Origin of the sequence: Paraburkholderia dioscoreae (assembly GCF_902459535.1) — a bacterium.
Classification (GTDB): domain Bacteria; phylum Pseudomonadota; class Gammaproteobacteria; order Burkholderiales; family Burkholderiaceae; genus Paraburkholderia; species Paraburkholderia dioscoreae.
In genome coordinates this window covers 2,688,687-3,150,059 of the sequence record NZ_LR699554.1, presented here as the reverse complement: position 1 = coordinate 3,150,059, position 461,373 = coordinate 2,688,687, and the positions used below count along the sequence as shown (strand labels likewise).

Genomic DNA, 461,373 nt, shown 5'->3' with positions numbered 1-461,373 from the left:
CGAAAAGGTCTTACGCTGATCGGTGATGCGGCGCATGTCATGTCACCCTTCGGTGGAGAAGGAGTGAATAACGCCATGTTCGACGCGGCCGAACTTGCGCGATTGCTGGCTTCGGACTCGCCTTGGGACGACGCCGTGATGGAATACGAGGCATCGATGTTCGCCCGTGTTGCCGAGTCCGCTGAAGGTTCCGCCGAAGGGGCCGCGACATTTCTATCGCACGACGGGCAGGCGCTCACGCTCGAACTCTATCGTCGTCACCAATCGGAGCACGAGGCGTCCGCTGGCGGCGGTTGACGTGAGCGGACGAGGACAACGCTTTCCCGAAACCGATCACTTGCGCTCAGAACGGCACCCGCTGGCGACACACTGTGAGAACCCGTTGCCGAAGCCAACGATGAACAGGGTCATTCTCCAAACGAGGATGCCACATTTGAGAAATCGTAAAGCGATCAGTCGCCACAGGAAGCTCAAAGGAACAGGCGTCGACGGATGAGTCGTACTGACTTTTCATGAAAGACGCAGGCAGTAGCGCTACCAGATCGGACGCTCTAGCCACCGCCAACGCTGCGGGAAAGCTCGGCACGATCGCCACGGTTGTTCGTTCGAATCCTGACAGGGCAATTGCAGCGTCAAGCGAGTCGATGATATGGCGACCGTGCGGGGCAACTACGTGGCCAAACGCTGCGTACTGCCCGATGGTCACTTCCTGTTCCGCTTCGAGCGGATGCCCCTTTCTGACAACGCCCAGGTAGTGGTCCCGAAACAATGCCTGGACACGGACTTCCGGCCCCATTCCTTCCAGTACACCAATCTCAAGATCGGCGGAGCCGTTTCGCAGATATTCCGCGTTCCTTTCCGATCTGGACGAAAAGTGCAAACGCACATGCGGCGCAAGTGCCGTCACTTCAGCAATCAATGTTGCACCGAAGGCTTCCACGAAAGCTTCATTGGCACGAATCTTAAGCGTTCTACGCAGCGTTGAAAAATCCGGCATCACCGGTGACGGCTGGAGCAGGGAACGCGCCTCATGAACGATATTTTTCGTTTGCTTCCGAATCTCTTCGGCATAGGCAGTCAGCACCATGTTGCGCCCGGCCCGGACCAGCAAAGGATCGCCGGTCGCAGCGCGAAGGCGGGTAAGCGTGCGACTCATTGCGGAAGCGCTCAAATGCAACGACCGGGCGGCGCGCGTCACGTTTTTCTCGGTGAGCAACGCGTCGAGCGCGAAAAGGAGGTTGAGGTCCGGTTCAGGCATCTCTTGATCGTAATTGGCAGAGTTGAGGTATGGCGTTTGATGCATAGATTGGTTGCATTCAGCGCGGCTTCCGCCATCTCCCGTGTACCACTATATTGGTTCGTGCGATTCACTCAAGAGGATCACGCCCGTCACTTTCATGCTCGGGGGCGGCCTCATTTATCGGAGCTACCGATGCAAGACACACCTTCGCAGAAAACCGTTCTCATTGTCGGTGCCTCCCGCGGCCTTGGTTTGGCGATGGTCGAGGAGTATCTGAAGCGCGGTTGCCGGGTCATCGCCACCGGGCGAGCCGCCTCGACAGAGAAGCTTCGGCAGATCGCACAAGCCTCCGCTGGTGCGCTCGAAGTGGAAACTACCGATATCACGATTCCGGAGCAGGTTGCAGCGCTGCGCGCCCGTCTTGCCGATCGGCGCATAGATGTGCTTTTTGTGAATGCAGGTGTCAAGAACGATGATCGCGAAACGATAGCGGACGTCTCGACCGAGGAATTCGTACGCGTGATGGTAACGAATTCGCTGAGTCCGATGAGAGTCATCGAGGCGTTTCAGGATCTTGTGCCGCCGACGGGAACTATCGGTGTCATGTCATCGGGGCAGGGCAGCATCACAAACGCCACTAACGCGAATTATGAAGTCTACAGGGGGAGCAAGGCCGCGCTCAATATGTTTATGCGTACCTTCGCAGCCCGCAGCGCCGGGTATCCGCGGACCCTTCTGATTATGGCGCCCGGCTGGGTCCAGACAGACATGGGTGGTCCTACGGCGCGCCTGACCATTGAAGAAAGCATTCCGAACCTGGTCAATACGATCGAGGCTTATGAAGGGCGCCCCGGCTTGCATTACCTCGACTATCTGGGAAGGACCGTTCCGTGGTGACGGATCGCACAACGCAATTTCAGCTCACCGCGAATTGGCCCACTCTATAGCGTCGGCACCGGCGGCGATGCGAGCGGGGCACGATGGGTCGTTCGCTGCGCGCCACACAGCTTCTGCCACGTCGAGCGAGCGCGTGATCGCAGTCTCCTGCTGCCAGTGGTCGAAGACGCGCTGCGCCAGGGCCGCGTACGCTTTGGGAAACCCGCCCTGCATCCGGGACTGCGCGTTTTCGCCGAAGCGCGTCTCTGGCGCCCGTCCCGGCAGAACCACGCGCACTCGCACATTGAATGGTTCGAGTTCCAGAGCAACGGATTCGGAGAACGCGTTGATCGCCGCCTTGCTGGCGGTGTACACGGAGAGCAGATGGAGCGGCCTCAATGTCACGCTCGACGTGACGTTGACGATAACGCCTTCCTTCCGTTGGCGGAACTGCGGCAGAACCGCCTGGGTCATGGCGATCGTGCCGAGCGTGTTCGTTTCGAAGACTTCGCGCGCAGTCTCCATCGACGTGCCTTCGAGCGCGTTCAGCACGCCAATCCCCGCGTTGTTGACGAGGACGTCGATCGGCCCCGCGGCATCCACCGCCCGGCGGACGCTTTCCGGATCTGTGACATCGAGCGCGAGCACTCGCAGACGCTCGGAGCGCGGCAGAACATCCTCTCGCGGCGTGCGCATCGTGGCGATGACGTGCCAGTCGCGATCGAGGAAATAGCGAGCGATTTCGAGGCCGAATCCGGACGAACATCCGGTGATCAGGACGGTTTTCATGGCGACTCCTGTAGAAGGTGGCAGTACCCACACCATAAGTCGCCACCGCCGGACTTGCTACAATCGAGCGTCCAGGTTTCATTAGAAGGAGTCCGGTTATGGTCGACCCGCTCGCGGAGGTCGTCACGCTGCTCCAGCCGGTCGCCGCCTTTTCGAAGGTCGTCAGCGGGGCGGGTCGCTGGCGCGTTCACCGCTCGGAAGCCGGACAACCGTTCTACTGCGTGATCCTCGACGGATCGTGCCGCCTCGTCACCAACGGGCGCGAGCCGATCATCCTCCAGACCGACGACTTCGTTCTGATTCCCGAGGTGTACGACTTCACGATGTCGAGCCTCGAGCCACCCGAAGCGGAGGGCGCGGATACCGTGCCCGTGGCGCTGCTCGACGGCGGATTCAGACTTGGTGACGGAAACGGGCCGTCTGACGTGCAACTGCTGGTGGGCCATTGCGTCTTCGGTTCACCTGACGCGGCCTTGCTGGTGTCGCTTCTCCCCGATTTCGTGCATGTTCGCGGCGAACGCAGGCTGGCCACGCTCGTGAAGCTTGTGCGGGAGGAGTCTCGGGAGCAGCGTCCCGCGCGGGACGTCGTCCTCGCCCGTCTGCTGGAGGTTCTGCTAATCGAGGCGCTCCGGTCGGCGGGAACCGCAGCGTCGCCCGGCCTTGTGCGCGGGCTCGGCGATGCACGGCTCGCACTTGCGATACGTCAGATGCACGAGAGTCCCCAGAAGCGCTGGACGGTTGCGCAACTGGCGGACACAGCGGCACTTTCACGCTCGGCGTTTTTCGAGCGCTTCAGCCGTGCCGTGGGCGTCGCTCCGATGGAATACCTGTTGTCCTGGCGCATGGCGTTGGCCAAGAAATTGCTGAGACGGAAAGAAGGCGGCGTTGCAAACGTTGCGGAGCGCGTCGGCTACAGTTCGGCGAGCGCATTCAGCGTCGCATTCACCCGCCATGTCGGACTACCGCCCACTCAGTACGCAAAGGAGCAGATGGACACGCCAGCGCCGTAACGCGACCGGGGTGAGTGCCTGTATGTCGAGGCTTCGACTCCGACCCGGATTGCGGCTCGCCGATTGCTGGCAGATGGCGAACGGCCACGACCAGTCTCGACATCCATGCCCGTATCGTCGAGACTGTGGACGAGCGTGAGAATGGTTTGCAAAGGAGGGTGTGTGATGACAACGAGCGAAGCCTTCGAAGAAACCGGCGGATGTGCGTGCGGTTCAGTGCGATTCCGCGTCAGCGCGCAACCGAGGCGAGTGTCGATATGCCACTGCATGAACTGTCGGCGTATACACGGCAATGTGTTCGGCGGCTATGCCATGTTCGAACGCAGTGCCGTGGAATTCACCGGCCCGACCCAGGCGTGGCAGAGTTCGCCTGGCGCGCGCAGACATTTTTGCCCAACGTGTGGCTCGGTCGCGTTCATGGAATTCCTCGACAGCGACGAACTGGATGTGCCGCTCGGCGGCTTCGATCGCGTGGGTCTTTTTGAGCCGGTTTATGAACTCTGGTGTTGCCACAAGGAGCCGTGGCTGCCCGCGGGCGTGCGCACCGAATACGAAGAGGGCAGGCCGAAGTAGCGCGCGAATGTGCACGGCGCAAAGCGCAGTGGATTGACCGGCCGGGTCCGCGCCTTGCTGGCGATGCAGGCGGAGATTGCCGACTATGGCCGACGACAAGCAGACCAGACATTCGCGCAGCAGCGCCCGATCCGATCCGGATGTCGAGCGTGACCAGCAACCGTCGAGCTTGGACGAATGCCGCCGCTGCGCGTTATGGCGTAACGCGACGCAGGCAGTGCCCGGCGAAGGACCGCAGCGCGCGTCGATCATGCTGGTCGGCGAGCAGCCGGGGGACGCCGAAGATCTGCAGGGCAGGCCTTTCGTCGGACCGGCCGGCGCATTGCTGGACAAAGCGCTCGAAGAGGCCGGACTGAAGCGTAAAGACGTCTATGTCACGAATGCGGTCAAGCATTTCAAATGGACGCCGCGCGGCAAGCGCCGCATGCACAAAACGCCGGGGCAGCGAGAGATCGAGGCATGCGGATACTGGCTTGAACAGGAACTGCGCGCGGTAGGGGCACGCGTGATCGTTGCTTTGGGCGCCACGGCGTTAAAAGCGGTACTGGACGATTCGCACGCGCGCTTACAGGACTCGCTCGGCAAAACGATCGGGCACGGCGAGCATCTGGTCGTGGCGACCTATCATCCGTCATTCGCATTGCGCGCGCCGGATCCCGAAACCCGTAGGCACGTCTATGACACGATCGTTGCGGCACTCCAGACGGCGGACAAGCTGGGCCATAAGTGATCGCACGCATAACGTAACCCCTCGCGCTGGACTCTCACAATTAGACCCGGTAGTCTGAGCGTGTTGGACGTAGTTTGGCGGATGCTGTTCCTGACCGACAACGTGGGAGCCGAAACATGGAAGTGAGCACAGAAGCGCTTGTTGACATGCTGAGAGAAGTCGAAGCCGACGACCCGATCGACTACGCCGACCTCCCTTTCGGAGAGCAGGAACTCCGGCGTCTTGTGATGACCTCTCTCGTCGAGCGCCACCACCAGGTTGAATCCGGCAATCTGTCGGTATCCGACATCCACGCGCTGTATCTGCTGAGCACCGCCAAGCTTGTGCTCGAAAACACGGTGCTTCATGCCAGATTGCTTCTGCTTCAGGGGCAGCGGGTCGATGTCCAGTCCCTGCTGGCTCCGTTCACCCTGAAAGGCAAACCGTAGACCGGCAAGGCGGGCTCCCGGCTATACGGTGCCCGCCCCGCCGCCGCGCTTCGCTCAGTTCTGGAAGTAATTCAGGCCGAGCGCGCCCTTCACCTCCGACACGGTCGCGCCTGCCACCTCCCGCGCCCGCAGCGTCCCGCGGCGCAGAACGTTCAGCACCTCTGCACGGTCGGTTTCGAACTCGCGGCGGCGCTCGCGAATGGGGGCGAGCATCGCTTGCAGCCGTTCGTTGAGCACGCGCTTGACCACGCTGTCGCCGAGACCGCCGCGGCGGTAGTGCGCCTTGAGCTCGTCGACCTTCGGTACGTCCGGCTCGAAGGCGTCGAGGAACGCGAACACAACGTTGCCTTCCACCTGGCCCGGGTCGTTGACGCGCAAATGGTTAGGGTCCGTGTACATGTTGTTCACGGCCTTGGTGATTTCGTCCGGGCTCGCGCCCAGCGTAATCGCGTTACCCAGCGACTTGCTCATCTTGGCTTTGCCGTCGATACCCGGCAGCCGCGCGACGTGCGAGAGCACCGCTTCGCATTCGACCAGCACCTGTTTGTCGACCGTGTTATTGAAACGGCGCACCAGTTCATTGGTTTGTTCGATCATCGGCAACTGATCGTCGCCCACAGGCACGCGCGTCGCCTTGAACGCGGTGATGTCGGCGGCCTGGCTGACCGGATACGTCAGAAAGCCGGCGGGGATGTCGCGCTCGAAACCGCGAAGCACGATTTCCGCCTTGATGGTCGGGTTGCGTTCAAGGCGCGCGACCGTCACGAGATTGAGCAGATACTGGGTCAATTCCGCCAGTTCCGGCACCTGCGACTGAATGAAAATAGTCGATTTGGCCGGGTCGATGCCGACCGCGAGATAGTCGAGCGCCACCTCGATCACGTTTTCAGTGACTTTCTGATGGCGGCCGACGTTGTCGGTCATGGCCTGCGCATCGGCAAGCAGCAGGAATTGCTGCGCTTCGTGCTGAAGCTGCACGCGCGAGCGCAACGAGCCGATGTAGTGGCCAAGATGCAGCGGGCCGGTGGTGCGGTCGCCGGTGAGGATAATGGGTGGGTTCGTAGTCTGGTTTGCGTCTGTCATGGTCAGAGTTCTGCGTTTGTCGATACCGCCAGCCGTCAGCGCGCAGAAACGAAAATGCCGCCAGGACTGGCGGCATCACGTTTCGATGGTCGAGTGGAAACGGGCCGCCTGGGTCAGGCGCGCCACCAACAATTCAGCGTGATCGGTTTCGTATTCATTCAGAGAGTATAACGCGGCGGATCGCCGTGCCGTCAACGGCGCGCCGGACAGCATTGTTGGCCGGCGCCTCGCGCTGCTCCTAGGTCGCGGAGAAAACGACTGCTGCGGCGTTTTCGACCTGCGTGAAAGTGCGAACGAAGCGGTAGGCCTGGCCGCCGATCTCCATCTCATTGACGCCGGAGCGGGTCAGTTCCAGCATCTCATTGGCGAGCGGGATGGCAATCGTGCCGAGCCTCTTCATTTCCTCGAGCAGGCCGGCCGGATCGCCCAGGTAGACGGTACAGGCGTCGGCCGTATGACGCGTCATCACCACGCTCGCCGCCTTGTCGAGCGATAGTTCGAGATATTCGACCAAGGTCTGCAGCGACTCCGGCACGGGTTCGTGAGACCCGTTCATCGATGTATTTGCAACGGTCATCTTGTGGTCCCCCATCGCGCCAATGTGCGGGCAGGCCGCTGGAGATCAGCGGTGCATCCACTATACGGCATCGTACATCGATACTCGACTCATGCAGAATGTCTTGCACGATACCGCCGGTGTTTGGAAACTCACGCAACGCAGAGTTTTGCCACGAGCTCGAGGCGATCAGTCCGCCGCCGGGTGTCGGAAAACGCCAAGCACCGACTTGGGTTCGAGAAACGCTTCGAGCCCGAACGTGCCGTATTCACGCCCAATGCCGGATTGCTTGAAGCCGCCGAACGGCGCGGCCGGCTCATGGGCCAGCGTGTTGACAAGTACGCGTCCCGCTTCGATCTTCGACGCAACCTCATGCGCTCGCTCGTTGTCACGCGACAAAACATAAGCCTGCAAGCCATAGCTCGTGTCGTTGGCGATAGCAATGGCCTCTTCGGTGTCGCGATAGCCGATGATCGACAGCACGGGGCCGAAAATCTCTTCACGCGCAATCGTCATGTCGTTCGTGACATCGCTGAAAACGGTCGGGCGCACGAACCAGCCGGCGTCCACACCATCCGGCCGCCCCGGGCCGCCCACGATCAGACGCGCGCCTTCGTCGATGCCGATGCGGATATAGCGCTGCACGCGCTCCCACTGTTTCTGGCTGACCATCGGGCCGACGGTGGTTTTCGGGTCGCGCGGATCGCCGGCCTGGATGTGCGCGACTTCTTCCTGCACGCGCGCTTCGAACTCCGCGAGCCGATGCCGCGACACCAGAATGCGGGTGCCTGCGATACACGCCTGCCCGCTGTTCATCAAGCCGGCCTGAATGGCGAGAGGCACAGCTTGATCGAAGTTCGCATCGTCGAGCACGATCACTGGCGACTTGCCGCCGAGTTCGAGCGTCACGCGCTTCAACGTTTCGGACGCCGCGCGCAAGATCGTCTTGCCGACGGCCGTGGAGCCGGTGAACGACAGCTTGGCGACATCGGGATGCGAACTGATTTCGGCGCCCACGGTGTCGCCGCGCCCCGTCACGATGTTGAACACGCCGGCAGGCAAGCCCGCTTCATGAAGCGCCTCGGTCACGATGCGCGTCTGGATCGCGCTCATCTCGCTCGGCTTGACGACGGCCGTGCAGCCCGCTGCCAGAGCGGCGGCGAGCTTGCCGCAAATGAAGCCCGCGTCGCTATTCCACGGCGTGATCAAACCGGCGACGCCCAGAGGTTGCATCACGACTTCGGCGCTGCCCGCGCGGCGCGTGAATGCATAGTCCTGCAATACCTTCGCCGCTTCGAGCAGGACGCTGCTGGCATGCTGCGCCATCCAGCGGCCGCGCGATACCGGTGCGCCATATTCGTCGGTGATCGCTTCGTAAAGCTCGTCTTCTCTTGCCACGACGGCTTCATGCATCTGCTTCAGCATGTCGATGCGCTCACCCTTGCCGGTGCGGGAAAAGGCGGGAAACGCGCGTTTTGCGGCGGCGATGGCGTCGCGGGCGTCCTGTTCGTCGGCAAGGCGAACCTGGCCGATCACCTGTTCTGTCGCCGGATTGAAGAGATCGAACATTTCGCTGCCGTGCGGCGTGACGAACGCGCCGTCGATATAGATCTTGTCGATGAATTGCATGATTGCTCCATGAAGGCTCTGAACGAATCACGATAGACCTGTGCCATTGAGTTGACTAGCCGTACAATCAAGCACATCGCATTGAGCAATCCAGGACAATGAAAACATCGGGTTTGGGCGAACTGGAGGCTGTGCTGGCCGTCGCGCGTCATCGCAGCTTTCGGGCGGCCGCCACTGAACTGGATGTGTCGACGTCCGCGCTCAGTCACGCGGTGGCGGCGCTCGAAGCGCGTATCGGCGTACGGCTTTTCAATCGCACCACGCGCAGCGTCTCGCTGTCGGAGGCGGGCGCGCAGTTCGTCGACAGCGTCGCGCCCGCGATATCTACGATCCGCGTCGCGATCGAACAGGCCGGCAGCTTTCGCGACACGCTGTCGGGCACGTTGCGCATCAACACGTCGGTGGGTGCGGCAAGGCAGGCAATGCCGGTCTTCATCGCGTTCTTGCAGCGTTATCCCGACATGAAGATCGATCTGGTGACCGAGGGCAGGCTGATCGACATCGTCGTGGAAGGTTTCGATGCGGGTATCCGTCTGGCCGAAACGGTGCCGCAGGACATGATTGCGGTGCCGTTCGGCGACCAGCAACGCTTCGCCGTTGTCGGTAGTCCCGCTTATTTCGCGCAGCACAAAGCGCCGCGCACGCCCGCCGATCTGCTGGCGCACCGTTGTATTCGCACGCGCATGCCGAGCGGCGCGATCTATCAATGGGAGTTTCAGCGCCGCGGCGAGACGATCCGAATCGACGGAAAAGGCGCGCTGACGCTCGACGAGCCGAACCTGATGCTGGAAGCGGCGCGCGCCGGCCTCGGCGTGACCTATCTGACCGAATGGAATGTCGCCGCCGATCTGGAGGCGGGCACGCTGGTGCGCGTGCTGGAGGATTGGACGCCGCCGCTGGACGGTCTGTGTTTGTACTATCCCGGCCGTCGTCACGTGCCTGCCGGGTTGCGAGCGCTCATCGACATGATCCACGAACGGGCCGACGCACACCGTGAACACGCGAGGGCAAAGCGCAAGCCGCGCGGTGCGCGGTGAGCCGCAAAGCCAACCACCCGCGCCGATCCGTAATTTTTTCTTCTTCCCGATGAACCGGGCATTTCCTCAGTCGAATAAACCTGCTACTTTATGTTTTACGTAATACTTGCAACGCTCGCCGTTTTTGATCCATCCACCACTAAAAATGCGTAGGTCATGGCTTTCAGCGAACCAGGGTCTCCATTTTTCAAGTGGGTCGTCTCTTCCTCCCAGAGTCTGAGCGCAGACAATCGGCAGATATTGCTGGCCAACCTGTTCACACGAACCTCGTCGATCGTGTTTGCATCGGTTTGTGAAATCAGCGTCTGCGCAACGGCTTATTATCTTCATCCCATACCCCTTTACGCAGGTTGGGGTAGCGCAGTTATCGCGTTGCTGATCGCCCGGCTCGCGTTGATCTGGGTGTGCTGCTCGCGCAGCGCCAGCAACCAGCCGACACCCACCTCGGCATTTCTGTTCGCGAGCCTGTTCTGGAGCGTGCTGTTCGGGTTCGGCGCGCTGCTTTGCAATATCAGCGGAGATCAAACGCTATTTCTGCTCGGCAACGTGTGTGCAGTGGGCGTTATCGGCGGATTGGCCGGACGTAACGCGGGCACTCCCCGGCTCGTCATGCTGCAGATTACTTTTATTCTTTTACCGCTTGCTCTCGGCGCGGCGCTCTCTCCCGGCTCCGGCAAACTGGTGCTGCTGTTTCAGGCCCCTTTCTGCGCCGCCGGTTTCTTTACGGTTGCGCTGCGCAGCAATCGCGACACGGTCGCGTTGCTCCTCGCGCGGGAAAGCAGCCATCGTCTCGCCCATCATGACAGCCTCACGGGCTTGCCTAATCGCGCGCGTCTCAGTGAACTTCTGCTGGAGCGCACGGAGATGGGCGCGGTTAGTAAAGACCAATCATTCGCTGTTTTACTGATCGATCTGGACGGATTCAAGGCCATCAACGACAGTCTCGGCCACGCGGCCGGCGATCAGATTCTTCAGGAAGCGGCTATTCGATTGCGCGAAGTGTTGCCGAGCGGCGACCTCGTCGGGCGCTTGGCAGGCGACGAGTTCGTGGCGCTTTGCGACGGTGCGGGGCAGGCCCGCGACGTCCGGATTCTGGCGGATCGCATCGTGAAGACTCTGGCACGCCCGTTCGCACTGCGCGAGGCGCTCGTGCATATCGGTGCGAGCGTGGGCGTCTCGCTCTATCCGGACCACGCGAGAACCGGTCCGCAGTTGCTGATTTGCGCCGATCGCGCGCTATATGCCGTGAAACGCAGCGGCAAGAGCGCGTTCACCATTTTCGATGCCGCGAAGCATGCGTCGGATGAAAGCCTGAGCCTGCTGCGCAGCGATCTGGAAGGCGCGCTGCATTCGTTCAGCGGCTTGCGCATGGAGTACCAGCCCATTGTCGATCTCAGCAGCGGCGCGGTGTGCGGCCGTGAGGCGCTGATACGCTGGACCCACCCGACCCGCGGCGAGTTGCCGCCATCCTCATTCATTCCTACTGCCGAACGCACGGGCCTCATTCTGGCTTTGGGACAATGGGCTTTGCTGCAGTCGTGCAAGGAAGCGGTGACCTGGCGCGACAAGGTCACCGTCGCCGTCAACGTATCGCCGGTGCAATTGAGGGAGGAGTCGTTTGCTTCGGCCGTCGCGGGGATTCTGCGCAAGACCAGACTGCCGCCGCAGCGCCTGAACATCGAGGTCACGGAAACCGTGTTGTTGAATGACGATGTCGTGACCCGGCGCAACGTCGCGAGGCTGCGAGCATTGGGTATTGGTCTCGCGCTCGACGATTTCGGCACCGGTTTTTCGACCATGTCGACCCTCGTGCGTTTTTCATTCGACCAGCTCAAGATAGACAGCTCATTCGTCAAGGAGTCCGTGCATCGGCGGGAATCCGCTGCGGTGGTACGTGGGATCGTGGCGTTGGCGCGGGAAATCGGCATGCCGACTACGGCGGAGGGCATCGAGACGCAGGAGCAACTGGATTTCGTGCGCGTATGCGGATGCACGCATGCTCAGGGTTTTCTGCTTGGCAGGCCGGTGCAGGGGCACGAGATTGCGCAGATCGATGAAAAGGCTGCCGCGCATTCCGCGAAGGAATGAGCGCTCATCAATTCCGGCACGGAGGCCGATATGGAACCGACCTTGCAATTCCAACTACGGATTACCGTCTCGCCGGAACTGGCCGACGTTTTACGCGCTGACCCGGCGTGCGCGCCGCGTGGCGCGCTTTGGGAGGTGCTGCGCCGACACGACGCGACATTGAAATGTCAGTTCGATGCCTTCGCCGACTATGTGAGCGAAGCGCAACGGCAGGGCACGCAGAACTATCCGCTTTATCAATGGACCCGCGAGACAATCGAGAACCCCGAGAAGAAAGCCAGGTACTTGCGGTCGTTTACTGTCTACGTAAACGGCAGCGAAGTTTACGGCAAGGACGTTGCGGATACAATGGAGAACGAACTATTTGAACTGGTCAGCGAAGATGGAATACAGCGCGTTTCCAGATTCGATACCAATCCGGCGAATAATCCGCAGCCGCCGGGGCGCTAGCTGTCACGCCTGCCAGACTTGAAGGTCTGTGGCGCCTCTACGCGGCGTCAGCGAAACGTCATTGTCCATTTTACATTTGACGACAAGGTGTCAAGTTCATGAGAGGATGGAAGCTCACTTTTTCTCGAGGAGAGCGAGATGGGACTCTTGGACGAAGCAGGAAAGATTGCGGGGGCGATCGCCGCCGTTGAAGCAGCAGAAAAAGTGGATCCCGAGGCGGGTTTGCTTACAAAAGGCATCGCCGCTGTTGCTGGTTTCGAAGGTGCCGGTAAGCTGGAATCAATGTTGGAAAAGAAGGACGACGATAAGCAGGACGTTGCCGACAACGCCCAGCCCACCGACGACATGAATCCGCAGACCTGAGCGCAGGTTTGTTGCCGGCGCATGATCCGCAATGGATGCATGCGCCGGCTTCTCTTCGGCGCGCTTTGCCGAGTGCCGCCAAATTCCAGGTTGCGCCGTTCGAGTTAGCGTTCGCGCGTGTCTGCAAATCAATTGTCTAGTCGCGTAAGAAGGTTGCGGCGGATGCCATTGGGAAACTATTCCTGCTAGTGCCGTTTATTTAGACCTCACACTAAAAACTCGACTTCTGGGCGGATGTTTTTTTAGAGTCGCGCCGTCCGTCTTTCAGTCGAGGTATATATCGGTCTACCAAGCTGTTAGCCGCCTGATTTTCAATGTTTCAATGCGGAATGGGTGGGTTAGATTGTCCGCTTTCGGTGCTTTCATCCGAGTGTCATAACCTGTCGACTAGGATGACTCGTCGCGAGGCTCACAGGTCCGCGTCCTTCCACCTCCGCACAAAAAACACAGACATGTCGAACAGAAAAATCGCTAAGGCTTCGCCGGCCGAGCAGGGCGCTTCCATCGTCTCGCGACGTGGGTTCCTGAAGCTGGCCGGCGCGTCCAGTCTCGCTACGGCGGCGGGCACGCTTTCATCGGCGGCGCGCGCGGCGAACAGCGCGCCCGACGGCACACCGGAACAGATTCACCTGACATGGGGCAGCGATCCGACCAGCGAGGTCACGGTGTCGTGGGCGTCGCTTGCACCTGCGGTGAACCCACAGGTACGCTTCGGCGGGGCGAGTGCGGCGAAGCATACGGTGCATGGCATCCAGTCCACGTACACGGACGGCCTCAACGGCGAAGTCGTGTTCACCTATCACGCGCGTCTGCGTGATCTGAAGCCCGATACAAGCTACGAATACCAGGTGAGTGCGGAGAACGACAGCAATGCGGCGCAGCCTTTTACGGCGAGCTTCCGCACGGCGCCGCGCGGACGCGCGCCGTTTCGCTGGACGAGCTATGGCGATCTCGCGACGCCTAACACGGGCTGGGTGCTGTCGTCGCCGCAAAGCCGCTTCGCGGTGCAGGCGGTCGAGCGCTTTCAGCCGCTGTTCCACCTGCTCAATGGCGACCTTTGCTACGCCAATCTGAATCCCGCGCAGCAGCCGGACGTATGGCGCGACTTCGGCAACAACTGCCAGACGTCGGCGTCGAACCGGCCGTGGATGCCGTGTCCGGGCAACCACGAGCTCGAGTTCAATAACGGTGAGCAAGGGCTTGCCTCATATCTCGCGCGCTATACGCTGCCGGACAATCACACGCGCTTTCAGGGCCGCTGGTACAGCTTTCGCGTGAGCTCCGTGCTCTTCGTTTCGCTCGATGCAGACGACGTGGTCTATCAGGACGCGGCGGCCTTCGTCGCCGGCCCGGATGCGCTGGTGCCGGTTGCCAGCACGGGCAATCCGCCCATTCAGCCCGGCACGTCGCTCTATGTGCGCGGATATAGCGCCGGCGAGCAGACACGTTGGCTCGAGAAGACATTGCACCGCGCGGCCGAAGACGACGAGGTCGACTGGATCGTGGTTCAGATGCATCAGGACGCGCTCAGTTCATCGAAGACCGGCAACGGTTCCGACAAAGGAATTCGCGAGGCCTGGTTGCCGCTGTTCGACCGCTACGGTGTGGACCTCGTGCTGTGCGGTCACGATCACGACTATGAGCGCAGTTACCCCGTGCGTGGCTGCAATCACAACAAGGGCACCGACATCGCGACGGGTCGTCCGGTGGATACGTTGCAGCCGAAACCGGTGATGTCGGCGATGTCTTCGGGCGCGTCGACGTTCGACACGAGCCGCGGCACGATTCACCTGATTCTCGGCGGCGGCGGCACGAGCGCGCCGCTTGATGTCTATGGCGTGGATGCCGGTACAGGGCTGCCGCAAGCGCGTATTTTCACGCGGCCCAACCGCCCGGTTGCCGGTACGGCGGCAGGGACTTTCGTGCGCGCGGGTGCGGACGCCGTGGAGGATGCGATCTGGTCGGCGCAACGCGATACCGGCACCGGTTATGGCATCGCCGTGTTCGATCATGATCCGGGGCACCCGGGTGGCGAGACCACGATTACGATGAACTACTATCACGCGCCCGGTGCAGATCAAACACCGACCCAGAACTATGAACTGTTCGAAACCATCGAACTGAAGAAGACGCGGCGCAGATAAGGTTCGAAGAGCGGTTGGCGGGCAGACGGCGTAACGGCGTCTGCCCGCCGGCACTATTGACACGAAAAGGCGGATGATTAGCGATCCGTAAGATGGCTAAGAAAAGCCGGCGGTTTTCTTCTCCTGCCCAGCCAGGGGTTCTTAAAGCGCGACTCATGCGGCACACCGGCTTGCCGATATGGCATCGCACGCCACCACCGAAATACGCCCCCTCAAACCCACGGATTATTTGTTACACGTCTTACGGACGTGAAGCGGCGTAGTTACAAAAACCTTTCAAAAGCACGGCTATACTCGGCGCCGTCCCAAACAATGAAAGGACTTTTATGTCGAACAGAATCCTCCGGATGGTTGCCGTTGCAGTGCTTACCGCTTCGGCATCGTTGTCGGCGCTGGCCGGCGATATGAATAACGCGCTTGGCGGCGCGCTCGGCGGCGTCGCCGGCGCTGCTGTGGGTGGCGCATTGGGCGGCAGCACCGGCGCCGTGCTCGGCGGCGCGGTAGGCGGCGGCGCAGGAGGCGCGGTCACGTCGAACCGCAGGGAGCGCACGGGCGCCATTATCGGCGGCGCGCTCGGCGGCGGTGCGGGCACGGCGGCGGGCAATGCGATGGGCGGTCGCGGCGGCGGTCTGGTCGGTGCTGCGTTAGGCGGCGGTGCGGGTTCGGCGCTCGGCGGCAATATCTCGCGCTCCAATTCGTACGCGGACGACTATTCCCGCAGCTATGGGTCGCGCAAGCGTCATCACAAGCATCGGCATGACGACTGAATGGCGGGCAAAGGGGCGAGCGGGGTTCACAAGCCATCTGCTTGCCCTCGCTCCGACTGCACCGGGAAGTAACGTGACTAACGCTCCACATTGACTTTGCTTCGCCCGTCGTTATCGTAAACGCTCGTGCAATGAATGCCGACACTCTCGCTGCGGGAGTAATTCACGATTCCTCCATCCTCAGGGGACACAAAAAGATGCCACGAGTGTATTGCGCAGGGCCGCTCTTCAATGCCGCCGAGCGATCGGAAATGGATTCGATCGCAGCTACGCTGGAGGCCGCGGGCTTGACGACATTTCTTCCGCATCGCGACGGTCTGGAATTCGCGAAACTCAAGCCCGAACTCGAGAAACTCGGCGCCTCGGTCGAAGAAGCCGCGCATATCCTCGATCGTGCAATCTTCAGTCTGGATACGTACCAGTTGCTCAGGCGCTCTGATGCGGTCGTCGCCAATCTCAACGGCCGCGTTGCCGATGAAGGCACGGTTGTCGAGGCGTCCCTCGCGTGGCACGCGGGCAAGCCGCTGGTGCTGTTCAAAGCCGACGCACGATCCATGCTCAGCGGTTCCGACAATCCGATGCTCACCGGTTTAGGTGATTTCGAGGTAGTCGATCAACTGGCTGCTCTGCCGCAGGCGATCCTGGATGCCGTCGCGCGAGACCGCACCCGCAGAGTCGAAAGGACGTTGGAGAGCGGCGAAGAGATCGCTTCGCTCCGTAAGCAGGGTGGCGAGTTGAGCACGCTTGCAAAGACACTGTATAGCGCTTTCAAGAAACCCTAAGACGGACGCGTGCCAGGGCGGATGCTACACAACGCTTTCCAATCAATTTCAAATCTATGAGAAAGGCGGCCCTATCCGCCTTTTCGCCCTCGGCATCCCGTCACGCCGACTCGCGGCGTATACCGGAAAACGTTAAGCTTCGTCCCCTCATTGTTCTTTTCGCGCCACGGGGCTAATTTTTTGACACCCCATTTATTTTCATCGCCCTATGATTGGACTGCTCGTTTTCCGCCGCACTGGCTGTTACGCGTTCATTGAGCCGATTTGAAACCATGCAATAAATCAGCGCGCACGATGGCCAAGCCATTGAAATCACGTGACGCGCAATAATCAATAAACAACACCTTATGCTTCTCGCAGTTTGCGCAACAACGGTTGCAAACGTATTGCATGTGCGGTCATGGCGCTGGTGGAAAGAGCAATTGAGCCCCTCAATTACTGCTTGATCACGATCACGGAGCCAACAAGTATGAAAAAGTCTTTACTCTCGGTCGCGCTCTTCGGCGCATTTACGATGTCGGCGCATGCGCAAAGCAGCGTGACCCTCTACGGCCTCATCGATACTGGATTGGTTTACACGAACAATCAGCTTGGGCACAGTAATTGGCAGGAAGTGACCAGTTCGACGCAGAACACGGTGTTCGGCCTCAAGGGCTCGGAGGATCTGGGGGGCGGCTTGCACGCGGTCTTCAAACTCGAGCAAGGCTTCCTGCTGAACAATGGCGCCCAGGCATTCTCCGGCGATGGTTTCGGCTCTCAGGCATGGGTCGGCCTGCAAAGCGATCCTTTCGGTACCTTGACGTTCGGTCGCCAGTTCGACGTGATGAACGACCTGGTCGGACCGCTCACGGCGGAATTCAACACGTGGGGCGGCAGCATGGCCGCGCATCCGTTCGAAAACGACAACCTTTCTGCGAATTCCGTCGTCATCAACAATTCGGTCAAGTACGCGAGCCCGACTTACCGCGGCGTCACGTTCGAAACGATGTATTCGTTCAGCAACAAGGCGGGCGACTTCGGCAATAACCGGTCATACGGGTTCGGCATTTCGTATGCGCAGGGTCCGCTGAATCTCGCTGCAGGCTATCTGCAACTGAACAACGCGGGCGACGGCAGCGGCGCGGTGACGTCGGGCGATGCAAGCGCGAACTTCCTCGCGCAACGCCAGCGTATCTGGTCGCTGGGCGGCAACTATACATTCGGGCCCGCTACTGTGGGGCTGGTCTGGAGCCATACTCAGATCGACAACGCGTCGGGTGTGTTCTCCTTCGGCACGGGCAGCTACCTCGGTTCGGGCGACACGTCTGCTGGATCGCTGAATGGCTCATTGCGCCTCGACAACTACGAAGTGAACGCCAAGTACGCGCTCACGCCGGCGGTGACCGTATCGGGCGCATACACGTACACACATGGCGCATATAACGGTTCGTCGCCGGGATGGAACACGGCCATGCTGCAGACCGACTATGCGATCAGCAAGCGCACGGACTTCTATCTTGAAGGCGTCTATCAGAACGTGCACGGGGCGCCTGCGGACTCCGTACTCTCGCATGCCATGATCAACACGTTGTCGCCGTCAGCGACCAACACGCAAGTGGCGGTCACCGTGGGTATGCGTCACGCGTTCTAGGCGGCCTGGCGTCGAGTGATGTGTGAATACGTATGCCCTGGCATCTGCCGGGCATACGTCACAGTGCAAGCGCGGGGTTCAAGGCCGTCAGTCAACCGGAACGCTCCGGCCCAGAAGCGCAGTCGTTCCATCTTCCACCGCGCGCGGCGTTGCCGGCGCATGGCAACGTGCGGCCTTACGTGTCCTGCGAAGCTTCGTTCTTCGCTTCGGCCAGAATCTGCTGGATGACTTGCTCGAAAGTTTCCACGGGCTGTCCGCCGCTCACCAGGTAGCGACGGTTGAAGATAATGGCCGGCACCGACTGGATGCCCATCGCCTCGTTATTCCGCTCCTCCGCCCGAACCTCGGCCGCGTATGTTCCGTTTCGCAATACGTCACGAGCCTCCGCGGCGTCGAGTCCCACGGATTGCGCCGCTTCGATCAGCACTTCATGGTCGCTCGTGTCCTTGCCTTCGGAGTGGTAAGCGCGCAGCAGCGCCAGCTTGAGCGGCAACTGCCCGCCTTTGACACCGGCCCAATGCAACAGGCGGTGCGCGTCGAACGTGTTGTAGACGTGCGTGCGCGGGCCGAACGTGAAACCGACGCTCGCACCGCGCTCGCGGATCGCCGCATGCGTTTCGGCGATCTGCTCCGGCGTACGCCCATATTTCTTGCCGAGATACTCGACAATGGTCTCGCCGTCCGGCCCCATGTTCGGATTCAGCTCGAACGGATGCACGACGATTCGAGCGTCGACCGCGTCGCCAAGGCGCGATAGTGCGAGCTGGAGCGAGGAGAGGCCGATTGCGCACCACGGGCACGCGATATCGGAGACAAAATCGATGGTGAGCGCTTGTGTCATTGGGGTGTTCCTGGTCCCATGCGAGATAGTTGCGGCTGGAGATAATCTGTTGCGCGCCGGCTTCGGTTCCAGAGCGGCAGTCGCAAACAGCGTAACCGGAATTGCCGGTATTTGCAGAACTTGGCTCGAGACGGCATGCAAGCCGGGGTCTTACAATTCACCACAGCAATGCCGACGATTGACCCTGCGAGCAACAGGGATGCCGGCAAGCGTCATAATCCGTCTTTGCCGTCGTGCACGACAACGACTGCTTTTCCAACGTTGAAAGGAGCTTCAAATGAGCAAGGGATATTGGGTGACGTCATATCGCGCAACGAAGGACGCGGCAAAACTGGCCGCGTATGCGCAACTCGCCGCGCCCGCCGTGGCGGCTGCCGGCGGCAAGTTCATCGTGCGTGGCGTGGCGGACGAGGCCCGTGAGCAAGGCTTGAAGGAGCGTACGGTCGTCATCGAGTTTTCGACCTACGAAGCGGCCGTCGCCGCCTATGAAAGCGATGCCTACAAGAAAGCGCTGGAGGCGTTGGGTGATGGCGTCGAGCGCGACCTGCGGATTGTGCGCGGTACGGAGTAACACGAAGCATGAGGCGAGCGCGGCCCGTTAGGCGGGTTCGCGCTCTGACAATCGCCGCAACGCCGCATGACGAATGCGATGGCAGGCCGCCACCTGCCGCGCCTTCCTGAAAAGCTACTTCACCGCGCCCAACGCGAGCCCCTTCACCAGATACCGCTGTAGCCACGCGAACACAACCGAAACCGGCAGCGTCGCGCAGAGCGTGGCGGCCATGACCAGATGCCACTCCACGACGTATTTCCCGGCAACCATGTCGGTGACCTGCACGGTCAACGTCTTGTTCTCCGGTGAACGGATCAACGTATAAACCACAGCGAACTCGTTCCACGCGTTGATGAACGTGAAGATCGCGGTGACGACAATCGCAGGCACCGCGAGCGGCAGGAACACCTTGAAGACCGCCTTGGTCCGTCCGCATCCTTCGAGCCAGGCCGACTCTTCCAGATCGCGCGGCACCGTCTGAAAGTACGAAGAGAGCATCCACACGGCAAACGCGATATTGAAGGCCGCGTAAGAAACGATCACGCCGATTTTGGAGTCCACCAGGTTGCCGTCGCCATAAGGAATCATCGCCGCCAGCCGGAACAACCCGACCACGAGCAGGATAGGCGACAGCATCTGCGTGACGAGCAGAAACTGACGGTAGAAGCCGCGTCCGCGAAACGGAAATCTCGCCAACGCATAAGCGGCCGGCAGACTGACGGCCAGCGCAAGCGCGGTCGACAGCAAGCTGATCACCGTGCTGTTGCGCAGCGCCACGCCGAAATTGGCGGCCACCCACATGTCGGAGAAATTGCTCCACTGCCAATGCACCGGCAGCCACCGCGCCGGGTAGACAAATATCTCTGAGGCCGGCTTCAAAGCGGTGAACAGCATGACGGCAAACGGAAACAGCACCACCACGACCAGGGGCGACAGTGCGAGCCAGCACCACAGCGAACGCTTCATCTTGATGCTGAGAGTCATGACGGATCTCCTTCTTTCGCGGGCTGCAGGCGCAGATAGGCGATCGAGAAAACGAACAGCATGACGAGCATGATCAGCGAGACCGCCGCGGCTTCGCCGGGACGCCCCAGCCGGAAACCAAGCTCGTAGAGATACGTGACGAGAATATGCGTGCTGTTGTCCGGGCCGCCCTGCGTCATCACCCAGATGATCGGGAACGAGTTGAATACGTAGATCACGTTCAACAGAATCGTCATGTTGATGAACGGCCGCAACAGCGGCATGGTGAGCTTGCGAAACTGCTGCCAGGCGCTCGCGCCGTCCATGCGCGCGGCTTCATAGATATCGCCGGGCACCGAGGACAATCCGCCGAGCAGAATCGTCACCGTAAACGGGATCGACACCAGAATGCCGACTGCAATTTCGACCGGAAAAGCGAGCTCCGGCGTGGCCAGCCAATGAATCGGACCGCTGATCAGGCCCAGCCTCTGCAACGTCACGTTGACCATGCCGTAGTCGTCGTTGAAGGCCCAACGCCAGACCACGGCGGTCATGGTCAGCGAGACGGACCACGGCAGCATCACAATCGTGCGCGCCACGCCGCGTCCATAGAAATCCTGGTTCAATACCAGCGCAACGGGTACCGAAATCAGCACCGTGCCGCCGACCACGCACACGGTCCAGACAATGGTTCGTTTGGCGGCTGCCAGAAACGCGGGGTCGCCGAAGATCGTGTAGAAATTCTGCAGGCCGGTGAAGTCGCGAATTGCGCCGAAGCGCGAGACCTCGTGCAGCGATTGCCACACGATGTTGAAAATCGGATAGCTGATGATGAAGAGCGCCAGTATCAGGCTCGGCGCTATCAGCAACCAGGGCGCTTGCAGGCGCGAAGAAGCAGAACGGCTCATGCGTGCTCGATCGTAAGACGCGGCCGCGTTGATCGGCGGGCGCGACGGGATGGGCCAGATAGTGCATTACGACCGAAACGCGCGCCGCCTTTCCTGTGGCGGCGCGCGTTCCGTGTTCAGCAGATCGCGACGGGGTCAGTACGATTTCAGCAGGAGATCACTGCGCGATTACTTGCCGAGCGACTTGTTCGCCTGCGTGGCCGCCGCATTCAATGCGTCAGCCGGTTTCGCCTTGCCCAGGTAGATCGACTGCATTGCGTCGGTCACGGCTTTCGCGGTGTCTTCCCAACCCGTCACCGTCGGCGCAAAGCGGGCCGTGGGCAGCAACGCGACGAACGCCTTCGTGTCCGGATCGTTGAACGCCGGGTCAGTCGATTCAGCCTTGGTGGTCGGCAGGAAGCCTTCGGTCGTGGTGAACTCCACGCGCGGTTCCTTCGTGAACAGATAGTCGAGGAACTTCCATGCCGACTTCTTCACCTTCGAGTTCTTGAACATCACGATCGAGTCCGTGACGGCGTACGTGGCGTGCGTCGTGCCCATCGGAATCGGATCGATACCGTACTTCAGGTTCGGCGCTTCCTTCTTGATCTGTTTCGACAGGAACGGCGCCGAAATCACCATCGCAACGCGGCCTTGCTTGAAGAGGTTCTGCACGTCTTCGCGGCTGTAGCCGGTCACGCCCGGTTGCGTCAGACCCTGATCGATCATCGATTTGTACAGCGTCGCCGCCTTGATACCGGCCGGCGAATTGAATGCCGCCTTGTTGTCCTTGCCGACCACGTCGCCGCCATTGGTCCACAGGGCGTAGTAATAGTAGACGTCCGTTTCGATTTCCTTGCCTTGCAGACCGAAGCCGGCAATGCCCTGCGCCTTCAGTTTCTTCGACGCATCGATCACGTCGTTCCAGGTCTTCGGACCGTCGGGATAGCCGACCTTCGCGAGCAGGTCCTTGTTGTAGTACAGCGCGCGTGCCGAAGCGGCGATCGGCAGGCCGTACACCTTGCCGTTGATTTCACCCGGGGCGAGGAACGGGCCGATAAAGCGGCCCTTGAAGCTTGCGTCCATGTAACCGTCGAGCGGTTCCGCGACGTCGTCCTTCACGAAGTCGAGCAGCCAGCGCGTGCCGACGATCGCGAGGTCGGCGTTGGCGTTGCCGGAAATGTCGGTTTGCAGTTTCTGTTGCAGCGTGTCCCAGTTCACGTCTTCGATCTTGATGGTGGTGCCGGGATTGGCCTTCTCGAAGTTGCGGGCCATCTTTTCGAAGTATGGCGCGGTTGCGTCGCTGTAGTGCGCGACAGTCACGCGGACCGTGTCGGCGTGAGCCGCGACGGCGATACCTGCAAACGCGAGCGCCACGGCAACTTTGCCGAGCGCGAGGGAAGCACGGGCATGCAACGACATTTCTCTCTCCTGTGTCGAACGGGGTTAGCGGTTTAGCGCTTACTCCGGTCCCATCCAGCGATGGTGGGGTGGTTTGCTGCCGTCGCCGGCCGCTTTGGGTTGGATTGTTTGAAAAAATCCTACATGACGAAAAACCGGTTGTCACGTAGGGTCTGCCATATTTTTTCCCGGTCGGTTTTGTGCATAAGATGCTGTAAATCAGGCGATATTCTGTGTAATGTGAAGTCACGGATACCCAATCTTTGGGATGGCCAGGTAACTCGTCAAGCCAGGTTATGTAAGAAATTTACAAGCTAATCGGGTGCTGGCGGCGCGGCTGAAGAACGAGGCGGACATGAATCGTACGGTGTTGGTAACGGGCGCTTGCGGCGGCATCGGCAGCGTGTTGTGCAAGCGTTTCGTGGAGCAGGGCGATACGGTGCTGGCGGTCGACATCGACGCCGCCGCACTGAACGCGCTGACCGCACAACTCGGCGCGGCGTATGTCACGCCAATCGCAGTCGATCTCGGCGATGCCGCCGCGGTGCAACGGTCAGTGGCCGCGGCAGTCGCGGCGCGCGGCCCGGTCGACGTGCTGGTCGCCAACGCCGGCGCGGCACAAGGTCTGACGCTGGCCACGACGGATGCCGCGAGCTGGCAGCGCGACATTCATCTGAATCTGAACGGCACGTATCACACGGTCGAAGCCGTGCGCGCGTCCATGATCGAGCGGCGGCAGGGCGTGCTGGTGCTGATCGGCTCGGTGAACGGCATGGCCGCGCTCGGTCATCCGGCCTACAGTGCGGCGAAAGCCGGGCTCATCAGTTATACGAAGGCACTCGCGCTCGAACTGGGCCGCTACGGCATTCGCGCCAACATCGTGTGTCCGGGCACGGTGAAGACGCAGGCCTGGCAGGCGCGCGTCGAGAAGAATCCGCAGGTCTTCGAAGACCTGAAAAAGTGGTACCCGTTGCGCGATTTCGCGACGCCCGACGACATTGCCGACGCGGTACTGTTTCTCGCCTCGCCGATGGCGCGCGTGATTACCGGCGTCGCGTTGCCGGTGGACGGCGGCCTGATGGCCGGCAACCGTCTGATGGCGGAAGAACTGACGCTCGAATCGCTCTGAACCGCCTGAAGCAACCTGTGCGCAGGCACGAGATCGAGTCAACGAAAGAAGACGATGAGGACAGCATGGCAGCAGTGCAACTGAGCGGCATCTTCAAACGCTACGGCGACACGCAAGTGGTGCACGGCATCGATCTCGACATCGACGACGGCGAATTCGTGGTGCTGGTCGGACCGTCGGGCTGCGGCAAGAGCACGTTGATGCGCATGGTGGCGGGGCTCGAAGAGATCAGCGGCGGCGATCTGATGATCGGCGGCACGCGCGCGAACGGTCTCGCGCCGCAGCAGCGCAATATCTCGATGGTGTTCCAGAGCTACGCGCTATATCCGCATCTGTCGGTCTATGAAAACATCGCGTTCGGGCCGCGGATTCGCAAGGAGTCGGCGGCGAGTTTCAAGCCGCGGATCGAAGCCGCTGCAAAAATGCTGAACCTCGGCGGTTATCTGGACCGCTTGCCGCGCGCGCTGTCGGGCGGTCAACGGCAACGCGTGGCAATGGGCCGCGCCGTGGTGCGCGAGCCGTCGCTGTTCCTGTTCGACGAGCCACTGTCCAATCTCGACGCCAAGCTGCGCGTGCAGATGCGCACGGAAATCAAGGCGCTGCATCAGCGGCTGAAGAATACGGTGATCTACGTGACGCACGATCAGATCGAAGCCATGACGATGGCTGACCGCATTGTCGTGATGAACGCGGGGCGTATCGAGCAGATCGGCCGTCCGCTGGAGTTGTACGACCATCCGGCGAATCTGTTCGTGGCGAGCTTTCTCGGTTCGCCGTCGATGAATTTTGCCGAAGGTATGATCGTGAGCCGCGCGCAAGGCCAGGGCCTCGCGCTGAAACTCACGGACGGCGGCGGCGAGATCGTGCTGGAGCGCGCACCCGCTTCCGCCGTGGTCGGCGCGAAGGTCACGCTCGGTGTGCGGCCGGAGCACATCGAGACAATGGCGCAGACACCCGACGCCACGATGGAAGTCGAAGTGGTCGAGCCAACTGGCGCGGAGACCCACTTGTACGGGAAAATAGGCGGCAGCACGTGGTGCGTGACGACTCGCCAGCGCTCGAAGATCGAGCCCGGCGAGCGTATTGCGCTACGTTTGCCGGCCGAGCATATTCACCTGTTCGATACGGAGAGTGGACGCAGGCTGGTCTGAACCGCGTGTTGCCGTTTGAGACCGGGCCGCCCCAAGTTTTCTCGCCCCCTCGGGGGCCTGGCGCGAAGCGACAGGTCTGGGAGCGCTTTTAAGGAACACCGGGTGTCCGCACCGAACTTGATTCCCCACATTCGCAGCGCACTTGCCAATTTGCGGCCCGCCGAGCGCAAGGTCGCCGACATGGTATTGAGCGACGTCGACTTCGCGATGCGCGCGAGCATCACCGAACTCGCGCAGCGCGCGGAGGTGTCCGAGCCTTCCGTCACGCGGTTTTGCCGCGCGATCGGCGCACATGGCCTGCGCGACTTCAAGATGCAGCTGGCGCAGAGCGTGGCGGGCGGCGTGCCGTATGCCTCCACGGCAGTGGCGCGCGACGACGACGTGCAGACGCTCATGGACAAGGTGGGCGAGGCGGCTGTCGACGGCATTACGCATGCACGCGGCGCTCTGGACCCCGCGGTGGTCGAGAGTGCGATCGCGGCGTTGTCGGGCGCGCGGCGGGTGTTTTTCTTCGGCGTCGGTTCGGGCTCTGGGCTGGTCGCGCAAGACGCGGCATTGCGGTTCCTGCGGCTCGATATTGCGTCTACCGCATTCACGGACGGACATCTGCAGCGTCTTTACGCAGGCTTGATGGAGCCGGGCGATGTGGCCTTTGCGATTTCGCATTCGGGCCGCAGTGTGGAAGTGAACGAAAGTATTCAGATTGCCAAGGAACGTGGTGCAACCACGATTGCGCTGACCAATGTCGGCTCGCGCCTCGCGTGGCTGGTGGATATTCCGCTGCTGCTGCGCGTGCCGAGTCCGATCGATCCGAATACGCCGGGTGTGTCGCGACTCGTGCATCTTTGCATCATGGACGCGCTGGCGATTGGCGTCGCGCTCAAAGCGGGGCCGAAGACGCTGGAGAAGATGCGGCATGCGAAGGCGCGGTTGGCGTCGCATGAGCCGGAGGCGGCGGGGGATTGAGGGGGTGCGATTTTGATCTGTGCCGGTGCGCGATGTGGAAGTCGCTCCGTGCTGCAATCGTTTCGATTACTCCGTTCTCGAAACGATTCCAAACGAGCTGTTCTCGAAAAAAAAACGATTACTCCGCCGCCGCCATCCACCCGAAGCGCCGCGACAACCTCATCGTCGCGGCGCGCAGAGTCTGCGCCGGCCCGCCTGCCAATTCACTATCGAAACTGCCGCTCGGCCCCATCAACGCCAGAACCAGACAGATGCTGCCCGTATGATCCAGCACCGGCGCGGCCAGTGTGTCGATGCCCGGCACAGGCCGGCTGAGCGCCGTATCGATCCCGTCCGTGCGGACTTGCGCCAGACGCTGCGCGTAGGCTTGAGTCAGCGGCGGCGCCGGGGCGGCGTCCGTGTTGCCCTGGCCCTTGCCCCCGCCCGCTGACGCCGCTTTCCCCGCAAAAACATCCGCCGCATCCGCACCCGCGAGGCGCAAATGATCCTGCGCCAGCAAACCGGCGCGCACGTCGTCTGCGACATAGGCGGCAAACACGCGGCCTATCGCCGTATTCACCAGCGACATCACCGTCCCGACCCGCAGGCTCACATGCAGCGGCCGCGCCGATTCCTCCAGACGCACGACGGTCGGCCCGAGCGGCCCGAGCACCGCCATCGCCACGCTCATGCCCGTCGACGCCGCGAGTTCGACCACCTCGGGTTCCGCTTCGCGCGTCGGCGACAGGCGCTGCAAGCCGATCAGACCCAACTCCAGCGCGAGCGGCCCGGCTTCGAAACAACCGGACGCATCCCGGTCGAGCAAACCGATTTTCAGGAGGCTCACCAGGTGCGGAAACGCCTTCGCCGGCGGCATGCCCGCCGCCGCCGAGAGGTTTCGCAGGCTCAACGGCCGCGCCGCCGCGACCAGCGCTGCCAGCAACTCGCCGGTGCTATCGAGCGACTGGATGCCGCGCTGCGGTTTCGCGTCGGCGGAAAGGGTGTGAGGCGTGTCGAGAGGATCGGTCACGATGCGCAAGAGGCTAACAAGGAAGGCTCGGCAGCCAGTTGGGCGCCGATGTCGCGCGCCGCGGCAAGCAGCGCGCGCGCAATCAGGCCGTCGGCGGCGACGTCGATCGCGCCGGTCGAGCCGATCGCCGTTAGCGCGAGCGACAGGCGGCCGTCGGCGTCCAGCACGGGCGCGCACAGGCTGCTGATGCCCGGACTCGGCGCATCCACGCTGCTTTCCAGGCCGCGCGCGCGGATTGCGTCCAGCGCGGCCTCGAAGGCGGCGCTTTCGTCAGGCTGCGTGATCGCGCGATTCGCGGCGCCGGACTGATTCGCCCACATGGCATCGCGTACGTCGCGCGGCAGGAACGCGCAAAACACACGTCCCGTGGATGTGGCCGGCAGCGACATCACCGTGCCCACATGCAGATTGACGTGCAACGGAAAGCCCGCGTGCTCATAGCGAACGATGGTCGGCCCTTGCGGCCCGGCAATACAGATCGCGACGCTAAAGCCGATGGCTTCGGCCAATGCGCCCGCGCGCGGCACGGCGGCACGAAACGCCGGCTGATTCTGCAGATGCAGCAAACCGAGCCGCAGCGACAGCGGCCCGGGCTCGTACCGGCCCGACAGTTCGTCGCGCTTGATCAAACCCAGCCGGCTCAGGCTCACCAGATACGCATGCGCCTGCCCCGGCGCGATCCGCGCGGCGGTGGCGAGGTCGGACAAGGCGAGCGGAGCGCGCGCCTGCGCGAGCGCCAGCAACACGCGGCCGCCCACTTCGACGCTTTGAATGCCACGCTGCGTCTTGCCGCCGTCCGCCGTGTCGCGGCCGCTCGCGCCTTTGCCCGTGGCCGGTTTCGCTGCTTTGCTCACACCCGCGCTCATCCGTAAAAAGGGTCCATGTTAACCGAAGGCGTGTGCCTTCCTGAATTCATCTTAGGCCTCTCGGAGTTTGCGTATAGCGATACATTTCGCTATTGACAAATAAACTGACCCCGTCCTAAGATGCATTCACCCCGACACACCGGCGCAGTCACAGAGTCAAAAACGGGGCGAGACAATCCTCCAATACCGTCAGCCCGCGCGGCATTCGCGCAGCCGGCCGTCTCGCCTCACGTTCAACTTTTGAGGGAGACACGCATCATGGCAAAGGCATTCGCATCCCAGGCCGATCTGGAAGTCAAGAAAGTCACGTGGACCAAGTTGTCCGAGAACGCCTATGCGTACACCGCTGAAGGCGATCCGAATTCAGGCGTGATCATCGGCGACGACGGCGTGCTGATCGTCGATACCACCGCCACGCCGGCCATGGCGCAAGACCTCATCGCGAAGATTCGCAGCGTCACGGACAAACCGATCAAATACGTCGTGCTGTCGCACTACCACGCGGTGCGCGTGCTCGGTGCATCGGCGTATTTCGAGGAAGGCGCGCAGGAAGTGATCGCGAGCCGCGGCACGTACGAGATGATCGTCGAGCGCGGCGAAGCGGACATGAAGTCGGAGATCGAGCGCTTCCCGCGTCTGTTCGCCGGTGTCGAAACGGTGCCGGGCCTGACGTGGCCGACACTCGTGTTCGAAAAGGAAATGACGCTGTTCCTCGGCAAGCTCGAAGTGCGCATCGCGCATCTCGGCGCGGGTCACACCAAGGGCGATACAGTGGTGTGGCTGCCGTCGCAGAAGGTGCTGTTCTCCGGCGATCTGGTCGAATACGACGCAGCCTGCTATTGCGGCGACGCGCAACTCGAACAATGGCCGGCCACGCTCGAAGCGTTGCGCGCGCTGAAGGCCGACAAGCTCGTGCCGGGCCGCGGCCCCGCGCTGACCACGCCGGAAGACGTCAACAAGGGCCTGGATTACACGAAGGACTTTGTCACCACGTTGCTGCAACAGGGCCGTGAAGCCGTCGAGCAGAAACTCGATCTGAAGGCCGCGATGGCCCACACGCGCAAAGCGATGGATCCGAAGTTCGGCCACGTCTTCATCTACGAGCATTGCCTGCCGTTCGATGTATCGCGTGCTTTCGACGAAGCGAGCGGTATCACGCATCCGCGCATCTGGACCGCGCAACGCGACAAGGAAATGTGGGACGCGCTGCAAGCCTGACAGCAACCGGCACACAGCAAGACAAAGCAGAGCGGAGAAGGACGGAGACACAAGATGAGCATCAACTACCAGACGCTGTCGTTCGACTATCAGCCTTGCCGCGAACAGAGCGCGCAAGGCGGCGCGGACCAGGCGGCGTATCCCGTGATCGTAGTCGGCGCGGGGCCGGTGGGTCTCGCTACCGCGATCGATGTCGCGCAGCAGGGCGTGCCGGTCGTGCTGGTCGACGACGATTGTTCGCTATCCACCGGTTCGCGTGCGATCTGTTTTTCGAAACGCTCACTCGATATTTTTGACCGCCTGGGGTGCGGGCAGCGAATGGTGGACAAGGGCATCAGTTGGAATGTCGGCAAGGTGTTTCTGAAAGACGAGTTAGTGTACACGTTCAATCTGCAACCGGAAGCGGGCCACAACCGGCCCGCGTTCATCAATCTCCAGCAGTATTACGTCGAAGGCTTTCTGCTCGAACGCGCGCAGGAGATGCCCAATCTCGAGATCCGCTGGAAGAGCAAGGTGGTCGGCGTGCAGCAAGACGGCACGCCCGGCACTCAAGACGCCGGCGTGGCGCTGACAATTGATACGCCCAACGGTCAATATGCGTTGCGCGGCCGTTATGTGGTCGCCGCCGACGGCTCACGCAGTCCGATCCGCAACCTGATGGGACTCGACAGTAAAGGCGTGACGTTCAAAGATCGCTTCCTGATCGCCGACGTCAAGATGGAAGCCGAGTTTCCGACCGAACGCTGGTTCTGGTTCGATCCGCCGTTTCATCCGAATCAATCGGTGCTGCTGCATCGTCAGCCGGATAACGTGTGGCGGATCGATTTCCAGTTGGGCTGGGACGCTGATCCCGTGCTGGAAAAAACGCCTGAACGCGTGATTCCGCGCGTGCGTGCGCTGCTCGGGCCGGACGCGAAGTTCGAGCTGGAATGGGTCAGCGTCTATACGTTTTCGTGTTTGCGCATGGACAGTTTCCGGCACGGCAACGTGCTGTTCGCCGGCGACTCCGCGCATGGCGTATCGCCGTTCGGCGCACGCGGTGCGAACAGCGGCGTGCAGGACGCGGAAAACCTCGCATGGAAACTGGTAATGGTGCTCGAAGGCAAAGCCTCCGACGCTTTGCTCGACACCTATGCCACCGAGCGCGAATTCGCCGCTGACGAAAACATCCGCAATTCCACGCGCTCTACAGATTTCATCACGCCAAAGAGCCCCGTGAGCCGTGTATTCCGCGACGCGGTGCTGAAGCTCGCCCGTCATCATCCGTTTGCGCGGCAATTGACCAACAGCGGCCGGTTGTCGGTGCCGGCGGTGTTGCGTGATTCTCCGCTGAATACAGCGGACAGTGACCACTTCGAAGGCGCGATGGTGCCGGGCGCGTCGTGCGTGGATGCGCCGGTGCAGGTGGCGGAACAGCCGGCATGGCTGCTGCAGCAACTCGGCCAGCAATTCACGGGTCTGCTGTTCTGCGGCGAGCACGGTGTCGATCAGGCCACTCGGGCCACGTTGGATGCGTTGCGTAGCGGGCCGATTCCGTTGAAGTTGGTGGTGGTGACGCGTGACGCCGCGCAGTCCGACGCGTCTACAGGCGCTCAGGTCGCGCACGATATCGAAGGGCTGGTCCATGCGCGTTATGACGCAAAGCCAGGCACGTTCTATCTGATCCGTCCGGACCAGCATGTTTGCGCGCGTTGGCGGAAAGTCGCCGCGGGCGATGTCGAGTCTGCATTGAAACGCGCGTTGTACGTGGAAGGCACGGCTTGAACGTGTAGCGAAAGCGGCTCGCGCCGCACGCGCCGCACCAGCAAAAAATAGCAGGAGACAGACATGACACTGAACACGCAACCCAATCTCGCCCGCCCCGACGATTTCTATGAGGCGTTGATCGATATGCATCGGGATCTGGACGACGCACAGAGCCAGTCGGCCAATGCGCAACTGATTCTGCTGCTCGCCAACCATATCGGCGATCACGCCACGTTGCTCGAAGCAATGCGGTATGCCCGCGAGGGCGCGATCGACGTTGCTACGGTTCGAGACGCGCAGTCGCATCCGCTGGCGGCCTGAAGCGGGTTTTGGCGAACCCACAACCGGCAGGAGTGAAGAGAAACCGCCCGTGGCCATTCGAGCCGCGCGCAATCCACCACGGCAGCGCGGCGCATCGACAACCTCGCCTGCCGTTTCAGTAGCAGACCACAACGCGGCGCATCAAGACGCCGGACCCAATGGGTCCGTTGGACCCTCACGTTTGGAGATAACCAATGAGCCAATCCCTCGCCCCCGCGCTCGAGCCGGGTGCATCCGCCGCCGCGCACGACGACCTGCTGTATCGCAAGGTTTCGCAGCGGATCATTCCGTTTCTGTTTCTCTGCTATGTAGTGTCGTTTCTCGATCGCATCAATATCGGCTTCGCGCAGTTGCAGATGAAGCACGACCTCGGCTTTAGCGATGCAATGTACGGGCTCGGCGCGGCGGTCTTCTACGTGGGATACGTGCTATGCGAAGTGCCGAGCAACATGCTGCTCGCGCGCTTCGGCGCACGCCGTACGTTCACGCGGATCATGCTGCTGTGGGGGATTGCATCGGTCGGCATGATGCTGGTGGCGAAACCCGCGCACTTCTATGTGCTGCGCTTCATGCTCGGCGTGTTCGAAGCGGGCTTCTTTCCCGGCATTGTGTTGTATCTGACCTACTGGTATCCGGCGCGGCGGCGCGCGGCCGTGCTGTCGATCTTCTTTGCGGGCGTGGCGGTAGCGGGGGTGCTCGGCGGCCTCGTGTCCGGCTGGATCATGCGCGACATGGGCGGTGTGCTGGGATTGTTCGGCTGGCAATGGATGTTCGTGATCGAGGGCGCGCCTGCCATCGTGCTCGGTCTGCTTGCGGCGTTCTATCTGGTGGACGGCCCGCAGCACGCCACGTGGCTCACGGCCGCGGAGAAAGCGCAGTTGATCGCGCAACGCGACGAAGACCGCCGTGCTTCGTCTGCAGCGCATTCGTCGCGCTCGTTCGTGCAGGCGTTGCGCAATCCGCGGGTCTATCTGTTCGCGTTCATCTATTTTTCACTGACCTGCGCCTCGCTGACGTTGAACTTCTGGATGCCGCTGATGATTCGCGACTTCGGCGTGCATGACGTTCTTGCAATCAGCCTGTACACGGTAATTCCCAATGCAATCGGCGCGGTGGGGCTGATTCTGATCGCGCGTCATTCGGATCGTCGTGGAGAACGTCGCCGGCATTTCGCGGTTTGCACGATCGGTGGCGGCGTCGCGCTGTCGTTGCTGACGCTTCATCTGAGCAGCTTTCCAGCGATGCTCGCGATTCTCTCGCTGGCCGCGGTGCTGATCTTCGCGGCGTTGCCGATCTTCTGGACGGTGCCCTCGGGCTATTTGTCCGGCACCGCGGCGGCGGCTGGGATTGCGCTGATCAGCAGCATCGGCATTACGAGCGGGATTGTCAGTCCGTGGGTGATCGGTCTGATCAAGACGCATACTGGCAGCATGGACAACGCGCTGTATCTGTTGACCGCGCTACTGTTCGTCAGCGGCGTGGCGCTGTTGTTCGGCGTGCCGAAGGACGTCAAACACGTTTGAAGCCGCGTGCCGGTGCGGACGGGATTATCGGGTAGAGTCGTGACTATTCTGTTGCGACCGCCCATAGACCGTCCGAACCTTTGCGATGCATTCCATCGACCCTGTTCCGCTGCCGCACGACGGCCCGTCAGACATTGCGTTGTGGCGGATCGATATCGACTTCACTATGCCGCTGGACGCCCCGGCTTTCGCGTCCCTTGGCGACGACGAACGCACGCGAGCCCGCGACTTTCGCCGCCATGAAGACGCGTTGCGTTTCGCCGCCGTGCGTGCGACGTTGCGTGAACAACTCGCGCGGCGACTCGGTATCGCAGCACATGCCGTGCGTTTTGCGCTCGATGCCAACCACCGTCCCCATCTCGCGGATTCGGATCGCTTCGATTTCAACGTCTCGCATGCGGGCGCACATGGGCTGATTGCAATCTCGGCGGTGCGGCGCGTTGGTGTGGATATCGAGCAGCACAGCGACAAATTCGATTGGCATTCGATTGCGGGTTTGACGCTCGATCCGCAAGAGGCCGCGTGGATCGAAGGTCTCGAAGCGGGTCAGCAGACCGCAGCGTTTTACGACGCGTGGGTCGCCAAGGAAGCGCTCGTCAAAACAACGGGCGCAGGCATCTCACGTGGATTGCAGCGTCTGACAGTGCTGCCGCGTGACAGCATGCGCGTGACGCTGCGCAATCAGATTCCCGACGACATGCGTGAAATCGGCGCGCACTGGCTTGCGGCGCCGCGCGCTTATGCCGCGTGCCTGGCATGGTCGGCCGCCGCGTTCGGACGATAGCGGCCGCGTGGCGCATTATGCGTTTGCCTCTCCAAATGCCAAAGCCTTCGGCCAGCCAAACGTGTGCACTTGAGTGAGCGGTTGCGCAAGCGCGACCGCCGCGCGAATCTTGCCGGCCATCGGCACGTCGAGCACATGCCAGCGGCCATATTCCGCGAGATCGAAGGTACCGGTTGCAATGGGGCTGAACAGCAGATCGATATCGATATCGACGGGCGCGTAACGCAACGCGTTGCAAAGACTGCCATAGCGAGCGCGCCGGCGCGACGCTTCCGGCGTTTCGTCAGGCGCCGTGCCGGGAGAGGGCACGACGACACTCAATCCAAGCGTTGCCGATGCAACGCCGATCACGATCCAGATGCCGCCATACGCGATATCGATCGCGATGCCGCGACCGTCGCGAGGATGACGCGCACGCAGTTTCTCGCTGCCGTCGTCTTGCAGATCGACGGCGTGCGGCTCGCAGTCGAACAGGTTCCCGACGATCCAGCGCACCACCACGCGCGCGCTGATAAAGCGTTTGCGCAATGCGGCGTTGGGATGCAAGCGTGCGCGCTCGCGCTCGGTCTTCGAGAGCCAGCTATCGCCTTCCTGCACGGGAACGGGCAACCATTCGCAGCGGAATCGCCAAAGATGCAACTCGCCTGTGCGCGGCGCGCCGACGTTGTACGGATGGGTGCGTGACAGCGGATGGCACCGGAATGCTGGTGCCGCTATCGTGCCAGTAGCGTGTTCGATCGGAGCGGGATGCACGGCATGCCCGCTGGCGGTACGTTCAACGCCGTCTTCAACGCCATGTGGCTCGCCGCTGTCACGCATTCGTACGCGCGAAGTCGCCAGACAAACCTGGTCGGATTCCATTGGCATAGGCAGGCATTCCTCAATGCATGTACGTGACGCGCCGTGCTTGCACGTCGAGTTCCACACCGGCGTCGAGCAGATCGATGGCGAACCAGCGAATCAGCTTCAGAACGCCACTTACCGCGGGCGCAGGCAGCCATTCGTTCAACATGCGCAACGCGGCGCCGCTGTGAGTTTTTTGCAGCAGCGCGATGGTTTGCAGAATCACCGCTTCGTCCTTGCCGAGATCGCTGGCGCAGCGGCAGCGCATGTCGAGCGGACGATACGACACGTGCATTAGCGAACGCATCAGCAGATCGAAGTGTTCGATGCCGTCCTGGCGCAAGCCGACGCCGCTGAGAATGTCGCGCCAGTGCACGGCGCCGCTCGCCGTTTCGCAGGCGGGCCGCAGCCACGTGCGAACCGCACTCAGGACGGTGCGATCGGGGGCGTCGGCGGTATCGGTCGGATGATCGTCGATCAGTTCCGCGCGGCCGGCGTGTTGAGAGCGAAAGTTCATCGATGCTCCTGGGTGGACACGGTCCAATGAATCGCGCCGGCCGGATGGCACGGATGCCGCGTCGCAGGCCAGCGCATGTCGTGCGACGAATGGGCGATGACGCAGAGTCTGCGTCAGGTGCTTGTGTCGGGCCGGCATCAGGCGCTTGCGCCACCTTGAACCGGATGAGCCGCATGATGAGCTAAATTTCTTCTAAATGCAAATCATTCGCATTTAGAAGGGGCGCGCGGTGGATTTGCACCCGACACCAGGCGCGAAATGCAGGTAGACCGAGTAGTGAACGGTCGAATTATTAACGCAACTAACGGTCAACCCCGGCCGGCGTCCCCGGATATGATGGCGAAGTGCCGGCTTCAGCCTTGCCGGCACAAGCGGCTTGCAGCCTCCTTGCCCACTTCCGCTAGCGAAATGCCGATAAAAACACTCGACGCATCGACCTCCAGGCCCACCGAAGCGGCGCGACGCCTCCCCACGCTGACGCTCGCCGCGGCCCTGTCGCTGGGAAGCGCGATCGCGCTCGGGCTGGCCCGTTTCGCGTACGCACTACTGTTGCCGTCGATGAAACTCGACCTCGGCTGGAGCTTCGCTCAAGCCGGCGCGATGAACACTGCCAACGCGCTGGGTTATCTGCTCGGCGCGCTGGCTTTTCCGCGCCTTGCGCACCGCTGGTCGGCCGGCACGCTGTTCGGCGGCGGCTGCGTGGCAACCGCGCTCCTCATGGCCGGCAGCGGCCTGTTTGCAGACACTCACTCGCTGCTCGGGTTGCGCGTGGTCACCGGCGTAAGCAGTGCGGCGATTTTCATCAGCGGCGGCGTGCTGGCGGCGCGGCTTGCGTCGGCGAGGCCGCGCGACGCAGGGCTCGTCCTCGGCCTGTATTACGGTGGCACGGGCTGGGGCATCGTGGCGTCGTCGGTGCTGGTGCCGCTGACCATTTTCAACGTCGCGCACGGCTGGCAGTTCGCGTGGTTCGCGCTCGCGCTTGCGTGTGCGGTGTTCTCCACGGTGGCTATCGGCGCCGCGCGAAAAATCGAAAGCGTGCACGCGACCGGTGCGTCGGCTGGACATTCATACTCTGCCACCGAAGCATCCCGTTGGCCGCGCTTCAGTCCGGCGCTGGCGGGTTACGGATTGTTCGGCGTCGGCTATATCGGCTACATGACGTTTATCGTGGCGCTGCTGCGCAATGCAGGCATGAGCGCGGTTGTCGTCACGGGCTTCTATCTGCTGCTCGGCGTGGCGACCGTGGTCTCGGCGCGTGTGTGGTCGAGTTTGCTCGACCGCATGCGCGGCGGCCAAGCGCTCGCGGTGCTCAACACTTTGCTTGCAATCGCGACGCTGCTGCCCGCGCTGTTCACGCAGCCGTGGGTCGCGTTCGCGTCGGGTCTGCTGTTCGGCGCGACCTTCCTTTCCGCCGTGGCGTCGACCACGGCTTTCGTGCGCCACAATCTGCCCGCGAGTCACTGGGCCAAGGGCATCAGCGCGTTCACGATCGTGTTCGCGTTCGGGCAGATCGTCGGGCCGATGGTGATCGGCTGGGTCTCGGACGGCGCGGGCCTCGCGCGCGGGCTCGTGTATTCCGCGCTATTGCTCGCGGCGGGCGCGGTGCTGGCGGCGTGTCAGAAGCCGCTGCGCTGAAAATGAGTGCGCGCACGCACGCGTCGCGTCTTACACCTGCACGGACGGGATGCTTTTCATGCAGCGCAGCGCGAACATCGAGCGGCTATGACGGATGCCGGCGATCTTGTAGAGCTTCTCGCGCAGAAAGCGCTCGTAGCCCGCCGTGCCGTCCACTGCAACCTTCACCAGATAGTCGTAGTCGCCTGACACGAGATAGGCCTCGAGCACTTCCGTGAGCGTGGCCAACTCGGCACCGAAGCGGGCGAGGGCGTCGTCGTCGTGACGGTCGAGCGTTACCTCGAGCAGTACGACGTCAGCGAAGCCGAGCTTCTGCTGATCGAGTAGCGCGACGTAGCCGCGAATGTATCCGTCGGTTTCCAATTGACGCGTGCGGTTCCAGCAGGCGGTGGTCGACATGCCGACCAGCTCCGCCAGTTCGGCATTGCTCAGACGCGCGTTTTTCTGCAACTCGCGCAGGATCTTGCGATCCTGGTTGTCGATGGGGCGGTTTCGGGTGGTCATGGGCGATTCCGGAAGCTTGTTCTGTAGAAATGCATTCTAACGGAAGATCATCCCTGCATCGCACATACGGTCCACTGCTTTAAGAAGCCTATCCAGCTTACCTCCGGGTATATTTTCAAGGTGCATTCATGCCCGGGACAACCGTCCGGGTTGCGGGCCTTGCGTCCGCGGCCTTATGCGGCCATAAGCTGCCACTCGGTGTCTCGCTGCCTTCACAGGAAGGCGGCCCGCGGGCGAATTCCGGTGTCACCAGCGCCGGAAGGCGCGCTCGCCGGGCATGAACGCATGTTCCTGATCGAAGGTGTCTGCACTCGTGTTCGCGTTGAATATGGCGTCCGACGGCAATTTCTCCCGCTGCCTTCGCACCGTTTTACAACGGCCTAAGCGGCAGTGCCATGGATCGCCTGATGGTAGTTTACGGATCAGCATGGGCGCGCTGAAGGCGTCATCCACACAGCACAGCCGTCGCGATGCGTCGCTCGAAAAGAAGCGGCGCGTTCCCGCCAGGTCAACTCGGTTTGCTGGGCGCTTTAACCGCGCTCTGTACCGCGACATTGCGATAGACGTCGCGGCAGAATTGCATGCCGCGCTCGTGCGTACCGTTGACGCCCGCGGCGATCTGCACGGTTCCCTCGATACGCTGGGGAGCCGGCGGATTGACGAGCGCGGCGTCGATCGCGAACGGATCGACAGGCGACGCGCGCATGATGCCGATGCCTCTGATCGTCACCTCGAGGCACGGGTCGGGCACTTGCGCACCGTGGCCGGCCGCGACATCGAAATTGATGTTCAGCGTCCAGAACCCCTCGTGAATACCCTGATGAATAACGATGGCCTTCACCACGTCCTGGTGTGACAGCGTGTACTCGTTGCTTGCCATCGGTCCCTCCTTGCTCGTACGCATTCCGCGCATACGTATGCAGATATGGCATTTTGCGCGGACTAGCGAAGCTTAGTTTTACGCGCCATTCTTTGCAGTGCAAGCGGAAAGATATCTGCGCCGGCGCGTCGACATGCGAGCATCGCGCGGACGCGCGAAAGGCGACGCCAGGACACCGGCGTCGCCGTTCGTATAGCAGTTGAACGAAGCTCAGTTCAACTGCGTAACGGGTCAAGTCGCCAACGATTAATGGAAGATGAGGTACAGGATAACCAGTACGATCAACGGAACGCCAAGCAGCCAGCCGAGAAGATAAGGCATGGTGTGATCTCCTTTCGTATCGAAGTTTGAATACGAAGGTGATTGAGCATCCCGCGTGCCTGACGTGCCGTGTCCGGACATCCACCGCCGTCACGCCAATTTCAAGGCAGATTCTCGCGCAGAACAATGCTGAACTGCACCGGCTTCACGTCGCTCAATGCGTCGCGTTTTTCGCGCACGTTGCGGAAAATGCGCAGACAGTTTCCCACCATGGCTTGCGGCGTTTGCGTGATCAACGCGTCCATCGTGCCGTCGATCAGCAGCGCTCGCGTATCAGGCGTCAAGCCGTGACCGACAAACAGGATCTTCTGCTCCGAGCGCGCTTCCACAATCGCGCGCGCCACGCCATCCGATCCGCCGCCGCTGTTGTAGATGCCGGCGAGATCGGGATGCTGTTCCAGTAGCTTGCGAGTCTGCATGTAGTTGCGCTCGCTATCGTCGTGTCCCTCACGCAATCCGATCACGCGCACCTGTGGGAACGTCGATTCGATCAGATGCAGAAATCCGATCTCGCGTTCCTCATGCCCGCGATAGTTGAGGCTGCCCGCGAGCATCGCGATCTTCCCGCTCGGCCGGGGGCCCATGAAGCGCCCGAGCAGCAAGGCGGCCGTACGTCCTGCCGCGCGATTGTCGATACCCACATAAGCCAGCCGCCGCGCATTCGATAAATCCGAAATCAACGTAATAGCCGGCACACCCTGGTCCGCCAGTGCATTCACGGCATCGCGCACGACGGGATGTTCGAGCGCCATGAACACCACGCCATCCGCACGCTGTCCGTAATGCAGCAGACGGTCCGCCAGTTCCTTCGGGTTGAAACTCTCGACGTAATGCACGCGGCACTTCATGTCCAACGCGTTCCACTGATCGTGGGCGAAGTCGATGTAGTCGCCGAGCATGTGCAGGTAGCGATTGGTTCCGGCAGGCAGCAGGAACGCGATGCGCATCGGCTTCGAAGCCGACGCGACGGGCGCCTCCGGCGTAAGCAGATAACCGAGTTGCGCGGCCGCTTGCAGTACGCGTTGTGCCGTGACGGCGCGCACGCCCTCGCGGCCATTGAGCACACGATCCACCGTAGCGGTTGAAACACCGGCGGCACGCGCAATGTCGGGAATGCGGGCACGCGCAGCGGCGGTGAGGTGAACCGTTTCGGACATAGCAGTCCTTCGCAGAAGGAAATCCATCAAAAAACATCAAGTTCGCGGTTTGACAGTAGTTACCGCGCACGCCTAGTCTTGCAGCTATCACGCGACGACTCAACACCGGCGACTGGAAAGCAAGGTGCGGCGAACGGGCGATGATGGTTTTTGATGGATTCGACAGTTACATCAATTATAAGCAAGGAGACGCTCAAATGACCAATCTCGCGAGACGCACCCTGCTGCGCGCGGCAGCCGCCGTGCCGGTAGCCGGCGCGCTGGGCTTTCCGGCGATCGTGCGCGCGGCGTCCGGCCCGGAGTTCGTGTTCAAGTACGGCAACAACCTGCCGCTCACGCATCCGCTGAACGTGCGCTCGCAGGAGGCCGCGAATCAGATCAAGGAGGCGTCGAAAGGGCGCATGGAGATCCGGATCTTCCCGAACAACCAGTTGGGCGGCGACACCGACATGCTCGCGCAGGTGCGCAGCGGCGGCATCGAGATGTTCACGCCGTCGGCGCTGGTGGTGTCGACGCTGGTGCCGTCGGTTGCGATCAACGCCGTGGGCTTTGCGTTCAGCGACTACAACCAGGTGTGGGGCGCCATGGACGGCAAGCTCGGCGCCTACGTGCGCACTGCGATGCAGAAGGCCGGCCTCGAATCGTTCGAAAAAATGTGGGACAACGGCTTTCGTCAGACCACCACCAGCAACGGTCCGATCACGAGCGCGCAGAACATGCGCGGTCTGAAGATTCGCGTGCCGGTGAGTCCGCTCAGCATCGATATGTTCAAAGGACTCGGCGCGGCGCCGACGAGTTTGCAATTCAGCGAGGTCTATTCGTCGCTGCAAACGCATATTGTCGATGCGCAGGAAAATCCGCTGCCGATCGTGCAGGTCGCCAAGCTCTACGAAGTGCAGAAGTACTGTTCGCTGACCAATCACATGTGGGACGGCTACTGGTTCGTGCTGAACCAGCGCGCGTGGCAACGCTTGCCCAAGGATCTGCAGGGCATTGCCAGCGACGCGTTCAACCAGTCGGCGCTCAGGCAGCGTGAAGACGTGCGCAAGCTGAACGAGGCGGCAGTTGCGGATCTGCAAAGCAAGGGTTTGTCGATCAACCGTCCCGCGCCGGACACGTTCCGCGCGGCGCTGCGGCAGGCGGGCTTTTACGCCGAATGGAAGAACAGGTTCGGCAATCAGGCGTGGGATCTGCTCGAACAATCGGTCGGCAAGCTGGCCTGATCGTGCTGCATACGGGCGAGTCAGAGACAAAGCGCGGCGAGCCGCCGCGAGGAGGCAGCAGGATGTCGAATCACGCATTGAATCCGGCGGAGGCGGGCGTGCCGCTGCACGCGGCGAGCATGCCGCGCCGCTGGTTGAGGAGTTTCGATCGCGGTCTGATTGCGCTCGTCGAAGTGTGCGCGGCGGCGCTGCTCGCGGTGGAGATCGTCGTGATGCTCGCGGGCGTGATGTGCCGCTATGTGCTGCATCAGCCGCTCGTGTGGTCCGATGAACTGGCGGGCATCTTGTTCCTGTGGCTCGCCATGCTCGGCGCCGTGCTCGCGTTGCGGCGCGGCGAACACATGCGGATGACCGCACTGGTCAGCCGCCTGTCGCCGCAGCGGCGCGCATTCGTCGATACGCTGGCGATCGCCGCGTCGATCGCATTGCTTGCGCTGTTGATCGCACCCGCATACGACTATGCGTCCGGCGAAGCGGCGATCGTGACGCCCGCCTTGCAGATCAGCAACGCGTGGCGCGCGCTCGCTTTGCCGATCGGCGCGGCGCTCATGCTGCTGGTCGGTCTGATTCGCCTCGTCCAGGTGAGCCGTGTGCGCGACGTCGTGATCGTGCTCGCGATCACCGCCGTACTGGCCGCGATAGCCGTGTTCGCCGGGCCATGGTTTCAGACGCTCGGCAAAACCAATCTCGTGATCTTTTTCGTGGGCGTGGTGGCGATCGGGATTTTTTCGGGCGTGCCTATCGGCTTTTCGTTTGCGCTCGCCACGTTCGGTTATCTGGGCCTCTCGACCTTTACGCCGCTCGAAGTCGTGGTCGGCCGCATGGACGAGGGCATGTCGCATCTCGTGCTGCTCGCTGTGCCGCTGTTCGTCTTTCTCGGCTTGCTGATCGAAATGACCGGTATGGCGCGCGCGATGATCGAGTTTCTCGCGAGCCTCGTCGGCCACGTGCATGGCGGACTGTCATTCGTGCTGATCGGCGCGATGTACCTGGTGTCGGGCATTTCCGGCTCGAAAGTGGCGGACATGGCGGCGATCGCGCCCGTGCTGTTCCCGGAGATGAAAAAACGCGGCGCTTCCGAAGGCGATCTGGTCGCGCTGCTCGCTACGACCGGCGCGCAAAGCGAAACCATTCCGCCGAGCATTGTGCTGATCACGATCGGCTCCGTAACGGGTCTGTCGATATCCTCGCTCTTCACCGCGGGCATGCTGCCAGGCGCGGTGCTCGCGCTGATTCTGTGCGCGGTGGTGTGGTGGCGCTATCGCAAGGAGGATCTGAGCGGCGCGCAGCGTTTCAGCAAGCGGCAGATCGGGCGTCTGTTCATCGTGTCGCTGCCCGCGCTGGCGCTGCCGTTCGTGATTCGGATGGCAGTAGTCGAAGGCGTGGCGACCGCAACGGAGGTGTCGACCATCGGCATTGCCTATTCGATGCTGATCGGCCTGGTGGTGTACCGCCGCTTCGAATGGCGGCGGCTGGGCCGCATGCTGGTGGATGCGGCGACGTTGTCGGGCGCGATCCTCTTCATCATCGGCTGCGCGACTGCAATGGCGTGGGCGCTGACACAATCCGGTTTTTCGCAGGATCTTGCGCAAGTCATGGGCTCGATGCCCGGCGGTGCATACGGTTTTCTTGCGGTCTCGATTGTCGTGTTCGTGATGCTCGGCAGCGTGCTCGAAGGCATTCCCGCGATCGTGCTGTTCGGGCCGTTGCTGTTTCCTATCGCGCGGCTCGCGGGCGTGCACGAAGTGCATTACGCGATCGTCGTGATTCTTTCGATGGGCGTGGGGCTCTTTTCGCCGCCGTTCGGCGTGGGTTACTACTCGGCGTGCGCGATCAGCAAGGTCAATCCTGACGCGGGCATTCGTCCGATTGTCGGCTATATGGGCGCGTTGCTCGTCGGCCTGATTCTGGTCGCGGCGATCCCCTGGATTTCGATCGGGTTTCTCTAACCGGGTCTCTCTGGTTTCTTAACGGGTTCGACCTTCGGGCGCTGCGTTTTCGCCGCGCCGGGGCGTCGCTCGTCTTTCAACCCCGCAGTATCGGGAGAGTTTCATGAGTCGTTTCTTTGGCGAAATCCGGCAGGCAGGCTACGTGGTGCGGGACATCGAAGCCGCAATGGACTACTGGAGCCGCGTGCTCGGCGTAGGTCCGTGGTTTTATAACGAACGCGTGCCGATTGAAAACTATACGTACCGCGGGCAAACGTACGAGGTGCATAACTCGGTTGCGCTGGCGAACTCGGGACCGTTGCAGGTCGAATTGATCCAGACGCGTAACGACGCGCCGTCGATGTATCGCGACTTTCTCGCCGCGGGCCACACCGGCTTGCAGCACAACGCGTATTGGACCACCTCGTTCGACGCGGATCTCGCCCGCTTGCAGGAGCAGGGTTTCAAGGTTGCGATGAGCGGCGAAGTCGGGCGCAACGGGCGCTTTGTCTACTTCGACACGGAGAATCATCCCGGCACGGTGATCGAGTTGTCCGAGATCGCCGGGCCGAAAGGCAAGCTCTTCGACATGATCTATGCGGCGTCTCGCGACTGGGACGGCCGCGAGCCGGTGCGCCGCTTTCCCGATCTGGGCACGCTATGAGCGGGATGCTGCAAGCGCGCGCCGTCGGCGAAGACACGTTCGAAGCCGACTATCTGATCGAGACGCCGCTCGATCCCGCGCGCGTCGCCGACGTCATGGCCGGCGAGCAGTCGAGCGGCACCTTCGTGCGCGTCGCCAACGAATCGGATGCGCTGCGCGCGCGCAGCCGCGCGAGCGTGCTGCGCGTCGAAGAACTCGAGGCGGCGGCGCGGCCCAGCTTGCCGAACGCATGGCTAGAGCGTCAGGGCACGCCGGGGCCGTGGCGGCGCGCGCGCATCACGCTGTCGTTTCCGCTCGCCAATATCGAAGCGAATCTGCCCACGCTGGCCGCGACCGTTGCCGGCAATCTATACGATCTCGGCGAAGTGACCGGTATGCGGCTGTTGTCGCTACGCCTGCCGGCTTCGTACCGTGCGCGTTTCGAATTGCCGCGGCATGGCGTAGCGGGCACGCGCGCGCTGACCGAAGTGAAGGACCGGCCGATGATCGGCACCATCATCAAGCCGAACGTCGGCTTGAGCGCGGCGGAAACGGCGGCGCTGGTGCGCGAGCTGTGCGAAGCGGGCGTCGATTTCATCAAGGACGACGAGGTGTGCGCGAATCCCGCCCATGCGCCGCTTGCCGAGCGCGTGCGGGCGGTGATGTCCGAAGTGCGCCGCTACCGCGAACGCAGCGGCCGGCCGGTGATGGTCGCCTTCAATATCACCGACGACCTCGACGCCATGCGCCGTCACGCCGAACTGGTCGAACGCGAAGGCGGCGGTTGCGTGATGGCGAGCATCAACTGGTGCGGCTTTTCCGCGATCCAGTCGCTGCGCCGCGCCACGCCGCTGGTGCTTCACGCGCACCGCAACGGCTACGGCATGATGTCGCGCGATCCGGCGCTGGGCATGTCGTTTCAGGCGTATCAGACGTTGTGGCGCCTGAGCGGCGTCGATCATATGCACGTGCACGGCCTCGCCGGCAAATTCGCCCAGAGCGACGCCGAAGTGATCGAGTCGGCGCGCGATTGCGCGACACCGCTCGCCGCCGGTTGCGACGATGCCGTACTGCCGGCGTTTTCTTCAGGACAGTGGGCCGGCACCGTGCAGGCAACCTTCGACGCGGTGCGCTCTACCGACCTGCTGTTCATGTCGGGAGGCGGCATCCTCGCGCATCCGGATGGCCCTGCCGCGGGTGTGACGAGCGTGCGCCAGGCATGGGCGGCCGTGCAGGCCGGCACGCCGCTGCCGGTGTACGCCGAACATATGCCGGAGTTGCGGCGCGCGCTGGCGTTTTTCGGCGGCCGCGCATGAACGCCACACGCGACACGGAACAAAAGACCGGCAACGTGCGCGAGATAAACGGCAATGGTCCGGATTACGCTTTCTACGGCGACGACTTCACCGGCGCGACCGACACGCTGGCCCATCTCGCTCGCGCGGGTTTGCGCACCATGCTGTTCTTCGCGCCGCCGGACGCCGCGCGTCTTGCGACGCTCGGCAAGCTCGATGCGATTGGCGTGGCGGGCGCCGCGCGGACCATGCCGCCCGCTGCGCAGCGGAAAGAACTTGAGCAGGTCGGCGCCGCTTTTGCCGCGCTTGGTGTACGGGTGATGCACTATAAAGTGTGCTCGACATTCGATAGCGCGCCGGAAACCGGCAGCATCGGCGTGGCGATTCGCACCTTGCGCGAGTACTGTGTGAGCGAACTCGTCGCGGTGATCGGCGGTCAGCCGAATTTGCGGCGCTATTGCGTATTCGGTGAACTGTTCGCAGCAGCCGGCGCGGCCGATGGCGCGCAGTCGATCTATCGTATCGACCGCCATCCGACCATGAGCCGCCATCCCGTCACGCCGATGAACGAAGCGGACTTGCGTGTGCATCTCCAGCGGCAGGGCGTGGAGAATGTGCAATCGATCGACTGGCGTTGCCATGCCGCAGGCGACGCAGGGCTCGAAGCGGAAGTGCGACGCCGGCTCGATGCGAAACCCGACGCCTTGCTGTTCGATGTTCTCGACGATTCGCATCTGCAAGCGATTGGCCGCGTGATTGCGCGTTATGCCGCAGTGTCCGCGCCGTTGCTCGCGGTGGGTGCGAGCAGCGTCGCGCAGGCTTACGCATTGGCGCGCGAGAACCCCGCCGAACCTGCCGCTGCGAAAAGCCCGGCCACGCCGCCGCTGGCTCGTGCGCGCGGCCCCGTATTCGTGCTGGCGGGCAGTCTTTCGCCATTGACGGAGGTGCAGATCGGCGCCGCGCAGTCCTATCTGCGTGTGGAACTCGACCCGCTGCAAATGACCGGCGACGCAGCGTCCGACTATTTAGCGGAGCGCGTGGCGGCGATTGCCGGCCCCTTGCGCGGCGGCCGCAACGTACTCGCGTTCACCACCCGCAGCCCGTCCGGCGAAGGCGGCGCGTTGCCGCAACTCGCGCATGCGTGTGCGTCGCTGCTGCAGAAGGTACTGTGCGCCGTACGATTGCGCCGTATCGGCATTGCAGGCGGCGACACGTCGAGTTTTGCCGTACGCGCGCTCGGCGCGTGGGGACTGTCGTATCTTGCGCCGTTATCGGCGGGCGTCACCGTATGCCGTCTCCATGCCGATCGCGTGGAACTCGACGGCATGGAGGTCATGCTCAAAGGCGGGCAGATGGGCGATACGGATCTGTTCGAGCAACTGCTCGACGGCAACGGCTAACCGTTGTCGTCGAAACCAGGGTAGAGCGTCATGCCGCCGTCGACGAACAACGTCGTGCCGACCACGTAGTCGCTTTCATCCGAGGCGAGCCAGACAGCGGCCTTGCCGATGTCCTCCGATTCGCCCACGCGGCGGTAGGGGATCAACTTCAATAGCTTTTCCAACGCGGCGTCGGTGTCCCATGCGTCCTTGTTGATCGGCGTGCGGATCGCGCCCGGCGCAATGGAGTTGACGCGAATGCGTTCCGGCGCGACCTCCTGTGCAAGGGACTTCATGAACATCTGAACGCCGCCTTTGGACGCCGCGTAATTGACGTGCCCGGCCCACGGGATGACCTCGTGCACCGAGCTCATGCAAATGATCTTGCCGAGCGCTTTGGAAGCGGGCCTCGGGCCGCGCCGCCGGAATTCCTTCACGGCCGCCTGTGCGGTCAGGAACTGGCCGGTCAGATTGGTCGCCAGTACCTGCTGCCAATCGTCCAGCGTCATGTCGGCGAACGCACTGTCTTTCTGCAGGCCCGAATTCGCGACCACGATATCGACACTTTCGAAGCGCGCGCGGCATGCCGCGAACATCTTCTCGACCTGCGCCGGATCGGAGACGTCGGCTTGAACCGCGAACGCGGCGCCGCCCGCAGTTTCGATTTCACTGACGAGTTGTTCCGCCGCTTCCGCATGCGAGTGATAGTTCACGACGACGGCAGCGCCCGCATCAGCGAGTGCTTTGGCAACACCGTATCCAATGCCCGAACTGGCGCCCGTGACCAGAGCAACCTGATTCGCGAGTAACTTTTCCATCGCTTCCCCCGGCGTGACAAGATGGGAATCCGTGCCGACCATCGACATAAAGAGGCCGCCGGATATCCGTGCGGCAAACTGCAGAGATATCCGGCGGCCTATTACCCGATTTCAACGATTGAACCGATGCCGTGACACAGTTACGGCAGCTACGGCTATATGACGCCGACCACCAGCAGCACGATCACGACGATCACGATGAGGCCGATACCGCCGGTCGGACCGTAGCCCCACGAACGGCTGTGCGGCCACGAGGGGAGCGCACCGATCAGGAGAAGAATCAGCACCACTAGAAGAATAGTTCCCAACATATGAATGACCTCCGCCTGGTTGATAAGACCTGCCTTCACGACAGCCACGCAAGGCGCGCTTGCGCGCGCTCTGCGTAAGGCAGTATCGATGTCATGGTTGAGCAAACCCCATGCCCGAGGCGAAAAGATCGAGCCGGAACCTCCTTGAACCGGTCACTGCGCAGTGTTGCGCGCGGTGCCGCTACGCGAAGCCACCAGATCCGCGACGAATGCGACGGTGAGCGCTATCGCCCCGCAAGTGAAAATCAACGCGTAATCGTTATGCGTATGCGAGAAAAGGTACGAGTATCCATATCCGCCCAGTGCCTGGAAGAGCGCGAAGGCTGTCGTCGCGCGGCTCCATGCGGCGCGCTGTTCGGTGTGATCGTGCGGCACGAGTTCGTGAATGCGGCCGAGCACGAGCGGCACGATGCCCGGCGTGAAAATACCCAGAATCACGGTCGAGACGGCCAGCGCCAGCGGGTTGCCAGAAAAGGCGAGCAGGGCGACGGCAACCGCTTGCAGAAGCAGCCCGGCGCGATACGCCTTGCCGAAGCCGATGCGATCGGCAATGTTGCCGCAGATCACCGGGCCGACAATCGCAGCGAGGCCGTACAGCACCCAGTAGTTCGCGCCGATTGCAGAGCCGCGTCCCAGACCGCGAGCGACGTAGTCGACGAGCAGCACCATCGCCGGGACGAGGCCGAGGGCGTTCGCCGCGTATTGCGCGTACAGCACGCGCAGCGTCAAGCCTTGGGGATGCCCCGCGTGATGCGCGCCGGACGGCACCACCGCGGCGGGCGGATTCGTTGCGGGCCAGCCGAACCAGCTCACGGCGGTCAGCACCAGCGCCAATACGCCGAGGCCGATCCACGTGGTTTGCAAGCCGAAGTGGAGCAGCTTAGGAATCAAGGTGCCGGATGCCGCGATGCCCAGCCCGAGCCCGAGAAAGATCATGCCGCTCACAAAGCCACGGCGCGGCACCGGAATATGCGGAAGAATCGACGTTGCCACCAGCACCATGATCGCGCCGCCGGAAATGCCCGATAACAAACGCCACGTAAAGAACCAGCTCACCGAAAGCGGATATGCGCAGGCGAAGAAGGCGGCCGTCACCACCGCCATCAGGATGCGCAACGCGCTGCGGTTCGACAGCGCCGACGCAAGCGGCCTGCCGATCAACGCACCGACCAGATAGCCGGCGAAGTTTGCCGCGCCGAGCGTCACCGCTTGCGACGAGGTGAACCAGTGCTCCTGGATCAGCGAGGGAATCAACGGCGTGTACGCGAAGCGGGCGAGGCCGATCGCGACGAGACTGCCGCACAGTCCGGCGAGCGTTGCAAAGAGCGCGCGGGCGTCGAGTGAGACTGGACTGGCGGACGTTATCGGTGCAGCGGACATGACGGTTCCTTTACCGGTGCGCGCGGTGGCCGCGTCACTGCCGGATGTCGGTGGTGAATCGAGGTGAAGGGGCGCGCCTTGTCAGGCGCCTGGCTCAGACGTTCGTGTCTTTCGCCGGTAGGGCGGGCAAACCGAGCAGCAGCAAAGCCGGCGCAATCGCGCCAATCAGCAGCGCCGGTTGCGGATCGACCCGCGCGAGAACGCGAACGCCGATCAACGTGGCCAGCAGATGGGTGGCTGCGTCATCGGCGGAAACAACGGCGGTGATTTCGCCGCTCTCGCTGGCCGCAACCATACAGCGGTAGAAAAACGCGCGGACTTCAGCGAATTCCGTGGCGACGATTTCGCGGAATGCTTCGTCGTCCGATGTGGTTTCAAGCGCTGAATTCACCAGCATGCAGCCGCGCTTGGTGGGATCGGCCAGCGTGCGCTCCAGGATCTCATGGAAGAACAGGGTGACGCCTTGAGCCGGTGACACGGTGCGCTCTAGCCGACTGATCCGCTCGCGCAACGTGTGTTCGAGGTAATGCTCGAGCGCACGCAAATACAGCGCGCGCTTGTCGCCGAATGCGTTGTAGAGGCTCGGCTGGGTCAGGCCGGTCGATTTGACCAGGTCGCGCGTGGAGGTGGCCTCGTAGCCCTTCGTCCAGAAAGCCGCGCTGGCGGCTTCCAGCACCTCGTGTTCATCGAATTCGCGGGGTCTTGCCATGATGAATATCCTTCCTGCTTAGCTGACGACTATTCTGTATCAGTCGATATAGAAAGCGATTATATATCGACTGATACAGAATGCAAGAAGAAGATTCTGCGGTGGCTCTTCAGCGCGCCGCGGTATGGTGGACGGGCGTCCGCGGCCGCTTGCCTGTTGGGCACAAGTCCTGTTGCCCGGCGCTCATGGTGTGCTTACTTGTTGCGCGCCGCCAGATGTTTGCCGAGGGCTGCGCCGAGGTCTTCGTCGGTCATGGCCGGGAAGATGCTCATGGTGAGCAGGTCGCCCCATTCGAGCGCGAGCGCCGAGATGCCGCGCGTGTCGTCCGCCTCGACCACGGCAAAGCCGTGCAATCCGCCGATAGCGTGCCAACGTCCCAGCAGTTTGACACCGTCCGGCACCTGGCCGCCGGTCTTCATGAAACGTTCGATGACGGAATTCTCGGCGGTCGGCAGACCGTTCCATTGGACGATAAATTTCATTGCGCGTCTCCAATCCGAATTGGCGATGCCGGCTCGTGGCGCGCTGCCATCGTCGCTGATGGTGTGCGGCGCGTCGTGGATGCGGTGCGCCGCGATCACTTCTGCGCCAGCAAGCTGTCCGGATAGCGCGTGCTATTGGCGGACGGCGATAAAAAACCACGTGGCGTCCTAAGCATCATAGGCGAGCGAACGGCGGGCGGCGTCGCTACGTGCGGACATTCACCAGGCTAAATGAACCGGCACACTTTCAGCGGCATAGAGCGATGGGAGTTCGTTCGAGGCGCGGATACATTGCGTGGCGTGGGGCGTGCCGGCTAGCGTCGCTTCGCCCAAAAAAATCGGGCGGCATGCCGGCGTGAATCGCCGGCTGCCGCCCGGGTGTGTCGTGAAATGTGCTGAGGTCTCCTCGCACAATCAGTATAGGAAATCTGTGCGCCGCTTGCCGGCCGGAGACGACCGGCCGGCCGTAGCGGGGCCCCCCGGCCCCCGCCACGTTGAGCGGTTACACGTTGGCGTAGTTGGCGCCCCAGAGCGACGGGCTGACGTTCAGGTGCAGCGGCACGAAGCCCGCGCCGATCACGCCGACGTTGTTGAGTGCGGCGACGTTGACGTATTGCATCTGGTTGAGGTTCTGGTTCACCGAGACATTGACGTTGGCAATGCCGCTGAGGCCGGCGACCGAAGGCAGGCCGGGCACGCTGCTGCCGGTGCCGCCGGCCACCGCCGACATGGCGCGGCGGTCGAGCTCGCGGGTGCCGGACAGATCGCGAATCATGAGGGATGACATGGTGCTTCTCCAAAGGTGCGCGCAGGACGCGGGTAGGCGGCGGGAAGTGAGGCGCACCGGGAAGGCGGGCGCCTCGCCGCGTCGCGTATTACACGTGGATGTTGTTGCTCGTCGAGAGGTAGGGGTTGACCGTCGAGCTGATGCCGGAGGCAAAGGCGACGTTGTTGCCGTTGGCGTTCTGCAGGTTCAGCTCGTTGTTGATGAGCTGGGTGGCATCGACCTTCTTGCTGTTGTTCGGGGCGAAGACGGGGCTGAAGTTGTAGTAGGAGGTGGAGGGGCCGAAACCGCCGCGCACGGCGCTCATGGCCTTGCTGTCGAGTTGTTCGGTGATGGACAGGTCTTTGATGGTCAGCGTGTTCATGGTGAATCTCCTGGAGGTAAGGGTGAGGCTGTGGGGGTTGGTTGCGAGCAACTTGTCTGCTCGGGATTCACTAATGCACGGGCTGTGCCAGATTTATTCAAGGCTCCTGATAAAGTTGCAGGAAGCTCGCCGCATAAGGGGTTTGCGTTGCAGTCCTGTCACGGCACCGGCGCACTGCCGCGATCGGCGATAAACGACTGACGGCGCGCGCCCGACAAATCATGGATTCTGTTGGAAATTGCCCGACACGGATCGCGTCGAACGGTGCCGACGTCTCGCGGCCTTCAGACTTCGAGAATGCGAAGCCGCTGCAAGGTGTCGAGCTGGAACTGCAGACAGTGCGCGCGATAGTCGCGGCACAAACACTCGGCCGTCGCGCTGTCACCGGCGCGGATCGCTTCGACGATCGATCGATGCCGTGCCTTCGGCAGATCGGCCAACGCGCTGAGCCGCAAGGTGAGATCGCGTACGCGCCGGATCTGATCCCAGCATGCGTTGACGATCTGCGTGAGCCGCGGGTTGCCGCAGAGTTTCAGGAGTTGGGAGAAAAACGCCTCGTCGGCGCTGGCCCAGGCCGCGTAGTCGTTCTTCTCGTGCGCGCGGTCCATTGCGTTGCACATCTGGTCTAACGGCTGCAGTTCTTTTGCGCGTAGATTCATGGTCGCGACAACGCCGGCCGCGGTGGCTTCCAGGCTGCTTTGCACCTGGTGAATCGCTTCGATGTCGGGCAGCGAGACCTGGCGCACACGAATGCCGTGGCGCGGCACGATCTGCAGCAGGTTCTCCTTTTGCAAGCGGACCAGTGCTTCCCGCACTGGCGTGCGGCTCACGCCGAAGAGACTCACCAGGTCGCGTTCGAGCAACTGCATGCCGGGGCGAAATTCGTCGCTCAGGATTTTGGTGCGCAGTTGTTGATAGACCGAGTCAGTCGATTTTTCGCGCAGCGTGGTCATGTGATTCAGTCTCGCCGACGGGATGAAGGCGATTCTGCCACGCGAAAGTGGGGATGGGTTGGCGTTTGTTTTTTATGCGGCGGCGCACAACTGTGAACGACAGGAACTGCGCGCGCCTATCTGTCCCAGACTTCATCCGGCAGGGGCAAGCCCGCCAGATCTTGCGCTGTCAGCGGCCGGTCGATCTGGATTCCTTCGCTCTCGAGCATCAACATGACCTGGCGGGTATGCTGCGCGCTGTGCCAGGCCGTGCGCTCTAGCACCTCGTGCATGGGGCGCCGTCCGTAGTAAGTCGGCACGTCGTAGCTGAGCGAACGGTCGGTCTCGTCATTCCACCACGCGGTGAGGCGCGCCTTCACACTCTCGCCCCACTGGGCGATTTCCTCCGGCCCCCAGTGAGTGGGCGGCACTTCGTCGAATCCCTCGAACAGCAGTTCGATCTGTTGCGCCGCTTCGATCCCCATCTCCGCCACGCGAAACACATGAAACGTCAGTCCCGCCGGAGTCCGGTTGCGATTCCGGAACGGCTCGCGAAAAGCCGGGCCGCTAAACTGCCGCGTATATCGCGCGTTCGATTCGAGCACGAGTTCGAGGCGATTGACCAGTTCCGGCGGCGGCAACGGCGTGATGATCTTCGTTTTCAGATCCAGAAACTTGATCACGTCGTTGATGGACTGACAGAACGTAAATCTCGACCCAAGCGCGACCACCGGTACGCTGCGCGCGCCCAACGCGGTCAATTGCGCAAGGCCGTCGGGATCGTTGTGCACGTCGATGGATTCGAATTCGATGCCCTGGTTCGCCAAAAACTCCTTGGTCCGCAGACACGACGAACAGCCGGGTTGCCAGAAAACCTTGATCTTTGCGTGGGTTGACGTTTGCATCGCTCGCTCCTCGTGGACGGGGCACCTCGGTCGGGTCCGTCGCTTCATGCCATTGTTGCCGGGTGCTGCGCGGACACAAAGCAGTGCTTGGCCATGCCGCCATCGCGAACCACGATGACGAGGCACGGCCGCCGGCCGTTTCGGTACACTGGCTGAAGTCGCTGCCGTTTACGTGGATCATGCCGAGTGCCGTACGCCGTACCGCGCTTGGCCGGCATCGGCGGAACATTCCAATTATTCGCGGGGCACCATGCCGACACTCGATCCGCTTTCGCTCAGACTGTTTGTCAGCGTCGCCGAGGCCGGCACCATCGCGGCGGCGGCCGAGCGCGAACATATCGCGGCAGCGGCCGTCAGCAAGCGCATCAGCGAGATCGAAGCGACCTTGGGTGTCGCGCTTCTGCGGCGCACCAACAAGGGCGTGGCGCCCACCGCCGCGGGCGAACGGCTGGTCGTGCTCGCGCATCGCGCGCTGCATGAACTCGACGACATTGCCGTGCAGATGCGCGACTACGCGAGCGGCGTGAGCGGACTGATCCGGCTGGCAGCCAATGTGTCGTCCGTCGTGCAGTTTCTGCCGCGCGAGATCCAGGCGTTTGCCGCGCAACATCCGCGAATCCAGATCCAGCTCGAAGAAAAAGCCAGCACCGGCGTAGTCAAGGCCGTCGCGGACAACGCCGTGGATATCGGCATCTTCACTTCGGTGCCGCACGGCTACGACGTGCAAACGTTCCCTTATCACCGCGATTGCCTGACACTCGTGGTGCCGAGCGGCCATACGCTCGCGCAAAAGCAGGCCGTCGCCTTCGCCGACACACTCGACTTCGAATACGTGGGGCTGCCGCCCGATACGGCGATCAGCCAGCAACTTACGCGTGCGGCGCATGCACACGCACGGCCGGTCAATCTGCGCATTCAGGTGACGAGCTATGACGCACAATGTCTGATGATTGCCGCGGGGCTCGGACTCGGCGTTATGCCTTACGCCGTCGCTCAGCAGCAGGCAGCGAACCTCGGCCTCGCCACGGTTGCGCTCACCGACGCATGGGCCGAGCGCGAACTGCTATTGGCGGTGCGATCGCTGGAGGCACTGCCGGTCGCGTGCCGCTTGCTGGTCGCGCACTTGCGCGGCGTGTGAGCGAACGTCACGTCCGGCGCGTATATTGCATTAAGCGTTTCCCTTCATGTCATGGTGCGGCGCGCGATGCTAGCATCAAAGCGAAGGCGCGTTGCGTGCGAAGCCGGACCGGACGAGTCTGGCCGAGGCCGGCCCCGCAGACACGCTTGCTGCGATACCGGATTGCCGCGTCCGTTCAGGCGCCGCGAGGAGAACCGTTGTGCCAGAACGCAAATCGGCCGCGCCAGAGCATGCGATCAAACCCGCAGCCAAAAAACGCGCGGTAGCGGGCGGCAAGCCAAACGCCGGCACCGGCCGCGCCGTGAAAACCACTGCTTCGAAAACACCGGAGCAATCTCAGCGTGCTGTTTCGTACGAGAGCCAATCCGTTGCGCAAACCGAACCGCGCAACGGCAACTCGTCTCAACAGGCGTACGAGCGCCTCCGGCACAAAATCATAGAAAGCGAACTGACGCCTGGCTCCTATCTGCTCGAACAGGAACTCGCACTGATGCTCGGCGTGAGTCGCACTCCGATCCGCGAAGCTGCGATTCGCCTGCAGGGCGAGGGTCTCGTCGAAATCGTGCCGCGTCATGGCATCCGTATCGTTCCCACGTCAGTCTCCGATATCAGCCACATCTACCAGGTTCTGACCAGTCTCGAATCCACCGCGGCGGCGTTGGTCGCGGCGCGCAGCGGCGTCGATCTGAGTCCGCTTGAAAACGCCTGCCGGAAAATGACCGAGGCGCTGGCCGAGCAGGACATGCAGGCATGGGCGCTTGCCGACGAGGCCTTCCATGAAGCGCTCGTTCAACTCGGCGGCAACGCGCGGCTAGCGCAGGTGGTCATGAATTGCCGTGACCAGGTGCATCGTGTGCGACGCTTCACGCAGCGGTTGCGGCCGCATCCGCAGCCAAAAAAATCGATTGATGAGCATTACGAAATCATCGAAGCGATTCGTCGCGGCGATGCAGCGCGCGCGAGCCGCCTATATCGCGCGCACCGCGAGCGCGGCTGGCGCGAGCAGACTGCCGTGCTGCAGCAGCACGGCATCCATCAGGCGTAAAAGCTGATCAATACGAGTCGGCATGACGGGTAAACCCAGTCGTTGTGAGCCGTTATCGTTCTGTACTTTTGAAGATTTAATGCATACATTAACTTACACAGTGATCGGGCAAAGATCGATCTGATCAACTCGTTCGCTGACCCGTCACCGGCGTCACGGCGCGCGGCGGCATAACGAAAATGACGGACGTCAACCGTCAAATCGTGGATGGAGACACACCACATGGATGCGATACGCAAAGTCGTGCGGGGTATCTGTCTGGGCGCGACGCTGACGCTTGCGAGCGTCGGCGCTCACGCCAGTTCGCTGACGGTGACGCACTGGGGTGACGGCATGTACGGCGTGCCCTTCGCCGTCGCGCTCGACAAAGGTTTCTTCAAGGAAGAGAAAGTTGATGTCACCGGTTTCATTACATCGGAAGGCGGCGGAACGAGCATTCGCAACGCGATGGCTTCCGACATTCCGTATGGCGAGGTGGCGTTGCCGGCGGCCATTGCGGCGGTGAAGCAGGGAGTCGATCTGACGATCGTACACGGGGGCGTGCAGAGTCTCGGCGATCTCGTCTGGGTCGAATTGAAGCAGGGCTCGATCACCGGCATCAAACAGATGAAAGGCAAGACGATCGGCTATAGCAGCCCCAAATCGACGACCGACATGATCTCCACGATCGCGCTCGACCGCGTCGGCCTGCTCGGCCAGGTGCAGCGCAAACCGGTGGGAAGTTCGAGCGGAATGCTGACGTCGCTACAGCAGGGTGCGATCGATGTCGGCTACATGACCGAGCCGTCATATAGCGCAAAGAAAGACGGATTGAGAATTGCGTTTCGCTCGAACGACGTGGTGCCGAATGAAACGCAGACCGTCGGCATTGTCCGCACCGATTATCTGAAGGCGCATCCCGACGTGATCCGCGGCATTATCGCAGCGCGCCGCAAGGCCGTCGTCTACATGGCGGCGCATCGCGCCGAGGCCGCACAGATCCTCGCCAAGGAGTACAAGATGGACCGGGCGGTCGCCGCGTCGGCGATCAACAACGTGCTCGACGCCGATCCGAAATACTGGAGCGAAGGCAGCTTCGACTACAAGGGCATGGACGAGGTACTGAAGGGCCTCGTGTTGGTCAAGGCCATTCCGGAAGGTCCATTCGACTGGCCGAAGATCGTCGATGAATCGATGCTGCCGGCCGATCTGCGCAGCAGGAAGTGAGGCCTTCGATGAGCGCGCTATCCCGCCATAAAGCCAATATCTCGGTGGTCGCTCCGAGTACGCTGTCGCCCGACGGAAAGCGCATTCAGGCTACGCTCACGGACGTCACGCGAATCTATCAGGGCAGCCAGGGCAAGCCGCCGTTTCATGCGCTTGGACCCGTGAGCCTCGAATTGCGGGTCGGCGAGTTCTTCTCGGTGGTCGGTCCGTCCGGCTGCGGCAAGTCCACGCTGCTCGACGTGCTGGCCGGTCTGAACCCGGCGAGCGGCGGCACGGTGACGTTCGAAGGCAAGCCGGTCGGTGCGGAAGTGCCGGACGGCGTGGCCGTCGTGTTTCAGGAAGACGCGAGTTTCCCGTGGCTCAATGTATTCGACAACGCGGCGTTTGCCGCGCGGCAGGCAGGCGTCGCGGAAACGGAAGTGCGTGAGCGGGTCGATCACGCACTGTCGTTCATGGGCCTGAAATCCTTTGCCCGCGCCTATCCGGCACAACTATCGGGCGGTATGCGCCAACGCGTTTGCATTGCCCGGGCAATGGTCGTGCGGCCGCGACTGATGTTACTCGACGAGCCGTTCGGCGCGCTCGACCAGCAAACGCGTCTTCTGATGGGAGACGAAACCCTGAAGCTGTGGCGCGACACCGGCGCGACCGTCCTGCTGATCACCCATTCGATCGATGAAGCCGTGTTGCTGTCCGACCGCATCGGCGTGATGTCTGCGTGTCCCGGCCGTTTTATCAGAACGATAGAAACCGGGTGGCCACGCATGCGCGACAGCACCACCGCGCTCGACGCGCGCTTCGGCGAACTGACGGCGCAAGTGTGGGGCCTGTTGCGCGAAGAAGCATTGAAAGCGCTGGGGAGCCAGCAATGAATACCGCCGCACGCTGGCGGCTCGGCCTGGTCGTGGGACTGATCGTCTTGCTGGAGATTGCGAGCCGTGCGGCGTGGATCGATCCGATCTCTTTCATTCCGCCGTCGCGAATGGTGGTGAGCGCCGTTCAATTGCTGTTGTCGGGCCAGTACACGACGGACATTCTGCAAACCCTCGGCAGCGCATTGCTTGCCGTCGCGCTGGCGGTGGTGGCCGGCTTCATCGGCGGCGTGCTGCTGTTCCGGTTGCCGCGCGTCAGGCGCGTGCTCGATCCGCTGTTGCTCTCGTATTACGCGGTGCCTGTGTTCGTGCTCTATCCGATCCTGATCGTCGTACTCGGTTTGAATCGCTGGCCGCTGGTGGGCATCGGCTTTCTGTTCGCGGTCGTCGCGATGGCGGTGAATACGCTCAACGGTCTGGAACGCGTACCGCGCGTGCTGCTGCGCACGGCTCGCGTGTGCCGTCTGAATACCTTCGACGAAATCCGCTTGATCACGCTGCCGTCGAGCCTGCCGTTCGTTTTCACCGGCATCAAGCTCACGGTCGTCTATGCGTTCATTGCGGTGGTGGCGGGCGAATTCGTGCTGTCGGGCTCGGGCTTCGGTTATCAGATCGCCTTTGCCTACAACAACTTCGACAATCCGACCATGTACGGCCTGATGGTGCTGATGCTGCTGTTCGTCAGCTCGCTCAACGCGTTGCTGCGCACGGCCGAAGCGCGGTTATACCGGCGTATCCGCAGGGAGGCCGTATGAGCACGATCGTCGTTGCACATACCGTCAGGCCGCGGCATACGCGACGCTGGCTGGACGGCGTCGTTCTGATCGTCGTGCTGGCCGTGCTGTGGCAGGTACTCAGCGAAATGCTCGGTCCGGACGCGATTACGACTCCGTGGCGCACGCTCGAACGTGCGGTGCATATCGTCAGCGACCCGGATTTTCCGGCGAGTCTGTACGTGACCGCATTCGCGTTCGGCTCCGCGTTTCTGATCTCGGCGATCGGCGGCGTATGTCTGGGCATGCTGCTCGGCGCGCGCAAACTTGCCGGCGATGTGATGGAGCCGCTGATGATGGGCTTCTACTCGATTCCCAAAGTCACGCTATATCCGGTCGTATTGCTCGCGTTCGGTCTGGGCCTGTGGGCCAAAATCGTGTTCGGCGTGATGCACGGGATCGTGCCGATCACGATCTTCACCATGAATGCCGTGCGCAATATGCCGCCGATCTATACGCGCGCGGCGCGGACCTATCGTCTGAGTCCTTTTGCGCTCGCGCGTCATGTGCTGCTGCCCGCCTGCGTGCCGGAAGTGGTCGCCGGCTTGCGCATCGGCTTTTCGCTGACGCTGCTCGGCACGCTGATCGGCGAAATGTTCGCGTCGCAAAGCGGCATCGGGCACATGCTGATGATCGCGATGAACCGCAGCGAGACCAGCACGATCATGGCGCTCGCGCTGATGCTGTTCGTTTTCGCCACGCTCGTCAATCTGCTGTTGCTCGCGTGGCAGCGGCATCTTACCCATAGCACCTGAGCAGGAGAGTTCGATGAGCACTTCCGGGAAGCTGAAAGCGATTCTCAAGAGCGGGCGCTTTGTCGTCGCGCCCGGCGTATTCGATATGTTCTCGGCGCGTGTCGCCGACCGCCTGCCGTTCGAAGCGCTGTACATGACCGGATATGGCGTCTCCGGCTCGTATCTCGGCGTCGCGGATGCGGGCCTGGTCAGCTACGCCGATATGGTGGGACGTGCGCGGCAAATTGCCGAGGGCACCGGCAAGCCGTTGATCGCGGACGCCGACACGGGTTTCGGCGGCTTGCTCAATGTGCGGCATACGGTGCGCGGTTACGAAGCCGCGGGCGTGCAGGCGATCCAGATGGAAGACCAGGTGATGCCGAAAAAATGCGGCCACACCCAGGGCCGCCAGGTGGTGCCGCTGAACGACATGCTGAAGAAAATCGAAGTCGCGCTCGAGGCGCGCCGCAGCGACGACATGCTGATCATCGCCCGAACCGATTCGCGCACTACGCTCGGCCTCGACGAAGCGATCAGGCGCGGCAAGGCGTTCGCGCGTGCAGGGGCGGACATCGTTTTCGTCGAGTCGCCGGAAAGCGCCGAGGAATTCGAACGGATCGGCGGCGAGCTCGCCGATAGCGGCGCATGGGTGTTCGCCAATATGGTGCCGACCGGGCGCTCGCCGGTCGTGCCGAGCAGCACGCTGAAGGAATGGGGCTTCCATATCGCGATCTATCCTTCGATCGGCATGGCGGCGGCTACCGCTGCGCTGGATAACGCCTATCGTCATCTGCTCGATCACGGCGACTCGCTCGAACTGCAGGTGCCGTCGTTCACGATGGACCAGTTGCATGAACTGGTCGGCTTTCCGGAGGTGTGGGAGTTCGAGAAGCGTCACGCACAGAGCAGCGAGACGGCATCATGAATGCGCCGCGCACGCTGTTCGACAAGCTGTGGAACAGCCACACGATTGCGAATCTGCCGGGCAGCGCCGATCTGTTGCAGGTGGATCGCAATCTGATGCATGAGTTGACCGGGGTCGAAGCGGTACGTGTACTCGAAGCCCGCCATTTGCCGGTCAGCAACCCCGAGTTGACGTTCGCGACGCTCGATCACGTGATCTCCACGCGACCCGGCCGCCAGGCGGGTGATGCGGACTGGAGCACGACAATGGTCGACACGCTGCGCGAGCAGATGGCGCAGCACGCCATTCCTCTGTTCGATATCGGCACCGAAGGCAGGCAGGGCATCGTCCACGTGATCGGACCGGAGCTCGGATTGTCGCTGCCGGGCACGCTGATCGTCTGCGCCGACAGCCATACCTGCACTCACGGGGCGTTGGGTGCGCTCGCGTTCGGCATCGGTTCGACCGAACTGGTACATGTGCTGGCGACACAAACCGTACGCCAGAAGAAGCCCAAAACGATGCGGATACGGTTTAAAGGCAGCGTCGCCGAGGGCGTCACGGCCAAGGACATGATCCTCTACGTGATCGGCGCGCTCGGCGCCGGCGCGGGTACCGGCTACGCAGTCGAGTTCGCTGGCGAGGCGGTCGAAGCGCTCTCGATGGAAGCACGTTTGACGCTGTGCAATCTGACGATCGAACTCGGCGCCAAGTTCGGCTTCGTCGCGCCCGACGAGACGACTTTTGTCTATCTGCGTGGACGTCCGTATGCACCGCAAGGCGCGAGCTTCGAGGCGGCGCTGGAAGACTGGCGCCGCTTGCCGACGGACGACGGCGCGCACTTCGATCGCGAAGTGGAGATCGACGCGGCGGCGATCGCGGTGCAGGTCACCTGGGGTACGAGCCCCGAACACGTGATCGCGATCGACGCCGCCGTACCGGATCCAGGCAACGAGTCCGATCCCGCGCGCCGTGAAGCATTGCAACGGGCGCTCGACTACATGGGCGTGCACGCGGGGCAGCATCTGGATGAGCTGGCGGTCGATCGCGTGTTCATCGGATCGTGCACCAATAGCCGCATCGAAGACTTGCAGGCGGCCGCGCGCATCGTGGCGGGCCACCATGTCGCCGAAGGTGTGACCGCGTGGGTGGTGCCGGGGTCGTTGAGCGTTGCGCGAGAAGCGGAGGCACAGGGTCTCGCGCAGATATTCCGCACGGCCGGCTTCGAATGGCGCGAGCCCGGCTGCTCGATGTGCGTTGGTGCGAACGGCGACGTGGTGGGGCGTGGCGAGCGCTGCGTATCGACGTCGAATCGCAACTTTGTCGGCCGCCAGGGGCCCGGCGCGCGCACGCATCTGGCGAGTCCGGCCGTGGCGGCGGCGAGCGCTTTGGCCGGTCACATTGCCGCGCCGACGTCGTCGTATGCGGGAGCCCCATCATGAAAGCGTTCACGGTGGTCAAAGGTCCGGCCGCGTCGTTACCGCGCAACAACGTCGACACGGATCTGATCATTCGCATCGAAAGAATTTCGCAACTCGTGCGAGGCCAGCTCGGCCCTTGGCTGTTCGAGACGTTGCGTTATCGCGAAGGCGGTCCGGAGCAGGGAGAACGCGAAGATTTCGTGCTCAACCAGCCAGCGTTCCGGCATGCCTGCATTCTGCTCGGCGGCGTGAACTTCGGCTGTGGCAGCTCGCGCGAAATGGCGGTGTGGGCGCTCGAAGAGTTCGGCATTCGTTGCGTGATCGCACCTTCATTCGGCGACATTTTCTTCGCCAATTGCCTGCAAAACGGGCTGCTGCCGATCTGTCTCGACGCCGCGTCGATCGCGACACTCGCTGCGGTGGCCGCTGACGGCACGCCGCTCGAAGTCGATCTGCGCGCCCTGCAAATCCGCGCGGACGGACTTGAACCAATGCCGTTCGAGTTCGACGCCGCGCGCCGGGCGGTTCTGCTCGAAGGACTCGACGAGGTCGATCAGACGTTGCGTCTGGCCGACGATATCGACGCGTTTCGCCGCACGGACCGCGCCAAACGCGCGTGGGCTTACATGCCGCGATAGGCCGCCGCCCGCGTCGAACGCGAATGGGTCGCCTTCGACGCGGGCGTGAACATCGCCCGATCTGACTTGACAGGGAGAAGCACTGTGAGCCGTTCTGCACGTTTCAGGGAGTTGTTGAAGTCGCCGCCTTTTGTTTGCCTCGGCGCGCACGATGCCGTGACCGCGATGCTCGCCGAACAGGCGGGCGCCAAAGCGATTTACGTGAGCGGGTTTGCGGCATCGGCAATCATGGCCGGGCAGCCGGATGTCGGTCTGTTGACGCAGACGGAGATGTTTGAGCATATCCGCCGTATTTGCCGTGTTACATCGCTGCCGGTATTCGCCGATGCCGACACCGGTTACGGCGGCATCCTCGACGTGCAGCGGACGATCCGTTTGTGGGAAGAAGCAGGCGCTTCGGTGCTGCATCTGGAAGATCAGGCGGTGCCGAAGAAGTGCGGCCACTTTGCCGGCAAGCAGGTGATTCCGAAAGAGGAGATGCAGGCAAAATTGCGGGCCATGCTGGCCGCGCGAACCGATCCCGACTTCTTCGTGGTCGCGCGAACCGACGCGATTGCCGTGACGGGTCTGAACGATGCGATCGAGCGGCTCGCGGCCTACGCCGAAGCCGGCGCCGACGGTCTGTATGCGGACGCGCCGGAAAGTATCGAGCAGATGCAGGAAATGGTGCGCAGATTGAAGCCGCTCGGCAAGCCGATTCTGTTCAACATGGCACGCTCGGGCAAGAGTCCGTATCTGACGCTCGACCAGGTGTACAAGCTCGGCTTCGACTATGCGCTGTGCCCCATCGAACCGATGTTTGCGATGCACAAAGCGGTCAAGGAGATGATGGAAATCTTCATGCGCGAAGGCTCGACCGATTCAGTCGCGGACCGGATGACTTCCTTCGAGGATTTCAACCGCTTTGTCGGTCTCGACGAAGCGGTGGCCGAAGAGGCGTCGTTCAATGTTGTGGCCTCAACGCCTCGGAGTAAGGCCGACGCTGCCTGAAATGGGTTGAACTATCGGCAAGCGCGCTTCTGTCAGACCATTCACCACATCAACTGGACAGGCCCCCTCCACGGTGACGTGAAGGGGGCCTGTTTCCAATTGCGGACATCTCGCGCGTCCTACAGGTAGGTTCCGCTAATCCGTCCTTCGAAGATGGCGGTATTGATCGCAAAGTCGTCGACGTGCGCTTGCGAGCCGCCGTCGACAGTGACGACGACGGAACGGCCGCCGCGCAGAGTTTTCATCTGCGCGGCGGTGAGCGTCATTTCGTCATGTGTGTGATCCGCGGAGCGCGGCAGGTCTTTGACGACGAGTGAGGATTTCATGGTGTTACTCCTGAAGGTGGATGAGCGAGCACGGTGCGGTGCTCAGCCATTCTTCTGCAAGGGGTATGCCAAATTGCACGCGATGAGCGAGGAAATCATATGCGAGGCGGCAACGCAAGGCCAGCAAGGCAGAGACGCCATGCGTTCGCCGAACATGAAGCCCGGACAACGTGATATGCAACGGAAGTGTTCGGCGAGGCCCGACCAACCGCGTGCGGGTTGTCGGCTTGCGCCGCTCCACGGTTCGCGAAAGCAAACGGCACGCGTGGATAACGCGTGCCGCTGTTGTGAATATGCGGCGCGGGAACCGTGCGCGCTACGGTTTGCGCTGCATGGCCGCCCGTGCAATCGTCTGGTGCGCAGTGGGGAACCCGGGAGGGTATTCGACGACGCGTGCCGAAGCCGGCACCAGCGGCACGGCCCCATTCAGCCGCGCGCCGATACGAGCACCGCCGACGATAGCCGTCATTGCCTGCCGGTCGAGTTCGACGCTGTCGGTGAGATCCCTGATGATGAGCTTTGCCATAGTGACTCCAGGAAAGAAAGCGAGCGGCATGCCGGCGTGAATCGCCGGCTGCCGCCCGGGTGTGTCGTGAAATGTGCTGAGGTCTCCTCGCACAATCAGTATAGGAAATCTGTGCGCCGCTTGCCGGCCGGAGACGACCGGCCGGCCGTAGCGGGGCCCCCCGGCCCCCGCCACGTTGAGCGGTTACACGTTGGCGTAGTTGGCGCCCCAGAGCGACGGGCTGACGTTCAGGTGCAGCGGCACGAAGCCCGCGCCGATCACGCCGACGTTGTTGAGTGCGGCGACGTTGACGTATTGCATCTGGTTGAGGTTCTGGTTCACCGAGACATTGACGTTGGCAATGCCGCTGAGGCCGGCGACCGAAGGCAGGCCGGGCACGCTGCTGCCGGTGCCGCCGGCCACCGCCGACATGGCGCGGCGGTCGAGCTCGCGGGTGCCGGACAGATCGCGAATCATGAGGGGTGACATGGTGCTTCTCCAAAGGTGCGCGCAGGACGCGGGTAGGCGGCGGGAAGTGAGGCGCACCGGGAAGGCGGGCGCCTCGCCGCGTCGCGTATTACACGTGGATGTTGTTGCTCGTCGAGAGGTAGGGGTTGACCGTCGAGCTGATGCCGGAGGCAAAGGCGACGTTGTTGCCGTTGGCGTTCTGCAGGTTCAGCTCGTTGTTGATGAGCTGGGTGGCATCGACCTTCTTGCTGTTGTTCGGGGCGAAGACGGGGCTGAAGTTGTAGTAGGAGGTGGAGGGGCCGAAACCGCCGCGCACGGCGCTCATGGCTTTGCTGTCGAGTTGTTCGGTGATGGACAGGTCTTTGATGGTCAGCGTGTTCATGGTGAATCTCCTGGAGGTAAGGGTGAGGCTGTCGGGGTTGGTTGCGAGCAACTTGTCTGCTCGGGATTCACTAATGCACGGGCTGTGCCAGATTTATTCAAGGCTCCTGATAAAGTTTCAGGAAGCTCGCCGCATAAGGATTTCGAGGCATGGGACCGGCTTGGTGAAGACGTGATGCCGTGCGGGCGAGATGACCGGTTGACGGCTTGCACCCGACAGGCCACGGCACGCTGTTGGATATCTCACGACACCGGCTCACTGCGCGACCAGCGGGCCAATCCTGGTTTGCGAAAGCACGGACCTGGAGCTAGTATCGAAGCGGCACATGTAACTGATTACGACAGGTTCTCTATCGGCCGAAGAGGCTTGGGTCGCGTGCGATCCGGTCCAACGGCAGCGGCGGTGCTTCGCACAAATGGCTAGCCTTGCGCGTGTGATTCACGACTTTCAGAACGGCGAGCTGTCCCGTGACGAGTTCGTGGCTCAACTCGACAGCACGTTGACCACCGAAGGACTCGGCCCCACGCAGCTGCTGGACATGCTTGGCGCAGCACATCGCAAAGCGCCGCTACCCGACGATCTTTATGTGGAAGTGCGGCGGCGCATCGAGCAGTTGCGCGTCTCGAACGTGGCGGCGGGCGGCGAGGAAACCGGCATCCAGACCACGGTCGACATTCCGTCGCTGCGCCCAGCGAGCGTCGGCAGTGCAGGCAGTGCACCCAATGCGGCTGGCACCGGCGGCGCGGCGGCACACGACCAGATCAAAGGCACCGGCGATACGTTGAACAACCGTTTCGTGCTCGAAGAATGCCTTGGCGTCGGCGGCATGGGCACGGTGTACAAGGCGCTCGATCTGCGCAAGCTCGAAGCTTCGGATCGCAAGCCATACCTCGCGATCAAGGTGCTCAACGTCCAGTTCCGCGGCAACCCGAATTCGCTCGTCGCGTTACAGCGCGAGGCACGCAAGGCGCAGGTGCTCGCGCATCGCAACATCATCACGGTGTACGACTTCGACCGCGACGGGCCGATCGTTTATCTGACCATGGAGTATCTGTCCGGCAAACCGCTCAGCCAGTTGCTGCGCACGCCGGGCTATCAGGGCATGCCGGTGCGCGCGGCACTGCCGATCGTGCGCGGCATGAGCAGCGCGCTCGCTTATGCTCACGAACGCGGCTTCGTGCATTGCGACTTCAAGCCCGCCAACGTGTTTCTCACAACGAATGCCGAAGTGAAGGTGATCGATTTCGGCATCGCCCGCGTGTTTCAGCGTCCGGAAGAGGAGAGCGACGCGACCGTCTTCGATCCCGGCAGCCTCGGCGCGTTGACGCCCGCCTACGCCAGCCCGGAAATGATCGAGCACCGCGAACCGGACCCGCGCGACGATATCTACGCACTCGGCTGCATCACGTATGAACTGCTGACGGGGCATCATCCGTTCGACCGGTTGTCGGCCACGCAGGCCCGCAATGCTGATTTCAAGCCGCAGCGGCCCGCCAATCTCGACGCGAAACAATGGCGCGCGCTGCGTGCCGCGTTGTCGTTCGATCGCAATACGCGCATGCCGAGTGTGGAGCGCTTCATCGCCGAGTTCGATAACGAAGCCCGCGCGGAGAAATCCGGCACGCTGGCGAAGGTGGGGCTCGCGAGCTTCGCGGTGGTGTGCGCCGCGGCGGTCGGTGTATTCGCGTTCCGCTCGGCGCCGAACCGGCAGACCGAGCCGCAGACGGAGGCGGGCGCTTCGCAGAGTCCGGCGGAGCAGGCGGCTTCTTCGTCTTCGTCTTTGTCGTCTTCGGGTGAGGCGGTGTCGGCGCCGGTTGCGGCGCCTCCGGCAGGTCCTGTCGCGGTGGCGCCCGCTACGACTCCTGCGCCACCGCCCGCGCCCAAGCCCGCGCTGACTCTAGCCACCGTCACGTCCGCGCTAATGCAGGCGCCCTGTTCCGCACTGTCCGCTTCGGTGCAGGATCACTCGCTGACGGTGCGCGGTTACGTCTCGCAGCGTTACGGCGCGGCGCGTCTGAAGGACACGCTGGCGGCGCTGCCGGGCGTCGATACGGTGACACTTGCAGTCGAGCCGCTCGCCGACGACAAGTGCGACACCGTCAAGGCGCTCGCGCCCTACTGGATTGACAACATGCAGACCGGCCACGCTGCGGCCTTGCACGTGAGGCCGCCCAGCGGTCAATTGAGCGACGGCGATCCGCTGGTCGTCGACGTCGCCACGCCGGGCTATGACTCGTATGTGAACCTGGACTACTACCAGCTCGACGGCAGCGTCGTGCACATGGTGCCGAGCCCGCGCGCCAAGGACAATCAGGCGCCGCCGCATTACACCGCCACCATCGGCAGCGCCGGCGACTGGATCATCTCAAAGCCGTTCGGATCGGAGATGGTCGTGCTGCTGATTACGCCTGCGCCGCTATTCGACAAGCCGCGGCCCGAAAGCGAATCGCGCGCCGAATATCTGCGCGCGCTGGACACGCGGCTCACACAGATCGGCAGCAAATATGGCCGCGATCATATCGTCGCCGATTTCGCGCCGATTACGACAAAGCCACGCTCGCCTTGAGCATGGAGCGTGGAGAGCGTCGGCGTGGTTTGCCGGTCTGCCGTGAATCGGCGGCAGATCCGACAAGCCACCCACGTCACTTGAGATCCTTGACGACCCGAAAGCCGTCTTGCGACTGGCGCACGCCCGAGCTGTACTTGAAGCGTGTCGCGCTGAGCATATAGCCGCCGCCTTCTCGCCACGAACCGCCGCGAATCACGCGCATGTCGCAGCCTGGGTTGTCCCACGCGTGGCCATCGGCGGGGGCGCCCTGGTAGGAGTTGTGCCAACAGTCGGCGGTCCATTCCCAGACGCTGCCATTCATGTCGTACAGGCCGAGCGGATTTGGTGCGAACGAGCCGGCCGCCTCAGGTCCTTCCTTGTGCCACGGGTCGCCGCAGTCCTTGCAATTGGCGTTGCCCTTGCGCATCTGGTCGCCCCACCAGTAGGCGGTCGTGGTGCCGCCGCGATCCGCGTATTCCCATTCCGCTTCGGTGGGCAGGCGGTACGGTTTGCCGGTGGTCCTGCTCAACCATTTCACGTATTGCTGCGCGTCGTCCCAACTGAGGTCGCGCGCCGGCGCGGCTTTGCTAGTGTTGCTTTCGGGTGTGAGCTTCTGGCAGGCATTGGCGGCGACGCACGAGTTCCACTGATCGACCGTCACTTCGTACTTGCCGATCGCGAACGGCGCGCCGATGGTCACGTGATGAACGGGCTTTTCGGAAGGATCGTCGGTACTGCTGCCCATCGAGAAAGAACCGGCGGGCACGGCGATCATGATCGGACAGGTGGCGCAATCACGGCTTTCACCGGCAACCGGCGCATGCGTGACGGGCTTTTGCGCGACTGTCGCCGCAGGTGGCGTGGCCAGCGCGGGAGCGCTTGCGGTGGGTTTGGGCGGCGGCACACTGGGAGGCGGCGCTGGCCGCGCGGCTTGCGGAGCCGGTGCAACTGACGGCGCAGCAGGCGTGGCCGCGGACGGTGCATTCGACGTCGCTGCTGCGCGTAAGCGGTCGATGCGCGCATGAGCGAGCGTGGCGAAGCGGCCGTTCGGATAGGCCTTCAGATACGCCTCATAGTCGGCCGGGTAATTGCTGTCCTTGATCGAATTCCAGAACGTGATTTCGTATTGTTCGCTGCTGTCTTTCGGCAAAATACCTCTGCTATGCAGCGTGACCACGGGATCGTCACGAATGGCGGACGTCGCATCGGCCGTCAGCAAGGTCTGCGGAAGCGATGAAGCAAGCCAGGGCGTTTGCTCACCACCAGTCACGTCGCGCACCTGCGCCGCGACGCGTTGCAACAGATCCGCCAAGGCTTGCGACGGAGCGCTGTCGAGCGCGTGCAGCCATGCATTCGTGTAGACGCCATGACGCGCGCCGTCCGCTGCAAAACCGCCGGGTGCGGTTGCGTATGCAACCACCGTATTGCCTGGAAGCGCAGACGTATTGCCGGTCACGTCCGCCGAGAACGGATTGTTCAGACACGTATCGAGAATCACGAGATTGAGTTGACCGTCACGCGGCGCGCGCATTGCCTGCAATACGGCGTTCAGATCGACGCCATTGCTTACCGCCGCAGCTGGCGAGCGAGCGTCGAGTCCTGCGGGGATGAGCAATGTTTGCGGGCCGATCCGCATGCCGTGTCCCGCGAAATAAAAGAGGCCGACACCGCCGCGCCGCAAGCGCGCATGGAATTCGCCGATGACTTGCCGCATCTGCTGCGGCGTCGCATTCGTGCGCATGATGACCTCGAAGCCGAGCGTTTGCAGCCTGTCACGCATGGCTTCGGCATCGCGCGGGGCGTTCTCGCGCAGTGCATCCACTTGCAAGTCATTGCGGTCCCTGCGATCCGCACCATACGCGCCATTACCGATCACCAGCGCGATACGTGGAGAAGGCAGCTTGCCCCGCTGTGGCGCGAACGGGGTGAGCGGCACAGCGTCCATCTTCTCCGCGCTCGCGCCTCGCTCGGCACTGTCACGTTGCGGCGCCGCATCCGCACTGCCCCAATGCGCCTGAATCGCCCCGGCCATGCACACCAGCATGAATATTCGCCACATCTTCACATCCTGTTTGTTCCGGACAGAACATAGGCAATCGAGCACCGCGCCACTCGCAGCAGTTGCTGGAGTCAATCGCGCGAAGCATCGACGCCGCTATCGACCATCCATCTGCAACCTCTTAATAACGATAGCACGCGCTTTGCGCGTCACAACTGTCGGCGTGCCCCGAATGCGTCATACGGTTAACGAGCGTGGCGTATCTTTTTGGCAAGTTACGACCTAAGCTAATTCACAAAGTGAGGCGGCGCGTCGTTTTAACTAGGGCGGCCGTCCAACCGCGCGAGCGCCCGCGATATCCAGCCGGAACGCCCGGCCTGCCTCGTGCAGCCGGGGTGGCCATGACCATTCTTCGGGAGAGTGCGCTATGCGAAGAAGAACCGTTACCCCCGTTGTTCTCGATGTGCGTCATGAATCGAATGCGCATCGCGAGGCACGGCGCAAGGCGTTGCGCGCGACGCTCTTCCTCGTGTTCGGCAACATGTTGCCGAGCGCCTTCGCGCTCGCCGATCAAACGGCTTCGCCGCCGGGTGCCGAGGAGTACATCATCTGGCCGCCGGACGGCGCCGTGATTCACGGTGGCAAGCTGTGGGTGCGCATGGGGCTACGGAACATGGGCGTGTGCCCGAAGGGTGTCGTGTTCCCGAACTCCGGCCATCACCATCTGTTGATCGACACCGACCTGCCGGCGCTCGATCAGGAAATCCCGTCAGATCGCAATCACCTGCACTTCGGCGCGGGCGAGACGGACGCGCGTATCGAATTGCCACCGGGCAAGCACACGCTGCAACTGATTCTCGGCGATCACAACCATGTGCCGCATGTGCCGCCCGTGTATTCGAAAAAGATCACCATCACCGTGCTAAAAGACTAGCGCGATCCGTTCGTTCAAAGCGGGTCCGTGAGAACGGAGAGACCTTCATGTACAAGATCATCGCGGTCGCGGCACTCGCCATGTCGGCGGCTTTGGCTTCGCCGAATGTCGCCATTGCGGGTACGACGCCGGCACCGGCCGGCGCCTATGCGTATATCGGCTATCCCAACGACGGCCAGGTCGTACCGGCCAACAAGCCGTTCAAGGTGTGGTTCGGCCTGCGGTACATGGGTGTGGCGCCCAAAGGCGTCAAGTATCCGAATACCGGCCACCATCATCTGCTGATCGACACTGATTTGCCGCCAATGGATCAGGAGATTCCGTCCGATCGCAATCATCTGCATTTCGGTGCGGGCGAAACGGAGACCATGATTCAACTCCCGCCAGGCAAGCACACGTTGCAACTGTTGATGGGCGACGACATGCATGTCCCTCACAATCCGCCGGTGTACTCGAAGAAGATCACCGTCATTGCGCGATGACGCAACGCGCGGCGTGACGCCCCAGCGTCCCGGTGTTACGCCGCAACCAACAGCTCCGCGCGAATTGTTGGCTGAGATCCACCATCTTCCGCGCGGCGTTTGACCGCTCTGCTTCAGATTCGTCCGCGCACCAACCGCGCAACCCTTTATCTACAGCGTTCCGGAAAATTTCTTAGGATCGGAAAGCAACTCTGGCACAGCCCATGCATTAGTGACAGTCGAGCAGACAAGTTGCTCGAACCCAACCGCAAACTGTGCAGTATTCCCTTCCAGGAGATTTACCATGAACACGCTGACCATCAAAGACCTGTCCATCACCGAACAACTCGACAGCAAGGCCATGAGCGCCGTGCGCGGCGGCACCGGCTTCTATCCGTCGTCGTCGTACTTCAACTTCATGCCGGTGTACGCGCCGAACAACAGCAAGACCGTCAACGCCACCCAACTGATCAACACGCAGATGGACATCCAGAACGCCAACGGCAACAACGCAGCGTTCGTCGCTGGCGTCACGACCACGATCGATCCGCACGTGAACGCAAGCAACAACATCAGCGTGCACTAAACGGCACAGGCCGCCGCGGAGGCCCTGGCGCCTCCGCGGGCTCCAGACGGCCCGCTCCTCAAAAAGATTTCACAGCCAATCGTTCTTTCCACGCGACCCCCGCGTCACCGCCCGATTCCCGCGCCGATCTTCCCGCATTGCTTCGATGGTGAAGCTGCGCAGGAGATGCTTTACTTGAAGGTTGAAGGGCGCGTTCTGCTCGTGCAATGAAGTGGGCGTCATCGGAGACACATCGTGTCAGCGTTGCTTTCATCAGTTCGTCAGCGCATGTTCCGCAAGACCTCGGCGCTGCGCTGCGTTTGGGCGGTAACTGCGTGCGTGCTTTCGCTGTCGGCCTGCATCGATGTCAGCATGCCCGACTACAAGCGCCCCGACACACCGGCCAAGGCGTCCTGGTCGGATCAGAAGGGCGCACCCGTATCCGCTGCCGCGACGATCGAACCCGACTGGTGGAAAGGCTTCCACGATCCCTATCTCGACACGCTGATCGCCAGGGCGATTGCCGGCAACTTCGATATCAAGGTACTGGCCGCGCGTATCGACGTGGCCGGCACGCAGATCGGCGAAGCCAAAGCCGGCGCCTTGCCGACCATGGATCTCGGTGCGGGCGCCGATTTCGAAAAGACCACGCACCAAACCTTCGCCAAGCAGTACAACGTCGCGACGCAGGTGAACTGGGATATCGATATCTGGGGCAAAGTCGAAAAAGGCGTGCAGGCGCAAAAGGCGGAATTCCACGCCAGCGAGGCCGACTGGCGCGCCGGCTACCTCGAACTGGTATCGAATGTTTCCAGCACCTATTTCCAGATTCTTCAATTCGACGACCAGATCGAGCAGCAGCAGAAAACGCTCGAAACGAACCGCCAGATCCTCACGATTTACGACGGCCAGCGCCGCAACGGCCTCGTGCCGCAAACGCAGGTATTGCGCCAGCAGGCGGAGATCAACCGCCTGACCAATCAGTTGCTCGATCTGCGCCGTTCGCGCGCGCTCGCTAACAACGCACTTTGCACGCTGATCGGCGTGCCGGCGGGAGAGTTCCAGATGGCCAAGGGGCATTTGCAGCAGCGCGTGCAACTGCCGCCCGTGCCGGACGGCCTGCCGGCGCAACTGCTTGCGCGGCGTCCCGACGTGGTGGCCGCCGAGTTCAGAGTGCTCGAAGCCTACGACCTGGTCGGCCAGGCCAAGCTCGCACAACTGCCGAGTATCAGCCTGACCGGGCACGGCGGCACAGCGAGTTTTGCACTGACCGACCTGCTGAAGTCGTTCACATACGGCTTCATGCCCAGCATCAACATTCCGCTGCTCGATCCCGGCGTGCGGGCGCATGTGAAAGTCACGCAAGCGCAATCTACGGTTGCCGAACAGCAATATCGCGTGGCGGTGATGGGCGCGTTCGAGGAAGTGGAAAACGCGCTGGTCAATGTGAATTCGCACAAGGAACAGCGCGTGGAGTTGCAGCAGGAGGTGTCGCGGCTGCAAATCGTGGCGGACCAGATCCAGTCGCAATTGCGGCTCGGCGTGGTGTCTCAGCTGGAGGTCTTCGAAACCGAGCGGACCTTGCTGGAGGCGCAGCAGGAACTGCTCGCCAACCATCAGCAGATTCTGTCCGACACGGTGCTGCTTTACAAAGCACTGGGCGGCGGCTGGCCGAGCGTGGATGTGCAGGCACAAGTAAAGGAACACTGAGCTAATCCGTAACGTGGCGCGCAGCAGGGGGTATTTCGGCTGTATCTGACGCACTCGTTGCCTTCATAACTGACAATCGAAAAATTGACACTCGCCATGTGTGACTTACAATCTTTAAGGAGCCCGCTCATGCACGGCTCACTCGAACCATATCTTTCCGCCGTAGTCCTTCGTCCCGTTTCCGTTGCGCACCCAGCGCAACGGGTAAACGCTTAGTGATCCAGATAAAATGGCCGCCGGCGAAGCTCCGATTGCTGAGATGCGCGCGACTGAAGGCGCTGCGTTCGACGTGGTGTTGTCGCCGGCTGCGTCCGCGCAACGTCCTGCGCTCGACGCGATCAGGATCGTCGACAACCTGTTCGCAATCGGGCGCAGCGAGGCACCATTTACCGACTATCCGGCGGAACGGATTGCGCGCCTGTCGCGCCGTCATGCGCGGATTTTCATGGAACATGGCGCGGTGTACGTGGCAGACCTCGGCAGTAAGAACGGCACGACGGTGAATGGCGTCGCGGTGCGGCAAACACCGGCACGCGTGCGCGCCGGCGATGAACTGTGCTTTGGCGACGAGCTCTGCTACCGGGTGAGCATCGAGCCGCGCGCGCGTATCGTCGCGGCCGCCGGTTCGGCCGTCGCGCCGGGACTGCTGCTGGTGCCGCAGCGGGACGATCTCGGCCTGCAACTCATCGAGGTGCAGGCGTTTCCGTTTCTCGTCAGCAAATCGGACGACGTCTTTTCGCGCTACAAGGACCGCTATCCGCATCAGGTCAATTACATTTCGCGGCGACACGCGCATATCTTTCTGAAGGGCGGCGAGCTCTACGTCGAAGATCTCGGCAGCACCAACGGCACATTCGTCGGCGGAAAGCGGCTGGACGAATCCGCGTTGCCGCTCGTAGAGGGAGACGTCGTTGCATTTGGCGGAGATCACTTCGTCTACAGGGTGACGCTGCAGAAGACCCCTGAAGTCGAGCCCACCGTGACCCAGCTATTCCTCAATCCGGCCGCCGCTGAAGCTGCCGATCCTGACAAGACCACCTTCGTCGGCGCCGCGCATTCTTTCCTCGACATCTTTTGCGTCGATCCAGGCCTGCAGCGTGAAGACGAAGTCAACGAGGCGGCGCAGCCTATTTCCGCGCATGGGAAACGCGATACGCCGACGGGTACGGAAAAGGGAGCGAACGGAACGAACGGTGCGAATGGTGCGAACGGAGCCGCCCATGCGGGAGCGGCGAAACGCAGGCCGCAACGTTGGCGTTTGCTCGCGGGTGAACTCGGCAAGGCCTTTGCGATCGGCGATCGCGCGAGCGTGCGGCGCATCGCGATTTGGGGCGGCGTCGGCTTGGTGGCGCTGATTGCGATTGCATCGACGCTATATATGCGCGGTTCGTCGGAGCGCGAGTTGAAGAACCTGCTGGCCAACGGCGATTACAGCAGCGCGGTGACCACGGCAACGGGCTATCTGGCGAGCCATCCCGCGGACACGAAAGTCAGCGCGCTAGCGAGTGAGGCGCTGTTGAAGGCGAAACTCCCCAACTGGCTGAACGTGCTGGAAAAGGCGCAGTTCGATCAGGCCGACGCACTGCTCAACGAAATGAAGTCATTGAGCGCGAACAATGCGGATGCGGCGTCGCTGATTAGTGAATTGCAATGGGTCGGCGATCTGGAGCGCTTCGTGGCGGGACGCGGTGGCATGGATGCGCCGATTCGCATGTACACGGACGAGGGCACGATCGGCAACCTCCTGCAACGCTGGGAAGACGACGCGAAGAGTCACCAGCGCGCGCTCGACCGTATCGCTTCTTATGTACCCGTATTCGCCGACCCTTATGCGCAGGCGCTGAGCCATCTGCGCAAACTCGAAAGCGACGATTCGGTCTACCTCGCCGCGATCGATCGCCTGAACGGGACGATTCGCACCGAACTGGCGCGCGACAAACCCGACGCGCTGCCACCCGTGCTCGACGATTACGCGCAGCGCTACCCGCGTCTCGCGGGCATTGACCGGGTGCGTCAGGATTTGCGCCAATACACGGACTTGCTGAATGCCGCGCTGAGCCGGCAATTGGCACCGTTGGTCGCCATGCTGAAATCGGCGCATTTCGGCACGCCGCCTTTTCAGGCGCAGTTTCAACAAATGGCGGCCAGCCGTTTGCCTTCCCCTGACGTGATTGCGCGCCATGACGCGGTGACGGCGGCATGGCAGCACGGCGACTCACAGCAGGCGCTGGCCGGTTTGCAGGCCATGCCCGCCGGGCCGTGGTCCGATGTGCTCACCGCCGAGCTGGCGCACAAGAAAGCCCTGCTCGATCAATACGCGAACCTGCAAAAGACGCGCGCCGACAAGGATTACGACCAGCGCCTGCTGTCGTTCTACGCGAGCCTCGATCCTGCAACGGACGTGTGGTTTTTGCAGTCGATCCAGAAAGACGTAGCCGCGTTGCACGACAAGGCACTGGCGCGTGCGCAGGATCTGCTGTTGCGCGCGCAGAGCCTGTGGAAACAATATCGCGCGGGCGGATCGATCGGCGGAACGCAACGTCTCGAAGCCGGTATTTCGCCGGGATTTCGCAGCGAGGCGCGTCTGCTTTCCGATGCGCAAACGTCGGCGCAACAGGGCATGCGTATTTACACGCAACTGAAGGCCGATCATCCCGCCGACTTCGACCGTCTGCTTGCGGATATCGAAGCCGAAGCGAATTTGCAGCGCCGTTCGCTGACGGAACTGCGCATGGTGCTGGATCCGGGACTTCTGAAAGCGAAGCTGGCGTTGATCGGAGGCGAGCAGAGTGAAGCGCGACAGTCACCCTAGACCGTTGTCGGAGGCGCTGGAAGATCACAGCGTCGAGGGCATTGCGATTCTCACGGCGGAGCCCGTGCGGATTGCGCGCGCGCTGATCTGGGCGATGGTCGCGCTGGTCGTGGTGGGACTGCTGTGGTCGTTCGTGGGGCGTGCGGATGTGATCGTTAGCGCGCAAGGCACCCTGTCGCCGGAATCGGAGGTGCGCCGGATCTACGCGCCGATCGACGGCGAGCTTGCCGATCTGTATATCGCCGAGGGGCAACCCGTATCGAAGGGCGACGTGCTGGCGCGGTTGAACGCGCGCGGTGCAATCGAGGCCGCCAGCAACGCGTTGCAAGCGCAACTCAAACTGGAAGACGCCGAGCGCGACTGGAAGCAGTTCCCTGAGAAGAAAGCGCTGATGGAGCGTAAAGCGGCCGCGCTCAAGGCGCAGATGGAGGTGGAAGCACACCAGCACGAAAATCGCGTCTCCGAAGGCACGACCAAACTCGCGGAAGGGCAGAAGGCCGAACTCGACGAAGCGCGCAGCGTGCTCGACAATGCCCGGCGCACGCGTGAAGCGGCGCGCCAGGAATTGGACCGCTACTCGCGGCTGTTCGCGCAGCCGGGCGGAGGCGGTATTGCCGAATTGCAGGTGGAGCAGAAACGCACTGCGGCGATGGAAGCGGATAACGCGTACCGTGTCGCGCAATCAAAACTCGCGGAGCTGGATTTCCGCCTGAGCCATGAATACGCACAGGCGAATGCGCAACTGGAAACCAGTGGCCAGCAGACCACCGACCTGCAGCTTCAATACGATTCGGCGGTGCGCGACATTACCGACGCGGAAGACAAGTTGCGCCTGCAACTGCAAAGTGCGCGGCTGGTGTCCGAGGCGGCCGCGCGGATTCGCTTCGAGAACATCGACAAGGATAATTTTCTGCTGATCCTCGCGCCGGTCTCGGGCGTCATTACCGACGTGACCTCGACGCAGCGCGGCGACAAGATTCAGGCGAACGCGCCGCTCGGCGGCATTGCGCCGAAAGACGCACGGCCCGTGCTGAAAATAGAAATTGCCGAACACGATCGCGCTTTTTTGCACGAAGGCTTGCCCGTCAAGCTGAAGTTCAACGCCTTTCCCTATCAGCGCTATGGGCTGATCAACGGCACGCTGGCCTATATTTCCCCGGCCACCAAGCCGTCGTCGACGGACAAGCAGCCGGTCTACGAAGGCCGCGTCACGCTCGACAAGGATTACTACCAGATTGCCGACACGCGCTATCCGTTGCGCTACGGCATGACGGCAAGCGCCGAGATCGTGGTGCGCGAGCGCCGCCTGATCGACCTGGGTCTCGATCCGTTCAGGCAGGTAGCGGGTTGACCGCGCGGATCACACGTCAATTAAAGGAGCGGATGAAATGACCGCGATAGTGCGAATCGATGACGAAGTCGTGGACGTGAGCGAGTTCATTCGCCTTCTGAAACTGACCGGCCAGTTCGAAAGCCTGATCGAGCAGATCGTGCGCGACAAGCTCACGGTTCACGCGGCGAAGAAGCAGGGCATAACCGTGAGCGCCGACGAAATCCAGCAACGCGCCGATCAATTCCGCCGCGTGCGCGGCTTGCATCGCGCGACGGATATGAATCAGTACCTCGACGCGCTCAACGTCAGTCTCGACGAGTTCGAGGCTTTCATTACCGACGGACTGTATCAGGAGAAGATGCTCGACGAGATCGGCAACGAGGCCGCTATCAAGGATTACTTCGCGCTGAATTCGCCGAAATTCGACGCGATCGAGGTGAGCCATATCGTGCTCGACAGCGAGGGCAAGGCGAAGGAAATGATTTCGTATCTGCACGACGATCCCGACAGTTTTGCCGACATGGCGCGCGAGCACTCGATTGCGGATACGCGCGAGGCGGGCGGCGTGATCGGCAAGGTGCTGCGAGGCTCATTGAAGCCGGATATCGAAGCGAAGATTTTCAACGCGGCTGTGGGCGACCTGCTGGGGCCGTTTCCATCGGCGGATCGCTCGTGCTTCGAGATTTTCGCCGTCACGGCCAAATATCCCGCGACGCTGGACGCCGACGTGGCCGCCGAAGTCAGGCGGCTGTTGCGCGAAAGCTGGCTGATCGCACGTGCGCAGGAACACGTGATCGAAGCGCGCTAGTCCGTTCGCGCCCTGCATGCCGCATTGAAACAACGCCACGACACGCCGATTCGAGGTCCGCAAGCACATGGATGCACCCCAGACCGCGCCCTCCGCAGCCGAGTTTCTGACCTCGGTGGAGATCCTTTCGCCATTTTCGCGCGACGAGATCGAGCGTCTTGCCGAATATGCGCAAGCGCGCTTCTATTCCTTCGGCGAAACGGTCTGCTCCGCGGGCGAGACGGCCGACGGGCTATACGTGGTTCGCTCGGGTTCCGTGCGGATTTTCACGGAGGAGCACGGCAAGGAAACCAGCATGGGGGTGCGCAAATCCGGCGAGATCTTTGCCGATATCGCGATGCTGCGCGCCTATGTTCACGAAGCGTCGGTGCGGGCGTCGGCGAAAACCGAGTTGCTGTTCATTCCGCGTGCCGCGATCGAGCCGGTGATCGCCGGCAATCAGGCCGCGCTGGCGTTCGTCGCCAGTTATGTGGCAATCAACTCCGCGGGCGGTTTCGTCGCGCAACTGTTCGATCTGCGTGGCAAGCTGAACAAGGCGGAACTCGAAGAGTATGTGCGCAGCGTCGGTGTGAAGCGGGTCGCAGCCGGCAAGGAGATTCTCAAGCAGGATGGACGCGAGGACCGGCGGTTGTATGTGGTGCGGCAGGGCCAAGTGCGTATTGTCCGGCACGAGGAAGGTCGTGACTACACGCTCGCCACGCTCGGCGAAGGCGAGATATTCGGCGAGAAAGCTTGCCTGATGCGCCAGGAGCAGATGGCCTCGGCTGTCGCGACGACCGATACGCGGCTACTGGTGATTCCTGAGCGCACGGTCCACTTCATTCTCGAACGCAATCCGAAGTTGCGCGAAGTACTCGACGAGCGGATTCGTTACGGCGACCGCGAATTGCAGCGGCAAAAGCGGCTCGAACAGCGGCGCAAGCTGCCGCTCATGCTCGATCTGCAGACCAAACCCGAGTTTGGCGAGAAGGTGATCAAACGCTTCGCGCTGGTCGAACAGGCCGAGGAAATGGACTGCGGCGCGGCATGTCTTGCGATGATATGCCGCCACTACAGCATTCCGATGACGCTCGGCAAATTGCGCGAACTCGCCAACGTCACCACTCAGGGCGCCACGCTCGACAGTCTCGCGCGTGCGGGCGAGTCGCTTGGCTTCACAGCGCGCGGCGTGCAATGCACGTTCGATTCGTTGCGCGGCTTCGACCTGCCGTTCATCGTGCACTGGGAGGGCTACCACTATGTCGTGGTGTATGGGCTTTCAAAAGATTATGTGTGGGTCGCGGACCCGGCGGTCGGCTTCAGGAAGATGACCGTCGAAGATTTCGAGCGCGGCTGGAGCGGCACCTGTCTGCTGTTTGCCGGCGGCCCGAATCTGCTGCAAATGTCCGCCGCGCGTTCGCCGTGGATCCGCTTTGTCGGCTACCTCACGCCGTACAAGAAGATTCTCGGCCACCTGTTTCTCGCCACCTTCGTGATTCAGGTATTGGGCGTGATTCCGCCGCTGATTATCCAGAACATTCTGGACGGCGTGATCGTGCATCAGAATGTCAGCCTGCTGCATCTGCTGATTGGCGGCTTGATTATCGCCAATGTCTTTTCGCAGTTGATGTCGTCGATTCGCGCCTATCTGGCCAATTTCATGGTGCGCAATATGGACTTCGCGATGATGTCGCAGTTCTTCAGGCACACCCTGTCGCTGCCATTCTCGTTTTTCGCCAAGCGCAAGACCGGCGACATTTTCGCGCGCTTCCAGGAGAACCAGACGATCCGCGCTTTCCTGACCGAATCCACAGTCACCACGGCGCTGAACCTGCTGATGGTGTTCATCTACTTCACGATCATGTTCGTCTACAACGTGAAGATGACGCTGGTGTTGATTGCGTTCGTCATTCCGATCATGGCGCTGACCGCGATCGCCACGCCTAAGATCAAAGGCTATGCGCGCGAAGTGTTCACCGCGTCGACCGAATCGAAGTCGTTTCTGATGGAAGCGCTCGCAGGTGTCGAGACCATCAAGGGCATGGGTATCGAGCGGCCGGTGCGTTTGCGTTGGGAGAAGAAGTACGCGAAGGCGCTCGAAGTGCAATATCGCGCGCATGCGTTCAACATTCTCGTGGGACTCGGCAGTCAGTTGCTGAATGCCGCGACCACGATTGCGATTCTCTGGGTCGGCGCGAATCTCGTGCTGGCGCGCGAAATGACGATCGGCCAGTTGATCGCGTTCAACGCGTTCATGGGCAGCGTACTGGGTCCGTTGATGGGCCTGGTCGGCTTGTGGAGCATGCTGAATGATGCCGGCGTGGCAATGGAACGCCTTGGCGATGTACTCGATATCGAACCCGAGCAGAAGCCTCAGGATCTGCCTTCGCGTGTGATGCTGCCAGAACTCCAGGGCGAAATCAGTCTGAGCGGCGTTTATTTCCGCTACGGCGAAAACGACTCGTCGTACGTGCTCGAAAACATCAGCTTCGATATCAAGCCGGGTGAACTGGTGGCGATAGTCGGGCGCAGCGGTTCGGGCAAGACCACGCTCGCCAAGTTGCTGGTCGGCTTCTACACGCCAACCGAGGGCAAGATGACGATAGACGGTTACGATCTCGGCGTGGTCGATAAAGCCTATTACCGCGCGCAGATCGGCTATGTGATGCAGAGCAACCTGCTGTTTTCCGGCACGATTGCCGAGAATATCGCGAGCGGAGACGATGCGCCCGATCGGCGCCGCATCGAGGAAGTGGCGAAGATGGCCGACGCACACGCGTTCATCAGCAAGATGCCGCTCGGCTATGAGCAGATTGTCGGTGAGCGCGGAATCGGTTTGTCGGGCGGGCAGATCCAGCGGTTGTGCATTGCGCGGGCGCTGTATCACGATCCGCGGCTGCTGGTATTCGACGAAGCGACTTCGGCACTGGACTCGCAATCGGAAAGCAATATTCTCGGCAATATGCACGACATCCTGAAAGGCCGCACGGCGGTGATCATCGCGCATAGACTCAGCACGATCATGCGTGCGGACAAGATTCTCGTGCTGTACGAAGGAGCGATTGTGGAACAGGGCCGTCACGAAGAGCTGATTCAGCGCGGCGGTATGTATTACCAGTTGGTCCAGAAACAGTTGAGTGCGTGATGATGAAGATACTCGACCAGATTGAAGAGGCCAGTCCCGCAATTTCGTATGCGGGGCTGATCGAGCGGATCGAGATTTTGCGCTCCACGTTGCGCTGGTCGTCGCGGCTGGAGCGCGCGGACATCGACAAACTACTCCGGCAAGCCACCTCGCTACGCGACGAGGTGATGCAACTGTCGCACAAGGAACGTTTCGTGCAAGCGGCAGTGGCCGCCGAGCCCCAGGAGCGTGTCGATCAATCGCGCGGCGCGCGGCGCAAAGCGCTACTCGAACGCAGCTTCATTTTCGAGGGGACTTTCGGCGACAATCCGCGTTTGCTCGAATCGCTCGAAATCGCCGAGAAAGCGGCGCCGACCGATCTACCCGTGCTGATCGACGGCGAAAGCGGCACCGGCAAGGAGCTGATGGCGAAGGTGATTCACGCCAACGGCTCGCGCGCCGACAAACCGTTTATTTCCGTGAACTGCGGCGCGATTCCCGACAATCTGCTGGAGTCGGAACTGTTCGGACATCGCAAAGGCGCGTTCACGGGGGCTTCGAGCGACCGCAAGGGGAAATTCGAAAGCGCGCATACGGGTACCATTTTTCTCGACGAGATCGGCGAATTGCCGCTCGCCGGCCAGGTGAAGCTGCTGCGCGTGCTGGAAGCGCATGAGATTCAGCGCGTCGGCTCCGATGAAACAATCGCGGTGGATACGCGCATCGTCGCGGCGACCAACCGCAATCTGCGGCAACTCAGCGAAGAGGGCAAGTTTCGCGAGGATCTGTTCTACCGGCTCAGCGTGATTCATGTCACGCTGCCGCCGCTGCGCGAGCGTCGCGATGAAATCCCATTGCTGATTGCGTGGTTCGGCGATGAAGCCGCCGGTACGTTGAAGCGCAGGCCCGTGCGAATGACGCCGCGTCTGCGGGACTTTCTGCTCAACTATGCGTATCCGGGCAATATCCGCGAACTGCGCAACGTGATGTATCGCGTGTCGTGTCTGGCCGGCGATATGGCCGATATCGATCACTTGCCGCTGGACATGCGACCGGCGGCGCCCGGAGCGGCGTCGTCGTTTAACGCCGCGACTGCCACGGGGCAGGAACCAATCAGCGTGACGAACCTGATGTCGTTGAGCGACGCCAAGCGTGCCGCCAGCGACGACGCCGAAAAAGCCTTTCTCGAGCGCGGCCTTCGCGAAGTGAGCGGCACGGTCGCGGAACTGGCTCGCCGTATCGACATGAACCGTTCGCATCTGCAGATGCTGCTGAAGAAGCATGGTCTGCATTCAAAGGATTTCCGCAACCGCAATCAGCCGGCCGCGAACAGGAACGGCGCGGACGACCATGACGACGAAGAAGGCGAGACGTAAGCCCGCAGCGCGACGAAGATGCGCTCAGGGGGCCGGGTTAAGCAGGGTTTTGTCCGATGCGTTGGGATCTTCTGCGCGCACGACCACGGCGGTGATGTTGTCGCGACCGCCGCGCGCGAGCGCCAGGTCGACGAGCTCTTCAGAGGCGTTCGCGCTCGCCGCCTTGCTCAGCACGGCGAGCATGTCTTCTTCGCTGACCTCGTTGCTCAGGCCGTCGCTGCAGAGAAGGAAGACGTCGCCGTCCACGACTTCGATGGCATCGTCGTCGAGTTCGAGCACGTCTGTCGCGCCTACAGCGCGCGTAATCATGTGCTGCGCCGGATGATGCCGTGCCTCTTCCTCGGAGATCACGCCGAGCGACTTGAGCGCTTCGACCTGACTGTGATCGCGTGTGAGCTGCCGCAAGCTGCCTTCGCGCAGCAGATACAGGCGACTGTCGCCGGCCCACACATAGCCGCAGAAGCGGTCGCAGGCGAGCAGCACGACGACCGTACTGCCGATACGCTGCACCTGGCGTCGCGCGGCTTCTTCCCGCAGTTGACGATTGGCGCTTTGCAGGCGCGCGCGCGCGTCGGCGACGAAGGCTTTCATGCTGACCGGCGAGGTGAGCCGGGCGAGTGCATCGATCACCAGACGGCTCGCCAGATCGCCGACCGCGTGCCCGCCCATGCCGTCGGCGACGGCCCAGCGTCCGAGCTCGGACTGGTCGAGGCAGGCATCTTCGTTGATTTCGCGGACGCGTCCGGCGTCGGAACGCGCGGACGACGTCCAGCGAAATTGGCTGGCACAGGTCACAACGTTTACACCGTATCGTTTCTGCTGCGTGCGTCGGGGGAGACACTGATGTTCGAGTTCGCGCCGGCGTTGCGTACGTCGATCGACTGGAACGTGTTGATCATCTGGTTAGCATAGAAGTTGTTGGTCACGTCGTACAGGTTCACGACGGGTCCAATGCTCGGCGTATTGCGTACATAAGGCTGGATCCAGCCGTATACCCACGGTGCGCCGCCGCCACCGCGAATCGCTGTCATCGCTTTACGGTCTAGCGCGAGGTTCAGCGAGAGGTCGTTCACTGTGATAGAAGCCATGTCGTTCTCCGGTTGGCCGCGTGTAACGCGCGCGGTGACGCGCGGTTTGAATGAGTCTGGGCGAAATGGTGCAAGTGCCATGCCAATTCGCGGACGATTCACGCGGTTTGCCGTAACGCCTTGATTGCCGGGCGATTCCGCGTGCTTGCATATCCCGCGCAAGGTGAGGCGCGTAGTCATGGGTCGGCTGGCGCCCAACAAGCTCGGGATTGAACCGATACTGCGCCCAACACATCGAGGCGTTTCACCCGTCCTCATTAATCGACGCGCTTCCACCCCGCGCAGCCGTGACGAATGAGCGCCCTACGCCAACACTTTGGGCGAAATTCTGTCGGCTGGCAACGGACACTCGTCGCATCCGCAACGATCCGATTTCCCGCGAAACCCTTTAAATAAAGGCTTTCGCGCGCATGGCCCGGATGATGCAAATAACCTCGCAACAGTGTTGGAAATCGAAGCGAGGCCAGCCATGAACACGAACCCTCTTCAGACGAGCAGCGAAAGCAGCGAAGACCGCCGCGACGCCGCGTCCACCATCGACCTGCCGGTCGGCGCGCATCTCGTCACGCAACGTCGCGGTTACGAACACCACGGTATCTATGTGGGCAATGGTCGCGTGGTTCATTACGCGGGCTTTGCGAGCTCAGCGCATCGCGGCCCGGTTGAGGAAGTGGAACTGGAACAATTCGCCGCCGGCCACCCGCTGTCGATCCGTTCGACTCCGTCCGCCCGCTACGTCGGCGACGAAGCCGTACGGCGCGCGCGCTCCCGTCTCGGCGAAAACCACTATCGCCTGCTCACGAACAACTGCGAGCACTTCTGTTCGTGGTGCCTGCTCGGTGAAAGCCGCAGCGAACAAGTGCATTGCTGCCTGCGCCATCCGCGCACCGGCATGCATGCGCTGGTGTGCCTCGTGAAGGCTTTCGTGGAAAGCAGTGCGAAGGGCGCTCAGGGTTCCGTGCGGATGGCGTGAACGGGCACCCCTCATTTTCAGTGATTCAGGTATTCAAGGAGAACATCATGGCTGCCGCAGAAAAGAGCTTGCATTGGGCTGTGGACAAATGGCTCGCCCCGACCCCGTCGATGCCCGCGCGCGTCGTGCAGTTCTGCCACCGCGCATCGCAGCATCAGCGCTATGTGTGCGTGGAAGCTTTGCGGCCTGGCGGGCTGCTGTCGATCTTCTTCTTCCGTCATGACGACGGCTCGTGGAATGTGTTCCCGCCGCAAGCCGAACGGCCCGCAATGAACGGCCATCGCCGCACGGTGCTTTGCTAGCCGGCTAATTCGGCGCCTGTGCGGCCGCCTCCTTGATGATCCACCGATTGAACAGCAGCATCGCCGGTGTAATGGGTTTGCCCTTCAACCAAGTCAGCCAGTAACTGCCGGCATGAACCTCCACCTCGAACGGGTGCACAAGCCGGCCTGTGTTGATCTCGTGATCGAACATCAATGCGGGTGCGAGCGCGATACCCGCGCCCTGCATCGCCGCTTCCACCATCAATCGCGACGAATCGAACACCGGTCCGCGAATCGGCCGCGGCGGAATGCCAGCGGCCGCGAACCAGCTGATCCAGTCGTCGGCGCGATAGGAGCGCAGCAAGGTCTCGTTGGCGAGATCCTCCGGCTTCGACAGACGCGCGGCGATCTCCGGCGTACATAGCAGCGCGAGCGGCGCGTCGAGCAGGCGGGTTGCGAGCGAACCGGGCCACGTGCCGTCGCCGAAGCGGATCGCGAAGTCGAGACCTTCGGTCGCGAGATCGACCAGATTGTTGTTCGTGAGCAGGCGCAGTTCGACGAACGGATGCGCGTCGCGAAACGACTTCAGGCGCGGCATCAGCCAGCCCACCGCGAACGTGCCCACTACGCCGACCGTCAGCACCTCGTGAAAGTGGCCACCTTCGAATTGCTTGAGTACGGCTTCGATACGATCGAACGCATCGGTCAACACGGGACGCAGCGCGAGACCTTCATCGGTCATGGCAAGGCCGCGCGGCAGACGCTTGAAAAGTGCAGTGCCGAGCCGCTCCTCCAGGGTTCTGACCTGCTGGCTGACGGCGGCCTGGGTGACGTTCAGTTCGAGCGCCGCGCGCGTGAAACTCAGATGCCGCGCGGACGATTCGAAAGCGCGCAGCGCGTTCAACGGAAGATACGGTCGCATGGCGAAGGCATAAGGTTTTCTTTTGAGTTGACTAACTTATCATCGTTTGTCAGCGGCCGGCCGAATTCCGATAGCCTCGCTCCATCCGTTCCGGGGAGCTAGCCGGCCCGTACGATACGTGAAGCGGCCGGTGCCTGCGATGCGGGCCGCGAACCGGCGGCCGCAGTGGCCGTGGCGGGAATCAGCTTGCCATGCACCAGCAAACCCAGCGTCTTCACCACCAGAATCGCGATGATCAGATTCGCCGCGATGAACAGACCCGGCGCGGCCCATTCGACCGGACCCGTCGCGCCTCGTTCGACCATCCGAAGGACCATTGTGGGCAGTGCTGCTACGCCGAAGCTGAAGGCCCAGTAACCCGGCACGAAAGCCTGTTGGCGAATCCACGGCAGCAGACGCAGCAGCAACAGCGCCTGGTACAGGCCGTAACCTAGCAGGGCCAGGGCGAACAGGTCGGGCGTGCCGCTGCTCAGGCTCAGATAGGTCACGCCTCCCACCACCGGCGGCGCGAGTTGCACGCCCAGCAACGGGCGCAATGCGTCGGGCAGCGGTTCATGCACGGCGGCGCGGTGCAGGATCAGCGATTCGATCGCGAGCCACGACAACAGACCCACCCCGAAAAAAAGCCCGCCCAGTTGATGGAACCCGAAGGCGGCCGCAGCCGTGCCCGCCACGAAGCTCGGTGCCACGGTCGGCAGATAAATGGCAGGTGTCACCAGTTCGGGCTTGCGCCCGCCCTGCCAGAGCCGTCCATGCAAATACACGCCGAGCGCGAGTTGCGCGACCACGGCCACGCCGAACAGCGCGAGCGCCAAAGTGTGCGCGTACGGCTGGAGAAGCTGCGCGGCCAGCAGACTCGAAACGGGGCCGAGCGCCGCAAACGACGATTGCACAGGATGCTGCATTTCCGCGCGGGCTTCGGCGGCATGCGTCAGCCACTTCTGGCCGTATGCCGCCAGAATCACCAGCCACACGACGAGCGCGGCCACCGTCATCAAGGTGCCGATGGCGGCCGGCAGGTGCCAGAGCCTGATCGCTACGCGCCACAAGTTGGCGAACGCCAGCGCGCCCACTGCGATTCCGAAGAAAGCAACTGGAATCGTCCCACGATTGCTGTTCATCACCGATCCTCCGAAAATTGCGTCGCGCTCCACTGTTCCGGCTTCGCGCGATCGATGGCGTACTGTAAAAGGCGGTGGCAAAACGCGGAACGCTGGGCACGCTCAACAAATGGCGCGATCGTCTCAAGATGCTGGAAGCGGTCGGGTGGAGGATTTTTGCGGCGTTGCGTTTCGTCGCGGTTTTCCGTGTAGCCCGGATGTTCTCGCAAGGAGAAAGAGGTTGTGGACGGGCGCGCTCGCAGCAAGCGCTGCAGCCCGCCAGGTCAGCGGTCCGGCGCCGCTTTATACGGCCATGCGCTGAAGCATCGCCAGCAGTGTGTCGAACGAAAGCGGCTTGCGTGCGTATTCGATGGTCGGATTCGGCTGCACGGGGATATCCGCGGCCGCGCTGCACAGAATGATCGGAATGGCGCGCAGATCGGGGTCGGCGTTCAGCGCCGCGCACAATTGCAGCCCCGACATGACCGGCATCATGCAGTCCGACACGATGATGTCGGGCCGCGTCTTGCGTATCTGTTCGAGTGCGGCGGCCCCGTTCGACGCGACCATCACGGTGTAGCCGTGCCGTTCCAACAGTAGCCGCCATACCGTGAGAATGTCGAACTCGTCGTCCACGACCAGGATGGTTTTCATGGGCGGCTACGTATTTCGTCGCGGTGGCAGCGTGGCCGACAGGCCTGTTGCCGGGTACGCGCTGGCGGGGTTCCCCAGGTTTTCGACCACGTCGAGACCCTGAGACGAAATCACGAGCTCTCGCAAGGAAGTGTCGTGGGCGCTTTCACGCTGCTTGACCACGGAAATCATGCGCCGCAGACCCGCCTCCGTTTCGGCGTAGCGCAGCAGCAGGAGATTTTCGGTCAGCGCCGAGACCCGCACGCTTTTCGCATGGCTGGAATCGGCGTAAAGCGGCAGCTCTTCTGTCAGCAAGGTGGTGACGCAGGCTTCGCGAAGCTGGTGCAGCAGCGCATTCAGAAAGAGGCCGAAGCGCTCGGTGCGCAACGCCGAATCGCGGAATCCTTCTACGCCGTCAATGACGATGCGCGACGCGCCGATCTTCCTGACCGTGGCGAGTGCGGTGGCCGCGAGTTCGTCGACGGCGAGCTCAATGGCGGGCTGCCACTGGATCACGAGCCGGCCGTCCTCATGAGCTTCGGTAAGCCCGATCGACACAGCCTCGGCTTTGCCGATCAACCGCTGCGGTCCTTCGTAGAAGCCCAGATACACACAGCGTTCGCCACGCGCGATGCCGGCGGCGAGAAATTGCAGGCAGAGCAGCGTCTTGCCGACGCCCGACGGGCCGATCAGCGTAGTCGTGGAGCCTCGCGCAAAGCCGCCGCCGAGCAGGGCGTCGAGATGCGGCAGGCCGAACCCGAGGCGCGTTTTCAGATCCACCGGACCCGGCTGCACGGCACATTGCGCTTCGAGACGCGGGAACATCAACAGGCCGCTTTCGGCAATGCGGAAGAAATGCTTGCCCATCAGGTGATTGCGCGCGCGCATCTTGTGGACTTCGATTTCGCGCGCGCGGCGCATGCCGTCGCTGTACCGGTTCAGTTCGATCAGGCCGTCGACCAGCGTATGTTCCGGATGCGGTTCGTTACCGGAGAGCGGGGCGAGCAGCAAGGTCGTGCAATCCATAGCCGCGACCAGCGCGTTCAGCTCATGAATGAACTTCGACAGCGACAACTCGGTTTCGCTGAATTCGCGCGCGCTGCGAAAGCCGTCGATAATCATCAGGCTCGGCCGGTAGTCATAAATGCTCGACGCGATCAGCTTGAGGAAGCCGTCGAGACCGTCCTGCATCAGTTCGTGATAGCCGGACACGAACAGCATCTGCTGTGCGACCGCGTTCTCGTCGAAGAAGCTCAGACCCTTGAGATGCCCGAGCAGCTTGTCGTGCGATTCGGCGATCAAGGTCATATACAGCACCTTCTCGCCCTGGCTTACACGATGAAAACCAATCTGGCTCGACAGAATCGTCTTGCCGGCGCCCGCCATGCCTTCCAGCAGGTAGACGCCGCCGCGGACCAGACCTCCGCCCAGGATCTCGTCGAAACCGGGGACGCCCGTTTCGACATTGGATCGGGAAGACGTCGGAGATTCGTGGATAGTCATTGTCGAAGTGTCATTCAAGGTGTGCAAAAGCGACAGCTCGTACCCGAACCGTCTGTTGCTCAAACTACATACGCCAGCAATTCGCGTTCCCGCTGCGGGACGGCAACGCTGCACATCGGCATGGATGCAGGGGGATTCTACCTGGCAGCGGCTGGCTTGGCGAACGGCAATAACCGGGCGGCGCATGCGGGAGGTGTGGCGAATGGGCGCGACGGCCCGTGCTGAGCGCCGGCATGCAGGCAAGTCTTTCATCCGTGCAAGATGACGGGAAGGAGAGCGGGAGCGCCGCGCCGTATACAATTCGGCAGCGCCAGATTCTTGCCCGCTTTTCGCCAATCCTGACCTGATCCCATCCATGCCGAATCCGACCCGGGCCTTTCTTCTCGGCCCGCTCCTGAAAGGCGTTTCACGCTCCTTCTATCTCACGCTGCGCGTGCTGCCCGCCGGGATGCGCGATCCAATCGGACTTGCCTACCTGTTGGCGCGTGCGGCCGACACGATTGCGGACACCTCGCTGATCGCGCCCCAACGGCGGCTTGCCCTGCTGCTATCGCTGCGCGAACAGGTGAACGGCGCAACAGACGACGCCGCGCTGTTCCAGCGCATGGCCGCCGAAGTGGCGGGGCAGCAGGTCCAGTCGGATGAGAAAGTCCTGCTCGAATCGCTCGGCCCCGCGCTCGACGTGCTGTCGCAACTGAGCGAATTCGACCGCGAGGCGGTGCGCGAGATCGTATCGACGCTGACCGAAGGCATGGAGTTCGACCTTCGCACTTTCCCCGACGAACGTTCCGGCCAGATCGCGGCGCTGCGCGAATACGACGAGCTCGACCGCTACACGTATCTGGTGGCGGGTTGCGTGGGCGAATTCTGGACCACGATGACTTACGCGCACATGCCGGGCACGCTGAAGGAACGGCCCGAGATCATGGCGCGGCGCGGCGTGCGTTTCGGTAAGGCGCTGCAGATGACCAACGTGTTGCGTGATTGCGGCAAGGATTTGCGGATCGGCCGCTGCTACCTTCCGCAGACCATGCTCGACCGATATGGTCTAAGCGCGCAAGACCTGCTGTTGCCGGGCAACTCCGTGCGTGCCCGGCCGTTGATGATCGAGCTTCTGCGCAAGACCGTGGATCATTTCCGCGAAGCTCTCGACTATACGCTGGCCATTCCCGCGTCTGCCGTACGGCTGCGCCTCGCGAGCCTGTGGCCGATTCTGATCGGTCTGGAGACGCTGATCCTGCTGGTGGACAACGACGCCTGGCTCGATCCGCAGAAAGTGTCCAAGGTACGGCGCAATAAGGTGTATCAGATCATCGCTTCGTCGCTGTTGCTGGTGCCTTCGAATGGACTGGTGCGTCACGCGGTCGAACAGAGAATCAGGCAGATCGAAGCGCGTTTCTGAACCTCGTGAACCGTTTGCGGTTCGATGAGGGGCCTCGCCGTATTCCGACGGATAGCCCGCCTGTCTCATAGGCAATGTGGGCGAACGTACCGAATAAAAGCAGGGTGAGCCGTAGTTTGATGGACAACTTCTCTGTCCAGTTCAGACTCACATGGCGCCCACCGGCAAACAGCATTGCGACACTTTGGACCTGATCCGCGCATTGGCGGCAGGCACGGTATGTGTGAGTCATCTGCGCAATCTCATGTTCGTCGACTACCGTTCAAGTGCCGGAATCGGGCTGGCGGGCAAGGCGTTCTATTTTGTCAGCAACTACGGCCACACTGCGGTGATCGTGTTTTTTCTGCTGAGCGGATACTTCGTGGGCGGTTCGGTGTTGCGCCAGGTCGAGGCCGGGACATGGAACTGGCAGCGCTATCTGACCGAGCGCATGTCGCGGTTGTGGATCGTGCTGATTCCCGCACTGCTGCTGACAATGTTTTGGGATCGCATGGGCATCGCGCTGGCGGGCGGACCATTCTATCTCGGCACCGAAGGGACGTTCGATCAGCAGATCAACGTCGCGTCGCATCTCGGCGCGGCGACGCTGGCCTGCAATCTCGTGTTCCTGCAGACCTTGGCGTGCGGTACTTATGGCTCCAATGGGCCGCTGTGGAGCCTTGCCAACGAGTTCTGGTATTACCTCTGGTTTCCAGCGTGTTTCGTGCTATTGCGCCAGCGTCGCGGTTTCGGCGCCTTCGCCGCTGCGGCGTTCGCACTCGCCACGATGATTGTGTTCCCGTCGCTTCTGAGCGGGTTCGGACTATGGCTGCTCGGCGTCGTCCTGGTGGTACTGGAAAAGCGCTTTCCGGCGCGCAGCGCGCGTACGGGCTTGCCCTGGTTCACGCTCGCGAGCGGTGCAGTGTTTGTCGCGGCGCTGGTGTGCTCGCGTTTGTTCCTGTGGAGTAACGACTGGATCGTCGGCGTGCCGTGCTTCATATTCCTGCGCTGCATTCTCTGGGAAAACGTCCGGCTGCATCCGGCGCCGCTGTCGCGTATCGCGATACGGTTTTCCGGGTTCTCGTATTCACTGTATCTGACGCATTTCTCGTTCATTCTATTCGTCGCCGCGGTCGGATTCGGGCAGCGTATCCAGTTCGATGCCCGCGGCGCGCTAGTGCTGCTGGGCATGCTCGCCCTGTGCTATGTGTATGCCTATGCCGTTTATCTGCTGTTCGAGCGGAACACCAAACGCGTGCAGCGGAGCATCCAGAAGTTCCGTTTTCTGCGGACAGCGCCGGGTCCGGTCGCTCCGCGTGGCGGATCGCGCGGAAGCATTGGGTGATTTAATCTGCATCATGGAATAGCGCCCGATGGGGAAACCCCTAGGACCATGCATCCGAGGTTCGCGTTAGTCTGCTCAAAAGAGGAGGCTAACCATGAGACAAGCGTTCAATATTGCCGTCGTGCTGCTGCTCGGCTATCTGATGGCGGATAGGGCGCTGATGCGCGCGCAAGCGGGTGAGATGGGGACGATAACGTGCCATCAGGGCGCCGAACTGGTCAAATCGGACGCGCTGAAAAAAGGCTTTGGAGACACTGGCGCCAGCAGTCAGGGCGAGAATTTTCTGTCGAGCTGTCTCGTCACCGGGCGCGGCCAGGTGGGCGATCTGGTCGCTCGCGACTGACGGGGTTCGCGGGCCCAATATCTGAAACGGACCCGTCACCGGCTGTTGCCGAGGCCGTTGTGATATTCACAGAGGCGCCGCCAAACCGCACGCTGGGAAAAAGCGCCCGGACCGTGAAGGTCCAGGCGGAAGTCATCGGAAGCCCGATGACGGAGGTAAGGAATACACAACTGGCCCGCGATCGGGAATACTCGGTCGCGGGCCAGTTCTTTGAATCAGTGCGCGCATGTCATCTGCGCGCTGAGCGTCCTCGCCGTGCACAAGTCTTGGTGCCTGCGCGGGGCAGTCCGCTGAACAGCAGGTTACGGCTGGGTTACCGCTTGACTACCGCATAGCCGCCGCCTCATTGCCGCTTGGCCACTTTGCCGCTTAGTTGCCGCTTAATTGCCAAAGTAGACCGATTTCGGGCCGTTCGCGGGAACCGGGCGACCTGCTTGTGACGCGCCACTCACCACACCGCCGAAACCACTTTCCGCTGCCTGCGCGGTGCCGTTCTGAGCGGCGACGCGAGCTTCGGCGGCCTGAATGTCAGCCGGGTAGTACGGGTCGTCGCGGCCCGGTTGATAGCCTGCCTTTTCGAGTTGAATCAGTTCGGCACGCACTTGGGCGCGGGTCACCGGCTGGTTGGACTGCGCAAACGAAGCCACAGGAGCGGCGAGCACAGCAGCGATAACAACAGCTTGAATGAGCGATTTCATGATGAACTACCTCCAGTTCGGTTTTTGTCGTGCTACGAGCGTTCTCGTTCGTAGTCAGTGATTGCATTCTAGTTTTGCGACTTGGAGAGAGTAATCACCGTTTCAGGTAATGTTTGTTGCTGAATCTGAGACAAAACGACTTCAACAGACGATGCACACAGCGAGCCGTTCCCTCGCCGCTTGCATCGTCCGGACTGCGGAACGCCAGGAACGCCAGTCAGTTACCCGAAAAGATCGGACCCTGTGCGCCCGGCGCGAACTGCTGGAACACCTCGGCATGCGACGGCGCGGGAGCCGCTTGTGAACGTGGTGCCGAAGATGCGGGCTCACGCAGCGTGACCGCGCTGTCCGGCGTAATGGGCACACTGGGCTTGGCGAGCAGTTCGGTCTTGCGCATCGATCCGATCGACGTGCCGAAGTAGTAACCGATGATGCTGATCCACGCCGTACCCAGCGCGCCGACGATCACGTTGACGAGATCCTTGTTTGGCCCCGGCAGCGGCTGGAAGGCCATGAGCAGCAAAATTCCGAAGAATCCCGCGGTAACCGCCATAGCGAGCACCTTCGGCACCCAGTCCTTGTTGGAGACTCCCATTGCGCGCGCGTCGGCCCGATCGGCGGCCTGGATGCGCGCCATGTCGCTTTCGTGCGCGAGACCCGCCTGGGCGGCGGTGACCATCAATTGTTGCAACTGCAACGAGTTCGCACTCTCTGCCTGGCGGATCTTCTCGAGTGCGCCGGGATCGTTCAAGGCGGGCTCCACGAAGGTGGGATCGCTTGGCGTTCCGAGTGCATGTGAAATGATCGAAGCGGCGGCTGTCACGCCCAGGCCAACCGGACCACCCACCAGCCCGGCGAGAAGCGGGGCGGTGCCCCCAATGTTCGAGGCTACTTTTGACCAGTCCATCATGCTGCTCCCAGGAGAAGATTAGAGGCCATTCTGTCTGTCCATCCACGGCTGAAATTGGGCCATGCATGCAGGTTGCGCAGGTAACGCAAGCGATAGGCGGCAAAGCGCATGACAAACTTCAACGGGTCAGCGCTTTTGACCGCGTCCAGTGTGTCCGGGCCGAACTTGCCGTCTTCTTTCGCGCCGGACGCCTTTTGCATCCACAACACCACCAGGCCGCCGTTGTAATTGGCGTCGAATATCTGGAAGGCCACTCGCGCGTCGAGTTCGTCGAGGTGCAACGGATCCCAGTACTTCTGTTTGGCAATCTGTTTCGCAGTATCCAGAGGCAGATCTTTCATGGCGCCGGTATAACCCTGGCTGCGCGCCACGCGTGCCGTCACGCCCCACATAGTTTCACCGCCAGGGTCGTGCGGATTGAAGGAGTACCCACCTTCATTTCCGATCAGAGCCTTGAATGCATCATCGAAGTTGTCCATCGACCATCTCCTCTTCCACTGTGTGTACTACTGCGAAGGTAAAGTGCTTTCGGGCCAGGCCATTTATGTGGCGGTCCATCCAATACTGCCGACTGCTCTCAAGCGGTTTGAAACGGAAGTGCTGCGGGGGGATTTGAAACGGGTCTGACCTGTCCATCGGGTGTGGATGTGTCGGGGCGGTCGCCTTCCTGAACCGCCTTGGCGATCCGCGCCAGATGACTTTCCCGCGCCGAGACGCTCCCTGCGTCGAGTTGCTGCGCTTGCGCATATTTGCGCGAGGCGCCGAGCAGATCGCCTTTGCGATCCAGTGCCCGGCCCCATTCCGCGTATGAGGGCGCCAGATCGGGGCGCAGTGCGACCGCGCGGGAGAGCTTTTCGATCGCTTCGTCGTAGCGGCCCACGGTGACGAGCGCTTCGCCCCAATCGTGCAGGTTGTCGACGGAGTCCGGCTTCATGCTGCCCGCCTGCCTGAACGCGTCGAGTGCTTCGGAATAGCGATTCGCATGCAACAGCACGTCGCCGAGAAGACGCAGATTTTCAGCCGTCTTCGACTTCTCGCTCGCACCCGCTCGTAATGCTGCGAGCGCGTCGTCGATGCGATGCTGCTGTTCGAGCGCAATGCCGAGGCTTGCGCGCAGCACCGCCGAATGCGTGTACACGGTCAGCGCTTCTCGGGTTTGCTGTTCGGCCTCTTTGGACAGGCCCTGATTGGCAAGCAACCACGCTTTGCCGGCCAGCGCCCATTCGCCTTGCTCGGAGGCGGGCAGTGCCAGCACCTCGTCATAGATCGAGACGATCTCGCCGTAATTGCACTGCGCGAGCGAGCACCTGGTTTTCTGCACTTGCGAATAGAGATGGCTGGCGAGAATATTCGGCTCGGCGAGGCGCATGGCTTTGACCGCAATGTCATGCACAAACTTTTCCAGATCGCGCCCTTCGAAAGGCACCGTGCTTTCGCGGGAATTGAAGGGGCCGCCCTCTATCTGCACATGGGCTATATAGGAGTCCGCGCTGTCGTTCACCTTGGTGATGCCGACGTGAACGACAACGTCCGTGCGCTTGATGACGCCTTTGATGAAGCGCACCGTCGTCGCATACGACATTTCCTGACCGGGGATCTGTATGTCCGGTTGCGCGTCGTTATCGGTCATGGTGTCGTGAGGAATCGACTCGGCGTCCTGGCCGATCGCTCTCATCGAAGACATGATGCGTTCAGCGAGAAAGTTCGACGTATAGCCGCGCTCCACCAGCGACTGCGGCGTTTCGACGGGCGGCACCAGCAATTGCCGCGTGAGTACGCCGCGCACGACGAGGCAGAGGAAGCCGATGGTAAGCACCGCGAATACCCACGGCAAAACGTACGGCCACAATTGCTTCGGACCTCGCCCGATGAAACCGGCGGTCCGCAACCCGAACGGCACGAGTCCGGTAGCAAAGTGGCGGGTTCGACTGCGATGCTTCGAACCGCTTTCTGCGAGAAAAGACCGGCTTCGCCAATTCACTGGCCGACGCTGACTTTGCACACTCGACATGACGCACCTCGATTTACCCGATGTTGGCAAGTACACGACTGGGTGGCGCTTATTACGCATCGACCGTGCCACTGCGCACAGTGCCTTGTGCGGCGGGGCTGTACGCTATTGCGGCGAGTGTGAGAGCGGAAATGTGTTGCGTGCGGGCCAACGAACGCTGGCTACCAGTTTGTTGGCGGGAGACAGGCGGTGGGGAATTAAACCGGCGGATTCGTCGGCTTCTGCGTAGCGCACCAGAACTGCGCGTTCAAGGTACTTCGTGTTCTTCGTTCCGTACAAAAGAAAATGCCGTTCAGCCTGTGACTGAACGGCATTCCATTTTCCCCGAAGCCGTCTTCTACACAGCCCGGATAATCCGCTTAAACCGCTGCCGGCCTCCATTTCAACAACCGCTGTTCGACCGCGGTCAACAGATAGTCCGCTGCCAGTGCGACCACAGCCAGCACGATCATCGCCGCGAATACGCCACTCGCGTTGAATGCGCCCTGCGCGGTGGAAATGAGCAGACCGATACCCTGCTTCGAACCGAGAAACTCGCCCACCACCGCACCGACCAACGCAAAACCGAAGCTCACGTGCAAGCTGGCAAGAATCCAGCTCAACGCTGAAGGGATCACCACCGAGGTGGTGACCTGACGGCGCGATGCGCCGAGAATCTGCGCATTCGCGATCATGTAGCGATCGGCTTCACGCACGCCCTGGAAGGCATTGGCGAACACGACGAAGAACACCATCACCACTGCCAGCGCCACCTTCGACGCCATGCCCAGACCCAGCGCAATCACGAACACCGAGCCGAGCACCACGCGCGGAATCGAATTGGCGATCTTGATGTAGAGACTGAAAACGTCGGACAGTAGCTTGTTACGGCCAAGCACGATGCCGCAGAACACACCGGCCACCGAACCGATAATGAAACCGAGCCCAGTTTCTTCGAGCGTGACCCACACCTGGGTGAGCAGCGGGCCTTGCGAGGTGCCGTTCACAAACCAGTCGACGATCTGGTCGAAAATCGCACTCGGCATCGAGAAAAAGAACGGGTCGATCCACTTCAGGCGCGCGGACAGTTCCCACCCGCCGAGTACGACCACCAGCACGACGATACGCAACGTGATCACGAGCGCGTGACGTTGCCGGATACGCTTTTGCGCCACGCGTTCGACTTGCGCGAGCGACGCGGCGTCGATGCCCGAAGGCATCATCTGTTGAGAGGTAGTAGACATGTTTGCCGTTCCTTGATTAACCGATCTGCACTTCTTCGCGCAGGTCGTGCCAGATGTCACGCGAGATTTCGATGAAACGCGGGTCGTAGCGAACCTCCGACGTCACGCGCGGACGCGGCAGATCGATCTCGTACACTTTCTTCAACGTGGCCGGGCGCGCGGTCAGCACGAATACGCGGTCGGCGAGTGCAATCGCTTCTTCCAGATCGTGCGTGACGAATACCACCGAGCCGGCACCCCCCCACAATTGCAGAAGTTCGTCCTGCATCAACGTGCGTGTCTGCATGTCGAGCGCCGAAAACGGCTCGTCCATCAACAGGATTTCCGGCTTGTTGATGAAGGTTTGCGCGAGCGCCACGCGCTTTCTCATACCACCGGACAGTTGATGCGGATAGTGCTTGCCGAATTTGTCGAGGCCCACGCGGCGCAACCATTCGTTGGCTTCGTCATACGCGGCCGATTTCGAGCGGCCGCGATACAGCGGGCCCGCCGCCACGTTGTCGAGCACCGAGCGCCACGGGAACACGGCATCGGCCTGAAACACGAAGCCGATGCGCGGATCGATGCCGTCCACCGGCGCGCCCATCACGCGCACTTCGCCCGTGGTGGGCTTCAGCAGGCCGGTAATCATGCTGAGTGTGGTGGACTTGCCGCAACCCGTGGGGCCGACTACCGCGACGAATTCGCCGCGCGCCACGGACATGCTGAAGTCGCGCAACGCGATCGTCGCCTTGCCGTCCGGAGAAATGAAACGGCACGATACGTTGCGCATCTCGATGGCTGGCGTATCGCGTGACATGGGTTGATTCATCGGCTGGTGCCTCGCTGTTCTCGTGACGTTGATTAAAGAGCGTTACTTCGCTGCGGTCTTGACCGCCGCCGACACGTAGTCGTTGCTGTAGGTCTTGGCGAGATCGATATGCTTGCCCTTCACCGAGGGATTGAACGCCGACAGCACCTTCAACACCGTGTCTGGACCGTCGGCGGGCATCTTGCCGTCCTTCGTGAACATCGGCAGCGACGCCTTCAGCGCGCCGACGTACAGGTCTTTATTGTTGCCGTAGTAGTCCTTTGGCATCTTCGCGGCGATTTCTTCCGCGCTGTGGGTCGCGATGAAGTTCAGCGTCTTCGCGAAAGCATGCGAGAGCTTCGCGGCCTCGTCTTTATGCGACTCCGCCCATGCGCGCTGCACATAGAAGCTCGAAGCCGGATAGGTGCCGCCGAGCGCGGCGCGCGTGCTTTCCAGCGTGCGCATGTCGACCAGCACTTTGGCGTCGCCGGTTTTCAGCAACTGCGAGACAGTCGGCTCGGTCGTCATGCCCGCCTCGATGCGGTTCTGCTTGATGGCCGCGATAAAGCTGTTGTCCGCGCCCACCGGCAGCAGTGTGTATTGTGTGGACGGCACGCCCGCACGTTGTGCGAGGTATTGCGTAAGGAAACTGGTCGACGAGCCGAGTCCGGTCACGCCGAGCGTCTTGCCCTTCGAGTCGGCCATGCTTTTGAAGGTATCGGCGGCCTTGGTGGAGACCATCTCCACTTCACCCGGCACCTGCCCGAACACCACTAGCGCCTGGACTTCCTTGCCCTTGCTCTGCAGGTCGATGGTGTGGTCGTAAAAGCCCACCACGCCTTGCACCGCGCCTGCGAGCAGTTCGTTCTCCGCATCGACGCCGGCCGGTTGCGAGAGGATTTCGACGTCGAGGCCCTCGTCCTTGAAGTAGCCGAGTTGCTCCGTGAGTTTGGCCGGTAGATAGATGATCTTGGTGGCGCCGCCGACCATGATCGTGAGCTTTTCCGCGTGAGCGGCGGCCGAAGCGGCGGCAAGGGTAAACGCAACACCTGACACAGCGGCAATCTGGCGCAAGGTACGCATGAAGCAGTCTCCTTAGGTTTGGTCGCCGCTGGGTGATGCATGCGGCGCTTTCTGGGTGAATGACGGCGATTATAGAAATTGGAAACCTTCTGGTAGCTTTCTGGGCCGGGGGCAAATCATGGGTGTTAACCCGAAACCTCGCCGCGACCTCGCCAAAATCTCACCCCAACGCCCGGCCCAAACTCCGCAACGTATGCCGCAAACCACAGAGGAAGCGCGCAAACCCCTTGTTTTACGGCACAATCGACGGCCTGACTTTTGCCGCTCCCGCCATGAAGCTGCTGCTTATCGAAGACAACCCCACGCTGGCGCACTGGCTCGCGAAGATGCTGGAGCAGGAGGCGTTCGCGCTCGACGCCGTGCAGGACGGCGACGCGGCCGACCAGTTGCTGCGCACCAACCACTACGACGTGATCCTGCTCGACCTGAATCTGCCCAAGCTGTCGGGCAAGAACGTGCTGCGTCGTTTGCGCCAGCGCGGCGATGCGACGCCGGTGCTGATTCTGACGGCAAGCGGTTCGATCGACGAAAAGGTGGAATTGCTCGGAGCCGGCGCGGACGATTACCTGGTCAAGCCGTTCGAAGTGCGCGAGCTGATCGCGCGGATCAAGGTGGCGATCCGGCGGCAGTCGCCCTCAAAGGCGAGCGAAGTGGTATGCGGCGATCTGGCGTTCGACATCGATACGCGGCAGTTCACACTCAAGGGCGCACCGCTGAACGTTACGCCGCGCGAGCGTTCGGTGCTCGAAACGCTGATCCTGCGGCTGGGCAAAACCGTCACGAAGCCAGCTCTGGTCGACGCGATCTTCACGCTCGCAGACGAGCCGAGCGAAGACGCTGTGGAGATCTATATTTCACGTCTGCGCAAGAAACTCGACGGCAGTTCGGCAGCTATCGTCACGCTGCGCGGGCTCGGCTATCTGCTGCGCAAGAAAGAAGATGACCAATAGCTTGCGCATGCGCCTGTTGTGGTGGCTGCTGGTGCCGCTCGCGTTATACGTGTTCGTGACCGGCAAGGCTGAATACGACAATGCGCGGCGCACGGCGGATCTGGTGCAGGACAATCAGTTGATCTCGTCGGCGCGCATGATCGCAGGCGAAGTGGAATGGGTGGACGGCTTCCTGCGCGTGGATGTGCCGCCCGCCGCGCTCGAAGTATTCGTGTCGCCTTACCGCGATCAGGTGTTCTACAGCGTGAGTGTCGACGAAGGGCGTCTGCTCGCAGGCACGCCTGATTTCCCGGCGCGTCCGGAGCAGGCACCGGATACACCGGATCATTACGACACGCATCTGCAGGGGCATTCCGTGCGCGCGGTCTGCCTCGTGCGTCTCATGTACGACAACGGCGCGACGCGCCGCGTGCGCGTGACGGTCGGTAAAACGGTGCGCTCGCGCGACGCAATGGCCCAGCAGTTGTGGCAGCCGCAACTCGTGCGGCAGATCGAGATGATCGTGCTTGCGGTCGCCTTGGTCTGCATCGGTCTGACCTTTGAATTGCGGCCGCTAATGAAGGTGAAAGAGGATGTGGCGGACCGCGATCCTATGCAACTCGAGCCGATTCGTGTCGAGCGCCTGCATACTGAATTGCGGCCGATTGTCGAAGCGATCAATCAGTGCATTTCGCGGCTTGGTGTTCAGGTGGCTGCGCAGCGCCGCTTTATCGCCGACGCAGCGCACCAGTTGCGCACGCCGCTTACGCTGCTCGGCACGCAGTTGCAGTTCGCGCGCCAGCAGGACGGTTTGAATTCCGCGCTCGATGAAGCACTGGCTGCGATGCACCGCAGTAACCGTTCTATGGTGGGGCTCACGAACAAGCTGCTATTGCTCGCGCAAGCCGAGGCCGCCGACACCACCCAACTCGCCGTGGAAACGGTGGACCTGGTGCCGCTTGCCCTGGAAGTAGTGGAAGATCTCGCGCTGCTTGCGCAGGCCCGCGACATCGATCTGGGGGCCGAACTGAACGGACCCGCACCGGTTGCGGGACATCGTGGCCTGCTTCAGGCGTTGATCGCGAACCTCGCCGAGAATGCGATCCGTTATACCGGCAGCGGTGGCCACGTCACTGTAGGCGTGGATGCGGAAGGCGATACTGTCACCGTCAGTGTGCTGGACGACGGTCCCGGTATTCCTGCCGAATCTCGCAGCCGTGTATTCGAGCCGTTTTTCCGGGCGTCGACGGATACGGAAGGCACCGGGCTAGGTCTTGCTATCGTTCGTGAAATCGCGGACGCTCATCACGGTGACATCACGCTGAAACCCGGCGCGGGCGGTAAAGGCGTGCATATCAGCGTGTCGTTTCCGCGAGCTGCGGTTGAGCAGTCACGGATGGTTTGACGCTACGGTCGGGATCGAAGCTCTCGGCGAGAGTGTGCGAGACCTATCAACCCGCGTGCTATGTGTGCACGGCGACAGATGCGAACTCCTACGCATTGGTTCGCGTCCGATTGCTACGGCATGCGAAACAAATCGTCAATGCCGGTCAGCAGCTCGACCACTCCTGGCCGCACATTGGAAGAAGTTTATTCACCTGGTCCAGCACTCCCGTTTTCTTCCAGGTCATGTACCGAAGATAACAAGTCTGCTGCGGCGGAAAATTGGCCGGAAGCCTGTGCCATTTCTCTTTTTTTTGCTGAACCCAGAGTATCGCGTTGAGAATCTCGCGATCGCTGCGGCGAGGCCGCCCGCGAGTGGACCGAAGATCGGGAAAGAGACTCTGGACGCGAGCCCAATCGTCGTCAGAGAGAGGGATTTGTAGCATTGGCCGCCCCGGAACACAGTGTGAGGAATGCGCAGGGTTGTCTGCCGCATTTGTGCCGATACTAGTAAATCTTTTTTGAGCGGTCAAATTGTCTTGTTGCGGCGCATCGCGGTAGATTGTTCCGTGTTTCGGCGCCGTTAATTGCTCCTTGCCTGATCCGTCGCCCGAGAAATAGTCAAAGGTATTCGCGTTCGTTCTTCACGGTCACGTGGACGTGCGATGCAACGTAACGTGCTGTGGAACGCTACGTAACGCGTCGGGATTCGCAAACGTTTGGCAAAGAAAAATGATGCTTCGCGAAAGTGGCATCGGATACGCGCAATGCGGCGCGTGACGGGCGTTTCCGGCAATTCATCCAGTTTTCCCAAACACTGGTCGAATCGCCTGGCACGGCATGTGCATACAGTGCCGGGATTAAAAGACAAATCCGTCATGCACACGTTCGACTATGCAGAACCTGAACCGCTCACGCTTACGAAACGTGACGTACGCCTCGCTCAAAGCCGCCCGGATGATGCCGGCAGCGCTTCTGTGGAACTGAGTGAATTCGAAAGCCGAATCCGGCGGGGATTGAGCGCGGGTGAATTTCATCTCGTGTTTCAGGGCGCTTATCGAGCCGCCAGCGGGACGTTGGCGCGACTGGAAGCGCAGGTTCGCTGGAAGCATCCGGATTACGGCGTGCTGCTTCCGGGTCTCTTCATGACGGCGCTCGACCATCCGCAGGCCGCCTTGGAAATGGCTTCGTTCGTCGTGGCTGGAGTATGCCGCGAGCTACACGGCTGTCTCGTTGCGAACCTACCGTTGCAGCCGGTCGCGATCGCGATGCCGGCGCACGTGGCGCTGCACGAATCGTTCGCGGACGAGATCGCGCGTGGCCGACTCTTACGACGTGCCGTCCCGGCTGTTTGAAATTGAAGTTTCAGACAGCGCTGAAGCGGCAAAACTGCTCTCTCTACGCACGTTGACTGCGAGTCTTCGGGATGTCGGTGTCAGCATCACGCTCGGCAACTGGGGCAATGGTGGCTCGTCGATGGCGCTGCTCGGCGGCCTCGATGTGGATACCGTCACGATCGCGCGTGAGTTGATGGCGACAGTGCCACGTGACGCGCGTGCAGGCACTGTGATGACGGCGCTCATGGATCTGCTTCACGCACTCGATGTGCGAGTCGTGGTGAGCGGTGTCGATACCAAAGAACAACTCCAGTGGCTGAGCCGATGGCCTGACGCGTTGGCACAGGGAACTCTGTTCCCGCGTCCGCAAGCCGGGTTGGCCAGCATGCTCGCGCTACGTCGCGAGCCGTGACAACGAACCGCGACGTTACGTAACGCGGATGGTCCGCTGCGATGGAGTCAGGGTCCGCAGGCAGTTCGCTACTCCGGGTTTTTCTCGCCGACCACGCTGGCAAGCACCTCTCGGCAGCATACAAGCTGACGTCCGCAAGAATGAAAATGATTGGCACGCTTGGTGCTTTAAAGGTGGCGCGCTGCGCAAATAGCACAAGACGTAGAAGCATAAACATATGTAGCAGTGGACGCCGTTTCAAACGACCGGCCTGGTCGGGGGGCATCAGGCCAGTCTTCTCAACGCAGCGCGATCTTCCGCCAAGATCGCGCTGTGTCGACATAGTGGCTGCGGTGCCCATGTGAGTTGGACACGCGTGGCATGTCGAAAAAAGATCGCCCATTTGTTGTGTTCATCAGGCCGGCATGTCTTGCGACTGGATGAGCAAAAACAGGTTTTCGCGCCGGGGTGTTGTTGTCGCGAATAACGAGGTGATGGAAACACGAGATAAGAACTGTTGAAGCCGACACAGGTTCAACAGCTCTACATAAACGTTTGGCGCGAGAGACCAGCGTGGGGGTAAAAATGGACACGGCAAACTTTAGACCGCAGATAGGGGCGATATCGGGGTTGCAGAGCCCGATTGCGCGTTTGCTCGACGTGATGCTTGTCGTGTCGGGCGCATTGGCTGCGGCGCAAGTGAGGTTTGGGGATCTTGCGCAGAATCGAATTGACAGCGCGTTCGTAACGTTTGCAGCGGCTTTTACGCTGGTTCTTTTTCCAGTGCTCGGCGTTTATGGCTCATGGCGTGGACGTGCCATGTTGCGGTTGGTGGGACAGGTGTCGTTTGCCTGGCTCATTGTTCAGGGCAGCGGGCTCGTGCTGATGTTCTCGCTGCATCGTACGGATTATGTGTCCCGTCTCTGGTTCGCGTATTGGACCGCGCTGAGTGGCGGCGCGCTGATCGTTTCGCGCGTGGCCGTGCGTATCGTGCTGGAACGCGTCCGGCATGCCGGACTCAATCTGCGCCGGGTCGCTGTGGTCGGATGTGGCGCGCATTGTCAGCAGGTGGTACGCAATATCGAAAGCGCGTCGGCCAGCGGCTTTCGCGCGGTAGTGGCATTCGATCTGCGGCCGGTTATGGGCATTGTCGGATCAGGAGTGCCGGTTTTTGACGACGTAAATAAATTTGCTGCCTACGTCAGATCCCAGGGCGTGCAGGAACTGTGGCTCGCACTGCCATTGTCGGAAGAGCAGGTCATCTCGCGTTTCGTGAGTGAGTTCCGCGACGATCTCGTGAACGTGCGCTTCGTGCCGGACATGCGCAGCGTCGCGCTTTTCGACAGCGATGTGATCGATTTGATCGGTATGCCCGCGATCAATCTGGTGGCATCGCCAGTGCCGGCACGCGCCTTGTTGAAGAAGGAGATATTCGATCGCGCATTCGCCGCACTGGCGCTTATTGCACTCGCTCCTTTGCTGATTACCATCGCGGCCGCCGTCAAGTTGTCGTCGCGCGGACCGGTGTTTTTCACGCAGAAGCGCAAGGGTGCGGACGGACGCATCTTCAGGATCTACAAGTTTCGTTCGATGCGCGCCCATGCTGTTGAATCCGGGGTCATCAAGCAGGCCACGAAAGGCGATCCGCGTATTACGCGAGTCGGAGCATTTCTTAGGCGTACGAGTCTCGACGAGCTTCCGCAGTTCTTCAATGTGCTGTGCGGCCACATGTCGGTCGTCGGCCCGCGGCCGCATGCGCTCGAACACGACGAGCTCTACCAGAAAGTGGTCAACGGATATATCCACCGTTACCGCATCAAGCCGGGCATCACTGGATGGGCGCAGATCAACGGATTCCGCGGGGAAACGGATCAGATCGAGAAGATGCAAGGGCGCGTCGAACACGATCTGTATTACCTGCGTAACTGGTCATTCGGCCTCGACATGAGGATTGTCGTCGCGACGATTGCGAAGGGCTTCGTCCATAGCAACGCGTATTGACGGACCCACAACAACAAAACATGGCCACGACATTGCGCGGACAAACACCACTATCGGCTCGGAGAGCAGTGGCCTTGGCAGTTTCCCTGACATTCCCGGCCTCTGCATTCGCTGTGGAACCCGCGCTAAACGCGTTGGGTCAGGCGGGTGGGCTCGCCATTCCGTATGCGTTTGCATTGCCGGAAGGTACGGTGGAAGTGCAGTACAACAACTATATCGATCCGCGCTACGGGAAACAGGCGACGGACGCGCAGATGTATTGGGGCGCCGTCGGGATGTTGCCGTATGTCGAGCTTTCCGGCGGGCTTGCGAATTATCCGGGCAATGTTCACGCGCCCTTTACGAATGCGGACCACTTTTTTTTTCGTCACTTGATCGGTGACATAAAAATCGAAGTGCCGAAGTTCTTTAAATATCAGCCGAGCATCGCATTCGGTTTGACGGACATAGGCGGACAGACGCATTTTTTCCGCTCGAAATACGGCGTGGTGTCACAGGCGTTTGGACCGGTGACGTTGACTGCCGGTTATGGACAAGGAGATCGGCTTGACGGATTTTTCGGCGGTGCGCAGTTATCGCTCTGGAATACCGGCTTGTCGCTGTTGGCGGAAGACGATTCGAGAACGCCTTACGCGGGCGTCCGTTACCAGTCGCCTCGAATTAGCTGGCTCGCCGATGCAAACGTGATCGGCACACTGATGCGCTCGATCCGTTCGACAACCGGCGTTTCGCCGCGCACGTCGTTTTCCGTGGGTATTCAGATTCCGCTGGGCAAGCGCTTTAGCGCGCAGCGTTGTACCGATGGATTGTGCGAGGGGCCGCAAGCGTTGCCGGTGCAAGCGGCAGAGGATGACGAGCAAGTGTCGATCAGGCTCGCAAGTCTAAGGCCGATCGACGTGCGGAACTCGGCAAGCAGCGTGAACGCTCTTGCCGGTGCGCCGATCGCGTACGTGCCGCCACTGCAGTCGTATGCGTCGGTAATGCTGAGTGAAATCGCGCCCGCCAGATCGTTGGATTCGCCGGCTCCTGCCATGCCGGATGCGCTCGATACATCCGCACTCGACGAAATTGCCGCGCAACTTTTTGCAGCCGGTCTGGAGCGTGTACGTGTCGGCGTGAGTGGGCGTGACCTGGTCGTCGAATATGAAAACCATCGTTACAACCAGAACGAGGTCGACGCGATTGGCATCGCGCTCGGTGTGGCAAGCGTGAATGCGCCGCACGGCACAGAGAAGATTCACGTGGTCATCAAGAAGGCGAATGAGCCGTTGGGCGAAGTCGTTGTCGATCGGGCCGCGTTTGCGCAGTTCATTGCAGGCGGTGCGGCATCAGCCGCCAGCGCCTCGCTGACCATGAGCACGCGGCCGACATATGACCCGGACTCTATTGCGTGGCATGGCAATGAGCACACGCATGGGCTGACGCGCATTCAGATCGAACCGATAGTGAGCTATCTGTACGGTACTGAGTACGGCGTTTTTGATGTATCTCTCGGTGCCAACATCGAGGGATTTGTCCCACTCTGGCGCGGTGCGGAGTTATACGCGAGCTATATCGCGCCGCTCTACAACACGAAGAATATGGATGAGGGTCATGTCTTTAGCGACTACCGCTTGCGTGGAGGGCTGAATGCGGTTGCGTTGGCGCAGAGCTTCTGGATCATGCCGGGGGTTTTCAACGTGGCGTCGGTGGGCAAGTTCGACTACTCGTATGTCGGCGTGCAAAACGAAACGACTGTGTCCGTGCCCGGTCGGCCTGACTTGATCCGTTTGCGCCTCGCTTATTTGCATCGTGAATCCGGCCACGACACCTTGCTGAGTGAGAAGAACGCGCAACTGACGTACCGCTGGGTGCAGCCGTCGTGGAAGCTGTGGATCGAGGCAGGCGTCGCGCGCTTTGTCGGTGGGGACAAAGGTCCGGTCGCGACGTTCACGCGCTGGTTCGACGACGTGTCCGTCAGCGTGCACGGCGAGCATAGCGGGCAAGGCACGTTTGTGGGCGCTGCGGTGAGCTTTCCGCTCACGCTGCGGCAGGGCATGAAGCCGGGGATTAGTCAGGTGGACGGGACGGGGCAGTTCGAACTGGATTTCCGTACGCGGGTTGGATCGACGAATTATCTGTCGGCGAACGGGGCAGAGAGCATGAGCTTCCCGTATAGCACGCAGCAGTTCTTGTTGAATCAAGGGCGCTTTAGTGGAGAGTACTTCTCCATGCAGCTTTATCGGATGCGAGATGCGTATTTGCGGTATGGGCGGCGTGATGGCGACGCGAATAGAACGCAACCTCAGGCGGACGCAAGGGTTCTTTCGACGCGCATCGCACTTTGTCGCGATACCTACGGGAACGGGTTGAAAGGCGTTAGCGATGCACCGGTAGTTGTGCCAGTCAATTGTGAATGATCTTCTTTGGAGATAGCGATGAAGCTTCTTAACGGCGCCACGCTGCGCACGCTGCAGTTCGCATCGATGATGCTTGCGACTAGTGCGCTGGTCGCGTGCGGAGGCGGCCACGATAGCGGCAATGCGCCGGGTGCGACGGTAAGCGGCACAGCCGCTGTCGGCGCGGCACTCGCTAACGCGAGCGTGACGCTGACCTGCAAGAATGGATCAGGGAGCGCGACGGCGAATTCCAATGGAGCGTATTCGGCAACGTTTGCGTTCGACGGGCCTTGCGCCATTTCTGCGACTAACGGCGCAATCAAGATCAACTCGTTTGCGGCCGGCGCGGGAACGTTCAACGTGACGCCATTGACGCAATTGCTGTTGAGCTATCTCGCAGGCCAACTGGGGACGAACGTGAACGGGTTGCTTGCGGGCATCTCGACCAACGCGTCGATCCAGAATGCACTGACGAATAGTGCGGTGATCGCGAATGCTGAGTCTGCGGTTGCCGCGCTGATCCAGAAGCTGTACGGAATAACGCTTTCCTCATCTTCGTTCCTGACAGTTTCTTTCACGCCCGGCGCGCCGGGTGCGGACGCGGATCTAGAAACGTTGCTCGCAGCCGGGGCAATCACGAGTGATGGACAACCGGCTGCATCGCTGGCAGCTGCAGCGTTGGCGGCTGGGGCGTTGGCACCTCTTTCGGGCGGGAGCAACGGGGCGACAGGCGGCACGGGAAGTTCGTCGCAGTAAGCAGATTGCCGCGAAACCGCGGGGAAAGACCTTGCGTGCAGTCCGGATCCGCAGCGGGTCCGGATGCGTTCGGCCGGTAGGGCGCGTGGCGAGTCTATAACGCCAAACAGATGGATGATAACCATGGATTTGCGAAGTACGAGCATTGGCTCGATCCGTATGGCCGCGAAGCGCGCACCTAAGCTGACGGCGTCTGCAATGCTCGCCGGATGCGTCGTAATTGTCTATTACGCAGTGGTGGCCGCTTTCTGCCCAAACGGCCCGTACTTTGACGACTTCTTTTCAATCTTGGAGCCCGTGGTCAATCTGGCAAGGCGGCCCGGCGTATCGGACTGGATCGCGGTGCTGATCAGCCAAAACAATCAGCATCGCGTCATTACGACCCATCTGAGCGCCGTCGCCAGTTGGATGCTGCTGGGGCATGTCTCCTTCTGGGGACTCAACCTCTTTGGCAATCTTCTTTTGCTGCTGGCTGCGGGTTCCATCAAGGCATCCATAGACGCTCCGGACAACGCACGTCATCTTGGTCGAAGTGCCGCAGCGAGCGTCCTCATTATTGCTTGCCTGCTATTCAACTTCTCTTTTTTTCGCCTGCTGTCTTTTCCGATGGCTGCCGTGTCCAATGTCGGTGTCTATGCCTTCGCGATCCTCGGTTTCTGGGCGCTGTTCTCCGGGCGAACCTGGGCGGGGTTTGCCGCGCTGCTCGCGAGTGCGGCTTCGCAGGCTAACGGACTCATCGGCCTGCCGCTGGCCACGGTGTTTTTGCTGCGTCAGCGCGACTGGCGTCGCGCGGCATGGGCCGCTGTCTCCAGTGCGATCGTGATCGGACTGTATTTCAGGCACTACGATTTGCACGCGACCATGTCGCCCATGCTGTCCCCACCCGCCGATGCAAGTCTCGGCGCGCACACCTCGATACCGCTTCGGGTTGTCTATCTGTTCGTTCAGATCGGCTCGCTTGCCATGTTGAACAATCGCGCAATGCATTTGCCAGTCGCGTTCGTGGCGATTCCTTTTTTCACGGGCATCGGGTTGGTGTGGGTGCATTACCGGCTGGTTCGCGAGGGCGCATTAGCTGAACGCCCGGCGCTCGCCGCATTCATGCTCTTTCTGCTGGCTGCTTTTCTCGCCATCACAGTCGTTCGCGTGAGTGCGAGTGTCGACGATTGGGTGCCCGTGCGTTACAAGCTGATCTCATGTCTATACGCTTGCAGTGTCGTCGCATTGTCCGCGGCACAATTCACCCAGCGTCATCCCGGTCGTGTCTCGCTGAGCGGAGTACTCGCTGGATGCGCGATGCTGTACTGGCTGACATCGTTGATCTACCTGCCTGTCCATGTCGCTCATTACCGGCAATACGTCGCGCCGCTCGTGACGGAAGCGTGGTACACCCAGCAACAATCGGACGCTGCCCGCCAGATCCTCGACGAAGCGCAAACGATGGACATCTTCCGTTGGAGACAGCGTATCGATTGAGCGAGTGTGCCGCGGTTTAAAACAGTCCCCTTTTTAAACGCGACGACTGCGCGGCCTCCCGTCAAATACACACTCGCCGTTCGGCACCCATGCCAATCCGGTCGTGCCGGCTTGCCGATTGCTTCGGGCAATGCCGTGTCACGTTACAGCGCCGTGCGCGTTACCCCGGTGTTACGTCACGTTTTCTCTCGGGCCGCTTTGATGCCGGATGTCTTAGGACGTCAGAGCGCGGCGCCTGCATCGTGTCAAGCACTGTAAAGCCCCTCCGAATCAGGCTCTCAACCGGCACTATCGTTCTCGTTAGCAACGTTAAACGAACTGACTCGCGCTGCCGATGCGTTGGCATGGAGCTTGCATTTATACACGTGCGATAAGCGTCTGTCTGAGAGAGGCGCTGCCCAGATCCACTGTCCAGACCAACCCAAGCAACTTCGACGTCGTTCGAGTGTGAGGGAGTGCAGCGGATTCGGCTCGAATTCAGAAAAAGAAAAGCGTCTCGATGCGCTTTCTCCAAGTGTTGTCGGATTATGGTTCCGGGGGTTGTGAACGATGAATACAAAAAATGATGTCACGAGTGATCTCGCTCGGTTGTTCTCCGGCGCGCACGTTCAGGAATCGCTGGATCGCGGGGTGACGACAGTCGTGCCAGTGGTGCTCGCCGGAGGGGCGGGAACGCGCCTTTGGCCGATTTCGCGCGAACACCATCCGAAGCAATTAGCGAGCGTGATCGGCGATGAGACGCTGCTCGCCGCAACCTTGCGCCGCGCCTCGGCCATCGCCGCCAAGCGGACGGTTGCAACACCGCTCGTGGTCTGTGGCGAAGAGCATCGTCACGTTACAACTCGCCAATTGACGCTGAGCGGACTGCAAGCCTCGATCGTACTCGAGCCCGCTCGACGTGACACGGCACCCGCGCTTTCCATCGCCGCCGAGTTGGTGCGCGTTGAGCACGGGGATGCCGTACTCGTCGTAATGCCCGCTGATCACACCATCGACAACGTCGAGTCGTTCCATCGTGCACTCGATCTCGCGATCGCTTACGCGCAGCTCGGTTGCGTCGCGACGCTAGGGATCGTGCCGAGCCGCGCGGATCCCGGCTTCGGCTATCTGCGGTTGGGCGAATCGGTGCGAGCAGAAGGCGTGGAAGGCGGCATGCGGCTCGACGGCTTCGTCGAGAAGCCGGCTCCGGAAATCGCCTCGCAATATATCGAGGCCGGCAACTATCTCTGGAACAGCGGCATTTACGTGGTGCGAGCGAGCGTGTGGCTCGCTGCAATCGCGCAGTTCGCCCCGGACATCCACTCGGCTTGCGAGCGTTCCGTGACGGCAGGCACGCGTGAAGGCACATGTTTTCGCCCCGCGCGCGATGCGTTCGATGCTTGCCCGAGCGACTCGATCGACTACGCGGTGATGGAGAAGCTCGCCGACTGGCCGGAAGCGCCGGTCGCGCTCGCCGTTCCCCTCGATGCGGGCTGGTCAGATCTCGGCTCGTGGAGCGCCGTGTGGGAAGCACTCGATAAGGACACGGACGGTAACGCGGGACGCGGCCGCGTCATGTTCGAAGGTGCCACGGGATGCTACGCGCACTCGGAGGGTCGTCTTGTAGCGTGTGTCGGCGTGACGAATGTGGCCGTGGTCGAGACCGCCGATGCCGTGTTGGTGGTCGATCGTGCGCATGTTCAGGCAGTCAAATCCGTAGTCGGCCGGATCGCGTCTTCGCGAGCGCCGGAAGCTACGTCGCATCGGCTGGTGCGCCGCCCGTGGGGCTGGTATGACTCGATCGACCGGGGCGAGCGCTTTCAGGTCAAGCGGATCCTGGTGGATCCGGGCGCGAGCCTCTCGTTGCAGATGCATCACCACCGCGCCGAGCACTGGACCGTCGTGCGTGGCACCGCCATGGTCACGCGCGGCGACGAGCGCTTTTTGCTCAGCGAGAACGAGTCGACCTATATCCCCGTCGGCGTGACGCATCGACTTGAAAACCCCGGCCGGTTGCCGCTCGAGATGATTGAGGTGCAGTCCGGAAGCTATCTCGGCGAAGACGACATCGTCCGCTTCGACGATACCTACGGCCGCGTCTGATCAGTTCACGCGGTGATGCTTACTCCGGGGAGAGGGACGATGTTCGGTTTTCAATCGATGTGCGCAAGCGTACGCGATATGCAAAACGTGTTCACGACGATAGTCCGTGGTCTTGTTCAAATGAACTCGGATCTACCACGCACATGATCGAACAGGCTCTGATTATCTGCGACGGCAACGTCTGCCGCAGTCCGATGGCCGGTGCGCTGCTGTCGCGGGCAGTACCGAATCTGGCGGTGCGCTCCGCGGGTTTGGTGGCGCTCGCGGGACGGCCCGCAGCACGCCTTGCCATCGACGTGATGACCCGGCGCGGTATCGCTCTCGGCGGTCATGTGGCACAGCAAGTTCATTTGGGTCACGTGCGTGAATCCGCGTTGATTCTCGCGATGACGAATGCGCAATGCCGGGAATTGGAGCGTCGCTATCCGTTTGCTCGAGGCCGCGTGTTTCAACTCGATCAAACGACGAAGCAGGACATTCCCGATCCGTTCGGCAAACCGGAAGCGGTGTTCGAGATGGTCGCACAGCACATCGAACATGCGCTCGAACACTGGGTGGCCCGCGTGGGCGTAACCGAAACGCGCGGAGCGGTGAATTGAAAATGGATCGGCTCATGCGCAACCGGGCAGTGGTGTCGCTGCTTATCGCCATTGCTTCAGCGACGGTTCAGGCGGGCGTCGCTGATCAGACCAGGCAATCGGGTCCAAGCTCGCGGTGGGCAGGCGCAACGTCAAGTGCGGGAGTCAAGGGCACGTCCGTACTGCCTCTCGTGCCTTCGATGGGAAGCAGCCAGTCCGCCTGGCGCGACGATTACGCGTTGCTCCCGACAGAGCGCAGCTTGATGACTCCCGGCGCGAAATCGTCGCGGCAGGTTGCGCGGCGCCACGGCTCGTCCGGGCACGCAAGCTTGGTAGGCAGCGATTTTGCAGCAAAAGCACGCGATCTGGCAGAGACCGCGCCACCTTGGAACAATTCGCCGTGGGCGGGTTCGCCTTGGACAGCGTCACCCCATTGAGTAGCGAGGCATGACGATTTCTCTCACCCATAGTGACTTTTAATCATAAGGATACCGAATAACGTGAGCATTCACTCCTAGCGGCAGCAGTCGAAGAGAAACAACAATGCAAGGAAAAAAATGAATATTCGGCCAAACAACGAGCTAGTCAGGTTTCAGTCGCCGCTATGGCGCCGTCTCTCGCTTGCGGGGTTCTGTCTGTCACTGGCTGCGTGCGCGGCATCGCCGGGGATGCGCATGACTGACAAACAGACCCTGCCGCTGTCGGCTCCGCGTGATGGCGCGCCGGCCCAGGCGCTGAACGTACCCATTCAGGAAGTCGACGTCGATCTCGTCAACCGCATGCGCGAGTTCGATGGGAGCACCTCGTTGCGAAGCGCCGAACTGCTTGCCGCCGCAAACCAGAACGCCGCGTACCGTATCGGCCCGGGCGATGTCCTGCAAATCACCCTGTGGGACCATCCGGAGCTGGCCGCGGCCAATCCGGCTGGTCAAACAGGCGGTGCGCCGCGCGCCAGCGACCCTGCGAGCGGTTTCGTGGTCGACCAGAAGGGAAACGTACAGTTTCCATACGCGGGATCGATTCACGTGAGCGATATGACGCCCGCCGACGCGCAAGTAGCGGTGACCCGCGCGCTGACAGCATTTCACAATCCGCAGGTGACGGTTCGCATTGCGTCGTTTCGCAGCCAGCAGGTCTATGTCGAGGGCGAAGTACGCAGCCCAGGTATTCAGCCGATTAACGACGTGCCGATGACCCTGGTCGACGCGGTCGACCGCGCCGGCGGCCTGCAACCCACGGCGGACAGCAGCCGTATCGAACTCATGCGCGGATCGGCGCGCTACGTACTCAGTCTGACGAGCCTGCTCGACAAAGGCATCAATCCCGCGCACATCGTTCTGGAAAACCGTGACGTACTGCGTGTGATGTCGCGCGAGGATAGCGGTGTCTACGTGATGGGAGAGGTCACCAGGCCGACGCTCGCGCTGCCGCTGCGCAACGGTTCGCTGTCGCTAGGCGATGCGCTCTCGCAAGCCGGCAGCATCAACAGCAATACCGCCGATGCCGCTCAGGTCTTCGTGATCCGCGGGCACGGCGCGAGTAAGCCGGACGTTTTCCATCTCGACGCGAAGTCGCCGGTCGCGATGGTGTTGGCCAATGAATTCATGCTTCAGCCAAAAGACGTCGTCTATGTCGACGGCAACGGACTGGTTCGCTTCAATCGCGTGCTGTCATTGTTGCTGCCGGCAATCAACGCTGGGATGACCGGAGTGGTGCTGGCGAAATGAACGATACCAACTTAAGACACAACGGACGAGTCACGATGGATTTCGCGGATTCACGCGTGACTGAGCCGGCCTCTGACGATGTTCCTCTGTCGAGTTACGTGGATATCGTCCTGACTCGCTGGCGCCTCGTGCTGACCATCACGCTGTGTACATTCTCGATCGGCCTTGCATACGTCGTATTCGGCACACCGATTTATCAGGTGGATTCGACTATCCAGGTCGACGACCCGAGCAACGTCAGCAAGACGCCGCTTCGCGACATCGGCGCCTTGCTCGACACGCAGAGCAGCGCCGCCGCGGAACTTGAACTGGTTCGCTCGCGTAAGGTGATCGATGCGGTGGTGGACCGTCTGCATCTGAATATCGTTGCCGGACCGCGCTACTTCCTTGGCATCGGTCGCTGGATTGCGCGCATGTACAAAGACGGCGGAGTGGCGGACGCACGCTTTGGGTTGCCGCACTTCGCGTGGGGTGGCGAGCGCATCGAGGTCGATCGCTTCACGATGCTGAGCGGGACGCAGGGCGAGGCCGACAACGGCCGGCTGATGGGGGAGAAGTTCACCCTGACGGCCCAGGGCGATGGCCGTTATGTCCTGACCGACGAGCACGATGAGGTCGTGCTGCACGGCCGCGCGGGAGAAGAGGCCACGGGCATGTACCACCGGCAGCCGATCTCCTTGCATGTGACGACGCTCGAGGCGCGACCGGAAACCCAATTCAGCCTTGTGCGCATTCCACGTCTCGAAGCGGTGACGCAGCTTCAAAGCCAGCTCAACGTCGAAGAGAAAGCCAAGCAGTCAGGCATCATCTCCGTGACGCTCGAAGGCGACGATAAGTCTCGTATCGAAATGATCCTCTCGGCGGTGGTCCATGCGTATGTGCAGCAAAACAAGGACTACCGCAACGAGGAAGCGCATGCGACGCTGAACTCGCTCGGGCGCAGTATGCCGGAAGTGCGCGCCATTCTCGAACGCGCCGAGGCGGCTTACACGGCATTCCGGCAGCGCTCCGGAACAGTCGATCTCGACGAGCAGGGTCGTCTGCTGCTCGGCCAGGAAGTCGATGTGCAGACCCGCATCCTCGATCTGAAGCAGAAACAGATCGATCTGGTTGCGCGTTACTCCGATACTCACCCGGCCGTCATTTCGCTGCAGCAGAGCCTGTCGGCACTCGAAGGGCAGGACGGCGCGCTGAAGGCGAGAGCCGAAAAACTGCCCCAGACCGAGCGTGAAGGGCTCGGTTTGCTGCGCGAGGTCCGGGTCAATACAGAACTTTATACGAACCTGCTGAACACCGGGCAGCAACTGAAGGTCGTCGAGGAAGGCCAGATCGGCAGCGTGCGCATCGTCGATGTGCCCGAGTTGCCTGTCAAGCCGGTGAAACCGAGGCAGGCTCTCGTTCTGGCGCTGTCCTTATGCGTGGGGCTGGCGCTGGGTATTGCTGCGCCGTTCTCGCTGCGCGCGGTGTGGGGACGTGTCGAACACTCCGAGCAACTCGAGCAGGCGCTGGGTGTGCCGGTCTATGCGGTCATTCCGAACAGCCGTCAGCAGGGGCGTATCGCACGGCGCCAGCGCGCTGACGATCAAGGTTTGCACGTGCTCGCCCTCGATATTCCCGAGGATCTGACCGTCGACGCAGTGCGCAGTCTGCGCACGACGCTGCATTTCACGATGGCCCAGGCGGACAACAACGTCATCATGGTGACGAGTTCCCAGCCCGGCGCCGGCAAGTCGTTCCTGAGCGCCAACCTGGCTGCGGTGTTCGCTTCGGGTGGCAAGCGCGTGCTGCTGATCGATGCCGATATGCGGCGCGGTCAGGTGCATCGTTACTTTGGTGTGTCAGCCACGCCGGGCCTGCCGGACGCGATTACGAGCGGGTCGCTCGAGCGGGCGGTCAACCGTACCTCGGTCGCGGGCGTCGACGTGCTGCCGCGAGGTGTCGTGGCGCGCTCGGCGGAATTGCTGAACGACGGACGCTTCAAGGCCGTACTGGAGGCCGCCTCGCGTTGTTACGACATCGTCGTGGTCGACACACCGCCTATCCTGGCATTGCACGATGCCGCCGCCATCGGCCGGCTCGGTGCAACGACCCTGCTGTGCGTGCGTCACGGCCGCAGTTCGATGCCGGAGATCCGCGAGGCTGAACGGCGCCTGCGTAATGCCGGCATCCAGATCGGCGGTGTGGTGCTCAACGATGTGCCGCGTCGTCAGGCCGTGTACGGCTCGTATGGCGAAGGCGCATACGCGTATGAGACCGAGGTCTGAGGCCGGGATGAGTACTCTTTCCGCTACATCGACATGGATCGCCGTGTCCTCGCATGCGTTGCTCGACATACCGCGAGGTGTTCGTGTGCAGCAGGGAGCCTGCGATGAACGCTGACCTGCGCATCCCTCCGTTAAGGCCTGTGGCCGCGAGCGGACATCCTCGTGAACCGGCGCGCCGACCGCGTGCACCGTTGCCGCGTGTCCGCGCACGACGCGACGCCGCGGATTGGGTTTTTATCGTGCTGCTTTTCCTGTTGACGATCCAGTTCGTTCAGGTTGGCGGCGCACAGTTGGCGCAACTATTCGCCGTGGTGGCGCTGCCGCTTCTGCTCGTGCAACGGCGCGTTACGGTGAGCGGCTGGGAACTATGGAGCTATGGCCTGTTCCTCTCTGTGACGCTCGCGCTTACCTGGTTCTCTGGCTATTCGCATATCAAGGCGCCCGAGCAGATCATCAAGTTCTCGCTCGTATTTCCAGCGTTCTATCTGATTGGGCGTTATTTCGGCCAGCGTTATCTGACGCGGTTGCTGCCGTATGGCTATTTGGTGCTGTGGGGCTTTCTGCTTTATCAGGTGTGCCTGCAATACCTGAACGTGCCGGTGCTGTATCAGCAAGTCGACTTTATGCAGGGCGCACTGCATGGCTCGTTCAAGGAACGCAACTGGCTCGCCGCCACATTCTTCCTGGCGAGCTACCTGTGCTTTCTTCAATCGCCGCGGCGCATACCGGATATTTTGTGGTTCCTCTCGCTGGGGCTTGCCGTGACTTTGCTCAGCGAATCGAAAACGGTCCTGATTCCGTGCGGAATCGTGTTGCTGCTTCAAGTTCGTGGATACATGGTGCAAAAGGCCTTGCTGATTGCGACGGGTGCGGCCTTTTACGTGTATGAGTTCTCGCGCGAATTATCGGGTGACCTGTTGCAGGTCAAGCTCCAGGAGGAGCGCGGACTCGCCTTCATCGAGTCGGTCAAGCTGCTCGCGCACGACTGGCTCGGGCACGGGCTCGGCTTTGTCGAGTATCACTTTGCGCACTCGGCCGTGGACGTCAGAGGGCTGGGCGAAGGAACCAACGCGGTGTTCTGTTCGCCGCTGGATCTGATGCTGGTCGCCGGACCGTTCGGCCTGTTCGCGTGGGCGGTCTTCTTCGCAGGCCTCGGGCTGGGCCGGCGGGCCACGCTGATGATGATTCCGCTCGCTGCGTGGTCACTCGTCAATCCCATGCACGAGAGTGAAACCTCCTACCTGTTCCTTGGCGTACTGGTGTCGTTTGCGATGTCCGCAAGCTTGAGCCGGCGACCCGGCCTCGCGCCGGTTCAGGAGGTCATGCCTTCTCGCCGCCAGTCTTCCATTCGGGGCTCTTTCCTATGAAATTTTCTCTCATCATGGCGACGCTCGGACGTAGCGACGAGATCGTGCGATTGTTCGATTCGATCGTGCTCCAGGATTATTCGGATCTCGAAGTGATCGTCGTCGACCAGAATCTCGACGACCGTGTGGAGAGGGTGATCGATCGGTACAAAGATCAGCTTTCTATCGTGCATCTGCGGTGCGAAAAGGGCAAATCACGCGCACTCAATGTTGGTCTACGGGCGGTGACGGGGTCGATCGTGGCATTTCCTGACGACGACTGCTGGTACAAACCGGGCACGCTGAAGTACATCGCGGAGCAGTTCGCGGCCAATCCCGGCATCGACGGTTTGACGGGCAATAGCGTTGCCGCTGACGGCACGCCATCGCAAGGCCGCTGGGCGATCCACGCGCAGGATGTCGACCGGTTCAACATCTGGACATGCGCGACGGCGTACACGATTTTCTTGCGCCGCGCCGCAGTGGAGGCCGCAGGAGACTTCGACATCGAACTCGGTGTGGGAACCCATTCGCGCTGGGGATCGGGAGAGGAAGTCGACTACCTGCTGCGCGTTCTGGCGCGTGGACACCGGGTGCGTTACGAAGCGGACCTTCGGATCCATCACCCCGAGCCGCTCGCCGTTCTGGACGAGCAGGCATTCAATCGCGGTCGCCGCTACAACCGCGGCTTTGGCCGGGTGTTGAGGCTGAACCGTTACCCCGCGCATTACGTGGCCTACATGGTTGGCCGCCCGGTCGCCGGGTGCCTGCTTTCATGCATTCGATATTGCCCGGCACAAGCACGGTACTACTGGATTGCGGCATCTCAACGACTACTTGGCTGGATGGACTGAACCATGCACGTTGCCGAAGCACGCCATCCCGCCATGGCCGCCCAGCCGCGCCGCCGCGAGACGTTGGCCGTGTACGCCGATCTGCGTTGGCCGATTGGCACGGGGATCTACAACGTCATGGAGGCGTACATCTCCCGCGCGCCGTCGGAGATCGAAATCGAGTCGCTCTCCGTTGCAGGCGGAGTCGCGCGTCCGTTGACGCCGCTCGCGTTGAGACGTGCACTGCGTGCCCATTCGTCGCACGAAGGCGTGTTCTGGAATCCCGGGTTCGTACCCCCGGCGGGTTCGTTGCCTGAGCGTTTGCAGTCGGTAGTGACAGTGCACGACCTGACGCATCGTCATTTCTACGGCCGCACGCACCGGATCTATTACGACCTGGTGTTCCGGGCGCTTTACCGCCAATGCGCGGCAGTGGTTTGTGTGTCTGAATTCACCCGCAACGAGTTCCTCGAATGGTCAGGCATGCCATCGGACCGAGTGCACGTGATCGTCAACGGTGTTGACGCTGCGTATGCGCGTAATCGCGAGACGCTCGACTATCCCTTTCCCTACGTGCTCTATCCGGGCAATCGCCGCTCGTACAAAAACCTGAATCGGTTGATCGAGGCGTTTGGTGCCAGCGGGTTGGAGCGATCGGGTATTCGTTTGCTTCTCACAGGCAATCCCGACTCCTCTCTCGTTGATCATGCGCGCCGTTGCGGCTGCGAGGCGGCGCTTGCGTTCACCGGCGTGCTGCCGAACGAAGCAATGCCGAAGCTCTATCGCGGTGCGCTTTTCCTGGCGTTCGTGTCGCTATACGAAGGATTTGGCCTTCCGATTCTGGAGGCCATGGCCTCGGGTGTGCCGGTGCTGACGTCGAACCTGTCGGCGATGCCCGAAGTGGCGGGGCAGGCAGCGGTTCTCGTCGATCCGCTGTCGGTGGACGACGTCGCGACAGCCATGAAGGAGCTCGGCCGGGACCACGTGTGGCGTGCGAAGTTGATCGCGCGCGGATATGAACGCGTTAGGCACTTCGATTGGGATGAGTCGGCGGCGAAGCTGTGGTCGCTCGTCGACGACGTTGGCAGTGCATGCGGGAAATCGCGTTAGTTGTGCGAGTGGAAGAAATAAAACATACGATCCGGGGTGAAGGGTGAATACACAAGGACGCTTGAACGTCATTATCGTCAACTACGGTACGCCGGAATTGACGCAAGACTGCGTGGCATCATTGCTCGAACTGAATGTCGCGCTTCCCGAGGACGTGGTCGTAGTCGACAACGCATCACCGGACGACTCATACGCCCGTTTCCGTGCCAGTTTGCCCGCAGGCATCCGCCTGCTTCGGGCCGCTTCGAATCGTGGATTCGGATCGGGGGTGAACTTCGGAATGGCGGCGTGCCGGCGGGACTATGTCCTGGTTGTTAATCCCGACACGCGATTCACGGAGAATCGTTTAGCGGCGGTACTCGAACTGCTCGACACGCGGCCGGAAGCCGGTCTGGTCGGTCTCGATCTGCAATACCCCGACGGACGCCGCCAGTATTCCGCACGGCGCTTCTACAGCTGGCTCGACATCCTGGGGCGACGCACCGCGCTTGGCCGCATGGCGCCCTTCAGGGCGCGTCTGCAGAATCACCTCATGGTCGAGGCATGGGGACGCGACGATGCCTTCGACGCCGAATGGGTCATGGGCACGGGATTCGTTGTGCGCCGTGAAATGTACGAATCGCTCGGTGGCATGGACGAGGCGTATTTCCTGTACATGGAAGACGTCGATCTGTGCGCGCGCACATGGCTAGCCGGCTATCGGGTTCTGTGCATGCCCGGGGTGAAGCTGGTCCATTTGCATCAGCGACAGTCCGCGGCAGGTCCGTTGTCGGGCGCCGGCCGGCATCATTTGCGCAGCCTGTTACGGTTCCGGCGCAAATTCCAGGTGCCTTTCTCGCTGCCGCCGGGCATCTCGGGAATCTCGCGGTGAATACGTCGATTCGATTCCGCTTGCAGATGATGAAGCTCGCCACGCTGGCGGTACTCGCAACCATTTGCGCGGTCGCCGCCGGCACGTCGCCGCCGGCGCCATTGGCGGGAAGCGCGGCAGTCCCCGCGCGCCAGGATTTCATCACGCTCGCCGACAATGGCCATGCGCATTATGTGATCCGCGCCGGTGCGGCGGATGCCGTGACGCGGCACGCGGCGGCCGAGCTTGGTGACTACCTGTCCCGCATCTCGACCGCGCGGTTCACCGTGGTGGAAGAGGATACGGGCGACCTGCCGGCGATCGTCGTCGGCGGTCAGGGCGCAGTGCAACATTGCGGCAACGGACGCGATGCCGAGCTGGGGGACGATGGCTTTGTCATCTGCCAATGGTCGGGAAATCTGATTATTTCCGGCAATACGCCGCGCGGTACGTTGTTTGGCGTCGACTGGTGGCTGGACCGTGAACTCGGCGTGAAGTGGCTCGCGCCGGACGCCGAGGAGGTGCCGGTCACGCGGACGTTGCGCGTTTCGAGTCGCACTATTAGCGAGAAACCGCGCTTTGCCTATCGGGAAGTGCTCAGCGCCGAGGGCGAGGACAAACCGTTTCGCGCGCATAACTTGCTGAATGGCGAGTCGCATGGCACATCGTTCCGGCCGTCGCCGCCAGGAATCGATATGTGGGACCGCCGTTGGCTCGCGCGCGGCGGCGACTTCGATTTCTGGTCGCTCGTGCCGCGCTCGCGATACGCAGCGGCGCATCCCGACTGGTTTGGCGGCGGGCAGCTCGCCATGATGTCGCCCGACGTGCGGCGTGTCATGGCGCAGGAGATCGTTCAGCGACTGCAAGCACTCAACGCCCTCTCGCCAATCTGGTTTGGCATTCACGATATGGACTGGGGATGGGACATGGACGCGGCGAGCCGCGCGTTCGCCGACGCGCACGGCGGCGCACCCTCGGCCGCGTTTCTCGACATGGTCACGGACGTGGCATCGCGCGTGCGGCAGTCCATTCCTGACGCACGCTTTGCGATGCCAGCCTACCACTGGGGCTTCATGCCGCCGGAAGGCATGACCGTGCCTGACGACGTTCTGGTTTATCCGATGACGATTCAGGTCGATTACAGCACTGCGTTGAACGAAGGGCGAAACGTGCCGCTCGGTCAAGGCATCCGGCGATGGAACGAGATTGCGAAGCATGTGCTCGTCTGGGACCATATCGTCAATTTTGGCGGGTATTTGCAACCCACGCCGAATCTCTACCCTATCGGCCGCAGCATTGCGTGGCTGGCGACGCTTCCCCATGTCGAAGGTTATTTCGGCGAAGGCGACTGGCAATCGCGCGGCGGCGAGTTTTCGAGCCTGCGCGTCTGGCTTGTCGCGCGGCAACTCTGGTCGCCTTCCGACGATGTGCGAGGGCTCGTGCGGCAGTATTGCGACGCGTACTACGGCGCGGCCGGGCAGGACATCGTCCGCTATATCGACCGGATGCATGAGGCCGCGCGGACCACCGGCGACGTGCTCGCGGAGCAAACGCCTGTCGACGCCCCGATGTACACGTATGAGTTCGTTCGGCGATCCGATCAGGACTTCGATTCGGCTGAGCGCGCGGTGGCCGGTGACTCGACGAAGCTCGCGCGGGTCCGCCAGACGCGCATGTCGCTCGATTTCGTCATTCTCGCGCTGCGCTCGCACTACGCCGAGCGTGCGCAGCGCGATGGTTGGGACATGGATATCGCCGCGCGCAGGGCTCGTCTATCTAGCGCGCTCGCCGCGGCGCACGTGACGAAATACCGGCAGAGCGGCGATTTGAGCGCGCTTCGGGATTTACTCGATGTGGCGTGGCGTGAGGGGCCGGGCACGGCTCCAAGCCTGGTCGCCAAATTGAAGGAAGCTGACTGGAGGGAGATCGGCGCGCTCAAGTTGAACCTCTACGATAGCGCGCGCATCGTGGCCGATTCCGAAGCGGTACGCGGTGGCGCGGTGTCGCTAGGCGGAGATTCACAGGCGTGGGGCGTCCAACTCAAATTCGACAAGTTGCCGCGAGAGGGCAACTGGGATCTCTTCGTCGAAGTCCGCACGCCGGACGCGGCTCTCGTGCCACCGGCCGCGGCGATTCGCGTCGGTGCCTATCCGCCGATGACGCGCCGCATCGACACGCCTGTATCGACGCTTTCCGGCACGGCATATGGCTGGTTGGCGGCGCCCGGGGGCCCGTTTTCATACAGTACCGACCATGAACGTGGCGTCTATGTGCACGGCCTTGGTTTCGCTAAAGGACAACGTTTCCTGATCGATCGCTTCGTCGCTGTTCGTCACGACGCGGCCACTGCCGCTACTTCGGCCATGCTCAACGGGAATGCACCGTGAAAGTTGCTATTGTTTCTCCAATTCCTCTCTTTCCGCTTAACGCGGGAAATCGAAGCCGTGTCCTGAATCTTGCGCGGACGATCCGCTCGCTAGGCCACGAGGTGCATTTCATTTATCTGGAGAGCCGTCAGCCCGAACCTTTCGACATGGAGGCGCACCTCAACGAATTTGAGACTGCTGGCGTGACGGTCTTGCGACGCAGTGGGTCTGCACTCTGGGCGTACCGGGTCAAGCGCGTCGCATGGTTGCTGAAGCGCGCGGCAGAGCGCTTATTAGCTCGTCAGGAGGCTTATTACACGGGTCTCGACGAACTGTACAGCGTGACGTTTTCGAACCAGTTGCGCCACCTGCAGGATGAGCACGGGTTCGACGCGGTATTCGTCGAGTATGTCTTTTACTCGCGGGCGCTCGATGCGTTTCCCGACTCCGTGATCAAGGTACTCGATACGCACGACATTTTTGCCGACCGGCATATTCCTTTCATTGGACGCCCCGGAGCGAAGAACTACATGTTCTCGATTTCTCCACGCCACGAGGAAAGAGGGCTCCGGCGGGCACATGTCGTCGTGGCGATTCAATCGGAAGAAGGTGCGGTGCTGTCCGCGCGCCTCGCAGATGGGGGACCGAATGTTGCGGTGATTAGTCATCTGCTTGAACCGGCCACGGGTACAGATAGCAGGGCCTATGCCGATGCGGCATTTCTCGGCAGCGACACTCAGCCTAACCGCGACGCATTGGCTTACTTCATGAACGACGTGATGCCGCGCATTACGGCTGAGGTGCCCCAATTCAAGTTGCATCTGTTGGGCAGCATTGCCACCGCGATCGACGCCCATCCCAACCTCCTCCGGCGTGGACGGGTCAAGGATCTGGCCGAAGCCTTCTCGGTTGCGCCGATCTCGGTCAATCCGATGTTGCTTGGTACGGGCATCAACATCAAGTTGCTCGAAAGCATGCAGTATGGTTTGCCGGTTGTGACAACCCGTCTCGGTGCCCGTGGTCTGTCGTCCAACTACCTGCGTGGTGTCACGATAGTGGACGATCGCGACGCACAGGGTTTTGCCGATGTGGTGATACGACTCGTGCGTGATGCCGAGCTCAGAGCGTCCCAAGGAGTGGCCTCTCGCCAGTCCGCGCACGCCTGGCATGAGGCGCAACTTCAGGTGCTGCGTGACACATTGAACGGAAATTCCGTGCCGATTTCGCTCGAGGAATGTGCCGTATCGGAAGTTTGAATAAGCTCGGGCGACGATGGTTCGACCGGGCGATTTAAAGTGATTCACCTGTATTCTGGACGTCGAAAGACCAAGCCTTCAATACTTTTCAATAATTAGAATGGCCTTTTGAGGAATTGCAATGGACCGCGAAATCTATTTGATGTTGTGGCGATGCTTGAGCAGAAGCCATCGCATGAAACTCCTGTCGCTGCTTGTGCTGATGATAGTGGTTTCATGCTCGGAGGTGCTGAGCGTCGGGGCGATCTTCCCCTTTCTCGCGTTGCTTGCCGACCCTGAAAAAGTCATGAAGTACGGGTTCGTGCGCGCTGCCGCGGGCGCGTTCGGCGTGACGACCGCGCAAGACCTGCTCGCACCGCTCGCGATTGTTTTTGCGGCCGCAGCAATTTTCGCGGGCGCAATGCGTGTACTGTTGCTGTGGGCCAGTAATCACTTTGCTTTTTCGCTGGGCTCGGATTTGAGCGTCGACGTCTACGATCGCATTCTCGGGCTTCCTTATTCGCGACACATTGCTTCGAAAAGTAGCGAATTGATCAATACGGTGTCTTACAAGACGGGCCTCGTGATCGATGGCATCCTAATGCCCGCGCTGCTTTTGATGAGCGCTGTCTTCATGGCGGCCGTGATTTCCCTGGCAATGTTCTATGTCAGTCCTCTGGCCACGTTGCTGTCGGTGACAGGATTTGGACTGCTGTATGTCCTGGCGTTCATCGTCTCGAAGAAACGCTTGAAAAAATGCGGGCGCGAGATTTCGTCGCAGAAGGCACTCGTCGTGAAGGCGGTGCAGGAAGGACTGGGAGGTATTCGCGACGTCATTCTGGACGGAACGCACGGCGAGTACGTGGAATGCTATCGCCAGGCCGATAAGAAACTGCGCGACGCTCAGGGCCGTTACGCGTTTCTCTCGCAGAGCCCACGCTTTGCAATGGAGTCGTTGGGTATGGCGCTCATCGCGCTTCTGGCTCTGGTGCTGGCAAGGGGACATGGCGGCATCGCCGCGGTCGTGCCGACACTCGGCGCGTTGGCACTTGGCGCTCAGCGCCTTCTGCCGGTTCTGCATCAGGCGTATTACGCGGTGTCGGCAATGCAGTCCGCGGCGGCGAGCTCACGGGAGACACTCGACTTTCTCAGCGAAGAGCGCACGTGTGCTGCGCCGCGCGCCAAGGTCACTCCTTTGCCTTTCACGCAAAGCATTGTGTTTCGCGACGTCGAATTCAAATACGCCAATGATGCACCGAGCGTGCTGTCAGACATCAATCTCGAGATCAGAAAGGGCGCGCGAATCGGTTTTGTTGGCAAAACGGGAAGTGGCAAGTCGACGCTCATGGATATTCTGATGGGCCTGCTCGAACCGAGTCGCGGGATCATTCAAGTCGATGGGGTCGGGGTTTGCCAGGAGAATCACCAGCGGTGGCGAGCCAACATCGCGCACGTGCCGCAGGATATTTACCTTTCCGATCAGTCTGTCATGGAGAACATCGCCTTTGGCGTTCGCAGGGGCGAGATCAACGTCGATGAGGTTCGCCGGGCTGCGAGGCTGGCGCAGATCTCCGACCTGATAGACGGCTGGCCGTTGGCGTATGACACCCCGGTGGGCGAACGCGGGATTCGGTTGTCGGGGGGGCAGCGGCAACGTCTAGGCATCGCCCGGGCGCTTTATAAAAAGGCGAGTGTGATTGTCCTCGACGAAGCGACGAGCGCGCTCGATAGCGAAACAGAGGAAGCGGTCATCAAAGGCATCGAAAGCCTGGATCCGGATATCACGATTATCGCCATCGCGCATCGAACCAGTACGCTCGCGGGCTGTACGAAGATTTTTGAGCTGGACGGTGGGCGGATTATGTTTGTTGGCGGATATGGTGATATGCGGCATGCAGAGAGCGAGGTTTCAAGAGTGTAGAGAGCTAGCGTATGGACACGCAAACGTCGCATATGGCACGTAGAAAAACTAAATAAATTTGGTCGAAGGGGTTCGATAGCAATGAAAGATTCAATAAGGAAGCCGGTTTTGCAGCTTGACGACGCAAGCGGGCCTTCGCCATCGACCGGCGTTTCCGTGGATAACCAGAATATTCGGGGAACGGGTGCGAAAATGACAGACGCGGTGTTGAAACCGTTGCAGCTGGGTCTGGCGCTCAGAAGACGTTTGGGACGTTGGCGGCGGCTTCATGGAGTGCGTCGCTGGCAAGACTATCAACGTGCGATGACTGGCGAAACAGCTGTTTGCAGTTACATCGGTTGGGTCGGGCACGGTAACGTTGGTGATGACGCGTTGTATGAGGCTTTTCGCGACGTGCTTTTTCCGAAACTGCTCATGACGCTGGAGGACGACGTTTCAGCTCTGTCATGGGTGGCGAGACGCAGGCAGGAAGTCGCGCCAACTCTGCTCGGTGGCGGCACGCTGATTAACGTCATGCCCTATTACGACGCACTCGTTCGTGCGCACAGCAAGGGTGCTCCATTCGCAGTGTTCGGAACGGGCGTCTCTGATTCGACGTTCTGGTCGCGTTTCCCCGAGCATAAGCTGAGAGGCGGCGCGGCACTTTGGCCTGATCTGTTAAGGGAAGCGCGCTACATTGGCGTGCGCGGACCGCGCTCGGCCGAGTCGCTTGATCGTCAAGGCATTCGCAATGTGGAAATTATCGGTGATCCCGCATTGTCACTGCCGAAGCTGCCCCGGCGAAGGAACAGTGAGAAGTTTGTTCTAGGACTTAACCTGGGTAGTCACGATCCGGTCGACGGCGGCGCCCCTGCGGTTTTTGACGCGGCGCTTGATTTGGCTCGTCACGTCCTGAAACAGGGGGCGGAAATCATGTATGTATGCCTTCACGCCATTGACGCGGAACTGGGGAAACGCCTGTATTTTGCATTGGGTAAGCCGGACCGCTTTCGGTTGTTGCCCTGCAATGAGGATGTGAGTCGCGTGTGCTCTCAGCTTGCAAGGTGTGATCTGGTCGTGGGACAGCGGCTCCACGCAACCGTATTGGCCTGCGCGCAAGGCGTGGCAAATTTGTCACTGTCGTATCAACCGAAATGCTTCGATTTTCTTGAATCGATTGGACAATCCAAGCTTGCTATAGATACGGTCGGAGTTAGCGGCGGCGCGCTCATCGAACGATATGACTGGTTGCTTGCGCATCAGGATTCCGTCGAGGCAGAGATTGCCGTTGCTTGCGATCGATTTCGCCGGCTTCAGAGTACTCGAGCACGCGAAGTTCAATCAATGCTTTTTGATGAGCACGACCAGCAAGGTTGATCTGGGCGATGCGACTCTATGTGTTGCTTACAACCAATTCGCCGCTGTTGCCAATCCGAGACTTCAAATAAAAATGTTGAACTTGAACAAGAATAGCAAGACCCACAAGCTTCTTGCGAAAATAAAACTGAATGTTCTTGATCGGTCCGGATTCTATTGGACGCGCTCAAAAATTTTGCATCGCTACAAAGTTCGTTGCTCAGAGCCGCTCGTCTTAAAAGATTTCGGCCTGTATTCCCAGCAGGTCGACCTCGGCGGGAAATACTATTCGTGCAATCCGTCGATTGTCGCCGACGGCAACTCTTATGTCGCCACCGTCAGAACGGTGAATTATCGTCTGGTTCGCAACGGCTGGTTTATCGTGGAAGGGCAAAGCCACGACACGCGTAATTTCATCGTCAAACTGAACGACCGGTTTGAGATCATGGAAAAGGCCATGGTCGATGATGTGCACGAACGTGAAGCGTCGGCTGACGCCATCAACGGTTTTGAAGACCTGCGGATTTTCTTCTGGAAGTCGGAACTCTGGGCACTCGGCAATGCATGCAACTTTGAGTTGCAGAAGAACGTGATGGCGTTGCAACGCATCAACGATGGACGTGTCGTCGAGAATTACTATATTCGCTCGCCATTTTCCAGCGCGAGAGAAAAGAACTGGATGCCCTTTGTTCGAGAGGATCGGCTTTACGCGGTCTATTCGTTGAATCCGTTAGTCGTATTGGAGATCGATAAGAGCGGGAGCAAGGTCAAGCTTGAAAGGGATCTCAATCTCGGCTGCGATCTATACGGTTCCTCGCAACTGGTGCGCTGGAAATCGGGTTGGATATGTGTCGTTCACGACCGCATCGATGTGAAGAGGGCGGGCCGGTTATATCGTCATCGATTTCTCTACATCAATGACGACTGGAGCGTGACATTGTCAGCGCCGTTCTGCTGGAAAATTTACGGTGTGGAGTTCTGCTGCGGACTCGCATTCCAAGGTGGGAAATTTGCTGCGTCAATAAGCGTTCATGATCGCCAGGCATTTTTCGTGGAAATGGACGAACATGTGGTCGAAAGTATTCTGTGTGGTAATTTGCGAAAACGTCTCTGAACAGAAGTTATTTCGTCTGAGAGGGCGGTATGCAGCCCTAGCGGACCGACTGTCTGGCGAAATTGCAGCGCCATTCGACGCTCGATACGAATGAACGATCAGATAGTCAGCAACACCGCGGTCTCCAAGGCGCCCGAATCTGCCCACCCACCACCTTTTTCTTCGCGCACTTTTCCGCCTCAAACTTATCCAGATCTCCCAGCAAATGCTGTATCTGCGACGCTTGCATCTCAGTCAACCGGAATTCGCTCTGTATCCGCTGAAGCCGCCTTCGCCAATAAGCCGGCTGCAAAACGGGCTCACCGCGAAACGCGCTCAGCGACGGCACCATCACACGCGCCACGTGCGCGATGTCTTCATCCATTGTCATGCCATAACCCCGATGACCTCACTGTTCATTTAGTAGTGGCCCTGTTCGTATGTTGCGGGTGGACTGATGTAGCATGCAGTGTGTCCGATTGCGGCGGCCATCATCCTACAAAGCCGCAATCCCTGGGTCAAGGTTTCCGATGCTCGATCACGCAAAGACGGCCCGACCCAAGTCGGGCCGTCAAGCGGTTTATTCAATCCGACATGCGCTTGCTGCGTTGCATGATCTGTTGTTTCGTCATCGGTTTACCGGCAATTGTGTAGTCGCGATCGACGCCAATGGTGATCCGGCCGCAACGATGATCGATACTGAGAAAGACGTGCTGGCCGGGGCGGAAGCCGGCGAATTCGAGCATCGTGTCAGTGATTTGCATCCATGGAAAGGCGACTCGCTTACGGTGGTCATGCAATGCGTCCGATGGTGCTGCTTGCTCGAGAACAACAGAAATTCGCGTGCACTCTTCGGCACGGGTTCGGCGTGGTTTAAGATTGGCGTTAGCCATGAGCAACTCCTTGGTTGAGTTGGTTGTGGTTAGCGGGCCTTGAGTGTTGGTTGAGCTTGCCCCCGAAAAACGAATCCCTTGCTGAGCGGGTAAACTCACGCAAGGAGAAGAAACGATGACAGGCAAGGCAAAGCGGGCACAGTACACGCTCGAATTCAAACTGGAAGCAGTCCGGCTGGTGAAGAACGGCCAGAGCCTGGCTGCGGTGTCGGCGACGCTGGGCGTGGTGCAGCAGACCCTTCACAACTGGGTCAAGGCAGACAGGGAAGGCAAACTGGTCGGAGCCGGAGCGAAGCCGGTCAGTCCAGAGCAGATGGAACTGGCGCGGTTGAGAGCGGAAGTGTCTCGCCTGAAGATGGAGCTCGACATCACAAAAAAAGCGGCGGCGTACTTCGCAAAGGAATTGATGTGAAGTGCGCGTTCATTGACCGGAATCGACACCGCTGGCCAGTCTCAATGTTGTGCGAAGCACTGGAAATCAGTCCCAGCGGATATCATCAGCGTCGGCAGCGCAGCGGCGATGACAAGCCGCTCAGATGCCATATCAGCAACGATGCCCTGCTCGCGCACATCAAGGCGATTCACGTGCAGGTCAAGGGCGAATATGGTTGGCCGCGCATGTGGAAAGAGCTCGTTGCGCGCGGCGTGCGCGTGGGCAAGGAGCGTGTTCGCAAGCTGATGGCGCGGCATGGCATCTGTGCCCGACACAAGCGCAAGTACATCGCGACGACGAACTCGAATCACAACCTGCCGGTGGCGCCGAACCTGTTGGCGCGTAACTTCACAGCAACGGCGCCGAACCAGGTCTGGACGAGCGACATCACGTACTGTGCCACGGCTGAAGGCTGGGTTTATCTGGCGGTCATCATCGACCTGTTCAGCAGGCAGGTGGTGGGCTGGTCGATGCAGCCACACATGAAAGCGGAACTGGTCACGGATGCGCTGCGTATGGCGTGGTTCCGGCGCCGTCCGGAGGCTGGCGTCATCGTACATAGCGACCGGGGTAGCCAGTATTGCAGCGGGCTGTTCCAGGACACGCTGAAGGCCTACGGCATGCGCTCGTCGATGAGTCGGCGCGGCGACTGCTGGGACACTCAGTCCAAAATATGCCTCGAACGTCGGCCCGATCTGACCCGTGCTGGGATTGGCCGAGCTGCCTTGGCATTGACCTGTCGATCGGGTTCCGGCGTTCCCCGAGCGTTGCCGGGCTCACCGTCTGTGACCTGATAGGAGCTTTGTACTGCACCATGAGTGTCCTGTCCTGCGAGTGGGGTTGGCGATGCGCCCACTACAACGGATATACGCATGGAACAAAACGAAGTGATTCTGGGCGTTGACACGCATCTGGATACGCATGTGGGGGCTGTGATCAGCGACACAGGCAGGCTACTCGGAACGCTATCGGTAACGACCGACACGGCCGGATATCTCAATCTGCTGACATGGGCGAATTCATTCGGCTCTTTACGGCGCGCTGGAGTTGAAGGGACCGGCACCTACGGAGCGGGATTGGCCCGCGTGCTGCGCGATCACGAGATCGAGGTGCTTGAAGTCAATCGTCCCGATCGCGCGATGCGACGATCTAGAGGCAAGTCCGATCCCACTGATGCCGAGAACGCCGCGCGGGCGGTGCTCTCCGGAAGAGCTACGGCCATTCCAAAGGAACAGTCCGGTGCCGCCGAGGCGATGCGCGCCGTCTCCGTTGCCAGGCGTAGTGCAGTGAAGGCAAAGACGCAGGCTATCAACCAGTTACGCGCTTTGCTCGTGAGTGCCCCTCAGGAAATCCGTGACCGTCTTCTGAAAGCAAAGACGGCAGAATGCGTTGAGAGTTGTGCCCGAGTGCGCTCGTTGGGCAAAACGCCAATGCTGCAAACGCTGACGGCGACGCTGCGACTGCTGGCGAAGCGCTGGTTGACGCTGGCAGAAGAACTCAAAGCGCTCGATGCAATGCTTGAAAGCCTGACAAGCCAGCATGCCCGCCGCCTACGTGAAAGATTCGGCGTCGGCCCGCAGACCGCGGCAGTATTGGTTGCTGTGGCGGGTGACAATCCTGAACGCCTGAAAAGTGAGGCGGCGCTGGCGGCACTCTGCGGCACAAGTCCGTTACAGGCGTCGTCCGGCAAGACGGTCCGCCATCGCTTGAACAGGGGCGGCGACCGGTCTGCAAACAATGCCCTATGGACTATTGCAATGGTACGCATGCGCAGTGATCCGCGTACTCGAGCCTACGTTGATCGCCGGACAAAAGAAGGCATGTCGAACAAGGAAATCCACCGCTGCCTGAAACGCTATATCGTTCGGGAGCTGTACCCGCTCATTCTGGCCGATCTGGCCGATTCGACGGCCGTCGCTTGACATAGGAGCGTCAATACACCGACCGAAAGCCTGTGGGGTTCGTTGAAAGTTGCACGCCTGCATGGCCGGCACTTCGCGACCCGGCGTGCAGCAATGGATGAAATCGTCGACTGGCTTGGCTTTTATAATTCACGCCGGCTACACTCGACGCTCGACTACGTCAGCCCCATGACGTTCGAGAAAAACTGGTTCGCCGCTCAACAGGGACGAGCCGCATAAATCCCTCAGCTATGGGATTCGCTAAACAGGGGCAAGGTCAGGTAGCACTCCTGGCCCGCGCTTCTTCTCCTGCGTGTATCTCCTTTTCGATCGCCCGGTGTCCGCGGTCAGTTTCACCTTAAGCCTCGATCCTCTTCACTAAATACAATAGATGCTCAATTAAGAGTTTTAAGAAGTTCCTATGAGATTCCTAAAGACCACAGCTCGTGCTCTTCCTAGTAAAACGCATCGTTTGGGTGAAGATTGATGGTTAAACTATACAGTCAATTTCTAACTCAATAAATTGGCGCGTCGACATTGTTTGATCTGAAAGGGTATTGAAACGCAGGCTTTTCTCTAAGACTTCGTCGCTCAATCAAACACTCGCACTAACCTAGCAAACACCCCATTCCGCGCAATCCACTCCGCGTACTCCCGATACTCCGGATCATTCATCAAATGCTTTTCTTCTGTCTTAGCCCGCAAGAAATAAAGCATATTCACAGCCAGTAGCGCCGCGCAATGTGTCACCGCCGCTCGCCATCCCAGCGGCTCGATAAACGGCACCGTCACCATCCAGTAAGACAGATTCTTCGCGATATAAGCGGGATGCTTGGTGAACCGATAAGGTCCCGAAGTAATGATCCCGCGATTCGTCAAATTCGAAAACCGCAAACCGAACGAGATAGTCGCAAGCGCATAGCACAGCAGCAAAGCGACGATGACCGCGCCCCACACGATTCGCACAACCGGCATCGAAATAAGCCAGTTGTCCCAGAACACCGAGCCTTCGTAGTGAATGTACTGGTTCGAGATGAGCGACCAGAACGGCTGATAGCAGATCAGTGCAACGAGCCAACCCAACGTCGTCGGCTCCGCGCTGCGCACGTGACTGTCGAGTATGCGCAACGTGCAGATGTAACCCACGGTGCCGAACATCAGGTCCATTGCGAACGACAGGTCGTACACGAATCGGAATGTCGCGAGCGAAAACGGCGCGTTCAGCGCGGTGGTCAACGACGCGTTGAGGTGATCCGCATTGGTGGACAGGTAGACGATCATCAGCGGAAGGAAGAACGCCTTCACCATCCAGCCCGCCAACATCTCGCGCACCGGGCGCCAGTTCGCGGGACGCCCGCCGCGGAATAGGTAGCGCGCCCATAGCAGGTACGCGTCATCGGTTTCGCGCTGATGCCGGTCCATCCACGCAAAATAGAAGGGCGCCGCGATGAGCGCATAAGGCGCGAGCGTACCGAGCAGCGACCAGAACGGGTTGTAGAAGGCGCCGTGATATTCGGGCAGCAGCCAGTAAAGCGCGCCGATGCCCGCATACACCGAGGCCAGAGCCGCGAGGCGCAATTCGACGCGCACGATGCTCAGCGGCCGCACCGCCCGGCTCGCGAGGCCGGCGCTCGGGCGCAAATAGACGCGCGCGACGAACAGCTCGTAAGCGGCAATTGTGGCGATGATGGCCAGACAGGCGACGGTGCTGCGCGTCGCGCCATCGAGCGAGCTGCTGTCGCGCAGCAACCAGAGAGTGAGCAATCCGACGGCGATCCCGAGCAGGCCGATCGAAAAAGGTGTCGCCGAGCGGGGCCGCGGGTCGTGCACGCGCGCGACGGTATCGAATGTGGAGTTCATGTCATCCCTCGTCGTCATGACATCGAAGGCGGCCGGGTTGTTGATTTTTTGGTGCCCGGCCGCCGTGCTTGCGTAACGCTTATTTGCCGGCCGCCGCGACGCCGCCGAGCAGTCCGCCGACCAGGTTGGTCACCGGCGCGAGCGGATTCTTGTTACCCGAGCCGCTGCTGCCTGCGGCGCCGGCCGAGCCGCCAGTCAAGCCGCTGATGAGGCCCGTCACCGGATTGGCAGCCGTGCCGCCCGACGAACCGCCGGCGCTGACACCGCCTGTGACGTTGACCGTCAACGAGCCGACCACGTTGGCGACGGGTGCCAGCGGACCGCCCGTGTCCGATGTCCCGCCTAGCGAGCCGACCTTGCCGAGAAGGCCGGTCAGCGGCGCGAGTAGGCCGGCCGCGCCGCCGGCGCCACCCGTGCCGCCCGCTGCGCCGCCCAGCGATCCGAGGTTGCCGATCAGGCCGGTCAACGGCGGGATGGAGACGCCGCCCGAGCCACTTGCGCCGCCGAGTCCGCCGAGCGGCCCGAGCAAGCCCGTGATCGGCGCGAGCGGATTGGTGGTCGCGCCGGTGAACAGGCCGCCCGTGCTCGTCAGGGTTTTGCCCAATTGGCTCCCGACGCCGCCGACGTCCTTGCCGACCTGATCGCCGGTGGCGCCCGACACTTTGATGCCCGCCACGTTGAGTCCGTTGCCGAGCGTGCCGAGCAGGTTGTTGAGCGGTGCACCGAGACCTGTCGCGTTGCCGAGCGTCTGCGTCGTGTTGGAGACGGCGGTGGTGATCGGGTTGATCGCCGAACTGAGCCGTGTTTCGATCTGCTGGACTGGCGCGCTGGTGAGCGCGGTATTCAATCCCGAGCCCACAGCCGTGACGCCGCTGCCCACACCGCCGACGACGCTGCCCAGCGTCGACGTCACTGGGGAAAGCGGTTTCAACGGGCCGCTGCCGAGACTGTTCACCACGCCGCCCAGCGCGGTCACGGCGGCACCGGTATTAGCGACGACGCCGGAAGTCGAAGTCAGCGTCGGACCGAGCGGATTGGCCGCGCTGCCGACGGTGCCGAGGCCCGCGGCGGTGCCGTTACCCAGCACCTTTACGCCGTTGCCGAGGTCAGTGAGCGCGTTGCCGAGGTTCGAGGTCGTTGCGCCGTTGACGCCGGGAACCGAGGTGCCGCTGATCTTGGTGCCGGTATCGGCGGCTGTCGTGCCGATGGCTGTGATGAGATTACTGGCCTGAGTGATGATGTTGCCGATGGGGGTGGAAGAGGTGCCCGAAGTACCCGAAGTACCGGAAGTACCGGAAGTACCGGAAGTACCGGAAGTACCGGAAGTACCGGAAGTACCGGAAGTACCGGAAGTGCCGGAAGTGCCGGAAGTGCCGGAAGTGCCGGAAGTGCCAGAGGTGCCAGAAGTACCGGAAGTGCCGGAAGTGCCGGAAGTGCCAGAAGTGCCAGAAGTGCCAGAAGTGCCAGAAGTGCCAGAAGTGCCAGAAGTGCCAGAAGTGCCGGAGGTGCCGGAGGTGCCGGAGGTGCCGGAGGTGCCGGAGGTGCCAGAGGTGCCAGAGGTGCCAGAGGTGCCAGAGGTGCCAGAGGTGCCAGAGGTGCCAGAGGTGCCAGAGGTGCCAGAGGTGCCAGAGGTGCCAGAGGTGCCAGAGGTGCCAGAGGTGCCAGAGGTGCCAGAAGTGCCAGAGGTGCCAGAGGTGCCAGAAGTACCTGAAGTGCCGGAAGTCCCCGAAGTCCCCGACCCCGAAGTACCACCCAATCCGCCCCCGCCGATACTTGGAGTGTTAAGAGTCGACCCGCAACCGTAGAGCGCGAGCAATGTGGATGTCGCAACAGCGATGGCTGTCCGACTGGCAAATTTCTTCATGGTATCCCCGTTGAACGACTATTGATGGGGACGTCAACGCAAGTTGCACGCCAAATGCAGGTTATGGCGAGGCGGGGAAGCCTAATCGCAGATATATCGAATGAACTGGCCAGAAATTAAATTTACCGCGAAAAAACACCAATTTTGTCACAACGGTAGAGGCCGTGTTCCACTCACGTGCTACGTAACGCCGGCGTCCAACGTAACAGTGCAAGAGCCTGGCCAAGTCAGCACATGACAAGCAGCCGGCGCCGCCCACGAACACCTCGGTGCAGCCCACCTCCTCGATGCCTTCCGAATCATCAGACAAAGCTATTGGAAATTGTAAGGTTATTCCAAATCTTGATTGAGAATGATTCGCGTTTACGTTAGATTGGCGCCCTGTCCTTTGAGAAAACGGAGCGAATCTATGGCTGAGGTGCTCGTCCAGCGAGAGCCTTCAACAGCGATGCCGATATCGGTTCTCAGCACCGGCGGCGCCTGTCCACCCGTTTCGCGGCGCGCCCGCGCCCACTCACATTCGGGCGATTGGCAGAAGGGCACGCTGCTCGACGTGCTGATCGACAATCGCCCGATGCTTGTCAATCTGGCGCGCGGTTTCGTGGGTTGTGCGAGCCTCGCCGAAGACGTGGTGCACGACGTCTTCATCAAGCTGATCGACTTTCCGGATCAGGACGCGGTGCGCCAACCCGTAGCCTACGTAACGCGCATGGTGCGCAACGCGTCGATCGACGCCTTTCGCCGCCAGAGCCTGGAAAACACCTATCACGCCGACGAAGACGACGGCCTGCACGTGCCATCGCCGGAACCTTCGCCGGAAGCCGCGCTGCTCGTGCGGGACACGCTCCGGCACGTCTACAACGCGCTCGACCAGTTGCCGCCGCGCAGCCGCGCCGCATTCGAAATGGTGCGGCTGCGCGAGGAAACGCTGCAAAGCACGGCACGCGCGCTCGACGTCTCGCAAACGCTGGTGCACTTCATGGTGCGCGACGCCGAGAAGCATTGCGCCGATTGCCTCGACGCCTGCAATCGTGGCGTCGCCGGTCCCGCGTTCTGCAACGGGCGCGCGCGTCGGCGGTAAAAAAGCGCGCGCATCAAACGTCAACTGAATAGAAGCGGTGCGCGCGGAATGCGGGCGCCGCCGTGCCGGACCGGCGAGCGCGCTGTCCCGGCGCTTCCTGACCTTTCATCGACAGAGCCTTTCATCATGACGCAAGCACAGCAGAGTTCCAGCACGGCAGCCGGCGAGGCGGACGATCTCGCCTACACGGTCGTCATCAACGACGAAGAACAGTATTCGATCTGGCCGTCCTTCCGCGACGTGCCGGCCGGCTGGCGCGAAGTGGGCGTGCGCGGCCCGAAGGCCGAATGCCTCGCGCACATCGAGACGGTCTGGACCGATATGCGCCCGGCCAGCTTGCGCCGGCATATGGACGGGACGGCCTGAAGCGCGTGCCGTGCAATCCGGCGGCCTCGGGGCATGCGCCCGGCCACGCCGCTTCAGCAAAAGGATCCAGAGTATGACCATGCTTTCGACGCCGCAGCCCACGCTCGCCGATCTGACGATCGAACCGGGCCTGCCGACTGTCGTCTCGCCGCGCGCGGGCGCGGCGATTTCATTGGAGGAAGCAGCGCCGTTGCTGCGCGCGATCGTCGACGACACGCTCGAACGCGCGGGCGGTGTGCTGTTCACCGGTTTCCAGGTAGCCTCGATCGACGCGTTTCAAAGCTTCGCGGGCTCGTTCGGTCATCCGCTGATCGGCTACGAGTTCGCCTCGACGCCGCGCAGCCAGGTGGAAGGCGCGGTGTACACCTCGACGGAATATCCGCCGCATCGCTCGATTCCTTTGCATAACGAACAATCGTACACGCGCGAATGGCCGTTACGTATCTGGTTCCACTGCGCACTGGCCGCGCGTTCAGGCGGCGCGACGCCGATTGCCGATAGCCGCGCGATCTACCGTGCGCTCGATCCGGCGCTGGTCGATCGCTTCGCGAAGCGTGAGCTGCTGTACGTACGCAACTTCGGGCAAGGGCTCGATCTTCCGTGGGAGCAGGCGTTCGGCTCGGCGGACCCGCGCACGGTCGAGCGGATTTGCCGCGCGCGTGGCATCGAATGCGAATGGCGCGATAGCGAGGACGGCGAACTGCTGCTGCGTACGCGCGAGCGCTGCCAGGCGGTGGCACGCCATCCGCGCACGGGCGAGCACGTCTGGTTCAATCAGGCGAACCTGTTCCACCTTTCGTCGCTCGATGAAGACATGCAGGAAGCGCTGATCGATTCGGTCGGCCTCGAAAACGTGCCGCGCAACGTCTATTACGGCGACGGCGAACCGCTCGAAGCGGACGCACTCGCGGAAATCCGCGGCGTGCTCGATCAGCAGCGTATCGTGTTTCCGTGGCTGACCGGCGACGTGCTTATGCTCGACAACATGCTGAGCGCACATGCACGCGACCCGTTCGAAGGGCCGCGCAAGGTCGTGGTGGCGATGGCGCGAAGCTACAGCGAAGCCGAAGGCGAAAAACGGACGGCCGCGCCATGACGAAATCGCAGGGCGCGGCGCTCGCGGCGCATTCGCTGACGGTCGGTTATCGCGATCACGTCGTGCTCCACGGTCTGAACCTGAACATCGCAGCCGGCCGCGTCACGGCCTTGTGCGGACCGAACGGCTGCGGCAAAAGCACGTTGTTGCGCACGCTCGCCGGTTTGCAACCGGCGCTGTCCGGCAGTGTCGAAGTCAACGGCGTGCCGCTCGCTTCGCACCGGCGGCGCGTGTTGGCGCGCACGCTGACCATGCTCGCGCAGTTCAACCAGATTCCTTCGGGACTCACCGTGCGCGAACTGGTCGCGTACGGTCGTTACGCGCACGGCGGCTGGCTTCGCGGACTGTCGCGCGCCGACCATGCGGCAATCGACGAAGCGCTCGCCACCAGCGGCCTTGCCGCCGATGCCGCGCGCGACGTCGCCGCGCTTTCGGGCGGCGAACGGCAACGCGCGTGGATCGCAATGGCGCTCGCGCAGCAGGCGCCGATCGTGCTGCTCGACGAGCCGACTACCTACCTCGACATCCATCATCAACTGGACATACTGCGCGAGTTGCGGCGCCTGAATCGTGAGCGCGGCCTCACGATCGTGTGGGTGCTGCACGAGCTGAACCAGGCAGCGGCCTACAGCGACGACATCGTGCTGATGCGCGCCGGCCGCATCGTCGCGCAAGGCTCGCCCGATGCGATGCTCGACCCGCGTCACCTGAGCGAGACCTTCGGCGTGCCGATGCTCAAGATCGCGCACCCGCAAACAGGCGCGCCGATGTGCGTGCCGGCCTATGAAGGCGAAGCGGCGGATCTCGACACGGCTTCCGCCTCGCTTCACGAAGAAGCCACGAGCAAGGACCTCGCCGCATGACGACGCTTGCAGCGCGCAAACGCCTGCGCCGTAATGCGCCGTCGGTGGACAGCGACAGCTACCGTGCGCCCGTCAAAAGCCGCGTTACGACAATCGGCGCCGCGCTGTCGGCGTTGATCGTGGTCGTGGCCGTGATGCGTCTTGCACCCGGTTTTCGTGCCTGGCTCGCCGCGCCCGCAGGCAGCGACGCCGCGCAACTCGCCGGCATTCTGCTCTTCGACCTGAGCGTGCCGCGCATTCTGGCGGCATTGGCGGCGGGCGCCTGCCTCGCGGTGGCCGGCACCTTATTCCAGTCGCTGACGCGCAATCCTTTGGCTTCGCCGGATCTGCTCGGCATTACCGGCGGTGCGCAGCTCGGCTTGCTTGCCGCGATGCTGGTGCCTTCGCTGGCCGGCGCGGCGTCCGTGCCGCTGCTGTTCGTGTGCGGTCTCGGCGCGGCAGCGTGCGTGGCCGCGGCCGCCGGCGGCTGGCGCGCGACGCCGTTGCGGCTCATCCTCGCTGGCAGCGTTTGCATGCTGCTGTTTTCCGCGCTGACCACGCTGATTCTCGCGTTCTTCGAGCAGAGCATCGTCGGTGTGTCGTTGTGGGCGAGCGGCAGCCTTTATCAACCCGGCGCGGCCGGCTTGAAGACCGCCGCGTCGTGGCTCGTGTTGCCGCTGGTCGCGTTGCCCTTCGTGATTCGCCCGCTCGATCCGCTCGCGCTCGGCGACGACGCCGCAGCAGCGGCCGGCGTTCGCGTGGATGCCACGCGGCTCGCGGCGATGGTGGTGGCGGTGGGCTTCGCGAGCGTCGCTGTGAGTGTGGCTGGGCCGCTCTCGTATGTCGGCCTGATCGCACCGAACCTGCTGCGTCAGATGCGCGGCGCGAAGGCATCGCGGCTGGCCGCGCTCGTGCCATTGTCCGCGCTCGTCGGCGGCGCGCTGGTGCTCGTCACCGACAGTGCCGTGCAGGCGCTCGATCTCGACGCGACACTTTCGACCGGCGTGGCGATTGCCTTCGTCGGCACACCGCTGATGCTCGCGATGATCCGCAGCGGCGCCGCGTGGTCGGGCGCATTGCACGCCGGCCAGGAGCGAGCTGCTGCGCGCGCGGGCACGCGCTTCGTGCGCATGGCCGATGCCTGGCCCTGGCCGCTGACGGCAAGCGCGCTGGTGCTGCTCGGTATCGTGATCGTGTGCGCGGGCGCCTCGTTCGGTCCGACGACGATCGGCGTGCAGCGCTGGCTCGCCGCATTCGATCACCGCGACGAGCTTGCGGGAATGCTGCTCGATCTGCGTCTGCCGCGTCTCATTTGCGCACTGCTGGCGGGCGCGTTGCTCGCCGCGAGCGGTGTGCTGATGCAAAGCATCGTGCGCAATCCGCTCGCCGGTCCGGAAGTGCTGGGCGTGACGCAAGGCGCGGGCCTCGCGACGCTCGCGGCGCTCGTGATGTGGCCGCTCGCCGCACATTCGACGCTGGCCGCCGCGTCGCTCGCGGGCGGCGGCATCACGTTGGCCTTGACGCTCCTGCTGAATCGCCGCCATCGCTATGCGCCGCTCGCGGTTGCGTTGACGGGCATCGTGATCGGCACGCTGTGGACGACCCTGTCGCAATGGCTCATCACCCAGCAAAGCGTGCAGCCCGCGCGCTTCGTGGTGTGGCTGGTCGGCGGTACCTATGGGCGCAGTTGGGGCGAAGTGACGACGCTGCTGCCGTGGTGCGTGCTGGCCGTGCCGGTGTTCGCGTTGCTCGCGCGGCCGCTCGATCTGCTTGCCCTGGGCGACGACCAGGCCGCGTCGCTGGGTTTGCCGATCAGCGTGTTGCGTCCGCTGGTGCTGAGCGTGGCGACGCTGGCGGCATGCGCCGCGGTGGCCGCCGTGGGGCCGGTCGGCTTTATCGGCTTGATGGCACCGCATCTGGCGTCGATGCTCGGTGCGCGTGCTCATCGCACACGCTTGTGGCTGGCGGCGGCGTGTGGAGCGCTGGTGCTGGTGGTGGCCGATATCGCGGCGCGCACGTTGCTGGCGCCGCGTGAGATTCCGGCTGGCGTGCTGACCGCGCTGATCGGCGCGCCCTATCTGCTGGCACTGCTGATCGTGGAGGCTCGGCGCGAGAAGCGGGGCAAACGGTGACGCGGCAACCCCACCACGACGACGAGCGAGCGCAATGCTTCGCGGGTTTTGCGCCGGAGTCGATCGCGCATTATCTCGAGCACGTGTGGCTCGGCACGCCGAACCCCGTAGAGGAACCGATCCTCGCCGATGACCGGACTGCTTCGCTAGCCGTGATCCCCGCTAGCGAACTGGCTGGCCGTCGCACCGAATTGCTCGATGCTATGGTCACGCTCTACGGCGGCGAGCGCGAAACGCATGCACGCGCATTGCTGTCGCAATGGACCAAGTACTACTTCGGCTTCGCGGCGACCGCCGGATTCGTCGCCGCAGCGTTGCTGCGCCGTCCGCTTGCCATGTCGCCGGATAACACGCATATCGTGCTGCGCGACGGTCTTCCCATCGCCGCATATTTCGCGCGTGCCGCGTTGCAGCCGGTTGAATGCGACCCGGCACGCCGCTATGCACCGCTCGTCGATCACCTGAATACGGTGATCGAAACGCTGTGCACAATGACCCGAATCGCGCCGCGCGTGTTGTGGAGCAACGCCGGCAATCTGCTGGACTACCTGTTCGAACAATGCGCGCCGCAATTCGATCTGAGCGAAGACATCGCGTGGCTGTTTGGTCCGCTTGCCGCCAATGGCGAGGCGAATCCGCTGCGTCTGCCGGTGCGTCAGGCGAAGCCGCGCGCCGCGAGCTTGCCGAACCCGTTCAGCGTACGGCGGGTGTGCTGCGTACGTTATGAAATTCCTGGAGAGACGCAACTGTGTGGACGCTGCCCCTTGCTATTGACGATGAGCGATGCGGAAATCGCATTGCAGGCTGCGCCGCAATGACGAGATTGCCAATATCAGCGCCACGGTCGCGCCGGACCAGGAAACCCCTATGTTTCAGGCAGCTTTGCGTTAGCGTTGCGGTGGCGACCGCACTGTTCTCCGGTTCGTATGCGTTCGCGCAAGGCAGTCAAAGCGTTGCACCCGCAGCGGGTACAAGTAATCCATCTCGCGCCCGCATCACACAAGCACAGCAGCAAACCTGCACACCGCTCGCAGACAACCCGATCGTCTCGCAAGCGAGTCCATCGCTACGCGCACAGCCCAAGCGCATCGTCGTGCTCGAATTCATGTTCGCTGAAGATCTCGCGGCGGTCGGCCTCACGCCGGTCGGCATGGCCGATCCCGAGTATTACCCGGTGTGGATCGGCTACGACAACGCGCGTCTCGCGTCGGTGCCCGATGTCGGCACACGGCAGGAACCGAGTCTCGAAGCAATCGCGGCGGCGAGGCCCGATCTGATTCTCGGCGTCGGCTTGCGGCATGCGCCGATTTTTGCAGCGCTCGAACGCATTGCGCCGACCGTGCTGTTTAAATACGGCCCGAACTTTACCGAAGACGGCGCCCACGTTACACAACTCGATTGGAGTCGCAAGATTCTGCGCACCATCGGCTGCCTGACGGGACGCGAAGAGGCGGCAACTGCCGTCGAGGCCCAAGTCGATGCAGGTTTTGCCCGCAACGCCCAGCGCCTCGCCGAAGCGGGCCACCGCGGCGAACAGGTCGCGTGGCTGCAGGAATTGGGTTTGCCGGACCGCTACTGGGCATTCACCGGCAACAGCACGGCGGCGGGTGTCGCGCATGCGCTCGGGCTCAACCTGTGGCCGGCAGAAGCGACTCGCGAAGGCACCGCGTACGTCAGTTCTGAAGATCTGTTGAAGAAGCCGAAGCTGACCGTGCTGTTCGTCAGCGCGACGGACAAGAACGTTCCGCTCGCCACCAAACTCGATTCGCCGATCTGGCGTTTCGTGCCGGCTCGAAGTTCGGGGCGCGTCGGACTTGTCGAACGGAATATCTGGGGTTTCGGCGGCCCGATGTCCGCATTGCGACTCGCCGACACGATGACGGATACGTTGCTGTCCCTGCCGGCGCCTGCAGTAAAGAAGTAGGCGAGTCTCGCTTCAACAAGCCGAGCGCCGGAACAAACGGCGCCCAGCATGCGGAGCGCTCACCTCATCAACCCATCGTACCGTTGGCCGCCGACGGGTTCTGCACCACTTGTGCCGAGCCATGCGTCTCGCTGACGATGCTGCCGTTCTCCAGCTTCAGCACACGATCCGCGAGATGGAAATAGCGGTCGTCGTGACTGATCACGAGCACCGTCTTGCCGCGCGAACGCAGCTCCGGCAACAGTTGTTCGTAGAACACCGCCTTGAACTGCGGATCCTGATCCGCAGCCCACTCGTCGAACAGATAGAACGGCCGGTCTTCCAGATACGCTACAACCAGCGCAAGGCGTTTGCGCTGACCGGTGGAAAGCGCTCGCGTGGAGAATGCGCCGTTCACGACCTGCACCTTGTGATCGAGCGCGAGCTTCGCCACCAGCGCGTTCGCGCGGGCGTCAGCCTGCGCCCGCGAGGCGTCGTTCGGATCGACGATGCCGAGCAGCGCGTCGAACAGATGAAAGTCGTTGAACACGGCCGTGAAGCGCTGACGATACGCGGCGCGTTCGGCGAGGCCGACCGGTTTGCCGTCCAGTTCAATGGTGCCGTCTTCGGGTTCGTAGAGCCCGGTGAGTACTTTCGCGAGCGTCGTCTTGCCGCTGCCGTTGCCGCCGACGATAAACACCAGCTCGCCCGGCCTGAAAGTCAGATTGACCGGTCCGACGCGGAACATGCGCTCGTCGCGCTCATGGAAGTACGAGTGCGTGACATTGCTGAGCGTGAGAGTGCGATACGGCGCGTGCGAGGCGTTCTCGTCGGGCGGCGGCGAGGTGCGCAGCGCGCCGAATTCGCCCATCACCTTCTCGATGCGATCGAGCGAGACGCGTGCCGCATTCAGCGTCGGCACGTTGTTGAGCAGACCGTCCAGCGGCAACAGCATGAACAGGAACACCACCACGTAGCCCGATGTGGAAGGCGCGTCCGCATGCACGCCGAGTGCCGGCCAGAACGCCGCGACACCGAGAAACACGTAAAACAGGAACACGATCCAGCCGACCCCGACCGCATACGCGCTGAACGCCCGGCGCCGATGATCGCGCACTTCGTCGATGGCCGAGCCGAGCTGGCCGTCCACGAACTGACGCGAGCGCGCCTGGTGCAGCTTCAGTTCCTTCGCGCCGGTGAAGAGCGCGCCGAGATAGCCGAACAGTTTGTCCTGCGAACGGCCCGCGGCTTCGAGCGAGGCGATTGCGCGCTTGTCGCCGGCGTGATAGCCGAGCGAGCCGACCAGGATCGCGGCCACCGCGAGCAGACAGACCGGCCACGACAGCCACGCCAGATAGCCGAGGCAGCCGAACACGATCGAGCCGTGCATCACGAGATTGGGCAACGCGAAGAACAGCATCGAGACGTTGGTGGCGTCGTCGGTCAGCACGGACTGCACGGGCGCCGCGCCAATGCGCTCGACATCGCGCAATTCGGCTTCCGCGACGCGGCGCGCGACGTGTTCGCGCAACTGCGCCATCGTGTCTTGCGAGAGGCGCGCGAACAGCACGCCGGTAATCACACGCGTGACGAGCGCGACGATCGCGCACAGCGCAAAACGCATGGCGAGCGACATATCGGCGGCGCCCGGCTGCGACAGCGCGCGGCTCAAGGTCGCAACGAGCAGCACGCTGGCAATGCCGTTCAGCACGCACGCCGTCAGCGCGATCGCGAACGAGCCGCGTGAACGTTTGAGCAACGCAACGATCAGGCGCATGGCGGGCTTGCCCGCAGGGTTGGCGGAAGATGAAGAAGACGAGGGTGGCGCGTCGTAGCGCTCGTTGGCAGCGGTCATCGGCAAGGTGTCGCAGTGGGTCGCAATGGATCGGTGAATCGCAGCGCATGCGTGCATGCAGCCATTCAGCGGGGCGCGAAGAATCGCCCCTCGCCTGATAGACGAATGGGCGACGCAAACATTTACCGCGCGCTGCCATCTGCCACATCAAAAAGATGCAGTCCAAATAAAAACGCTGCGCGCGGTAAAGATTTGCGATGGCGGATCGTCACACCAATGAAGCGGCCCATTGCGGCCTGCGACTTGGCCAACGCGGCCAGTTCTAACGGATTCCATGCCCATGACGAGCTTCCCGATTGCATTGCACCAGCAGATCCGCGCTATGGCGCGCATCGATCCCGATGCGCCCGCGCTGGCGTCATTCACGCCGTCTACCGTGCGGCTGACGCGCGGCGAACTGGATAGTCGCGCGGCGCGGCTCGCGGCACGGCTGCGCGCGGCAGGTGTGACGACTGAGGTGCGTGTGGGCGTATGCGTTGCACGGTCGTGCGATCTGTTCGTCGCGTTGCTTGCCGTATTGAAGGCGGGCGGCGTGTTCGTCGCACTCGATCCGCTCCATCCGCCAGCGCGCCTCGATTGGGTTGCGCGGGATGCGGGACTCATGCACGGCATTGTCGACGATTCCGCCGATGCGGCGATGCGTGCGCGCTTCAGAGAGTGCTTTCACGTGGAAAGCGCTGCCACCACAGACGCGGCGGCACCCTGTTTCGACGACGAAGACACGCCGGTTCATCCGCGAGCGGCGGCATACATGATCTACACGTCTGGCTCGACAGGCACGCCAAAAGCGGTGGCTGTCGAACACGGACCGCTTGCCGCGCATGGCGAGGCGCTTGCCGGGTCGTTGCCGATCGCGGCCACCGACCGCGTGCTGCATTTTGCGTCGGTCAATTTCGATGTCTCCATCGAAGCATGGTTAGTACCGCTTGCCGTCGGCGGCAGTGTGGTGATCAGCGATCCGCCGCCGTTCGCGCCTGAAACCACGCATGCCTTCATGCTGCGCGAAGGCATCACCAATACGACGCTGCCGCCCGCTTATGTGCGCGAGTTCGCGAACGTTTGCGCGCGCCTCGGCGTGCCGCCTTCGCTGCGCACGCTGTTGTTCGGCGGTGAAGCGATGTCGCAGGACAGTTTCGATGAAATCCGCCGCGTGTTCCCGTCGGTACGTCTCGTCAACGGCTACGGGCCGACCGAGGCCGTGATCTCGCCGATGCTGTGGCCCGTCGATCCGGGAATGACGCCGGCGCTCGAAGGAAGCAACGGCTTTGCATCGCTGCCGATCGGCTGGCCGATCGGCCGGCGCGTGGCGCGCATCGACGGCGCGGCGCAACAGGGCGAAGCCGGCGAACTGCTGCTCGGCGGCGTGTGCCTCGCGCGCGGCTATCATGGCCGCGCGGCGCTGACGGCCGAACGTTTCCTGCCGGACCCGACCGGCGAGCCGGGCGAGCGGATCTACCGCACCGGCGACCTCGCGCGCGAACGCGCGGACGGCTCGTTCGATTATCTCGGCCGCATCGACGATCAGGTTCAGGTGCGCGGCGTGCGCGTCGAACCCGGCGAAATCGCGGCTTGTCTGCTGACCCACCCGGCCGTGGCCGATGCGGGTGTGCTGGCCGAAGCGGCCGGAGGCCGCACGCAACTGATCGCCTGCGTCGTGCTGCAAGATGCGCTCGAACCCGATGATGCCGCGCTGCAAGCTCATCTCGCCGCGCATTTGCCGCAGGCCTGGATGCCGCATCGCTTCGTGCGCTTCGAGCGCCTGCCTTATACATTGAACGGCAAGCTCGATCGCACAGCACTGCGCGACTTCGTTGCTACGCTGCCGGCCGTGATCGATTCGAATCATGTCGCGCCTCGGACCCGCATCGAAACGCGCCTTGCGGCGCTTTGGCAAAAGCTGTTGAACGATCCGGCGCCGATCGGCTGCAACGATCGCTTTTTCGCACGCGGCGGTGACTCGCTCGCGGCGATGCAATTGCAGGCGGCGATTCGGATCGAATGGCGCGTGAATCTGCGGCTCGACACGTTGTTCGACGATCAACCGCTCGAAGCGTTGGCGCGTCTGATCGATGCCAGTGAGACTGAAACGTCGGCAGGTTCACATTCAATCACGGTTGTGCGTACCGCTGACGCGCCGTTCGTCGATCGTGCCGCCTCGTTCGCGCAACAGCGGTTCTGGGTGCTCGCGCAAACACAGGACGCCGGCGCGGCCTACCACGTTGCGGTGCAATGGGACGTGCAGGGCACACTCGAGATCGGCACGTTGCAACGCGCGCTCGATTGTCTGATCGCGCGTCATCAGGCGTGGCGAACCACGCTGGTCGAGTCCGACGACGGCATTGTCGTGCAACGCATCCACGCCCGTTTGCCGGTGCCGATCGCGCAAATCGATCTGCGCGCGTGCTGCGAGGATGAGCGCGCATCGCGACTGGCGGCGTTGACGGAACAGCAGGTTGGCGCGGCTTTCGATCTGTCGCAAGGGCCGCTGGTGCGTGCCGCGCTCGTCACGCTTGCTGACGACACGCAGCGTTTCCTCCTCACCACGCATCATTCGGTCAGCGACGGCTGGAGTTCGCGCTGCGCCTTCGACGAACTGCGAACCGCTTACGCTGCCTTCGCGATGGGACACGAGCCGCAGTTGCCCGCACTGACCGTCCAGTATGCCGACTACGCACAATGGCAACGCGACTGGCTCGCCGCAGGCGAGGGCGAAAGGCAACTGGCGTACTGGCGCGACGCGTTGCGCGATGCGCCCGAAGCACTCGCATTGCCGCTCGACCGGCCACGCTCACTGGAGCACGACTATCGCGGCGGCCGTCTCACGCTGCGTTTGCCCGTAGCGCTCTCCGAGGCTGTGCGCGAAACGGCGCGACGCGCGCAGGCGTCGCCGTTCACGGTGCTGCTTGCCGCCTTCGACGCCTGGCTCTACCGATTGACCGGTGCGACCGATGTTGTCGTGGCTGCGCCGATCGCGCATCGGCAGCGGGCGGAGACCGCGCCGCTGGTGGGCCTCTTCCTCAATACGCTGGCGCTGCGCGCGCGTGTCGCGCCGGATCAATCGTTCGCCGCGTTGCTCGACGGCGTGCGCCGGTCCACGCTCGATGCGATCGCGCACCAGGATGTGCCGTTCGATCAGGTGCTCGACGCCGTCAAGCCGCCGGTACGGCGTGGCGACGCGTGGCTCAAGGTCAAGTTCGCGCAGCAGTTCGATCTGGAACTGACGGCTGAATTGCCGGGCGCCTCGGTGCGCATGTCGCCGGGCCTCGACCTTGCCGCCCGCTTCGATTACGCGCTCGATTTCACCGACGATCCGCGCGGCATCGAACTGGTGGCTGCGTATGCACTCGACGGTATCGATGAAGCGACCGCGCACGCTTGGCTGCATAGCTACGCCGCGCTCGTCGCCGATGCAGTGCGCGATCCACGACGCGCCGTTACCGAACTGGATTGTGCTGATAGCGCCGAATATCGATCCGCGCGACGTGGCCGCGAATTTCGACCGGTGGCTGACAGCGTGCTCGCGCTATTCGCGCGGCATGCGCGTGAAATGCCGCATCGCGTGGCGCTTGCGGATGCCGATACGCAACTCACGTACGGCGAACTCGACGCGGCGTCGGACCGTATCGCGCTTGCTTTGCGGCGGCGCGGAGTGGGAGCAGCGGTAGGCGTGTGCGCGGAACACCCGGTGGTCGTGTGCATCGAGCGTTCGGTGCGTTTTGCCGTTGCGCTGATCGGCGTGATGAAGTCTGGTGCGTACGTGGTGCCGCTCGACCCAGCAGCGCCGCATGAACGCCTTGCGGCTTCTATCGACGCCTGTGGCGCGCGCTGGATTCTGACGGCGGATCAGGCACAACCGCTCGTCACGGTGGGTGGTGCGACCTCGATCGACGTGGACACGCTCACGCAAGAATCATCGTCCGCGAATGTTGGTGACTTAACAGCAACCGCATCGCATACGTCACCGTTGGCCGATCAAGCCGCCTATCTGATCTTCACCTCGGGATCGACCGGCACCCCCAAAGGCGTCGTCATCTCGCATGCCGCACTGGCGGACTACGTCGAGGGCATGCTGGATGAACTGGCGTTTGCCCCGGATGCATCAATGGCAATGGTCTCCACCGTCGCCGCCGACCTCGGCCATACCACGCTATTCGGCGCGCTCTGCTCGGGCCGTACGCTGCATCTGCTACCGGCGCAATGCGCGTTCGATCCCGACCGATTCGCTCACGAGATGCGCATGCGCAACGTCGGCATTCTGAAGATCGTGCCGAGCCACCTGCACGCACTGCTCGACGCGCAGCATCCCGCCGACGTGCTTCCCGCGCACGCCCTGGTAACGGGCGGCGAAACGCTGCCGTGGTCGCTGGTCGAGCGGATCGCCGCGCTCAAGCCGGCTTGCCGCGTGATCAATCACTATGGCCCGACCGAAGCAACGGTCGGCGCATTGACGTGCGACACGTCCGCGCCGGCGCAGGCGGCATTGCGCGCGCTCAGCATGCGAACCGCGTACGCCGTGCCGCTCGGTTTGCCTTTGCCGAACGCGTATGCGTGTGTACTCGACAGCTATGGCGCGAGCGTGCCGCCGGGCGCGATCGGCGAGTTGTATCTCGGCGGACCGGGTTTGGCGCGCGGTTATCTGAATCGCGCCGCCGCAACTGCCGAGCGTTTCGTACCGCATCCATTCGCGGCGGGCGAGCGACTCTATCGAACCGGCGACCGCGTGAGACTGCGCGCCGATCGTCGGCTGGATTTTCTGGGCCGGCTCGACGATCAGGTGAAGATTCGCGGCTACCGTGTCGAACCGGGCGAGGTCAGCGCCGCACTGCGCGCGTTCGATGGCATCGCTCAGGCCGAAACGCTTGCCGTTGAGCATGAAGGGCGTTTGCGTCTCGCGTCGTTCGTTACGTTGAGTAGCGGTGCGCGTTTCGACGAAACCGCATTGCGCGCGTCGGTGAGCGCGCGCCTGCCGGATTACATGGTGCCGGCCGTGTTGCAACACGTTGCTGCGTTGCCCGTGACCGCCAACGGTAAGGTGGATCGTGCGGCATTGCGGGCGCTCGCGGTTGCGCCGGCAGCGACCACGGCAGCAGGCGACGCGCCGCAAGGCGTCACCGAGGAAGCCCTCGCCGCTGTCTGGAAAGAAGTGCTCAAAGCCGAACGCGTGGGCCGCGATGACAACTTCTTCGAGCTGGGCGGCGATTCGATCCTCGTGTTGCAGGTGATCGCCCGTTCACGCAAACGCGGTGTGCGCTTCACACCGAAGCAACTGTTCGACGCACCGACGCTCGCGCAACTCGCGCGTGTCGCCACGACAGTGGATCTCGCCGCGCCGGCGGCAGAGGGCGCAGCGAAGGCGCAAGCCGCGCCGTCCCCGATCGAGCAGGCCGTCACGCTCACGCCCGCACAGCTGCGTTTCTTCGCGCTGGATATTCCGCAACGCGGCCACTGGAATCAGTCCATCGAACTCGACACGCACGCGCCGCTCGACTTCGACGCTTTCGCGCGCGCTTTCGAAACGCTGCTGACGCACCACGAAATATTCCGCCAGCGTTTCGCGCCGGCTGGTTCGCAAGGCGAATGGCGACTCACGCTCGCTGCGCGCGCATTCGAAACGCTGCCGCTCGCGGCCGTCTCCGCACGCGACGAAGCCGACGCGCTCGCCCAGTTCGATGCATTGCAAAGCACGCTCGATCTGACGCATGGCCCGCTCGTTTGTGCTCTGGCCGCGCTGATGCCCGACGGCACGACGAAACTCTATCTGGCGATCCATCACATCATCGTCGACGGTGTGTCGTGGCGTGTGCTGCTGGACGATCTCGAAGCCGCCTATCGCGCCGCGTGCGAGCGCCGCAGCGTGCGTCTCGCGCCGACGGGAACGAGTGCGCAGGAATGGGCGGCACGGCTCGCGCGCGCCGCGCTCGACACAGCGAACTCGCCGTTTGCCGCCGAAATACCCTATTGGACCGCGCACGCCGCGCCGTACGACGATTTGCCGCTCGACCGCCCGCAAGCCCGCGCGACCAACGCCGACGCGCAATCCGTGATCCAGACCATCGGCGCCGATCTGACGCGCGCCGCGTTGACGGAAGCGAACGCTGCCTACCGCACGCAGATGATCGAACTGTTGATTGCGGCGCTGGCGCAGTCGCTGGGCTTGCCTGTGTGCCGCATCGAGCTTGAGGGCCACGGCCGCGAGGCATTGTTCGACGACGTGGATGTGAGCCGCACGCCCGGCTGGCTCACCAGCCACTATCCGGTGCAATTCGCGCTTGAAAGCACGCCGGCGGCCACGCTCGGCGCGGTCAAGGACACGCTGCGCGGCGTGCCGAACAAAGGGCTCGGTTTCGGCGTGCTGCGCCACTACGGCGACACGGCGACGCGCGCGGCGCTCGCCGCCGTGCCGCGTCCGCATGTGACCTTCAACTATCTCGGCCAGTTCGATGCGCCGCGTGAAGCGGCGCTCGTGCCGCGTTTCGGCGGCGCGGGCCGCGAACGCGATCCGGCAGGTCCGCTCGGCAATGCGTTGGCAATTCACGCCTATATCGACGGCGACGCCACGCGCACGCTCAAAGTCCACTGGGTCTACGGCGCGACGCAATTCGAGCGCGCCACCGTGGAAGCCATCGCGCAGCGCTTCGAAAGCGCGCTCGCGGAATTGATTGCCGCCTGCACTGCGCGTCTCGCGCAACACGGCGGCGGAGCGACACCCGGCGACTATCCGCTCGCGCGTGCAGGCGGCTTGACGCAAGGCGCGCTGGAGCGCATGCCGCTCGGCTTGCGTACCGTCGACGACATCTATCCGCTTTCGCCGATGCAGCACGGCATTCTGTTTCACTCGCTGTTCGCACCCGGGCAATCCACTTACGTGAATCAACTGGTCGCGACGTTGATCGAACCGGACGTGGAGCGCCTGCGTACGGCATTCGAGGCCGCCGTGCCGCGCCACGACATTTTGCGCACCAGCTTCACGCCGGAAGAGGCGACGCCGATGCAGATCGTGCACCGCCAGGCGCGCATGCCGGTCGAGATTCTCGATTGGCGCGAGCGCGGCGCTGACGCGAATGATGCCTTCGAAACCTGGCTCAATGCCGACCGCGCTCGCGGATTCGATCTGACGTCGCCGCCGTTGATGCGCGTCGCGCTGATCCGCATCACGGACGACACGTGGCGTCTTGTCTGGACGCGTCATCATTTGCTGCTCGACGGTTGGAGCACCGCGCGTTTCTTCGCCGACGTGTTGCGCGACTACATCGAGCCGCCGCGTCCGCAGCCGTTCGCCGCGCCCGCGAAGACGCGTTATCGCGACTTCATCGCGTGGCTGGCCGCACGCGACGCCGAAAGCGAGCGCGCTTTCTGGCTGCAACGCCTCGCGCTGCTCGACGAACCGACGCTGGTTGCGGAGCGCACGCCGGCGAAAGGCGGCCGCGAGTCGCGCCATCTCACGCGGCGTGAAACGGTCGGCGCGGCCACGACGGCGCGTCTCACCGACGCCGCGCGCCGCCTGAAGGTCACGCTCAATACGATGGTGCAGGGCGCATGGGCGCTCGCGCTGCAACGAATGACGCATCACACCGCGGTCGCGTTCGGTGCGACCGTCGCCGGCCGGCCCGACTCGCTGCCGGATGTCGACACCATATTGGGTCTCTTCATCAACACGCTGCCGGTGATTGCCGCGCCGTTGCCGCAGCGCCGCGCGTCGGCATGGCTGCACGATTTGCAGCGCGACAACGCCGCGGCTGCGGAGCATGCGCACACGCCGCTCTATGAAATCCAGCAGTGGGCGGGACAGGGCGGCGGCGCGTTGTTCGACACGCTGGTCGTGTTCGAAAACTATCCCGTGGACGAAGCATGGCAAGGACGCGACGAGCGTGCGCTCAAGTTGCGTGAACTGCGCAATATCGAGGCTACCGATTTCGCTCTTACGCTGGTGATCGAAGCGGGCACGACGCTGACCATCGATTACGGCTACGACGCCGCGAGACTCGACGAATCACGCGTTGCGGCGTTGCATCGCGCGTTCGAAACGTGCCTTGCCGGGTTGATCGCAAATCCGGACGCACCGCTCGGCACGATTTCGATTGCCAGTGCGGACGATCTGATCAAACTGGCGCGCTTCAACTCGACCGCGCAGGTATGGCCGCCTGCGCAGCAGCAGGCGCTGCATCGGCAGTTCGAATTGAGGGCGCTGGCGTCGCCGGAAGCAATCGCGCTGGAATTCGCGGACGAGCAAGCACGCACGCAGCAGATGACCTATGGCGAACTGGATGCGAATGCCGATCGCGTTGCCGCCGCGCTTATCGAAGCGGGCGTGCAGGCGGACACGGCGGTGGCGCTATGCGTCGAGCGTTCGTTCGACATGGTGGTGGCGCTGATCGGCGTGCTCAAAGCGGGCGCGGCTTATCTGCCGGTCGATCCCGACTATCCGGCGGACCGCATCGCGTATCTGCTGAACGACGCGAAACCGGCAGTCGTGCTGACGCAGCCGCATCTACTGGAGCGCGTCACGCAAGCTGTCGATAGCGCTAATGTGAAAATCCTCACCATCGACGCATTGCGCGGCGCCGACTTCACGCTCAGCGCGGCTGTGGCCGTCGCGCCCGATCAGCTCGCTTACCTGATCTATACGTCCGGTTCGACCGGCAAGCCGAAAGGCGCGGGCAATACGCATCGCGCACTGGCGAACCGGATTGCGTGGATGCAGGACGCGTATCGCCTCGACACGAGCGACGTCGTGCTGCACAAGACGCCGTTCGGTTTCGACGTTTCAGTGTGGGAGTTCGTGTGGCCGCTCGCCGTCGGCGCGAAGCTCGCGATTGCGGCGCCCGGCGATCACCGCGACCCTGCGCGGCTTGTCGCGGCCGTTGAAACGCACCGCGTCACGACGCTGCATTTCGTGCCGTCGATGCTCGCGGCCTTCGTCGCCCACCTGGAAGACTTCCGTGCGGCGGCGCGCTGCGCGAGCATCGAGCGAATCGTCGCCAGCGGCGAAGCGCTTGCGCCGGAACTGGTGGCGCGCGTCGCCCAGCAATTACCTCATGCGCGGCTCTACAACCTCTATGGCCCGACCGAAGCCGCTATCGACGTTTCGCACTGGACGTGCGACGCCCGTGATGCCGACGCTGCGTCCGTGCCGATCGGTCATCCGATTGCAAACCTGCAACTGCACGTGCTCGATGCGGCGTTGCAACCGCTGCCGCAAGGAGCGACCGGCGAACTGTACCTGGGCGGAGCGGGACTTGCGCGCGGCTACCTCGGCCGGGCCGCACTGACGGCCGAGCGCTTCATTCCCGATCCGTTTGCGCACGGTGCGCGGCTTTATCGAACCGGCGACCTGGCACGCCGTCGCGCAGATGGGGCGCTCGACTATCTCGGCCGCATGGATACGCAGGTGAAACTGCGTGGCCAGCGTATCGAACTGGGCGAAATCGAAACCCTGTTGCGGGCGACACCGGGTGTGCACGATGCCGTGGTGATCGTGCGTGACGAGCAATTGATCGGTTATGTGGCGCGCGGCGGGGATAGCGCGCTCGACACACAAACGCTGCTCGATGGCCTGCATGCGCAGTTGCCGCCGTACATGGTGCCTTCGCATCTGATCCAGATGGATGTGCTGCCGGTCACGCCGAACGGCAAATGCGATCGTCACGCGTTGCCGGCTCCCGAGCGCGGCGCCGCCGACGAACAAGCCGTTGCGTTGCCGGCCACCGGGACGGAGCACGAACTCGCCGGGATCTGGAAATGCGTGCTGCGCGTCGACACGATTGGCCGCGACGACGACTTTTTCGCGCTGGGCGGCCACTCGCTGCTCGCGACACAAGCCAACGCGCAGGCGAATCTGCACTGGACGTTGATTCTGCCGCTACGTACCTTATTCGACGAACGCACGTTGCAGCGCTGCGCCGCCGCGATCGATCGCGCGCTCGCCGAGCGCGATGCGCATGGAGCAGGCGATACCGCGCGCGCGATCGACGCACTCCTCGACGAATTCGAACTGCAATAACGATTGCGGCAAGCCACGCATATCGATCCATCGACCAGCCGACCCGTACTGAGACAACCCAGCATGACCACAGCCAAACCGGATCTGCTTTCCCTCGCGTCGCGCTTCGCGCTGTTGCCCGATGCGCAGCGCAAAGCTTTTCTCACGAAGCTCGACGCCGCCGGCATCGACTTTCGCGTGCTGCCGATTCCGCCGCGCGCCGAGCGGACCGCGAGCGTGCCGGCTTCGTTCGCGCAGACGCGTTTGTGGCTGCATGCGCGGATGATCGACGAACCGGCTGCGTACCACATCACCGAACGCCTGCGGCTCGACGGCGCGCTCGATGCCAACGCGCTGCGGCTTTCGTGCGATGCGTTGATCGCTCGCCACGAAGCGCTGCGGACGACCTTTACCGAAAGTGCGGACGGCGTGTTGCAGACGGTCCATGCGCCGTCGCGCTGCCCGTGGCGCGCGAGCGACGTGAGCGTTTTGCCCGCCGATCAGCGCGAGGCACGCGCCGCCGAGATTGCACGCACCGACGAAGCGAAGTCCTTCGATCTATCCGTCGGGCCGTTGATGCGCGCTCACCTGATTCGCCTCGACGCGACGACTCACTGGCTCGCGCTCACAACGCACCACATTGTCTCCGACGGCTGGTCCGCCGACGTGATGCTGGCGGAACTCGCCTCGTTCTATCGCGCGTATGCGAAAAGTGAAGCGGTGTCGCTTGCGCCGTTGCCGATCCAGTACGCCGACTTTGCGTTGTGGCAGCGCCGCTGGCTCGACGCGGGCGAACGTGAACGTCAGTTGGCATTCTGGCGCGAGCGGCTGGACGCGAATCGCGACGTGCTGATGCTGCCCGGCGCGGCGCCGCGCCCGGCTCAGCGCAGCGCGCGTGGCGCGCGCCATCGTTTCGTTCTCGATGCGGCGCTCGTTCAGCAGGCGAGGACGCTCGCCAATGCGCAGCGCGCCACGCCATTCGCCGTATTGCTGGCGGCACTGAGCGCGTTGCTCGCGCGTTCTTCGGGTGAAACTCAGATCCAGATCGGCGTACCTGCGGCGAATCGCGAGCGCGGCGAAGTGGGCGGTCTCGTCGGCTTCTTCGTGAACACGCTCACGCTCGCCACGCCGGTTCCGCTGGCGCAGCCGTTTGCCGCGCTGGTCGGCGCGACGCAGCAAACGCTGATCGACGCCCAGTCGCATCAGGACGTGCCGTTCGAACAGGTGGTCGAAGCGCTCGGCGTGGTGCGCAGCGCGAGTCATCATCCGTTGTTTCAGGTGATGGCCGCTTATGGCGCGCGCCGCCGTCTGCCTTCGCTCGCGGAGGTGCGCATGACGGAGTTGCCATCGGGCGCACCGTTTGCCAAGTTCGATCTGACGCTGAGTTTCGAGGAACGCGACGACGGTTCGATCTACGCGTATTTCATCTACCCGCTCGACCTGTTCGACGCCGATGCAATAGAGCGCCTCGCTGCGCGATTCGTCGAGTTGCTGTCGAACGCGACGGCGACACCCGCCGCCGCGGTGGGAGATTTGCAGTGGCTGCCGGAATCAGAGCGCGCACAACTCGACGCATGGAATAGTACGACACTGCCGCGCGACACGGCATTCAGGCCGGTGCATCAACGCGTGGCCGATCACGCCCGTGCGCGGCCGGAAGCTCGCGGCGTGGCCGATACGAACCGGTCGCTTACGCGCGGTGAAGTGGACGCACTAGCGACACGTTTGGCACAACGTCTCGTCGCGGCGGGGGTGGGTGCGGAAATGCGGGTCGGCGTGGCGCTGAGCCGCTCGGTCGATCTGCTGGTCGGCCTGATTGCCGCGCTCAAATCAGGTGGTGCATTCGTGCCGCTCGACCCGAGCCATCCGCGCGAGCGTCTCGCACAGATTCTCGACGACGCGCGGATCACGCACGTCATCACGGAACGCGCAAGTCTCGCCGCGTTGCCGCAATCGGACCGTTTGCGTTTGTGGCTGGTCGATGAGGAACCGCAACCCGAGGAGCCCTCCGCGGTGAATGTCGAGTTGCCGCGCGTATCGCCATACCAGGCCGCGTATGTCATTTACACGTCGGGCTCGACCGGCAAGCCGAAGGGCGTAGTGGTCGATCACGGCTCGTTCGCGCTGCATTGCGCGGCGATTGCCGAGCGCTACGGCGCAGGCGAGCGTGACGTTTTCCTGCTGTTCCAGTCGGTCAATTTCGACGGCGCGCATGAAGGCTGGTTCTCGCAGTACATGTCCGGTGCAGCGGTCGCGATTACGGCGGACACGTTGTGGCCGCCCGCGCAAACCTGCCGCATGATGGTCCGCGAAGGCGTGACGATGACCTACGTGCCGCCCGGCTGTGCAACCCAGCTTGCAGAGTGGGCGCTCACGCACGGTGCGCCGCCCAGCTTGCGTTCGTTGACGGTGGGCGGTGAGGCCACTTCGCGCGAAGCGTTCGCGCTGATGCGCCGGGCGTTTCCGAAAGCGCGCATCGTCAACGGCTACGGGCCGACTGAAACCGTCATCACGCCGATGCTGTGGATGTTTTATCCGACCGACAGCGCCGCAAAACTCGCGGACAGCGCCTATCTGCCGATCGGCACGCTGGTCGGCGCGCGTTCGGCGCATGTGCTCGATGCACGCCTGAATCCGCTGCCGGTCGGCGTGATCGGCGAGTTGTATCTGGGCGGCGAGGGTGTGGGTGTCGCGCGCGGGTATCTCGACCGGCCGGCGCTCACCGCCGAGCGTTTCGTGCCGGATCCGTTCGGCGCGCCGGGCGCGCGGCTCTATCGCACGGGCGACCTCGTCAGGCGGCGTGCGGACGGTGTGTTCGACTTTATCGGCCGCGTCGATCATCAGGTGAAGTTGCGCGGCTTGCGGATCGAGCTCGGTGAGATCGAAGCACAACTCGCCGCGCACGACGACGTGCGCGAAGCCGTGGCGATCGTGCATGGCAAGGGTACGCAAGCGGCGCTGGTGGCCTATGTGGAACTGAGCGCCGAAGCGCGCGAGCGCAGCACACGCGCGGACGCAGCCGAGCTCGACGCGCATCTGCGTCATACGTTGCCCGACTATATGGTGCCGGCGCATATCGTGGTGCTCGACGCATTGCCGCGTAATGCCAACAGCAAGGTGGACCGCGCGGCGTTGCCGGAACCGCAGCGTGTCGAGCGGGCCTATCAGAAGCCCGCGGCCGGACTCGAAACCGCGCTGGCGCAGATTTTCCGCGAAGTGCTGGGTGTGGAGCGTGTCGGCCGCGCCGACCATTTCTTCGAACTCGGTGGGCATTCGCTTGCGGCGGTCCGCGTGGCGACACGCGTCGCCGAACGGCTGGCACGCGACGTGCCGGTGCGCACGCTCTTCGAAGCGCCGACGCTTGCGCAATACGCGCAGCGGGTAATGGCCTCCGCACGCAGCGAAGCGGTCGCGGATATGGGCGATGAACCGTCGAATGGCGTTTCCTCGCATTCACGTATTGCGCCGGACGCGAACGGTGTGATGCCGCTTTCTTCCGCGCAATTGAGCTTGTGGTTCCTGTGGCGCTCGCAGCCGGAGAGTGCGGCCTACAACATTCCTGTCGCGTTGCGTCTGCGTGGACCGCTCGATGTGGTTGCATTGCGCGAAGCGTTTGCTCAAGCCGCCGCGCGACATCCCGCGCTGCGGGTGCGGCTCGTCGAGCGCGATGGGCAATTGCCGGGCCAAAGAGTCGCCGAGCCGGGGCCGGTCGAATTGCCGGTGGTCGATCTTGCCGGCGATCCTTTGCGTACCGAACGCGAACGCGCCGCTATCGCGCTCACCGACGAAGACGCACTCACGCCGTTCCACCTGCTCGACGATGCGCCGCTATGGCGCGTGCGCCTGTTGCGCGTTGCAGAGCATGATCACGTGCTGTCGCTGGTTGTGCATCACATCGTATCGGATGGTCAGTCGATCGATCTGTGGCTCGAAGACCTACGCACCACGTATGTCGCGATCGTGCACGGCGCGTCGCCCGCGGCCTTCGCGACGGTATCGCCTTCACATCAGGATCTGGTCTTGCCGGTTGCCGCGCCGCGAGCGCGCCTGTCGTTCTGGCGCGATGCGTTAGCCGATGCGCCATCGCAAGTGTTGCCTTCGCCGCCATCGGGCCGGGCCGCGTCGCCGAGTTGGAGCGCCGGCCGCCATGCGTTCGAATTCAACCCGGCTCTCGTGCGCCGCGCTCGTTCGCTGGCGCTGGAAGTCCACGCCACGCTGCCCATGTTGCTGCATGCCGCGCTGAACGTCGCTTTTTATCGTGCGACGGGTGCCACGGATCAGCCTGTGGGCGTTCTCGCTTCGACGCGTGAACTGACAGGCGAAGCCGCGCGCCGCGCGTTGGGACTCTTCATCAATGCAGTTGTCGTCCGTACGCGGTTCGCCGGAACGGATACGCCCGTCACGTTGCTTGCCGAAGTCCGCGACGCCGCGCTCGCCGCTTATGCGCATGCGGACACGCCGTTCGCCGACGTGGTGGCGGCATTGCGCACCACACGCACCGAAGCCGGCAATCCGCTCTTTTCGGTGATGTTCAACTACCTGCGGCCGGCGGGGACAGCGCAACGCGATTGGGCCGGTCTCACGCTCGAAGATTTCAACGACGTGCGGCACCGGGTCGTGTTCGAGTTGGAACTGGATGTGGTCGAGCATGCCGACGGACGCGTCACGGGTGCGTTCTCGTATGCGAATGAGCTGGTGGATGGCGCCTTCGTCGAGGCGCTGAGCGACGATTATCTGAATGTCGTGCAGCAGTTCGTCGATGCGCCGCACGAACAACTGGGTGTTGCTTCAGCGCGTTTTGCATTGGAGTCGGTCAGTGCTGCAACGAACGCGGAGCGGAACCCGACATCTCACAGCGAAGCAACGCAGCGCGCCCATACGCTCGAACGCATCTGGAGCGATCTCTTCGAAGGCAACACGCCCGCACATCACGACGATCTGTTCGAAGCGGGCGCAAGTTCGTTCGACGTCGTGCGCTTTGTCGATGCGGCGCAAGCCACCGGTCACGCGCTGGAGATTGCCGACGTGTTCGCCGCACCGACCTTTGCGCAACTGGGGGCGCGGCTCGTTGCGCGCGCATCGAGCGTCGCCGAGTTGCGGGACGGCGCATGAACGTCAGGCCGCTACGAAACCTGGCAAGAAAAAAGCAGTGAATAAAAACCGCATCAATCACGAAAGATCTTTCGCCGGCCGCGCATTCGGCGTGCCGGCTTCCACCGATAAGGACCTGCGACATGCACAGAGACACCGTATTTGATCTGATCGGAATCGGCTTCGGACCGTCGAATCTGGCGCTTGCCGTGCGCCTCGCCGAAGAGGCCGGCGTGCCGGACCTCGCGCATTGTTTTATCGAGCGTCAGCCGGAATTCGGCTGGCATCGCGGCATGCTGCTCGACGACTGCCGGATGCAGATCTCCTTCCTCAAGGACCTCGTGACGATGCGCGATCCGAAAAGCCGCTTCACGTTCATCAACTATCTGTTCGAACGCGGGCGTCTGGCGGATTTCGTCAACCTGAAGAGTTTCTATCCGACGCGCGTGGAGTTCCACGATTACCTGGCGTGGGTGGCGGCGTCTTTCGACGATCGTGTGAACTACGGCCAGACCGTGACCGGTATCGAAGCGGTCAAAGCCACCGCCAGGACGAACGACGTCGAAGCGCTGCGCGTTTTCTCGCGCGATAGCGAAGGCCGCGAATGGCAGCGCGTGACACGGGCGCTCTCGGTGGGTATCGGTGGCGGCGCTCAGGTGCCGGAGGCATTCGCAGCGCTCGGCACGCACAATATCGTGCATTCGTCGCAGTACCTGACTTCGATCGATCGGGTGGTCGGGCCCGCGAGCGGCGCGCGCAAACGCGTGGCGGTGATCGGTGCGGGACAGAGCGCGGCCGAAGTGTTCGTCGATCTGACGCGCCGCTATCCGCACGTGGATGCGAGCCTCATCATCCGCTCGGGCGCACTGAAACCCGCCGACGACAGCCCGTTCGTCAACGAGATCTTCAGTCCCGCTTTCACCGACGTCGTCTACGCGCAGCCGCGCGACGGCCGGCGTGCGCTGATCGAGCGCTTTCGCGACACCAACTACGCGGTGGTCGACCGTCCGCTGATCGAGCAGATCTACGAGATGCTGTATCTGCAGAACGTCTGCGCCGAGCCGCGTCACCGGCTGCTGGCGAACACCGGCATCGAAACGGCGGTGCGCACGGTCAACGGCCGGATTGAACTCACGTTGCGCGACCGTCTGAACGGCCACGCCCGCGCCGAGCAGTTCGACGCGCTCGTGCTCGCCACGGGATATCGCCGCGATACGCATCTGGACTTGCTGGAAGGGCTCGCGCCGCATCTGGGCGATGCGCTCGCGCAAGGCAACGTCGAACGCGATTACCGGCTTGCCACGCCGGCGAGCTTCAAACCGCGCATCTATCTGCAAGGCTGCTGCGAAGACAGTCACGGACTTTCTGACTCGCTGCTGTCGGTTCTTGCGCTGCGCTCCGACGAAATTGCTGCTTCGCTCGCGCATCACGCATTGCAGGACCGGTCGGCGGGGCCAACTGGACAGGCGCAAACAAACGCGACGGGCGCGAGCCGCATGGCCTTTGCTCTTTAATGGAAAACGGCGCAAAGACTCACACACATAGGAACCGACTATGCCGAAGAAAAAACTCGTCTACATCTGGTCGCTGAGAAACGCGGCCGCCGACAAGGCAGGCCAGGAGATTGCGTACAAGAATGGCACGCGCTACATGAAGTCGGTGCTGGAGTCGCTTGTCGAGGCGCTCAACGAAACCGGACTCGGCGATCAGTACTCGCTCGAAAAAGTCATCTATGACGACGACGCCGGCTCCAGCACGGACCGCGAGAAACTGAAGGAATATGGGTTTTCCTACGAGCCAGGCAAGCGCTGGTTCTATCCGCCGAATTTGCGCGTGCAGGGCAAGCCGGTCAACGATCTGCTGCTCGCCATTCCATCGACTTACCGGCGTGAACCGCTCGATGCGCCTGGACGCACGGCAGGCAAGAGCCGCTTTGAAAAGCACCTGCTCGATACGCTGGTGGAGTTGAAGGCGGATATCGTCGTGCTCGACGGTTTGCTGATCATTCTCGACGAACTGGTTCGGCCGGGCGCCCCGTTCTATCGCAAGATCGTGAATATCCACCCTGGCGTGACGCGTGCCGAATCGCCCTATGAGCGGCGCGGCGCTTACGCGACGCTCGACGCGCTCTACGGCGCACGTGGCAAGAAAGTAGTCAACTGGAAGACGATGGAGACTGTGGCGGTCGAGCCGCTGTATCTGACGGGCGCATCGTTTCACTATGTCGACAACGGAATCGATTCCGGCGAGGTGATTCACGACGTGCTGAATACCGAAATCGATAAGGACGATACGATCCTCGAACTCCGCTGGAACAATTTCAACCGCAGTCTTTTTCCTGCTTTGAACGAAGGACTCGCGATCATGGCTGGGCAGTCGGTGCAAGTCGAGGCCTGAGCTAAGGAGCGGCGCGTGCGTGCCGCTCCCGTTGGAGCATGCGCCGTCGTCGATCACGCACTGCTGTTCAGCACGCGTCGCAACGGCTTGCTTGCTGCGTTGCCGGCGCGTGCTTCTGGTGTTTCAGCCTTCGAGACGCGCTGCCGGAAATCACGAAGCCAAGCACGGCGAGCACCCATACGCCGACGCCGCCATAGACCATCACCCAGCCGAAACCCTGCATCAATGCAGCGTGCACGATGCTTCCAGAGGGGTCGATCCGCGCCAACGCGGGAATTCCCGTTTTGACCGCTTCCCCATCTCCTGCTGCAATCTTCTCTGCCAGCCTGCCGAGCAATGCGCTATCGAGCGTCTTCGGCAGCCGCGTCGGCAGATTGAAGCGAATGCCGCCGACCAGGATCGCGCCCATCAACGCGATGTTGATCGCGAGCGTAATCATCCGCGCACTCATGTCGATGCCGGACGCCATGCCCGCGCGTTCCGGGGCAACCGCGGCGGTCGTCGTATTGGTGACGGGCGTATTGGTGAGCCCGAGGCCCGCGCCGGCGACGACGCAACCGGGCAGCATGGTCCACACGTCCGCATGCGCGGCACTGCTGCCGTAGCGCATCAGCAGGAAGCCGAGGCCAATCGTGAATAGCCCTGCGGGTATGGCGATTCCCGAGCCGTAGCGCAGCGCGAGACGCTCACCGAGCGGCGGAAACAGGAGGCTGGGCAGCGTGTAGGCGAGGCCGCTGGCCGACAGCGTGAGTCTCGCCGCGCGCAAGCTCGGCGTGCAGCACGCGAGTATCGGCGCCGCGCCCGCCTATCTGGAGCGGCACGGCACGCCGCGCAGCGTGGACGAATTGCGTGGGCACGCCGTGATTGCCTACTTGCGGGCAGGCTCGGCGCAACCGTGGGATGTGGTCGATGTCGACGGGCAGATCCGCCGCGCGCAGGTTCAGCCGCAACTCGGTTTCGACGACATGCAGGGTATTGTCGATGCCGCGCTTGCCGGATTCGGCCTTGCGTGGCTGCCGAGCTGGCTGCTGGCCCGTTATGCGCAAACAGGCGAGCTGGTGACGGTGATGGAGAATTGTTTCCGGCCTTCTCAGGAGATCCACCTGGTGTGGCCGAAGAGCCGCTATCTGCCGCTGAAAACGCGCTGCGCGATCGACGCGCTGGTCGCGCAGATTCCCGCAATGATCGGGGCGCCCGAGGCGGGCGCCCCTCGTTCAGGTCATGCCTAGAATTGCAGCGTCGCGCTGGCCACGGCGGTGCGCGTCGGCGACGGCGCCACGTAGTAACCCCACGCCGTCGTCCAGTAACGGCGATTGAAGAGGTTATTGATCCCCGCGCGGAACGTCACGTCCTTGCCGGCGATCTTCGTCTCGTACCGGCCGCTCAGATCGAACGTGGTGTATGCCGGCACGAACTGCGTGTTCTGCGCGTCCACCGCCTGGTTGCCGACGTACTTGCCGCCGAACGCCAGCGTCAGCGGACGCAGATACGACGGGTTGTATTCGATCCGGCCCGTCACGGTGAAACGCGGCGCGCCGTAGATGCGCTTGCCTTCCACGGTCGGGTCGTTCACGTCCACGGCCTTCGTGTCGAGCCACATCACCCCGCCCATCACGCGCCATTCGCTCGTGACCGCGAGCCAGCCGCTCGCGTCGAGGCCTTGATAGCGTTTGGTGCCGTCCTGCACGAAGATGTTGTTCACGTTCGTGTAGTTGTAACCCTGATCGACGCGGAACAGCGCGAGGTTGGCGCCCCACTTGGCATGATCGGTTTTGAAGCCGACTTCGTACTGCTTGCTGCGCAGCGGGCCGAACGTGTCCGGGTAGTTGAGGTTGGTGTTCGACGCGGCACCGCCCTGTTCTAGCGACTCCACATAGCTCGCGTACAGCGTGGAGTACGGATCGGTCTTGAACATCAGCGCGAAGGTCGGCGTGACCGGATCGGCGTCGTATTGCGACGAGACCGCGCCGCTCGGGTCGTACACATGCTCGCGATATTGCGTATAGCGCACACCGACCAGCGCCGACAGACGCGACGTGAGCTGCACGGTGTCGCTCGCGTACACGGCGGCCTGCGTGGTGCGCTGCTGACGATACAGGTCCGAGCCGATGCTGACTTCATCGTTGGTCAGCAACGTGCTGCTGTACAGATTGCCGTAGCCGAGGAGGTAGCCGTCGTTCCAGCCCGTGCTGTTGCTGTATTCGGCAGTCTGCGTTTCGAAGCCCGCGCCTACCACCACGTCATGCCTGATGCTGCCGGTGTTGAAATGACCTTGCACCATGCCGTCGACGTTCTGGTAGAAGTAGCGCGTCATGGCCGCATACAGCGTGTTCGAGTAGTTGCCCGCAGGGTCGGTGACGAACAGGAGACTGTCCGAGTTGGTGCGGTTCTCCTTGGCGAAGCGGTATTTCAGGCTCGCGTGCCAGTTTTCGGAGATGCGGTAATCCAGGCCCGTGCCGAACGAGGCCATCTCGGTCTGGTAGTAGTTCTGCGGTTGCGTCAGCGCGTGGGTGACTTTGCTCGCGTCGGGAATGCCGCCGGCGTCGGTGCCGAACATCAGGCCGAACAGCGTGCCGTTGGTTCTGCGCTTCTGGTAGAACGCGTCGGCGCTCCACGTCAGGTCCGGCGTAATGCGGAAGTCGAACGCGAGCGAGGCCACCTGGCGGCGAATGTGGCCGTGGTCTTCGGCGGTATTGCCGTCCTCGTTGACGAGGTTCAGGCGGTAGCCGAAACGGTCGTCATTGCCGAAGCGGCCGCCCAGATCGACCGCCTCCGTGAACACGCCGGCCGACCTGTAGCCGACCGTGACGCTGCGGTAGGGCGTGTCGGTGGGGCGTTTCAACACGTAGTTGACGATGCCGCCCGGCGAGCCGAAACCGTACATGAAGCCGGACAGGCCCTTGAGCAATTCGACCTGCTCGAACGGTTCGAGCGAGAGGTCGGTATCCCACGACGGGAAGGTCTGGCCGTCCACCTTGATGCTGTTCAGTGTGTCGATCGGCATGCCGCGCACGGTGAACATCGAATTTTCGCTGATCGCGTTTTCGCTGGTCACCGATACGGCCGGGTCGTACTTGTACAGATCATTGGCGGTCGTCGCGAACAGATCCTGCGCTTCGTCGCTCGTCACGACGCGGGTGGAGAACGGCGTGTCCACCTGCTTGCGCGAACCCAGCGCGCCCGCGCTGACCGTGTCGGCTTGCGCGACGGCGGTGTCTTTCGACGCCGACACGCTCACGGCCGGCAAGGTCGCGGCCGTGTCGCTTGCCGCGACCTGCGCCCATCCGGACGACGACAGCGTGGAAAGCGTCAAACCGACGCTGGCCAGTAGCCCCGCGCTGAGCAGCGACGGGGTCCAACGTTGGCCGCGCGCAAAAGTTGGGCGGCCGGCGACAAATGAATTCTGCATGTTGTTTGAATTGGGGCAGGTGGCGCAGTTGCGCACCAAAGCTGTGCGAAGACTGCGCCGTTCTAGCGAGTGATTGTCAGAAAAATGGGTGAAACTGAAAGGAACGGTCGAATGGTAATGCATCTGATTCGCATTAACAAATTATTTCGTACATCAGGTCATCTATAAGACATCTGTCTTATGGCATAGGGCAGATGGCCGTAAGCCTTATCCAGCCGGGCTCGACCCCGTTGGGCGCAGTTTCTGGATATGTTTGTTTCGCAGCGAATAGAGGAAAACACGCATATACTGACGTCCTGGCCGTAAAAAGTAGTGCCGAGCCTCGCGCTGCGTTTTGCTGCTTCGTCGCAACCTCGCCGGCTCAGCGCTACCAAACGCTCTGTCTATCACTTCACCTAGCAAAGCATCGAACATGTCCACATCGCCGAAGATCATCTACACCCTGACTGACGAAGCGCCTGCTCTGGCGACCTACTCGCTGCTGCCGATCGTCAAGGCGTTCACGCGCTCGTCCGACGTGATCGTTGAAACGCGCGACATTTCGCTCGCCGGCCGGATCATCGCTGCATTTCCCGACTACCTGAGCGCGGAACAGAAGGGTTCCGACGATCTGGCGGAACTGGGTGGACTCACCACGCGTCCGGAAGCGAACATCATCAAGCTGCCGAACATCAGCGCGTCGGTGCCGCAACTGAAGGCCGCGATCGCGGAACTGCGCGACAAGGGCTACAAGCTGCCGGCCTATCCGGACGTCGCAACGACCGACGCCGAAAAAGACGTCAAGGCCCGCTACGACAAGATCAAGGGCAGCGCGGTCAACCCGGTGCTGCGCGAAGGCAATTCGGACCGCCGCGCGCCGCTGTCGGTCAAGAACTACGCACGCAAGCATCCGCACAAGATGGGCGCCTGGAGCGCGGACTCGAAGTCGCACGTCTCGCACATGAGCGACGGTGACTTCTACGGCAGCGAAAAATCGGCGCTGATCGCGGCAGCCGGCGCGGTGAAGATCGAACTGACGGCCGCGGACGGCTCGAAGACGGTCCTGAAAGAAAAGACGCCGGTGCTGGCGGGCGAGCTCATCGACGCTTCGGTGCTGTCCAAAAACGCGCTGCGCAGCTTCATCGAGGCGGAAATCGCCGACGCGAAGGCGAAGGGCGTGCTGTTCTCGGTGCACCTGAAGGCCACCATGATGAAGGTGTCGGATCCGATCATCTTCGGCCACGTGGTGTCGGTGTTCTACAAAGACGTGCTGACCAAGTACGCCGACGTGCTGGCGAAAGCCGGCTTCAATCCGAACAACGGTATCGGCGACCTGTACGCGCGCCTGAAAGATCTGCCGGCCGAAACGCGCGAAGCGATCGAAGCCGACATCAAGGCGCAATACGAACAGCGCCCGCCGCTGGCCATGGTCAATTCGGACAAGGGCATTACCAGCCTGCACGTGCCGAGCGACGTGATCGTCGACGCGTCCATGCCGGCCATGATTCGCGAGTCGGGCAAGATGTGGGGTGCGGACGGCGCGCTGCACGACGCCAAGGCCGTGATTCCGGACCGTTGCTACGCCGGCGTCTATCAGGTGGTGATCGAAGACTGCAAGAAGCACGGCGCGTTCGACCCGGTCACGATGGGCACGGTGCCTAACGTCGGCCTGATGGCGCAAGCCGCCGAAGAATACGGTTCACACGACAAGACGTTCCAGATCCCGGCAAACGGCGTGGTTCGCGTAACGGACGCAGCCGGCACGGTGCTGCTCGAACAGGCGGTGGAAGCGGGCGACATCTGGCGCATGTGCCAGACCAAAGACGCGCCGGTTCAGGACTGGGTCAAGCTCGCGGTCAACCGCGCTCGCGCCTCCAACACGCCCGCCGTGTTCTGGCTGGATCCGGTCCGCGCGCACGACGCCCAGATCATCAAGAAGGTCGAACACTACCTGAAGGATCACGACACCAACGGTCTGGACATCCGCATCATGACGCCGGTCGAAGCGACGCAGTTCTCGGTCGATCGTATCCGCGCCGGCAAGGACACGATTTCGGTCACCGGCAACGTGCTGCGCGACTACCTGACCGACCTGTTCCCGATCATGGAACTGGGCACCAGCGCGAAGATGCTGTCGATCGTCCCGCTGATGGCAGGTGGCGGCATGTTCGAAACCGGCGCGGGCGGTTCGGCGCCGAAGCACGTTCAGCAACTGGTTGAAGAAGGTTTCCTGCGTTGGGATTCGCTGGGTGAATTCCTGGCGTTGGCCGCGTCGCTCGAGCATCTGGGCAATGAGTATCACAACCCGAAGGCGCTGATTCTGGCCAAAACGCTGGACGAGGCAACCGGCAAGTTCCTCGACAACGACAAGTCGCCGGCGCGCAAGGTTGGCGGTATCGACAACCGCGGCAGCCACTTCTACCTCGCGCTGTACTGGGCGGAAGCACTGGCCGCGCAAACCGAAGACGCCGCGTTGCAGGCACAGTTCGCCGGCGTGGCGAAGGCGCTGGCTGAGAGCGAAGCGAAGATCGTCGAAGAACTGGGTGCGGCACAGGGCAAGCCGGTAGACATCGGCGGTTACTATCGTCCGAATGTCGAACTGACGAGCAAGGCCATGCGCCCGAGCGCCACGCTGAACAAGATCGTGGACGCGATTGCTTAAGACGCTGAAGAAGCGTGCAGCAATGAAGTAAGTGGTAAGCATGACGATGGCGCTCTCGAGCGCCATCGTCATTTTTGTTTCCACGTGGGCAGCGGCCATACCTGCCATCACACGTGAACGATTTCCCAGTCGCTGAGCTTCTCTGGAATTTCGAGCGTCGCCGTGTCGTCGGCGTCTGGAAGGTGCGGGCAGATCAAGCCGCGTGCGAGGTCGTCGGCTGCCTGTTGCGGGCTCGCAAACTCGCCGAGCGTTTCGTTGCCGTAGGTGGCTTCCCAGCCGTCCTGTCCCGGCAAAATGTAGAACGCTCCCTGATCCGAACCAAAGCGAAAGCCTTTCATTTTTAGTCTCCCAATTGCCAATTAAAAACCGCGGTGCCGGGGCGGCTTCGTGCGCGAGGTTGGGAACCGTCAGACAGGGTTTCCGTCTCGTCCAACCTGGCTCGCCTATTGAAGCGCCGGCTCTTGTAAAAGAGTCTACGTCAGCAGGCAGCGGAGCAAGTGGTTGTTGGACGCTTCATTCTATCAAAAATTATCGTTTAAAAATAAAGACTTACAGTCATAGTTTCGTGATGTGCAACGCGAGGCGACATTGCGAAATGCCGGATTTGTGCCACGCACCACGATTTTTTACGAAGCAATCGATCATTCCGCATCGTGAAATTTTAGGGGTCGGCAGGGTTCCGCCCCCTTGCGGCCGGATGGCAAAGCACACCGCGAGGCCACTGTCCGTTCAGCCGCTTCGTTCAGCCGCCAATCCGGCGCAGGAAGTCGAGCATCACCCGATTGAATTGCGCCGGCCGTTGTAGCGGCGCGAAATGGCTCACGCCGGACAGCAGGATCAGTTCCGCGCCCGGAATGGTGCGGGCGAGATAGTCGGCGTGTTCCGGCTTGATGAATTCGTCATGCTCGCTTTGCACGATGGCGACCGGCACACGGACTTGAGCCAGATCGTCGGCGCAATAGTTGGGCTCCGTTTTCATCATCGTGCTGACGGCGCCGACAAACGCTTCGAAGTCATCCGGTGTCGCCGATAGTTGCGCGTAGTCTTTTGCATGGCGGCTGAAACAGCGCTCGATCGTCCGCGTTGGCACAAACGCCTTCGTGCCGCTCGGGTCCATGTTGCAGCCGAAGAAAAACACGCCCGCCACCCGGTCCGCGGCGGTGATGCCCAATACCATCGCCACGCAGGCGCCGTCGCTCCAGCCCACCAGCGCGGCCCGTTCGAGTTGCAACGCGTCCATGACGGCCAGCACGTCGGATGCCATCAACTCGTAGCGGTAGGGCCGCGCGTCGCGGGTGCTGCGGCCGTGGCCGCGGCTGTCGACAACCACCACGCGGCGCCCCACGCCGAGCAGCGCCGGCAACTGGTAGCCCCAATTGCCGCTGTGCCCGAGGCCACCATGCAGCAGAATCACCGGCACGCCGGCGCCGTACGACGCGTACCAGATTCGCGCGCCTTCATGCTCGACGTAGCCCTCTCCGTTCGGGACCGGCAGAGGCGCCGCGCCGTGTGCTTCGAAATGTTCGAGGTTGTCGTCGTGCGCCTGGGTGGACGGTTCCATCGCCGTGGTCTCCGCTGCGTGGCAATTCGCTAGGTTGCCAGCGTTGCGGCCGGGAGATCAACCGTCCTACGAGTTTCTGTGTCTGGGCACGACGTAATGAATAGCCCGTGCGATCTGAACGGCTTTGATTTCTTTTCTATAGCGATCGCACGGGATCTGACGACAAAACACTCAGCTCGAAACGTATGCGACGTACGGGCCGGTCCCACCACCGCTCGATGCCCGGCCTGAAATGCCGTAGTACACATGGCGGCCATAGAAGAACGGCAGGCCGAAGTCGAACTGGCGGGTCATATAGATGCCGAGATTGTTGAACGCATTGTTCCCCGATGCATTCAGTGTCGCGCCGTTTCCGATATTGAAGCCGAGCGTCACGCTCGCCGGATTGGTCCCCTCCAGCGTCGAGGTGCGGCCCACCGTCGCGGCCGGAATGTAGTATCCGGACGACGCGTCGCGAGCGATCGTCGTATCCGGAAAGAACAGCACCGTCGAGCCCGAGTCGAAGAACGTCTCGGTAAACACGCTCCCGTTATAGGTGGACGTGAAGTCGCCGTTCAGGTCGGTCCGCAGAATCGGAGCGCCGGTGCCGTTCAATACATTATTGGCCTGAGTGTCGATGCCGAACACCAGCGTGCCTTGAGCCGTCGCGCTGCCGCTATCCGATACCTGCGCCATTTCCAGAATCACGCCGTTGTTATCCTGCGCGAAGCGCGAAACCGGATTGGTGATCTGTTTGCTCACGGGCACCGAAGTCGCGTTGCCGGCATTGGTGTAATAGAACTGCGGGCGCGCCGTCAGCTCACACAGTGAACCACAGTCCGTCGGACTCACGCCGATGCCGAGAATGCCGTTTGCGCCGATATCGGCAGCGCTCGCCAGCGGCCGGCCCACCTGGCATTCGGCCGGCGCGGCCACGGTCAGTGCGGGATCGCCGATCACGTGAATCGGCACCGAAGCCGCAATCTCGCCCGATAGCGCCACGTCGGCGGTATGCACCGAGCCCCATGCATAGCCGCTGCCGAACAACGCACATTCGGCAAGCGGCAGGCCGCTCGATTGATCCGTTTCGGCGGCGAGCGCGGTGAAGGTGGCATTCGGGATCGCGGAGCGAACCAGACGCAACCCGAACGACGCCGTATCGACGATCACGTTCGGAATCGTCGCACAGCTCGTGCCCGCGTTGGAGCCGCCCGCGCAGATCTTGACACTGACCATCGGCTGATTGTGAATGCCCGTTCCGCTTACCGTCACCAGCATCGTATTGCCCGCGCCCACCGGCGTGGGCACGGCAGACGCGTCGACGGCGAGCACGTTGGGTGTCGGGTTGCTGATAACGGGATTGGAAGTCGTACCGCCCGATGGCGCGGGCGTATTCGTTGCGGCCGGCGAATTGGCCGTCGGTGTGCTGCTGCCACCGCCACCGCCGCCGCAGCCGGCAAGATTGAGTGCCAACCCGAGCCCGAGCGCCGCGGCAATAATCCTTGCGATTTTGCGCACTGTTGTTCTCTCTCTAATGATTTTAATGAGTTACTTGATGTCGTCCGCGCTCACCCCTTGCGGCAGCGCTTGCGGTAAATAGGCGCGGCCCACGAAGGCGCCCATGTGGCCTCCGGTTTCCACGACCAGCCCCGACTGATGAACGACGGCGGGTCCGTAGCCGCCGCCCTGGGTGGCGTGGGCGTCGGTGAGGGCCTGCACGTAGGAGGGGAAGTAGGTGGCGAGCAGCGTTTTGAGCGGCGGCATGGTCGGGCCTTGCCAGCTCAGCGCGAACACGGTGTTACCCGCGCCGATGTACTCGCTTACCACGGTGCCCGATGGCAGGGTTGTCTGGCTCACGGTGTAGTTCGTGGAGGCAGTACTGGCGCTGGCGGCGAAGCGCGCGACCGCCGCGCTATTCTGGCTGGCTGCCCCTGCGTTCGTGCTGCTGGCCGTTACCGGATAGGTTGGTGCGCCGCCTAATGCCGCATGCGAGGGAGCGGCCATCGCAAACGACGCTGCGGCGATCGCGAGCATTCGAAACTGACTCATTAGCATTTTTTCATTTTTGAAGTTTTGGAGAATACGCGCGAACGTTTTCTATCCTCGAGCTCGCGCAAAGCCGATATTAGCGCGAGCGCGTTTAATTAAATCAGACGATTAATGGAAGTAATTGGGCTCTGTTTGAAAATGAAAGGCAACGCGCATCGGGTTGGCATTCAACTTCAATCCACGCCGAGTTGTTCGATGAGCATCGCGACGAAAGTCTCCCCTCTGCGGCGCGCGGCAATGTCCGGCCGCGCTTCTCCATCCACGCTGCATCGAAACGGGTACTTTAGTATTTCTGCACGACGCAATCGCATGCAATCACATGCAACCGGATACATAGCTGCCCGCGGCCGACTCAGTCGTCCGTTCTGCTCAATTCGTGGGCGCGGCGCAATCGTTCGCGGCTATTGCTCAAATGCATGCGCATCGCGGCGCGTGCGTCGTCCGGGTCTTGCCGTTCGATTGCGCGATAGATCATCTGGTGCTCGCCGAGCACGTTACGCAGATGCTCGATATGGTCGAGTTCCGCGATCTCAGCGGAGCCGAGCCGCGTGCGTGGACTTACCGCCCGGCCGAGTTGGCTGAGCACGTCGAAGAAATAGCGATTGCCGCTCGCGCGTGCGATCTGCAGATGAAACTCGATGTCGTGCGCGAGCGTATCGGTGCTGCCACGTTCGAGTTCGGACTCGAACCGCTCCAGCGCGCCGCGGATCTGCCTGAGGTTCTGGTCGGTGCGCCGTGCGGCGGCGAGGGCTGCGGAGGCGGCCTCGACGTCGATGCGGAATTCGATGATCGCCATCACGTCCAGCATGTTGGAGAGATCGGCGGCGGGCAACTTCACGGGGCTTTCCGTGGCCGGCGCCAACACGAACGTGCCGATGCCATGACGCGTCTCGACGACATTGGCGGCCTGCAGGCGCGAAATTGCCTCGCGGACCACGGATCGGCTCACCGATAGCTGTTTCATCATTGCGACCTCGGTGGGAATGCGGTCGCCCGGCCTCAGGATGCCACGGCGGATTTCGTCGGACAGGGCGGCCACCACCTTCTCAGTCAGGCTGCTCATTTCTGTGGCGGGTTGATTGTGTGACGTATTGACTTAGCGATCATAGCGTCTGGTGGGAGATGGGCGGGTTCGATTGCTGCCTCCCAAGCGCTTCGGGCAGCGGGATTTCGGAGTTGCCTGTGACATGCAAGTTGTCTCCTTATTTCTAGTTGTCGGACGTCTTATTTTTTGGCCTGTTGCTCGAATGTTGGGAGCCGAGGGCGCCTTAGCTGAGGCGTAGTGGTCGTGTTCACGCAGGGTAAACACCGCATTGGCGCGTTTTATCAAATCACAGTAGACTGTCATCGTACAACATATTGCGTGCGGCAAGCCAGAAACCCTGAATGCGCCACATTGCGTTCGATCAGACCGCCTGAACGACCAAACCTGGAGACATCATGTCCACGAAACCTTCCCAAGCGAACCACACGCCGGTCGTCACCGAACTGCGCGTCGTGCCTGTCGCCGGCCGTGACAGCATGCTGCTCAATCTGAGCGGCGCGCATGGCCCGTTCTTCACGCGCAACATCGTCATTTTGCGCGACAGCGCCGGCCATACCGGCGTGGGCGAAGTGCCGGGCGGCGAGAGCATCCGCAAGACGCTCGACGATGCGCGTGCGCTCGTCGTCGGTCAGTCGATCGGCAATCTGCAAGCAGTCTTGAACAAGGTGCGCACGCAATTCGCCGACCGCGACGCCGGCGGCCGCGGTTTGCAGACGTTCGATCTGCGCACTACCATTCACGCGGTGACCGCGCTCGAAGCCGCATTGCTCGACCTGCTCGGCCAGCATCTGGGCGTGCCCGTCGCCGCGCTGCTCGGCGAAGGTCAGCAACGCGACGAAGTGGAAATGCTCGGCTATCTGTTCTATATCGGCGACCGCAACAAGACCGACCTGGACTATGCGAGCGGCGCGGATGGCCGCGACGACTGGGAGCGCGTGCGCACTGAGCAGGCGCTGACGCCCGAGGCCGTCGTACGGCTCGCCGAAGCCGCGCAGGCGCGCTACGGCTTCAACGACTTCAAGCTCAAGGGCGGCGTGCTGTCCGGCGACGCCGAAATCGAAGCGGTCACCGCGCTCGCCGAACGTTTTCCGAACGCACGCGTGACGCTCGACCCGAACGGCGCCTGGTCGCTGGCGGAAGCGGTGCGCCTGTGCCGCGACAAGCACGACGTGCTGGCCTATGCGGAAGATCCGTGCGGCGCCGAAAACGGCTATTCGGGCCGCGAGGTGATGGCCGAGTTTCGTCGCGCGACCGGCTTGCCGACGGCGACCAACATGATCGCGACCGACTGGCGGCAGATGGGCCACGCGATCCAGTTGCAGTCCGTGGATATCCCGCTGGCCGATCCGCACTTCTGGACCATGCAGGGTTCGGTGCGCGTCGCGCAGATGTGCAATGACTGGGGCCTCACGTGGGGCTCGCACTCGAACAACCACTTCGACATTTCGCTCGCCATGTTCACCCATGTGGCGGCCGCCGCGCCGGGCAGGATCACCGCGATCGACACGCACTGGATCTGGCAGGACGGCCAGCGTTTGACGCGCGAGCCGCTGCGGATCGTCGGCGGCAAGGTCAAGGTGCCGCAGGCCGCGGGGCTCGGCATCGAACTGGATATGGATGAGATCGGGAAGGCGCACGCGCTGTATCGACAGCACGGCCTGGGCGCGCGCGACGACGGCGTGGCCATGCAGTATCTGGTCCCGAACTGGAAGTTCGATAACAGGCGCCCGTGCCTCATGCGCTGAACCAGCGATGATCCGGCCGGCGCCTTTAACTCTTGCGAAACACCACATGCGAGATGCGCTGCACCAGCAGCGCGGCCGCCAGCGCCGCGACCGCCGTCAGCCACACGCCGATGTGAATGGACTGCACCAGCGCATCGCGCGCCGTGTCGATCAACGCGAGCGTATTGAGCCCTGACGGCTTCATATCCGCGATCAGCTTCAGACGCGACGCTTCGTCGATCAGAATGCGCAGGTCGACGAAGCGGGGCCGCCATTGCGAGGCGGCCGGCTCGCCGAGCACGCTCATCGTGCGTGTGACCACGTTGCGGTAATGATGCGACACCACGGTCGCGACAATGCTCGTGCCCAGCATCCCGCCCACCATGCGCGTGGATTGCAGCAGCGCCGTCGTGATGCCGAAGCGCTCGCGTCCGGCAATCTCCTGGCCGAATACGTTCAGATTGTTGAGGATGAAACCGAGGCCGATGCCGACCGCGGCCATCGGCAATTCGATCCACAGATGCGGCGTGTCCGGATTCGCAAACGCTAGCGCAATGGACGCGAACAACAGCAGCGCGAAACCGATCGAAAGGATCTGCGTGGGCTTCTTCATGTGAATGACGATGCGCGTGTTCAGCAGACTGCCGAGCGCGATGCAGGCGGCGATCGGCGTGGCCAGCAGGCCGGCCTGTTGCGGCGACAGACCGAAGCCGCCTTGCAGCAGCAGCGGCGCGAAGAAGATCAGCGAGAACATCACGAAGCCCGACAGCATGCCGAGCGTGAACAGCGTGACGAGTTGCGGATCCCTGAACAGGTCGAGCGGAATGATCGGATGCGTGGCGCGCTTTTCGCATACCAGCAATGCAATCGCGCCGGCGATCACGCAGACGGCCAGCGTGAGATTGGCGGCGCTCAGGCCGTCTTTCGGCACTGCTTCGATAAAAGCCTGCAGCCCGCCGAGCACGGCGGCGACCAGCACCGCGCCGAGCCAGTCGATCTTCACGTCGCCTTCATGCGGACGGCGGAAGCTCGGCAGGTGCGCCCAGATGAAATAGAGCGCGGCCGCGCCGACCGGCAGATTGATCAGGAAGGTAGAGCGCCAGCCCCAGTGTTCGCTCATCCACCCGCCGAGCGACGGCCCCGCCGCCGTGCCGATGCCATACGCTGCCGCCATCACCACCTGCCAGCGCACGCGCGCGCGCGGATCGGGAAAGAGGTCGGGTATCGACGCGAACGCCGTGCCGACCATCATCCCGCCGCCGACACCTTGCAAGCCGCGCGCGATCACGAGAAACCGCATGTCGTTCGCGACACCGCAAAGCACCGACGCGATAGTGAACGTGATGACCGCGGCGATCACGAAACGCTTGCGGCCGAAGTAGTCGCCGAGCCGTCCGAACACCGGCACCGTCACCACCGAGGCCAGCAAATACGCGCTGGCGATCCACGCGTAATACTCGAAGCCGTGCAGTTCGGCGACGATGGAAGGCAGCGCAGTGCTGACGACTGTCTGGTCGAGTGCGACCAGCATATTGACGAGCCCGATGCCGAGCATGGCGAACAGAGCGTTGCGGAAAGGCAGGGCAGTGGCAGTCGGATTCACGGATCTGGGAGAGAAGGCTTTTCAGGGGCGGCGCTGCGCGGTTGTCGCGGGCCAAGGTCTTGACGACGGGTGTCCTCTAGTTGTCTGACCTCTTGCGGGAATTATACGGGTTTCCCCTTATTCGAAACTATTCCCACGAATTGTCGGGCGAAAAAAATGCCGTGCGCAGCGGCACGGCATGGTGGGTGAAGCGAAGCGCAGGCCGCCGATTGCAGGGGCGCGCCGTTCAGCGTTGCTGCGTCGAATCAGTGGTTATTCCACCACTCGGTTGCTTTCTGTTTGTCCCAGGCAGGCAGCACTTCGCGTTCAATCGCCGCATTGGTCAGTGCCGGAAAGTCCTTCTTGAACGCGGTCACGTCGTCGTCGAACTGGTCGGTCACGCTAACGTCCCACGTCCCGCCGCTGAAACCCGTAGCCGCCTGATCGATCAACGGAATGACCGGTCCCGCGCGCAGTTCGCCGTCTTTACGTTCGACAACCGTAGCGTCGATATGGCCGAGATACACAATCGAATTCGGCTTGATTTCGACCACTTCGTGAAGCGGCGTGAAGAACATGCCGCGGAAAGGGAATATACCGCTTTGGCCGGTAATGCCGCGCATCACATATTTACCCGGCGCCAACGGCAGGCGAATGAAATAGTGATTACCCGTGTCGCTCGTCGTGGTGGCCTGATCGTCGAATTTGAAATTCAGCCGGTCTTCTCGCGAGTCTGCCGAACCGCGCTCCATATTCACGACGATAGGGCTCGGTTGATAACTGGTGTGATATGCGTTCTTGAGTGTCACCGTCATTAACGCGTACGAGTTTTTCGTCGTGTCGACCGAACCCGTCGATGTGGTGGGCGACATGTTGGAAACTGTCGCGCAGCCTGAAGTCAATAACGTGCCGGCAATGGCGAAGATTGCGATGGTTTTTTTCATTACGGATTGAAGGGAATGTGGTTTGTACTTGAGCCAGATTAGAGTTATTTATGCGGCGTGATTGATGTGGCACTCGGCGCATGCCGGGTAAACGACAGAGGAGAAAAAAACTTTAGCGTCCGTTTAATTGATGGCGCTCAGACAATGCGACAGTCAACCGAATATCGAATAGCCGCGCTACGTCGAATCGGGCGACCCATTGCCTGGTCGCCCGTCTCAGTCGCTCAACCCTTCGCCCAGACCGCCGCTGTCTCTTTCGCGAAGTCCCGATACGATCGCGGCTGCCGGCCCAGCAGCGCAGCCAGGTGATCGATCTCCGCTCTGGATGCGACCGCGCCGTCCTGCTGATAACGGCTCATCATCAGGCGTATGTCGTAAGCGAGCCAGCCGGGTGCGGCCGCCTTCAAACGCTGTTCCAGCAGATCGAGATCGTCGCCGCCATAGCGCACCGCGCGTCCGAGCGCTTCAGCCCAGATCGACGCCACGCTTTGCGACGTGATCGCGTCAGGGCCGACCAGTGCATACGTCTCGCGCGGCAAACGGTCTGCGGCACGCTCGCGGCGCAGCAGCTCGCGCGCGGCGGCCTCGCCGATGTCGCGTACATCGACCATGGAAATGCCTTTGGCGCCGATCGGCATGCCGTACGCGCCGTGCGTCAGCAACGGCTCTTTCTGGCGCACGTCGTTCTGCATGAAATACGCAGGACGCAATACCGTGGCGGGCAGATCGCAGTGTTCGATCATGCGCTCGACGGTGTACTTGCCGGTGAAATGCGGCACGTCGACATAGTCGGCGCCTTTGAACACCGACAGATAAACCACGCCTTTCACGCCAGCCTCGCGCGTCACGCTCAGGGTCTGCAGCGCTTGCGTCAGTTCGTCCGCGGCATTGGGAGCGAGCAGGAACAGCGTGCTGACGCCGTTCATCGCGCGCCGCAATCCGTCCACGTCGGAGAGGTCGCCCTGAACCGCCGTGACGCCGTCCGGGAATTGCGCTTTTTCCGGCGAGCGAGTCAGCGCGCGAACTTGCGCGCCGCTACCGGCCAGATGTTCGAGAACCTGTTTACCGACCACGCCGGTGCTGCCTGTTACGAGAATTGCCATGACTTTTCTCCAAGGGTTGGATGGGCTGGAAGCCAGCCCGTAGACAAACAATAGATGTTCCATTTGAGCGGCGATAGTGCAAAAATTCAGACACCTCGTCTCATATTTGGAACGATCATGGATCTGACGTCACTTGCCGATTTCAATGCGGTTGCGCTGCACGGCGGATTCGGCCCAGCCAGCCGGGCGCTCGACCGTCCCAAGGCCACGCTGTCGCGGCGCGTGGCGGAACTCGAGGAAGCGCTCGGCGTGCGGCTGATCGAGCGCGGCTCGCGCAGATTGCGGCTGACGGAAGAAGGTCTCGTGCTGCACGAGCGCACGCGCGGGCTGATGGCGGAGATCCAGGAGGCGGGGGAAGTGGTGGCGTCGCGCGCGCCGGTTCCGCGCGGGCGATTGCGGATCAGCGCGCCGGTCGTGTTCGCGCATGTGGTGCTGGGCCGGATCGCGGCGCGTTTTGCGTTGGCCTATCCGCAGGTGGAGCTGGAAGTCATTGCGGAAGACCGCGTGGTCGATCCGGTGGAAGACGGCTACGATCTCGTGATCCGCATCAATCCGTCGCGCGACGAGCAACTCGTGGGGCGGCGCATTTTCGGCGACGAACGGCTCGTGGTCGCGGCGCCCGCCATGTCGATGCCTTCCAGTTTCGCAGGCGGCGCCGCCGCGTTGCCGGTGCCCGCGATCGTGCGGGCTTCCGAATTGCCGGGTGAGATCTGGACGGTGCACACGCCAGGCGGCCTGCAGTCGCTCGCGCCGCAGCCGGTGCTGCGATTCTCGTCGCTGCTGATGGTGCGCGACGCGGTGGTGGACGGTGTAGGTGCGGCGCTCTTGCCCAGGCTGCTGGTCGAGCAGGATGTGTCGGCGGGGCGGCTTGTCTGCTGGGGAGTGGCGGACGGGCCGCCGGTCGAGATCTGGGCGCTCTACAACTCGCGCCGCCTTTTGAGTGCGAAAGTGCGCGCGTTCATGAACCTGTTGCAGGATTTGCCGGGGCGCGAGCGGAAACCTGGCTGATAGAGGCGCCGATTACACACGGCTTGTGTGTGGAATCACCCGGAATCGGCTCGCACCCCGCAACCTCACTTGGGACGTCGCACGGCTCGCACCTTGCCACTGCTTCCGCCGCCGCAAAAGAAGCGATCGCCGCCGTCGGATTCGAGTCCCGACACGCTGACGCCAGGCGGCATTTCAAGCCGCTCCTGAACTTCGCCGGTGCGTGGATCGAGTCGCCGCAATTCACTTTCATCGCTTTCCCACGTGCCGTGCCAAAGTTCACCGTCGACCCAGGTGACGCCCGTCACGAAGCGGTTGGACTCGATGGTGCGCAGGATCGCGCCCGTCTGCGGATCGACCTGATGGATCTTGCGCTCCCGATACTGTCCGACCCAGAGCGTCCCTTCAGCCCAGGCGAGGCCCGAGTCGCCTCCGCCGCCGGGCGCGGGAATCGTGGCGAGCACGCGGCCGCTCTCGGGATCGATCTTCTGGATACGGTCTTCGGCGATCTGGAACAGGTGCTGGCCGTCGAAGGCTGTTCCCGCATGCGCGGCGACGTCGATCGAGCGGAGCGCCTTGCCGCTCTGCGGGTCGAACGCGTTCAACGTGTCTCCCGCCGCGAACCAGACATGCTGGCCGTCGTACGTTACGCCATGCACTTTTTCGACGCCCGGAAAAGGACCGTATTCGTCGATGATTTCGGCGGCTGATTGTTTCATGTTCGTTCCCTCCTGTTTTCGTGTTGCCATCCTAATCAATCGGCAACGGGGCGGGGAGTAACAAGGTCGTCGTGAATCCGGGCATGGGCGGGGTCATCCAGCGACGCGCCCGCCCTCGGCCGAACGACTGCACCTTGCCTTGCGCCGCGAGCGTATCGAGACTCCGCTGCACGGTGCGCTGACTCGCGCCAAGCGCTAGCGCGAGGGCCGAGCTCGACCATGACTCGCCGTCGGCGAGCAACGCAAGCACGGGCGCATGTCTGTCCTCGAGCGGCCGCGCCAGCACGACCACCTGCTGCGCGCGTTGCGGCACGAGCGTGAAGCCGCGCCGCGTGGCGTTCACGCGGGCCACGGTGCGAAGCACCGACCGCAACCGCCCGAGCTCGACCCGCAGGCGCGCGCGGTGCGATTCATCGGCAACCTTGGCCCGGAAGGCTCGCGCGACGAGCACATCTCTCGGCACGTCCTGCGGCCACGCTTCGGCCAGCGCGCGTGCGAGCACGAACAGCACCGGGCGACCGGCGAGCGGGATTACCGCGCCCGCGTCGCGTACCACGTGGCGGCACGCGTCCACGATCAACGCCTTCGATGCCAGCAACGTTTCCACCTCGTCGAGCAGCAGCGGGCGTTCCTCGCCACCCGCGAGCAGTCGCGCCGCCGGCGCGTTCAGAACGAGCGAGGCGTTCTCGACTTCCGCTATCAGTGCAGGAATGCTCGCGAGACGTGCTGTGCGCCCGGCCCGTTCGAGCGCGGCGCGTGCTGCGCGGGTCTGCAGGCGGCGCAGCGCGACGCCGGCCACCACCAGTTCATGCGCGGCTCTCAAGGCCGGCGGGAACGGCGCGGGGTCGAGCCCGGCGAGCGCGCGTTCGGCCTCGTCGAGGCGTCCGATCAGCAGCAGGCGCCGGACTTCGAGATAGCGCGCATGCGCGGCGTTGAGCCGGTCGCCGTGCGCTTCGAGCGTGGCGCGTGCGGCTTCCAATGCTTTCGTTGGCCAGTTCAGATCGCGCGAGACGAGCGCGATCTCGGCCTCGGCGACGACACATCTCGCGCGCGCCACCGGCTCCTTTGCACCGAACGCGCGTGCAGCGCTTCGCACGAGCGCCTTCGCCCGGACCAGATCGCCGAGTTGCGCCATAGCGATGCCGCGCAGCGCGAGCGCGGGCGCGTCGTTGCGCAGCGCCACCCGGTTCAGCGCGCCGAGCGGATCGCCCGCTGCAAGCGCGCGCGCTGCTGCCGTCACTAGCGAGTCCATGATTTACGCGAATCCCGCCACACTTGTCACTCCCGTGGTTCGAAGCCGGAGGCTAATCTAGCACGACCACCCCGCAGCACTTCGCATAGCGAACCAAGGAGAGAAGCATGGCGACGACACACACCATCGGCACACGGCAAGCATGGTTTGCAGCGCGGCTCGAATTGCTCGAAGCCGAAAAGGCGCTGACGCGGCAGAGCGACGACTACCAGCGCGGCGGTCATGCAATGGATGCCGTGCCGGCCCCCGGCGCCCGTCGTCGAATTCGCGGGCGCCTGCGGAACCGACGCGCCCACGTATTCGCTCGACAGGCCCGGCATGAGCGCATTCGTGCTCGAAGACGGTGTCGTGTATCACACGTATTCCACTTATGGGCGCGGCGTGGATGCGCTATGGAGTATGTATCAATGGCTCGACCGCGCGCCCAAGGGACGCAACGAAACAGGTGTCTGGTGGCGCCGCCATGACGAGTATGGGAAGCACTGACACGCGTCTCGGGCACGCTATCCGCTCGCGACAATGGAGCCAAAAATTGCAATCCGGCTCAGGTCTGTTATGGTCGAAGCCGGGCCCGCGAGCGGCCTGTCTGAACATGGCAGGTTATCGTTCTGGAAACACACGTTGGATGTCACTGTGGAGGACTTCATCTGGTCGGTGCCACGCGATCTTCACTCAACGAGTCGCCACGAAAGTGGGCTGCGGTGGCACAGGTTGCCGCCTGGCGCCGCCGTCTGGTTTGGTGTGCAGGCGTCGGCGGCGCGGCGCTGCTATTTTGCGGGCCAAGCCTCGCGGCGCAGGGCACGAGCACGAGCTCCGTCACGCTGTACGGCGTACTGGACACCAGCCTCGAAATCACCGATCCCGGGTCCGGGTGGACGCCGCGTCTGGACTCGGGTGCCTATCGCGGTTCGCGGATCGGCTTGCGCGGCAGCGAGCCGCTCGGCGCCGGCACCGATCTGGTGTTCACGCTGGAAAACGGCTTCAGCTCGGCCGACGGTTCGCTTCAGAGTCCGGGTCTTCTGTTCAACCGCCAGGCGTGGGTCGGTGCCCGGGGCGCATGGGGCGAGATGCGTTTCGGCCGGCAATACTCGCCTATCTATATCCCGTTCAAAGGCGATCTCGACGCGTTCGGCGCCGGCACGATTGCGTCCGGACTCAACAACCTGTCGAAGATCACGCCCTACGCCAGTAACGCGATCACGTATCTTTCACCGCTCGTCGGCGGGTTCAGCGGCACCATCATGATGGCCACGCGCGATCAGGCGGAGAGCGATGGCAACGGCATCGACGGATACTACGTTACCGCCGCGTATCAGCTCGACGAACTCAGGCTGCTCTACGCGCGTCAGCAGACGCACGGCGCGGGCGCACTGCGCGCGAATCTCGGCGGCGCAACGTACGCGGTGGATAAAGTGCGCGTGTGGCTCGCCTTCTTCAATGGCGATGGCGGCACGCCGCTCTATCACGGCGCGGGCGGCGCGCTCTCGGCGCAATACAGCTTTTCTTCGAATATGCGCGCGTCGGTGGGCTATGCGCACGTGCGCGACTTTACCGGTGCGGGTGCGAGCGCGGATCAGTTCAGCCTGGCATTCGAATACAACTTTTCTTCCACCTTGCTGTTTTATTTCAGCGCAGCCTATCTGTCGAATCACGACGGCGCCGGCTTCACCCTGCGCGGCGTCAACGTGACCGGGCTGCCGGTCGCCTATCCAGGCGCGCCGGTCGCGGGCGTGCAGTTCGGCGTGCTCGAGCGATTCTAGCGGGCAAGGGAACGGTGCCGCCGGTCGCATTCGATTGCAGCGGAAGCACCGGGCCGATTGCCGACCTCGACCGGCCGCGCTATTTCCGAACCTGAAGCGCGGCATGTCGAGGCGAGCGCGCTTATTTCGTCTTGAGTACTATCGCTCGACGGCTCTCATGCGCGTATCGCCCGACTTTTATGGAGGACTGCATCATGGATCGCAACGACGTCACGAAGAAAATCATCGCCGCGAAAGTCAGAAGCAAGCTGAGCTGGGGTGAGATCGCCACGAAAATCGGCCGGAGCAAGGAGTGGACGACCGCGGCGATGCTCGGCCAGATGACACTCGATGCGAAGCAGGCCGCCGTCGTGCGTGAACTGTTCGACCTGACCGACGAGGAAACCGCCTGGCTGCAAATCGTCCCGTACAAGGGCTCGCTGCCGAGCGCGGTTCCAACCGATCCGCTGATCTATCGCTGGTACGAGATCGTGAGCGTGTACGGCACGACGATCAAGGAGCTGATCCACGAGGAGTTCGGCGACGGCATCATGAGTGCGATCGACTTTTCGATGGATATCGAGCGTGAGCCGAACCCGAACGGTGATCGCGTCAAGGTGGTGCTCAGCGGCAAATTCCTTCCCTACAAATCGTACTGATCGCACCGATCGGCTGACCTGGCACCGAGTCTGCAGAACCACCCACAGTGGGGCTATGCTAGCGGCTTCGTCTACTTCGAGGAGCAACCGATGAAACAGTCAGCAGGTTCGATGATCACGTTCAGCCGCCCGGACGGCCAGCAGATCCAGGGCTATCTGGCCAAGCCGCAGAAGCTGGAGGGTGCGCCCGGCATTGTCGTGATCCAGGAGTGGTGGGGTGTGAACGACCAGATTCGCGGCGTGGCGGACCGGCTCGCACAGGCCGGTTATCTGGCGCTGGTGCCCGATCTGTTTCGCGGCAAGACCACGGTGGAGGAGGCGGAGGCGCACCACCTGCTCGACGGGCTCGATTTCGGCGACGCTGCTACGCAGGACGTGCGCGGCGCCGTCCAGTATCTGAAGCAGCAAACGGCGAAGGTCGGCGTGACGGGCTTTTGCATGGGCGGCGCGCTGACCTTGCTCGCGCTGTGCAATGTGCCCGAATTGTCGGCCGGCGTGGCCTGGTATGGCTTCCCTCCGCTGGAGTACATCGACGCATCGAAAATCAAAGTGCCGGTGCTCGGTCATTGGGCCACGCAAGACGAGTTCTTCACGGCGGAAACGGTCGATGCGCTGGAAAGCAAACTGAAGGGCGCGAATGTCGATGTCGAGTTTTACCGCTATCTCGCGCACCACGGCTTTGCCAACGAAGAGGCCGTGGGCCCGGGCCGTATCGCGAGAACGCAGTTCGATCCGGTGTGGTCGCAACAGGCATGGGATCGTACGCTGACGTTTTTCGGCCGCACTTTGTGGAAGTAGGCGGCGAGCCCGGCAGCAGGTTCGCCTCGCCGGGCTCAGAGCTTCGACCCACCGTCGACGTGCAAGGTCTCGCCGGTAATCCAGCGAGCGGTGTCGGAGGCGAGAAAGGCCACGGCGCCGCCAATGTCATCCGGCTGCGCCACCCGCTTGAGCGCCTGCATGCCGAGCGTCACCTGGCGCCCCGCGTCGGTCTTCGTGAAGTTCGACATATCCGTTTCGACGACGCCCGGCGCCACCGCATTCACGCGAATGTCACGTGCGCCGAGCGCGGCGGCGAAATGCTTTACGAGCGTATCGACCGCGCCCTTGGTCGCGGCATAGGCCGGCAGCGTGCCGACCGCGGCGCGCGCCGCGAGTGACGAGAGCAGCACCACGCTGCTGCCCTTGCACATCACCGGCAGCAACTGCTGCACGAGGAAGTAGGGTGCGCGCACGTTCACGGCGAACAGATCGTCGAAGTCTTCTACGGTTGTGTCATCGATGCTGACCGCCTTCGAAATCCCGGCGTTCGCCACCAGAATATCCAGCCGGTGGCCGATCACCGCGCGCACCTGCGCTGCCAGCTTATGCGGACCGTCGGCCTCGCGCAGATTCGCCGCGACTTTCTGCGCATTGCCGCCGGCCGCGCGAATTTCCGCGACCACGGCATCCGCTTCTTTCTCGCCGCTGCTGTAGTGAACCAGCACCTGTGCGCCGGCCTGGGCGAGTGCGAGTGCGCTGGCGCGGCCGATGCCGCGTGAGGCGCCCGTGACGAGCGCGGTCTTGCCCGTGAGGTTGTTCATGGCGAAACTCCGTCGAGTTGAAGCAAACCGAGCGCCTTGATGAACGCGGCGGCGTTGGCGGCCATCTCTTCGATCGATTCCGGCACTTCGCCTGAGGAACTGGAGATACCGGCGTTGTTGAACAGGATCACTTCCCGATCTTGCGCTAGACAGTCGGTCACGGCCGGATCCCAATGGTCCATCGTGCCGGTGAAATGGATGTCGAACACGAGCGGCACGCCTCCCGTCTTGCCGAAGCGGCGATGCGCGAAGCGGATGCCGTTCGCTTCGACATAACGGGTCGGGGCGGTCTGGTGCGTGTGGCGCGTCACGGCGGGGTCATTCGAAGCAGCCGGTGGGGTCATTTTCGGTTCCTCGGCAATATAGATGAAAGGCATGGAGCGGGAGGCGGGGGTCAGGCCGAGGCTTGCTCGGTTGTCTTGGGCGTTGCTGCCTGATGGGTAATGTAGCGGGGGCTTGTGGAAAGGAAAAAGACTTTGTAGGCTGACGGGCATGCCTGTCAGGCATGCCCGTCAGGTAAGACGCAAACGGAATTCAAAGAGGATCTATGGAGCTTCGCCATTTGCGGTACTTCGTGGCCGTCGCCGAAGCGGGCAGCCTGACGGTGGCGGCGGAACGGCGCCTGCACACGTCGCAGCCGTCGCTGAGCCGCCAGATTCGCAACCTGGAGGACGAAGTCGACGCGGAGTTGTTCAACCGCAGCGCACGCGGCGTCGAATTGACGGCGGCGGGCAAGGCGTTTCTCGACCATGCGCGGCTCGCGCTCTCGCAAGTCGACGCCGCCATTGAAGCCGCGCGCCGTGCCGCGCGACCTTCCAAGCAGGTCTTCGCGCTGGGATTCCTGACCGGCCAGGAAATGACCTGGCTGCCGCGCGCCATGCAGGTGCTGCGCGACGAGCTGCCGAACATCGACGTCACGGTATCGAGCCACTATTCGCCAGACCTTGCCGATGCGCTCGCGCGCGGCAAACTCGACCTTGCGTTTCTGCGTGCCGAACCGGGCTTCGATCTGGACTATCAGGTGGTAAGTAGCGAGAAGCTGATCGTGCTCATGCCGAGCGACCATCGCCTGACCGGGCGAAGCGCGATCCGTCCGGATGATTTCGCCGGCGAGACTTTCATCATGGCGTCGAACAAGGCGCGAGTGCTGCACGACGTGATCCAGCGCTATCTGGATGACAACGGCATAGCGGTCACGCCCGGCCACGGCGTCGACAACCTGGCTATGGCGATGTCGCTCGTCGCGTCCACGCGTGGGCTCGCGTTGATGCCGGAGTATGCGAACAACCTGCTGCCGTGGTCGGTGGTCAGCCGGCCGCTCGCAGGCGAGACGCCGACCGTCGACCTCGTGATCGGCTATAGCAGGTCGAATACATCGCCGGTGCTGAAGCTGTTTCTTTCGAGGGCCGAAGAGTTGCTGGCGCACGCGAACGCCGGCCGCTCGCCCTGATACCAACAAGCGGGAGCGTCATATGTCTGTAGCAATGCGAAGGGCGACCCTCGGGTTGCTGGCAAGTATCACGTTGGGCACGAGTGTCGCTGCGCAGGCCGGCTCCGGTTGTCACGAAGCGTGCAATGCACGCGGCCAGCTTCTCGACCACCACGTCACGCTCACGCTGAGCGCGCCGGAGTTTTCGACCTTGCTGGCGTCGAGCGTGGGCGGCCGGCAGCTCGCACGGCTTGCCGGCGCGCCCACGTGCGGTATCGAGATCGTGAGCTTTCGCTACCGGACCATCGGCGGCGCGGGCGAGTCCACGAACGCGAGCGGCGCGTTGATGATTCCGTCGGGGCTTTCGGCGGCATGCAGCGGAGCGCGTCCGCTGATGCTCTACGCGCACGGCACCACCGCGTACCGCAACTACAACCTCGCCGATATCACGCGAACGGATCCCGGCAACGGCGCCGGCGCCGGGGAAGGCCTGAGCGTGGCCGCCATGTATGCGGCGCGGGGCTATATCGTCGTGGCGACCAACTATGCGGGCTACGCCGGCTCCGATCTGCCGTACCACCCGTATCTGAACGCCGACCAGCAATCCGCCGATATGATCGACTCGCTGCAGGCGGCGCGCCTCGCGCTCGCCGAGGTGAAGCCGGACGGTGGAGCACACGAGAACGGGAAGCTATTCGTCACCGGCTATTCGCAAGGCGGCTTCGTTGCCCTGGCGACGCATCGCGCGTTGCAGGCGGCGGGTGTGAAGGTGACCGCGTCCGCGCCGGGTTCCGGTCCGTATGCGCTTGCCGCTATCGCCGACGCGCTCATCGAAGGCCAGGTCAACCTGGGTTCGACGCTCTTCGCGACGCTGATCGTGACGAGTTACCAGCGTGCTTACGGGAATATCTACCGTCGGCCCGGCGACTTCTACGACGCCGCTTACGCATCTGGTATCGAAACTTTGCTGCCGAGCGCGCAGCCGCTCAACAAGTTGATCGCCGCAGGCAAACTGCCGTCGACGCAACTCTTTAACAGTGCGCCGCCCGCGCCGCAGTTCGCCTCGTTGACGCCGCCCGCTATGCCGTCGTTGACGCCGCCGGTATTGATGCCGCTGTTCGCGGCGGGATTCGGCAAGGCCAACCTCGTGCGCAACGCCTATCGCCTGACCCTGCTGGAGGACGCCGTGGCCAATCCCGATGGTGCATTTCCCCACGCAACGGCAGCAATGGAGCCGGCATCGAATCCGATGCATCCGTTGCGTCAGGCGTTCAGGCGCAACGACCTGCGCAACTGGTTGCCGCGTGCGCCGGTCCTTTTGTGCGGCGGCGAGGCCGATCCCACGGTGTTCTTTTTCAACGCGCGCATCGAGCAGGCGTACTGGCAGAACGCCAAGGTGTCCGCAGGGCTGACGTCCGTGCTGGATGTGGATTCTGCCGTTGCCGGACCAGCTGATCCGTACGCGCCCATCAAGCGCGGTTTCGCGAGTGCGAAGGCTGAAGTCGCGAGTCAGGCCGTGGCCGGTGGCGCGGCCGAGGGTGGAGTATCAGCGGTACTGCGGGCCTATCACGGCCAACTGGTCGCGTCGTCCTGCATGGTGGCGGCGCGGGCTTTCTTCGCCAGATTCTGAGCGCGCGTATCAGGCGGACATTACCGGCGAGAGCCGAGGTCCGTGAAGTTTCAAGCGCCTGCGGCTATCATGCGCAGACAACGCAACCGGTGGCGAAAACATTGGCGACTCAATCCGTGACGGGAGATACGGCGCCCCGCAGCAGACCTCTCTCACCGCTTTAGTACGTACCACGAAGCGCCGCGCGCGCAGTTGGCTGCGTTTGGACTGTCACGAGGCGATGTGCGGCCGCTGACCCGCCGCGCAATCACGCCCGGTAGCGTGAACCCACAATCAAAGGAGATGAGCACGTGGTGAAGATCGATCCGGACCGGTTACTGACCGATCTCAAACGGCTGCGCGGTTTCGGCGCCACGGGGCCGGGCGTCGTCCGGCTGGCGCTTTCGCCGGTTGATCTGGCGTCGCGCGAATGGCTGGCCGGCCGTATGGCGGAAGCGGGGCTCGACGCCGTTATCGACGGCGTGGGAACCGTGTTCGGGCGCTCGCGCAAAAGCGGGCCGGCGCTCGTGATCGGTTCTCACACCGACACGCAACCGACCGGCGGCTGGCTCGACGGCGCGATGGGCGTGATCTACGGCCTGGAGATTGCACGCTCGCTGGCGGAACACGAGGCGACGAGCCATCTCGCGGTGGACGTGGCGTCGTGGATCGACGAAGAGGGCACGTTTTCCGGCCTGCTCGGCAGTCGCAGTTTTGTCGGCGATAGCGTGGACGAGTCGATCCGCGACGCCACGAACCGTCAAGGGCAACATCTCGCAGACGTACTCGAAGCGGCGGGTCTTGCCGGGCGGCCGCGTGTGCGTTTCGAGCCAGGCCGGCATGTCGCGTATCTCGAACCGCATATCGAGCAGGGCGGTCGGCTGGAGGCGGCTGGGAAGTCCATTGGGGTCGTGACCACCATCGTCGGGCTGCGCGAGCTGCGATTGCGCTTCACCGGCCAGCGCAACCATGCCGGCACGACGCCCATGACGATCCGGCGCGACGCCGGTGCGGCGCTGGTGGCCTTTATCCCGAGAATGAACGAAGCGTTCGCGCGGCTCGCGGATGCCGATACTGTCTGGACGGTGGGCCGCATCGACCTCGACCCGGGCTCGCTGAGTGTGGTGCCGGGCGCGGCGGATATGTACTTGCAATTCCGCGACGCGAACGCCGCGCGTTTGCAGGCGATGCAGGACGCGCTCGCCGATCTGGTGCGGGACTTCAATGCACAAGGCCCGGTCAGCGTCGAACTGACGACGATCGACGAACCGATGCAACCGGTGACCATGCACAACCCGCTCGCGGACCATCTGGCGCGCGCCGCCGATGCGGTGGCGCCCGGCCAATGGATTCGCATGCCGAGCGGCGCCGCGCACGACGCGCAGGTTATCGCCCGCTGCATGTCGGCCTGCATGATGTTCGTGCCGAGCATCGGCGGCGTGAGCCACGATTTCATCGAAGATACGGCCGAGGCGCACATCGTCCTCGGCTGCCAGGTCGCGGCCACGGCTGCCGCGGCGATGCTGCATGAAGAGTGGGCGAAACGATCATGACGAGCCTGAACCAGCAAGACGATTTCGTCGTGCGCAGGATGTCGGCCGGGGACGTCGCTTTGGCGGTGGAATGGGCCGCACTGGAAGGATGGAACCCCGGTCTGCACGATGCCGCCTGTTTTCGCGCGGCGGACCCGGACGGGTTCTTCATCGGCGAATGGCGCGGCGAACCGGTGGCGTGTCTGTCCGCTGCCGCATACGGCGAGGACTTTGGCTTTATCGGCCTATATATCGTGAAGCAGGCGTTTCGCGGTCGAGGCTTCGGCATGCGCATCTGGCGGCATGGCATGGACTATCTGCGAAACCGCAACGTGGGTCTGGATGGCGTGGTCGCGCAGCAGGCGAATTACAGGAGGTCGGGATTCAAGCTCGCCTGTCGCAACATCCGCTTTCAGGGCGTCGTACAAGACATTGCCCGGAGCGAGTCCCATGCTGATTTGCACAATGCTTCGGCGCTACCCTTCGAGTCGCTGAGCCACTACGATCGGCAATGCTTTCCCGCCAGCCGCGAGCACTTTCTCGCTGCATGGCTCGCGCAGCGCGGCGCGATTGCGCGAGTCGCGGTCCGCGACGGCCGGGTTGTGGGCTACGGCGTATTGCGGCGTTGCCGGACAGGCAGCAAGATCGGCCCGCTCTTCGCCGATAACGGTGAAATTGCGGGCCATCTGTTTTCCGCGTTGACGTTGAGCATTCCGGGTGAAGCGTTTTTCTTCGACGTACCGGAGATCAATGCGGATGCGGTTGCGTTGGCCGAACGGCACGGCATGACGAGCGTGTTCGAAACCGCGCGGATGTACACCCATGAACCGCCGGCGATTTCCATTGAGCGCGTGTTCGGAGTGACTTCGTTCGAGCTCGGCTGATCGTAGCCCGATGGTGTTTTCGCCATGACATCGCCGTCGGCGGCGCAAGCCGCGAACCGCGGACGGCAACCCCTATTTCCATTTCGCGCCGAGTTTATCCAGCCCGGCTTTCATCAGGTCTTCCGGCAACATCGCAATGCGCATTTCGCAGTCGGCGTTGAATTTCAGAAACCACGGCTCCGCGAGGGCGGGAATCGACGATGCGTTGTCGATATCCACGACGAGCACCGCTCCGCGTGTTCCGTCCTGCTCGGTGAAGTAGACTGTCTCCGGTTTTATCTCTTCCAGTATCTGCCCGACCACTTGACCGGCGATGCCTTCGCGCACCAGGGTGTTGAACGGTTCGTGCGGGATTCGTATGTTGAGAAGCATGCGCATGTCATCCTCCTGTTGACGCCCAAAGGGCTTCTTAAGGATAGATGCTTTATGCGCGCGTCAACGTGATCTGTTTCGAAGCATTCAACGCGGCTCCGCAAAGTCGGGGCGCTTGCGGAGCGTGCAGCCGCTCAGGTTCCGAACAGCGAACTTTGCGTGCCGCGGCTCGGCGCATGGCGTGCGGGTTTCGTCTGGGCTTCGGATCTCGCTTGAGCTTCGACCTTCGCCTTTCCTTCGTCCGCGAACATGTCGGTCTGCCGGTCGGCTTGCGCTTCGAGCGACGTCTGCCCAGCCTCCAGCGACAGCAAAAACATCTTGTTCGCCAGGCCTCCCGCAAAGCCGGTCAAGTCGCCGGATGCGCCGATCACCCGGTGGCACGGCGCCACGATGGAGATCGGATTCCTGCCGTTCGCCGCGCCGACCGCCCGCACCGCGTTGACGTTGCCGATCTGCATGGCGATTTCCGCGTAGCTGCGCGTCTGGCCGAACGGTATCGTCAACAGCGCGGCCCAGACCTGTTTCTGGAACTCCGTTCCCTGGAAGGCGAGCGGAAGGTCGAACTCGCGCCGCGTGCCGGCGAAATACTCGTTCAACTGCCGTTCGGTGTCGATCAGGACAGGACGGTCATTTGCTTCGACCCATTCTCCCAGACGCACCCGGTTCGGCTTGTCGTTTTCCCACAGAATGGCGGCGAGGCGCTCGCCGTTCGCAACGAGTTTCAACTGGCCGACGGGCGAGTCCATCAGCTTGTAGGCGTATGTCACTTGGCTTGCTCCTGACTGGTTGGAGGCACAGATGCTGCAAGGCGAGTCTGCGAATGCGCGCGGCAAGCGCGCCGATATACGACAGTGTGAGCCTTGTTCGCTCTGAGGGCGCTCCGGATCTTGCTGTCCCGTTCCTTGTGAAAGGCCTCCCATCACCGGGCTGCTGTCCTGAAGGGAACGCGGACGATGCGTCACTGTACAACCGTTTTCGCGCCAGGCGCGCGACTCAGTAGAATTGATACCTTCGATACGAAGCGCACCGGCAACCGGACCTCTCTCTACGACTGTGACGACGACACTTGAACAACTACGGGCCGGACAACTCGCGGGCACGCGCCGGCTCAAACTGGCATGCGGGCTGAGCGAATTTCCACGCGAGATTTTCGATCTGGCCGATACGCTGGAGGTTCTCGACCTGTCGGGCAACGCGCTGTCGACGCTTCCGGACGATTTGCCGCGACTGGGCAAGCTGCGCATTCTCTTTGCATCGGACAACCCGTTCACCGAGTTGCCGGAAGTGCTGGGGCAGTGCCCGCAATTGAGCATGGTGGGCTTCAAGGCGAACCGCATTCGCCGGGTGTCCGCCAACGCGCTGCCATCGCAACTGCGTTGGCTGATCCTCACCGACAACGAGATCGAAGCGCTGCCCGCCGATATCGGCGGCTGTACGCAATTGCAAAAGCTGATGCTGGCAGGCAACCGCCTGCGCGCGCTTCCCGAGGAATTGGCGGCCTGCTCGCGGCTCGAATTGCTGCGTCTCGCGGCGAACCAACTCGGCGGATTACCCGCGTGGCTGCTGCGTTTGCCGCGGCTCTCCTGGCTGGCGTACGCCGGCAATCCGTTCAGCGAAGCGCTCGAAGCGGCGGCGCTGATCGACACGCCGACGACCGCTATTGCATGGCATGAGTTGAAACTCGAAGCGCCGTTGGGCGAAGGCGCCTCCGGTGTCATCTATCGTGCGGAGCTTGCGGGGCATCACGACGCGTCCCGCGCTGTCGCGGTGAAACTGTTCAAGGGCACGGTCACGAGCGACGGTTTGCCGGACTGCGAGATGGCCGCCTGCATTCGCGCGGGCGATCACGCGAACCTGATCCCGGTGGTCGGAAAGGTCAAAGATCATCCGGCGGGCACGCACGGCCTCGTGATGGAGTTGATCGATCCGCAATTCAGAAACCTTGCCGGTCCTCCCAGCCTCGAATCCTGCACGCGCGATATCTATGGCGCCGACACGCGTTTCGATGCGGCTTCGGCGTTGGGCATTGCGTACGGAATGGCGTCGGCGGCGCGTCATCTGCATGACCAAGGCATCATGCATGGCGATCTGTACGCACACAACATTCTGTACGGCGGTCAAGGGCGCGCGTTGTTGGGAGATTTCGGCGCCGCTTCCTTCTATGCACCTGAAGACCGGAGCACCGGCCTCGCGCTCCAACGTCTCGAAGTAAGGGCATACGGCTGTCTGCTCGAAGAATTGCTTGAACGATGCGACTGGCCAGACTCGCAGGCGGACGCCGCCGCGCTATTGGTGGAGTTGAAGGACAATTGCCTGAGCGAGGTGATCGAAAGCCGTCCGCTATTCGACGAAATCACGGCGCGTTTGCTGGCGCTGAAGGGCGAACGATGATCGGCAAAGCGCAGCACGGCCACCCGTCGGCCCGCCACGGAAGGAGAGATTCAATGACGCAGAAGACGCCCCGAAGGAAGCCCTCCTCGCGGATGCGCCGTCGCGTGTTGTTTGCCGGCGCGCTGGCCGCGGCCGGCATTGGCGGCACGGCAGGCGCCGTGGCCGTGCAGGGCGGCAAGCTCAGGATCGCGCTCGTGCTGAAGTCGCAGACCGATCCGTTCACCGTGGCAATGGCGAACGCCGCGCAGGACTACCAGCAGCATTTCGCGTCGCAATTCGGTTTGACCGTGCGTGCAACGGCTACCGAAAGCGATACCACCGGACAGATCCGCATGGTCGAAGAGATGATCAAGGCGAAGATGAACGCGATCGTCATCGCGCCGACCGATTCGAAGGCATTAACGGCAGTGGTCGCGCGCGGGATCAAGGCGGGCATCGTCATGATCGCCATCGACAACCCGCTCGACGAGGCCGCGCAGGATGCGGCCGGGATTTCCGTGCCGTTCGTCGGGCCGAACAATCGCAAGGGCGCGCAGCAAGTCGGCAATTATCTGGCGGGGCGACTCCATGCGGGCGATCAGGTGGGCGTCATCGAAGGCAGTCCGGCCGATCGCAATGCACAGCAGCGCACGGAAGGTTGCAGGGACGCGATGAATGCGGTGGGCATCAACATCGTCGCCGTTCAGTCCGGCGAGTGGGAGTACGGCAAGGGGCGGGACATCGCCTCGAAGATGCTCAACGATCATCCGCAGATACGCGGCTTGCTGTGCGGCAACGACAACATGGCAATGGGCGCGGTCGACGCGATTCGCGACGCGGGTAGAACGGGCGGCGTCTACGTCACCGGCTATAACGATATCGATGCGATCAAGCCGTTGATCGCCGATGGCCGCGTGCTCGCCACGATCAACCAGTTCCCTGCGCGGCAAGCCATATTCGGCGTCGACGTGGCTTTGAAGGCCGTGACGGAGCAGAAGAAGCAGCGCGAGCTGTCGAGGGTGATCGAAACGCCGCTGCAACTGGTCACGGCTGCGGATCGCTGATTGCAGGTCGTGATACGGCTGCTGCGAGAGCAAGAGAACTCACTCTCGCATCACGCCCTTTCACGTCCGGTTAATCTGCTTTGATCTTACGCGGCCTGGTCGCTTTTTCGAGCTTGTTGTACTCGAATTCCGGCACCGACTTCAGCGCATCTTTCGTTGCGCCGGCGAGGAACAGATTGCCGTCGCGGATCTGGAAGTGATCGACCGGAATCGCCACATAGTGTTTGCCCATGCCGAGAAAGCCGCCTACCGATACGACGGCATACGTTGCCTTGCGGTCCGGCGCAATGATCACGTCATAGATGCTGCCGATCTTGTCGTTCAGATCGTTGTAGACAGGCTCGTCCACGAGAGCGCGTCGCACGCTCCAGCCCTTCAGCAGCGCATTGGTTTGCTCGACCGTGCCGCCGAGCGGTTGCAGTCCGGCAATCTGCGCATAGGCGCCTTGTGAGGCGCAGATCACGGCGAGAGCGGTCGCGCAGATCAGTGTTCTTGCTTTCATTTTCGGCTCCTGGTTGTCTGTCGAACAGTTAGCTTCGTACCAGAGTACGAGGAAGCACGCGACGTGCCCGGCTCCGTCCGGCGGCGGCATTCGTGCCTCGCGGTCAATATTCAATTGCCGCGGGAGGGCTGTTTGTCGGGCGCCCGCTACCCCACAATCCATCGTTTGCGATATCCGGACGGAGAAAAGGCATGAAATCAACCTGGGCACTGCTGGCTCTGGCGGTCGGCGCATTTGGCATCGGCACCACCGAATTCGCGCCAATGGGCCTGTTGCCCGTAATCGCGAACGGCGTGGGTGTGTCGATTCCCGCGGCCGGCCTGCTGATCAGCGCCTACGCACTCGGCGTCATGCTGGGCGCGCCGTTGATGACGCTCGCCTTCGGCAGGCTGCGCGCGAAAAAGGCATTGATCGCGCTCATGTCGATCTTCGTCCTCGGCAATCTGCTCTCGGCCGTGGCGCCCGGCTACTGGACACTGCTCGCCGCACGCCTTGTCACGAGCCTGAACCACGGCGCGTTCTTCGGCATCGGCTCAGTGGTCGCGGCGAATCTGGTGCCGCGCGAGAAGCGCGCGAGCGCGGTCGCCACCATGTTCATGGGCCTGACGATCGCCAACATTGGCGGCGTGCCGGCCGCGACCTGGATCGGTCAGCAGATCGGCTGGCGCATGGCGTTCGCCGGCACTGCGGGGCTCGGCGTGCTGGCCATTGCCGCCCTGGCGGTCGCGCTGCCGCGAGGCGACGCGGGCAAGATGCCGGATATTCGCCGCGAGTTGCGGGTGCTGGCGCGGCCTGAAGTGCTGATGGCGATGGCCACCACCGTCATGGGCGCCGGCGCGATGTTCACGCTTTACACCTATGTGGCGCCGGTGCTCGAAAATATGACGGGCGCTTCCGCGGGCTTCGTCACGATTGCGCTGGTGCTGATCGGCATTGGCTTCACGATCGGCAACGGCCTGGGCGGACGGCTCGCCGACTGGTCGCTCGACGGCAGCACCAAGCTGTTTCTCGGCGCGCTGGCGCTCATCATGGCGGCGTTGCCGTTCGTTCTCACCAGTCACGTGGGGGCGTTGATCGGTATGCTCGTGTGGGGCGCGGCCACTTTTGCGATCGTGCCGCCGGTACAGATTCGCGTGATGCACGCGGCGGCGGATGCGCCTGGACTCGCTTCGTCGGTCAATGTGGGCGCGTTCAATCTCGGCAATGCGCTGGGCGCCGCTGCCGGCGGCGCGGTGATCTCGGCGGGCCTGGGCTACACGGCCGTGCCGATTGCCGGCGCGGTGCTGGCCGGGGCCGGCCTGATGCTGGTATTCGCCGGCCGCGCCGATCGTCAGGCGGTCGAGAGCTGCTGAAGGCGATGCTTCAGTCCGCAGCTCTGTTCGGCCGGCCACAGAATGCGCTGCGGCAACCATGCACAATCGGAGCGAGAGCCGGGCGGCGCCCGTGGCGCGACGGCGCCGTGCGCGCCCGGGCCGCCTGCCGGCGCGCGCCAAAGCGCAGCGGTGGCGATAACCCTCTGCCGCTTGGGAGAAGCAATGGGTTGGAAAAGCCTGCTGATCGAAACGCCGGTCTGGATGATTGGCCGGTTCCATCGCCCACGGTTCGACCCGCATCGCGACACGCCGCGCGAGATTCTCGTGCTGCGCCCGAACGATTTCGGTGAACTGCTCACCACCACACCGCTCTTCGAAGCGCTGCGCAGGCGCTTTCCAACGACCCGCCTGATTGCGGGCGTGGGTAGTTGGGGGCGTCCGGTTCTCGAGAACAATCCCTTTGTCGACGAGATCGTGGAAATCGACGCGCCCTGGAACAACAAACTGGTCGAGGACCGCTCGCACGGCAACGTGCTGCGTTTTCTGTGGAAGTCTCCGCAGGTCGCCGCACTGCGCGCGCGCGGTGGCTTCGACGTCGGTATCGACGTGCTCGGCAGCTACATGGGCGCGCTGCTGATGATGCGCACAGGCGTGCGTTATCGCGTCGGCGTGCGTGGTTATCGCGGCGGCTGGAGTGCGTGCCAGGCGCATATCGAATTCGCCGCGCGGCAATGCGGACGCGCCGCGCTCGCGCAGGGCGAACTGCTCGGCGCGACCGCGCTGCCGGAAGCACGGCCCCAACTGTTCCTGACCGACGACGAGCGCGCCGCGGCCGCGCAAATCTGGAATGCGGGTGACGCGCCCGGCCGTCGCACGGTGCGGCTGATCGTCGGTGTCGGGGCCGGTGTTCCGAGCAAGGCCTGGGACGCTCGCCAGGTCGGCGCGGCGCTCGCGCAGATCGCGCAGACGCTCGACAAAGCCGGTGACGCCGGCGATTTCGTGATCGCCGGCAGCGCGGCGGATCGCGCGCGCGCCGCCGAGGCGATCGCCTCGGCGGGCACGGGCGTGCCGGTCCGCTCGGTAGCGGGCGAGGTGCCGATGCGCATCACGTTTGCTCTCACCGAACAGGCCGGCGTCGTGCTGACGAATTCGTCGATGCTGATGCACGTCGCGGCCGCGTTTCGGCGGCCGACTGTCGCGGTGATCGGCGGGAGCGTGACGAAACCGGACAGGCACGATGCCATATGGGGCTATCCGCCGCCGTATCGCAGCGTGTCGCCCGAGCAGTATGTCGCGGGCGAACACGCGGGGAACTGGCCGAGCGTCGAGCGGGTCGTACAAGCGGTTCTGGAGGCCGTCGGCATGCAGCGGGCGCCGGTCGACGCGGCCGCCTGACGCCGCTTCACCTCATGGGCAATTGCCGTGAACACGATCGAACTCGCCAACCTCTATCGCAGCTACATTGCCTGCCTGAATAAACAGGACTGGGCCGATCTGGGACGGTTCGTCGACGACGACGTGCACTACAACGGTCGGCGCATCGGCCTCTCCGGGTATCGCGAGATGCTGGAGAGGGACTTTCGTGAAATTCCGGACCTTCATTTCAACATTCAATTGTTGATGTCCGATCCGCCTCATATAGGTAGCCGGCTCGGCTTCGCCTGTACGCCAAAGGGGACGTTTCTTGGCCTCCCGGTCAACGGGAAGCGGGTCTCGTTCACGGAGAATGTGTTCTATCAATTCCGGGACGGCAAGATCCAGCAGGTCTGGTCGGTGATCGATAAGGCGGCCATCGAAGCACAGCTCGATTCCAATGGCACGGCTTGAGCCGTGGAATATCGAGCGGTTGACATCGTCTCTGTGGACTTCTGCCTTTGCGCCACGGCCGTGCCCGGCCGTAGCGTGTGGTTTCATCTTCAGCCGCGCTTCGGCAGCTTCCAGTCGGGCCGGACGAAGTGGCACGTGTATCCGTTGGGAATGCGTTCCAGATAGTCCTGATGTTCCGGCTCGGCTTCCCAGAACGGACCCGCGGGAGCGATCTCGGTGACGACCTTGCCGGGCCACAGATCGGATGCTTCGACGTCGGCGACGGTGTTCTCGGCCACGCGCTTCTGGTCGTCGTCGAGATAGAAAATTGCGGAGCGGTAGCTCGTTCCCACGTCGTTGCCCTGGCGGTTCTTCGTGGTCGGGTCGTGGATCTGGAAGAAAAACTCCAGGATCTGGCGATAGCTGATCTGGCGCGGGTCGAACACGACCTCGAGCGCCTCCGCGTGGGTGCCGTGGTTGCGGTAAGTGGCGTTGGGCACGTCGCCGCCGGTGTAGCCCACGCGCGTGGACAGCACGCCGGGATAGCGCCGCAGCAGGTCTTGCATACCCCAGAAGCAGCCGCCGGCCAGGAGGGCGGTTTCGGTTTGCGTCGTCATTTTCGATCCTTTTCGTCAGTGGCGCCGCGCCACTCGCTGGTGGTCGGTTCGCCGTTTGTCGGAGGTGATTCCACAAGCATGCCAGAGATCGGCCTGGCCGGGTCGCGTAGCGGCGGCCACACCGGTCCGCGCCATTCCTTTCGCCTAGACTACGAGGTACCCCGATGCGACGCGCACAACGCCGAGAAGCGAAAGATGATCCTCGATGACGACGACAGGGAGGCCGGCACCGACGCGCACGATCGCGCGCCGGGCGCTGGCATTCGAGGTGAACCGAACGGCGAGGGCGAGCGCGGCGTCTCCAGATCGGTGACGGCGTGGCTCGAACGGATCGACCCCGGCACGCATCGCCGGATCAAGGGTCTGCGGCTCGTCACCGCTTACGGTATCGCCGCCGCGCTCGGGGCTTTGCAGGACATTACGCACGGTCTGCCCGGCGCCACACTGGTCGGTTCGCTGGCCAGCAGCTTCGCACTGTGGGCCAGTGTCTCGGAAGCGCGCGTCTCGCGAGCCGAATCGAGCCGCGACCTCGCTCTCTTATGTGCCGCCGCTGCGTTCGGCGCGGCCATGTTCATCGGATTCGCCCCGCTCCTGCAGACCATCGGCAAGGCGGCTCCCGAACTGACGCTCGTGACGGGAGCCTTTCTCGTCGGCTACCTCAAGCGCTTCGGCATTCTGGGCGCGGGAGCCGGGTCCCAGATATACATTGGCCAGTTGCTGGCCTACGGTGCGCAGCTGACGCGGGTCGATCTGCCGGCGGTTGCGGTCGCGGGATTGATCGCCATGCTCGCGTCGATTGTTCCGCGCCTGCTCAGCGGCCCAGCGGAACGTCCGGCCACGACGATGCTTGCACCCGTCGATGTGCCGGGTCGCTGGAAACTCCCGGCTGAACTCATCATGGGCTTACAGGCGGCGAGCGGCTCGCTGGCCGTGGTCGCCTTGAACGAGGCGATCGGGCTCAAGGAGTCTGCCTGGGCGATCACGGCGTGCACGTACGTGGTTGCGGGCTCGGCGAGCGGCACGGCGGAACGGGTGCGCCGGCGCATTATCGGCACCTTGATCGGTGTGCCGCTGGGGCTCGTCTGCCTGCCGCTAGTCGAGCACGCGCCGTTGCTCGCCTGGGCCGCTGCGGCAGTGGCGATGATCGTCTACGCGATGGCATTGCCCAATCGCTACGACATCGCCTGCGCGGCGTTTGCCTTTACGTTGATCGTGACGTTGGCGATCGGCGGCGTGCACTCCATTTCGCTTCTTGGCGCGCGCGCCTGGGAGACGCTCCTCGGCGGGGCATTTGGACTGCTCGCGGCGAAGTTCATCTTTCCGCTGCGATCCTGATACCGGGACCATCGAGCGAACACCCGCATGCTTACGACCCCAGCCGGTAGTGGCCATATGGCGTCGGCATGCCGGTTCGCAGCACGCCGGCGGGCGCGCCCTGCTGTCCGGTCGCTGCTATGGACGAACAGTCTTGCGTGCTAGGTACAAATGGATTTCAGCGAGGGCCGGCCGCGTTATGTGCGGCGCTAACGCTGTCTACTTCCGGCTTTCCGCCGATGCCATCCTGAAGACCGAGATGCCCTCCATCGGGTCCAGTGTTTCGCGCCAGGGCGCGAGCTTCAGCAAGCGGGCCGTGTCCTCATAACCGGCGCGCCAGCGCCGCTCGATGCCCGCCGACGAAAAATCGATATCGCGGTTCAGGTCGTCGTTATCGAATGCCGGTGCGTCGAGTTCCAGCACTTGCATCGTCGTGCCGCAACCCCAGTCGAGGAGTTCCCGCACCGCCGGCGCATTGCGTTGTTCTTCGGGCAGATGCTGGCCGAGCTCGCGAATCACGTGACGAAGGCGGTGAATCTGCTTCTGTCGATCGAGATGGCTTTCCGCGCGGCTCGAATACTGAATGTCGCGTTGCCGGCTCATCACCTGCAGGATCGATTCGGGCTCCGGACCGCTGGAGGGCCACAACTGCACCGAAAAAATCACCGAGTCGCGCCGCGGCCGGTCGTCGAGTACGGCTTCGAGCGGCGTGTTCGAATAGATGCCACCGTCCCAGTACGATTCGCCTTCCAGTCGCACCGCCGGGAAGCCGGGCGGAAAAGCGGCGGAGGCCATTACATGCTCGACGTCCAGCGGCGCGTCGCGATTGGTGAAGTACCGCATGCGTCCACTGCGGACATTGACTGTGCCCACCGTTAGCCGCGTGGTCTTCTGATTCAGGTAGTCGAAATCGATTAGCGAGGACAAGGTTTCGCGCAGCGGTCCTGTCGAATAGAACGCCGCCTGATCGGAGCGAACCCGCGCCTGAATTCCCGCCCAGCTTTGCAACTGCGGGGTGAAGAACGACGGTACGCCTTGAGTGACCGTGGCGACGTCGCGCAGCCAGGTCGCGAGTCCCGGCAACCAGTTCGCCGCCTCGAGGCCATGACATGCCACGCCACTCCAGAACTGCGTCAGGCGCACCATTCGGTTCCCGGGCGGATTGCCGGCGATGATCGCGCCGTTAATCGCGCCGATCGACGTGCCGATTACCCAGTGAGGTTCGACCTGACCGTCATGAAGTGCCTGATATACCCCCGCCTGATAAGCGCCGAGGGCGCCGCCTCCCTGGAAGACCAGGACGATCTGGCCGGGAATGTCCGGTGCGGTACCCGGCCCGTCGGCTGTGTTGGTCTGGCGTTCGACATGCGTCTTGTTGCCCATGACAAGCCTCCGGGACAAATACTGCGGTGCCGCCGATTTTGCCACGGTATGGCCGGCGTAACGGTAGAGCCGGTTCGTGTCCGGCGGCGACGGCATGCGAGGTATCCGTGGCGCCGGACGTGGCGATCCACACTATCGCCGCCAATGGCGAATTTAGTCAACGCTTCCTTAATCAGCGCATTGATAACGACTTGTTATTCGAAGCCTTGCATTCGGGTAATCAGCTAATGCTGCTGTTCTGATCGCGTGTTGTTTTTTTGATTAGCGATGCTAGACTTCCTGAGCGAACAGACACGAAAACGTTCCGCGGCAACCGGCCATTGCCTTCTGACCTCAGTGCAGGGCGTTGGACATCGAATTGACATACCGCTAGAAAAACAAGGAGCACGTATGCATCGGTTGGCGAGAAAATCCGCACGCAGTCACTGGCATTACGCCGATCAGGCAGCATGTCGCCGCCCACTTCCTTCAGGCTTGTGTAGTTAACGCGGTTGGTTAAAACGCGTGGTCACGCGCCGCGAGTGACCGGCTAACGGCACCACTCTCCACGTTCTTCGCCTTGCCCGAACCGCAAGCGGATTGATCGGCGGGCGAGCCTGCCGTCGAGAGCACGCCTGTTGCGGACGCGAAGCTGACGCATCAGCGCAGTTTCAATAGTGTTGACAGACGGCCCCGGAGTTCAAAGTCTCCGGAGCGGTCCGATTGCGTCTCGACGCCCGCGCCATACGGCCGCGGAGATTTGCCGACGGAGATCAGGATGACAGAACGGTCGCACGTCTTTGCCGCTTGCCTCTTACTGACAGCCTTCGCGATGCTCACCGGGTGCCATGAAAAGCAGGCGCCCGAAGCCGTGCGAGCACCAGTCAATGTCGACGTGGTCGCCGTTGCGTTGCGCGATGTGCCGGTCGTGTTCGACTACGTCGGCCAGACAGAAAGCTCGCAGCAGGTCGAGATACGCGCGCGCGTCAATGGTTTCCTGGAGAAGCGCGTCTATCAGGAAGGCTCGATGGTCCATCAAGGCGACGTGATGTTCGTGATGGATCGCAAACCTTTCGAAGCAAGTCTGGACGCCGCGCGTGCAGAGTTCGCCCAGCAGAAGGCCCGCCTCGATACCGCGCAGGCGAATCTCAACCGGGTGCGTCCGCTCGTCGCGAAGAACGCGCTGAGCCAGAAAGACCTCGACGATTCGATTGGCCAGCAGGAAGCTGCCGCCGCGGCGCTCGAACAGGCACGCGCGAACGTCACGAGCGCGAACCTGAATCTCGGCTACACGACGATCACGGCGCCTGTCACCGGGCTGTCGAGCTTCGCGAAGAAGCAGGACGGCTCGTATATCGATTCGACCAATAGCCTGCTGACCTATGTCGCGAAGCTCGATCCCATGTGGATCAATTTCTCGTTGTCCGAGAACGAGATGCTGCAGTTGCGCGCGCAGACCACCAACGGCACGCTGAAGCTGCCGCAGGTGGGCGATCTCGAAGCGGTCATCGTACTTGCCGACGGCAGCATCTATCCGCAACGTGGCCACATTGCATTCAGGGACGCGTCGCTCAGTTCCGAAACCGGCACCTATCTGATTCGTGCGGCAGTGGCCAACCCTGCTGGCGCGTTGCGGCCCGGACAGTTCGTGCGGATCAAGCTGCTCGGCGCCGAACGCGCCGCGGCGGTCGCCGTGCCGCAAGGCGCGGTCATGCAGGGGCCGCGCGGCGAATACGTGTGGACCATCGACAAGGACAACAAAGCCCAGCAACGCGCGATCGAAGCGGGCGAGTGGAACGGCAACGACTGGGTCGTCAAATCCGGCCTGCGCGTGGGCGATCGCGTCGTGATCGACAACGCATTGCGGCTGATGCCCGGCGCGCCGGTCAATGCGCATGTCGTGCCGCTGCCGGCTGCGAGCGTGAATATCGCCGGTTTGTCGAACGGCGCCGCGGGACAAGCCAACAACGGTGGCAACCCGGCAAGCGCAAGCGGTCAGGCTGGCGCGAGTAGCGTATCGGGCAATGTGAACGGCGCTGCCGCAGCGGGTTCCGCTGGCGCTTCAGGCAATGCGGGCGTTCAGGCGAACAGCGCGCCGGGTACGACGCGCAGTGAATCGGCCGCGTCTTCCGGACAGACAGCGGTGTTCTTTGCCGTTGGTAGCGCGAGCCTCGATCCGCAGTCCGCCGAAGCGCTCGCCGGCGTCGCGCGGCGCTTGCTCGCCGCGCCTGGTTCGCGCGCCGTGATTTCCGGCTACACCGATTCCAGCGGCACCTATGAAGCGAACGTCAAGCTCGCCGCCGCGCGCGCCGCGACAGTCCGTTCAGCGCTGGTCGTCGCGGGTGTCGACGTCGCGCGTATCGACATGCGCCGTCCCGCGCGCATCGTGGCAAGCGACGCGCCTGACAGGTCGCGCCGTGTCGACGTCACCCTCGCGCCGTCGACGGGGGGCTGATCGATGAAGTTCGCCCATTTTTTTATCGACCGGCCGATCTTCGCGTCGGTGCTGTCGATCATCCTCGTGGTGGCCGGCATCGTCGCGATGTTCAACCTGCCGATCGCGCAGTTTCCCGATATCGCGCCGCCGACCATCACCGTAAGCGCGACCTATCCGGGCGCGAGCGCGGAGGTCGTCGCGCAGAATGTCGCGGCGCCGCTCGAACAGCAGGTGAACGGCGCGGACAACATGATGTACATGAACTCGTCCAGCTCGTCGACCGGCAATATGACGTTGACGGCGTACTTCAACATCGGCACGGACCCGTCGCTGGCGCAGGTGGATGTGCAGAATCGCGTGAATCTGGCACTGCCCACGCTGCCCGATTCGGTAACGGCGCAGGGCGTCTCGGTGCAGAAGCGTTCGTCGGCATTCATGATGGTGATCGCCATCTACTCGCCGGACAACGGGTTCGACCAGTCGTACGTGGCGAACTACGCGAATGTCTATGTGCTCGATGCGTTAAAGCGTATTCCGGGCGCGAACCAGGCGTCGATATTCGGCTCGGCCGACTACGCCATGCGCATCTGGATCAAGCCTGACCGCATGGCGAAGCTCGGCATCACCGTCGCCGACGTACAACAGGCAATCAGTAACCAGAACCAGCAATTTTCCGCGGGCCGCCTCGGCCAGTCGCCGACCAGCGGGCCGGTCCAGCAGACGTTTCCGGTCGCGACCAAAGGCCGGATGACCGAGCCTGCCGATTTCGACAACATCATCCTGCGGGCGGGTTCGGGCGATGCGTCGACCGTGCGTATCAAGGACATCGGCCACGCGGAACTCGGCGCGAAAGACTACTCGCTGCGCGGGCGCTACAACGGCAAAACCGCGACGCTGATTGCCGTGTATCAGCAGCCCGGCGCCAACGCGCTGCAGGTCGCCAAACAGGTGCGCGCCACGCTCGAGCAATTGCACAAGTCCTTTCCCCCCGGCCTCAAATACGAAGTGGCGCTGGATACGACGGAGTTCGTGCAGGAATCGATCGGCGAGGTGGTTCACACATTGCGCGACGCGATCATTCTCGTGATTCTGGTCGTGTTCATTTTCCTGCAAAGTTTTCGCGCGACGCTCGTGCCGATTCTCGCGGTGCCCGTGTCGATTCTCGGCGCGTTCATCGGCATGCTGGCGTTCGGTTTTTCGATCAACATGCTGACGCTGTTCGGCATGGTGCTGGCAATCGGTATTGTCGTCGACGATGCGATCGTGGTGATCGAGAACGTCGAGCGCAACATGACCGAGTTCGGTCTTCCGCCGAAAGAAGCGGCCAAGCACGCAATGGACGAGGTGACCGGACCGGTCATCGCGATCGTGCTCGTACTGCTCGCAGTGTTTATTCCCGTGGCGTTTCTGTCCGGCATTACGGGGCAGTTGTACAAACAGTTCGCGGTGACGATCGCCGTTTCCGTGGTGTTGTCGGGCATCGTTGCGCTGACGCTTTCGCCCGCGCTTGCCGCGATTCTGCTCAAGCCCGGCACGCACAGGAAGAACCGCTTCTTTCTCTGGTTCAACGATCGTTTCGACAGGCTGACCCAAGGCTATGGGCGCGCCGTGCAACTCGCGATCCGGCGCGTCGCGCTGTCGATCCTGCTGATCGTCGCGATGGTGGCCGCGACCGCGGGGCTATTCAAACACATTCCGTCGTCCTTCCTGCCCACCGAGGACCAGGGCTATCTGCTCGGCGCGGTGGTACTGCCCGATGCCGCGAGCCTCGACCGTACCGGTGAGCTCTCGCAGCGCGCGGAACAATGGTTCGCGAAGCAGCCGGCCGTGAAGTCCGTTGCCGCGCCGATCGGCTACAGCCTGATCGACTCGCAGTACAAGTCGAATGCGGGCACGCTATTCATCACGCTCAAGGGCTTCAGCGAACGTGGCGAAAACGGCACTGCGCAAGACCTGATCCGCGATGCCAATAAGGCGTTTGCCGGCTACAAGGACGGCGTGGTGGTCCCGCTGAATCCGCCGTCCATTCCGGGTCTCGGCACGACTGGCGGTTTCGAGTTCTGGTTGCAGAGCACCGGCGACGGCAGCTATCAGAATCTGGAGGAAAAGGTGCGCGCGTTCATTGCGAAGGCGCGTCAGAACCCGGCGCTGCGCGGCGTGAACTCGACCATTAACACGAATTCGCGGCAATTGCTCGTCGAGGTCGACCGGGAGCGGGCGGAATCGCTCGGCGTGCCGGTGCAGGATATCTACTCCGCGCTGCAGACCATGTTCGGCTCGTCGTACGTGAGCCAATTCCCCAAGAGCAGCCGGCTCTTCCAGGTGATCGTGCAGGCCGAGCCGCAATACCGGACGCAGCCGGACGACATCCAGCAACTCTATGTGCGCAACCGCAGCGGCGACATGGTGCCGATCAAGGCGGTCACGACTTTCCGCTTCGTGCCGGGCGCGGACATCGTCACGCGCTTCAATAACTTTCCCGCCGCGAAGATCACCGGTGATTCCGCGCCGGGACACAGTTCGGGCGAATCCATCGCCGCGATGGAGCAGATCGCGCAGGAAGTGCTAGGCGAAGGCTACGGCTATGCGTGGAGCGGTCAGGCTTATGAGGAAAAGCAGGCCGGCTCGACCGCGATCCTCGTGTTCGGTTTCGCCTTGCTGATGGTGTTCCTGATCCTTGCGGCGCAATACGAAAAGTGGTCGCTGCCGATCGGTGTCCTGCTTGCGGTGCCGTTTGCACTATTCGGCGCGCTCATCGGCATTCTTTTGCGCGGCATGGAAGACGACGTGTACTTTCAGATCGGCCTGACCGTGCTGATCGCGCTGGCAGCCAAGAACGCGATTCTGATCTTCGAATTCGCCGTGGAGATGCGGGAGAAAGAATCGCTGAACCCCTACGACGCCGCGCTCAAAGCCGCGAAGCTGCGGCTGCGTCCGATCATCATGACCTCGCTGGCGTTCATTCTCGGCTGCGTGCCGCTGGCGATCGCGAGCGGCGCATCGGCTGCGAGCCGCCGCTCGCTCGGCACCGGCGTGATTTTCGGCATGCTCGGTGCGACCGTCATCGCCCTGTTCTTCATTCCCATGTTCTTCTGGGGGCTGGAGACGCTGTCGTCGCGAAGCAGGAAGGCGCCTGCGCCGGATGCCGGACCGCCGGTGTCGCCGGGGCCGCGGGAGGGCGGAACATGAGACGCCCGCTTTTTCGCCTTCTGCCCGCTATGTGTGCCTGCTGGTTCGCCGGCTGCACGGTCGGCCCCAATTATCAGCGGCCTGCTGTCGACACGCCGTCGTCGTTCCGCTATGCGTCGCCGGACGCCGAGGTGGTCGATCAGGGCGTGGTTCAATGGTGGAGCCAGTTCGACGATCCGGTACTCGACAGCCTGATCGAGCGCGCGCTCGTTCAGAACAGGGATCTCGCGATTGCGGCCGCTCGCGTCGACGAATTCTATGGCCGCCTGATGACGACACGTGCCGGGCTATTCCCGCAGATCGGCGCGAACTTCGCCGGCAGCCGCAGTCGCGGTGTGCCCGCGCCGGGCTTTGCGCCGACGGTCGGCAACCAGGTGCAACTGGATGTCATGGCGTCGTGGGAAATCGATCTGTTCGGCCGCTTGCGACGCATGACCGAAGCCGCGCGCGCCGATTATCTCGGCACCCAGGCCGTGCAGCAGGCAACGCGCATTGCGTTGATAGCGAGTGTGGCCACGTCGTATCTGCTGCTGCGCGATCTCGACCAGCGGCTCGACATAGCAAAGTCGACGCTGGCGAGCCGCGCCGATGCGCTCGCGCTGTTTCAGGAGCGCTTTGGCGGAGGCGTCGTATCGCAACTCCAGGTGAGCCAGGCGAAATCCGAATATGAGTCGGCGCAGGCTTCGGTGTATGCATTCCAGCAGCAGATCGCCCAGCAGGAAAACGCGCTGTCGCTGCTGCTCGGCGATAACCCGGGGCCGATTCCGCGCGGCAAACCGCTGACGCAGCTCAGCGCGCCCACCATACCGGCGGGCTTGCCGTCGTCGCTGCTCGAACGCCGGCCGGACATCCTGCAAGCCGAACAGGCGTTGGTCTCCGCGAACGCGTCGATCGGCGCGGCGCGCGCGCAGTACTTCCCGACCATTTCGCTGACGGGCGTGTTCGGCGCGGCGAGCACCGCACTCTCCGGCTTGTGGACGGGGCCGGCGCGCGTCTGGTCGTTCGCGGGCGCGATTGCGCAGCCGATCTTCACCGGTGGCGCGATCACGGGGTCGGTGCGCATCGCCGAGGCGCAGCAGCAGGAAGCCCTGTTCGGCTATGAGCAGACCATCCAGTCCGCGTTTGCGGACGTGGAAAACGCCCTGGTCGGCGTGGCGCGGGTGCGTGACCAGTTGCAGGCGACCAACCGCCAGGTCGAGGCACTTGCGCAATATGCTTCGCTCGCCCGGGATCTGTACGAGGGCGGCTACACCAGCTACCTCGAAGTGCTCGATGCCGAGCGCAGTCTGTTCGCCGCGCAACTCCAGCAGTCGCAGTTGCAGGATCTGGAGCTCGCGCAGATCGTCGCGCTATATAAGGCGCTCGGTTATGGCTGGACGGTCGACGCCGGTTCGCAGGCGCCGGCGGCCGGGTTGAACATCCTGTTTTCCGGACCTCAGGCGTTGCCGTGATCCCCTACGCCTTCGGCAGAGGGGATTTCCTGCCGCGATTGCGCGGCTTCGGTTCGACTCCCACGCGCGGATCGCGTGCCAGCACGAGCGCCGTCAGCTTCTCGGCGACGGTTTCGAACACCGGATCGTCTTGCGGTACGTAGAGCCACTTGCCGAGCACCGGATGTGGCCGCAAAGCAGGCATTTCAGCGATGAGCGTGGCGTGGCGCTCGTGCGATGTGCACACGAGCAGGCCGTTCCAGGGCGCCTCGCGATCGGCGGCAACGAGGCACAGGAGGCCGTCGATATAGGCCGCGTCGCATCCGAACATCCGCCTGCTGAAGTAGGTCGAATCGCGCTCGAACGCGTCGAAGATCCAGGCGAGCGAGTTGCGGACTGACGAAGGCATCGGCGTGAAATTCCAGGCGGCATGAGCGAAGGGGAGCGAAAGGCAGAGCACCGCGACGCCGGGGCGCGCAGCGTCAACGCGTGCAGACCACCGCCGTCAGCAACAGCGGAATGACCATGTGCACCGTGGCCGTGCTACCGGCCGCGCGCACGCGCTTCTCGACCGACTCGCTCGGCGCGGATAGCACGGCACCGTACAGCGGACCGGCGAGCGCCTGGCCGCGGCCTTTTTTGAACATCTCGTCGTCCGGTTCGTAGCCGAGCACGGCATAAACGCGAAAGCCGAACGCGGTGATGTCGCTGCCGCGCACGGGCCGAAACGCGTTGACCGAATTTGTGTCGATCCGCATGGGATTGGCTTCGATGTACTTGTCGTCGATGAGTTGCCCGATGAACTCATGAGGATGCGCCTGGCAGTCGAATTGCGCGTCTAGCGCATACGCGTGCGACGTCACCGGGTAGAGGCCGACGCTCGAGGCGAGTAGGGCAGCAACTGCTTTGAGAGGACCGGATGCCATGACTAACGTGCCTGAATTGTGGGCGTCGACAGGCTGGACGCGCGTTAGCCGTCAGTTTCTCACGTCCTCGCCGTTAGCGTACGTGCGTCAGCGAACTATGCTGCGGCAGGTCACGGTTCGGGCCGATGTCCGGCCGGCACACCGCTTGACGCGCCGGTAGCCTCGGCGGTATGCCTTACGTGCGGTTACGGAACAGTTCATCGAGTTGCGAGCCGGGCGCCGCGCCGGCAAAGCCGTCGAAGCGACCTTGAGCTAGCGACTGCGCGGCCTGCATGAACCCGCCCCATGCCGCACGGGCCAGCGCCCCGCCCACGCTGATGCGCCGCACGCCGAGCGCGGCTACGTCCTGCAGCGTGAGTGCCGAGGTTGAACCGATCAGCAGGTTGACGGGCTTCGGCGCCACGGCGGCGACCACGGCTTCGATCTGCTCGCGCGTTTGAATGCCTGGCGCATACAGGCAGTCGGCGCCGGCCGCGGCATAGGCTTTGAGGCGCGCGATCGTATCGTCCAGATCGGGCGAGCCGGCGAAGAAGTTCTCCGCCCGGCCGATCAGCAGCGTCTCGCCACCAGCTTCGTCGATGGCGCGCCGCGCTGCGCTGATCCGTTCAACGGCGACCTCGATAGGGAAAAGCGGCGCGGCGGGATTGCCGGTGGAGTCTTCGATCGACAGTCCGGCAACGCCGGTGTCGACGGCAAGCGCGACGCTCTCGGCGACTTCCGCCGGATCGCGCCCGAAGCCGTTCTCGAAGTCCGCGTTGACAGGCAGATCGATTGCTTCCACGATCTCGCGCAAATGCGCGAGGATGACATTGCGCGGCAATGTGTTGTCGGCGTGTCCGGTCGACCAGGCAAAGCCGGAACTGGTCGTGGCGAGCGCCTGGAAGCCGAGTGTCTGCAGATAGCGCGCGCTGCCGGCGTCCCACGGATTAGGCAGCACGAAACAGCCGGAGGTGTGCAACGCCTTGAAGGCGGCGCGTTTCTCGACGACGGTGCGGAACATGCGTATCTCCTGAAACGGACGAGCGTGAGGCGCCCGTGTTGTTATATGACAGCGAGGCTGGTGGACTTATCATCCGTGAAATTCGACCGGTTGTGTGCGATATACGTGGGTTCGGAAAGCCAATGCCGGCACTTGTCGAAATAGAAAATAAATTCCAAAATTATTTATTTGGCAATTATTCTTGCAAATGGGCCGGATCATCTTTTATGCTGGACGTGAAGCGCAGCCGCGACGCGGCGCGGCTCACAGGAGACAGTCGTGGAGAGGATCGAAACGCATGACGCGACACCCGGCGTGGTGGTCGAGGCACTGACGCGTGGCCCCGGCGCGGTTTGCATACGCGGGCTGTTCAGCGAAAGCCAGATTGCCGAAGCACGGCGCGTGGTGATGGCCCATTCCGAGGACCGCGCGCAAACCGTCACGCACTTCCAGGGACAGGCCGCGGAGGAACAGCGGCTTCATCTGCAGCGGCGTGTGTGGAATCTGCTCGCCAAGGGCGACGTATTCTCCGAGATGTCGGAGCAACCGGCGATCGTCGGCGCGATGCGGCGCTTTCTCGGCGACGACTTCATCATGGGCTCGATCGCGGCCAACCGCATTCTGCCCGGTGGGCCCGGCCAGGAACCGCACATCGATTACCCGTACTGGGATTACCACATGCCGGATACGTTTCCACTCGGCATCAATACATCGTTTCCGCTCAACGCGCAGGTGACGATTCCGCTCGATCCCTTTACCGCTGAGACCGGCGCGACGGCCTTCGTGCCGCACACGCAGCACGAATTGCGCTATCCGGCCGAAGGCGACCGGTTCTTCGAGCGTTGCCAACGCATGACGGCCGAGCCCGGCGATGCCATTGTGTTTTTCGGCGCAACCTGGCATTGCGCGATGCCCAATCGCAGCACGCAGGACCGCAGCGCCGTGTTGATCCAGTACCTGCCGAAATTCGTGAAGCCGATGGAAGACCTGCGCGCGATGGTCGGCGAAGATTTCGTCAAGCGGGCCAGCCCGACGATGCGTCAGTTGCTCGGCCTCAATTTTCCTTACCCGCAGAATCTCGACGAGATTGCCGTGGCGACCAATGCCGAGGGCCGCAAGAACGCGATGCGTTGAGACAGGCCGACTGCACGCGTTCGTCATGCGATAACGCACGGCGTTGGCGATCCAGGGGGGAGGCAGGTCTATGCATTTTGATCGGCGTGGGTAGCTGAATCCGCGCGCAGGGACTTCTTCGCCGCGCGAACGAACGCGACAAAATTGGCCACTACGGGATCCTCGCGTGTGGCATGCCACGCCAGTCCGACTCGCCACCGGCCGGCGGCGTCGCGCAACGGCAGCACCCTTGCGTCGCGCAACAGGTATTGCGCCCGCGAGGGTAAAAACGCCGCGCCGACGCCTGCCGCCACGCCGACGAGTACCGACTGGATGTCGTCGGCCTGCTGGATCACATTGGGCACGAAGCCATGGTCACCGCACCAGTGGTCGATCTGCGCTGCCAGTCCGGGGCCGCGTCCGCGTGACAGCGCGATGAAGCCGGGCTCGTTCAATTCCTTCAGATTCGACGGAACGCGTTTCCAGCGCGCGTGCTGCGGTATCGCCAATGCCAGTGCCTCGTCGAGTATCGGCAACGTGGACAAGCCTGCGTCGGCCGGCAAGCGCAGGAAGCCGACGTCGAGCTTGCCGGTGAGAAGCCTCCGGGTTTGCTCCGCCGAAGAAAGGTCGTTGAGGGTGACGCTGACATTCGGATGGAGCTTGCGGAATTGGGCGATCAGTTGCGGCACCTCGTTCAGGGTCGAGAGTCCAAGACCGACGCGCAGATAGCCGCGCGTTCCGCTGCTCGCCTCGCGGGCACGCGCGAGGATATTGTCCGCGTCGCGGACCAGGGCCTCTGCGTCGGCAAGAAACGTTTCGCCGAAGACCGTCAGTTCCGCACCGTGCCGGCCGCGCTCGAACAGGCGCGCGCCAAGGCTCGCTTCCAATGCCACGATCTGCTTGCTCAGAGCGGGCTGGCTGACGTAGAGCGCTTCTGCGGCGTGGCCAAAGTGCCGGAGTTCAGCGACGGTCAGAAAGGCGCGCAGTAATTTCAGTTCCATTCCACGAAGTGATTGAATGCATAGAATTTTTCATTTTACTTATCGAAGGGCGGGCGGTCCAATGGAGTCGTTCCATCCATCCGGTCGTGAAGATGTCGCTCCCCGCTGTTCCATCGCTTCGCGTCGCAGCCGTCCCGCTCGTTTCACGTCCCGGCGACGCGCCGCATAACGTTGCGCGCATTGCGGATTGCCTCGCGCTTGCCGCGCAGGAAGAAATCGTCCTCGCGGTATTTCCGGAGACCTGTATCGGCGGCTATGAAAGCGTGACGAAGCTTCATCGCGCCGAGCTCGATGCGCTTGCAGAACCGCTCGACGGACCGTCGGTCAGCGCGGTTGCCGACGCAGTCGAACGCTTTGGCGTGGCGGCCGGCGTCGGCTTTATCGAGCGGGCGGCCGACGGGCGTCTGTTCAACAGCTACGCCGTTTGCCTGCCCGGCGGGGCGCGGCATTGCCACCGCAAGCTGCATGCGTTCGAGCATCGGCGGATCAGCAGCGGCGATCGGTTCACCGTGTTCGATACGGCGTGGGGCGTTCGCGTCGGCATCCTGATCGGCGGCGACAATTGTCTGGTCGAGAACATGCGTATGACGGCGCTGATGGGCGCGACGCTGCTGCTCGCGCCGCATCGCAGCGACGGCGTGGACCGTACCGGAGGCCGCCCGACGCAGCCGGTTTCGATGGAGCAATCGATGCGATGCTGGCTGCCGGCGCGAGCAGCCGACAACGGCATGTTCGTTGTCTGCAGCGAAGGATTGGAAGTCGCTGGCCTTGAACGGTCGGGTGGGGCAGGGATGATCGTCGATCCGTGCGGTCGCGTGCTCGCCGAACGCGGTACGCAAGACGCACTCGTTTCCGCCTGTCTGGAGACGGGGCTGATCGACGGAAGTGCTGGGCGGCAATGGCTGCTGGCCCGCCGGCCGGAACTCTATGGCTTGCTGACCCGATTCGGCCATCGTGCGACGGATTTCGAGCCACGCAGCGTCTCGTCCCGAGGCGGAATCGCGATCAGTTTCGCGCAGGTCAGTCGCGACCGGCCGATACGGTAGCGTTCGTCAAGCAACGCTAACGGAAAATCTCGGCGATGAGGTTGGCGACGGTCCGGATTCGCTCGCTGTCGCGCAGAGCCGGATGCAACACCATCCACACGTCCTGATCCAGCGCCTTGATATGTTTCTCCACGCAGACGAGGTCGCTCGTCGTGTCGCCAGCCAACTGGGCAAGGACACCGAGCCCGGAGCCACCCAGAACGCCGTCGAATACGCCCATGCCATAGCTGCTGCGAAGCGAAGGCGCCGGAGCGCCCGGCAGCGCTTTCAGCCATTGTGTGGCCGGATGGTCAGGCTGCCGGTCGTCATAGCCGACGAACGAAAGCTTGTCCCATTCCTTCTTCATGATCGCCGCCCTGTGGCGAAGATAATAATCGCGCGAGCCGAATAGCCCGAAGCGAATCCGCCCGATCCGCCGAACATACAGATCGCCCTCTTCCGGGCACTCGGACCAGAGGGCGATGTCCGCCTCGCGCCGCGCAAGGCTGTAGGGGCGGCGCGAAGTCAGCACTTCGATTGCGAGGCCGGGCAGCCTGTCCTGAAACGAGCCGAGCAGCTTCAGCAGAATGTACGACGGCCATTCGACGGCGTTGATCCGCACCGTGCCGTGCGCGGCCGAGCCGCCGTTCACGTCCGCGGCGCGTTCAATCTGGTGAGCCAGGTTTTCCATCTGCTCCGCCCAGGCCAGCACCCGCGCGCCGAACGCGGTCACGGTGCAACCCGACGGCACCCGGTCGATCAGCGGTTCGCCGAGCCGTCTTTCCAGCTCGGTAAGGCGGCGCGACAGGGTCGGCGCGCTCAGGTCGCACGCCGCCGCGGCCGATCGCATCGTTCCCTCACGGGCGATGGCCACCAGAATCCGAAGGTCGTCCCAGTCGACGTGTTCCATTTTTGAAACGATAGGTTTTGAAATTTGGCATAGCATAACGCAGTTCGCGGGGATAGGATTGGATCTGGCCATACCTGCCCGGCATCACGCGAGAAGACCCGCAAGATCCGGCGAGGCGTGGCAAGTGCGGCGTTCCTGCCCATCACACGACTCAACGGCTCTCAGTAGACCGAACGAGCGATACGGAGACAACAATGATTCGCCATTTCCAACCGGCGCGGCGTCGCGCCATCGCAGCCGGCGCGGCCTTCCTCGCCGTGTCGATTTTGCCGATGCCCGCGGCATTCGCCCAGGCTGCCCATAAACCGAAAGTCGCGCTTGTCATGAAGTCGCTGGCGAACGAATTTTTCCTGACCATGGAAACGGGCGCCAAGGATTATCAGAAGCAGAATCCGGCGAAATTCGACCTGGTGACGAACGGCATCAAGGACGAGACGGACACCGCGAACCAGATCCGCATTGTCGAGCAGATGATCGTCTCGAAGGTCGATGCTCTGGTGATCGCGCCGGCCGACTCCAAGGCACTGGTGCCGGTTCTGAAGAAAGCGGTCGATGCCGGCATCATCGTGGTCAATATCGACAACAAGCTGGACGACGAGGTTCTCAAGTCGAAAGCGCTGAATATCCCGTTCGTCGGGCCGGATAACGCGAAGGGCGCTCAGAAGGTCGGCGATTACCTGGCCAAACACCTGAAGTCGGGCGACAACGTCGGCATTATCGAAGGTGTCACGACCACGACCAACGCGCAGCAACGCACCGCCGGCTTCAGGCAGGCCATGCAGTCGGGCGGCATGAAGGTCGTCGCGCTGCAATCGGGCGAGTGGGAAATCGACAAGGGCAATGCCGTGGCCAGCCAGATCCTCAACGCGAACCCGGACGTCAAGGCCTTGCTGTGCGGCAACGACAACATGGCGATCGGCGCCGTATCGGCGGTACGCGCGGCGGGCAAGCAGGGCAAGGTGCAGGTGGTGGGCTACGACGACATCAACGCGATCAAGCCCATGCTCGCCGACGGCCGCGTGCTCGCCACCGCGAATCAATATGCCGCGAAGCAGGCGGTGTTCGGCATCGACACGGCTTTGAAGGCGCTCTCCGAACACAAGAAGCAGTCTGAATTGTCCGGCGTCGTTGAAACACCGGTCGATCTGGTCACCAAGTGAGATTGGTGCAACGCGTGGCCCGCTTCGTCCAGGGGCCACGCGCCTGATTTACGTCCAGCCTGATCATTCTGATGTCCACTCCCATTCCGTCCCTTGCTGACGCACCGCCCGTGCTGTGTGTTCACGGCATCGGCAAGACCTATGCCGAGCCCGTGCTCGCCGACGTATCGCTGGAACTGCGCGCGGGCGAGGTGCTGGCGTTGACCGGCGAAAACGGCGCGGGCAAGAGCACCCTGTCCAAGATCGTCGGCGGTCTCGTCACGCCCACTGCCGGTTCGATGAACCTGGGCGGCGCGGCCTACGCGCCTGCCAGCCGCAAGGACGCCGAGGCGCTCGGCGTGCGCATGGTCATGCAGGAACTGAACCTTCTGCCGACTCTCTCGGTGGCGGAGAACCTCTTTCTGAACCGTTTGCCGCGCAACCTGGTCGGCTGGATCGACCGCGCGAGGCTGCGCGAGAACGCGCGGCACGCCATGGCGCAGGTCGGTCTCGACGCAATCGATCCCGACACGCTGGTGGGTACGCTGGGTATCGGGCATCAACAGATGGTCGAGATCGCGCGGAATCTGATCGGCGACTGCCGCGTACTGATTCTCGACGAGCCCACCGCGATGCTGACCGCCCGCGAAGTCGATCTGCTGTTCGAGCAGGTCGAGCGGCTCAAGGCGCGCGGTGTGGCGCTGGTGTACATCTCACACCGGCTGGAAGAATTGAAGCGTATCGCGCGGCGCGCCGCCGTGTTGCGCGACGGCCGGCTCGTGCACGTCGACGAGATGGCCAATCTCTCGACCGACCGTCTCGTGACCCTGATGGTAGGGCGCGATATCGGCGACAGGATCGACCTCGGCGAGCGGCGCATCGGCGAGGTGGCGTTCAAGGTCAGCGGCATGACGCGCGAGCCGGTGGTGCGCGACGTGTCCTTCGAAGTCAGGGCCGGCGAGATTTTCGGCATCAGCGGGCTGATCGGCGCCGGCCGCACTGAACTGATGCGGCTCATTTACGGCGCGGACCGCGCTGACGCCGGCAGCGTCTCGCTCGGGCGTGAAGGTGGCACACCTGAACCGGTGGCGATTGCCTCGCCGTCGGACGCCGTGAAGCACGGTATCGCGCTGATCACGGAAGATCGCAAAGGCGAGGGGCTTCTGCTGACCCAGCCCATTGCCGCCAACATTTCGCTGGGGCACTTGCGCGCGGTGTCGAGCAAGGGTGTGGTGGATGGGCGTCGCGAGGCGGCGCTGGCACGTCAGCAGATCGACGCCATGCGCATCCGCAGCGCGGGGCGGCACAGCCGGTGTCGGAACTGTCGGGCGGCAACCAGCAGAAAGTGGTGATCGGCCGGTGGCTTGCACGCGATGCACAGTGCTGCTGTTCGATGAACCGACGCGCGGCATCGACGTCGGTGCGAAGTTCGATATCTATGCATTGATGGGCGCGCTGGCTCGCGAAGGCCGTGCTCTCGTGGTCGTATCGAGCGATCTGCGCGAATTGATGGCGATTTGCGACCGGATCGGGGTGATGTCGGCGGGACGGATGGCGGGCCTGTTCGAGCGCGGCAACTGGACCCAGGACGCGCTGCTGGCGGCAGCATTCGCGGGTTACGCGAAGCGCGATGACCTGCTGCACGAACCGATCGAACCCGACGCCAAAGCGCCCGCCGAAAGCAAATTAGTGGAGTATTGAGCATGACCGTAGAAACCAGCCTGCCTACGCTGCAGAACGAGCCACCGAAAAACGCGAAGCCGCTCGGCACGCGTCTCGGATTGTCGAATTACCTCGGACTGCTCGGTGCGCTTCTTGGAATGATCGTGCTGTTCTCGCTGCTGAGTTCGCACTTCCTGACCTACGACACGTTCAGCACGATCGCGAACCAGATTCCCGATCTCGTCGTGATGTCGATCGGCATGACCTTCGTGCTGATCATTGCCGGCATCGATCTGTCGGTCGGCTCGGTGCTGGCGCTTGGCGCCGCGCTGACGAGCGTCGCGGCCTTGCAGTGGCATTGGCCGGCGTTGCCCGCGGCCTTGCTCGGCATGGCGGGCGCGACCTTGACCGGTTGCGTGACCGGTGCGATCACCGTGGCCTGGCGGATTCCGTCGTTCATCGTGTCGCTCGGCGTGCTGGAGGCGGCGCGTGGTCTCGCGTATCAACTGACCAACTCGCGCACGGCTTATATCGGCGACGCGTTTGATTTTCTCTCCAATCCCGTTGCGTTCGGCATCTCGCCGGCGTTCATCATCGCCATTGTGGTGATGGTCGCCGCGCAGTTCGTGCTGACGCGCACGGTTTTCGGCCGCTATCTGGTCGGCATTGGCACGAATGAGGAAGCGGTACGCCTTGCAGGCGTCAATCCGCGGCTCTACAAGATCGCGGTATTCGCGATGATGGGTCTGCTGGCCGGCCTTGCTTCGCTGTTCCAGATTTCCCGGCTCGAAGCCGCGGACCCGAATGCCGGACAGGGTATCGAATTGCAGGTGATCGCGGCGGTGGTGATCGGCGGAACGAGTTTGATGGGCGGGCGCGGTTCGGTGACGAGCACTTTTTTTGGCGTGTTGATCATTTCGGTGCTCGCCGCAGGGCTCGCGCAGATCGGCGCGACGGAGCCGACCAAGCGCATTATCACGGGAGCCGTCATTGTCGTGGCCGTCGTGTTGGATACTTATCGAAGCCGGCGTCGCACCGGATAATTGGATTGGTGGTGTGAAGGGGTGGTGACAGGAGAAAATGAAAGTGTCGAAAGAAACGAAGCAGGGCCGGGTTCTGGTAGTGGGTAGCATCAATACGGATCTTGTGGCCCGCGCGCCGCATCTGCCGCGCCCTGGCGAAACGATTGGCGGACATGAGTTCTCGCAGGTTGCAGGGGGCAAGGGCGCGAACCAGGCTGTCGCGGCCGCGCGCATCGGTGCGCAGGTGGCCATGATCGGCTGCGTCGGGAGCGACGCGAATGGCGCGCAGCGGGTCAAGGATCTGGAAGTGGAAGGTATCGACTGCAGCGGGGTCGAGGTCCATCCCACCCAACCGACCGGCGTCGCTATGGTGACGGTCTCTGACGACGGACAGAATACGATCGTCGTGGTCGCGGGTAGCAACGGCGAACTCACGCCGCAGAGCGTGGCTCGCCATGAGGCGGCCATCAAGGCGTGCGACGTCGTGGTATGTCAACTCGAAACACCATGGGATTCCGTTCACGCGACGCTCGCGCTCGCCCGTCGGCTGGGCAAGACCACCGTGCTGAACCCGGCGCCGGCAACCGGGCCGCTGCCCGCGGAGTGGCTGCCGCTTGTCGACTACCTCGTGCCGAATGAAGTCGAGGCCGCCATTCTGGCCGGCCTGCCGGTCGAATCGCAAAGCGGTGCTCGGCGCGCGGCGACGGAGTTGCAACAAGGCGGCGCGCGCAATGTGATCGTCACACTTGGTGCGCAAGGGGCTTATCTTCTGGTGGAGGGCGGCGAGGGCAGACATTTTCCCGCGCCGCAAGTGCAAGCCGTCGACACCACGGCAGCCGGCGACACTTTTATCGGTGTCTTTGCCGCGCAACTCGCCTCACGGCAGCCGCTGGAAGGCGCGATCAATCTCGCGCAACGCGCGGCGGCGATTTCCGTGACGCGCGCCGGCGCGCAGCCTTCGATACCGACTCGCGCGGAAGTCGACAACGCCACCTGATGCGGATGCCCGTTGTGACATGAGGCGGTCCGTATTGCCACTTCCGGTGGCTCGACGTTGATTTATCGGCACCATCTCGCGATGGTGTTCCTTTGTCAATCACGCTCTCGAATGGACGAAACATGAAATCACAACGTGTAGGCATACTGATTGTATCATTGGGGCTGGCTTCGTGCGGAGGCGGCATATCGACCACCGATCCTCTCGCCAATGCGCCGAAGGTCATCATTGATTCAGACTTCAATACGATGGGCGACGACGGCCAGCTTTTCGCCATGACCACCCAGTTGATGGGGCAAGGCAAGGTCAATCTGCTCGGGCTCACGGTCGTTACCGGCAACGACTGGCTGCTTCAGGAAGAATCGGATGCGCTCAAGGCGGTGGAGCGCATGGGCGTGCAGAACGTGGTAGGCGTGTACGGCGGCGCGGATTATCCGTTGCAATACGATGTGGCGAGCATTCGTGCGCAGCAGGCCGCTAATCCGCAAGGCTATTTTGGTGCGTGGAGCAGGCCCGAGCCAACGCAGCAGTCCCAACTCGTGGCGCCGCCGGATGGTTTCGCCGTGTCGACGAAACTGCAGACGCAGATCGCTGCGGATTTCATGATCCAGACCATCAAGCGTTATCCGAACCAGGTCACCATTCTCGAAGTGGGGCCGCCCACCAACCTCGCCACGGCGATCATGAAGGCGCCGGAGATTGTGCCGCTGATCAAGCGGATCGTCTACATGGGCGGCGCGATGGCCGTGCCGGGCAATGCGAATGCCGTCGGGGAACTTAACTGGTGGTTTGATCCGCTTGCGGTGCGCACGGTGTTGCAGACGTCGATTCCCCAGGCCGTGATTCCGCTCGACGTGACGGATACAGTGCCGCTGACTCAAAGCGTATATGACCAGATCGTCAATAACCCCGGTAAGCAGACGGCGGTGACGAAGGCGTACGGGATTGCCAATGCGGGCGCATTCGCGAGCAATACGGATTTGTTCGACACGTTGACGATCGCGTACTTTCTTGATCCTACATACGCTACGCAGACTAAAAGTGCGTACCTGGATATCGACACTACGAGCGGCGAAGATCAGGGGCATGTGACGGTGTATCCCGATCAGCGGGCGGCGGGAGCTTCGCCGCAGAAGATCGCTTATGTTACGCAGTTCGATAACGGCAGGTTTTTTAGCCTCTATGTCGATCTGCTGACGCGGCCTGTGCCGATTATGTTGCCGTGATGTAGTGCCGTTGCTGGCGGTGAGTGTGATGCGTCACCTCGATTCCTTAAATGCGATCGCTAATGGTGCAGAACCAGCCGCAACTGAATAGTCGTTATCCGCCACCTGTCCGCGATTCGAACTACGGGATCGCGTTCGAGTGACAATGGCGGCGAATTGCTAGCTATCGGCTGATATGCCCAGCGCGGGCTTTGCCAGGGTGGACGGCGATAGGTGGCAGAATCTTAGTGATCCAGATGAAAATGTGGAAGATGAAAGTCGCGATTGTCTTTATTCATACTTAATCTTCGCGCTGAATTAACAGGTAATTGCTTCGCTTCGTGTTTACCCGATGAAAATTAAACTAACGTAAACATTGAGGATTTTCTAGACTGCTTTCTGTCGTTTCGTTCCACTGACATTCCAGGCTGGGAAATGGCGACGCAGAATGGAAAACAAGAACGGGGAAACGAAAAGCGCGAGGAATTCGGCTGGAGGCTTTTGCTCGGGCGCGCAGCTTTATCCGTGCTGTTGGGCCTTCTGTTTGCTCTCGTGGTGCCAACTCGCTTTACCGAAGAAATGGGCGCGCAAACAATGGCGCGCTACGCGGCGCCATTCTCTGGCTACTGGTTCGACGTTGGCAGCGAGCACGAACGCGACCTCGAAATCGGGCGTGAAAGCAAGAAGGCGAGCGAGCATCCGCGCACGGTGTGGAATGACAAGGACATCACCGTGCTCGTAATCGATCGCGAAGCTCTTAAGGAAGGCTGGCCTGCACATTACCCGTTTTACGCCTGGCTCCTTGGCGTCCTGAGCGAGCATCCACCGGCGCGCGTATTTGTCGACGTGATTCTTTCGCAGCCTAAAGGCCCGGGTTTCGACGACTTCAAGCGGTCGCTCGCAGATCTGATATCAAAGAAAACAAGCGTATATCTGGCTGCCCGCAGGACGGAAGACAACAGGCTTGCCACCAACGACGACCTTGACGAGGATCAGGAACTGAAGGCCGTGAAGCGCGTGGGCATTGAGTTTTCTGCCCATGCGGTGGACCGGCTCGCGTGGACTTATCCGCTCGTCTATGCAAAGGAAGAACACAACGGCGAGCAAATAGCGGGTGTCGACCGGATTACGAACAAGGATGTGAAGTGGCGCAACCCGTCGCAAGGCAATTGCCCACTGAGTGCAGCGTTCGCGATTTACGAAGATGCGTACGGCAGGGGCGAACTTGAGGCGCGGTGCGATGAGCCTCGATTCATGTCGGTTACCTGGCCGCTCGATACGGCTGAGGACGGTTTGCGATGGCTCGATTCCGACGACGAAGAGAGCGAGGCGCGCCGTGCGTTTTTGCTACGAGTGGACACGGGCGATCACGATGAGCAGATGTATTGCACTTCGAGCGATAGCAAGGTCAGTCTTCTGTGGCGCGCCGAGTGGCGCGCATTTTTACGTCCGACCAGCCGGCCGCTCTGTGTGCACTATCGCACTATCCACGCAAGTCAAATCGAAGAGATGTCCGGTGGCGAACGGGTCGCTGCGTTTCAGGATCGAATCGTGATGATCGGCACGTCGTTTGATTATTCCAACGACTTTGTCCTCTCGCCGCTGAACGACCGCATTCCGGGTGTGTTTCTGCATGCCGCCGCACTCGACAACCTTTTTAGTCATCGCGGTGGGCTGAATGACATCGAGGCGTGGGAGCCTCATTTCGACATGCCCGCTGTCAGGTGGGGCAAGCTTTTGTTCTTGAGTGTGATCGGCTTTGCTGCGATTTTCCTCATTGCAGGCGCCAAGAAATGGGTTCGGCAGGAATTTGCGCGCTTTTATCACGAGCGCCGGCATTGGAAAAGGCGCTTTTCCTTGCACTGGTGGTGTGCAAAGGCACTCACAGCCATTTTCAATATCGCGTTGTTCCTTATGAGCGGATTTGTACTCGTGGCATTTGGCGTGGGGATGATCGTGTTCGGTACGCACTTGCATATGCCGTTCCTTCTGGTTGCACATGTCCTCGCCTGCACTATCGCAGTCGAATGGCTCGAGTGGAGCGAACACCTGTTTAATTGGCTCACCGATAGCAAGGAGGATTGATCATGCAGCAGGTTCGAGATACCCGGCAGCGGCTCAAACACGCTTTCCTGACAGCAGCGGTGGCCGTAGCGTTCACTGCAACGGCGGGCGGTACGGCCTCCGCTCAAACCCCGACCTATGTCGATGCGAAGAAACCAGGCGAAACAGTCAAGCTTTATAGCGCACCGGATAAAAAAAGCCGTGTGATCGACGCTCCGACTTTGCCGCTTCTCGTACAGGGGGCTTCCCAACACGACTTCTATCCGGTGAAGGTGGACGGCAAGCCGTATTGGGCGGACGGCCTGGAGGTGAAGGTTGTTCGCAGCGCGCAGGCGCGCTGCAGCCAGTCCGCCGGTATTCAGGCAGCCGGCACGCTCGGCGCTGCCGCCAACCGGTGCCAATGATCATGCATACCGGACGCCGATACTTCTGCAGCGCATGCGCAGGCCTTCTCCTCGGCGCATGCGCGGACGTCAAACTGCCGGGTAGCCTGTCGAACCTGAACATCGGTGGCGGTTCACCGAAAGGCGCCCCGACGCTCGACACAGTCGGTTCTATTCCACCGCCGCCTGCTCGCGACTGGCCCGACATCAGGCTCGATTTGATGAACGCGCGCGCCGACGGCTGGGGTCTCGTGCCGATGCCCGAGATGGAGGCCTATCTGAACGGCCTGCTCGCGACGATCAAGAAAACCGCCGGCACACCGAACTATCCGGGCTCCGTGCATATCATCTCCGAGAACGGACTCAACGCGAATTCGAGTCCGGGCGGCAATATCTTTGTCTCGGTCGGCTGGTTGCAGTCGGCTGAATCGGAAGACGAGATATTTGCGATCCTCTCCCACGAGTTCGGTCATATCTACCTCAACCATCACGCGATTTTCGACGCGCGCACGGCGGGCGATACGTCGCTTGCCGTCGTGTCGCTCGCCTGGACGGTGACGAACAAGTCGCCAACGTCCAACACGTGGACTGGCGTGGACAATATCGCAGTGGTGCAGACGCTCGGCACACGGGTGCTGTTTCCCGCCTGGCAGCGCAGCGTCGAGGAACAGGCCGACCGGTTCGGCGCGACGATCAGCCTTCGTTGCGGCTACTCCTACGTCGACGGTTTCAAAGCCTTCTTCGAACGCGTCATTGCATACGATCAGGACGCCAAAACTCGGCGTCAGAAGCTTCGTGAGAAGCAGCTTCAGGCGGGACGGGAGAAGGCCGGTCAACAGGCCGCGGCGCAGGCGCGCGCCCAGCCGGTCGCGCCGGCGGTCGGCGGCGGCGCGGCGCAAACGGTGAACCAGCTCACCAGTATCGGCGAGCTGCGCGACGCCGTCGCACAGTACACGTCCGTGCGTGCGGGTGCGCAGGCGAGCGTCGCGGAGAATCTCTTCGACGCGCGCGCGGTGATCGACGATCAGATCTCGGCACAACTCGAAACCTTGCACGATGACCACGGCGATCCAGCCGCCCGCGAAGATAACCTGACCGAGCTCGTGCGCCCCATGCTCGGAGACAAGCGTCCCGATCCGCGAATCGAGCCGTGGAACGCCGCCCGAAAGCGCGGCTCCACTGCACTTATTCTGGCGCACTACAGGGCCATATCCGACTTGCAGGATCTGCAAGCGGCAGGTAATTACCCGCAGGCATTGCAAGTGGCGTCCACGGTCGCATCGGGTCCGACAGCGGACCATGCCTATCCCGTGTTTCTGCTGTCCAACCTGATGACGCTATCGCGTTTGGCGCCGCCCGATACGCAGACGCAGGTGCTGCGGCGCAATCTGAGTTCGCGCGACCGCTCATGGGCGGTGCAGACCAATCTTTCCAACCGCATAGGACAGAAAGACCCGAAGCAAGGTGAAGCGTTTTTGCTGCAGCAATTCGAGTACTTCGGAAGGACATCGGTGACCTGGCCTGGTGTCATTTCCTGGTATCGCGAGCATGGCGATGTCAACCGCGCGAAGCAACTGGCTCTCTCGTGCACGGCGGAACATCCTGAAATGCGCGCTGCGTGCGTCGCCGCTTCGCAGACGCCCGCGCAAAAGAAGAGCGACGATCAGGCAGGCGGGTTCAGCAAGGCGGTCGACAAAATGTTCGATCAGGCGAAGGGGCTGTTGCCGAAGTGAATGTCGGAGCGCATCGATCGTCTTTCAGGCGGACAGGCACGCCACGGGGCCGACGGCGTTAGCGAGTCGGATTCAGGGTGCGTCGTTGCCTTGCCGCTGTGTGCGCCGTCGGTCGGGTTTATATCGCTACCGCTACCGCGGGGACGTGGCCGAAATGATCTCGACATGCTCGATCGCGGCATCCACGAGCTCTTCCGCGCTTTGTATGCCTTCGGCTGATGCGGCGAGGCCATTCAGGCGTCCGTCGATCAACAGCAGCGCAAGCCCATGAACGTAGGCCCAGCCCGCGGTCATGGCAATGGCCTGGGCGGCGGTGATCTGGCCGAACGCGGAGTCGTCGCGCCCTGCAGGTTCGGACGGCAGCTCGAACACGCCGGCCAGGGCGCGCGCTGATACTTGCCGCGCCTGCACGAGGGCCGGGCGCGCGTGGTCGAGCATTTCATTGCGCGACATGAGGTAAAACAAGTCCGGGTTGGCGACCGCGAAGCTCACATAGCCACGGGCGATGGCTTTGCGCCGCGCCTGACCCGGTTCGGTGCCTTCGGCTCTCTCCGTCATGGCGGCCGCCAGCCGCCGATGCCCGCTCGCGGCTAGTTCGCTCAGAACGCCGGCGGTGTCGCCGAAATGGTGCTGCGGCGCGGTATGCGACACGCCAGCCTCGCGCGCAATAGCGCGCAGCGTCAGACCGCGAATGCCGTCGCGTCGTAGCACCAGTTCCGCGGCTTCAAGTAGCGCATGGGGCAGGCCGCCGTGATGATAGGGCTTGTCGCGTGCCGTGCGGTCGGCTTGGGTGGTGGCTTTTTGCGGCGCGGACATTTTTCGGTGTAGCGGTGCTTCTTTCATGACGGCGGATCGCAATCCATATTTTTACAGTGAAAAGATATCTTGGCCGAGCTGCCCGGCGAAGTCAAAGTTTTTCCAATGGGGACGTGAAGGACATTCATGCAGGCCGCACCCATTGCGAGGGCGGCGGGTAACCTGGATAGTCGCGGGAAAAACTGTCACCTGAGACTGAGCCGCGCGACACGTCGCAATGGATGCAGAAATTTGCCGCTTCTATACTTGTGCTGATATCGGTCAGGGAGTCAATATGCGGCGCGTAATCGTTCGGCGGTCTTCAGTTCATGGCAAAGGCGTGTTCGCAATACGTCGGCTCGCTGCGGGAGAGCGTGTGCTCGAGTACAAGGGCGAAATCACGGCGTGGCGCGATGCCGTTCGCCGGCACCGGCGTGAGGGTGTCGAGGGGCATACGTTCCTTTTCGGTCTTTCGGACGGACGCGTCATTGATGGCAGCCGGGGCGGCAACAGCGCACGTTGGCTCAACCACGCATGCGCGCCCAACTGTGAAACCGTTGAAGACGGCGATCGCATTTTCATTCACACACTCCGGCCGGTCGACGCAGGAGAAGAACTGTTCATTGAATATTTGCTGGCCATTGACGACCCGTCGGATGAAGAGATTCGAGCCCAGTATGTGTGCAGGTGCGCCGCGGCGGGCTGTCGTCAGTCGATGCTGGCGGACGCGGCGTGAGCCGATGCGCGCGAAATTCTTGATCGTATCGCCCAGCGTGCGGCGCATACTGGACTCAGTTGCACAGCAGCCGGCTCATTGCGGTTCGAGCGAATACAGGGCGGCAATACGGGAAATTGCCGAGCGCAGCGTGGCCATTTCGATTTCCGCGTTGCACATGGCCCGTTGGCATGCCTCGCGGTGTGTCTGTATGTGCGATAGCAGCGAACGCGTTTGCCGGTCGCATCTATTAATTTCAGCGCGTGTACCGAGCGTCACTGTGACAGCCTTGCGGATGTCCTTCGAAAGAAGAGCCAGGCAATCCCTGGCATGTGTCAGTAACTCGACAAGCTCGCTGGTCGCGAAGATCAGTTGCGGAATGTGAAGCGGCCAACTCGACTCGAGAATAGACGACACGTCGTTCAGCAGATCGCCGGTTTCCGCATGTGCCGATTCTGTTTGCGACGACAGTGATTTCACGAGGCCATGCAAGTGTTGCAGCGCGTCGGCCTGTTCGTCGAGTAACGAGAGATCCGCGATTAAAGCGCTGCGCAGTTCGTTCAGCTCGCGTTTCCTTTCCGGAATCCAGTGCGATTCATGATGCATGATGTATCCACCCTCCGCGATGGTGCCGGTCGCCATGACCATGCTTATGCAAGATAACGGCAGTTCGTTCGCTTACCGCAGAGAGGCTGCTGGTCGCCTCATATGCTAAGCAGGCTGATCGTTGCGTGGGCACACAAAAGACCGCATAAATCGCGAGACGATTTCAACTGCAACGGGCTCACGTCCGCTCAACCGTGCGGTTCGTTTTAGGCGCTTACTGCGAAGGCGCCCATGCAGCGTAGTCGAAATGGCGTGATTGAAAGATGCATGCCGGAAGAATCTTCCATCGGAGTATTGAATTGAAGCAGAGTCGGGTTATTTGATTTTGCTGCTTCAGTATGTTCGTGGCGAGTCGATAGACCAGACATGTCCTTCACTTTCTGTGGCGCTAAATTGACTAACGACATCGCGGCCAACGACTCCGGCGAAAAGCCTTTGCGGCGACTTCAGGTCAGCAGCGGCGCAGCGTTTTACGAGCGTGAGCAACGCCGACTCGACACGCTCGAATCGCTTCACATTCTCAATACGACACCGGAGCCTGCCTACGATCGAATTGTTCGTCGTGCGAGCGAATTTTTCGAAGTGCCCATGTGTGTGATCTCGTTCGCGGGGCAAGAAGAACAATGGTTTAAAGCGCGTTTAGGGCTCGACATCGACGAGGCGCCGCGCACGGGATCTTTCTGTGAGGCCACGCTCGAAAGAAACGGTGTGTTGATCGTGCCGGACGCCCGGCTGTCGCCCCGTTTTGCAGAGCATCCATTCGTTACCGGGCCGCCGTGGATCCGCTTTTATGCCGGCGTTCCGTTGGAGGTGGAAGACGGGCAGCATGTCGGGACGTTATGCATCATGGATGTTCGCCCGCGCGTCTTCGATCAGTCGCTGGTGGATGCATTGACGGACTTTGCTGCAATGGTGGTGGATGAATTGCACCTCCGGCTGCGCACCATCGCGCTGGAAAGAGAGTTGCGGAAACAGAAAGCAGCGGAAGCCGAAGCGATAGCATCGCAGAAGGCGCGCGCGGATTTCCTTGCAATGGTCACGCACGAACTGCGTGCTCCGTTGAATTCGATTGCGGGCATGGTCAGTCTGATTTCCCAGAGCGGCGGGCATGTTCCTGCGGAAATCGGCGTCGAAGCGTTGCGCGATTCCACCGACCATCTCGTGCGCATGATCAATGAAGTGCTCGATCTTGCGAAGCTCGAAGCCAGTGGCTTTACCTTTGCACGCATACCGTTCGACGTGCGCCGGGAACTGCGCTGCGCATTGTCCAGTGTGCGGCTGCAGGCGGCCTCGAAAGGACTGCGGATCACACTGGATATCGACTCCCAGGTGCCCGCCTATCTGATGGGAGATCGCACGCGGGTCTCCCAGATCGTTCTCAACCTGCTCGGCAATGCGGTGAAATTCACCGCACACGGTGAAGTGAACGTCCGCGTGCGAGCGGAGCAGTTCGGCAGTCAGCGGGCCAGCGTGACGATCGTCGTGACCGATACAGGTATGGGAATGCGCGATCAGATCGCGGAAGCACTGTTTAGCGACTTCTCCCAGGAAGCTAGCGTGAAGTCGCAGTACGGCGGCACCGGCCTCGGATTGTCGATCTGCCGGAAGCTCGTGTACGCGATGGCCGGCACCATCACGGCGAGTGCGAGGCCGGGTGGCGGCGCGGTGTTCACGTGCGTGATCCCGTTCGATATCGCCGAGGCGCCCGCCTGCGTTCGCCCGGTACTCGATCTCGACAACGTGGCGCGTGGCGATCAACTGGTGCTGATCGCCGACGACGACGGCGTCAGCCGTCGTGTGACTCAGGCGCTGATCGGGCGTTTGGGTTATCAGGTCGAAGGTGTATCCACGGGCCGCGGCGCACTCGAGTTGCTCCGTACGCGGCCGTTCGATGTCGCCGTACTGGATATCAACATGCCGGATCTGAACGGCCTTGCGCTTGCGCGGGAACTGCATGAACAGACGGAGTTCGGTGTCGCGGTGCCGCTGATTGCGCTCTCCGGAAGCCCGCCTCCCGAAAACGATTGCCGTCTGGCCCTGTTCGACGATTACCTCGTCAAGCCAGTCTCCATGCAGACGCTCGACGATGCGATTGCGAAGGTGTTGTTACGTCGGCGGTCGCTCGCATCCGGCGACGTCGCGGAGGTGTCGCCATGAACATGTCGGTACGCGGCCGGCGCAGGAGCGCCGACGCAAGCGCGCCAGCGCCGTTCGAACGGTGTATCGGATGGATCGGCACGACAGCGCTCGCAATGGGCGGCAGCAACCAGAGCCTGTTTCTGCTTGCGGCATTGTTTGTCGGGCAAGGCGATATCCCGGGGCAAGGAAGCGCGGCGGTGCCACTGCTGATCGTGGGCCTGCTGCTGAGCTATGCGGCTTTGCCGGGATGGATCGAACTCGTCATGATGTCGCCGCATCGCGTGGGCGGCATTGCCGCGGCGTGTACGGAAGCGTTTCGTCCGTATGGCCCGATACTGTCGACGCTCACAGGTGTCTGCTACTGGTGGGGCTGGGTGCCGACCTGCGGCCTGACGGCTATCCTGTCCGCGACGGCGCTCAACCAGTGGTTCCTGCCGCACGTGCCGGTACCCTTGATGGCCTGCCTGCTGGTCTGTGCATTTACCGCCGTCAACCTGATGGGCATCCGCTGGGTCACGCGTCTGGCCGTGCCGATCGCGTCCTGTTCCGCGCTTCTCGCTTTTGTCTCGGCGCTCGCGCCTGTCTGGTCCGGCAAGGTCAACTGGCAACACGCTGTCGATTTCCATCTGAATACGCCATTCCCCGGCTGGTTCGGCGGATTGACTTCGCTGATGGCGGGGCTTTACCTGATCGGTTTCGCGGCGCCGGCGTTCGAAGCGGCTGCCTGTCACGTCGGCGAGACGAAGAATCCCGAGAAGAACGTGCCGCGGGCGATGAAGGCAAGCGCGCTGATGGCGATGGTGTACTTCGTCGTCCTGCCCGTCATCTGGCTGGGCACGCTCGGCCCTGAGCCATTGGGACAGGATCTCGGCCAGGTTCTTGGGCCGACCTTTGCGCCGGTATTCGGTGCGCTGGCCAAGTCCGCCGCGATCTGGTTCATGATGTTCAACATGTTCCATGGAACCGTGCAACCGCTGGCCGGCGCAGCGCGCACGCTGTCGCAACTGGCGGATGACGGGCTCGCGCCGCGCGTCCTCGGGTATCGGTCGCGACGCGATGTGCCGGTTGTCGCCACGCTGCTCACGGCAGCGCTCGCGCTGGTATTCCTGCTGATCGGCGACCCGATCTGGCTTGTGGCTGCGGCCAACTTCAACTATCTGATCGGTATTGCCGCGCCGAGCGTCGCAGTGTGGTTGCTTCGTCGGAATGCACCCGACGCCGCGCGGTCGTATCGCGCTCCGCGATTCACGATCGGCCTCGGCCTCGTGAGCGCCGCAGTGTGGGGCGCCGCAACGATCCTTGGTTTTGAACAGTTCGGCTTGCCGACGGTGGTCTTCGGGCTCGCGATGGCCTACTCCGGCGCCGCGCTCTACGCGTGGCGGAAGTGGGAGGACCGCCGGCGAGCGGGTCTGCCGGGTTTTGCGCCTACGCTGCATCTGCGGCTGACGGGGGCGATGCTGCTCGTGCTGGCGCTCGACGGCGCCGGCTACATTCTGGCCGTCTCGCAGTTACCCGCGCGGCAGGACGTGCTGAAAACCGCGCTCGAAGATATCTTCGTGATGGTGGCGATGCTGACCATTACGGTCGGCATCGTATTGCCAGGCGTCATCGCTCATTCGGCAGAAGAGGTTAGCAAGGCCGCCAGAAAACTTGCGACAGGTACGTTGCGGGACTTCTCCAATGCCATGCATGCGCTGGCGCGCGGAGACCTCGACGCGGCGCAGGCGCATATCGACATTCGACGTGTGCACGTGCGTTCGAATGACGAGCTCGGCGAAATGGCTGCCAGCTTCAATGCGCTTCAGGGCGAAGTGGCATCCGCGGCGCTCTGTCTCGGCGATGCTCGTGATGGCTTGCGTTCGGCGCGTGAACGTTTGACGCAGGCGAACCGGTCGCTGCGCCAGAAAGTGAGCGAGCAGCATCAGCTCGCGAACGAACTGCTTGCCGCCAAAACCACCGCCGAGATCGCCAATGCTGCCAAGAACCAGTTCATGGCACGCATGAGTCATGAATTGCGCACGCCGCTCAATGGCGTGCTTGGCCCGGCGGACCTGTTGTTGAATCTGCATTTGAATGGCGAACAGCACGCATTGCTCACCACGATTCGCGATTCTGGCGCTTCATTGAAGACGGTTATCGAGCAGATTCTGGACCTCGCGCAGATCGAGGCGGACGCGCTTTGTCTGCAGACGGAAGAGCTGGACGTCGCCAGCCTCACGGACAGGCTCGCCGATCAGTATCGCCGCGAAGCGCAGGCGAAGGGTCTGGGCTTTGTCTATCGCAAGGCGGACGGGCCGATCGCGCAGATCCGTTCCGATGGCGGGCGGATCAGACAGATCGTCAGCAATCTTCTTTCCAATGCGGTCAAGTTTACGAATGCAGGTACCGTATCGCTCGGCGTGAGCGTCTGGATGGAAAGCGCGGAATGTGCGCGCCTCGTGATCGAAGTCAAGGATACCGGGCCTGGCATTGCCGCCGACGCGCGTGACAGGATCTTCGCGTCCTTCGCTCAAGCCGACGAGTCGAGCACGCGCCAACACGACGGAGCCGGCGTCGGCCTTTTCCTCGCGCGCGAACTGGCGACGCGTCTGGGTGGAAACCTGGCATTGAAGAGCGAAGTGGGGCGTGGCTCCGAATTCGCACTCACGGTGCCTGTTCCGCTTGTTTCGCACGACGCGGACGCGTGTATTGCGCCGCATACAGAACGTGGCGCATTGTCGGGCGATGGCGATGTATCGAGCGGATCTGGTGCCTTGCCTGAATCGCATGCGTTGAACAAGACTGCCGACGCGCAGCAGATCACGCATGCCGTGCCTACCCGTCATGCGCAGACGGCGGATGCTGAGCCGTCCATATTGCTCGCAGAGGACAATCCGACCAACCAGACGGTCGCTCTCGCCGCGTTGCGCCGGCTCGGCCTGCAGGCGCGGGTCGCGGCCAATGGAGACGAAGCGGTGCAACTGTTCAGTGCATATTCGTTCGACCTCGTTCTGATGGACTGCCACATGCCCGGCAGGGACGGCATTTCCGCGTCTGCCGCGATCAGGACGATCGAGAACGACTCCGCGAGAGCGCGCATTCCGATCATCGCCGTGACGGCGGATATGACGTCTGCGAATATCATGCGTTGCCGGGCAGTCGGTATCGATCACATCATCGCCAAGCCCTTCAATTTCGCCGAGTTCTCGTCCACGCTCTGGAAGTATCTGGGTACGCCCGCAAATTGGCACACGGCCGCTGTTACGAGCGCGGTCGCGGATACAGATCTGCCCGACAACGATTCAGCGATCGAGCGCGCATCGATCGACGAACTCAGGCAGATCGACGAAGACGGATCGCTTGGCCTTGTCGCCGACGTCATTGCTACGTTTCAGGAGTCGGCGGGAAGGCAGGTGGCGGATCTGCTCCATGCGCTCGCTGCGCAACGGTGGGGCGAGGGCGCACGTATCGCCCATACGCTGAAATCGAGCAGCGCCTACGTGGGCGCGCTCGGATTCTCGCGACTGCTGAAAGACGTGGAAACGGCGTGTCAGTCCGCCGATCCGCAAGGGCTCGACGTATTGGCTCAACGCGTCGAGCGTGCCTTTTCCCGTCTGCTTCCCCAACTGCTGGAGATGGTCGAGACGGGAGCCGAAAATGCGTGACCTCGGCGTAGTCACGCACGGAACCGTGTTGATCATCGAAGACGATCCCGTGCAATCGAAAGTGCTGCAATCCATGACGACGAAGCTCGGCTTCGACGTTTGCACGGCAGCCAGCCTGAACGAAGCGAGGGAGAGGCTTGGCACGCTCGCTATCGATACGGTGCTCCTCGACCTCCGGTTGGGCAACGAGGCCGGTCTGGACGTACTGCGCTCGATGCGGGGCAAAGCCGCGCCGCGTTCGCTCATTCTGACGAGCGGATGCGACGAACGGACCCGCACGGCGGCCGTGCGGCTCGCGCATGCGTATGGTGTGCACGTGGCCGGCTCGCTGGGCAAACCCGTGACGCTCGGCCAGCTATCCGACCTTTTGTGCACGATGCCGGCCTGCGCATGGAAGCCGACACCCAGAGAAGTGCCGCGAGTCACGCGCGCTGACGTTGCCGCAGCGCTGGAAGGCGGCCATATCCGCCCGCATTTCCAGCCGAAGGTCTGTCTGGCAAGTGGCGGGATAACGGGAGTAGAAGCCCTTGCGCGCTGGCGCTCGCCGCTATTCGGAAACGTGCCTCCCGATGTCTTCATACCGGTTATCGAGGCGGAAGGCTTGAGCCGAAAGTTCACGCACTTTATGTTGCGCGAGTCGCTGCGTGCCTGCGCAGCGTGGCGGCATTTCTTTCCGGACGTGTCGGTCGCGGTCAATGTTTCGCCGGCCCTTGTCGACCAGGAACTGATGACGCAGGTCATCGCGCTACTGCACGAAACTCACGTTCCCGCGGAATCGCTCATTCTGGAAATTACCGAGACGAGCGCACTCGGATGTTCGATCCAGATCAACGATGTGCTGACGCGTCTGCGTATATTCGGTGTGCAATTGTCCATCGACGATTTTGGCACGGGACATTCATCGCTCGCTTCGCTGTTCCGGCTGCCTTTTAACGAACTGAAGCTCGACCGTTTGTTCACGGCAAACGCCGATAGGGATCAGGACGCGGAGCGCATTCTGCGTGCGGTGGTTGCTATGGCGAACGAGATGGGGCTCAGATGCGTAGCGGAGGGTGTCGAAACAGAAGCAGTGAGACACCGGCTGGCCAGAATGGGCTGCAGCTTGGGGCAAGGTTGGCTCTGGTCCCCGGCGGTCGCGGAAGAAGAACTCATCAACGTTCTGAACGCGGCTGGAACCAGACCGCGTGATCCCCACGAACTCAAGAAAATATGATCCCGGGAGATCAGGATGAACACACTGGCGACAAGTCGGGCCCATGCCGGGTCTGTAACAGACGACACCGTCGAGCGGGTGAACGAGGCAAGCAGGCACGCGGGATTCGACGGCTGGCAAGAGGTCGTTCGCGGCGCGCAACAGGGCCGGATATTCAGCGTGGAGTTTGCTGCGAGGCGCCCGGAATCGTTCGTGCGAGAGTTCGCCGCCTTGTTGCGGGAAGCCGGTCTGAGATTCACCGCCGATAGCTGTCTCGACCTGTTCATGGGGACGAACGACGCATTGGATCGCTTCGTTCGCAATCGGGCCGGTTTCGCGATTAGCCGGATCGATCAGCTCGGGCTGGTGCCGGAGTCCGATGTCGTGACGGCTTTGGCGGGCGCCAGCAGGTCGGCCGGCATCAGGCAGACTCCGTCGAAGCGAGTCGGCAAGCTCGCCGGCGTCAAGGTGCTGATTCTCGACGATGACGAGGTTTCGAGAAAAGTACTGTCGGCCGCGTTGCAGCGCGAAGGCTGTTCCGTGCGAACAGCGGCGGATGCAGAGAGTGCTTTCGCTGTGCTGCGCGAGTCGCCTCCGCATCTGGTCGTGCTCGACATCGTATTGGGCGGTTCGCTCGACGGCGTCGATTTTTGCAGGGCAATGCATAGCAATTCGGCATTGTCGGACATTCCGGCTATTTTCGTGAGCGGGCATCCGCAGTCGCAAAGCCGTGTGTGCGGTGCGGGCATTGACCCGGCCCAATACTTCACGAAACCCGTCAGGAGTGCCAGCCTCTGCACGGCCGTTATGAACCTGGTTCAGGCGAGGCACGCAATCCTCGCGCACTGAACTGCCGCAGACATATCTCCAGGCAGGCGAGGCCGCCCTTGAGGCGGCCTTATTGCGATGTGCGGACAAACATGCGTAGGGGCCGCCACGCTTCCGAGTTTTCTCCGCTAAGGGTAAGCCCGGCAGCGTGTACACAAGAAAACAAAAATCAGGTGGTTGACCGAATCATTTCCTTCAGTAAGCACAGCACTCTCCGTTAAACAGGTTAGATGAACCTTGGAGGTGCCAGTGAGAATGCTTCGAAATTTCCGGATTGGTGCAAGGCTGGCCATTGGCTTCGGTCTTACCCTATTCCTTTTGCTGACGACGGGAGCGCTCGGGCTGTATCAGATGCACCAGGTATTTGGCGGCACGTTAGAGCTTGCGGATAACTGGCTGCCCAGCGTGCAATCACTCGGCAGTTTGCAGAACACAGCAAACGATATTCACCGTCTCTCTCTGGACATGGTTCTCGAAGAGGACAAGGCGGATCTGAAAACGGAGCAGAAAATGCACGATGACGCCGTAGAGGCGTTGAAGCGCAATTTCTTCGCGTATGAAAAGCTCATATCGTCGGCAGACGAGCAAAAACTGTATGCCGCGTTTTCCGCTGCATGGGCGCAATACTTCAAAGTCGATGCGCAAATGGGAACGGCCGTGATCTCGGGCGATATTGCCCGGGCTCGCTCACTGGCTACTAACGAAGGTGCGACCAGTTTTCAGGCCGCAATGATCCTCGTTGCAAAAGATGTCGAGCTTAACCGCAACGGCAGCCTGCAGGATGCATCGAGCGCATCGAGCCACTACCATTCGGCCATTATCTGGACCGTGACCTTGACCGTCTGCGCAGTCGCATTGGGCCTTGCGTTGGCCGTTGCGATCACGAGGTCGATTACAGGGCCGATCGTCAGATCGACAAAGTTTGCGCAGATCGTCGCGGCGGGCGACCTGACTGGCGAGATCGCCGATGTGGGCCGTGACGAGCCCGCTACGCTGATCGTGGCGTTGCAGACGATGAATGCGAATCTGGCCGCAATGGTGTACGAGGTCAGCAGTTGCGGCGAAGGCATTGCTGGCGGTGCGGCCGAAATCGCGGAAGGCAACACCAACCTCAGCCAGCGTACCGAGGAACAGGCCGCGTCACTCGAACAGACGGCGGCGAGCATGGAGGAACTGACCGCCACGGTGAAGCAGAATGCGGAGAACGCGCAACAGGGCAACTCGGTTGCGCAGAGCGCCTCTGTCTCGGCGTCACGTGGTGGCGAGATCGTCAGTCAGGTAGTCGAAAACATGGGGCGGATCTCGTCCAGCTCGAATCAGGTGGCGGAGATCATCAACGTGATCGAAGGCATTGCTTTCCAGACCAACATCCTCGCGTTGAATGCGGCGGTCGAGGCGGCGCGCGCCGGTGATCAGGGCAAAGGCTTTGCCGTGGTCGCCGGTGAAGTGAGAGCGCTTGCACAACGCAGTGCGACGGCGGCAAAAGAGATCAAGAACCTGATCATGCAGTCGGTCGAGCGGGTAGCCCAGGGCACGCAGCTTGCCGGCGAAGCGGGAAAGACGATGAGCGAGGTCGTGCACGCAGTCAATCGCGTCACCGACCTGATGGGCGAAATTGCCGCGGCATCGAGCGAGCAGAGAGTCGGCATCGAACAGGTCAACCAGGCCGTCATGCAGATGGATGAAGTGACCCAGCAGAATGCAGCCCTCGTGGAGGAGGCCGCCGCAGCAGCGCAATCGATGGCGCAAAAATCCGGTGTATTGCAGTCGCTGGTTTCGAAGTTTCGCGTCACCGATTCCGCGTCCGCGCGTGGCGCCTCCCGTCTTCCGGATGCGGTTGCCGCCGCGCGCCGCATCACTGTCCCTGCCAGAAAGCGTGTGCAGGCCGCGCCGGGCAGCGTCGGCTGGGAGGCCTTCTGATGTCGGCCCGAGGTCCAGCGCGCGGACCGCATGTCGCGTCCGCAGCCTTGCAACAACGACGGGGCTCCTGATATGAACATCATCAAGCAGGTGCGGCACTGCCGTACCCTTCTGGACCGGTCGGCCCGTCTGCGGTTCAGTGTCTTCAGCAAACTGCTGGTCGCGTTGTTCGCCGTTTTATTCTTCGGGTTCTGCCTGCAACTGCTCGGGATCTCACGTCAGGCAGATGAGATCGATGACAAGTGGATTGCCAACACGCGACTTCTTGGCGAAGTGAGCGACCGCTTGACGGAGTTGCGCCTCGCTCAGGCCTATATCGTTCTCGCGAACGACTCGGCCGCCACAACTCATGCCCTGCAACTGGCGGCGCAGCATCGGCAAGCAATACGCAACGCGCACGAGGAATTTCTCGTCCTCGATTCGTCGCGGACGCTCACGCAGTCCTCGGCCGTGTTCGAGACCGTCGAGCAGTACCTGAACGAGGAGCAGGAATGGGAGCGGGCTGGCGGATCGCTGGTCGCTTTCAGCCACCGGTTCACCGACTCGACCGACCGGTTGTATAAGGCGGCCGACGAGGCCGTCGACTCGCTGATCGACGCCAATGCGAAGGCAGCGAGGTTCGATACATCGGCAATCAGCCGTACTTCCTATCGCCTGCTGGTCGTCATCGTGGCTTCAGGGCTGTTGATGGCAGCGGCCTCGATGTGGATGCGCCGCAAGCTGGAGACCAACGTCTTCGCGCCATTGGAAGGGATTGCCGGTGCGCTTGCGCGTCTTTCGGCGGGAGAGGCCGACGCGCGGATTCCTTCCGTCGACCGTGACGACGAAATCGGCAGTCTCGCGCAGGCTTTCCAGCGCTTCCGACAGAGCGCGCAGGCGCTCGAAGAAGCGTACACGGCGACCAAGCTTGCCGAACAGGTCGCCGACCGGCTTGCACGCCACGATTCGCTAACCGGCCTTGCCAACCGCCGGATGCTGTCGAGCCGCATCGACAATCTGATGTGTGCCGCCGACACGGCGAAGTGCGCAACGCATTTTGTCTATGTGATCGACCTTGACCGATTCAAGGCAGTCAACGATCTGCATGGGCATGAAGGCGGCGACACCGTGCTCTGTACGGTAGCGGCCAGACTGCGCGCTCTGGTGCGCGAAGAGGATGTGGTGGCGCGCCTCGGCGGCGACGAATTTGCCGTTGTCGCACGTGTCGAAGGTACACCGGCGTTCGACAACGCAGCACAACTGGCCACGCGTATCGGCGAAATGATTCGGGCACCGATTCAGATTGGACACTCCGAGGTCGAAGTCGGCTCCAGTATAGGTATCGCGTTGTGCGGCCGGGACGGACACGATGCGGCAACCCTTCTCCGGGCCGCCGATGCCGCGATGTACCGCGCCAAATCCCGCCGTTGCGGCGATTTCCAGTTCTTTGAGGAAAGCATGCAGGAGGATCTTCGCTGCCTCGCGGCGCTGGAACTCGACGTGCGTAATGCCGTTGCGCAGCATGCGATCGAACCGCACTACCAACCGCTCGTCGATCTGCGGACGAATCGCACGTATGGTTTCGAGATTCTTGCGCGCTGGACGCATCCCGCGCGCGGCAGCGTCGAGCCGGACACGTTCATTCCCGTCATTGAACGGCTCGGTCTTGCGACAACGTTCACGCTGTCGATGCTCAGACGGGCATGCCGGGACGCACGGCTATGGCCGGGGCGGATGACGCTCGCGCTCAATCTTTCACCGCATCAACTGGCCGACCCTTTGCTGCCCGCGCAATTGCTGTCCGTGTTGAGCGAGGAGAGCTTCGAGCCGTCGCGGCTGGAGATCGAAATCACTGAATCGGCGCTGGTCGGCGATTTACCGACGGCGAAATCGATCATCGATAACTTCCGCCGCTGGGGAATACGCGTTTCGCTGGACGACTTCGGCACGGGTTATTCGAGCCTGCATCACCTGAGGGAATTGCATTTCGACAAGATCAAGATAGACCGTTCGTTTATCCAGTCGATGCTCTCCGATGCGGAAAGCGCGAAGATCGTCGACGCCATTCTTTGTTTGTCCGATGGACTTGGGCTGACCACGTTGGCCGAGGGAATCGAGAGCGCCGAACTGCAACAGGCTTTGACCCAGCGCGGATGCGCGTATGGCCAGGGTTTTCTGTTCGGCAAGGCTGTTCGGGCGGAAGAGGTCGCAGGCCTGTTGCGGCCCGGACAGCTTCAGATGTCCGTGAGTGCCTGATTGCTGCCGCAGTAGTAGCGTTGTGCCGCGTCTGGTGCATAAGAGGAGCGCGAGAGCGCCAAAATGGCAACCAGACGTTTAGAAATTGAATCGATGGAGATGAAGCATGAATTTCAACAAGATGACGATACGTGCGAAGCTCATGGCGGCGTTTAGCCTGCTCGTGTTTCTGGTGGTGGTGGTATCGATTCTCGCGCTGAACGCATTGAATGATATGAATGGGCGCTTCTCGGGTTACGTGAGCGGAATTAGCGCTCGCGCGCAGGTAGCCGAGCAGATTCGTACAGCGGTCGACCGCCGCGCAATCGCCGCGCGAAATCTGGTGCTTGTGACAAAGGCAGCGGATCTGGAAATAGAAAAAGCCGCGGTGACACGGGCACATGAAGATGTGCAGGCACGGCTCAGGCAATTGAAGGAGATGCTTGCGGTCGCAACCGACTCGAGCGAGAAGGCGCGTGCTCTCGTGGCCGACATCGATCGGGTCGAGGCGCAGTACGGGCCGGTCGCGCTCGCGATTGTGAGCGCTGCGTTAAACAACCGGCACGATGAGTCGATCACCATGATGAACGAGCAGTGCCGTCCACTGCTGGCCGCGCTGGTCAAGGCGACCGATGCGTATAGCGATTTCGCGAGTTTCCGGTCGCAGGAATTGCTGCAGGAGTCGGCCGCACGCTACGCGACGCAGCGCATGCTGCTGATTGGTATCTGCCTGGCGGCGATCGCAGCGGCGGGCGTTGCCGCATTCCTCATCACCCGTAGCGTGACGCGAGCGCTGGGGGCGGAGCCTGCCGAGCTGGGCGAGGTGACGCGGCGTGTGGCGGGCGGAGATCTGAGCCTTGTGCCGGGTGCGCAGGCGGCGCCACGCGGCAGCGTGCTTGCCTCGATGGGCGAGATGCAGGCCAGTCTCGTCAAGCTGATCGCTCAGGTTCGGACCTCAGCGGACAATATTGCCACCGGGTCGAGCGAGATTGCTTCGGGCAACCAGGATCTTTCGTCGCGCACTGAACAGCAGGCTTCGTCGCTACAGGAAACCGCTTCGAGCATGGAGGAACTGACTTCCACGGTGAAGCAGAACGCGGAGAACGCACAGCAGGCAAGCGCGTTGGCGGCCAATGCATCGGAAGTCGCGCAAAAAGGCAGCGCCGTGGTCGGGCAGGTCGTGGAGACGATGACCGACATCAGCGAGAGTTCGACGAAGATTGCGGATATCACCGGGATCATCGAAGGCATTGCGTTCCAGACCAACATCCTGGCGCTCAACGCCGCGGTGGAAGCCGCGCGTGCGGGTGAGCAGGGCCGTGGCTTCGCGGTGGTGGCGAGTGAAGTGAGAAGTCTTGCGCAGCGCTCGTCGAGTGCGGCAAAGGAGATCAAGGATCTGATCGGTGCCTCGGTGCAGAAGATCCACAACGGCACGACGCTCGCGGATGAAGCCGGCAAAACGATGGTTGAAGTCACGCAGGCGGTGGCTCGCGTGACCGACATCATGGGTGAAATCGCTGCGGCTTCGAGCGAGCAGAGCCGTGGCATCGAGCAGGTCAACCAGGCGATTACGCAGATGGACGAAGTTACGCAGCAGAACGCCGCGCTCGTAGAGGAAGCGGCGGCGGCTTCGACATCGCTGGAGGATCAGGGGCGACAACTGACCGAGGCGGTGGCGTTCTTCCGGGTGGGTGCTGCGGTCGCCGGCCAGCCGGCGCGGCCGCGGCCGGAGCCGCTCCGGCACCCGGCTTCGCGGGCCCAGATAGCTAGCAAGGGCGCTGCGCCCGTGGTGCGGAAGTCCACACCCGCGCTGGCCGCCGCCGGTACGGGTGACGACTGGCACGCATTCTGAGCGAAAAAAAGGCTCACCGTCAACCCTGACTTGCATCTCGCAATCCCGTACCAAATGGCACAAGAGCGTGCAATTTTCCGCTGGCACCCATTCCGTATGCTGACTGTGCTGCGACTCACCGTCGCAAGCCGGCGAGGTGACGGACGAACTGGTGCGAGATCTGGTTCGGGAGGTCGGTCTGCAGGAATCGCGATTCAGTGTGCGCGGCTCGCGAAACTGAACTTAGGTCGCTATACGCAGTCGCGATCCCACACCGTTGCCGTTTGCATTGCCAGATCGTTGGGGTAATGCGCTATGCGTGCATCATCCATCCGCCTGCGGCCATTGCCGCCTGACGGAGTGCCTCCGACCAGACCGGATAGGGGTGACAGATTCGCGCAAAGTCTTCGCAGATCATGGAGGCTTCCATCGCAACGGCTACTTGTGAAATCAGATCAGCTGCTCCCGGCCCGATGAGGTGAGCCCCCGCGATGAGATTCGTACCGGAGTCGACCAACAGTTTCACAAATCCCTCGGCGGTGCCGCAGATTGCGGCGCGTGCATTCGCGGCGAGCGGATAGTAGCCGACTCTATACGCTGCTCCGGTTCCCCGAAGTTCGTCCTCGGTTTTCCCGATCATGGCGACTTCGGGGCTTGTACGGAGAACCTGGGGAATTGACGGATAGTTGACGAATCCGGGCAGGCCGGCGATCCGTTCGGCGCAGGCTATCGCTTCTTCTTCGGCTTTGGACATCAGCATCGGGCCGGTTGCGGCGTCGCCGACCACCCATATGCCGGGACTATTTTTTGTGGGCGTCACGGGTGCTAGCGGTCCCTGCCGAGGCAATACGCCTTCGGGGCCGGCTTGCATGCCGACGCTCGCCAGGTCGAGCCCGGCCGTCGATGGCCGGCGGCCGATAGCGACGAGCACCATGTCTGCGTCGATGGTGGCGATCTCGCCAGATGCCGTGCTGCGCAGCAGAACCGACACACTATCGGAGTGCTTATCGAGCCCGACAACGTCGCTCGACAATCTGATGTCAATGCCTCGTCGCTTGAGCGAGCGCTCCAGGGTGGCCGTTACGTCGCGGTCGAGCCAGTGGCAAATGCGATCGCAGCGCTCGATGAGGGTGATGCGCGAGCCTAGGCGCTGCCAGATCGAGCCAAGCTCGACGCCTACCGCACCGGCGCCGATAATCGCCAGATGCCGCGGCACACGGTCGAGCGACAACGCGTCAGCCGAATCGAGAATGCGTATGCGATCGAAAGCGGCAAACGGAAGCGGCACTGGCTCGGAGCCGGTGGCAATCACAATGGATGTTCCGGACAGGATTTGCTGCATACCGCCGGCTTTCCTGACGATGACATGTCCCGCCGCGGCCAGCAGCGCGTCGCCATAGATCAGTGTCACGCCTTGCTTACGCAGCAGTTTGTGAATGCTTTTCGACATCTTTTCAACGGTCGCTGCTTTATAGGCCATCATCCGCGCCAGGTTAAGCGTTGGTGCGCAGTCGATTCCCAATGCGGCGTTCTTACCCTTGCTGGCCAGGTCGTATATTTCAGAAGTATGAAGCAGCAATCGGGACGGAATGCAGCCGGTCCGGATGCCGGTTCCACCTATATTCGACGCCCGTTCGACACAGGCAACGGAAAGGCCGAGCTGGCCCGCGCGAATGGCGGTGTTGTAACCGCCTGCGCCGCATCCAATGACGATGACGTCGTAATGGTTCATCAGTCTTGTGCCCAGAGCTCCCATCAGGGAGGGGTAATGAACGGGATCGACATGCGCCGCCGCGGCCATTCAAATCTGGCCCGGATATAGAGAGGATGAGTCGAGCGTATCAGATCAAACGAAAGCCGAATTGAACAGTCGTGCTCGCTTTGGTCGATGCTCGATGAGCAGAGCTGCGTTTCCATCCATCGCGGGATAGTGCCCGACTTTATCGTGGTGCGGAGCGGTTCACTGCGACCTCCGCCGGAATATTTTCGTGATAGCATTTCCGCTCGAGCTTGCCACTTCAATCGCAAGGCCCGACATAGGTTCAGGGTGGACAGCAGTGGTCAACGCTGGTCCGGGCTTTCCCGCAGCAAGCAGTTCCCGCACCGTGACATGTCAACGATTCAGCAAACCGCCGATAAGCCTGTAACCATCGATGAGATCGTGCATGTCTTATCGCATCGTCCCACGGCGACGACGCGTGAGCGCGAATGGTCTGGCGTTACTGTGGACATGTACGCTCCGCTCCCCGACGTGTCCGAGAGATATCCTGCCCTCGATCATCATCTGATCTGTTACTGCCCCTATGGGAGTGCGCGTCTCGTTCAGGGGCGAGATGGGAGCGTTCACGAAAGCCTCGTCTCCGCAGGTGTTTCAATGCTCATGCCGGCCGGCTACGACTCGCTTTGGGAGGGCAGTGCATCTGCAACGGCGAGGTTGCGGATTCCGACGGCGCTTATTGAATCCGCGGGCGAGCAGATTGGGCGTCACGCCACTTCGCAGATCGAGATCCGGAATGTGTTTGAGACGCGAGATCCCGTTATCGAACACATGGCGCAGATCCTTATTGGGGAACTCGATCGCAAGCCTCACGCAGCGCAGGCCCTCATTGTCGATCATGTTTCGTTCGCGCTGGCAGCGCATCTGCTTCGAAGCTACAACATATATGAGCCCATTGCACCGCCGGTGCTGCCGGCGTTGAGCAAAGTCGAATTGGCTCGCCTTACCCGATATATCGAAGACAATCTGGACAGGCCAATAGGACTCGTCGAACTCGCCGGCATAGTGAATGTGAGCCGTTTTCACTTTACCCGGCTGTTCAAGCGGAGCACGGGTATGACGGCGATCGGCTTTGTCGAGCAGTGCCGGATTCGCCGCGCTCAATCGTTAATCATGGAAACGGCAATCCCGCTTGCGGAAGTTGCACTCATGACGGGCTTTGCGGATCAGAGTCACTTTACAAGGCGTTTTCACCGTCACGTTGGTCGCACGCCTGCCGCGTTCGCGCGCGAGCATGGTCGGCGGCGCGCGATGAAAGGCGCAGGAGATTGACGCGCCTGGCGCTTAAGTCGAACCGCCTGTAGGCGCCGGAATACGTTTGGATCGTATCTTCAGATTCGCGGATATAACCAGTGGGCTATCAGGCGATCCAGCGACAGCGCTCCTGGGCCGAGCGCCATGATCCCAACGGCGAGCGACGCCCAATAGAGATGGAAGTTCGCCCAGCCGTCAGGGAACACCGACTGGATCACCGCCGTCATTACCAGCAGAGCTAGAGCCGCAAACCTGGTTGCGAATCCCAGCACGAGCAGAATGGGGAGCGTTATTTCCGCCACGGCAACGATAAATGCGACCGTGTCAGGCGCAGGAAAATTGTAGGCTGCGCCGAAGATGTGAACTTTGAATTGATTCTCGAACAGGAACAGCGTTGCCGGGGAAATGGACAGGAGTCCGTCCCATCGAGTAAGACCAGACCGGAAGAAAGGAAGCGCTAGAGCAATCCTCAGCATTGGCGGTGCGATAACCTGCGCGATTGCCTGGATTTGTTCCAGGGCCGTGCGAATCAACAGTTCGAAGCGGCCTTTCGTGCGTGTGCCAGGTTGATTCATGCGTACCTCGCAATCGGTTTGCAATCGAAACCTTCTTTCATGTCCCACCCGGCGATCGCATTGATCGCGAATAGATCTCGAAGCGCCCCAGCCAGGTCGAAGCCGGAATCGTCGGCGAGAGCGAACGTTGTCGCATCGGCGACCGTCGCCCCAGCCGAGAGGCTCAGGATGAAACTCGCTGCGCCAGCAGGTACGCGGCGAACTTCAACCTCGGCAAAGGGGCGTACGACAAGCGCATTCTCGCCTCCGCTGGAGATGTCGATCGCGGTGGGCACGCCGCCGTCAATGTTCGTCAACCATATCTGGACGATGGGAAAAGGCGACCGTACTACGCGCAGCGAAGGATGCAGCTTCAAACTAAGCTGCGCAAGGCGCTGGGAATCAATCGTGGCAAGCAGAGCGAGCAAGGCGGCGTCGGTTGGGGGCGCTTCTGCGGCGTGATATGCCTCTACCCACGCGCGCTCGAGCCGGGCGACATCGGGCAGATACGGCACACTCTTCGCCGGCTCGAACGTTTCGATGAAATCCGGGAACGTGTCGCCATAGTCAAGCATGATGGGTGACTTCGGCGGTTCGAGCGCGACCTGGACGCGTGCCATCGCCACGAAAAATTCATCGCCCGTGATGCGGCACACTGCGGGAAAAGCAGCCTTTAGCGCCTCGACGAGGCCAGCTACGACATTGTTCCGATAGACGTCGAAGCGTTTCTTGATCGGCTCCTGATCGGGGCCAACCAGGCCGACGGGGACAGGCATATTGGGTTCCAATAGCGCCGCGGCGAAGTTTCCCTGACGTTCGCATAAGCAATCGGGGTTCAGGCCTGTGTTGCCAGCGCTGCCGCGCGGCTGTGCGGCCGATGCTTGAGATGGTTCCTGGCGTGCCATTGCGCTCTCACGACCGAAGCGGGCGTTGAACCACATTCGTCCACAGCTCGCGAAGGCTGTCGACGCCGCCGGCGGTTGAACTCCAGAGCGTGGTATCGCTAACCAGCAGGCTGCCGATGAATGTGTCCGGCCGAGATTGCAGGAGGGCATCGAATGTCGCGCGGTCGAGCGTAAAGGGATGCGGCGGAGCGGTGGGATCGACTCGCTGACGGGCCAGGACATCAAGTTTGCGAACAGCATCGCCGAGACGTTCGAGTTGCGGCAGATGCGGGTGTCGATTGAAAGTGCTGACTTTATGAAGCAAGCCTAATCGATCGAGAGAGGTTTCGGCTTCTATGGGCGCTGGGGATCCGTCTGCTTCGGCCGCGGGTCTGAGTCCAAAACGGTTTTCCACGGGTACGCCGAGCCCCGCGAGGAGCGACCGTGCGAAGCCACCGAACCGTTGCCGGGGCGGAATCGTCGTGTCGCCGTGATGCTGGAACTCCGCAATCTGACGGGGCAATTGTTCGCTTTCCGGGAGGTCCGTTACGTCGCCGATGTCGTGATGCGGGCAGATGAAGGCGAGATGGTCGGGCTGTTCCAGGAACGTTTTGAGCGCTTCGATTTCCTCGCTTTCTGCATCTTGAGCCGTTCTAAGCGAGTCGAAGCTAATGACGATCAGCGTGTCGACACCGCGGAGAAGGTGCGCATCAAGTGGCGTGAGCAACCCGTCGTCCGCGACACGCTCGATTTCCGTCACGCTCTGGCCAGTCAGTGTTGCCGCCAGATCGACGAAGGCGGTGAAATTGCGCTTCATGATATGGTCGAGAAAACCCGCGACGCTCTGCTCAAACTGGCTCGGGTTCGAGAGTTCATGGAATCTCGGGAAAACCATTCTGCGGCTTTCAAACAGTGTCGGAAATCGGTCTTCGATCACATGGAGAGGCGCACCGTTCTCGCCCGGCCGACTCCACGCATAATAGACAAGGACTTGCCGCTTGATCATAGTGTCTGTGCCTCTTTAAACTGGCGCCGCGTCATGCCGGACTGCGGCCGCCTTATTACATGGTCGGCACTTGCAGGTTGCGTCGCCGCCTGAATGACAGCGTCGGCCAGTTCGGCTTCCGCTTTGAGGGCTGGCCAGTCGGGTATGTTCGCGTCCCACTCGATCAACGTGGGAATTGGACCGGTCTGGTGGATCGCTCGTGCGAAAAGGTTCCATACGATGTCTGCGACATGACGGTCGTGACTGTCAATCAGCAGCGGGCGACCTTTTTCGTCTGCCTCCTCCGCGTGACCGGCCAGATGGATCTCCTGCACGGCCGCGAGCGGGTACGCGTCAATATATGCAAAAGGATCCCACTGCTGGTTGATCGACGCGACGTACACGTTATTGACGTCGAGCAGGAGACCACATCCCGTGCGCCGCGCGACGGTGGCAATGAAGTCGATCTCCGAGTAGGTGCTTTCCTTGAAGGCCAGGTAGGTAGAGGGGTTTTCCAGCAACATTTGCCGGCCGAGAACCTCCTGCACCTCGTCGATATGGTCCACGATACGTGTCAGGCTCTCCACCGTGTAGGGAACCGGCAATAGGTCGTTGAGGAAGCCGCAGTCGTGGCTCGACCAGGCAAGGTGCTCGGAAAACAACCCGGGGGTATAGCGTGCAATGAGTTCCTTGAGCCGTTCGAGATGATTCCGGTCGAGAGGACGGTCCGCACCAATCGACAGGCCGACACCATGAAGCGATAGAGGATAGGACTCGCGTATGGCTGACAGAAAGCGGTGTGGTGGCCCGCCCGCGCCCATATAATTTTCCGCATGAACCTCGAAGAAGCCGATGTCCGGCTGCGATTCGAGAATCGTGCGGTAATGTTCGGCTTTAAGCCCAACTCCGGCGCGATGAGGCAGGCTCCATTGGACATCCGGGCGTAGCGACTCTGACATGGCCAACCGTTATTGCGATTTGGACTGCGGGGCCGGGCGTGACGGCGCCCGGCCGCTGGGCGATCTTTAAACCTTGGGAGACAGGCTGCCGGGTCCGCTCGGCGTGGAGATGGTGGTACAGGTTCCTTTGGGCACCAGCTTGAATGCGTTGCCCTGATAGTCAGCACTGCTCGTTCCGGCGCAGGTCGTACCCGCACCGGCGTAGCAATCGTTCTGCCCCTTCAGAGCCGTGCCGAAACAGGGCTCGACCTTGCCGGATTTGACGAGGGCGGTATGCTCGGCCTGAATCTTCTTCTGTGCCGCGGTGAATTCCTCTGCACTCGCGGGCGTGGCCGTCATCGCGGCAAGCGCCGCGGCGAATGCGCCGGCGACGAAAGTGGTGGTTTTATAGTCGGCCATACGATTTCTCCAACGTTAAGAGAGAGCAATGCTCTGAAGACCTGGCAATCAGGCTGGCGCCCGTGCGTGTGGGAGCGTACGGCACGTACGCTCATGCCCAGCCCGCACTGGCAAGCTCGCGACGGTGAGTCGCAGCACAGTCAGCATACGGAATGGGTGCCAGCGGAAGATTGCACGCTCTTGTGCCATTTGGTATGGGATTGCTTCTGTCTTCACCATTGGCGCGGCGGCTGTAACCCGGCGCGAACCGATGACCGTGTTCGAGCGCGCGGATATACCCGACCTAGGTCGGGGAAGACGGGTTCTGTGTACGCGTGTATCAACGTGAACCGAAGATACGGTGCGATACGAACAGGCGATCGTAGCGAACCATGCCGAACGAAGATCGGGCGCGCAGTTGCGGGATAAGGGGCCGGCGATCGAACTGCACTATTCCCGAGACGCGCCCCCTCCCTCGCCGCCGTGTCAACGGCGGGCGAACGCGCCGTGTGCAGTGCGGGAATATCTAGCTAACGTACGGCTCAAATCCGTAAAGCCGCTCCGGGTTGTCGACCAGGATAGCTTGCCGGAGTGCCTCGTCTTCGACCCATGCGCCGAACTGATCGACGAGGTCGGTATCGTCGGGCATGGGCACCGCGATCGACGGATGGGGCCAATCCGTGCCCCATAAAAGCTGCCTCGGGTTCGCGTCGATCAACGCGTCGATGAAAGGCCGCGTATCGTCGTAGGGCGTGTTCGTCAAACCGGTGCTGCGATAGAGCCCGGACAGCTTGACCCACGCGAGTCCTTCGCGCACCAGCGCGAGCAGATTCTGGAAACCTGCATTGCCTGTGCCCTTATGCGTCGGCACGTGACCAAGATGATCGAACACCACCGGCACGCGCAGACGCTGCACGAGTCTGGGCAGATCGTCGATCGTGGATACGTCCGCGAGAAATTGCAGATGCCAGTCCAACTCGCGGATGCGCCGCGCGAGCACGTCAGCGGTTTCGATGGCGAGCCCGGCGCCGAACAGCAGATTCAGACGCACGCCGCGCGCACCGAGACGGTGGTACTCGGCGAGTTCGGCGTCGCTGACGGTCGGCTCGACCACCACCACTGCACGCATCTCCAGCCGGCTGTCTGCGATGGCTTGCAGACTGCGCCGGTTATCCATGCCGTACGGACTCGGCTGGATGATCACCGAGCGGCAGATGCCGAATGTCTCGGCAAGCCGCTCGTAGTCAGCCAGCGTCGCATCGGGCGGCGTGTAGCTGCGGCCTGGTGCGTACGGCCATGCTTCGGCCGGTCCGAATACATGAAAATGGCAGTCGACTGTGCCGGGCGGCAACTTGCGCTTCGGCGCGCGCGAGAGGGGACGTGCCGGTGCGCACACGGGGATGGTCAAGATTAAAGCCTCCATTCGGCCGGATAAAAAAGCCGGCATCGACCGGCGCCTCCTGACGCCGGCTCGGCAACCGGTCTCCGGCTCGGCCGCGCCGAACCAGAGAGCCGATGCGTTTGCGCGGCGCCTACGGAACCTGACAGGTCCGGCGACTTACGGATGGACCGTCGCGGAGACCTTCGTCAGTTTGAACAGGTCGGCCGGAGCCTGGCAATGCTGACAGTTCACACCCGGCACATCCGGTGCCGCCTTGACGACGTTCGCGGGCAGCGGCTGGATCGTTGCGCCCGGCGTCGGAGTGCCGTGCAGCGCGGAATTCAGCGAAAGCTCCGGCGTCAGCACGGGATCGAACACTTCGGTATTGAACGAGTCGGGCACCTTCGTCGACGGGAACGCGTTGCAGCCGTTGACGAACGTGTCGCCGGTGCACACCTTGACCTTGTCGGCCGGCACCCACGGCAACGGGTATTCGATGTTATGCACCGCCACTTTGCGCTTGCCGGTCAGCTCTTCCATCATCAGCTTGAACGCGTAGCCCGACACGTTGATCGGATCGCCCGACGAAATGCCGTCGAGACCGCGTTTTCTCAGATCGGCATTGGCGAGCGCGAGGCGAAATCCGTTGGTATTTTCGCCGGTTACCGGAACGAGTTTCTTCTGACCGCTCGCGAGCATCGCGGCGACGATACCGTCTTCGCCGTTCTCGCCGAAAATCGCGTCGACGTCAGGGTGCGCGGCGAGCGCCTTGGCCGTCTCCTGCTGCGTGGTCTGGCTGTTCCACATGCCGTAGTATTCGGCGACGATCTTGATCGCCGGGTACTTTCTGAACACGCTCATCGCGCCGTCGTAGTTCATCTTGTCGACGGAATTGCCTGCCACGCCGCGATCGATGAACACATTGCCTTTGCCGTTCAGCTTGTTCACGAGCCATTGCGCGGTGTTCGGCGCGAAGCCCGCCGTGATGTAGCTGACCGTGCGCGCACACGGCTCGGTTACCGTCGCGCTATACGTGTAGACCAGCACATGCTTTTCGCAGGCTTCGTGGATAGCGCGGTTCAGGCCGGTCGACGAGATCGGAAACGTGATGATGGCATCCGCGCCCGCCGACACCATGCTCTGATACGCGGCGGCCTGCGCCTGCACGTCGGTGCCGGAAATGACAGTCTTCAGATCGACGAGCTTGTCGTACGGTGGCGTTGCCGCGAGCGCCTTGATCAGGTTCGACGTTTCGGTTTGATAGCCGTTGCCGCTGTAACTCATGCTCAGATAGATCTTGTACTTCTTGGGCGGCGTCTGGGCCTGGCTTTGAACCGCGGAGCCGGCCAGCATGGCAACGGTGGCGAGTGCAAACGCGCAGGTCTTGAGGGATGTTCGGAACTTCATGTTTCCTCCGTATGTCGTCCGGGTGGTCCGGTCTCTAAGGTTGTTTTCTGCTGCTGGAACGACTGCGTCTGATGAGCAGCGCGAGGTCGTCGCGCAACAGCACCAGAGCCACAAAAATCACGGCGCCATAGATGATCGTGCGCCAGCCTTCCGCGATGCCGAGCGAAGACACGATGGTCGACAGCGTGGTCAGTAGAATCGCGCCGGCCGCGGCGCCGAGATAGATACCGCGACCGCCGACAATCGAGGTGCCGCCGATCACGACCGCCGCCACCGAAGGCAATAGATAGCTTTGGCCGAGCGTGAGCGTGACGCCGCGCACATAGCCGAGCATCAGGATGCCGGCGAGCCCCGCGCTCGCGCCGCTGATCGCGTAGGTCGCGATGGTGAGCCGATGCACCGGCAGGCCGGCGACATAGGCGGCGGTCGGATTGGTGCCGAGCGCGTAGAGCTTGCGGCCGAAACTCGTGCGCATCTGCAGGAAGCAGCCGGCTGCGATCGCGGCCACCATCAGATACAGGACCGGCACGCCGGCCGCGGTGCTCCCGAATAGCGCGGACAGCGCGGCGGAAGGCTGGCCGGTCGGTGTACCCTGGGTGAAGCCGAGCGTGACGCCGTACAGGATCACGCCCATTGCCAGCGTCATGATGAACGGCGGAATTTTCACGAGGCTCACGCCGATGCCGCTGCACGCGCCAAGCGCGGCGGTGATCGCGAGGATCGCCGGCACACCCCACACGACGTTCGAATCGGGGCCGCCGATCCACTTGAACGCGAGTACACCGCCGAGCGTCATCATCGAGGCGACGCTCAGGTCGAGGCCGCCGAGCAGAATTACCATCTGCTGGCCGAATGCGACCACCATCAGGAAGCTGGAGATCACGAGGATCGCCTTCATCTGCGCGAGGCTGCCGAAGTTGGGGCCGAGTACGCGTGAGGCGGCGATCAGCGCGACTGAAATGGCGAACAGCGCGATTGCGGTGCGTACGTCGCGGTCGAGCCGGGCAAACAGGCCCGATGCGGTGTCGCCGCTGCGCGTATCGGCGGGGCGGCCGCCGGTCAAGGGAGCTTGGGTCATGCGTGGACCTCCCCACGAGTGCTGACGCGAGCGAAGAACACCGCGACGACAACCGCCGCGATCATCACGACGCCCTGGAAAATCCCGGTGTAGAACGACGACACGCCGGTCGAAAACAGCACCTTCTGCAACAGCGTGAGCGTCAGCGCGCCGAGCATCGATCCTGCGACGCCGCCACGGCCGCCCGCGAACGAGGTGCCGCCGAGCGCGATCGCCGCAAACACCAGCAACAGATACGGTTCGCCCGCGTTCGGCGTGCCGGTCGAGGTCAGCGCGGTCAGCATGAAGCCGGCAAGGCCGTAGCAAACGCCCGCCAGGATATAGGCGATCAGCTTGACGCGCTTGACGGGCACGCCGGCGAGTACGGCGGCGGTTTCATCGGCGCCGGTCGCATAGAGGCCGACGCCCCAGTCCGTGCGCCTCAATGCACGCCAGAGCAGGTAGACGCAGACGGCGACCACGAGCGCGACTGGAACGATCTTGCCGAGGCGATCGGTCATCGTGTAGGTCATGAAGTCGGAGACGTTGCCGCCGGGCGCGTCGAGAATGAGCAGCGTGACGCCCGAGCAGACGATCATCGTCGCGAGCGTGAGTGCGATCGACTGCAGGTTCCAGTACGCAACCAGATAGCCGTTGATGGCGCCGACCAGCGCCCCGGCAGCGACGGCGATCGCCGCGCCCTCCAGGGCGCCCAGCGGACCGTCGCCACCGTGCACTGCGACCAGCACGTTGGTCAGCGACACCACGCCGGCAACCGAGAGGTCGAAGCCGCGCGTCAGCACGACGAGCGTGCCGCCGGCCGCCGCAAGCGCGAGCGGCAGGCTGTTGTTGAGAATGTCGGTGAGAACGCTCGCGCTCAGTGCATCGGATTGCGTCGCGGCGAAGATCACCGTGAGCACCGCGAGAATGGCGACGATGATCGTGGTGCCGTCGCCGAGCACGCGCCGATACCACGCGTCGGGCCGCAACGGAGCGTTCGAGTTGGAAGCTGAAGCGAAAGTGTTCATGAATCTGAGACTCCATGTCCTGCCGCGAGGGCGACGAGGCGCGGTTCGGAGAGGTCCGGGCCGGATGCCTCGCCTGCGACGGTTCCGTGGTAGATGACCACGCATCGGTCCACCAGGTGGATCAGTTCGGCGAGTTCGGTGGAATACACCAGGGCCGAGCCGCCCTGCGCGACGAAGTCGCGGATCACGTCGTAGATCACGGCCTTGGTGCCGACGTCGACGCCGCGCGTGGGATCGAATAGCACGAGGTGGCGTGCGCCCGACATCAGCACGCGGCCAATCAGCGCCTTTTGCTGGTTGCCGCCGGAGAGCGCGCCGATCTTCAGCTTCAGGTAGCGGCTGGCGAGGTCGACACGCCCGGCCTGCTGGTCGACAGCGGCTTTCTCGCGCGCTCCGTTGACGACACCGAAGCGGCCGAGCCGGCCGAGTATCGGCAGCGTCATGTTGCTGTCGGTGCGCAGGCCGAGGAACACGCCTTCGGTCTTGCGCTCCTCGGGGACGAAGCCGATGCCGGCTCGCGCCGCTTCGGCCGGACTCGATAGATTCACGGTCTTGCCGTCGATGCGGATCTGCCCGCCGCGAACGGGTGTGAGGCCCGCGAGCATACGGAACAGATCCCGCTGCCCCTGACCTTCGAGACCCGCAACCCCGACGATCTCACCCTTGCCGACACTAAGCGTGATATCGGCCACCGTGCCGCCGGACAGGTTGGTCACGCCGAACGCTTCCGGGCGCGTTTGTTTCGCTGTACTGCGGGTTGCCTGGGTGTCGCGTGCGGCGGAGCCGACCATCATCTTGAAGATGCCCGCATCCGCGATGCCGGCGAGCGACACCGTCTCGATGCTTTCGCCGTTGCGCAGCACCGTGCCGCGGCGGCATAGCCGGCGCACTTCGGAAAGGCGGTGCGAGATATACAGCACGCCAGTACCTGCTGCCGTGATGCGCTCGAGTATGTCGAACAGCCAGGTCGGGTCGGACAGCGCCGCGGTCGGTTCGTCGAGTACGAGCAGGCGCGGCTGCCGGGCGACGGCGCGCATGATTTCGATGCGCTGCTTTTCGGCGAGGGACAGCGAGCGTACATAGACGCCCGGATGAATGTGGCCGAGGCCGTACTCCGACAGCATGCTGGCGGCGCGTGCCTCACTCTGCGCGACCGATACGAGACCGGCCTTGCCCTTTGCCTGGCGCGGCAGCATCAGGTTTTCCGCGACGCTCAGATTGGGCAGCAGGCTCAGTTCCTGGAACGCGGTCGAGACGCCGGCGGCGCGCGCGGCCATCGGGTCGGCCGGCGCATAGTCGCGGCCATCCAGCGTGAGCGTGCCGGTGTCCGGTATGACGATGCCGGAGAGCACCTTGACGATGGTCGATTTGCCGGCGCCGTTCTCGCCGAGCAGTGCGTGAATTTCTCCGGGCTCGATGTCGAACGAGACACGGCGCACCGCGACCGTTGCGCCATATGACTTGGCGATGCCCTGGATGTCGAGAATCTTCGGTGCGCCCGCACCCGACGCCGCCGTAGACGTGGCGAGTGCGTCAGCCATTGTAGACACCGCCGTCGATGCCGAACGACTGCGCCGTCACGTACGCCGATTCGTCGGATGCGAGGTAGACGAAGAGCGGCGCGATTTCCGTGGCGCTCGCCTGCCGGCCCAGCGGCACGAGCGACGCGATCTTCTTTTGCTGGGCGTCGGCGCCGCCCATGAAGTCGATTGCCGGCTGGTTGAACGCGGTATCGACCCAGCCTGGGCAGATCGCGTTCACGCGGATGTTGTCGGGCGCGAGTTCGAGCGCGAGCGCGGTGGTGAACGCGATCACCGCGCCTTTCGACGCCGAGTAAGCGACCAGACCCGGCCCGCCGCGCTTGCCGGCCAGCGACGACATGTTGATGATCGAGCCCTTGCCCGAGCGCTGCAGATGCGGGATGGCGTGCTTGGCGCCGAAGAAATGGGCGCGCGCGTTGACCGCGAAGAGCGCATCCCAGTTGGCCTGTTCGAATCCGTCGATCGCGCCCGAGCGCTGCAGACCGGCGTTCTGTGCCAGCGCGTCGAGGCCGCCGAGCCATTCGACGCCGCGCGCGATCAGATTGGCGACGCTAGCCTCGCTGGTCACGTCGACCTGGACGAAGTGGGCGGCCTCGCCGAGTTCCGAGGCAACGGCGCGGCCGGCCTCTTCGGCAATGTCGCCGATGACCACCCGCGCGCCTTCCGCGATGAAGCCGCGCGCCGCTTCCTTGCCGATGTTGCCGATTGCGCCCGTGATGATGATGCGTTTTCCGGAGAGACGACCTGCCATGAGGAACTCCTGAAGAAAGAGGTTACTGGTCGCTAGAGTGCGCGAGCAGAAAGCGTTCGAGCGCCGGATTGCACAGTTCCGGCCGCTCCATAGTGGGCATGTGCGCCGCTTCGGGCACCGTCAGCAGCGTGGCGCCAGGGATCGAATCGGCGATGTGTTCGAGGATGGGAAGCGGCGTCGAGGTATCGGCCTCGCCCGCGATGACCAGCGTGGGGACTTTGATGCGGCCGAGCACCGGCGCAAGTTCCATGTCGCGGATCGCGGCGGCGCTGCCCGCGTAGCCGTCGAGCGACGTGCCGAGCACCATGCGGCGCATCTGCTCCATCAGTTCCGGCTGCTCGCGCTTGAACGCGGGCGTGACCCAGCGGTCGACCGTCGCTTCGACGAGCGGCGCGATGCCGTGCGCGCGGGCTTCGTGTACGCGGGCGTCCCACGACGCTTTCGGCGCATTGCTGGTGGTCGCGCATAGCGTGAGGCTCGCAAGCCGCTCGCCGTGCCAGGCGCCGAGCTGCTGCCCGATCATGCCGCCCAGAGACAGGCCGACGTAATGCGCCCTGGCAATGCCGAGGCTGTCCATGAGCGCGATGACGTCGTCTGCCAGCAGCGCGAGCGAGTAATCGCCGGGCGTGGCGCTGGTGCCGCCGTGGCCGCGGATGTCATAGCAGAGCACGGAGAAAGAGCGCGACAGCATATCGAGCTGTGGCGCCCACATCGACAGATCGGCGGCGAGCCCGTGGCTGAGGATGACCGTCGGCGCGCCGGCCTTGCCGGTCAACCGGTAGTGGGTCTGAATGCCGTTGAGGTCGGCCCTTCGATTCATGTCTCCGCATCCTTCTTGTGCTGTTCTGCAAGCCGCTTTTCTCGCGATTCAGAACCAATGGAAACGGAGTGTCGAATTTGGCGACAATTTTGTCAATTAAATTGGCGTAAAGGTAAACGCCAATACTTTAGCCATTCTGGCCCGGTAGAATGGCCCCATATAAGCGGGCGTCCGCCCAATTTCCCGGCGTGTCCGGCAACTGGACCGGCGCGCCCGGCGCAACTTTTTCAGGGAGCAGGTTTGGTCACGAAAACCGACGCACAGGCGGCGCAACTGATCGAAAGCATCAAGTCGGACATCATCATTGGCCGCCTGCGGCCGCATCAGCGACTCGTCGAAGAGGAGATCAGCGCCCAGTTCGGGGTGTCCCGGCATGTGTCGCGAGCGGCACTGGTGCATCTCGACCGGATGGGACTCGTCACCCGGCGGCCAAATCGTGGCGTGATCGTGCGCGACTTCTCGCTGCAGCAGGTCGAGCAGATTTACGAAGTCAGGATGATTCTGCAGCGCGAGGCCGCGAGCCGGGTGCCGATGCCGGCGAGGCCCGAGGCGCTGGCGCAGATCGAGGCGATTCACGAGGAGTATTGCCGTGAACTCGACGCGGGCAATCTGCTGCAGGTCAACGTGCTGAACGACGCCTTTCACCGGCGTATCTGGGCAACCTGTCCGAATCAGTATCTGGCCGAGACGATCGAAAAACTTTGGGTCGAGACAACCGGCATCCGCTGGTATGGCGTGGGCGATCCGCATCTGCTGGCTCATTCGCGCGAGCATCACTCCACCATGATCGAGCAGTTGAGGAGCGGCGACCGCGCGGGATTCGTCGCGCTCGCCGTCGACCATATCTTGCCGCCGCTGGACGCGTTCCGGCGTGCGCACCGCGTCAGCACTACGTACGGTGCGGCGGCGCTACAGGAACGCGAGACCTCATGAAGCCAACCTACGAGATCCTGGTTCAAGGCAACAACCTGCGGCTCAAGCACGATTTTCTCGGCATCGCCAACGTCACGCTGATTCGCGGACGGGACGGCTTGATGCTGTTCGACACTGGCGGCTATATCTCGCGGCTCGGTTTGCTGAAGGCGCTGCGCGATCGCGGCATTGCGCCCGCCGATATCAAAACCGTCTTCCTGTCGCATCTGCACTTCGACCATGCGCATAACGTCGATCTGTTCGCGCATGCGCGCTTCGTGGTGAGCGAGCGCGAGTGGGAATATTCGGCGCATCCGCATCCGGACGATCTGCTGATGCCGTGGGGTATCCGCGAGCAACTGTCGAAATCGAAGGTCGAATTTCTGAGCGGCGAGGGGCAGCTTGATCATGGCATTCATTTCTTCCCGGCTCCCGGTCATACGCCGGGCTGCTATGGACTCGAACTGGAAACCGAAGACCGTGGCCGCGTCATCATCGCGGGCGACGCGATCAAGTATGCGAAAGAAGCGATCCTGAAACGCTGCGACATGGCGTTCGACGAAGTGGACGTCGGCACGCGCACCATTCAGCGCATTCTCGACCGGGCCGATCGGATCGTGCCTGGCCATTTCCCGGAATTGATCCGCCAGCCGGACGGCAATTTCATCTGGGAAGAATCGGCGCCGTTCGAATTGCTGGTCCGCTAGCGCCGTTTGCTGCGCGGCAAAGGTCATTCACAAGCCGCGCTTCGCAAACGCGCACCAGACCACGCGAAGCAATCTGGCGCGAGCGGGACGGAGCGCAAGCAAACCGGACACTACGCAGCCAGAATTTCCCTCACTGCACTGTCGATGAATTTGACGTCGACAGCATTGGCCGCGGGGCCGCCCGCAAAATGCCCCCAGACTGACTCGATAGGCCGCAACTCTGCGTTGGGCATTTTCGAAACCTCGTACTCGCTATCTTCCGGCGGAAAATACAGATCCGTGCGTCCGGGCATCACAATGGCCTTTGCAGTGATACTGCCCAATGCCCGATCGAAATCTCCCTGATACAGAGGATTGGCTGAGATATCGCCGTATTGCCAGCTCCACATCATCGACAGAATATTGTTCGCGTCCTTCTTCAGGAAGTCGCCCTCCCAGAACTGGGTGATAAAGTCTTCAAGCGAGCCATATCCCATCGCTTCCATGTCGAGCCGTTGACGCAGGAACGCCTGCGAAAACCCCCAGCCGGCAAACACACGTGCCGCCGCGCGCATTCCGCGCGTGGGCGGTGCGTCGTAGAAACCGTCCTTGAATTCCGGGTCCAGCAGCAATGGCGCCTTGAGGCCTTCAATAAACACAAAATTGTGCCGCGAGCAGCGCGCGGCTCCGCAGAAGGGCAGAATGCGCTCGACCATCTGCGGATACATCGCGGCCCAATGGAACGCCTGCATTGCGCCCATTGACCAGCCGGTGACGAGCCTGAGCGATTCGATGCCGAACTTCTCCGTCACCAGCCGATGTTGCATTGCGACGTTGTCGTAAAGCGTGACGTGCGGAAAGCGGCCACGATCGTAAGGCGGCGGGTTGTTGCTCGGCGAACTCGATACGCCGTTGCCAAACATGTTCGGCACGATGATGAAGTACTCACGCGGATCGAGCCCCATGTGCTCCCCAATCAGCCACTCGTTGTCGGCATGGCTGCCGCTATAAAACGTCGGATAGACAATCGCGTTGTCGCGCGCTGCATTCAGCCGGCCATACGTCTTGTAGCTGAGCAGCATGTCTGGCATCGTCGCGCCGGACTGCAGCACGACGCGGCCAAGGTTGAAAGTTTCGAAGTCCGTCATGTGAGCCTCATATTTAATTGGCGACGACGTTAAGGAATTTTCGGGTGCGCTCGTGAGTCGGGTTGTCGATGACCTGCTGCGGCGTCCCTTGCTCGATGACCTCGCCGCCATCCATGAAAACGACGCGGTCGGCGACATCGCGGGCAAAGCGGATTTCGTGCGTGACCACGATCATCGTCATGCCGGCATCGGCGAGCCCGCGCATCACGCCAAGCACTTCGCCGACAAGTTCCGGATCGAGCGCCGAGGTCGGTTCGTCGAAGAGCATCAACTTGGGTTTGATTGCGAGCGCCCGCGCAATCGCTACCCGTTGCTGCTGCCCGCCCGATAACCGATGCGGCAGAAAATCCGCATGCGCGGCGAGGCCCACGCTCTTCAACAGCTCGCGGCCGAGCGCCTCTGCTTCGGCGCGCGGCACGTCATACACCTGCCGCTGTGCCTCGACGATATTGTCCAGCGCACTCAAATGACTGAACAGGTTGAAATGCTGGAACACCATGCCCACGCGCGCTTCGGCGCGTGCGCGCGCGAGGTTGTGCAGAGGCCGCACCGTGCCGCCGCCTCCCGGCACCTCCCGATAACCCACATACTGTGAATCGACCTTGATCGTTCCCCAGTCGAGCGGTTCGAGATGGTTGATGAGCTTGAGCAGCGTGCTTTTACCGGAACCGCTCGGACCGAGGATCACTACCACTTCGCCATGCGCGATCGACAGGTCGACGCCGCGCAAAATCTCGCGCTTGCCATACGATTTCCAGACGTTCCTGCATGCGACAAACGGTTCATCGCGCTGCCGCGGCGTGCGGCTTTCGGCGGGCAGCAGCGTACCGATCCATGCGTGATCGTTCGTCTCCGGTTCCTGGACGGCGGCCGGCAAAACCACCGGTGCGTCGAGCGGTTTCGCATCGGGCGTCGAAGCGCGCAGTCCGAACCACGAGAACGTGAGTTTCCGGTCGCGCTCGTGATCGAACATGCGTTCGAGCCATACCTGAAGCAACGAGATTCCGCTCGTCAGGAACAGATAGATCACCGCCGCCGCGCCGAACACGGTGAAGAACTTGAAGTTCTGGCCGACGACCTGTTGCGAGCGAAACGTGAGCTCGTTGACGAAGATCACCGAGGCGATCGACGTGAGCTTCAACATGCCGATGGTGTCGTTGGCGAGACCGGGGATCACCGCGCGCATGGATTGGGGCAGGATAATGCGGCGTAACGTGAGCAACGGTCCCATGCCGAGTGCGGCGGCCGCGATGGATTGCGAACGGTTCACCGAGAGGATACCGGCACGAAACAGTTCAGCGCTGAACGCCGCCTCGTTCAATGCAAAGCCGATAACCGCGGTCGTGACTTCATCGAAGCGCAAACCGATCAGCGGCAATGCGTCGAAGATGAACACGAGTTGCAGCAGTTGCGGTGTGCCGCGCACGAACCAGATATAACCCCACGCCGCCGAATTCAAGGTCTTGAATCGCGATAGCCGCATCAGCGCAAGACCGAGCCCGAGCACCAGCCCGATCGACATTGCGATCAGCGTGATCTTCACCGCGATCCACGCGCCGCCGAGCAGGAACGGCGAGCCGACGTAACCCACGAGTTCCCTGAAACCGTCGAGCACCTGAACGCCATCCAGACCGGCGGCCATTGCCGGCTGAAAGACGAACATGGCGACCATGCCGAGCGCGCCGACGACGTTGTGTTTGATACGCAATGCCTTCATTTCAGAACCTGATTCATGACGCTGCCGGCACACGACACGGTGTGCCGCGCAGGCAGCCTTTATTGAGTAAGCAGTGTGGCCGGCATTTCCAGCGACGGATCCACGCCGTACTGCTGAAAGGTTTTCTTCTGCGTCTGATTGGCCTGCATGATCCTGAGTCCATCGGACACGGCGGCGATCATGTCGGCGTTGCCTTTCTTCACGCCCACGCCGATCTTCATGCCGCTCGTCACCATGAAGCCGCGGGTGTAGAGCTGCGGGTTCTGTTTCGCGAGACCGTCGACGAGCGCCAGGTCGTACATCATGACGTCGGCGCGATGACTGGCGACGAGGCGCGCGCCCGACGCGATATCGGCGGACGTCATGATGGTCACATCGGGTTTGCCTTCGGCTTTGCATTTGGCGGCTTGCGCTTGCGCCATCGTCAGCTCGACGGTGCCGATGCCTGCCGTGACCGTGAGGCCGCAGAGCTTCGAGATGTCATCGATCTTCTTGGGGTTGCCGGCCGCCACCAGACCGCCGGTGCCGGCCTGCATATACGTGACGAAGGTCGTTTCCTTCGCGCGTTCCGGTGTGTAGTACAGCAAGTCCCACATTACGTCGATCTGTCCGGCGCGCAGTGCGGGCAGCAGCCCAGGCCAGCCGGCAGTGAAGAACTCCGTTTTCACGCCCGCGCAGTCGAACACGGCGCGAGCCATGTCGGCATCGGCGCCGATGATCTTGTTGAAATCCTTGCTGTCACGAAACGCGTACGGCGGCGACTCGGGGTCCACGCCGATCTTGATGGTCTTGCCCGCAAGCGACGGATATTTCTGGGCCACCTTGGACGGTTCGCACGATTGCGCGGACGCGCCTTGTGCGAGGAGAAGGCCGGTGACGGCGCATAACAGCAGCTTGATTGCCTTTGACATGAACATGGCGAATCCTATTGAGGTTGAAAACGGAATACGAGCGATAGAGGCGGTATTGCGAAATGAGAACGAAGTGAACTAATGGCCGAGAAAATCCATGTGGCTCGCAATAGAACCCGGTGTAGTGATGCAGATCCGGCCTTCGTCGCGCGCGCGGGCAATGTGTTCGAGTGCCCGCCGCAAGTGACACAAACGATGCGGCTGTCCCATCAGGTACGCATGCAATGCAATGCCCATCACCAGAGGTTCTCGCGCGGATTGCCGCAGCATTTCGTCGAAGTGGTCGATCACCAGATCGGCGAACGACTTCGCGTCCATCTGGCGCGCAAGGATCATCGGGATGTCGTTGACTTCCTCCTGATACGGAATCGACCACAGCGGCTGACCGTTGCGCGTAAGCAGACGCGTGGGCTGATCGTCGTGACACCAGTTGAGCGTGTACTGGTAACCCGCTTCGGCCACCAGATCGCTGGTGACATGACTCTCCGAGAGCCACGGCGATAACCAGCCCGCCGGCTGCTGCGCGCTCTCCGCCGCGATCCGCTCGCGACACGCCACGATCAGCGCGCGTTCGTCGTCTTCAGTCAGCGTTCCTTGTCGTTCCGAATTCGTGTGGCCGTGCGCGACGAGTTCATCGCCACGCTGCGCGAACGCGGCGACCAGCTCAGGGCAATGGTCGTAGAGCGCCGTGTTGATGATGGCCGCGGCCGGCAGCGCGAGGTCATCGAAGAGATCCAGACAGCGCCATGCGCCCACCCTCAATGCGTATTCACGCCACGCGTGATTCAGCACATCGGGCTCGGGCATCACCGGACCGATAGTCGGCCCCAGTCCCTCGCCGAACGCAAAGTGCTCGATGTTGAAGCCGATATAGACCGCCAGCCGGGATCCGTCAGGCCAGCGGTAAACCGGGCGGCCGTTGATCGGCGAATATTGAAAGCGCCCGTGGCCGGGCAGCGCGCGATGTGCGGGAGAATGCATGGTCCAGTGAGTCCTGTCGAACGGCGCGTACGCCTGTGTTCACGTCAGAACTCATGGTAGGGAAGCCAAAATCGCAGCATCGGGCTTGCTGCGAACAAACTCTTGTACGCACGCGTATTGGAGGCCACCACGCGCTATTTCACGCGGTGAAGAGCGACTTCCGGATGATTGCGTGCACGCCCCAGTTGCCGTCCACCACCTGTGTCACGCCGAAGTCGACTGCAACCGAGATCAGCGAGATCGCCTCGTCTTCGGAAAGGCCCTTGGTCGTCATCAGGAAGCGCCGTGTTTTGATGAACGCGTCGCGCATCGCGAGATCGAGAGTGGATTTTTCGTACACGGCGCTTTGCGCACTGGTGCCGAACTCGGCCAGATAGTTCGGATAGCTGAAGCCGTGAAGAACCCATTCGTCGGCGGTTTCGACCAGCGGATACGTGAGGTCCGAGAATACCTGCGTGCCGAGCGTCTCTTTCTTGTGAAGCACCAGCTGGAAGTCGCCGGTGAGCGAACACTCGATCGCGGTGCCGCACAGTTCCGAGTCCCCTTGCGACGCATGCGGGTCGCCCACGGAGAGCAGAGCGCCGGGCACCCCGACTGGCAAGAACACGCTCGCTCCGCGCGTGACACGCCAGTTGTCGAGATTTCCGCCGAAGGTGGACGGCGGAATCGAATCGATCAGACCATCCTGCTGCGGCGCGACGGTGATCACGCCGAAGTGCGGACGTACCGGAATCTGAACATTCTTCAGGATGTCGTGATTCTCGACTACCGTCGAATGATCGACCGGCACGCCGGGATAGTCGATCGTCGGATGCATTACGCCAAAGGGATCGCGCTGAGGTGTCCAGCGGAAGTTATAGACGGCGCGCGCGCAGGCGGTTTCGCCCGCCGTGGCGTCGGCGTCGAGTTCATAGATGGTGACGACCTCGCGCGGTTTCGGCTCGGTCAATAACTCGCGATAGTGGAAGCCCCACCAGGCAGCGGCATTGCTGCCGAACGCACGGCCGGCGAATTTCGGATTGGCGCAGCGGCGCGGGTGAATGTGGAGGATTCGCACCTCCAGCACGTCGCCGGGTTCCGCGCCGCGCACGGCAATCGGCCCGGTGCAGATATGCACGCCGAAGCCTTCTCCCGCGCCACGTCCGTAAATGGACGCGTCCATCGGACCCGCGCCGCGGCGGTTGACGTTCTTGCGCCCGGCGGTCCAGTGGAACACGCTTTCGGCGCCGGGATCGCCCTGCACCATGCGCTCCCAGTCATCCGACGCGTGTTGCGTGAGTGTTTCGATCGTCACCGTGTCGCCGCTGTTCAGTTCGAGCACGGGCTTGAGATCGTGACTGAAGTAACCCCAGTGAATCGTGTTGGCCGTCGCGCGCAACAGGTGGTGACGCGGCTTGCCTGAGTCGCGGGGCGGTGGCGGTGGGGAAGGCGCTTCAGGCGGTTCTGCTGTGTCGGTTTCGTCGGCAATTTCATGAACGGCAGCTTGCCCGGCGAGTTGCGCATGCACGAGCAGACTGCCGGCATTGACAGGCAGACCGCGCGAGATTCGCCGCACGAGATGGCGCGCCAGTTCAAGGCTCGCCTCATGCCGGAAAGTGCGCGGCGACGCGCCATATTGCTCGCGAAATGCCCGGCTGAAATACGCGGGATCGTTGAAGCCCCAGCGGAAGCAGACATCCGCAATCGACAGCTTTTCATACAGGGGATTGACCAGATCCGCGCGGCAGCGCTCCAGTCTGCGTGAGCGCAGATAGGTCGAGAAATTCTGTCCGACCGCTTCGAACAGCTTCTGCAGATAACGCGGCGAGACGCGCTCGTCTTTGGCTATCGACGTCAACCCGAGCTCGGGATCAGCGAGATTGCCTTCGATGGTTCGACATACGCGCGAAAAGAGCGCGGCCTGAGATGGCGTGAGTCCGCTAAAGCTGCCTTCCTTGTCGTGACCGACGAGGCTGGCGACCAGGAACTCCGCGAGCGCGAGTTCGAGGGGACGCAGATCGTCGAGCGACAACGTCTCCACGCTTTCGGCAATCGAGCGCAGAAAGCCGGAGAACACGTGACCGATGCCGGCGTCTCCGGGCAAACGTCCGGCGCGCAGTGAGAACGGCGTAAGAAGGCGCGCGTTGATGGCGGCGCGGGGCACGCGGATCACGAACGCACGGAAGTCGGAGGCGAACGACAGGAGCGCTTCCTCGCGCGAGGAAGCATAAACAATGTCGCCGGTCGCGACCCGCGTGCGTACACCGTCGGCGACGAGCGTTACGCCGCCGTCGAGATGCAGCATGATCACGAGGCTGTCCGCGCCGTCCACCTTGAGCTCGATGGTTTGCGCGAACGCTGCCAACGCGATCAACTCGAAGCCGTTGCTCGATTTGCGCGATTTGATGGTTCCATGCGAGTGGCGCGCGGCCGTCTGGGGCGCGCCGCAGCGCAGGCCAAGCCGGTCGAGCGCCTCGTTCCATGCGCGCAGGCGATCTACTTCGGCGTACGACTCGGTGGTGAAACGCTGTAAGTCCAACCCTGGCTCCCGGACCCTGACGGACGTCAGTCGACGGATTGAAAGGCAATGTCCGTGCCATCGGTAACAATACCGTTAGCGCTACCACGCCGCGCTATGGCGGTGCGCTATCACGGTGCATTCCCGCACATTTGTGGCGCAGCCCCATAGCGCGGCGGCTACGCGCGGCCGTAGCGCGCACGCACGGCTCACGCGCGAGGCTTTTTCTTCGGAGGAAAGATGCTGCGGGGAATCTTGCAGTGAATGCCTTGGCGGCCGTCGACCACCTGCGTCACGGAGAAGTCCGCGGCGACGCTCATTAAAGAATAGGCGTCGTCGCGCGAGAGGCCTTGCTGCCCGGTAAGCAGCAGCAACATGTCGCGTGAAGCGTTTTTGGTCGCGACGTCGAGGTCTTCGTCGAAGCCGTGCACGATCCAGTAGTCCGGCGTTTCCAGTAGCGGCGAGGGAAATGTAAAGTCGCGCCGCAGTACGATCTGGAACATCACATTGAGCGAGGCCTCGATCGCGGTGCCGCTGATTTCGCCATCGCCTTGCGATACATGCGGGTCGCCGATCGAGAACAACCCGCCGTCCACGGCGACCGGGTAGTACATGGTGGAACCCGCGCCGATGCGCCAGTTATCGATATTGCCGCCGTGCGCGCCCGGCGGCACGGTGCTCACGCGGCCCGCCACGTCAGGCGCGAGGCCTGCCGTGCCCAGATGAGGGCGCACCGGTACGCGAATGCCTTCGAGTGCGAGTTCGCGGCAGCAATCGCGGATCTCCGAACGCTTGCCCGGCACGAGGTATTTGCCGGGATAGTCATACGCATATAGCGCGTGAGCCGTGTTCGATGCCTGATCGAGCTCGTAAATCGTCACGCGTTCCTTCTCGAAGTCTGTGAACAGATGACCCCAATGTGCGGCGAGATTCGAGCCGTAGTTGAAGCGCGGAATCATTTGCAGATAGCGCACTTCGAGCAGATCGCCGGGCTTCGCGTCTTTCACGAAGATCGGTCCGGTCATCAGATGCACGCCGGGTTGGCGATCGGCTTCGGGAATCGTGTCGTAGAGCGCGCGCACCCTGTCATCCATCATGAGCTCGGGGGCGTCGCCTGCGTGATGCGTGACCGCTTCCGCGCGAACGAAGTCGCCGCTCTCCACGATCAGTGCGGGCGCTAGCGCCGCGTCAAAATATCCCCAGTGAACATTTTTCTCGATGGCCGGCAGTTCGTGCAGCATGCTTTCCTAAGCTCCATAAGAGTGTGCGATCGGTGGAACGCGACCGATGACAGATCGTACGAGCGACAGAATAGATACACTTGGGTGACTGCGTACAAAAGCTTGTGCGTGGGCGAATGGGGATGCAGCGTCACGGCGCTTTGAGGGGTGAATCTGGCGTGAAGCGACGGGCGGCCGCATGGCGAACAGCTTGCCGGTGCGGGCAAGCCGGTCTGCACCGGCGCACGGCAGCGACCGGTAAGACGGCACTAGAACTCGCTGTGCGGTATCGCGCGATCAGCGCGTCAATCGCGGTACGAAGTCCTGACTGGTTCGAGTCTGCGCAGGTACGCCTGCCACTCGCGCTCGAAGGGATCGCGCTCGCTCGCCCCGGATGTCTGTTCCCATACCTCGTATTGCGACGCCGTGCGTTCGCATTGCGCGCTGGCCCCAGGTAAGGCTGTTCAGCCCCACTGAAACGACGGTCGCGAGCAGGATCGACAGCACGGCCAGTTCGACTGTCACGGGCAGCGAGCGGATCATCATTTCCGACACCGTCTGATGCGTGGTGTAGGAGCGCCCCAGGTCGCCCGTCAACGCGTGACCGACCCAGGTGAGGTACTGCACGACCACCGGTCGATCGAAACCCATCTGATGGCTCAGATCGGCAATGGCTTGCGGCGTGGCGTCCTGTCCGAGCATCAGCGTGGCCGGATTGCCGAAAAACACCGCCGTGCTGAAAAACAGAACATTCTTCGGGATTTTGATTGCCGATCGATCGTAGTCTGCGGACCGACTGTTCGCGTTACTACCGGCATGGGTTGCCAGGAGAGATCGAAGCACAGTTTGCGGCACGAGGCGCGCAGTCGCTGGAATAGATGATCTTGGATGAGGGATTGGAAACGGCAGAAGATGACCCCCGTTGCAGTTTCGGCGGGCGTTACTGCGGTATATAGGGAAGCGCCACGCCTGTAGCGGCGCATGCGCAACAGCGCTCGCCGGGCGCGCGTTGGCGGCACGGCTATCGATTGTCGAGGTAAGTCTGCCAGCCGTTGCCGATTCGTGACCGCGAATCGTCGGCCGATGACGGGGCCGTGGCTGCCCGAAGGTTCAGAACCCCGTTCGGAGGCGGGCTTGCACCCGCCGCCGAACGGAAATACCGGACAACCGGCAGGATTCCTCAGAAACGATGGATTATCCCGAGTCGCACGAGCGTCTGGTTCTCACCCGAAGAAGCGCCCGCCGATGCGGGGGTCGTCGCGAAGTCGAACGCCGTGCCGGTATGCGCGCTAACGACGTGCTGGTACGCACCCTGCATATACAGCGCTGTGCGCTTGCTGAGGTCGTAGTTGAGCATCACCGAGAGCTGGTGCCACTTCGGCTCGAACTCGCCGATGTTTGAATGCAGATGTGCGTCGGTGAACGTATAGGCGCCGAACAGCCAGAGCGCCGGCGTCAAAGAGTACTTACCGTTGACCTCGAAGTTGTCGAACTTCCATGACTGCCAGCGGCCGCCCGGTGGTTGCGTAGCGGTCGACGCAATATATGCGTTGGCGGTCGGATCATAGACATCGACGTGTGAATACGAAAAGCCGACCTTTGCGCGCGAGAACGCATACGACACCGCCGCTACGATGTTCTGTTCCGAGGCGCCCGAAAACGCCGCGTCAGTCGCGACCGCGCCGTTCGCCGACCCCGCCGCGTTGGTCTTCAGGTAGCCGACCGCCGCAGTGAGGCCGGCCATCCTGTATTGCACGGCCACACTGTACAAACGGTTGTTCGCGAAGTTCGTGTCGTTGCTAAAGCCGTACATCGCCTCGGCCTTCAGTCCGCCGATGGTCGGGCTCGCGTACTTCACCGAGTTGTTCACACGGAAGTCGAAGTCCGCGTTGTCGTTGTCGAACGGATGCGACGCAACATCGCCGCTGACCCCGCCCGCGCCCGTCATCCCGCTCCACAGATCGATCGTCGGATCGTACTGGCGGCCGAGCGTCAGCGAGCCGAGCCGGTCCGACTGCAGCCCGACGTAAGCCTGCCGCCCGAACTCGCGGCCGCCCTGCTTGAGCGCGCCGTTGTTCACGTCAAAACCGTTCTCGAGACGGAAAATCGCGCGATAGCCGGCGCCGAGGTCTTCGGAGCCCTGAAGGCCCCAACGGCTGCCCAGCGTATCGCCGCTTTTCATTTGAAAGGTGCCATGATCGTGCGCGTTACTCGTGAAGTTGAGCCCTTCGTCGATGACGCCGTACAGCGTCACGCTGCTTTGCGCATGCGCCGCTGCGGCTGTGCCGCCCAGAACTGCTACTGCCGCTGCCAATCTCGATGCTTTCCTCATGATTTCCCCTAGTCGTGTGGCGTGAGTTAAAACCGGTGAGCAATGCGCTGGCGCGACCGGCTCCATCGGCCATCTTTAAAGGCCGAATCGCGGCGAGCGCAGGATAAAGCGAGAGCGTGCGCGGTGTCGTTCAGTAACCGCGCGAGAAGTCGATGCTGTCCGGGATGCGTCCCGTCGCGCGATACGTGGCGACGTTCGTGGCGATCACCGACGCGGCTGTATGGATGTCGGTCGGTGCGGAGATATGCGGCAATACGGTCACGGCCGGATGCTGCCAGAACGGCGAATCGCCCGGCAACGGCTCGATGTCGAACACGTCGAGCACTGCATGGGACAGTTGCCCGTCATCCAGCGCCTGCAGGAGATCCTGTGCTGCCACTACCGGGCCGCGCGAAAAATTGATGAGCGCGGCACCGCGTTTCATTGCGGCGAACGCCTGGCGATCTACGAGTCTTCGCGTGTCGGCCGTCAGCGGCACGAGGCAGACGACGATGTCGCTCTCTCCGAGCATCCGGACGAGGCCGTCCGTGCCGTGACGGGCACACACGCCAGCCAGGGTCTTCGGCGTGCGGCTCCAGCCGCTGACGCGAAAGCCCGCGTCGATCAGGCGGTTGGCCGCCCGCCCGCCGAGCGTGCCAAGCCCGACGATGCCGACTGTCGTGTCCGCAGGCTTCCTGTAGATCTGTTGTGTCCAGACGCGCGCCTGCTGCTGTAGCCGGTATGCCGGCATGTCGCGTTGCAGGTAGTAGGTCCATGCAAGCACTGCTTCGGCCATCGTCCGCGACAGTTCCGGGTCGACGAGACGGACGACGGGTGTCCCGTCTGGAGGCAGGCTTGCGACCAGTTGCTCGACGCCCGCCCACAGGCTCTGGATCCATGCGAGCCGCGGCAACACGGCCAGCGCGGCAGGATCCGGACGAGCGACGATTGCAATCGTGCTGCGTGCAAGCTCGTCCGCGCTCGCTTTGCGTAGCGCCACGATCGTCTCGGCCGGCATGGCTGCGGCGAGCGCGGCAAGATAGCCGGCTTCCTGCTCGTCGGGCAGACCCGTGATCAGCGTGATGATCTCAGTCATGGCGTGTGGGTTTGCGTTGGGTAAAGGAGCTCCCGGCGGCGTGCGCGAACGCGCGCCGTGAGAGCGAGGTGATTCGACCAAGGGAGAACGCGGCGCCCGGCCGGCGTGGACGGGCGCCGCAGTGCTCAGACGTTTGCCTTTTCGCCTTCCATCTCCGCCATGTCGACGAAGCGGTCGCCGATCCGCGGATGCGCACGGCCGCCGTCGGCCGCGCCAATCGCGATCAGCACCTCATCGGGACCCGGCGCGTCGGTGATCTGGAAAGTCGCCGTCAGGAAGTGCGAGCGCTGGCCGGTGGCGGATTTGTGAATCATCGGCAGCGAAAGCATCGCGCCGGGACCGACGCGCGTGTTCGTGAAGCTGAGAAACGCAGTGCCGTTCACCGCCTCGCGGAACATATTGCCAAAGCGCAGCGTGTGGATCAGCGCGGACGCGTGCTCGATTTCGCCGTTCACGCCGACGGCGGCGGCTTTGCCGTAAGCCTCGACCCGCTCCGCGGGCATTACCGCGACGAGCCGGCGTGTCAGTTCCGCGCCGAGCACGGGTGCGAGTCGCAGGATCTCAGGACGCAGATCCGCGCAAAAACCCTGACCCGCCCATGGATTCCGCAGCACCGCGGCGACCACTACCGTGGTGATCGGCTGTTCCGCGCGCTTCCCGCCTTCGATATACATTTCCTCGACAAAAGTCGAAATCTTGCGTACTTCCGTGTCCATCTGCGTTCTCCATCGGATGACATGACGATGGCTTGCATGCTAAGTAGCGCGAATTTGGGCGTCTTCCTCTGTTCCGGTGGATGCATCACTTTTTTGACACTGTGATAAGTCGTATAGTCAGTCACATTCAAGAGGGGACCGTCGATGCCGAACACGTTGTCGCTCATGTCGTCGCTGCGCGACGTCGCCAGCCGGATCAATACGGACGCCGAAGTCGATACGCTGCTGCACAGCCTGATCGAGCTGGCGTGTCGCCACGGCTCCTGGGATCTCGGCTCCATCATGAGTGTCGACATCTCGCGCGGCGACGCGCTCGTGATCGCGAGGCGCGACACGACGCTACTCAAAAAGCCGCTCGCGGACCGCTGGGAACTCGCCACGAGTCCCGCCCTCGTCGCGTTGCAGCGCAACGAGGCGGTCTACATTCGCAACGCACTCGAAACGACCGAGTTTCTCGGCTATCGCCGCGAAGCGGCCGAGCGTGGCTATCGCACCGTGCTCGTGCTGCCCATGGCGAGCCGCGACGTCGAGGGGCGGCCAATGGTGCTCGTCGTGTCGGCGCGCAAAATCGTGGACGTGCCGGCGGAACATCTCGCATTCATGGAGCTCGTCGTGCATCTGGGCGCAATCGCAATCGAGCGGGCGTACCGGCAACGCGCGCAGCAGGCGGCCGCCGAACATCTACGCCGCGTAGTCGACGTGCAGGGCGCAATGTTGCAGGAAGTGCTCGCGGGCGGATCCATGAGCACGCTGACCGAGATGCTGGCCGATCTGCTCGATTCGCCCGTACTCGTGATCGATTTCTGCGGGGGTGAACTGCTCGCATCGCGCTCGCCCCGCGCCACGCTCGACAGCGCGGCGTGGCGCACGTTACTCGACGGCGAAGCGGGCCGGCAGATCCGTTCTACAGCGCTGGGTGCGATCGAGCGGCACGCGCTTCGGCGCGTGCGCTTCGACCTGCCGTCCGGCCTGCCGCTGCATGCTGACGTCGAACCGTTGTCGGTCGACGGCGACACCGTCGGCGCACTCCTGAGTTTCGATGAGCGCGAGCCGGGCGACCTGCACACGATAGCGATCGAGAACGCCAAGTTTGCGATGAGCGTGCAGTTGATGCGCAGCGTGATCCGCTTCCGGTCGGAAACACGTACGCTGACCGAATTGTTTCTCGAGATCGTCGAGCGCCGCTGGCGCGACGAGCGGGACGTGATCGAGCGTGCGCGCCGGCTCGGCCTCTCGCTCGCCGCGCCCACCCGGCTGCTCGTCATCGACTACTCGCGCCGCGACGACCGGGCCTTCGACCGGTCCGCGGAATGCCACCGCGCGGCGAGCATGCTCGCCGCCCAGCACAAGCTGCTCATTCATCCGATCACCGTTGGCAGCGGCCTCGTGTGCCTGCTGCCCGACGTACCGACCCGCACGGCCGCAACCGTTACGGCGTTCGCCCGCCAATTGTGCGCCGCACTGACGACCTTGCTCGGCGGCGAACCAACGCTCGTCGCGGGCGATCTGTTCGTGGGACTCGAAGCCCTTGCAAACGAATGGGACCGCTGCTGGCGGATGATTCGCGTAGCGCGGGCGTTCGGCAAGAGCGGCGCGCTGAGCGTGCCTGACCTCGGACCGTTGCCGATGCTGATCGGCGCCGCCGATTCGTCGGACGTGCGCGCGTTTATCAGCGGCACGATCGGCCACATCGTCGAATACGATGCGCAGCATCGCGCATCGTATATCGAGACGCTTGCGACCTATATCCGCCACGGTTGCCGCAGCCAGGCATGCGCGGACGCGATGGGCCTTCATGTCACCACGCTGCGTTACCGGTTGGCGCGGATCTCCGATCTTTTCGGGATCGACGTCGAGACGCCGGAACGGCGCTTCGCGGTCGAACTTGCTCTTCAGCTTCACAATCTGCTTGATGCCGGGCACTCCGTCGGCGCCGCAGCGCACAACGCGCTTTAGCCGTTGCGCGTCCGGTGAAAAGAAGATGAAGCGCGGCGCTCCCTCCTACGATCCGATGGAAGCCACCACAATTTCCGCCACATACATTCAACTCAACACAACGATGTTCGAGGTGAATGGCCATGCAAGCGGCAGTACCGGATAACCGAACCACCATCGATCCGATCGCGCTGCGTCGCGCTTTCGGTACTTTCGTCACAGGCGTGACCGTCATCACGACGGTCGATGCCGAAGGCCACCCGCGCGGCATGACGGCCAACTCGTTCGCGTCGGTGTCGCTGGACCCGCCGCTCCTCCTCGTCTGCGTGGGCAAGGGCGCATCCAGTTATCCCACTTTCGCCGGCGCCGGCAAGTTCGCGGTGAACCTGCTGAGCGACGCGCAGACCGATGTATCGAATCTGTTCGCCTCCAAGGCGACCGACAAGTTCGCGGCGGTCAATCACGACGTAGTCCACACCGGCGCACCCGTGCTGACCGACTGCCTGACATGGTTCGATTGCTCGATGCATGATCGCGTCGAGGCGGGCGATCACATGATCCTCATCGGGCGCGTTCAGGCGTTCGGCACCAGCCCGTCCGCGCCGCTCGGCTTTTGCCGCGGGCGCTATGCGCAGGTCAAGGATCCGCTGCCCCCAGGCTGGCTCTCGTCGACCGACATGATCGTCGGCTATCTGATCGAGGCGCAGGGCGATGTGCTGCTGGTTGCCGACGGGAAGGGCGGCTGGGTGCTGCCCACGGCGCCGCGCCGGCCCGTTAACGGCCGTTTGCCCGTGGCGGGCGGCGGCGAGCTCTCGCTCGTGTCCGACGAGACGTTCCTGTATTCGGTGTTCGATGTCGACGGCCACGACTCCGGCTATCTGATCTACCGCGCGCGTCTCGCCGAAGCGCGCGGCGAGCTCACCTTGCCGCCCGGTTTCCGCTTTTTCTCGCCGGACAGTCTTCCATACGACAGGATCGAGTCGGTCGAAATGCGCGCGATGTTGCGCCGCTTTGTCCGCGAGACGGCGGGCGGCGGCAGTTACTCGATCTACATGGGCTCTCCCGACGGCGGCCGCGTTGCGACGGTAGGCGCGGCGCAGCCCTGGGCCCAGCACGTGCAGTCGTGAATCTCGACAGAACTCCAGAGGAAACCATGAAAACGACAGTTGCAACGCTGCAAGGCTCGCGAACCGGCAATTTCATCGACGGCCAATTCGTCGAGCCGCACAGCCGCCAATACGCGCCGAGCTTCGACCCGACCACCGCGCAACCTTGGTACGAATTCGCCCAGTCAGATGCAGCGGACGTGGATGCCGCCGTCCGCTCCGCGCAGACCGCGCTGAAGAACCCGGCATGGCGGCGAATGACCCAGACCGAGCGCGGCAAGCTCGTGCGCAAGCTCGGTGAGCTGGTGCTCGCCCACGCCGACGAACTCGCGATGATCGAATGCCGCGACAACGGCAAGCTGCTGAAGGAAATGCGCGTACAGATGCGCGCCATTCCCGATTCCTATCTGTATTTCGCGGGCATGGCCGACAAGATGCAGGGTGACACGATTCCCGTCAACAAGCTCGATACGCTGAACTTCAACCTGCGCGAGCCGATCGGCGTGGTCGGCATGATCATTCCGTGGAATTCGCCGCTGATGATGCTGACAGGCACGCTCGCACCGTGTCTCGCGATCGGCAACACGATCGTCGCGAAGCCGTCCGAACATGCAACCGCGTCGACCCTCGCACTCGCCGAACTCGCGATCGAGGCCGGCATTCCCCCCGGCGTGTTCAACGTCGTGACGGGCGACGGCGCGACGACTGGCGACGCGCTGACGCGCCATCCCGGCGTCGCTAAATACGTGTTCACCGGCAGCACGGTTACGGGCCGCAAGATCGCCGGCAACGCCGCGCAGAATCTCGTGCCCTGCCAGATGGAACTGGGCGGCAAGTCTCCGCATGTGATCTTCGGCGACGTGGAGATCGAACGCACGGTGAACGGCGTCGTGTCGGGCGTCTTCGCCGCGGCCGGCCAGACCTGCGTGGCCGGTTCGCGCTGCTTCGTCGAGGCATCCATCTATGACGAATTCGTCGAGGCGCTTGTCGAGCGCACGAGGCGCGTGCGCGTCGGCCATCCGATGCACGACGACACCGACATTGGCCCGCTCGCACTCGCCTCGCAACTCGACAAGGTTCAGCGCTATGTCGCCTCGGGCGTCGAGGAAGGCGCGACGATCGCAGCGGGCGGGCGCGCTCCGGCGGATTCGGCGCTCGGCAACGGCTGGTATTTCGAACCGACGGTGATGACCCGGGCGACCAACCAGATGCGCTTCATGCGCGAAGAGATCTTCGGCCCGGTGGTCGGCGTCGTGCCGTTCTCGAACGAACAGGAACTGATGCAGCTCGCGAACGACACCGAATACGGCCTCGCATCCGGCATCTGGACACGCGACATCGATCGCGCAATGCGTTTTGCGCGCGATATCGACGCCGGCACCGTCTGGATCAATACTTATCGCTCGGCGGCCTACATGTCTTCCAACGGCGGCCTCAAACACAGCGGCTATGGCCGGCGCGGCGGCTTCGAGGTGATGCGCGAGTTCTCCCGGCTCAAGAACGTGGTGCTCGACTACTCGGGCGCGATGCATGACCCATTCGTCATTCGCTTGCGTTAAACGCGACGATTCCCCATTCGACACGAGGCATTTATGAAATTCGCCGTATCACTCAACATGGAGCGCTTCTCTCCGGACGATTCAATGAGCAATGTGCGGGACAAGCTGCTCATGCTTGCGCGCGTTGCCGACGCGGGCGGCTTCGAGACGCTGTGGACCGCCGAGCATCACACGATCGAATGCACCATCTCACCGAATCCGTTCACGGTTCTCACGTGGCTCGCCCAGCACACCGAACGTATCCGGCTCGGCACGGCGACTATCGTCGCGCCGTACTGGTCTCCTATCCGGCTCGCCGGAGAGGCCGCGATGTGCGATCACCTGACGAATGGCCGCCTCGAATTCGGCATCGCGCGCGGCGCGTACCAGTACGAATTCGACCGGATGGCGGGTGGCATGCCGCAGCAGGAAGGCGTCGCGTATATGAAGGAGCTGGTTCCCGCTGTCCGGAAACTCTGGCAAGGCGACTACGCGCACGAAGGTCATTACTGGAAATTCCCGCTCGCGACTTCGGTGCCTAAACCGCTGCAGCAGCCGCATCCGCCGATCTGGGTCGCCACTCGCGATCCTGCCAGCTTCGACTGGGCGGTCGGGATCGGCGCCAATATTCTGTCCACACCGCTTTCCGCGCCGCCGTCCGAAGTCTCCGTGCTCGGTGAAAAATTCCGCAAGGCGCTCGCCGATCACCCGGAGCAGCCGCGCCCGCGCTTCATGATGTTACGCCGCACCTGCGTGTACGACCGCCCGGAAGACTGGCAGACCGCAGTGCGTCACAGCGTCGACCACGGCCGCTATTTCGAGAACCTGATGCAGAACATCGGCACCGTGCACAACGGCTTCCCCGAAGCCGTGCCGTACGAGACAGTAACCAACCGGGCGAACTACGATCCGAAGGCACTTCGTGAGAACCTGATGTTCGGCACGCCCGACGAAGTGATCCGCAAGCTTCAGATCTATGAGGACGAAGGCGTCGATCAGTTCTGTCTCGGCTTGTCTTTCAACTTGCCGTTCGAACTGCAGATGAAAACGCTGCGCCTCTTCGCCGACGAAGTCATGCCTCATTTCGCCGACCGCGATGGCGAACGCGCCTCAGACACGGCGCTGAACGCAGCGGCTGCGGGAGTCTAGGCCATGCTCGACGCTCTCCCGGATGCACCGCCTTCGGCCGTCGAAGGTACGCTGACGCTCGGCGATGTCGTGCTGAATTACCGGCTGCAAGGCGACGGGCCGCGCGAACTCGTCTGCATCCACGGCGTCGGTTCGTATCTCGAAGCATGGCAGCAGACGATCAACGCGCTCGGCGCTGATTTTCGCGTGCTAACCTTCGACCTGCGCGGCCACGGCCGGTCATCGCGGGTCCAAGGCCGCTATGCGATCGACGACTTCGTCCGCGACGTGCTGGCGCTCGCCGATCAAGCCGGTTTCGGGCGGTTCGATCTCGCGGGCTTCTCGCTCGGTGGCCTGATCGCGCAGCGGCTCGCACTCAGCCATCCGCAACGGCTGCGGCGCCTGGTGCTGCTATCGACAGTCGCCGGGCGAAGCGCCGACGAACGCGCGCGTGTGCTCGCCCGGCTCGCGGCGCTCGAGGCGGGAGAGCGGGGTTCGCACTACGACGCGTCGCTATCGCGCTGGCTGACCGAGGATTTTCAGGCGAAGCACCCGGCTTTCGTCGCCGAGCTGCGCCGCCGCAACGCGCAGAACGATCCGGACTGCTATGCGGCCGCCTATCGCCTGTTCGCGCACACCGATTTCGGCGGCCTGATCGACCAGATCGCGGCACCGACGCTGATCGCGACGGGCGAGGACGACCAGGGCTCGAACCCGCGAATGGCGCGCTACATGCACGAGTGCATTCCGGACTCGCGGCTCGCGATCCTGCCGAACCTGCGGCACTCGATCCTGAACGAAGCGCCCGATACCGTCGCCGCGCTGATGCGTGAATTTTTGCTCGAACCCGAGGAGGCCGCGCGATGATCGTCGAGGAGCGCATCTACCGGATTCGCAACGGCTGCATGAGCCGCTACCTGAAACTCGTGCAGGACGAAGGGCTACCGCTCCAGCAGCCTGTTCTCGGTAATCTGCTCGGTTACTTCACAACGGAAATCGGCGCGCTGAGCCAGGTCGTGCACTGGTGGGGCTATGCCGATCTCGAGGATCGCCGGGTGCGCCGTCAGCAGCTCGCTGCGGATCCGCGCTGGCAGGAATTCATTCCGCGGCTCTCGGAACTGATCGAGCAGGCGGAGAACCGTATTCTGGTGCCGACCGCGTTTTCGCCGTTGCAACATGTGTTGTCCGATCGGGCCGGGCGGTCCGATCTACCGAGGGAGTGAATCTCATGACCGAACGCCTGAAAATCGAGCACCTGTACAAGGTTTTCTCCGAGCGCCCCGAACGCGCGCTCGAGATGCTCCGCAACGGCGCGACCAAGGCCGACGTCTTGCGCGACACGGGTCAGGCTGTCGGCCTCGACGACGTATCGCTGTCGGTGCCTGCCGGCGCGATGTACATGATCATGGGGCTGTCCGGCTCAGGCAAATCGACGCTCGCGCGCTGCGTGAACCGTCTGAACGAGCCCAGCGCGGGCCGCATCCTGCTCGACGACACGGATATCTGCACGCTCGACGAGTCCGCGCTGCGCGACGTGCGGCGCAACCGTATTTCAATGGTGTTCCAGCATTTCGCGTTGCTGCCGAACCGGCGTGTCATCGAGAACGTCGAGTTCGGCCTGAAGTTGCGCGGCATGGCGGCCGCAGCGCGGCGCAAGCGGGCCGAGCACATGCTGGACGTGGTCGGCCTTGCGCACTGGGCAGGCAAGATGCCACACGAACTGAGCGGCGGGATGCGCCAGCGCGTGGGGCTCGCCCGCGCGCTCGCGACGGACGCCGATATCCTGATCATGGACGAGGCGTTCAGTGCGCTCGATCCGCTGATCCGCTCGGAAATGCAGGACGAGCTACTGCGGCTGCAGCGTACGCTGAACAAGACGATTCTGTTCATCACGCATGACTTTCAGGAGGCGCTGAAACTCGGCACGCGCATCGCGATCATGTCGGAGGGCAAGCTGGTTCGCGAGGGCACGCCGCAATCGATCGTCATGGAGCCGGGCAGCGATTACGTCGCCGCGTTCACGCGCGACGTCGACCGCGCGCGCCTCTTCAGCGCCGGTTCTTCAATGACGTCGCTCGTGCCGATCGTGCAACGCGACGGCTGGACCGTCCTTGGCTGCGACGAACCCGGGCCGGCATTCGTGATCGATGCCGATTCGCGCGTGATCGGAACAGTGAGCGACCAGCAGCTCGATGCGCTGCGCGGCGGTGCCGCGCTGCCGTCGCTCGACTCCATGTTCGCCTGCGTTCCGGCCAATACGCGCCTGATAGACGTTGCCGCGCACTTCGGCAATGCACGCGCCGTAGGCATACTCGACGAATCAGGCCGGCTCGTCGGCCGGCTGGAAGCGGGGCGTGTCCTCGCACACATCGGCGCAGGCGGCGCCAACGGAGTCAAACATGTTTAAAGCCGACGACCTTGCGGTGCTTCCGGTCGCGCAGTGGATCCAGACCGCAATCCAGTGGATCGCACTAAATCTGCGCCCGATCTTCCTCGTCATCAAGTGGCCGATCCAGAAGCTGCTCGAAGCAAACATCGACGCACTGCATGCGGTGCCGTTCCCGATCTTCGTGCTCGTCTGCGCATTGGTTGTCTGGCGCGTCGCCGGCAAGGCAATCGCCGCATTCACGCTGATCGGGCTTGTCGTTATCGCCGTGCTGGGCGTGTGGTCCGACGCCATCACGACAATCGCGCTAATCGTCACGGCAATCGTGTTCTGCGCCGTGATCGGCATCCCGGTCGGCGTGGCGTGCGCACGTAGCGAACGCGTGTGGCGCATCGTGCAGCCGATCCTCGACATCATGCAGACCACGCCTACCTTCGTTTATCTCGTACCAGTCGTGATGCTGTTCGGTGTCGGCACGGTGCCAGGAGAGGTCGCCGTGGTCATCGCAGCCATGCCGCCGCTCATCCGCTTTACGAATCTCGGTATCCGGATGGTCGATCACGAACTGGTCGAAGCCGGCCTCGCGTTCGGGGCGGACCGCCGCCAGTTGCTGTGGGAAGTGCAGTTGCCGCTTGCGGTACCGACCATTCTCGGCGGCCTGAACCAGACGGTGCTCACCGCGATGGTGATGTCGGTCGTGATCTCGATGATCGGCGCCGAAGGGCTCGGGCTCGTGGTGTTGCAAGGGCTCGGCCGTCTGGATGTGGGCCAGGCCGCGATCGGCGGCATCGCGATCGTGCTCCTCGCGATGATGCTAGACCGCGTCACGCAAAAGCTCGCGCGCTCGCAGCCGGGTGGCGGCGCGCTGCGCGACGCAATGGCCCGGCTGATTCGCGGCGGCCGCGGCGATACGGCGGGCGCGCTACCTGAAGAGCGCAGCCCGAAGGAAGCGCTGTAGCCGCTCGATCGCGCCCGCCGTGTGCCGGCGGCCGTGCCCCTTGCAGAGTATCCGCAGTAACCGGCACCGGCAGATGACGCCGGGCCAATCCAGCATATCGACAATCGTATCTGAACGCAGGAGTGGCTTGATGAAGACGTTAGCAGCATGCGGCGCGGTAGCGCTGGCGGTGATGATGGCGACGGGCGTGCCCGCATTCGCGCAGAGCATGCCCGGCAAAGGGAAGACGGTCAACTACGCGCAAGGCGATAGCTTCGGAGGCAATTACGTCGCGACGCAGATCGTGATGCAGGCAATGAAGAATCTCGGCTACGGCGTGAAACTGACGACGATGAACACAACACTGTTCTTCCAGGCGGCGGCGCAGGGTGACGAGGATCTCGCGACAGACGTGAACTTTCCGCAACGCGAACTCGCGTTCCGGGCCGTTCAGAAAGACGCGCAGGTTGTCGGCAGCGGGATGATCATCGGTGGTGGCATCAACGGCTATCTGATCGACAAGAAGACCGCCGATGCCTACAAGATCACGAACCTCGCGCAGTTGAAAGATCCGAAGCTGGCCGTGCTCTTCGGCTCCGACGGCAAGGCGCAATTGATCAGTTGCGATCCGGGCTGGAGCTGCGGCGACGTCGTGGACTATCAATTGGAGCACTTCGGTTTGCAGAATACCGTTCACTCGGTACGCGGCAAATACGAAGCATTGATGGTCGATACGATCGCGCGCGTCAAGCAGGGCAAGCCGGCGTTTTTCTATGCCTGGAGTCCATCGTGGACGGTCAACGCGCTGGTGCCGGGCAAGGACGTTGTCTGGCTGCCCACGCCGGAGGCCGCGCTGCCGCCGAACGTGCCGAACACCGGTTCGTCGCTGGTCAACGGCGTGCAGGGCTGCGCGGGCAACGCCGATCCATGCCGGATGGCGATGGCGTCGTGGAACTGGGGTGCGGTCGCGAATCGCGCGTTCATCGCGGCGAATCCGGCGGTCCGCTCGTTGATCGAGCAGATGAAGTTTCCTTCATCCACGTGGTCGTCGTGGGAATACGCAATCAGCAGGAACGGCGGTTCGCAGGCACTCGTCACGAAGCTCGCGACCGACTGGATGACGCAGAACAAGGCGCAGTTCGACCAGTGGGTCTCGGTTGCGAGTCAGGTAAAGTGACTGCAGGATTCGTGTCGCGCTGATGGGTGCCATTCGGGCGTGAGCGGGTCTCACTGAACAGTCGGATTCCTCACGCACCGAAACCCCGCGTACACGTACTGATAATGCGGCTGAAACCAGTTTCGGAAAGCCGGCCGCAACATGCACTGCGCGGTGCGCGCCGAGCCGCCTTTGATCACATAATGCTGGCCGTCGAAAAAGTTGGCGGAATAGCCGGGATAGAATTCAAAGGCCTCGAAGCCGGGCAGCGCGTCGAACACCGTCGAAGTCCACTCCCAGCCATTGCCGAATTGACCTTCCACCCCGAATGCGCTGACGTTCTCCGGATACGCGTCCACCGGTTGCGGGTTCCAGCTCCGAAAATCGAAATTACCCGACGCAGCGTGCGGTGTGCCGTGTGCCGCACGTTGCCATTGCGCCTCGGTGGGTAACGCTTTGCCAGCCCAGCGCGCGTAGGCGCTGGCTTCGGCGTGACTCACGTAGGCGGGCCAGTCGAGCGGCAGCGGGACTTCGTCGAACATGGTGCGCAGCATCCATGCACTGCCTTCGCCGTTTTCGCTGCTTGCGCCGCGCCGCGACCAGCAGGCGGGATGCTCGATATGCTCGGCTTCCTTCCAGGCCCAATCCTTCTCCGACCACCACTTCGGCTCGCGATAGCCGCCTGCCTCGATAAACTCGCGAAACGCGCCGTTCGTCACCATATAGCGATCCATCTCGAAGGCGGGCACGTCCACCTGTATCTCGCCGAACTCGTTGTCCCAACCGAAGCTGCCGCCGTCGCGCGACATGCCGAGTATAGTCGTGCCGGCCGGCACGCTGACCATCGACGACAACATGTCGCGTTGTCCGGTACGCGTCACGACGGGCTCGCGCAGTTCGGCGACTTTTTCCGCGAGAGGCAACTGATGGAGCATGTACGCCAGCGTCTCGGCATGCATTAACCGATGCTCGATTGCGACGTTCAGCAATTGCCCGGAGGCCTCGGCTTGTGCGCCGTCGCGGCCGAGTTGCGCGGCCTGTGTCAGCGCATCGAGCTCGCGGTCGATCTGCTCGCGGGCGCGCAACGCATAGCTGCGAACGGTGTCGAGCGACGGCCAGTCGCCGGGCTTGTCGGTCGGAAAACCGCCGTCGACAGGGTCGATACCGAACGCAAAAAGCCGATCGAGAGCCGGATCGAACGCTGGCAGGTCGCACATGCGCTGATCGAAAAGATTACGATCGAAAGCTTCCAGGTGACCGATGTAAAACACGATCCGGTGGCGCTCGCGGATCGGCCGTTCATACAGAAACTCGGGTTTGACGATGGAAAACAGCGCGTCGGTCACTTGACGCGCTTCGATCAGGCGCTGGACGAGCGGGTGATGCGGGGAGGGATCGCGATTCATTTCGCCGGGTCTCCTTGCGGGGGACGGGACTAAAGACTGTACCCGCTCGCAGGAGCCGTGCCAAGACGAAAACGCGTTAAAAACGATGGGCGGGCGGCGCCGGCGGCGCTCCCGCGGGCGACCTAGACTTGCCGCAGGCCTTCCAGATCGACGATCCGGATGTGCTTGCCCTGTGTGTCGATCAGGCCGCGCTTTTGAAATCTTGACAGGGTGCGGCTCACGGTCTCGAGCGTCATGCCGAGGTAGCTGCCCATGTCTTCGCGTGTCATGCGCAGATTGAATTCCGCCGATGAATACCCCCGTTGTGCATTGCGTTCCGACACATCGAGCAGGAATGCCGCGACTCGTTCGTCCGCCGAGAGCGAGCCGAGCACCATCATCTGCGCGGCCTCCCGGACGATCTGCTCGCCCAGCAGTTTATGCATGCGCTCCTGCATCGAACTGATTTCGCGGCACAGCGACTTGAGCGCGGTGTAGGGCACGATGCACACGGTGCTGTCTTCGAGAGCGACGGCGCTGCAGGCGTGCAGGTCATTGCTGATGCCGTCCAGGCCGAGCGCTTCGCCGGCGAGCCGCAGACCCGTGACCTGCTCGCGGCCGCCACGGTGCGCCATGACGGTTTTCATCGAACCGGAACGCACCGCGTAAATATTGTCGAAGCGGTCGCCGCTGCGATATAGCGCTTCGCCGCGCGGCACGGAGCGCGCGGAGCAAATGAGCGTTTCGAGCTTGCCCAGTTCGTCCGGCGAGAGGCCGTGAGGCATGCACAGCTGCCGCATGGCGCAACTCGAACAGCGGGCAGCGGTGCGCGTGCTTGCCCGTGACGCCGCCGTACGGCGGCCGCCGCGTGCCGGCAATGCATTTGCAGCGGATGTGGCGGATTCGGGAGTTCCGTCGGTGCGCGTAACAGCAGTAGGAGTGAGCATGTTCTGCAGCCAATGGTCAGGTAATGAGGGATTGTCCCACCGGCCACACCGCGCGCTTAGCGACAAAATGACGCGTCGAGCAGTTAGGTATCTTGATCGATATCGCTGGCGGTGATTCCGGGTGAACTGCTATTCATGGTGGGCAGGCCATGCCTGCTCACGTTTTTTGCAGAATGTCGCGCTTTACAGATCCGGCGCACGGGCAGCGAACACGCGGCGCGCACGGTGCGCCGGCGCGTTCAGTCCGCTTCGCCGGTCTTCGCTGCGGCGGATGGTACGAGGAGCACGGGCAAGCTCGCCTGCCGCACGCAGCGCTCGGCGACACTGCCGAGGATCAGACGCTGTACACCACGCCGTCCGTGCGTGCCCATGACCAGCAAGTCGGCTTTGAAATCGGCGGCGGCCTTGAGCACTACCGCTGAAACGTCGTCGAGCGACGATGCCTCGCCTATCGCGAGTTCGCCCTTCACGCCCTGGTCGAGCATGGCCTTGGCGAATTCAGCGCCGAGTTCCTTGCCTTCTTCGACGAGGCGGTTACGCAATACCGATGGGTCGTAGCCGGGCGCTTCGAAATAAAGCGGCGTGTTCTCGACGACATAGAACGGCTGCAGGACCGCGCCGTTGGATTTGGCGAGCGCAAGCGCCGCTTCGAATGCACGGCGCGAGGTATTGCTGCCGTCGACCGCTACAAGAATGCGTGTGTACATTTCGACTCCGCGTCTGAAGAAACTGGATGCCGCAGCCGTTTCGAATGGCCGGGCACACTTTATTGGCAATGCAAGCGCAAATGGTCGCTGAACAACATTTGCCCAACTTGGATGTAAATCAAGTTCCTGTCAAATTTCGCGGCAGAGCATCTTGCCCGATAAGCGCTGGGGAGCAAGCATGAGCGGCTTTGCTCCAATTCGGCACGCATATGTGTCATCAGACCAGTGCCGGATTTGCCTTGCAAGGAGCCTGCCCAGACAAGCAACTCCAGCCGCGCTGATGAATGAGCGCAAAACGACGGGCTTGCCCGACAAAATCTACGGCGACATCCTTAACTGCATTGTCGAAGGCGAGTACAAGGTAAGCGCCTGCCGACCGGGCATGCGCCGGCCGAACGTTTCGCGACCTCACGGCCGACGGTGCGCGAAGCGCGGACATTGCCGCGACCCAGCATGCGTGGGATCAGCTGGAGCGAATCATCGAAACCCAAGGCGGCGGCGCGCAGGACGATTTCATGTTCCACCTCGCGGCGGCGCGCGCGTCGAAGAACCCGTTTTTCATCACGGCCATGTCGTTTATCGAAGAGCAGGTCCTGTTCAGCATGAACTTGTCGCGCAATCTTTCGCTGGTCAAGACGGTGGGGCGGCAGCGGCTCGTGCAACCGCAGAACGGCACGGCGCCGAAACCGCCCGCTCGCGGCAGCGAGCGGGCGGCGAAACAAAACGGCCAGGCGGCGGCTACGCAGCCGCGGCCATCGGTCCGAACAGCGCGGTGCGAGTCTTCGGGCTCACCGCGATATCCAGTGCCACGGCTCGCTCCACGCCGATCTGCAATGGTGACCCGAGCCGGCTGATCTCGATACCGGTCTTGCGTAGCAGCCGCTCGATCGGCGTGGTGGTCACCGTGACATAACGCGTGATGCCCATCTGGTCGGCGAACGTCACCAGTTCGTGAATGGCCTGCATCGTCAGGTCGGCGAAGCCGAACGACTGCTCCTCGCCGCCGGTCTCGATCGCGAACCGGCTCAATTCCCAGATGTGCCGCCCAACCGGCGCCGCCGCGCCGTGCAGCAATTGCGGGAAAGTGTCCTTCAGCATGTTCGGGCCTTCAGTCGGCATCAGGCGCCAACAGCCGCGCACTTGCCCACCGTCGGCCTGGATCAGCATGTAGTGCGGCCCGAGCGCGTCGTAGCCGTCGATCTCCATGCCGGCGATGGTCGGAATATCCCATCCGAGCCGCCCGTGAAAAACCCGGGCCCTCAGCCTGTACATCTCGTTAATGTCCGCGTTGTCGAATTCCTGACGCATTCCAATCCGGATTGCTGTTTGCATGACGTTCTCCTGAACGTGTTGGGGTACCCAATACGCAAGAAAACTTATGCATTTTGAATCGTTCCGCCACCTACCTACCTGGATAGGTGCGCATGCTTATCGGGTAAAGCAGAATTCGAGACAAGCACTGCCCTCAACCGACAGGACACGAAAATGGAACTTCTCGAAAATCATTGGCAACCGCAAACCGGCCTCCAGGGCCGCCCGGCGGAGCCCTCCACGGCAGTGGATCGCGTTCTGATCATTGCATACCGCAAAAAGAAAAAAGAGAGCCAGCGCCGCTTCTGGGCTCGCTTCGGCGTAACGCAGTCGCGTGGGAGCCGTTTCGAATCAGGTGCCGAAATCCCGGCGCCGGTCGCAATTCTGCTTGGCCTGTACTTCACCAAAACTGTTTCCGACGCCGATCTGGGCCGCGCCGAGCGAGTGCTCTACAGCCGCGACGCCGCCTTGCTCAACCCGGGTCAATAAGCCCGAGTTGCGTTGCAATCACGGCTGCCGCACGCCGCGAATTCACACCGAATTTCGTCCTGATGTTCTTCATGTGGAAGTTCACCACGGCTTCCGAACAGTTCAGGATGTGAGAGATTTCCCAGGTGGATTTGCCGCGTGCGGTCCATTTCAGGCATTCGCGCTCACGCGGCGTCAACTTGGGCAGCAAGGTCTGAGCGTGAGTATTCAAATGCCGCTGGCTGGTGTCGATTACCAGATCGCGCAGTAACACCAGATTCGGCAATGCCACGTTGATATGACGCCAGAACTCGTCACTGGGATTGCTGTCATTGACGAAGCACATCATGCCGGCTTCCTGGTTCGGCCCATGAATTGGCAATGTCACGCCGGCGCGCAATCCGTGGGCGCGCGCTTCCTCATACATGGATTGCTGGGATGCAGTGGTGAAAATGTCCGGCGACCAGATTAGCGGTGTGGCGCGCGTCGCGCAGTGCGAGACCGTCGGATCGATGTGAACCAGTCCCTGCTCGTCATAAGTACGGCGCCATATGGGCGAGTACGTGCTGCGCACATATGCGTCTTCGAGGCGGATGGTCGGGCGCGGCAGCATGGCGATCAACAGCTTGTCGAAACCCCATGTCTCGGCGAGGCCCGCGATTGCGCCGAACCATTCCGCTTCGTCGGCGGCGTCCAGCAGCGGTGCCATCTGCTCGATAAAATGTAGCGGCAATTTTTTACTCTCTCAGGCTCGCAAACATCCTGTTGCGGTTAATTGCGGTCGGCATTCCGTCCGGTGGTTTTCTGTCTGCACAATCTATCACTAAAAATTATTTCGCAAAGTCAGAAATGATTCTGACAAAACGGCTACGGCTGTGGCTTTGCGATGAATGGATTGTTCTTTTGCCTGGCTTTTCCGATCGGATTAACATTTGCCGGTCGCTGCTGCGGTAATTTTCTCGTCGCCGCTTTTCGATGCCGATGATTGGCAGAATTTTTGTGAAACCTTTCTAATTACCCGTCCTTGCCAAAATATCAGTCACAATTGCACTAATTGCCGAAATTGTCCGCTCGTGCCGTCAATTTACGGCACGAATGTTACCGGCAGACTCTATTGTCATACAAAAGCGGCACTGGGTAGCTTGTGATTCTTCGATCACGCGTTCCAGGCCACCTGAGCACCATGCGAAGATCGACCGGCGGCGCGGGTGCTGCTCGCGCTGGAGTAAGAATTCGCGCAAGCAAACCCATACTTTGAACCGCCAGCATGAACGAAAACTGCCTCCGTTATCCCGACCCCCGAATCCGCATGTTCGATCCGCGCTTCAAGCCGCTGATCCTGGCCTCCGCTTCCATCGAATGTCTGTATCAGGGCGCGCGCTGGTCCGAGGGGCCGGTCTGGTTCGGCGACGGTCGCCATCTGCTGTGGAGCGACATTCCGAACGACCGCGTGCTGCGGTGGGACGAACCGGGCGGCACGGTGTCGACGTTTCGCCAGTCGTCGAACAATGCGAATGGCCATACACGCGACCGCGAGGGGCGCCTCATCAGTTGCGAGCATCTGACGCGGCGCGTCACGCGTACCGAATACGATGGTTCGATCACCGTGCTGGCGGACCGTTATCGCGGCAAGCGCTTCAATTCGCCGAACGACGTGGTCGTGAAATCGGACGGTTCGATCTGGTTCAGCGACCCGACCTTCGGTATTGACGGCTTCTATGAAGGCGAGCGGCAGGAGTCCGAGCTGCCGGCATGCGTGTATCGGGTCGACGGCCAGAGCGGCGAAGTTACCGTCGTTGCCGACGACGTGCTGGGACCCAACGGCCTGGCGTTTTCGCCGGACGAGTCTGTTCTGTACATCGTCGAATCGCGTGGCGAGCCGCGCAAGATTCGTGCGTTCGATGTGGGCGGCAACGGCAATGGCGTCGCGCTGGCCAGCAACCGGGTGCTGATCGACGCTGGCCCGGGCACGCCTGACGGCTTTCGCGTCGACGTGCACGGCAATTTGTGGTGCGGCTGGGGCATGGGCACCGACGAGCTTGACGGCGTACGCGTCTTTACGGCGGAAGGCGAGCCGCTCGGCCACATCGCGTTGCCTGAACGCTGCGCGAATGTGTGCTTCGGCGGGCGGCATCGTAACCGGCTGTTTATGGCGGCAAGCCACGGGCTCTATTCGCTTTATGTGAACACACAAGGCGTGCGAGGCGGCTAGTTGCCTGACAAGCGGTCGTCTGAGTGCCTGCTCGGCTCCGGGTTTGCCCTTGAATGCAGCGGCATTTCCTGGTGCGCTCGACAAATGCGCTCTGGGTCCGCGCAAGATGCAGGATCTCGCACAAGGGTACGGTCTCGAAGTGGCGTATATGCCGGCCAGTCCGCTGCTCGAATACAACCCCCGCCAAGGGTCAACGACCCGCCGAAGGCACCCGCGCAATTACTGCAAGGGCGCAAGACACATCCGGAGAAGCTGAGCTACGCACGCCTGGCGAATGCCGGCGCGGGCCGCACGTTCCTGATGGGCTTGCCGTATGTGCCTGGTGACAAGGATCCGCAGGATCCGATTCACGAATGGGACAAGACGTGGGCCTTCCTCAAGCCGCTGAACGATTGCATTCCTTACTATCCAGGCGGCACTGCGGCGGTGATGAAAGAGCTCGACGAGGGTACGCATGACATGATCCTGACCGTGACATGCAGGGACATCCAACCCGCGTGAACTTGGTATCGTGCCGGCCGAATTTCGCGTGCAGGCGTTCGACATACAATTGCCGGAGAAGCGCGGCTTCGGCACGGTGTTTCAGAGCTCCGCACAGCTCCCGCCCATGAGCGTGCTCGATAACGTCGGCTTCGAGCTGAAAATGCGCGAGCACGTCCAGTGAAGGGCGCGAAAGATATCGCGGAGCAGATGTTGAGGAAGAGAAGGAAACGCGTGAAATAGCGCAGCCACCGCTGGTACGGCGTGAGCGATCTGCGCTCGTTCGGCCATCGCTCGCGCGCCGCGCCGGCATCGAGTCGACACTCGATCGCTGCGACGACATTTCGCGACACACGCCGGTGCTGGCGAACCTTGGTCCGACCGGCGCAGATCTGATGGAGGACTTTTTCCATGCGGGCGGTTTGCGGACCCTGCTCGCCGAACGGACTGAGTTGATTGACCGTTCGCAGAAAGCCGTCAACGGCCGCACGCTCGTTGAAAATCTCGAAGGCTCGGAGATTTTCAACGGCGAGGTGATTCGCCGGCACGACCAGCCGCTTCTGCCAAATAGCGGCCTCGCGGTGCTACACGGCCATATCGCGATGGTGCCGTGACCAGGCTCGGGCCGCCGAACCGCACCTGCTCGTGCATCCGGAGTCGCGGGTGCGCTGGAGATTCACTGGAGCCTGCCGAGAGCGTGATGCAACCGCCGCATCGCGTGAATCCTCGCCAATCAATAGCCCACGCGATACACCCGGCCAGTTTGCGCGCCTTCCACGCTGCGCAGATAGGCCATTGCCGCACGCTGTGCCGTCACCGGCTCGAAGCCGCGGAAGTAGGGCGCATAGGCGTCCATCGCTTCGGTGAGCACGGTCGGGCTCACCACGTTGATGCGAATGCCGCGCGGCAATTCAATTGCCGCGCCGCGCACGAAACCTTCCAGCGCCAGATTGACGGTGGTCGCGCTCGCGCCTTGCAGAATCGGCTCGTCGCCGATGATGCCGCTCGTCAGCGTGAACGAGCCGCCGTCGTTCACGTATTGCTGGGCGGCGAGCACGACGTTGATTTGTCCCATCAGTTTGTCGCGCAGGCCGACCCAGAACTGTTCGATGCTCATGTCGGGCAGCGGACCGAAATGTACCTTGCCGGTTGCGGTGACGACCCCGTCCACTTTGCCGATCTCGCGAAACAGCCGCTCGACGCTCGCGGGGTCGGTGCTGTCGACGTGATACTGGCCGCGTGTCGCGCCTACTTCGATTACTTCATGACGCGCCTTCAGCCCGGCGCTCACCGCCTGGCCCAGCGTGCCGGTGGCGCCGATCACGACGATTTTTTTCATCTGATGCTCCGTTGAGGGTTGACGTGCGCCCGATTGTGCCGGCACTCGTCAGAGGGAAAAAGTCTCGCCGACGCCCGAGTCTTGCAACCCTGAGTTTCTAATCAAAGTAAAAGCGCGCATCGTGAATCAAACGATACGCGCTTTGTCACGCACGGAATAATCGGGGGTCCGCATCGAAATTCAAACGCGGACCAAAACGCAGATGTGACGTGAATGTTCTATTTCAGCCGGCGTAATTCGATCAGCCGGGTGGGCCGCAGATGATTGAGGGCGTAATGAATTCGGCCGCGGTCCTGACGGCTGCCGACCGGCCGCGGATCGTCGAATTGATGGTCCGCCGAATACGCGCCCTGCGGTGCGATCATGCCTTTGTCGATCACCGTATAGCCCGGCTCGAGCGCGAGCAGCAGATGATTGCCGCCGACCCGGCTATCGAATCCGGCCATGCCGTCAAGCGCCTCGGGCACGCTGTTCGTGAGGGTCGCATTGCTCGTAGTGATCTCGTCCGGCGAGATCGGGCTGTGGCCCGCTATGCGCGCGGCTTCGAGATTCTTGCCGTCGGTGTCGACGGTACTGTCGTGCGTGCGGTCGTTGTGCAACTCCGTCGAACTCGGGCCGTGAGTGTCCGCTGGCTTGTTGATATCGCTGTTCATCATGCGTGCTCCTTTGACGGGGACATGGTGTGACGTGCAGCAAAACCTGTTCCGCCCCGCACAAACCCTGAGTCACTTTACGTCGCACCACGCTTTTGCCGCAGTGGCATGAGAGGGTATTCCGCTGGCGATTGCGTCCGGGATTCTTTTCGTTTTTTTAATGGACGCGTATTTTCTACAGAGTATGATCTTACTCCGACGAGCAAAGCGCGGTTGAATTGACGACACAGGGTACGGCTGTTTCTTCATGGTCGGCAGCCCGTTGCGCGCTACTCAAAACATTTCACGGGGCCGTCAGGGCGGGTGACACATGCACTTCGATGCTGCATTCACACATCGCGGCTATTTGTTAAATTGCGCGCCCGCGCGCGCGGTAGATGGTACCTGGCAACCTTATGTGGTCATCTCCCGTTCGAGCGACGGCGAACTGGTCGCCAACCGTTTCTTCCCCACCGACTTGCGCTTTCCTGAAGAAGCGGACGCCATCGCCCACGCGCGCGATTGGGCGGTGCGCTGGATCGACGCGAGCAGCGTAACCATCTGAGCGCCGTCTGCATGTGTCTGCATGTCATCGCCCGTATGACATGAGCTCGCGCTGCGCGAACCGCCGCAAAACGCGGTAATCTCTCGGCATAATCACTTCGAACCGTGCTCATCGCACGGCGCTGTCCTTTTATGCCTAACGTGCCTTCCCAGAACTGGGGCCTCGAACAGATCGTCGCGGACCTGCGCGCGTCGCGTGAACAGTTGCATCGCACGCGGCATCCGCTCGGGATTCGCGAACTGCCGTCGCGCGAAGCGGTAGTCAACATTGTTGCCGGCCTGCGCGCGGCGCTCTTTCCCACGCACTACGGCGCACCTGATCTGACTGACGAAACGGTCGATTACTACGTCGGCCACACGCTTGAAAGCACGTTGCGGTTGCTCGCCGAACAGATTCGCCGCGCCCTGCGCTTCCTGCCCGAGTTTGGCGAAACGCCGGATGCGGATCTGCAGGCGCGCGCATTCGAAGTCGCGCGTGAATTCGGCAAGCAATTGGCAGGCATTCGCGCGCTGCTGGTCAGCGACATTCAGGCGGCTTTCACCGGCGATCCGGCGGCGCAGCATATTACTGAAATTCTGCTCTGCTATCCGGGCGTGTGGGCGATGACTCACCATCGGCTCGCGCATGCGCTGCACCGGCTGGGCGTGCCGTTGCTGGCGCGTTTCATCAACGAGATCGCGCACTCGGCAACCGGCATTGATATCCACCCGGGTGCGACGATCGGGCCGAGCTTCTTCATCGACCACGGCACGGGTGTGGTGATCGGCGAGACCGCGATCATCGGCGAGCGCGTGCGGGTGTATCAGGCTGTCACGCTCGGCGCGAAGAGTTTCGCCGCGGATCTCGACGGTGCGCTGATCAAGGGCAACGCGCGCCATCCGATCGTCGAGGACGATGTGGTGATCTACGCCGGCGCGACGATTCTCGGGCGCGTGACGATCGGGCGCGGCTCGGTGATCGGCGGCAACGTGTGGCTCACGCATAGCGTGCCGCCGGGCAGCAGCGTGTCGCAAGGCAAGATTCGCGAAGGCGAGCGCACCGACGAAGGGCGGCAGTAATACGCGGCTCGTCGAAGCGCGGATCAACGGCGCGATCATGATCGACCCCGGCGAAGTCCACGGCGTGAAGCCCGCGAACTACGCGGCAGCACTGCTGTGGCGTTTATCCGCTTCTCAAATGCTGCAGCAGGGATACGCCATGCACGCCGTGCAACCAGACGTGCTGCCCGACAAACCATGCCGCCGCCCACGAAGCCGCCACCACGATCAGATCGCAGTGCCCGCTGTTCCAGAGATTCAACGAATGCCGGCCTGCAACCCAAGGCACGCCTAGCGGATTCGGCCAATCGGCGAGCAGATGCATCAGGCCGCCGCAGGCGAATCCGAACGCCGGCGCCGCGTAGACCGAATGCCCCAGCCAGTGATACGACGCCGCCAGCAACGCGAGCCATCCCACGCCCCAGTGCGTGAGCGTGCGATGCGTGATCCACAGCCGCCGCGCCCGCGACCACCACGCCACTTCGAGCCAGTCCGGCGCCGTACTCCCGGCCACGCCGGCGATGAAACTCGACAGCACGCCGAGATGAAACGAACCGCCGCCGCCGATGCGCGCGACAATCGCCGCCGCGATGACGCCCGCCGCAAAACCGGTTGCGTGATGTGCTTTGCTGGATGCCATCGACACTCGCGGCGAGAGCGCCGCATGAAAGACAAAGGGCGGCTATGTTCGCAGATGCGCGGATAAAAAAATAGCCGGCACGCGAGTCAAAAAAATCGCGTATCGGCCCAGCGCTCAAAATGCGCGCGTATGACGAAGCTCAGGTCGCGCAGCGTGCAATATCGAAGCGCATTTCCGGCTCCGGTGGATCGTCCGGTGCGTTCGCCGGGTGCATCACCTTGATGACCGAGCCGGCGTTCAAGGGCGTCAGCGTCACGAAATACGAGTTGTTCGAATCCGAGCCGACAGCGATCTCCGTCGCGCCGCCGACTCGCGACGTGCGCACGCGTGACAAACGGCTTTCGAGGCAATCGGCGATATAGGCAGGGGCGCGTTGCGAAGACACGTACATCATCGGCAGGGACGCATTGCGGGCGGGGCCGCTGGAAGAACCGCAGCCGGAGAGAGCAGCAAGCGCGGCAGCAGCGGGGGCAAGCAGGAGAAGTCTTTTCATGGTCCGGTCGTCGGCGTCCCCGGTCGTATGCGGGAACTTGGGGCGCGGGCGAAGCGCAACGCGATTCAGCGCGACGTCATGCTTCGCGACGAAGCCGCCGTTCAACCGCGACGACATGCTGGCATTGCGGCAAGGAAGGCAGCCGGGGCCAGTATACCCACCGGCTGTGTGCGCCGTCACTATCCGCGGGCGCCTGCATTGTGTCCAAACGTAAGGCCATGAAAAAACCCGCGGCGTGATCGTGTCACGCGCGGGTTGACTGCGGAGCGAATCGATACATTCGCTCCGCACGTGCCACCTGAGACGCTTAGAAGCGGTGACGCAGGCCGACTGCCGCCGCGATCTGATTGCCGGTCGACGAAGGCGCCAGCGTGTTGATCGCCGCGACGTTCGAGCCGAAGTTGCCGAGTTCGCCCGATGCATGCTGGTACACGCCTTCCACGTACACGTCGGTACGCTTGCTCAGCGAGTAGTCGCCTTGCAGCGAGACCGTATGCCACTTCGGATCGCCCGAACCGTTGGAACCTGACATCTTGCCGTCCGTGAAGGTGTACGATGCCGCGAGGCTCAGTGCTGGCGTCAGTGCATAGCGGCCGTTCACTTCGTAGTTGTCGAGATGCAGGTTGGTGCCTGCAACGCCAGGCAAGGTCGTGCCGCCGACGTCCACGCCGCTGATGCCGTCCAGTTGCGTGTGCGTGTAGACGAAGCCGACCGTTGCCGGGCCGTACGTATAGTTGATGCCCGCGCCGAATGTGCGTTGCAGATCGGCTGCGACTGCTGCGGTCCCGTCGCCTTGCGATACCGCGCCGCTCAGGTTCGAGCTGCCCGACTTGTTCAGTTGCAGGTAAGCCGCGGCAACGTTCAACGGACCGTTCTCATATGAAGCACCGACGCTCCATGCGCGATTGTTCGAGAAGTCGCCGGCCGAGTTGCTGAAGCCGTACAGGCCGCCGAACTTGAGGCCCGCGTAATTGGCGCTGGTGTACTTCACTGCGTTCTTGATCGAGAACGAATTGTCCAGATTGTCGTTATCGAGCGGGTGAGCCGCGAGGTTGTTGCCGTAACCCGCGCCTGCTGCGGACAGCGGTGCCAGGTAGTCGACCACGGAGTCGTATTGACGGCCGAGCGTCAGCGCGCCGTACTTGTCGCTCTGCAGACCGACGAAAGCCTGACGATTGAACATCGTGTTGCTTTCCGAGTACTTGCCGTTGTTCAGGTTGAAGCCGCTTTCCAACGTGAAGATGGCGTGCAGACCGCCGCCCAGATCTTCATTGCCGCGCAGACCGAAGTACGTGTCCGAGGCTACGCCGCTGCCTTGCTGCCAGTTGCTGTGGCCGCCCTGGTTGTTCGAGTACACGAGGCCGGCGTCCAGCGTACCGTACAACGTCACGCTGCTCTGCGCGTGGGCGGTGATGGCAACCGCGCCCAGGAGGCCTGCTGCGATGAGGGTTTTTTTCATGATTAGATAACTCCGAAACAGTGCGTAGAGAATCGCATCCCAGTGCTTACCGCCGATTCCGCCGGCTGCCTGACGATCCGGTGCGAAGTGTAGTCCCGTTATTCCTATCTTGAATTGCAAATGGCGCAACAATTAGTTTTCAAATTCGTAATGGCCATTCATTAATTGGATAAGTGCGGGTAAATAAAGAAAAAATCTGTGCGGCGATAAATTCATTCCGGCCTTGTCAATCCTTACGATGTTGCCTGACTGCGACGTCGCGTCGCAACCCGTTAGCAGCAAGGGTTGGCGTTATTTAGAGATACGCTGAGATTCACTCTATTTTTTGCAATGTACTCTTCCAGTTCATGCGGTCTATTCCGGCGAATGACAGTTCTACAATTCGTCTCGCCCCTTGACCAAGGGTGTCTTTTTCATCTTTATACGCGGCCCACGGGCCGCGTTTTTTTATGTTTTTTTAATTGGTCTATAAGTTCCCCGCGAATAGCGGCATTGATGATTTCAATGGTAATTGCGCCGCCGCGGCTTATCCGTTCGTCAGGGCGCCGCGTTCGCCGCGTGCGGGGCGGGTAGAATTGCGTGCTCGAGAGTGTTTCCGCCCCCCGCGAACGTGAGTGAACCTGCAATGACCGATACACCCCTTCCATCGTCCGACCCCGCTGAAGATTTCACGACGGAAGGCTCGTCCGAACCGGACGAAATCGTGCACGAGGCACGGCTGTGGCGCGACGACGGCTGGACCGCGCGCGTCATCAAGAATGAAGACGACGAAGGCTGGGCCGTCGAAATGATCAAGGACGGTGAAGCGGAACCCGCGCTCGTCGGACCGTGGACGATGGGTCGCAACAAGAAAGATCCGAAGCCGCTGGACACGTCCGCGTTCAACACGCTGGTGAAGACGGCGTCTGAAGTGCTGCGCCGTCATGAGCAGCAACTGCGCGCGCAACTGCATAAAGAAGTGCGAGTCGCGAGCGCAGATGGCAGCGACGAACTCGACATCACGCTCGACATCGTTCCCGACGAAGACGAGCCGTATGCCGTGCTGACCGCGCTCGACACATTCGGCGAACAGCTCGCGCAAGTGCAGGTGGCGCCCAATTTCAAGCTCAGCAAGGCGAGCGCTACGGCGTGGGTCGAGAACGAGTTTCGTCGGCCCGGTTAGACATCGCGTCTGCTTGCAGCAGGAGCGGGCCAGCGGGTTGCTAACTGAAGGCTGAACAAAACATTACCAAAGCCTGTCAATATACTTTCACATTCACTTCATAGAATCCTCGCGTCATAGCGGCGCGAGCGTGAGCCATGTGTTTGGGTCCGAGCGCGTGCCGGCTGTGCGTTCACCCACGCTACCCAAACACTGGATCACGACAACATGGCTGAGCCGTTCGACCTTTCCCGCCGCAAGGCCCTGAAACTACTCGCGGGCGCACCGATGCTGCCGCTCGGCGGACTCGCCACGGCCTCGATGCTGACCGCTTGCGGCGGCAGCGACGATCTGGCGACGCCGGTAAAACCGGCCGCCAACTTCGTTTCCGCGGCGTTCGCCAGCATGGCGGCACCCAGCCTGGCCGATCCGGCAGCGATGGCGAAGACCACGGTCGGCTCGACCTTGACGGTGCAATTGAGCGACGGCAGCAGCCGCGCGTTCAAGCTGGCGTACCAGCCGTTCTTCGTGACTGGCGACAGCGTGCCCAACATCAAAGGCGGAACGATCCTCGCGGGCGGCTACTTCGACATCAACAACCAGCCGATCGTCGACAGGTCGGTGGCGGGCAAGGAGCGGCAGTTCTATTCGGATTGCCCGGACGGCAGCTCGCTGATTCGCCTGGACAATCCCGCGGTGAAGGGTCTCAAAGGCAACGCAGTATTCGCCGTCGTGCAGTTCGAATACGCAACGCGCGATCAGAGTCTGACGTCGATGTACGGCCAACTGCCTTCGCCGATCGCCGTGCTGACACTCGACCAGGATCCGGCCACCGGCAAGCTCACGCTGGCGGGCTATTCGAATGTCGATACGTCGAAGGCGCATGGTTTGTGGATTACCTGCGGCGCGAGCCTGTCGCCGTGGAACACGCATCTGTCGAGCGAAGAGTACGAGCCGGACGCCACCACGATCGCCGGCAATAGCCAGTTCAAGGGCTTCAGCCGCAGCCTGTACGGCGACGAAACCACCGCGAACCCCTATCACTATGGCCATCTGCCGGAGGTGACGGTCAATCCGGACGGCACCGGAACGATCAGGAAGCACTACTGCCTCGGCCGTATCTCGCACGAGCTGATTCAGGTGATGCCGGACAAGCGCACCGTCCTGATGGGCGACGACGCGACCAACGGCGGCCTGTTCATGTTCATTGCGGATCGCGAAGCCGATCTGTCGTCGGGCACGCTGTACGTGGCGAAGTGGACACAGGTGTCCGCAAGCGGCGCGGGCGCGGCAACACTGTCGTGGATCAACCTGGGCCACGCGACCAGCGACGAAATCGAGACGCTCGCCGACCGGTTGCGCGCGAGCGACATCATGGACGTTTCGACCACGGATCCGCACGATCCGACCTACACGAAGATCAATTACAACGGCACGTTCAACTGGGTACGCGTCAAGTCCGGCATGACGCAGGCCGCGACCTTCCTCGAAACTCATCGCTATGCGGCGCTGGCCGGCGGCAGCATGGGTTTTACGAAGCTCGAAGGCACGACGGTCAATATCAAGGACAAGGTGCTGTATTCGGCCATGTCGCGGATCGAGAAGTCGATGGTGCGCGGCAATGCCGCTTCCACCGACGTGGCCGTCGACAAGACGATCAACGCCGGCGCGGTCTACGCGCTGAACATGAAGGGCGGTCAGCGCGACCGTAGCGGCGGCGCGATCAACAGCGAATGGGTGCCGGTGGACATGGCCGCGCCCGCGGCACTGGTCGGCGAGGACCTGTCGGCACCCGACGCGCTCGGCAACACGGCGAATCCGGAGCGCATTGCGAACCCGGACAACCTCAAGTTCTCGGAGAAGCTGCGCACGCTCTTTATCGGCGAGGACAGCGGCATGCACGTGAACAATTTCCTGTGGGCGTACAACGTCGATACGAAAACGCTCTCGCGGGTGCTCTCGTGCCCGGCGGGCGCCGAGTCGACCGGCCTGCATGCCGTCGACGAAATCAACGGCTGGACTTACGTGATGAGCAACTTCCAGCACGTCGGCGACTGGGAAAGTCCGTTGCACGACAAAATCAAATCGACGCTCGATCCGCTCGTGCGAGCGAACTATAAAGACCGCTTCGGGGCGACGGTGGGGTATCTGACGGCGGATCCGGCGGGGATCAAGCTGTAAGGGGCAGGCAGCGGCCGGGCTCGGCCCTGCATGCACGTGACCTCGTGTTTTGGACGGGGCGCCTCAATTCCGCTTGCAGAAAATCGCGGTAATCAGCGGCGCAACCCGATGCACGATCGCCGTGCTGCCAGAGCCGGCAATGGCTTTCTGCACCTTCGCCTCGCTGCCGACCACCACGACGCCATAGGCCGAACTGGCGACCGGCTCGCCATCGCCGACCCGGAACATCGGGTCGTCTTTTTCGTAACCGACCACCGCGAACACGTGAAAGCCGTATGCCGTCAAATCCGCGCCGGGCATGGGCGAGAAGGCGTTGATCGAGTTGCTCTCCACGCGCGTGGGCTTTGGATCGATCAATTGTTGCTGCGCGAGGTCGGCAATGAACTGATGACCGCTTTCATTGCAGGCGAGCGGCGCGTCGAGCGCGGTGGCGTAACTGGTGATTGGCAGTGCGGCGGCGCCAAGAGCAAGCAGAACAGTTAAAAAAAAGCGTTTCATAAGCGTGGACGGCGGCCCGACTCGTTGTAGTGTGTTCGCAACGGGCGGGCGCGAGATCGAGACCCGGAAAGACCTTGCGCATCGAAATGTTCCCGCGCGGCAGGCGCAACTGGTTGGCACTTTATCGCGATTCGGCAAATCTTGCTGTGCAGCCGACACCTATCGGCAACAAACGAAGCGAAAAGAAACGTGCCGGAAGAAAGCAATCTTTTTCGATCCCGTATATATTTCCGGGTTATGAATTCGCGACCCTCAACTCCAATTAACGTTCCGCCGCCCAGAACATGGGACGCGCGGCTCGCTCGCCGGCTCGTGACTCCGCTCGTGAACACGTGGGTCACGCCGAACCATCTGACCACGCTGCGCCTGCTGATCGGGCTGGCAGGCGCCCTGTGCCTTGCTCACGGCGAATTTGCCTGGGCCAATGCCGGCGCTTTTCTGATCGTGCTGTCGAATTTTGTCGACCATACGGACGGCGAGCTCGCGCGCATCGGCGGAAAGTCGAGCCGGATCGGTCATTTTTACGACCTCGCCTGCGACGCGCTCGTGACCGTGATGCTGTTCGTCGGCATGGGCATCGGTGTGGGCGCCGCGCACGTCGGCGGATTGAAAGTTGCGCCGGGCGTGCTCGGTGCCGTGGCCGGCGTGGCAATCGCGCTGATCTTCTTCCTGCGCATGCGCATCGAGGAAATGGCCGGCAAGGCGGGCACGAAGCAGGCGTCCGTCGGTGGCTTCGAAACCGAAGACGTGCTGTATCTGCTGCCCATCGTCACGCTGACGAGCGTCGTCATGCCCTTCGTCGTGGTCGCGTCGATCGGCGCGCCGCTATTCGCCGTCTGGGTGGTGATCGATCATTGGCGCGTGGCACGCCGCGCCGCCCGGCCTGCGCCCGATGCCGCCAAGGCCTCCGAAACCAGCCAGATTTGGGCCAGCGAATGAGTATGCACGCCGAAGACGACGTGATCGCGCCAGTTTCCGCAGCCGGCTCGCCCGCCGCCCCGCCCGCGCCGAATGCCGACCGCGCGATCGCGAGCCGCACGCGCGGGTTCGACAACCCGCGTCTGCGCAAGGATTTCGCCGAACAGGACGCGTTTCTTTATCTGGAAGACTTCCTCGCGCCCGAAGTCACGGCGCAGCTCGTCCACAGCGCGCGTTCGCTGCTCGAGGAAGTGAACCGCAACTATCTGCCGGGTCATAAGCAGGGCGGCAGCGTCAGCCGCCATACGATCGACCGCCTCGCGCCGTTCATCGCCGAGCTGTACCGCTCGAAGGAACTGATCGGCTGGCTGGAACAACTGAGCGGCGACAAGCTGCAGCTCTCGCCCGCCGACGATCCGCACGCGTACGCGCTGTACTATTACACGCGGCCGGGCGACCACATCGGCTGGCACTACGATACTTCGTACTATGACGGCCGCCGCTACACGCTGCTGCTCGGCGTGATCGACGAATCGTCGTGCCGGCTCGACTACGAACTGCACACGCGCAATCCCGATGTCGCGGATCAACCGGGCTCCGTGCAGATTCCGCCGGGCGGCCTCGTGTTCTTCGACGGCGACAAGCTGCGCCATCGCATCACGCCGGCCGGTGCGAGCGAAATGCGCGTGTCGCTCACTTTCGAGTATGTGACGGACCCCAACATGCGGCCGTGGCGTCGTTTCATCTCGAACATGAAGGACGCGATTGCGTACTTCGGCTTCCGCCAGGTGTTCCGTCAGATGACCCGGCGCGGGAAGGACCACGCATGAACCGCGCGGCCCTGATACTGCTGTCGATCGGGACGGCGCTGTTTGTCGGCCTGCTGGCGTGGCAGGGTTTCGGCTCGGTGGCTTCGACACTGCTTACGGCAGGCTGGGGACTCGCGCTCGTCGCCGCGTTCCACCTCGTGCCGCTCATGGTCGACGCCGGTGCGATCTCAGTACTGTTCCGGCACCGTCGTGACGGTGTGCATCACGATCTGTCGTTGCGCGACGCGCTGTTCTCGCGCTGGATCGGTGAATCCGTGAATAGTCTGTTGCCGGCCGGCCAGATCGGCGGGCCGGTGGTCATGGTGCGGCAATTGTCCCAGCGCGGCATGCGCCTGCGCGACGCCGCCGCCGCGATCACGGTCAGCACGACCGCGCAGGCGCTTGCGCAAATCGTTTTCGCACTGGGCGGCCTGCTGCTGTTCGGCGCTTACGCCGCGCACGGCGGGCTGCACGACCTGCAAACCGCCACGCTGATCGCCACCGGCGTGCTGGGCGCGATGATCGTCGGGTTTTACTATGCGCAGCGGCGCGGTCTGTTCGGCCGGTTGCTCGGCGTGGTCTCGAAGATGTTCGGCAAGCGCGACTGGTCTTCGTTGATGACGCGCGCCGAAGCCGTCGACGCCGCCGTGCAGGCCATGTACCGCGAACGCGGCCGCGTGGCGGCGAGCTTCGTGATGAGTCTTTTGGGCTGGATCATCGGCACGGTGGAGGTGTGGCTCGCGCTGCGCTTTCTCGGGCATCCGGTCGACTGGGTCGACGCACTGTTGCTCGAAAGTCTGGGGCAAGCCATTCGCGGTGCCGCGTTCATGATCCCGGGCTCGCTCGGCGTGCAGGAGGGCGGCTATCTGCTGCTCGCGCCACTGGTCGGTTTGCCGCCGGACGCCGCGTTGGCGTTGTCGCTCGCCAAGCGCGCGCGCGAAATCCTGCTAGGCTTGCCGGGTCTGCTGGTGTTGCACTTCAGCGAACGAAGCTGGCAACGGCGCCGTGCCTTGGGGCGCGTGCCGGCTGTCGATTAAACTCCGTATTTTTTCAAAGGACCGCGCATGCGTGCCATCATCCTCGCAGCGGGCCTCGGCCTGCGTCTCCAGCAACCGCCGCAAGCGCAGTTCCCGAAGTGTCTGTTGCAGTTCGACGGCATGAGCCTGCTCGAACGGCATTTGCAAATGCTTGAAAACGCCGGCGTGACCGACGTCGTGCTGGCGCTCGGCTTTCAGCCGGAATCGGTGCAGGCGGAACTGGAGCGCATCAACTGGCCGCATAAGGTGGAAACGGTGCTGAACACGCGTTACGACCTGGGCAGCGTGCTGACGGTGCACACGGTGGCCGAGGCGCTCACGCGCGGCGGCGACGTGCTGTTGATGGACGCCGACGTGCTCTACGACGAGCGCATTCTGAACGCGCTGGTGGCGGGCGAGACCGTCAACCGCCTGCTGATCGACCGTGATTTCGAAGCCGGCGACGAGCCGGTCAAGCTGTGTCTGAAAGATGATGTGCCGGTCGAACTGCGCAAGCAGCTTGCCGTCAATCTCGAGTACGACACCATTGGCGAATCGGTCGGGTTCTTCCGCTTCCGTCAGGAAACCGCGCAACGCTTCGCGGAGATCGTGGCCGGCTACGTGGATAGCGGCCGGGCCAACATGCCGCACGAAGAAGCGGTGCGCGACCTGCTGCTGGAGCGCAGCCAGGTGTTTCATACCGCCGACGTGACCGGCGCGCCCTGGATCGAAATCGACTTCCCGAACGACGTGGCTCGCGCGAGCACCGAGATCCTGCCGCAGTTGCAGCCGCTGGTCAGCGCATCGCGCTAAGTCTTGCCGCAGCATCTTCGCTGACGTATCAGAGCCTGGGCCGGCTGAATGCCGGCCCAGGCTTTTTCCGCCTCTCCCCCGCAGCTTCGCGTGCCCTGCTGCTTCGTTGCACGTGCTCAATCAGCACGTACGCACACGTCTGAAATGACCTCGCGCCACAACATCCGTTGCCGATGCGATGCCATAATCGACGCTTTACGCCGACGGCCTTGCAGCCCGTCGTCCTGCCAATGCCTCTTGCTTTAGGCACTTTCATTGTTCCGCTGATCGTCGCGTGCGCCATGTTCATGGAAAACGTGGACGGCACGGTCATCGTGACGTCGCTGCCGGTTCTGGCGCGCGATCTCGGCCAGGATCCCATCACACTCAAGCTCGCTGTGACGGCCTATGTCATCGGCCTCGGCGTCTTCATTCCTATCTGCGGCTGGGTGGCTGACCGCTTCGGTTCGCGCACGGTGTTTCGCACGGCTATCGGCGTTTTCATGGCCGGCTCGCTGATGTGCGCGGCCTCCACGTCGCTCGGCACCTTCGTGGTTGCGCGCTTCGTGCAAGGCATTGGCGGCGCGATGATGGTGCCGGTGGGCCGCATCATCATTTTCCGTTCGGTGCCGAAATCCGACTTCATCCGCGCGGTCAACTATCTGACCGTGCCGGCCTTGCTCGGGCCCGTGGTCGGGCCGCCGCTGGGCGGTTTCATCACCACGTATCTGCATTGGCGTCTGATCTTCTTCGTCAACATTCCGATCGGCCTGCTGGGAATCTGGTTGGCGAACAAGCATATTGCCAATGTGCGCGAGGCGCATCCGGGCCGGCTCGACTGGACCGGCTTCGCGTTGTCTGCGAGTGGGGCGTCGCTATTCATGCTCGGGCTTTCGCTGGTGGGCGGCGAGTTGGTATCGAACACGGTGTCGGTCGGCATGTGCGTGGCCGGCGTGGTGTTACTGACGCTATACGTGCTGTACGCGAATCGTGTCGAATTGCCTGTGCTCGATCTGCGCTTGCTGCGCATTCCGAGTTTTCACGCGAGCGTGGTGGGCGGCTCGCTATTTCGTATCGGTCTCGGAGCCGTGCCGTTTCTGTTGCCGCTCGCGTTGCAGGAAGGCCTCGGCATGACGGCGTTCAAGTCGGGAGCGATCACCTGCGCGTCCGCGTTCGGCTCGATCTTCATGAAGGCGGCGGCGTCGCGTATTCTCGAGCGCTTCGGTTTCCGTACCGTGCTGATGTTCAACGCGGGTTGCGCGGGCCTCGCCATTGCCGTGTACGGTCTGTTCTTTCCCGGCACGCCGCACTGGCTGATCTGGTGTGTCGTGCTGTTCGGCGGCGTCTTTCCGTCGCTTCAGTTCACGTCGTTGAATACGCTCGCGTACGCGGACATTCCGAGTCGCGACGTCGGCCGTGCGACGAGCGTGGCGAGTGTGATCCAGCAGATTTCGCTGGGCCTCGGTGTGACGATCGCGGGCATCGTGCTGCAAATTTCGCATAACGTGCAGGGTCATTCCGCTATCGTGTTCTCGGACTTCTGGCCGGCTTTTCTCGTGGTCGGCCTGTTCTCGTTCATGTCGATTCCCGTCACCGCGCGGCTGCCGCACGGCGCCGGCGACGAGATTGCGCGCGGCAGCCGCGGCCGCGCGTGAAGCGCGCATGCTGCACTTCGCAGCGCGGCATGCGTCTTGCTGAACACGCCTGTCTCGGGTGTTTCGAGCGCGATTTCCGTGCCGCCGAACCGGCGTTTTTTGTGTGCCGCAACATGGACCCTACGACAAGTAGCGGCTTCGCAAGCGAGCGGTTCACGTGCTATAAGCCCATGACAGAGCCTGTAATTATCAGATGAAAGTCGTCCTGGGGGATTGGCAATGAAGTTGTTTCGCAACGCTAAATCGTCGGTCAGCGGATTCGCGCTGGTCGCACTCGTCTCTGTTTCAAGCGCTTTTCTCGAGGCCACGCCCGCACTCGCGAAGCCGCCCGCGAAAGCGCAGCCCGCGGTACTCACCGCTTCCGCGATCGCGGTGGCCGACAAATACAGCGCCGATGCCGCCGAGCAGATTTTCAAGGAAGGCGGCAACGCCGTCGACGCAGCCGTAGCCATTGCCTTCACGCTTGCCGTGACCTATCCGGAAGCGGGCAACATCGGCGGCGGCGGGTTCATGACGCTCTACGTGGACGGCAAACCGTATTTTCTCGACTACCGCGAGCGCGCGCCGCTGGCCGCAACCAGAAACATGTATCTCGACGACAAGGGCGAAGTCATTAAAGGCATGAGCCTGTTCGGCTACCGCGCGGTGGGCGTGCCGGGCACGGTCGACGGCATGTGGCAGGCGCAGCGCCGCTTCGGCAAGCTCAAGTGGAAGCAGGTGCTCGCACCGGCCATCCACTACGCACGCGACGGTTTCGAGGTCAGCCAGCAACTGCAGGAACGCCGCGACGATGCCGCGAAAGACTTCGCCGGCAAGACCAACTTCGATGCCTACTTCGGCAATCTGAAGCAGGGCGTCAATTTCAGGCAACCGGATCTTGCGGTTGTGCTGCAGCGCATTTCCGATCAAGGCGCCAAAGACTTCTATCAGGGCAAGACGGCCGATCTGATCGCCGCGTCCATGCGCGGTCACGGCCTCATCACCAAGGCCGATCTGCAGCAGTACAAAGCAGTCTGGCGTGAGCCGGTCGAGGCGGACTGGAACGGCTATCGCGTCTACACGGCGCCGCCGCCGAGCTCGGGTGGTATCGGTCTCGTGCAACTGCTGAAAATGAAGGCCGACCTTGCGCCCGACTTCAAGGACGTCACGCCGAATTCCGCGCAATACGTGCATTTGATCGCGGAGATAGAAAAGCGCGTGTTCGCCGATCGCGCGCAGTACCTCGGCGACCCCGACTTCTACAAGGTGCCGGTCGCCCAGTTGACCGACGACGCCTATATTGCCAGGCGCGCCGCCGAAGTGAATCCGAATGCGCCTTCGGACACGAAGAGCGTTCAGGCCGGCCTTGGCACGTCGATGCCGGAGAAAGCGGAAACCACGCATTTTTCGGTGATCGACAAGTGGGGCAACGCCGTGTCGAATACGTACACCATCAACGGCTATTTCGGTTCGGGCGTGGTGGCCGACCGTACGGGCATCGTGCTGAATGACGAGATGGACGACTTCTCCGCGAAGCCGGGCGTCGCGAATATGTTCGGCGTGGTGGGCAGCGATGCGAACTCGATCGAACCGAAGAAGCGACCGCTCTCCTCGATGAGCCCGACCATTCTGACGAAGGACGGCAAGGTATCGCTCGTGATCGGCACGCCGGGCGGCTCGCGCATCTTCACGTCGATCTTTCAGGTGATCAACAACGTCTACGACTACAACATGCCGCTGCCGCAGGCTGTCGCCGCGATGCGCTTCCATCATCAACTGTTGCCGCCGAACACGATTTTCTGGGAACCGTACAAGCCGATCGACGGCGAACTCGCCAGGCAGATCGAAGCCAAGGGCTACACGCTGAAGGGGCAGGATTTCAGCGGCGATATTCAGGCGATCAAGGTCAACGGCGACACGCCGGAGGCCGCAGCCGATCCGCGTGGCCGTGGTGTGACACGTGTGATCCAGTAAGCGTGTTTGTCGGGAGTCGGGCGGTGTTTCTCGTGTCGTCCCGGACCGCTGTCAACAGAAAACAGAAAGCCTCGCGTTCAACCGAACGCGAGGCTTTTTTCTGCTCCCGAAGCACGCCCATTGCCGTTACATCAGCTTGCCTGTTCGACCGGCGTCAGCGTCAATTCGAGCCGCTGCGCGCCGCGCAGTACCGTCACGTCGACGGGCTTGTCGATACGCGACGCGTCCAGCGTGCGTTGCAGACCGTCCACGTCCTGCACGGCCTGCGTATCGATCGCGATGATCGTATCGTCGGTACGCAAGCCGCCGAGCGCGGCCGGGCTGCCTTTGACGATCTCCATGACGCGCACGCCGCTTTGCGAGCTCAAGCCGAAATAGCGCTGCACGCGGCGCGACAGCGGCGTAGTGGTCCCCGCCACGCCGATATAGGCCCGCCGCACGCGGCCATGCGCGAAGAGCTGCATGATGACCCACTTGGCCGTGTCGATGGCCGTGGCAAAGCAGATGGCCTGCGCGCCCGGAATGATCGCGGTGTTCACGCCGATCACCTGGCCCGCCGAATTGATCAGCGGACCACCCGAATTGCCGGGATTGAGCGCGGCGTCGGTCTGGATCACGTCGTAGATCATGCGGCCCGAATTCGAACGCAGCGAGCGGCCGAGCGCCGAGACCACGCCTGTCGTCACGGTTTGCGCGAGGCCGAGCGGATTGCCGACCGCAATCGCGATCTGCCCGACGCGCAGCTTCGAGGACTCGCCGAGTTCGACGTGCGGCAACGGCTCGGGAGAGCCGATCCGCAAGACGGCCAGATCGCTGCCGGGATCGTCACCAACCAGATCGGCGTCGAATTTCGCGCCGTCGGCGAGCGTCACTTCGATATGGGTGGCGCCGTGCACGACGTGGCTATTGGTCAGCAGGTAGCCGTCGGGCGTGAACAGAAAGCCCGAGCCGGTGCCGCTGCGCGTGCCGCGTGCGTGGCCGGACGGGGCGCCGGGCAGTCGGCGTTCGACGGAAATGAAGGCGACGGCCTGCTGAACCCGTTCCAGCGCGCCGATCACGGTGCGGGAATAGGCGTCGAGCAAGGCGTCGTCGGCTAAAGGGTTGAGTATTTCGGGCCCGGGGGCGTCGGATGCGGCGCGCGACAGGTCATCGATGAAGCGTGGGCGGCTTCCCATGGCGATGCTCCGGATAAACGGAATCGCAGATGCGGGGCGTCGCTAAAGTTTTCAAGGGCCGTGGGCGGCGCGAGTTGCGGCGGCGCGGCCCGTGAGACACTTTCTGAAGCCCGTGCCCGCCCGGCCCGGCTCGAAGCGCCGCGTTCGACCGCGCGGCCTATACCCTGCTGGACAAGATGCCCGTCATGCCAAGGAGACAGCCGCCATGAACTCACCCGCCACGCCAGCCTCTGCGAACGGGCCCACCGAACCGCGCATCGAATCGATCAGCGCCATCACGCTTGCCACCCATGATATGCCGCGCGCCGTGCTGTTTTATGAAGCGCTCGGCTTCCCGATAAAGTTCGGCGGCCCGCAGGAGGCATTTACATCGTTTGCCTTCGGCGATTCGTATCTGAACCTGATCGTGGACGCGCGAGCGCCGGTCGCCTGGTGGGGCCGCGTGATCCTCTATGTATCCGACGTCGACGCGCTTTACCGCAAGGCGCTGGCGGCGGGGCTGAAGCCGTCGTTCGAGCCGTCCGACGCGCCGTGGGGCGAGCGCTATTTCCACATCACGGATCCGGACGGCCACGAAATCAGTTTCGCGAAACCGTTGCGGTAGTGCCGGGTGGCCGCATAAACTCGCTATCATGAATGTCTAAAGGCGCAGACCGTGCCGGTAACACGGCTGACACCTGCCGCTTCGATAATCGAGCGCGTCCGCGTCGCGCTTCACGCCGTGCGCCTAACCATTTCCGTTGCCAGGAGAGTCCCAATGAAAGAGCAGGATCCGAGACCTGAAGCCGAATTGATGGCAGAGCGGCAGCGCCGTTTCGAAGAGGATCTGATCGACGCCTATGACGAAGAGCTCGAGATGGAGGTCGACGACCGCATCATCGACGGCGCGGAGGGTTTCACGCCTGAGCATCGCGAGGCTCGCAAGATGTACTTCCGCGAGCTGTTCCGGCTCCAGGGCGAACTCGTCAAGCTGCAGGACTGGATCGTGCAGACCGGCCACCGCCTCGTGGTCATTTTCGAGGGGCGCGATGCGGCCGGCAAGGGCGGCGCGATCAAACGCATCACGCAACGGCTCAATCCGCGGGTATGCCGCGTGGCGGCGCTGCCCGCGCCGAACAATCGCGAACGCACGCAATGGTATTTCCAGCGTTATGTGTCGCATTTGCCGGCTGGCGGCGAAATGGTGCTGTTCGATCGCAGCTGGTACAACCGCGCGGGCGTGGAGCGCGTGATGAATTTTTGCAGCGACGAAGAGTACGAAGAGTTCTTCCGCTCGGTGCCGGAATTCGAAAAAATGCTGGCGCGAAGCGGCGTGCAGATTCTCAAGTACTGGTTTTCGATTACCGACGAAGAACAGGAAATCCGCTTTCAGAACCGTATTCACGACCCGCTCAAGCAGTGGAAGCTGAGCCCGATGGATCTCGAAAGCCGGCGCCGCTGGGAGGCCTATACGCAGGCCAAGGAAGTGATGTTGCAGCGCTCGCATATTCCGGAAGCGCCGTGGTGGGTCGTGCAGGCGGTCGACAAGAAACGCGCGCGCCTGAACTGCATTCATCACATGCTGAGCCAGGTGCCGTATCACGAGATCGAGCACTCGCAGATCGAACTGCCCGCGCGCGTTTACCACGACGAATACAGCCGCCAGCCGGTGCCATCGTCGATGATCGTGCCAGAGGTGTATTGACTGGCTTGCGTGCGAGTCAGTGAAAAAAAGCGCGGTCGCAAACGAGCCGCGCTTTTTTTACGCCACGGCCGGTTCCGGAACCGGCCGTGGCGCGGATTCAGAACACTGCCCGGAATACCCAGTACAAACCGGCCGCCAGTGCGATGGACGCCGGCAACGTCAGCACCCACGCGAGAATCAGGCTGCGCACGGTGCCCCATTGCAGGCCGGAGCCGTTGGCCGCCATCGCGCCCGCCACGCCCGACGAAAGCACGTGCGTCGTGGAGACCGGCAGGCCGTACATGTCGGCGGCGCCGATCGTCAGCATCGCCACCACTTCAGCCGATGCGCCCTGTCCGTATGTCAGATGCTGCTTGCCGATCTTTTCGCCGACCGTCACGACAATGCGCTTCCATCCCACCATCGTGCCGAGACCGAGCGCAATGGCCACCGCGACCTTGACCCACGTGGGAATGAACTTGGTGGCGTGATCCGTTTGCGCCTTGAAGTTGGCGATCGCCTTGCCGTCATCCTCCGAGAAAGCCGGTTGTTTGGCTTTCTCCATCAGGCGGATCGCTTCGGAGGCCACGTACATGTTGTTGCGCACGTTGTCGACGAGACCCTGCGGCACGGCAGCCATCGATCCCGACGTGCTCACCTGGCCGGCAATGATCTCGGTCAGTTGCTGCAAGGCCGGCAACGTGGCGGGCGTTAGCTGGTGAGTGCGGACATAGGCCTCGACGTCGGCGCGCGGATTGGCGGACGGTGCGGCGCCCTGGGTGTACTTGGCGAGCGTCGCCGAGGTTTGATGCGCGACCGCGAGGAAGGTCTGCGTTTCCGCTGGCGTCACCGCCTTGTTCAGCGCGTAAGCCGTGGGCACCGTGCCGATCAGGATCAGCATGATGAGGCCCATGCCTTTCTGGCCGTCGTTCGAGCCGTGCGCGAACGAGACGCCCGTGCAGGTCAGAATCAGCAGGCTGCGAATCCAGAAGGGCGGCGGCTCCTTGCCCTTCGGTTCGGCATACAGCGCGGGAATGCGCACCACGGCTTTCAGGATCAACAGCAGCAAGCCTGCCGCGAGAAAGCCCACCAGCGGCGAAAACAGCAACGACTTGCCGACGCCGAGCGCCTGATTCCAGTCCACGCCGCTCGTGCCATTGGCGCCGTGCAGCAGCTGATTCATCAAGCCGACGCCGATAATCGAGCCGATCAGCGTGTGCGAGCTCGACGACGGCAGTCCGAAATACCAGGTGCCGAGGTTCCAGATGATCGCGGCGATCAGCAACGCGAAGACCATCGCGAAACCGGCGCTGCTGCCTACCTGCAAGATCAGTTCGACGGGCAGCAACTGCAGGATGCCGAAGGCGACGGCGCCGCTCGACGTGAGCACGCCGAGAAAATTCCATCCGCCTGACCACACCACGGCCAGGTTCGGCGCAAGCGAATGCGTGTAGATGACGGTCGCGACCGCGTTCGCCGTATCGTGAAAGCCATTGACGAATTCGAAACCCAGCGCGATCAGCAGCGCAACACCGAGCAGCAGATAAGGCAGAGCCGAGCTTTCGCGGACCGGCTGTAAATCATCCAGTAAGTGCACGGCGCAATAAACGGCGCCGACCAGAATCACCGCGAGAAAGATGATGAGGCCGATATTGCGCCCCTTTCCGCTAGCAGTGCCTGATTGTGGATACGAAAGTTCCGGCATGGCGTGAGCCCCAAAGTTTGTCGCGGAGCTTCCGATCCTGCGGGGACTGTGTGTCGTAATGATGACAGGGGCGTGGCGCCGAGGTGCACGGCCATTGGCCGTGCACCGCTTCGGAACACGGTTTGCAAAATTGTCCGATCCGGATGCTCAGATGTCCGAAAAGAACGCCGAAAAGAACGCTGAAAAGAACGCCGAAGCGCCGACGGTTACGTGGCCGAGATCACTTCGCCGCTCTCGCTGCCGCCCAGGCTGCGCTTGTAGGCTTGTGCGACCAGGGCTGCCGGCACCCCTTGCGCCGGATCGCGGCCCATCGACTCGAGCGTCTCTGCGACCCAGCCCGGGCTGACCACGTTCACGCGGGCTTTGCCGCGCAATTCGAGTGCCGCCGAGCGCGCGAACGCTTCGACGCCCGCGTTCACGATGCTGACGGCCGCGCTGCCTTCCATTGGTTGTTGCGCGAGCACGCCGCTCGTCAGCGTGAAGCATGCGCCTTGCGACGCATGGGCCGCGCCGCACCGCACCAGATTGACCTGGCCCATCAACTTGTTGGCGAGACTGAACGAGAAATCTTCGTCGGAGAGCGAAGCGAGTGGGGCGAACTTGGCCGCGCCGGCGGCGCAGATCACCGCGTCGAACGTGCCGGCTTGCTGGTACATCGATTCGATGCTGGGCTTGTTCGACAGATCCACGTGCAGATCGGAACCTTTGCGGCTTGCGGTGACGATATCGTGTTCCGGCGCAAGCAGCTTCACGATTTCGCCGCCGAGCAAGCCCGTTGCGCCGACAATGAGTATTCGCATACAACCTCCTGACAGTAGTTTCGTTTGCTGACGGCGCCGACGTGGATCGCGATGCCGGTTCGCCGCAGGTCATCGTCGCATGTGTCAAAGATAGTCGCTGCACGGCGTGCTGGCCATGAATTGCGGAGCGCATACCCGTTAGGTCCTTTTTTTGCTAGGCTGTCAGGACGGTGTATCCAGGGATCTTCAATGAAACGTGAGAGCCGCAAAGCCGATAAATTGCCCGTCAACAGCGATCCATCCGCTGCTGCGCCTTCTGCGCAAACGGCTTTCGCATCCTATGCGGCGCCTCTCGTCGACGACGCGATCGAATACGCGAATGCGGTACGCGAAGATGCGTCGCCGGAAGCGCTGCACAAACTGCGCGTCTCGCTGCGGCGTTTGCGTTCCCTGTGGTGGGCGTTCGAGCCGTTGCTGGATAAAGGCGAGAATACGCGTCAACGTGACCTTTATAAGTATCTGGCCACAGCTGCCGGCAAAACGCGCGACTGGGACATCCTGATCGAATTGCTGACGAAAGAAGGCAACGGCGCGCGCGACATGGTGCCGAAACTGCAGGATGCTCGCGTCGGCGCGCTGGCAACGAGCCGCGAAACGCTCTCGAACGCGGACGTCAAACACTTGCTACGCGAAGCCTTGACCAGTGCGTCCAAAGAGCTGAATACCGCCCATGAGCGCATGCCGCTGCGCAAGTTCGCCACTCGGCGTGTGGCGGCTTCGGAGCGTTCATTGAAGAAGCGGATGAAACGCGCGCGTCGTGCGAAGCGATCCAACTACGCGGCCTTTCACAATGTCAGGAAGGCGGGAAAGAAGCTGCGCTATCTGCTCGAGTTTTTCGAACCCGTCCTGAGCGGCGGGCGCAAACGTACCCTCAAACGTTTGAAACAGATCCAGAAACGATTCGGTACGCTGAACGACGTGGTCGCGAGCGAGATGTTGCTGCGGGACAATATTGCCCTGCTCGCTGGCGCTGGCGTCGGCGATACCGACGCGGCGCTCCAGGGGCTCAGGAAAGAGCGCAAACGGCGGATGCGCGCGGCGGCGGGACTGCTGCGCAAACTGTGATGCAGCGCGCGTCTCGTACGCATGCGCGAACCAAACGGCACAACTGGCATCCGAATAACAACATTGGCTGCGCATCCGCATAAGCGGGAGGCATGCGGATCAACTGCGAAGGAGGCGAAGCGCACGTGGTACATCAAACGCTTTCGCTGCGCCGGCGCTTGCACAAGAAATTACGCGGCTATGGCGCCGGCGTGTCGCGATACGTGGGCAACCAGCCGTTTTTTGTCGGCGTGGCCGGCACGCTGGTCGCGGTGTCGATGGCAGGCTTGACGCTGCTCACGCTCAGCAGCGGCCGGGCCGATGCGCTCGATCACGCGCGTGAGACGTCGGGAAACCTCGTCGCGATCATTTCCACGGAGCTCGAACGCAACGTGGAAATCTACGACCTGTCCTTGCAGGCAATGGCCGACGGGGCGAGCAACCCGGCCTCGTGGAAGTTGCCCGCCGACGTGCAGCGCGCGGTGCTGTTCGACCGCGCGACAACCGCGGCGTACCTGGGCGGTGCCTATGTGATCGACCGCGAGGGTCGGGTCGTCGCCTCGCAGAACAGCGACGTCAATACCGCGGTCAGCCTCGCGGACCGCGACTATTTCCTGGTCCATCAACGCAGCCCGGCCGTGGGCCTGTATTTCTCTCACCCGTTCCATTCGCGGCTGCGCGACGGCAAACTCTCCATCGGTCTCACGCGGCGCATCGACGAAATCGACGGTAGCTTCGACGGCGTTGCGCTGCTGGCTATTCGCATCGAATATTTTCAGCACCTGCTGGATCGGATCGATACGGGCCGGCTAGGATCGGTGTTCATCGTGATGGACGACGGCACCCTGCTGGCGCGTAAGCCGTTTTCCCCGCGCGATATCGGCTCGAGCATCGCGAAGTCGCCCACCTTCCAGATCATGGCCGCGCATAACGCGGGCACGTATGTGGCGAATTCGGCCGTGGACGGCGTGCGGCGCATGTACACCTACGCGCGCGTGCCGCGCACGCCGCTGATCGCCGTGGTCGCGCCTTCCGTGGACGAAGTACTGGCGCCGTGGCGGCACCGCAGCCGGATTACCGCCGCGCTGACGCTCACGTTCGGCGCGGTATTCGTGGTGATTTCGTGGCTGTTGTCGCTGGCGTTGCGCGACAAGCTGCGCGCGCAGGCGGCGCTGGTGCGTCTTGCCGCGACCGACCCGCTCACCGGACTCGGCAACCGCCGCGTGCTCGATACCCGGCTCGACGAAGAGTGGCGGCGCGCGCGGCGCAGTGGGCAACCGCTGTCGGCGTTGTTCATTGACATCGATCACTTCAAGCAATTCAACGACGCCCACGGCCATGCGAGCGGCGACGAGGCCCTGGTCGCGGTGGCCGAATGCATTTCGGCGGCGGTGCGCCGTTGGGTCGACGTGGTGGCGCGGTACGGCGGCGAGGAGTTCGCCGTGATCTTGCCGGACACCTCGGCCGAGGGCGCGCTCAAGGTGGCGGAGAAGATTCGCCGCAAGGTGCAAGGGCAGGACGTCATCCACAGTGGCGGCGAGTCGGCTACGGTCACGGTGAGCGTGGGTTGCGCGACCTGTGTACCGGCCGGGGGCGCCAATGCGCTCGATTTGCTGGCCGCGGCAGATCGGCAGCTTTACGTCGCGAAGGCGGCCGGACGCAATCGCGTCAGTTCGGACACGTTGGCGGAGCGTCCCATGCCGCAGGACTCGCCGTCGTAGGTGGCGGCTCCGGCTGGAACGCGAATGGTGTGGTTCAGGTGCTTTGGCTGCTGCGCGGGGCGAAGCCGCGCAGCGTGATCGCCCCGCGCGCTTCGCCGCACGGTTGCGGCGCACGTTTGCCGGTGGTCAGTTCGTCGGCCGGTGCAAGCGGTTCGACCGGAAAGCCGCGCCGCTGCCAGGCATCGAGGCCACCCCGCAGCGCGCGAATTCTCGTATAGCCGTTGTGCCGCATGCGTTGCGTGATGTCGACCGCGGTCGCGCTGTCCGGGCAAATGCAATAGATCACCGTGTCGTGCGCCCGCAGGGCGCCGTCGATCTGCTCCGGCGAGTGCGGATCGAGCGCAAGCGCGCCCGGAATGCGGCGCGGTGCTTCGAGCGAAGGCGTTTGCGGGCGGGCGTCGAGCACCTTGGGCGGCGCGATGCGGCGCCGTCCACCGCCGCCGGCCTCGGCTGCTGCAACGGCGGCGGCATCCGCGAAACGGCGGCGCTCGCGGCGCCGTTGCTGCAAACGGAAGGCGAGATAAACCAGAGCGGCCGCCAGCAGAATGTCGATGACCGTGCCGCCCCGCGCTTTGACGAACTCGAGCAGCATATGCAACTGCCGCTCTGCGGCCGCGCCGCCAAGCAGCCAGAAGCTGCCCCATGCGAGGGCGCCGGCCAGATCCCAGACCGCGTAGATGCGGGCATCCACGGCGGTCGTGCCCATCAGCGGCGGGGTGATGAGCGCGAGTCCGGGAACGAACTTCGAGATCGACACGAGCGGCACGCCGAAGCGCTCGAATAGCGAGCGCGCCTTGTCTACTTTGGGATCGATGGCCGGCGAGAGCCGGCTCAACGCGGCGATCAGCTTGCGGCCGTACAGGCGGCCGGCTGTAAACCAGGCGCCGTCGCCGATCAGCGCGCCGAGCACGGCGGCGCCGAGGATCGGCCAGAAGGACAGCGTGCCGGCGGCGATCGCGGAGCCCGCGAAGAGCAGCATGGGCACTGCGGGGATCGGCACGCCGAGGCGCGTCAACAGGACGTTGAGGAACACGACCGCGCCGCCCCAGGTCGATACCGCCGAAGACGGAAATTCTACCAATTGAGGGACTCCTGTTTTTGCGGTTGAGCCGGCGTGCCTTGGGTTTCTACTTGGGGATGCAAAGTGTGTACCCGAGGCACTCCATTTCGGAGTTTTTTAGTCGTCCGCCATTCCGCTAGCTCAGGATACTCGATGGATTTGGCGCCGGGCCAGTGCTGACGGCGTCATCGTGCTTGCCGGCACCTTGCCCGCCGTATTGACCGCTGCCATGCTCGCGCCCGGCGAGCGTGTCTACGTATTGGAGACCGCCACCACGCCCGGATTGCCGACGATCGACAGAAACTCGCGACGCGTGGACGGATCCGTGCGGAACGTGCCGAGCATGCGCGAGGTGACCATCGTCACGCCCGCCTTGTGCACGCCGCGTGTCGACATGCATTGATGCGCGGCTTCGAGAATCACGCCGACGCCTGCGGGTTGCAGCACTTCGTTCAAAGTGTCGGCGATCTGCACCGTCATCTTTTCCTGGATCTGCAGGCGCTTGGCGAACGCATCGACGAGACGCGCCAGCTTGGAGATGCCGACCACGCGATGCTGCGGCAGATACGCAACGTGCGCCCGCCCGATGATCGGCACCATGTGATGTTCGCAATAACTTTCGAAGCGGATGTCTTTCAGCACGATCATCTCGTCGTAGCCGTCCACTTCGGAGAAGGTGCGGGCAAGGATCTCACGCGGGTCGACCTGGTAGCCCGCATAAAACTCCTCATACGAGCGCACCACGCGCGCCGGCGTGTCGATCAGGCCTTCGCGCGCCGGATCGTCGCCGGCCCAGCGCAGCAGCACGCGAACAGCTGCTTCGGCTTCCTCGCGGCTCGGACGTTCCGTTGCGGTTGTGGGTTTGTTTTTCTTTGCCTTGCTGCTGGTCATGCGTCGCTCCTCCGGGATCGCGCGTCGACCCTGTATGGAGCGCGCGGGTTCAATGAGTGCGGCCATTGTTCCATGTTTCGTGCCATGCCGGGTCGATGTCCCCTTTGGCTGTCAGGGCGCGCCGGATTGCGCGACGCTCATTTGGGCCACTCGTCCATTGCGTCGTTGAACAGTTCGGCGACCACGCCGCGCAGCCAACTCGTGCGCGGATCGTTATGAAACTTGCGATGCCAGTGCTGCCGCAGATCGAAATGCGGCAACGGCAGCGGCGGCTCGACCAGCGTGATCGACGCGTGCTCCGATACATACGCGAAGCCGATGGCGTGCGGCACAGTCGCAAGCAGATCGGTGCGCGCGAGGATGAACGGCAGGCTCATGAAGTGAGGCGTTTCGAGCACCGCGCGGCGCTTGATGCGTTTCTTCTCCAGATAGTGTTCGAGGACTTCCTGGCTGCGTCCTTCGGCGCGCACCACGGCATGCCCCGACGCCACATATTGTGCCAGCGTGAGCGGCGCCTTCGACAGCGGATGGCCCGTGCGCATCAGACAGATGAATCGATGCGTGAAAAGCCGTTGCTGGAAGAAGTTATTGCCCGACAGATCGGGGAAATAACCAACGGCGAGGTCGACATCGCCCGATTCGAGCCCACGCTCCACCTGCGAGGGCGAGAGCGTCACCGAGCGCAGATTCGCGAACGGCGCGCGTTCGGCGAAAAGTTGCAGAAGCCGCGGCAGAAACACGATCTCGCCGACGTCGGAAAGCGCAATCGAGAAAGTACGCGTGCTGGTGGCCGGGTTGAATTCCTGCACGTCGAGCATGCCTTTCTCGATGCGCAGCAGCGCGTCGCGCGCGGCGGGCAGGATGGCGAGCGCACGCGGCGTGGGTTCCATGCCTTTCGACGTGCGCACGAACAGCGGATCCTCGAAGTATTCGCGCAATTTTCCCAGCGCGGTGCTCACGCGGGGCTGGCTCACACCGAGTTGCTCGGCCGCGCGGCTGACATTGCGCGTGTCTTCCATCGCGACCAGGTAGGGGATCAGATTCAGATCCAGGTTTGTTTCAGACATGCGTGCATGACCTGTGAGGCGAGCTCAGGGTATCCGGTATGTGGATAGAGGTTAGCCGAATAATCGATCCTTGGCATAGTGCAATGGGCTCTCCACGAGCCTGCGATCCGGCGGCGAACCCGCACGGCGGGCGGCAAAACCTATGCTTAAGGGGAATCCCCTGCCTTGACAAGCGGCCCGGAGGGCAACCATAATCGCCTGAACGTTCGCTAAACGAATCCATGTTCATATAACGAACAAATTCAACGCGAGCCAACCGACGGCGCCAGCCCGCATCTCCACCCGGCGAGCCGCCAGCATTGGCCCGGAGACCGTTCCGCCCAGCGCTCTCCTCAACCCAGCCAGCCTGGCGGCACGCAGCGCCCCAAAAGGAAATTCGACATGATCAACAAGATTTTCGAGTCACTTCAATCGGCCGTCGCCGATGTGCACGACGGCGCGACCGTCATGATCGGCGGGTTCGGCACGGCTGGCATGCCGTCGGAGTTGATCGACGCGCTCATCGAACAGGGCGCGCGCGATCTGACCATCGTCAACAACAATGCCGGTAACGGCGACATCGGCCTCGCGGCGCTGCTCAAGGCCAAGCGCGTGCGCAAGATCATCTGCTCGTTTCCGCGCCAAACCGATTCATACGTATTCGACGCGTTGTATCGCGCAGGAGAGATCGAACTCGAACTGGTGCCGCAGGGCAATCTCGCGGAGCGCATTCGTGCGGCAGGCGCGGGTATCGGCGGCTTCTTCACGCCGACCGGCTATGGCACGAGGCTCGCCGAAGGCAAGGAAACCCGTCTGATCGACGGCAGGCACTATGTGCTGGAGTCGCCGCTGCATGCGGACTTCGCGCTGATCAAGGCGTATAAGGGCGATCGCTGGGGTAATCTCATTTATCGCAAGACGGCTCGCAATTTCGGGCCGATCATGGCAAGCGCGGCGAAAACCGCGATCGTGCAGGTGTCGGAAGTGGTGCCGCTCGGCGCGCTCGATCCCGAAGTGATCATCACGCCCGGCATTTTCGTGCAGCGCGTGATCGAAGTGCCGCAAGCGGCGCACCAAACCGCCGCCACCGCCACCGCAGCCTGAACCGGAGACCGACATGAAAAAACTGACCCGCGATGAAATGGCCCGGCGTGTTGCGCAGGACATTCCCGAAGGCGCCTACGTGAACCTCGGCATCGGCGTGCCGACGCTGGTGGCGAACCACCTTGCCGCCGACAAGGAAATCTTCCTGCACAGCGAAAACGGTTTGCTCGGCATGGGCCCGGCGCCCGCCAAAGGCGAGGAAGACGACGAACTGATCAACGCCGGCAAGCAGCACGTCACGCTCCTCACGGGCGGCGCCTATTTCCACCACGCCGATTCGTTCGCGATGATGCGCGGCGGCCATCTGGATTTTTGCGTGCTCGGCGCTTTCCAGGTATCGGCCGGGGGCGATCTGGCGAACTGGCACACCGGCGCGCCCGACGCGATTCCGGCAGTCGGTGGCGCGATGGATCTGGCCATCGGCGCGAAGCAGGTCTATGTCATGATGGAGCATCTGACCAAGCAGGGCGAGAGCAAGATCGCCGCCGAATGCACTTACCCGGTAACGGGCGTGGGTTGCGTCGACCGCATCTATACGGACCTTGCGATGATCGATGTCACCGATCAGGGCCTCGTGGTGCGCGAGATTTTCTCGGACATCGATTTCGATGCATTGCACAAGCTGACCGGCGTGCCGCTGATCGACGGCACGCAAGCGGCGCGCGCGGCCTGACGCGCGGCGGGCGCTTTCACTTTCGATACCTCAGGCTATCCACGTCATCATGCTCGACTCCAGCGCCCGTCTGACCGGCCTTCTTTGCGGCACGCAGCCAATGAACGACATCTGGGCGCCGCGTGCCACGCTGCAACGCATGCTCGACGTGGAAGCGGCGCTCGCGCGCGCTTCAGCCAGGCATGAAGTGATTCCGCATACGGCGGTGGCGGCGATCGAGGCCGCCTGCCAGGCCGATCAGCTCGATGCCGGCGCGCTCGCACGCGACGCCGCGCTCGGCGGCAATCTCGCGATTCCGCTCGTCAAGCAACTCACCGCGCGCGTCAAGGCGGCCGACGCCGAGGCGTCGAAATACGTGCACTGGGGCGCCACCAGCCAGGACATCATCGACACGGCGACGGTGCTGCAATTGCGCGACACCTTCGATCTGCTCGACAGCGGCCTGCAATCTACCTGTAACGCCGTGGCGAAACTCGCGGCCGTGCATCGCGCCACGCCCATGATCGGCCGCACCTGGCTGCAGCAGGCGCTGCCCATCACGCTCGGCCTCAAATTCGCGCAATGGCTCGACGCGTTGCTGCGTCATCGCGAGCGGCTCGACGCGCTGCGCGTTCGCGTGCTGGTGCTGCAATTCGGCGGCGCGGCGGGCACGCTGGCGAGCCTGCGCGAGGCCGCGCCGCAAGTCACGCAATCGCTCGCACAGGAACTCGGCCTTGCCGTGCCGACGCTGCCCTGGCACACACAGCGCGATCGCATTGCCGAAACGGCGGCGCTGTTCGGCATGCTGATCGGCACGCTCGGCAAGATCGCGCGCGACATCTCGCTGCAGATGCAAACCGAAATCGACGAACTGGCCGAACCGGCTGCGGCCGGCAAGGGCGGTTCGTCGACCATGCCGCACAAGCGCAACCCGGTCGGCTGCGCGGCGGTGCTGACGGCCGCCACGCGTGCGCCGGGGCTGGTCGCCACGGTGTTCGCCGGCATGGTGCAGGAGCACGAACGCGCGCTCGGCGGCTGGCAGGCCGAGTGGGATGCGCTGCCGGATCTCGCGCGCCTCGCGGGCGGCGCGCTCGCCAACATCGAACAGATCGCCGCGGGACTGAACGTGAACGTGGCGCGCCTCGCCGCCAATCTCGACATCACGCACGGCCTGATTCTCGGCGAAGCGGTCATGCTCGCGCTTGGCGACAGCATCGGCCGGCTCGACGCGCATCATCTGGTGGAGCGCGCGTCGAAAGCCGCGATCCGCGACGGCCGGACGCTCTTCGACGTGCTTGCCGAAGACCCGGCTGTGACCGAACATCTTCCGCTCGAGCGTCTGAAGCAACTGCTCGATCCGGCTCAATACGTCGGCCAGGCGCACGCTTATGTGGATGCCGCGCTGGCCCTTCACACCACGCGCTCGCAGCGCGACCATTCCAGGGAGTAACGGGCATGCCTTACGCCGCAGTCAACGGCACCGAGCTTCACTATCGAATCGACGGCAACCGTCACGGCAACGCGCCGTGGATCGTTCTGTCGAATTCGCTCGGCGCCGATCTGTCCATGTGGGCGCCGCAAGTCGCGGCGCTGTCGAAACACTTTCGCGTGCTGCGCTACGACACGCGCGGCCACGGCCACTCGGAAGCGCCGAAAGGCCCGTACACGATCGAGCAACTGACCGGCGACGTGCTCGGTCTGATGGATACGCTGAAGATCGCCCGCGCGCATTTCTGCGGACTGTCGATGGGCGGCCTGACCGGCGTTGCGTTGGCCGCGCGCCACGCGGATCGGATCGAGCGCGTCGTGCTGTGCAATACGGCCGCGCGCATCGGCTCGCCGGAAGTGTGGGTGCCGCGCGCCGTGAAGGCGCGCACCGAAGGCATGCACGCGCTGGCCGACGCCGTTCTGCCGCGCTGGTTCACGGCTGACTATATGGAACGCGAGCCGGTGGTGCTGGCCATGATTCGCGACGTGTTCGTGCACACCGACAAGGAAGGCTACGCCTCCAATTGCGAAGCCATCGACGCCGCCGACCTGCGTCCCGAGGCACCCGGCATCAAGGTGCCGGCGCTGGTGATCGGCGGCACGCACGATCTGGCCGCGACGCCGGCGCAAGGCCGCGAACTGGCGCAGGCGATTGCGGGCGCGCGTTACGTGGAACTGGATGCCTCGCATATTTCCAACATCGAAAGAGCGCCTGCTTTCACGAAGACCGTGGTCGACTTCCTGACGGAGCAGAAATGAACGACGAAAACCGTTACGAAGCCGGACTCGGTGTGCGCCGTGCGGTGCTGGGTAGTGCGCACGTCGACCGGTCGCTCGCGAACCGTACTGAACTGACGGAAGAGTTTCAGAATTTCATCACCCGCTATGCATGGGGTGAAATCTGGACGCGTGATGGTTTGCCGCGTCACACGCGCAGTCTGCTGACCATCGCGATGATGGTCGCGCTCAACCGCGGCGAAGAACTCGCACTGCATCTGCGCGCCGCGAAGAACAACGGCGTGACGCGTGAACAGATCAAGGAAGTGCTGCTGCAAACCGCGATTTATTGCGGTGTGCCGGCGGCCAATTCGGCGTTTCACTTGGCCGACAAGCTGTTTCGTGAAGACGACGCGGCGGCGGTGCAGAAGTAATTGCTGAGATACGGAGAGCGTGTCGGGCAGCGCGCGAATGTGCGCTGCCCTGGAACATCGACGATGTTCGGTTTTGATCCGGCCCGCAACGGGCCGTGATGCGGATAGCTCGTATCCGCTAGCGTTCGACTTGGAGCGCCGCCGCGCTGCGTGGCATGACCGCGGTTCTCAGGAAGCCTTCTTTTCTGTGGAATTTTCCTGCGTTCTGCTTGATTTTTCGTGCGGAAAATTCCGTGTTTTCTTGCGCTAGTCTCCGCGCTTTCGCAGCATCCTGCTGGGCACCCTGGCTGTAACATCGATCTCGGCTCTGGCAAGTTCGTCCGATGCCGCATCATCTATTCCTTTGTCGACCGTTAAACCAGCCAGCGCTGTTCGAGGCGATCTGTCCATATGAGCTTCACCTATAAGCATGACGGCCGCGAGGAATCTCATCCGCGGGCTCATTTTGGCACGCTCTTCCTGCTTCCCTGGCAGCAACGCCAGCTTATCGTCGCACTCACCAAACGTGACGTATTGAGCCGTTATCGCGGGTCGGTAATGGGACTGACGTGGTCCATCGTTCAGCCGTTGATCATGCTCGCAATGTACACAGTTGTTTTCGGCACGCTGTTGAAATCGCGCTGGCCGGGAACCGACAATAGTTTTCAGTTCGCCGTGATCCTGTTCGCGGGGCTCATTCTTTTCAATTTTTTTGCCGAGTGTCTGAATAGGGCGCCGGCCATTATTACGACCAACGTCAACTACGTGACGAAGGTCGTTTTTCCGCTGGAAATCCTGCCGTGGATCGCAGTGGCGTCGGCGGCGTTTCACTTCCTGACGAGCTTTGCCGTCTGGATCGTGTTTGCACTGTGCGTATATGGAAAGCTTCAGTGGACGATCGTCTTTTTGCCGGCGCTCTTTATTCCGCTCGCTTTCGTCGGTGTGGGCGTGGGTTGGCTATTCGCCGCCACCGGTGTCTACGTGCGTGACCTGACGTATATCACGACGCTGCTCTCATCGATGCTGATGTTCCTGTCGCCGGTATTTTATGCTCTCAACACTCTAACCCCTGCTTTCAGGGCGCTGATTCTAGCCAACCCGCTGACGTTCATCATCGAGCAGGCACGGGCGGTCATGATCAATGGCGATTTGCCGGATTTCTTCGGGATCGCAGTTTACCTGTTGTGCAGCGTTGCTTTCGCGTGGCTCTGTCTGGCCTGGTTCCAGAAGACACGCGAAGGATTCGCGGACGTCCTGTAATGCCCGCGCTCATGGAAATGAATCAACCCGACAGGCCTGAAACGACGATTAAGGTGAACCATGCCTCGAAGCGCTTCGATATCTACGAAACGCCGCTCGACCGGCTCAAGCATATCGTTTTCCCGAGACGTACCGGGTACGCCAGGGAATTCTGGGCGCTTCGCGATGTGTCGCTGTCAGTGACCCGGGGCGAGACAGTCGGCATTATCGGGCGCAACGGCTCCGGCAAATCCACTCTTTTGCAAATCATATGCGGAACGCTGCGCCCCACCGCAGGCGACATCGCGATCAACGGTCGCGTGGCCGCACTGCTCGAATTGGGAGCGGGTTTCAACGTCGAGTTTTCCGGCCGGGAAAATGTCTATCTGAACGCGGCAATGCTGGGAATGACGGCTGCGCAGATCGAACGGAAATTCGCCAGCATTGAGAAGTTCGCGGAAATCGGCGATTTCATCGATCAGCCGGTCAAAACCTATTCGAGCGGTATGTACGTGCGGTTAGCATTCGCGGTTGCCATTCACGTCGACCCGGCAGTATTGATTATCGACGAAGCCCTTGCCGTGGGCGACGCGCGCTTCCAGGCCAAATGCTTCAACAAGATCAAGGAACTCAAGGAGTCCGGCGTCACGATTCTTTTCGTGTCGCATGACGTGGGCTCGGTGCGAACCTTGTGCGAGCGCGCCATCTGGCTCGACGGCGGACGGGTGCGGATGGAGGGCAACGCGTTTGCGGTTACTGCGCAATACACGCAGTTCATGTCCGAAGGACTCGGCGAAGGCGAGCCCATCGGCGTGTCCCGCCAATCGGCAGACGGCGCGACCGCGTTGGAAGAAGATGCGAAGGAAAGCGTGAGACCAGTCGCCTCCATCGCCGGTGACGAACCCATCAATCACTGGGGGACGCACGTCGGATCAATCGTATCGGCGCAAGTCCTGGACTCATCCCGCCAGCAACAGAGCGTGTTCGCGGCATTCGAGCCGATGATCGTCCGCTTCGTGATCCATGTCCCGGAAGGCATTGATCGTCGCGCCTTGAGCGTGGCGTTCTCCATCAAGGATACCAAAGGCACGGATCTGATCGTGCGGACCACATACGACGAGAAAAGCATTGACTTCGATTGCGACGGCAGCGAAATCGAAATCGAGTTTTGCCTGAGAAACCAGCTCAACGCAGGCAGATATCTGCTCGTGGCAGCACTCGAAGACCGGTCTGGGGCGGTGCCGCAATACTACGAATATATCGAGGGAGCCTGCTATTTCTCTTCGCATGTGCAAAGCGGTAGATACGGGCTGTTCCTGCCGGACATCACAGAGAAATTATGCATGGAAGAAATGCCTCTTGATAAGCAATGACGGCCTGGGGAAGAACAAACACGGGTAACGGCGACTTTTGAGGTTGGCCATGAATGAGCAAGAAGTGACACTAGACACCACGCAGAAACAAACCTACGGATCATTTGCAAAGTTGAGCCTTCCGACGCCCGACGCGGATACCCTCATCGAGCAACATAATCAGGTTGCAGAGGCGCAGCGTCTCGCGCGCAAAGACCGCTATACGCTCGCGAGGCGGCTGTCGGACGCACTATCGGAGATCCACGCCCTCAAGCGCTCGCTGAATAACATATCGAGCGAACTTGTGCTTGAGGTTCGCGAGCGCGAGCGGACGCAGGGCGCCCTTAGCGAAGTATTCGAAAGCAGTTCGTGGAAACTGACCGCTCCCATGCGGCGCATTGCGAGTGCAGTTTATGCGGTAGCGGCGCGCTACAGAACGCCGGTTGGAACGGGTGCTGCCATCCAGCAGATTGCCACGACCGAGGTCGTGCCTGTTACCAATGGCGACTATGAGGCCCACACGCGCGCCCAGGCAGCCTATTTCAGCAGCTACGCCAAGGATCCCTCGAAACAGAGAAGGCACCAGATCAGTCGCCTGCTCGCGACTCATTCCGGGCGCCGGGGTGTCGTACTGTGCCCGGTTGCCTACGATCTTTCGCTCAAACAGCGTCCCGACCACATCATGGCCGAGTTCGCCAAAGCGGGTTATCTCTGCGTGATGCTGGAATACGGCGGTCCTTATCCGTTCATCCGGCCCGCGTCAACGAACCTTTATGTTTCCAACATGGTCGAGGATTTCCTCGGCTATTTCCAGGACGAGCCGGTCACGCTCTATCTGCACTGGCCCGGTTTCAAATACGTTGCTGATATCTGCCGCTCTGCATTCACGATCTACGACGTACTCGATGATCTGACCATCTTCGCCAACTATTCCGAGGTCATGCGTAGCGACCATGAGCTTTTGCTGTACATAGCGAATGTCTGCCTGTTTTCGTCAAACCGGCTGTACGACGCGAACCGCGCGAAGGTCACGAACGCGCTGCTGCTGGAAAACGGGGTTTATCCCGAGGACTTTCTTCACGGGGAGCGCGAACGATGTGACGTGCCGGAAAAATTGCACGACATGGCGGTAAGCCGGCGGGTTGTCGGCTATCACGGCGCAATTTCCGAACTGCTCGATTTCGATCTGCTAGACGAAATAGTGCGGCTCGACGACGTTGTGTTGCTGTTCGTCGGTCCTGTTGTCGCTTTCGAGCCGCAATACGGTGTCGAGGTTCAGGAGCGCATGGCCCGGCTGAAGGCGTTCGACAATTTCATTCACCTGGGTCCGAAACCGTACTCCGAACTGAAGCATTATCTCGCCTGGATCGATGTCGGTATCGTTCCGTTCATTGTGAGCGAGAAGACCGACCCTGTTTCGCCTCTGAAGCTGTTCGAGTATCTGGCGGCAGGCAAGCCGGTGATTGGAACGCCGACCCGCACCATCAGGGAATACGAACACGCGGTCATCGTCGCGTCTGGCATCGACTTCGTTGATGCCGTTGCCGGCGGGCAGTGGGCGAATGCGTACACTTCGGCGTCCGCAGAGGTCGCGCGCATGCACGCCTGGCCGGTGCTTCACGCGCCTTTGCTCAGACGGGTGAATGCGACGAACGTCGCAAGGCTGATACCCACCTCCGTGCGGCGCGCCATCAAGGTAGACATCGTCAACGTCAACTTCTACGACTGGAAGGGCGAAACCGTCTATAAGGGCGGGGCCGAGCGCTACGTCTACGATCTCGCCGTCGTACTCGGCGGCATGGGGTACGAGGTGCGCCTCTTGCAGAATGCCTGGGAGCCTTTTGAGCGCGATTTCCGCGGCATCAAGGTGATCGGAGTGAGCGCCGTGGACAACCTTGATCTGGAGACCCTGTCGAGCAAATACGCCGAATTCTGTGCAGACGCCGATCTCATTATCGCGTCGCCCACTGAGCTCGCCGCGTCGCTTGGAAAAAACAGGCGCGTCATCGCGATCAACCACGGTATCCATTGGGACGGGGCATCCAATAATCTCGCGACGTTCGATCGAGGCCGCTATGAAACGCTTTTCCGCGCGCTTCGCAACAGTGATCGATGCGTTTGCGTGGATACGAATTTCATCAATTGGGTGCGAACCTATGACTGGGGCCTCGCCAATACGCTGACCTACGTTCCTAACTACGTCGATCTCGATTCATTCGGAAACAATCCGAAGAATTTCGAAGCAGAGGAGTTATGCGTTCTCCTGCCACGCCGGCTTTATGAAGCCAGAGGCCTTTATCTGACTATCACCGCGTTCAATCTTTTGTTCTCGCGGCGCACGGATATCCGTCTTGTGCTGTGCGGACAGGCAATCGATCGCGACGCGGAGGCGGTAAAAGCATTCGTGGCGCGCCATCCGCACAAAGTGAGCTGGATCGAATATGACATGGAGGATATGCACAAAGCCTACGTCGATAGCCATATTGTGCTGGTGCCCACCATGTATTCGGAAGGCACATCCCTGTCGTGTATCGAGGCGCTGGCGACCAATAATGCGGTCATTGCAACCAACGTTGGCGGACTGCCGAATCTGATCGTCGACGGCTATAACGGCAAGCTGATCCGCGCGGACTATTTCGAGCTTGCCGCCGCGATCGAAGAACTGGCGGATGACCGGGCAACACTCGCCAGACTTGCCGCTCATGGGATCGAATCGTCGTCCGCGTTTGCGAAGAAGGCGTGGGAGGGCCGCTGGCGTGAAGTCATCGAAAGCACGCTCACCGTCGACTAGGCCTTTCTGATCGTATCGGGACGCTTGCGCGCGATGGAGCGCTCGTGCATTGAATTCGGTGGTATAGACAGACCAATACGCCTTTTAATGACAGACATTAATTCAAAGCAGTACTGGGACTATCGCTTCACGACCGATTGGGTCTCCGCCGGCGGACATGGGCAAACCCGATTCTTCGCGATGCTGGCGGCCAGGCTGATGCCGGGCTGGTTCAAGGATCAGGCGTTGCGGGAGCAATGGGATATCTGCGACTGGGGTTGCGCCGAGGGACAGGGCGTAGACGAACTGAGCAAATGGCTCGGCTTGAACTCCATCACCGGCATCGATATTTCGGAAGTGGCGATCGGGAAGGCCCAGGCATCTTTCCCGAATAGGCGTTTCAAGGCGCAGGCTCTCGACGACCTCGACGACTACGACGTGATTTTTTCGTCGAATACGCTTGAGCATTTCGATCACCCGTTCGACGTCGTGGCGCGCCTCGCGAAGCATACGAAGCGTTTTCTGGTTCTGCTTCTGCCGTTTCAGGAATATGACCGGATTCCCGAGCACTTCTTCACGTTCGATCTCGACAACATTCCCATCTGCCCGGTGCCCGGTTTCGCTGCCGTCGCCTGCCGCGTTGTTGACGCGGCGAAGGTCAATATCAACTATTGGAACGGTAAGCAGATATTGCTCGTTTATGCGAGGCTCTCGTCACTCGGCGACACCCGGCCGGACCTACGCAATTTCTTTATCGGCGACGATACCTATGAGGCGTTCGCGCAAGAGCGCGGCCAGATCATTGCCCAACAGCACGCCTCGGACAGAGAGCAGCTTGCCCGGACACGTGACGAGCAGGCTGCGACGAACGCGCAACTCGAGGCGACTTTAAAGACTCTGCAGGATGTACGGGCAGAATGCGACGCGGAGAAGGACAAGCAGGCGCGCTCGCAAGAGACGCTCGCCGAGCGGGATCAGACAATTGCCGAACTGACACAGGCCTACTCCGAGCGGGGGGAAACCATAACCGAACTGAAGGAGGAATGTGGCGCCCTGTCAGCGGAAATCATGGTGCTTCGCGCCTGCATTGAACGGCTGCGGACCGAACGGGAAGATTGCGCAAGGCTCCTGACCGAAGTCCGGGCAATTGCGGACGGCGTCGCGAGCCAAAGGGACACGATGCTTCGCTCAAAGACATGGCGGCTCAGGTCGGCGATCTGCCGGTTCATCGGTCGGGCATGACCACTTCAAGACACCACCCTTCAAGTTTAATACCGGAAGACTCTGTGAAAAAACGTAAGATCATCGTTACTGTAGGAACCCGTCCTGAAGCAGTGAAAATGGCGCCGCTCGTCAAGCAGTTGCAACGCGAGGAGTGGGCCGACTGCCGCGTGCTGGCAACCGCGCAGCATCGCGGCATGCTCGATCAGGTATTGCGGCTGTTCGAGATTAAGGCCGATATCGATCTCGACATCATGCAGCCCAATCAGTCTTTGCCCATGCTGACTTCGCGGCTCATGGTCCGGCTCGACGAGGTGCTCGCCGCCGAACAGCCCGACGTGCTACTCGCGCAGGGCGACACGACCACTGTGCTGACGGCGGCGCTCGCGTCCTTTTACCGGCGCGTGCCGGTCGGACATGTCGAAGCCGGGCTCAGAACAGGCGATCTTTCGAATCCGTTTCCGGAGGAAATGAATCGCGTGGTGGCGAGTCGACTTGCGCGCTGGCATTTCGCGCCGACGGAAACCGCGAAACGCAATCTGCTCGCGGAAGGTATTGATGCGGCGAGCGTGTTCGTCACCGGGAACACGGTCATCGACGCCTTGTTGGACGTGGCTGAGCGGTGCGACGGCGCGGTGCCTTTCAACGGAGATAGCCGGCTGATTCTGGTGACTTCGCACCGTCGCGAGAATTTCGGCGAGGCTTTTCAAAACATCCTGAGAGCACTCAAAACGATCGCCGATAACAATCAGGATGTTCATGTTCTCTATCCCGTTCATCCGAATCCGAACGTGCGTGAAGCGGCCTACGCGCATCTCGACAAACACCCCCGGATTACCCTCTGCGAGCCGCTTGACTATTTGCCGTTCGTGGCGGCGATGAAGCGGGCCTATCTGATTCTGACCGACTCCGGCGGCGTGCAGGAGGAGGCGCCCGCGCTCGGCAAGCCGGTACTCGTGCTGCGGCACGAGACGGAACGCCCGGAGGCGGTCGCGCAGGAGGTCGTCAAACTCGTGGGTACGGATTATGCGGACATTGTTTCGAACACACAACGGCTACTCGACGACCCGGCCGAATACAGGCGGATGGCGCGAGGCGTGTCACCTTATGGCGACGGCCACGCGTCTGGACGGATTGTCGGCGTACTGAGGGACCACTTTCAGGTATAGCGCTATCTGACGCTGAAGCGCTCTTCAACTGGCGCAGACGACGGGAGCACTACCGCTCTCGTCGCCCAGGATTGCGAGCCGGACACTGTGTCAGCATGGCCCGCGCTACGCTTCGCTGTTTTGGCTCGCCTCGCTCACTGCCACCACAGCATCCCCCGACAAATTCACCCTCACCGCGCGCAGCACCGTGTCCTTGATAACCTCGCGCCAATGCTCGAGCGCCGTCTTTTCCATCAGCGGCTCGCCAAGAAACGCGCCCAACGTATATTGATTGGCGTTATAAAAATACCCAAGCGAAGCGATCATCAAATACACATCGCGCGCTTTGACATCCGCACGAAAAACCTGCTGCGCCTGACCCGCATCCAATAACTTTTGCACCACCGAAATCGCATAGCCCGAAATCTCCTTCAGCTTCAGGGATTTCTTCGCGTGCTTGCCCTGGTGCAGATTCTCGCTGGAAAGCAGCGTGACGAACTCGGGATGATCGAGGTAGTACTGCCAGACGAATTCGACCATCTGTTCGAGCCCGTGCACAGGGTCGGCCAGATCGAGATCGAGTTTGCTTTCCGCCTCATTGAACTGCGTGTAGATCGTTTCCAGAACTTCGACGAACAACTGTTCCTTGCTGCCGAAGTAGTAGTAAATCATGCGGTCGTGCGAGCGCGCCGCCTTTGAAATACTCTCCACGCGGCCGCTCGCATAGCCTTGCTTCGCAAAGACCTTGATGGCCGCTTTCAGAATCTTGGCGCGCGTGTCCTGCGCCTGTTTCGCACGGATGCCGGTAGCGCCCGGCTTGCGGGCGGCGGTGGGACTCATGGCGGTCTCGGATCTCTTGTTGGCGTCAGGTTGAACGGCAGGCGCCGCACCCTGTCAGGCACGGCGCGCCTTCATCATACAACCCGCGTGACCTGCTGCGGCGCTCGCTGCGCGATCATTCACTTCAGCGTAGATTGAAGCGTGATTCGCACGGCGATGTGGCGTTGCACCAATCGTGCGCACGCCGGTAAATACGTTGCACAGACTAAATTGATCGAGTAGATTTCTAACCAGTTTGGTGTAGTGGATACTACACGAACGGTGAGTGACCGCTACATGGAAATCGGCGGATCACGCGAAAATGCCTTTAAACAAGGGCTATTCGTCAGCCGGAGCGGGACCGATTGTAATGTCGTCGTATGGAAACCCCACCATGACAGAACATACGAAGGTCGATTTCGGTGCGGAAAGCGTCGACGGTGAAACCGCCTCGACGCCGGGTCCGACCGTGCTCGAAAAGGCGGCGCCGCGCAGCGAGCGAATGGCGTCGAACAAGATTGAATGCAATGCCTGCCCGGTGCTGTGTCAGATCTCCGAAGGGCGCACCGGCGCGTGCGATCGCTATGCCAATTCAGATGGACGGCTGATTCGTGTCGATCCGGTGGTATTCCTCTCGCGCGACCGTTTGACGTCCGATGCGAACGCCAGCAGCGAGAACGCCACGATAGAATTTGGTGCATCTTCTGAAATACAGGACGCTGCGGCCGAACAGGCATTGTTCGTGACCGGCGTCGGCGCATCCTCCACCTATCCCGACTACAAGCCCGCGCCTTTTATCGTCGCCTCGAAGCTCGACGACGTCGACATGATCACGGTCGTCACCGAAGGCATTTTCAGCTACTGCAGTTTCAAGGTGAAGATCGATACCGACCGCTTCCTCGGGCCGGAGCAGTCGAACGTGCGCTGCCATGGCGAGATCGTGGGCCATGTGACGACGGCCGAGTACGGCTCGCAGATGCTGAGCCTCGGCGGCGTGCATCATCTGACCGGCGGCAGCAAGAAAGAAGGCCGCGTGACGTGCGACATGATGCTCGCGCTCGGCAACAAGGAGGCGGTGGAGCTGAGCATAGACGGCGGCGCGAGTCTGGTGATTCGCGCGGGCGCGGCGCCGATTGTCGATGGCGTGGAGGAGCAGCGCATGCGTGTGGGCTGCGGATCGGCCACCATCGGCATCTTTGCTAAGCAATGGTTCGGCCACGCCGACGAAGTGGTGGTCGTCGACGATCACATTACCGGCGTGCTCACCGAACATCAGGCCGGGCGCTGCCTCGGCATGGCGCGCTCAGGTCTGAAGATTCGCGGACGCAAGTCGACACCGGGCCGCTATTTTCAGGTGGCCAATCCCGGCACCGGTTGGGGCGGAACCGACATTCAGGATCCGCTCGCGATTGTCGAAGGCTTCGATCCTGCCGTCGCCAGACCGGGTTTGCGCCTGCTGATGGTATCGACCACCGGCGAGCACGCGCAGTGGTACGAACTCGATCAGGATCTCGTGCCGCGCATCGCGGCGATGCCGGAGGCGGTGCGCCGCACGGTCGAACGGATCGGCGAGAACTGCGAGCCCTCGCTTGCCACCGTGCTGTTTCTAGGCGGCGCGGGCGGCAGCCTGCGAGCGGGCGCCACGGAGAACCCGGTGCTGCTCACGCGCGCGATCAAACAGAAGCTGGTCAACGTGACCTGCGGCGGCGCGCCGGCTTACGTATGGCCGGGCGGCGGCATCACGGTGATGGTGGATGTGTCGCGCATGCCGGACCGTTCGTTCGGCACGGTGCCGACGCCCGCGATCGTTGCGCCGATCGAATTCACCATGACGTACGACGCGTATCGCGATCTCGGCGGTCATCTCGACGCAGTGCGTTCGCTGGCGAGCGTGTTGGCGAACGGGCCGGAGCATACGGAAGGCGCGCCGCTCGCGCGCCGCACCCTGGCGCGCAATCCCGACAACCCGTGGCCGCCTGCCATGCCACCGATGCTCGGCTGACGAACACGATGAACCCCACCCGCACCCGACTCGACGCGACCCGCTGGCATTGGCAGCATGGGCCGATCGATCTGATCCTCAGCGCGGACGGCACGGCTTCGGCGCTGCAGGCGGCGTATGAGGCGTGCTGGGCGCGCTTTGTCGATGTGTTGCCGGAACTGGTCGGCGAGTTGAAGCAGCTCCGGCAGCCGGTGCCGGCCGAAGTCGCGTCGAGCGACGACACGCAGTTGCAAGGCCCGGTTGCCCGCCGCATGTGGTCGGCCTGTCATCCTCACCGCACGCGCCATATCACGCCGATGGCCGCGGTGGCGGGCAGCGTCGCCGATGAACTGATCACGGCGTTCGCGCGCGAAGGCATTTCGCGTGCCTTCATCAACAACGGCGGCGACATTGCACTCTATTTGACCGAAGGGCAGCAATACCGCGTTGGCGTGTTCGCCGATCTGGCATCGTTCTCGCCGGTGCGGCTCTCGCGCGATCAGGCGCTCGACGCCAGCCTGACGCTCGACGCCGGCCTCGCCGTTCGCGGCATTGCGACGAGCGGCTGGCGCGGCCGCAGCTTCAGCCTCGGCATTGCCGATAGCGTCACCGTGCTCGCGCGCAACGCCGCCACCGCGGACGCCGCCGCGACGATGATCGCGAACGCGGTCGACCTGGACCACCCGGGCATTTTGCGGCGTCCGGCTTCGTCGTTGAAAGACGATACCGACCTCGGCGACAGGCTCGTCACCGTGGACGTGCCGTCCTTACCTCAGCCGCTGATCGATTTCGCGCTGGCGCGGGGTGTCGAAGCCGCACAGCGTTTGCTTGACCAGGGTTTGATCGAAGGCGCCGCGCTATTCCTGCAAGGGCGGGTGCGCGTCGCCGGCATTCATCACACAGGCGGGTTGCTCACGCAGCGCGCGCAGATAAAAACGGAGGCTCCGTGTTCGAAATACGCCGCGTGCTGACGCACGTCGAAGACATCTTCCACGAGTTCGGTCCTGCGCCTGCGCAGCCACTCAGACGCGGCGCAATTGCCGCGGTGATGACCAACCCGTTCGCCGGGCGCTACGAAGCGAAAATCGAGCACGGAATGGAAGCGCTCAAACCGATCGGCCTCGACATGGCGCAACGGCTGCTGGCCGCGATGGCGGTGCCGCATGCGTCGATCGAAGGTTACGGCAAGGGCGCGATTATCGGCTCGCGCGGCGAACTGGAGCATGGCGCGCTGTGGCACGTGCCGGGCGGCTATGCGATGCGCGAGTTGCTGGAGAAAAACGGTGTGCCCACCAATGCCATCGTGCCGTCCACCAAGAAGGTCGGCGCGCCGTCCACCGCGCTCGACGTGCCGCTCACGCACGTCAACGCGAGCTACGTGCGCAGCCATTTCGACGCGATCGAAGTGCGCGTGCCCGGCGCGCCCGCCGCGGACGAGCTGGTGTATATCCTCGCGATGAGCACAGGGCAGCGCGTGCATGCGCGCGTCGGCGGCCTCGCGAAAGAGGCGATCGTAGGCAAGGACGGTTTGCGCTGAGCGGCGCCCGATTGGCGCACTGAAATAACGCAGAACAGGTATCGAAACTCGGAGAGCGAAATGGCAATCAAGCTTCGCAAGCTGGTCGTGCAAGTGGATGAAACACGCATTGAAATGGGGCAGGCCGTCAATCCGCCGGTGCGCCGCGCGGTCGCGATCGCGGTGATCGAGAATCCTTATGCGGGCCGCTACGAAGCCAAACTCGACGCGCTGATCGAAGCGGGTGAAGAGTTGGGCGCATTGCTCGGCAACAAGTGTGTCGAAGCGCTGAGCATCGCGCCGGGCGAGGCGCAAAGCTATGGCAAGGCCGCGATTGTCGGCGAGGCGGGCGAGCTGGAGCATGCCGCCGCGCTCCTGCATCCCAAGCTCGGTGCGCCGCTGCGGGTGGCGGTCGAGAAGGGCGCGGCGCTGGTGCCGTCGGCGAAGAAGATGGGCACGCTCGGCACCGCGATCGACGTGCCGCTCGGCCACAAGGACGCCGCCTTCGTGCGCAGTCATTTCGACGCGATCGAGGCGCGCGTATCCGACGCGCCGCGCGCGAACGAGATCGTCGTGGCCGTCGCGGTGACGGCGTCAGGCCGGCCGTTGCCGCGCATCGGCGGCCTGCAGGTGAGCGAGATCAAAGGCGAAGACGGTCTGCGCTGAGTTTGCATCCGGTTATTGGGCTGTTACTGTCCTGCCGTTGACGCGTGCGCGCATGGTGCCGCACGCGCTGCAACGTCTGCTGGTCGGGTCGAATGCGCCACTGCTCGCGCTCGCCGTTCAGCAAGCTGCCGAGGGTCGCGATGTTTTCGAATTTGCTGGTACAGCTGGTCAATGGGCTCGCCGACGCGTCGACGCTGTTTCTCGTCGCCGCCGGTCTGTCGCTGATCTTCGGCGTGACACGCATCGTCAACTTTGCGCACGGCTCGTTCTACATGTTCGGCATCTACGTCGCGTACAGCATGGCGAGCCGCTTCGGACACACGGCGGGCGGCTTCTGGCTCTCCGTGCTGGCCGCGGCGCTGGTGGTCGCGGTGCTGGGCGCGCTGGTCGAAATGATCGTTCTGCGGCGCATCTACCAGGCGCCCGAACTGTTTCATCTGCTCGCCACGTTTGCGCTGGTGCTGATCTTTCGCGACGCCGCGCTGTGGCTGTGGGGTCCGGAAGACCTGTTCGGACCGCGTGCGCCGCATCTGGCGGGCGCGGTCGATTTCCTCGGCCATCCGCTGCCTACCTACGACATCGCTCTGATCGTGATCGGTCCCGTCGTGTTGCTGCTGCTCTGGTATGCGTTGACACGCACGCGCTGGGGCACGCTGGTGCGCGCCGCCACGCAGGACCGCGAGATGCTCGGCGCGCTCGGTATCAATCAGGCGTGGCTGTTTACCGGGGTGTTTTTCGTCGGCGCGTTTCTCGCCGGGTTGGGCGGCGCGCTGCAAGGGCCGCGCATGTCGGCGAATCTGTCGCTGGATCTGGAGACGATCGGCAACGCGTTCGTCGTCGTGGTGGTCGGCGGCATGGGGTCGATTCCGGGGGCGTTCATTGCCGCGCTGATCATCGCGGAGATCAAGGCGCTGTGCATCGGCATCGGCCATGTGACGATCTTCGGCGTCGGTCTTTCGTTGAGCCGCTTTACGCTGGTGGCCGAATTCGTCGTGATGGCGGTCGTGCTGGTGGTGCGTCCCTGGGGTTTGCTCGGCCGCGCGAGCGCCGCGGTGCGCGGCATGGCGGCGCCGGAAACGCCTTTGCGTCCGGCGGGCAAACGGCTCAAGTGGCTGGCGGCCATCGCGTTGCTGGTTCTCGTGCTTGCGCCGCTCGCGGCCAATGCATTTCCGTACATGCCCGTGTTGCTGGTAGAGATCCTGATCGCCGTGCTGTTCGCCACGAGCCTGCATTTCATCATGGGACCGGGCGGCATGCATTCGTTCGGCCACGCAGCGTACTTCGGACTGGGCGCATACGGCGCCGCGCTGTTCCTCAAAGTACTAAATCTGCCGATGGAAGCCGCCTTGCTGCTCGGCCCGCTGTTGGCCGTGGCCGGCGCGCTGGTGTTCGGCTGGTTCTGCGTGCGCCTCTCCGGCGTCTATCTCGCGATGCTCACGCTCGCGTTCGCACAGATTGTCTGGTCGGTGGTGTTCCAGTGGGACGACGTGACGGGCGGCAGCAACGGCATTCTCGGTTTGTGGCCGTCGAACTGGCTGTCTTCACCGGTGGCCTTTTACTATCTCACGCTCGCCTGCGCCGTGGTCGGCGTGTGGCTGTTGCGCAAGATGCTGTTCTCGCCGCTGGGTTATGCCATGCGCGCGTCGCGTGACTCCGTGCTGCGCGCCGAGGCGATCGGTATCGACGTGAAGCGCGTGCAATGGGCCGCGTTCGTGATCGCGTCGTTGTTCTGCGGACTCGCCGGCTCGCTCTATGCGTTCTCCAAGGGCACGATTTCGCCGGAGGTGATCAGCGTGAGCCGTTCGGTGGACGGCCTCGTGATGGTGCTGCTCGGCGGCTTGCAGACGCTCACCGGGCCGATTGTGGGCGCGGCCGTGTTCACGTGGCTGCAGGACACCGTCGCACGGCAGACCGACTACTGGCAGGCGCTGCTGGGCTTCGCGATCCTGCTGCTGGTGATCGCGTTTCCGCAGGGGATCGTCGGCTTCATTCGCGAGCGTTTCGGCGACGATACTTTCGACCCGCCGGAAAAGAGTGCCGTCTCGCCTTCCCGGCGCACGGCAATCAAGGAGGGGCTATGAGCTTGCTGCGCGTCAGCGGTCTCTCCAAATCGTTCGGCGGCCTCAAGGCGGTCGACAACGTCTCGTTCGATCTCGAAGCCGGTCAATTGCTGGCTTTGCTCGGGCCGAACGGCGCGGGCAAATCTACCTGTTTCAACATGGTCAACGGTCAATTGCCGCCTTCATCCGGATCGATTCGCCTCGACGGTCACGAACTGGTCGGCATGCGTCCGCGTGAAATCTGGCGGCTTGGCGTGGGCCGCACGTTTCAGATCGCCGCAACCTTCAATTCCATGACCGTGATCGAGAACGTGCAGATGGCCCTGGTCTCGCGCGAACGCAAGACTTTCGGGCTATGGAAGGCCGCCCGCTCGCGCTACGCCGACGAAGCCTTCACGTTGCTCGAACAGGTCGGCATGGCCGCGGACGCGAACCGCGCGTGCGGCGTGCTCGCTTATGGCGACGTCAAGCGCGTGGAACTCGCGATTGCGCTTGCCAACCGCCCCAGGCTGCTATTGATGGATGAACCCACCGCCGGCATGGCGCCGAAGGAGCGTAATGAATTGATGGCGTTGACGAAGCGTCTCGTCACCGAACACAAGATCGGCGTGCTCTTCACCGAGCACAGCATGGACGTGGTATTCGCCTACGCCGATCGCATGATCGTGCTCGCGCGCGGCAAGCTGATCGCCGAGGGCGACGCCGACACGATCCGCAACGACCCGCGCGTCCAGGAAGTCTATTTCGGCACCGGCAAGACCTTCCAGCCGCACGCGCCGCTGCACGAGGCAGCGGGCGGCCATCAGGGCCAGGGAGCGCTGCAATGAGCGAGCCGATGCTGAAAGTCTCCGGCCTCAACGCGTTCTATGGCCGCGCGCATATTCTGTTCGACGTCGGCCTCGAAGTCGGCCGCGGCGAAGTCGTCGCGCTGATGGGCCGCAACGGCGCCGGCAAATCGACCACGATGAAAGCGGTGATGGGTCTGCTGCCGCGCCGCCAGGGCGAAGTGAGTTTTCGCGGGCAGAACATCGCGGCGTTGCCGCCGTACAGGATCGCGCGCATGGGCATGGGCTTCGTGCCCGAGGATCGTCGCGTGTTCGCCGATCTGACCGTGATGGAAAACCTCGACACCGGCCGTCAGCCGCCGCGCGAAGGCGCACCGCAATGGACGCCGGAAAAACTGTTCCGGCTCTTTCCCAATCTCGGCGAAATGCCGCAGCGTCCGGGCGGCCAGATGAGCGGCGGCGAGCAGCAGATGCTCACCGTGTCGCGCACGCTGATGGGCAATCCGTATCTGGTGCTGCTCGACGAACCGTCCGAAGGCGTGGCGCCGGTGATCGTCGAACAGATGGCGAACATGATTCTCGAACTCAAGCGCGAAGGGCTGTCGATTCTGTTGTCCGAACAGAACCTGCACTTCGCCGAGCTGGTCAGCGACCGCGCGTATGTGCTCGAAAAAGGGCAGATCCGCTTTAGCGGCACGATCGGCGAACTCGCACAGAACGAAACAGTGAGGCGCGCTTATCTGAGCGTGTGATTCCATCGGCCGGCGAAATGCAGCTTGCACGCTTGCGTCGCTGGGCAGTCGTTGCGAAAGGAGAAGCAGATGGCAGCAGAGACGTTGACAGGCTTGTCGGGCAAGGTCGCGGTAACGAACATCGGGCTGCTGTTATCCGGCGACATCGACCGGCCGATTCTCGACGCCGACACGCTGGTGATCGACGACGGCGTGATCGTCGCGGTCGGCAAGGAAAAGGACTGCGATCTCGAAGGCGCGCGTACGACGGTGGATTGCAAAGGGACCACGGTCGCGCCCGGCCTGATCGACTCGCATGTGCATCCCGTGTTCGGCGACTGGACGCCGCGCCAGAATCAGATGGGCTGGATCGAATCGAATCTGAACGGCGGCGTCACCACGATGATTTCCGCCGGCGAAGTGCATTTGCCCGGCCGTCCGAAAGACGTGCTCGGCGTGAAGGCGCTCGCGATTACCGCACAACGCTCGTTCGAAGGCATGCGCGGCGCGGGTGTCGGCGGCGGCGTCAAGGTCATGGCGGGCGCGCCGGTGATCGAGAAGGGCATGGTCGAAGAGGACTTCAAGGAGCTCTCGGAAGCAGGCGTCAAACTGCTCGGCGAAGTCGGCCTCGGCAGCGTGAAGGGCGGCGAGGAAGCCGCGCAGATGGTCGCGTGGGCGCGCAAGTACGGCATTCAGAGCACGATTCACACGGGCGGTCCGTCGATTCCCGGCTCGGGCCTGATCGACCGCGACGTGGTGCTCGCCGCCGACGCGGACGTGATCGGCCATATCAACGGGGGCCATACGTCGCTGTCTTACCGGCATGTGTGCGACCTGTGCGAGCAATCGAGCCGCGCGCTGGAAATCGTCCATAACGGCAACGAACGGATCGCATTGCTGACGGCGCGTCATGCGATCGAATTGAAGTGTCCGCACCGGATCATTCTCGGCACGGACAGTCCCGCCGGTTCCGGCGTGCAGCCGCTCGGCATTTTGCGGATGATCGCGCTGATCTCGAGCCTCGCCGACGTGCCCGCAGAAATCGCCTTCTGCTTCGCAACCGGCAACACCGCGCGGCAACGCAATCTGCGGCAAGGGCTGATCGAAGTGGGGCGTCCCGCGGACCTCGTGTTCATGGATCGCGCGCAGCACACGGCGGCCGATACGCTGCTCGAAAGCGTGCAGCTCGGCGACATTCCGGGCGTGGGCATGGTGATGATCGACGGCCTGATCCGCTGCCGGAGGAGCCGCAACACGCCACCGGCCACCGAAGTGCCGGTGGTGCTGTGAGCACGCATCGCACGGTCAGGCCGGCACTGACATGAGCCGCCCCGCGCCTCTTACGCTGAACGTGAACGGCGCGACGCATCTCGTCAGCGCCGCCGCCGACACGCCGCTGCTCTACCTGCTGCGCAACGATCTCGCGCTGAACGGTCCGAAGTTCGGCTGCGGTCTCGGCGAATGCGGCGCATGCACGGTCCTGCTCGACGGCATGCCCACGCGCGCCTGCGTCACCACGGCGAAGGTCGCGGTGGGCCGCGAGATCACCACGCTGGAAGGTCTGGGCACGCGCGCCGCGCTGCATCCGGTGCAGCAGGCGTTTATCGAAGAACAGGCTGCGCAGTGCGGCTATTGTCTGAACGGCATGATCATGACGGCCAAGGCGCTGCTCGATCGCGATCCGCATCCGGGCGTCGAGACGATCCGGCGCGAGTTGTCGCGCAATCTGTGCCGTTGCGGCACGCATGTCGAGATCGTGCGCGCGGTGCAGCGCGCCGCTGAATTGCTTGCCGCGCAAACGGCGGCGCAATCAGCCGTGCATGAAGGAGCGCGTGCATGACCGGGCCGGATTTCAGCGTCGATCGACGCTCCGCGCCGCCGTCGCGGCAGCAACTCTACGACGCGCAGAGCGTGCTGATCGTCGCGCGGCCGCCGCAGGCACCGGCGAAGCCGGCGATCGGTCAGCCGGGGTCGCGTTCGTCGTTCGTGCCGACCGAAGCGGATATGTTCCTCGTGGTGCGCGACGACGGCAGCGTGGTCGCGTTCAACGGCCACGTCGATCTCGGCACGGGTATCGGCACGGCGCTCGCGCAGATCGTCGCGGAGGAACTGGATGTGCCGTTGACGCGCGTGTCGATCGTGCTCGGTCATACGCGTGAAGCGCCGAACCAGGGGCCGACGATTGCTAGCGCGACGATCCAGATTTCGGCCGTGCCGTTGCGGCACGCGGCGGCGCAGGCGCGGCAATTTCTGCTGGCGGAAGCGGCGGCGCGGCTCAACGTTGGCGCCGAACAACTCGACGTGCGTGACGGTATCGTTTTCCCACGCGACGGCAACACTGCTGCGAAGGGCATCGGCTACGGCGATCTGATCAGCGGAAAACGTGTCGAATTGCAGCTCGCCACCGACGCGCCGCTGAAGTCGCCGGACACGTACAGAATAGTGGGCAGAAGCGCGCCGCGCATCGACATTCCGGCGAAGGCCACCGGCGAATTGAGTTTCGTGCATGACGTACGCGTGCCGGGCATGTTGCACGGCCGCGTGGTTCGGCCGCCGTACGCCGGCGTCGCGCAGGGCGACTTCATGAGCAACACTCTGCTGCGCGTGGATGACGATTCGGTCAGCGATCTGCCCGGCATCGTGAAGGTCGTGGTGATTCGCGATTTCGTCGGCATCGTGGCGGAGCGCGAGGAAATCGCGCAGCAGGCCGTGAAGCGGCTTCGCGTGCAATGGAAAGCGGTTGAAGGTTTGCCGTCGCTCGAAACCAGCGAGGAAGTGGAAGCGGCCTTGCGCGCGAATCCCGCCAGCCGCCGCGATCTGGTGATCGAGGGCGATGTCGATGCGGCGCTCGCGCAGGAGTCCGCCCGCACGCTGGAACGCACTTACGTGTGGCCGTTCCAGATGCATGCGTCGATTGGACCGTCGTGCGCGGTGGCCGACTATCGCGAGGGCGCGTTGAAGGTCTGGTCGGGCACGCAGAATCCGCATTCGCTGCGCGCCGATCTCGCGTTGCTGATGAGCATGGACGAAGCGCGCATCGAGATCGTGCGGATGGACGCGGCGGGCTGCTACGGCCGCAATTGCGCGGACGACGTCGCCGCCGACGCCGCGCTGCTCTCGCGAGCCACCGGCAGTCCGGTGCGCGTGCAACTTTCGCGCGAAGACGAGCATGCGTGGGAGCCGAAAGGCGCCGCGCAATTGATGGACGTGCGCGGTGCGCTGACTGCCGAAGGCGAACTGGCCGCTTACGACTTTGCGACGCGCTATCCGTCGAACGATGCGCCTACGTTAGGGCTGCTGCTGACCGGCACGATCCCCGCGCAGCCGCAAGTGTTCGAAATGGGCGACCGTACGGCGGTGCCGCCGTACGACTACCGCACCATGCGCGTCGTCTGCGACGACACGCCGCCGATCGTGCGGGCGTCGTGGCTGCGCGGTGTGTCTGCGTTGCCGAACACGTTCGCGCACGAGTCGTTCATCGACGAACTGGCGGTGGAGGCGGGTGTCGATCCGCTCGAGTTTCGTTTGAAGCATCTGCGCGATCCACGCGCGATCGAACTGGTGAAGGCCGTCGCGGAGAAGGCCGGCTGGCAGCCGCGCAATACCGAACCAAAAGAAGAAGCGGGCGACATCGCGCGCGGACGGGGCATCGCTTACGCTCGCTACGTGCACAGCAAATTTCCTGGCTTCGGCGCGGCGTGGTCCGCGTGGGTGGCCGACGTCGAAGTCAATCGCAGGAGCGGCGAGCTCGCGGTGACGCGCGTGGTGGTCGGCCAGGATACCGGCACGATGGTGAATCCCGACGGCGTGCGTCATCAGATACACGGCAACGTGATCCAGGCGACCAGCCGCGCGCTGAAAGAGCGCGTGACGTTCGGCGAGAACGCGGTGACGAGCCAGGAGTGGGGCGCCTATCCGATCCTGACGTTTCGTGAAGTGCCGGTGATCGACGTGGTGATGATGCCGCGCCACGGCGAGCCGCCGATGGGCGCGGGCGAATCCGCGTCGCTGCCCGGCGCGGCGGCGATTGCCAATGCGCTCTTCGACGCCACGGGCGTGCGTTTTCGCAGACCGCCTTTCACGCCGGAAACGATTCGCGCCGCGCTTGCCGATGCGCAAGCCGAAGACAAGGCGGCGCGTAAGAAGAAGCGCTGGCGATTGGGTTTTCTAGGTACGTTCGCGGCAGGCGCGGTCGGTTGGCTCGGCGCATTGTCGCTCGCGCCGCATGCTATCGCACCGATCACGCCGCCGCTTGCTAGCGCGTTTGCGCCTGACCTGGTTGCGCGCGGCAAACTGCTTGCGTCGCTCGGCAATTGCGCGGTGTGCCATACGGCGCACAACGGCGTGCCGAACGCCGGCGGCAAACCGCTCGATACGCCTTTCGGCACGGTGTACAGCACCAATATCACGCCGGACGGCCAGACCGGCATCGGCAACTGGTCGCTCGAAGCGTTCATGCGGGCGATGCGGCAAGGCATCAGCCGCGATGGACACCGCCTCTATCCAGCGTTCCCGTACACGTCGTTCCAGAACACCTCCGACGACGATCTGAAAGCGCTCTACGCGTATCTGATGGCGCAAACGCCGGTCCGCTCGCGTGCGCCGGAAACGAAGCTGGCGTATCCGTTCAGCGTGCGTCCGCTGATGGCCGCATGGAACGGACTCTTTCTCGGACGCACGACCTTTGCCGCCAGCGCGACGCAAAGCGCGCAATGGAATCGCGGCGCGTATCTGGTGAACGGGCTCGGCCATTGCAGCGCGTGCCACACGCCGCGCAACGCATTCGGCGCCGAGAAAACCGGTGCGGCGTTCATGGGCGGCGGGATCGCGGAAGGCTGGGAAGCGCCCGCGTTGTCGACGCTTTCGACCGCGCCCGTGCCCTGGAGCGAAGACGAACTGTTCAGCTATCTGCGCCACGGTCACGCGCCGCTGCACGGCGTCGCGGCGGGACCGATGGCGCCGGTGGTCGGCGATCTGGCGGCGCTGCCCGACAGCGATATTCGCGCGATGGCCACGTATCTCGCGTCGCTCAACCCGCTCGAACCCAACGCGAATCCGGCAGCAATGGCGCATCAGGTCGAAGAGGCCAGCGCGATCACGGGCATGCCTGCCGGCCTCGGCGCGCGGCTCTTCGACGGCGCGTGCGCCGCCTGTCATCACACGGGCAGCGGACCGCAACTGTTCGGCGCGCATCCATCGCTCGCGCTCAACACGAATCTGCACAGTGCGACGCCCGATAACCTGATTCGCGTGATTCTCGATGGCATCGGCTCGCCTGCCCGGCCCGAACTCGGTACGATGCCGGCTTACCGCGACAGTTTCAACGACGCCCAGGTCGCCGAACTCGTGTCGTACCTGCGTCAACAGTTTGCCGGCGGCAAGCCGGCATGGCAGGACGTCACGGCGAGCGTCGCCCGGATTCGCGCGACGCCGCGGGCCGAATGAGTCGCGAGCCGCTTGAACGCCTGATAACAACAACCCGCATTCCCGCAATTCTTTTGCTAACGGAGAAACGCATGACCACGCGCGCAGGATGGATTTCTCGCCTCATGGTGCCGACGGTACTCTCGCTCGCGGCTTTGAGCGCGAACGCACAGCAGACCATCAAGATCGGCGAGATCAATAGCTACAAGGCGCAGCCCGCCTTTCTCGGGCCTTACAAGAACGGCTGGAATCTCGCGCTCGACCAGGTGAACGCCGCGGGCGGCGTGCTCGGCAAACCGCTCGAAGTGGTATCGCGCGATGACAACGGCAATCCTGGCGACACGATTCGCGTCGCCCAGGAACTGATTGCGCGCGAGCAGGTGCAATTGCTGTTCGGCGGCTTCCTCTCGAACACCGGCCTCGCACTGGCCGACTTCGCGAAGCAGAAGAAGATTTTCTTCCTCGCCGCTGAACCGTTGACCGACAAGATCGTATGGGCCGACGGCAACAAATACACGTACCGTCTGCGTCCTTCCACGTATATGCAGGTGGCGATGCTCGTGCCGGAAGCGGTCAAGCTGAAGAAGAAGCGCTGGGCGCTGGTGTATCCGAACTACGAGTACGGGCAATCGGCGGTGGCGACCTTCAAGAAACTGCTGACGGCGGCGCAGCCCGATGTGCAGTTCGTCGCTGAACAGGCCACGCCGCTCGGCAATGTCGATGCGGGCGCGGTGACGCAGGCGATTGCCGACGCGAAGCCGGATGCGATTTTCAACGTGCTGTTCGGCGCCGACCTCGGCAAGTTCGTGCGTGAGGGCAATACGCGCGGGCTCTTCAAGGATCGCAGCGTGGTGTCCCTGCTGACGGGCGAGCCGGATTATCTCGACCCGTTGGGCGCTGAAGCGCCGACCGGCTGGATCGTCACGGGCTACCCGTGGTATTCGATCGATACGCCGGCCAACAAGAAATTTGTCGATGCCTATCAGGCCAAGTATCACGACTATCCGCGGCTCGGCTCGGTGGTGGGATATTCGGCGTTGATGTCGATTGCCGCCGGGATCAAAAAGGCCGGTTCGGTCGATCCGGATAAGCTCGCCGCCGCGTTCAAGGGTCTCGGCGTGGAGACGCCGTTCGGGCCGATCACCTATCGGGCGCAGGACAATCAGTCGACCATGGGCGCGTATGTGGGCGTGACGGGGGTGAAGGACGGCAAGGGCGTGATGACGTCGTACCGGTATATCGATGGCGCGAGCGTTCAGCCGTCGGATGCCGAAGTCAGGAAGCTGCGGCCTGCCGAGTAAGGTCTCGACGCCTGCGGCGCCCGGCGCCGCAGGCGTGTTTAAAAACGAACACAGTTGCGCCGTCGAAAAGCGGCCCGGCGTATCGCCTTTGGGGCGAAGAAGAACTACTCCTCCGCGTCGTGCTCGATCACGAATCGTTTCAGATAAGCCAGTACGGCGGCCTCCACCGCGCGATGATCCGCGGTGCTTTTGGAGCCCGCGTTCTCCTCGTCGCCGAACAGCGTGGAGGGCGCGTTGTGCACATCCACTTCCTGGCCTTCGCGAAAGACGCGAATTTCATGGACGTCTTCGGCGTATTCGGCAATCCAGTGCACACCTTCAATGTGCGCGCCTGCGCGAACGGTAGGTATCTTCATGGACGTCTCCCGTCGGGCCGGACCACGCGCCAACCCTTACCAGCACCATACGCTGTCCAGATGCCCGGCGCGAGTCCTGGCCGTCGGTTTCTTGAGCTTTCGCGGCGATTCGGCGCATTGCTCGAACTTTTGCCGGCGTTCACGCGTGATTTCGCAATTCCGTGCGCTGGGCGAAACGCCGCGACTATCCCCGCATGATGGCGTTCTCCGGAAGATTCGCCCGCGCAACGCGCCGAGGCACACCCGTTGCTGCATGACATAGGCCACAACCAACTGGAGAACTGTCATGCCCGAACAGAAAACCCTCAAGCGTGCCCACGCCGACAAGCGCGCCGGCAAGTCATCGAGCACCCAGGCCGGCGAATTCGTCAAGGAACAGGTCGACAAGGTGCGTGCCGGCAAGCACGGCGTCAGGTCGGCCAAGCAGGCGATTGCGATTGGCCTTTCGGAAGCACGCCGCGCGGGCGTCGCCGTGAAGTCGCCGAAGAAGGGCGCGGCAAGCGAATTCACACGCAAGAAAGCCGCCACGGATAACGCCGCGGGTCAGCGCAAGAGCACGACGAAGAAGAGCACGGAGTCGACCGCGAAACGCTCGCGCGCCGCGACCAATGCATTGAAGCGTGAGGGAAGCGCAGGCGCATCGCGCACGGCGTTGTCAAAGCAGACGAAGACGGCCGCGGCCAAACGTCCGGCGGCCAGCCGTTCCGCAGCGGCGAGGAAGGCCGCCGCGACGAAGGGTGCTGCAGGCCGTTCGGCGGCGGCCAGGAAGGCGGCTCAAACACGGGCTTCGCGCGCGCATCATTGATCGCGGCACGCGTTTGAAAGAAGCGCATCTGGCAAAAGAAGGCGGCGCATGCAACATGCGCCGCCTTCTTTGTCGCGCTTCGGCTGCGGCTTACTGCACCGTAGCCAGCACGTCGCCCACGGTCTTGAAGATGTGCGCGATCTGCTCTTCGTTGATGATGAGCGGCGGCGAGAACGCGAGGATGTCGCCCGTGAAGCGCACCAGCACGCCCGCTTCGAAGCATTTGACGAACGCTTCGTACGCGCGCGCGCCCGGCGCGCCGTCGCGCGATTCGAGTTCCACGCCGGCGATCAGGCCGATGTTGCGCACGTCCTTCACGTGCTTCGCGCCGCGCAGCGAGTGAGCCGCGGCTTCGAACGTCGGTGCGAGCGTCGCGGCGCGTTCGAACAGACCCTCGCGGCGATACAGGTCGAGGGTGGCAATCGCGGCTGCCGTTGCAGCCGGGTGAGCCGAATACGTGTAGCCGTGGAACAGTTCGATTGCGCCTTGTGCGCCGCTGTTCACGATCGTGTCGTGGATCGTGCGGCTTGCGGCCACCGCGCCCATCGGGATCGCGGCATTGTTGATGGCCTTCGCCATCGTGATCAGATCCGGCGTCACGCCGAAGTATTCGCTCGCCGTGGCCCCGCCGACGCGGCCGAAACCGGTAATCACTTCGTCGAAAATCAGCAGGATGCCGTGCTTCGTGCAAATCTCGCGCAGCTTTTGCAGATAGCCTTGCGGGGGAATGAGCACGCCCGTCGAGCCGGCCACGGGTTCGACGATCACCGCGGCGATGGTCGATGCATCGTGCAGCGTGACAATACGCTCGAGCTCCTCGGCCAGATGCGCACCCCAAGCCGGCTGGCCTTTCGAAAACGCATTCTGTTCGAGGTTATGCGTGTGCGGCAGATGATCGACCGCCGGCAGCAGCGCGCCCGAGAAGGTCTTGCGGTTGGTGGCGATGCCGCCGACCGAGATGCCGCCGAAGCCCACGCCGTGATAGCCGCGCTCGCGGCCGATCAGGCGGGTACGCTGGCCTTCGCCGCGCGAACGGTGATATGCCAGGGCGATTTTCAGGGCGGTGTCGACCGATTCCGAACCCGAGTTCGTGAAGAAGATGCGGTCGAGGCCTTCCGGCATCAGTTCGGCGACTTTCGTGGCGGCTTCGAAGGCGAGCGGGTGGCCCATCTGGAAGGTCGGCGCGAAGTCGAGCGTGGAGAGCTGCTGGGTAATTGCGGCGATGATTTCCTCGCGGCCGTGGCCGGCGTTCACGCACCACAGACCCGCGCAACCGTCGAGCACTTCACGCCCGTCCGTGGTGCGGTAGTACATGCCCTTGGCCGATTCCAGCAGGCGCGGCGCGGCCTTGAACTGGCGGTTGGCGGTAAAGGGCATCCAGAAAGACGACAGATCGTCGATGACGGGGCGCGAAGTCATGTGTATTTCCTCGAAGTGGGTTCCCCAAGGGGACTTCCTTTGGGGCATAGCAAAGGGCATAGCAAAACTGTAGCGTTCGCGGTTTAATGGCGGCATAAACAGTTGACGCAGTGTGGCGCTAACTGTGTTGGTGGATCTGCACTAACTGTGTCGATGCGTGCCGGCCCCCGAGGTTGGACATCGCATTCATACGTTCGGCCGCCCGCCGCGGCCCGCTCTTCATCCTGACCATGATCGAACTAGAACTCGAGCGCGACCGGCGCGCCGCTCCCACGCTCGTCGAGCAGGTGGTGCAAGGCTTCACGCGCGCCATCGAGGCGCAATCGCTGCGCGCGGGCGCGCTCTTGCCGTCGGTGCGGCAACTGGCGCAAAGCCACGACCTGAGCACCTTCACGGTCACGGAGGCGTACAACCGGCTCGTTTCTATGGGACTGGTGGTCGCGCGGCGTGGTTCCGGCTATCGCGTGGCGGCGCGTTCGCAGTCCGCGCGCGTCGCCGCGACCGACTGGCAGCCGCCGAGCCTCACCGCGACCTGGCTGCTGTCCGACGTGTTCGCCGACCATTCGGTGCCGATCAAGGCGGGCGGCGGCTGGCTGCCGAACGAGTGGATCAACGAGACCGGCTTGCAGCACGCGCTGCGGGCGGTGAGCCGGGTGCCGGCGGCGCGCCTCGGCGATTACGGGCATCCGTACGGATTTGCGCCGTTGCGCGAACGGATCGCCGAGCAACTCGACCGGCGCGGCCTGCCGGTGGATGTCTCCAACGTGCTGCTCACGCAAGGCGCGACCCAGGCGCTGGATCTGATCGTGCGTACCCTGCTGCGCGCGGGCGACGCGGTGATCGTCGAAGATCCCGGCTATTGCAATCTGCTGCAGATTCTCAAGCTGGCGGGCCTCGTGGTGCATGGCGTGCCGCGCACGCCGGCGGGCGTCGATACCGACGTGCTCGAAGCGCTGGTCGCCGAGCACAAGCCCAAAGCGATCTTCGTCAACACGACGCTGCAGAATCCGACCGGCGCGACCTTCGGCATGTCGGCGGCGTTCCGCTTGCTGCAGATTGCCGAGCGTCAGCGCATGTGGGTGATCGAAGACGATGTGAGCCGTGAACTCGCGCCGTCCGGCGCGCCGCTTTTCGCGGCAATGGAAGGCTTGCAGCGCGTGCTCTATGTCGGCGGCTTTTCGAAGACGGTGACGCCGGGATTGCGCTGCGGCTACGTGGTCGCCGAGCGCGCCGTGCTGCGCGAACTGGCGCGCACGAAGATGGCGGTGGGTTTGACGTCGTCGGAGGCGATCGAGCGGATCGCCGACAAGGTGTTGCTGGAGGGGCGCTACGCGCGTCACGTGGAAGCCGTCAACGAGCGTCTCAAGCTCGCCCACGCAACCGTTGAAGAGCGGCTCGATTCGCTCGGTCTCGAAGTGTTCCACCGGCCGCGCGCCGGGTTATTCCTGTGGGCGCGTTTGCCAATCGAAGCGGAGCGGGCCGGCGAAGTGGCGACGGCCGCGCTTACCCACGGTATCTGGCTCGCGCCGGGCTCCTACTTTCGTCCCGACGACGCTCCGAGCGCCTGGTTCCGCTTCAACGCGCCATACTCGACCGACGACGCGTTGTGGCGCTTCATCGAGCGAGTCGGGCAGGGCGCGTTATAAAGGAGCCGCGGCAACCGCGCTCAAGCAGGCTCAAGCGGGTTCAAGCGCCCTGGCCGACCAGCTTCAGCGCGATCGGATACAGCGACAGTACCAGCAGCAGCGCCATCGCTACATTGAAGATGCGCAGGCGTTTCGGGTCCGACAACACCTGCCGCATGGCCGTGCCGAAACCTGCCCACAGGCAGATGCACGGAAAGCCGATCACGTAGAAGATCACCGCCATGACGACGGCGTTCACGCTGTAGCTCTCGCTGAGGTGGATCGTGGTGGCGGCGGTCAGCACCATCATCCATGCTTTCGGATTGACCCACTGGAAGGCAATCGCTTCGTAGAACTTCATGGGCCGGCGCTCGCCTTTCTTCACCTTCAACTCACCCGACGTGCCGATCTTCCACGCGAGATAGAGCAGATACGCGACGCTCGCGATCTCGAGCACGGTGTACAGCACGGGAAAATGGACGAAGGCTTCGCCCAGACCGATGCCGACCGACAGCATCAACAGCACGACACCGGCGCTGATGCCGGACAGATGCGGCAGCGTGCGGCGAAATCCGAAGTTGACCCCGGAGGCCAGCAACATTGTGTTGTTCGGACCGGGCGTGATGGTGGTGACGAGCGCGAACAGGATGCCGGCAGGCAGCGCGCTGAGACTGAGATAAGACATGAGAAGCTCCGCTGTCGGTCGAGAGATATTGGAGCATTCTAGCGATCGTGTCCGGTACAGTACCTGTACGGTTTTTAAGATGATGTCCGGTACGGGTGGCGGCCGATTGCGGACGCCGACGCAGGAGTCGCCGGCAATCCCAGGCGAAAGCGCCGGCGTGGAGTCAGGCGATCGCGGCCTTCGCCATCAGCCCCAGCGCAACGCATATCAGGATCGTCGCGAACCCGAGCTGAACCTGGTGTCCCGGGAGACGGTGTGACGCGAGGCGTCCTCCCAGCATTCCGGCGGCAGTGGCGAGGCTGAACCACAGCACCACCTCCAGCGGCAGCGACGCGCCGTGATACATCGTGGCGATCACACCGCCGCCGCCCACCAGCGTGATCACCATCAGCGAGGTGGCCACGACGCCGTGCATGGGCACGTTGGTGAGCTTGCGCATCATCGGCACGATGATGAATCCTCCGCCGACGCCGAGCAGGCCGGTCATCAGGCCGGTCACGGCGCCTGTCGCCGCGAGCGCCGCGCCCGTCGCCCACGACCAGGCGAGCCGGCCGGTCGCTGGGTTGAGACGCGCCACGCACAGCGCCGATTCGGGCGGCGGTGCCGCGCCGGTCCGCAGCGTCTGACGCAGCAGCCGAACCGCGACGAACAGCATCACGCCGGCAAAGAGCGCAAGCAGCAAACGCTGCGGCAACGCGCGTGCGAGGCGGGCACCGAGCGCTGTCGCCGGAATGCCGGCGGCCGCCATGAACAGCGCGGCACGATAACGGACAAGGCGCTTGCGGAACGCTTCGAGCGCGCCGACCGCCGCGCTGCTCGATACGGCGACGAGCGCGACCGGCGTCGCCTGCTGGATCGGCCAGCCCATTCCGAACACCAGCGCCGGCACCGCCAGAATGCCGCCGCCGGCGCCCGTCAGACCGAGCAACGCGCCCACGATGGCGCCGAGAAGAAGTGAGATCAGCATCGATAGCCTTGAAGGGTTGACGACAATCCGCCGTTCATTCGGCAAGCCGGGGATGTGCCAGCCATTCCTTGCCTTTGAGCATGCCGCGCCAATAGAGCGGGGGCAGGATGCGCTCCTTCAGCAGCCAGGCGAGCCTCGACGGACGCTTGCCGTCGATCAGCCAGGCGGGGAACGTCGGTGCGACCTTGCCGCCGTAGAGAAACTCGGCGAGCACGATCTTGCCGCGCTCGACCGTGAGCGGGCACGAACCGTATCCGTCGTACGTTGCAGCGCCCGACATGCCGCCGAGCGCCACGAGCACGTTGTGCGCGACGACGGGCGCCTGCTTGCGGGCGGCGGCGGCTGTTTTGGCGTTCGGAGTGTTCGTCACGTCGCCGAGCCCGTAGACGTTGTCAAAGCGCTTGTGCCGCAGGGTCATCTGGTCCACGTCGACCCAGCCCGCCGCGTCGGCAAGCGGACTGGCGCTGATAAAGTCCGGCGCCGTCTGAGGCGGCACGACGTGAATCATGTCGAATTCGGTCTCGAAGCTTTCGGCAGGGCCGCCCGCAACCGTGCGCGTGAAGGTCGCGCGCTTCGCGCGGCCGTCGATCGCGCTCAGGTTGAATCCGAAATTCAGCTTGATGCCGTAGCTCTCCACGTACTTCATCAGTGCCGGCACGTAGTCGGCCACGCCGAACAGCACCGCGCCCGCGTTGTAGAACTCGACGTCGATGCCGTCGAGCCGCCCGCTGCGCTGCCAGTGATCGGAGGACAGGTACATTGCCTTTTGCGGCGCCCCGGCGCATTTGATCGGCATCGGCGGCTGCGTGAAGAGCGCGCGGCCGCCCTTCAGCTCCTGCACCAGACGCCACGTGTACGGGGCGAGGTCGTAGCGGTAGTTCGAGGTCACGCCATTGCGGCCGAGTGTCTGCGGCAATCCTTCGATCGCGTTCCAGTTGAGCTTGAGTCCCGCGCAGACGATCAGCTGGCTATACCTGACGACGCGGCAGCCCTCAAGCACCACCGCGTTGTTTTCCGGCTCGAACGCCGCCACGGCGGCCTTGATCCAGTGGACCTTGCCCGGCAGCACATCGTGCATGGAGCGCGCCGTCGTCTCGGGCCGGAACACGCCCGCGCCGACCATCGTCCAGCCCGGCTGGTAGTAGTGCGTCTCGGCGGGGTCGATCACGGCGATATCCAGACCGGGCGCGCGGGCGAGCAGGCTCGACGCCGTCGCGATACCCGCGGCGCCGGCTCCCACGATCACGATATCGTGCCGCTCCTGTGAGACCACGAGGGGCGACGCGATCCGTCCGGCGAGTCCGGTCAGATCGTAGCCGGCCGCTTTGCCGGCGCCGACGATCTCGGTGAACGCCTTGCCGGAGGAGCAGGAGAGTGCCCACAGCGTCGCCGAGCGCATGCCGCTGCGGCAATACGCGAGCACCGGTCCCGGCAGACTTCGCAGATGTTCGCCGAACAGCGCTGCGTCGCTGTCGCTCACCATCCCCGACTTGACCGGCAGATAGCGTGCCTCGATACCTTCGTCGCGCGCGGCCTCGGCGATTTCGGCGAAGGTCGGCTGATCCGGGCCTTCGCCGTCCGGACGGTTGCATATCACGGTGCGAAAGCCCGCCGCGCGCAACGCGGGCAGGTCGGCGACCCGAATCTGCGGGGATACGCTCAGCGCGTCCGTCAGCTTGTTGATTTCCATTGCCTCTCCTAACTGGTCTGCCGATGGTCAACGCTTGCGTTAAAGCGCATTCACCGGAATCTTGATGTACGAAACGCCGTTGCTTTCGGGCTCGGGCAGATGGCCGGCGCGCATGTTCACCTGCACGGAGGGCAGGATCAGGACCGGCATGTCGAGCGTCGCATCGCGGGCCTTGCGCATTTCCACAAAGGCCTGCTCGGGCGTCCCTGCGCGTACGTGAATGTTGTGCTCGCGTTCGTCCGCCACGGAGCTCTCGTATTGCACCGGACGGCCGCCCGGCTGATAGTCGTGGCACATGTAAAGGCGGGTCTGGGGGGGCAGACTGAGAACGCGGTTGATCGAGCGGTACAGCGTGGCTGCGTCGCCACCCGGAAAATCGCAGCGGGCCGTACCGTAGTCGGGCATGAAGAGCGTGTCGCCGACGAACGCCGCGTGATCGTCGCCGTCGCTCACGACGTAGGTCACGCACGCGGGCGTGTGGCCGGGCGTGTGCATCACACGCACTTGCAGTTGGCCCAGGCTGAAGGTTTCGCCGTCGGCGAACAGATGATCGAACTGCGAGCCGTCGGTGGCGAATCCACAACCGGCGTTGAAGAGCGTGCCGAACACCTGCTGGACGCGTGTCACCTGCTCGCCGATTGCGATTCGCCCGCCTAGCCGCTCCTTGAGATACGGCGCGGCGGACAGATGGTCCGCGTGCACGTGCGTCTCCAGCAACCATTGCACGCTCGCGCCCAGCGCTTCGACGCGTGCGGCGAGCCGGTCGGCCGACGCGGTTCGCGTCCGCCCTGATTTCGGGTCGTAATCGAGCACGCTGTCGATCAGCGCGCATTGCCGTGTGTGCGGATCCAGCAGCAGATAGCTGATGGTCCACGTGGCCGGATCGAAGAACCCTTCGACGATAAATGTGCTGGCGGTCATTGCAGTCGTTCCTCTTTGCCGGACGGACGTCCAGCAGCGTTCGGGAGCGACATGAGTCAAGTTCCGTGCCAGTCGGGTCATCGCGTCGCGCCGCGATTGTAGATCCATGATCTACATCGATTTTTATGCTTTGCACGCGGGCTATGAAACGGCTTGGGCATATAAGGACGTGCGACGTGCGACTGCCACGAACTGTCATATGGCAGTCGTGGCAGAAATGGCAGTCGGCGCGTATAGTGCCTGTTCTCCGACACATATGACCGGTCCGCGACATGACCCTGCCCGAGTCCGCATCCCCTCCAACCGCCGCGCCTGATTCGACGCCTGCGCTGCCCGGCGCGCCCGAGATTGCCGCGCTCGTGTCCTATCTGGAATACGACCCGCAGCCATCGATCGTGCTTGATCCGCACTACCGCATTCTTGCGGCCAACACCGCATACCAGCGGCAGTTCGGCGTGGCGGGGCAGCCGCACGTGGGGCGCCGCTGCTATCAGGTATCGCACCACTACGAGGTTCCGTGCGATCAGGCCGGCGAGCATTGTCCGATGAAGCGCGCGTCCGATACCCGCAGCGCGGATCGCGTGCTGCACATCCATCACACGCCGCGCGGCCCCGAACACGTGGACGTGGAATTGCGGCCGATCTTCGACACCCGGTTCGAGATCGTCGCGTATGTCGAGCGGCTCTCCACCGTGCGAGGCGCCTCCGCGCGGCCAAGCGTGGACGGGCTGGTCGGACGCGCACCCGCATTCAACGAGGCGATCTCGGCATTGCAGCGCGTCGCGCCGTCGATGTTGCCCGTGCTGCTGCTCGGCGAGTCCGGCACCGGCAAGGAACTGTTCGCCCATGCGCTGCACGAGGCAAGCGATCGGGCACAACGGCCGTTCGTCGTGGTCGATTGCTCCGGCATCACGGAGACGCTGTTCGAGAGCGAACTGTTCGGCTACGAGAAAGGCTCGTTCACGGGCGCCTCGACCCGCAAGCCCGGACTCGTCGAAACGGCGCAGGGCGGGACGCTGTTTCTCGACGAAATAGGCGACGTGCCGTTGTCGATGCAGGTCAAGCTGCTGCGTCTCATCGAGACGGGCGCGTTCCGCCGCGTCGGCAGCGTCGAGACGCAGCGCGCGGACTTCCGGCTCGTCGCCGCGACTCACAAGCCACTCGAGCAGATGCTGGCGACCGGACAGTTCCGCTCGGACCTGTATTTCCGGATCAGCGCGTTCCCGATCCGCCTGCCGGCGCTGCGCGACCGTGCCGACGACATTCCGCTACTGGTGGACTCGACCCTGCAGCGCATCGCCTCCGGGCGCAGCGCGGCGTTGCGCAAGACCTCGGTCGCGCCGGATGCGCTCGCCCGGCTGTGCGCCTATAGCTGGCCGGGCAACATCCGCGAGCTACGCAACGTGCTCGAACGCGCGAGCCTGCTGGCGGACGACGGTGTGATCCGCCCGGAACATCTGCCGGATATGGTCAGGGGCGGGGCGTCGTCGGCGAGTCCAGCGGCTGCGCCGCTGCACCATTTCGGTCGCATGAAACTCACGGACGCCGAACTGGCTCATGTGGCCGCGGATTTTGCGGGGCGGCGCAAGGAGCTCGCCGCACAACTCGGCATGAGCGAGCGCACGCTGTACCGGCGGCTAAAGGCTCTTGGCGAAGATGGTTCGCACGGCGAGCGCTAAAAAAGCATGGTCATTGAGCCCGCAGTGACTTGCGCGCATCCCTGCAAGCGAATCTCGCCTCGTCACGGAACCACAACTGCGGCCGGTTGCCTTGCCCCCAAACCTGAAAACTCATTTGCGCCGACGGTACTACCGGCGCGTTTTGCCAGAACGTAAATTCACTTCACGACTTCGCTGCAAACACAGCGGAGCTGGCAAACCTTTGATTTCAGGAGAAACAACATGCTTGATCGCACTGACGCAGCACTTCTGGCAGATGACACGGATGTCACCGAAAGCGCGCAATACTTCGAATACACCAAGGCCGCCAACCCGATTGGCGCGAAGCTGATTCCACGCGTTCCTTTCAAGACGTTCCCCGCCGAGTTGTACGCCGACGGTCCGACTCGCGTGGTCGCGCTGGATCTTTCAGCGGAGCTGGGCTGCGACACGCCGGCAACCGGACCGGGATTGATCGCGAACTTCGTGCGGGTTCTGAAGGGAGAGCGGATCGAACTGGACCCGCTGGCCACCTCGCAGATTTTCTATGTGATTCGCGGGACGGGATCGGCGGTGCAGGGCGGCCACACTATTCCATTTACGCAAGGCGCGTTCTTCTCGTTGCCCGGCGGTATCGAGTCCACGATCTCGGCGCTCGAAGACGTCGCGTTGTACTACGTCAACGATGCGCCATTGTTGACTTACCTTGGCGTCGATTCGGTTTCTCCGCGCTTTGACCCGACCTTGTACCCCGCGGAACGTGCAGAGGCCGAACTGCAAAAAGTCGCGAGAGATACCCATGCCGCTCTTCGCAGCCGCATTTCCGTTCTGCTGGGCAACGCCAATTTTCCGCAGACCCGCACGGTGACGCATGTGCTGTGGGCCATGTTCGGTTTGCTTCCCGGTAAATCGGTTCAGAAGCCGCACCGTCATCAATCGATTGCGCTGGACTTCATTGTCGACTGTCCGCAGGGATGCTATAGCCTCGTCGGCACGGAGCTGGACGAGCAAGGCAATATTGCGGACGCAACGCGGGTTGATTGGGCGCCGGGCCTTGCGTTCGTGACGCCGCCGGGATACTGGCACGCCCACTTCAATGAATCGGACAAAGACGCCCGCCTGATTCCGATTCAGGACGCAGGTTTGCAAACCTATCTGCGGGCGCTGGACATTCGCTTTGCCAAATAGGCAAGTTGTCGTCTAGCAATAGAGAAGTCTCTCCCTGCTGTTGTTCAGCGAGCCCGTTCCGCACTTTCAATGCGTGACGGGCTCATCGTTTGAGTGAATCGAATGCAAAGGACACGGCACGTTGTGCATGCTGTCCGATCAGACGGGATTGGCTAGGCGCTGCTTGTCGGCCATCTTCTCCGGCATGCGCATTCGAATCACGCACGCTGCCGGTATTGCAACTGATATCGTAAGCTACCCGGCATTGACAGCGAGCGCCGGCCGACGCGCCCAGGCGCAGCCCACCTTGGATTCCGACATGGATTACTTCGCAGCAGTCCGGACGTTCGTGCGTGCAGCCGAACTGGGTAGTCTCACTCGTGCAGCCCAGGAGCTGTCCATCAAGACGTCGACCGCGTCGCGACACTTGAATGAACTCGAGGCCGATCTGCGCATCGCGCTTTTTAACCGGTCGACGCGCGGCCTCTCGCTCACGGAAGGCGGCAAGGTTTTCTACGCCCGCGTTTCGGAAGTGCTGACTCAGTTGAAGGATGCGAGAGATGCGACGTCGTCGCTCAATCAGAGCCCTTCGGGCGTCTTGCGTGTCACGCTGCCTGTCTCGTTCGGCCGGAAACACGTTGTACCGCACATCGGCGAATTCATGGACCGGTATCGCGATATCGACGTGGAGGCCATCTTCACCGACGACATTCTCAATCTCATCGAGTCACAGATCGATCTCGGCATTCGCATAGGCGCGTTGCAGGATTCTTCGCTGATGGCCCGGCGACTTGCGCCGCACCGCGAGGTGGCGTGCGCGGCGCCTGCGTATGCCAAGGCATGCGGCGTACCGGTCACGCCCGGCGCGCTGAAGGATCACGCCTGCCTGATGTTCTCGCGAACAGTGGGAAATGTCTGGTACGTCAGGCCCCGCAACGATACGGCGGCGGAGTGGCAGAAGGCGACGGTGAATGGCCGCCTCACCCTCGACGATACCGACGCGCTGCTTGCAGTCGCGCTGGCCGGAAGAGGGATCGCGTTGCTGCCCAACTGGCTGGCGTACGAGCCGCTCGGCGACGGCCGTCTCACGAACATCCTGCCGGACTGGGAGATCCGTTCGTCGCGCGAAGAGGCATCGATCTGGGCGGTTTATCCGCGGAAGAAAACGGTATCGTCCAAGGTCCGGTCGTTCATCGACTTTCTCGCCGACAAATTCGAGGGGGCGCCTTACTGACACTGACAGGCCGAACGGCCCGGCAAAAAGAATCGCTACCGGTCAGCGCGGCGAGCGCGTGACTACTGCTCCTTGCACTGCACGTCGCGCTTTTGCACGACGATAATCACGGGGTATGTTCCCCGGTCGAGTTCGACACGCGCGACCACGGCCATCGTCGTGCTGTCGATGTCGTCGTACACGCTGACCTCTTCATGCCGAAGGCTCGTGATGCCGGTACAGCCCGACGCGCGGCCCTCGTCGGAGACCTTGCACTGGATCGGGTTGTCCGCGAGGTAGCGAAATTTGTCTCTGTCCGGCGTGGCAAGGTACTCGCGAAAACTCTGTGCCGCACCACCAATACCGGTGACATACCCAATGGCGCATTCCTGTTTGGGCGTATCGCCGCCCACGGATGTGTCGGCGTTCGCCGTTACGCTCGCGGCTGCGATGACTACCGCGAGTGTCGATGCAAGAAGGTATTTCATGGCGCGTATCACGGTTGTCGGATCGAAGTGCGGATTGTAAAGGCATCTCGCCCAACGCGCCGCCGTCCTCGCCGTGGGTAGGACTAGCGGATTTCTCTGGCCACGCTTTGCAACTTCAGGAAGGCGCGATACCGTGCCTCGTGTAGTCCCGCGATCTCGCCGGAGCCCGGCTTATAGGTCTTGCTGATCTGCGACATTCTGGCCATTGCCGAGCGCACGTCGCCGAACTGGCCGCCCGCTACGCCTCCCAGCATCGCGGCACCCAGCAGCACGGGCTCTTCCGCCTGGGTGGCGAGCACGGGCTTGCCCGTCGCATCCGCGAGCAGTTGCCGAACGAGATCGAGCCGTCCCGCGCCGCCGCTGATCACCACCCGCGCGATCGGCGCACCGGCGTTCGCCTGCGCCTCGATGATCTGGCGAAGCCCGTAGCCGATGCTGCAAATGCCGGCAATGTAGAGCGCGACCAGACTGTCCAGGTCGTCTTCCATGCCGAGACCCGCAATCACGGCTCGGGCGTGCGGGTCGGCCAGCGGAGCACGGTTGCCCAGAAACTCCGGGACCACATGCAGACCGTCGGCGAGCACTGCCGCTTGCGACAGACTGTCTGCCGCCTGCACGGCGAGGGCGGCGAGCATTGCCGGCAACGACTGGCCTTCGTGTTCCGCGCGGCGCCTTGCCTCGGCGGCCGCGGGATGCATCGCGAGCAGCCGTTCGATCGCCGCGCCCGCTACCGATTGACCACCCTCGTTGAGCCATGCATCCGGCACCATCGCCGAAAAGTACGGTCCCCACACCCCGGGCACGAAGACCGGACTGCGCGTCGTGGTCATCGTGCACGACGAGGTGCCGAACACGTAGGCGAGGCAGGCCTCGGGATCGCCATCCGCGCCGACCGTGCCGATGCCGCCGGCATGGGCGTCGATCACGCCGGTGGCGACCGGCGTGCCGGTGCGCAGGCCGAGCTGCGCGGCGGCGTCCGCGGTCAGCCCACTTCCGAGCGGCGTACCCGGATCGACGACCGTTTGGCCTATGCGCGCGAAGGCTTCGTCGGCCAGCACGCCAAGGCCGACGCTGCGAAAGTAGCTCTCGTCCCAGCGCCGCTCGTGCGCGAGATAGGTCCACTTGCAGGTGACCGTGCAGGTCGATCGGGACAGGTCGCCGGTTGCGCGCCAGGTCAGGAAGTCGGGCAGATCGAAGAACTGCCATGCCGCCGCGAAGACGGCCGGCCTGTTCTCGAGAAGCCATAGCAGCTTCGGCGTCTCCATTTCCGGCGAGATCCTGCCGCCGACATAGTTCAGCACCTCGTGACCCGTCGCGTTGATGCGCTCCGCCTGCGCCACGGCGCGGTGATCCATCCAGACGATAATGTCGCGCTCCGCCTGCTCCGACGGACCCACCGGCAACGGCTGGCCGCCCGCGCCCAGCACGACGAGCGAACAGGTGGCGTCGAAGCCGATGCCGGCGACCTGATCGGGCGAGACCGCGGCCTGCGACAGGGCGTCTTTCACGGAATCGCAGACAGCCTTCCAGATTTCGCCGCTCGACTGCTCGACGATGGAACCGCTCGCATGGAACAGCGTGATGTCGCGCTTTGCCGACGCCACCATGCGGCCGGCAAGATCGAATAGGCCGGCCCGGGCGCTGCCGGTGCCAACGTCCACGCCGATCACATAGCGCTCGTCGCGCGCGCTGTCTGCCGCGCCGGAGGTCGGGTGTTCTGAAGTCATAGCTTGCTGCCTGTTCGCTGTCTGGTTAGGGATGGTGCTGCGCATCGACTGCGGGCCGCACCGGACCCGCGCACGTCGAGCGTTTCACAGATCGACGTTGTTGGGAAGGATAACGAGATCGCGAATAGTCACGTTGCGCGGCCGCGTCAGCATGAAGAGCACTGCATCGGCGACCTCGCTGGGCTGCATCAGGCTGCCCGACGCGAGTGCTTCATCCATCTTCGCTTTCGGCCAGTCGTCGAGCAGGGCCGTCACCACGGGACCGGGAGCGACCGCGCCGACTCGCACGCCGTGTTTGGCGAGTTGGCGCCGCGTCGTGTGGACGAAGGCCTGCACCGCGAACTTGGACGCCGTATAGATCGGCTCCCACACCACCGGCACGATTCCGGCGATGGAGCTGGTAAAGATAATGTCGCCCGATTTCTGCGCGACCATGTGCGGCAGCACGGCGTGGACCGATCGGAACGCGGCATTCACGTTCAGGTTCAGCACGCGATCCCACTCGTCCGGATTGCCGTCCAGCACGTCGCCGCCGACGTACGCGCCGGCATTCGCATGGAAGATGTCGAGGCCGCCGGCGAGTGCGAGGATTGGCGGCAGCAGCGCGGCAACCTCCTGCGGCTGCAGCAGATCCACCACCAGCGGCAGCGCGTTCGGTCCCAGTTCCGCGCAGAGTTGCTCGAGCTTGTCCTTTGCACGGTCGATCAGCACGACCTTCGCGCCTTCCGCGATCAGTGTGCGCGCGCATTCGAGGCCGATGCCCGATGCCGCGCCCGTGATGGCGGCAACCTTTCCCTTGATGGATTCAGTCATTCACTGTTCTCCTGGAGTGCTGTAATTACGCGCGGCCGTGCGAGACGCGCGACTGCCGGGCGAGCGAGTCGACGATCACCGCGATCGCCAGCACCGCGCCGGTGATCATGAAGCGCAGGGACGACGACAGGTTCAGTAGCGTCAGCCCGCTGGCGATCGACTGGATCACGATGATGCCCAGCACCGCCGAATACGCGCTGCCGCGTCCGCCGAACAGGCTCGTGCCGCCGATCACCGCCGCCGCGATGGCGTTCAGGTTCACGTCGCCACTGCCGGCCTGCTGGCTGGCCGAGGCGAGCCGCGCCGCGGTCAGCACGCCGCCGAGCGCGGCCAGACTGGCGCACAGCACGAACGCACTGGTATAGATCGCGCCGACCTTGATGCCCGCCCGCCGCGCGGCCTCGTGATTGCCGCCGACCGCGTGCATCGAGCGGCCCCAACGGGTTCTCTTGAGCGCATAGTCCATTGCGACCGAGAGTCCGAGGAAGACGCCGAACATCAGCGGGACGCCTCGTCCCTGGTTGAGGTAGGCCACCACGGCTTCCAGAAGGACCGTGATGGCGAGGGCGCGTGCGAGCAGGCTGCCTACCGAGGGCGCGGAGAGATGGAACGCGCGGCGCCGCTCGCGCGTGCGCAGCCCGAGCGCCAGCATGACCGCGCCTGGCGCCAGCGCAAGGAGATACGAAACCACGGGGGGGATGATGATGAGTTGCCCGAGGTTCACGATCGCCGAGCCGTAGGGCAGATTGATCGATCCGGTGGCGCCGAGCACATACAGTTGCATGCCGAGGATCGCGAGCAGCCCGGCCAGTGTCGCGACGAAGCTCGGCATGCCGAGCCGGTTGAGCAGCAGCGCATACACCGCGCCGACCAGCGCGCCGACGGCAATCGCCGCGACGATGGCCAGCAGCACAGGCCAGCCGTGATTGACCCACAGCATGCCGACGAGCGCCGAAGCGAAGCCGCTCATCGAACCCACCGAGAGATCGATCTGTCCCACCATCAGCACACAGACGATGCCGAGCGAGATCACGCCGACCGTCGAGCAGTCGAACAGCAGATTCACCAGGTTGTCGGCCGAGAGGAACACCGGGTTCAGGCTGGTGAACACGGTCCAGATGATGATCAGGCCCGCCACGACCGGCAACGATCCCAGATCGCCCGAACGCACCCGTTCGACGAATTCGGCAATGGTGCCGCCGATCCCGGTGGCGTGCTTCACGCGGATATCGCTGCGATCGAGCAGCGCGGACGGCTGGGGCTCGCGTTGCGGTTCAGGCTGCGCAGCGCCTTGCATTTCCTTGCTCATGATCATTCCTTTGTCCACGCGCCCTGTTCGGCCTGGCGCCGGCCGGCGCGGCGCGACACGGCGTTTTCGGTCGCGCCGGTGATCGCGGCCACCAGTTCTTCATTCGACGAGTCGGGATAGAACACGCCGTTGTTGCGGCCAAGCCGCAGCACCACGATCCGGTCCGCCACGGCGCGCACGTCCTCCATGTTGTGGCTGATCATGATGACGGCGTGACCACGGTCGCGCACACGCTCGATCAGGTTCAGCACCTCGGCGGTCTGGGCCACGCCCAGCGCCGCCGTCGGTTCGTCGAGCATGATCAGCTTCGGATCCAGCAGCAGCGAGCGCGCGATCGCCACGGTCTGGCGCTGCCCGCCCGACAGCGAGGCGACCACGTCGCGCACGCTGGGAATGCGCGCCGACAGTTCGTTCAGAAGCGTCCAGGCCTTCACCTCCATCGCGACCTCGTCGAGGCGCAGCGGATTCAGTTCGCGGCCGAGATAGATGTTGGCGACGACGTCCAGGTTTTCGCATAGGGCGAGATCCTGGAACACCGTGGCGATGCCCAGATCGAGCGCCGCGCCCGGATCGGGCAGCGTGACCTCCTTGCCGCCGAAGGTGATGGTGCCGGCGCTGGGCTGGTGGACTCCGGCGAGCACCTTCACCAGTGTCGATTTTCCGGCGCCGTTGTCGCCCACCAGGGCGACCACTTCGCCGGCATGTACGTCGAGCTCGATGTCCGTCAGGGCCGAGACCGCTCCGAAGTGCTTCGAGACGCCGCGCAGGCTCAGCACCAGTTCGCCGCGCGTGGACCGGGTTGTGGCGTTGTCAGTCATGGGACGGATACCTAGTCAGGAGTTGAGCGACCCGGCTCGCGCCGGGTCCGTCCGGGGAATGCCTCGCGTTTCTTTCGCGAGCTGGCGTTGGATGCGTGCGGATCAGTACGCGATGCCCAGCTTCTTGCATCCTTCGGCATAGCGGTCGGTGCACAGATCCTTGCCGCTCGCGAAGCCCTTGTCCACGACCTCGGCCTTGAGGTTCTTCGCCGTGATGACCGCGGGCTTGAAGAGCTGCGACGGCGTATTGAAGAGCGTCGTTTCGCCCTTCGGCGTCTGGCCGGACAGGAAGCCGACCGCCACCTTCGCCGCCGCCGCCGCGACGATCTCGCTCGGCTTCAGGATAGTGTTGTATTCGTCGCCCGCGATGATCAGCTGCAGTCCCGCGAGCGTCGCATCGTTGCCGGTCACGGGCGGCACCGGATTGACGCCGGCTGCCTTGAACGCCGCGACGGCGCCGCCGCCCGTGCCGTCGTTGGCGGCCACCACGCCGACGATCTGCGAGCCGAAGCGGGTGATCTGTCCGCTCACCCACTGCTGGGCCTTCGGCGGCGCCCACTCGGGCGTGTCGTACTCGGCCAGCGTTTTGTAGCCGCTGCCCTGCAAGCCGGCGTGGATGCCCTTTTTGATCAGGCCGGCGGCCGCGTCGGTCGGCGAACCGTTGACTTCGAGCACGCCGCCTTTGGTGGTCGGCACGCCTGTCTCCTTCAGATGCTGGACGAGCGACTGCGCGATAGCCTTGCCGATGCCTTCGTTGTCGAACGACACGTAGTAGTTGGCGGGCGTCGAAGGCACCGGCCGGTCGTAGGCGATGACCTTGATCCCCTGGCTTTGCGCCATATGGACCAGCGAGGCCGCGGCCGTCGAGTCGACCGGGTCGAGGACGATCACCTTGGCGCCCTGCGCGATCACCGAGTTGAACTGCTGCTGTTGTGTCGCGACGTCGGCATTGGCGTTCTGGTAGAGCACCTTGCAGTCGGGGCAGAGTTTGCCCATCTCGGTCTTGAAGCCGGGGAAGTCATGCTGTTCGTAGCGCGTCGAGGCCTGGTCGGGCATCAGGAAAGCGACCGTGCCGCTGGGCGCGGCCAACGCGGCCGTGCCGCCCAGCAAGCTCAGGCTCAGGGCGCTGGCGCCGATGAGTTGGTTCGAAAGTCTGGTCATCGCATGTCTCCATTTTTTAGAAAAATTCCGGCGTAGCTGCTGCCGTGTTTGGGCTTCGGGTGAGCCTTCTCGTGAAGTGGATTGTTTCGCCGGTGGTGTCCGGATAAGTGCCGGTCATGCGCCTGCGTTGCATGAGCGCGGCTATGAATCACTCGATGCCGGCCGAGCCGAGTGCTAGCCGAACGCCCGCGAGGCGGGCGCGGCGGCGTCCGGGGATTCAGTTGCGCTCGCCGCATTGAGCTGCTGGAAGGCACGCCATCGCGAGGGCGGCATGTTCTTCAGCAACAGGAACTGGCGGTTGAAATTGGACAGGTTATTGAATCCGACCTGGTAGCAGATATCGGTGATAGTCAGCTCGTCCGACATCAGCAACTGGCACGCGAGATTGATGCGCAGCCGGTTCACGTACTGTACGAACGGCACGCCGGTATGGCGGCGGAAGAATCGCGAGAAGGCGCTGACGCTCTGTCCCGCGAGTTCGGCCAATTCCGTTTCGCGCAGCTCTTGCGACAGATTTTTGCCAATGTACGAAAGCACGTGATTGATGCGCGTCTCGGCATAGCGCGCGGGATCGGCACGGTAAGCGGCGCTCGCCAGCTTGACGGGCGCTGAGCTTTGCACGAGCAGATCGAATAACGCGAGAAACAGCGTGATGCGCCGCATGCCTTGCGCACCCAGCATCTCGCGCATGATCGGCTCGGCGGCGGCGCCCGTTTCGGGCGAGAACAGCAAACCCCAGCGGGAAGCGTCGAGCAAGGGCTCCACGCGCTTGAGTTCAGGCAGCGCCTGGATGGCGCGCGCGATGAACTCGACATCGAACTGCAGGATCAGACAGCGTTCGTCCACCCGATCGCCGCGCGGTACATTGCTGACCCAATTGTGCGGCAGGTTCGATCCCACCATCACGAGATTGCCCGGCGCGAAGTTGCCGATGTAATCGCCGACGAAGTATTTGCCCGTGGTCGATGTAATCAGCTGGATTTCGTATTCGGGATGGAAGTGCCAGCGCACCGTGCGATAGGGATAACCGTGCGACCAGACCTTGAACGACTCGTCGCGCGGCACGGCGACCAGTTCCAGATCCGGCGGGACGATTTTGGCGCAGCGGGCATCCGCATGCGCGGCGGTACCCAGAGTGGTGTGCATCTGTCTTCCTCCTGAGCCGGTCTATTTTTTGGGGCGCGGTTCGCGCACAACGCATTGCACCTGGCTATGGGAGAAAGTTAGCCTTGCTGGGAAGATGTCGCCACTGAAAATCGAGCCGCAAACTGATACTTAATTGCATTCGGGTAAGTCCGTACGGCGACGCTTCCAGCAGGAATGGCAGGAGGCGCGCGGCGAGCCGCTGCCCGACGCGCGGGTGGCGTCGGCAAACATACGGAAAGGGAATCAGAAGCTGACGAACGCGTGCACGAGCCGGTTGAAAGCGCCGGCATTCGAGACGTTCATTCCATGCGACGCGCCGGCGATGGTTTGCCTTTCCGCATAGCCGATCCATTCGGCGAGCTTGTCGACGTTGTTGCGGAACATGCGGGGACTGCGCTGCCCGTCGATCAGCAAGGTCCGGCATTTCACGCCGCGTGCCACCTCGTGGGAATAGGCGGGCAGGGGATCGCGGAACTGCTTGGGCAGCGTGTCCGCGTTGTCGATTGCCATCGTGCGGAAGGCCGCCGGACTTTTGCGCCACGATCCGGGTGCGCTCACCGAGTCGACGAACAGCTCCAGTCCCGCGTCGATTTCCCGGCTCTCGATAAGGTCGGCGACGCGTGCGCGCAGCACATTGGTCGCGCCCGGCAGCGACGCGTCCGGCATGCCTTCGAGCTGCAGCGGCCCGCCCGGGTCCGCGAGCGTCAGCGATTTCACGAGCCGCGGATATTCGCGCGCGACATGAAACGCCACGCAGCCGCCGCGCGAATGACCGATCAGATGCACGGGCCCGAGGTCGATCGCCTCGATGAATTCGGCGAGTTCGGCGACATGCGTCTGCCAGCCGAACTCGCCCTGGATGCAAGCCTCGTTGGCCGGCCAGTAGTGGCTCAAGCTCACCGAGATGCAGCGGAAATGCTGCGACAGCGCCGCGGTCTGCGCGCTCCAGTAGCGATAGTCGCAAAGCGAGCCGTGCACGAACACCAGCGGTTCGCCTTCTCCGCACTCGACATACGGCACGCAGATGCCCGATGCGATGGTCGCAAACGACAGTTCCGCTACGGCAAGCACTGAGAAATCGGTACGGGCATTCATTGACTGGCTCCTTGGCGGCCACTATGCCCGATGTCGCTGCCTTAGAAAATCGCGTAATATTGATTGAATCTATCTACTTTTCTGATACCAGACCCCATTGAAAGCGCTCGACCTGGACGTCATGACCATGATTGTCGCCGTTGCCGACACTGGCAACATCAGCCGGGCGGCGGAAGTCGTGCATCGCTCGCAATCGGCGGTGAGCATGCAGATCAAGACGCTCGAAACCGCGCTCGGCAAGCCGCTGTTCGTGCGCAAGCCGAGAAGCGTGATCCCGACGCAGGACGGCGAAGTGCTGCTGACTTACGCTCGCCGCATGCTCGCATTGCGCGACGAGGCGTGGGCGGCGGTGGTTCGGCCGGACGTGACCGGGCGCGTGAGTATCGGCGTGCCGGACGACTACGCTTCGTCGCTATTGCCGCCCATTCTGAAGAAGTTTTCCGCCAGCTATCCGAAGGTGGAGATTCAGGTCGTCGGTTTGCCGAGCGTTGCATTGGCGCCGATGGTGAAAGACGGTTCGGTCGATCTGGTGTGCGCGACGCGAGTCAAGGGTTTGTCGGGCGAGTTCATCCGGCTCGAGCCGATGGAATGGGCGGCGGCGCCGAGCGCCGATGAAATCTGGCGCGAGCGGCCGCTGCCGATCGCCGTGTTTCTGCCGGGCAGCGTCGCGCGGGAGAACGCGATCCGCAGTCTCGAACGCGCGAAGATTCCGTATCGGACCTCGTACGAAAGTCCGAGTCTGCTCGGGCTGCTGTCGATGGCCGAAGCCGGGCTTGCCATTGTGCCGCTCGCGCGCTGCGCAGTCCCGGCGCACTTCACGCTGCTTGGGCGTGCGCAGGGATTGCCCGAGATCCCCGCGCTCGAAATGGTGCTGGCGCGCAGCACCGCTTCGAAGCGTCCGCCGTGTGATTTTCTGGCGGAGAAGATCGTCTCCGAATTGCGGCGCTAGCTTTCCCGGCGTTTCACTTCGTCGCGCGGCGTCATGGGCGGATTGCGCGGCTTTGAGCGCTGCTTTCGCATGCGCCCGCCGGACTCATTTTGCCGGCTTGAGCGCGCGCAGGCGCCAGATCAGGCTCGAGGTGTCGAAGCGGTTGCCGCCGAGCGACTGCACGTCCGCATAGAACTGATCGACGAGGGCCGTCATGGGCAGCGACGCGCCATTGCGCTTTGCTTCGTCGAGACAGAAGCCGAGATCCTTGCGCATCCAGTCGACGGCAAAGCCGTAATCGAACTTGCCGTCGATCATGGTCTTGCCGCGATTGTCCATCTGCCAGCTGGCCGCCGCGCCCTTGCCGATCACCTGCAGCACGAGCGGCATGTCGAGGCCCGCGAGCTGGCCGAAGTTGATCGCCTCGGAGAGTCCCTGGACGATGCCGGCGATACAGATCTGGTTGACCATCTTCGCCAGTTGCCCGGCGCCGACGGCACCCACCAGCGTGACGGCCGCCGCGTAGTGCGCGAGCACCGGCGACGCCTGCTCGAAGACGGCCGGCTCGCCGCCGCACATGATCGTCAGCTTGCCGTTCTGCGCGCCGGACTGGCCGCCCGACACGGGCGCGTCGATGAAGTGCAGACCCTTCCGGCTCGCGACTTCGGCCAGTTCGCGCGCCACGTTCGCGGACGCTGTCGTGTGATCGACAAACGCGGTATCCGGCGCCATGCCGGCGAACGCGCCGTTCTCGCCGAGCGTGACGCTGCGCAGATCGTCGTCGTTGCCGACGCAGGCGAGTACCAGATCGGCCCCGTCTGCGGCTTCCCGAGGCGTGCCGGCGGCGCGGCCGCCGTATTCGGACACCCATTGCTGCGCTTTCGACGCGGTCCTGTTGTACACGGTCACGTCGAGGCCCGCTTTCGCGAGATGGCCGGCCATCGGATAACCCATCACGCCGAGACCGAGAAACGCGACACGGCGAACGGTGGACGGGGTGGGCTGTGCTGTCGGATGATTCATTGGGGTTCCATAGACTGGGCGGGGTTTGGGGTGGGGTAATTATCAGGGCGCGGGCGGTCCGGGCGGCACCGAAGATGACAAAAATCTCATATTTCCACCATGTTGGCACTGCGGCAGCGCCGTAGCATCGGTTGCACCTGGTCAACATCTCACACACCCATGCTTACCCGCAACCTTGCTGCCGTTCTTGCGCTTGCTGCGATGAGCACGGCGTACGGACAAACGGCTGCGCGCCTTGCGCAGAGCCCTCCACCTGTGCCGCCGACGGCGCAGGCCTTGCCACAGGAGGGCGCCGCCTTGCCGCTCGACGAGGCGCTGGGCATTGCCGCCGGGAACAACCCTTTGCTGCGCGGCGCGCGTGCCGACGTGGACGCATCGGGCGGGGCGTTCATGCAGGCGGGGGCCCGGCCCAATCCGCAGATATCGCTGCTGCAGGAGGGGTTCGGCGGCGCCGAGCGTACCTCCACGGCGCTGCTCAACCAGACCGTGGAGTTCGGCGGCAAGCGTCAGGCGCGGCTGGACGTCGCTTCCTATGGGCGTGAAGTGGCGCTCGCGTCGCTCGACGCGCGCGGGGCCGCGCTGCGCTCGGACGTCATCGCCGCGTTTTACGGATTGCTTGCGGCGCAACGCCAGTTGCGGGTCGCCCAGGAGTCCGCCGATATCGCGGCGAGGTCGGCGGAACTGGCGGAAAAGCGCGCGCGGGCCGGCAAGGTGTCGCCGGTCGAGGCAACGAAGGCGCGGGTCGCCGCGACCGGCGTTCAGATCGAACAGGCCAACGCCGCCGCGCGGTTGACGATTGCCGCGGAGAAGCTCGCGAACGTGACGGGCAGTCCGCTCGTGCGGGGACGCCCCGTTAGCGGCGACATCGAGAGCGTGCCGGTGGTCGGGCCGCTTGCCCAACTCCTGCCGCAACTGTCCGACGCGCCGCTTGCGCGCGCGGCGAAGGCCGAGACGCTTCGGGCCAACGCCGCCATTTCCGTGGAGCGCGCGAGGCGCATTCCCGATGTCACCTTCAGCGTCGGCATGAAGCGGGTCGTGACGGGCGGGGTTCCCGGCAACCAGGCGGTGGTCGGCGTGTCCATTCCGCTTCCGCTGTTCGATACCAACAAGGGCGCGCTGCTCGAATCGATTCACAAAGCCGGGAAGGCGAGCGCCGAGTTCGACAGCGAAACGGCACGACTGCAGCTGGAATTAACGCAGGCATACGCCAACTACGAGAGATCGAGCCTGGAAGCACGACGCCTGAAAGCCGACGTGTTGCCGGCCGCGCGTGAGGCGCTCGACGCCATGTCGCGCGGCTACGAACTCGGCAAGTTCGGCTTTCTGGATGTGCTGGACGCGCAGCGCACGTTGTTCCAGGGCCAGTCGCAATACGTGCAGGCATTGACGGATGCGCACCTTGCCTACGCCGATATTGGACGGCTTGTCGGCGTTCCCTTGAACGACATTGGTGACTCAACGCCCCGCCTACCTTGAAAGGATTCGTCATGCCGCGCAGAAAACTCATCGTCGCCGCTGTGGCGACCCTTGGCAGCGTGAGCATCGCGCTCGCCGCATTCGCGTTGACGCGCGAGTCGTCGAATGGCGGCGGCGCTGCGGCTGCCGCCGATACCTCGGCGACTGCGCAGGGTTCGCCCGGCCGGTACGGCGGCGCCGTGTTCAGGGAAGGCGCCCTGTCCGTCGAAATCGTCCTGTCCGAGAAGCCGGGGGATGCACGCCTCGTCGTCTATCCTCTTGTCGACGGCAAGCCCGCGGATAAAGACGTGGCCGTTTCAGGTTCCATCACCCGCTACGACGGTTCGAAGCGGCCCCTCCAGTTCGTGCCGACAGGCCAGAAGTGGACGTCCGCCGAACCGATCGGCATGCCTCACGTATTCGATGCAGCCATTCAACTCAAGTGGCGCGCGCAGTCCGCGTCGTTCGTTTTTTCGCGGGCCGATGGAGCGATCGCGCTCAGTGCGGCGCAAATCGAGGCGGCCAGGATTCGCCTCGGCGAGGCCGGTCCTGCCCAGGTTCTCACGACCTTCCAGCTTCCCGGCGAAATCAGGTTCAACGAGGACCGCACGGCCCACGTGGTACCGCGGGTGGCGGGCATCGTGGAGCGGGTCAGCGTTTCGACCGGCGAGAAAGTCGAGCTGGGGCAAGTGCTGGCAGTGATTGCCAGCACCGATCTTGCCGACCGCAGGAGCGAATTGCTGACCGCGGAGCGCCGGCTCGCCGCGGCGAGAACGTCGTACGCGCGCGAGAAGACGTTGTGGCAGGAACGCATCTCGGCCGAGCAGGACTATCTGCAGGCGCAGGTTCAATTGCGCGAAGCCGAAATCGCCGCGCAGAACGCCCGCGCGAAGCTCGCCGCGCTGAATGCACCGGCGGCTGCCGGCGCATTGAACCGCTACGAATTGCGCGCGCCGTTTGCCGGCACGCTGGTCGAGAAGCATGCCACGCCCGGTGAGGCGGTCGCGGCCGATGCCAGACTCTTCGTTCTCTCCGACCTTTCGTCCGTGTGGGCCGAGATGGCGGTGCCGGCGCAGCGCCTGAACGATGTGCGGGTCGGCCGGGACGCCACCGTCAGCGCCACTGCATTCGAATCGAAGTCCAGCGGGCCGATTGCCTATGTCGGCGCGCTGCTCGGCGAGCAGACGCGCACTGCGCCGGCGCGCGTGGTATTGCCCAATCCAGACGGAGCGTGGCGGCCCGGCATGTTCGTCAATGTGTCGGTGGACGCCGGCAGACAAAGCGTGCCGCTCGCCGTGGCGGCCGACGCGCTGCAGGACATCGACGGCTCGCCCGCCGTCTTCGTGCAGTCGCGCGGAGGTTTTGTGGCGCAGGCCGTTCAGACCGGACGCCGTGACGACAAGGTCGTCGAAGTCGTGACAGGACTTCGGCCGGGGCAAAAATATGCCGCCTCGAACAGCTTCGTCCTCAAGGCCGAACTCGGGAAGGGCAGTGTCGAGGAAGACTAGCCGCCCGGCGCCATGAAGCGCGCGGCACCTGCCGCGGGCGGGCCGCGCTCCCGTGCTTCCCTGTTTCCCTTTAGCCGGTTTCCAAGGACCATCTCAATGTTCGAGAGACTGATACGCTTCGCCATCGCGCACCGCTGGCTAGTCATGCTGGCGATTGCCGCGGTTGCGGCCGTGGGCGTGACCAGCTATCTGAAGCTGCCCATCGACGCCGTGCCTGACATCACCAATGTCCAGGTTCAGATCAATACGTCCGCGCCGGGCTATTCGCCGCTCGAAGCCGAGCAGCGCATCACATACCCGGTGGAGACGGCGATGGCCGGTCTTCCCGATCTGGCGCAGACGCGTTCCATCTCCCGCTATGGCCTGTCTCAGGTCACGGTGATCTTCAAGGACGGCACCGACATCTACTTCGCACGCCAGCTCGTCAACGAAAGGATTCAGGAGGCCAAGGACAAGCTGCCGCCCGGCACCACGCCGGCAATGGGCCCGACTTCTACGGGTCTTGGCGAGATTTACCTGTGGACGGTGGAAGCCGACGCGTCGGCCGTCAAGCCGGACGGAACACGTTACACGCCGATGGATCTGCGCGAACTTCAGGACTGGGTCGTCAAGCCCCAGCTTCGCAATGTGCCGGGTGTCACCGAGGTGAATTCCATCGGCGGTTTCGTGAAGGAGTTCCGGGTTGCGCCGAATCCCGCCAAGCTCATGTCTTACGGCTTGACGCTGGCGGACGCAGTGCGCGCGCTCGAGCGCAACAATGACAATGTCGGCGCCGGCTACATCGAAAAACGCGGCGAACAGTATCTCGTGAGGGTGCCCGGCCAGGCTCGCTCGGCCGACGACATTGCCAATGTCGTGCTGACCAACGTGGGCGGCGTGCCGGTTCGCATCAAGGATATCGGGCAGGTGGATATCGGCCGTGAATTGCGTACGGGCGCCGCGACCTCGAACGGCGAAGAGGTCGTGCTCGGCACCGTGTTCATGCTGATGGGTGAAAACAGCCGCACGGTCGCCAAGGCTGTCTCCGTCAGGATGGACGAGGTGAATCGCACACTGCCTCCCGGGGTGCGCGCGATTCCCGTGTACGACCGCACGGTTCTGGTTGAAAAGGCCGTGCAGACGGTGAAGAAGAATCTGCTCGAAGGCGCGGTACTGGTGGTCGTGGTGCTGTTTCTTTTTCTCGGCAACATGCGCGCGGCGCTGATCACGGCGCTCGTGATTCCGCTGTCCATGCTGATGACGTTCACCGGCATGGTCAACGCGAAGGTGAGTGCCAACCTCATGAGTCTGGGCGCGCTTGACTTCGGCATCATCGTCGACGGCGCGGTGGTGATCGTCGAAAATTGCGTCAGGCGGCTCGCTCATGCGCAGGCGCTCGCCGGCCGGCCGCTGCGCCGGGAGGAGCGTTTCGCCGAAGTGTTCGGCGCCTCGCGGGAAGCGAGGCGCGCGCTGATATTCGGTCAACTGATCATCATGGTGGTCTACCTGCCGATCTTCGCCCTCACGGGCGTCGAAGCGAAAATGTTTCACCCGATGGCGATCACCGTCGTGATGGCGCTTGCCGCCGCGATGGTGTTGACAGTCACCTTCATTCCTGCGGCTATTGCGCTGTTTATCGGCAAGCGCGTCGAAGAAAAGGAAAATCGCTTGATGAGCTGGGCAAGACGGCTTTATGAGCCGCTGCTCGCCGCCTTCATGACGCGCCCGAAACGCGTGTTTCTCGGCGCGGCGGTGATTGTCACGTTGACCACGGGACTGGCGGCGCGCCTTGGCAGCGAGTTCGTGCCGAGTCTGAACGAGGGAGATCTGGCCGTCGCCGCGCTGCGCATTCCGGGCACGAGCCTCTCCCAGTCGGTCGACATGCAAAAGTCCATTGAGACAACGTTGAAGCAACGCTTTCCTGAAATCGACCGCGTGTTCGCGCGTACGGGCACGGCGGAAATCGCGGCGGATCCTATGCCGCCCAACCTGTCCGACGGCTACATCATGCTCAAGCCGACGGACCAGTGGCCGGAGCCGAACAAACCGCGCGAGAAACTCGTGGAGGAAATGGAAGCGGTGCTGGCTGAGTTGCCGGGCAATACATACGAATTCTCGCAACCTATTCAACTTCGGTTCAACGAATTGATCTCCGGCGTGCGCAGCGACGTGGCGGTGAAACTCTTTGGCGACGACATGGCCGTGCTCGACGGCACGGGCGAGAAGATCGCAGCGGCATTGCGGAAGGTGCCGGGCGCTGTCGAAGTGAAGATGGAGCAAACCACCGGCTTGCCGGTTCTCACCATCAACGTGGACCGCGACAAACTGGCGCGCTATGGCGTGACGGTGGGCGACATTCAGGACACGGTCGCGGCCGCGGTGGGCGGGCAGAAAGCCGGCACGCTGTTCCAGGGCGACCGGCGCTTCGATATCGTCGTGCGGTTGCCGGATGAACTTCGCTCTGACATCGAAGCGATCAAGCGGCTGCCGATCGCATTGCCGCTTGCTTCGCCGCTGGCTGGGGCGGGCAGCGGCGGCGTGCCCGTCGCTCAGGCGCCGTATGTGCCGCTCGCCGAGCTGGCCACGGTCGAAGTCGCGCCGGGGCCTAACCAGATCAGCCGCGAAGACGGCAAACGGCGCGTCGTCGTGAGCGCGAATGTCCGCGGGCGTGACGTCGGATCGTTCGTGGCGGACGCGCGCGAGCAGTTACGTCAGGACGTGCAGGTGCCGCCGGGTTACTGGCTGTCGTGGGGCGGACAGTTCGAGCAGTTGCAAAGCGCGAGCGAGCGCCTCAAGCTGGTGGTGCCGTTGTCGCTCTTCATGGTGTTTGTCCTGCTCTTCATCATGTTTAATAATGCTAAAGATGGCTTGCTGGTATTCACCGGTATTCCATTCGCATTGAGCGGCGGCGTGCTGTCGCTCTGGTTGAGAGACATTCCGCTTTCCATTACCGCAGCCGTCGGTTTCATTGCACTCTCGGGCGTCGCGGTGCTGAACGGGCTTGTCATGATTTCCTTCATCAGAAATCTGCGGGAAGAGGGCACGGAGCTGGACGCGGCCGTTCGCGAGGGCGCCGTGACGCGGCTGCGGCCGGTGCTCATGACGGCGCTCGTGGCGTCGCTCGGGTTTCTGCCAATGGCATTCGCAACCGGTACCGGTTCGGAGGTGCAGCGCCCGCTGGCAACGGTGGTGATCGGCGGGATCCTGTCGTCCACGGCGCTGACATTGCTGGTTTTACCTGTGCTTTACCGGGCCGCTCACGCGTCGTCGTGGCGCGCGGTTGCCGTGAGCCGGCTGGCGAACGCGTCGCCGGGTCGGATACTGCGCCGGCTTGGCTTTTTTTAGAGGTCGTTTTGCATGCGGATTCTGTTAGTGGAAGACGAGCCGAAGACCGGCGCCTATCTTCGCAAAGGCCTGTCGGAGGCGGGGTACGTCGTCGATTGGGCGGAAGACGGCGTCACGGGTCAGCACCAGGCGGAAACGGAAGACTACGACCTGCTGATCCTCGACGTGATGCTGCCGGGACAGGACGGCTGGACGCTACTGCAAAATCTCCGCCGCACACGCTCCACGCCCGTGCTGTTTCTCACCGCGCGCGACGACGTGGGCGACCGCGTCAGAGGGCTGGAGCTCGGCGCCGACGACTATCTCGCGAAGCCGTTCGACTTTGTCGAACTGGTCGCACGCGTCAGGTCGATCCTCCGGCGCGGCAAGCCACGTGAATCCATGTCGCTGAAGGTCGCCGATCTCGAACTGGATCTGACGCGGCGCAAAGCGACCCGCCAGGGCGATGTGATCCTGCTGACCGCGAAGGAGTTCACGCTACTATGGCTGCTCATGCGCAAGGAAGGGGAAATCCTGCCGCGCGCGACGATCGCCTCGCAGGTGTGGGATATGAACTTCAATAGCGATACGAATGTCGTGGATTCGGCAATCAGAAGACTGCGCTCCAAGGTCGACGACGCCTACGAACCCAAGCTGATTCACACGGTGAGAGGCATGGGATATGTGCTGGAAGTCCGGGGTGGCGGCAATTGATGAAAGGCGCGGTCCCACGAACGCTGCAGGCGAGGCTGACCGTCCTGATCATTCTGTCGACGTCGGCTATCCTCGCGCTGAGCGGCCTCGCGCTGCACGAGGCGCTGCGAAGCCGCCTCGAGTCCACCTCGGCCGATCTCATGTCCGGTACGCTGGCCGCGCTGCAGACGCATCTGGCCGGGAGCCGGAACACCGAAGAGATTGTCCGCGACGTGCAGACGTGGATCGACCTGCTGCATGGACACCAGAATATGGCGCTCGCCGTCTACGATGCGGCGGGTCAACGCCTGTTGAGTACACCCGGGTTCCAGTCCTACGGGCCGATTCTCGCCGGCCGCATGAGCCGGGTGCCGGCGAGTCTCACGCGCGTCGGCTCGAATCTTCGATACCTCGTCGCCCAGGTGCCGCTCGACGAAGCAACCGGGCGCTCGGTGCGGGCCGCCGTTCAATACGATGGAACCAACGACCGGGCTCTGCTGCGGGCGCAAGCCTATACCGCAGTGATCATCGAAGTGTTCGGCGTGCTTCTCGCCGCCGCGTTTGCGTATGGCATCGCCACGCTGGGCTTGCTCCCGCTGCGCCGGCTGGCGGCCCAGGCGGAGGCGATGTCGACCAGCCGCCTTGCGCAGCCGTTGCCCGAACTCGATGCGACAGGTGAACTGAAGGAACTGGAGCATGCCTTTAACGGCATGCTGGCGCGGCTCGATGAATCATTTACCCGGCTGAGCCAGTTCTCCTCCAATCTTGCACACGACATGCGCACGCCGCTGACCAATCTGCTCGCCGCCGCGCAGGTTGCGCTGTCACAGCCGCGAACGGCGGAGGACTACCGCGACGTGATCGAATCGAGCGTGGACGAATATCAACGCCTCTCGCGAATGATCGAGGACATGCTGTTCCTGGCGCGCTCGGAGCAGGCCGACGCGGCCTTGTCCTTGCGTTCGCTCGACGCGGTCGCGGAGGCCGAACGCGTTGCCGGCTATTACGAGCCGATGGCCGAAGACGCGCAGGTCAGGATCGAGGTGACGGGACATGGTACGGTGCAGGCCGATCTGCTTCTCTTTCAGCGCGCGCTGAGCAATCTGCTTTCGAACGCGCTCGTGCAGGCGCCAAAGGGCAGCACCATTACTATCGACTGCAAGGAAGAACCGAATTCAACCACGCTGACCGTATCGGATTCGGGGCCCGGCATCGAGGCTCACCATCTCAAGCGCATATTCGAGCGGTTTTATCGTGTCGATCCCTCGCGGCAGGCCTCGGCGTCGGGTACGGGACTTGGCCTCGCCATCGTGAAGTCGATCATGAACATTCACGCGGGGCATTGCGGATGCGAAAGCAGACCTCATGTCTGCACCCGCTTCTGGCTGCGTTTTCCCCGGCGCGATTGTTCGGCTAACGGCGTAAGCACGCCCATGACTCGCGGCGCCGTACGTAAGGATTGAGGCGCCGCGTTCACCAGCAACAGACGCAAACACATAGGCCGCCGGGGATGTTGCGCCCGGCGGCGTGTGCCGTTATCGGGCCGCGAGGCTGTCATGATGATCCATCGACGGAGCCGTTTCGCCGGCATGCCACGCAATGGCGTGCAACTCCTTGTTGCGGGCGACCCTGTCGGCACTGGGCGGGTATTGCGTCTTGCTGTTTGGAATCACGCCGTCATGCTGGGCCTGAACGAGTTCCTGGTTCACCTGCGCGCGGGACTTTGCTTGTGCCTGGGCAACTTGTGAGGCCGAAGCGACCATCGTCAGCGCGGCGATGGACAGTGTGATGAGTTTGGCAGCATTCATGTTGAGAACTCCTTCGTAATGACCGCCGGTCGGCGATTCATGAGCCCAGTATGGATCGCAGGCGGTGTGCAATCGTGACCGCGAGATGAGAAAAATGTCAGGTTCGGCGGCCTTGGCGAAGCGGCGATCTGCATGAGATTTTTGTCATTTCGGCGTGAGGTTGGCAGCGGCCTGCGTGGAGCAGGATGACATCTCCATCCACGAGTTGCCGGGCGGCGAACATGCGCGCATTCATGCTGAAGTCTTCTCTCGCGGCTGCCATTGTTACGGCTCTCGCCGGATGTGCCGGCGTGAGCGGCAAACCGCCGGCTTCCGCCAATGCGTCGAGCCCGACACGAGCGACGGCGCCTCTAACGGACCTTGCTCCGGGCGAGCAGATCGACTACGCGGGCCATCGTTGCGGCAATCCGAATTTGTATGTGAAGACGCATCTGTGTGTTTTTCCGCGTCGGTAGCGCTGCATACTGCGCTGCAGGCGGCCTGTCAGCGGTTTACCCACATTCGGCAACAATCCTCCCCACGTGCGGTACTTATTCTCAAGTGCCTACCTTTCTAGACTGTCATTACCGAGTTACGAACAGGGTTGCTCGTAGCAGGACAAAGCAAAATCTGGAGGTAGAGTCATCATGAAGTCCCTTATTCAAGCCGTTGTGGTTGCCGCTGCTCTTGCAGCGCCGGTTGCCGTGTTCGCTCAGGCGAACCAGCCTGTCACGCGTGCGCAAGTGCGTGCCGAACTGATCGAACTGGAACAGGCGGGTTATAACCCGGCCCGCGGCGAAGATCCGACTTATCCGGCCGCCATTCAGGCTGCTGAAGCCAAGGTGGCAGCGCGTCACGCCGCGTCGGGTTTCGGCGGTGCGCCGAGCGGTTCGTCGGATGCGGGTCATCCGTCGGTGTCCAAAGCGGACTGGAATGCGATGTACGACCATCCGTGATGCGTGATGCGTGGATCTGCGAGCCCGCGCTGCGTAAGCCGGGATCGCAGTCATCCTGAACAGCACGCCGTTCTCAGCGGCGTGCGTGACTAACGGCCTCATCGACCAGTTCGGCGATGTCGTGAACATCCACCGTACAGCCGGCCTTGTTCTTCACGCCGCGCCCCCACGCCTGCACGTGTACGCCCGGCGTCAGATACTCGACGAGTTCGGCGGCGGCATACGCAGCGAGGTGCCGTCTTCCAGCAGTGCGCCGCGTAGTTCTCCCTTCGGTCCGTAGAGCGGCATGACGACTTTGACTGGCGAACGATAAGCGTCGGGGAACGGAGGTCATGAGTGCGCCGGGAAGGATTTGAGCTGGAAGGCAGCAAGAATCCAGCCCGTGCCCCGCCCTTTGCGGCAGGTGGATCGACGATCGCTGGAAGCAAAGGGCGCTGTCCGGCTGTTGCGCGGTTGGACACTGTCTGTCGACGAAACGGACAGGTGACCGGGTCGCCGCGGGCGGTTCCGCTTAGTCGCGACGGCACGCGCGCCAAAGGCATATGAATTGCGTAAGGCGGGCAGCCATCCCGGCACTTCTTGCCAGTGGAGTCGTCCGCATGATCCGGTCGCTACGCCCGATCCGTTCGCAACATGCCGCACGTGGGCCGTTCGACGCACGGGGTGCATCGTGAAAGCCATGCGCGCGCTCGAGGCGCTCAATTTCTTCGTGGCCGATGTGCAAGCCGGTATCGGACCGTTTCTCGGCGTGTTCCTGCAGGCGCGCGGCTGGGGCGCCGATCAGATCGGCACGGTCATGACCATCGGCGGCATCGCCGGCATGCTTGCCACTTCGCCGGCCGGCGCGTTGGTGGATGCGACGCGGCATAAGCGCAGCCTGATCGTGGTCGCGGGTCTGATGACCATGCTCGCCTCCGGCCTGCTCTGGATGTCGCACGGCTACTGGATGGTGGCTGCGTCCCAGGTGGCGACCGCGATCACCGGCGCGGCGATCGGCCCGGCGCTGGCCGGCATCACCCTCGGCATGGTCAGGCAACGCGGGTTCGACCGGCAATTCGGCCGCAACCAGGTGGCCAATCATGGCGGCAATGTCGTTGCGGCGGCGCTGTCCGGTTGGCTGGGCTGGCGTTACGGGTTCGGCGCGGTGTTTGTTCTGAGCGCGCTGTTCGGCTTGTTGTCGATCGTGGCCGTGTGGGCGATTCCGGGCAATGCGATCGACCACGACGCCGCGCGGGGCGCCGACGCGCGCTCGGACACTAACGATGCGCCTGCCGCCGCCAACCCGCCCGCGAGCGACCTGCGCGTGCTATTGCAATCCCGTCCGTTGCTGCTGCTCGCGGCCGCGCTCGGCCTGTTTCACCTTGGCAACGCGGCCATGTTGCCACTCTACGGCCTGGCGATCGTCGCGGCCCATCAAGGAGATCCGAGCGCGTTCACCGCGCAGACCATCGTGATCGCACAACTCGTGATGGTCGTGGCCGCGATGCTGGCAAGCCGGCTGATCCGCTGGCGCGGCTACTGGTGGGTGATCCTGCTGACCTTCCTCGCACTGCCGACGCGCGGGCTGATCGCCGCGTCGGTGATCCATGCGTGGGGTGTGTGGCCGGTGCAAGCGCTCGACGGCATCGGCGCGGGATTGCAGAGCGTTGCGGTGCCTGCGCTGGTGGTCCGGTTGCTGGAAGGCAGCGGACGCGTGAACGTGGGGCAGGGCATCGTGATGACCGTGCAAGGCGCCGGCGCCGCGTTGAGTCCGGCTTTGGGCGGAATTCTTGCGCACCGCTTCGGCTATCCCGCCGCCTTCATCGCGCTCGGCGCGGTGTCGACCGGTTCGCTGGTGCTGTGGCTGGGTTTCGGGGCGTCGCTCAGGCACGCCTGCGCGGCCGATGGCGGCGCGGCGCGGGAGGTGGCCGACGCAGCATCCGCGGCATCCTGACGCTTCGCATCGACCTTCGATGAGACCTTTGATGGTACGGGGCTTGCTGAGCCTTGGTGTTCTTATCGCAAGCTGCTACATATGTCCCGAACTCCGACTACTTGCCAACGGTGGAGCGCCCGCGAAATCCGGGTATTGCACGAAGTACCGCGCGTCCTGGTCGTGGACGACAACGTCGGCGCCGCCGAAGCGCTCGCCACCTATCTCTCCTACGAAGGCGTGGAGGCCCGCGCCGCCAATGGCTGCGAGCAGGCGCTGCGCTGCGTGCGCGACTGGGTGCCGGATGTGGTGGTGCTCGACATCATGATGCCCGAGCGCGACGGCTATGAAACCGCAAGCGCCCTGCGCAGCTATCTGCCGACGCACAGTCTGGGCATTGTCGCGTTCACGTCCCTCGATGAGGATCACGTCAGGGAAACCGGCAAAGCACGTCACAATTTCGACGGCTATTGTCAAAAAGGCACGCCCCCAACCGCGCTGCTCGCGCTGATGCGCAAGTTCTGGCGCGAATAGCGGCGCCACATGGAAGACGCGTGGGTTGCCTGCCGGGAGTTTCGGCGGGGCCGGGCAGAGGCGCCGGCTGGCTCACCGGCTGGCGCGACTCGCGCCGCGCCGGAAACCCGCTTCAATGACAACGGGTCAAGCGAAAGGCGTCAAGCCGGCTCGTTCAACGCCGGTTCCGCGACGATCTGCTTCAGAATCGCCTCCATCAAGCCCGGAAACCGGGCGTCCAGTTCCGAGCGCCGCAGTGAATTCTGATGCACGGTGCCGGCCACGCGCGTGCGCACGAGGCCAGCCTCGCGCAGGATCCGGAAGTGATGCGATACGCTCGACTTCGGGCGGCCGCCGTCGAGTTCGCCGCAGGTGGCCTCATCGACCGACGACAGCCGGCGGACAATCTCCAGACGGACCGGGTCGCTCAAGGCATGGAAGAGCCGTCCGAGCGTGAAGTCCTCAGCGGCGGGGTGGTTATAAGTACGCATGCTGCAAATGATAAAGGTTTCTGCGATACTTCGTTATTCGATGTTTATCGAACTACCGTACAAGCCAGTCTAAAAGGAGTTTAGCCAGATGTCCGCATTGTTCCAGCCCTACAAGCTCAAAGACGTTTCCTTGCGCAACCGGATCGCCGTTCCGCCCATGTGCCAGTACTCCGCCGAAGAAGGCCTGATCAACGACTGGCACCGCGTGCACCTGGCCGGTCTGGCGCGCGGCGGCGCCGGGCTGGTGATCGTCGAGGCGACGGCCGTGTCGCCCGAAGGCCGTATCACGCCGGGCTGCACCGGCATCTGGACCGACGAGCAGGCGCAGGCTTTCGCGCCGGTCGTCGCGTCGATCAAGGCTGCCGGCTCGGTGCCGGGCATCCAGATCGGCCACGCGGGCCGCAAGGCAAGCGCCAACCGTCCGTGGGAAGGCGACGACCATATCGCCGACGACGACAGCCGCGGCTGGCAAACCATCGCACCGTCGGCAATCGCGTTCGGCGCCAATCTGCCCAAAGTGCCGAAAGCCATGACGCTCGACGACATTGCGCGCGTTCGCGAAGACTTCGTCGCTGCCGCGAAGCGTGCGCGTGACGCCGGCTTCGAATGGCTCGAACTGCACTTTGCGCATGGCTATCTCGGCCAAAGCTTCTTCTCGACGCACTCGAACCAGCGTGACGACGCCTACGGCGGCAGTCTCGAAAACCGCAGCCGCTTCCTGCTCGAAACGCTGGCGGCGGTGCGCAAGGTGTGGCCGGAGCATCTGCCGTTGACGGCGCGTTTCGGCGTGATCGAGTACGACGGCCGCGACGAGGAAACCCTCGTTGAATCGATCGAACTGGCGAAGAATTTCAAGCGTGAAGGGCTGGATATGCTGAGCGTCAGCGTGGGTTTCTCCACGCCGAAGGCGGCGATTCCGTGGGCGCCGGCGTTTCTCGCGCCGATCGCCCAGCGCGTGCGCCGCGAAGCCGGCATCCCGGTTTCGTCGGCGTGGGGCATCGACACGCCGGAACTGGCGGACGGGGCAGTGAAGAGCGAGCAACTGGATCTGGTGATGGTCGGCCGCGCGCATCTGGCCAATCCGCACTGGCCGTACCATGCGGCGAAAAAGCTCGGTATCGAGCGTCCGTCGTGGACGTTGCCGGCGCCTTACGCGCATTGGCTCGAACGCTACGCCGTCGCTTAAGTTTCCGCCTCACGTCTGTTGCAGTGTGTTGCCGATGTGCCGTTTGTCCCGCCGATTCATGTGCGGGGCAGGCGGCATATCTCGTCCTCCGTTTTCGCGCGAGCGCCCCGGCGCCGCGTATTCCACGCGCGCCGGCCCGCGCATGGCGCCCGCGGCGTTCCGTGAGCGTACGGCCTGCCGCTCAGCCACGCTTTTTCCACTCGCCGGCCGCTCGGCCAGTCACCGCTCAGATTCAGCGCTGTAGGCAGCGTGTCACACGGGCCTTTGCGTGGTCCGACGGTTGATGAGATGACGTGGTATCGATGATTGGCGCGTTGGCGGAACGCGATTTGCTGCACAGTCTTCTCACTGACCCGCACATGGAGGCTTGACGCATGAAACCCTATATCGTCGCGCATATGATGTCCTCGCTCGACGGCCGCAGTCTGACTGACGGCTGGCACCTCGACTATGCGTCGGACCTGTACGAAAACACCGCCGCTACCTTCGAAGCCGACGGCTGGATCTGCGGACGGGTGACCATGCAGGAGATTTCGCACGGCAAGGACTATCCGGCAGGGCTCGCCAGGGGTGCGGTGCCTCGCACCGATCATTTCGTCGAGCGCAACGCGGAGCAATACGCCATTTCGATCGATCCGCAAGGTCGCGTGGCATGGAAGAGCAACACGGCGCTCAAATCGCACGTAATCGAAGTACTGACCGAGCAGGTGGCCGACGATTACCTCGCCTATCTGCAATCGATCGGTGTGTCGTACGTGTTCGGCGGCAAGACCGGCATCGATCTCGACAAGGTGGTGCAAACGCTGGCGCGCGAACTCGGCGTGAAGAAGCTGATCGTGGAGGGCGGTTCGCACGTGAGCGGCGCGTTCGTGAACGCCGGTCTGGTGGACGAAGTGAGCGTGTTGATCCTGCCGCTGGTGGATGGCCGCAGCGCGCACCCTTCTTCGTTCGAAGTGGCGATGGAGAAGTGGCAGGCGCCCGCGTATCTGAAGCTCACGTCCGTTGAAAAAACAGAGCACGATGCGGTGTGGCTGCGCTATACGAAGGCTTGAAAAAGCCGCGCGGCAAGCGACTCTGGAGTCCACTTTGCCGCGCGCCCTTTACGCTTTTTTTTAGGCTACACCAGTGACTTGCCATCAACCGTGGGTGTGTTGCGTCGAGAGCCAGCCGCCGCTTACGCCGATCTCGCCGATCCGCCTCGCTACCGCGTCGGCGAGACGCTTCGCGTCCGCTGAAACACCGGCGTGTTGAGTTTCGGATACGGCATGCAAGCCGCCACCCGCCGCCGAAGTCGCGATACTGCCGGCCGCGGCGCCTACCCCCGCGGTCTCGATCATCCCGGGGGCCTTGCCGCTGTCCGCGCTGGCGTTGAACGTTTGCACCAGTCGCGGTGCGCCGCCCGCGGGCTTGTACAGAATCCGCACCGAGCCGCGCACCTCGCTCTTGCCCGCACCGAGGCCGATCAGTATGCGGCGGCGGCGACTGCCCGAGTCGATCGTATCGAAGCTGCCTTGCACGAGCAGCACATTCTGATCGGCGGGCGCGGGAATGTCCGAGCGGATGGCGCGCAGACCCATTGATTGCAATTGATGCACGATTTCATCGGCGACCTGCTCGCGGACTGCTGCGGCATCGGCGGCTTGCTTCTGCGCCGCGGACGAACCTTCGAGTTGCGTCTTCACTTTCTGCATCATGCCGCCGTCCAGTTTGACCTCGTCCGGGCTGGCGCTGAAAGTGTAGACATAAATATTGTCCGGCCGCACCTGGACCGGCGCGCTCGTCGCGCTTGCATTCTCGATGCTGCCGCCGGCGCAGCCGGTCAGCAGCGCGCTGGCGCAGACCAGCGCCATGCAGGCAAAACGGCCGGCGTTCTGTTTGAGGAATTTCACTGAAGTCAACATGTTCATCCTGTCGTCGGCACACGGTGCCGGTATGGCCGAACGGTTCTGCCGATGATCGGGCAACCGTAGGATCGTTGATCATCGGCGAAACGTCTCGCACGTGAAGCACGCTTGATCTCATGCGTTCTGTTCGTACGCACCGGCAGCGAAACGAAGTATGGGCAAGTCGCTTGCCGAACTCCATTCAACAATTATTTCGTCCTGTGTCACGGCGGAAAGAGACGTCGCGCGGGTCTTTCGCCCGTTACGCAAGCGATCGGGACGTGTCAGGAAAAATGAGGCTGTGCGGGTGAGGATCGACCGCGCCGGCAGGCGGGGTGAAGTCGTACAGTGACGTGTGCGGCTCCCTGTGTATCGGGCATCAGCTCAGGGCGAGCTTGATGATGCAACCAAGGACGAAAATCAGCAGGACGGCGGCGACTGCCATGTTCAGCGGATAGCGCATTCTTCTCGAGGACACCAGTGTTGCAGTGCTCATATCCTAATCACCTGACGGAAGATGAACAGTGGTCAGTGAAGCGTCAATGTGGGACAGCCAACGCAGCATGCCGAATGGTCGCGCGACGTGCTGGCGGGAGCGCTTCCAGTCGCAGATGCGAGCGGGGGTTGCCGCGCGGCCCCCGCGCGCCGCAAGCGCCGTTTATGACGTGCGGCACGAGCCAGGGTGTGTACGCTGGCGCATTGTTTCCGGATGGCGCATGATTGAAGCGATGTGCCGTCCGACCCCAGAACCCGTAGCCTCTGCGGAACGCGCGGCGCACGCGAAGCCGCCGGTGCATGCGTCACGGAAACACAACGCGGCAATGCACCGCCGGCGGGTACTCAACCGTTAAGGAGGATTTCGCATGGACCGACCTGACGCCGCCAATCCGTTTGGCGATTTCACCAAAATGCTGGAGCAGTTCAAGCTCCCCGGCTTCGACGTACCCGCCATCATGGAAGCGCGACGCAAGGACATGGAAGCACTGGTTCAGGCGAATCAGACGGCTTTCCAGGGGATGCAGTCGCTCGCGCAGAAACAGGCTGATATGTTGCGCTCGACCCTGAGCGAATTGCAGTCGCTGACAGGCCAGCTATCGGCCGGTGGCGCCGCGCCTTCGGGCAAAGCCGCCGAGTTGATCCAGCAGAGCTTGCACAAGTCGCTTGCCGATATGCAGCAGTTGGCGCAAGCGGCCTATCAGACGCAAGCCGAGTCGTATGCGGTGATCGCAAAACGCGTAGAAGAGAATGTTCAGGAGCTGAAGTCGCTCTTGCAGCAGAAAAAGTAGCGGACACGACGCGTCTGGCTCGAAACTTTTGAATCGAGCCAGACAGCGTTGCCGTTCGAACAACCGATGCCGCGGCTGACCTTCGAGTCATCCGCGGCATTTTTTTGTGCTGCGAATAGTCACTGCGCCGCCGTTTTCTGTTCAGACAAAAAAAGCCTTTGGGCGCCCGTATCGTCAGAGGAAAACGGTCGTGCGACGCGATCTTTTCAGCGTTCGCTTACATCGATCCCGCAATGCCGCGCGTGTGAAATTTTTTATGCGCGACGCAACGGCAATGTGCACCGTCGTTCGCTTTAAACGAGTAGCGAGGCGAAAAGATGCCCTCAAGCGGCGCCCATCGGTGATCTGGTCCCGAAAAATCAAACGCGCTCAAACGTCCCCGCGTGGCGCAAAGGTTTAAATCGTTTCGCAAACGATTACAGCGCGTCGCCGCGATCCCTAAAGTTTCGCGCCATCACTCCGTAGACGCATTCACGCAGCTTGACCCGTGTGAATGCCGCACCGGCACCACCGGCGAGGCGCGCCCCTAGTTTTCCGTTCGTGACCGGCTCGCCGCGTGGCCATGAGCGTTTCACCTCGAAGGAATTCTCTTGAAACCGATGCTCTATTCCCGCATTGCTCGCGCAATGCTCGGGGCCAGCTGCGCGCTGTCGTTTGCCGCGCACGCGACGCTCGGCCAGAACGTCAGTACTGTCGAGAGCGATCAGTCCCAGTTGCGCGCGCTGGCGCATACGGCCACTACGCAAAGCGCGTATTCAGTCCACCTGATGACGCTGCCGTCCGGCACGCAGGTGCGCGAGTACGTCGCGCATAACGGCATTGTGTTCGGCGTCGCATGGGAAGGTCCGACGCTGCCCGATCTGAAATCCATGCTGGGGATGTCGTTCGACACCTACGTCGCCGCCACCGCGACGCGCCGCGGTACGCCGCTCGCGGTTTCCAGCAGCGATCTGGTGGTCTACTCGGGCGGGCATCTGCGTGCGTTCGCCGGCCATGCGTATCTGCCGCAAGCGGTGCCGGTGGGCGTCGATGTCGGCGTCATTCAATAACGGAGCGGATCATGCGTGATACGTCTTCGTTCAAGACCCTGCTGTGCGCGGCGCTGCTCGCGTTGCTCGTCAGTGCCTGCGGCGGCGGGGGAGGCGGCTCTGGCGGTTCCGGCAGCACGGCCAACTCCGGCAGTCCGAACCCGGCCGGTCCCAACGTGATCAACACCTCGCCGTCATCGCAAGTGCTCGCCGCGAACGCCGTGCGCGTGACGGTCGACTCCGGCGTGAGCGACGTGCCGAACATGCCGTTCGTCAGCATCACGATTTGCGCGCCGGGCACGAGCCAATGCCAGACCATCGACCACGTACTGGTCGATACCGGATCGTGGGGCGTGCGCCTGTTTGCCTCCCAGTTGCCCGCCTCGATGACGCTGCCGCAACAGAAGGACGCCTCGGGCAATCCGGTCGCCGAATGCATGCAGTTCTTCGACGGCTACACGTGGGGCGCGGTAAAGCTCGCCGATCTGCAGATCGCCGGCGAAAAAGCCGCTGCGCTGCCGATCCAGGTGATCGATCCGAACTACGCCGCGCTGCCGGCCGATTGCGCAAGCTTCGGCGCGTCGCGCAACACGCCGGCCACGCTGCAGGCCAACGGCATTCTCGGTATCGGCGTGTTCAAGCACGACTGCGGCGCGAACTGCGTGCAGCAGGCGCTGGCCGGCACGTACTACGGCTGCAACGGCGCGACGTGCACGTCGATTCCGCTCGCCGAGGAACTTCAGGTCGCCAATCCGATTCCCTACTTCGCGACGGACAACAACGGCTCGATGCTGAGCCTGCCGACGGTGTCCGGCGCCGCGCAGTCGGTCAGCGGACAACTGGTGTTCGGCATCGGCACGCAGACCAACAATACGCTGGGCGGCGCGCAGGTGATCGGCGTGAGTCCCTCGAACGGAACCTTCACGACGGTGCAGAACGGCATCACGTATTCGCGCAGTATTCTGGACAGCGGCTCGACCGGCCTGTTCTTCCAGACCAGCGCGTTGCCGGTATGCGCGAGCCCGAACAATTCGTACTACTGCCCGGTGTCGACCGAGCAACTGAGCGCGATGATCAAAGGCGTGAACGGGACCACGAGCGCGGTGAATTTCAGCGTCGGCAACGCCACGGCGATCGCGCAGACGTATATCGGCAACTCGGCGCTGCCGCTGCTGGCTGGACCGGCGTTCGTCAGGTCGACGATCTTCGATTGGGGGCTGCCGTTCTTTTACGGCCGCAATGTGTACGCCGCCGTCGAGCAGCAGCCGACGCCCGGCGGCACCGGGCCTTACGTTGCGTATTGAATTCGCGTATTGAATTCGGCCTGCCGGATGTGAAACGGGCCGCGACGGAAAGTGTTCCGTCGCGGCCCGTCAGTCGAGGCAGGTTAGCTTCCTAGTTGTCGTCGAGACCGTTCAGCAACGCCAACACGGCTTCACCGAACGCTTCGGGGCGTCCCGTGAAAATGCGCTCGACGGTTTTTGAGTCGATCAGGCGCCGGCGCAGCGCTTCGCGCTCATCGTGCTGTTCGGCTAACCGCGCGGCGGCACGCACGTACTCGCCGGTCGAGTGAGTGGTCAGCCATGACGGCAGTCCGGCGCGTTCGAAGAGGCCGCTGTCGATATGCTCGAAAACTTCCCGTCCGCACAGGTTGACGCCGGGCAGGCCCATCGTGAACGAATCGACGATACCGTTGGTGTTGCCGAACGGGAACGGGCTCACGAACATGTCCATTGTGTTGAGCACTTTCAGATAGGTCGGGTAGTCGAGCGAGCCGTACACGTCCACGCTCGGTTCCGGCAACGTCGCGTGAATCGACTTTCTGACGTACGCCAGATCGATGCTTTCGCTCCAGCATGTCATGAAGTGGAATTTGACCGGCACGCGAGCGGTATCAACGATCGTCTTGCAGGTTTCGAGAAAGTGCGGATTGATCTTCATCGCACTCGCGGTCACACCGATATTGACGACGTCGCCGCGCGCAGGAACGGACGGCACGATCCCGGTGAGCAGTTTCGACGGCACGTACGGTTGCCCGTCCTTCGGCAGACGCAGCATTTTTTCACTGAAGCACGCCGGGTCGCCGACGAAATCTTCTTCCACGCTCACATAGTCCATATGCGCCGCGTGCATCGTAGCCGGATGGCCGAGACCCGCGATCTGCAGCGGCGCGACGCGCAGGTTCGACAGAAAGATCGTATGCGAGAACATGCCGACGCTCGGCATATAGAGCACCTCGGGCTGCTCGCGTGTGGCGAATTGCTGGATCTGGCGAATGCAGTCGCCGATGTATTCCGGATGCTCGAATTCGACGAAGCGGTCGAAAATCTCGCGCCCGGTTTCGTCCACATGCTGCGCCTCGCCGAACGCGACGACTTCGAAACGGCGGCGCGCGGCGAGCATGGTGCGTGAGTGGGTGCGATAGATCGAGTGGCCGCCCGTGAACCATTCGAGGACCACCAGCATCACCGGCTTGCGGCCCGGCTCGCGTTGTATAGCCGGCGTACGTGGGATGCTCGCCTCATGGTCGAGCAGTCCGAGCGTATCCAGCTTCCTGCGAACCAGCTTGTTGATGCTGCGCTTGATCGCGTGCCGCTCGGGCGAGAGCGAATAACTGCAATGCATGTAGGCGCCGCACACGGCGGCGGTCGGCAGGTCGTCGAGGTCTTCGATGGTGTCCAGTGCGCCCGGCAGCCAGTCGAGCAGCCGTTCGCGTTTCGCGTGCGCGGCGGGCGAGATATGCACGGCCGCGCTCACGATCGAAATACCGAGGCTTGTCGCAAGCACCGGGTCGCACCGGTGGAGGTCGGCGAAGTCGATGTCGTATTGCGAGCCCGACGTGTAGAGCACGAGTTGCTTGCGGGTGAGTGCGTCGCGCGTGGCGGCGGAGTCGCTGTGCCGCGCGGTGTCGAGCAACGTGCGTACGATGTGATCGGTCGATCCATACGACGTCACGGCGAAGATCATGTTGATCCACGGCCGCCCCCAGAACATGATGTTCATCTTTTCCGCGGCGAGCGTGTACTCGGGCGCCGAAAACAGCGCCGTGAAGCCGTCGGCGATGCGCTGCAAGGTGCGCAGCGATGCTTCGTCGCCGGGCGAGTTCGGACTGCTGCGGGCAAAGCGCTCGCTGCCGAGCGTGCCGCGCTGTTCGGACAGCGTTTTGAGCAGCGCGCAGAACTCCTCGTGCGCGGCGTCGTAGTCACGGGACTGGATCTGGGATTCGAATCGATCGAGGGAGAAATCTGTGCTCATCGCTAGGGTCGAGGGTGAACGGCGTGCATTGTTCCGCACGCGCGTTGTGTTCAATGACAGGAAGGCGGGCGGCGGGCACGCGTGATACCCAGGTCGGAGTGCGACGCGTGAGTCAAAACGCGTTGAGCCGAGCGGGGGGCGATTTCCGCATGCTGTGTGTGCCGCCAACGGAATCCGATTGTCAGAGAATTCGACCGGGCTGCATCTAGGAAGACTCTTATTTTGAGAAAGACTTTTAAGAGCGACCTTGATGCGAGGCAGCGGTCAGCGCCGCCGCGTGGCCCGCTTGGGCTGGGCTGTCTGGACGGCGGCGGGCGCCGGCTGCAGTGGTGGTTCGGATGCCACCGGTTGCGGCGCTGGTGGCGGAGCTTGGGCGGCTATAGCCGGGGCGGTTGGCTGCCCCGAGGGCTGCACGGGTGACGCGTCCACAGGCGGTGGCGGAGCCTGTGATGTCACCACTTTGGCGGCTGGCTGCGCCACAGGCTGCAGCGGCGGCGCGTCCACCGGTTGTGGTGTAGCCGTTGAAACCTCAACCGCCGCCGGCTGCTTCCCACCTTGCGCCGCAGCGGCCTGCCCCGGCGGCGTCGCCGCTTCGCGCGGCACGGATTTGTCGCAAGCCGCCTCGATCACGCGATGCACGAAGCGCAACTTCTCCACCACCGGCGCGGCGAGCGTGAACGGATAGCCGTCCGGCATGCCGAGACTCCGGTTCAGGCTGTTCAATGCATAGGTGAGCGGAAACCAGCGCTTCATCAGATTCTCGAAGCTGGCGTCTTCCACCGGCGTGCGATCGGTCAGCGTGGGCTCGCTGGGGTCGTCGGGTAGCAGCGCAACGCCGTATGAGGTCGATGTATCCAGCACGTCGACGATCAGCATGTAGTGCGCCCACGTCTCGGCCCAATCTTCCCAAGGATGCATCGTGGCATACGCGCTGATAAACGACGCCTGCCAATCCGCCGGCGCACCGTCCCGATAGTAGGCCTTCAGCGCCTCGCCGTAGTCGGCGCTTTCGTCGCCGAACAGTTTGCGGAACGGCTCCAGCCAGCGCGGGTTGTTCTCCACCAGCTGGCTGAAGTAGTAGTGCCCGGTCTCATGCCGGAAGTGGCCGAGCAAGGTGCGGTAGGGCTCGCCCATCGCGGTACGCACTTTCTCACGGTACGCATCGTCCGCCTCGGCGATATTAAGCGTGATGAGGCCATTATCATGGCCCGTCATGACGCGCGAACCGTCGCCGCCGTCTTCCAGGAATTCGAAGGCAAGGCCATGCTCCGGATCGGCCTGGCGCGACTTCACGTCGAGGCCGAGTTCGGCGAGGGTGTACAGCAGGCGCCGTTTGGCCATCTCCAGCCGATACCAGTAGAGCCGGTTGTCCGGCGCGCTCAGATTCGGAATCGTCAGGGTCAGCTGGCAGGCGCGGCACAGCACGTCAGGGGACTCGGCAGGGATCATCCAGTTGCAGACGTTCTCGACGGCGTAGTTATGGCATTGGCGGAACAGCGCGCCTTCGGCGCCCGGATGCAGACTGCGCCAGCGTCCTTCGCCGGCGTCTTCGAACGCGCTGATTTCCGCCAGTTCAGGCACATAGCCGAGCAATGACTCGCAACGTTCGCAACGAACGTTTTCGTAGAACACAAGGTGCGAGCAATGATTGCAGTGGAAGGTTTTCATCGGTCGAGCCTGGGAGGTGGGATGGCAATCATGGGCGAACAGTGTCGCAATCTTCATGCCGCATTTGCCAGACGTCACTGGTTTAACGCACATTACGTGCATGATCGTGCATGAGCGTTGCGCCGCTTTGGTGCGCGGCCACGGAAATGGCCGGGGAAGGGCGCTCTGTTCGATCGACCGGACCGCAAGCCAGGTGCGGCAAACTTCACGGCACGCGATGATCCGGGCGGTACGGGCCGTTCACACGGTTTTTCGCAGTTGTTCAGTAAACGGCATGAAGCTTGCTTTTTGGCGGGCTGCCATCCTTCGTCCAGGAGTCCGGTGTGTCCATACGCGTCGCGTTGCATCATGTCACACATTACCGTTACGACAGGCTGGTTTCACTGTCGCCCCAGGTCGTGCGTCTCAGGCCTGCGCCGCATTGCCGGACCCCGATCCTCGCGTATTCGATGCGGGTCGAGCCGGCTGAACACTTTATCAACTGGCAGCAGGACGCGTTCGCCAACTATCAGGCGCGGCTCGTTTTCCCCGAGAAGACGCGCGAATTCAAGGTGACGGTGGATCTGATCGCCGAGATGGCCGTCTACAACCCGTTCGACTTCTTTCTCGAGCCCTCGGCCGAGCAATTCCCGTTCGACTATTCGCCCGGCCTCGCGCTGGAACTCGCGCCGTACCTCGTCAAGCGGCCCATGACGCCGCGCTTCGCCGAGTTCGTCGCGAGTATCGACCGCACGCCGGCCGCCACCGCCGACTTTCTCGTCGCGCTGAATCAGCGGCTGCAACGCGAGATCCGTTACCTGATCCGCATGGAGCCGGGCGTGCAGACGCCCGAGGAAACGCTCGTGAGCGCGGCGGGCTCGTGCCGCGATTCGGGCTGGCTGCTGGTCGAGACCTTGCGGCAACTGGGGCTGGCGGCGCGCTTCGTGTCCGGGTATCTGCTGCAACTCGCGCCCGACGTCAAATCCATCGACGGCCCCAGCGGCACCGAGGTCGACTTCACCGACCTGCACGCGTGGTGCGAGGTCTATCTGCCGGGCGCCGGATGGATCGGCCTCGATCCGACGTCCGGGCTGCTGGCGGGCGAAGGGCATATCCCCGTCGCCTGCACGCCCGAGCCGGGCAGCGCGGCGCCGATCTCCGGCGCCGTCGACGAGTCCGAGGTCGAGTTCGAACACACTATGTCGATCGAGCGGGTGCTGGAGACGCCGCGCGTCACCAGGCCGTACAGCGAAGCGGTGTGGGCCGACGTGCTGAAAATGGGCGCTCAGGTCGATCAGAAACTCGCTGACATGGACGTGCGTCTGACGATGGGCGGCGAGCCGACCTTCGTGTCGGTGCGCGATCGCGACGCCGCCGAATGGAATACGGACGCACTCGGCCCGACCAAGCGCGGCTACGCGGTCGCGCTGATGGAGAAGCTGCGCGCGCGTTACGGCGCGACAGGTTTCCTGCATATCGGCCAGGGCAAGTGGTATCCGGGCGAGCAATTGCCGCGCTGGGCGATGTCGCTGTACTGGCGCGCCGACGGCGAGCCGTGCTGGCACAATCCGGCGCTGTTCGCGGACGAGCGCGAGCCCGGCACCTACACGGCGGCCGACGCGCGACGCTTCCTCGCGCATCTCGCGGCCAGACTGGCGCTCGACACGGACTGCATCCAGCCCGGCTTCGAGGACGTCTGGTACTACCTGTGGCGCGAGCGCCGTCTGCCGGTCAACGTCGATCCGCTCGACGCGCGCCTCGACGACGAACTGGAGCGCGTGCGTCTGCGCCGCGTGTTCGACGCGGGGCTAGGCGGCGCGACCGGTTACGTGCTGCCGCTGGCGCGCGAGCGCGACGAGCCGCACGAGTCGCCCAAATGGGTCAGCGGCCGCTGGTTTTTCCGCGACGAGCGCATGTTCCTGATTCCCGGCGATTCGCCGATGGGCTATCGCCTGCCGCTCGATTCGCTGCCGTGGGTGTCGAAGACCGACTATCCGTATCAGCACGCGCACGATCCGTTTGCGCCGCCCGTGCCGCTGCGTTCGGCCGCGCAGTTGCGTATGCAATACGACGGCCAGCAGCGCAGCCTGAGCCCCGCCGATGCGCGGCGCGCGGCGGCGCTGTCGTCTTCGGCGGCGGAATTGCTGAGCGGTATGCCCGGTGCCGGCGTAGTGGGCTACGCAGGTCAGCCCGGCGATCAGGAGGTGCCGGCGCGCGGGCAGTCGTCGAAGGAAACCATTCGTACGGCGATTTGCGTCGAAGCGCGCGACCCGAAGCGCGCGGCCGGTCCGAAGGCCGAAACGGACGCGTTCGGCAGCGGCCGCACGCTGCTGCATGTGTTCATGCCGCCGCTCACCGAACTCGACGACTATCTCGATCTGCTCGCCGCCGTCGAAGCGACGGCCGCCGAGTTGCGCATGCAGGTAGTGCTCGAAGGGTATCCGCCGCCGCGCGACGCGCGCCTGAAAATGCTGCAGGTCACGCCGGACCCCGGCGTGATCGAGGTGAACATCCATCCCGCGGCAAACTGGGATCAACTGGTCGACCACACGGAGTATCTGTACCGGTCGGCGGCGGAAAGCTATCTCAGCAGCGAGAAGTTCATGACCGATGGCCGCCACACCGGAACCGGCGGCGGCAATCACTTCGTGCTCGGCGGCGCGACGCCCGCCGACAGTCCGTTCCTGCGCCGTCCCGATCTGCTGGCTAGCCTGATCGCATACTGGCACAACCATCCGTCGCTGTCGTATCTGTTTTCCGGGCTGTTCATCGGGCCGACCAGCCAGGCGCCACGGGTCGACGAAGCGCGCAACGATCAGGTCTATGAGCTCGAAGTGGCGTTGCGCGAATTGCAGCGGCAGATCGACATGCTCGGCGGCCGCGAAAGTGCGAGCCTGCCGGCGTGGATGATCGACCGGTCGCTGCGCAACATCCTGATCGACGTGACGGGCAACACGCACCGCGCCGAGTTCTGCATCGACAAGCTCTATTCGCCGGACGGCCCGACCGGCCGTCTCGGCCTGCTCGAATTGCGCGGCTTCGAAATGCCGCCGCACGCGCGCATGAGTCTCGCGCAGCAACTGCTGCTGCGCGCGCTGGTGGCGCGTTTCTGGCATACGCCGTACACGCAGCGGCTCACGCGCTGGGGTACGGAGCTGCACGATCGCTTCCTGCTCGGCACCTTCGTGAAGATGGATTTCGACGACGTGCTCGGCGAACTGAACCGCGCGGGCTTCGCCTTCGACAGCAGCTGGTTCGCGCCGCACTTCGAATTCCGCTTTCCGCTGGTCGGCGAGACCACGGTGAACGGCGTCTCGCTGACGATCCGCAACGCGCTCGAACCGTGGCACGTGATGGGCGAGGAGGGCTCGGCGGGCGGCACGGTGCGTTACGTGGATTCGTCGGTGGAGCGGCTCGAAGTGCGCGCGCTGGGCCTGAACGACAACCGCCATGTCCTGACCGTCAACGGCGTGCCCGTGCCGTTGCAGCCGACCGGCCGCGTCAGCGAGTATGTGGCCGGCGTGCGGTTTCGCGCGTGGTCGCAACCGTCGGCGCTGCATCCGACCATCGGCGTGGATGCGCCGCTCACTTTCGATCTGGTCGATACATGGAGTGGCCGCTCGGTGGGCGGATGCCAGTATCATGTCGCTCATCCGGGCGGGCGCAATTACCAGACCTTCCCGATCAACGCCTATGAGGCGGAAAGCCGGCGGCGCGCGCGCTTCTTCGCGTCGGGACATACGCCGGGGCCGCTCAAGGTCGATGCGCCGCAGCGCAGTCTGGAGTTTCCTTTCACACTGGATCTGCGCTACTGGTAAAACCAGCACACTCTTAAAACGACACGACCTTGGCCTTTCAATCGACTTTTCCCTTCGAAACGTCCGCGGCGCGCGCGGACGCTTCGTCCCTGTTGCGCCTGCTGCCGGCCCACGAGGGACATTGGGACGAGTTACGCGACGCCTCGGGCGCATTGCGCGAACCGTGGCGGCAATTCTTCGAACGGCTGGGCGAAGTCGGGATCGCGCGGCTCGACGATCATCTCGCCTCGGTCGCGCAGCAGATCCGCGACAACGACATCAGCTACAACGTCTACGCGGACAACGGCGAGCCGAGGCCGTGGGCGCTCGACCTGCTGCCGTTCCTGATCAGCGAGGACGAGTGGGCGCATATCGAGCGCGGCGTGACGCAGCGCGCGCATCTGCTGAACGCGATCGTCGCGGATATTTACGGCCCGCAGACCTTGCTCGAGCGCGGGCAACTGCCGCCCGCGCTGGTGTTCGGCCATCCGGGCTATCTGCGCTCGGTGAAGGGCTTCACGCCGCCGGGCGGCCAATATCTGCAGGTGGTCGCGGTAGATCTGGCGCGCACGCCCAACGGCGACTGGACCGTGATGGCGCATCGCACCGAGGCGCCGTCCGGGCTCGGTTACGCGCTGGAAAACCGCCTGATCGTGTCGACGCTGTTCGCCGATCCGTTTCGGGCCATGCGCGTGAGCCGGCTCGCGCCGACCTATTCGCAACTGATCGCAACCCTCGTGCAGGCGGCGCAGGCCACGATGCGGGACGACGGCGAAGGCGTCGACCGTTCGCCGCATATCGCCTTCCTCACGCCGGGGCCGTTTAGCGAAACCTATTTCGAGCACGTGTTTCTGGCGCGCTATCTCGGCGTGACGCTGGTCGAGGGCAAGGATCTGACCGTGCGCGACGACAAGCTCTATCTGAAGACCCTCGCCGGCCTCGAACGCGTGCACGTGGTGCTGCGGCGTCTGGACGACGCGTTCTGCGATCCGGTCGAACTGCGCGCCGATTCGAGCATCGGCGTGCCCGGCTTGCTGCAGGTGATGCGCGCGGGCAATGTGATCGTCTCGAATGTGCCGGGCTCCGGCTTTGTCGAATCGCCGGCCTTGCATGGCTTCCTGCCGGGCATCGCCGAGGTGCTGCTCGACGAGGATCTCGTATTGCCGAGCGTGCCGACGTGGTGGTGCGGCGAGAAAGCGGCGCGCAATCATGTCTTCGCGCGTCTCGACGAAGCGCTCATCGTGCCCACGTGGCCGGTCGCCGCGCGCGATGCGCCGCCCGGCATCGAGCAGGGTCGGCAGCGGTTGTCCACGTGGCGCGAGCGTATCGAAGCCATGCCCGACACCTATACGATCCAGCAGGCGCAGCGCTTTTCCTGCACGCCGCGTTACGAAGACGGCACCATTGGCCGCCGTCCGTCGGTGCTGCGCGTCTATGCGATCGCGGACGTCAACGGCGGCTGGCATGTGATGCCGGGCGGCTTCACCCGCATGGCCGCCGAACGCCAGACCACGGTGTCCATGCAGTACGGCGGCAGCAGCGTCGATACGTGGGTGCTGTCGAGCCAGCCAACTTCGACCTTCACGCTGCTGCCTTCGCCCATGCAGCCTGCCGACCTCGCGCGCAAGCACCGCACGGTGTCGAGTCGCGCGGCGGAAAACCTGTTCTGGGCCGGACGTTACGGCGAGCGGGCCGAGAACAACGTGCGGCTGCTGCGCCTGATTCTCGGCTCGCTGGAAGGCAACGACGCCGACGCGATGTTTCCGACCCTGGTCGAACTCGCCATGCATTGCGGGCTCGTGCAGTCCGGCGACATGTTCTCGCCGCATTCGCCGCAAGCCTTCGAGCGTGCGCTGGTCGCCAATCTGAGCGAGAGCACGGGCGCCGCGAGCATCGGCCAGAACCTGAGCTGTCAGGCGCGCTCGAACGGGGAAGTGCGCGGGCGTCTGTCGAACGACCACTGGCGCACGATTCTCGCGGCGCGCAACGATTTTCGCGACGCGTTGCAGACGCTGATGCCGGCGCCGGGGTACATCGGGGGTGCCTCGCAAGGCAATGGCAGTAACGGCAACGGCCGCTACGAGCGTTACGATCGCGTTACGTTGATGAACGCGCTCGAACGGCTGTCGGTGCAGTTGTCGGCGATCAGCGGCGCACAGGGCGACCGCATGACACGCGACGAAGCATGGCGCCTGCTGTTCGTGGGCCGTCACATCGAGCGCGTCTCGGCGATGACCTCGTTCCTGCGCGTGGTCGCCGATAAAGGCCAGCTCTCCACGCCCGCCGGTTTCGATCTGCTGTTGCAGCTGTTCGACAGCACGCTCACGTATCGCTCGCTCTATCCGGGGCGCTTCGAAGTGCCGGCATTGCTCGATCTGCTGGTCATCGAGCCGACCAATCCGCGCGGTATTTACGGCGTATACGAGCGTCTGCGCAAAAAGCTCGACGAGATCGCCGTGGCGGCGGGCAGCACGCGGCATCGTCCGTTCGCCGAATTGATGGCGCCGGCGGATTCGTTGCCGTCGCTCGAATCGCTGTGCGCCGTCGACGAAGACGGCGCCTACGGCAATCTGATTGCGGTATGCGATCAGATCGGCGGGTTTGCCGGCGCGGCCGCGCATGAAATCAGCGCGCGCTATTTCAGTCACGCCAGCACGGTCGCCTCGCAGGTATGGTCATGAAGAACGCGCCGACTGTGCTGTCCGTCTCGCATCGCACCACTTACCAGTATTCCACGTATGTGGAGACCGCGCAGCATCTCGCGACGATCCGGCCGATTGCCTGCTCGTGGCAACGCGTGGTCTCGCACAGCGAGAAGATCGAACCCGAACCGTCGTATCTGAATAGCCGGATCGACGCATTCGGCAACGACGTCCTGTATTTCGCGCTCGATGCGCCGCACGAGCGCCTGCAGCTCGTCAGCGAAACCACTGTGTCGCTCACGCCGCGCTGGACCGACCTCGATCCCGAGGCGACACCCGAATGGGACGACGTGGCCGACGCGCTGCGGTTTCGCGTCGGCGGCCAGTTCCGGCCCGAGGTGGAGTTCTGTTTCGCGTCGCCGAACATCGTGCCGCGGCCGTCGCTGCGCGCCTATGCATTGCCGAGCTTTCCGCCGGGCATGCCCATTGCCGCCGGCGCGATCGATCTGATGCACCGCATTCACGAAGACTTCGCCTACAAGCCTTCCGCGACCATGTTCGATACGCCCGCCGAACGCGCCTTCGAATTGAAGAGCGGCGTGTGTCAGGACTTCGCGCAGGTGATGATCGGCTGTTTGCGCTCGCTGGGTTTGCCGGCGCGCTACGTGAGCGGCTATCTGCGCAACGACCCGCCGCCGGGACAGCCGCGTTTGATTGGCGCGGATGCGTCGCACGCATGGGTATCGGTGCATTGCCCCGGCAGCGGCTGGATCGATCTCGATCCGACCAACGACGTACTTGCCGATGTGGATCACGTAACGCTTGCCATTGGCCGCGATTACAGCGACGTGTCGTTGCTGCGCGGAATGATTCTCGGTGGCGGTGCGCATCGGGTGGAAGTGGGGGTGACGGTTCTCGCGCTTTAGATGCGGGCTGCGCAGGCCGTTTTCAGCGGATATTCGGTGTAGTTCTTCCAGTGCTTCATAACGTTGCAGGCCGCGAACCAGCGTCGCGGCCGTTTCGGTCACAACTCCGCTTTTCACTTCTGAGAGGCGCGAATCTCTGTTCGGCAGGTGTCTTCACTCGACACGGTGTCAGTTTCATTCAACGTCAATGTCGCCGGTCAATCTATCGGCATCTTTGGGAAAATTCCGACGTTTTCTCGGTGAAATCTTACAACTGGCGAGACCGCCAGCGCGGATACTTTTACACGTTGCTCTGGGCAACCTGAACAACCTGAAAAGAACGTTCCGACGCCGATGACACCTGCCGCATGTTTTTTGCGCGGGGCGATCATCGTCGTCATGCAGGCGGGTGTGCATATCGTCACGCGCAGAACAAACATTGGTAGTTTTGAAATGGCGGCTAAAAGACAGTCCGAATTCACGCGGGAAATGAACAGGCGAGCGCAGCGGCGCACCCATGCGCTGATGTTAGGTGCGCTCGGCGTCTGTGTGTCGGCGCCTGGACATGCGCAGACCGTCATGGATGGCAGCGCCCAGTTCAACGATCAGCGTGACGATGGCGCGAGTGCTTCCGCTACGGAGTCGGGGCAGGCAATCGCTGGGAGCGAATGTATCGTGAATTCGTGTGCGCAAAGTCCGTCGGCGGCGCTCGGCTACGCTTTCAGTACGTTTCGTACGTCGGGGCAAGGGGCGGCGGATACGCAAAACTATTCCGGCTTCACTGCCGGCGCCAGTATCGGCAACTGGCAAGTGCGCGAGCGGGGCGCCCTCCAGTCCATCACGAGGCCAGGCACGTCATATCAGAACATCGCGGCTTACCTGCAGCGCGACATTCCGTCGTTGAAAGGTCAACTGGTTCTCGGCGACGCGCCTCCCTCCGCGGACGACAGCATCGCTTCGAATATCGCAACCGCGAACCAGACGGAAGGGGCCGAACGCCTGATGCTGTTCATGAATGCCGTTCCCATGAAGGTGTACGCACGCAATTCGGTTGTCTCATGGTCGGATGTGGAGCGCGGGAACGGGCATCACTAATGTCGACCGGCGCTCGCCAACAGGATCTGGAGTCGCGATCTTCAGAGACTCCGTGCAGAGCGGGTCGCTAAAGGATTCAAGGATTGGCCGAGCTTCGCAAGAGGCAAAGCCATGTTTGTAGGTCGTAGTTTGTCGCTGTAGTTGTACTAACTTTAATTTTTTAAATAAAAGGCAAGAAAATGCAAAAGATCGATCGTAACGCACTGGCTCAATCGAAAATCGCCGGCGGCTGCTGCAAGTGCTGCTGCGCACCGGCGAGCTCGCCGAAGGCGGCAGCGCCGACCAAGGCACCGGCAGCAGCACCGGCAGCACAGTCGGGTTCGCGCGCCTAAGCAGCGTCGCGATAGCGGTGTAAGGGTGGACTGATCGTCCGCTCGCAGTCTCGCGAAGCCCGATCGTGAACGGTTGGGCTTCGCGTTCAGAAGACGAATTATGGCGTTCCCGCGGAACGGCTATGTCACCGTGACGAAGGAACAAGCATGAGGTTATTCAAAGCGTTGCGCGCGTTGCCCGGCACTTTCGGGCGCGGTGCGAGACACAGCCGCGACCGGCTCCGGGGCGCTTGCCTCTCGCGCATTCCGCTGCGCGCGATCGAGCCGCTTGCTATTTCAGCGTGGTATTTGAGGAGTCGCTTCAACGCGAGGCTCCGCTGGAACGGTATTGAGCGGCGGGAAGTCGGGCGCGACGTGTTGAAGCTCGAACATATCGATGCACGCCGCGTGCTGCCGGGCAGGGTGCTCGAGAAACTGATCGATCAGCGGCTACATTTCGGGCGGCAGCGCAATCGCGCGGAAGCGTGGCCGGATTTGCAGCGCGCGGCGAGCACTCTGGCGCAGACCATCAGGAAGGCAAAAAAAGCGACACCGGAGCGGCCGGTCATCGTTTCGCCGTTTCATTACGTCTCTCAATACGCAAACATTTACCTGATCGACGAACTGCGCAAGCAGCTCGGTCTCGCGTCCCTCGGTGTCGTATCGGGCGTTCCGCAGAATATCTACGGAAGCGATGAGGCGATGATTCCGCACATCGACATCCTCCACACCTATAGCGAAACGAACCGCAGCGGATTGGGTTTGCGTGCGGCGCGCTCGCTCAAACGCAACGGTGTTGTCGTGCTGTTCTCCGATGCACCGCCGTTCACGCTGAGCGGCTATCCCATGGAGACGGTCGGCGTATCCATTTTCGGCCGCTCAGCGCGAATTCATAACGGCGTATTTCGCATGGGCGCGCCGCTCGACGCGCTGCTGTTGCCGTTCTATCTGCGCTTCGAACATGGGCGTTTTAGCGCCGTTGTATTCGATCCGCTCGAACTGGCGCGTAGCGATGCGCCGCAGCGTGTCGCCGACTGTATAGAGAAGGGTCTGAGAGACAACTATTCACGCTCGCTGATTGCCGGACATCCTTCAATGTACGCATTTGCGCCGGCCAGATAATTCACGCGGCTAGCGCCGGAAATACCCATCTCGTCTTCGGAAGAGAGACGGCAGGACAGTCATGGACCCAACCAGTATTCCGCAGTACCAGGACATTTCCTGGCGATGGATCGCCTATGCCACATCGGCGATCGTGGTCGTCGCTATCGGCTTCGGCTTTCTGCATGAAGTGGAACTCAAGCAGGACGTGCAGTGCGAAATCGTATCGCCATCAGAAGTGAAGGTACGTGGTTTGAGCGGACTCGTGACGTCGGTGTACGTGCGTCCTTCGGAGCGCGTGACTTCGGGGTCGCCCTTGTTCACCTTGCAGCGCGACCTGTCGTTGTCGAGCGACGGCCGGCAGCGCACCCTGTTCGATTCGCAAATGCGCGACGAGCAGATTCGTGTGGCAGACGCGCAATACGCGCAGCGCAAGGCACAGCTCACCGCGCAGCGGGATGCTTCGCTGCTGACCGGATCGAGCCGTAAAGCGGAACTCGTTGCGCTGGATGAGCAGATCACCCAGAACCGCCAGCTTTCCGGCGAATCGCAGCAAAAACTCGTGCGCCTCAAGTCGGTGTCGGACTACGTCACCGCCGATCGTATCGAGCAGGCGAGTGCCGACGAACATCAGGTCAAGGTCGCCATTGCCCAGGGCGTGGCGCGCCGCGAACAATTGCTCGGCGAGATTTCCACGCTGAGCGGCACGCTGATCGACCTCAATGCACAACTGAAAGAGAACGACGCGCGGCACGAACAAAGCATTCAGGAAATCCAGATGCGCTTCGAACAGTCGCGCCAGGACGCAACGATCTCAGCGCCGCAGGCAGGCGTCGTCACGTTTTCCAGGCTCGTGGCGGGCCATACGCTGGAAGCCTCCGACATCGCGCTCGTCATTGCGACAGACGACAAGGGCGCATTGCGGGCGGCGCTGCGCATTCCGTCGCGCCGTCGAGGCTTCGTCGAGAAAGGCCAGATTGTACGGCTCAAATTCGACGCGTTTCCCTACGCGAAATTCGGCAGCTACGAAGCACGCATCGACGCCATATCGGACACGACCATGCAGTCGTCTCCCTCTCTTCCGGGCGTGCCAGGCTCCCTTGCCGCTCAAGCGGGCGGAGACGGCGACTACCTGGCGTGGGCGACGCTGCGCGGCAAGACGTTCGACTACGGCAAACAGCATTTCGATATTTTGCCCGGCATGCGGGCCACGGCGAGCATCGTCATCGAGCGTAGAACGATTGCCGAATGGGTGTTGGCGCCGCTTTTCCGCATGATCAGAGGCTAATCAGGGGGCCTTGTGCGAACGATTTATCAGAACGAAGTCGCGGAATGCGGCTATGCCTGCCTGGCCATGGTGCTCTCGCACCTGGGCCGAGCCACCGAAGTGCGCGAGTTGTCCGCATTCAGGCCGATATCGGCGAACGGCCTGTCCTTGATGGACCTGTACGACGTGGCGACCGAATTCGGCCTCGCCGTGCAGGCTTACCGGTTCGACGTCGCGGATCTGCCGTCGGTCAGGCGAGGCTCGATTCTTCACTTTGGCGGCGCGCATTTCGTGGTGTTCGAGAAGTGCGGTCATGGCTACGTTCAGGTTGTCGATCCTGCCAGCGGCCGGCGGCGGGTCTCGATGGATACGTTCGTGGCGAGCGTGTCCGGCTATCTGCTCGAATGCTCCGCCACGCCTTCAATGCCGCGCATTCGCGCGAAATCGCAGGTGCCCGGCGCACTGGCGCGCGTGCGGGCGTTGAATCCCGCACTGCGCAAGCAACTGGCGAAAGTCATGTTCGTCGCGCTGGGCAGCCAGTTCGCGATCCTCGCCATGCCCTATCTGGGCAATCTCGTACTCGACTACGTGGTCTCGGCTGACAACATCAATCTGCTGGGCGTGCTCGTGCTGACATTTGCCGGCATCTTCGCGGTCGGTGCGCTCAGCCAGTATGTGGAAACGCGCCTTGTCGAATTGCTGCATCAGCTTACGCAGATCAACACGACCGAGGGGCTGCTCGGTCATCTTCTGCGCAATCCCATGTCGTGGTTCGAGAAGCGCCATGTCGGCGACGTTTTCGCGCGCATCAAGGCGCAGGACGAAATCAGCGTATACGCCACCCGTACCGTGACGTCGATGTGCATCGACGTCGCCGTGGGGTCGCTCGCACTCATTCTGATGCTCGTGCAAAGCCGCATGCTGACGGCCGTCGCGGTGGGCATGTTCGTCGTCTATCTTGCGGTCGCGCTGGGCATGTTCGCCCGCATGCGGGACAACCACGCACTGGTGCTCGAGACGTCGGCGCGTTGCGACGATGCATTGATCGAGACGATCCGCGCAGCGAGCCTGATCAAGCTCGCCCAGGGCGAGACGCGCCGCACGGCGCTCTTCATGATCAAGTACAAGGAATATGTGAGCGCGCTGCTGGCGAGTAACCGGCTGACCAGCGCTCGCGACGCAATTCTCAAGCTGGTGCAGTACGCGGACACGATTGCGATCACCTGGTTCGCCGCGCGACTGATGCTGGCGGGCACTGTATCCGTGGGCGTTTTCTATTCGTTTCTGATCTACAAGTCGCTGATGTCCGAGCGCTTTGCACACGCGGTCAACGGTGCGTTTGCCTACTTCATGCTGAGTGTGCCGACCGCGCGCGTGGCGGATATCGTCGAGTGCGAAGAAGAGCGGTATACGCCGCTTGCCGACTGCAACCGCGTGACCGAGATACGCATGTTCGAGCGGATTGAAGTGCGGAATGTGACGTTTCGCTACGGCGTTTCCGACCAGCCGGTTCTACGGGACGTGAGCATCGATATCCGGCACGGCGACAAGATCGCCATTACCGGGCCGTCCGGTGCGGGGAAATCGACGTTGTTCAAATTGCTGTCGGCTTCCGAACCGCTTCAGGAAGGCCAGATAGCGCTGAACGGCATTGCGTGGCCCAATCTGAGCGTCGACGAGATCCGCCGGCATGCCGCGCACATGCGTCAGGGCGACCTGATTCTGCATGGCTCGATTGCCGAAAACATCACCTTGTTTGCGGGCAGCATCGATGAAGACCGCGTGCACGCGCTACTCGAAGACGTGGGCTTACTACAGGACGTCATGCGTCTGCCGATGCGCACACGAACCGTCATTAGCGACACGATCGCGAACATTTCGGCGGGCCAGCGGCAACGATTGCTGCTGGCCCGCGCGCTTTATCAGGGCCGCAGTCTGCTGCTGCTCGACGAACCGACGTCCAATCTCGATCCGGCTTCGGTGCAACACGTAGCCGCTTTGCTGCGCCGGCTGGATTGCACGGTCGTGGTGATTACACACGACCGGTCACTGGCGGCCGCGTTCGATGTTCGCTATCGTCTGATGGACGGCGCGCTGGTGCGCGAAATGCCCGATCATCCGCATCGTCTGCCGGAGCCGGCCCATGTTTGAGTTCCGTCTCGCGCACGTTGCGATCAGTCTGTTGTGCGCCATTGCGAGTCCCGCGTTTGCGACCGACCTTCTCACCGTAACGCAACAGACGCTCGGCCGCGACTCCAACCTTGCGCAGGCGCGCGCCGGCTACGCGGCGGCACAGCAGGCCGTCCCGCAGGCGCGCGCCGGGATGTTGCCACAGATTTCCGCAGGTTGGGGGCGCACCTATAACAGCATAGCGACGGATGGTTTTCCGAAGACGACCTACTGGCAGTCGGGATGGACCATCAATATCGCGCAGCCGTTGTTCGACTGGACGAAATGGAGCAACTACAGGCAGGCGGATTTCGTCGAAGCTCGCGGCACGGTCGAAGTGAATGCGGCGCAACAGGCCGCGATTCTGCGGGCCGTGCGCGTGTACTTCGAAGCGCTCGTTGCCGAAGACGAATTGAGACGCGTCAGCGAATACGCGAACGCTGTCGATCAGCAACTTCAATTGATCAACCGGGGCAAAGCGGGGGGCGAAGCGACGCTGATCGATCTGCGCGACGCCCAGACCGCGCGTGAGAAGATCGCGCTGGAGCAGATGGATGCGGAAAATACCTTGCGTGCGAAGCGCAGGGCATTCGCGCAAGCCACCGGCGTGCCCTTCGAAACGCTCGCGCGTTTGCCTGACTCGTTGCCGATGCCGCGCCTGGAGCCTGAAGACATCGAGGCGTGGGCCGGCCAGGCCAGAGATCATGCGTTCGAGGTTCAACTCAAACAACTGGACTGGCAGATTGCAAAAATGGAGGTGAGCAAGGCCACGTCGGCACATCTGCCCTCGGTTTATCTGACCGGAAGCTATACCCCGGCCGGCGCGGCATCCGGCTACTCGCGTCCCACCACGACGACAACGGGCATGCTCGCCATCTCGATCCCGGTTTTCTCCGGCGGTGAGACACAGGCCAAGGTGAGGGCGTCGTCCGCGCTGGAAGACAAGGCGCAAGAGGGCCTTGCGGGCGCGTCGCGCGACGCCGCGGCCGCGGCGCGCGACGATTACAGCCGCTATCAGTATGGACGCACGCGAATCGATCTGCTCACGCACCTCGTGGCCTCTTCGCGAGAGGTGCTGGCGGCAACCCGAATTGGCTTTCGGGTAGGGAGCCGAACGGCCAGCGACGTACTGAGAGCGATCGATGCGCTTTATTCCTCGCAACGCGATTTGCTGGCCGCCCGCTACGACGCCATCGGCGCGCTGATGCAACTCAAGGGCGACACGGCCGCCCTGAGCATCACCGACGTGGTCCAGATCAACGACATGCTGGTGCATTGAATGCGCAACAGAGTGTTCAAGCCAGCGAAACTTGACTCTGTGCGTATGCACATATAGACTGCGCATCATGAACCGTCCTCTCTCTTACGACGAATGCAACTGTTTCGCGCTGCGCCAGGCGGCGCGGCACGTCACGCAAATCTACGAGCGCCATCTCAGTGCCGTCGGGTTGACGGCTGCGCAGTTCACGATTCTCGCCAAGCTCGCGCGCACGCCGAATCTGCCCATGCTGGATCTGGCGGACGCAATGGTGATGGAACGCACCACGCTGGTCCGTGCCATGAAGCCTTTGCAGCGCGACGGTCTGGTGGTTGCGGAATCCGCGGAGCATGACGGCCGCACGTTGCTGTTCAGCCTGACGGAGAAGGGCGAAGCAACGTTCGACCAGGCCGCCATTGCGTGGCGTGCCGCGCAGGACGAGTTCGAAAAGAAGTTCGGCCATGCGCGCGCCAAAACGCTGCGCGCCGAGCTGTTCAGCATCACCGGCTAGCTGAGGCGTCCGCGCTCGTTCACTGGGGCATACGTGCGCCTGTTTGTGTGCATACGCACTCACTCACGAGGAAGTCCAGCAATGGAAGGGCTAATCGACGACGACTGTTTTGCCATCCGCCAGGCCGCGCGTTATGTCTCGCAGATTTACGACCGGCATCTGGGCAATGTTGGGCTGACCATTACGCAGTTTTCGCTGCTGGGGCGGCTCAAACGCACCGGCCCCATGACAATGAAGCAAATGGCCGAGGCCATGCGCATGGAACGCACGACCCTGGTCCGCACGATCCAGCCGCTGCGCCGCAACGGCCTCGTGTCGAGCGAGGCACTCGGTGCCGACGCACGGGCGCTGACAATCGCGCTCACCGCCGCAGGCGAGGAGCGGCTCAAGGCAGGCCGTGAACACTGGTATGCCGCGCAAGCCGAATTCGAGCACCGCTTTGGCGAGCGGCGCGCGGCCGCACTACGTAGCGAACTGTTTGCAATGACACGGGATTGAGTCCGAAGCCGCGAGTGCGGCAACGGATGGCCGGCGCAATTGACGCGCCGTTTTTTTCAACGTAACGAGTGCATACGCACATACCGACAACATGTCCACTACTCCATCGACTATCGCCCCGCCGAGCGCGGCGCAGACCGCCAAACCGGCACGGCGTATTCCGTGGATGCTGCTCGCGGTCATCACGGTCCTCGTCGTGCTGGCGCTGGCGGCGTCGTACTGGTTCTTCGTCGGCCGCTTCGTCGAAACGACCGACGATGCCTACGTGGGCGGCGATGTCACTGTGATGGCGCCGAAGGTGAACGGCTTTGTCACGGACGTGCTGGTGCAGGACAACCAGTTCGTCCACGCAAACCAGGTGCTGATCCGGCTGGATGCGCGCGACTACGACGCGCGGCTCGCGCAGGCCACGGCGGAAGTGCAGAGCGCGCAAGCGGCGGTGATTGAATTGCAGGCGAAGAAATCCCTGCAACTCGCCACGATCAACGAGCAGGCCGCGGAGGTCCGCGCATCGGGCGCCGAATTGACGCGCAGCGCCGCGGACCAGACGCGCTACCGCGAACTCGTGAAGGACGAAGCGGTATCGAACCAGGTGGTCGAACGCGCGGACGCCGATCTGACGAAAGCGCACGCCGCGGTCGATCGCAGCAATGCGGCGCTGGTGGCCGCGCAGCGCCAGATCGCCGTGCTCGACGCGCAGATCGGCGACGCCGAGGCGCGCATCGCCACCGCGCAAGCCGCCCAACGCGTTGCGGCACTGAACGTGGAGTACACGACGATCCGCTCGCCGATCGACGGCTATGTCGGCAATCGCACCGCGCGAGTCGGCCTGCTGGCGAACACGGGTGTGTCGCTGCTGACGGTGGTGCCAGCGAGTGGATTGTGGATCGACGCCAACTTCAAGGAGGACCAGTTGAAGAAAATGCGCGTCGGCGACAGCGTCGACGTCGATCTCGATGCATCGAGCAAACGCATCCACGGGATCGTGGAAAGCCTGGCGCCGGCCACGGGTGCGACCTTTAGCGTGCTGCCCGCCGAAAACGCCACCGGCAACTTCACGAAGATCGTGCAGCGCGTGCCGGTGCGGGTGCGCCTCGATGTGCCCAAGGACATGCAAGGCGTGCTGCGTCCCGGTCTCTCCGCCACGGTGAAAGTGCATGTCGATGCCCCGCAGGGGGACGCCCTTCGGAGCGCCGAAAACACGTCGGCGCGCGGTTGAGCCGATCATGACTCAAGTTCTCGCCAACCCCGCCGATTTGCCGACGCGAACCAAAGTTCTGGCGTTCACGTTGATGTGCATCGGCTTTTTCATGGCGACGCTCGATATCCAGATCGTTGCGTCGTCACTCAAGGATATCGGCGGCGGCTTGTCCGCGAGCCAGGACGAACTCTCGTGGGTGCAGACCTCGTATCTGATCGCCGAGATTCTGGTGATTCCGATGTCCGGCTGGCTCACCCGCGTGTTCTCGACGCGCTGGGTGTTCGCGTTTTCCGCGCTCGGCTTCACGCTCACCAGCATGTTGTGCGGTCTCGCGTGGGACATCAACTCGATGATCCTGTTCCGCGGTTTGCAGGGCGCGCTCGGCGCCGCGATGATCCCGACGGTGTTTACCACGGCATTCGTGCTGTTTCCCGGCAAGCAGCGCCTGATCGCCTCCACCACCATCAGCGCGCTCGCCACGCTCGCGCCGACCGTCGGTCCGGTGATCGGCGGCTGGATCACGTCGCAATGGTCGTGGCACTGGCTGTTCTATCTGAACCTGGTGCCCGGCGTCGCCGTCACGCTGATGGTGCCGAAGTACGTGCACTTCGACAACGTCGACCTGTCGCTGCTGAAGAAAGGCGATTACCTCGGCATCCTGCTGATGTCGGGTTTTCTCGGTTGCCTCGAATACGTGCTGGAGGAAGGGCCGCGCAAGAACTGGTTCGGCGACGACATAATCGTGACGTGTACGTGGATAGCGGCGATCTGCGGCTTCCTGTTCATCGTGCATGCGTTCACCGCGAAAGAGCCGATCGTCGACTTGCGCGCGCTGGCGATCCGCAATTTCGGCATCGGCAGTCTGCTGTCGTTCATCACGGGGATCGGCATTTTCTGTGCGGTGTTCCTGACGCCGGTGTTCTTGTCGCGTGTGCGTGGCTTCGATTCGTTGCAGATCGGCGTGGCGTTGCTGTCGGTCGGCTGTTTTCAGTTGGCCGCGATGGTGGCTTATTCGGTGGTCGCGCGCTTTGTCGATATGCGGTTGCTGCTGGTGTTCGGCCTGGTGCTGTTCGGCGTGGGCTGTTATCTGTACGTGCCGCTGACCAATCAATGGGGCTGGCAGGAGTTGCTGATCCCGCAGGCGTTGCGCGGAATCGGCCAGCAGTTCTGCATTCCACCCATTGTCACGATGGCGCTCGGTTCATTGCCGATGTCGCGGCTTCGTTCCGCGAGCGGCCTGTTCAATCTGATGCGTAACCTCGGCGGCGCGATCGGCATTGCGGTGAGCAGCACGATGCTCAACGACCGCCTGAATCTGCACTATGAGCGGCTGGATGAACATCTGAACGTGGGCCGTCCGGTGGTCGAGTCGATCTTGCAGCAACAAGGCGCGCATTTCGCGGCAGTGGGCGGCAACGTGCTGAACGCGGCAAACGCGGGGCTCGGCGAACTGCACGCTCTGCTGATGCGCGAAGCACTCGTGCTCACGTTCTCCGATACCTTCTTCGCCCTGTCGCTGTGTTTCGTGGTCGGCCTGCTGAGCGTGCTGTTCTCGCGCCCGTTCGGCAACAACGCTCCGCCACCCGATGCCCATTGAGGAATTCCCCATGAAACCGATCCTTCTCAAAGTACTGGCGAGCGCCGCCATGCTGACGCTCGCGGCGTGCGCGGTGCAGCCGGCAACGCACGCGGATTTGCCGCAGACGGTGAAGACCGTCGCGCCCGCTGCGTGGAATGTCGATGCGCCGCAAGACAGCGTGAGCGCGGATGCGTGGTGGGCGCGATTCGGCGACCCCGTCATGCATCAACTGGTCGAATCCGTGTTGACCGGCAATCTCGACGTGCAGGCGGCCGTGGAACGCGTCAAGCAGGCGCAGGATCTGGCGACGCAAAACCGTGCGGCCCTGCTGCCCGAGTTGAATGCAAGCGCGACCGCGTCCGACTCGCGTCAGAACGCGCCGCCGCCACTCGGTTATGTGCGTCAGGCCGGTTTCGGCGTAACCGCCAGCTGGACGCCCGACGTGTTCGGCGGCGAGCGTCTTGCGGTGCTCGCGGCGCAGGCGCAGGTATCGGGACGTCAGACGGCTTTGAATCAGGTGCGCCTCGCACTCGCGGCGAATACCGCGGCGGCGTATATCGATCTGCGCTGGGCGCAATCGCAGTTGCAGATTCTGAACGACAACGAGCAGATTCGCGCACGCGCGCTGAAGCTCACACAGGCGCGTCTGCATTACGGGCTGTCGACGCAACTGGACGTTGCCCGCGCGCAGAACCAGCTGGAAGATTTGCAGGCGCAGATTCCGCGTGTGCAATCGGCGGTGCAGCATCAATTGAGTTTGATTGCGGTGTATTCGGGGCGCACGCCGGAAAGCGTGGACAGTTTGCTGCTTGCCAATGCCCGCGATATTCCGGTGCCCGCGCAAAGCGTGCCGCAGATGCTGCCTTCTAAAGCGCTCCTGCAGCGCCCCGACGTACGCACCGCATACGCAACGGTCGAACAGCGCGCGGCGGAAGTGGGCGTGTCGAAAGCGCAGCGCTATCCGCAGTTCAGGCTCAATCTCGCAGACGGTTTGCTGGCCTCGTCCTACCTCGGTCTGCCGACGCTGACCGACAACCTCTTTAGCGCCGCCTTGAACGCGACGAGTCCGATTTTCAACGCGGGCCGTATCACCGCGAATATCGATGCGAGCGAAAGCCGCATGCGCGAATCGCAACTCGGTCTGCAGCAAACCATGCTGCAAGCGCTCAAGGAAATCGAGGACAACCGCAGCGATCTGGTGAGCGGCGCAGTGCAGGTCCAACGGCTTGGCGGCGCGCTGGATGCGTCGGACCACGCGCTGCGTCTTTCGACCGAGCTGTACAAGGGCGGTGCGTCGAGTTTCCTGGATGTGCTTGCGGCGCAGGAAGCCTATCTGCGCGACGCCGAGTCGTTGAACCAGGCCAAACGCGAGCATGCGCTTTCGGCGGTTGCGTTGTACCGCTCGCTCGGCGGCGGCTGGGATGTGCCTGACGCGGTCACGGCGGTATCGGCGAACAACTGATGCAAGCGTGTGGCCAGTGAGTTGTTGATCCAACTGGAGAGAAACGATGACGAATCAGCGAGAAGTAGTGATCTGCAATCCGGTGAGAACGCCGATCGGCGCATTCGGCGGGGCGCTGAAAGAGGTGCCCGCCACCGAACTCGGCGCGATCGCCGTGCGCGAGACGTTGCATCGCAGCGGGCTCGACGCGGCCGCGCTGGGCTCGGTCGTGATGGGCAACGTGATTCAGGCCGGCAACAGGATGAATCCGGCGCGCCAGGCGTCGATCGGCGGCGGCGTGCCGGTGAGCGTGCCGGCGTTGACTGTCAATCGCGTGTGCGGCTCGGGTGCTCAGGCAATCGCCTCGGCGGCGCAGGAGATCCTGCTCGGTCTCGGCGATGCGGCCGTGGCCGGCGGCATGGAGAACATGGACCGCGCGCCGTATCTGCTCGACGGCGGCCGTTGGGGCTACCGCATGGGCAACGCGCAGATCCACGACAGCCTGCTGCGCGATGGTCTGAACGATGCGTTTTCGGGCGAGCACTCCGGCTGGCACACTGAAGACCTCGTCGCGCAATTCGACATTACGCGCGAAGCCCAGGACCGCTGGGCGGCGCGTTCGCAACAGCGATTCAGCGAGGCACAGGCGCGCGGCGATTTCGACGCCGAACTGGTCGCCGTGGAAACCGCGGGACGCAAAGGTCCGCAGCATTTCACGCGCGATGAACAACCGCGGCCCGACACCACGGTGGAAACGCTGGCGAAACTGCGTCCGGCATTTCGCCCGGATGGCACGATTACCGCGGGCAACGCGCCCGGATTGAACAGCGGCGCGGCCGCGATGCTGGTGGCGGAGCGCGGTTTCGCGGAAGCACGCGGCATCGAGCCGTTCGCGCGGCTCGTGTCTTACGGCGTCGCCGCGGTCGAACCGGGCATGTTCGGCCTTGGTCCTGTGCCGGCCGTGGAGATGGCGTTGGCGCGAGCGGGTTGGCAATTGCACGACGTCCAGCGCTTCGAGATCAATGAAGCGTTTGCCGCCGTGCCGATCGCGGTCGCGCGCAGATTCGGCATTGCGGACGAATTGATCAACGTGCAAGGCGGCGCGATTGCACATGGCCATCCGATCGGCGCGACCGGTGCCGTGCTGACCACGCGCCTGCTCCATTCCATGCGGCGCGATGGTCTCAAACGCGGCATTGTTACGCTGTGCATCGGCGGCGGCCAGGGGATTGCGCTGGCGTTGGAAATGCTCTGATTCTGAATCGATAGCGGCGGGGTGCATCGGCGTGCGAAATACCTCGACACACTCCGCCGCCTTTGTGCAAATGCGCGGCGCATCAATCGTGACTGAATCTTCGGCAATGGAGCGTGCGCCGCTATTTAAAGTTTCTCCTCCAGTACGAGTTTCGTTTAGCATCATTGCCACTTTCACAAGAACACGAAGAGACATGGCACTGATCGCTCGAAACATTCTCGGTATTGCCGTACTTCTGCTTGTCGCTTTCATCTTTTCGACCAACCGGCGTGCGATCCGTTTACGGACTGTAATTAGCGCATTACTGGCGCAGATCGGTATCGGCGCGTTCATTCTTTTCGTGCCGGTCGGCAAGTCGATTCTTTCGGGCGCGGCCTCCGGGGTGAATCATGTACTCGGCTACGGCAATGCGGGCATCGAGTTCCTGTTCGGCGGCCTCGTGCAAGCGAAGATGTTCCAGGTTTTCGGCGACGGCGGTTTCGTGTTCGCCGTGCGCGTGCTGCCGGCCATCATCTTCGTTACCGCACTGATCTCCGTGCTGTACTACATCGGCGTGATGCGCTGGATCGTGATCGTGCTCGGCACGTTGTTCCAGAAAGTGCTCGGCGTGTCGAAGCTCGAATCGTTTTCCGCGGTCACCACGATCTTTCTGGGTCAGAGCGAAATGCCCGCCGTGGTCAAACCGTTTACGCGCGACATGACCGGCGCCGAGCTGTTCGCGGTGATGTCGAGCGGCATGGCGGCCGTCGCCGGGTCGGTTCTGGCGGGGTATGCGGGTCTTGGCGTGCGAGTCGAGTATCTGCTCGCGGCCTCGTTCATGGCGGTGCCGGGCGGCTTGCTGTTCGCGAAGATCATTCACCCGTCCACGGAACCGAGCCGGGTTCATCTCGACAACCTCAACTTCGACGAGAAGCGCCCTGCCAATGTGATCGAGGCGGCGAGTTCCGGTGCGACCGTGGGCCTGAAAATCGCGGTGATGGTCGGTGCGATGCTGATCGCGTTCGTTGGGCTGATTGCGCTGCTCAACGGGATCGTGGGCGGCATTGGCGGCTGGTTCGGCCATCCGCAACTGTCCATGCAAGCGGTGCTCGGCATCGTGTTCGCGCCGCTCGCGTATCTGATCGGCGTGCCGTGGAGCGAGGCGACGATTGCCGGCAATTTCCTCGGGCAGAAGGTCATTCTCAACGAGTTCGTCGCCTATGCGTCGCTGTCGCCGTATCTGAAAGACGCCGCGAGCGTGACCGCGGCCGGTCTGCAGGCGCTCGATCCGCGTACCATTGCTATCCTGTCGTTTGCGCTGTGCGGCTTTGCGAATTTTTCGTCGATTGCGGTGCTGACGGGCGGCTTTAGCGCCGTCGCGCCGGAGCGCCGCGCCGAAGTCGCGCGTTACGGCCTGCGTGTCGTGCTCGCCGCGACGCTCTCGAACCTGATGAGCGCCACGATTGCGGGCATGTTCATTACGCTGAATTGAATCGAGGATCGCTGTATGAATATGGAACAATTGCTGGAACGCGCCGGTGCCGCGCGAGAAAAGGCCTATGCGCCGTATTCGAAGTTCAAGGTCGGTGCGGCGCTGCTGACCCGGGACGGCAAGGTGTTCGACGGCTGCAACGTCGAGAATGCGTCGTATGGTTTGTGCAATTGCGCCGAACGTACCGCGTTTTTCAGCGCTATTGCAGCGGGCTATCAGCGTGACCAGTTTGCGGCGCTCGCCGTGATCGGCGACACAGAAGGCCCGATCGCGCCGTGCGGTGCGTGCCGCCAGGTGATCATTGAACTGGGCGGGCCTGATTTGCCGATTCGCCTCGGCAATCTGCATGGCGCCACGCGCGACACTACCGCGCGTGAACAATTGCCGGACGCGTTCTATCTATGAGCAGGCATAAGGTCATCTACGACACCGACCCAGGTGTGGACGATGCAATGGCGCTCGTATTCCAGGCGCTGCATCCGGATATCGAACTGCTCGGTCTGACAAGCGTATTCGGCAATGCAACGATCGAAACGACCACACGCAACGCGCGCTTTCTCGCCGGGCGATTTGCCGCAGGCGTGCCGGTCGCACAAGGCGCGGCAGCGCCGCTCAAGCGCGCCGCGCCCGAACCGCTCGCATGGATTCACGGCGACAACGGGCTCGGCAATATCGCGTTGGATACAACGGAGCAGGCTGCACTCGACGCGCGCCCCGCGCACCGCTTCATCATCGACACGGTGCGCGCGCATCCCGGTGAAGTGACGCTGCTGGCGGTTGGGCCGCTCACGAATCTTGCTCTTGCGCTTGCCGACGATCCGCAGATCGCGCCGCTCGTCAAACAGGTAGTGATCATGGGCGGCGCATTCGGCACGGACGGCGTGCTCGGCAACGTCACGCCCGCGGCGGAGGCCAACATTCTGGGCGACCCGGATGCCGCGGACATCGTGTTCGGCGCGGCGTGGCCGGTCGCGATCGTCGGTCTGGACGTTACGCAGCGCACTATCATGAGCCACGATTATCTGGCGTCGCTGCGTGCTCGCGGCGGTGCGGCAGGTCAGTTCGTATGGGAAGTGTCGCGGCACTACGAGGCGTTTCACGAGCAGAGCGCGCAGCTTCCCGGCATCTACGTGCATGATTCGTCGGCGGTAGCCTACGTATTGGCGCCGCATCTCTATACGACGCGCAGCGGCCCGGTGCGCGTGCTGACCGACGGTATCGCGGTGGGCCAATCCATTCAGAAACCGTCGACCATGCCCGTGCCCGCGCCGGCCTGGGACAGCCGGCCCGACTGCAAGGTATGTATGGCGGTGGAGGTGCCGGGCATGCTCGCGCTCTACGAGAACACCATTTGCGGCACGCTTTGAGAAGGAGGACGCCGTATAGCCGACATCGCTGACACCCCGAGGCAAAGAGCGAAAGACGAAAGCGGTATTGCGCGGATTGATCTGACCTAAGCCGCTGTGCAGTGCAGCACGCCGGGCCACGGCAATCGTGGCGGATGTCGATCTTCAATCTTTGCTACATTCCTGCACACGCACTGCCTGTGCGTTCCTGAACGCCTTTGCTCATGGACGCGGCGCGCGTGACCGAAATCTATCAAGAGGCCAAAGATGCGAATTCTAGTAGTAGGGGCGGGTGCCGTGGGCGGCTACTTCGGCGGACGTCTCGCGGCGGCGGGACAGGACGTGACCTTCCTCGTGCGCCCTGGCCGGGCGGAGAAACTCAAGCGCGACGGGCTCGTGATCAGCAGCGTGCGCGGCGATCTCACCTTGCGCGACCCACAAACCATTCTCGCCGGCGTGAGCGCCGAGCCGTTCGATCTGGTGCTGCTGAGTTGCAAAGCCTACAGTCTCGACGACGCCATTGACTCCTTCGCACCGTTCGTCGGCGAATCGACGCTGATTCTGCCCATGCTCAACGGCATGCGCCATATCGAGGTGCTCGACGAAAAGTTCGGCTCCGCGCGCGTGCTGGGCGGTCAATGCGTGATTGCGGCGACGCTCAACGCCGAGCAGCACATCGTGCATCTGAACGACAGCCATGCGATCACTTTCGGCGAGCAGACGGGCGGCACGTCGGAACGTGTGCAGGCTATCGCCGAGGCAATGAGCGGCGCGAATTTCGATGCGCTGGTCAGCGACAACATTTTGCTGCGCATGTGGGAGAAGTGGGTGTTCCTGGCCACATTGGCGGCCGGCACGTGCTTGATGCGCGGTTCGGTCGGCGATATTCTGGCGGCGCCGGACGGCAAACGCGTGATCGAAAATCTGCTGGGCGAGGCGCGGGCGGTGGCCGAGCACAACGGTTTCACAATGGGCCCCGACTTCGACGCACGCGCCACGCAGACGCTCTTTACGCCTTCGCCGCTCACCGCTTCGATGCTGCGCGATGTCGAAAACCACTCGCATACCGAGGCGGATCACATTCTCGGCGACCTGATTTCGCGTGGCGGCGACGCGCAAAAGGGCGAGCACGGCTTGTCGTTGCTGCGTATCGCCTATAGTCATCTGAAGACGTATGAAGCGAGGCAGACCCGCACGTCCTGAATCAAGCCGTAGCGCGGAACCCGGCAGGCATGACCATGACAGCCTAACGATCGGAGGTGAAGCATGCCGAGTCCATCCGGGTCAGTGCCCGCGCTGAGTTCCGCGTCGGCCACGATCTTCTCGATCGGGATCGTCTTTCTCGGCTACTGGGGCATGTATGAGCCGACCGCCTGGCGAGTCGCCGACGTCTTCGTGTTCGTGTTCGCGCTGATCGGCTTCGGCTGCCTCGGGCTCGTGCCCTGGGTCGCGACAAGTCCCGTCGAACCCGAAACCAGCGACCGCCGGGTGCGCATTGCGCGGCATCTGTTTCTAGCGGGCGTGACGGCGATCTGGCTGGCGGTGGCGATGTCGGTGGTTTTCTAAAGCCACAATTCCTGCAAGCTCACAAAAAACGCGCGCCTTGCAACTCTGCAAGGCGCGCGTTTTTGTTGCAGCTCCCGAAGACCGGCTTAGCGTTCGATCTGCCGGTTCCAGCGCGTATCCCACTGCGCGCGGTGTGCGTTGATCGTGTCCCAATCCACAACCGTCACCTTGCGCACCAGATCTTCCACGTTGCCGAGGCTTTGCTGCATGGCCGGCGTCATCTTCGCGAGACGGTTGGTGGGGATCTGACGGCCGGCCTCGGCGGCCTTGGTTTGCGCCGGCGCGGAGAGCAGGAACTGCGCGAGCTTCTGCGCCAGTTGCGGGTCCGGGTTGTTGTTGACCACGCACAGATCGACCAGCAGCAACACCGGACCTTCCTTCGGATTCACATAGCCGACCGGAATGCCCTTGTCCGCCAGATCGCCCACGGCGGTCGGCGTCAACGGGAACAGACCCGCCTCGCCGGTCTGGACCATTTCGGAAATCTTCGCCGAATTCGGCACGTACTCGACCACGTTCGGTCCCACCGTGCTCGCCCATTTCGTGAAGCCCGGCTCCACGTTCTGTTCGCTACCGCCCATCAGACGGTTGATGGCGAGAAAGCCGTGCAGGCCGAAAGTACTGCTCGACGCCGACTGGAACACCACTTTGCCCTTGTATTTCGGATCGGCGAAATCCATCCACGAAGTGGGCGGCGCCCAGCCTTTTTCAGCGAACAGCTTCTTGTTGTAGGCAATGCCGGTCATGCCGAGTTGCACGCCCGCGCCCATGTCGTCTTTCATGCGCGCGAACGGATAGAGTTCCTTGAGCACCGGCGAATCGTCGAGCTTCCTGCACACACCCATGCTGACCGCGCGTGCCATCACGCCGTCGTCGAGAAACACCACATGGATCTGTGGACTGGCCTTGTTGGCCAGCAGCTTGGCGAGAATGTCCGACGACGTGCCCGGCACCACGACCACCTTCACGTTGTTGGCTTTCTCGAAGTCGGGCAGCACCTGGCTCGTATAGGCCTTTTCCATCGGGCCGCCGTTCATGCCGATATAGATCGTTTTGGTTTGCGACCACGCCGGCGCGGCCGCGCCGAATGCACATAAGGCGGCCAGCGCCGCGAGCGTTTTGAACAGTTTCATTGAGGAGCTCCGGGGGTTCACTAAAGTTCACTAAACGATGACTCAGGCGACCGGAGAGGTCGCCACAGCAGCAAAGCGGCCAATCGAAAAAGCGTCGAGTGGCGTGGCGGTGGCGCCGTCGATGACGAGATCGGCGAGCACTTCGCCGACGCCCGGCGCGAGCAGAAAGCCGCCGCCTGAAAAACCGAATGCATGCAACAGACGCGGCACGGTGCGGCTCGCGCCGATGATCGGATTGCTGTCGGGCGTTTCGCCTTCCACGCCGCTCCACGTGCGGATCAGCAACGCCTCGCGCAACGCGGGCAGCAGCGCGCAAGCGTCGCGCATCACCGCGCGCGTGGTTTCCGTCGACGGCTGGCCGTATTCGCCGTCGCCATGTCCGCGTCCGCCGCCGATCACACAATTGCCGCGCGCCACCTGCCGCGCGTAGATGCCGCCGCCATACACGCCCAGGTTGTGCGTGATGAAGAGCGGCAGCGGTTCGGTGACCCACATGTTCGGGTAGATCGGTTTCATCGGCACGGTCTCGCCGAAATAGCCCGCCACGGTATTCGCCCACGCGCCGGCCGAGTTGATCAGCCAGTCGGCGCTGACGCGCAGGTCGCCGGCGCGCAATTGAAAACGCTTGCCGTCGTGCCGAATGTCGGTGAGTTCGGATTGCTCGCGCACGTCCGCGCCCGCGGTACGCGCGGCATGCGCGAAGGCGGGCGACACCAGCCGCGGATTCGCATGACCGTCCGTCGCACACAGCGAGCCGCCGACGGCCGATGCGCCGAGCCACGGGTAGCGTTCGCGGAACGCCGTGCCGCTGATCAGTTGCGCGTGCACGCCATAGTCGCGCGCCATCTCGGCCCACGTTTGCAGCGCGGCCAGCGCGCTTTCGCCGCGGGCCAGGCGCAAATGGCCCGACACCGTAAATTCGCCGTCGATGCCGATCAACTCCGGCAAGCGGTCCCAGATACGCCGCGCGCGGATCGCGAGCGGCATCTGTTCGACTGGGCGTCCCTGGCAGCGCACGCCGCCGTAGTTCACGCCGCTCGCCTGCGCGCCGCAATAGCGTCGCTCGAAGAGGCCTACGCGCAGGCCGCGCTTAGCCAGCGCCAACGCCGCCGATGAACCGACCAGCCCGCCGCCCGCGATTGCGACGTCGTAATGCAGGGTGTCACTCATCGCGCGCCTCCATTGGGATTTCGGCGACGTCGTCGGCATACATGGCCGGCGCGAGCGGAATGGGTTTGACGGGCGGCTGGCTGCGCAAGCGGCCCACTGCGTCGAGAGGTTTGCCGGTTTCTTCGGCGAGCAGGTTGAGCGCGGCTTCGCCGCACATGCGTCCCTGGCAACGTCCCATGCCGATGCGCGTGAGCGCCTTCAACCGGTTGATCTCATTCGCTTCGCCGCCACGGATGCAGCGCCTTAGCGTGCCCGCGTCGATTTCTTCGCAGCGGCACACGGTCATGTCGTCGGGCCATTGCGACGCGCATTTCGCGGGCGGCGCGAAGGCCGTTTCGATACCCTCGCGAAATACCGCGATACGTTTCAGCCGGCGTTCGATCGATGCAGCGTCGGGCATATTCGGGCCACGTGGATGCGCGATACCGAGATCGTCGAGCAACGCCAGCGCGGCGTGTCGGCCGGCCAGTTCGGCGGCGTCCGCACCGGCGATGCCCGCGCCGTCGCCGGCGAGATAGAGGCCGCGCACGGAACTGCGTCCCGCCGGGTCTGTTTCAGGCAGCCAGCAACGGTTGGTCGCGTCGAAACGGAAGCGGCAGCCGGCGAGATCGGCGAGTTGTGTTTCGGGTTTCAGGCCGAAGCTCAAGCCGACCGCGTCGCACGCGATTGTTTCGTTTGCCGAACCATTACGCGCGGCGCGCCATTCGAGCGCTTCCACACCGTCTACGCCGCGAATGCCGACTAGCGTCACATCGCGCTCGATCCGCACGCCATGCATTTTCAGCCAGCCGACGTAGTAGAGGCCTTTGGCGAACGTGGACGGCAGGCGCGCGAGTTTCGGCGCCGCGGCGATCTGCTGCGAGAACGGACTCGTGTCGAGCACGGCCACGACTTGCGCGCCCGCTTTCACGTACTGGTACGCCACGAGGTACAACAGCGGACCGGTGCCCGCCAGCACGACGCGCCGGCCGATCGCGCAGCCTTGCGCCTTCAATGCGACCTGGGCCGCGCCGAGCGTGTAGACGCCGGGCAGCGTCCAGCCCGGCACCGGCAGCACGCGGTCGGTCGCGCCGCTGGCGATGATCAGATGCGAGAACGGCACGCGCCGCTCACGTCCTGCGTGCAAGGTATCGAGGTGGCCCGCTTCGCACGCCCATGCAAGCGTGTCGGGGCGATAGTCGAGATGAGGCAGAAGTGCGGCCATGGTCGAATGCAATGCATCGGCCTTGCACGCTTCGAAACCGTAGAGCGTTTTTTTCGAGCGCTGGAATCCGCCATTGGCGGGCGGCTGCCGATAGATCTGGCCGCCCCAGCGCGCGTTTTCATCGATCACGACCGGCTTCACGCCGGCCGCCACCAGCGTCTCGGCAGCGCGTACGCCAGCCGGTCCGGCGCCGACGATCACGATGCGGCGTTCGTCGCTCATCGCGCGTCTCCGTTTCTGTCCGCGGTGTCGGCTTCGATAGCGGCGGCCGGGCGCGTGAGCACGCGCATGCCCTCGGTCACGAGCGTCGAGCACGCACGTACGCGCTTGCCGTCTTCGGTGCGCATCCAGCAGTCCTGACATGCGCCGATCAGGCAGAAACCCGCGCGCGGCGCGCCGCTGAATTCGCTTTCGCGCACGCGGCGTTGCTGCATCAGCACGGCTGTCAGCAGCGTATCGCCTTGCAGCGCGGCGACTTCCTGACCATCGAGAAAGAAGCGCAGCGGTTTGCGCCGCGTTTCCGCAATGCGGATGAATTGCGGCTCACGACGCGGCGCGGTGGCGTTGGTAGACGACAAGGTGGACGGCATGAGAGCGTGGTCGGAAGAAGACATTAGTGCTGGCCGATCAGAATGCGGTTGAGGCCATACACGCGGTCGAGCAGCAGCATCGCGCCGCCCGTGATGAAAATCACCAGCGCGGACACGGAAGCCATCATCGGGTCGATCGATTCGGTGGCGTACATGTACATGCGCACCGGCAGCGTGACGGTTTGCGGCGAGGTGACGAAGATCGACATGGTCAATTCGTCGAAGCTGTTGATGAAGGCCAGCAGCCAGCCGCCGGTTATGCCCGGCAGAATCATCGGGAAAGTGATGCGGCGAAACGTGGTCCATGCGTCGGCGCCTAGCGAGTTGGCGGCGTGCTCGACGCTGCGGTCGAGCCCGCTTACCGAAGCCAGCACGAGCCGCATGACGAACGGCGTGATGATGATCATGTGCGCGAGCACGAGCCAGGCGAACGAGCCGGTCGCACCGATCAGCGCGAAAAAACGCAGCAGCGCGATGCCGAGTACGAGGCCGGGAATCACGAGCGGCGACAGCAACAGGCCGTTGAGAAAGCTGCGGCCGGGAAAGCGCGCGCGGCCGATGGCGAGCGCGGCGGGCAGCGCCACGATCAGCGAGAGCGTTGCCGAAGCGAACGCCAGCTTCAGGCTATTGAAAAACGCGCTGATGAAATCCGGGTAATTGAGGATCGCGCGGAACCAGCGCAACGAGACGCCGTGCGTGGGCAACGTGAGCGTTTCGTCGGGCGTGAAGGCGACCAGCACGACGATCACGAGCGGTGCGAGCACGAACGCAATCACGAGCGTGTGGAAAATCAGCGCGATAAGGCCGTTTTTTCTCATGATGTTTTCACTGAGTGAGCCGATAAGTGAGCCGATGAATTAGCCGAGGCTTCGGGTGTATTTGCGTTCCAGAACCCGGTAGTACGTGAGCATCACGATCAGGTTCGCGACCAGCAGCAGGAGCGCGATAGTCGCGCCGAGCGGCCAGTTCAGCGAGCCGAGGAACTCGTCGTACACGGCGGTGGCGGCCACTTTCAGGCGTCGTCCGCCGAGCAGGCCGGGAATCGCGAAGGCGCTCGCCGACAAGCCGAACACCATCAGGCTGCCCGACAGAATGCCCGGCGTGAGCTGCGGCAGAACGATGCGACGCAGCGTGGTGGCGGGCGATGCCATTAGCGAAAGCGCGGCGTTTTCCGTTTGCGGGTCGAGCTTCTGCAGCGCCGTCCACACCGGAATTACCATGAACGGCAGCATCACGTGCACGAGTGCAATGACGATCGCAAAGGTGGTGTACTCGAGCTTGTAAGGCCCGAGTCCGATCAGACCGAACGCCTGATTCACGAGACCGTTGGTGTTGAGCAGCATGCTCCAGCCGAAGGCCCGCACCACCACGGAGACCAGCAGCGGCGCGAGAATCACCAGCAGGAACATCGAGCGGTACGGGTCGCGCATGCGCGACAGCACATATGCTTCCGGCGTGCCGATCACGACGCACAGCAGCGTGACCAGAAACGCAATGCCGAAGGTGCGCAGAAAGATGGTGTGGTAATACGACGAGCTCAGCACTTCCGCGTAATTGCCGAACTGGAACGCGGCGATCGGCCCGCTGGCCGGATCGAAGCGATAGAAGGTCAGCACCAGCGTCATCAGAAGCGGTACGAGCACGAGCGCCACGAACAGCAGAAACGCCGGCGCGCACATCAGCCATAGCGGCAAAAATGCCTGCCAGGGCGCGCGGCGGGCGTTGCCGGATTTCATGTCGCGCTTGTCGGTGGCGGGCAGCGTACTAGCCATGATGCGCGTCCCGTTGAATGAAGCGGATCGCCTCGCTGTTCCAGTCCACGCCCACTGCCGCGCCTTCGGGCAGCGGCTCCGTGCCTTCGTTCTGGCAGCACACCAGCACTTCGCCGAGCCGGCTGTCAAGCCGGTACAACCATTGGCTGCCGAGGAAGAAGCGGCTCGTGACGGTTGCTGGCACACGCCCCGCGTTCGGTGCGCACAGGCGCAGTTTTTCCGGGCGAATGCACAAGGTCACCGCGTCGCCGACACCGACCACACGCTCGCGCGCCGGCAACTGCGCCGTGTGCCCGGTTTCCGCGAGATCGTGGCCGAGATCGATGCGGATCGCGTCCCCGTCGCGCGCCACCACGATGCCAGGCAGCATGTTGGCCTTGCCGATGAACTGCGAGACGAAGCGATTCTCGGGTCGCTCGTACGCTTCGTACGGTGTGTCGATCTGCGTAATGCGGCCGGCTTCCATCACCACCACGCGATCGCTGATCGACAGCGCTTCGGATTGATCGTGCGTCACCATGATGGTGGTCGTGCCGATCTTGCGTTGAATGCCGCGCAGTTCGAACTGCATGTCTTCGCGCAGCTTGGCGTCGAGATTCGACATCGGTTCGTCGAGCAGCAGTACCGGCGGCGCGATCACGATGGCCCGGGCAATCGCCACACGTTGCCGTTGACCGCCGGAGAGTTCGCGCGGAAAGCGATGCGCGAGCGTGTCGAGCCGCACCAGCGCCAGCGCTTCGCGAATGCGCTCCTTGCGCTCGGCTTTGTCGATGTTGCGCATTTCCAGTCCGAAGCCGACGTTCTCGGCGACGCTCATGTGCGGAAACAGCGCGTAGCTCTGGAACACGATGCCGAGGCCGCGCCTGTTCGGTTTCATGTGCGTGATGTCGCGGCCGTCGAGCGTGATGCGTCCGCGCGTCGTTTCGACGAAGCCCGCGATCATCTGCAAGGTGGTGGTCTTGCCGCAGCCGGACGGCCCGAGCAACGAAACGAATTCGCCTTTTTCCACCGACAGGTTCACGTCGGCGACTGCGTGCAGATCGCCGAACGATTTCGTGACGTCGGTAAGTGTGAGGAACGACATGATCTGACCTTTGGATGGTTCGACACCGGTTCAATCGACTACTGCCTCGATGACGCCGACTCTAGCTAGCCAAATTACCGTCAGTCAATTTCAAATTCCGATTGCCGGTATAAGATTAAAAAAAATTCCACTGTATGAAAGATATTGGTGGAAAGCGTGCTCGCTGTTCCGCTGCGTGGCGTCCGGAAAATCCCTATGAATTATCGGCACAACGTCTCTACGAGCGGGATGTTCCCAGATTCCATTTGAGGATAAAACGCTTTATAGTGTTTCGGTCAATGAAATAATTCAGAGCCAGAAAGATGAAAGTTGCCGCCAAACGAGATACCGACACCGCCGTGGCCGAGCCGGGTGGCACTCCCGGCCCCGGCATGCTGGAACGTGCGTTCGCGGTGATTCGCGCATTGTCCGAGGCGCAGCCCGACGGCGGGCGTGTCACGCGTCTGGCGAAAACGGTCGGATTGACGCAAGGCACGGTGCACCGCATCCTGCATGCGTTGATCGCGGAGGGTATCGTCGAACAGGACGAAAGCTCCAAGCTGTACCGGCTGAGTGTGGATTTTTTCGCGCTCGCGGCGCAGGCCGGCAACCCGAGCGGCATGCGCACGCTATGCCGTCCCGCGTTGCTGCGGTTGTGCGCCAGTCTCGGCGACACGATCTTTCTACTCGTCAAAAGCAGCTTCGACGCAGTGTGCCTCGACATCTGCGAAGGGCCGTTTCCGATCCGTTCGTTCACCGGCGATATAGGCGGGCGCGTGGCTTTAGGTGTCGGGCAGGGCAGTCTGGCGATTCTCGCGTTTTTGCCCGAGGCGGAGCGTGAGGAGATCATCCGTTTCAACGTGCCGCGAATTCGCGGCTACGGCGTGCTCGACGAGGTGTATTTGCGCACCGAGATCGAACGCGTGCGCCAGTTGGGCTATGCGGGGCGCAATAGCGGTGTGCTCGACGGCATGGCGGGTGTCGCGGTGCCGATTCTGGATCGCACCGGTGTGGCGGTCGCCGCGTTGAGCGTCGGCACGCTGGCCGCGCGTCTCGGCGACGACCGTCTGCCGATGGTGGTCGAATTGCTGCGCCGCCAGGCTGACGCAATCGGCCCGCAAACCAACCCGTTCGATGTCGCGTTGCGCAGGCCGATGCATGGCTTGTCGCGCGCCATGACCACCGAACGGATCACGGGATAAGCGCAGGCGCGCTCAACGAGGCGGCGCGCTAACTGCGCCGCCTCGAACGCTTGCAACCGCTTAGAAGACCTTCACCGGCACATTCACCACCAGCCGGTATTCCATGTTGTTGCCATCCGAGTAGTGGTACTGGCTGTTATGCCACATGGCGATGAACGTGACCTTCGTATCCTTGAAGCGTCCGCTTTGCAGCGTGTAGCTGGGAATGAAGCCGAACTCGTGGTGATGGCCATGCACCGGCTCGCCGTTCTTCCAGTAGAGATCATGCAGCGCTGCCGAAGGCGAAGCATTCTCCGCCGCGCCGGCCGACGCATCCGCGCCCCAGCCGTATTGCCCCCAGAACATCGCCTTGAGTCCCGGCACGCCGGCGTATTTGCCGTCGAACGTATAGCGCAACTGCAGCGACTGCTCGTGCGGCGCGTTGTAGTCCACGTCCATCGAGTTGGTCAGGTAGATGCCGTTGGTCTCGTTGACGTAGTCGAAGAACTGGTCGCCGAGCACCTGCTGGTAACCGAGCAGGAGCGCATGCGGGCCATGCTGCGCGGAAACCGACACGCTGTAGGCGTTGCTGTTGATGTGCCCCTGACGTGACGCGCCGGTGTCGTGCGTCGAATAGACGTTCGCGAGCCCGCTCCACTTGATCGTGGCCGGATCGCCGCACGACTGCGCGACCGAGCCGTAGTACTGACGCCAGACGTCGTCGGCCTGATCGACGTAAAGGGCCATCTCGCCGTTCTTCGCGTAGTGCCACGTGCCGCCCACATAAGTGAGGCGATCGATGCGCGTGCCGCCATACGAAGTAGTGAGATTGCTCAGGTTCGTGTGACCGCGTGCGTCGACCTTGGTGAAGCTGCCGGCCTGAAGCTCGGTGTGCGCGAGATCGTTGCTGACCATCGAGACGCCGAGAAAAGTCGGCGGCAGCGCGCGATTGTCGTGTGGTTCGAGGAACGGGTTGGTGACGATCTGCAACCCGTATTTCACGACCGTTTCCGAAATGCGCCCCTTGATGTCGTACATGCCGGGATATGCCCACGCGAGTTGTTCCGAACCGCCGCCGTCCTTGCCCACGTGCACCATGTTGCCCGCGCCGTTGCCGCCGTCGAGCTTGAGCGCGCCGAACAACGAGGCGTCCACGCCGAAGCCGAGCGGTCCTTGCGTGTAGCCGGATTCATAGTTGGCCTGCACGCCCTGAACCCACGCGTGACGATAGATCGTGTCCGGTGCCTGGAAGTAGTCGGCATAGTTGCGAAACTGCAGATTCAGATGGCTGTCGGCGATGAAACCCTTGCTCGCTGCCTGGCCCGACAGCGGTACTGGCGGTAAGACGGTCTGAGTGGCTTCGGCGTTGACGATGGCATTGGTGGTGTCCGGCTGGTCGTTACGCACCTGGCCGCCCTGGTCGGCCCGGCGCTTGCCAGATGGATTGCTTTGCGCCGCCGACGAGTCCGCAGCATGTTGCGTGGGGGACGACAACGTTTGCGCGAGCGTTTGAGTTTTAGACGTTCTGGAGGTGGGCTCCGTCACGCTGTCATCGGCATACGCGTTCGTGGCTAGCGTCAACGCGGGAAGCGTGAACGCGCAGTAAAAGAAAGTCGCGGCTCCGGTTTTTTTTGACCGCTTTTTTGATCGGGTATCTTTCATGAAATACGTCTCTGATTATTGTGATGAATCTTTGGCTGGCGGTTAGCCAGTCCACGTTTATCGTTCGTCATGCTGATGACAGGACGAACGCATCCAGCGGCGCGACGGCTCGCCGCGCCGGGAATACGGTTTTAACTTCTCAGGTTCGTTGCTTTAGCGGTGGGCCGAAAAGGCTTCCTGTGGGGCATCCACCACGCGAATGCATGCGACGCGTGTCGCATTGGCACCGTGCGTGACAGGTTGCGGAATTTCCTCCCCGCAGGCTTCGATCGCATCCGGGCAGCGCGTGCGAAACGCGCAACCGGAGGGCGGGTTGAGCGGCGAGGCAATCTCGCCGCGCAACAGCAGATGACGGCGCGCCCGTTCCACCACCGGATCGGGCACCGGCACGGCCGAGAGCAACGCCCGCGTGTACGGATGGCGCGGCGTGCCGTACACCTCGCGCTTGTCGCCGAACTCCATCACACGTCCCAGATACATCACCAGCACGCGGTGGCTGATCGCTTTCACCACGGCCAGATCGTGCGCGACGAACAACAACGAGAGCGACAATTCGCGTTGCAGATCGCGCAACAGGTTGACGATCTGCGCCTGGATCGACACGTCGAGCGCGGACACCGGCTCGTCGCAGATCACCAGTTGCGGCTCGCCGATCAGCGCGCGTGCAATGCCTACCCGCTGGCACTGGCCGCCGGAGAACTCGTGCGGATAACGGCGCAGATGCTGCGCGTTGAGGCCGACCCGTTCGAGTATGGTCAGCACGCGCCGCTGCACATCGGCGCGCGCGATGTCCTGGCCGTGCGTCGTCAACGGTTCGGCGATGATCTGTTCGATCGTCATGCGCGGATCGAGGGAGGCGAGCGGATCCTGGAAAATCATCTGCACGTCGCGGCGCAAACGCGATGTATCGCGGCGCGCACCCGGCAGCACGGTTTCGTCGCCGAGCCAGCGCACGCTGCCGCTCGCCACGGGTGCGAGCCCGATGATCGCGCGCGCGAGCGTCGACTTGCCACAACCCGATTCGCCGACAAGGCCCACGGTTTCGCCGCGCCGCACGTTGAACGACACGCCGTCCACCGCGCGCAGCGTCGCTTTGCCGGACCACGGAAAGCCGCCGCGCGGCACGCCGAATTGCACCTTGAGATTGTCGACGCGGAGCAACGTTGCTGCGTCCTGATTCGCGATAGGCGTGGCGTTCATATGTGTTGTGCCTCCAGGATTTCGCCTGCCGGTTTAAAGCATGCGCGCAGGGCGTCGGGATAGCCTTCTGCAGCAACAAGGGACGGGCGCGATTCGCGGCAGCGCTCGGTGCAATACCCGCAGCGCGGCGCGAACGCGCAGCCCGCGCCGACCTCGCCGGGCAGCGGCGGATTGCCCGGAATGGTTTGCAGCGGACGCTCGTCGTCATCGTCGGTCAGACGCGGCAGCGCGTTCAGCAGGCCGAGCGTGTACGGATGCGTCGGCGCGGCGAACAGCGCGGCGGCGCTCGCCTGCTCGACGGTCTGGCCGGCGTACATCACCATCACGTCGTCGCACAGGCCGGCCACCACGCCCATGTCGTGCGTGATCAGAATGATCGCCGTGCCGCGTTCGCGGTTCAGTTCGCGCAGCAGTTCGATGATCTGCGCCTGCACGGTCACGTCGAGCGCGGTGGTGGGTTCGTCGGCAATCAGGATTTCGGGTTCGGAAAGCAAGGCCATTGCGATCATCACGCGTTGCCGCATGCCGCCGGAAAATTCGTGCGGATACATGTTGATGCGGCGCGCGGCATCCGGAATACGCACCGATTCCAGCGTTTCGATCGCGCGGCGGCGCGCTTCGCGGCGCGACATGTTGCGGTGCAGTTGCAACGTCTCGGTCATCTGCCGCTCGATCGTCAGGAACGGATTGAGCGAGGTCATCGGATCCTGAAAGATCATGCCGATGCGGTCGCCGCGAATCCGGTTCAGCGCCGCTTCGTTCATGGTCAGCAGGTTTTCGCCGCGATACGTCGCGCTGCCCGACACCTTGCCGTTGCCGGCCAGCAGCCCCAGTAATGCCATCACGGTCTGACTTTTTCCGGAGCCCGATTCGCCGACAATGCCGAGCGTGCGGCCCGCTTCCAGCGAAAACGACACGCCTTGCACCGCGTCGACGGGTGCGCCTTCGCGGCGCGTAAAGCGCACGCTGAGGTCTTTGACTTCGAGTAGCGGCATGTCAACGGTCCTTCGGATCGAATGCGTCGCGCAAACCGTCGCCGACGAAATTCACGCAATACAGCGTCACGCACAGCATCACGGCGGGGCACAGCAGCAGCCAGGGCATGGATTCGAGCTTCTGCGCGCCGTCCTGAATCAGCACGCCCCAGCTCGTCATCGGCTCCTGCACGCCGAGGCCGAGGAACGACAGCACCGATTCCGTCAGCACGATGTTCGGCACCGTCACGCTCGCATACACCACGACCACGCCGAACAGATTCGGCACGATGTGGCGCGCGATGATCGAACGCGAACTCACGCCGATCGCCTTTGCGGCGTCGATGAATTCGCGCGAGCGCAGCGACAGCGTCTGGCCGCGCACCACGCGCGCCATGTCGAGCCACGAGAACGCGCTGATGGTGAGCACGACCAGATAGAACGCGCGGCCGAACATGGTCATCATCAGAATCGCGATCAGCATGTAGGGAATCGCGTACATCATGTCGACGATCCGCATCATCACCGCGTCGACGCGGCCGCCCAGATAGCCGGCGGTCGCGCCGTACGCGACGCCGATCAACCCCGACACGAGCGTGCCGAGCAGGCCGACTTCGAGCGAGACACGCCCGCCTTGCAGCGTGCGCGCGAGCAGATCGCGGCCGAGTTCGTCGGTGCCGAACCAGTGCATGTTCTGCAAGGTGGGCGGCAGACTGATCGCGCTCCAGTCGCTATCGATCGGATTGTTCGGCAGGAACCACGGGCCGGCTACGCAGGCGATCACGATCAGCATCAGCACAACGAAGCCGGCAAAGGCGGCGCGGTTGCGCACGAAGCGCCACGCGGCGGTGGCGAGCGGGCCGCGCGAACGCGGCGCCCTGGCGATGGCCGCGAGCGGATCGAGCGCCGCGGCAGTCGATTGAATTGAGCGGGGCATGGATCAGTACCGGATGCGCGGATCGAGCCACGCATACGCGAGGTCGACCAGCAGATTGAACAGCACGGCGATTGCGGTTGTCAGCACGACGAGGCCGAGCACGAGGGTGTAATCGCGATTGATCGCGCCATTGACGACCAGCTGGCCGAGACCCGGCAGCGCGAACACCGATTCGGTGACCACTGCGGCGGTGATCGACGAGATGCAGATCGAGCCGAGCAGCGAGACGACCGGCATCAGCGCCGGCTTCATGGCGTGGCGCAACACGATCGTGCGGCCCGGCAAACCCTTGGCGCGCGCCGTGCGGATGAAGTTGCCCGACAGCACTTCGATCATGCTGCCGCGCATCACGCGGGCAATCGCGGCGACGTTGATGATGGTCAGCAGCACGATGGGCAGCACGCGATAGCGCCATTCGCCTTCGCCCCAGCCGCCGGCCGGCAGCCAGCCGTGTCCTTCGGAAGTCTTCAGCAGGATCGCGAAGATCCACACCAGCACCGGCCCAAGCACGAAAGGCGGCACCACGTTGCCGAGATTGCCGAGCACCATCACGAAGTGATCGACGAAGCGGTCGCGCCGCACCGCTGCCACGGTGCCGAGCGCGACGCCGATCACGAGCGCGATCGGCACCGACACGCCGCCCACGCCGAGACTCACCGGCAGCGCTTTCCACACGAGGTCGTTGACCGACCAGTCGGCATAGCGGAACGACGGCCCGAGGTCGCCGTGCAGCAGCGAACCGAGGTAGTGGAAGTACTGCAGCCACAACGGTTCGTCGAGGTGATACCTGGCGTTGAGGTTCGCGAGCACGGCGGCCGAGAGTTGCTTCTCGGTGTCGAACGGGCCGCCCGGGGTGAGATGCAGCAGCAGATAGCACGCGGTAATCACGGCGAGAATCGTCGGGATCGCCCAGAGCGTGCGGCGCAGCGTATAGGCCAGCATGACGGTGCTCCCGCGCTTAGTGCTTGATCAGATACATGTCTTGCGTGGCGCGCTGATCGACGTAGTTGGTCGACGTGTAGCCGCCCACATACGGCTTCACCAGCCGGTCCGCCGAGTACTGGAAGAGCGGCACCAGCGGGTAGTCGTTCATCGCCATATCGTGTGCCTGCGTGAGCAGGGCGGTGCGCTTCGCGTCGTCGAGCTGCTGGTTGGCCTGATCGACCAGTTTGTCCACTTGCGGGTTGCAGTAGCGCTGATCGTTCTGCACGCTGTTGCAGCGGATCAGATCGAAATACGACATGGCGTCGTTATAGTCGACGAACCAGCCATCGCGCGAGGCCTGCACCTTGCCGTCGTGGCGCTGCTTGAGCAGCACCTTGTATTCGACGTTCTCCAGTTTCGCGTTCACGCCGAGCTTGGTGCGCCATTCGGAGGTGGCGAAGAGCGCCACCTTCTTGTGCAGGTCGTTGGTGTTATAGGTCAGCGTGAACGTGAGCGGCTTGGTCTCCGAATAACCGGCCTGCTTCAGCAGATTGCGGGCGTAGTCCACGCGCTTGGGCATCGGCCACGTGGACCAGTCGGGCTTGAAGACGGCCGCCCCTTGCGTGCCCTTGGAAATCAGGCCGTACATCGGCAGTTCGCCGTCCGCGGTGAGGCGCTGGGTCAGCAGGTCGCGGTCGAGCACCATCGAGAGTGCCTGGCGCACGCGCTTGTCCTTGAACAGCGGGTCTTCGTTATTCAGGCTGTAGTAGTAAGTGGCGATCTGCAGGCCGGTTTTCAGTTCGGAGCCGAACTGCCTGCTCACCTGCGCATAGATGCCGGAGGGGATCGAATACGTGTAGTCGAACTGACCAGCCTGATACATGCGCATGGCCGTTTCGTCGTTTTCGATCGGCAGGTAGGTCACTTTCGTGATCACGACCTTGCCGGCGTTCCAGTACGTCTTGCTCTTCGTGCCCACCAGACGGTTGCTCGGCTGCCAGTCCGTCAGCATGTAAGGCCCGTTGCCGACGAAGTTGCCCGGCCGGGTCCACTCGCCGCCGAACTTCGTCACGACGTCGCGGTTGACCGGCGCCATGGTCGGCATGGCGGCCAGTTGCGGGAAGAAGGCGGCGGGCACTTCGGTAGTGACTTCCAGCGTGTACGGATCGACGGCGCGCGCGGCGAGGCTCGTGAGCGGCGCCTTGCCGGCGAGAATCGCCTTGGCGTTCTTCACGAATTCGACCAGCACGGTGTACTTCGAGCCGGTCTTCGGATCGAGCACGCGCTGCCATGCATAGATGAAGTCCGCTGCCGTGACCGGCTGACCGTTGCTCCAGCGCGCATCGTGGCGCAGCTTGAACACCCACGTATCGGGCCCGGTGCGCGTCCACGATTGCGCGACGCCCGGCACCACCGCGCCGGTCGCGTCGATGCGCGTCAGGCCTTCGAACAGGTCGAGCGCGATCGTATTGCCGGTCCACGATTCGATATGCGCGGGGTCGAGCGATTCGGTTTCAGCCGGCACCTGCCGGGTGATTTCCTGGCTCGCGGCGAGCGTGACGCCGGCCGGCACGTTGACGGCAAAAGCGGACGGGGCAAACGTGAGGACGAGCGCGGTTAGCGCCGTCGCGTAGACGAACGGGGTTTTCATCGATTGAGATCGCAGGAAAGGTCGAGAGAGAAACGCGCTGGCGCCGGGGCGCCGGTCTAGCTGCGTTGCTCGGGCCAGGGCGGCCCTTGTTGCTCGTGTTGGTAGCGCGACATGCAGGATTCCTTACATTTCGTAATGCAGGCAATCCCTGGCCGGGTCGACCGGATAAGGTGCCTGCTCTTCAGAACAGTCTTGGCGTGCCCACCCAGACGACCACCGACTCGATGCGCGCGGTGTTCACCCAGCTGTGCGGTACCGTCGATTCGTAATGCGCGCTGTCTCCCGCGTGCAACACGAACGTCTTGCCTTCCAGTGTCAACGACACTTCGCCGTCGATCACATACATAAACTCTTCTCCGGCATGCGTGGTGACTTCGGAGCGCTTCTGCCCGGGCGGCATCCTCACCAGGATCGCTTCGAGTTGACGGCCGCCCGTCACGTTGGTCAGCCGCGCAAACAGATTGGCCGAATCCGCAAAACCGAAAAACCTCAACTGATCGCCGCGGCTCACGCAGCGTTCCTCGCTGGGTGTGTCGACGAAATACTGCACCGTGACCCCGAGTGCGTTTGCGATCCCCGCCAACGACGTGATGGACGGCGACGCGAGACCACGCTCCACCTGCGACAGAAACGGCTTGGAAATACCCGCCGCGGTTGCCGTGTCATCCAGCGTGCGCTTGAGGCGTTGCCGCAGCGCGCGGATCTTGCTGCCGATTTCTAGTGCCGGATTGCTCTTTTGAATTGTCGTGACCATAGCAGGAGGAAATTAGCCCGTCAAAATTTGTTTGATATATGTAAATATGTTTTGATTGCGGTCTGGACGGGGCAGCAGGTCTAATCCGCGCCGGGCGATGCAGGAGACCGCAATTCGAGATAGCACTCTATGTTGCCAGAATCGAAACTAAACCCGGCCAAAATGACCGTTTATTTCCGAAAACGGCAAAGCAGATGCGGAAATGGCTGCAGTATGCGCGCCGGTCAACGCGTCTATTCAATTTGCGTATCAGGAGGATTAAAGGCATGACACTACAGACTATTTTCGGCCGCAGGCGCCAATGCGGCAAAGCCGTAAGGCACGGTAAGCATAGGTTGTCGACGCGGAATCAGTGAATTCCCTGAGTGACTCGACATGCTTCTGTTTGCAGAATCAGCCCCGCTTGCGGAAGGGCGCGGGTGTGCATACCACACGCGAGTCAGGCCGCAGTTTCTCATTCCGCCCGCAGCGATCCTGTGCGGTGGAGCACTGTCCGGCACGTTCCAACCGAACACCTGCCGGCGTAAGGATATGACCATCACCGCCGATTTTCCCCGCCGCGGGCCGTGCGCCCGTCGCTGCCTCGCACCGCCGTCATCTGCGGGCCGCAGCATTTCCGTTCGCCACGATGCTTTATCATTGCGCCCGCTCCGCACGCCGGAGTTCGAGCCCGATGTGGCGCCGCGCGCCCCAAGGGCGCTCCCTGCGAGCCGTCCCGCACGCGGACCTGTTTCGTCGCGTATCGCGAGGCGCGTTTCCGTCCGATCCTCTGGTTTCTCTGCTGGTTTGGGGCTCCGTCGCGGATGAGTGCGTTCGCGCCGACGCCAACACATAGGCATGACGTCGCCGGCTGTCTTTCCAGATTCCGTTTCACGCGCCGCGCGACCAGCTCGCGCGACGCTGCAACCGTTTGAACAAGAGGTACATGATGAATTCATCCAATCCGCCCGGCGCGCGCGTGTCGCAGACCCGTTCGTTTTCGACGGTCTTTCTGATCGAGATGTGGGAGCGCTTCGGTTACTACGGTATGGCCGCGCTGCTGGTCCTGTTCATGATCGACAAGCTGCAGTTCAGCGACAGCCACGCCACCCTCACGTGGGGCGCATTCACGGCACTGGTGTATGCGTCACCTTCGATCGGCGGCTGGATCGGCGACAAGATTCTCGGTGCGCGCCGCACCATGATCTTCGGCGCCGGCGTGCTGTCGGTCGGCTATTTCATGCTGGCGCTGCCCAACGACCAGCTCGCCTACATGTACGCGTCGCTCGGCGTGATCGTGGTGGGCAACGGCCTCTTCAAGGCCAACGCCGCGAATCTCGTGCGCCGTATCTATGAGGGCGACGACGCGCGCATCGACAGCGCGTTCACGATTTACTACATGGCGGTCAACATCGGCTCGACGGTGTCGATGCTCGCCACGCCGTGGATCAAGGACCATTGGGGCTGGCACACGGCGTTTGCCGTCTGCTGCGCGGGAATGCTGCTGTCGGTGCTGAACTACTTCGTCATGTTCCGCACGCTCGCGCATATCGGCTCCGCGCCGGACGCCGAACCGGTGCGCTGGAAACGCGTCGGCGCGGTCGCGCTGGGCGGCCTCGCGCTCGGCGCGGCGACCATGTTCGTGCTGCAGCACAAGGCGATCGCGGTGGCCTGCGTGTACACGGCGGGCGTCGCGATTCTGGCGATCTTCGGCTACATGCTGGTGAAGTGCGAACGCTCGGAGCGTTCCGGTCTGGTTGCCGCGCTGATCCTGACCGCGCAGGTGATCCTGTTCTTCGTGTTCTACGTGCAGATGTCGACCTCGCTCACGCTGTTCGCGCTGCGCAACGTCGATCCGCGTTTCATCCTGTTCGGCCAGACGTGGTTCACGTGGAGCGCCGCGCAATTCCAGGCGCTCAACCCGATCTGGATCATGTTGCTGAGCCCGCTGCTCGCGCTGCTTTATACGAAACTCGCGAAGAGCGGCAAGGACGTGCCTGTAGCGGTGAAGTACGCGTTCGGTTTCGCCGTGGTCGCGGCCGGCTTCTTCGTCTACGCGGCGAGCGGAAATTACGCGGTGAACGGGCGCGTGTCGTCGTGGTTCATGGTGGGCGGCTACGGCCTGTATTCGCTCGGCGAACTGCTGGTGAGCGGTCTCGGGCTCGCCATGATCGCGCGCTACGTACCGGCGCGCATGAGCGGTTTCATGATGGGCGCGTACTTCGTCGCGACCGGCGTGTCGCAATATCTGGGCAGCGTGGTTGCGAATTTCGCGCAGATGCCGGCGGGTGACATGGATCCGCTCGAATCGTTGCCGCTTTACACCAAGCTGTTCACCGGGTTGGGCTGGCTCGCGGCGGTAGGCGCGCTGGTGGCGGTCCTGCTATTGCCGTTGATGCGCAAGCTGTCGCGCGAACATCAGCGTTGCAGCGACGAAGCCCGCGAGAGCGCACGGCAAACCGCGGCACTGAACGGCGTGGTAGCGGAGTAATCCGCCGCAACGCCGGTAGCGGCGCGAAGGCGCCGCCGAACGGCATGAGTCGATCTTCCTCGTAAATGACCACGCCGACAGCGGCGACAGGGGTAAGCTTACGATCGACAGTGGTCCTCCGAAACAACTGTTTGCCGGACACTTGAGGTAGCCACCCGGATGGAAATCCATATCGCGGTCGAAGGGCATCACGATCTGTCCGGACAGATCTATCGGCAATTGCGCGCCGGCATTCTCGAAGGGCGCCTTGCCGGTGGCACGCGCCTGCCGTCCACGCGCGATCTCGCCACGCAACTGGGCGTTTCGCGCAAGACCACACTCGACGTATTCGAGCGGCTGCTCTCCGAAGGCTATCTCAGCGCCCGTGCCGGCTCGGGCACTTTCGTTGCCGACGGCCTGGAGCGTTTGCCGGTGGAGCGCTCCTCGCATGCGCGGGCGGTGGAATCGTCGCGCGAGCGGGTCAGGGCGAAGACCGCCGCGCGCGCGCAGCCGCTGTGGGAAGACATGCCCGAGCGCCTGGCGTTGCCGCGGCCTTTGGCGCTGTTGCCGCAGGACTTCGTTGGCGGCGCGACGGATAAGACGCTGTTTCCCTTCGAGGTCTGGCGCCGCTGCGTGAATCGTGCGTTGCGCGCGCAATCGCGCGGCCCCGGCACATATCGCGATGCGGCCGGCGAGCAGGAGTTGCGCCTCGCGATCTCGCGCTACCTGGCCTTCAACCGCGCGGTGGCGAGTAACTGGGAAGACGTGATCGTGACGCAAGGCGCGCAGCACGCGCTCGATCTGCTTGCGCGCATCAGCTTGCGTGCAGGCGAAGTCGCGGCGATCGAGGATCCCGGTTATTCGCCGGCCCATGCGTGCCTGAAGGCCACCGGCGCGCGCGTGGTGCCCGTGCCGGTGGATGCGGAAGGCCTGATCGTGAGCAAGCTGCCGGACAAGGCGCGGCTCGTCTACGTGACGCCTTCGCATCAGTTTCCGCTCGGCATGCCGATGAGTCTGGAGCGCCGCGTCGAATTGCTCGAATGGGCGCAGAAGCGCGGCGCGGTGATCATCGAAGACGACTACGACTGCGAGTACCGCTTTGAAGGCCGGGCGATGGAGCCGCTGAAAAGCCTCGACCGCGCCGGCCTCGTGGCGTACGTGGGCACGTTTTCAAAGACGATCTTTCCCGAACTGCGGGTCGGCTACGTCGTGCCGCCGGCCTCGCTCTATGGTCCGCTGCTCAAGGCGCGCCAGATCACCGACTGGCACGGCTGCACGCTCACGCAAACCGCGCTCGCGTCCTTCATGCTCAACGGCGACTTCGCCAAGCACCTGCGGCGCATGCACAAGATCTACGCGGCGCGCCGCGCGATGCTGCTCGCCCATTTGCACGGCGGCCTCGCGCCCTGGTTCGAACCGATCGTGCCCACGGCCGGCATCCATATGGCGGCGCGCCTGAAAGCGCCGCTGACGGAGCAGGCCCTGGTGAGCGCGGCGCGTGAAGCATCGATCGGCTTATATGGGCTCGCGGCTTTTCATCTGCGCGTCAAGGCGCAGCCGGGCCTGATCTTCGGCTACGGCAATATTGCAGTCGAGGATATCGATGCGGCGCTCACGAAGCTCGCCGGCATTCTCCCGCGGCTCGTGCAATAAGCACGCGAGCCGCGACGTCTTTTTTGCGATGATCGAGCGGGTCGCGGCAATCCCCCGGCGCAGAAAGTGCCGTTATTCATGCATCGAAATGACTTGTAACGTACGTTACGCGTCCGTGTCGCGAGCTCGCCGACGCACGTTTACCCGCTAAAACAAGCATCAAAATGTGTTGTGCAGTCTGCGCCGCGCAACAAACCTTCGCTGTTATACATAAAAGAGTCGCGCAAATCGCATTAGCGCTTGTAGAATCCGGCGTTGAAGCGTGCGCATACCGTGCACGCTTCGTGCAATTCACTGACCACAACAGGTAGGAGAAACATGCCGACTTCCGCAAAAAAGGTGGCCAAGAAGGCTGCTGCCCCGGTACCGACCAAGAAGGTTGCTGCAAAGAAAGTTCCTGCGAAGAAGGCCGTCGCAGCTAAGAAGGTCGCCGTGAAGGCGTCCAGCGCTCCCTCGCCGATCAAGGACACCTTCACGAAGGCCTCGCTGGCTGCACATGTCGCTGAACGCGCCGCTGTGGAACCGAAGACCGCCAAGGCCGTTCTGGCTGCGCTCGAAGACACCATCCTCGGCGCAGTGCATAAGAAGGGCGCTGGCGAATTCACGCTGTCGGGTCTTCTGAAGATCGTCGTGCAAGCTGTGCCGGCGAAGAAGAAGCGCTTCGGCAAAGACCCGTTCTCGGGTGAAGAGCGTTGGTTCCCGGCCAAGCCGGCTAGCGTGCGCATCAAGGCACGTCCGCTGAAGAAGCTAAAAGACGCTGCTGCAGGCTGATCACGTTTCACGCGTCGGCGCTGTTTTTAACAATGGCTGACGCTTGAAATGCCCGCAGGGGAGTACCCTTCGGGAACGATCCTCAATGCACGTTGCCTGAGTCCCCGTGGGTGCAAATCCACGGGGATTTTTCATGCGCGTTCATGGTTTCGCGAATGCGGGCGCGGTTATAAGAACTTTCCTCGCGCACGCACCGCAGTGCTGCGCATGCACCGTACTAGCGCATCATGGGCCGCCGCAGTACGATGGCACCGGAGCCTTGCCGGGCGGGATGCGCTGTTCGCGTGCATACACCGTGTGTAGTGCGTGAAAAGCTCAATGGCATAGCGCTTGCTTGATCGATTGTCGAACACCGAATGCGCAGCGCATTCGCCTTCTATCCGACAACAAGAGCGGGGCGTGACATGCGATGCTATGACGAGATGCGTCATCATGACGATGCCGTGCGGCCACACTACGCGCGCTTTGAGCGGTGGCTGGTGAAGCAGGGCAACGAGGCGATCGCACGCAAGCGTGCGGAAGCCGACCTGCTGTTTCGCCGGGTCGGCATTACCTTCGCGGTGAACGGCGACCTGTCCGGCACCGAGCGGCTGATTCCCTTCGACCTGATTCCGCGCATCATTCCGCGCAGCGAATGGCAGACGCTGGAGGCCGGTTTGCGCCAGCGGGTGCAGGCGCTCAATCTGTTCATCCACGACGTCTATCACGATCGCAACATCGTGCGCGCCGGCATCGTGCCGGCCGAGCAGGTCTATACCAACGCGCAATACCGGCCTGAAATGCAGGGTGTGAATGTGCCGCTCGGTGTTTACGCGCATATCGCCGGTGTGGACGTAGTGCGCGCGGGCGACGAAGGCGAGTTCTACGTGCTCGAAGACAACCTGCGCGTGCCGTCGGGCGTGTCCTACATGCTCGAAAACCGCAAGATGATGATGCGGCTGTTCCCCGAACTGTTCGTGCAGAACCGCATTGCGCCGGTCGCGCATTATCCCGATCTGCTGCTCGATACGCTGCGCTCGGTCGCGCCCGAAGGCGTCGACGATCCGGTCGTGGTGGTGCTCACGCCGGGCATGTACAACTCGGCGTATTTCGAGCACACCTTCCTCGCGCAGCAGATGGGCGTGGAACTGGTGGAAGGCAAGGATCTGTTCGTCGACGACAACTATGTGTTCATGCGCACCACGCAGGGACCGAAGCGCGTCGACGTGATTTACCGCCGCGTCGACGACGATTTTCTCGATCCGCTCGCTTTCCGCAACGACTCGGCGCTCGGCGTGCCGGGTCTGCTGACGGCGTACCGCGCCGGGCGCGTAGCGCTGGCGAATGCAATGGGCACCGGCATTGCCGACGACAAATCGATCTACCCGTACGTGCCGGAAATGATCGAGTTTTATCTCGGCGAGAAGCCGATCCTCAACAACGTGCCCACGTTCCAGTGCCGCAAGCCGGACGATCTGGCATACACGCTCGCGCATCTGCCGGAACTGGTGGTCAAGGAGGTGCACGGCGCGGGCGGCTACGGCATGCTCGTCGGGCCGGCTTCGACGAAGGCCGAAATCGAAGCCTTCCGCGAACGTCTGATTGCGCGTCCGGGCGGGTATATCGCGCAGCCCACGCTGGCGCTCTCCGCGTGCCCGACGTTCGTCGAAAGCGGCATCGCGCCGCGCCATATCGACTTGCGTCCGTTCGTGCTGTCCGGTAAGACCGTCACGATGGTCGCCGGCGGACTCACGCGCGTGGCGTTGCAGGAGGGCTCGCTCGTCGTCAATTCGTCGCAGGGAGGCGGGACCAAAGATACATGGATGGTCGACTGACGCGGTTGCCGATGCGGTTGCAATGCTTTACGCAACCGCGCCTGCAACCCAACGCGCCGGGGCGGCACGTGATACGCAACACGCGCGCCACCGGCGCATACGGATAACCAGCGCGGGCCTTTTACTTCGACGAAGGCCTCGCGTCATCAGATACGGAACGCCGTCATGCTAAGCCGAACCGCCGATCACCTTTTCTGGATGGCCCGCTACATGGAGCGCGCGGAGAACACCGCCCGCATGCTCGATATCAACCTGAAGGCGCTGCTATTGCCGCAGACGCCCGAACAGGAGGCGCGCGCACAACGCTCGGTGCTGCGCATTTCCGAACTCGAAACCGCGTTTGCGCAACGCTACGACGAACCGACCCGCGAGCACGTGCTCGATTTCATGGTGGCGGACGCGACCAATCCGTCGAGCATTCACTCGTGTTTGCAGGCCGCGCGCGAAAACGCCCGCGCGGTGCGTGGCACCTTGACGACCGAGTGGTGGGAAACCATCAACGATACGTGGCTCGAATTCAACGAGCGCATTTCGTCCGGACAGGCGGCGAACAATCCCGGCGCGCTGTTCGAATGGGTGAAGTTCCGCTCGCACCTCTCGCGTGGCGTGACGATCGGCACCGCGCTGCAGGACGACGCATTCTTCTTCACGCAACTCGGCACCTATCTGGAGCGCGCCGACAACACCGCGCGGATTCTCGACGTGCGCTTTGCCGACGTCGAACCGAATTCACGCGACGCCGCGCGCCAGCTCGAAGATTTTTATTACTGGACCTCGATTCTGAGCTCGGTGTCGGCGCTGGAGATCTATCGCAAGGTGTATCGCGACGTCGTCACGCCGGCGCGCGTGGTCGAACTGATGATCCTGAATCAGCAGATGCCGCGTTCGCTGCTGGCGTCGCTCGAAGGCGTCTGCGCGAATCTGGCGATGCTGCGCACCTCGGGTTCGAACCAGTGCGAGCGGTTCGCCGGCAAACTGCGCGCCGAACTTGTGTATTCCGACATCCGGCAGATTTTCGAGGCCGGCCTGCACGCCTATCTGACGCAGTTCCTCGCTCGTGTGTTCGAGCTAGGCAATCTGGTTGCGCGTACCTATCTGATGCTGCCAGTCGCCTGACGGAGTTTTTTATGTACCTGACGATCCGCCACGACACGTCCTATCGCTACGAAGCGACTGTCCATTATTCGATCCAGCAACTGCGTCTGACGCCGTCGAGCGGCGCCTCGCAGGTCGTGCGGCGCTGGAGCATCGACGCGCCGGGCAAGCTCGACGCGACTTTCGACGCTTACGGCAACGTGCTGCACACACTGGTCATCAACAAGCCGCATAGCGAGATTCGTCTGCATGTGGCCGGCGAGGTGGACACGATCCCGCTGATCGACGGCTATCTGCCCGACCCCATCGGCCCGATTCCGCTGGAGCATTTCACCTGTTCGACGCGGCTGACCGAGGCCGATGCCGCAGTCCGCGAGCTCGCCGAATCGGTGCCGAACCTGGCGAGCTCGGCGAACCTGATCGCGCTGTCCGAACGGATCGTGCAGCGCGTGAAGTACAACCCGGGCGTCACCGAAGTCACCAGCACGGCCGCCCAGGCGCTCGCGCTCGGCAACGGTGTGTGTCAGGACCACGCGCATCTGATGCTCGCGTGCTGCCGCGCGCGAGGCATTCCGGCGCGCTACGTGAGCGGCTATATCGAGCCGGGCGATGTGCCGCACGCTGCCAGCCACGCCTGGGTCGACGTATGGCTGGAGGGCACGGGCTGGATTTCCATCGATGTCACGCACGCCGCGTTCGCCAGTGAAATCTACTGCCGTCTCGCTGTCGCTCGAGACTATGAATCGGCCGCGCCGGTGCGCGGCCGGCGTATCGGCGGGCTGGAAGAACAGCTGAAGGTGTCCGTGATGGTCAGTGCGCAACAGCCGCAATAGCTGCGGAGAGAGGGTGACGGTCCGGAGAGGCCCGCTGGAGGCGCTAGTGAGCGCCAGCCCTCACAACCCATTCAGATTGGGCCCGCAAAGGCCGTAATACGGAATAGGGACGCATGCGCGCGGCATTACAATAGCGCCATTCAGTGGTTTTTTTGCAGGTACCTTTCCTTATGACTTACTGTGTCGCGATGTCCGTCGACGACGGTCTCGTGTTCCTCTCGGACACGCGCACCAATGCGGGCGTCGATCACATCAGCACCGCGCGCAAGATGTCGGTATTCGAGCAGCCGGGCGAGCGCATGCTCGTCCTGCTGGGCGCCGGCAATCTGTCGCTTACCCAGGCGGTGCTGCACGAACTGTCGGAACCCGCGGATCCGTCCCAACCCACGCTCTGGAGCGCGCCCACCATGGCCGACGCGGCCCGCGTGATCGGCCGCGCGGTGCGGTGCGTGCATCAGCGCGAGGCCGAAGCGTTGCAGGAATTCGGCGTCGATTTCAATTGCAGCTTTATTCTCGGCGGGCAGATCGCCGGCAACCGGCCGCGCCTGTTCATGATCTACGCGGCGGGCAATTTCATCGAGGCGTCGGCGGTGAATCCGTATTTCCAGATCGGCGAGGCGAAGTACGGCAAGCCGATCATCGACCGCGTGCTCACGCCGTCCACGCCGCTCGACGAGGCCGCCAAGTGCGCGCTGGTCTCCATGGACTCCACGCTGCGCTCGAACCTGTCGGTCGGGTTGCCGCTCGATCTGCTGGTCTATCAGAAGGATGCGCTGCGCGTCACGCGTTTCGTCTCGATCGATCACGACAACGCGTACTTCGAGATGATTCACCGTACGTGGGGTGAGCGGCTGCGCCAGGTGTTCGGCGAGATTCCCGACCCGGACTGGCAGGATTCGCCGAACGTGCCGTTGCTGCAGCGCGAGCGGGCGCTGGTGCTGTATCGCGCGCCGGTGGGCGCCGACGGCATCGAGCATGAACTCCACGCGAAGCCCGCGCAGACGCTGGCGCAGGCGGAGAAGGGCAAATCGCAGCGCAGGTAGGCTGTGCCGGCGAGGCCGAGGTCCGCCTTCCGTGATGAAGAAGCAGCCGTATAAGAAGCCGCTGTAGCGAAACAAGGTCGTCAGGCGCCCCAACCGGGTTGCTGGCGGCCTTTTTTGCGTCGTCCGGTGCGCGGGGCGGCCGCGTATCTGGCGAGCCGAAGCATCTGCGAGTGTGCGAGCGCGGTGCCGTGACGCGGGCCTGTATTGCAGAAGAAGTCTCAGCACGAAAAAAAACCAGCCACAGGCTTCTCGCCCGTGGCTGGTCTTCAACTGCGTGTTGCTTCAGCAGTCCGTCAAGTCAGATTAGAACTTGTGGCGGATGCCCAGGCTGACCAGTTCTTGCGAGCTGGAAGCCGAGTTGTAGCTATACGAACCGATTGCTGCGCCTGCATTGACCAGCGTGCCGTCCGCGGCGCGTTGCTGGCCGCTTGCGTGCTGATATGCGCCAACCAGGTAGATGTCCGTGCGCTTCGACAGGTTGTAGTCGCCGCCCAGGGAGACCTGGTGATACGTTGCGCCCGAATCGCCGCTAGCCTTGGTGTAGGTATAGCCCACGCCAACCAGCATTGCCGGCGTTGCCTGGTAACCCAGGTATGCGGCGCCGATGTTGTACTTCTCGGTCGAACCGAAGCCCGAGTTCGCGTCCGGCTTGTACTGCGCGTTGCTGTAGCGCAGGTTGGCCGTGAACGGGCCCGTGACGTATTGCACGGCGACCGAAGCGATGCCGATCGACTTGGCTGCCACGTAGGCACCGTTGACCTGGTTGTCGAACGTGCCGTCCGACGTGCTGCCGTTCCAGCCCACCGAGCCTGCCGACGTGCGGCTAGCCAGCGTGTTGCCGTTGTCTGCGCGGAAGTAGCCGGCAGCAACGCTGAACGGACCCGTTGCGTACGTTGCAGCGCCCGACCACGTTTGGCCCGAACCCGTCTGGCCAGCCACGCCGCCCAGAGCGTACATGCCTTCGAACTGGAAGCCGCCCCACACCGGCGAGGTGTACTTGATGGCGTTGTTCGTGCGCGAGGAGTTGTCGTTGTTGTCGACGTCGCCCGGCGTGGCGAAGGTCGAACCGAAGTAGTTGTCAGCCGTCAGCGGCTGAACCATGTCGACCAGCGGATCGTATTGACGACCCAGCGTGAACGTACCCCATTGATCGCCCGTCAGGCCGACGTAGGCTTGACGACCGAACATCTTGCCGCCTTGACCCAGCTTGCCGGTGTTGAGGTCAAAGCCGTTTTCCAATTGGAAAATCGCCTTCAGGCCGCCGCCGAGATCTTCGGTGCCTTTCAAGCCCCAACGATCGCCTTGCAGGTTGCCGCCGACCAGGCCGACCTGATTCGCGTTCTTGCCGGAAGCGTCGACCGTGTTGTGGGCGAACTGAACCGATTCATCGATCAAGCCGTACAGGGTAACGCTGCTTTGAGCGTGTGCGACGCCAGTGACGCCGAGGAGCGCCAGCGAGAGGGTAGACAGTGCGATTCGTTTCATCCATTTCTCCACGCAGATGATTAGTTTGTTGTTGCGGGAAGGAGAATAGCGCAGAGGTCTATCCGCTAGAACTGGAAAAAAAAGACTGTCTCCAAAAACTGACAACCGACGCAAAGCCTTGTATTTAAAGCGCGTTAACGATTATTCCTGTTTCAGCAACATTTATTCCCTAGCCAAGCATTATTGTTGTTTTGTTGACAGTGACGACTCTGGCACCTTCACTTTCGACACTTCCTTGAAGGTGCTTCGTAATCTAGTCGTCTAGTTTTTTTGGTCGCTTTGCAGGATCTGCATAAAAATTGCGATGCGTTTTGCTTGACGCAGGCGCTGGACAGGTTCGTCGTGCTGTGGTCAGGCGCGACCATGTTGGTGCATAGGTGCGGCCAGACGGGGTCCGGTTGAAACGCGAGGCGTCAGGAATTGCGCTCGCTGTCGCTATCGCGGGCGTTGCGGCGCGCGACGGTCGCCGCTGCCAGCCCGGCAGCCGCGGCCAGCAACATCGAAGGCCACGGGTGCCGCCGCACGTAGCGATCGGCCGCGACGGCTTTGCGGCTCGCCTCGATCAGCGTGTCGGCGGCGATGCGGGTCGCTTGCGCTTCGGCCGAGACGACGCTGCGGGCGAGTTTGACCGCAGTCGCTCGCGCTGACGCCGTGTTGCCGGATTGCTCCCGAAAAGCCGACGCCGCCGTACCGCCCGGCGCGTTTGCAGTTGCGTCGCGCCCGGCGGCGGCGAGCGCGGCGTCGCTCGAAGCGGTGTGCGCCTGTGCGGCCATGTGGGGCGCAGCATCCGCACTGACCGTCGATGCCGCCAGCACCGACGCAAGCTTGGCGCGGCTGCCGGGCGGCGTGTCGTCCTGCATGCCCCAGCCTCCGCGCGGGTCGTGCATGCGCCCGCGCGCCGCCGAAAACTCCGCGCCGAGCAGCAGCACAGCGGCCGAGAAGTACAGCCACATCAGCAGCACGGCGAGCGAGCCGGCCGCGCCGAACGAACTGGCCATCCCGGCGTGCGCGATATAAAGGGCGAACAGCTTCTTGCCCGCGGAGAACAGCACGGCGGCGACAATCCCGCCGACAAACGCATCGAGCCAGCGCACGCGAGCGTCCGGCAGAAACTTGAGCAGGCCGGCGAACGCACACGCCAGCACCAGCAAGCCGACGCCGAGTTGCAACAGGTTGCCGATCACGACGTACGGCGAGTCGCCCCAGAGCCACTTGCCGACGAAGGTGATGATCGTATCGAGAACCAGCGAAACGATCAGCAGGAACGCGACGCCCAGCACCAGGCCGAACGAGATCAGGCGCACGCGCACCAGCGCGATCACGCTCGACGACCGCGGCCCCGTATACGGCCACACTATATTGAGTGCGCTATTGAGCGACGAGAAAGTGGCCGAAGCGCCGATCGCCAGCATCGAGAACGAAATGATCGCCGCGATGCCGCCGGCGCTGCCGTTGTGATGAGCGTTCTCGACGATGGTCTGCACGCCCGCGGCGGCCTGGTCGCCGAGCAATCCGTGAATGTGGTCGAACAACTCGCCGCGCGCGGCTTCCGCGCCGAAGACCCAGCCGGCCACGGCGATCACCATGACCAATGTGGGCGCAAGCGAAAACGCGGCATAGAAGGCGATGCTTGCGGCCATGGCCGCGCAGCGGTCCTCGGCAAACTGTCTGAAGGCGCCGATGGCCCAGTTGGCCTGCTTGCGGGCCGCCAGTTGCAGGTTTTCGGCGGAAAGCGTGTCCATGTCCATGGTCGTGTTTCTCAAGAGGTGCTGACGCCGCGCGGGCAAGGCGATAGGGCGGGGTGAACCGCGGGGGGAACCGTCGAGGCAGCCTTGACGCAGTCTTCGCGTGAAAGCTTTCGCAAACCTTGTGCCTGTCACTATAACAAGCGGGACCGGCGTGCGCGGAGCCCGCGCACCTCGGCTCAGGCGTGCCGTTAGAATGCCGGGGATCCTCATACACTTTGCTCGCCATGCACTCGCACGAACTCATACAGCAGTTGGATGTCATTCCGGCCGAACAATTGGGCGCCCATTTGCCCGCGCATGTCGTCGAGCAGTTGCCGGCGCAAGGCGTGACGGTTTTCTCCGTCTCCGACGACGCTTCGGATACCGCCGAATTCAGCGCGCGCTACGGTTTCGGTCTGGAAGACTGTGCGAACACCATCGTGATCCGGTACAAAAAGGAGGGCGCAGAGCATTACGCAGCGCTGGTCTCGTTGGGTTCGCTGCGTTTGGACATCAACGGCGCGGTGAAGGCGGCCCTGGGCGCGCAACGGCTTTCGTTCGCGAAGCGGGAAGCGGCCGTGGAGCATAGCGGCATGGAGTTCGGCGGTATCACCGCCTTCGGCTTGCCGGCCGACTGGCGCATTCTCGTCGACGCCGCCGTCATGGAGCGGAACCAGATCGTCATGGGCGCGGGCGTGCGAGCCGCCAAGTTGTTGCTGGCGCCGGACGTGTTGCGTCAGTGGCCGCGCTGCGAAGTCGCATCGCTGACGCTGCCGGCGGAGTAACGCCTCGCTTGCGGCCTGCGTGTGCGATCCGGTTGGGAGACGGCGCCGTCACGTCGGCCACTCCGTGGGCCGCGCTAGCTGGGTCCACCAGGTCGGGGGCAGCGCCAGCCGGTTCCGCCAGGTCATGAGCCGCGCCAGTCAGCTCCGCCCGGTCGGGGGCCACGCCAGCCGGGTCCACCCGGTCACGAGCCGCACCAAATCAGGTCCACCCGGTCATGAGCACGCCCGTCGGGCCCGCCAGGTCGCAAGTAGCGCCAGCCCGGTCCACGCCTTGGCCGTGTGGCTGCGGCCGATCGGCAAGCCCTGAAGTTTTTTCCCGTTCCGCCGTTAATCCTGAAGATGGACATGAGCCGCCTGGGCGTCCGCCCTGGCAGCGCGTCGACGACAAGTACAAAGGGATACGGAGATGGAACGGTTTCGCCTGAAGGTGCGGCTCTGGCTCGCGCTAGCGGTAATGTGCATGGGTATTCTGGCAATCGGCCTGTGGGGCGCGTTCAAGACGCGCGACACGATGATCGCCGATCGCCAGGCTGAACTGAAGAGCGTGGTCGGCGTCGCGTATAGCGTGCTGGATCGCTATAACGGCCTCGTCGCCTCGGGCGCCATGCCGCTTGCCGACGCGCAGCGCACGGCGATGGCCGATCTGCGCGCCATGCGCTACAACGGTGCCGGCGGCTATCTCGTGCTCGAGGACGCGCAGGCCCGCGTTCTCATGCATGGCGTACGCGCCGACCTGGAAGGCAAGGACATGAGCGGCTTCACCGACCCGCAGGGGCGCCACGTGTTCAAGGACGGCTCCGACCTCGCCGAGCGCGAAGGCGAAGGCTTCATCCATCTGCAGTTTCCGAAGCCCGGCTCCAATGAAATGGCGCCGAAGATCAACTTCGTGCGGCTGTACAAACCGTGGGACTGGACGATCGTCACCGGCGTATTCACCGACGATATCGACGCCGCGTTTTACACGACGCTCGTGCAGTACGTGGGCGCCGCGCTGATGCTGTGTGTGGTGGTGTCGCTCGTGATCGGCGTGATCCTGCGCAGCATCCTGCGGCAACTCGGCGGCGAACCGGCGTACGCGGCGCAGATCGCTGCCCGCATTGCCGACGGCGAACTCGACCTGGTCGTGGAGACAAAGGCGGGCGACGAAACCAGCCTGCTCGCGGCAATGCGGCGCATGCAGCAGCGCCTCGCGCAGGCGATCGCGCAGATTCGCGGCGGCGCGACGCTGATCTCCACGGTGTCCAACGAAATTGCCGCCGGCAACGCGGACCTGTCGCGCCGGACCGAGCAGCAGGCCACCGCGCTCGGCGAAACCGCGTCGAGCATGGAGCAGATCACCGCGACCGTGAAGCAGAACGCCGACAACGCCAGGCAGGCCAGCCAGCTCGCGCATAACGCATCCGAGACGGCGGTGCGCGGCGGCGAAGTGGTCGGCCAGGTGGTCGAGACGATGCGCGGCATTTCGCAGTCGTCGCACCGGATCGGCGACATCATCGGGGTGATCGAAGGCATTGCGTTTCAGACCAACATTCTCGCCTTGAACGCGGCAGTCGAAGCGGCCCGCGCCGGCGAGGAAGGACGCGGCTTCGCGGTGGTGGCCGGCGAAGTGCGCAGCCTCGCGCAACGCAGCGCGGCGGCGGCCAAGGAGATCAAGACGCTGATCGAGGAGTCCGCGGCACAGATCGAAGGCGGCTCGCAGTACGTGAGCCGCGCTGGCGAAACCATGCAGGAAGTCGTGCAGGCGGTGCGCCGCGTGACGGACATCATGGGCGAGATCAGCGCGGCTTCGGTGGAGCAAAGCTCGGGCATCGAGCAGGTCAACATTGCGGTGGCGAGCATGGATCAGACGACGCAGCAGAACGCGGCGCTGGTGGAAGAGGCGAGTGCCTCGGCGGATGTGCTGAAAGCGCAAACCGGCCAGCTCAGCGCGGCGATTGCCGTGTTCACGCTGCCGGAAGGCCGCTGACTCGCGGCACGCGGCTGGGCGAAGCGCGCAGTTCGTTACGCCAATGCAATTCCGGCGCGACTCAGCAGACGCTGGTTGCGCTCGGACAGATTCTTCATGCGCAACTGTTTGCCGGCTTTCCGATAGCGCTCGACGAGGCCTTGCAGCGCCGCGAGCGCGGAATGGTCCGCCAGCAGCAGATCGCGGCAATCGATCGTGACGCGCTCGGGATCTTGCAGCGGGTCGAACAGCTCGTGAAAACGGGCGGTCGACGCAAAAAACAGCGTGCCGCGCGGCGCATAGATCTTGTCGTCGGCGCGATCTTCGACATGCGCATGAATTTCGCGGGCGTGCTGCCACGCGAAATTGAGCGCGGCGATCACGACGCCGCATAGCACGGCGATCGCCAGATCGGAGAACACGGTGATGATGGTGACCGCCACGATCACCAGCGCGTCGTGGCGCGGCACTTTGCCCAGCACTCGTAGCGAGCCCCATGCGAAGGTCTGCTGCGCCACCACGAACATCACGCCGACCAGCGCCGCCAGCGGAATGCGTTCGATCAGCGGCGACAGGAACAGGATGTACATCAGGATCATCACGCCGCTGACGATTCCCGACAGGCGCGAACGTCCGCCCGAATTGAGGTTGATCATCGTCTGTCCGATCATGGCGCAGCCGCCCATGCCGCCGAACAGACCCGAGGCGATATTCGCCGCGCCGAGCGCGAGGCATTCACGGTTCGGCTGGCCGCGGGTTTCGGTGATCTCGTCGGTGAGATTGAACGTGAGCAGCGTTTCCAGCAAACCGACGATCGCCATCAGCACCGCGTAGGGCAGCACCACATGCAGCGTGTCCAGATCCAGCGGGACGCCCGGCATATGCAGACCCGGCAGGCCGCCTGCAATGTGCGCCATGTCGCCGAGCGTGCGCGTGGGCAGGTGCAACACCTGCGTGAGGAGCCCGACGCCGACGATAGCCACCAGAGCGGGCGGCGCCGCGCGCGTGAGTCGCGGCAGCAGATAGACGATCGCCATGGTCAGCGCGACGAGTCCGCCCATCATTATCAACGCGCTGCCGTGCAGCCATTGCTCGCCTTGCGGCGTGCTCTGTCTGAAGTGCGCAAGCTGCGCCGTCGCGATGACGATCGCCAACCCGTTGACGAAACCGAGCATTACCGGATGCGGCACCATGCGGATCAGTTTGCCGAGCCGCAGCGCGCCGAATAGCACCATCAGGATGCCGCTGAGGATCACGGTGGCGAGCAGATATTGCGCGCCGTGTTGCACGACGAGCGCCACGATGACCACCGCCATCGAACCGGCGGCGCCGGAGATCATGCCGGGGCGTCCGCCGAACAGGGCCGTGATGGTGCAGATGAAGAAAGCACCGTACAGGCCCATCAGCGGATTGAGATGGGCGACCAGCGCAAAGGCGATGCATTCCGGCACCAGCGCGAAAGACGAAGTCAGTCCTGCAAGGACATTGCTTTTGATGCCGGGCAGCGCGGCAAGCCAGCCGTGAGTGGGACGAGCGGTGTTCATCTTCAGCGAGGTGGGAAGTCCGGGCAAACAGCGTGCATGGATACGAGACGCGCGGCTTCGAACAGGTGAATGTCCCGGCCTGAGTTGCAGCGCTGGCCGGGAAGATGACAGAAGGGCTGGATTTTACAGCAGTGCGGAGAAGGTGGCCGGTAATGCGTTCAGTGAGCGTACAGTGGCGCCAAGGGTTCGCGTCGGGTCAGGAAGGGGCCCGCTGTAGGTGTCCACGCGGCCCCCGACGAATGGAGCGCGCATGCCGCGCAGCCGGTCAGGCGGCTGCGCGGCATGCGCGTGCGCTCAGATCATCAGGCGCGAGACTTTGGTGCCTTCGAGCGATACGCCGGCCATCAGGCCGCCGTTCGTCAGGACAAAGGCTTCGACCGGGCTGGTGGCGGTCGAGGTGTCGACCGCTCCGTTCGCGCCGACCTTTAGCACGGCGACGGTCGCGTCCGCGCCGGCTGCCCACCCCTGGCTGCCCAGGAATTTGTCGAGCGCGTCCTGCGTCATGAAGAGGAATACGAGAGCCTTGGACTGCGCGCCGATCTGCAAACCGAAGGAGCCCGCAACGGTGCTGTAATAGCCCGCCGTGCGGCCGGCCACGCGCAACGCCCCTTCGCCGTACTGGCCGCCGACCCAGAAGCCCGCCGAGATCACAGACGGGAACACCAGAATGCCGCGTGCTTTCGCCACCAGTTCGCGCGAACCGTTGACGTTCGCGTAGAGACGCGAGAGCGTGGAATCGACTCCCGCATTGATCGTGTCGCGCTTGCCGGCGTTGGCTGAAGACGATGCGCTCGAAGACGGCGACGTGGTCGTGCAGCCGGCGAGGCCAAGGCCCGCCGTGGCGAGGGCGGCGCTGGTGGTCATGATGAATTGTCGTCTGCGCATGTTGTTTTTCCTTGTGCGTTATTAAGTTATGAAGGCTGGGTTTCTCGTTTCCTGGCGAGCAATCGTACCGTGACGCAGGTGAACCGTACGTACGTCGATTGCTGATCAGCATTTAGCGTGCCTAGCCCCCGCATTTGCGTGCGTATTGGCGGGTCGGGCCCGCCGGCGCGGGAACGGGCGCGCGAATCTCGCGCCGTTCCTCGTGCTTCTATGACTACACCGACGGTCGGATGTTCTGGTTGCAGCGGAACAGGTTGCGCGGATCGTAGCGGTTTTTTACCGCGACCAGCCGTTCGTAGTTCGGCCCGTAGGCGTCGGCGACCCGGCCGCCTTCCTCCTGCGTCATGAAGTTAACGTAGACGCTGCCCAGCGCGAAGGGTGCCGCCGCGTCGAAGAACGCGCGAGCCCACGCGATGCAGCGCTCGTCGTCGCTTGCGTCGTCCCACCGGCCGTGCACGTTCATCGCGTACAGCGTGTCGCGGCTCGAATAGGCGGTGGCTTCCACGGCCACGCGCTGGGTCTGCGCGCCGATCTGTCCGAAGAAAATCTCGCATTGCGGTGACGGCAACTGATCGATCGCGCTGAGCAGCGCGTCGACGAGCCCGTCCTGAATCTCGCCGAGATTGTGCGATTTCCAGTAATTGCGCGCGCCTGGCGTGAGTAGCGGGTCGAACGCCTGCTGCCACGCGACAAACGGCATCGGGCCGAGATGTTCACCAACCGGCGTGCCGAATGCGCGTACGAATTCCACCGCGGCCGGACCGCTTTCGACGGGCCCTGTATAGCACATCGCGAACACGATCACCGGTTTGCCGTGCACTTCGGGCGGCAGAAACGGCAGCGGCGGCGCGAGCCGCAGCACGGCCCACACACTCAGTTCCTCCGGCATGCCGGCGTTCGCCGCGCGGTATTTGAGCAGGGCGTCCCGTGCCTGTGTGAGCGGCAGGACGACGAGGCCGCCGTATACCAGCGGTCCCACCGGATGCAGAGCGAACTCGAATCGCGTGACGACGCCGAAATTGCCGCCGCCGCCGCGAATCGCCCAGAAGAGATCTTCGTGCGAGTCGGCGCTCGTGTTGAGGAATTCGCCCTCGGCGGTCACGACGTCGGCGGAAACCAGATTGTCTATCGTCATGCCATATCTACGGCTCAGCCAGCCGAAGCCGCCGCCGAGCGTCAGGCCCGCGACGCCGGTGGTCGAATTGATGCCGAGCGGAGTGGCGAGCCCGAATGCCTGCGCTTCATGGTCGAAATCGTGCAGCGTCGCGCCCGGTTCGACATAGGCACGCCGTGCCGTGGGATCGATATGCACTGATTTCATCTGCGACAAGTCGAGCACCACACCGTCGTCGCACAATGCGCTGCCGCCAATGTTGTGGCCGCCGCCCCGAATCGCCAGCGACAGGCCGTTGTCGCGCGCGAACGCCACACCCTGGCGCACGTCGGCTACGCCCGCGCAACGCAGAATGACTGACGGATGCCGGTCGATCATCGCGTTCCAGATGCTGCGTGCCTGATCGAAGCTGGCGTCGCCGGGCAGCAGAACCTGTCCCCGGACAGCAGTTTTCAATTCGTCGACGGCGCTGCTGGACACAATAACCATGGTTCATCTCCTGAGATAGTGGAAGACGCTCGCAGAACACTATTCAGCTGGCCAGAGCAAATCGGAAGTGTCCTGAAAGGTTGTTTTGCGTCCAGTAAACGAGCCTGCTTCCTGAAGTCAAACAGAGGTAAACCCGCGTTTTTTAGCGGCCGTGCGCGAGAGCTCGCGCGACAGGCATCCGCGGGCCGCGCCGGTGACGATGACTCGTCTCGATGCCGCGGATGGTGGAAATGCTTCGGAAAAAGACGCTGCCAGGAAGTGTTGGTTGTGCGGCGGTGTGGTGGTTGCATAGCGACACTTTCCAGTTCGACTCGCCGAGGCTTGCGCGGGCGACATGACTGGACGCGTTTGCTATTGGGATGGTGGGCCGCGGCCGTGCGCGGGATGTCTGCCTGAAGCGGCGGCGCCCGGTTCCTCGTCTTTTGTCGCGAGAGTGGGTTTTTACCTCTTGTGATGGCTCGCGACTGCGCTCGTTTATTCACTCGCCGTTTTTGTGTTTTGCTGAATCACCGAGGAATGATGACTCAGAGTAGGAAATCCTGAGTTGCGCTGTCTGTGTGATTGCGCTCACTCCCATCTCGATAGTGGTTTTTTTATGTTCGGAGAAACACATAGCGTTTCTTTTTCGCTATGTGACGGCAACGGCGATATCGGCTTGATGCATTCTGCGAGGCTTTGGCTCCAGTGCGAAGTTAATAGTTCGGAGTGCGTATATAAAGGGAGGAATTTCCGGATTTTGATGAAACGGTAATTGACGATCTCTGACAGTTCGGGCGCGCAATTAATCGCTAAAGAAGTCGGCGATGTCACATTGCGTGGGCTAGCGCACGGTCACTGAATGGCGCTCCGCATAACTTCAATGTCCATCAGGCCCAGCTGTGTCCATTTAAAAATCAGTTCGTGCACAGCCAATCGTTTCTCTCGAATCACGTTGAATCGGACCGGGGTTTTCCGCGAGAGAAATGCCGGATGTCATGCGGTTTTGTGTGACGCGCGGCAAAGACGACTGGGTGTTGAAGTTTCATTTTTAACAGTGAACAGAGAGTCACTTGTTATCCAGGCCGGTCTTTCAAGGCATATAGTTAGGAGAATGAAATGAAAAATAGAAACGGGGATGCTCTGGCGTTGGGGACGCGCCGGGCGGTATTTGCAGTTGCCGTGAGTTTGTATGCGGCGATGGCGGGTGCGCAAACGAATCAGGCGCCGTCTGCCGCGCCGTTGGTCAGTCCGTCGAGGATGATGGTTGCGCAAGCGTTGCCGATTGATTGTCCGTCGTTCGACGCGCCTGGCTGCAAGCGGGAGAGCGATGACATGGTGACGCCCGGCGGAATTGGAGTCGCTGCGGCGGCGGGCGGGTTGGGATCGCTATCGGCTGCGGGCTCGCAAAGCGGCAGTGGCGGCGGGACTTCGTCGGCAGGGGCGGCAGCCGCGGGCAGTGGCGGCGGGAATGGTGGGACGAACTCTGGCTCGGCGGGACTTGGTGCCGGGAGTACGGGCAGTGGCGGCGATGGGAAGGGAGGCGCGGGAGCGGGTGGTGGTGGGACTGGGGGTGGTGGGACTGGCGGTGGTGGGACTGGCGGTAGTGGGACTGGCGGTGGTGGAACTGGCGGTGGGGGTGATGGCGGGAATGGTGGTGGCACCGGCGGCGACGGTGGTCACGGCGACGGCGGTCATGGCGACGGCGGTCATGGCGACGGTGGTCACGGCGACGGCGGTCATGGCGACGGTGGTCACGGCGACGGCGGTCATGGCGACGGTGGTCACGGCGACGGCGGTCATGGCGACGGTGGTCACGGCGACGGCGGTCATGGCGACGGTGGTCACGGCGACGGCGGTCATGGCGACGGTGGTCACGGCGACGGTGGTCACGGCGACGGCGGTCATGGCGACGGTGGTCACGGCGACGGCGGTCATGGCGACGGTGGTCACGGCGACGGCGGTCATGGCGACGGTGGTCACGGCGACGGCGGTCATGGCGACGGTGGTCATGGTGACGGCGGCCACGGCGATGGCGGTCATGGAGACGGCGGCAAGGGCGGAAACGGTCCAGGCGCAGGCGGCTTCGGCAATGGTGGCCACGGCGATGGCGGTCATGGAGACGGCGGCAAGGGCGGAAGCGGTCCAGGCGCAGGCGGTTCCGGCAACGGCGGCTTCGGCAATGGTGGTCACGGCGATGGTGGCCACGGAGACGGCGGCAAGGGCGGAAGCGGTCCAGGCGCAGGCGGTTCCGGCAACGGCGGCTTCGGCAATGGTGGTCACGGCGATGGTGGCCACGGAGACGGCGGCAATGGCGGAAACGGTCCAGGCGCAGGCGGCTCCGGCAACGGCGGCTTCGGCAATGGTGGCCACGGAGACGGCGGCAAGGGCGGAAACGGTCCAGGCGCAGGCGGCTCCGGCAACGGCGGCTTCGGCAATGGTGGCCACGGAGACGGCGGCAAGGGCGGAAGCGGTCCAGGCGCAGGCGGCTCCGGCAACGGCGGCTTCGGCAACGGTGGCCACGGCGACGGTGGCCACGGCGACGGCGGCAAGGGCGACGGCGGCAAGGGCGGCAACGGCCCTGGCGCTGGCAACGGAGGCCAAGGCCACGGCGGCGGTTTCGGTGGCGGTTTTGGCTCAGGCCACGGTGGCGGCTTCGGCGGCGGCTTTGGCTCAGGCGGCCACGGCGGCGGCTTCGGTTCAGGCGGCCACGGCGGCGGCTATGGCGGAGGTCACGGCGGCGGCAACGGCGGTGGTGGCGGCGGCGGCGGTGGCGGCGGTGGCCACTAACAGGCCAACTTTCCCCCATCGCAGGGAGGCCGGCAGACCGGCCTCCCTTCCGATGCCAGGCGGAGCGCGCGAACGAACACCGTCCGCTCGCTCCAGCCACCAACCCGCACGAGCCACAATCTCAACAAACCAGAACCCAACCCCTCATCGCACCACTTCGATCACCTTCTCCTGCACCACCAGAAAAACCTTCTCACGAGCCACACGGCCATCCTCACGCGCCCCTCCAGTAAAGCTCCCGAACGCAGGCAACACGCCACAGTTCACCCCGAACCTGAAACACGGAACCCGTACCGAATCGTTGCGCGTCGCAATCCGATACACCGGATGCACATGCCCCGCGAGCGCATACGCACCCTCGACCATCTGCGGGTGATGACACAATGCCCACGGTCCGAATCGCCAGGGCTCATCTACATACTCGACGCCGAGCGTCGCGGGCAGCGGGCCTGCATGCCGGTCGTGATTTCCTTCGACGAGCACCACCCGCAACGTGGCATGCCGCGCGCGCCAGACATGCAATGCTTCGAGCGTCTCCCCGGCATGCGCCTCGCGCGCATGCAGCAGATCGCCGAGAAACACGAGCATGGTCGGCTCGAACTGGGCGATCAGAATATCCAGGCGCATCAGATTGTCGGCGGTCGAACCGATCGGCACCGGAATGCCGCGCGCGCGAAACACCGCGTCCTTGCCGAAATGCGCATCGGCCACAAGCAGACAACGCAGCGCCGGGTCGAAAGCCGCGCGCAAACTCGATAGCACAAGAGAATGTCCGGCGATCTCCACCGGCAACGACGCCTGCTTCATGTGCGGGCCGCCTTCTCGAGTTCGGCCAGCATCCGCTCGACGCGATCCGCGAGTTTCTCCGTACTGACCTTCTCCCGCAAGCGTCCGACGATCAACGGAAACGCAAACGGCGTCGGTTTTTTCGGGCGTGTGACAACCACGCGGCTCGTGTTCATGCGTTCGAGCGCGGTGCGAATGCGCCGGGCGTCGAGTTCCTGCAGCAACACTTCGTCATCGGCCTGGTTGAGCAACAGATTGCCGCTATCGTGATTGCGAAAGATCTCGTAGAAGAGGCCGCTCGACGCTTGCAACTGCCGCGCGCTTTTCTGCTGTCCGGGATGCCCCTGGAATACCAATCCCGACACGCGCGCGATCTCGCGAAAGCGCCGCATGGAGAGCTCTGACGAATTGAGGCTCGCGAGAATGTCGTGTTCCAGTTCTTCGGGCGAGAGCAAACCGCCTTCGAGTTTCGCCGCCCAATCGAACGGTTGCGCGGACAACAGTTCGAAGCCGTAGTCGTTCATTGAAATGGAAAAGGTGCCGGGCTGCTCGCGCGCGATGCGCCATGCGAGCAATGCGCCCAAACCGATATGCGCCGTGCGCCCCGCAAACGGATAGCAAAAGAAATGATACCCTTCGCGCGATTTCACCAATTCCACTACCAGTACGCCCGGTTCGGGCAATGCCGACCACTTCTGCTGCAATTCGAGCAGCGGCCGCACGGCGCGCATTTCCGGTTCGTCGTAGATGCCGGAAGCGGCGCGCGCGAGCATCGTGAGCGTGGCGTCGGCGAGTTCGGAAGAAAGCGGCATACGGCTGCCGGCCCATTGCGGCATGGCTCCGCGCGACGACGTGGCGCGCCGCACCCACGCGGTCATATCCTGCACGCGGATCAATTCGAGGGCGCGTCCGCCGAACGTAAAGATATCGCCGGGCTTGAGCCGCGAAATAAACGATTCCTCGATGGCGCCAATCCGGCCGCCCGAGAGGTAGGCGACGTTCAAGGTGCCATTAGCGACGATCGTGCCGATGTTGTTGCGATGCCTTCGCACCAGATCCTCGCGCGGCACGTGGTACAGCCCGTCGCTTTCGCGTACCACGCGATGGTAATCGGGGTAGGCGCGTAACGCCGTGCCGCCGCCTTCCACGAAGCCGAGCGCCCAATCGAACTCGGCCTGCGTCAACTGCCGGTAGGCATAGGTACTGCGAATCTCGCCGTACAGTTCGCGCGCATCGAACCCGCCGCCGATCGCCACGGTAACGAGATGCTGCACCAGCACGTCGAACGGCTTCTCCGGTGTTTCGCGGCCTTCTATCTGACGCTTCCCGACAGCCTCGCGCGCGGCGGCGGCTTCGACCAGTTCGAGCGCATGCGTCGGCACGATCGTCACTCGCGAAGGGCGTCCCGGCGCGTGACCCGAACGGCCCGCGCGCTGCATCAAACGCGCGACGCCTTTGGGCGAGCCGATCTGAAACACGCGCTCCACCGGCAGAAAATCGACGCCCAGATCGAGGCTCGATGTGCATACAACCACTTTCAGCAAGCCGCTCTTGAGGCCGCGCTCGACCCATTCGCGCACTTCCTGATCGAGCGAGCCATGATGCAGCGCGATCAGGCCGGCCCATTCGGGCCGCGCTTCGAGCAGCGCCTGATACCACACCTCGCATTGCGAGCGTGTGTTGGTAAACACGAGCGAGGTTTGAGCTTCGCCGATCGCCTCGGCGACGGCGCCGACCTGGCGCATGCCTACATGGCCGCCCCACGGAAACCGCTCGATAGTTTCGGGTATGACGGTATCGACGATCAGCGCTTTGGGCAGCGCGCCGTGCACGCTTGCGCGTGGCGTCTTCACGGGCGCGAGCAATACATCGGCGGCGAAGGGCAGATTGCCGAGCGTCGCCGACAACCCCCATACCTGCAATTCAGGCCGCCAATGTGCAAGGCGAGCAAGCGCAAGTTGCGTTTGCGTGCCGCGCTTGTTGCCGAGCAACTCATGCCATTCGTCGACGATTACCAGTCGCACGTGCGCAAGCACGTCGCGTGCATCGGACCGCGTCAGCATGAGTGAAAGACTTTCCGGTGTCGTGACGAGCGCCGACGGCATGCGTCGATTTTGCCGTGCGCGTTCTGCGGACGACGTATCGCCGGTGCGCAACCCAACGCTCCACGGCACGACCAGTTCTGCCGCCGAACTTTGCAAGGCGCGTGCGGTGTCCGCGGCGAGCGCACGCATCGGCGTGATCCACAGCACGGTGAGCGGTTCAGGCTGCGCTCGGGTCGCGCGCTGGCGGGTAGGCGGCGTCGGCGTTGTCACGAAGGCGGCCAGTGCGCCGAACCAGACAGCCCAGGTTTTACCTGCGCCGGTCGTGGCATGCAGCAAACCACTCGCGCCACGGCCGATTTCCTGCCAGACCCCGCGTTGAAACTCGAATGGCTGCCAGCGGCGCGCCTCGAACCATGCGGCGAGTCTGTCGGCGAAGGGGCGGCGCGCGGCCGTTTCGTCGATGGCGAAAGGCAGCGGCTCGAAGGCCGGTTCGCGTGCGGCGAGCCGCGCCTGCTGTTCGCGGCTGCGCGGAATCCGGCGCGGTCGGGGAGCGCGCCGACGCTCGGGCGGCGCAGAGGGAGCGGGGACCGCACTCTCGTCGGACTCAGCCGGCTCGGTCATCGGAAGCGCTCTTTAGCATTGGATTCGCGTGCCGGCGACCGGCTCGAAGGGATTTCCTATGTGGACCGCCAAACCGGGCCGGTGGTTCACAACAGAATCTTCGCAGTTACGTACGCAGTTCCGCTCGTGTTCAAATGCGGAGGTGCCACGCACGTGGATCTGGCGTTGAAAAAGCAGGTGAGCGCAACTGCGGCGACGCGTGCCGGCGATCACCAGCGCGGCGGTCGTACTGGTGCGTCAGATGCGATCCGTTACAATGAGCCGCACTACCCATCTGGAGACTCGCTTTGAAATCTATCGTTGCATTGGTCGCAGCAGCTCTTCTGTCTTCAACGGCGATGGCCGCCGCGCCCACCACCGAAAAACTGCCTTCCGGTGTCGTGGTTGAACATCTGACCCAAGGTACCGGCGCCCAACCTGCCGCCGAAGATGTCGTCAAGGTCAACTACCGCGGCACGCTGGCCAACGGTACCGAGTTCGATAGCTCGGCGAAACACGGCGGCCCGGCCACGTTCCCGCTGAACCGCGTGATTCCGTGCTGGACGCAAGGCGTGCAGAAGATGAAGGTGGGCGGCAAGGCCAAACTGACCTGCCCGGCGGCGACTGCTTACGGCGATCGCAGTGTCGGCGTGATTCCGCCGAACAGTGACCTGACGTTCGAGGTCGAACTGGTCGGTATCGTCAAGTAAGCCGGCACGATGTGAACTGAGACTGAGCCCCGCTCCGGATATCGCAGCGGGGCTTTTCTTTTGCCGGGCACTGCGTCTGCCGCTGCCAGGGGCACTGTGATGAAACGCGAAAACAATGCCGTGCCGGTGGCCACCGTCGGTTTCACCGGTAAGACTGCGCAAGAGTTTTTCGATTTGCTGAAAAACGCAGAAGTGCAGACGGTTCTCGACATCCGCCTGAGCAACACGTCGCAACTTGCTGGCTTCGCGAAAAAACAGGATCTGCCTTTCTTTCTCGACAAGTTGTGCGGCGCAGCTTATCGGGAGATGCCCGAACTGGCTCCCGAGCCGGACTTGTTCAAGCGCTATAAGGCCAAAGAACTGACGTGGGACGATTTCGCGGACGCTTATGTCGAGCTGATCGCCAGGCGCCGGGTGGAAAGCAGTCTGGACGTCGATCTATTCCGTTCGGCCTGCCTGCTTTGCAGTGAACATTTACCGCACCGCTGCCACCGGCGGCTGGCGCTCGAGTACCTGAACTCGCGCTGGAACAGCCGCCTGAAAATTACCCACCTGTCGTGACCGCCGACCCGGCGGCGGCGCTTTCGTGCGGCGGCAGAAGGCCGGATTTCACTCGGACGGGGCGAAAAGCATCGAGATATAAACGATGGTAGATATGACCGTAATGCCGACCCCGACGAAAACTTTGGTGCGATTGAATTCCAGTCCGCCATTAATTGCCACGCAGATCCCGACGACGGACGCCAATGTACCGATCGTGGCCAGCAATACGTGAACCTTGCTGCGTATCAGCTTGCGGCGTTCCGGACTTGCGCCTTCTTTCCAGTTTTCGAGTTTCACGGGAATTATCCTTTGAGTTAGCGTGTAGTGGTCCGAATGCCTGGACCCGAAGTGATGCCGGCCAGTGTGCCTTTCGCATTACAAATGTTCCAATGGCACAAAGCATAACTGAGTCGCCAGGCCATGCAAATAACAAACACGCGAAAATGCAGCGCCTGATTGTCACAAGTGTATTTAGTGGCGGGGCGCATAGGGCCGCCCACGAAACATGAATGGCGCGACTTTTTTTAAAGTTTCAGTGCGCCGGGTCGTCTACTATCTACTCATGCGCCGACGTGACGTCTACCTCGCCGCGCAGTCAGGAAGATCCCGTCGTCATTCGCCGCGCGTCAGGAGCGCCTGCCATGAATATCGACTTCCACTACGGTGTGGTCTATATCGCCGCCCGCGTGGCCGGAATGCCGGCGGGCGACGCCCTCACCGTGGCGCATGCCTGTCAGTACGTCGACGATGCGACGACCGCGGGCATATTGCGCTTCAAGGGTGGCGAGACCTTTGAACGCTTTGCCACGGCGCACAAGTTATTCGACTACGCCACCACGGAGGACGACCAGAACCGTCTGGTATGGACGCCCTTTCATTTTCTGCCGGCGGCCGAAGGCGAGACCTTGCACGAAAAGGCCGTGTGCCGGCCGGATAGCACCGTAGCGCGTGAGGTGGTGCGGCGGGCGATCCTGCACCGGGACACCGAGACCGGACTGCATCGGCTGGGTGTGACGCTTCATACGTACGTCGATACATGGGCGCATCAAGGATTCGCCGGTATCGAAAGTCCGTGGAATCGGGTTCATCTGCTGGAGGCGCAAGACTGTACGCGCAAAGGCTGGTTCGCCAAACTCAAACTCGCCAGCGAGCATCTGATCGAACACATCGAGGAAGATATTCTGACCGTTGCGCTACCCGTCGGTCATGGCGCCGCGTTGCACTATCCTGACCAGCCGTGGGCGAAATGGCATTACATCGACGGTAGGAACGAATTCATCCAGCGACATAATCTGCCGGAATTCGTGCAGGCGGCCGAGATGGCGTGTCGGGCGGTGCGTGGCTATCTGGAGGGGCGGCAAGATTTCGAGAACCAGCCCGGCATGCCGGACAACGTGACAGAGGTGCTCACCGACTTGCTCAATACCAATCGCCACGAAGACGACAACGAGCGCTTGCGGCACATTTGCCGCGTTCTGAAGGCTGGCGGCATTCCGGGTTTGAAAGAGTCGATTCCGGAATACGTGCCCAAAGGGCCTGGCTCCTGGAAGTACCTGGCTACCGGTTTGAAGTTCGGCGACGACACCGGAGACAAGCCCGTGTGGACCGAAGCCTTTGAGAAAAGCGATTACAGGTTATTTCACGACGCGGTCAAGCAGCATCGCTTCGTGACCACACAGGAAATTCTGCCGACGCACGGATTGCGGATTGCCTGAACCAGCCAGCTTTCATCTGAAAGTGCGGTGCTATTGAGGTGTTCTAACGTGGCGCTATTCGGCGTCACTTCATTGACTCAGGTTCACCCTTACGGATTGCCGGGAGCTTTGCTGCTGAGTACGGCACGGCGGGATTCGTAACGCGGGGTTGCGGCGGGAAGGGTGAGGCAACACATCTGAACAGTAAAAAATGTACTGCTGCTCTTTGAATCTTCAAATGCTTACCTATAGTAGAAGCGGCTAATGCCGCGATGCACTGCGGCCAATCAACCCGGCGGGGCGCTGTCGCCGACCCGTGTGGCCTTCGGGCGCATTAGAAGAGAAGGGGGGAATGGCATAGGAAAAGACAGGAAAAGTGTGGCAACAGAGTAAAGAACCTGAAAAGTTCGTACTCCACCGGATGCATGATCGACTCGGACTCGTGTATTTATAGCCACGCCGAACTGCCTTTCTCGCGTCATTCGTGGCATAGTTCGATCGATTACCACATAAGGAGCAATCAAATGCCCACTTTAGAGCAAATTCAGGCAAAGCTTCGAAAGCTTCAGGCGCAAGCTGACGTTCTTATTGCCAGGAAAGCACAAGCGGCTGTCGACCAGATTCGCGACCTGATGCTTAAACATGGCCTCACTACCGCGGATATCGAAGCGCGCGCAAAGGCAAGACGTGCCGCCGGAGGTTTGAACGGCCACGCTGGTAATGGCAAGGCGAAAGCCGCCGGCACCGGCAAGGCAATTGCAAAGTACCGCGACCATAAAACCGGTGCGACCTGGACGGGTCATGGCCGGGCGCCGGGTTGGATTGCCGGCGTGAAGGACCGCACTCAATTCCTGATCGAAGGCGCGAGCGAACTGAAGTCGGCGGCAAAGGCTGTCGTTACTCATGCGAAAGCGAGTAAAGGTCAGCCGAAAGGCGCACAACCGCCCAAGTACATCAATCCGAAAACGGGTGCTACCTGGAGTGGCCGTGGTCCGGCGCCGGCATGGCTCGCCACGGTCAAGGACCGCACCAGGTTCCTGATCGACGGCGCCTCGGCAACGGTGGCCGATGCCGGTCAGCACGCCGCAAAGAAGGCCGGCAAAGTGAAGTCGGCGGCTAGCGGCGTAGCAGGCAGGAAAGCCGCAGCCCGAAAGGTCGTCGCAAAGAAAGCGGTGACGGCCAAAAAGACGGCTACAAAGAAAGCCACCGCGGCAGGCGTGAAAGTAGCGGCAAAGAAAAGCGCGGCAAAGCCGGCCGCGAAGAAGACTGCCGCGACCAAAGCGGCAAGGAAAGCGCCGGTCCGCAAGAGCGCAGCCACAAGCAAAGCCGTCGCGACAGGTGCCGCCGCGGCGCCGCAAGCCTCGGCCGCGCCAGCCAGCGCATGAGCGTAACGGAGTCGTGAAGTAGATGACCAGTACGCTCGAATCACCCCAGCAGGAAGACCAGGTCGTCCTGCTGGACGGCGTTCCTCGTCCGGCAGAAGATGCCGCTGAACCGTTCATTGTCGCCAGTGACCGCCGGGTTATTGTCGCTTATCCGATTGCGGAATCCGACTTTGAACGGTTCGGACCATTCGATGCCGAGGATGATCCTTTCTGCACGGTGCTATTTGCGGACGCGGTGTTTCATCGCCTGGGTCCGCCCGGCGACGGCGATCTCGACATTCATCCGCTCGCTTCGCAAGGACTGGTGGGTTACTCGGTTCACGAAGTCATCCATTCGTCACTTGCTGGCGAGCTTGCCGAGGTTGCATCGGTGGGACCTGCAAAGCGCCATTTCGTCATTACATTTCAGGTATCCACGTTCGAGTGCGTGGCGTCGGACTATACCGTGGTCGGTGTCTACGGCGCGGGTGAAATTGCCAGCCGGGAAGCATTCGCGCTGGTCAGGTAATGACGCCGAGTAGCAAGGCGCGGGCCTGCAACGGGCACGCGCAATGCGTCCTGCGTTCGTCGTAGAGGCCGGGCGATGTCCGGTTTCCGTCAAACCGCAGGGCGCGCATGCGACGCGTCCCGCCGAATAGCGTCGAGGCCGCGCATGCTGGCAATTCCCATTACCGCGTTCGTCACGCTCGTCATCATATTGGTGATTGCCAATTTATCGAGCGGTGAGAAGAAGATCGAGCATAAGATCGAACGCCTCTATGCAAGCGACGATCCGCAATTCCTTCGTTCAATGGGTTTGTTGCTCGGGCCGCCGGTCATCTCGGGCAATCGCTTCGAGATGCTGCTCAACGGCGATCGCATTTTTCCTTCGATGCTGGAGGGCATTCGTGGCGCACGTCGAACCATTACGTTTGAAACCTTCATTTATTGGTCCGGCGAAATCGGCGAGCAGATTGCGCAGGCACTCGCGGATAAAGCGCGCGAAGGTGTCGCGGTGCATGTACTGCTCGACTGGGTCGGTTCGTCGAAAATGGACAAGCGCTATCTGAGTCTGCTTCGCGATGCGGGCGCGGAGGTGATTCAGTATCACAAGCCTCATTGGACCGGCCTTGGCCGCATGAACGACCGCACGCACCGCAAATTGCTGGTGATAGACGGGTGTATCGGTTTTACGGGTGGTGTGGGTATTGCGCCGGAGTGGACCGGTCACGCGGAAAACGAAAAGCATTGGCGCGATACGCATTTCCGCGTAGCGGGTTCGGTGGTCGGCCATATGCAGGCCGTGTTCATGGACAACTGGGTCAAGGCAACCGGCAATGTGCTGCACGGTCCCGCCTATTTCCCCGATATCGAGCCAATGGGCGACGGGCTCGCGCATATGTTCAGCAGTTCGCCCTCGGGCGGCAGCGACGATATGCAATTGATGTATCTGATGGCGATCACGGCGGCTACGCATTCCATTCATCTGGCGAGTGCCTATTTCGTCCCCGATAAGCTCACTATCAATGCCATTGTCGAGGCGGCGAAGCGCGGCGTGAAAGTGCGGATCATCACGCCCGGAAAACGCATCGACACACACACCGTGCGCGAAGCATCGCGCGCGTGCTGGGGCGATCTGCTCAAAGCGGGCGTGGAAATGTTCGAATATCAACCGACCATGTTTCACTGCAAATTGCTGGTGGTGGACGAATATCTGGTGTCGGTCGGCTCCACCAATTTCGACAGCCGTTCGTTCAAGCTCAACGACGAAGCGAATCTGAACATTTACGACCGCGACTTCGCGAAGCAGCAAACCAGCATTTTCGCCGACGATTTAACGAAGTCGCAGCAGGTCACGCTCGAAGCATGGATGCATCGCCCGTTCACTGAAAAGCTGATCGAAAAGTTCGTGCCGCTGCTGGATACGCAGTTATAACGAAGCAATACAAGCGCTAATTGCCCGGATTGAGCACAGGTTTATCCGGGTCCGCAAGCGTCCTGTACGGGAGTTGTGCCGCATGCGGATCGTTCGTCGTGTCGTCGATCACGCGCTCGACGTCCGCGGTTTTCGCGAGTTCGGTGAAAAAGCTCCGCTTGTCGAAACCCGGTGCGACGCAGCCTTGTACATAGATGAAACGGCGTTGCAGCGTCAGCCACAGCGTCGACTGTTCGCGCCAGTGCGTAGCGAAGTTAATGTTGGTCAGGCGCCGC

Annotated in this window: 385 protein-coding genes and 13 pseudogenes (2 of these 398 running past the window's edge); 236 read left to right on the top strand and 162 right to left on the bottom strand. The window is 62.7% G+C overall.

Translation table 11 applies throughout. The features are described from left to right. Positions 1-297 carry the 3' end of an FAD-dependent oxidoreductase gene (locus tag PDMSB3_RS34205; protein WP_165189367.1) on the top strand. Its footprint begins 867 nt before the window's first position, so 297 of the gene's 1,164 nt are visible here — the last part of the coding sequence; its start codon lies off the left edge, out of view; the stop codon is at positions 295-297. Between the two features lie 46 nt (positions 298-343). Here PDMSB3_RS34205 and PDMSB3_RS34200 read toward each other — a convergent pair whose 3' ends face one another. Then, on the bottom strand, positions 344-1,258 hold the full coding sequence (locus PDMSB3_RS34200; protein WP_035517412.1) for a LysR family transcriptional regulator: 915 nt from the start codon (positions 1,256-1,258) through the stop codon (positions 344-346). A 174-nt stretch (positions 1,259-1,432) separates the two neighbouring features. Between PDMSB3_RS34200 and PDMSB3_RS34195 the strand changes: the two genes are divergently transcribed. Further along, positions 1,433-2,137 carry an SDR family NAD(P)-dependent oxidoreductase gene (locus PDMSB3_RS34195; protein WP_165189364.1) on the top strand — a complete coding sequence of 235 codons (705 nt, stop codon included), beginning with the start codon at positions 1,433-1,435 and terminating at the stop codon, positions 2,135-2,137. Between the two features lie 24 nt (positions 2,138-2,161). Here PDMSB3_RS34195 and PDMSB3_RS34190 read toward each other — a convergent pair whose 3' ends face one another. Further along, complete coding sequence (locus PDMSB3_RS34190) at positions 2,162-2,905, bottom strand: SDR family oxidoreductase (RefSeq protein ID WP_165189361.1); 744 nt, start codon at positions 2,903-2,905, stop codon at positions 2,162-2,164. Between the two features lie 98 nt (positions 2,906-3,003). Here PDMSB3_RS34190 and PDMSB3_RS34185 point away from each other — a divergent pair, with 98 nt between their 5' ends. The 4 genes from PDMSB3_RS34185 (at position 3,004) to PDMSB3_RS34170 (ending at position 5,646) form a co-directional block, all read left to right on the top strand. Further along, positions 3,004-3,915, top strand: coding sequence for an AraC family transcriptional regulator (locus PDMSB3_RS34185; protein ID WP_165189358.1), 912 nt, complete (start codon positions 3,004-3,006; stop codon positions 3,913-3,915). Positions 3,916-4,080: 165 nt separating this feature from the next. After that, positions 4,081-4,488 carry a GFA family protein gene (locus PDMSB3_RS34180; RefSeq protein ID WP_007178327.1) on the top strand — a complete coding sequence of 136 codons (408 nt, stop codon included), beginning with the start codon at positions 4,081-4,083 and terminating at the stop codon, positions 4,486-4,488. 85 nt (positions 4,489-4,573) lie between these two features. Then, positions 4,574-5,218, top strand: a complete 645-nt coding sequence (locus tag PDMSB3_RS34175; RefSeq protein WP_007178326.1) for a UdgX family uracil-DNA binding protein — start codon at positions 4,574-4,576, stop codon at positions 5,216-5,218. 116 nt (positions 5,219-5,334) lie between these two features. Continuing rightward, positions 5,335-5,646: a hypothetical protein gene (locus PDMSB3_RS34170; RefSeq protein ID WP_007178325.1), complete on the top strand. Its 312-nt coding sequence runs from the start codon at positions 5,335-5,337 to the stop codon at positions 5,644-5,646. A gap of 54 nt (positions 5,647-5,700) precedes the next feature. Here PDMSB3_RS34170 and trpS read toward each other — a convergent pair whose 3' ends face one another. The 3 genes from trpS to PDMSB3_RS34155 form a co-directional block, all read right to left on the bottom strand. Further along, positions 5,701-6,729 (bottom strand): tryptophan--tRNA ligase, encoded by a 1,029-nt coding sequence (gene trpS / locus PDMSB3_RS34165; RefSeq protein ID WP_007178324.1) that lies wholly within the window; start codon positions 6,727-6,729, stop codon positions 5,701-5,703. 238 nt (positions 6,730-6,967) lie between these two features. Continuing rightward, complete coding sequence (locus PDMSB3_RS34160) at positions 6,968-7,306, bottom strand: hypothetical protein (RefSeq protein ID WP_007178322.1); 339 nt, start codon at positions 7,304-7,306, stop codon at positions 6,968-6,970. Between the two features lie 168 nt (positions 7,307-7,474). Beyond that, a complete protein-coding gene (locus tag PDMSB3_RS34155; protein WP_007178321.1) occupies positions 7,475-8,914 on the bottom strand; it encodes an aldehyde dehydrogenase family protein in 1,440 nt (479 codons plus the stop codon). Between the two features lie 98 nt (positions 8,915-9,012). On the opposite strand from PDMSB3_RS34155, the gene PDMSB3_RS34150 reads away from it, so the two are divergent. The 8 genes from PDMSB3_RS34150 to PDMSB3_RS34115 all read left to right on the top strand — a co-directional run bounded on the left by PDMSB3_RS34150 (position 9,013) and on the right by PDMSB3_RS34115 (position 18,175). Beyond that, the gene (locus tag PDMSB3_RS34150; protein WP_007178320.1) at positions 9,013-9,951 is read left to right on the top strand and encodes a LysR family transcriptional regulator; all 939 of its coding nucleotides are present in this window, start codon (positions 9,013-9,015) and stop codon (positions 9,949-9,951) included. A 156-nt stretch (positions 9,952-10,107) separates the two neighbouring features. Continuing rightward, complete coding sequence (locus tag PDMSB3_RS34145; RefSeq protein ID WP_007178319.1) at positions 10,108-12,039, top strand: putative bifunctional diguanylate cyclase/phosphodiesterase; 1,932 nt, start codon at positions 10,108-10,110, stop codon at positions 12,037-12,039. Between the two features lie 30 nt (positions 12,040-12,069). Further along, entirely contained in the window at positions 12,070-12,489 is a 420-nt protein-coding gene (locus PDMSB3_RS34140; protein WP_007178318.1) for a hypothetical protein, read from the top strand. Positions 12,490-12,627: 138 nt separating this feature from the next. Next, entirely contained in the window at positions 12,628-12,852 is a 225-nt protein-coding gene (locus tag PDMSB3_RS34135) for a hypothetical protein (protein ID WP_007178317.1), read from the top strand. 452 nt (positions 12,853-13,304) lie between these two features. Beyond that, a complete protein-coding gene (locus PDMSB3_RS34130) occupies positions 13,305-14,996 on the top strand; it encodes a purple acid phosphatase family protein (RefSeq protein WP_007178316.1) in 1,692 nt (563 codons plus the stop codon). 326 nt (positions 14,997-15,322) lie between these two features. Beyond that, positions 15,323-15,763 carry a hypothetical protein gene (locus PDMSB3_RS34125; protein ID WP_007178315.1) on the top strand — a complete coding sequence of 147 codons (441 nt, stop codon included), beginning with the start codon at positions 15,323-15,325 and terminating at the stop codon, positions 15,761-15,763. A 197-nt stretch (positions 15,764-15,960) separates the two neighbouring features. After that, positions 15,961-16,545: a nucleoside 2-deoxyribosyltransferase gene (locus PDMSB3_RS34120; protein ID WP_165189355.1), complete on the top strand. Its 585-nt coding sequence runs from the start codon at positions 15,961-15,963 to the stop codon at positions 16,543-16,545. Positions 16,546-17,014: 469 nt separating this feature from the next. Continuing rightward, positions 17,015-18,175, top strand: a complete 1,161-nt coding sequence (locus PDMSB3_RS34115) for a porin (RefSeq protein ID WP_007178313.1) — start codon at positions 17,015-17,017, stop codon at positions 18,173-18,175. 175 nt (positions 18,176-18,350) lie between these two features. Here PDMSB3_RS34115 and PDMSB3_RS34110 read toward each other — a convergent pair whose 3' ends face one another. Beyond that, positions 18,351-19,016, bottom strand: a complete 666-nt coding sequence (locus PDMSB3_RS34110) for a DsbA family oxidoreductase (RefSeq protein WP_165189353.1) — start codon at positions 19,014-19,016, stop codon at positions 18,351-18,353. Between the two features lie 277 nt (positions 19,017-19,293). On the opposite strand from PDMSB3_RS34110, the gene PDMSB3_RS34105 reads away from it, so the two are divergent. Then, on the top strand, positions 19,294-19,587 hold the full coding sequence (locus PDMSB3_RS34105) for a DUF1330 domain-containing protein (protein ID WP_007178311.1): 294 nt from the start codon (positions 19,294-19,296) through the stop codon (positions 19,585-19,587). 114 nt (positions 19,588-19,701) lie between these two features. Here the strand turns inward: PDMSB3_RS34105 and PDMSB3_RS34100 are convergent, their stop codons facing one another. The 3 genes from PDMSB3_RS34100 to PDMSB3_RS34090 all read right to left on the bottom strand — a co-directional run bounded on the left by PDMSB3_RS34100 (position 19,702) and on the right by PDMSB3_RS34090 (position 22,841). Next, positions 19,702-20,553 carry a carbohydrate ABC transporter permease gene (locus PDMSB3_RS34100; RefSeq protein WP_165189350.1) on the bottom strand — a complete coding sequence of 284 codons (852 nt, stop codon included), beginning with the start codon at positions 20,551-20,553 and terminating at the stop codon, positions 19,702-19,704. Beyond that, positions 20,550-21,440 carry a carbohydrate ABC transporter permease gene (locus PDMSB3_RS34095; protein WP_007178309.1) on the bottom strand — a complete coding sequence of 297 codons (891 nt, stop codon included), beginning with the start codon at positions 21,438-21,440 and terminating at the stop codon, positions 20,550-20,552. Before PDMSB3_RS34095 ends, PDMSB3_RS34100 begins: the two co-directional genes overlap by 4 nt. A 168-nt stretch (positions 21,441-21,608) precedes the next feature. After that, complete coding sequence (locus PDMSB3_RS34090) at positions 21,609-22,841, bottom strand: ABC transporter substrate-binding protein (RefSeq protein WP_007178308.1); 1,233 nt, start codon at positions 22,839-22,841, stop codon at positions 21,609-21,611. Between the two features lie 334 nt (positions 22,842-23,175). On the opposite strand from PDMSB3_RS34090, the gene PDMSB3_RS34085 reads away from it, so the two are divergent. The 3 genes from PDMSB3_RS34085 to PDMSB3_RS34075 all read left to right on the top strand — a co-directional run bounded on the left by PDMSB3_RS34085 (position 23,176) and on the right by PDMSB3_RS34075 (position 26,066). Further along, complete coding sequence (locus PDMSB3_RS34085; protein WP_165189347.1) at positions 23,176-23,949, top strand: SDR family oxidoreductase; 774 nt, start codon at positions 23,176-23,178, stop codon at positions 23,947-23,949. Between the two features lie 65 nt (positions 23,950-24,014). Further along, positions 24,015-25,100 (top strand): ABC transporter ATP-binding protein, encoded by a 1,086-nt coding sequence (locus tag PDMSB3_RS34080; protein ID WP_165189344.1) that lies wholly within the window; start codon positions 24,015-24,017, stop codon positions 25,098-25,100. A gap of 102 nt (positions 25,101-25,202) precedes the next feature. Continuing rightward, the gene (locus tag PDMSB3_RS34075; RefSeq protein WP_007178305.1) at positions 25,203-26,066 is read left to right on the top strand and encodes a MurR/RpiR family transcriptional regulator; all 864 of its coding nucleotides are present in this window, start codon (positions 25,203-25,205) and stop codon (positions 26,064-26,066) included. A 118-nt stretch (positions 26,067-26,184) separates the two neighbouring features. On the opposite strand, the gene PDMSB3_RS34070 is transcribed toward PDMSB3_RS34075, so the two are convergent. Then, positions 26,185-27,075, bottom strand: a complete 891-nt coding sequence (locus PDMSB3_RS34070) for an IclR family transcriptional regulator (protein ID WP_007178304.1) — start codon at positions 27,073-27,075, stop codon at positions 26,185-26,187. Beyond that, positions 27,072-27,941 (bottom strand): IclR family transcriptional regulator, encoded by an 870-nt coding sequence (locus PDMSB3_RS34065; protein WP_165189341.1) that lies wholly within the window; start codon positions 27,939-27,941, stop codon positions 27,072-27,074. Before PDMSB3_RS34065 ends, PDMSB3_RS34070 begins: the two co-directional genes overlap by 4 nt. Positions 27,942-28,199: 258 nt before the next feature. On the opposite strand from PDMSB3_RS34065, the gene PDMSB3_RS34060 reads away from it, so the two are divergent. From PDMSB3_RS34060 to PDMSB3_RS34040, 5 genes are all read left to right on the top strand, one after another. Then, positions 28,200-29,159 carry an MBL fold metallo-hydrolase gene (locus PDMSB3_RS34060; RefSeq protein ID WP_007178302.1) on the top strand — a complete coding sequence of 320 codons (960 nt, stop codon included), beginning with the start codon at positions 28,200-28,202 and terminating at the stop codon, positions 29,157-29,159. Positions 29,160-29,213: 54 nt separating this feature from the next. After that, positions 29,214-30,923 (top strand): FAD-dependent oxidoreductase, encoded by a 1,710-nt coding sequence (locus PDMSB3_RS34055; RefSeq protein WP_007178301.1) that lies wholly within the window; start codon positions 29,214-29,216, stop codon positions 30,921-30,923. A gap of 63 nt (positions 30,924-30,986) precedes the next feature. Next, entirely contained in the window at positions 30,987-31,226 is a 240-nt protein-coding gene (locus tag PDMSB3_RS34050; protein WP_007178300.1) for a DUF2783 domain-containing protein, read from the top strand. A gap of 194 nt (positions 31,227-31,420) precedes the next feature. Further along, the gene (locus PDMSB3_RS34045; RefSeq protein ID WP_007178299.1) at positions 31,421-32,749 is read left to right on the top strand and encodes an MFS transporter; all 1,329 of its coding nucleotides are present in this window, start codon (positions 31,421-31,423) and stop codon (positions 32,747-32,749) included. A gap of 85 nt (positions 32,750-32,834) precedes the next feature. Beyond that, positions 32,835-33,533 (top strand): 4'-phosphopantetheinyl transferase family protein, encoded by a 699-nt coding sequence (locus PDMSB3_RS34040; RefSeq protein ID WP_007178298.1) that lies wholly within the window; start codon positions 32,835-32,837, stop codon positions 33,531-33,533. A gap of 15 nt (positions 33,534-33,548) precedes the next feature. Here the strand turns inward: PDMSB3_RS34040 and PDMSB3_RS34035 are convergent, their stop codons facing one another. After that, positions 33,549-34,400 (bottom strand): hypothetical protein, encoded by an 852-nt coding sequence (locus tag PDMSB3_RS34035; protein ID WP_007178297.1) that lies wholly within the window; start codon positions 34,398-34,400, stop codon positions 33,549-33,551. Between the two features lie 13 nt (positions 34,401-34,413). Further along, positions 34,414-34,893 (bottom strand): hypothetical protein, encoded by a 480-nt coding sequence (locus PDMSB3_RS34030; RefSeq protein ID WP_007178296.1) that lies wholly within the window; start codon positions 34,891-34,893, stop codon positions 34,414-34,416. Between the two features lie 408 nt (positions 34,894-35,301). On the opposite strand from PDMSB3_RS34030, the gene PDMSB3_RS34025 reads away from it, so the two are divergent. Next, the gene (locus tag PDMSB3_RS34025) at positions 35,302-36,528 is read left to right on the top strand and encodes a YbfB/YjiJ family MFS transporter (protein WP_165189725.1); all 1,227 of its coding nucleotides are present in this window, start codon (positions 35,302-35,304) and stop codon (positions 36,526-36,528) included. Between the two features lie 30 nt (positions 36,529-36,558). Here the strand turns inward: PDMSB3_RS34025 and PDMSB3_RS34020 are convergent, their stop codons facing one another. The 3 genes from PDMSB3_RS34020 to PDMSB3_RS34010 all read right to left on the bottom strand — a co-directional run bounded on the left by PDMSB3_RS34020 (position 36,559) and on the right by PDMSB3_RS34010 (position 39,390). Then, on the bottom strand, positions 36,559-37,032 hold the full coding sequence (locus tag PDMSB3_RS34020; protein WP_007178294.1) for an Lrp/AsnC family transcriptional regulator: 474 nt from the start codon (positions 37,030-37,032) through the stop codon (positions 36,559-36,561). 508 nt (positions 37,033-37,540) lie between these two features. Beyond that, complete coding sequence (locus tag PDMSB3_RS34015) at positions 37,541-37,912, bottom strand: hypothetical protein (protein ID WP_007178293.1); 372 nt, start codon at positions 37,910-37,912, stop codon at positions 37,541-37,543. Positions 37,913-38,334: 422 nt separating this feature from the next. Continuing rightward, the gene (locus PDMSB3_RS34010) at positions 38,335-39,390 is read right to left on the bottom strand and encodes a LacI family DNA-binding transcriptional regulator (RefSeq protein WP_007178292.1); all 1,056 of its coding nucleotides are present in this window, start codon (positions 39,388-39,390) and stop codon (positions 38,335-38,337) included. A 197-nt stretch (positions 39,391-39,587) separates the two neighbouring features. On the opposite strand from PDMSB3_RS34010, the gene PDMSB3_RS34005 reads away from it, so the two are divergent. The 5 genes from PDMSB3_RS34005 to PDMSB3_RS33985 all read left to right on the top strand — a co-directional run bounded on the left by PDMSB3_RS34005 (position 39,588) and on the right by PDMSB3_RS33985 (position 45,879). Then, complete coding sequence (locus PDMSB3_RS34005) at positions 39,588-40,613, top strand: TRAP transporter substrate-binding protein (protein WP_007178291.1); 1,026 nt, start codon at positions 39,588-39,590, stop codon at positions 40,611-40,613. A 62-nt stretch (positions 40,614-40,675) separates the two neighbouring features. Further along, positions 40,676-42,562, top strand: coding sequence for a TRAP transporter large permease (locus PDMSB3_RS34000; RefSeq protein WP_007178290.1), 1,887 nt, complete (start codon positions 40,676-40,678; stop codon positions 42,560-42,562). A 103-nt stretch (positions 42,563-42,665) separates the two neighbouring features. Then, complete coding sequence (locus PDMSB3_RS33995; RefSeq protein WP_007178289.1) at positions 42,666-43,205, top strand: VOC family protein; 540 nt, start codon at positions 42,666-42,668, stop codon at positions 43,203-43,205. After that, a complete protein-coding gene (locus tag PDMSB3_RS33990) occupies positions 43,202-44,500 on the top strand; it encodes a ribulose-bisphosphate carboxylase large subunit family protein (protein ID WP_007178288.1) in 1,299 nt (432 codons plus the stop codon). The genes PDMSB3_RS33995 and PDMSB3_RS33990 overlap by 4 nt, the downstream gene beginning before the upstream one ends. Next, positions 44,497-45,879, top strand: coding sequence for a four-carbon acid sugar kinase family protein (locus PDMSB3_RS33985; protein ID WP_007178287.1), 1,383 nt, complete (start codon positions 44,497-44,499; stop codon positions 45,877-45,879). The genes PDMSB3_RS33990 and PDMSB3_RS33985 overlap by 4 nt, the downstream gene beginning before the upstream one ends. On the opposite strand, the gene PDMSB3_RS33980 is transcribed toward PDMSB3_RS33985, so the two are convergent. The 9 genes from PDMSB3_RS33980 to PDMSB3_RS33940 form a co-directional block, all read right to left on the bottom strand. Further along, complete coding sequence (locus PDMSB3_RS33980; protein ID WP_035517410.1) at positions 45,876-46,676, bottom strand: SDR family oxidoreductase; 801 nt, start codon at positions 46,674-46,676, stop codon at positions 45,876-45,878. The two genes, PDMSB3_RS33985 and PDMSB3_RS33980, sit on opposite strands and share 4 nt — an antisense overlap. A 155-nt stretch (positions 46,677-46,831) precedes the next feature. Then, positions 46,832-46,987 (bottom strand): DUF3309 family protein, encoded by a 156-nt coding sequence (locus PDMSB3_RS33975; protein ID WP_007178285.1) that lies wholly within the window; start codon positions 46,985-46,987, stop codon positions 46,832-46,834. Positions 46,988-47,140: 153 nt separating this feature from the next. Then, a complete protein-coding gene (locus PDMSB3_RS33970) occupies positions 47,141-48,367 on the bottom strand; it encodes a YbfB/YjiJ family MFS transporter (protein ID WP_007178284.1) in 1,227 nt (408 codons plus the stop codon). Between the two features lie 94 nt (positions 48,368-48,461). After that, entirely contained in the window at positions 48,462-49,076 is a 615-nt protein-coding gene (locus PDMSB3_RS33965; protein WP_007178283.1) for a TetR/AcrR family transcriptional regulator, read from the bottom strand. A 194-nt stretch (positions 49,077-49,270) separates the two neighbouring features. Beyond that, the gene (locus tag PDMSB3_RS33960; protein WP_007178282.1) at positions 49,271-49,558 is read right to left on the bottom strand and encodes a DUF3303 domain-containing protein; all 288 of its coding nucleotides are present in this window, start codon (positions 49,556-49,558) and stop codon (positions 49,271-49,273) included. A gap of 502 nt (positions 49,559-50,060) precedes the next feature. Then, positions 50,061-50,345 carry a hypothetical protein gene (locus PDMSB3_RS33955; protein WP_007178266.1) on the bottom strand — a complete coding sequence of 95 codons (285 nt, stop codon included), beginning with the start codon at positions 50,343-50,345 and terminating at the stop codon, positions 50,061-50,063. 88 nt (positions 50,346-50,433) lie between these two features. Next, positions 50,434-50,706: a hypothetical protein gene (locus PDMSB3_RS33950; RefSeq protein WP_007178265.1), complete on the bottom strand. Its 273-nt coding sequence runs from the start codon at positions 50,704-50,706 to the stop codon at positions 50,434-50,436. A 284-nt stretch (positions 50,707-50,990) separates the two neighbouring features. Further along, positions 50,991-51,659, bottom strand: coding sequence for a GntR family transcriptional regulator (locus PDMSB3_RS33945; RefSeq protein WP_007178281.1), 669 nt, complete (start codon positions 51,657-51,659; stop codon positions 50,991-50,993). A gap of 116 nt (positions 51,660-51,775) precedes the next feature. Next, complete coding sequence (locus PDMSB3_RS33940) at positions 51,776-52,543, bottom strand: glutaredoxin domain-containing protein (RefSeq protein WP_165189339.1); 768 nt, start codon at positions 52,541-52,543, stop codon at positions 51,776-51,778. Positions 52,544-52,793: 250 nt separating this feature from the next. Between PDMSB3_RS33940 and PDMSB3_RS33935 the strand changes: the two genes are divergently transcribed. The 10 genes from PDMSB3_RS33935 to PDMSB3_RS33890 all read left to right on the top strand — a co-directional run bounded on the left by PDMSB3_RS33935 (position 52,794) and on the right by PDMSB3_RS33890 (position 62,264). Continuing rightward, entirely contained in the window at positions 52,794-53,681 is an 888-nt protein-coding gene (locus PDMSB3_RS33935) for a LysR substrate-binding domain-containing protein (RefSeq protein WP_007178278.1), read from the top strand. Positions 53,682-53,880: 199 nt separating this feature from the next. Next, on the top strand, positions 53,881-54,726 hold the full coding sequence (locus tag PDMSB3_RS33930) for a GntR family transcriptional regulator (protein WP_007178277.1): 846 nt from the start codon (positions 53,881-53,883) through the stop codon (positions 54,724-54,726). A gap of 222 nt (positions 54,727-54,948) precedes the next feature. After that, positions 54,949-55,932, top strand: coding sequence for an ABC transporter substrate-binding protein (locus tag PDMSB3_RS33925; RefSeq protein ID WP_165189336.1), 984 nt, complete (start codon positions 54,949-54,951; stop codon positions 55,930-55,932). Between the two features lie 8 nt (positions 55,933-55,940). Then, positions 55,941-56,804 (top strand): ABC transporter ATP-binding protein, encoded by an 864-nt coding sequence (locus PDMSB3_RS33920; RefSeq protein WP_007178275.1) that lies wholly within the window; start codon positions 55,941-55,943, stop codon positions 56,802-56,804. Then, positions 56,801-57,559, top strand: a complete 759-nt coding sequence (locus tag PDMSB3_RS33915) for an ABC transporter permease (protein ID WP_007178274.1) — start codon at positions 56,801-56,803, stop codon at positions 57,557-57,559. The genes PDMSB3_RS33920 and PDMSB3_RS33915 overlap by 4 nt, the downstream gene beginning before the upstream one ends. Continuing rightward, a complete protein-coding gene (locus tag PDMSB3_RS33910; RefSeq protein WP_007178273.1) occupies positions 57,556-58,332 on the top strand; it encodes an ABC transporter permease in 777 nt (258 codons plus the stop codon). Before PDMSB3_RS33915 ends, PDMSB3_RS33910 begins: the two co-directional genes overlap by 4 nt. A gap of 13 nt (positions 58,333-58,345) precedes the next feature. Next, entirely contained in the window at positions 58,346-59,236 is an 891-nt protein-coding gene (locus PDMSB3_RS33905; RefSeq protein WP_007178272.1) for an isocitrate lyase/PEP mutase family protein, read from the top strand. After that, positions 59,233-60,657 (top strand): 3-isopropylmalate dehydratase large subunit, encoded by a 1,425-nt coding sequence (leuC, locus tag PDMSB3_RS33900; RefSeq protein ID WP_007178271.1) that lies wholly within the window; start codon positions 59,233-59,235, stop codon positions 60,655-60,657. Before PDMSB3_RS33905 ends, leuC begins: the two co-directional genes overlap by 4 nt. Continuing rightward, entirely contained in the window at positions 60,654-61,274 is a 621-nt protein-coding gene (gene leuD, locus PDMSB3_RS33895; protein ID WP_007178270.1) for a 3-isopropylmalate dehydratase small subunit, read from the top strand. Before leuC ends, leuD begins: the two co-directional genes overlap by 4 nt. Positions 61,275-61,358: 84 nt before the next feature. Further along, positions 61,359-62,264 (top strand): isocitrate lyase/PEP mutase family protein, encoded by a 906-nt coding sequence (locus tag PDMSB3_RS33890; RefSeq protein WP_007178269.1) that lies wholly within the window; start codon positions 61,359-61,361, stop codon positions 62,262-62,264. Positions 62,265-62,383: 119 nt separating this feature from the next. Here the strand turns inward: PDMSB3_RS33890 and PDMSB3_RS33885 are convergent, their stop codons facing one another. The 4 genes from PDMSB3_RS33885 to PDMSB3_RS33870 all read right to left on the bottom strand — a co-directional run bounded on the left by PDMSB3_RS33885 (position 62,384) and on the right by PDMSB3_RS33870 (position 63,945). Beyond that, complete coding sequence (locus PDMSB3_RS33885) at positions 62,384-62,590, bottom strand: hypothetical protein (RefSeq protein ID WP_007178268.1); 207 nt, start codon at positions 62,588-62,590, stop codon at positions 62,384-62,386. 316 nt (positions 62,591-62,906) lie between these two features. Next, complete coding sequence (locus tag PDMSB3_RS33880; protein WP_007178267.1) at positions 62,907-63,116, bottom strand: hypothetical protein; 210 nt, start codon at positions 63,114-63,116, stop codon at positions 62,907-62,909. A 183-nt stretch (positions 63,117-63,299) separates the two neighbouring features. Next, entirely contained in the window at positions 63,300-63,584 is a 285-nt protein-coding gene (locus PDMSB3_RS33875; RefSeq protein WP_165189333.1) for a hypothetical protein, read from the bottom strand. A gap of 88 nt (positions 63,585-63,672) precedes the next feature. Next, positions 63,673-63,945, bottom strand: a complete 273-nt coding sequence (locus PDMSB3_RS33870; protein WP_007178265.1) for a hypothetical protein — start codon at positions 63,943-63,945, stop codon at positions 63,673-63,675. Between the two features lie 415 nt (positions 63,946-64,360). On the opposite strand from PDMSB3_RS33870, the gene PDMSB3_RS33865 reads away from it, so the two are divergent. Beyond that, the gene (locus PDMSB3_RS33865; protein ID WP_165189330.1) at positions 64,361-66,511 is read left to right on the top strand and encodes a serine/threonine protein kinase; all 2,151 of its coding nucleotides are present in this window, start codon (positions 64,361-64,363) and stop codon (positions 66,509-66,511) included. A gap of 76 nt (positions 66,512-66,587) precedes the next feature. Here PDMSB3_RS33865 and PDMSB3_RS33860 read toward each other — a convergent pair whose 3' ends face one another. Next, positions 66,588-68,552 carry an SUMF1/EgtB/PvdO family nonheme iron enzyme gene (locus PDMSB3_RS33860; RefSeq protein WP_165189327.1) on the bottom strand — a complete coding sequence of 655 codons (1,965 nt, stop codon included), beginning with the start codon at positions 68,550-68,552 and terminating at the stop codon, positions 66,588-66,590. A 367-nt stretch (positions 68,553-68,919) separates the two neighbouring features. On the opposite strand from PDMSB3_RS33860, the gene PDMSB3_RS33855 reads away from it, so the two are divergent. The 9 genes from PDMSB3_RS33855 to PDMSB3_RS33815 all read left to right on the top strand — a co-directional run bounded on the left by PDMSB3_RS33855 (position 68,920) and on the right by PDMSB3_RS33815 (position 81,594). Then, on the top strand, positions 68,920-69,426 hold the full coding sequence (locus PDMSB3_RS33855) for a DUF4399 domain-containing protein (RefSeq protein WP_007178262.1): 507 nt from the start codon (positions 68,920-68,922) through the stop codon (positions 69,424-69,426). Between the two features lie 47 nt (positions 69,427-69,473). Next, positions 69,474-69,908 (top strand): DUF4399 domain-containing protein, encoded by a 435-nt coding sequence (locus PDMSB3_RS33850; protein ID WP_007178261.1) that lies wholly within the window; start codon positions 69,474-69,476, stop codon positions 69,906-69,908. Between the two features lie 283 nt (positions 69,909-70,191). After that, positions 70,192-70,473, top strand: coding sequence for a hypothetical protein (locus PDMSB3_RS33845; protein ID WP_007178260.1), 282 nt, complete (start codon positions 70,192-70,194; stop codon positions 70,471-70,473). A 267-nt stretch (positions 70,474-70,740) separates the two neighbouring features. After that, positions 70,741-72,162 carry an efflux transporter outer membrane subunit gene (locus PDMSB3_RS33840; protein WP_007178259.1) on the top strand — a complete coding sequence of 474 codons (1,422 nt, stop codon included), beginning with the start codon at positions 70,741-70,743 and terminating at the stop codon, positions 72,160-72,162. 229 nt (positions 72,163-72,391) lie between these two features. After that, entirely contained in the window at positions 72,392-74,974 is a 2,583-nt protein-coding gene (locus PDMSB3_RS33835) for an FHA domain-containing protein (RefSeq protein WP_165189310.1), read from the top strand. After that, complete coding sequence (locus tag PDMSB3_RS33830) at positions 74,952-76,325, top strand: HlyD family efflux transporter periplasmic adaptor subunit (RefSeq protein ID WP_007178257.1); 1,374 nt, start codon at positions 74,952-74,954, stop codon at positions 76,323-76,325. Before PDMSB3_RS33835 ends, PDMSB3_RS33830 begins: the two co-directional genes overlap by 23 nt. 37 nt (positions 76,326-76,362) lie before the next feature. Next, the gene (locus PDMSB3_RS33825) at positions 76,363-77,115 is read left to right on the top strand and encodes a peptidylprolyl isomerase (protein WP_007178256.1); all 753 of its coding nucleotides are present in this window, start codon (positions 76,363-76,365) and stop codon (positions 77,113-77,115) included. Positions 77,116-77,182: 67 nt separating this feature from the next. Continuing rightward, positions 77,183-80,239 carry a peptidase domain-containing ABC transporter gene (locus tag PDMSB3_RS33820; protein ID WP_007178255.1) on the top strand — a complete coding sequence of 1,019 codons (3,057 nt, stop codon included), beginning with the start codon at positions 77,183-77,185 and terminating at the stop codon, positions 80,237-80,239. Beyond that, positions 80,239-81,594, top strand: a complete 1,356-nt coding sequence (locus PDMSB3_RS33815) for a sigma-54 interaction domain-containing protein (RefSeq protein ID WP_007178254.1) — start codon at positions 80,239-80,241, stop codon at positions 81,592-81,594. Before PDMSB3_RS33820 ends, PDMSB3_RS33815 begins: the two co-directional genes overlap by 1 nt. Positions 81,595-81,618: 24 nt before the next feature. Here PDMSB3_RS33815 and PDMSB3_RS33810 read toward each other — a convergent pair whose 3' ends face one another. Both PDMSB3_RS33810 and PDMSB3_RS33805 read right to left on the bottom strand, forming a co-directional pair. Continuing rightward, on the bottom strand, positions 81,619-82,389 hold the full coding sequence (locus PDMSB3_RS33810) for a PP2C family protein-serine/threonine phosphatase (protein WP_007178253.1): 771 nt from the start codon (positions 82,387-82,389) through the stop codon (positions 81,619-81,621). A 5-nt stretch (positions 82,390-82,394) separates the two neighbouring features. After that, entirely contained in the window at positions 82,395-82,682 is a 288-nt protein-coding gene (locus tag PDMSB3_RS33805) for a hypothetical protein (protein ID WP_007178252.1), read from the bottom strand. Positions 82,683-83,151: 469 nt separating this feature from the next. Here PDMSB3_RS33805 and PDMSB3_RS33800 point away from each other — a divergent pair, with 469 nt between their 5' ends. Together PDMSB3_RS33800 and PDMSB3_RS33795 are read left to right on the top strand one after the other, a co-directional pair. Beyond that, the gene (locus PDMSB3_RS33800) at positions 83,152-83,655 is read left to right on the top strand and encodes a lecithin retinol acyltransferase family protein (RefSeq protein ID WP_007178251.1); all 504 of its coding nucleotides are present in this window, start codon (positions 83,152-83,154) and stop codon (positions 83,653-83,655) included. Positions 83,656-83,702: 47 nt separating this feature from the next. Beyond that, complete coding sequence (locus tag PDMSB3_RS33795; RefSeq protein WP_007178250.1) at positions 83,703-83,957, top strand: hypothetical protein; 255 nt, start codon at positions 83,703-83,705, stop codon at positions 83,955-83,957. Positions 83,958-83,961: 4 nt separating this feature from the next. On the opposite strand, the gene PDMSB3_RS33790 is transcribed toward PDMSB3_RS33795, so the two are convergent. The 4 genes from PDMSB3_RS33790 to PDMSB3_RS33775 all read right to left on the bottom strand — a co-directional run bounded on the left by PDMSB3_RS33790 (position 83,962) and on the right by PDMSB3_RS33775 (position 88,076). Beyond that, the gene (locus PDMSB3_RS33790; protein WP_165189308.1) at positions 83,962-84,840 is read right to left on the bottom strand and encodes a LysR family transcriptional regulator; all 879 of its coding nucleotides are present in this window, start codon (positions 84,838-84,840) and stop codon (positions 83,962-83,964) included. A 98-nt stretch (positions 84,841-84,938) separates the two neighbouring features. After that, on the bottom strand, positions 84,939-85,961 hold the full coding sequence (tehA, locus tag PDMSB3_RS33785; protein ID WP_007178248.1) for a dicarboxylate transporter/tellurite-resistance protein TehA: 1,023 nt from the start codon (positions 85,959-85,961) through the stop codon (positions 84,939-84,941). A 282-nt stretch (positions 85,962-86,243) separates the two neighbouring features. After that, a complete protein-coding gene (locus tag PDMSB3_RS33780) occupies positions 86,244-86,594 on the bottom strand; it encodes a response regulator (protein ID WP_007178247.1) in 351 nt (116 codons plus the stop codon). A gap of 6 nt (positions 86,595-86,600) precedes the next feature. After that, a complete protein-coding gene (locus PDMSB3_RS33775) occupies positions 86,601-88,076 on the bottom strand; it encodes an ATPase domain-containing protein (protein ID WP_165189305.1) in 1,476 nt (491 codons plus the stop codon). Between the two features lie 355 nt (positions 88,077-88,431). Between PDMSB3_RS33775 and PDMSB3_RS33770 the strand changes: the two genes are divergently transcribed. From PDMSB3_RS33770 to PDMSB3_RS33760, 3 genes are all read left to right on the top strand, one after another. Next, positions 88,432-89,478, top strand: a complete 1,047-nt coding sequence (locus PDMSB3_RS33770) for a phytoene/squalene synthase family protein (protein WP_165189302.1) — start codon at positions 88,432-88,434, stop codon at positions 89,476-89,478. 151 nt (positions 89,479-89,629) lie between these two features. Then, a complete protein-coding gene (locus PDMSB3_RS33765) occupies positions 89,630-90,802 on the top strand; it encodes an acyltransferase family protein (protein ID WP_165189299.1) in 1,173 nt (390 codons plus the stop codon). 94 nt (positions 90,803-90,896) lie between these two features. Beyond that, positions 90,897-91,145, top strand: coding sequence for a hypothetical protein (locus tag PDMSB3_RS33760; RefSeq protein ID WP_007178243.1), 249 nt, complete (start codon positions 90,897-90,899; stop codon positions 91,143-91,145). A 380-nt stretch (positions 91,146-91,525) separates the two neighbouring features. Here the strand turns inward: PDMSB3_RS33760 and PDMSB3_RS33755 are convergent, their stop codons facing one another. The 7 genes from PDMSB3_RS33755 to PDMSB3_RS33725 form a co-directional block, all read right to left on the bottom strand. Then, positions 91,526-91,843, bottom strand: coding sequence for a DUF4148 domain-containing protein (locus PDMSB3_RS33755; protein ID WP_007178242.1), 318 nt, complete (start codon positions 91,841-91,843; stop codon positions 91,526-91,528). A 217-nt stretch (positions 91,844-92,060) separates the two neighbouring features. After that, entirely contained in the window at positions 92,061-92,750 is a 690-nt protein-coding gene (locus PDMSB3_RS33750; protein WP_165189723.1) for a hypothetical protein, read from the bottom strand. Further along, positions 92,750-93,232 (bottom strand): glycoside hydrolase family 108 protein, encoded by a 483-nt coding sequence (locus PDMSB3_RS33745; protein ID WP_007178240.1) that lies wholly within the window; start codon positions 93,230-93,232, stop codon positions 92,750-92,752. Before PDMSB3_RS33745 ends, PDMSB3_RS33750 begins: the two co-directional genes overlap by 1 nt. A gap of 98 nt (positions 93,233-93,330) precedes the next feature. Beyond that, the gene (locus PDMSB3_RS33740) at positions 93,331-94,764 is read right to left on the bottom strand and encodes a tetratricopeptide repeat protein (protein ID WP_165189296.1); all 1,434 of its coding nucleotides are present in this window, start codon (positions 94,762-94,764) and stop codon (positions 93,331-93,333) included. A gap of 359 nt (positions 94,765-95,123) precedes the next feature. Further along, positions 95,124-95,987, bottom strand: coding sequence for an ABC transporter permease (locus PDMSB3_RS33735; protein ID WP_007178238.1), 864 nt, complete (start codon positions 95,985-95,987; stop codon positions 95,124-95,126). Between the two features lie 16 nt (positions 95,988-96,003). Continuing rightward, positions 96,004-96,798 carry an ABC transporter ATP-binding protein gene (locus tag PDMSB3_RS33730; RefSeq protein WP_007178237.1) on the bottom strand — a complete coding sequence of 265 codons (795 nt, stop codon included), beginning with the start codon at positions 96,796-96,798 and terminating at the stop codon, positions 96,004-96,006. A 42-nt stretch (positions 96,799-96,840) separates the two neighbouring features. After that, positions 96,841-97,860 carry an ABC transporter substrate-binding protein gene (locus tag PDMSB3_RS33725; RefSeq protein WP_165189293.1) on the bottom strand — a complete coding sequence of 340 codons (1,020 nt, stop codon included), beginning with the start codon at positions 97,858-97,860 and terminating at the stop codon, positions 96,841-96,843. 272 nt (positions 97,861-98,132) lie between these two features. On the opposite strand from PDMSB3_RS33725, the gene PDMSB3_RS33720 reads away from it, so the two are divergent. Both PDMSB3_RS33720 and PDMSB3_RS33715 read left to right on the top strand, forming a co-directional pair. Continuing rightward, complete coding sequence (locus tag PDMSB3_RS33720) at positions 98,133-98,810, top strand: response regulator (protein WP_011492737.1); 678 nt, start codon at positions 98,133-98,135, stop codon at positions 98,808-98,810. Then, positions 98,800-100,194 (top strand): sensor histidine kinase, encoded by a 1,395-nt coding sequence (locus PDMSB3_RS33715; RefSeq protein ID WP_165189290.1) that lies wholly within the window; start codon positions 98,800-98,802, stop codon positions 100,192-100,194. Before PDMSB3_RS33720 ends, PDMSB3_RS33715 begins: the two co-directional genes overlap by 11 nt. Before the next feature lie 145 nt (positions 100,195-100,339). Here the strand turns inward: PDMSB3_RS33715 and PDMSB3_RS38500 are convergent, their stop codons facing one another. Continuing rightward, positions 100,340-100,618 carry a transposase gene (locus PDMSB3_RS38500; protein WP_165189287.1) on the bottom strand — a complete coding sequence of 93 codons (279 nt, stop codon included), beginning with the start codon at positions 100,616-100,618 and terminating at the stop codon, positions 100,340-100,342. Between the two features lie 321 nt (positions 100,619-100,939). Between PDMSB3_RS38500 and PDMSB3_RS33705 the strand changes: the two are divergent. The 18 genes and pseudogenes from PDMSB3_RS33705 (at position 100,940) to PDMSB3_RS33620 (ending at position 127,272) form a co-directional block, all read left to right on the top strand. Next, a pseudogene (locus PDMSB3_RS33705) lies at positions 100,940-101,921 on the top strand (EAL domain-containing protein). Positions 101,922-102,521: 600 nt separating this feature from the next. After that, a complete protein-coding gene (locus PDMSB3_RS33700) occupies positions 102,522-103,901 on the top strand; it encodes an undecaprenyl-phosphate glucose phosphotransferase (protein ID WP_165189721.1) in 1,380 nt (459 codons plus the stop codon). Between the two features lie 20 nt (positions 103,902-103,921). Next, complete coding sequence (locus PDMSB3_RS33695) at positions 103,922-106,300, top strand: YjbH domain-containing protein (RefSeq protein ID WP_165189284.1); 2,379 nt, start codon at positions 103,922-103,924, stop codon at positions 106,298-106,300. An 18-nt stretch (positions 106,301-106,318) separates the two neighbouring features. Next, the gene (locus PDMSB3_RS33690) at positions 106,319-107,035 is read left to right on the top strand and encodes a carboxypeptidase regulatory-like domain-containing protein (RefSeq protein ID WP_165189281.1); all 717 of its coding nucleotides are present in this window, start codon (positions 106,319-106,321) and stop codon (positions 107,033-107,035) included. A gap of 159 nt (positions 107,036-107,194) precedes the next feature. Beyond that, positions 107,195-108,511, top strand: coding sequence for a hypothetical protein (locus PDMSB3_RS33685; RefSeq protein ID WP_165189278.1), 1,317 nt, complete (start codon positions 107,195-107,197; stop codon positions 108,509-108,511). Positions 108,512-109,060: 549 nt separating this feature from the next. After that, positions 109,061-110,593, top strand: a complete 1,533-nt coding sequence (locus tag PDMSB3_RS33680; protein WP_165189275.1) for a mannose-1-phosphate guanylyltransferase/mannose-6-phosphate isomerase — start codon at positions 109,061-109,063, stop codon at positions 110,591-110,593. Positions 110,594-110,736: 143 nt separating this feature from the next. Further along, complete coding sequence (locus PDMSB3_RS33675; RefSeq protein ID WP_165189272.1) at positions 110,737-111,192, top strand: arsenate reductase/protein-tyrosine-phosphatase family protein; 456 nt, start codon at positions 110,737-110,739, stop codon at positions 111,190-111,192. A 653-nt stretch (positions 111,193-111,845) separates the two neighbouring features. Next, a complete protein-coding gene (locus PDMSB3_RS33670) occupies positions 111,846-112,898 on the top strand; it encodes a polysaccharide biosynthesis/export family protein (RefSeq protein ID WP_232064391.1) in 1,053 nt (350 codons plus the stop codon). Then, the gene (locus tag PDMSB3_RS33665) at positions 112,895-115,162 is read left to right on the top strand and encodes a polysaccharide biosynthesis tyrosine autokinase (RefSeq protein WP_232064390.1); all 2,268 of its coding nucleotides are present in this window, start codon (positions 112,895-112,897) and stop codon (positions 115,160-115,162) included. The genes PDMSB3_RS33670 and PDMSB3_RS33665 overlap by 4 nt, the downstream gene beginning before the upstream one ends. A gap of 104 nt (positions 115,163-115,266) precedes the next feature. Continuing rightward, positions 115,267-116,529, top strand: a complete 1,263-nt coding sequence (locus PDMSB3_RS33660; protein WP_165189267.1) for a hypothetical protein — start codon at positions 115,267-115,269, stop codon at positions 116,527-116,529. After that, entirely contained in the window at positions 116,526-117,362 is an 837-nt protein-coding gene (locus PDMSB3_RS33655) for a glycosyltransferase (protein WP_165189264.1), read from the top strand. The genes PDMSB3_RS33660 and PDMSB3_RS33655 overlap by 4 nt, the downstream gene beginning before the upstream one ends. 3 nt (positions 117,363-117,365) lie before the next feature. After that, positions 117,366-118,451: a glycosyltransferase family 4 protein gene (locus PDMSB3_RS33650; protein WP_165189261.1), complete on the top strand. Its 1,086-nt coding sequence runs from the start codon at positions 117,366-117,368 to the stop codon at positions 118,449-118,451. 61 nt (positions 118,452-118,512) lie between these two features. Next, positions 118,513-119,322: a glycosyltransferase family 2 protein gene (locus PDMSB3_RS33645; RefSeq protein ID WP_232064389.1), complete on the top strand. Its 810-nt coding sequence runs from the start codon at positions 118,513-118,515 to the stop codon at positions 119,320-119,322. Then, a complete protein-coding gene (locus tag PDMSB3_RS33640; protein WP_232064388.1) occupies positions 119,319-121,688 on the top strand; it encodes a DUF4838 domain-containing protein in 2,370 nt (789 codons plus the stop codon). The genes PDMSB3_RS33645 and PDMSB3_RS33640 overlap by 4 nt, the downstream gene beginning before the upstream one ends. Further along, positions 121,685-122,923 carry a glycosyltransferase gene (locus PDMSB3_RS33635; protein ID WP_165189255.1) on the top strand — a complete coding sequence of 413 codons (1,239 nt, stop codon included), beginning with the start codon at positions 121,685-121,687 and terminating at the stop codon, positions 122,921-122,923. Before PDMSB3_RS33640 ends, PDMSB3_RS33635 begins: the two co-directional genes overlap by 4 nt. A gap of 121 nt (positions 122,924-123,044) precedes the next feature. Beyond that, entirely contained in the window at positions 123,045-124,823 is a 1,779-nt protein-coding gene (locus PDMSB3_RS33630) for an ABC transporter ATP-binding protein (protein ID WP_232064387.1), read from the top strand. 81 nt (positions 124,824-124,904) lie between these two features. Beyond that, positions 124,905-126,179, top strand: coding sequence for a polysaccharide pyruvyl transferase family protein (locus PDMSB3_RS33625; RefSeq protein WP_165189249.1), 1,275 nt, complete (start codon positions 124,905-124,907; stop codon positions 126,177-126,179). Further along, the gene (locus PDMSB3_RS33620) at positions 126,157-127,272 is read left to right on the top strand and encodes a hypothetical protein (protein ID WP_165189246.1); all 1,116 of its coding nucleotides are present in this window, start codon (positions 126,157-126,159) and stop codon (positions 127,270-127,272) included. The genes PDMSB3_RS33625 and PDMSB3_RS33620 overlap by 23 nt, the downstream gene beginning before the upstream one ends. A 106-nt stretch (positions 127,273-127,378) precedes the next feature. On the opposite strand, the gene PDMSB3_RS33615 is transcribed toward PDMSB3_RS33620, so the two are convergent. Together PDMSB3_RS33615 and PDMSB3_RS33610 are read right to left on the bottom strand one after the other, a co-directional pair. After that, positions 127,379-127,636 (bottom strand): hypothetical protein, encoded by a 258-nt coding sequence (locus tag PDMSB3_RS33615; RefSeq protein WP_232064386.1) that lies wholly within the window; start codon positions 127,634-127,636, stop codon positions 127,379-127,381. A 199-nt stretch (positions 127,637-127,835) separates the two neighbouring features. Further along, entirely contained in the window at positions 127,836-128,144 is a 309-nt protein-coding gene (locus PDMSB3_RS33610; protein WP_165189241.1) for a hypothetical protein, read from the bottom strand. Positions 128,145-128,259: 115 nt separating this feature from the next. On the opposite strand from PDMSB3_RS33610, the pseudogene PDMSB3_RS33605 reads away from it, so the two are divergent. From PDMSB3_RS33605 to PDMSB3_RS33595, 3 genes and pseudogenes are all read left to right on the top strand, one after another. Continuing rightward, a pseudogene (locus PDMSB3_RS33605) lies at positions 128,260-129,236 on the top strand (IS3 family transposase); the annotation flags it as partial. A 213-nt stretch (positions 129,237-129,449) separates the two neighbouring features. After that, positions 129,450-130,499: an IS110 family RNA-guided transposase gene (locus tag PDMSB3_RS33600; protein WP_165189238.1), complete on the top strand. Its 1,050-nt coding sequence runs from the start codon at positions 129,450-129,452 to the stop codon at positions 130,497-130,499. 12 nt (positions 130,500-130,511) lie between these two features. Next, positions 130,512-130,718: pseudogene (locus PDMSB3_RS33595) on the top strand (IS3 family transposase); the annotation flags it as partial. Between the two features lie 351 nt (positions 130,719-131,069). Here the strand turns inward: PDMSB3_RS33595 and PDMSB3_RS33590 are convergent. Together PDMSB3_RS33590 and PDMSB3_RS33585 are read right to left on the bottom strand one after the other, a co-directional pair. After that, positions 131,070-132,338: an isoprenylcysteine carboxylmethyltransferase family protein gene (locus tag PDMSB3_RS33590; RefSeq protein ID WP_165189235.1), complete on the bottom strand. Its 1,269-nt coding sequence runs from the start codon at positions 132,336-132,338 to the stop codon at positions 131,070-131,072. 79 nt (positions 132,339-132,417) lie between these two features. Next, positions 132,418-134,202 (bottom strand): collagen-like triple helix repeat-containing protein, encoded by a 1,785-nt coding sequence (locus PDMSB3_RS33585; protein ID WP_165189232.1) that lies wholly within the window; start codon positions 134,200-134,202, stop codon positions 132,418-132,420. Positions 134,203-134,611: 409 nt separating this feature from the next. Here PDMSB3_RS33585 and PDMSB3_RS33580 point away from each other — a divergent pair, with 409 nt between their 5' ends. From PDMSB3_RS33580 to PDMSB3_RS33550, 7 genes are all read left to right on the top strand, one after another. Next, complete coding sequence (locus PDMSB3_RS33580) at positions 134,612-135,283, top strand: RNA polymerase factor sigma-70 (protein ID WP_007178211.1); 672 nt, start codon at positions 134,612-134,614, stop codon at positions 135,281-135,283. Between the two features lie 126 nt (positions 135,284-135,409). After that, positions 135,410-135,649 (top strand): MbtH family protein, encoded by a 240-nt coding sequence (locus PDMSB3_RS33575; RefSeq protein WP_007178210.1) that lies wholly within the window; start codon positions 135,410-135,412, stop codon positions 135,647-135,649. A gap of 73 nt (positions 135,650-135,722) precedes the next feature. After that, positions 135,723-136,745 (top strand): TauD/TfdA family dioxygenase, encoded by a 1,023-nt coding sequence (locus PDMSB3_RS33570; RefSeq protein WP_165189229.1) that lies wholly within the window; start codon positions 135,723-135,725, stop codon positions 136,743-136,745. Further along, positions 136,742-137,608 (top strand): ABC transporter ATP-binding protein, encoded by an 867-nt coding sequence (locus PDMSB3_RS33565; protein WP_007178208.1) that lies wholly within the window; start codon positions 136,742-136,744, stop codon positions 137,606-137,608. Before PDMSB3_RS33570 ends, PDMSB3_RS33565 begins: the two co-directional genes overlap by 4 nt. Beyond that, entirely contained in the window at positions 137,605-139,719 is a 2,115-nt protein-coding gene (gene fhuB, locus PDMSB3_RS33560) for a Fe(3+)-hydroxamate ABC transporter permease FhuB (protein ID WP_007178207.1), read from the top strand. Before PDMSB3_RS33565 ends, fhuB begins: the two co-directional genes overlap by 4 nt. Continuing rightward, positions 139,716-140,537 carry a siderophore-iron reductase FhuF gene (gene fhuF, locus PDMSB3_RS33555; RefSeq protein ID WP_165189226.1) on the top strand — a complete coding sequence of 274 codons (822 nt, stop codon included), beginning with the start codon at positions 139,716-139,718 and terminating at the stop codon, positions 140,535-140,537. The genes fhuB and fhuF overlap by 4 nt, the downstream gene beginning before the upstream one ends. Further along, entirely contained in the window at positions 140,534-141,643 is a 1,110-nt protein-coding gene (locus tag PDMSB3_RS33550) for an ABC transporter substrate-binding protein (RefSeq protein WP_232064385.1), read from the top strand. The genes fhuF and PDMSB3_RS33550 overlap by 4 nt, the downstream gene beginning before the upstream one ends. 67 nt (positions 141,644-141,710) lie before the next feature. On the opposite strand, the gene PDMSB3_RS33545 is transcribed toward PDMSB3_RS33550, so the two are convergent. Further along, on the bottom strand, positions 141,711-143,477 hold the full coding sequence (locus tag PDMSB3_RS33545) for a cyclic peptide export ABC transporter (protein ID WP_165189224.1): 1,767 nt from the start codon (positions 143,475-143,477) through the stop codon (positions 141,711-141,713). A 280-nt stretch (positions 143,478-143,757) separates the two neighbouring features. Between PDMSB3_RS33545 and PDMSB3_RS33540 the strand changes: the two genes are divergently transcribed. From PDMSB3_RS33540 to PDMSB3_RS33525, 4 genes are all read left to right on the top strand, one after another. Further along, positions 143,758-153,477 (top strand): non-ribosomal peptide synthetase, encoded by a 9,720-nt coding sequence (locus tag PDMSB3_RS33540; protein WP_165189222.1) that lies wholly within the window; start codon positions 143,758-143,760, stop codon positions 153,475-153,477. Between the two features lie 63 nt (positions 153,478-153,540). Further along, positions 153,541-158,568: a non-ribosomal peptide synthetase gene (locus PDMSB3_RS33535; RefSeq protein WP_165189219.1), complete on the top strand. Its 5,028-nt coding sequence runs from the start codon at positions 153,541-153,543 to the stop codon at positions 158,566-158,568. A gap of 122 nt (positions 158,569-158,690) precedes the next feature. Next, positions 158,691-160,061, top strand: a complete 1,371-nt coding sequence (locus PDMSB3_RS33530; RefSeq protein WP_165189216.1) for a lysine N(6)-hydroxylase/L-ornithine N(5)-oxygenase family protein — start codon at positions 158,691-158,693, stop codon at positions 160,059-160,061. A 40-nt stretch (positions 160,062-160,101) separates the two neighbouring features. After that, a complete protein-coding gene (locus tag PDMSB3_RS33525) occupies positions 160,102-160,944 on the top strand; it encodes a folate-dependent phosphoribosylglycinamide formyltransferase PurN (RefSeq protein WP_007178200.1) in 843 nt (280 codons plus the stop codon). A gap of 67 nt (positions 160,945-161,011) precedes the next feature. Here the strand turns inward: PDMSB3_RS33525 and PDMSB3_RS33520 are convergent, their stop codons facing one another. After that, positions 161,012-161,710, bottom strand: a complete 699-nt coding sequence (locus PDMSB3_RS33520) for an MFS transporter (RefSeq protein ID WP_405044812.1) — start codon at positions 161,708-161,710, stop codon at positions 161,012-161,014. Between PDMSB3_RS33520 and PDMSB3_RS33515 the strand changes: the two genes are divergently transcribed. Continuing rightward, positions 161,691-162,173 carry a LysR substrate-binding domain-containing protein gene (locus PDMSB3_RS33515; RefSeq protein WP_232064384.1) on the top strand — a complete coding sequence of 161 codons (483 nt, stop codon included), beginning with the start codon at positions 161,691-161,693 and terminating at the stop codon, positions 162,171-162,173. The genes PDMSB3_RS33520 and PDMSB3_RS33515 overlap by 20 nt on opposite strands. On the opposite strand, the gene PDMSB3_RS33510 is transcribed toward PDMSB3_RS33515, so the two are convergent. Further along, the gene (locus tag PDMSB3_RS33510; RefSeq protein ID WP_007178199.1) at positions 162,170-164,353 is read right to left on the bottom strand and encodes a TonB-dependent siderophore receptor; all 2,184 of its coding nucleotides are present in this window, start codon (positions 164,351-164,353) and stop codon (positions 162,170-162,172) included. The two genes, PDMSB3_RS33515 and PDMSB3_RS33510, sit on opposite strands and share 4 nt — an antisense overlap. Before the next feature lie 412 nt (positions 164,354-164,765). On the opposite strand from PDMSB3_RS33510, the gene PDMSB3_RS33505 reads away from it, so the two are divergent. Continuing rightward, positions 164,766-166,994 (top strand): NADP-dependent isocitrate dehydrogenase, encoded by a 2,229-nt coding sequence (locus tag PDMSB3_RS33505; protein WP_007178198.1) that lies wholly within the window; start codon positions 164,766-164,768, stop codon positions 166,992-166,994. A 107-nt stretch (positions 166,995-167,101) separates the two neighbouring features. Here the strand turns inward: PDMSB3_RS33505 and PDMSB3_RS33500 are convergent, their stop codons facing one another. The 5 genes from PDMSB3_RS33500 to PDMSB3_RS33480 form a co-directional block, all read right to left on the bottom strand. Continuing rightward, complete coding sequence (locus PDMSB3_RS33500; protein WP_007178197.1) at positions 167,102-167,332, bottom strand: hypothetical protein; 231 nt, start codon at positions 167,330-167,332, stop codon at positions 167,102-167,104. A gap of 404 nt (positions 167,333-167,736) precedes the next feature. Next, complete coding sequence (locus tag PDMSB3_RS33495; protein WP_165189213.1) at positions 167,737-168,555, bottom strand: alpha/beta fold hydrolase; 819 nt, start codon at positions 168,553-168,555, stop codon at positions 167,737-167,739. Positions 168,556-168,726: 171 nt separating this feature from the next. Continuing rightward, positions 168,727-170,052 carry a DUF3443 domain-containing protein gene (locus PDMSB3_RS33490; protein ID WP_007178195.1) on the bottom strand — a complete coding sequence of 442 codons (1,326 nt, stop codon included), beginning with the start codon at positions 170,050-170,052 and terminating at the stop codon, positions 168,727-168,729. A gap of 30 nt (positions 170,053-170,082) precedes the next feature. Then, positions 170,083-170,589, bottom strand: a complete 507-nt coding sequence (locus PDMSB3_RS33485) for a DUF2844 domain-containing protein (protein ID WP_157187723.1) — start codon at positions 170,587-170,589, stop codon at positions 170,083-170,085. 346 nt (positions 170,590-170,935) lie between these two features. Next, complete coding sequence (locus PDMSB3_RS33480; RefSeq protein ID WP_007178193.1) at positions 170,936-171,646, bottom strand: FadR/GntR family transcriptional regulator; 711 nt, start codon at positions 171,644-171,646, stop codon at positions 170,936-170,938. Positions 171,647-172,023: 377 nt separating this feature from the next. Here PDMSB3_RS33480 and gudD point away from each other — a divergent pair, with 377 nt between their 5' ends. Beyond that, a complete protein-coding gene (gudD, locus tag PDMSB3_RS33475) occupies positions 172,024-173,373 on the top strand; it encodes a glucarate dehydratase (protein ID WP_165189210.1) in 1,350 nt (449 codons plus the stop codon). A gap of 25 nt (positions 173,374-173,398) precedes the next feature. Here the strand turns inward: gudD and PDMSB3_RS33470 are convergent, their stop codons facing one another. From PDMSB3_RS33470 to PDMSB3_RS33460, 3 genes are all read right to left on the bottom strand, one after another. Beyond that, entirely contained in the window at positions 173,399-174,907 is a 1,509-nt protein-coding gene (locus PDMSB3_RS33470) for an MFS transporter (RefSeq protein ID WP_007178191.1), read from the bottom strand. Between the two features lie 293 nt (positions 174,908-175,200). Beyond that, positions 175,201-175,878, bottom strand: a complete 678-nt coding sequence (locus tag PDMSB3_RS33465) for a hypothetical protein (RefSeq protein ID WP_165189207.1) — start codon at positions 175,876-175,878, stop codon at positions 175,201-175,203. A 224-nt stretch (positions 175,879-176,102) separates the two neighbouring features. Beyond that, positions 176,103-176,981: an NmrA family NAD(P)-binding protein gene (locus PDMSB3_RS33460; RefSeq protein WP_165189204.1), complete on the bottom strand. Its 879-nt coding sequence runs from the start codon at positions 176,979-176,981 to the stop codon at positions 176,103-176,105. A 117-nt stretch (positions 176,982-177,098) separates the two neighbouring features. On the opposite strand from PDMSB3_RS33460, the gene PDMSB3_RS33455 reads away from it, so the two are divergent. Next, complete coding sequence (locus PDMSB3_RS33455) at positions 177,099-177,989, top strand: LysR family transcriptional regulator (protein WP_007178188.1); 891 nt, start codon at positions 177,099-177,101, stop codon at positions 177,987-177,989. 65 nt (positions 177,990-178,054) lie between these two features. On the opposite strand, the gene PDMSB3_RS33450 is transcribed toward PDMSB3_RS33455, so the two are convergent. Together PDMSB3_RS33450 and PDMSB3_RS33445 are read right to left on the bottom strand one after the other, a co-directional pair. After that, positions 178,055-178,687: a Vgb family protein gene (locus tag PDMSB3_RS33450; RefSeq protein WP_007178187.1), complete on the bottom strand. Its 633-nt coding sequence runs from the start codon at positions 178,685-178,687 to the stop codon at positions 178,055-178,057. Positions 178,688-178,718: 31 nt separating this feature from the next. After that, on the bottom strand, positions 178,719-179,939 hold the full coding sequence (locus PDMSB3_RS33445; RefSeq protein ID WP_165189201.1) for a helix-turn-helix domain-containing protein: 1,221 nt from the start codon (positions 179,937-179,939) through the stop codon (positions 178,719-178,721). Positions 179,940-180,142: 203 nt separating this feature from the next. On the opposite strand from PDMSB3_RS33445, the pseudogene PDMSB3_RS33440 reads away from it, so the two are divergent. From PDMSB3_RS33440 to PDMSB3_RS33425, 4 genes and pseudogenes are all read left to right on the top strand, one after another. Then, positions 180,143-180,425, top strand: a pseudogene (locus PDMSB3_RS33440) (DUF899 family protein); the annotation flags it as partial. A 215-nt stretch (positions 180,426-180,640) separates the two neighbouring features. Further along, positions 180,641-181,699 carry a porin gene (locus PDMSB3_RS33435; protein WP_165189198.1) on the top strand — a complete coding sequence of 353 codons (1,059 nt, stop codon included), beginning with the start codon at positions 180,641-180,643 and terminating at the stop codon, positions 181,697-181,699. A gap of 194 nt (positions 181,700-181,893) precedes the next feature. Next, positions 181,894-182,337: a cyanase gene (gene cynS, locus PDMSB3_RS33430; protein ID WP_007178184.1), complete on the top strand. Its 444-nt coding sequence runs from the start codon at positions 181,894-181,896 to the stop codon at positions 182,335-182,337. A gap of 90 nt (positions 182,338-182,427) precedes the next feature. After that, entirely contained in the window at positions 182,428-183,135 is a 708-nt protein-coding gene (locus PDMSB3_RS33425; protein WP_007178183.1) for a dienelactone hydrolase family protein, read from the top strand. A gap of 35 nt (positions 183,136-183,170) precedes the next feature. Here the strand turns inward: PDMSB3_RS33425 and PDMSB3_RS33420 are convergent, their stop codons facing one another. Together PDMSB3_RS33420 and PDMSB3_RS33415 are read right to left on the bottom strand one after the other, a co-directional pair. Further along, positions 183,171-183,917 carry an SDR family NAD(P)-dependent oxidoreductase gene (locus PDMSB3_RS33420; protein WP_007178182.1) on the bottom strand — a complete coding sequence of 249 codons (747 nt, stop codon included), beginning with the start codon at positions 183,915-183,917 and terminating at the stop codon, positions 183,171-183,173. A gap of 11 nt (positions 183,918-183,928) precedes the next feature. Further along, positions 183,929-184,261: pseudogene (locus PDMSB3_RS33415) on the bottom strand (alpha/beta fold hydrolase); the annotation flags it as partial. Positions 184,262-184,464: 203 nt separating this feature from the next. On the opposite strand from PDMSB3_RS33415, the gene PDMSB3_RS33410 reads away from it, so the two are divergent. From PDMSB3_RS33410 to PDMSB3_RS33395, 4 genes are all read left to right on the top strand, one after another. Further along, entirely contained in the window at positions 184,465-185,367 is a 903-nt protein-coding gene (locus PDMSB3_RS33410; RefSeq protein ID WP_165189195.1) for a LysR substrate-binding domain-containing protein, read from the top strand. 22 nt (positions 185,368-185,389) lie between these two features. After that, on the top strand, positions 185,390-186,976 hold the full coding sequence (locus tag PDMSB3_RS33405; RefSeq protein WP_007178179.1) for an alpha/beta hydrolase family protein: 1,587 nt from the start codon (positions 185,390-185,392) through the stop codon (positions 186,974-186,976). Between the two features lie 290 nt (positions 186,977-187,266). Then, positions 187,267-188,508, top strand: a complete 1,242-nt coding sequence (locus tag PDMSB3_RS33400) for a Zn-dependent hydrolase (protein ID WP_165189192.1) — start codon at positions 187,267-187,269, stop codon at positions 188,506-188,508. Then, the gene (locus PDMSB3_RS33395) at positions 188,505-189,371 is read left to right on the top strand and encodes a GNAT family N-acetyltransferase (protein ID WP_007178177.1); all 867 of its coding nucleotides are present in this window, start codon (positions 188,505-188,507) and stop codon (positions 189,369-189,371) included. Before PDMSB3_RS33400 ends, PDMSB3_RS33395 begins: the two co-directional genes overlap by 4 nt. A 72-nt stretch (positions 189,372-189,443) precedes the next feature. Here the strand turns inward: PDMSB3_RS33395 and PDMSB3_RS33390 are convergent, their stop codons facing one another. Further along, positions 189,444-189,749 (bottom strand): panthothenate synthetase, encoded by a 306-nt coding sequence (locus PDMSB3_RS33390; protein ID WP_165189189.1) that lies wholly within the window; start codon positions 189,747-189,749, stop codon positions 189,444-189,446. Positions 189,750-189,877: 128 nt separating this feature from the next. Continuing rightward, a complete protein-coding gene (locus PDMSB3_RS33385; RefSeq protein ID WP_007178175.1) occupies positions 189,878-190,510 on the bottom strand; it encodes a methylated-DNA--[protein]-cysteine S-methyltransferase in 633 nt (210 codons plus the stop codon). Positions 190,511-190,796: 286 nt separating this feature from the next. On the opposite strand from PDMSB3_RS33385, the gene PDMSB3_RS33380 reads away from it, so the two are divergent. Both PDMSB3_RS33380 and PDMSB3_RS33375 read left to right on the top strand, forming a co-directional pair. Further along, entirely contained in the window at positions 190,797-192,134 is a 1,338-nt protein-coding gene (locus tag PDMSB3_RS33380) for a leucine-rich repeat-containing protein kinase family protein (RefSeq protein ID WP_007178174.1), read from the top strand. Positions 192,135-192,187: 53 nt separating this feature from the next. Further along, entirely contained in the window at positions 192,188-193,177 is a 990-nt protein-coding gene (locus tag PDMSB3_RS33375) for a substrate-binding domain-containing protein (protein WP_007178173.1), read from the top strand. A 70-nt stretch (positions 193,178-193,247) separates the two neighbouring features. On the opposite strand, the gene PDMSB3_RS33370 is transcribed toward PDMSB3_RS33375, so the two are convergent. Then, positions 193,248-193,679 (bottom strand): PRC-barrel domain-containing protein, encoded by a 432-nt coding sequence (locus tag PDMSB3_RS33370; protein ID WP_035516784.1) that lies wholly within the window; start codon positions 193,677-193,679, stop codon positions 193,248-193,250. A gap of 191 nt (positions 193,680-193,870) precedes the next feature. On the opposite strand from PDMSB3_RS33370, the gene PDMSB3_RS33365 reads away from it, so the two are divergent. The 3 genes from PDMSB3_RS33365 to PDMSB3_RS33355 all read left to right on the top strand — a co-directional run bounded on the left by PDMSB3_RS33365 (position 193,871) and on the right by PDMSB3_RS33355 (position 196,819). Then, entirely contained in the window at positions 193,871-195,031 is a 1,161-nt protein-coding gene (locus PDMSB3_RS33365; RefSeq protein WP_007178171.1) for an MFS transporter, read from the top strand. Between the two features lie 183 nt (positions 195,032-195,214). After that, complete coding sequence (locus PDMSB3_RS33360; RefSeq protein ID WP_165189186.1) at positions 195,215-196,387, top strand: glycosyltransferase family 9 protein; 1,173 nt, start codon at positions 195,215-195,217, stop codon at positions 196,385-196,387. A 27-nt stretch (positions 196,388-196,414) separates the two neighbouring features. Beyond that, positions 196,415-196,819, top strand: coding sequence for an ester cyclase (locus tag PDMSB3_RS33355; protein WP_011492674.1), 405 nt, complete (start codon positions 196,415-196,417; stop codon positions 196,817-196,819). 89 nt (positions 196,820-196,908) lie between these two features. Here the strand turns inward: PDMSB3_RS33355 and msrA are convergent, their stop codons facing one another. Further along, positions 196,909-197,415 (bottom strand): peptide-methionine (S)-S-oxide reductase MsrA, encoded by a 507-nt coding sequence (gene msrA, locus PDMSB3_RS33350; protein ID WP_165189183.1) that lies wholly within the window; start codon positions 197,413-197,415, stop codon positions 196,909-196,911. A 195-nt stretch (positions 197,416-197,610) separates the two neighbouring features. On the opposite strand from msrA, the gene PDMSB3_RS33345 reads away from it, so the two are divergent. After that, the gene (locus tag PDMSB3_RS33345) at positions 197,611-198,750 is read left to right on the top strand and encodes an FUSC family protein (RefSeq protein WP_035516781.1); all 1,140 of its coding nucleotides are present in this window, start codon (positions 197,611-197,613) and stop codon (positions 198,748-198,750) included. 198 nt (positions 198,751-198,948) lie between these two features. On the opposite strand, the gene PDMSB3_RS33340 is transcribed toward PDMSB3_RS33345, so the two are convergent. Continuing rightward, complete coding sequence (locus PDMSB3_RS33340; RefSeq protein WP_165189180.1) at positions 198,949-200,112, bottom strand: patatin-like phospholipase family protein; 1,164 nt, start codon at positions 200,110-200,112, stop codon at positions 198,949-198,951. 107 nt (positions 200,113-200,219) lie between these two features. Here PDMSB3_RS33340 and PDMSB3_RS38255 point away from each other — a divergent pair, with 107 nt between their 5' ends. The 4 genes from PDMSB3_RS38255 (at position 200,220) to PDMSB3_RS33325 (ending at position 207,168) form a co-directional block, all read left to right on the top strand. After that, a complete protein-coding gene (locus PDMSB3_RS38255; protein WP_268738025.1) occupies positions 200,220-200,354 on the top strand; it encodes a hypothetical protein in 135 nt (44 codons plus the stop codon). Positions 200,355-200,962: 608 nt separating this feature from the next. Next, positions 200,963-202,546, top strand: a complete 1,584-nt coding sequence (locus PDMSB3_RS38345) for an efflux RND transporter periplasmic adaptor subunit (RefSeq protein WP_327197052.1) — start codon at positions 200,963-200,965, stop codon at positions 202,544-202,546. 3 nt (positions 202,547-202,549) lie between these two features. Further along, on the top strand, positions 202,550-205,717 hold the full coding sequence (locus PDMSB3_RS33330; RefSeq protein WP_007178164.1) for an efflux RND transporter permease subunit: 3,168 nt from the start codon (positions 202,550-202,552) through the stop codon (positions 205,715-205,717). Beyond that, on the top strand, positions 205,714-207,168 hold the full coding sequence (locus tag PDMSB3_RS33325; protein WP_007178163.1) for an efflux transporter outer membrane subunit: 1,455 nt from the start codon (positions 205,714-205,716) through the stop codon (positions 207,166-207,168). Before PDMSB3_RS33330 ends, PDMSB3_RS33325 begins: the two co-directional genes overlap by 4 nt. 4 nt (positions 207,169-207,172) lie before the next feature. Here the strand turns inward: PDMSB3_RS33325 and PDMSB3_RS33320 are convergent, their stop codons facing one another. The 3 genes from PDMSB3_RS33320 to PDMSB3_RS33310 all read right to left on the bottom strand — a co-directional run bounded on the left by PDMSB3_RS33320 (position 207,173) and on the right by PDMSB3_RS33310 (position 209,073). Further along, positions 207,173-207,556 (bottom strand): hypothetical protein, encoded by a 384-nt coding sequence (locus tag PDMSB3_RS33320; protein ID WP_165189174.1) that lies wholly within the window; start codon positions 207,554-207,556, stop codon positions 207,173-207,175. Between the two features lie 73 nt (positions 207,557-207,629). After that, positions 207,630-208,073: a hypothetical protein gene (locus PDMSB3_RS33315; protein ID WP_007178161.1), complete on the bottom strand. Its 444-nt coding sequence runs from the start codon at positions 208,071-208,073 to the stop codon at positions 207,630-207,632. Between the two features lie 175 nt (positions 208,074-208,248). Beyond that, positions 208,249-209,073 (bottom strand): isocitrate lyase/PEP mutase family protein, encoded by an 825-nt coding sequence (locus tag PDMSB3_RS33310; RefSeq protein ID WP_007178160.1) that lies wholly within the window; start codon positions 209,071-209,073, stop codon positions 208,249-208,251. A gap of 258 nt (positions 209,074-209,331) precedes the next feature. On the opposite strand from PDMSB3_RS33310, the gene PDMSB3_RS33305 reads away from it, so the two are divergent. Continuing rightward, on the top strand, positions 209,332-210,186 hold the full coding sequence (locus PDMSB3_RS33305; RefSeq protein ID WP_007178159.1) for a phytanoyl-CoA dioxygenase family protein: 855 nt from the start codon (positions 209,332-209,334) through the stop codon (positions 210,184-210,186). A gap of 68 nt (positions 210,187-210,254) precedes the next feature. On the opposite strand, the gene PDMSB3_RS33300 is transcribed toward PDMSB3_RS33305, so the two are convergent. Beyond that, a complete protein-coding gene (locus PDMSB3_RS33300) occupies positions 210,255-211,166 on the bottom strand; it encodes a LysR family transcriptional regulator (protein WP_165189171.1) in 912 nt (303 codons plus the stop codon). Positions 211,167-211,258: 92 nt separating this feature from the next. On the opposite strand from PDMSB3_RS33300, the gene PDMSB3_RS33295 reads away from it, so the two are divergent. Further along, the gene (locus PDMSB3_RS33295; protein WP_007178157.1) at positions 211,259-212,212 is read left to right on the top strand and encodes a nitrilase-related carbon-nitrogen hydrolase; all 954 of its coding nucleotides are present in this window, start codon (positions 211,259-211,261) and stop codon (positions 212,210-212,212) included. A 16-nt stretch (positions 212,213-212,228) separates the two neighbouring features. Here the strand turns inward: PDMSB3_RS33295 and PDMSB3_RS33290 are convergent, their stop codons facing one another. Continuing rightward, positions 212,229-213,173, bottom strand: coding sequence for a LysR family transcriptional regulator (locus tag PDMSB3_RS33290; protein ID WP_232064382.1), 945 nt, complete (start codon positions 213,171-213,173; stop codon positions 212,229-212,231). Between the two features lie 122 nt (positions 213,174-213,295). On the opposite strand from PDMSB3_RS33290, the gene PDMSB3_RS33285 reads away from it, so the two are divergent. From PDMSB3_RS33285 to PDMSB3_RS33250, 8 genes and pseudogenes are all read left to right on the top strand, one after another. Continuing rightward, positions 213,296-214,261 carry a sugar ABC transporter substrate-binding protein gene (locus PDMSB3_RS33285; protein ID WP_007178155.1) on the top strand — a complete coding sequence of 322 codons (966 nt, stop codon included), beginning with the start codon at positions 213,296-213,298 and terminating at the stop codon, positions 214,259-214,261. Between the two features lie 71 nt (positions 214,262-214,332). Further along, positions 214,333-215,941, top strand: a pseudogene (locus tag PDMSB3_RS33280) (sugar ABC transporter ATP-binding protein). 2 nt (positions 215,942-215,943) lie between these two features. Continuing rightward, positions 215,944-216,945 (top strand): ABC transporter permease, encoded by a 1,002-nt coding sequence (locus PDMSB3_RS33275; RefSeq protein ID WP_007178153.1) that lies wholly within the window; start codon positions 215,944-215,946, stop codon positions 216,943-216,945. A 37-nt stretch (positions 216,946-216,982) separates the two neighbouring features. After that, positions 216,983-217,921 (top strand): ribokinase, encoded by a 939-nt coding sequence (gene rbsK, locus PDMSB3_RS33270; RefSeq protein ID WP_035516776.1) that lies wholly within the window; start codon positions 216,983-216,985, stop codon positions 217,919-217,921. Positions 217,922-218,043: 122 nt separating this feature from the next. Next, on the top strand, positions 218,044-219,147 hold the full coding sequence (locus tag PDMSB3_RS33265) for a nucleoside hydrolase (RefSeq protein ID WP_007178151.1): 1,104 nt from the start codon (positions 218,044-218,046) through the stop codon (positions 219,145-219,147). Positions 219,148-219,561: 414 nt separating this feature from the next. Next, positions 219,562-221,211 (top strand): CHASE2 domain-containing protein, encoded by a 1,650-nt coding sequence (locus PDMSB3_RS33260; protein WP_165189168.1) that lies wholly within the window; start codon positions 219,562-219,564, stop codon positions 221,209-221,211. 2 nt (positions 221,212-221,213) lie between these two features. Beyond that, positions 221,214-221,594 (top strand): hypothetical protein, encoded by a 381-nt coding sequence (locus PDMSB3_RS33255; RefSeq protein ID WP_165189714.1) that lies wholly within the window; start codon positions 221,214-221,216, stop codon positions 221,592-221,594. Positions 221,595-221,596: 2 nt separating this feature from the next. After that, entirely contained in the window at positions 221,597-223,306 is a 1,710-nt protein-coding gene (locus PDMSB3_RS33250) for a M48 family metallopeptidase (RefSeq protein WP_157187721.1), read from the top strand. 132 nt (positions 223,307-223,438) lie between these two features. Here the strand turns inward: PDMSB3_RS33250 and PDMSB3_RS33245 are convergent, their stop codons facing one another. Next, positions 223,439-224,149, bottom strand: coding sequence for a TetR/AcrR family transcriptional regulator (locus tag PDMSB3_RS33245; RefSeq protein WP_007178147.1), 711 nt, complete (start codon positions 224,147-224,149; stop codon positions 223,439-223,441). 247 nt (positions 224,150-224,396) lie between these two features. Here PDMSB3_RS33245 and PDMSB3_RS33240 point away from each other — a divergent pair, with 247 nt between their 5' ends. Next, positions 224,397-224,837, top strand: a complete 441-nt coding sequence (locus PDMSB3_RS33240) for an SET domain-containing protein (protein WP_007178146.1) — start codon at positions 224,397-224,399, stop codon at positions 224,835-224,837. Positions 224,838-224,912: 75 nt separating this feature from the next. Here PDMSB3_RS33240 and PDMSB3_RS33235 read toward each other — a convergent pair whose 3' ends face one another. After that, positions 224,913-225,458, bottom strand: a complete 546-nt coding sequence (locus PDMSB3_RS33235; protein WP_007178145.1) for a hypothetical protein — start codon at positions 225,456-225,458, stop codon at positions 224,913-224,915. Positions 225,459-225,815: 357 nt separating this feature from the next. Here PDMSB3_RS33235 and PDMSB3_RS33230 point away from each other — a divergent pair, with 357 nt between their 5' ends. From PDMSB3_RS33230 to PDMSB3_RS33200, 7 genes are all read left to right on the top strand, one after another. Beyond that, positions 225,816-227,579 carry a hybrid sensor histidine kinase/response regulator gene (locus tag PDMSB3_RS33230; protein ID WP_232064381.1) on the top strand — a complete coding sequence of 588 codons (1,764 nt, stop codon included), beginning with the start codon at positions 225,816-225,818 and terminating at the stop codon, positions 227,577-227,579. Next, positions 227,576-231,205, top strand: coding sequence for an amino acid permease (locus tag PDMSB3_RS33225; protein ID WP_165189167.1), 3,630 nt, complete (start codon positions 227,576-227,578; stop codon positions 231,203-231,205). Before PDMSB3_RS33230 ends, PDMSB3_RS33225 begins: the two co-directional genes overlap by 4 nt. Further along, positions 231,198-232,418: an EAL domain-containing response regulator gene (locus PDMSB3_RS33220; protein ID WP_165189164.1), complete on the top strand. Its 1,221-nt coding sequence runs from the start codon at positions 231,198-231,200 to the stop codon at positions 232,416-232,418. Before PDMSB3_RS33225 ends, PDMSB3_RS33220 begins: the two co-directional genes overlap by 8 nt. Positions 232,419-232,433: 15 nt before the next feature. Next, positions 232,434-233,246, top strand: a complete 813-nt coding sequence (locus PDMSB3_RS33215; RefSeq protein WP_165189161.1) for a response regulator — start codon at positions 232,434-232,436, stop codon at positions 233,244-233,246. A gap of 234 nt (positions 233,247-233,480) precedes the next feature. Continuing rightward, positions 233,481-235,145: a methyl-accepting chemotaxis protein gene (locus PDMSB3_RS38340; protein ID WP_007178140.1), complete on the top strand. Its 1,665-nt coding sequence runs from the start codon at positions 233,481-233,483 to the stop codon at positions 235,143-235,145. 72 nt (positions 235,146-235,217) lie between these two features. Next, positions 235,218-237,380 carry a putative bifunctional diguanylate cyclase/phosphodiesterase gene (locus PDMSB3_RS33205; protein ID WP_007178139.1) on the top strand — a complete coding sequence of 721 codons (2,163 nt, stop codon included), beginning with the start codon at positions 235,218-235,220 and terminating at the stop codon, positions 237,378-237,380. Between the two features lie 106 nt (positions 237,381-237,486). Continuing rightward, a complete protein-coding gene (locus PDMSB3_RS33200) occupies positions 237,487-239,211 on the top strand; it encodes a methyl-accepting chemotaxis protein (protein WP_007178138.1) in 1,725 nt (574 codons plus the stop codon). Between the two features lie 292 nt (positions 239,212-239,503). Here PDMSB3_RS33200 and PDMSB3_RS33195 read toward each other — a convergent pair whose 3' ends face one another. Next, a complete protein-coding gene (locus PDMSB3_RS33195; RefSeq protein ID WP_165189158.1) occupies positions 239,504-240,922 on the bottom strand; it encodes a dihydrolipoyl dehydrogenase family protein in 1,419 nt (472 codons plus the stop codon). Between the two features lie 378 nt (positions 240,923-241,300). Between PDMSB3_RS33195 and PDMSB3_RS33190 the strand changes: the two genes are divergently transcribed. Beyond that, positions 241,301-242,239, top strand: a complete 939-nt coding sequence (locus PDMSB3_RS33190) for a helix-turn-helix domain-containing protein (protein WP_007178136.1) — start codon at positions 241,301-241,303, stop codon at positions 242,237-242,239. Positions 242,240-242,298: 59 nt separating this feature from the next. On the opposite strand, the gene PDMSB3_RS33185 is transcribed toward PDMSB3_RS33190, so the two are convergent. From PDMSB3_RS33185 to pcaD (PDMSB3_RS33130), 12 genes are all read right to left on the bottom strand, one after another. Beyond that, positions 242,299-242,796, bottom strand: a complete 498-nt coding sequence (locus tag PDMSB3_RS33185; protein WP_007178135.1) for a DoxX family protein — start codon at positions 242,794-242,796, stop codon at positions 242,299-242,301. Next, positions 242,793-243,716, bottom strand: coding sequence for an HvfC/BufC N-terminal domain-containing protein (locus PDMSB3_RS33180; protein ID WP_007178134.1), 924 nt, complete (start codon positions 243,714-243,716; stop codon positions 242,793-242,795). The genes PDMSB3_RS33185 and PDMSB3_RS33180 overlap by 4 nt, the downstream gene beginning before the upstream one ends. Then, positions 243,688-244,665, bottom strand: coding sequence for a hypothetical protein (locus tag PDMSB3_RS33175; protein WP_007178133.1), 978 nt, complete (start codon positions 244,663-244,665; stop codon positions 243,688-243,690). The genes PDMSB3_RS33180 and PDMSB3_RS33175 overlap by 29 nt, the downstream gene beginning before the upstream one ends. After that, entirely contained in the window at positions 244,662-245,603 is a 942-nt protein-coding gene (gene bufB, locus PDMSB3_RS33170; RefSeq protein ID WP_007178132.1) for an MNIO family bufferin maturase, read from the bottom strand. The genes PDMSB3_RS33175 and bufB overlap by 4 nt, the downstream gene beginning before the upstream one ends. Before the next feature lie 66 nt (positions 245,604-245,669). Next, positions 245,670-246,002, bottom strand: a complete 333-nt coding sequence (locus tag PDMSB3_RS33165; protein WP_007178131.1) for a BufA1 family periplasmic bufferin-type metallophore — start codon at positions 246,000-246,002, stop codon at positions 245,670-245,672. Between the two features lie 505 nt (positions 246,003-246,507). Next, positions 246,508-247,389, bottom strand: a complete 882-nt coding sequence (locus tag PDMSB3_RS33160) for an amidohydrolase family protein (protein ID WP_232064380.1) — start codon at positions 247,387-247,389, stop codon at positions 246,508-246,510. A 150-nt stretch (positions 247,390-247,539) separates the two neighbouring features. After that, complete coding sequence (locus tag PDMSB3_RS33155; protein ID WP_007178129.1) at positions 247,540-248,769, bottom strand: sugar ABC transporter substrate-binding protein; 1,230 nt, start codon at positions 248,767-248,769, stop codon at positions 247,540-247,542. 34 nt (positions 248,770-248,803) lie between these two features. After that, the gene (locus PDMSB3_RS33150) at positions 248,804-249,847 is read right to left on the bottom strand and encodes an ABC transporter permease (protein WP_007178128.1); all 1,044 of its coding nucleotides are present in this window, start codon (positions 249,845-249,847) and stop codon (positions 248,804-248,806) included. Next, positions 249,844-250,854, bottom strand: coding sequence for an ABC transporter permease (locus PDMSB3_RS33145; protein ID WP_007178127.1), 1,011 nt, complete (start codon positions 250,852-250,854; stop codon positions 249,844-249,846). Before PDMSB3_RS33145 ends, PDMSB3_RS33150 begins: the two co-directional genes overlap by 4 nt. Then, a complete protein-coding gene (locus PDMSB3_RS33140; RefSeq protein WP_007178126.1) occupies positions 250,851-252,395 on the bottom strand; it encodes a sugar ABC transporter ATP-binding protein in 1,545 nt (514 codons plus the stop codon). The genes PDMSB3_RS33145 and PDMSB3_RS33140 overlap by 4 nt, the downstream gene beginning before the upstream one ends. After that, entirely contained in the window at positions 252,388-253,146 is a 759-nt protein-coding gene (locus tag PDMSB3_RS33135; protein WP_165189155.1) for an SDR family NAD(P)-dependent oxidoreductase, read from the bottom strand. Before PDMSB3_RS33135 ends, PDMSB3_RS33140 begins: the two co-directional genes overlap by 8 nt. 22 nt (positions 253,147-253,168) lie before the next feature. Continuing rightward, positions 253,169-253,966, bottom strand: a complete 798-nt coding sequence (gene pcaD / locus PDMSB3_RS33130) for a 3-oxoadipate enol-lactonase (RefSeq protein WP_007178124.1) — start codon at positions 253,964-253,966, stop codon at positions 253,169-253,171. 240 nt (positions 253,967-254,206) lie between these two features. Between pcaD (PDMSB3_RS33130) and PDMSB3_RS33125 the strand changes: the two genes are divergently transcribed. After that, positions 254,207-254,899 carry a GntR family transcriptional regulator gene (locus tag PDMSB3_RS33125; RefSeq protein WP_007178123.1) on the top strand — a complete coding sequence of 231 codons (693 nt, stop codon included), beginning with the start codon at positions 254,207-254,209 and terminating at the stop codon, positions 254,897-254,899. Beyond that, on the top strand, positions 254,896-255,585 hold the full coding sequence (locus PDMSB3_RS33120; protein ID WP_007178122.1) for an MBL fold metallo-hydrolase: 690 nt from the start codon (positions 254,896-254,898) through the stop codon (positions 255,583-255,585). The genes PDMSB3_RS33125 and PDMSB3_RS33120 overlap by 4 nt, the downstream gene beginning before the upstream one ends. 110 nt (positions 255,586-255,695) lie before the next feature. Here the strand turns inward: PDMSB3_RS33120 and PDMSB3_RS33115 are convergent, their stop codons facing one another. The 10 genes from PDMSB3_RS33115 to PDMSB3_RS33070 all read right to left on the bottom strand — a co-directional run bounded on the left by PDMSB3_RS33115 (position 255,696) and on the right by PDMSB3_RS33070 (position 268,161). Further along, entirely contained in the window at positions 255,696-256,712 is a 1,017-nt protein-coding gene (locus PDMSB3_RS33115; protein ID WP_165189153.1) for an alpha/beta fold hydrolase, read from the bottom strand. Positions 256,713-256,725: 13 nt separating this feature from the next. After that, entirely contained in the window at positions 256,726-258,429 is a 1,704-nt protein-coding gene (locus PDMSB3_RS38335; protein WP_007178120.1) for an amino acid ABC transporter permease/ATP-binding protein, read from the bottom strand. A gap of 59 nt (positions 258,430-258,488) precedes the next feature. Continuing rightward, positions 258,489-259,346, bottom strand: coding sequence for an ABC transporter substrate-binding protein (locus PDMSB3_RS33105; protein ID WP_007178119.1), 858 nt, complete (start codon positions 259,344-259,346; stop codon positions 258,489-258,491). Between the two features lie 72 nt (positions 259,347-259,418). Then, entirely contained in the window at positions 259,419-260,321 is a 903-nt protein-coding gene (locus PDMSB3_RS33100) for a polysaccharide deacetylase family protein (RefSeq protein WP_007178118.1), read from the bottom strand. Positions 260,322-260,460: 139 nt separating this feature from the next. Beyond that, the gene (locus PDMSB3_RS33095; protein ID WP_165189150.1) at positions 260,461-262,839 is read right to left on the bottom strand and encodes an acetamidase/formamidase family protein; all 2,379 of its coding nucleotides are present in this window, start codon (positions 262,837-262,839) and stop codon (positions 260,461-260,463) included. A gap of 188 nt (positions 262,840-263,027) precedes the next feature. After that, positions 263,028-264,059: an acetamidase/formamidase family protein gene (locus tag PDMSB3_RS33090; protein WP_165189147.1), complete on the bottom strand. Its 1,032-nt coding sequence runs from the start codon at positions 264,057-264,059 to the stop codon at positions 263,028-263,030. Positions 264,060-264,335: 276 nt separating this feature from the next. Then, positions 264,336-264,767: an ABC transporter permease family protein gene (locus tag PDMSB3_RS33085; RefSeq protein WP_035516774.1), complete on the bottom strand. Its 432-nt coding sequence runs from the start codon at positions 264,765-264,767 to the stop codon at positions 264,336-264,338. Positions 264,768-265,218: 451 nt separating this feature from the next. After that, entirely contained in the window at positions 265,219-266,370 is a 1,152-nt protein-coding gene (locus tag PDMSB3_RS33080; RefSeq protein ID WP_007178114.1) for a porin, read from the bottom strand. A gap of 130 nt (positions 266,371-266,500) precedes the next feature. Then, the gene (locus tag PDMSB3_RS33075) at positions 266,501-267,445 is read right to left on the bottom strand and encodes a 2-hydroxyacid dehydrogenase (RefSeq protein ID WP_007178113.1); all 945 of its coding nucleotides are present in this window, start codon (positions 267,443-267,445) and stop codon (positions 266,501-266,503) included. Positions 267,446-267,570: 125 nt separating this feature from the next. Continuing rightward, positions 267,571-268,161, bottom strand: coding sequence for an amino acid synthesis family protein (locus PDMSB3_RS33070; RefSeq protein WP_165189144.1), 591 nt, complete (start codon positions 268,159-268,161; stop codon positions 267,571-267,573). A gap of 144 nt (positions 268,162-268,305) precedes the next feature. Between PDMSB3_RS33070 and PDMSB3_RS33065 the strand changes: the two genes are divergently transcribed. The 9 genes from PDMSB3_RS33065 to proX all read left to right on the top strand — a co-directional run bounded on the left by PDMSB3_RS33065 (position 268,306) and on the right by proX (position 278,368). Next, positions 268,306-270,117, top strand: a complete 1,812-nt coding sequence (locus PDMSB3_RS33065) for a helix-turn-helix domain-containing protein (protein ID WP_165189141.1) — start codon at positions 268,306-268,308, stop codon at positions 270,115-270,117. Between the two features lie 122 nt (positions 270,118-270,239). Further along, positions 270,240-271,223 (top strand): flavin reductase family protein, encoded by a 984-nt coding sequence (locus tag PDMSB3_RS33060; RefSeq protein WP_007178110.1) that lies wholly within the window; start codon positions 270,240-270,242, stop codon positions 271,221-271,223. A gap of 26 nt (positions 271,224-271,249) precedes the next feature. After that, the gene (locus PDMSB3_RS33055; RefSeq protein ID WP_007178109.1) at positions 271,250-272,761 is read left to right on the top strand and encodes an aldehyde dehydrogenase; all 1,512 of its coding nucleotides are present in this window, start codon (positions 271,250-271,252) and stop codon (positions 272,759-272,761) included. A 33-nt stretch (positions 272,762-272,794) separates the two neighbouring features. Next, positions 272,795-273,889, top strand: coding sequence for an LLM class flavin-dependent oxidoreductase (locus PDMSB3_RS33050; RefSeq protein ID WP_007178108.1), 1,095 nt, complete (start codon positions 272,795-272,797; stop codon positions 273,887-273,889). Between the two features lie 3 nt (positions 273,890-273,892). Beyond that, the gene (locus tag PDMSB3_RS33045) at positions 273,893-274,735 is read left to right on the top strand and encodes an alpha/beta fold hydrolase (RefSeq protein ID WP_007178107.1); all 843 of its coding nucleotides are present in this window, start codon (positions 273,893-273,895) and stop codon (positions 274,733-274,735) included. Next, positions 274,732-275,091, top strand: a complete 360-nt coding sequence (locus PDMSB3_RS33040; protein WP_007178106.1) for an NIPSNAP family protein — start codon at positions 274,732-274,734, stop codon at positions 275,089-275,091. Before PDMSB3_RS33045 ends, PDMSB3_RS33040 begins: the two co-directional genes overlap by 4 nt. A 5-nt stretch (positions 275,092-275,096) precedes the next feature. Next, positions 275,097-276,275, top strand: coding sequence for a quaternary amine ABC transporter ATP-binding protein (locus PDMSB3_RS33035; RefSeq protein WP_165189138.1), 1,179 nt, complete (start codon positions 275,097-275,099; stop codon positions 276,273-276,275). Beyond that, a complete protein-coding gene (locus PDMSB3_RS33030; RefSeq protein ID WP_007178104.1) occupies positions 276,268-277,212 on the top strand; it encodes an ABC transporter permease in 945 nt (314 codons plus the stop codon). Before PDMSB3_RS33035 ends, PDMSB3_RS33030 begins: the two co-directional genes overlap by 8 nt. A gap of 130 nt (positions 277,213-277,342) precedes the next feature. After that, a complete protein-coding gene (proX, locus tag PDMSB3_RS33025) occupies positions 277,343-278,368 on the top strand; it encodes a glycine betaine/L-proline ABC transporter substrate-binding protein ProX (RefSeq protein WP_165189135.1) in 1,026 nt (341 codons plus the stop codon). A gap of 50 nt (positions 278,369-278,418) precedes the next feature. Here the strand turns inward: proX and PDMSB3_RS33020 are convergent, their stop codons facing one another. The 3 genes from PDMSB3_RS33020 to PDMSB3_RS33010 form a co-directional block, all read right to left on the bottom strand. Then, the gene (locus PDMSB3_RS33020) at positions 278,419-279,753 is read right to left on the bottom strand and encodes an SUMF1/EgtB/PvdO family nonheme iron enzyme (RefSeq protein WP_007178102.1); all 1,335 of its coding nucleotides are present in this window, start codon (positions 279,751-279,753) and stop codon (positions 278,419-278,421) included. A 122-nt stretch (positions 279,754-279,875) separates the two neighbouring features. Beyond that, a complete protein-coding gene (locus PDMSB3_RS33015) occupies positions 279,876-280,679 on the bottom strand; it encodes a helix-turn-helix domain-containing protein (protein WP_232064379.1) in 804 nt (267 codons plus the stop codon). Between the two features lie 239 nt (positions 280,680-280,918). Beyond that, complete coding sequence (locus PDMSB3_RS33010) at positions 280,919-281,386, bottom strand: universal stress protein (protein WP_007178100.1); 468 nt, start codon at positions 281,384-281,386, stop codon at positions 280,919-280,921. Positions 281,387-281,666: 280 nt separating this feature from the next. Here PDMSB3_RS33010 and PDMSB3_RS38330 point away from each other — a divergent pair. Continuing rightward, a pseudogene (locus PDMSB3_RS38330) lies at positions 281,667-282,057 on the top strand (GntR family transcriptional regulator); the annotation flags it as partial. 67 nt (positions 282,058-282,124) lie between these two features. Here the strand turns inward: PDMSB3_RS38330 and PDMSB3_RS33000 are convergent. Further along, positions 282,125-282,718 carry an acyl-homoserine-lactone synthase gene (locus PDMSB3_RS33000; RefSeq protein ID WP_007178098.1) on the bottom strand — a complete coding sequence of 198 codons (594 nt, stop codon included), beginning with the start codon at positions 282,716-282,718 and terminating at the stop codon, positions 282,125-282,127. Between the two features lie 153 nt (positions 282,719-282,871). Here PDMSB3_RS33000 and PDMSB3_RS32995 point away from each other — a divergent pair, with 153 nt between their 5' ends. Further along, positions 282,872-283,186, top strand: a complete 315-nt coding sequence (locus tag PDMSB3_RS32995) for a helix-turn-helix domain-containing protein (protein WP_007178097.1) — start codon at positions 282,872-282,874, stop codon at positions 283,184-283,186. Here PDMSB3_RS32995 and PDMSB3_RS32990 read toward each other — a convergent pair. Beyond that, a complete protein-coding gene (locus PDMSB3_RS32990) occupies positions 283,170-283,874 on the bottom strand; it encodes a helix-turn-helix transcriptional regulator (protein WP_007178096.1) in 705 nt (234 codons plus the stop codon). The two genes, PDMSB3_RS32995 and PDMSB3_RS32990, sit on opposite strands and share 17 nt — an antisense overlap. Before the next feature lie 558 nt (positions 283,875-284,432). Here PDMSB3_RS32990 and PDMSB3_RS32985 point away from each other — a divergent pair. From PDMSB3_RS32985 to PDMSB3_RS32975, 4 genes and pseudogenes are all read left to right on the top strand, one after another. Beyond that, a complete protein-coding gene (locus PDMSB3_RS32985; protein ID WP_165189132.1) occupies positions 284,433-285,377 on the top strand; it encodes an SMP-30/gluconolactonase/LRE family protein in 945 nt (314 codons plus the stop codon). 43 nt (positions 285,378-285,420) lie between these two features. Beyond that, positions 285,421-285,921 (top strand): annotated as a pseudogene (locus PDMSB3_RS32980) (ABC transporter substrate-binding protein); the annotation flags it as partial. After that, positions 285,919-286,026 (top strand): annotated as a pseudogene (locus PDMSB3_RS38495) (spermidine/putrescine ABC transporter ATP-binding protein); the annotation flags it as partial. The pseudogenes PDMSB3_RS32980 and PDMSB3_RS38495, both read left to right, overlap by 3 nt. Before the next feature lie 121 nt (positions 286,027-286,147). Continuing rightward, positions 286,148-286,508, top strand: a pseudogene (locus PDMSB3_RS32975) (dihydroxy-acid dehydratase domain-containing protein); the annotation flags it as partial. 82 nt (positions 286,509-286,590) lie between these two features. On the opposite strand, the gene PDMSB3_RS32970 reads toward PDMSB3_RS32975, so the two are convergent. Together PDMSB3_RS32970 and PDMSB3_RS32965 are read right to left on the bottom strand one after the other, a co-directional pair. After that, on the bottom strand, positions 286,591-287,196 hold the full coding sequence (locus tag PDMSB3_RS32970; protein WP_007178094.1) for a short chain dehydrogenase: 606 nt from the start codon (positions 287,194-287,196) through the stop codon (positions 286,591-286,593). Positions 287,197-287,414: 218 nt separating this feature from the next. After that, complete coding sequence (locus PDMSB3_RS32965; RefSeq protein ID WP_035517362.1) at positions 287,415-287,849, bottom strand: DUF3005 domain-containing protein; 435 nt, start codon at positions 287,847-287,849, stop codon at positions 287,415-287,417. A gap of 310 nt (positions 287,850-288,159) precedes the next feature. On the opposite strand from PDMSB3_RS32965, the gene PDMSB3_RS32960 reads away from it, so the two are divergent. Continuing rightward, a complete protein-coding gene (locus tag PDMSB3_RS32960; RefSeq protein ID WP_007178092.1) occupies positions 288,160-288,393 on the top strand; it encodes a hypothetical protein in 234 nt (77 codons plus the stop codon). Positions 288,394-288,524: 131 nt separating this feature from the next. Beyond that, on the top strand, positions 288,525-289,451 hold the full coding sequence (epsC, locus tag PDMSB3_RS32955) for a serine O-acetyltransferase EpsC (protein ID WP_007178091.1): 927 nt from the start codon (positions 288,525-288,527) through the stop codon (positions 289,449-289,451). Positions 289,452-289,554: 103 nt separating this feature from the next. Here the strand turns inward: epsC and PDMSB3_RS32950 are convergent, their stop codons facing one another. The 3 genes from PDMSB3_RS32950 to PDMSB3_RS32940 form a co-directional block, all read right to left on the bottom strand. Continuing rightward, the gene (locus PDMSB3_RS32950) at positions 289,555-290,070 is read right to left on the bottom strand and encodes a metal-dependent hydrolase (RefSeq protein WP_007178090.1); all 516 of its coding nucleotides are present in this window, start codon (positions 290,068-290,070) and stop codon (positions 289,555-289,557) included. A gap of 139 nt (positions 290,071-290,209) precedes the next feature. Continuing rightward, the gene (locus PDMSB3_RS32945; protein ID WP_007178089.1) at positions 290,210-290,680 is read right to left on the bottom strand and encodes a hypothetical protein; all 471 of its coding nucleotides are present in this window, start codon (positions 290,678-290,680) and stop codon (positions 290,210-290,212) included. 190 nt (positions 290,681-290,870) lie between these two features. Further along, positions 290,871-292,022: a porin gene (locus tag PDMSB3_RS32940; RefSeq protein WP_007178088.1), complete on the bottom strand. Its 1,152-nt coding sequence runs from the start codon at positions 292,020-292,022 to the stop codon at positions 290,871-290,873. 625 nt (positions 292,023-292,647) lie between these two features. Here PDMSB3_RS32940 and PDMSB3_RS32935 point away from each other — a divergent pair. Beyond that, a complete protein-coding gene (locus PDMSB3_RS32935) occupies positions 292,648-293,184 on the top strand; it encodes a hypothetical protein (protein WP_007178087.1) in 537 nt (178 codons plus the stop codon). 207 nt (positions 293,185-293,391) lie between these two features. Next, positions 293,392-295,344 carry a PhoX family protein gene (locus PDMSB3_RS32930; protein ID WP_007178086.1) on the top strand — a complete coding sequence of 651 codons (1,953 nt, stop codon included), beginning with the start codon at positions 293,392-293,394 and terminating at the stop codon, positions 295,342-295,344. A gap of 63 nt (positions 295,345-295,407) precedes the next feature. On the opposite strand, the gene PDMSB3_RS32925 is transcribed toward PDMSB3_RS32930, so the two are convergent. Next, entirely contained in the window at positions 295,408-295,842 is a 435-nt protein-coding gene (locus tag PDMSB3_RS32925) for a hypothetical protein (RefSeq protein ID WP_165189129.1), read from the bottom strand. A gap of 74 nt (positions 295,843-295,916) precedes the next feature. Between PDMSB3_RS32925 and PDMSB3_RS32920 the strand changes: the two genes are divergently transcribed. The 7 genes from PDMSB3_RS32920 to ggt all read left to right on the top strand — a co-directional run bounded on the left by PDMSB3_RS32920 (position 295,917) and on the right by ggt (position 302,985). Next, positions 295,917-296,108, top strand: a complete 192-nt coding sequence (locus PDMSB3_RS32920) for a hypothetical protein (RefSeq protein WP_165189126.1) — start codon at positions 295,917-295,919, stop codon at positions 296,106-296,108. Beyond that, entirely contained in the window at positions 296,080-296,781 is a 702-nt protein-coding gene (locus PDMSB3_RS32915; RefSeq protein ID WP_007178084.1) for a CDP-alcohol phosphatidyltransferase family protein, read from the top strand. Before PDMSB3_RS32920 ends, PDMSB3_RS32915 begins: the two co-directional genes overlap by 29 nt. After that, complete coding sequence (locus PDMSB3_RS32910) at positions 296,778-297,590, top strand: HalD/BesD family halogenase (protein WP_007178083.1); 813 nt, start codon at positions 296,778-296,780, stop codon at positions 297,588-297,590. The genes PDMSB3_RS32915 and PDMSB3_RS32910 overlap by 4 nt, the downstream gene beginning before the upstream one ends. Beyond that, positions 297,587-298,606, top strand: coding sequence for a lysylphosphatidylglycerol synthase domain-containing protein (locus tag PDMSB3_RS32905; RefSeq protein WP_007178082.1), 1,020 nt, complete (start codon positions 297,587-297,589; stop codon positions 298,604-298,606). The genes PDMSB3_RS32910 and PDMSB3_RS32905 overlap by 4 nt, the downstream gene beginning before the upstream one ends. A gap of 27 nt (positions 298,607-298,633) precedes the next feature. Beyond that, positions 298,634-299,398: a phosphocholine cytidylyltransferase family protein gene (locus PDMSB3_RS32900; RefSeq protein WP_165189123.1), complete on the top strand. Its 765-nt coding sequence runs from the start codon at positions 298,634-298,636 to the stop codon at positions 299,396-299,398. A gap of 230 nt (positions 299,399-299,628) precedes the next feature. After that, positions 299,629-301,032 (top strand): MFS transporter, encoded by a 1,404-nt coding sequence (locus tag PDMSB3_RS32895; protein WP_165189121.1) that lies wholly within the window; start codon positions 299,629-299,631, stop codon positions 301,030-301,032. A 219-nt stretch (positions 301,033-301,251) separates the two neighbouring features. Further along, positions 301,252-302,985 (top strand): gamma-glutamyltransferase, encoded by a 1,734-nt coding sequence (ggt, locus tag PDMSB3_RS32890; protein ID WP_007178079.1) that lies wholly within the window; start codon positions 301,252-301,254, stop codon positions 302,983-302,985. A gap of 131 nt (positions 302,986-303,116) precedes the next feature. On the opposite strand, the gene PDMSB3_RS32885 is transcribed toward ggt, so the two are convergent. After that, entirely contained in the window at positions 303,117-304,160 is a 1,044-nt protein-coding gene (locus PDMSB3_RS32885; RefSeq protein WP_165189119.1) for a S1C family serine protease, read from the bottom strand. A gap of 205 nt (positions 304,161-304,365) precedes the next feature. Here PDMSB3_RS32885 and PDMSB3_RS32880 point away from each other — a divergent pair, with 205 nt between their 5' ends. Both PDMSB3_RS32880 and ppk2 read left to right on the top strand, forming a co-directional pair. Continuing rightward, entirely contained in the window at positions 304,366-304,764 is a 399-nt protein-coding gene (locus PDMSB3_RS32880; RefSeq protein ID WP_007178077.1) for a VOC family protein, read from the top strand. Between the two features lie 153 nt (positions 304,765-304,917). Further along, positions 304,918-305,844, top strand: a complete 927-nt coding sequence (ppk2, locus tag PDMSB3_RS32875) for a polyphosphate kinase 2 (RefSeq protein WP_007178076.1) — start codon at positions 304,918-304,920, stop codon at positions 305,842-305,844. Positions 305,845-305,941: 97 nt separating this feature from the next. Here the strand turns inward: ppk2 and PDMSB3_RS32870 are convergent, their stop codons facing one another. Beyond that, positions 305,942-307,528 (bottom strand): inorganic phosphate transporter, encoded by a 1,587-nt coding sequence (locus PDMSB3_RS32870; RefSeq protein ID WP_007178075.1) that lies wholly within the window; start codon positions 307,526-307,528, stop codon positions 305,942-305,944. A gap of 206 nt (positions 307,529-307,734) precedes the next feature. After that, complete coding sequence (locus PDMSB3_RS32865; RefSeq protein ID WP_007178074.1) at positions 307,735-308,328, bottom strand: short chain dehydrogenase; 594 nt, start codon at positions 308,326-308,328, stop codon at positions 307,735-307,737. Positions 308,329-308,517: 189 nt separating this feature from the next. Here PDMSB3_RS32865 and PDMSB3_RS32860 point away from each other — a divergent pair, with 189 nt between their 5' ends. Together PDMSB3_RS32860 and PDMSB3_RS32855 are read left to right on the top strand one after the other, a co-directional pair. Next, positions 308,518-309,393 carry a CHAD domain-containing protein gene (locus PDMSB3_RS32860; RefSeq protein ID WP_165189117.1) on the top strand — a complete coding sequence of 292 codons (876 nt, stop codon included), beginning with the start codon at positions 308,518-308,520 and terminating at the stop codon, positions 309,391-309,393. Between the two features lie 125 nt (positions 309,394-309,518). Further along, entirely contained in the window at positions 309,519-311,093 is a 1,575-nt protein-coding gene (locus tag PDMSB3_RS32855) for a sensor domain-containing diguanylate cyclase (protein ID WP_007178072.1), read from the top strand. A 34-nt stretch (positions 311,094-311,127) separates the two neighbouring features. Here PDMSB3_RS32855 and PDMSB3_RS32850 read toward each other — a convergent pair whose 3' ends face one another. The 3 genes from PDMSB3_RS32850 to PDMSB3_RS32840 all read right to left on the bottom strand — a co-directional run bounded on the left by PDMSB3_RS32850 (position 311,128) and on the right by PDMSB3_RS32840 (position 314,111). Next, a complete protein-coding gene (locus PDMSB3_RS32850) occupies positions 311,128-312,174 on the bottom strand; it encodes a VTT domain-containing protein (RefSeq protein ID WP_007178071.1) in 1,047 nt (348 codons plus the stop codon). A gap of 231 nt (positions 312,175-312,405) precedes the next feature. Continuing rightward, a complete protein-coding gene (folE, locus tag PDMSB3_RS32845) occupies positions 312,406-313,044 on the bottom strand; it encodes a GTP cyclohydrolase I FolE (RefSeq protein WP_165189115.1) in 639 nt (212 codons plus the stop codon). Between the two features lie 137 nt (positions 313,045-313,181). Further along, positions 313,182-314,111, bottom strand: coding sequence for a LysR family transcriptional regulator (locus PDMSB3_RS32840; RefSeq protein WP_007178069.1), 930 nt, complete (start codon positions 314,109-314,111; stop codon positions 313,182-313,184). A 381-nt stretch (positions 314,112-314,492) separates the two neighbouring features. Between PDMSB3_RS32840 and PDMSB3_RS32835 the strand changes: the two genes are divergently transcribed. The 10 genes from PDMSB3_RS32835 to wecB all read left to right on the top strand — a co-directional run bounded on the left by PDMSB3_RS32835 (position 314,493) and on the right by wecB (position 326,215). After that, on the top strand, positions 314,493-315,194 hold the full coding sequence (locus PDMSB3_RS32835; RefSeq protein ID WP_165189113.1) for a 3-oxoacid CoA-transferase subunit A: 702 nt from the start codon (positions 314,493-314,495) through the stop codon (positions 315,192-315,194). A gap of 13 nt (positions 315,195-315,207) precedes the next feature. Beyond that, positions 315,208-315,867, top strand: coding sequence for a 3-oxoacid CoA-transferase subunit B (locus PDMSB3_RS32830; RefSeq protein ID WP_011492601.1), 660 nt, complete (start codon positions 315,208-315,210; stop codon positions 315,865-315,867). Positions 315,868-315,916: 49 nt separating this feature from the next. Beyond that, entirely contained in the window at positions 315,917-317,296 is a 1,380-nt protein-coding gene (locus PDMSB3_RS32825) for a 3-carboxy-cis,cis-muconate cycloisomerase (RefSeq protein WP_007178066.1), read from the top strand. A gap of 5 nt (positions 317,297-317,301) precedes the next feature. After that, entirely contained in the window at positions 317,302-318,093 is a 792-nt protein-coding gene (gene pcaD / locus PDMSB3_RS32820; RefSeq protein WP_007178065.1) for a 3-oxoadipate enol-lactonase, read from the top strand. Beyond that, positions 318,090-318,485 (top strand): 4-carboxymuconolactone decarboxylase, encoded by a 396-nt coding sequence (pcaC, locus tag PDMSB3_RS32815; protein WP_165189111.1) that lies wholly within the window; start codon positions 318,090-318,092, stop codon positions 318,483-318,485. The genes pcaD (PDMSB3_RS32820) and pcaC overlap by 4 nt, the downstream gene beginning before the upstream one ends. Positions 318,486-318,875: 390 nt before the next feature. Continuing rightward, a complete protein-coding gene (locus PDMSB3_RS32810; protein ID WP_007178063.1) occupies positions 318,876-319,724 on the top strand; it encodes an ABC transporter permease in 849 nt (282 codons plus the stop codon). Then, positions 319,724-321,076 (top strand): ABC transporter ATP-binding protein, encoded by a 1,353-nt coding sequence (locus tag PDMSB3_RS32805; protein ID WP_165189109.1) that lies wholly within the window; start codon positions 319,724-319,726, stop codon positions 321,074-321,076. Before PDMSB3_RS32810 ends, PDMSB3_RS32805 begins: the two co-directional genes overlap by 1 nt. Before the next feature lie 49 nt (positions 321,077-321,125). Further along, positions 321,126-323,846, top strand: a complete 2,721-nt coding sequence (locus tag PDMSB3_RS32800; protein ID WP_165189108.1) for a glycosyltransferase — start codon at positions 321,126-321,128, stop codon at positions 323,844-323,846. An 87-nt stretch (positions 323,847-323,933) separates the two neighbouring features. Next, positions 323,934-325,067 carry a class I SAM-dependent methyltransferase gene (locus PDMSB3_RS32795; protein ID WP_007178060.1) on the top strand — a complete coding sequence of 378 codons (1,134 nt, stop codon included), beginning with the start codon at positions 323,934-323,936 and terminating at the stop codon, positions 325,065-325,067. A 44-nt stretch (positions 325,068-325,111) separates the two neighbouring features. Continuing rightward, a complete protein-coding gene (gene wecB / locus PDMSB3_RS32790; protein WP_007178059.1) occupies positions 325,112-326,215 on the top strand; it encodes a non-hydrolyzing UDP-N-acetylglucosamine 2-epimerase in 1,104 nt (367 codons plus the stop codon). Positions 326,216-326,320: 105 nt separating this feature from the next. Here the strand turns inward: wecB and PDMSB3_RS32785 are convergent, their stop codons facing one another. Then, on the bottom strand, positions 326,321-327,034 hold the full coding sequence (locus tag PDMSB3_RS32785; RefSeq protein ID WP_007178058.1) for a TetR/AcrR family transcriptional regulator: 714 nt from the start codon (positions 327,032-327,034) through the stop codon (positions 326,321-326,323). A 373-nt stretch (positions 327,035-327,407) separates the two neighbouring features. Between PDMSB3_RS32785 and PDMSB3_RS32780 the strand changes: the two genes are divergently transcribed. The 11 genes from PDMSB3_RS32780 (at position 327,408) to PDMSB3_RS32730 (ending at position 341,477) form a co-directional block, all read left to right on the top strand. Further along, entirely contained in the window at positions 327,408-329,015 is a 1,608-nt protein-coding gene (locus tag PDMSB3_RS32780; RefSeq protein ID WP_035516766.1) for a hypothetical protein, read from the top strand. 8 nt (positions 329,016-329,023) lie between these two features. After that, complete coding sequence (locus PDMSB3_RS32775; RefSeq protein ID WP_007178056.1) at positions 329,024-329,965, top strand: UPF0280 family protein; 942 nt, start codon at positions 329,024-329,026, stop codon at positions 329,963-329,965. Further along, positions 329,941-330,531 (top strand): amino acid synthesis family protein, encoded by a 591-nt coding sequence (locus PDMSB3_RS32770; RefSeq protein ID WP_007178055.1) that lies wholly within the window; start codon positions 329,941-329,943, stop codon positions 330,529-330,531. The genes PDMSB3_RS32775 and PDMSB3_RS32770 overlap by 25 nt, the downstream gene beginning before the upstream one ends. A 60-nt stretch (positions 330,532-330,591) precedes the next feature. Further along, positions 330,592-331,176 carry an amino acid synthesis family protein gene (locus PDMSB3_RS32765; RefSeq protein WP_007178054.1) on the top strand — a complete coding sequence of 195 codons (585 nt, stop codon included), beginning with the start codon at positions 330,592-330,594 and terminating at the stop codon, positions 331,174-331,176. Between the two features lie 140 nt (positions 331,177-331,316). Continuing rightward, positions 331,317-333,257, top strand: a complete 1,941-nt coding sequence (locus PDMSB3_RS32760) for an ABC transporter permease (RefSeq protein WP_007178053.1) — start codon at positions 331,317-331,319, stop codon at positions 333,255-333,257. Beyond that, positions 333,254-334,063 (top strand): ABC transporter ATP-binding protein, encoded by an 810-nt coding sequence (locus PDMSB3_RS32755; RefSeq protein WP_007178052.1) that lies wholly within the window; start codon positions 333,254-333,256, stop codon positions 334,061-334,063. Before PDMSB3_RS32760 ends, PDMSB3_RS32755 begins: the two co-directional genes overlap by 4 nt. Next, complete coding sequence (locus PDMSB3_RS32750) at positions 334,060-334,773, top strand: ABC transporter ATP-binding protein (RefSeq protein WP_007178051.1); 714 nt, start codon at positions 334,060-334,062, stop codon at positions 334,771-334,773. Before PDMSB3_RS32755 ends, PDMSB3_RS32750 begins: the two co-directional genes overlap by 4 nt. Before the next feature lie 69 nt (positions 334,774-334,842). Further along, entirely contained in the window at positions 334,843-336,042 is a 1,200-nt protein-coding gene (locus PDMSB3_RS32745; protein WP_007178050.1) for an amidohydrolase family protein, read from the top strand. Between the two features lie 31 nt (positions 336,043-336,073). Next, positions 336,074-336,592: a (2Fe-2S)-binding protein gene (locus PDMSB3_RS32740; protein ID WP_007178049.1), complete on the top strand. Its 519-nt coding sequence runs from the start codon at positions 336,074-336,076 to the stop codon at positions 336,590-336,592. Next, positions 336,589-340,197, top strand: a complete 3,609-nt coding sequence (locus PDMSB3_RS32735) for a molybdopterin cofactor-binding domain-containing protein (RefSeq protein ID WP_007178048.1) — start codon at positions 336,589-336,591, stop codon at positions 340,195-340,197. The genes PDMSB3_RS32740 and PDMSB3_RS32735 overlap by 4 nt, the downstream gene beginning before the upstream one ends. 71 nt (positions 340,198-340,268) lie before the next feature. Beyond that, a complete protein-coding gene (locus PDMSB3_RS32730; protein ID WP_007178047.1) occupies positions 340,269-341,477 on the top strand; it encodes an ABC transporter substrate-binding protein in 1,209 nt (402 codons plus the stop codon). 104 nt (positions 341,478-341,581) lie between these two features. Here the strand turns inward: PDMSB3_RS32730 and PDMSB3_RS32725 are convergent, their stop codons facing one another. Further along, the gene (locus PDMSB3_RS32725) at positions 341,582-341,833 is read right to left on the bottom strand and encodes a hypothetical protein (protein WP_007178046.1); all 252 of its coding nucleotides are present in this window, start codon (positions 341,831-341,833) and stop codon (positions 341,582-341,584) included. Positions 341,834-342,119: 286 nt separating this feature from the next. Between PDMSB3_RS32725 and PDMSB3_RS32720 the strand changes: the two genes are divergently transcribed. Further along, positions 342,120-342,638: a DUF6496 domain-containing protein gene (locus PDMSB3_RS32720; protein WP_007178045.1), complete on the top strand. Its 519-nt coding sequence runs from the start codon at positions 342,120-342,122 to the stop codon at positions 342,636-342,638. A 90-nt stretch (positions 342,639-342,728) separates the two neighbouring features. Here PDMSB3_RS32720 and PDMSB3_RS32715 read toward each other — a convergent pair whose 3' ends face one another. Next, positions 342,729-344,057 carry an aspartate aminotransferase family protein gene (locus PDMSB3_RS32715; protein WP_165189106.1) on the bottom strand — a complete coding sequence of 443 codons (1,329 nt, stop codon included), beginning with the start codon at positions 344,055-344,057 and terminating at the stop codon, positions 342,729-342,731. A 230-nt stretch (positions 344,058-344,287) separates the two neighbouring features. Here PDMSB3_RS32715 and PDMSB3_RS32710 point away from each other — a divergent pair, with 230 nt between their 5' ends. Further along, positions 344,288-345,703 carry an aminotransferase-like domain-containing protein gene (locus PDMSB3_RS32710; RefSeq protein ID WP_007178043.1) on the top strand — a complete coding sequence of 472 codons (1,416 nt, stop codon included), beginning with the start codon at positions 344,288-344,290 and terminating at the stop codon, positions 345,701-345,703. Positions 345,704-345,743: 40 nt separating this feature from the next. Here PDMSB3_RS32710 and PDMSB3_RS32705 read toward each other — a convergent pair whose 3' ends face one another. From PDMSB3_RS32705 to PDMSB3_RS32690, 4 genes are all read right to left on the bottom strand, one after another. Further along, a complete protein-coding gene (locus tag PDMSB3_RS32705; protein ID WP_007178042.1) occupies positions 345,744-346,367 on the bottom strand; it encodes a LysE family translocator in 624 nt (207 codons plus the stop codon). Between the two features lie 163 nt (positions 346,368-346,530). After that, positions 346,531-347,334, bottom strand: coding sequence for a sulfite exporter TauE/SafE family protein (locus PDMSB3_RS32700; RefSeq protein ID WP_007178041.1), 804 nt, complete (start codon positions 347,332-347,334; stop codon positions 346,531-346,533). A gap of 34 nt (positions 347,335-347,368) precedes the next feature. Next, the gene (locus PDMSB3_RS32695; RefSeq protein WP_165189105.1) at positions 347,369-349,024 is read right to left on the bottom strand and encodes a bifunctional protein tyrosine phosphatase family protein/NAD(P)/FAD-dependent oxidoreductase; all 1,656 of its coding nucleotides are present in this window, start codon (positions 349,022-349,024) and stop codon (positions 347,369-347,371) included. A gap of 39 nt (positions 349,025-349,063) precedes the next feature. Further along, positions 349,064-349,945, bottom strand: coding sequence for an MBL fold metallo-hydrolase (locus PDMSB3_RS32690; protein ID WP_007178039.1), 882 nt, complete (start codon positions 349,943-349,945; stop codon positions 349,064-349,066). Between the two features lie 272 nt (positions 349,946-350,217). Between PDMSB3_RS32690 and PDMSB3_RS32685 the strand changes: the two genes are divergently transcribed. From PDMSB3_RS32685 to PDMSB3_RS32675, 3 genes are all read left to right on the top strand, one after another. Further along, positions 350,218-351,624 carry a sigma-54 interaction domain-containing protein gene (locus tag PDMSB3_RS32685; protein WP_007178038.1) on the top strand — a complete coding sequence of 469 codons (1,407 nt, stop codon included), beginning with the start codon at positions 350,218-350,220 and terminating at the stop codon, positions 351,622-351,624. 222 nt (positions 351,625-351,846) lie between these two features. Then, positions 351,847-352,791, top strand: coding sequence for a cupin domain-containing protein (locus PDMSB3_RS32680; RefSeq protein WP_007178037.1), 945 nt, complete (start codon positions 351,847-351,849; stop codon positions 352,789-352,791). A gap of 298 nt (positions 352,792-353,089) precedes the next feature. Next, positions 353,090-354,004 (top strand): LysR family transcriptional regulator, encoded by a 915-nt coding sequence (locus tag PDMSB3_RS32675; protein WP_035517353.1) that lies wholly within the window; start codon positions 353,090-353,092, stop codon positions 354,002-354,004. Between the two features lie 62 nt (positions 354,005-354,066). Here the strand turns inward: PDMSB3_RS32675 and PDMSB3_RS32670 are convergent, their stop codons facing one another. The 8 genes from PDMSB3_RS32670 to PDMSB3_RS32635 all read right to left on the bottom strand — a co-directional run bounded on the left by PDMSB3_RS32670 (position 354,067) and on the right by PDMSB3_RS32635 (position 362,540). Further along, a complete protein-coding gene (locus PDMSB3_RS32670; protein ID WP_007178035.1) occupies positions 354,067-354,471 on the bottom strand; it encodes a hypothetical protein in 405 nt (134 codons plus the stop codon). Between the two features lie 83 nt (positions 354,472-354,554). Next, entirely contained in the window at positions 354,555-356,198 is a 1,644-nt protein-coding gene (locus tag PDMSB3_RS32665; RefSeq protein WP_007178034.1) for an FGGY-family carbohydrate kinase, read from the bottom strand. An 84-nt stretch (positions 356,199-356,282) separates the two neighbouring features. Continuing rightward, the gene (locus tag PDMSB3_RS32660) at positions 356,283-357,011 is read right to left on the bottom strand and encodes an SDR family oxidoreductase (RefSeq protein ID WP_007178033.1); all 729 of its coding nucleotides are present in this window, start codon (positions 357,009-357,011) and stop codon (positions 356,283-356,285) included. Between the two features lie 25 nt (positions 357,012-357,036). Beyond that, on the bottom strand, positions 357,037-358,320 hold the full coding sequence (locus PDMSB3_RS32655; protein ID WP_007178032.1) for a sugar ABC transporter permease: 1,284 nt from the start codon (positions 358,318-358,320) through the stop codon (positions 357,037-357,039). Positions 358,321-358,322: 2 nt separating this feature from the next. Then, the gene (locus tag PDMSB3_RS32650) at positions 358,323-359,138 is read right to left on the bottom strand and encodes an ATP-binding cassette domain-containing protein (RefSeq protein ID WP_007178031.1); all 816 of its coding nucleotides are present in this window, start codon (positions 359,136-359,138) and stop codon (positions 358,323-358,325) included. 102 nt (positions 359,139-359,240) lie between these two features. Next, positions 359,241-360,299 (bottom strand): ABC transporter substrate-binding protein, encoded by a 1,059-nt coding sequence (locus PDMSB3_RS32645; protein WP_007178030.1) that lies wholly within the window; start codon positions 360,297-360,299, stop codon positions 359,241-359,243. A gap of 174 nt (positions 360,300-360,473) precedes the next feature. Continuing rightward, on the bottom strand, positions 360,474-361,445 hold the full coding sequence (locus PDMSB3_RS32640; RefSeq protein ID WP_007178029.1) for an AraC family transcriptional regulator: 972 nt from the start codon (positions 361,443-361,445) through the stop codon (positions 360,474-360,476). 243 nt (positions 361,446-361,688) lie between these two features. After that, positions 361,689-362,540 carry an alpha/beta fold hydrolase gene (locus tag PDMSB3_RS32635; protein ID WP_007178028.1) on the bottom strand — a complete coding sequence of 284 codons (852 nt, stop codon included), beginning with the start codon at positions 362,538-362,540 and terminating at the stop codon, positions 361,689-361,691. A gap of 127 nt (positions 362,541-362,667) precedes the next feature. Here PDMSB3_RS32635 and PDMSB3_RS32630 point away from each other — a divergent pair, with 127 nt between their 5' ends. Then, a complete protein-coding gene (locus PDMSB3_RS32630; RefSeq protein WP_007178027.1) occupies positions 362,668-363,489 on the top strand; it encodes a LysR substrate-binding domain-containing protein in 822 nt (273 codons plus the stop codon). Between the two features lie 84 nt (positions 363,490-363,573). Here the strand turns inward: PDMSB3_RS32630 and PDMSB3_RS32625 are convergent, their stop codons facing one another. Continuing rightward, positions 363,574-364,491, bottom strand: a complete 918-nt coding sequence (locus PDMSB3_RS32625; RefSeq protein WP_007178026.1) for an NAD(P)-dependent oxidoreductase — start codon at positions 364,489-364,491, stop codon at positions 363,574-363,576. A 159-nt stretch (positions 364,492-364,650) separates the two neighbouring features. Between PDMSB3_RS32625 and PDMSB3_RS32620 the strand changes: the two genes are divergently transcribed. From PDMSB3_RS32620 to PDMSB3_RS32600, 5 genes are all read left to right on the top strand, one after another. Beyond that, on the top strand, positions 364,651-365,967 hold the full coding sequence (locus PDMSB3_RS32620) for a TolC family protein (protein WP_007178025.1): 1,317 nt from the start codon (positions 364,651-364,653) through the stop codon (positions 365,965-365,967). Positions 365,968-365,978: 11 nt separating this feature from the next. Continuing rightward, complete coding sequence (locus tag PDMSB3_RS32615) at positions 365,979-367,454, top strand: efflux RND transporter periplasmic adaptor subunit (RefSeq protein ID WP_007178024.1); 1,476 nt, start codon at positions 365,979-365,981, stop codon at positions 367,452-367,454. Between the two features lie 96 nt (positions 367,455-367,550). Continuing rightward, positions 367,551-370,778 carry an efflux RND transporter permease subunit gene (locus PDMSB3_RS32610; RefSeq protein ID WP_165189103.1) on the top strand — a complete coding sequence of 1,076 codons (3,228 nt, stop codon included), beginning with the start codon at positions 367,551-367,553 and terminating at the stop codon, positions 370,776-370,778. A 12-nt stretch (positions 370,779-370,790) separates the two neighbouring features. Next, positions 370,791-371,471, top strand: a complete 681-nt coding sequence (gene irlR, locus PDMSB3_RS32605) for a heavy metal response regulator transcription factor IrlR (RefSeq protein ID WP_007178022.1) — start codon at positions 370,791-370,793, stop codon at positions 371,469-371,471. Continuing rightward, positions 371,468-372,913 (top strand): heavy metal sensor histidine kinase, encoded by a 1,446-nt coding sequence (locus PDMSB3_RS32600; protein WP_035516763.1) that lies wholly within the window; start codon positions 371,468-371,470, stop codon positions 372,911-372,913. The genes irlR and PDMSB3_RS32600 overlap by 4 nt, the downstream gene beginning before the upstream one ends. A gap of 72 nt (positions 372,914-372,985) precedes the next feature. Here PDMSB3_RS32600 and PDMSB3_RS32595 read toward each other — a convergent pair whose 3' ends face one another. Continuing rightward, positions 372,986-373,258 carry a DUF4148 domain-containing protein gene (locus PDMSB3_RS32595; protein WP_007178020.1) on the bottom strand — a complete coding sequence of 91 codons (273 nt, stop codon included), beginning with the start codon at positions 373,256-373,258 and terminating at the stop codon, positions 372,986-372,988. A gap of 626 nt (positions 373,259-373,884) precedes the next feature. Here PDMSB3_RS32595 and PDMSB3_RS32590 point away from each other — a divergent pair. Next, on the top strand, positions 373,885-374,193 hold the full coding sequence (locus tag PDMSB3_RS32590) for a DUF4148 domain-containing protein (RefSeq protein WP_165189101.1): 309 nt from the start codon (positions 373,885-373,887) through the stop codon (positions 374,191-374,193). 73 nt (positions 374,194-374,266) lie between these two features. Here the strand turns inward: PDMSB3_RS32590 and PDMSB3_RS32585 are convergent. After that, positions 374,267-374,490, bottom strand: a pseudogene (locus tag PDMSB3_RS32585) (hypothetical protein); the annotation flags it as partial. A 382-nt stretch (positions 374,491-374,872) separates the two neighbouring features. On the opposite strand from PDMSB3_RS32585, the gene PDMSB3_RS32580 reads away from it, so the two are divergent. Next, positions 374,873-376,126, top strand: a complete 1,254-nt coding sequence (locus PDMSB3_RS32580; RefSeq protein ID WP_007178017.1) for an MFS transporter — start codon at positions 374,873-374,875, stop codon at positions 376,124-376,126. Between the two features lie 81 nt (positions 376,127-376,207). Next, on the top strand, positions 376,208-376,639 hold the full coding sequence (locus PDMSB3_RS32575; RefSeq protein ID WP_007178016.1) for a response regulator: 432 nt from the start codon (positions 376,208-376,210) through the stop codon (positions 376,637-376,639). A gap of 140 nt (positions 376,640-376,779) precedes the next feature. Here the strand turns inward: PDMSB3_RS32575 and PDMSB3_RS32570 are convergent, their stop codons facing one another. Continuing rightward, positions 376,780-377,109, bottom strand: coding sequence for an ArsR/SmtB family transcription factor (locus PDMSB3_RS32570; protein WP_007178015.1), 330 nt, complete (start codon positions 377,107-377,109; stop codon positions 376,780-376,782). 88 nt (positions 377,110-377,197) lie between these two features. Here PDMSB3_RS32570 and PDMSB3_RS32565 point away from each other — a divergent pair, with 88 nt between their 5' ends. Together PDMSB3_RS32565 and PDMSB3_RS32560 are read left to right on the top strand one after the other, a co-directional pair. Continuing rightward, positions 377,198-378,295, top strand: coding sequence for an NADH:flavin oxidoreductase/NADH oxidase (locus PDMSB3_RS32565; RefSeq protein ID WP_007178014.1), 1,098 nt, complete (start codon positions 377,198-377,200; stop codon positions 378,293-378,295). 374 nt (positions 378,296-378,669) lie between these two features. Then, positions 378,670-379,347 carry a dihydrofolate reductase family protein gene (locus PDMSB3_RS32560; protein WP_007178013.1) on the top strand — a complete coding sequence of 226 codons (678 nt, stop codon included), beginning with the start codon at positions 378,670-378,672 and terminating at the stop codon, positions 379,345-379,347. Between the two features lie 84 nt (positions 379,348-379,431). Here PDMSB3_RS32560 and PDMSB3_RS32555 read toward each other — a convergent pair whose 3' ends face one another. Next, complete coding sequence (locus PDMSB3_RS32555; protein ID WP_165189099.1) at positions 379,432-380,196, bottom strand: DUF4410 domain-containing protein; 765 nt, start codon at positions 380,194-380,196, stop codon at positions 379,432-379,434. Between the two features lie 845 nt (positions 380,197-381,041). Between PDMSB3_RS32555 and PDMSB3_RS32550 the strand changes: the two genes are divergently transcribed. The 3 genes from PDMSB3_RS32550 to PDMSB3_RS32540 all read left to right on the top strand — a co-directional run bounded on the left by PDMSB3_RS32550 (position 381,042) and on the right by PDMSB3_RS32540 (position 383,796). Continuing rightward, entirely contained in the window at positions 381,042-381,464 is a 423-nt protein-coding gene (locus tag PDMSB3_RS32550) for a phasin family protein (protein ID WP_007178010.1), read from the top strand. 599 nt (positions 381,465-382,063) lie between these two features. Continuing rightward, positions 382,064-382,513 (top strand): DUF2844 domain-containing protein, encoded by a 450-nt coding sequence (locus PDMSB3_RS32545; RefSeq protein ID WP_084747688.1) that lies wholly within the window; start codon positions 382,064-382,066, stop codon positions 382,511-382,513. Positions 382,514-382,524: 11 nt separating this feature from the next. Beyond that, positions 382,525-383,796 carry a DUF3443 domain-containing protein gene (locus PDMSB3_RS32540; protein WP_007178008.1) on the top strand — a complete coding sequence of 424 codons (1,272 nt, stop codon included), beginning with the start codon at positions 382,525-382,527 and terminating at the stop codon, positions 383,794-383,796. Between the two features lie 91 nt (positions 383,797-383,887). Here PDMSB3_RS32540 and PDMSB3_RS32535 read toward each other — a convergent pair whose 3' ends face one another. Continuing rightward, entirely contained in the window at positions 383,888-385,747 is a 1,860-nt protein-coding gene (locus PDMSB3_RS32535) for an adhesin (RefSeq protein ID WP_165189097.1), read from the bottom strand. A 603-nt stretch (positions 385,748-386,350) separates the two neighbouring features. Further along, positions 386,351-387,415 (bottom strand): annotated as a pseudogene (locus PDMSB3_RS32530) (zinc-binding metallopeptidase family protein); the annotation flags it as partial. 323 nt (positions 387,416-387,738) lie between these two features. Here PDMSB3_RS32530 and PDMSB3_RS32525 point away from each other — a divergent pair. Genes PDMSB3_RS32525 through PDMSB3_RS32515 form a run of 3 tightly spaced genes read left to right on the top strand, consistent with a single transcriptional unit; the run spans position 387,739 to position 394,759 of the window. Beyond that, on the top strand, positions 387,739-391,212 hold the full coding sequence (locus tag PDMSB3_RS32525) for a transglutaminase family protein (RefSeq protein WP_165189095.1): 3,474 nt from the start codon (positions 387,739-387,741) through the stop codon (positions 391,210-391,212). Positions 391,213-391,241: 29 nt separating this feature from the next. Next, positions 391,242-393,872, top strand: a complete 2,631-nt coding sequence (locus PDMSB3_RS32520) for a circularly permuted type 2 ATP-grasp protein (protein WP_165189093.1) — start codon at positions 391,242-391,244, stop codon at positions 393,870-393,872. Next, positions 393,869-394,759: a transglutaminase family protein gene (locus tag PDMSB3_RS32515; RefSeq protein WP_007178003.1), complete on the top strand. Its 891-nt coding sequence runs from the start codon at positions 393,869-393,871 to the stop codon at positions 394,757-394,759. The genes PDMSB3_RS32520 and PDMSB3_RS32515 overlap by 4 nt, the downstream gene beginning before the upstream one ends. A gap of 197 nt (positions 394,760-394,956) precedes the next feature. Here PDMSB3_RS32515 and PDMSB3_RS32510 read toward each other — a convergent pair whose 3' ends face one another. Next, positions 394,957-395,139, bottom strand: a complete 183-nt coding sequence (locus PDMSB3_RS32510; protein ID WP_157187717.1) for a hypothetical protein — start codon at positions 395,137-395,139, stop codon at positions 394,957-394,959. Between the two features lie 88 nt (positions 395,140-395,227). Between PDMSB3_RS32510 and PDMSB3_RS32505 the strand changes: the two genes are divergently transcribed. From PDMSB3_RS32505 to PDMSB3_RS32430, 16 genes are all read left to right on the top strand, one after another. Then, the gene (locus PDMSB3_RS32505; RefSeq protein WP_157187716.1) at positions 395,228-395,833 is read left to right on the top strand and encodes a fimbria/pilus outer membrane usher protein; all 606 of its coding nucleotides are present in this window, start codon (positions 395,228-395,230) and stop codon (positions 395,831-395,833) included. A 479-nt stretch (positions 395,834-396,312) separates the two neighbouring features. Continuing rightward, on the top strand, positions 396,313-397,266 hold the full coding sequence (locus tag PDMSB3_RS32500) for a lysophospholipid acyltransferase family protein (RefSeq protein ID WP_165189091.1): 954 nt from the start codon (positions 396,313-396,315) through the stop codon (positions 397,264-397,266). Between the two features lie 61 nt (positions 397,267-397,327). After that, positions 397,328-398,533: an HlyD family efflux transporter periplasmic adaptor subunit gene (locus PDMSB3_RS32495; protein ID WP_165189089.1), complete on the top strand. Its 1,206-nt coding sequence runs from the start codon at positions 397,328-397,330 to the stop codon at positions 398,531-398,533. A 12-nt stretch (positions 398,534-398,545) separates the two neighbouring features. Beyond that, positions 398,546-400,663 carry a peptidase domain-containing ABC transporter gene (locus PDMSB3_RS32490; protein ID WP_007177999.1) on the top strand — a complete coding sequence of 706 codons (2,118 nt, stop codon included), beginning with the start codon at positions 398,546-398,548 and terminating at the stop codon, positions 400,661-400,663. Next, the gene (locus PDMSB3_RS32485; RefSeq protein ID WP_007177998.1) at positions 400,656-401,960 is read left to right on the top strand and encodes a TolC family outer membrane protein; all 1,305 of its coding nucleotides are present in this window, start codon (positions 400,656-400,658) and stop codon (positions 401,958-401,960) included. The genes PDMSB3_RS32490 and PDMSB3_RS32485 overlap by 8 nt, the downstream gene beginning before the upstream one ends. Before the next feature lie 67 nt (positions 401,961-402,027). After that, positions 402,028-402,450 carry a MarR family winged helix-turn-helix transcriptional regulator gene (locus PDMSB3_RS32480; protein ID WP_007177997.1) on the top strand — a complete coding sequence of 141 codons (423 nt, stop codon included), beginning with the start codon at positions 402,028-402,030 and terminating at the stop codon, positions 402,448-402,450. An 81-nt stretch (positions 402,451-402,531) separates the two neighbouring features. Beyond that, entirely contained in the window at positions 402,532-402,948 is a 417-nt protein-coding gene (locus PDMSB3_RS32475; RefSeq protein ID WP_007177996.1) for a MarR family winged helix-turn-helix transcriptional regulator, read from the top strand. 91 nt (positions 402,949-403,039) lie between these two features. Next, positions 403,040-404,167: an HlyD family secretion protein gene (locus PDMSB3_RS32470; RefSeq protein ID WP_007177995.1), complete on the top strand. Its 1,128-nt coding sequence runs from the start codon at positions 403,040-403,042 to the stop codon at positions 404,165-404,167. A 7-nt stretch (positions 404,168-404,174) separates the two neighbouring features. After that, positions 404,175-405,746: a DHA2 family efflux MFS transporter permease subunit gene (locus PDMSB3_RS32465; protein ID WP_007177994.1), complete on the top strand. Its 1,572-nt coding sequence runs from the start codon at positions 404,175-404,177 to the stop codon at positions 405,744-405,746. Between the two features lie 10 nt (positions 405,747-405,756). Next, entirely contained in the window at positions 405,757-407,190 is a 1,434-nt protein-coding gene (locus tag PDMSB3_RS32460; protein WP_165189087.1) for an efflux transporter outer membrane subunit, read from the top strand. Between the two features lie 46 nt (positions 407,191-407,236). Beyond that, positions 407,237-408,424 (top strand): thiolase family protein, encoded by a 1,188-nt coding sequence (locus tag PDMSB3_RS32455; RefSeq protein ID WP_165189085.1) that lies wholly within the window; start codon positions 407,237-407,239, stop codon positions 408,422-408,424. A gap of 193 nt (positions 408,425-408,617) precedes the next feature. Further along, positions 408,618-409,895 carry a NupC/NupG family nucleoside CNT transporter gene (locus tag PDMSB3_RS32450; protein ID WP_165189083.1) on the top strand — a complete coding sequence of 426 codons (1,278 nt, stop codon included), beginning with the start codon at positions 408,618-408,620 and terminating at the stop codon, positions 409,893-409,895. Between the two features lie 15 nt (positions 409,896-409,910). Beyond that, positions 409,911-410,300 carry a cytidine deaminase gene (locus PDMSB3_RS32445; RefSeq protein ID WP_007177990.1) on the top strand — a complete coding sequence of 130 codons (390 nt, stop codon included), beginning with the start codon at positions 409,911-409,913 and terminating at the stop codon, positions 410,298-410,300. After that, on the top strand, positions 410,297-411,262 hold the full coding sequence (locus PDMSB3_RS32440) for a nucleoside hydrolase (RefSeq protein WP_007177989.1): 966 nt from the start codon (positions 410,297-410,299) through the stop codon (positions 411,260-411,262). Before PDMSB3_RS32445 ends, PDMSB3_RS32440 begins: the two co-directional genes overlap by 4 nt. A gap of 246 nt (positions 411,263-411,508) precedes the next feature. Beyond that, positions 411,509-412,444, top strand: a complete 936-nt coding sequence (gene panE / locus PDMSB3_RS32435) for a 2-dehydropantoate 2-reductase (RefSeq protein ID WP_007177988.1) — start codon at positions 411,509-411,511, stop codon at positions 412,442-412,444. Positions 412,445-412,507: 63 nt separating this feature from the next. Then, on the top strand, positions 412,508-412,807 hold the full coding sequence (locus tag PDMSB3_RS32430; protein ID WP_007177987.1) for a hypothetical protein: 300 nt from the start codon (positions 412,508-412,510) through the stop codon (positions 412,805-412,807). Between the two features lie 86 nt (positions 412,808-412,893). Here PDMSB3_RS32430 and PDMSB3_RS32425 read toward each other — a convergent pair whose 3' ends face one another. From PDMSB3_RS32425 to PDMSB3_RS32395, 7 genes are read right to left on the bottom strand one after another with little or no spacing between them, the layout of a single operon-like run. Then, complete coding sequence (locus tag PDMSB3_RS32425) at positions 412,894-413,940, bottom strand: ABC transporter substrate-binding protein (protein WP_007177986.1); 1,047 nt, start codon at positions 413,938-413,940, stop codon at positions 412,894-412,896. A 42-nt stretch (positions 413,941-413,982) separates the two neighbouring features. Beyond that, positions 413,983-415,110 (bottom strand): NAD(P)/FAD-dependent oxidoreductase, encoded by a 1,128-nt coding sequence (locus PDMSB3_RS32420; protein ID WP_007177985.1) that lies wholly within the window; start codon positions 415,108-415,110, stop codon positions 413,983-413,985. Continuing rightward, positions 415,103-416,536: an FAD/NAD(P)-dependent oxidoreductase gene (locus PDMSB3_RS32415; protein ID WP_007177984.1), complete on the bottom strand. Its 1,434-nt coding sequence runs from the start codon at positions 416,534-416,536 to the stop codon at positions 415,103-415,105. Before PDMSB3_RS32415 ends, PDMSB3_RS32420 begins: the two co-directional genes overlap by 8 nt. Then, the gene (locus tag PDMSB3_RS32410; protein ID WP_007177983.1) at positions 416,533-416,928 is read right to left on the bottom strand and encodes a (2Fe-2S)-binding protein; all 396 of its coding nucleotides are present in this window, start codon (positions 416,926-416,928) and stop codon (positions 416,533-416,535) included. Before PDMSB3_RS32410 ends, PDMSB3_RS32415 begins: the two co-directional genes overlap by 4 nt. Next, on the bottom strand, positions 416,928-417,722 hold the full coding sequence (locus PDMSB3_RS32405; protein ID WP_007177982.1) for an ABC transporter permease: 795 nt from the start codon (positions 417,720-417,722) through the stop codon (positions 416,928-416,930). Before PDMSB3_RS32405 ends, PDMSB3_RS32410 begins: the two co-directional genes overlap by 1 nt. A 39-nt stretch (positions 417,723-417,761) precedes the next feature. Continuing rightward, a complete protein-coding gene (locus PDMSB3_RS32400; protein WP_165189081.1) occupies positions 417,762-418,676 on the bottom strand; it encodes an ABC transporter permease in 915 nt (304 codons plus the stop codon). After that, entirely contained in the window at positions 418,669-419,760 is a 1,092-nt protein-coding gene (locus PDMSB3_RS32395) for an ABC transporter ATP-binding protein (RefSeq protein ID WP_007177980.1), read from the bottom strand. Before PDMSB3_RS32395 ends, PDMSB3_RS32400 begins: the two co-directional genes overlap by 8 nt. Positions 419,761-420,062: 302 nt before the next feature. Here PDMSB3_RS32395 and PDMSB3_RS32390 point away from each other — a divergent pair, with 302 nt between their 5' ends. Further along, on the top strand, positions 420,063-420,941 hold the full coding sequence (locus PDMSB3_RS32390; RefSeq protein ID WP_007177979.1) for an IclR family transcriptional regulator: 879 nt from the start codon (positions 420,063-420,065) through the stop codon (positions 420,939-420,941). A gap of 60 nt (positions 420,942-421,001) precedes the next feature. On the opposite strand, the gene PDMSB3_RS32385 is transcribed toward PDMSB3_RS32390, so the two are convergent. From PDMSB3_RS32385 to PDMSB3_RS32355, 7 genes are all read right to left on the bottom strand, one after another. Continuing rightward, entirely contained in the window at positions 421,002-422,582 is a 1,581-nt protein-coding gene (locus PDMSB3_RS32385; RefSeq protein WP_007177978.1) for an OprD family outer membrane porin, read from the bottom strand. A 153-nt stretch (positions 422,583-422,735) separates the two neighbouring features. After that, positions 422,736-423,782 (bottom strand): ABC transporter ATP-binding protein, encoded by a 1,047-nt coding sequence (locus PDMSB3_RS32380; protein WP_165189079.1) that lies wholly within the window; start codon positions 423,780-423,782, stop codon positions 422,736-422,738. Then, positions 423,779-424,777, bottom strand: coding sequence for an ABC transporter ATP-binding protein (locus PDMSB3_RS32375; protein WP_007177976.1), 999 nt, complete (start codon positions 424,775-424,777; stop codon positions 423,779-423,781). Before PDMSB3_RS32375 ends, PDMSB3_RS32380 begins: the two co-directional genes overlap by 4 nt. A gap of 1 nt (position 424,778) precedes the next feature. After that, positions 424,779-425,693, bottom strand: a complete 915-nt coding sequence (locus PDMSB3_RS32370) for an ABC transporter permease (RefSeq protein WP_007177975.1) — start codon at positions 425,691-425,693, stop codon at positions 424,779-424,781. Positions 425,694-425,696: 3 nt separating this feature from the next. Further along, positions 425,697-426,635, bottom strand: coding sequence for an ABC transporter permease subunit (locus tag PDMSB3_RS32365; RefSeq protein ID WP_165189077.1), 939 nt, complete (start codon positions 426,633-426,635; stop codon positions 425,697-425,699). Between the two features lie 16 nt (positions 426,636-426,651). Continuing rightward, positions 426,652-428,268 carry a peptide ABC transporter substrate-binding protein gene (locus tag PDMSB3_RS32360; RefSeq protein WP_165189075.1) on the bottom strand — a complete coding sequence of 539 codons (1,617 nt, stop codon included), beginning with the start codon at positions 428,266-428,268 and terminating at the stop codon, positions 426,652-426,654. A gap of 181 nt (positions 428,269-428,449) precedes the next feature. After that, a complete protein-coding gene (locus PDMSB3_RS32355) occupies positions 428,450-429,022 on the bottom strand; it encodes a cupin domain-containing protein (protein WP_007177972.1) in 573 nt (190 codons plus the stop codon). A gap of 928 nt (positions 429,023-429,950) precedes the next feature. Between PDMSB3_RS32355 and PDMSB3_RS32350 the strand changes: the two genes are divergently transcribed. The 7 genes from PDMSB3_RS32350 to PDMSB3_RS32320 all read left to right on the top strand — a co-directional run bounded on the left by PDMSB3_RS32350 (position 429,951) and on the right by PDMSB3_RS32320 (position 438,680). Then, positions 429,951-431,492, top strand: a complete 1,542-nt coding sequence (locus PDMSB3_RS32350; protein WP_007177971.1) for a peptide MFS transporter — start codon at positions 429,951-429,953, stop codon at positions 431,490-431,492. A 159-nt stretch (positions 431,493-431,651) separates the two neighbouring features. Then, a complete protein-coding gene (gene pdxR, locus PDMSB3_RS32345) occupies positions 431,652-433,124 on the top strand; it encodes a MocR-like pyridoxine biosynthesis transcription factor PdxR (protein ID WP_007177970.1) in 1,473 nt (490 codons plus the stop codon). 318 nt (positions 433,125-433,442) lie between these two features. Beyond that, entirely contained in the window at positions 433,443-433,895 is a 453-nt protein-coding gene (locus PDMSB3_RS32340) for an HU family DNA-binding protein (protein WP_007177969.1), read from the top strand. Between the two features lie 404 nt (positions 433,896-434,299). After that, complete coding sequence (locus PDMSB3_RS32335) at positions 434,300-435,709, top strand: circularly permuted type 2 ATP-grasp protein (protein ID WP_007177968.1); 1,410 nt, start codon at positions 434,300-434,302, stop codon at positions 435,707-435,709. A 165-nt stretch (positions 435,710-435,874) separates the two neighbouring features. Continuing rightward, the gene (locus PDMSB3_RS32330; RefSeq protein ID WP_007177967.1) at positions 435,875-436,825 is read left to right on the top strand and encodes an alpha-E domain-containing protein; all 951 of its coding nucleotides are present in this window, start codon (positions 435,875-435,877) and stop codon (positions 436,823-436,825) included. An 11-nt stretch (positions 436,826-436,836) separates the two neighbouring features. Then, positions 436,837-437,637 carry a transglutaminase family protein gene (locus PDMSB3_RS32325; RefSeq protein WP_007177966.1) on the top strand — a complete coding sequence of 267 codons (801 nt, stop codon included), beginning with the start codon at positions 436,837-436,839 and terminating at the stop codon, positions 437,635-437,637. 170 nt (positions 437,638-437,807) lie between these two features. Then, the gene (locus tag PDMSB3_RS32320) at positions 437,808-438,680 is read left to right on the top strand and encodes a proteasome-type protease (protein WP_007177965.1); all 873 of its coding nucleotides are present in this window, start codon (positions 437,808-437,810) and stop codon (positions 438,678-438,680) included. Positions 438,681-438,983: 303 nt separating this feature from the next. Here the strand turns inward: PDMSB3_RS32320 and PDMSB3_RS32315 are convergent, their stop codons facing one another. Together PDMSB3_RS32315 and PDMSB3_RS32310 are read right to left on the bottom strand one after the other, a co-directional pair. After that, positions 438,984-440,165 carry a porin gene (locus tag PDMSB3_RS32315; RefSeq protein WP_007177964.1) on the bottom strand — a complete coding sequence of 394 codons (1,182 nt, stop codon included), beginning with the start codon at positions 440,163-440,165 and terminating at the stop codon, positions 438,984-438,986. 413 nt (positions 440,166-440,578) lie between these two features. Then, on the bottom strand, positions 440,579-441,913 hold the full coding sequence (locus PDMSB3_RS32310; RefSeq protein ID WP_007177963.1) for a YihY/virulence factor BrkB family protein: 1,335 nt from the start codon (positions 441,911-441,913) through the stop codon (positions 440,579-440,581). Positions 441,914-442,137: 224 nt separating this feature from the next. Between PDMSB3_RS32310 and PDMSB3_RS32305 the strand changes: the two genes are divergently transcribed. Beyond that, positions 442,138-442,677: a YbaK/EbsC family protein gene (locus tag PDMSB3_RS32305; RefSeq protein ID WP_007177962.1), complete on the top strand. Its 540-nt coding sequence runs from the start codon at positions 442,138-442,140 to the stop codon at positions 442,675-442,677. 406 nt (positions 442,678-443,083) lie between these two features. Then, complete coding sequence (locus tag PDMSB3_RS32300; protein WP_007177961.1) at positions 443,084-444,643, top strand: methyl-accepting chemotaxis protein; 1,560 nt, start codon at positions 443,084-443,086, stop codon at positions 444,641-444,643. A gap of 35 nt (positions 444,644-444,678) precedes the next feature. Here the strand turns inward: PDMSB3_RS32300 and PDMSB3_RS32295 are convergent, their stop codons facing one another. The 6 genes from PDMSB3_RS32295 to PDMSB3_RS32270 all read right to left on the bottom strand — a co-directional run bounded on the left by PDMSB3_RS32295 (position 444,679) and on the right by PDMSB3_RS32270 (position 454,872). Beyond that, positions 444,679-446,166, bottom strand: coding sequence for a SulP family inorganic anion transporter (locus PDMSB3_RS32295; protein WP_007177960.1), 1,488 nt, complete (start codon positions 446,164-446,166; stop codon positions 444,679-444,681). Between the two features lie 294 nt (positions 446,167-446,460). Next, positions 446,461-447,051 (bottom strand): BPSL1445 family SYLF domain-containing lipoprotein, encoded by a 591-nt coding sequence (locus PDMSB3_RS32290; RefSeq protein WP_007177959.1) that lies wholly within the window; start codon positions 447,049-447,051, stop codon positions 446,461-446,463. A gap of 214 nt (positions 447,052-447,265) precedes the next feature. Further along, entirely contained in the window at positions 447,266-448,654 is a 1,389-nt protein-coding gene (locus PDMSB3_RS32285; RefSeq protein WP_165189073.1) for an FAD-binding oxidoreductase, read from the bottom strand. 1,365 nt (positions 448,655-450,019) lie between these two features. After that, entirely contained in the window at positions 450,020-451,240 is a 1,221-nt protein-coding gene (locus tag PDMSB3_RS38250) for a hypothetical protein (protein WP_165189071.1), read from the bottom strand. A 324-nt stretch (positions 451,241-451,564) separates the two neighbouring features. After that, positions 451,565-452,227, bottom strand: coding sequence for a ligase-associated DNA damage response endonuclease PdeM (gene pdeM / locus PDMSB3_RS32275; protein ID WP_165189069.1), 663 nt, complete (start codon positions 452,225-452,227; stop codon positions 451,565-451,567). Then, positions 452,224-454,872 (bottom strand): ligase-associated DNA damage response DEXH box helicase, encoded by a 2,649-nt coding sequence (locus tag PDMSB3_RS32270; protein ID WP_165189067.1) that lies wholly within the window; start codon positions 454,870-454,872, stop codon positions 452,224-452,226. The genes pdeM and PDMSB3_RS32270 overlap by 4 nt, the downstream gene beginning before the upstream one ends. A 287-nt stretch (positions 454,873-455,159) precedes the next feature. Here PDMSB3_RS32270 and PDMSB3_RS32265 point away from each other — a divergent pair, with 287 nt between their 5' ends. Together PDMSB3_RS32265 and PDMSB3_RS32260 are read left to right on the top strand one after the other, a co-directional pair. Then, positions 455,160-455,561, top strand: a complete 402-nt coding sequence (locus tag PDMSB3_RS32265; RefSeq protein WP_035516750.1) for an FKBP-type peptidyl-prolyl cis-trans isomerase — start codon at positions 455,160-455,162, stop codon at positions 455,559-455,561. 99 nt (positions 455,562-455,660) lie between these two features. Next, positions 455,661-456,122 carry a DUF488 domain-containing protein gene (locus PDMSB3_RS32260; protein ID WP_007177953.1) on the top strand — a complete coding sequence of 154 codons (462 nt, stop codon included), beginning with the start codon at positions 455,661-455,663 and terminating at the stop codon, positions 456,120-456,122. 48 nt (positions 456,123-456,170) lie between these two features. Here the strand turns inward: PDMSB3_RS32260 and PDMSB3_RS32255 are convergent, their stop codons facing one another. After that, positions 456,171-456,401: a hypothetical protein gene (locus PDMSB3_RS32255; protein WP_007177952.1), complete on the bottom strand. Its 231-nt coding sequence runs from the start codon at positions 456,399-456,401 to the stop codon at positions 456,171-456,173. Positions 456,402-456,745: 344 nt separating this feature from the next. Here PDMSB3_RS32255 and PDMSB3_RS32250 point away from each other — a divergent pair, with 344 nt between their 5' ends. The 4 genes from PDMSB3_RS32250 (at position 456,746) to cls (ending at position 461,098) form a co-directional block, all read left to right on the top strand. After that, positions 456,746-457,819: a DUF6765 family protein gene (locus tag PDMSB3_RS32250; protein WP_165189065.1), complete on the top strand. Its 1,074-nt coding sequence runs from the start codon at positions 456,746-456,748 to the stop codon at positions 457,817-457,819. 503 nt (positions 457,820-458,322) lie between these two features. Continuing rightward, complete coding sequence (locus PDMSB3_RS32245; RefSeq protein WP_165189063.1) at positions 458,323-459,183, top strand: H-NS family nucleoid-associated regulatory protein; 861 nt, start codon at positions 458,323-458,325, stop codon at positions 459,181-459,183. Positions 459,184-459,205: 22 nt separating this feature from the next. Further along, complete coding sequence (locus PDMSB3_RS32240; RefSeq protein ID WP_165189061.1) at positions 459,206-459,691, top strand: hypothetical protein; 486 nt, start codon at positions 459,206-459,208, stop codon at positions 459,689-459,691. Between the two features lie 144 nt (positions 459,692-459,835). After that, positions 459,836-461,098, top strand: coding sequence for a cardiolipin synthase (cls, locus tag PDMSB3_RS32235; RefSeq protein ID WP_007177948.1), 1,263 nt, complete (start codon positions 459,836-459,838; stop codon positions 461,096-461,098). Positions 461,099-461,114: 16 nt separating this feature from the next. On the opposite strand, the pseudogene PDMSB3_RS32230 reads toward cls, so the two are convergent. Then, a pseudogene (locus PDMSB3_RS32230) lies at positions 461,115-461,373 on the bottom strand (hypothetical protein); its annotated part runs 191 nt beyond the window's last position; the annotation flags it as partial.

Bases quoted from the DNA above. Each gene is read 5' to 3' on its own strand.
- PDMSB3_RS32965 (WP_035517362.1), bottom strand. From the start codon at position 287,849: ATGAACAGCGATATCAACAAGCCAGCGGACACTCACGGCCCGAGTTCG.
- PDMSB3_RS32385 (WP_007177978.1), bottom strand. From the start codon at position 422,582: ATGAAAGATACCCGATCAAAAAAGCGGTCAAAAAAAACCGGAGCCGCG.
- PDMSB3_RS33080 (WP_007178114.1), bottom strand. From the start codon at position 266,370: ATGAGGAAAGCATCGAGATTGGCAGCGGCAGTAGCAGTTCTGGGCGGC.
- PDMSB3_RS33300 (WP_165189171.1), bottom strand. From the start codon at position 211,166: ATGGAACTGAAATTACTGCGCGCCTTTCTGACCGTCGCTGAACTCCGG.
- PDMSB3_RS33075 (WP_007178113.1), bottom strand. From the start codon at position 267,445: ATGACTGAGATCATCACGCTGATCACGGGTCTGCCCGACGAGCAGGAA.
- PDMSB3_RS32615 (WP_007178024.1), top strand. From the start codon at position 365,979: ATGCCGCGCAGAAAACTCATCGTCGCCGCTGTGGCGACCCTTGGCAGC.
- PDMSB3_RS34095 (WP_007178309.1), bottom strand. From the start codon at position 21,440: ATGAGCCGTTCTGCTTCTTCGCGCCTGCAAGCGCCCTGGTTGCTGATA.
- PDMSB3_RS32700 (WP_007178041.1), bottom strand. From the start codon at position 347,334: ATGCTGATCTCACTTCTTCTCGGCGCCATCGTGGGCGCGTTGCTCGGT.
- PDMSB3_RS32455 (WP_165189085.1), top strand. From the start codon at position 407,237: ATGACGAATCAGCGAGAAGTAGTGATCTGCAATCCGGTGAGAACGCCG.
- PDMSB3_RS33600 (WP_165189238.1), top strand. From the start codon at position 129,450: ATGGAACAAAACGAAGTGATTCTGGGCGTTGACACGCATCTGGATACG.
- ggt (WP_007178079.1), top strand. From the start codon at position 301,252: ATGAAGTTGTTTCGCAACGCTAAATCGTCGGTCAGCGGATTCGCGCTG.
- PDMSB3_RS32510 (WP_157187717.1), bottom strand. From the start codon at position 395,139: ATGACGACGATGATCGCCCCGCGCAAAAAACATGCGGCAGGTGTCATC.
- gudD (WP_165189210.1), top strand. From the start codon at position 172,024: ATGTCCACGAAACCTTCCCAAGCGAACCACACGCCGGTCGTCACCGAA.
- PDMSB3_RS32735 (WP_007178048.1), top strand. From the start codon at position 336,589: ATGACCGGGCCGGATTTCAGCGTCGATCGACGCTCCGCGCCGCCGTCG.
- PDMSB3_RS32725 (WP_007178046.1), bottom strand. From the start codon at position 341,833: ATGAAGATACCTACCGTTCGCGCAGGCGCGCACATTGAAGGTGTGCAC.
- PDMSB3_RS33620 (WP_165189246.1), top strand. From the start codon at position 126,157: ATGAGCACGACCAGCAAGGTTGATCTGGGCGATGCGACTCTATGTGTT.
- PDMSB3_RS33870 (WP_007178265.1), bottom strand. From the start codon at position 63,945: ATGAACACGCTGACCATCAAAGACCTGTCCATCACCGAACAACTCGAC.
- PDMSB3_RS33755 (WP_007178242.1), bottom strand. From the start codon at position 91,843: ATGAAATCGCTCATTCAAGCTGTTGTTATCGCTGCTGTGCTCGCCGCT.
- PDMSB3_RS32365 (WP_165189077.1), bottom strand. From the start codon at position 426,635: ATGCTGGCCTATACGCTGCGCCGCACGCTCTGGGCGATCCCGACGATT.
- PDMSB3_RS32785 (WP_007178058.1), bottom strand. From the start codon at position 327,034: ATGAGTCCCACCGCCGCCCGCAAGCCGGGCGCTACCGGCATCCGTGCG.
- PDMSB3_RS33955 (WP_007178266.1), bottom strand. From the start codon at position 50,345: ATGTCATCCCTCATGATTCGCGATCTGTCCGGCACCCGCGAGCTCGAC.
- PDMSB3_RS34150 (WP_007178320.1), top strand. From the start codon at position 9,013: ATGAAAACATCGGGTTTGGGCGAACTGGAGGCTGTGCTGGCCGTCGCG.
- PDMSB3_RS32620 (WP_007178025.1), top strand. From the start codon at position 364,651: ATGCTTACCCGCAACCTTGCTGCCGTTCTTGCGCTTGCTGCGATGAGC.
- PDMSB3_RS32505 (WP_157187716.1), top strand. From the start codon at position 395,228: ATGAACAGGCGAGCGCAGCGGCGCACCCATGCGCTGATGTTAGGTGCG.
- PDMSB3_RS32570 (WP_007178015.1), bottom strand. From the start codon at position 377,109: ATGCGTACTTATAACCACCCCGCCGCTGAGGACTTCACGCTCGGACGG.
- PDMSB3_RS32550 (WP_007178010.1), top strand. From the start codon at position 381,042: ATGGACCGACCTGACGCCGCCAATCCGTTTGGCGATTTCACCAAAATG.
- PDMSB3_RS32375 (WP_007177976.1), bottom strand. From the start codon at position 424,777: ATGCCGCTACTCGAAGTCAAAGACCTCAGCGTGCGCTTTACGCGCCGC.
- PDMSB3_RS33050 (WP_007178108.1), top strand. From the start codon at position 272,795: ATGAAATTCGCCGTATCACTCAACATGGAGCGCTTCTCTCCGGACGAT.
- PDMSB3_RS32930 (WP_007178086.1), top strand. From the start codon at position 293,392: ATGGCTGAGCCGTTCGACCTTTCCCGCCGCAAGGCCCTGAAACTACTC.
- PDMSB3_RS33815 (WP_007178254.1), top strand. From the start codon at position 80,239: ATGATGAAGATACTCGACCAGATTGAAGAGGCCAGTCCCGCAATTTCG.
- PDMSB3_RS33220 (WP_165189164.1), top strand. From the start codon at position 231,198: ATGCGTGACCTCGGCGTAGTCACGCACGGAACCGTGTTGATCATCGAA.
- PDMSB3_RS33990 (WP_007178288.1), top strand. From the start codon at position 43,202: ATGAGCGGGATGCTGCAAGCGCGCGCCGTCGGCGAAGACACGTTCGAA.
- PDMSB3_RS33370 (WP_035516784.1), bottom strand. From the start codon at position 193,679: ATGAAAGCAAGAACACTGATCTGCGCGACCGCTCTCGCCGTGATCTGC.
- PDMSB3_RS33570 (WP_165189229.1), top strand. From the start codon at position 135,723: ATGACCATGCTTTCGACGCCGCAGCCCACGCTCGCCGATCTGACGATC.
- PDMSB3_RS33480 (WP_007178193.1), bottom strand. From the start codon at position 171,646: ATGAGCAGCCTGACTGAGAAGGTGGTGGCCGCCCTGTCCGACGAAATC.
- PDMSB3_RS33730 (WP_007178237.1), bottom strand. From the start codon at position 96,798: ATGAATCAACCCATGTCACGCGATACGCCAGCCATCGAGATGCGCAAC.
- PDMSB3_RS33040 (WP_007178106.1), top strand. From the start codon at position 274,732: ATGATCGTCGAGGAGCGCATCTACCGGATTCGCAACGGCTGCATGAGC.
- PDMSB3_RS33495 (WP_165189213.1), bottom strand. From the start codon at position 168,555: ATGGAACCGTCCACCCAGGCGCACGACGACAACCTCGAACATTTCGAA.
- PDMSB3_RS32805 (WP_165189109.1), top strand. From the start codon at position 319,724: ATGCCCGCGCTCATGGAAATGAATCAACCCGACAGGCCTGAAACGACG.
- PDMSB3_RS33960 (WP_007178282.1), bottom strand. From the start codon at position 49,558: ATGAAATTTATCGTCCAATGGAACGGTCTGCCGACCGCCGAGAATTCC.
- PDMSB3_RS33650 (WP_165189261.1), top strand. From the start codon at position 117,366: ATGCACGTTGCCGAAGCACGCCATCCCGCCATGGCCGCCCAGCCGCGC.
- PDMSB3_RS33450 (WP_007178187.1), bottom strand. From the start codon at position 178,687: ATGAAACAATCAGCCGCCGAAATCATCGACGAATACGGTCCTTTTCCG.
- PDMSB3_RS33885 (WP_007178268.1), bottom strand. From the start codon at position 62,590: ATGAAATCCTCACTCGTCGTCAAAGACCTGCCGCGCTCCGCGGATCAC.
- PDMSB3_RS33585 (WP_165189232.1), bottom strand. From the start codon at position 134,202: ATGAAGAAATTTGCCAGTCGGACAGCCATCGCTGTTGCGACATCCACA.
- PDMSB3_RS33820 (WP_007178255.1), top strand. From the start codon at position 77,183: ATGGATGCACCCCAGACCGCGCCCTCCGCAGCCGAGTTTCTGACCTCG.
- PDMSB3_RS34180 (WP_007178327.1), top strand. From the start codon at position 4,081: ATGACAACGAGCGAAGCCTTCGAAGAAACCGGCGGATGTGCGTGCGGT.
- PDMSB3_RS33625 (WP_165189249.1), top strand. From the start codon at position 124,905: ATGAAAGATTCAATAAGGAAGCCGGTTTTGCAGCTTGACGACGCAAGC.
- PDMSB3_RS32860 (WP_165189117.1), top strand. From the start codon at position 308,518: ATGAAACGTGAGAGCCGCAAAGCCGATAAATTGCCCGTCAACAGCGAT.
- PDMSB3_RS33010 (WP_007178100.1), bottom strand. From the start codon at position 281,386: ATGTACACACGCATTCTTGTAGCGGTCGACGGCAGCAATACCTCGCGC.
- PDMSB3_RS33285 (WP_007178155.1), top strand. From the start codon at position 213,296: ATGATTCGCCATTTCCAACCGGCGCGGCGTCGCGCCATCGCAGCCGGC.
- PDMSB3_RS34120 (WP_165189355.1), top strand. From the start codon at position 15,961: ATGCCACGAGTGTATTGCGCAGGGCCGCTCTTCAATGCCGCCGAGCGA.
- PDMSB3_RS32885 (WP_165189119.1), bottom strand. From the start codon at position 304,160: ATGGGAAGCCGCCCACGCTTCATCGATGACCTGTCGCGCGCCGCATCC.
- PDMSB3_RS33320 (WP_165189174.1), bottom strand. From the start codon at position 207,556: ATGCCTTCGTCAGTCCGCAACTCGCTCGCCTGGATCTTCGACGCGTTC.
- PDMSB3_RS32325 (WP_007177966.1), top strand. From the start codon at position 436,837: ATGTACCTGACGATCCGCCACGACACGTCCTATCGCTACGAAGCGACT.
- PDMSB3_RS32305 (WP_007177962.1), top strand. From the start codon at position 442,138: ATGCACTCGCACGAACTCATACAGCAGTTGGATGTCATTCCGGCCGAA.
- PDMSB3_RS32760 (WP_007178053.1), top strand. From the start codon at position 331,317: ATGTTTTCGAATTTGCTGGTACAGCTGGTCAATGGGCTCGCCGACGCG.
- PDMSB3_RS32580 (WP_007178017.1), top strand. From the start codon at position 374,873: ATGCGCGCGCTCGAGGCGCTCAATTTCTTCGTGGCCGATGTGCAAGCC.
- PDMSB3_RS33840 (WP_007178259.1), top strand. From the start codon at position 70,741: ATGTTCCGCAAGACCTCGGCGCTGCGCTGCGTTTGGGCGGTAACTGCG.
- PDMSB3_RS32390 (WP_007177979.1), top strand. From the start codon at position 420,063: ATGAAAGTTGCCGCCAAACGAGATACCGACACCGCCGTGGCCGAGCCG.
- PDMSB3_RS33660 (WP_165189267.1), top strand. From the start codon at position 115,267: ATGAACGCTGACCTGCGCATCCCTCCGTTAAGGCCTGTGGCCGCGAGC.
- PDMSB3_RS34030 (WP_007178296.1), bottom strand. From the start codon at position 34,893: ATGAACTTTCGCTCTCAACACGCCGGCCGCGCGGAACTGATCGACGAT.
- PDMSB3_RS32495 (WP_165189089.1), top strand. From the start codon at position 397,328: ATGGACCCAACCAGTATTCCGCAGTACCAGGACATTTCCTGGCGATGG.
- PDMSB3_RS33590 (WP_165189235.1), bottom strand. From the start codon at position 132,338: ATGAACTCCACATTCGATACCGTCGCGCGCGTGCACGACCCGCGGCCC.
- PDMSB3_RS32870 (WP_007178075.1), bottom strand. From the start codon at position 307,528: ATGCCGGAACTTTCGTATCCACAATCAGGCACTGCTAGCGGAAAGGGG.
- msrA (WP_165189183.1), bottom strand. From the start codon at position 197,415: ATGACGACGCAAACCGAAACCGCCCTCCTGGCCGGCGGCTGCTTCTGG.
- PDMSB3_RS33070 (WP_165189144.1), bottom strand. From the start codon at position 268,161: ATGGACACGGAAGTACGCAAGATTTCGACTTTTGTCGAGGAAATGTAT.
- PDMSB3_RS33970 (WP_007178284.1), bottom strand. From the start codon at position 48,367: ATGTCCGCTGCACCGATAACGTCCGCCAGTCCAGTCTCACTCGACGCC.
- PDMSB3_RS34000 (WP_007178290.1), top strand. From the start codon at position 40,676: ATGTCGAATCACGCATTGAATCCGGCGGAGGCGGGCGTGCCGCTGCAC.
- PDMSB3_RS32560 (WP_007178013.1), top strand. From the start codon at position 378,670: ATGAAACCCTATATCGTCGCGCATATGATGTCCTCGCTCGACGGCCGC.
- PDMSB3_RS32310 (WP_007177963.1), bottom strand. From the start codon at position 441,913: ATGGACATGGACACGCTTTCCGCCGAAAACCTGCAACTGGCGGCCCGC.
- PDMSB3_RS33365 (WP_007178171.1), top strand. From the start codon at position 193,871: ATGAAATCAACCTGGGCACTGCTGGCTCTGGCGGTCGGCGCATTTGGC.
- PDMSB3_RS33630 (WP_232064387.1), top strand. From the start codon at position 123,045: ATGGACCGCGAAATCTATTTGATGTTGTGGCGATGCTTGAGCAGAAGC.
- PDMSB3_RS32970 (WP_007178094.1), bottom strand. From the start codon at position 287,196: ATGAAAAAAATCGTCGTGATCGGCGCCACCGGCACGCTGGGCCAGGCG.
- PDMSB3_RS32640 (WP_007178029.1), bottom strand. From the start codon at position 361,445: ATGCACACCACTCTGGGTACCGCCGCGCATGCGGATGCCCGCTGCGCC.
- PDMSB3_RS33135 (WP_165189155.1), bottom strand. From the start codon at position 253,146: ATGGCAGGTCGTCTCTCCGGAAAACGCATCATCATCACGGGCGCAATC.
- PDMSB3_RS33795 (WP_007178250.1), top strand. From the start codon at position 83,703: ATGGCTGCCGCAGAAAAGAGCTTGCATTGGGCTGTGGACAAATGGCTC.
- PDMSB3_RS33410 (WP_165189195.1), top strand. From the start codon at position 184,465: ATGGAGCTTCGCCATTTGCGGTACTTCGTGGCCGTCGCCGAAGCGGGC.
- PDMSB3_RS33275 (WP_007178153.1), top strand. From the start codon at position 215,944: ATGACCGTAGAAACCAGCCTGCCTACGCTGCAGAACGAGCCACCGAAA.
- PDMSB3_RS33255 (WP_165189714.1), top strand. From the start codon at position 221,214: ATGCAGCAGGTTCGAGATACCCGGCAGCGGCTCAAACACGCTTTCCTG.
- PDMSB3_RS32995 (WP_007178097.1), top strand. From the start codon at position 282,872: ATGGAACTTCTCGAAAATCATTGGCAACCGCAAACCGGCCTCCAGGGC.
- PDMSB3_RS38335 (WP_007178120.1), bottom strand. From the start codon at position 258,429: ATGAAGGCATTGCGTATCAAACACAACGTCGTCGGCGCGCTCGGCATG.
- PDMSB3_RS34135 (WP_007178317.1), top strand. From the start codon at position 12,628: ATGGGACTCTTGGACGAAGCAGGAAAGATTGCGGGGGCGATCGCCGCC.
- PDMSB3_RS33240 (WP_007178146.1), top strand. From the start codon at position 224,397: ATGCGGCGCGTAATCGTTCGGCGGTCTTCAGTTCATGGCAAAGGCGTG.
- PDMSB3_RS32750 (WP_007178051.1), top strand. From the start codon at position 334,060: ATGAGCGAGCCGATGCTGAAAGTCTCCGGCCTCAACGCGTTCTATGGC.
- PDMSB3_RS33295 (WP_007178157.1), top strand. From the start codon at position 211,259: ATGTCGCTCCCCGCTGTTCCATCGCTTCGCGTCGCAGCCGTCCCGCTC.
- PDMSB3_RS33445 (WP_165189201.1), bottom strand. From the start codon at position 179,939: ATGGACTCGCTAGTGACGGCAGCAGCGCGCGCGCTTGCAGCGGGCGAT.
- PDMSB3_RS33315 (WP_007178161.1), bottom strand. From the start codon at position 208,073: ATGGCATCCGGTCCTCTCAAAGCAGTTGCTGCCCTACTCGCCTCGAGC.
- PDMSB3_RS33905 (WP_007178272.1), top strand. From the start codon at position 58,346: ATGAGCACTTCCGGGAAGCTGAAAGCGATTCTCAAGAGCGGGCGCTTT.
- bufB (WP_007178132.1), bottom strand. From the start codon at position 245,603: ATGTCAGAGTCGCTACGCCCGGATGTCCAATGGAGCCTGCCTCATCGC.
- PDMSB3_RS32660 (WP_007178033.1), bottom strand. From the start codon at position 357,011: ATGACTGAATCCATCAAGGGAAAGGTTGCCGCCATCACGGGCGCGGCA.
- PDMSB3_RS32335 (WP_007177968.1), top strand. From the start codon at position 434,300: ATGCGATGCTATGACGAGATGCGTCATCATGACGATGCCGTGCGGCCA.
- PDMSB3_RS32940 (WP_007178088.1), bottom strand. From the start codon at position 292,022: ATGAAAAAAACCCTCATCGCAGCAGGCCTCCTGGGCGCGGTTGCCATC.
- PDMSB3_RS34050 (WP_007178300.1), top strand. From the start codon at position 30,987: ATGACACTGAACACGCAACCCAATCTCGCCCGCCCCGACGATTTCTAT.
- PDMSB3_RS33055 (WP_007178109.1), top strand. From the start codon at position 271,250: ATGAAAACGACAGTTGCAACGCTGCAAGGCTCGCGAACCGGCAATTTC.
- PDMSB3_RS33610 (WP_165189241.1), bottom strand. From the start codon at position 128,144: ATGGCTAACGCCAATCTTAAACCACGCCGAACCCGTGCCGAAGAGTGC.
- PDMSB3_RS32895 (WP_165189121.1), top strand. From the start codon at position 299,629: ATGCCTCTTGCTTTAGGCACTTTCATTGTTCCGCTGATCGTCGCGTGC.
- PDMSB3_RS32340 (WP_007177969.1), top strand. From the start codon at position 433,443: ATGCCGACTTCCGCAAAAAAGGTGGCCAAGAAGGCTGCTGCCCCGGTA.
- PDMSB3_RS33150 (WP_007178128.1), bottom strand. From the start codon at position 249,847: ATGACCCAAGCTCCCTTGACCGGCGGCCGCCCCGCCGATACGCGCAGC.
- PDMSB3_RS33805 (WP_007178252.1), bottom strand. From the start codon at position 82,682: ATGGCTTCTATCACAGTGAACGACCTCTCGCTGAACCTCGCGCTAGAC.
- PDMSB3_RS33770 (WP_165189302.1), top strand. From the start codon at position 88,432: ATGCCGAATCCGACCCGGGCCTTTCTTCTCGGCCCGCTCCTGAAAGGC.
- PDMSB3_RS33760 (WP_007178243.1), top strand. From the start codon at position 90,897: ATGAGACAAGCGTTCAATATTGCCGTCGTGCTGCTGCTCGGCTATCTG.
- PDMSB3_RS33920 (WP_007178275.1), top strand. From the start codon at position 55,941: ATGAGCGCGCTATCCCGCCATAAAGCCAATATCTCGGTGGTCGCTCCG.
- PDMSB3_RS32730 (WP_007178047.1), top strand. From the start codon at position 340,269: ATGACCACGCGCGCAGGATGGATTTCTCGCCTCATGGTGCCGACGGTA.
- PDMSB3_RS33500 (WP_007178197.1), bottom strand. From the start codon at position 167,332: ATGAAAGGCTTTCGCTTTGGTTCGGATCAGGGAGCGTTCTACATTTTG.
- PDMSB3_RS33420 (WP_007178182.1), bottom strand. From the start codon at position 183,917: ATGAACAACCTCACGGGCAAGACCGCGCTCGTCACGGGCGCCTCACGC.
- PDMSB3_RS33195 (WP_165189158.1), bottom strand. From the start codon at position 240,922: ATGAACCATTACGACGTCATCGTCATTGGATGCGGCGCAGGCGGTTAC.
- PDMSB3_RS33935 (WP_007178278.1), top strand. From the start codon at position 52,794: ATGCCGACACTCGATCCGCTTTCGCTCAGACTGTTTGTCAGCGTCGCC.
- pcaD (WP_007178065.1), top strand. From the start codon at position 317,302: ATGCCTTACGCCGCAGTCAACGGCACCGAGCTTCACTATCGAATCGAC.
- PDMSB3_RS32415 (WP_007177984.1), bottom strand. From the start codon at position 416,536: ATGAGCGACGAACGCCGCATCGTGATCGTCGGCGCCGGACCGGCTGGC.
- PDMSB3_RS33260 (WP_165189168.1), top strand. From the start codon at position 219,562: ATGGCGACGCAGAATGGAAAACAAGAACGGGGAAACGAAAAGCGCGAG.
- PDMSB3_RS33265 (WP_007178151.1), top strand. From the start codon at position 218,044: ATGAAATCACAACGTGTAGGCATACTGATTGTATCATTGGGGCTGGCT.
- PDMSB3_RS34195 (WP_165189364.1), top strand. From the start codon at position 1,433: ATGCAAGACACACCTTCGCAGAAAACCGTTCTCATTGTCGGTGCCTCC.
- PDMSB3_RS32935 (WP_007178087.1), top strand. From the start codon at position 292,648: ATGACCGATACACCCCTTCCATCGTCCGACCCCGCTGAAGATTTCACG.
- PDMSB3_RS33325 (WP_007178163.1), top strand. From the start codon at position 205,714: ATGAGACGCCCGCTTTTTCGCCTTCTGCCCGCTATGTGTGCCTGCTGG.
- PDMSB3_RS33825 (WP_007178256.1), top strand. From the start codon at position 76,363: ATGACCGCGATAGTGCGAATCGATGACGAAGTCGTGGACGTGAGCGAG.
- cynS (WP_007178184.1), top strand. From the start codon at position 181,894: ATGGATCGCAACGACGTCACGAAGAAAATCATCGCCGCGAAAGTCAGA.
- PDMSB3_RS32295 (WP_007177960.1), bottom strand. From the start codon at position 446,166: ATGAACACCGCTCGTCCCACTCACGGCTGGCTTGCCGCGCTGCCCGGC.
- PDMSB3_RS33065 (WP_165189141.1), top strand. From the start codon at position 268,306: ATGCCGAACACGTTGTCGCTCATGTCGTCGCTGCGCGACGTCGCCAGC.
- PDMSB3_RS33880 (WP_007178267.1), bottom strand. From the start codon at position 63,116: ATGGCAAAGCTCATCATCAGGGATCTCACCGACAGCGTCGAACTCGAC.
- PDMSB3_RS34110 (WP_165189353.1), bottom strand. From the start codon at position 19,016: ATGACACAAGCGCTCACCATCGATTTTGTCTCCGATATCGCGTGCCCG.
- PDMSB3_RS33140 (WP_007178126.1), bottom strand. From the start codon at position 252,395: ATGGCTGACGCACTCGCCACGTCTACGGCGGCGTCGGGTGCGGGCGCA.
- PDMSB3_RS32320 (WP_007177965.1), top strand. From the start codon at position 437,808: ATGACTTACTGTGTCGCGATGTCCGTCGACGACGGTCTCGTGTTCCTC.
- PDMSB3_RS33875 (WP_165189333.1), bottom strand. From the start codon at position 63,584: ATGTCACCCCTCATGATTCGCGATCTGTCCGGCACCCGCGAGCTCGAC.
- PDMSB3_RS32405 (WP_007177982.1), bottom strand. From the start codon at position 417,722: ATGAGAAAAAACGGCCTTATCGCGCTGATTTTCCACACGCTCGTGATT.
- PDMSB3_RS34170 (WP_007178325.1), top strand. From the start codon at position 5,335: ATGGAAGTGAGCACAGAAGCGCTTGTTGACATGCTGAGAGAAGTCGAA.
- PDMSB3_RS34040 (WP_007178298.1), top strand. From the start codon at position 32,835: ATGCATTCCATCGACCCTGTTCCGCTGCCGCACGACGGCCCGTCAGAC.
- PDMSB3_RS34175 (WP_007178326.1), top strand. From the start codon at position 4,574: ATGGCCGACGACAAGCAGACCAGACATTCGCGCAGCAGCGCCCGATCC.
- PDMSB3_RS33035 (WP_165189138.1), top strand. From the start codon at position 275,097: ATGACCGAACGCCTGAAAATCGAGCACCTGTACAAGGTTTTCTCCGAG.
- PDMSB3_RS32460 (WP_165189087.1), top strand. From the start codon at position 405,757: ATGAAACCGATCCTTCTCAAAGTACTGGCGAGCGCCGCCATGCTGACG.
- PDMSB3_RS32285 (WP_165189073.1), bottom strand. From the start codon at position 448,654: ATGGTTATTGTGTCCAGCAGCGCCGTCGACGAATTGAAAACTGCTGTC.
- PDMSB3_RS32720 (WP_007178045.1), top strand. From the start codon at position 342,120: ATGCCCGAACAGAAAACCCTCAAGCGTGCCCACGCCGACAAGCGCGCC.
- PDMSB3_RS38500 (WP_165189287.1), bottom strand. From the start codon at position 100,618: ATGCTACAAATCCCTCTCTCTGACGACGATTGGGCTCGCGTCCAGAGT.
- PDMSB3_RS33965 (WP_007178283.1), bottom strand. From the start codon at position 49,076: ATGGCAAGACCCCGCGAATTCGATGAACACGAGGTGCTGGAAGCCGCC.
- PDMSB3_RS34085 (WP_165189347.1), top strand. From the start codon at position 23,176: ATGAATCGTACGGTGTTGGTAACGGGCGCTTGCGGCGGCATCGGCAGC.
- PDMSB3_RS34105 (WP_007178311.1), top strand. From the start codon at position 19,294: ATGAGCAAGGGATATTGGGTGACGTCATATCGCGCAACGAAGGACGCG.
- PDMSB3_RS33915 (WP_007178274.1), top strand. From the start codon at position 56,801: ATGAATACCGCCGCACGCTGGCGGCTCGGCCTGGTCGTGGGACTGATC.
- PDMSB3_RS32260 (WP_007177953.1), top strand. From the start codon at position 455,661: ATGAAACGCGAAAACAATGCCGTGCCGGTGGCCACCGTCGGTTTCACC.
- PDMSB3_RS33525 (WP_007178200.1), top strand. From the start codon at position 160,102: ATGCCGAAGAAAAAACTCGTCTACATCTGGTCGCTGAGAAACGCGGCC.
- PDMSB3_RS34060 (WP_007178302.1), top strand. From the start codon at position 28,200: ATGGCAAAGGCATTCGCATCCCAGGCCGATCTGGAAGTCAAGAAAGTC.
- PDMSB3_RS34155 (WP_007178321.1), bottom strand. From the start codon at position 8,914: ATGCAATTCATCGACAAGATCTATATCGACGGCGCGTTCGTCACGCCG.
- PDMSB3_RS33740 (WP_165189296.1), bottom strand. From the start codon at position 94,764: ATGTCGAGTGTGCAAAGTCAGCGTCGGCCAGTGAATTGGCGAAGCCGG.
- PDMSB3_RS33720 (WP_011492737.1), top strand. From the start codon at position 98,133: ATGAAGCTGCTGCTTATCGAAGACAACCCCACGCTGGCGCACTGGCTC.
- PDMSB3_RS33860 (WP_165189327.1), bottom strand. From the start codon at position 68,552: ATGTGGCGAATATTCATGCTGGTGTGCATGGCCGGGGCGATTCAGGCG.
- PDMSB3_RS32825 (WP_007178066.1), top strand. From the start codon at position 315,917: ATGCTCGACTCCAGCGCCCGTCTGACCGGCCTTCTTTGCGGCACGCAG.
- PDMSB3_RS33120 (WP_007178122.1), top strand. From the start codon at position 254,896: ATGAAGCCAACCTACGAGATCCTGGTTCAAGGCAACAACCTGCGGCTC.
- folE (WP_165189115.1), bottom strand. From the start codon at position 313,044: ATGACCAGCAGCAAGGCAAAGAAAAACAAACCCACAACCGCAACGGAA.
- PDMSB3_RS33155 (WP_007178129.1), bottom strand. From the start codon at position 248,769: ATGAAGTTCCGAACATCCCTCAAGACCTGCGCGTTTGCACTCGCCACC.
- PDMSB3_RS34055 (WP_007178301.1), top strand. From the start codon at position 29,214: ATGAGCATCAACTACCAGACGCTGTCGTTCGACTATCAGCCTTGCCGC.
- trpS (WP_007178324.1), bottom strand. From the start codon at position 6,729: ATGACAGACGCAAACCAGACTACGAACCCACCCATTATCCTCACCGGC.
- PDMSB3_RS32925 (WP_165189129.1), bottom strand. From the start codon at position 295,842: ATGAAACGCTTTTTTTTAACTGTTCTGCTTGCTCTTGGCGCCGCCGCA.
- PDMSB3_RS32960 (WP_007178092.1), top strand. From the start codon at position 288,160: ATGCACTTCGATGCTGCATTCACACATCGCGGCTATTTGTTAAATTGC.
- PDMSB3_RS33845 (WP_007178260.1), top strand. From the start codon at position 70,192: ATGAACACGCTGACCATCAAAGACCTGTCCATCACCGAACAACTCGAC.
- PDMSB3_RS32535 (WP_165189097.1), bottom strand. From the start codon at position 385,747: ATGAGCACAGATTTCTCCCTCGATCGATTCGAATCCCAGATCCAGTCC.
- PDMSB3_RS34015 (WP_007178293.1), bottom strand. From the start codon at position 37,912: ATGGCAAGCAACGAGTACACGCTGTCACACCAGGACGTGGTGAAGGCC.
- PDMSB3_RS33105 (WP_007178119.1), bottom strand. From the start codon at position 259,346: ATGTTCATGTCAAAGGCAATCAAGCTGCTGTTATGCGCCGTCACCGGC.
- tehA (WP_007178248.1), bottom strand. From the start codon at position 85,961: ATGAACAGCAATCGTGGGACGATTCCAGTTGCTTTCTTCGGAATCGCA.
- PDMSB3_RS33540 (WP_165189222.1), top strand. From the start codon at position 143,758: ATGACGAGCTTCCCGATTGCATTGCACCAGCAGATCCGCGCTATGGCG.
- PDMSB3_RS32945 (WP_007178089.1), bottom strand. From the start codon at position 290,680: ATGTCGTCGCGGTTGAACGGCGGCTTCGTCGCGAAGCATGACGTCGCG.
- PDMSB3_RS32630 (WP_007178027.1), top strand. From the start codon at position 362,668: ATGATTGTCGCCGTTGCCGACACTGGCAACATCAGCCGGGCGGCGGAA.
- PDMSB3_RS33575 (WP_007178210.1), top strand. From the start codon at position 135,410: ATGACGCAAGCACAGCAGAGTTCCAGCACGGCAGCCGGCGAGGCGGAC.
- ppk2 (WP_007178076.1), top strand. From the start codon at position 304,918: ATGAAAGAGCAGGATCCGAGACCTGAAGCCGAATTGATGGCAGAGCGG.
- PDMSB3_RS32800 (WP_165189108.1), top strand. From the start codon at position 321,126: ATGAATGAGCAAGAAGTGACACTAGACACCACGCAGAAACAAACCTAC.
- PDMSB3_RS33945 (WP_007178281.1), bottom strand. From the start codon at position 51,659: ATGACCACGCTGCGCGAAAAATCGACTGACTCGGTCTATCAACAACTG.
- fhuB (WP_007178207.1), top strand. From the start codon at position 137,605: ATGACGACGCTTGCAGCGCGCAAACGCCTGCGCCGTAATGCGCCGTCG.
- PDMSB3_RS33060 (WP_007178110.1), top strand. From the start codon at position 270,240: ATGCAAGCGGCAGTACCGGATAACCGAACCACCATCGATCCGATCGCG.
- PDMSB3_RS32565 (WP_007178014.1), top strand. From the start codon at position 377,198: ATGTCCGCATTGTTCCAGCCCTACAAGCTCAAAGACGTTTCCTTGCGC.
- PDMSB3_RS32685 (WP_007178038.1), top strand. From the start codon at position 350,218: ATGACCCTGCCCGAGTCCGCATCCCCTCCAACCGCCGCGCCTGATTCG.
- PDMSB3_RS34190 (WP_165189361.1), bottom strand. From the start codon at position 2,905: ATGAAAACCGTCCTGATCACCGGATGTTCGTCCGGATTCGGCCTCGAA.
- leuC (WP_007178271.1), top strand. From the start codon at position 59,233: ATGAATGCGCCGCGCACGCTGTTCGACAAGCTGTGGAACAGCCACACG.
- PDMSB3_RS32475 (WP_007177996.1), top strand. From the start codon at position 402,532: ATGGAAGGGCTAATCGACGACGACTGTTTTGCCATCCGCCAGGCCGCG.
- PDMSB3_RS33290 (WP_232064382.1), bottom strand. From the start codon at position 213,173: ATGGCCAGATCCAATCCTATCCCCGCGAACTGCGTTATGCTATGCCAA.
- pdeM (WP_165189069.1), bottom strand. From the start codon at position 452,227: ATGAAGCAGGCGTCGTTGCCGGTGGAGATCGCCGGACATTCTCTTGTG.
- PDMSB3_RS33790 (WP_165189308.1), bottom strand. From the start codon at position 84,840: ATGCGACCGTATCTTCCGTTGAACGCGCTGCGCGCTTTCGAATCGTCC.
- irlR (WP_007178022.1), top strand. From the start codon at position 370,791: ATGCGGATTCTGTTAGTGGAAGACGAGCCGAAGACCGGCGCCTATCTT.
- PDMSB3_RS33925 (WP_165189336.1), top strand. From the start codon at position 54,949: ATGGATGCGATACGCAAAGTCGTGCGGGGTATCTGTCTGGGCGCGACG.
- PDMSB3_RS32380 (WP_165189079.1), bottom strand. From the start codon at position 423,782: ATGAACGCCACGCCTATCGCGAATCAGGACGCAGCAACGTTGCTCCGC.
- PDMSB3_RS33030 (WP_007178104.1), top strand. From the start codon at position 276,268: ATGTTTAAAGCCGACGACCTTGCGGTGCTTCCGGTCGCGCAGTGGATC.
- PDMSB3_RS32610 (WP_165189103.1), top strand. From the start codon at position 367,551: ATGTTCGAGAGACTGATACGCTTCGCCATCGCGCACCGCTGGCTAGTC.
- PDMSB3_RS32655 (WP_007178032.1), bottom strand. From the start codon at position 358,320: ATGAGCAAGGAAATGCAAGGCGCTGCGCAGCCTGAACCGCAACGCGAG.
- PDMSB3_RS33145 (WP_007178127.1), bottom strand. From the start codon at position 250,854: ATGAACACTTTCGCTTCAGCTTCCAACTCGAACGCTCCGTTGCGGCCC.
- PDMSB3_RS33245 (WP_007178147.1), bottom strand. From the start codon at position 224,149: ATGAAAGAAGCACCGCTACACCGAAAAATGTCCGCGCCGCAAAAAGCC.
- PDMSB3_RS33175 (WP_007178133.1), bottom strand. From the start codon at position 244,665: ATGATCAAGCGGCAAGTCCTTGTCTATTATGCGTGGAGTCGGCCGGGC.
- PDMSB3_RS32315 (WP_007177964.1), bottom strand. From the start codon at position 440,165: ATGAAACGAATCGCACTGTCTACCCTCTCGCTGGCGCTCCTCGGCGTC.
- PDMSB3_RS32985 (WP_165189132.1), top strand. From the start codon at position 284,433: ATGAACGAAAACTGCCTCCGTTATCCCGACCCCCGAATCCGCATGTTC.
- PDMSB3_RS32775 (WP_007178056.1), top strand. From the start codon at position 329,024: ATGAACCCCACCCGCACCCGACTCGACGCGACCCGCTGGCATTGGCAG.
- PDMSB3_RS34045 (WP_007178299.1), top strand. From the start codon at position 31,421: ATGAGCCAATCCCTCGCCCCCGCGCTCGAGCCGGGTGCATCCGCCGCC.
- PDMSB3_RS32690 (WP_007178039.1), bottom strand. From the start codon at position 349,945: ATGACCGCCAGCACATTTATCGTCGAAGGGTTCTTCGATCCGGCCACG.
- PDMSB3_RS33090 (WP_165189147.1), bottom strand. From the start codon at position 264,059: ATGCTGCACGAACTGCCGGCCATCGAGAAAAATGTTCACTGGGGATAT.
- epsC (WP_007178091.1), top strand. From the start codon at position 288,525: ATGCCTAACGTGCCTTCCCAGAACTGGGGCCTCGAACAGATCGTCGCG.
- PDMSB3_RS33995 (WP_007178289.1), top strand. From the start codon at position 42,666: ATGAGTCGTTTCTTTGGCGAAATCCGGCAGGCAGGCTACGTGGTGCGG.
- PDMSB3_RS34020 (WP_007178294.1), bottom strand. From the start codon at position 37,032: ATGACCACCCGAAACCGCCCCATCGACAACCAGGATCGCAAGATCCTG.
- PDMSB3_RS33375 (WP_007178173.1), top strand. From the start codon at position 192,188: ATGACGCAGAAGACGCCCCGAAGGAAGCCCTCCTCGCGGATGCGCCGT.
- PDMSB3_RS33985 (WP_007178287.1), top strand. From the start codon at position 44,497: ATGAACGCCACACGCGACACGGAACAAAAGACCGGCAACGTGCGCGAG.
- PDMSB3_RS33180 (WP_007178134.1), bottom strand. From the start codon at position 243,716: ATGTGGTTCAACGCCCGCTTCGGTCGTGAGAGCGCAATGGCACGCCAG.
- panE (WP_007177988.1), top strand. From the start codon at position 411,509: ATGCGAATTCTAGTAGTAGGGGCGGGTGCCGTGGGCGGCTACTTCGGC.
- PDMSB3_RS33735 (WP_007178238.1), bottom strand. From the start codon at position 95,987: ATGTCTACTACCTCTCAACAGATGATGCCTTCGGGCATCGACGCCGCG.
- PDMSB3_RS32545 (WP_084747688.1), top strand. From the start codon at position 382,064: ATGCTCTATTCCCGCATTGCTCGCGCAATGCTCGGGGCCAGCTGCGCG.
- PDMSB3_RS33675 (WP_165189272.1), top strand. From the start codon at position 110,737: ATGATCGAACAGGCTCTGATTATCTGCGACGGCAACGTCTGCCGCAGT.
- PDMSB3_RS32350 (WP_007177971.1), top strand. From the start codon at position 429,951: ATGAATTCATCCAATCCGCCCGGCGCGCGCGTGTCGCAGACCCGTTCG.
- PDMSB3_RS32250 (WP_165189065.1), top strand. From the start codon at position 456,746: ATGAATATCGACTTCCACTACGGTGTGGTCTATATCGCCGCCCGCGTG.
- PDMSB3_RS33780 (WP_007178247.1), bottom strand. From the start codon at position 86,594: ATGAAAACCATCCTGGTCGTGGACGACGAGTTCGACATTCTCACGGTA.
- PDMSB3_RS33485 (WP_157187723.1), bottom strand. From the start codon at position 170,589: ATGCTAATGAGTCAGTTTCGAATGCTCGCGATCGCCGCAGCGTCGTTT.
- PDMSB3_RS33690 (WP_165189281.1), top strand. From the start codon at position 106,319: ATGAAGCTTCTTAACGGCGCCACGCTGCGCACGCTGCAGTTCGCATCG.
- PDMSB3_RS32245 (WP_165189063.1), top strand. From the start codon at position 458,323: ATGCCCACTTTAGAGCAAATTCAGGCAAAGCTTCGAAAGCTTCAGGCG.
- PDMSB3_RS32485 (WP_007177998.1), top strand. From the start codon at position 400,656: ATGTTTGAGTTCCGTCTCGCGCACGTTGCGATCAGTCTGTTGTGCGCC.
- PDMSB3_RS33800 (WP_007178251.1), top strand. From the start codon at position 83,152: ATGAACACGAACCCTCTTCAGACGAGCAGCGAAAGCAGCGAAGACCGC.
- PDMSB3_RS32440 (WP_007177989.1), top strand. From the start codon at position 410,297: ATGAGCAGGCATAAGGTCATCTACGACACCGACCCAGGTGTGGACGAT.
- PDMSB3_RS33310 (WP_007178160.1), bottom strand. From the start codon at position 209,073: ATGTTCCGCACCGTCGTCGAGAAACGCGCCGCCTTCAAGGCGTTGCAC.
- PDMSB3_RS32780 (WP_035516766.1), top strand. From the start codon at position 327,408: ATGACAGAACATACGAAGGTCGATTTCGGTGCGGAAAGCGTCGACGGT.
- PDMSB3_RS33235 (WP_007178145.1), bottom strand. From the start codon at position 225,458: ATGGCGACCGGCACCATCGCGGAGGGTGGATACATCATGCATCATGAA.
- PDMSB3_RS32420 (WP_007177985.1), bottom strand. From the start codon at position 415,110: ATGAGTGACACCCTGCATTACGACGTCGCAATCGCGGGCGGCGGGCTG.
- PDMSB3_RS33390 (WP_165189189.1), bottom strand. From the start codon at position 189,749: ATGCGCATGCTTCTCAACATACGAATCCCGCACGAACCGTTCAACACC.
- PDMSB3_RS32715 (WP_165189106.1), bottom strand. From the start codon at position 344,057: ATGACTTCGCGCCCCGTCATCGACGATCTGTCGTCTTTCTGGATGCCC.
- PDMSB3_RS34090 (WP_007178308.1), bottom strand. From the start codon at position 22,841: ATGTCGTTGCATGCCCGTGCTTCCCTCGCGCTCGGCAAAGTTGCCGTG.
- PDMSB3_RS32680 (WP_007178037.1), top strand. From the start codon at position 351,847: ATGCTTGATCGCACTGACGCAGCACTTCTGGCAGATGACACGGATGTC.
- PDMSB3_RS32835 (WP_165189113.1), top strand. From the start codon at position 314,493: ATGATCAACAAGATTTTCGAGTCACTTCAATCGGCCGTCGCCGATGTG.
- pcaD (WP_007178124.1), bottom strand. From the start codon at position 253,966: ATGAATCGAAGGGCCGACCTCAACGGCATTCAGACCCACTACCGGTTG.
- PDMSB3_RS32910 (WP_007178083.1), top strand. From the start codon at position 296,778: ATGAGTATGCACGCCGAAGACGACGTGATCGCGCCAGTTTCCGCAGCC.
- PDMSB3_RS32240 (WP_165189061.1), top strand. From the start codon at position 459,206: ATGACCAGTACGCTCGAATCACCCCAGCAGGAAGACCAGGTCGTCCTG.
- PDMSB3_RS34145 (WP_007178319.1), top strand. From the start codon at position 10,108: ATGGCTTTCAGCGAACCAGGGTCTCCATTTTTCAAGTGGGTCGTCTCT.
- PDMSB3_RS33455 (WP_007178188.1), top strand. From the start codon at position 177,099: ATGGATCTGACGTCACTTGCCGATTTCAATGCGGTTGCGCTGCACGGC.
- PDMSB3_RS33665 (WP_232064390.1), top strand. From the start codon at position 112,895: ATGAACGATACCAACTTAAGACACAACGGACGAGTCACGATGGATTTC.
- PDMSB3_RS33165 (WP_007178131.1), bottom strand. From the start codon at position 246,002: ATGGCCGACTATAAAACCACCACTTTCGTCGCCGGCGCATTCGCCGCG.
- PDMSB3_RS33910 (WP_007178273.1), top strand. From the start codon at position 57,556: ATGAGCACGATCGTCGTTGCACATACCGTCAGGCCGCGGCATACGCGA.
- PDMSB3_RS34130 (WP_007178316.1), top strand. From the start codon at position 13,305: ATGTCGAACAGAAAAATCGCTAAGGCTTCGCCGGCCGAGCAGGGCGCT.
- PDMSB3_RS32445 (WP_007177990.1), top strand. From the start codon at position 409,911: ATGAATATGGAACAATTGCTGGAACGCGCCGGTGCCGCGCGAGAAAAG.
- pcaC (WP_165189111.1), top strand. From the start codon at position 318,090: ATGAACGACGAAAACCGTTACGAAGCCGGACTCGGTGTGCGCCGTGCG.
- PDMSB3_RS32840 (WP_007178069.1), bottom strand. From the start codon at position 314,111: ATGTCTGAAACAAACCTGGATCTGAATCTGATCCCCTACCTGGTCGCG.
- PDMSB3_RS32905 (WP_007178082.1), top strand. From the start codon at position 297,587: ATGAACCGCGCGGCCCTGATACTGCTGTCGATCGGGACGGCGCTGTTT.
- PDMSB3_RS33190 (WP_007178136.1), top strand. From the start codon at position 241,301: ATGTCAACGATTCAGCAAACCGCCGATAAGCCTGTAACCATCGATGAG.
- PDMSB3_RS33100 (WP_007178118.1), bottom strand. From the start codon at position 260,321: ATGCATTCTCCCGCACATCGCGCGCTGCCCGGCCACGGGCGCTTTCAA.
- PDMSB3_RS32590 (WP_165189101.1), top strand. From the start codon at position 373,885: ATGAAGTCCCTTATTCAAGCCGTTGTGGTTGCCGCTGCTCTTGCAGCG.
- PDMSB3_RS33835 (WP_165189310.1), top strand. From the start codon at position 72,392: ATGGCCGCCGGCGAAGCTCCGATTGCTGAGATGCGCGCGACTGAAGGC.
- PDMSB3_RS33215 (WP_165189161.1), top strand. From the start codon at position 232,434: ATGAACACACTGGCGACAAGTCGGGCCCATGCCGGGTCTGTAACAGAC.
- PDMSB3_RS32705 (WP_007178042.1), bottom strand. From the start codon at position 346,367: ATGTCTTATCTCAGTCTCAGCGCGCTGCCTGCCGGCATCCTGTTCGCG.
- PDMSB3_RS33045 (WP_007178107.1), top strand. From the start codon at position 273,893: ATGCTCGACGCTCTCCCGGATGCACCGCCTTCGGCCGTCGAAGGTACG.
- PDMSB3_RS33865 (WP_165189330.1), top strand. From the start codon at position 64,361: ATGGCTAGCCTTGCGCGTGTGATTCACGACTTTCAGAACGGCGAGCTG.
- PDMSB3_RS33395 (WP_007178177.1), top strand. From the start codon at position 188,505: ATGACGAGCCTGAACCAGCAAGACGATTTCGTCGTGCGCAGGATGTCG.
- PDMSB3_RS33670 (WP_232064391.1), top strand. From the start codon at position 111,846: ATGACTGACAAACAGACCCTGCCGCTGTCGGCTCCGCGTGATGGCGCG.
- PDMSB3_RS33615 (WP_232064386.1), bottom strand. From the start codon at position 127,636: ATGGATGAAGACATCGCGCACGTGGCGCGTGTGATGGTGCCGTCGCTG.
- PDMSB3_RS32290 (WP_007177959.1), bottom strand. From the start codon at position 447,051: ATGCGCAGACGACAATTCATCATGACCACCAGCGCCGCCCTCGCCACG.
- PDMSB3_RS32950 (WP_007178090.1), bottom strand. From the start codon at position 290,070: ATGGCATCCAGCAAAGCACATCACGCAACCGGTTTTGCGGCGGGCGTC.
- PDMSB3_RS32710 (WP_007178043.1), top strand. From the start codon at position 344,288: ATGATCGAACTAGAACTCGAGCGCGACCGGCGCGCCGCTCCCACGCTC.
- PDMSB3_RS33505 (WP_007178198.1), top strand. From the start codon at position 164,766: ATGTCCACATCGCCGAAGATCATCTACACCCTGACTGACGAAGCGCCT.
- PDMSB3_RS32465 (WP_007177994.1), top strand. From the start codon at position 404,175: ATGACTCAAGTTCTCGCCAACCCCGCCGATTTGCCGACGCGAACCAAA.
- PDMSB3_RS33115 (WP_165189153.1), bottom strand. From the start codon at position 256,712: ATGACGGACTTCGAAACTTTCAACCTTGGCCGCGTCGTGCTGCAGTCC.
- PDMSB3_RS33695 (WP_165189284.1), top strand. From the start codon at position 103,922: ATGGCCACGACATTGCGCGGACAAACACCACTATCGGCTCGGAGAGCA.
- PDMSB3_RS33185 (WP_007178135.1), bottom strand. From the start codon at position 242,796: ATGAATCAACCTGGCACACGCACGAAAGGCCGCTTCGAACTGTTGATT.
- PDMSB3_RS32880 (WP_007178077.1), top strand. From the start codon at position 304,366: ATGAACTCACCCGCCACGCCAGCCTCTGCGAACGGGCCCACCGAACCG.
- PDMSB3_RS33015 (WP_232064379.1), bottom strand. From the start codon at position 280,679: ATGCTCACTCCTACTGCTGTTACGCGCACCGACGGAACTCCCGAATCC.
- PDMSB3_RS33510 (WP_007178199.1), bottom strand. From the start codon at position 164,353: ATGCAGAATTCATTTGTCGCCGGCCGCCCAACTTTTGCGCGCGGCCAA.
- PDMSB3_RS33340 (WP_165189180.1), bottom strand. From the start codon at position 200,112: ATGGGCAACAAGACGCATGTCGAACGCCAGACCAACACAGCCGACGGG.
- PDMSB3_RS33460 (WP_165189204.1), bottom strand. From the start codon at position 176,981: ATGGCAATTCTCGTAACAGGCAGCACCGGCGTGGTCGGTAAACAGGTT.
- PDMSB3_RS32400 (WP_165189081.1), bottom strand. From the start codon at position 418,676: ATGGCTAGTACGCTGCCCGCCACCGACAAGCGCGACATGAAATCCGGC.
- PDMSB3_RS34160 (WP_007178322.1), bottom strand. From the start codon at position 7,306: ATGACCGTTGCAAATACATCGATGAACGGGTCTCACGAACCCGTGCCG.
- PDMSB3_RS32670 (WP_007178035.1), bottom strand. From the start codon at position 354,471: ATGAAATACCTTCTTGCATCGACACTCGCGGTAGTCATCGCAGCCGCG.
- PDMSB3_RS34125 (WP_007178315.1), top strand. From the start codon at position 15,323: ATGTCGAACAGAATCCTCCGGATGGTTGCCGTTGCAGTGCTTACCGCT.
- PDMSB3_RS33940 (WP_165189339.1), bottom strand. From the start codon at position 52,543: ATGCAAACGTCAACCCACGCAAAGATCAAGGTTTTCTGGCAACCCGGC.
- PDMSB3_RS32450 (WP_165189083.1), top strand. From the start codon at position 408,618: ATGGCACTGATCGCTCGAAACATTCTCGGTATTGCCGTACTTCTGCTT.
- PDMSB3_RS33980 (WP_035517410.1), bottom strand. From the start codon at position 46,676: ATGGAAAAGTTACTCGCGAATCAGGTTGCTCTGGTCACGGGCGCCAGT.
- PDMSB3_RS32300 (WP_007177961.1), top strand. From the start codon at position 443,084: ATGGAACGGTTTCGCCTGAAGGTGCGGCTCTGGCTCGCGCTAGCGGTA.
- rbsK (WP_035516776.1), top strand. From the start codon at position 216,983: ATGAAAGTGTCGAAAGAAACGAAGCAGGGCCGGGTTCTGGTAGTGGGT.
- PDMSB3_RS33425 (WP_007178183.1), top strand. From the start codon at position 182,428: ATGAAACAGTCAGCAGGTTCGATGATCACGTTCAGCCGCCCGGACGGC.
- PDMSB3_RS32665 (WP_007178034.1), bottom strand. From the start codon at position 356,198: ATGACTTCAGAACACCCGACCTCCGGCGCGGCAGACAGCGCGCGCGAC.
- PDMSB3_RS34140 (WP_007178318.1), top strand. From the start codon at position 12,070: ATGGAACCGACCTTGCAATTCCAACTACGGATTACCGTCTCGCCGGAA.
- PDMSB3_RS33765 (WP_165189299.1), top strand. From the start codon at position 89,630: ATGGCGCCCACCGGCAAACAGCATTGCGACACTTTGGACCTGATCCGC.
- PDMSB3_RS32675 (WP_035517353.1), top strand. From the start codon at position 353,090: ATGGATTACTTCGCAGCAGTCCGGACGTTCGTGCGTGCAGCCGAACTG.
- PDMSB3_RS34185 (WP_165189358.1), top strand. From the start codon at position 3,004: ATGGTCGACCCGCTCGCGGAGGTCGTCACGCTGCTCCAGCCGGTCGCC.
- PDMSB3_RS33850 (WP_007178261.1), top strand. From the start codon at position 69,474: ATGTACAAGATCATCGCGGTCGCGGCACTCGCCATGTCGGCGGCTTTG.
- PDMSB3_RS33405 (WP_007178179.1), top strand. From the start codon at position 185,390: ATGTCTGTAGCAATGCGAAGGGCGACCCTCGGGTTGCTGGCAAGTATC.
- PDMSB3_RS32515 (WP_007178003.1), top strand. From the start codon at position 393,869: ATGAAGAACGCGCCGACTGTGCTGTCCGTCTCGCATCGCACCACTTAC.
- PDMSB3_RS33250 (WP_157187721.1), top strand. From the start codon at position 221,597: ATGCATACCGGACGCCGATACTTCTGCAGCGCATGCGCAGGCCTTCTC.
- PDMSB3_RS32635 (WP_007178028.1), bottom strand. From the start codon at position 362,540: ATGAATGCCCGTACCGATTTCTCAGTGCTTGCCGTAGCGGAACTGTCG.
- cls (WP_007177948.1), top strand. From the start codon at position 459,836: ATGCTGGCAATTCCCATTACCGCGTTCGTCACGCTCGTCATCATATTG.
- PDMSB3_RS33975 (WP_007178285.1), bottom strand. From the start codon at position 46,987: ATGTTGGGAACTATTCTTCTAGTGGTGCTGATTCTTCTCCTGATCGGT.
- PDMSB3_RS33685 (WP_165189278.1), top strand. From the start codon at position 107,195: ATGGCCGCGAAGCGCGCACCTAAGCTGACGGCGTCTGCAATGCTCGCC.
- PDMSB3_RS32595 (WP_007178020.1), bottom strand. From the start codon at position 373,258: ATGAATGCTGCCAAACTCATCACACTGTCCATCGCCGCGCTGACGATG.
- PDMSB3_RS32865 (WP_007178074.1), bottom strand. From the start codon at position 308,328: ATGCGAATACTCATTGTCGGCGCAACGGGCTTGCTCGGCGGCGAAATC.
- PDMSB3_RS33775 (WP_165189305.1), bottom strand. From the start codon at position 88,076: ATGACTATCCACGAATCTCCGACGTCTTCCCGATCCAATGTCGAAACG.
- leuD (WP_007178270.1), top strand. From the start codon at position 60,654: ATGAAAGCGTTCACGGTGGTCAAAGGTCCGGCCGCGTCGTTACCGCGC.
- PDMSB3_RS33715 (WP_165189290.1), top strand. From the start codon at position 98,800: ATGACCAATAGCTTGCGCATGCGCCTGTTGTGGTGGCTGCTGGTGCCG.
- PDMSB3_RS32555 (WP_165189099.1), bottom strand. From the start codon at position 380,196: ATGTTGACTTCAGTGAAATTCCTCAAACAGAACGCCGGCCGTTTTGCC.
- PDMSB3_RS33530 (WP_165189216.1), top strand. From the start codon at position 158,691: ATGCACAGAGACACCGTATTTGATCTGATCGGAATCGGCTTCGGACCG.
- PDMSB3_RS33565 (WP_007178208.1), top strand. From the start codon at position 136,742: ATGACGAAATCGCAGGGCGCGGCGCTCGCGGCGCATTCGCTGACGGTC.
- PDMSB3_RS34005 (WP_007178291.1), top strand. From the start codon at position 39,588: ATGACCAATCTCGCGAGACGCACCCTGCTGCGCGCGGCAGCCGCCGTG.
- PDMSB3_RS33745 (WP_007178240.1), bottom strand. From the start codon at position 93,232: ATGGACAACTTCGATGATGCATTCAAGGCTCTGATCGGAAATGAAGGT.
- PDMSB3_RS33330 (WP_007178164.1), top strand. From the start codon at position 202,550: ATGAAGTTCGCCCATTTTTTTATCGACCGGCCGATCTTCGCGTCGGTG.
- proX (WP_165189135.1), top strand. From the start codon at position 277,343: ATGAAGACGTTAGCAGCATGCGGCGCGGTAGCGCTGGCGGTGATGATG.
- PDMSB3_RS33680 (WP_165189275.1), top strand. From the start codon at position 109,061: ATGAATACAAAAAATGATGTCACGAGTGATCTCGCTCGGTTGTTCTCC.
- PDMSB3_RS33360 (WP_165189186.1), top strand. From the start codon at position 195,215: ATGGGTTGGAAAAGCCTGCTGATCGAAACGCCGGTCTGGATGATTGGC.
- PDMSB3_RS32830 (WP_011492601.1), top strand. From the start codon at position 315,208: ATGAAAAAACTGACCCGCGATGAAATGGCCCGGCGTGTTGCGCAGGAC.
- PDMSB3_RS32740 (WP_007178049.1), top strand. From the start codon at position 336,074: ATGAGCCGCCCCGCGCCTCTTACGCTGAACGTGAACGGCGCGACGCAT.
- PDMSB3_RS32745 (WP_007178050.1), top strand. From the start codon at position 334,843: ATGGCAGCAGAGACGTTGACAGGCTTGTCGGGCAAGGTCGCGGTAACG.
- PDMSB3_RS32370 (WP_007177975.1), bottom strand. From the start codon at position 425,693: ATGCCCCGCTCAATTCAATCGACTGCCGCGGCGCTCGATCCGCTCGCG.
- PDMSB3_RS34100 (WP_165189350.1), bottom strand. From the start codon at position 20,553: ATGACTCTCAGCATCAAGATGAAGCGTTCGCTGTGGTGCTGGCTCGCA.
- PDMSB3_RS32645 (WP_007178030.1), bottom strand. From the start codon at position 360,299: ATGACCAGACTTTCGAACCAACTCATCGGCGCCAGCGCCCTGAGCCTG.
- PDMSB3_RS34010 (WP_007178292.1), bottom strand. From the start codon at position 39,390: ATGTCCGAAACGGTTCACCTCACCGCCGCTGCGCGTGCCCGCATTCCC.
- PDMSB3_RS33205 (WP_007178139.1), top strand. From the start codon at position 235,218: ATGAACATCATCAAGCAGGTGCGGCACTGCCGTACCCTTCTGGACCGG.
- PDMSB3_RS33000 (WP_007178098.1), bottom strand. From the start codon at position 282,718: ATGCAAACAGCAATCCGGATTGGAATGCGTCAGGAATTCGACAACGCG.
- PDMSB3_RS34035 (WP_007178297.1), bottom strand. From the start codon at position 34,400: ATGCCAATGGAATCCGACCAGGTTTGTCTGGCGACTTCGCGCGTACGA.
- PDMSB3_RS33020 (WP_007178102.1), bottom strand. From the start codon at position 279,753: ATGAATCGCGATCCCTCCCCGCATCACCCGCTCGTCCAGCGCCTGATC.
- PDMSB3_RS32695 (WP_165189105.1), bottom strand. From the start codon at position 349,024: ATGGAAATCAACAAGCTGACGGACGCGCTGAGCGTATCCCCGCAGATT.
- pdxR (WP_007177970.1), top strand. From the start codon at position 431,652: ATGGAAATCCATATCGCGGTCGAAGGGCATCACGATCTGTCCGGACAG.
- PDMSB3_RS32395 (WP_007177980.1), bottom strand. From the start codon at position 419,760: ATGTCGTTCCTCACACTTACCGACGTCACGAAATCGTTCGGCGATCTG.
- PDMSB3_RS33655 (WP_165189264.1), top strand. From the start codon at position 116,526: ATGAAATTTTCTCTCATCATGGCGACGCTCGGACGTAGCGACGAGATC.
- PDMSB3_RS32900 (WP_165189123.1), top strand. From the start codon at position 298,634: ATGCGTGCCATCATCCTCGCAGCGGGCCTCGGCCTGCGTCTCCAGCAA.
- PDMSB3_RS32430 (WP_007177987.1), top strand. From the start codon at position 412,508: ATGCCGAGTCCATCCGGGTCAGTGCCCGCGCTGAGTTCCGCGTCGGCC.
- PDMSB3_RS32470 (WP_007177995.1), top strand. From the start codon at position 403,040: ATGTCCACTACTCCATCGACTATCGCCCCGCCGAGCGCGGCGCAGACC.
- PDMSB3_RS32540 (WP_007178008.1), top strand. From the start codon at position 382,525: ATGCGTGATACGTCTTCGTTCAAGACCCTGCTGTGCGCGGCGCTGCTC.
- PDMSB3_RS34065 (WP_165189341.1), bottom strand. From the start codon at position 27,941: ATGAGCGCGGGTGTGAGCAAAGCAGCGAAACCGGCCACGGGCAAAGGC.
- PDMSB3_RS38340 (WP_007178140.1), top strand. From the start codon at position 233,481: ATGCTTCGAAATTTCCGGATTGGTGCAAGGCTGGCCATTGGCTTCGGT.
- PDMSB3_RS32810 (WP_007178063.1), top strand. From the start codon at position 318,876: ATGAGCTTCACCTATAAGCATGACGGCCGCGAGGAATCTCATCCGCGG.
- PDMSB3_RS33345 (WP_035516781.1), top strand. From the start codon at position 197,611: ATGATCCTCGATGACGACGACAGGGAGGCCGGCACCGACGCGCACGAT.
- PDMSB3_RS32360 (WP_165189075.1), bottom strand. From the start codon at position 428,268: ATGAAAACCCCGTTCGTCTACGCGACGGCGCTAACCGCGCTCGTCCTC.
- PDMSB3_RS32990 (WP_007178096.1), bottom strand. From the start codon at position 283,874: ATGGCACCGCTGCTGGACGCCGCCGACGAAGCGGAATGGTTCGGCGCA.
- PDMSB3_RS32480 (WP_007177997.1), top strand. From the start codon at position 402,028: ATGAACCGTCCTCTCTCTTACGACGAATGCAACTGTTTCGCGCTGCGC.
- PDMSB3_RS32355 (WP_007177972.1), bottom strand. From the start codon at position 429,022: ATGGTCACGACAATTCAAAAGAGCAATCCGGCACTAGAAATCGGCAGC.
- PDMSB3_RS32650 (WP_007178031.1), bottom strand. From the start codon at position 359,138: ATGACTGACAACGCCACAACCCGGTCCACGCGCGGCGAACTGGTGCTG.
- PDMSB3_RS32270 (WP_165189067.1), bottom strand. From the start codon at position 454,872: ATGACCGAGCCGGCTGAGTCCGACGAGAGTGCGGTCCCCGCTCCCTCT.
- PDMSB3_RS33550 (WP_232064385.1), top strand. From the start codon at position 140,534: ATGACGAGATTGCCAATATCAGCGCCACGGTCGCGCCGGACCAGGAAA.
- PDMSB3_RS33725 (WP_165189293.1), bottom strand. From the start codon at position 97,860: ATGCGTACCTTGCGCCAGATTGCCGCTGTGTCAGGTGTTGCGTTTACC.
- PDMSB3_RS32500 (WP_165189091.1), top strand. From the start codon at position 396,313: ATGAGGTTATTCAAAGCGTTGCGCGCGTTGCCCGGCACTTTCGGGCGC.
- PDMSB3_RS32795 (WP_007178060.1), top strand. From the start codon at position 323,934: ATGACAGACATTAATTCAAAGCAGTACTGGGACTATCGCTTCACGACC.
- PDMSB3_RS32915 (WP_007178084.1), top strand. From the start codon at position 296,080: ATGAATTCGCGACCCTCAACTCCAATTAACGTTCCGCCGCCCAGAACA.
- PDMSB3_RS33580 (WP_007178211.1), top strand. From the start codon at position 134,612: ATGGCTGAGGTGCTCGTCCAGCGAGAGCCTTCAACAGCGATGCCGATA.
- PDMSB3_RS33465 (WP_165189207.1), bottom strand. From the start codon at position 175,878: ATGAAAAAAACCATCGCAATCTTCGCCATTGCCGGCACGTTATTGACT.
- PDMSB3_RS33855 (WP_007178262.1), top strand. From the start codon at position 68,920: ATGCGAAGAAGAACCGTTACCCCCGTTGTTCTCGATGTGCGTCATGAA.
- PDMSB3_RS34115 (WP_007178313.1), top strand. From the start codon at position 17,015: ATGAAAAAGTCTTTACTCTCGGTCGCGCTCTTCGGCGCATTTACGATG.
- PDMSB3_RS33225 (WP_165189167.1), top strand. From the start codon at position 227,576: ATGAACATGTCGGTACGCGGCCGGCGCAGGAGCGCCGACGCAAGCGCG.
- PDMSB3_RS32755 (WP_007178052.1), top strand. From the start codon at position 333,254: ATGAGCTTGCTGCGCGTCAGCGGTCTCTCCAAATCGTTCGGCGGCCTC.
- PDMSB3_RS32575 (WP_007178016.1), top strand. From the start codon at position 376,208: ATGTCCCGAACTCCGACTACTTGCCAACGGTGGAGCGCCCGCGAAATC.
- PDMSB3_RS32410 (WP_007177983.1), bottom strand. From the start codon at position 416,928: ATGTCTTCTTCCGACCACGCTCTCATGCCGTCCACCTTGTCGTCTACC.
- PDMSB3_RS33750 (WP_165189723.1), bottom strand. From the start codon at position 92,750: ATGGACTGGTCAAAAGTAGCCTCGAACATTGGGGGCACCGCCCCGCTT.
- PDMSB3_RS33200 (WP_007178138.1), top strand. From the start codon at position 237,487: ATGAATTTCAACAAGATGACGATACGTGCGAAGCTCATGGCGGCGTTT.
- PDMSB3_RS32765 (WP_007178054.1), top strand. From the start codon at position 330,592: ATGGCAATCAAGCTTCGCAAGCTGGTCGTGCAAGTGGATGAAACACGC.
- PDMSB3_RS33950 (WP_007178265.1), bottom strand. From the start codon at position 50,706: ATGAACACGCTGACCATCAAAGACCTGTCCATCACCGAACAACTCGAC.
- PDMSB3_RS33545 (WP_165189224.1), bottom strand. From the start codon at position 143,477: ATGACCGCTGCCAACGAGCGCTACGACGCGCCACCCTCGTCTTCTTCA.
- PDMSB3_RS34200 (WP_035517412.1), bottom strand. From the start codon at position 1,258: ATGCCTGAACCGGACCTCAACCTCCTTTTCGCGCTCGACGCGTTGCTC.
- PDMSB3_RS32330 (WP_007177967.1), top strand. From the start codon at position 435,875: ATGCTAAGCCGAACCGCCGATCACCTTTTCTGGATGGCCCGCTACATG.
- PDMSB3_RS32425 (WP_007177986.1), bottom strand. From the start codon at position 413,940: ATGAAACTGTTCAAAACGCTCGCGGCGCTGGCCGCCTTATGTGCATTC.
- PDMSB3_RS32625 (WP_007178026.1), bottom strand. From the start codon at position 364,491: ATGAATCATCCGACAGCACAGCCCACCCCGTCCACCGTTCGCCGTGTC.
- PDMSB3_RS34025 (WP_165189725.1), top strand. From the start codon at position 35,302: ATGCCGATAAAAACACTCGACGCATCGACCTCCAGGCCCACCGAAGCG.
- PDMSB3_RS33535 (WP_165189219.1), top strand. From the start codon at position 153,541: ATGACCACAGCCAAACCGGATCTGCTTTCCCTCGCGTCGCGCTTCGCG.
- PDMSB3_RS33470 (WP_007178191.1), bottom strand. From the start codon at position 174,907: ATGCTCGGCATCGGGCTCGTCAATATGCTGGTCGCACTCGACCAGACA.
- PDMSB3_RS34080 (WP_165189344.1), top strand. From the start codon at position 24,015: ATGGCAGCAGTGCAACTGAGCGGCATCTTCAAACGCTACGGCGACACG.